The 456,574-nt window shown below is 72.6% G+C and carries 366 protein-coding genes, 1 tRNA gene and 56 pseudogenes (2 of these 423 running past the window's edge); 186 read left to right on the top strand and 237 right to left on the bottom strand.

Annotation, left to right across the window (positions count from 1 at the left end; translation table 11 throughout):
* The 15 genes from ACEXOX_RS40390 to ACEXOX_RS40320 all read right to left on the bottom strand — a co-directional run.
* Positions 1 to 208: the 5' portion of a hypothetical protein gene (locus ACEXOX_RS40390; RefSeq protein WP_406519439.1), read on the bottom strand. The gene continues 554 nt to the left of window position 1, outside the view; 208 of the gene's 762 nt are visible here — the first part of the coding sequence; it begins with the start codon at positions 206 to 208; its stop codon lies off the left edge, out of view.
* Between the two features lie 107 nt (positions 209 to 315).
* A complete protein-coding gene (locus ACEXOX_RS40385; RefSeq protein ID WP_406519440.1) occupies positions 316 to 771 on the bottom strand; it encodes a DUF3307 domain-containing protein in 456 nt (151 codons plus the stop codon).
* Positions 768 to 1,079, bottom strand: a complete 312-nt coding sequence (locus ACEXOX_RS40380) for a hypothetical protein (protein WP_406525675.1) — start codon at positions 1,077 to 1,079, stop codon at positions 768 to 770. The genes ACEXOX_RS40385 and ACEXOX_RS40380 overlap by 4 nt, the downstream gene beginning before the upstream one ends.
* Complete coding sequence (locus ACEXOX_RS40375; protein ID WP_406525674.1) at positions 1,076 to 1,393, bottom strand: hypothetical protein; 318 nt, start codon at positions 1,391 to 1,393, stop codon at positions 1,076 to 1,078. Before ACEXOX_RS40375 ends, ACEXOX_RS40380 begins: the two co-directional genes overlap by 4 nt.
* Entirely contained in the window at positions 1,393 to 1,800 is a 408-nt protein-coding gene (locus ACEXOX_RS40370) for a hypothetical protein (RefSeq protein WP_406525673.1), read from the bottom strand. The genes ACEXOX_RS40375 and ACEXOX_RS40370 overlap by 1 nt, the downstream gene beginning before the upstream one ends.
* A 2-nt stretch (positions 1,801 to 1,802) precedes the next feature.
* A complete protein-coding gene (locus ACEXOX_RS40365; protein ID WP_406525672.1) occupies positions 1,803 to 2,000 on the bottom strand; it encodes a hypothetical protein in 198 nt (65 codons plus the stop codon).
* Positions 2,000 to 2,512: a hypothetical protein gene (locus tag ACEXOX_RS40360; protein WP_406525671.1), complete on the bottom strand. Its 513-nt coding sequence runs from the start codon at positions 2,510 to 2,512 to the stop codon at positions 2,000 to 2,002. The genes ACEXOX_RS40365 and ACEXOX_RS40360 overlap by 1 nt, the downstream gene beginning before the upstream one ends.
* Positions 2,512 to 2,739: a hypothetical protein gene (locus ACEXOX_RS40355; RefSeq protein WP_406525670.1), complete on the bottom strand. Its 228-nt coding sequence runs from the start codon at positions 2,737 to 2,739 to the stop codon at positions 2,512 to 2,514. Before ACEXOX_RS40355 ends, ACEXOX_RS40360 begins: the two co-directional genes overlap by 1 nt.
* Entirely contained in the window at positions 2,739 to 2,963 is a 225-nt protein-coding gene (locus tag ACEXOX_RS40350) for a hypothetical protein (RefSeq protein WP_406525669.1), read from the bottom strand. Before ACEXOX_RS40350 ends, ACEXOX_RS40355 begins: the two co-directional genes overlap by 1 nt.
* A gap of 69 nt (positions 2,964 to 3,032) precedes the next feature.
* Positions 3,033 to 3,236 carry a hypothetical protein gene (locus ACEXOX_RS40345; RefSeq protein ID WP_406525668.1) on the bottom strand — a complete coding sequence of 68 codons (204 nt, stop codon included), beginning with the start codon at positions 3,234 to 3,236 and terminating at the stop codon, positions 3,033 to 3,035.
* On the bottom strand, positions 3,233 to 3,589 hold the full coding sequence (locus tag ACEXOX_RS40340) for an HIT family protein (RefSeq protein WP_406525667.1): 357 nt from the start codon (positions 3,587 to 3,589) through the stop codon (positions 3,233 to 3,235). Before ACEXOX_RS40340 ends, ACEXOX_RS40345 begins: the two co-directional genes overlap by 4 nt.
* Complete coding sequence (locus tag ACEXOX_RS40335; protein WP_406525666.1) at positions 3,586 to 3,975, bottom strand: hypothetical protein; 390 nt, start codon at positions 3,973 to 3,975, stop codon at positions 3,586 to 3,588. Before ACEXOX_RS40335 ends, ACEXOX_RS40340 begins: the two co-directional genes overlap by 4 nt.
* Entirely contained in the window at positions 3,972 to 4,139 is a 168-nt protein-coding gene (locus tag ACEXOX_RS40330; protein WP_406525665.1) for a hypothetical protein, read from the bottom strand. Before ACEXOX_RS40330 ends, ACEXOX_RS40335 begins: the two co-directional genes overlap by 4 nt.
* Positions 4,136 to 4,474, bottom strand: a complete 339-nt coding sequence (locus ACEXOX_RS40325; RefSeq protein WP_406525664.1) for a hypothetical protein — start codon at positions 4,472 to 4,474, stop codon at positions 4,136 to 4,138. The genes ACEXOX_RS40330 and ACEXOX_RS40325 overlap by 4 nt, the downstream gene beginning before the upstream one ends.
* 92 nt (positions 4,475 to 4,566) lie before the next feature.
* A complete protein-coding gene (locus ACEXOX_RS40320) occupies positions 4,567 to 4,782 on the bottom strand; it encodes a helix-turn-helix domain-containing protein (protein ID WP_406525663.1) in 216 nt (71 codons plus the stop codon).
* Positions 4,783 to 4,965: 183 nt separating this feature from the next.
* Between ACEXOX_RS40320 and ACEXOX_RS40315 the strand changes: the two genes are divergently transcribed.
* The 5 genes from ACEXOX_RS40315 to ACEXOX_RS40295 all read left to right on the top strand — a co-directional run bounded on the left by ACEXOX_RS40315 (position 4,966) and on the right by ACEXOX_RS40295 (position 8,674).
* Positions 4,966 to 5,502 (top strand): UTRA domain-containing protein, encoded by a 537-nt coding sequence (locus ACEXOX_RS40315; RefSeq protein WP_406525662.1) that lies wholly within the window; start codon positions 4,966 to 4,968, stop codon positions 5,500 to 5,502.
* A gap of 1 nt (position 5,503) precedes the next feature.
* The gene (locus ACEXOX_RS40310; RefSeq protein ID WP_406525661.1) at positions 5,504 to 6,265 is read left to right on the top strand and encodes a GntR family transcriptional regulator; all 762 of its coding nucleotides are present in this window, start codon (positions 5,504 to 5,506) and stop codon (positions 6,263 to 6,265) included.
* 140 nt (positions 6,266 to 6,405) lie between these two features.
* Positions 6,406 to 6,957 carry a winged helix-turn-helix domain-containing protein gene (locus tag ACEXOX_RS40305; RefSeq protein ID WP_406525660.1) on the top strand — a complete coding sequence of 184 codons (552 nt, stop codon included), beginning with the start codon at positions 6,406 to 6,408 and terminating at the stop codon, positions 6,955 to 6,957.
* 667 nt (positions 6,958 to 7,624) lie between these two features.
* Positions 7,625 to 8,086 carry a DUF6907 domain-containing protein gene (locus tag ACEXOX_RS40300; RefSeq protein WP_406525659.1) on the top strand — a complete coding sequence of 154 codons (462 nt, stop codon included), beginning with the start codon at positions 7,625 to 7,627 and terminating at the stop codon, positions 8,084 to 8,086.
* 201 nt (positions 8,087 to 8,287) lie between these two features.
* Positions 8,288 to 8,674, top strand: coding sequence for a DUF6083 domain-containing protein (locus ACEXOX_RS40295; protein ID WP_406525658.1), 387 nt, complete (start codon positions 8,288 to 8,290; stop codon positions 8,672 to 8,674).
* A 51-nt stretch (positions 8,675 to 8,725) separates the two neighbouring features.
* On the opposite strand, the gene ACEXOX_RS40290 is transcribed toward ACEXOX_RS40295, so the two are convergent.
* The 36 genes from ACEXOX_RS40290 to ACEXOX_RS40115 form a co-directional block, all read right to left on the bottom strand.
* On the bottom strand, positions 8,726 to 9,070 hold the full coding sequence (locus ACEXOX_RS40290) for a hypothetical protein (protein WP_406525657.1): 345 nt from the start codon (positions 9,068 to 9,070) through the stop codon (positions 8,726 to 8,728).
* Positions 9,071 to 9,189: 119 nt separating this feature from the next.
* Positions 9,190 to 9,408, bottom strand: a complete 219-nt coding sequence (locus ACEXOX_RS40285) for a hypothetical protein (RefSeq protein WP_406519458.1) — start codon at positions 9,406 to 9,408, stop codon at positions 9,190 to 9,192.
* Positions 9,409 to 9,464: 56 nt separating this feature from the next.
* Positions 9,465 to 10,256, bottom strand: a complete 792-nt coding sequence (locus ACEXOX_RS40280; protein WP_406525656.1) for a hypothetical protein — start codon at positions 10,254 to 10,256, stop codon at positions 9,465 to 9,467.
* Positions 10,257 to 10,774: 518 nt separating this feature from the next.
* Positions 10,775 to 11,593, bottom strand: coding sequence for a phage antirepressor KilAC domain-containing protein (locus ACEXOX_RS40275; RefSeq protein WP_406519461.1), 819 nt, complete (start codon positions 11,591 to 11,593; stop codon positions 10,775 to 10,777).
* A 236-nt stretch (positions 11,594 to 11,829) separates the two neighbouring features.
* A complete protein-coding gene (locus ACEXOX_RS40270) occupies positions 11,830 to 12,462 on the bottom strand; it encodes a hypothetical protein (protein WP_406525655.1) in 633 nt (210 codons plus the stop codon).
* A 29-nt stretch (positions 12,463 to 12,491) separates the two neighbouring features.
* Positions 12,492 to 13,184, bottom strand: a complete 693-nt coding sequence (locus ACEXOX_RS40265) for a hypothetical protein (protein WP_406525654.1) — start codon at positions 13,182 to 13,184, stop codon at positions 12,492 to 12,494.
* Positions 13,184 to 13,639, bottom strand: a complete 456-nt coding sequence (locus tag ACEXOX_RS40260; RefSeq protein ID WP_406525653.1) for a hypothetical protein — start codon at positions 13,637 to 13,639, stop codon at positions 13,184 to 13,186. The genes ACEXOX_RS40265 and ACEXOX_RS40260 overlap by 1 nt, the downstream gene beginning before the upstream one ends.
* Positions 13,636 to 13,929, bottom strand: a complete 294-nt coding sequence (locus tag ACEXOX_RS40255; RefSeq protein ID WP_406525652.1) for a hypothetical protein — start codon at positions 13,927 to 13,929, stop codon at positions 13,636 to 13,638. The genes ACEXOX_RS40260 and ACEXOX_RS40255 overlap by 4 nt, the downstream gene beginning before the upstream one ends.
* On the bottom strand, positions 13,926 to 15,245 hold the full coding sequence (locus ACEXOX_RS40250; protein WP_406525651.1) for an AAA family ATPase: 1,320 nt from the start codon (positions 15,243 to 15,245) through the stop codon (positions 13,926 to 13,928). Before ACEXOX_RS40250 ends, ACEXOX_RS40255 begins: the two co-directional genes overlap by 4 nt.
* Positions 15,245 to 15,487 carry a hypothetical protein gene (locus ACEXOX_RS40245; protein WP_406525650.1) on the bottom strand — a complete coding sequence of 81 codons (243 nt, stop codon included), beginning with the start codon at positions 15,485 to 15,487 and terminating at the stop codon, positions 15,245 to 15,247. The genes ACEXOX_RS40250 and ACEXOX_RS40245 overlap by 1 nt, the downstream gene beginning before the upstream one ends.
* A complete protein-coding gene (locus ACEXOX_RS40240) occupies positions 15,484 to 15,606 on the bottom strand; it encodes a hypothetical protein (RefSeq protein ID WP_406525649.1) in 123 nt (40 codons plus the stop codon). Before ACEXOX_RS40240 ends, ACEXOX_RS40245 begins: the two co-directional genes overlap by 4 nt.
* Before the next feature lie 1,002 nt (positions 15,607 to 16,608).
* Positions 16,609 to 16,923 carry a hypothetical protein gene (locus tag ACEXOX_RS40235; RefSeq protein WP_406525648.1) on the bottom strand — a complete coding sequence of 105 codons (315 nt, stop codon included), beginning with the start codon at positions 16,921 to 16,923 and terminating at the stop codon, positions 16,609 to 16,611.
* A gap of 101 nt (positions 16,924 to 17,024) precedes the next feature.
* Positions 17,025 to 17,639 (bottom strand): DNA cytosine methyltransferase, encoded by a 615-nt coding sequence (locus tag ACEXOX_RS40230; RefSeq protein WP_406525647.1) that lies wholly within the window; start codon positions 17,637 to 17,639, stop codon positions 17,025 to 17,027.
* Positions 17,639 to 17,878: a WhiB family transcriptional regulator gene (locus tag ACEXOX_RS40225; RefSeq protein ID WP_406525646.1), complete on the bottom strand. Its 240-nt coding sequence runs from the start codon at positions 17,876 to 17,878 to the stop codon at positions 17,639 to 17,641. Before ACEXOX_RS40225 ends, ACEXOX_RS40230 begins: the two co-directional genes overlap by 1 nt.
* Positions 17,875 to 18,663, bottom strand: a complete 789-nt coding sequence (locus tag ACEXOX_RS40220; RefSeq protein ID WP_406525645.1) for a hypothetical protein — start codon at positions 18,661 to 18,663, stop codon at positions 17,875 to 17,877. Before ACEXOX_RS40220 ends, ACEXOX_RS40225 begins: the two co-directional genes overlap by 4 nt.
* On the bottom strand, positions 18,660 to 18,938 hold the full coding sequence (locus ACEXOX_RS40215) for a hypothetical protein (RefSeq protein WP_406525644.1): 279 nt from the start codon (positions 18,936 to 18,938) through the stop codon (positions 18,660 to 18,662). Before ACEXOX_RS40215 ends, ACEXOX_RS40220 begins: the two co-directional genes overlap by 4 nt.
* Positions 18,935 to 19,267: a hypothetical protein gene (locus tag ACEXOX_RS40210; protein WP_406525643.1), complete on the bottom strand. Its 333-nt coding sequence runs from the start codon at positions 19,265 to 19,267 to the stop codon at positions 18,935 to 18,937. The genes ACEXOX_RS40215 and ACEXOX_RS40210 overlap by 4 nt, the downstream gene beginning before the upstream one ends.
* 65 nt (positions 19,268 to 19,332) lie before the next feature.
* The gene (locus ACEXOX_RS40205) at positions 19,333 to 20,292 is read right to left on the bottom strand and encodes an ATP-binding protein (RefSeq protein ID WP_406525642.1); all 960 of its coding nucleotides are present in this window, start codon (positions 20,290 to 20,292) and stop codon (positions 19,333 to 19,335) included.
* An 8-nt stretch (positions 20,293 to 20,300) separates the two neighbouring features.
* Positions 20,301 to 21,191 (bottom strand): YqaJ viral recombinase family protein, encoded by an 891-nt coding sequence (locus ACEXOX_RS40200; RefSeq protein ID WP_406525641.1) that lies wholly within the window; start codon positions 21,189 to 21,191, stop codon positions 20,301 to 20,303.
* Positions 21,188 to 21,526 (bottom strand): hypothetical protein, encoded by a 339-nt coding sequence (locus tag ACEXOX_RS40195; RefSeq protein ID WP_406525640.1) that lies wholly within the window; start codon positions 21,524 to 21,526, stop codon positions 21,188 to 21,190. Before ACEXOX_RS40195 ends, ACEXOX_RS40200 begins: the two co-directional genes overlap by 4 nt.
* A gap of 118 nt (positions 21,527 to 21,644) precedes the next feature.
* Positions 21,645 to 21,986, bottom strand: a complete 342-nt coding sequence (locus ACEXOX_RS40190; protein ID WP_406525639.1) for a hypothetical protein — start codon at positions 21,984 to 21,986, stop codon at positions 21,645 to 21,647.
* Entirely contained in the window at positions 21,983 to 22,207 is a 225-nt protein-coding gene (locus ACEXOX_RS40185) for a hypothetical protein (protein ID WP_406525638.1), read from the bottom strand. The genes ACEXOX_RS40190 and ACEXOX_RS40185 overlap by 4 nt, the downstream gene beginning before the upstream one ends.
* 304 nt (positions 22,208 to 22,511) lie before the next feature.
* The gene (locus tag ACEXOX_RS40180; RefSeq protein WP_406525637.1) at positions 22,512 to 22,685 is read right to left on the bottom strand and encodes a hypothetical protein; all 174 of its coding nucleotides are present in this window, start codon (positions 22,683 to 22,685) and stop codon (positions 22,512 to 22,514) included.
* Positions 22,682 to 23,425, bottom strand: a complete 744-nt coding sequence (locus tag ACEXOX_RS40175; RefSeq protein WP_406525636.1) for a hypothetical protein — start codon at positions 23,423 to 23,425, stop codon at positions 22,682 to 22,684. Before ACEXOX_RS40175 ends, ACEXOX_RS40180 begins: the two co-directional genes overlap by 4 nt.
* Before the next feature lie 3 nt (positions 23,426 to 23,428).
* Positions 23,429 to 23,680, bottom strand: a complete 252-nt coding sequence (locus ACEXOX_RS40170) for a hypothetical protein (protein WP_406525635.1) — start codon at positions 23,678 to 23,680, stop codon at positions 23,429 to 23,431.
* The gene (locus ACEXOX_RS40165) at positions 23,677 to 24,414 is read right to left on the bottom strand and encodes a hypothetical protein (RefSeq protein WP_406525634.1); all 738 of its coding nucleotides are present in this window, start codon (positions 24,412 to 24,414) and stop codon (positions 23,677 to 23,679) included. Before ACEXOX_RS40165 ends, ACEXOX_RS40170 begins: the two co-directional genes overlap by 4 nt.
* Positions 24,411 to 24,593, bottom strand: coding sequence for a hypothetical protein (locus ACEXOX_RS40160; protein ID WP_406525633.1), 183 nt, complete (start codon positions 24,591 to 24,593; stop codon positions 24,411 to 24,413). The genes ACEXOX_RS40165 and ACEXOX_RS40160 overlap by 4 nt, the downstream gene beginning before the upstream one ends.
* Positions 24,590 to 24,829 carry a hypothetical protein gene (locus ACEXOX_RS40155; protein ID WP_406525632.1) on the bottom strand — a complete coding sequence of 80 codons (240 nt, stop codon included), beginning with the start codon at positions 24,827 to 24,829 and terminating at the stop codon, positions 24,590 to 24,592. Before ACEXOX_RS40155 ends, ACEXOX_RS40160 begins: the two co-directional genes overlap by 4 nt.
* Positions 24,826 to 25,164 carry a hypothetical protein gene (locus ACEXOX_RS40150; protein WP_406519481.1) on the bottom strand — a complete coding sequence of 113 codons (339 nt, stop codon included), beginning with the start codon at positions 25,162 to 25,164 and terminating at the stop codon, positions 24,826 to 24,828. Before ACEXOX_RS40150 ends, ACEXOX_RS40155 begins: the two co-directional genes overlap by 4 nt.
* The gene (locus ACEXOX_RS40145; RefSeq protein ID WP_406525631.1) at positions 25,161 to 25,457 is read right to left on the bottom strand and encodes a hypothetical protein; all 297 of its coding nucleotides are present in this window, start codon (positions 25,455 to 25,457) and stop codon (positions 25,161 to 25,163) included. The genes ACEXOX_RS40150 and ACEXOX_RS40145 overlap by 4 nt, the downstream gene beginning before the upstream one ends.
* On the bottom strand, positions 25,454 to 25,759 hold the full coding sequence (locus ACEXOX_RS40140) for a hypothetical protein (protein WP_406525630.1): 306 nt from the start codon (positions 25,757 to 25,759) through the stop codon (positions 25,454 to 25,456). Before ACEXOX_RS40140 ends, ACEXOX_RS40145 begins: the two co-directional genes overlap by 4 nt.
* Complete coding sequence (locus ACEXOX_RS40135; protein WP_406525629.1) at positions 25,759 to 26,208, bottom strand: hypothetical protein; 450 nt, start codon at positions 26,206 to 26,208, stop codon at positions 25,759 to 25,761. Before ACEXOX_RS40135 ends, ACEXOX_RS40140 begins: the two co-directional genes overlap by 1 nt.
* Positions 26,209 to 26,411: 203 nt before the next feature.
* Positions 26,412 to 26,846: an HNH endonuclease signature motif containing protein gene (locus tag ACEXOX_RS40130; protein WP_406519484.1), complete on the bottom strand. Its 435-nt coding sequence runs from the start codon at positions 26,844 to 26,846 to the stop codon at positions 26,412 to 26,414.
* Positions 26,843 to 27,097 (bottom strand): hypothetical protein, encoded by a 255-nt coding sequence (locus tag ACEXOX_RS40125; protein ID WP_406525628.1) that lies wholly within the window; start codon positions 27,095 to 27,097, stop codon positions 26,843 to 26,845. The genes ACEXOX_RS40130 and ACEXOX_RS40125 overlap by 4 nt, the downstream gene beginning before the upstream one ends.
* Positions 27,098 to 27,186: 89 nt before the next feature.
* Positions 27,187 to 27,447 carry a helix-turn-helix transcriptional regulator gene (locus ACEXOX_RS40120; RefSeq protein WP_406525627.1) on the bottom strand — a complete coding sequence of 87 codons (261 nt, stop codon included), beginning with the start codon at positions 27,445 to 27,447 and terminating at the stop codon, positions 27,187 to 27,189.
* 34 nt (positions 27,448 to 27,481) lie between these two features.
* Positions 27,482 to 27,736 carry a hypothetical protein gene (locus ACEXOX_RS40115; protein WP_406525626.1) on the bottom strand — a complete coding sequence of 85 codons (255 nt, stop codon included), beginning with the start codon at positions 27,734 to 27,736 and terminating at the stop codon, positions 27,482 to 27,484.
* Positions 27,737 to 27,984: 248 nt separating this feature from the next.
* Between ACEXOX_RS40115 and ACEXOX_RS40110 the strand changes: the two genes are divergently transcribed.
* The 4 genes from ACEXOX_RS40110 to ACEXOX_RS40095 all read left to right on the top strand — a co-directional run bounded on the left by ACEXOX_RS40110 (position 27,985) and on the right by ACEXOX_RS40095 (position 30,088).
* Positions 27,985 to 28,443: a hypothetical protein gene (locus tag ACEXOX_RS40110; RefSeq protein WP_406525625.1), complete on the top strand. Its 459-nt coding sequence runs from the start codon at positions 27,985 to 27,987 to the stop codon at positions 28,441 to 28,443.
* A 148-nt stretch (positions 28,444 to 28,591) separates the two neighbouring features.
* Positions 28,592 to 28,867 (top strand): hypothetical protein, encoded by a 276-nt coding sequence (locus tag ACEXOX_RS40105; protein WP_406525624.1) that lies wholly within the window; start codon positions 28,592 to 28,594, stop codon positions 28,865 to 28,867.
* The gene (locus tag ACEXOX_RS40100) at positions 28,824 to 29,495 is read left to right on the top strand and encodes a hypothetical protein (protein ID WP_406525623.1); all 672 of its coding nucleotides are present in this window, start codon (positions 28,824 to 28,826) and stop codon (positions 29,493 to 29,495) included. Before ACEXOX_RS40105 ends, ACEXOX_RS40100 begins: the two co-directional genes overlap by 44 nt.
* Positions 29,477 to 30,088 carry a tyrosine-type recombinase/integrase gene (locus ACEXOX_RS40095; protein WP_406525622.1) on the top strand — a complete coding sequence of 204 codons (612 nt, stop codon included), beginning with the start codon at positions 29,477 to 29,479 and terminating at the stop codon, positions 30,086 to 30,088. The genes ACEXOX_RS40100 and ACEXOX_RS40095 overlap by 19 nt, the downstream gene beginning before the upstream one ends.
* A 155-nt stretch (positions 30,089 to 30,243) precedes the next feature.
* On the opposite strand, the gene ACEXOX_RS40090 is transcribed toward ACEXOX_RS40095, so the two are convergent.
* Positions 30,244 to 31,662: a sugar porter family MFS transporter gene (locus tag ACEXOX_RS40090; RefSeq protein ID WP_406525621.1), complete on the bottom strand. Its 1,419-nt coding sequence runs from the start codon at positions 31,660 to 31,662 to the stop codon at positions 30,244 to 30,246.
* A 379-nt stretch (positions 31,663 to 32,041) separates the two neighbouring features.
* Here ACEXOX_RS40090 and ACEXOX_RS40085 point away from each other — a divergent pair.
* From ACEXOX_RS40085 to ACEXOX_RS40070, 4 genes and pseudogenes are all read left to right on the top strand, one after another.
* Positions 32,042 to 32,952 (top strand): annotated as a pseudogene (locus ACEXOX_RS40085) (SIS domain-containing protein).
* Positions 32,953 to 33,375: 423 nt separating this feature from the next.
* On the top strand, positions 33,376 to 34,260 hold the full coding sequence (locus ACEXOX_RS40080) for a class II fructose-bisphosphate aldolase (protein WP_406525620.1): 885 nt from the start codon (positions 33,376 to 33,378) through the stop codon (positions 34,258 to 34,260).
* 291 nt (positions 34,261 to 34,551) lie between these two features.
* Positions 34,552 to 35,355: a DeoR/GlpR family DNA-binding transcription regulator gene (locus ACEXOX_RS40075; RefSeq protein ID WP_406525619.1), complete on the top strand. Its 804-nt coding sequence runs from the start codon at positions 34,552 to 34,554 to the stop codon at positions 35,353 to 35,355.
* 363 nt (positions 35,356 to 35,718) lie between these two features.
* Positions 35,719 to 36,480 (top strand): N-acyl homoserine lactonase family protein, encoded by a 762-nt coding sequence (locus ACEXOX_RS40070; protein WP_406525618.1) that lies wholly within the window; start codon positions 35,719 to 35,721, stop codon positions 36,478 to 36,480.
* A gap of 443 nt (positions 36,481 to 36,923) precedes the next feature.
* Here ACEXOX_RS40070 and ACEXOX_RS40065 read toward each other — a convergent pair whose 3' ends face one another.
* From ACEXOX_RS40065 to ACEXOX_RS40050, 4 genes are all read right to left on the bottom strand, one after another.
* Positions 36,924 to 38,108 (bottom strand): IS701 family transposase, encoded by a 1,185-nt coding sequence (locus tag ACEXOX_RS40065; RefSeq protein ID WP_406518361.1) that lies wholly within the window; start codon positions 38,106 to 38,108, stop codon positions 36,924 to 36,926.
* Between the two features lie 99 nt (positions 38,109 to 38,207).
* Positions 38,208 to 38,993, bottom strand: a complete 786-nt coding sequence (locus ACEXOX_RS40060) for an SDR family oxidoreductase (protein WP_406525617.1) — start codon at positions 38,991 to 38,993, stop codon at positions 38,208 to 38,210.
* Positions 38,994 to 39,612: 619 nt separating this feature from the next.
* Positions 39,613 to 40,563, bottom strand: coding sequence for an SDR family oxidoreductase (locus ACEXOX_RS40055; protein ID WP_406525616.1), 951 nt, complete (start codon positions 40,561 to 40,563; stop codon positions 39,613 to 39,615).
* Positions 40,553 to 41,524: an SDR family oxidoreductase gene (locus ACEXOX_RS40050; protein ID WP_406525615.1), complete on the bottom strand. Its 972-nt coding sequence runs from the start codon at positions 41,522 to 41,524 to the stop codon at positions 40,553 to 40,555. Before ACEXOX_RS40050 ends, ACEXOX_RS40055 begins: the two co-directional genes overlap by 11 nt.
* A gap of 98 nt (positions 41,525 to 41,622) precedes the next feature.
* On the opposite strand from ACEXOX_RS40050, the gene ACEXOX_RS40045 reads away from it, so the two are divergent.
* The 5 genes and pseudogenes from ACEXOX_RS40045 to ACEXOX_RS40025 all read left to right on the top strand — a co-directional run bounded on the left by ACEXOX_RS40045 (position 41,623) and on the right by ACEXOX_RS40025 (position 45,975).
* Positions 41,623 to 42,513 (top strand): enoyl-CoA hydratase family protein, encoded by an 891-nt coding sequence (locus ACEXOX_RS40045; protein WP_406525614.1) that lies wholly within the window; start codon positions 41,623 to 41,625, stop codon positions 42,511 to 42,513.
* Between the two features lie 11 nt (positions 42,514 to 42,524).
* Positions 42,525 to 43,364, top strand: a pseudogene (locus ACEXOX_RS40040) (CoA transferase subunit A); the annotation flags it as partial.
* Between the two features lie 149 nt (positions 43,365 to 43,513).
* Positions 43,514 to 44,388 (top strand): annotated as a pseudogene (locus tag ACEXOX_RS40035) (CoA-transferase subunit beta).
* A complete protein-coding gene (locus tag ACEXOX_RS40030) occupies positions 44,385 to 45,449 on the top strand; it encodes an NAD(P)H-dependent flavin oxidoreductase (protein WP_406526630.1) in 1,065 nt (354 codons plus the stop codon). Before ACEXOX_RS40035 ends, ACEXOX_RS40030 begins: the two are co-directional and overlap by 4 nt.
* 214 nt (positions 45,450 to 45,663) lie before the next feature.
* Positions 45,664 to 45,975, top strand: a complete 312-nt coding sequence (locus ACEXOX_RS40025; protein ID WP_030023985.1) for a hypothetical protein — start codon at positions 45,664 to 45,666, stop codon at positions 45,973 to 45,975.
* Between the two features lie 73 nt (positions 45,976 to 46,048).
* Here ACEXOX_RS40025 and ACEXOX_RS40020 read toward each other — a convergent pair whose 3' ends face one another.
* The 3 genes from ACEXOX_RS40020 to ACEXOX_RS40010 form a co-directional block, all read right to left on the bottom strand.
* Positions 46,049 to 47,206: an acetyl-CoA C-acetyltransferase gene (locus tag ACEXOX_RS40020; RefSeq protein ID WP_406525613.1), complete on the bottom strand. Its 1,158-nt coding sequence runs from the start codon at positions 47,204 to 47,206 to the stop codon at positions 46,049 to 46,051.
* A gap of 65 nt (positions 47,207 to 47,271) precedes the next feature.
* Positions 47,272 to 47,862 carry a TetR/AcrR family transcriptional regulator gene (locus ACEXOX_RS40015; RefSeq protein ID WP_406526629.1) on the bottom strand — a complete coding sequence of 197 codons (591 nt, stop codon included), beginning with the start codon at positions 47,860 to 47,862 and terminating at the stop codon, positions 47,272 to 47,274.
* 57 nt (positions 47,863 to 47,919) lie between these two features.
* Positions 47,920 to 48,732, bottom strand: coding sequence for an SDR family oxidoreductase (locus ACEXOX_RS40010; protein WP_406525612.1), 813 nt, complete (start codon positions 48,730 to 48,732; stop codon positions 47,920 to 47,922).
* Between the two features lie 79 nt (positions 48,733 to 48,811).
* Here ACEXOX_RS40010 and ACEXOX_RS40005 point away from each other — a divergent pair.
* The 5 genes and pseudogenes from ACEXOX_RS40005 to ACEXOX_RS39985 all read left to right on the top strand — a co-directional run bounded on the left by ACEXOX_RS40005 (position 48,812) and on the right by ACEXOX_RS39985 (position 54,627).
* Positions 48,812 to 50,022, top strand: a pseudogene (locus ACEXOX_RS40005) (acyl-CoA dehydrogenase family protein).
* A gap of 26 nt (positions 50,023 to 50,048) precedes the next feature.
* Positions 50,049 to 51,098 carry an acyl-CoA dehydrogenase family protein gene (locus ACEXOX_RS40000; RefSeq protein WP_406525611.1) on the top strand — a complete coding sequence of 350 codons (1,050 nt, stop codon included), beginning with the start codon at positions 50,049 to 50,051 and terminating at the stop codon, positions 51,096 to 51,098.
* A gap of 59 nt (positions 51,099 to 51,157) precedes the next feature.
* Entirely contained in the window at positions 51,158 to 53,002 is a 1,845-nt protein-coding gene (locus ACEXOX_RS39995; RefSeq protein WP_406525610.1) for an FUSC family protein, read from the top strand.
* A gap of 198 nt (positions 53,003 to 53,200) precedes the next feature.
* Positions 53,201 to 53,707 carry a MarR family winged helix-turn-helix transcriptional regulator gene (locus ACEXOX_RS39990; RefSeq protein ID WP_406525609.1) on the top strand — a complete coding sequence of 169 codons (507 nt, stop codon included), beginning with the start codon at positions 53,201 to 53,203 and terminating at the stop codon, positions 53,705 to 53,707.
* Positions 53,708 to 53,892: 185 nt separating this feature from the next.
* Positions 53,893 to 54,627, top strand: coding sequence for a class I SAM-dependent methyltransferase (locus ACEXOX_RS39985; protein WP_406525608.1), 735 nt, complete (start codon positions 53,893 to 53,895; stop codon positions 54,625 to 54,627).
* Positions 54,628 to 54,669: 42 nt separating this feature from the next.
* Here ACEXOX_RS39985 and ACEXOX_RS39980 read toward each other — a convergent pair whose 3' ends face one another.
* The gene (locus ACEXOX_RS39980; protein ID WP_406525607.1) at positions 54,670 to 55,812 is read right to left on the bottom strand and encodes a WD40/YVTN/BNR-like repeat-containing protein; all 1,143 of its coding nucleotides are present in this window, start codon (positions 55,810 to 55,812) and stop codon (positions 54,670 to 54,672) included.
* Positions 55,813 to 55,995: 183 nt separating this feature from the next.
* Here ACEXOX_RS39980 and ACEXOX_RS39975 point away from each other — a divergent pair, with 183 nt between their 5' ends.
* Positions 55,996 to 56,310 (top strand): GNAT family N-acetyltransferase, encoded by a 315-nt coding sequence (locus ACEXOX_RS39975; RefSeq protein WP_406525606.1) that lies wholly within the window; start codon positions 55,996 to 55,998, stop codon positions 56,308 to 56,310.
* A gap of 10 nt (positions 56,311 to 56,320) precedes the next feature.
* Here the strand turns inward: ACEXOX_RS39975 and ACEXOX_RS39970 are convergent, their stop codons facing one another.
* Entirely contained in the window at positions 56,321 to 57,802 is a 1,482-nt protein-coding gene (locus tag ACEXOX_RS39970) for a sigma factor (RefSeq protein ID WP_406525605.1), read from the bottom strand.
* A 277-nt stretch (positions 57,803 to 58,079) separates the two neighbouring features.
* Between ACEXOX_RS39970 and ACEXOX_RS39965 the strand changes: the two genes are divergently transcribed.
* Both ACEXOX_RS39965 and ACEXOX_RS39960 read left to right on the top strand, forming a co-directional pair.
* Positions 58,080 to 58,493, top strand: coding sequence for an SsgA family sporulation/cell division regulator (locus ACEXOX_RS39965; protein ID WP_030021745.1), 414 nt, complete (start codon positions 58,080 to 58,082; stop codon positions 58,491 to 58,493).
* A 193-nt stretch (positions 58,494 to 58,686) separates the two neighbouring features.
* Positions 58,687 to 59,654: pseudogene (locus ACEXOX_RS39960) on the top strand (aldo/keto reductase).
* A gap of 56 nt (positions 59,655 to 59,710) precedes the next feature.
* On the opposite strand, the gene ACEXOX_RS39955 reads toward ACEXOX_RS39960, so the two are convergent.
* Together ACEXOX_RS39955 and ACEXOX_RS39950 are read right to left on the bottom strand one after the other, a co-directional pair.
* Positions 59,711 to 60,037: a TetR family transcriptional regulator C-terminal domain-containing protein gene (locus ACEXOX_RS39955; protein ID WP_406525604.1), complete on the bottom strand. Its 327-nt coding sequence runs from the start codon at positions 60,035 to 60,037 to the stop codon at positions 59,711 to 59,713.
* A 5-nt stretch (positions 60,038 to 60,042) separates the two neighbouring features.
* The gene (locus tag ACEXOX_RS39950; RefSeq protein ID WP_406525603.1) at positions 60,043 to 60,321 is read right to left on the bottom strand and encodes a TetR/AcrR family transcriptional regulator; all 279 of its coding nucleotides are present in this window, start codon (positions 60,319 to 60,321) and stop codon (positions 60,043 to 60,045) included.
* A gap of 115 nt (positions 60,322 to 60,436) precedes the next feature.
* On the opposite strand from ACEXOX_RS39950, the gene ACEXOX_RS39945 reads away from it, so the two are divergent.
* The 3 genes from ACEXOX_RS39945 (at position 60,437) to ACEXOX_RS39935 (ending at position 63,033) form a co-directional block, all read left to right on the top strand.
* Positions 60,437 to 60,934 (top strand): PH domain-containing protein, encoded by a 498-nt coding sequence (locus tag ACEXOX_RS39945; protein ID WP_406526628.1) that lies wholly within the window; start codon positions 60,437 to 60,439, stop codon positions 60,932 to 60,934.
* On the top strand, positions 60,931 to 62,469 hold the full coding sequence (locus tag ACEXOX_RS39940) for a PH domain-containing protein (RefSeq protein ID WP_406525602.1): 1,539 nt from the start codon (positions 60,931 to 60,933) through the stop codon (positions 62,467 to 62,469). Before ACEXOX_RS39945 ends, ACEXOX_RS39940 begins: the two co-directional genes overlap by 4 nt.
* 156 nt (positions 62,470 to 62,625) lie before the next feature.
* Positions 62,626 to 63,033, top strand: a complete 408-nt coding sequence (locus ACEXOX_RS39935) for an SsgA family sporulation/cell division regulator (protein WP_030021750.1) — start codon at positions 62,626 to 62,628, stop codon at positions 63,031 to 63,033.
* Between the two features lie 87 nt (positions 63,034 to 63,120).
* Here the strand turns inward: ACEXOX_RS39935 and ACEXOX_RS39930 are convergent, their stop codons facing one another.
* Positions 63,121 to 63,873, bottom strand: coding sequence for a polysaccharide deacetylase family protein (locus tag ACEXOX_RS39930; RefSeq protein WP_406525601.1), 753 nt, complete (start codon positions 63,871 to 63,873; stop codon positions 63,121 to 63,123).
* Between the two features lie 188 nt (positions 63,874 to 64,061).
* Between ACEXOX_RS39930 and ACEXOX_RS39925 the strand changes: the two genes are divergently transcribed.
* The 6 genes from ACEXOX_RS39925 (at position 64,062) to ACEXOX_RS39900 (ending at position 71,075) form a co-directional block, all read left to right on the top strand.
* The gene (locus tag ACEXOX_RS39925) at positions 64,062 to 64,772 is read left to right on the top strand and encodes a response regulator (RefSeq protein ID WP_406525600.1); all 711 of its coding nucleotides are present in this window, start codon (positions 64,062 to 64,064) and stop codon (positions 64,770 to 64,772) included.
* 23 nt (positions 64,773 to 64,795) lie between these two features.
* Complete coding sequence (locus tag ACEXOX_RS39920) at positions 64,796 to 66,424, top strand: ATP-binding protein (protein WP_406526627.1); 1,629 nt, start codon at positions 64,796 to 64,798, stop codon at positions 66,422 to 66,424.
* A complete protein-coding gene (locus tag ACEXOX_RS39915; protein ID WP_406525599.1) occupies positions 66,421 to 67,017 on the top strand; it encodes a hypothetical protein in 597 nt (198 codons plus the stop codon). The genes ACEXOX_RS39920 and ACEXOX_RS39915 overlap by 4 nt, the downstream gene beginning before the upstream one ends.
* Positions 67,018 to 67,133: 116 nt before the next feature.
* Entirely contained in the window at positions 67,134 to 68,741 is a 1,608-nt protein-coding gene (locus ACEXOX_RS39910) for a GMC family oxidoreductase (RefSeq protein WP_406525598.1), read from the top strand.
* 142 nt (positions 68,742 to 68,883) lie between these two features.
* On the top strand, positions 68,884 to 70,584 hold the full coding sequence (locus ACEXOX_RS39905) for a CocE/NonD family hydrolase (RefSeq protein ID WP_406525597.1): 1,701 nt from the start codon (positions 68,884 to 68,886) through the stop codon (positions 70,582 to 70,584).
* A 92-nt stretch (positions 70,585 to 70,676) separates the two neighbouring features.
* Positions 70,677 to 71,075 (top strand): VOC family protein, encoded by a 399-nt coding sequence (locus tag ACEXOX_RS39900; protein ID WP_406525596.1) that lies wholly within the window; start codon positions 70,677 to 70,679, stop codon positions 71,073 to 71,075.
* Positions 71,076 to 71,151: 76 nt separating this feature from the next.
* Here the strand turns inward: ACEXOX_RS39900 and ACEXOX_RS39895 are convergent.
* Positions 71,152 to 72,413 (bottom strand): annotated as a pseudogene (locus tag ACEXOX_RS39895) (DUF4185 domain-containing protein).
* Between the two features lie 242 nt (positions 72,414 to 72,655).
* Here ACEXOX_RS39895 and ACEXOX_RS39890 point away from each other — a divergent pair.
* The 3 genes and pseudogenes from ACEXOX_RS39890 to meaB all read left to right on the top strand — a co-directional run bounded on the left by ACEXOX_RS39890 (position 72,656) and on the right by meaB (position 77,806).
* Positions 72,656 to 74,544 (top strand): annotated as a pseudogene (locus ACEXOX_RS39890) (methylmalonyl-CoA mutase family protein).
* Entirely contained in the window at positions 74,544 to 76,766 is a 2,223-nt protein-coding gene (gene scpA, locus ACEXOX_RS39885) for a methylmalonyl-CoA mutase (protein WP_406525595.1), read from the top strand. The pseudogene ACEXOX_RS39890 and the gene scpA overlap by 1 nt, the downstream one beginning before the upstream one ends.
* Before the next feature lie 129 nt (positions 76,767 to 76,895).
* A pseudogene (gene meaB, locus ACEXOX_RS39880) lies at positions 76,896 to 77,806 on the top strand (methylmalonyl Co-A mutase-associated GTPase MeaB).
* A 9-nt stretch (positions 77,807 to 77,815) separates the two neighbouring features.
* Here meaB and ACEXOX_RS39875 read toward each other — a convergent pair.
* From ACEXOX_RS39875 to ACEXOX_RS39860, 4 genes are read right to left on the bottom strand one after another with little or no spacing between them, the layout of a single operon-like run.
* Positions 77,816 to 78,190 (bottom strand): VOC family protein, encoded by a 375-nt coding sequence (locus ACEXOX_RS39875; RefSeq protein WP_406525594.1) that lies wholly within the window; start codon positions 78,188 to 78,190, stop codon positions 77,816 to 77,818.
* A 51-nt stretch (positions 78,191 to 78,241) separates the two neighbouring features.
* Positions 78,242 to 79,132 carry a LysR family transcriptional regulator gene (locus ACEXOX_RS39870; RefSeq protein WP_406525593.1) on the bottom strand — a complete coding sequence of 297 codons (891 nt, stop codon included), beginning with the start codon at positions 79,130 to 79,132 and terminating at the stop codon, positions 78,242 to 78,244.
* A gap of 13 nt (positions 79,133 to 79,145) precedes the next feature.
* Complete coding sequence (locus ACEXOX_RS39865; protein ID WP_406525592.1) at positions 79,146 to 79,949, bottom strand: SDR family NAD(P)-dependent oxidoreductase; 804 nt, start codon at positions 79,947 to 79,949, stop codon at positions 79,146 to 79,148.
* Positions 79,950 to 79,954: 5 nt separating this feature from the next.
* On the bottom strand, positions 79,955 to 80,989 hold the full coding sequence (locus ACEXOX_RS39860; RefSeq protein WP_406525591.1) for a multicopper oxidase domain-containing protein: 1,035 nt from the start codon (positions 80,987 to 80,989) through the stop codon (positions 79,955 to 79,957).
* Positions 80,990 to 81,288: 299 nt separating this feature from the next.
* Here ACEXOX_RS39860 and ACEXOX_RS39855 point away from each other — a divergent pair, with 299 nt between their 5' ends.
* Both ACEXOX_RS39855 and ACEXOX_RS39850 read left to right on the top strand, forming a co-directional pair.
* Complete coding sequence (locus ACEXOX_RS39855) at positions 81,289 to 83,703, top strand: ThuA domain-containing protein (protein WP_406525590.1); 2,415 nt, start codon at positions 81,289 to 81,291, stop codon at positions 83,701 to 83,703.
* A complete protein-coding gene (locus ACEXOX_RS39850; protein ID WP_406525589.1) occupies positions 83,700 to 85,619 on the top strand; it encodes an OmpL47-type beta-barrel domain-containing protein in 1,920 nt (639 codons plus the stop codon). The genes ACEXOX_RS39855 and ACEXOX_RS39850 overlap by 4 nt, the downstream gene beginning before the upstream one ends.
* A gap of 61 nt (positions 85,620 to 85,680) precedes the next feature.
* On the opposite strand, the gene ACEXOX_RS39845 is transcribed toward ACEXOX_RS39850, so the two are convergent.
* Together ACEXOX_RS39845 and ACEXOX_RS39840 are read right to left on the bottom strand one after the other, a co-directional pair.
* Positions 85,681 to 86,196: a lytic polysaccharide monooxygenase auxiliary activity family 9 protein gene (locus ACEXOX_RS39845; RefSeq protein WP_406525588.1), complete on the bottom strand. Its 516-nt coding sequence runs from the start codon at positions 86,194 to 86,196 to the stop codon at positions 85,681 to 85,683.
* A 453-nt stretch (positions 86,197 to 86,649) separates the two neighbouring features.
* Positions 86,650 to 87,147, bottom strand: a complete 498-nt coding sequence (locus ACEXOX_RS39840; protein ID WP_050502694.1) for an SCP2 sterol-binding domain-containing protein — start codon at positions 87,145 to 87,147, stop codon at positions 86,650 to 86,652.
* 282 nt (positions 87,148 to 87,429) lie between these two features.
* On the opposite strand from ACEXOX_RS39840, the gene ACEXOX_RS39835 reads away from it, so the two are divergent.
* Positions 87,430 to 87,933: a hypothetical protein gene (locus ACEXOX_RS39835; RefSeq protein WP_406525587.1), complete on the top strand. Its 504-nt coding sequence runs from the start codon at positions 87,430 to 87,432 to the stop codon at positions 87,931 to 87,933.
* 59 nt (positions 87,934 to 87,992) lie between these two features.
* Here the strand turns inward: ACEXOX_RS39835 and ACEXOX_RS39830 are convergent, their stop codons facing one another.
* The 4 genes from ACEXOX_RS39830 to ACEXOX_RS39815 form a co-directional block, all read right to left on the bottom strand.
* Positions 87,993 to 88,499: a hypothetical protein gene (locus ACEXOX_RS39830; protein WP_406526626.1), complete on the bottom strand. Its 507-nt coding sequence runs from the start codon at positions 88,497 to 88,499 to the stop codon at positions 87,993 to 87,995.
* Complete coding sequence (locus ACEXOX_RS39825; protein WP_406525586.1) at positions 88,439 to 89,311, bottom strand: MFS transporter; 873 nt, start codon at positions 89,309 to 89,311, stop codon at positions 88,439 to 88,441. The genes ACEXOX_RS39830 and ACEXOX_RS39825 overlap by 61 nt, the downstream gene beginning before the upstream one ends.
* On the bottom strand, positions 89,308 to 89,796 hold the full coding sequence (locus tag ACEXOX_RS39820; RefSeq protein ID WP_406525585.1) for a MarR family winged helix-turn-helix transcriptional regulator: 489 nt from the start codon (positions 89,794 to 89,796) through the stop codon (positions 89,308 to 89,310). The genes ACEXOX_RS39825 and ACEXOX_RS39820 overlap by 4 nt, the downstream gene beginning before the upstream one ends.
* Before the next feature lie 147 nt (positions 89,797 to 89,943).
* Positions 89,944 to 91,035 (bottom strand): NAD(P)-dependent alcohol dehydrogenase, encoded by a 1,092-nt coding sequence (locus ACEXOX_RS39815; protein ID WP_406525584.1) that lies wholly within the window; start codon positions 91,033 to 91,035, stop codon positions 89,944 to 89,946.
* A gap of 326 nt (positions 91,036 to 91,361) precedes the next feature.
* Here ACEXOX_RS39815 and ACEXOX_RS39810 point away from each other — a divergent pair, with 326 nt between their 5' ends.
* The 13 genes and pseudogenes from ACEXOX_RS39810 (at position 91,362) to ACEXOX_RS39750 (ending at position 104,642) form a co-directional block, all read left to right on the top strand.
* Positions 91,362 to 91,796, top strand: a complete 435-nt coding sequence (locus ACEXOX_RS39810; RefSeq protein ID WP_406525583.1) for a hypothetical protein — start codon at positions 91,362 to 91,364, stop codon at positions 91,794 to 91,796.
* A gap of 406 nt (positions 91,797 to 92,202) precedes the next feature.
* A pseudogene (locus ACEXOX_RS39805) lies at positions 92,203 to 92,367 on the top strand (alkene reductase); the annotation flags it as partial.
* Between the two features lie 336 nt (positions 92,368 to 92,703).
* Positions 92,704 to 93,930 carry a threonine--tRNA ligase gene (gene thrS / locus ACEXOX_RS39800; protein WP_406526625.1) on the top strand — a complete coding sequence of 409 codons (1,227 nt, stop codon included), beginning with the start codon at positions 92,704 to 92,706 and terminating at the stop codon, positions 93,928 to 93,930.
* Positions 93,931 to 94,682: 752 nt separating this feature from the next.
* Complete coding sequence (locus ACEXOX_RS39795; protein WP_406525582.1) at positions 94,683 to 95,837, top strand: M28 family peptidase; 1,155 nt, start codon at positions 94,683 to 94,685, stop codon at positions 95,835 to 95,837.
* Entirely contained in the window at positions 95,834 to 96,085 is a 252-nt protein-coding gene (locus tag ACEXOX_RS39790) for a hypothetical protein (RefSeq protein ID WP_406525581.1), read from the top strand. Before ACEXOX_RS39795 ends, ACEXOX_RS39790 begins: the two co-directional genes overlap by 4 nt.
* Positions 96,063 to 96,607 (top strand): annotated as a pseudogene (locus tag ACEXOX_RS39785) (NUDIX hydrolase). The gene ACEXOX_RS39790 and the pseudogene ACEXOX_RS39785 overlap by 23 nt, the downstream one beginning before the upstream one ends.
* A 115-nt stretch (positions 96,608 to 96,722) precedes the next feature.
* Positions 96,723 to 97,724, top strand: a complete 1,002-nt coding sequence (locus tag ACEXOX_RS39780; RefSeq protein ID WP_406525580.1) for a Gfo/Idh/MocA family protein — start codon at positions 96,723 to 96,725, stop codon at positions 97,722 to 97,724.
* A 170-nt stretch (positions 97,725 to 97,894) separates the two neighbouring features.
* Positions 97,895 to 99,184: a DegT/DnrJ/EryC1/StrS family aminotransferase gene (locus ACEXOX_RS39775; RefSeq protein ID WP_406525579.1), complete on the top strand. Its 1,290-nt coding sequence runs from the start codon at positions 97,895 to 97,897 to the stop codon at positions 99,182 to 99,184.
* Between the two features lie 169 nt (positions 99,185 to 99,353).
* Positions 99,354 to 100,043, top strand: a complete 690-nt coding sequence (locus ACEXOX_RS39770; protein WP_406525578.1) for a class I SAM-dependent methyltransferase — start codon at positions 99,354 to 99,356, stop codon at positions 100,041 to 100,043.
* Positions 100,044 to 100,133: 90 nt separating this feature from the next.
* Positions 100,134 to 100,942, top strand: a pseudogene (gene hisN, locus ACEXOX_RS39765) (histidinol-phosphatase).
* Positions 100,943 to 101,045: 103 nt separating this feature from the next.
* Positions 101,046 to 101,648, top strand: a complete 603-nt coding sequence (locus tag ACEXOX_RS39760; protein WP_406525577.1) for a GNAT family N-acetyltransferase — start codon at positions 101,046 to 101,048, stop codon at positions 101,646 to 101,648.
* Between the two features lie 80 nt (positions 101,649 to 101,728).
* Positions 101,729 to 103,942 carry a hypothetical protein gene (locus tag ACEXOX_RS39755; RefSeq protein WP_406525576.1) on the top strand — a complete coding sequence of 738 codons (2,214 nt, stop codon included), beginning with the start codon at positions 101,729 to 101,731 and terminating at the stop codon, positions 103,940 to 103,942.
* A gap of 64 nt (positions 103,943 to 104,006) precedes the next feature.
* Positions 104,007 to 104,642, top strand: coding sequence for a class I SAM-dependent methyltransferase (locus ACEXOX_RS39750; protein ID WP_406525575.1), 636 nt, complete (start codon positions 104,007 to 104,009; stop codon positions 104,640 to 104,642).
* A 223-nt stretch (positions 104,643 to 104,865) separates the two neighbouring features.
* On the opposite strand, the gene ACEXOX_RS39745 is transcribed toward ACEXOX_RS39750, so the two are convergent.
* Complete coding sequence (locus ACEXOX_RS39745; protein ID WP_406525574.1) at positions 104,866 to 105,306, bottom strand: hypothetical protein; 441 nt, start codon at positions 105,304 to 105,306, stop codon at positions 104,866 to 104,868.
* 1,421 nt (positions 105,307 to 106,727) lie between these two features.
* Here ACEXOX_RS39745 and ACEXOX_RS39740 point away from each other — a divergent pair.
* On the top strand, positions 106,728 to 107,135 hold the full coding sequence (locus ACEXOX_RS39740) for a hypothetical protein (RefSeq protein WP_406525573.1): 408 nt from the start codon (positions 106,728 to 106,730) through the stop codon (positions 107,133 to 107,135).
* Between the two features lie 318 nt (positions 107,136 to 107,453).
* Here ACEXOX_RS39740 and ACEXOX_RS39735 read toward each other — a convergent pair.
* A pseudogene (locus tag ACEXOX_RS39735) lies at positions 107,454 to 108,307 on the bottom strand (helix-turn-helix domain-containing protein).
* A 74-nt stretch (positions 108,308 to 108,381) separates the two neighbouring features.
* Between ACEXOX_RS39735 and ACEXOX_RS39730 the strand changes: the two are divergent.
* From ACEXOX_RS39730 to ACEXOX_RS39675, 12 genes and pseudogenes are all read left to right on the top strand, one after another.
* On the top strand, positions 108,382 to 108,675 hold the full coding sequence (locus ACEXOX_RS39730) for a hypothetical protein (protein WP_406526708.1): 294 nt from the start codon (positions 108,382 to 108,384) through the stop codon (positions 108,673 to 108,675).
* A complete protein-coding gene (locus ACEXOX_RS39725) occupies positions 108,576 to 108,893 on the top strand; it encodes a nuclear transport factor 2 family protein (protein ID WP_406526624.1) in 318 nt (105 codons plus the stop codon). The genes ACEXOX_RS39730 and ACEXOX_RS39725 overlap by 100 nt, the downstream gene beginning before the upstream one ends.
* A gap of 588 nt (positions 108,894 to 109,481) precedes the next feature.
* Positions 109,482 to 110,210, top strand: coding sequence for a hypothetical protein (locus ACEXOX_RS39720; RefSeq protein ID WP_406525572.1), 729 nt, complete (start codon positions 109,482 to 109,484; stop codon positions 110,208 to 110,210).
* Between the two features lie 730 nt (positions 110,211 to 110,940).
* Positions 110,941 to 111,246, top strand: coding sequence for a putative quinol monooxygenase (locus tag ACEXOX_RS39715; protein ID WP_406525571.1), 306 nt, complete (start codon positions 110,941 to 110,943; stop codon positions 111,244 to 111,246).
* 441 nt (positions 111,247 to 111,687) lie between these two features.
* On the top strand, positions 111,688 to 113,259 hold the full coding sequence (locus ACEXOX_RS39710) for an AMP-binding protein (protein ID WP_406525570.1): 1,572 nt from the start codon (positions 111,688 to 111,690) through the stop codon (positions 113,257 to 113,259).
* 218 nt (positions 113,260 to 113,477) lie between these two features.
* The gene (locus ACEXOX_RS39705; protein ID WP_406525569.1) at positions 113,478 to 114,947 is read left to right on the top strand and encodes an aldehyde dehydrogenase family protein; all 1,470 of its coding nucleotides are present in this window, start codon (positions 113,478 to 113,480) and stop codon (positions 114,945 to 114,947) included.
* A pseudogene (locus ACEXOX_RS39700) lies at positions 114,944 to 116,622 on the top strand (APC family permease). The gene ACEXOX_RS39705 and the pseudogene ACEXOX_RS39700 overlap by 4 nt, the downstream one beginning before the upstream one ends.
* Positions 116,623 to 116,916: 294 nt before the next feature.
* Positions 116,917 to 118,092: an Ig-like domain-containing protein gene (locus ACEXOX_RS39695; RefSeq protein WP_406525568.1), complete on the top strand. Its 1,176-nt coding sequence runs from the start codon at positions 116,917 to 116,919 to the stop codon at positions 118,090 to 118,092.
* A 287-nt stretch (positions 118,093 to 118,379) separates the two neighbouring features.
* Entirely contained in the window at positions 118,380 to 118,895 is a 516-nt protein-coding gene (locus tag ACEXOX_RS39690) for a helix-turn-helix domain-containing protein (protein WP_406525567.1), read from the top strand.
* Between the two features lie 194 nt (positions 118,896 to 119,089).
* Complete coding sequence (locus ACEXOX_RS39685; protein ID WP_406525566.1) at positions 119,090 to 119,614, top strand: hypothetical protein; 525 nt, start codon at positions 119,090 to 119,092, stop codon at positions 119,612 to 119,614.
* Between the two features lie 9 nt (positions 119,615 to 119,623).
* On the top strand, positions 119,624 to 120,868 hold the full coding sequence (locus tag ACEXOX_RS39680) for an MAB_1171c family putative transporter (RefSeq protein ID WP_406525565.1): 1,245 nt from the start codon (positions 119,624 to 119,626) through the stop codon (positions 120,866 to 120,868).
* 8 nt (positions 120,869 to 120,876) lie between these two features.
* Positions 120,877 to 122,082, top strand: coding sequence for a cytochrome P450 (locus ACEXOX_RS39675; protein WP_406525564.1), 1,206 nt, complete (start codon positions 120,877 to 120,879; stop codon positions 122,080 to 122,082).
* A gap of 50 nt (positions 122,083 to 122,132) precedes the next feature.
* On the opposite strand, the gene ACEXOX_RS39670 is transcribed toward ACEXOX_RS39675, so the two are convergent.
* Entirely contained in the window at positions 122,133 to 122,879 is a 747-nt protein-coding gene (locus ACEXOX_RS39670; RefSeq protein ID WP_406525563.1) for a thioesterase II family protein, read from the bottom strand.
* 318 nt (positions 122,880 to 123,197) lie between these two features.
* On the bottom strand, positions 123,198 to 124,601 hold the full coding sequence (locus ACEXOX_RS39665; RefSeq protein ID WP_406525562.1) for a tetratricopeptide repeat protein: 1,404 nt from the start codon (positions 124,599 to 124,601) through the stop codon (positions 123,198 to 123,200).
* A gap of 1,058 nt (positions 124,602 to 125,659) precedes the next feature.
* Here ACEXOX_RS39665 and ACEXOX_RS39660 point away from each other — a divergent pair.
* Positions 125,660 to 125,740 (top strand): annotated as a pseudogene (locus ACEXOX_RS39660) (hypothetical protein); the annotation flags it as partial.
* 102 nt (positions 125,741 to 125,842) lie between these two features.
* Complete coding sequence (locus tag ACEXOX_RS39655; RefSeq protein ID WP_406526707.1) at positions 125,843 to 126,787, top strand: hypothetical protein; 945 nt, start codon at positions 125,843 to 125,845, stop codon at positions 126,785 to 126,787.
* A gap of 65 nt (positions 126,788 to 126,852) precedes the next feature.
* On the opposite strand, the gene ACEXOX_RS39650 is transcribed toward ACEXOX_RS39655, so the two are convergent.
* The 3 genes from ACEXOX_RS39650 to ACEXOX_RS39640 all read right to left on the bottom strand — a co-directional run bounded on the left by ACEXOX_RS39650 (position 126,853) and on the right by ACEXOX_RS39640 (position 131,103).
* A complete protein-coding gene (locus ACEXOX_RS39650; protein ID WP_406525561.1) occupies positions 126,853 to 127,611 on the bottom strand; it encodes a lysophospholipid acyltransferase family protein in 759 nt (252 codons plus the stop codon).
* A 179-nt stretch (positions 127,612 to 127,790) separates the two neighbouring features.
* Positions 127,791 to 128,903: an isoaspartyl peptidase/L-asparaginase family protein gene (locus ACEXOX_RS39645; protein WP_406525560.1), complete on the bottom strand. Its 1,113-nt coding sequence runs from the start codon at positions 128,901 to 128,903 to the stop codon at positions 127,791 to 127,793.
* Between the two features lie 127 nt (positions 128,904 to 129,030).
* The gene (locus tag ACEXOX_RS39640; protein WP_406525559.1) at positions 129,031 to 131,103 is read right to left on the bottom strand and encodes a phosphocholine-specific phospholipase C; all 2,073 of its coding nucleotides are present in this window, start codon (positions 131,101 to 131,103) and stop codon (positions 129,031 to 129,033) included.
* A gap of 500 nt (positions 131,104 to 131,603) precedes the next feature.
* Here ACEXOX_RS39640 and ACEXOX_RS39635 point away from each other — a divergent pair, with 500 nt between their 5' ends.
* The 5 genes from ACEXOX_RS39635 to ACEXOX_RS39615 all read left to right on the top strand — a co-directional run bounded on the left by ACEXOX_RS39635 (position 131,604) and on the right by ACEXOX_RS39615 (position 137,259).
* Positions 131,604 to 132,560, top strand: a complete 957-nt coding sequence (locus tag ACEXOX_RS39635) for a hypothetical protein (protein WP_406525558.1) — start codon at positions 131,604 to 131,606, stop codon at positions 132,558 to 132,560.
* A 353-nt stretch (positions 132,561 to 132,913) separates the two neighbouring features.
* On the top strand, positions 132,914 to 134,365 hold the full coding sequence (locus ACEXOX_RS39630; RefSeq protein WP_406526623.1) for an amino acid permease: 1,452 nt from the start codon (positions 132,914 to 132,916) through the stop codon (positions 134,363 to 134,365).
* A 66-nt stretch (positions 134,366 to 134,431) separates the two neighbouring features.
* Positions 134,432 to 135,379, top strand: a complete 948-nt coding sequence (locus ACEXOX_RS39625) for a GNAT family N-acetyltransferase (protein WP_406525557.1) — start codon at positions 134,432 to 134,434, stop codon at positions 135,377 to 135,379.
* A gap of 173 nt (positions 135,380 to 135,552) precedes the next feature.
* Complete coding sequence (locus ACEXOX_RS39620) at positions 135,553 to 136,422, top strand: sigma-70 family RNA polymerase sigma factor (protein ID WP_406525556.1); 870 nt, start codon at positions 135,553 to 135,555, stop codon at positions 136,420 to 136,422.
* A 57-nt stretch (positions 136,423 to 136,479) separates the two neighbouring features.
* A complete protein-coding gene (locus ACEXOX_RS39615) occupies positions 136,480 to 137,259 on the top strand; it encodes a GNAT family N-acetyltransferase (RefSeq protein ID WP_406525555.1) in 780 nt (259 codons plus the stop codon).
* A 42-nt stretch (positions 137,260 to 137,301) separates the two neighbouring features.
* On the opposite strand, the gene ACEXOX_RS39610 is transcribed toward ACEXOX_RS39615, so the two are convergent.
* Both ACEXOX_RS39610 and ACEXOX_RS39605 read right to left on the bottom strand, forming a co-directional pair.
* The gene (locus tag ACEXOX_RS39610; RefSeq protein ID WP_406526622.1) at positions 137,302 to 138,420 is read right to left on the bottom strand and encodes a prephenate dehydrogenase; all 1,119 of its coding nucleotides are present in this window, start codon (positions 138,418 to 138,420) and stop codon (positions 137,302 to 137,304) included.
* Between the two features lie 172 nt (positions 138,421 to 138,592).
* Positions 138,593 to 139,594: pseudogene (locus tag ACEXOX_RS39605) on the bottom strand (PLP-dependent aminotransferase family protein); the annotation flags it as partial.
* A 617-nt stretch (positions 139,595 to 140,211) separates the two neighbouring features.
* On the opposite strand from ACEXOX_RS39605, the gene hppD reads away from it, so the two are divergent.
* Positions 140,212 to 141,318, top strand: coding sequence for a 4-hydroxyphenylpyruvate dioxygenase (hppD, locus tag ACEXOX_RS39600; protein ID WP_406525554.1), 1,107 nt, complete (start codon positions 140,212 to 140,214; stop codon positions 141,316 to 141,318).
* Positions 141,308 to 142,486 (top strand): alpha-hydroxy acid oxidase, encoded by a 1,179-nt coding sequence (locus ACEXOX_RS39595; protein WP_406525553.1) that lies wholly within the window; start codon positions 141,308 to 141,310, stop codon positions 142,484 to 142,486. Before hppD ends, ACEXOX_RS39595 begins: the two co-directional genes overlap by 11 nt.
* 114 nt (positions 142,487 to 142,600) lie before the next feature.
* Here ACEXOX_RS39595 and ACEXOX_RS39590 read toward each other — a convergent pair whose 3' ends face one another.
* The 22 genes and pseudogenes from ACEXOX_RS39590 to ACEXOX_RS39485 form a co-directional block, all read right to left on the bottom strand.
* Positions 142,601 to 142,816, bottom strand: a complete 216-nt coding sequence (locus tag ACEXOX_RS39590; RefSeq protein WP_406525552.1) for a ferredoxin — start codon at positions 142,814 to 142,816, stop codon at positions 142,601 to 142,603.
* A 58-nt stretch (positions 142,817 to 142,874) separates the two neighbouring features.
* Entirely contained in the window at positions 142,875 to 144,089 is a 1,215-nt protein-coding gene (locus ACEXOX_RS39585; RefSeq protein ID WP_406525551.1) for a cytochrome P450, read from the bottom strand.
* 8 nt (positions 144,090 to 144,097) lie between these two features.
* Positions 144,098 to 145,288, bottom strand: coding sequence for a cytochrome P450 (locus ACEXOX_RS39580; RefSeq protein WP_406525550.1), 1,191 nt, complete (start codon positions 145,286 to 145,288; stop codon positions 144,098 to 144,100).
* Between the two features lie 25 nt (positions 145,289 to 145,313).
* On the bottom strand, positions 145,314 to 146,831 hold the full coding sequence (locus ACEXOX_RS39575) for a tryptophan 7-halogenase (RefSeq protein WP_406525549.1): 1,518 nt from the start codon (positions 146,829 to 146,831) through the stop codon (positions 145,314 to 145,316).
* A 65-nt stretch (positions 146,832 to 146,896) separates the two neighbouring features.
* A complete protein-coding gene (locus ACEXOX_RS39570; protein ID WP_406525548.1) occupies positions 146,897 to 148,183 on the bottom strand; it encodes a cation:proton antiporter in 1,287 nt (428 codons plus the stop codon).
* A gap of 69 nt (positions 148,184 to 148,252) precedes the next feature.
* Complete coding sequence (locus tag ACEXOX_RS39565; RefSeq protein ID WP_030021821.1) at positions 148,253 to 148,474, bottom strand: MbtH family protein; 222 nt, start codon at positions 148,472 to 148,474, stop codon at positions 148,253 to 148,255.
* Complete coding sequence (locus ACEXOX_RS39560; protein WP_406525547.1) at positions 148,471 to 155,085, bottom strand: amino acid adenylation domain-containing protein; 6,615 nt, start codon at positions 155,083 to 155,085, stop codon at positions 148,471 to 148,473. The genes ACEXOX_RS39565 and ACEXOX_RS39560 overlap by 4 nt, the downstream gene beginning before the upstream one ends.
* Before the next feature lie 35 nt (positions 155,086 to 155,120).
* The gene (locus ACEXOX_RS39555; RefSeq protein WP_406525546.1) at positions 155,121 to 160,916 is read right to left on the bottom strand and encodes an amino acid adenylation domain-containing protein; all 5,796 of its coding nucleotides are present in this window, start codon (positions 160,914 to 160,916) and stop codon (positions 155,121 to 155,123) included.
* Positions 160,917 to 160,927: 11 nt separating this feature from the next.
* Positions 160,928 to 162,868, bottom strand: a complete 1,941-nt coding sequence (locus ACEXOX_RS39550; protein WP_406526621.1) for a condensation domain-containing protein — start codon at positions 162,866 to 162,868, stop codon at positions 160,928 to 160,930.
* On the bottom strand, positions 162,832 to 170,157 hold the full coding sequence (locus ACEXOX_RS39545; RefSeq protein WP_406525545.1) for an amino acid adenylation domain-containing protein: 7,326 nt from the start codon (positions 170,155 to 170,157) through the stop codon (positions 162,832 to 162,834). Before ACEXOX_RS39545 ends, ACEXOX_RS39550 begins: the two co-directional genes overlap by 37 nt.
* A gap of 67 nt (positions 170,158 to 170,224) precedes the next feature.
* Complete coding sequence (locus tag ACEXOX_RS39540; RefSeq protein WP_406525544.1) at positions 170,225 to 172,342, bottom strand: condensation domain-containing protein; 2,118 nt, start codon at positions 172,340 to 172,342, stop codon at positions 170,225 to 170,227.
* A 95-nt stretch (positions 172,343 to 172,437) separates the two neighbouring features.
* A pseudogene (locus tag ACEXOX_RS39535) lies at positions 172,438 to 174,804 on the bottom strand (non-ribosomal peptide synthetase); the annotation flags it as partial.
* A gap of 86 nt (positions 174,805 to 174,890) precedes the next feature.
* Entirely contained in the window at positions 174,891 to 182,474 is a 7,584-nt protein-coding gene (locus tag ACEXOX_RS39530) for an amino acid adenylation domain-containing protein (RefSeq protein ID WP_406525543.1), read from the bottom strand.
* Positions 182,411 to 184,237 carry a condensation domain-containing protein gene (locus tag ACEXOX_RS39525; protein WP_406525542.1) on the bottom strand — a complete coding sequence of 609 codons (1,827 nt, stop codon included), beginning with the start codon at positions 184,235 to 184,237 and terminating at the stop codon, positions 182,411 to 182,413. Before ACEXOX_RS39525 ends, ACEXOX_RS39530 begins: the two co-directional genes overlap by 64 nt.
* Positions 184,238 to 184,341: 104 nt before the next feature.
* Entirely contained in the window at positions 184,342 to 186,414 is a 2,073-nt protein-coding gene (locus ACEXOX_RS39520) for an ABC transporter ATP-binding protein (RefSeq protein WP_406525541.1), read from the bottom strand.
* 443 nt (positions 186,415 to 186,857) lie between these two features.
* Positions 186,858 to 187,853 (bottom strand): ParB N-terminal domain-containing protein, encoded by a 996-nt coding sequence (locus ACEXOX_RS39515; RefSeq protein WP_406525540.1) that lies wholly within the window; start codon positions 187,851 to 187,853, stop codon positions 186,858 to 186,860.
* 427 nt (positions 187,854 to 188,280) lie between these two features.
* A complete protein-coding gene (locus ACEXOX_RS39510; RefSeq protein ID WP_406525539.1) occupies positions 188,281 to 188,751 on the bottom strand; it encodes a winged helix-turn-helix domain-containing protein in 471 nt (156 codons plus the stop codon).
* A gap of 260 nt (positions 188,752 to 189,011) precedes the next feature.
* Positions 189,012 to 189,962, bottom strand: a complete 951-nt coding sequence (gene aroF / locus ACEXOX_RS39505; RefSeq protein WP_406525538.1) for a 3-deoxy-7-phosphoheptulonate synthase — start codon at positions 189,960 to 189,962, stop codon at positions 189,012 to 189,014.
* The gene (locus tag ACEXOX_RS39500; protein ID WP_406525537.1) at positions 189,959 to 190,060 is read right to left on the bottom strand and encodes a hypothetical protein; all 102 of its coding nucleotides are present in this window, start codon (positions 190,058 to 190,060) and stop codon (positions 189,959 to 189,961) included. The genes aroF and ACEXOX_RS39500 overlap by 4 nt, the downstream gene beginning before the upstream one ends.
* Before the next feature lie 394 nt (positions 190,061 to 190,454).
* On the bottom strand, positions 190,455 to 191,735 hold the full coding sequence (locus ACEXOX_RS39495; RefSeq protein WP_406525536.1) for a LuxR C-terminal-related transcriptional regulator: 1,281 nt from the start codon (positions 191,733 to 191,735) through the stop codon (positions 190,455 to 190,457).
* Positions 191,693 to 192,574 carry a hypothetical protein gene (locus ACEXOX_RS39490; protein WP_406525535.1) on the bottom strand — a complete coding sequence of 294 codons (882 nt, stop codon included), beginning with the start codon at positions 192,572 to 192,574 and terminating at the stop codon, positions 191,693 to 191,695. Before ACEXOX_RS39490 ends, ACEXOX_RS39495 begins: the two co-directional genes overlap by 43 nt.
* On the bottom strand, positions 192,532 to 193,338 hold the full coding sequence (locus tag ACEXOX_RS39485) for an ATP-binding protein (protein ID WP_406525534.1): 807 nt from the start codon (positions 193,336 to 193,338) through the stop codon (positions 192,532 to 192,534). Before ACEXOX_RS39485 ends, ACEXOX_RS39490 begins: the two co-directional genes overlap by 43 nt.
* Positions 193,339 to 193,921: 583 nt before the next feature.
* Here ACEXOX_RS39485 and ACEXOX_RS39480 point away from each other — a divergent pair.
* Positions 193,922 to 194,137 (top strand): annotated as a pseudogene (locus ACEXOX_RS39480) (nitroreductase/quinone reductase family protein); the annotation flags it as partial.
* Between the two features lie 197 nt (positions 194,138 to 194,334).
* On the opposite strand, the gene ACEXOX_RS39475 reads toward ACEXOX_RS39480, so the two are convergent.
* Positions 194,335 to 194,418 (bottom strand) — tRNA-Leu (locus tag ACEXOX_RS39475).
* 303 nt (positions 194,419 to 194,721) lie between these two features.
* Here ACEXOX_RS39475 and ACEXOX_RS39470 point away from each other — a divergent pair.
* The 4 genes and pseudogenes from ACEXOX_RS39470 to ACEXOX_RS39455 form a co-directional block, all read left to right on the top strand.
* A pseudogene (locus tag ACEXOX_RS39470) lies at positions 194,722 to 196,445 on the top strand (thiamine pyrophosphate-binding protein).
* A gap of 19 nt (positions 196,446 to 196,464) precedes the next feature.
* Positions 196,465 to 197,721 (top strand): formyl-CoA transferase, encoded by a 1,257-nt coding sequence (gene frc, locus ACEXOX_RS39465; protein ID WP_406526620.1) that lies wholly within the window; start codon positions 196,465 to 196,467, stop codon positions 197,719 to 197,721.
* A 113-nt stretch (positions 197,722 to 197,834) separates the two neighbouring features.
* A pseudogene (locus ACEXOX_RS39460) lies at positions 197,835 to 199,960 on the top strand (acetate--CoA ligase family protein).
* Between the two features lie 33 nt (positions 199,961 to 199,993).
* Positions 199,994 to 201,358: pseudogene (locus ACEXOX_RS39455) on the top strand (OFA family MFS transporter); the annotation flags it as partial.
* Positions 201,359 to 201,406: 48 nt separating this feature from the next.
* Here the strand turns inward: ACEXOX_RS39455 and ACEXOX_RS39450 are convergent.
* Positions 201,407 to 202,015: a helix-turn-helix domain-containing protein gene (locus ACEXOX_RS39450; RefSeq protein WP_406525533.1), complete on the bottom strand. Its 609-nt coding sequence runs from the start codon at positions 202,013 to 202,015 to the stop codon at positions 201,407 to 201,409.
* Positions 202,016 to 202,105: 90 nt separating this feature from the next.
* Here ACEXOX_RS39450 and ACEXOX_RS39445 point away from each other — a divergent pair.
* Together ACEXOX_RS39445 and ACEXOX_RS39440 are read left to right on the top strand one after the other, a co-directional pair.
* A pseudogene (locus tag ACEXOX_RS39445) lies at positions 202,106 to 203,191 on the top strand (NAD(P)/FAD-dependent oxidoreductase).
* Between the two features lie 139 nt (positions 203,192 to 203,330).
* Positions 203,331 to 203,927, top strand: a complete 597-nt coding sequence (locus ACEXOX_RS39440) for a class I SAM-dependent methyltransferase (protein ID WP_406526619.1) — start codon at positions 203,331 to 203,333, stop codon at positions 203,925 to 203,927.
* Between the two features lie 127 nt (positions 203,928 to 204,054).
* On the opposite strand, the gene ACEXOX_RS39435 is transcribed toward ACEXOX_RS39440, so the two are convergent.
* The 18 genes and pseudogenes from ACEXOX_RS39435 to ACEXOX_RS39350 form a co-directional block, all read right to left on the bottom strand.
* On the bottom strand, positions 204,055 to 204,711 hold the full coding sequence (locus tag ACEXOX_RS39435; protein WP_406525532.1) for a PASTA domain-containing protein: 657 nt from the start codon (positions 204,709 to 204,711) through the stop codon (positions 204,055 to 204,057).
* A 414-nt stretch (positions 204,712 to 205,125) separates the two neighbouring features.
* Positions 205,126 to 205,509 carry a chorismate mutase gene (locus ACEXOX_RS39430; protein WP_406525531.1) on the bottom strand — a complete coding sequence of 128 codons (384 nt, stop codon included), beginning with the start codon at positions 205,507 to 205,509 and terminating at the stop codon, positions 205,126 to 205,128.
* Positions 205,510 to 205,594: 85 nt separating this feature from the next.
* Positions 205,595 to 206,671: a sugar phosphate isomerase/epimerase family protein gene (locus tag ACEXOX_RS39425; protein ID WP_406525530.1), complete on the bottom strand. Its 1,077-nt coding sequence runs from the start codon at positions 206,669 to 206,671 to the stop codon at positions 205,595 to 205,597.
* A 49-nt stretch (positions 206,672 to 206,720) separates the two neighbouring features.
* Positions 206,721 to 208,115 (bottom strand): nucleotide pyrophosphatase/phosphodiesterase family protein, encoded by a 1,395-nt coding sequence (locus ACEXOX_RS39420; RefSeq protein ID WP_406525529.1) that lies wholly within the window; start codon positions 208,113 to 208,115, stop codon positions 206,721 to 206,723.
* Positions 208,112 to 209,596: a xylose isomerase gene (locus ACEXOX_RS39415; RefSeq protein ID WP_406525528.1), complete on the bottom strand. Its 1,485-nt coding sequence runs from the start codon at positions 209,594 to 209,596 to the stop codon at positions 208,112 to 208,114. Before ACEXOX_RS39415 ends, ACEXOX_RS39420 begins: the two co-directional genes overlap by 4 nt.
* Before the next feature lie 13 nt (positions 209,597 to 209,609).
* A pseudogene (locus tag ACEXOX_RS39410) lies at positions 209,610 to 210,457 on the bottom strand (TatD family hydrolase).
* A 77-nt stretch (positions 210,458 to 210,534) separates the two neighbouring features.
* Positions 210,535 to 211,569 (bottom strand): EboA domain-containing protein, encoded by a 1,035-nt coding sequence (locus ACEXOX_RS39405; RefSeq protein ID WP_406526618.1) that lies wholly within the window; start codon positions 211,567 to 211,569, stop codon positions 210,535 to 210,537.
* Between the two features lie 428 nt (positions 211,570 to 211,997).
* Positions 211,998 to 212,855: pseudogene (locus tag ACEXOX_RS39400) on the bottom strand (sugar phosphate isomerase/epimerase family protein); the annotation flags it as partial.
* Positions 212,852 to 213,867, bottom strand: a pseudogene (locus ACEXOX_RS39395) (SCO3242 family prenyltransferase). The pseudogenes ACEXOX_RS39395 and ACEXOX_RS39400, both read right to left, overlap by 4 nt.
* Positions 213,868 to 213,923: 56 nt before the next feature.
* The gene (locus tag ACEXOX_RS39390) at positions 213,924 to 215,021 is read right to left on the bottom strand and encodes an inositol-3-phosphate synthase (protein WP_406525527.1); all 1,098 of its coding nucleotides are present in this window, start codon (positions 215,019 to 215,021) and stop codon (positions 213,924 to 213,926) included.
* 218 nt (positions 215,022 to 215,239) lie between these two features.
* Positions 215,240 to 216,592 (bottom strand): ThuA domain-containing protein, encoded by a 1,353-nt coding sequence (locus tag ACEXOX_RS39385; protein ID WP_406525526.1) that lies wholly within the window; start codon positions 216,590 to 216,592, stop codon positions 215,240 to 215,242.
* A gap of 113 nt (positions 216,593 to 216,705) precedes the next feature.
* Positions 216,706 to 219,198 (bottom strand): PQQ-dependent sugar dehydrogenase, encoded by a 2,493-nt coding sequence (locus ACEXOX_RS39380; protein ID WP_406525525.1) that lies wholly within the window; start codon positions 219,196 to 219,198, stop codon positions 216,706 to 216,708.
* Positions 219,199 to 219,404: 206 nt separating this feature from the next.
* Positions 219,405 to 220,418 (bottom strand): sugar phosphate isomerase/epimerase family protein, encoded by a 1,014-nt coding sequence (locus ACEXOX_RS39375; protein WP_406525524.1) that lies wholly within the window; start codon positions 220,416 to 220,418, stop codon positions 219,405 to 219,407.
* Between the two features lie 212 nt (positions 220,419 to 220,630).
* The gene (locus ACEXOX_RS39370) at positions 220,631 to 221,851 is read right to left on the bottom strand and encodes a Gfo/Idh/MocA family oxidoreductase (RefSeq protein WP_406526617.1); all 1,221 of its coding nucleotides are present in this window, start codon (positions 221,849 to 221,851) and stop codon (positions 220,631 to 220,633) included.
* 291 nt (positions 221,852 to 222,142) lie between these two features.
* Positions 222,143 to 223,294: a substrate-binding domain-containing protein gene (locus ACEXOX_RS39365; protein ID WP_406525523.1), complete on the bottom strand. Its 1,152-nt coding sequence runs from the start codon at positions 223,292 to 223,294 to the stop codon at positions 222,143 to 222,145.
* Complete coding sequence (locus ACEXOX_RS39360) at positions 223,291 to 224,355, bottom strand: ABC transporter permease (RefSeq protein ID WP_406525522.1); 1,065 nt, start codon at positions 224,353 to 224,355, stop codon at positions 223,291 to 223,293. Before ACEXOX_RS39360 ends, ACEXOX_RS39365 begins: the two co-directional genes overlap by 4 nt.
* Complete coding sequence (locus tag ACEXOX_RS39355) at positions 224,352 to 225,929, bottom strand: sugar ABC transporter ATP-binding protein (RefSeq protein ID WP_406526616.1); 1,578 nt, start codon at positions 225,927 to 225,929, stop codon at positions 224,352 to 224,354. The genes ACEXOX_RS39360 and ACEXOX_RS39355 overlap by 4 nt, the downstream gene beginning before the upstream one ends.
* 510 nt (positions 225,930 to 226,439) lie before the next feature.
* Positions 226,440 to 227,621 carry an ROK family protein gene (locus tag ACEXOX_RS39350; protein WP_406525521.1) on the bottom strand — a complete coding sequence of 394 codons (1,182 nt, stop codon included), beginning with the start codon at positions 227,619 to 227,621 and terminating at the stop codon, positions 226,440 to 226,442.
* 245 nt (positions 227,622 to 227,866) lie between these two features.
* On the opposite strand from ACEXOX_RS39350, the gene ACEXOX_RS39345 reads away from it, so the two are divergent.
* Positions 227,867 to 231,694, top strand: coding sequence for an AfsR/SARP family transcriptional regulator (locus ACEXOX_RS39345; protein WP_406525520.1), 3,828 nt, complete (start codon positions 227,867 to 227,869; stop codon positions 231,692 to 231,694).
* Between the two features lie 18 nt (positions 231,695 to 231,712).
* Here ACEXOX_RS39345 and ACEXOX_RS39340 read toward each other — a convergent pair whose 3' ends face one another.
* Positions 231,713 to 232,756, bottom strand: coding sequence for a siderophore-interacting protein (locus tag ACEXOX_RS39340; RefSeq protein WP_406525519.1), 1,044 nt, complete (start codon positions 232,754 to 232,756; stop codon positions 231,713 to 231,715).
* A 521-nt stretch (positions 232,757 to 233,277) separates the two neighbouring features.
* On the opposite strand from ACEXOX_RS39340, the gene ACEXOX_RS39335 reads away from it, so the two are divergent.
* Positions 233,278 to 234,036, top strand: a complete 759-nt coding sequence (locus ACEXOX_RS39335) for a hypothetical protein (RefSeq protein ID WP_406525518.1) — start codon at positions 233,278 to 233,280, stop codon at positions 234,034 to 234,036.
* Between the two features lie 107 nt (positions 234,037 to 234,143).
* On the opposite strand, the gene ACEXOX_RS39330 is transcribed toward ACEXOX_RS39335, so the two are convergent.
* Positions 234,144 to 234,821: a GntR family transcriptional regulator gene (locus ACEXOX_RS39330; RefSeq protein WP_406525517.1), complete on the bottom strand. Its 678-nt coding sequence runs from the start codon at positions 234,819 to 234,821 to the stop codon at positions 234,144 to 234,146.
* 317 nt (positions 234,822 to 235,138) lie between these two features.
* Between ACEXOX_RS39330 and ACEXOX_RS39325 the strand changes: the two are divergent.
* Both ACEXOX_RS39325 and fdhD read left to right on the top strand, forming a co-directional pair.
* Positions 235,139 to 236,388 (top strand): annotated as a pseudogene (locus tag ACEXOX_RS39325) (FAD-dependent monooxygenase).
* A gap of 237 nt (positions 236,389 to 236,625) precedes the next feature.
* Entirely contained in the window at positions 236,626 to 237,477 is an 852-nt protein-coding gene (fdhD, locus tag ACEXOX_RS39320) for a formate dehydrogenase accessory sulfurtransferase FdhD (protein ID WP_406525516.1), read from the top strand.
* A 27-nt stretch (positions 237,478 to 237,504) separates the two neighbouring features.
* Here fdhD and ACEXOX_RS39315 read toward each other — a convergent pair whose 3' ends face one another.
* Positions 237,505 to 237,975, bottom strand: a complete 471-nt coding sequence (locus ACEXOX_RS39315) for a MarR family winged helix-turn-helix transcriptional regulator (protein ID WP_406525515.1) — start codon at positions 237,973 to 237,975, stop codon at positions 237,505 to 237,507.
* A gap of 213 nt (positions 237,976 to 238,188) precedes the next feature.
* Here ACEXOX_RS39315 and ACEXOX_RS39310 point away from each other — a divergent pair, with 213 nt between their 5' ends.
* Entirely contained in the window at positions 238,189 to 239,130 is a 942-nt protein-coding gene (locus ACEXOX_RS39310; protein WP_406525514.1) for a zinc-binding alcohol dehydrogenase family protein, read from the top strand.
* Between the two features lie 260 nt (positions 239,131 to 239,390).
* Complete coding sequence (locus tag ACEXOX_RS39305; RefSeq protein WP_406525513.1) at positions 239,391 to 241,400, top strand: exo-alpha-sialidase; 2,010 nt, start codon at positions 239,391 to 239,393, stop codon at positions 241,398 to 241,400.
* A gap of 110 nt (positions 241,401 to 241,510) precedes the next feature.
* Here the strand turns inward: ACEXOX_RS39305 and ACEXOX_RS39300 are convergent, their stop codons facing one another.
* The 4 genes from ACEXOX_RS39300 to ACEXOX_RS39285 all read right to left on the bottom strand — a co-directional run bounded on the left by ACEXOX_RS39300 (position 241,511) and on the right by ACEXOX_RS39285 (position 244,715).
* Positions 241,511 to 242,191, bottom strand: a complete 681-nt coding sequence (locus ACEXOX_RS39300; protein ID WP_406525512.1) for a hypothetical protein — start codon at positions 242,189 to 242,191, stop codon at positions 241,511 to 241,513.
* Complete coding sequence (locus ACEXOX_RS39295; protein ID WP_406525511.1) at positions 242,188 to 243,144, bottom strand: WXG100 family type VII secretion target; 957 nt, start codon at positions 243,142 to 243,144, stop codon at positions 242,188 to 242,190. Before ACEXOX_RS39295 ends, ACEXOX_RS39300 begins: the two co-directional genes overlap by 4 nt.
* Positions 243,144 to 243,455 carry a hypothetical protein gene (locus ACEXOX_RS39290; RefSeq protein ID WP_385230981.1) on the bottom strand — a complete coding sequence of 104 codons (312 nt, stop codon included), beginning with the start codon at positions 243,453 to 243,455 and terminating at the stop codon, positions 243,144 to 243,146. The genes ACEXOX_RS39295 and ACEXOX_RS39290 overlap by 1 nt, the downstream gene beginning before the upstream one ends.
* Positions 243,456 to 243,581: 126 nt before the next feature.
* A complete protein-coding gene (locus ACEXOX_RS39285; RefSeq protein ID WP_406525510.1) occupies positions 243,582 to 244,715 on the bottom strand; it encodes a bile acid:sodium symporter family protein in 1,134 nt (377 codons plus the stop codon).
* A 208-nt stretch (positions 244,716 to 244,923) separates the two neighbouring features.
* Between ACEXOX_RS39285 and ACEXOX_RS39280 the strand changes: the two genes are divergently transcribed.
* From ACEXOX_RS39280 to ACEXOX_RS39260, 5 genes are all read left to right on the top strand, one after another.
* Positions 244,924 to 245,808 (top strand): LysR family transcriptional regulator, encoded by an 885-nt coding sequence (locus tag ACEXOX_RS39280; protein WP_406526615.1) that lies wholly within the window; start codon positions 244,924 to 244,926, stop codon positions 245,806 to 245,808.
* Positions 245,809 to 246,121: 313 nt separating this feature from the next.
* Positions 246,122 to 247,924 carry an AMP-dependent synthetase/ligase gene (locus ACEXOX_RS39275; protein WP_406525509.1) on the top strand — a complete coding sequence of 601 codons (1,803 nt, stop codon included), beginning with the start codon at positions 246,122 to 246,124 and terminating at the stop codon, positions 247,922 to 247,924.
* Positions 247,925 to 248,032: 108 nt separating this feature from the next.
* Complete coding sequence (locus tag ACEXOX_RS39270; protein ID WP_406525508.1) at positions 248,033 to 249,049, top strand: hypothetical protein; 1,017 nt, start codon at positions 248,033 to 248,035, stop codon at positions 249,047 to 249,049.
* Between the two features lie 78 nt (positions 249,050 to 249,127).
* Positions 249,128 to 249,958 carry an aldo/keto reductase gene (locus ACEXOX_RS39265; RefSeq protein ID WP_406525507.1) on the top strand — a complete coding sequence of 277 codons (831 nt, stop codon included), beginning with the start codon at positions 249,128 to 249,130 and terminating at the stop codon, positions 249,956 to 249,958.
* Between the two features lie 305 nt (positions 249,959 to 250,263).
* Positions 250,264 to 250,584, top strand: a complete 321-nt coding sequence (locus ACEXOX_RS39260; RefSeq protein ID WP_406525506.1) for an SH3 domain-containing protein — start codon at positions 250,264 to 250,266, stop codon at positions 250,582 to 250,584.
* 306 nt (positions 250,585 to 250,890) lie between these two features.
* On the opposite strand, the pseudogene ACEXOX_RS39255 reads toward ACEXOX_RS39260, so the two are convergent.
* Positions 250,891 to 251,837, bottom strand: a pseudogene (locus tag ACEXOX_RS39255) (methyltransferase).
* Between the two features lie 106 nt (positions 251,838 to 251,943).
* Between ACEXOX_RS39255 and ACEXOX_RS39250 the strand changes: the two are divergent.
* Positions 251,944 to 252,987 (top strand): DUF1266 domain-containing protein, encoded by a 1,044-nt coding sequence (locus ACEXOX_RS39250; protein WP_406525505.1) that lies wholly within the window; start codon positions 251,944 to 251,946, stop codon positions 252,985 to 252,987.
* A gap of 100 nt (positions 252,988 to 253,087) precedes the next feature.
* Here ACEXOX_RS39250 and ACEXOX_RS39245 read toward each other — a convergent pair whose 3' ends face one another.
* The 3 genes from ACEXOX_RS39245 to ACEXOX_RS39235 are packed head-to-tail and all read right to left on the bottom strand — an operon-like array spanning position 253,088 to position 254,797.
* Positions 253,088 to 253,540 (bottom strand): Asp23/Gls24 family envelope stress response protein, encoded by a 453-nt coding sequence (locus ACEXOX_RS39245; RefSeq protein WP_406525504.1) that lies wholly within the window; start codon positions 253,538 to 253,540, stop codon positions 253,088 to 253,090.
* Positions 253,518 to 254,261, bottom strand: coding sequence for a hypothetical protein (locus ACEXOX_RS39240; protein WP_406525503.1), 744 nt, complete (start codon positions 254,259 to 254,261; stop codon positions 253,518 to 253,520). The genes ACEXOX_RS39245 and ACEXOX_RS39240 overlap by 23 nt, the downstream gene beginning before the upstream one ends.
* Complete coding sequence (locus ACEXOX_RS39235) at positions 254,252 to 254,797, bottom strand: RNA polymerase sigma factor (protein WP_406525502.1); 546 nt, start codon at positions 254,795 to 254,797, stop codon at positions 254,252 to 254,254. The genes ACEXOX_RS39240 and ACEXOX_RS39235 overlap by 10 nt, the downstream gene beginning before the upstream one ends.
* Positions 254,798 to 255,032: 235 nt before the next feature.
* On the opposite strand from ACEXOX_RS39235, the gene ACEXOX_RS39230 reads away from it, so the two are divergent.
* On the top strand, positions 255,033 to 256,034 hold the full coding sequence (locus tag ACEXOX_RS39230) for a YihY/virulence factor BrkB family protein (RefSeq protein WP_406525501.1): 1,002 nt from the start codon (positions 255,033 to 255,035) through the stop codon (positions 256,032 to 256,034).
* Positions 256,035 to 256,087: 53 nt separating this feature from the next.
* On the opposite strand, the pseudogene ACEXOX_RS39225 reads toward ACEXOX_RS39230, so the two are convergent.
* Positions 256,088 to 256,390 (bottom strand): annotated as a pseudogene (locus tag ACEXOX_RS39225) (4a-hydroxytetrahydrobiopterin dehydratase); the annotation flags it as partial.
* A 303-nt stretch (positions 256,391 to 256,693) separates the two neighbouring features.
* Between ACEXOX_RS39225 and ACEXOX_RS39220 the strand changes: the two are divergent.
* Entirely contained in the window at positions 256,694 to 258,430 is a 1,737-nt protein-coding gene (locus ACEXOX_RS39220) for an FAD-dependent oxidoreductase (protein ID WP_406526614.1), read from the top strand.
* A 99-nt stretch (positions 258,431 to 258,529) separates the two neighbouring features.
* Here the strand turns inward: ACEXOX_RS39220 and ACEXOX_RS39215 are convergent, their stop codons facing one another.
* Together ACEXOX_RS39215 and ACEXOX_RS39210 are read right to left on the bottom strand one after the other, a co-directional pair.
* Positions 258,530 to 259,726 (bottom strand): RNA polymerase sigma factor, encoded by a 1,197-nt coding sequence (locus ACEXOX_RS39215; protein ID WP_406526613.1) that lies wholly within the window; start codon positions 259,724 to 259,726, stop codon positions 258,530 to 258,532.
* 92 nt (positions 259,727 to 259,818) lie between these two features.
* Complete coding sequence (locus tag ACEXOX_RS39210; RefSeq protein ID WP_406525500.1) at positions 259,819 to 260,178, bottom strand: YciI family protein; 360 nt, start codon at positions 260,176 to 260,178, stop codon at positions 259,819 to 259,821.
* 209 nt (positions 260,179 to 260,387) lie between these two features.
* On the opposite strand from ACEXOX_RS39210, the gene ACEXOX_RS39205 reads away from it, so the two are divergent.
* Entirely contained in the window at positions 260,388 to 261,209 is an 822-nt protein-coding gene (locus ACEXOX_RS39205) for a helix-turn-helix domain-containing protein (protein WP_406525499.1), read from the top strand.
* Between the two features lie 20 nt (positions 261,210 to 261,229).
* On the opposite strand, the gene ACEXOX_RS39200 is transcribed toward ACEXOX_RS39205, so the two are convergent.
* Together ACEXOX_RS39200 and ACEXOX_RS39195 are read right to left on the bottom strand one after the other, a co-directional pair.
* Positions 261,230 to 261,631, bottom strand: a complete 402-nt coding sequence (locus ACEXOX_RS39200; RefSeq protein ID WP_406525498.1) for a nuclear transport factor 2 family protein — start codon at positions 261,629 to 261,631, stop codon at positions 261,230 to 261,232.
* 137 nt (positions 261,632 to 261,768) lie between these two features.
* Positions 261,769 to 262,200 carry a hypothetical protein gene (locus ACEXOX_RS39195; protein ID WP_406525497.1) on the bottom strand — a complete coding sequence of 144 codons (432 nt, stop codon included), beginning with the start codon at positions 262,198 to 262,200 and terminating at the stop codon, positions 261,769 to 261,771.
* A 156-nt stretch (positions 262,201 to 262,356) separates the two neighbouring features.
* Between ACEXOX_RS39195 and ACEXOX_RS39190 the strand changes: the two genes are divergently transcribed.
* Both ACEXOX_RS39190 and ACEXOX_RS39185 read left to right on the top strand, forming a co-directional pair.
* A complete protein-coding gene (locus ACEXOX_RS39190; protein WP_406525496.1) occupies positions 262,357 to 262,938 on the top strand; it encodes a TetR/AcrR family transcriptional regulator in 582 nt (193 codons plus the stop codon).
* A gap of 131 nt (positions 262,939 to 263,069) precedes the next feature.
* Positions 263,070 to 263,837, top strand: a complete 768-nt coding sequence (locus tag ACEXOX_RS39185) for an SDR family NAD(P)-dependent oxidoreductase (protein WP_406525495.1) — start codon at positions 263,070 to 263,072, stop codon at positions 263,835 to 263,837.
* Here the strand turns inward: ACEXOX_RS39185 and ACEXOX_RS39180 are convergent.
* From ACEXOX_RS39180 to ACEXOX_RS39155, 6 genes and pseudogenes are all read right to left on the bottom strand, one after another.
* A complete protein-coding gene (locus ACEXOX_RS39180) occupies positions 263,827 to 265,329 on the bottom strand; it encodes an amino acid permease (RefSeq protein ID WP_406526612.1) in 1,503 nt (500 codons plus the stop codon). The two genes, ACEXOX_RS39185 and ACEXOX_RS39180, sit on opposite strands and share 11 nt — an antisense overlap.
* 87 nt (positions 265,330 to 265,416) lie before the next feature.
* A pseudogene (locus tag ACEXOX_RS39175) lies at positions 265,417 to 267,538 on the bottom strand (phage holin family protein).
* A 159-nt stretch (positions 267,539 to 267,697) separates the two neighbouring features.
* Positions 267,698 to 267,984: pseudogene (locus ACEXOX_RS39170) on the bottom strand (acyl-CoA dehydrogenase family protein); the annotation flags it as partial.
* A 61-nt stretch (positions 267,985 to 268,045) separates the two neighbouring features.
* On the bottom strand, positions 268,046 to 268,600 hold the full coding sequence (ssuE, locus tag ACEXOX_RS39165) for an NADPH-dependent FMN reductase (RefSeq protein ID WP_406525494.1): 555 nt from the start codon (positions 268,598 to 268,600) through the stop codon (positions 268,046 to 268,048).
* Between the two features lie 59 nt (positions 268,601 to 268,659).
* Positions 268,660 to 269,064: pseudogene (locus ACEXOX_RS39160) on the bottom strand (LLM class flavin-dependent oxidoreductase); the annotation flags it as partial.
* A 497-nt stretch (positions 269,065 to 269,561) separates the two neighbouring features.
* Positions 269,562 to 269,654: a putative leader peptide gene (locus ACEXOX_RS39155; protein ID WP_406525493.1), complete on the bottom strand. Its 93-nt coding sequence runs from the start codon at positions 269,652 to 269,654 to the stop codon at positions 269,562 to 269,564.
* Positions 269,655 to 269,879: 225 nt separating this feature from the next.
* On the opposite strand from ACEXOX_RS39155, the pseudogene ACEXOX_RS39150 reads away from it, so the two are divergent.
* From ACEXOX_RS39150 to ACEXOX_RS39140, 3 genes and pseudogenes are all read left to right on the top strand, one after another.
* Positions 269,880 to 270,585 (top strand): annotated as a pseudogene (locus tag ACEXOX_RS39150) (substrate-binding domain-containing protein); the annotation flags it as partial.
* A gap of 119 nt (positions 270,586 to 270,704) precedes the next feature.
* A pseudogene (locus ACEXOX_RS39145) lies at positions 270,705 to 271,546 on the top strand (MBL fold metallo-hydrolase).
* 20 nt (positions 271,547 to 271,566) lie between these two features.
* On the top strand, positions 271,567 to 272,163 hold the full coding sequence (locus ACEXOX_RS39140; protein WP_406525492.1) for a DedA family protein: 597 nt from the start codon (positions 271,567 to 271,569) through the stop codon (positions 272,161 to 272,163).
* A gap of 141 nt (positions 272,164 to 272,304) precedes the next feature.
* Here ACEXOX_RS39140 and ACEXOX_RS39135 read toward each other — a convergent pair.
* The 3 genes and pseudogenes from ACEXOX_RS39135 to ACEXOX_RS39125 all read right to left on the bottom strand — a co-directional run bounded on the left by ACEXOX_RS39135 (position 272,305) and on the right by ACEXOX_RS39125 (position 275,860).
* Positions 272,305 to 273,407 (bottom strand): annotated as a pseudogene (locus ACEXOX_RS39135) (MBL fold metallo-hydrolase).
* Positions 273,408 to 273,590: 183 nt separating this feature from the next.
* Positions 273,591 to 274,805: an aminotransferase class I/II-fold pyridoxal phosphate-dependent enzyme gene (locus tag ACEXOX_RS39130; protein ID WP_406525491.1), complete on the bottom strand. Its 1,215-nt coding sequence runs from the start codon at positions 274,803 to 274,805 to the stop codon at positions 273,591 to 273,593.
* Between the two features lie 215 nt (positions 274,806 to 275,020).
* A complete protein-coding gene (locus ACEXOX_RS39125; protein WP_406525490.1) occupies positions 275,021 to 275,860 on the bottom strand; it encodes an ANTAR domain-containing response regulator in 840 nt (279 codons plus the stop codon).
* A 181-nt stretch (positions 275,861 to 276,041) separates the two neighbouring features.
* Between ACEXOX_RS39125 and ACEXOX_RS39120 the strand changes: the two genes are divergently transcribed.
* Positions 276,042 to 277,343, top strand: a complete 1,302-nt coding sequence (locus ACEXOX_RS39120; protein ID WP_406525489.1) for a PAS domain-containing protein — start codon at positions 276,042 to 276,044, stop codon at positions 277,341 to 277,343.
* Positions 277,340 to 277,498, top strand: coding sequence for a hypothetical protein (locus ACEXOX_RS39115; RefSeq protein WP_406525488.1), 159 nt, complete (start codon positions 277,340 to 277,342; stop codon positions 277,496 to 277,498). The genes ACEXOX_RS39120 and ACEXOX_RS39115 overlap by 4 nt, the downstream gene beginning before the upstream one ends.
* 46 nt (positions 277,499 to 277,544) lie before the next feature.
* Here ACEXOX_RS39115 and ACEXOX_RS39110 read toward each other — a convergent pair whose 3' ends face one another.
* Positions 277,545 to 278,405, bottom strand: coding sequence for a SigB/SigF/SigG family RNA polymerase sigma factor (locus ACEXOX_RS39110; RefSeq protein WP_406525487.1), 861 nt, complete (start codon positions 278,403 to 278,405; stop codon positions 277,545 to 277,547).
* Between the two features lie 370 nt (positions 278,406 to 278,775).
* Here ACEXOX_RS39110 and ACEXOX_RS39105 point away from each other — a divergent pair, with 370 nt between their 5' ends.
* The gene (locus ACEXOX_RS39105; protein ID WP_406525486.1) at positions 278,776 to 279,867 is read left to right on the top strand and encodes an enolase C-terminal domain-like protein; all 1,092 of its coding nucleotides are present in this window, start codon (positions 278,776 to 278,778) and stop codon (positions 279,865 to 279,867) included.
* A 31-nt stretch (positions 279,868 to 279,898) separates the two neighbouring features.
* Here ACEXOX_RS39105 and ACEXOX_RS39100 read toward each other — a convergent pair whose 3' ends face one another.
* The 3 genes and pseudogenes from ACEXOX_RS39100 to ACEXOX_RS39090 all read right to left on the bottom strand — a co-directional run bounded on the left by ACEXOX_RS39100 (position 279,899) and on the right by ACEXOX_RS39090 (position 281,552).
* Positions 279,899 to 280,333: a VOC family protein gene (locus tag ACEXOX_RS39100; RefSeq protein ID WP_406525485.1), complete on the bottom strand. Its 435-nt coding sequence runs from the start codon at positions 280,331 to 280,333 to the stop codon at positions 279,899 to 279,901.
* A 394-nt stretch (positions 280,334 to 280,727) separates the two neighbouring features.
* Positions 280,728 to 281,048, bottom strand: a pseudogene (locus ACEXOX_RS39095) (NUDIX hydrolase); the annotation flags it as partial.
* A 255-nt stretch (positions 281,049 to 281,303) separates the two neighbouring features.
* Complete coding sequence (locus ACEXOX_RS39090; RefSeq protein WP_406526611.1) at positions 281,304 to 281,552, bottom strand: DUF6158 family protein; 249 nt, start codon at positions 281,550 to 281,552, stop codon at positions 281,304 to 281,306.
* Positions 281,553 to 281,977: 425 nt separating this feature from the next.
* Here ACEXOX_RS39090 and ACEXOX_RS39085 point away from each other — a divergent pair, with 425 nt between their 5' ends.
* The 6 genes and pseudogenes from ACEXOX_RS39085 (at position 281,978) to ACEXOX_RS39060 (ending at position 287,525) form a co-directional block, all read left to right on the top strand.
* Positions 281,978 to 282,433 carry a CBS domain-containing protein gene (locus ACEXOX_RS39085; protein ID WP_406525484.1) on the top strand — a complete coding sequence of 152 codons (456 nt, stop codon included), beginning with the start codon at positions 281,978 to 281,980 and terminating at the stop codon, positions 282,431 to 282,433.
* Between the two features lie 287 nt (positions 282,434 to 282,720).
* Positions 282,721 to 284,200 (top strand): annotated as a pseudogene (locus ACEXOX_RS39080) (bifunctional phosphatase PAP2/diacylglycerol kinase family protein).
* A gap of 124 nt (positions 284,201 to 284,324) precedes the next feature.
* The gene (locus ACEXOX_RS39075) at positions 284,325 to 285,200 is read left to right on the top strand and encodes a class I SAM-dependent methyltransferase (RefSeq protein ID WP_406525483.1); all 876 of its coding nucleotides are present in this window, start codon (positions 284,325 to 284,327) and stop codon (positions 285,198 to 285,200) included.
* A gap of 89 nt (positions 285,201 to 285,289) precedes the next feature.
* Positions 285,290 to 286,453: a CapA family protein gene (locus ACEXOX_RS39070; RefSeq protein WP_406525482.1), complete on the top strand. Its 1,164-nt coding sequence runs from the start codon at positions 285,290 to 285,292 to the stop codon at positions 286,451 to 286,453.
* Positions 286,454 to 286,527: 74 nt separating this feature from the next.
* Entirely contained in the window at positions 286,528 to 286,878 is a 351-nt protein-coding gene (locus ACEXOX_RS39065) for a VOC family protein (protein WP_406525481.1), read from the top strand.
* Complete coding sequence (locus ACEXOX_RS39060; RefSeq protein WP_406525480.1) at positions 286,878 to 287,525, top strand: TIGR03086 family metal-binding protein; 648 nt, start codon at positions 286,878 to 286,880, stop codon at positions 287,523 to 287,525. Before ACEXOX_RS39065 ends, ACEXOX_RS39060 begins: the two co-directional genes overlap by 1 nt.
* Before the next feature lie 53 nt (positions 287,526 to 287,578).
* On the opposite strand, the gene ACEXOX_RS39055 is transcribed toward ACEXOX_RS39060, so the two are convergent.
* A complete protein-coding gene (locus tag ACEXOX_RS39055) occupies positions 287,579 to 288,502 on the bottom strand; it encodes an NADP-dependent oxidoreductase (RefSeq protein WP_406525479.1) in 924 nt (307 codons plus the stop codon).
* Positions 288,503 to 288,821: 319 nt separating this feature from the next.
* On the opposite strand from ACEXOX_RS39055, the gene ACEXOX_RS39050 reads away from it, so the two are divergent.
* Together ACEXOX_RS39050 and ACEXOX_RS39045 are read left to right on the top strand one after the other, a co-directional pair.
* Positions 288,822 to 289,505 (top strand): hypothetical protein, encoded by a 684-nt coding sequence (locus ACEXOX_RS39050; RefSeq protein ID WP_406525478.1) that lies wholly within the window; start codon positions 288,822 to 288,824, stop codon positions 289,503 to 289,505.
* Positions 289,506 to 289,535: 30 nt separating this feature from the next.
* Positions 289,536 to 290,675 (top strand): glutamate dehydrogenase, encoded by a 1,140-nt coding sequence (locus ACEXOX_RS39045; protein WP_406525477.1) that lies wholly within the window; start codon positions 289,536 to 289,538, stop codon positions 290,673 to 290,675.
* Positions 290,676 to 290,762: 87 nt separating this feature from the next.
* Here the strand turns inward: ACEXOX_RS39045 and ACEXOX_RS39040 are convergent, their stop codons facing one another.
* The 3 genes and pseudogenes from ACEXOX_RS39040 to ACEXOX_RS39030 form a co-directional block, all read right to left on the bottom strand.
* Positions 290,763 to 292,106, bottom strand: a complete 1,344-nt coding sequence (locus ACEXOX_RS39040) for a cytochrome P450 (protein ID WP_406525476.1) — start codon at positions 292,104 to 292,106, stop codon at positions 290,763 to 290,765.
* A gap of 119 nt (positions 292,107 to 292,225) precedes the next feature.
* Positions 292,226 to 294,319 (bottom strand): DUF5107 domain-containing protein, encoded by a 2,094-nt coding sequence (locus ACEXOX_RS39035; RefSeq protein ID WP_406525475.1) that lies wholly within the window; start codon positions 294,317 to 294,319, stop codon positions 292,226 to 292,228.
* Between the two features lie 182 nt (positions 294,320 to 294,501).
* A pseudogene (locus ACEXOX_RS39030) lies at positions 294,502 to 295,406 on the bottom strand (arginase family protein).
* Positions 295,407 to 295,599: 193 nt separating this feature from the next.
* Here ACEXOX_RS39030 and ACEXOX_RS39025 point away from each other — a divergent pair.
* A complete protein-coding gene (locus tag ACEXOX_RS39025) occupies positions 295,600 to 295,935 on the top strand; it encodes a DUF6204 family protein (protein WP_406525474.1) in 336 nt (111 codons plus the stop codon).
* 61 nt (positions 295,936 to 295,996) lie between these two features.
* Here the strand turns inward: ACEXOX_RS39025 and ACEXOX_RS39020 are convergent, their stop codons facing one another.
* The 4 genes from ACEXOX_RS39020 to ACEXOX_RS39005 all read right to left on the bottom strand — a co-directional run bounded on the left by ACEXOX_RS39020 (position 295,997) and on the right by ACEXOX_RS39005 (position 298,942).
* Positions 295,997 to 296,431, bottom strand: a complete 435-nt coding sequence (locus ACEXOX_RS39020; RefSeq protein ID WP_406525473.1) for a glyoxalase superfamily protein — start codon at positions 296,429 to 296,431, stop codon at positions 295,997 to 295,999.
* Positions 296,431 to 296,973 carry a GNAT family N-acetyltransferase gene (locus tag ACEXOX_RS39015; RefSeq protein WP_030020448.1) on the bottom strand — a complete coding sequence of 181 codons (543 nt, stop codon included), beginning with the start codon at positions 296,971 to 296,973 and terminating at the stop codon, positions 296,431 to 296,433. Before ACEXOX_RS39015 ends, ACEXOX_RS39020 begins: the two co-directional genes overlap by 1 nt.
* Before the next feature lie 130 nt (positions 296,974 to 297,103).
* Complete coding sequence (locus ACEXOX_RS39010; RefSeq protein ID WP_406525472.1) at positions 297,104 to 297,865, bottom strand: 4'-phosphopantetheinyl transferase family protein; 762 nt, start codon at positions 297,863 to 297,865, stop codon at positions 297,104 to 297,106.
* Between the two features lie 105 nt (positions 297,866 to 297,970).
* A complete protein-coding gene (locus ACEXOX_RS39005) occupies positions 297,971 to 298,942 on the bottom strand; it encodes a DUF2867 domain-containing protein (RefSeq protein WP_406525471.1) in 972 nt (323 codons plus the stop codon).
* A 51-nt stretch (positions 298,943 to 298,993) separates the two neighbouring features.
* Here ACEXOX_RS39005 and ACEXOX_RS39000 point away from each other — a divergent pair.
* The 3 genes and pseudogenes from ACEXOX_RS39000 to ACEXOX_RS38990 all read left to right on the top strand — a co-directional run bounded on the left by ACEXOX_RS39000 (position 298,994) and on the right by ACEXOX_RS38990 (position 301,460).
* A pseudogene (locus ACEXOX_RS39000) lies at positions 298,994 to 299,646 on the top strand (TetR/AcrR family transcriptional regulator).
* A 377-nt stretch (positions 299,647 to 300,023) separates the two neighbouring features.
* Positions 300,024 to 301,209 (top strand): annotated as a pseudogene (locus tag ACEXOX_RS38995) (cytochrome P450).
* 53 nt (positions 301,210 to 301,262) lie between these two features.
* Entirely contained in the window at positions 301,263 to 301,460 is a 198-nt protein-coding gene (locus ACEXOX_RS38990; protein WP_406525470.1) for a ferredoxin, read from the top strand.
* Here the strand turns inward: ACEXOX_RS38990 and ACEXOX_RS38985 are convergent.
* From ACEXOX_RS38985 to ACEXOX_RS38960, 6 genes and pseudogenes are all read right to left on the bottom strand, one after another.
* Positions 301,444 to 303,242 (bottom strand): annotated as a pseudogene (locus tag ACEXOX_RS38985) (CocE/NonD family hydrolase). The gene ACEXOX_RS38990 and the pseudogene ACEXOX_RS38985 overlap by 17 nt on opposite strands.
* A gap of 333 nt (positions 303,243 to 303,575) precedes the next feature.
* Positions 303,576 to 304,496: an LD-carboxypeptidase gene (locus ACEXOX_RS38980; RefSeq protein WP_406526610.1), complete on the bottom strand. Its 921-nt coding sequence runs from the start codon at positions 304,494 to 304,496 to the stop codon at positions 303,576 to 303,578.
* Between the two features lie 43 nt (positions 304,497 to 304,539).
* The gene (locus ACEXOX_RS38975; RefSeq protein ID WP_406525469.1) at positions 304,540 to 306,531 is read right to left on the bottom strand and encodes a prolyl oligopeptidase family serine peptidase; all 1,992 of its coding nucleotides are present in this window, start codon (positions 306,529 to 306,531) and stop codon (positions 304,540 to 304,542) included.
* 187 nt (positions 306,532 to 306,718) lie between these two features.
* Positions 306,719 to 308,077, bottom strand: coding sequence for a M20/M25/M40 family metallo-hydrolase (locus ACEXOX_RS38970; protein WP_406525468.1), 1,359 nt, complete (start codon positions 308,075 to 308,077; stop codon positions 306,719 to 306,721).
* Complete coding sequence (locus tag ACEXOX_RS38965; RefSeq protein WP_406526609.1) at positions 308,070 to 308,903, bottom strand: M55 family metallopeptidase; 834 nt, start codon at positions 308,901 to 308,903, stop codon at positions 308,070 to 308,072. The genes ACEXOX_RS38970 and ACEXOX_RS38965 overlap by 8 nt, the downstream gene beginning before the upstream one ends.
* A gap of 246 nt (positions 308,904 to 309,149) precedes the next feature.
* Positions 309,150 to 309,863 carry a helix-turn-helix domain-containing protein gene (locus ACEXOX_RS38960; RefSeq protein WP_406525467.1) on the bottom strand — a complete coding sequence of 238 codons (714 nt, stop codon included), beginning with the start codon at positions 309,861 to 309,863 and terminating at the stop codon, positions 309,150 to 309,152.
* 270 nt (positions 309,864 to 310,133) lie between these two features.
* Between ACEXOX_RS38960 and ACEXOX_RS38955 the strand changes: the two genes are divergently transcribed.
* Complete coding sequence (locus ACEXOX_RS38955) at positions 310,134 to 311,357, top strand: serine hydrolase domain-containing protein (protein ID WP_406525466.1); 1,224 nt, start codon at positions 310,134 to 310,136, stop codon at positions 311,355 to 311,357.
* Positions 311,358 to 311,440: 83 nt separating this feature from the next.
* On the opposite strand, the gene ACEXOX_RS38950 is transcribed toward ACEXOX_RS38955, so the two are convergent.
* Complete coding sequence (locus tag ACEXOX_RS38950; protein WP_406525465.1) at positions 311,441 to 312,163, bottom strand: class I SAM-dependent methyltransferase; 723 nt, start codon at positions 312,161 to 312,163, stop codon at positions 311,441 to 311,443.
* A gap of 53 nt (positions 312,164 to 312,216) precedes the next feature.
* On the bottom strand, positions 312,217 to 314,748 hold the full coding sequence (locus ACEXOX_RS38945) for a SpoIIE family protein phosphatase (protein ID WP_406525464.1): 2,532 nt from the start codon (positions 314,746 to 314,748) through the stop codon (positions 312,217 to 312,219).
* 500 nt (positions 314,749 to 315,248) lie between these two features.
* Here ACEXOX_RS38945 and ACEXOX_RS38940 point away from each other — a divergent pair, with 500 nt between their 5' ends.
* Together ACEXOX_RS38940 and ACEXOX_RS38935 are read left to right on the top strand one after the other, a co-directional pair.
* A complete protein-coding gene (locus tag ACEXOX_RS38940) occupies positions 315,249 to 316,202 on the top strand; it encodes a helix-turn-helix domain-containing protein (RefSeq protein ID WP_406526608.1) in 954 nt (317 codons plus the stop codon).
* A gap of 105 nt (positions 316,203 to 316,307) precedes the next feature.
* The gene (locus tag ACEXOX_RS38935; protein WP_406525463.1) at positions 316,308 to 317,156 is read left to right on the top strand and encodes a carbohydrate-binding protein; all 849 of its coding nucleotides are present in this window, start codon (positions 316,308 to 316,310) and stop codon (positions 317,154 to 317,156) included.
* Positions 317,157 to 317,298: 142 nt separating this feature from the next.
* Here the strand turns inward: ACEXOX_RS38935 and ACEXOX_RS38930 are convergent, their stop codons facing one another.
* The 4 genes from ACEXOX_RS38930 to ACEXOX_RS38915 all read right to left on the bottom strand — a co-directional run bounded on the left by ACEXOX_RS38930 (position 317,299) and on the right by ACEXOX_RS38915 (position 321,144).
* The gene (locus tag ACEXOX_RS38930; RefSeq protein WP_406525462.1) at positions 317,299 to 319,803 is read right to left on the bottom strand and encodes an MFS transporter; all 2,505 of its coding nucleotides are present in this window, start codon (positions 319,801 to 319,803) and stop codon (positions 317,299 to 317,301) included.
* Positions 319,804 to 320,072: 269 nt separating this feature from the next.
* The gene (locus tag ACEXOX_RS38925) at positions 320,073 to 320,519 is read right to left on the bottom strand and encodes an SRPBCC family protein (RefSeq protein WP_406525461.1); all 447 of its coding nucleotides are present in this window, start codon (positions 320,517 to 320,519) and stop codon (positions 320,073 to 320,075) included.
* A gap of 233 nt (positions 320,520 to 320,752) precedes the next feature.
* Positions 320,753 to 320,950, bottom strand: coding sequence for a hypothetical protein (locus ACEXOX_RS38920; protein WP_406525460.1), 198 nt, complete (start codon positions 320,948 to 320,950; stop codon positions 320,753 to 320,755).
* Entirely contained in the window at positions 320,950 to 321,144 is a 195-nt protein-coding gene (locus ACEXOX_RS38915; protein ID WP_406525459.1) for a hypothetical protein, read from the bottom strand. Before ACEXOX_RS38915 ends, ACEXOX_RS38920 begins: the two co-directional genes overlap by 1 nt.
* A 140-nt stretch (positions 321,145 to 321,284) precedes the next feature.
* Here ACEXOX_RS38915 and ACEXOX_RS38910 point away from each other — a divergent pair.
* Positions 321,285 to 322,390: pseudogene (locus ACEXOX_RS38910) on the top strand (helix-turn-helix domain-containing protein).
* A gap of 233 nt (positions 322,391 to 322,623) precedes the next feature.
* Entirely contained in the window at positions 322,624 to 323,346 is a 723-nt protein-coding gene (locus ACEXOX_RS38905) for a GntR family transcriptional regulator (RefSeq protein WP_406525458.1), read from the top strand.
* Positions 323,347 to 323,398: 52 nt separating this feature from the next.
* Here the strand turns inward: ACEXOX_RS38905 and ACEXOX_RS38900 are convergent, their stop codons facing one another.
* Positions 323,399 to 324,262 carry a GNAT family N-acetyltransferase gene (locus ACEXOX_RS38900; protein ID WP_406526607.1) on the bottom strand — a complete coding sequence of 288 codons (864 nt, stop codon included), beginning with the start codon at positions 324,260 to 324,262 and terminating at the stop codon, positions 323,399 to 323,401.
* Between the two features lie 123 nt (positions 324,263 to 324,385).
* On the opposite strand from ACEXOX_RS38900, the gene ACEXOX_RS38895 reads away from it, so the two are divergent.
* Positions 324,386 to 324,976 (top strand): GNAT family N-acetyltransferase, encoded by a 591-nt coding sequence (locus ACEXOX_RS38895; RefSeq protein ID WP_406525457.1) that lies wholly within the window; start codon positions 324,386 to 324,388, stop codon positions 324,974 to 324,976.
* Here ACEXOX_RS38895 and ACEXOX_RS38890 read toward each other — a convergent pair.
* Positions 324,946 to 325,569: a HEAT repeat domain-containing protein gene (locus ACEXOX_RS38890; protein ID WP_406525456.1), complete on the bottom strand. Its 624-nt coding sequence runs from the start codon at positions 325,567 to 325,569 to the stop codon at positions 324,946 to 324,948. The genes ACEXOX_RS38895 and ACEXOX_RS38890 overlap by 31 nt on opposite strands.
* 358 nt (positions 325,570 to 325,927) lie before the next feature.
* Between ACEXOX_RS38890 and ACEXOX_RS38885 the strand changes: the two genes are divergently transcribed.
* The 9 genes and pseudogenes from ACEXOX_RS38885 (at position 325,928) to pssA (ending at position 336,898) form a co-directional block, all read left to right on the top strand.
* Entirely contained in the window at positions 325,928 to 327,799 is a 1,872-nt protein-coding gene (locus tag ACEXOX_RS38885) for a 3-hydroxyacyl-CoA dehydrogenase family protein (RefSeq protein ID WP_406525455.1), read from the top strand.
* A gap of 136 nt (positions 327,800 to 327,935) precedes the next feature.
* Positions 327,936 to 328,745 carry a TetR family transcriptional regulator gene (locus ACEXOX_RS38880; protein ID WP_406525454.1) on the top strand — a complete coding sequence of 270 codons (810 nt, stop codon included), beginning with the start codon at positions 327,936 to 327,938 and terminating at the stop codon, positions 328,743 to 328,745.
* Between the two features lie 414 nt (positions 328,746 to 329,159).
* Positions 329,160 to 330,497: a crotonyl-CoA carboxylase/reductase gene (gene ccrA, locus ACEXOX_RS38875; protein WP_406525453.1), complete on the top strand. Its 1,338-nt coding sequence runs from the start codon at positions 329,160 to 329,162 to the stop codon at positions 330,495 to 330,497.
* A pseudogene (locus tag ACEXOX_RS38870) lies at positions 330,487 to 332,544 on the top strand (protein meaA); the annotation flags it as partial. The gene ccrA and the pseudogene ACEXOX_RS38870, both read left to right, overlap by 11 nt.
* Positions 332,541 to 333,503, top strand: coding sequence for an HpcH/HpaI aldolase/citrate lyase family protein (locus ACEXOX_RS38865; RefSeq protein ID WP_406525452.1), 963 nt, complete (start codon positions 332,541 to 332,543; stop codon positions 333,501 to 333,503). The pseudogene ACEXOX_RS38870 and the gene ACEXOX_RS38865, both read left to right, overlap by 4 nt.
* 5 nt (positions 333,504 to 333,508) lie before the next feature.
* Positions 333,509 to 334,030, top strand: a complete 522-nt coding sequence (locus ACEXOX_RS38860; protein WP_406526606.1) for a MaoC family dehydratase — start codon at positions 333,509 to 333,511, stop codon at positions 334,028 to 334,030.
* 1 nt (position 334,031) lies between these two features.
* A complete protein-coding gene (locus tag ACEXOX_RS38855) occupies positions 334,032 to 335,240 on the top strand; it encodes an acyl-CoA dehydrogenase family protein (RefSeq protein ID WP_406525451.1) in 1,209 nt (402 codons plus the stop codon).
* 169 nt (positions 335,241 to 335,409) lie between these two features.
* Entirely contained in the window at positions 335,410 to 336,057 is a 648-nt protein-coding gene (locus tag ACEXOX_RS38850; RefSeq protein ID WP_406525450.1) for a phosphatidylserine decarboxylase, read from the top strand.
* Positions 336,044 to 336,898, top strand: coding sequence for a CDP-diacylglycerol--serine O-phosphatidyltransferase (gene pssA / locus ACEXOX_RS38845; RefSeq protein ID WP_406525449.1), 855 nt, complete (start codon positions 336,044 to 336,046; stop codon positions 336,896 to 336,898). Before ACEXOX_RS38850 ends, pssA begins: the two co-directional genes overlap by 14 nt.
* Positions 336,899 to 337,112: 214 nt before the next feature.
* On the opposite strand, the gene ACEXOX_RS38840 is transcribed toward pssA, so the two are convergent.
* Positions 337,113 to 338,288: a glycerate kinase gene (locus ACEXOX_RS38840; RefSeq protein WP_406525448.1), complete on the bottom strand. Its 1,176-nt coding sequence runs from the start codon at positions 338,286 to 338,288 to the stop codon at positions 337,113 to 337,115.
* Positions 338,289 to 338,425: 137 nt separating this feature from the next.
* On the opposite strand from ACEXOX_RS38840, the gene ACEXOX_RS38835 reads away from it, so the two are divergent.
* The 5 genes from ACEXOX_RS38835 to ACEXOX_RS38815 all read left to right on the top strand — a co-directional run bounded on the left by ACEXOX_RS38835 (position 338,426) and on the right by ACEXOX_RS38815 (position 344,027).
* The gene (locus ACEXOX_RS38835; protein WP_406525447.1) at positions 338,426 to 340,147 is read left to right on the top strand and encodes a BCCT family transporter; all 1,722 of its coding nucleotides are present in this window, start codon (positions 338,426 to 338,428) and stop codon (positions 340,145 to 340,147) included.
* A 152-nt stretch (positions 340,148 to 340,299) separates the two neighbouring features.
* Positions 340,300 to 341,586 carry a tyrosinase family oxidase copper chaperone gene (locus ACEXOX_RS38830; RefSeq protein ID WP_406525446.1) on the top strand — a complete coding sequence of 429 codons (1,287 nt, stop codon included), beginning with the start codon at positions 340,300 to 340,302 and terminating at the stop codon, positions 341,584 to 341,586.
* A 64-nt stretch (positions 341,587 to 341,650) separates the two neighbouring features.
* A complete protein-coding gene (locus tag ACEXOX_RS38825; protein WP_406525445.1) occupies positions 341,651 to 342,145 on the top strand; it encodes an NUDIX domain-containing protein in 495 nt (164 codons plus the stop codon).
* Positions 342,142 to 343,113 (top strand): LLM class flavin-dependent oxidoreductase, encoded by a 972-nt coding sequence (locus ACEXOX_RS38820; RefSeq protein WP_406525444.1) that lies wholly within the window; start codon positions 342,142 to 342,144, stop codon positions 343,111 to 343,113. The genes ACEXOX_RS38825 and ACEXOX_RS38820 overlap by 4 nt, the downstream gene beginning before the upstream one ends.
* Before the next feature lie 47 nt (positions 343,114 to 343,160).
* Positions 343,161 to 344,027 carry a nucleotidyltransferase domain-containing protein gene (locus ACEXOX_RS38815; RefSeq protein ID WP_406525443.1) on the top strand — a complete coding sequence of 289 codons (867 nt, stop codon included), beginning with the start codon at positions 343,161 to 343,163 and terminating at the stop codon, positions 344,025 to 344,027.
* 121 nt (positions 344,028 to 344,148) lie between these two features.
* Here the strand turns inward: ACEXOX_RS38815 and ACEXOX_RS38810 are convergent.
* Together ACEXOX_RS38810 and ACEXOX_RS38805 are read right to left on the bottom strand one after the other, a co-directional pair.
* A pseudogene (locus ACEXOX_RS38810) lies at positions 344,149 to 344,670 on the bottom strand (methylated-DNA--[protein]-cysteine S-methyltransferase); the annotation flags it as partial.
* Between the two features lie 7 nt (positions 344,671 to 344,677).
* On the bottom strand, positions 344,678 to 346,150 hold the full coding sequence (locus tag ACEXOX_RS38805; RefSeq protein WP_406525442.1) for an AlkA N-terminal domain-containing protein: 1,473 nt from the start codon (positions 346,148 to 346,150) through the stop codon (positions 344,678 to 344,680).
* Between the two features lie 278 nt (positions 346,151 to 346,428).
* Between ACEXOX_RS38805 and ACEXOX_RS38800 the strand changes: the two genes are divergently transcribed.
* Positions 346,429 to 347,187 (top strand): GNAT family N-acetyltransferase, encoded by a 759-nt coding sequence (locus ACEXOX_RS38800; RefSeq protein ID WP_406525441.1) that lies wholly within the window; start codon positions 346,429 to 346,431, stop codon positions 347,185 to 347,187.
* 69 nt (positions 347,188 to 347,256) lie between these two features.
* Here the strand turns inward: ACEXOX_RS38800 and ACEXOX_RS38795 are convergent, their stop codons facing one another.
* From ACEXOX_RS38795 to ACEXOX_RS38785, 3 genes are all read right to left on the bottom strand, one after another.
* Positions 347,257 to 347,787, bottom strand: coding sequence for an O-acetyl-ADP-ribose deacetylase (locus tag ACEXOX_RS38795; protein ID WP_406525440.1), 531 nt, complete (start codon positions 347,785 to 347,787; stop codon positions 347,257 to 347,259).
* 40 nt (positions 347,788 to 347,827) lie between these two features.
* Positions 347,828 to 348,361: a GNAT family N-acetyltransferase gene (locus ACEXOX_RS38790; protein WP_406525439.1), complete on the bottom strand. Its 534-nt coding sequence runs from the start codon at positions 348,359 to 348,361 to the stop codon at positions 347,828 to 347,830.
* 90 nt (positions 348,362 to 348,451) lie between these two features.
* Positions 348,452 to 349,075 carry a TetR/AcrR family transcriptional regulator gene (locus ACEXOX_RS38785; protein WP_406525438.1) on the bottom strand — a complete coding sequence of 208 codons (624 nt, stop codon included), beginning with the start codon at positions 349,073 to 349,075 and terminating at the stop codon, positions 348,452 to 348,454.
* 177 nt (positions 349,076 to 349,252) lie between these two features.
* Between ACEXOX_RS38785 and ACEXOX_RS38780 the strand changes: the two genes are divergently transcribed.
* Positions 349,253 to 349,885 carry an MSMEG_1061 family FMN-dependent PPOX-type flavoprotein gene (locus ACEXOX_RS38780; RefSeq protein ID WP_406525437.1) on the top strand — a complete coding sequence of 211 codons (633 nt, stop codon included), beginning with the start codon at positions 349,253 to 349,255 and terminating at the stop codon, positions 349,883 to 349,885.
* A gap of 23 nt (positions 349,886 to 349,908) precedes the next feature.
* Positions 349,909 to 350,816, top strand: a pseudogene (locus tag ACEXOX_RS38775) (PDR/VanB family oxidoreductase).
* 138 nt (positions 350,817 to 350,954) lie between these two features.
* On the opposite strand, the gene ACEXOX_RS38770 reads toward ACEXOX_RS38775, so the two are convergent.
* From ACEXOX_RS38770 to ACEXOX_RS38750, 5 genes and pseudogenes are all read right to left on the bottom strand, one after another.
* A complete protein-coding gene (locus tag ACEXOX_RS38770) occupies positions 350,955 to 352,373 on the bottom strand; it encodes a phytoene desaturase family protein (RefSeq protein WP_406525436.1) in 1,419 nt (472 codons plus the stop codon).
* 39 nt (positions 352,374 to 352,412) lie between these two features.
* Positions 352,413 to 353,359 (bottom strand): annotated as a pseudogene (locus ACEXOX_RS38765) (inositol monophosphatase family protein).
* 202 nt (positions 353,360 to 353,561) lie between these two features.
* Positions 353,562 to 355,411, bottom strand: a pseudogene (locus tag ACEXOX_RS38760) (gamma-glutamyltransferase family protein).
* 204 nt (positions 355,412 to 355,615) lie between these two features.
* Positions 355,616 to 355,852, bottom strand: coding sequence for a hypothetical protein (locus ACEXOX_RS38755; RefSeq protein ID WP_406525435.1), 237 nt, complete (start codon positions 355,850 to 355,852; stop codon positions 355,616 to 355,618).
* Positions 355,849 to 356,046, bottom strand: coding sequence for a hypothetical protein (locus ACEXOX_RS38750; protein WP_406525434.1), 198 nt, complete (start codon positions 356,044 to 356,046; stop codon positions 355,849 to 355,851). Before ACEXOX_RS38750 ends, ACEXOX_RS38755 begins: the two co-directional genes overlap by 4 nt.
* Positions 356,047 to 356,109: 63 nt before the next feature.
* Here ACEXOX_RS38750 and ACEXOX_RS38745 point away from each other — a divergent pair, with 63 nt between their 5' ends.
* Together ACEXOX_RS38745 and ACEXOX_RS38740 are read left to right on the top strand one after the other, a co-directional pair.
* Positions 356,110 to 357,204 (top strand): helix-turn-helix domain-containing protein, encoded by a 1,095-nt coding sequence (locus tag ACEXOX_RS38745; protein ID WP_406525433.1) that lies wholly within the window; start codon positions 356,110 to 356,112, stop codon positions 357,202 to 357,204.
* A 100-nt stretch (positions 357,205 to 357,304) separates the two neighbouring features.
* The gene (locus tag ACEXOX_RS38740; RefSeq protein ID WP_406525432.1) at positions 357,305 to 358,372 is read left to right on the top strand and encodes a biotin/lipoate A/B protein ligase family protein; all 1,068 of its coding nucleotides are present in this window, start codon (positions 357,305 to 357,307) and stop codon (positions 358,370 to 358,372) included.
* 73 nt (positions 358,373 to 358,445) lie between these two features.
* Here the strand turns inward: ACEXOX_RS38740 and ACEXOX_RS38735 are convergent, their stop codons facing one another.
* The 4 genes from ACEXOX_RS38735 to hydA all read right to left on the bottom strand — a co-directional run bounded on the left by ACEXOX_RS38735 (position 358,446) and on the right by hydA (position 363,169).
* On the bottom strand, positions 358,446 to 359,147 hold the full coding sequence (locus tag ACEXOX_RS38735; RefSeq protein WP_406525431.1) for a hypothetical protein: 702 nt from the start codon (positions 359,145 to 359,147) through the stop codon (positions 358,446 to 358,448).
* Between the two features lie 156 nt (positions 359,148 to 359,303).
* Entirely contained in the window at positions 359,304 to 360,410 is a 1,107-nt protein-coding gene (locus ACEXOX_RS38730) for an NAD(P)/FAD-dependent oxidoreductase (protein ID WP_406525430.1), read from the bottom strand.
* Positions 360,411 to 360,733: 323 nt separating this feature from the next.
* Positions 360,734 to 361,756 carry a TIGR03842 family LLM class F420-dependent oxidoreductase gene (locus ACEXOX_RS38725; RefSeq protein ID WP_406525429.1) on the bottom strand — a complete coding sequence of 341 codons (1,023 nt, stop codon included), beginning with the start codon at positions 361,754 to 361,756 and terminating at the stop codon, positions 360,734 to 360,736.
* Between the two features lie 21 nt (positions 361,757 to 361,777).
* Positions 361,778 to 363,169, bottom strand: coding sequence for a dihydropyrimidinase (gene hydA / locus ACEXOX_RS38720; protein WP_406525428.1), 1,392 nt, complete (start codon positions 363,167 to 363,169; stop codon positions 361,778 to 361,780).
* Between the two features lie 333 nt (positions 363,170 to 363,502).
* Between hydA and ACEXOX_RS38715 the strand changes: the two genes are divergently transcribed.
* The gene (locus tag ACEXOX_RS38715; protein ID WP_406525427.1) at positions 363,503 to 364,081 is read left to right on the top strand and encodes a TerD family protein; all 579 of its coding nucleotides are present in this window, start codon (positions 363,503 to 363,505) and stop codon (positions 364,079 to 364,081) included.
* A 51-nt stretch (positions 364,082 to 364,132) separates the two neighbouring features.
* Here the strand turns inward: ACEXOX_RS38715 and ACEXOX_RS38710 are convergent, their stop codons facing one another.
* Both ACEXOX_RS38710 and ACEXOX_RS38705 read right to left on the bottom strand, forming a co-directional pair.
* Positions 364,133 to 364,714: a TerD family protein gene (locus ACEXOX_RS38710; RefSeq protein WP_406525426.1), complete on the bottom strand. Its 582-nt coding sequence runs from the start codon at positions 364,712 to 364,714 to the stop codon at positions 364,133 to 364,135.
* Positions 364,715 to 364,982: 268 nt separating this feature from the next.
* On the bottom strand, positions 364,983 to 365,921 hold the full coding sequence (locus ACEXOX_RS38705) for a helix-turn-helix domain-containing protein (RefSeq protein WP_406525425.1): 939 nt from the start codon (positions 365,919 to 365,921) through the stop codon (positions 364,983 to 364,985).
* Between the two features lie 230 nt (positions 365,922 to 366,151).
* Here ACEXOX_RS38705 and ACEXOX_RS38700 point away from each other — a divergent pair, with 230 nt between their 5' ends.
* The gene (locus ACEXOX_RS38700; RefSeq protein WP_406525424.1) at positions 366,152 to 367,207 is read left to right on the top strand and encodes an NAD(P)-dependent alcohol dehydrogenase; all 1,056 of its coding nucleotides are present in this window, start codon (positions 366,152 to 366,154) and stop codon (positions 367,205 to 367,207) included.
* 320 nt (positions 367,208 to 367,527) lie between these two features.
* Positions 367,528 to 367,731, top strand: coding sequence for a cold-shock protein (locus ACEXOX_RS38695; protein WP_030020385.1), 204 nt, complete (start codon positions 367,528 to 367,530; stop codon positions 367,729 to 367,731).
* A gap of 175 nt (positions 367,732 to 367,906) precedes the next feature.
* Here ACEXOX_RS38695 and ACEXOX_RS38690 read toward each other — a convergent pair.
* From ACEXOX_RS38690 to ACEXOX_RS38680, 3 genes and pseudogenes are all read right to left on the bottom strand, one after another.
* Positions 367,907 to 369,195: pseudogene (locus tag ACEXOX_RS38690) on the bottom strand (aspartate aminotransferase family protein).
* A gap of 53 nt (positions 369,196 to 369,248) precedes the next feature.
* A complete protein-coding gene (locus tag ACEXOX_RS38685) occupies positions 369,249 to 370,103 on the bottom strand; it encodes a nitrilase-related carbon-nitrogen hydrolase (RefSeq protein WP_406525423.1) in 855 nt (284 codons plus the stop codon).
* Between the two features lie 274 nt (positions 370,104 to 370,377).
* Positions 370,378 to 371,457 carry a hypothetical protein gene (locus ACEXOX_RS38680; protein ID WP_406525422.1) on the bottom strand — a complete coding sequence of 360 codons (1,080 nt, stop codon included), beginning with the start codon at positions 371,455 to 371,457 and terminating at the stop codon, positions 370,378 to 370,380.
* 288 nt (positions 371,458 to 371,745) lie between these two features.
* Here ACEXOX_RS38680 and ACEXOX_RS38675 point away from each other — a divergent pair, with 288 nt between their 5' ends.
* The 4 genes from ACEXOX_RS38675 (at position 371,746) to ACEXOX_RS38660 (ending at position 377,661) form a co-directional block, all read left to right on the top strand.
* Complete coding sequence (locus ACEXOX_RS38675) at positions 371,746 to 373,302, top strand: FAD-dependent oxidoreductase (RefSeq protein WP_406525421.1); 1,557 nt, start codon at positions 371,746 to 371,748, stop codon at positions 373,300 to 373,302.
* Positions 373,303 to 373,593: 291 nt separating this feature from the next.
* On the top strand, positions 373,594 to 374,793 hold the full coding sequence (locus ACEXOX_RS38670) for an AAA family ATPase (RefSeq protein WP_406525420.1): 1,200 nt from the start codon (positions 373,594 to 373,596) through the stop codon (positions 374,791 to 374,793).
* A 13-nt stretch (positions 374,794 to 374,806) separates the two neighbouring features.
* Positions 374,807 to 376,426: a VWA domain-containing protein gene (locus tag ACEXOX_RS38665; protein WP_406525419.1), complete on the top strand. Its 1,620-nt coding sequence runs from the start codon at positions 374,807 to 374,809 to the stop codon at positions 376,424 to 376,426.
* A gap of 302 nt (positions 376,427 to 376,728) precedes the next feature.
* Positions 376,729 to 377,661: an MBL fold metallo-hydrolase gene (locus tag ACEXOX_RS38660; RefSeq protein ID WP_406525418.1), complete on the top strand. Its 933-nt coding sequence runs from the start codon at positions 376,729 to 376,731 to the stop codon at positions 377,659 to 377,661.
* On the opposite strand, the gene ACEXOX_RS38655 is transcribed toward ACEXOX_RS38660, so the two are convergent.
* Positions 377,643 to 378,443, bottom strand: coding sequence for a helix-turn-helix domain-containing protein (locus ACEXOX_RS38655; RefSeq protein ID WP_406525417.1), 801 nt, complete (start codon positions 378,441 to 378,443; stop codon positions 377,643 to 377,645). The two genes, ACEXOX_RS38660 and ACEXOX_RS38655, sit on opposite strands and share 19 nt — an antisense overlap.
* A 346-nt stretch (positions 378,444 to 378,789) precedes the next feature.
* Between ACEXOX_RS38655 and ACEXOX_RS38650 the strand changes: the two genes are divergently transcribed.
* Positions 378,790 to 379,494 carry a beta-ketoacyl-ACP reductase gene (locus ACEXOX_RS38650; protein ID WP_406525416.1) on the top strand — a complete coding sequence of 235 codons (705 nt, stop codon included), beginning with the start codon at positions 378,790 to 378,792 and terminating at the stop codon, positions 379,492 to 379,494.
* 210 nt (positions 379,495 to 379,704) lie between these two features.
* Here the strand turns inward: ACEXOX_RS38650 and ACEXOX_RS38645 are convergent, their stop codons facing one another.
* The 5 genes from ACEXOX_RS38645 to ggt all read right to left on the bottom strand — a co-directional run bounded on the left by ACEXOX_RS38645 (position 379,705) and on the right by ggt (position 385,339).
* The gene (locus tag ACEXOX_RS38645; protein WP_406525415.1) at positions 379,705 to 380,289 is read right to left on the bottom strand and encodes a hypothetical protein; all 585 of its coding nucleotides are present in this window, start codon (positions 380,287 to 380,289) and stop codon (positions 379,705 to 379,707) included.
* A gap of 81 nt (positions 380,290 to 380,370) precedes the next feature.
* Entirely contained in the window at positions 380,371 to 380,946 is a 576-nt protein-coding gene (locus tag ACEXOX_RS38640; RefSeq protein WP_406526605.1) for a TetR/AcrR family transcriptional regulator, read from the bottom strand.
* 161 nt (positions 380,947 to 381,107) lie between these two features.
* Complete coding sequence (locus ACEXOX_RS38635; protein WP_406525414.1) at positions 381,108 to 382,703, bottom strand: amidase; 1,596 nt, start codon at positions 382,701 to 382,703, stop codon at positions 381,108 to 381,110.
* 121 nt (positions 382,704 to 382,824) lie between these two features.
* Complete coding sequence (locus ACEXOX_RS38630; RefSeq protein ID WP_406525413.1) at positions 382,825 to 383,244, bottom strand: MarR family winged helix-turn-helix transcriptional regulator; 420 nt, start codon at positions 383,242 to 383,244, stop codon at positions 382,825 to 382,827.
* Positions 383,245 to 383,509: 265 nt separating this feature from the next.
* The gene (gene ggt, locus ACEXOX_RS38625; RefSeq protein ID WP_406525412.1) at positions 383,510 to 385,339 is read right to left on the bottom strand and encodes a gamma-glutamyltransferase; all 1,830 of its coding nucleotides are present in this window, start codon (positions 385,337 to 385,339) and stop codon (positions 383,510 to 383,512) included.
* Positions 385,340 to 385,589: 250 nt separating this feature from the next.
* Here ggt and ACEXOX_RS38620 point away from each other — a divergent pair, with 250 nt between their 5' ends.
* Positions 385,590 to 386,333, top strand: a complete 744-nt coding sequence (locus tag ACEXOX_RS38620) for a hypothetical protein (RefSeq protein WP_406525411.1) — start codon at positions 385,590 to 385,592, stop codon at positions 386,331 to 386,333.
* A gap of 36 nt (positions 386,334 to 386,369) precedes the next feature.
* Here ACEXOX_RS38620 and ACEXOX_RS38615 read toward each other — a convergent pair whose 3' ends face one another.
* Positions 386,370 to 387,938: a carboxylesterase/lipase family protein gene (locus tag ACEXOX_RS38615; RefSeq protein ID WP_406525410.1), complete on the bottom strand. Its 1,569-nt coding sequence runs from the start codon at positions 387,936 to 387,938 to the stop codon at positions 386,370 to 386,372.
* A 206-nt stretch (positions 387,939 to 388,144) separates the two neighbouring features.
* Between ACEXOX_RS38615 and ACEXOX_RS38610 the strand changes: the two genes are divergently transcribed.
* Positions 388,145 to 388,549 (top strand): DUF1992 domain-containing protein, encoded by a 405-nt coding sequence (locus tag ACEXOX_RS38610; protein ID WP_406525409.1) that lies wholly within the window; start codon positions 388,145 to 388,147, stop codon positions 388,547 to 388,549.
* 41 nt (positions 388,550 to 388,590) lie between these two features.
* Here the strand turns inward: ACEXOX_RS38610 and ACEXOX_RS38605 are convergent, their stop codons facing one another.
* Positions 388,591 to 388,998 (bottom strand): hypothetical protein, encoded by a 408-nt coding sequence (locus ACEXOX_RS38605; RefSeq protein ID WP_406525408.1) that lies wholly within the window; start codon positions 388,996 to 388,998, stop codon positions 388,591 to 388,593.
* A 309-nt stretch (positions 388,999 to 389,307) separates the two neighbouring features.
* Between ACEXOX_RS38605 and ACEXOX_RS38600 the strand changes: the two genes are divergently transcribed.
* The 3 genes and pseudogenes from ACEXOX_RS38600 to ACEXOX_RS38590 all read left to right on the top strand — a co-directional run bounded on the left by ACEXOX_RS38600 (position 389,308) and on the right by ACEXOX_RS38590 (position 392,973).
* Complete coding sequence (locus ACEXOX_RS38600; RefSeq protein WP_030018747.1) at positions 389,308 to 389,754, top strand: Rrf2 family transcriptional regulator; 447 nt, start codon at positions 389,308 to 389,310, stop codon at positions 389,752 to 389,754.
* A 178-nt stretch (positions 389,755 to 389,932) separates the two neighbouring features.
* Complete coding sequence (locus ACEXOX_RS38595) at positions 389,933 to 391,141, top strand: globin domain-containing protein (RefSeq protein WP_406525407.1); 1,209 nt, start codon at positions 389,933 to 389,935, stop codon at positions 391,139 to 391,141.
* Between the two features lie 195 nt (positions 391,142 to 391,336).
* Positions 391,337 to 392,973, top strand: a pseudogene (locus ACEXOX_RS38590) (alpha/beta fold hydrolase).
* Between the two features lie 53 nt (positions 392,974 to 393,026).
* Here ACEXOX_RS38590 and ACEXOX_RS38585 read toward each other — a convergent pair.
* From ACEXOX_RS38585 to ACEXOX_RS38570, 4 genes and pseudogenes are all read right to left on the bottom strand, one after another.
* Positions 393,027 to 393,893 (bottom strand): amino acid ABC transporter permease, encoded by an 867-nt coding sequence (locus ACEXOX_RS38585; protein WP_406525406.1) that lies wholly within the window; start codon positions 393,891 to 393,893, stop codon positions 393,027 to 393,029.
* Between the two features lie 7 nt (positions 393,894 to 393,900).
* Positions 393,901 to 394,533, bottom strand: a pseudogene (locus ACEXOX_RS38580) (amino acid ABC transporter permease); the annotation flags it as partial.
* 15 nt (positions 394,534 to 394,548) lie between these two features.
* Entirely contained in the window at positions 394,549 to 395,460 is a 912-nt protein-coding gene (locus ACEXOX_RS38575) for a glutamate ABC transporter substrate-binding protein (RefSeq protein WP_406525405.1), read from the bottom strand.
* A 14-nt stretch (positions 395,461 to 395,474) separates the two neighbouring features.
* Complete coding sequence (locus tag ACEXOX_RS38570) at positions 395,475 to 396,218, bottom strand: amino acid ABC transporter ATP-binding protein (protein ID WP_030018740.1); 744 nt, start codon at positions 396,216 to 396,218, stop codon at positions 395,475 to 395,477.
* 296 nt (positions 396,219 to 396,514) lie between these two features.
* Here ACEXOX_RS38570 and ACEXOX_RS38565 point away from each other — a divergent pair, with 296 nt between their 5' ends.
* Complete coding sequence (locus ACEXOX_RS38565; RefSeq protein WP_406525404.1) at positions 396,515 to 396,829, top strand: GntR family transcriptional regulator; 315 nt, start codon at positions 396,515 to 396,517, stop codon at positions 396,827 to 396,829.
* Positions 396,715 to 397,269, top strand: a complete 555-nt coding sequence (locus tag ACEXOX_RS38560; RefSeq protein ID WP_406525403.1) for a GntR family transcriptional regulator — start codon at positions 396,715 to 396,717, stop codon at positions 397,267 to 397,269. Before ACEXOX_RS38565 ends, ACEXOX_RS38560 begins: the two co-directional genes overlap by 115 nt.
* A 27-nt stretch (positions 397,270 to 397,296) precedes the next feature.
* On the opposite strand, the gene ACEXOX_RS38555 is transcribed toward ACEXOX_RS38560, so the two are convergent.
* Positions 397,297 to 397,719, bottom strand: coding sequence for a DUF6278 family protein (locus tag ACEXOX_RS38555; protein ID WP_406525402.1), 423 nt, complete (start codon positions 397,717 to 397,719; stop codon positions 397,297 to 397,299).
* Positions 397,720 to 397,846: 127 nt separating this feature from the next.
* Between ACEXOX_RS38555 and ACEXOX_RS38550 the strand changes: the two genes are divergently transcribed.
* A complete protein-coding gene (locus ACEXOX_RS38550) occupies positions 397,847 to 399,664 on the top strand; it encodes an SGNH/GDSL hydrolase family protein (protein WP_406525401.1) in 1,818 nt (605 codons plus the stop codon).
* Between the two features lie 49 nt (positions 399,665 to 399,713).
* On the opposite strand, the gene ACEXOX_RS38545 is transcribed toward ACEXOX_RS38550, so the two are convergent.
* From ACEXOX_RS38545 to pcaC, 3 genes and pseudogenes are all read right to left on the bottom strand, one after another.
* The gene (locus ACEXOX_RS38545) at positions 399,714 to 400,493 is read right to left on the bottom strand and encodes an exodeoxyribonuclease III (protein ID WP_030018736.1); all 780 of its coding nucleotides are present in this window, start codon (positions 400,491 to 400,493) and stop codon (positions 399,714 to 399,716) included.
* 29 nt (positions 400,494 to 400,522) lie between these two features.
* Positions 400,523 to 401,175 (bottom strand): annotated as a pseudogene (locus ACEXOX_RS38540) (MBL fold metallo-hydrolase).
* 71 nt (positions 401,176 to 401,246) lie between these two features.
* Positions 401,247 to 402,542, bottom strand: a complete 1,296-nt coding sequence (gene pcaC / locus ACEXOX_RS38535; protein ID WP_406525400.1) for a 4-carboxymuconolactone decarboxylase — start codon at positions 402,540 to 402,542, stop codon at positions 401,247 to 401,249.
* Between the two features lie 24 nt (positions 402,543 to 402,566).
* Here pcaC and ACEXOX_RS38530 point away from each other — a divergent pair.
* The 9 genes and pseudogenes from ACEXOX_RS38530 to ACEXOX_RS38490 form a co-directional block, all read left to right on the top strand.
* Positions 402,567 to 402,998: pseudogene (locus ACEXOX_RS38530) on the top strand (TraM recognition domain-containing protein); the annotation flags it as partial.
* An 84-nt stretch (positions 402,999 to 403,082) separates the two neighbouring features.
* Complete coding sequence (locus ACEXOX_RS38525) at positions 403,083 to 403,694, top strand: hypothetical protein (protein WP_406525399.1); 612 nt, start codon at positions 403,083 to 403,085, stop codon at positions 403,692 to 403,694.
* Between the two features lie 169 nt (positions 403,695 to 403,863).
* Positions 403,864 to 404,409 carry a hypothetical protein gene (locus tag ACEXOX_RS38520; RefSeq protein ID WP_406525398.1) on the top strand — a complete coding sequence of 182 codons (546 nt, stop codon included), beginning with the start codon at positions 403,864 to 403,866 and terminating at the stop codon, positions 404,407 to 404,409.
* On the top strand, positions 404,406 to 404,660 hold the full coding sequence (locus ACEXOX_RS38515; protein ID WP_406525397.1) for a hypothetical protein: 255 nt from the start codon (positions 404,406 to 404,408) through the stop codon (positions 404,658 to 404,660). The genes ACEXOX_RS38520 and ACEXOX_RS38515 overlap by 4 nt, the downstream gene beginning before the upstream one ends.
* A gap of 106 nt (positions 404,661 to 404,766) precedes the next feature.
* Positions 404,767 to 405,432: a hypothetical protein gene (locus tag ACEXOX_RS38510; RefSeq protein WP_406525396.1), complete on the top strand. Its 666-nt coding sequence runs from the start codon at positions 404,767 to 404,769 to the stop codon at positions 405,430 to 405,432.
* Positions 405,315 to 406,193 (top strand): hypothetical protein, encoded by an 879-nt coding sequence (locus tag ACEXOX_RS38505; RefSeq protein ID WP_406526604.1) that lies wholly within the window; start codon positions 405,315 to 405,317, stop codon positions 406,191 to 406,193. Before ACEXOX_RS38510 ends, ACEXOX_RS38505 begins: the two co-directional genes overlap by 118 nt.
* A complete protein-coding gene (locus ACEXOX_RS38500; RefSeq protein ID WP_406525395.1) occupies positions 406,190 to 407,380 on the top strand; it encodes a DNA cytosine methyltransferase in 1,191 nt (396 codons plus the stop codon). Before ACEXOX_RS38505 ends, ACEXOX_RS38500 begins: the two co-directional genes overlap by 4 nt.
* 76 nt (positions 407,381 to 407,456) lie before the next feature.
* Positions 407,457 to 408,509, top strand: a complete 1,053-nt coding sequence (locus ACEXOX_RS38495) for a DnaB-like helicase N-terminal domain-containing protein (protein ID WP_406525394.1) — start codon at positions 407,457 to 407,459, stop codon at positions 408,507 to 408,509.
* A 52-nt stretch (positions 408,510 to 408,561) separates the two neighbouring features.
* Positions 408,562 to 409,503, top strand: a pseudogene (locus tag ACEXOX_RS38490) (DUF317 domain-containing protein); the annotation flags it as partial.
* A 528-nt stretch (positions 409,504 to 410,031) separates the two neighbouring features.
* On the opposite strand, the pseudogene ACEXOX_RS38485 reads toward ACEXOX_RS38490, so the two are convergent.
* Positions 410,032 to 411,021: pseudogene (locus ACEXOX_RS38485) on the bottom strand (ATP-dependent DNA ligase).
* Between the two features lie 337 nt (positions 411,022 to 411,358).
* Between ACEXOX_RS38485 and ACEXOX_RS38480 the strand changes: the two are divergent.
* Together ACEXOX_RS38480 and ACEXOX_RS38475 are read left to right on the top strand one after the other, a co-directional pair.
* Positions 411,359 to 411,496 (top strand): annotated as a pseudogene (locus tag ACEXOX_RS38480) (hypothetical protein); the annotation flags it as partial.
* Positions 411,497 to 411,603: 107 nt separating this feature from the next.
* Positions 411,604 to 411,996, top strand: coding sequence for a hypothetical protein (locus ACEXOX_RS38475; RefSeq protein ID WP_406526603.1), 393 nt, complete (start codon positions 411,604 to 411,606; stop codon positions 411,994 to 411,996).
* A gap of 541 nt (positions 411,997 to 412,537) precedes the next feature.
* Here the strand turns inward: ACEXOX_RS38475 and ACEXOX_RS38470 are convergent.
* Positions 412,538 to 413,722 carry an IS701 family transposase gene (locus ACEXOX_RS38470; protein ID WP_406518361.1) on the bottom strand — a complete coding sequence of 395 codons (1,185 nt, stop codon included), beginning with the start codon at positions 413,720 to 413,722 and terminating at the stop codon, positions 412,538 to 412,540.
* Positions 413,723 to 413,865: 143 nt separating this feature from the next.
* Between ACEXOX_RS38470 and ACEXOX_RS38465 the strand changes: the two genes are divergently transcribed.
* The gene (locus ACEXOX_RS38465) at positions 413,866 to 414,294 is read left to right on the top strand and encodes an anti-sigma factor antagonist (protein ID WP_406526602.1); all 429 of its coding nucleotides are present in this window, start codon (positions 413,866 to 413,868) and stop codon (positions 414,292 to 414,294) included.
* A 158-nt stretch (positions 414,295 to 414,452) separates the two neighbouring features.
* Here ACEXOX_RS38465 and ACEXOX_RS38460 read toward each other — a convergent pair whose 3' ends face one another.
* Entirely contained in the window at positions 414,453 to 414,731 is a 279-nt protein-coding gene (locus tag ACEXOX_RS38460; RefSeq protein WP_406525393.1) for a hypothetical protein, read from the bottom strand.
* A 309-nt stretch (positions 414,732 to 415,040) separates the two neighbouring features.
* Entirely contained in the window at positions 415,041 to 415,394 is a 354-nt protein-coding gene (locus ACEXOX_RS38455; protein ID WP_406525392.1) for a MarR family transcriptional regulator, read from the bottom strand.
* Between the two features lie 133 nt (positions 415,395 to 415,527).
* On the opposite strand from ACEXOX_RS38455, the gene ACEXOX_RS38450 reads away from it, so the two are divergent.
* Positions 415,528 to 416,325: an ANTAR domain-containing protein gene (locus tag ACEXOX_RS38450; protein ID WP_406525391.1), complete on the top strand. Its 798-nt coding sequence runs from the start codon at positions 415,528 to 415,530 to the stop codon at positions 416,323 to 416,325.
* Positions 416,326 to 416,716: 391 nt separating this feature from the next.
* Here ACEXOX_RS38450 and ACEXOX_RS38445 read toward each other — a convergent pair whose 3' ends face one another.
* On the bottom strand, positions 416,717 to 416,893 hold the full coding sequence (locus ACEXOX_RS38445; protein ID WP_406525390.1) for a hypothetical protein: 177 nt from the start codon (positions 416,891 to 416,893) through the stop codon (positions 416,717 to 416,719).
* 279 nt (positions 416,894 to 417,172) lie between these two features.
* Complete coding sequence (locus ACEXOX_RS38440) at positions 417,173 to 418,066, bottom strand: DUF5655 domain-containing protein (protein WP_406525389.1); 894 nt, start codon at positions 418,064 to 418,066, stop codon at positions 417,173 to 417,175.
* Between the two features lie 521 nt (positions 418,067 to 418,587).
* On the opposite strand from ACEXOX_RS38440, the gene ACEXOX_RS38435 reads away from it, so the two are divergent.
* The 4 genes from ACEXOX_RS38435 (at position 418,588) to ACEXOX_RS38420 (ending at position 421,575) form a co-directional block, all read left to right on the top strand.
* Positions 418,588 to 418,998: an ATP-binding protein gene (locus ACEXOX_RS38435; protein WP_406525388.1), complete on the top strand. Its 411-nt coding sequence runs from the start codon at positions 418,588 to 418,590 to the stop codon at positions 418,996 to 418,998.
* Positions 418,999 to 419,394: 396 nt separating this feature from the next.
* Positions 419,395 to 420,111: a GAF and ANTAR domain-containing protein gene (locus ACEXOX_RS38430; RefSeq protein ID WP_406525387.1), complete on the top strand. Its 717-nt coding sequence runs from the start codon at positions 419,395 to 419,397 to the stop codon at positions 420,109 to 420,111.
* 274 nt (positions 420,112 to 420,385) lie between these two features.
* Complete coding sequence (locus ACEXOX_RS38425) at positions 420,386 to 420,640, top strand: hypothetical protein (protein WP_406525386.1); 255 nt, start codon at positions 420,386 to 420,388, stop codon at positions 420,638 to 420,640.
* 260 nt (positions 420,641 to 420,900) lie between these two features.
* Complete coding sequence (locus ACEXOX_RS38420; protein ID WP_406525385.1) at positions 420,901 to 421,575, top strand: DUF2637 domain-containing protein; 675 nt, start codon at positions 420,901 to 420,903, stop codon at positions 421,573 to 421,575.
* A gap of 240 nt (positions 421,576 to 421,815) precedes the next feature.
* Here ACEXOX_RS38420 and ACEXOX_RS38415 read toward each other — a convergent pair whose 3' ends face one another.
* Positions 421,816 to 422,091 carry a DUF6415 family natural product biosynthesis protein gene (locus tag ACEXOX_RS38415; protein WP_406525384.1) on the bottom strand — a complete coding sequence of 92 codons (276 nt, stop codon included), beginning with the start codon at positions 422,089 to 422,091 and terminating at the stop codon, positions 421,816 to 421,818.
* A 463-nt stretch (positions 422,092 to 422,554) separates the two neighbouring features.
* Between ACEXOX_RS38415 and ACEXOX_RS38410 the strand changes: the two genes are divergently transcribed.
* From ACEXOX_RS38410 to ACEXOX_RS38400, 3 genes are all read left to right on the top strand, one after another.
* Positions 422,555 to 424,192, top strand: coding sequence for a PAS domain S-box protein (locus tag ACEXOX_RS38410; RefSeq protein WP_406525383.1), 1,638 nt, complete (start codon positions 422,555 to 422,557; stop codon positions 424,190 to 424,192).
* Positions 424,096 to 424,461 carry an ATP-binding protein gene (locus tag ACEXOX_RS38405; protein WP_406525382.1) on the top strand — a complete coding sequence of 122 codons (366 nt, stop codon included), beginning with the start codon at positions 424,096 to 424,098 and terminating at the stop codon, positions 424,459 to 424,461. Before ACEXOX_RS38410 ends, ACEXOX_RS38405 begins: the two co-directional genes overlap by 97 nt.
* A gap of 661 nt (positions 424,462 to 425,122) precedes the next feature.
* Complete coding sequence (locus ACEXOX_RS38400; protein ID WP_406525381.1) at positions 425,123 to 425,881, top strand: hypothetical protein; 759 nt, start codon at positions 425,123 to 425,125, stop codon at positions 425,879 to 425,881.
* A 560-nt stretch (positions 425,882 to 426,441) separates the two neighbouring features.
* On the opposite strand, the gene ACEXOX_RS38395 is transcribed toward ACEXOX_RS38400, so the two are convergent.
* The 5 genes from ACEXOX_RS38395 to ACEXOX_RS38375 form a co-directional block, all read right to left on the bottom strand.
* Positions 426,442 to 426,666, bottom strand: coding sequence for a hypothetical protein (locus tag ACEXOX_RS38395; protein ID WP_406525380.1), 225 nt, complete (start codon positions 426,664 to 426,666; stop codon positions 426,442 to 426,444).
* A gap of 40 nt (positions 426,667 to 426,706) precedes the next feature.
* Complete coding sequence (locus ACEXOX_RS38390; RefSeq protein ID WP_406526601.1) at positions 426,707 to 427,000, bottom strand: thioesterase domain-containing protein; 294 nt, start codon at positions 426,998 to 427,000, stop codon at positions 426,707 to 426,709.
* A gap of 70 nt (positions 427,001 to 427,070) precedes the next feature.
* Entirely contained in the window at positions 427,071 to 433,574 is a 6,504-nt protein-coding gene (locus ACEXOX_RS38385; protein WP_406525379.1) for an SDR family NAD(P)-dependent oxidoreductase, read from the bottom strand.
* Between the two features lie 105 nt (positions 433,575 to 433,679).
* Positions 433,680 to 434,468 (bottom strand): WS/DGAT domain-containing protein, encoded by a 789-nt coding sequence (locus ACEXOX_RS38380; protein WP_406525378.1) that lies wholly within the window; start codon positions 434,466 to 434,468, stop codon positions 433,680 to 433,682.
* On the bottom strand, positions 434,402 to 435,079 hold the full coding sequence (locus ACEXOX_RS38375; protein ID WP_406525377.1) for a wax ester/triacylglycerol synthase domain-containing protein: 678 nt from the start codon (positions 435,077 to 435,079) through the stop codon (positions 434,402 to 434,404). Before ACEXOX_RS38375 ends, ACEXOX_RS38380 begins: the two co-directional genes overlap by 67 nt.
* Positions 435,080 to 435,259: 180 nt before the next feature.
* Here ACEXOX_RS38375 and ACEXOX_RS38370 point away from each other — a divergent pair, with 180 nt between their 5' ends.
* Together ACEXOX_RS38370 and ACEXOX_RS38365 are read left to right on the top strand one after the other, a co-directional pair.
* On the top strand, positions 435,260 to 436,426 hold the full coding sequence (locus ACEXOX_RS38370) for a zinc-binding dehydrogenase (RefSeq protein WP_406525376.1): 1,167 nt from the start codon (positions 435,260 to 435,262) through the stop codon (positions 436,424 to 436,426).
* 239 nt (positions 436,427 to 436,665) lie between these two features.
* Positions 436,666 to 437,079, top strand: a complete 414-nt coding sequence (locus ACEXOX_RS38365; protein WP_406525375.1) for a helix-turn-helix transcriptional regulator — start codon at positions 436,666 to 436,668, stop codon at positions 437,077 to 437,079.
* Positions 437,080 to 437,093: 14 nt separating this feature from the next.
* Here the strand turns inward: ACEXOX_RS38365 and ACEXOX_RS38360 are convergent, their stop codons facing one another.
* The 4 genes and pseudogenes from ACEXOX_RS38360 to ACEXOX_RS38345 form a co-directional block, all read right to left on the bottom strand.
* Positions 437,094 to 437,996 carry an alpha/beta fold hydrolase gene (locus ACEXOX_RS38360; protein WP_406525374.1) on the bottom strand — a complete coding sequence of 301 codons (903 nt, stop codon included), beginning with the start codon at positions 437,994 to 437,996 and terminating at the stop codon, positions 437,094 to 437,096.
* Positions 437,997 to 438,121: 125 nt separating this feature from the next.
* Positions 438,122 to 439,657 (bottom strand): acyl-CoA synthetase, encoded by a 1,536-nt coding sequence (locus ACEXOX_RS38355; protein ID WP_406526600.1) that lies wholly within the window; start codon positions 439,655 to 439,657, stop codon positions 438,122 to 438,124.
* Between the two features lie 207 nt (positions 439,658 to 439,864).
* Positions 439,865 to 439,966 (bottom strand): annotated as a pseudogene (locus ACEXOX_RS38350) (IS5/IS1182 family transposase); the annotation flags it as partial.
* A 705-nt stretch (positions 439,967 to 440,671) separates the two neighbouring features.
* The gene (locus ACEXOX_RS38345; protein WP_406525373.1) at positions 440,672 to 440,995 is read right to left on the bottom strand and encodes a helix-turn-helix transcriptional regulator; all 324 of its coding nucleotides are present in this window, start codon (positions 440,993 to 440,995) and stop codon (positions 440,672 to 440,674) included.
* A 136-nt stretch (positions 440,996 to 441,131) separates the two neighbouring features.
* Between ACEXOX_RS38345 and ACEXOX_RS38340 the strand changes: the two genes are divergently transcribed.
* Positions 441,132 to 442,097: an anti-sigma factor antagonist gene (locus ACEXOX_RS38340; protein WP_406525372.1), complete on the top strand. Its 966-nt coding sequence runs from the start codon at positions 441,132 to 441,134 to the stop codon at positions 442,095 to 442,097.
* Here the strand turns inward: ACEXOX_RS38340 and ACEXOX_RS38335 are convergent.
* Positions 442,046 to 442,441, bottom strand: coding sequence for a DUF6415 family natural product biosynthesis protein (locus tag ACEXOX_RS38335; protein WP_406525371.1), 396 nt, complete (start codon positions 442,439 to 442,441; stop codon positions 442,046 to 442,048). The genes ACEXOX_RS38340 and ACEXOX_RS38335 overlap by 52 nt on opposite strands.
* A gap of 303 nt (positions 442,442 to 442,744) precedes the next feature.
* Here ACEXOX_RS38335 and ACEXOX_RS38330 point away from each other — a divergent pair, with 303 nt between their 5' ends.
* On the top strand, positions 442,745 to 442,987 hold the full coding sequence (locus tag ACEXOX_RS38330; protein ID WP_406525370.1) for a DUF397 domain-containing protein: 243 nt from the start codon (positions 442,745 to 442,747) through the stop codon (positions 442,985 to 442,987).
* 287 nt (positions 442,988 to 443,274) lie between these two features.
* Here the strand turns inward: ACEXOX_RS38330 and ACEXOX_RS38325 are convergent, their stop codons facing one another.
* Positions 443,275 to 443,769, bottom strand: coding sequence for an STAS domain-containing protein (locus ACEXOX_RS38325; RefSeq protein WP_406525369.1), 495 nt, complete (start codon positions 443,767 to 443,769; stop codon positions 443,275 to 443,277).
* A 421-nt stretch (positions 443,770 to 444,190) separates the two neighbouring features.
* On the opposite strand from ACEXOX_RS38325, the gene ACEXOX_RS38320 reads away from it, so the two are divergent.
* Positions 444,191 to 444,592, top strand: coding sequence for an STAS domain-containing protein (locus tag ACEXOX_RS38320; RefSeq protein ID WP_406519696.1), 402 nt, complete (start codon positions 444,191 to 444,193; stop codon positions 444,590 to 444,592).
* A gap of 269 nt (positions 444,593 to 444,861) precedes the next feature.
* Here ACEXOX_RS38320 and ACEXOX_RS38315 read toward each other — a convergent pair whose 3' ends face one another.
* A complete protein-coding gene (locus tag ACEXOX_RS38315; protein ID WP_406526706.1) occupies positions 444,862 to 445,056 on the bottom strand; it encodes a hypothetical protein in 195 nt (64 codons plus the stop codon).
* Positions 445,057 to 445,608: 552 nt separating this feature from the next.
* A pseudogene (locus tag ACEXOX_RS38310) lies at positions 445,609 to 445,848 on the bottom strand (chaplin); the annotation flags it as partial.
* A gap of 543 nt (positions 445,849 to 446,391) precedes the next feature.
* Between ACEXOX_RS38310 and ACEXOX_RS38305 the strand changes: the two are divergent.
* A complete protein-coding gene (locus ACEXOX_RS38305) occupies positions 446,392 to 446,859 on the top strand; it encodes a lamin tail domain-containing protein (RefSeq protein ID WP_406525368.1) in 468 nt (155 codons plus the stop codon).
* Between the two features lie 839 nt (positions 446,860 to 447,698).
* Positions 447,699 to 448,331 carry a GAF domain-containing protein gene (locus ACEXOX_RS38300; protein ID WP_406525367.1) on the top strand — a complete coding sequence of 211 codons (633 nt, stop codon included), beginning with the start codon at positions 447,699 to 447,701 and terminating at the stop codon, positions 448,329 to 448,331.
* Between the two features lie 2,039 nt (positions 448,332 to 450,370).
* On the opposite strand, the gene ACEXOX_RS38295 is transcribed toward ACEXOX_RS38300, so the two are convergent.
* From ACEXOX_RS38295 to ACEXOX_RS38280, 4 genes and pseudogenes are all read right to left on the bottom strand, one after another.
* On the bottom strand, positions 450,371 to 450,538 hold the full coding sequence (locus ACEXOX_RS38295) for a hypothetical protein (protein WP_406525366.1): 168 nt from the start codon (positions 450,536 to 450,538) through the stop codon (positions 450,371 to 450,373).
* A gap of 200 nt (positions 450,539 to 450,738) precedes the next feature.
* Positions 450,739 to 451,437 carry a hypothetical protein gene (locus tag ACEXOX_RS38290; RefSeq protein WP_406525365.1) on the bottom strand — a complete coding sequence of 233 codons (699 nt, stop codon included), beginning with the start codon at positions 451,435 to 451,437 and terminating at the stop codon, positions 450,739 to 450,741.
* A 41-nt stretch (positions 451,438 to 451,478) separates the two neighbouring features.
* Positions 451,479 to 453,965 carry an SDR family NAD(P)-dependent oxidoreductase gene (locus tag ACEXOX_RS38285; protein WP_406525364.1) on the bottom strand — a complete coding sequence of 829 codons (2,487 nt, stop codon included), beginning with the start codon at positions 453,963 to 453,965 and terminating at the stop codon, positions 451,479 to 451,481.
* Between the two features lie 56 nt (positions 453,966 to 454,021).
* Positions 454,022 to 456,574, bottom strand: a pseudogene (locus ACEXOX_RS38280) (type I polyketide synthase); it runs 1,313 nt beyond the window's last position.

Raw genomic sequence — 456,574 nt, 5'->3', positions numbered from 1 at the left:
GCGACAGGGCGATGTCCCGGCCGCGGGACCGGCGGATCGCCGCGACCACGTACACGTCGATGGCGAGCGGCAGCAGTACCGCCACCGGTACCGCCGCCCCGATGGCACGGGCGAGCTGGTACTCGGCGTAGGCGGTGAAGCCGACGCCGGCCGCGAGCGACACCGCGACGAGCGGGTCCCAGCGGTGACGGACCGTCTGCTCCGACACGGGTGGTCCTTTCGGTCAGTGGATGCGGCCGGTGAGGAGGCCGGCGACGTACAGGGCGAGCAGGACGGCCGGGACGATGACCCCGAAGACGAGGGAGAAGGTGCGCATCAGGCCCACCCGCCGATCGCGAGCGCGGCGGGGAAGATCCCGACCGCGATGTGCATGGCCTGGTCGACGAGCGGCATGCCGCCGCGGTCGATGAAGTCGGCGCTGCCGGTGTGCTTCATCCACATCCGGACGGGCCATCGCCGGTCGATCAGGCTGTGGGTGACGTGGATCCACGCGACGGCTACCGCGACGCCGACGACAGGCAGCGGCATGTCGAGCACGAGCGCCATGAGGCCGAGCACGGCGAGTTCGGTGAGCGTGTGGGTGACAGCGTGCAGTTGGTTGGCGCCCCAGCCGTGGTGGTGGCGGCCGGGCTGCGGGTCGGTGAAGTCCTCGGTCCATCCGGACTTGCGCTCTGACATGCGGTCGCCCTGGAACAGGTAGTCCGCGGCATGGTGGGCGGCGTACAGGCCGACGAAGGAGGCGGCGAAGGCTGAGGTAGCGGCGTCGCTCATCGGGTGCCCCCGTGCTTGCCGTGGTCGGTGGCCAGGTCGCGCAGCCGCTGCAGCTCCTCGGGGCTGGTGCCGACGGCGCGGATGGACACGCGGCAGCCCTTGGCGGGGCAGGTGTAGACGGTGGTGCGCAGGCCCTGCCCGACCTGGGCGGCGAGCGCGACACCCGCCGCGACCACGGCGCAGACGGCGCAGACGATCGCGGCGATGCCGACGCCGTGCTCGGCCAGCTGGAGGGCGAGGCTCGCGCCGACGCCTCCGCTGACGGCGAGGATGAGGATCTCGGCGACCATGGACTTGGGGTGGTTCATCGGACAGCTCCCGGTTCGGTGACCTTGATGGGGACGCCGCGATCGTCGCGGCGATAGGTGCGGGCCGCGTTGATCCGCATCTTGTGTTCGACGGCGTCCTGCAGATCGACGCCGGTCATCTCGGCGACCGCGACGAGGTAGAGCTGGATGTCGGCGAGTTCCTCGGGGAAGTCGGGCAGGGCCCGGCGCCAGGCGGTGATGGCCTCGCCGACCTCAGCCGTCAGCAGAGCGAACTCCAGCGCAATGTCGGTGGTGTTGAGCCCCTTGGCGTGCTTGTTGGCAACCGCAGCGGCCTGGATGTCGCGGAGGTTCATCACGACACCTCCGAACCCGGCATCGCGCGGCACTTCTCCGCGTGCGCCTGAGCCCATGCACGGGCTTCGCGCTCAGCTCGCTGGCGGGACTCCTGGCCGGTCAGCGGGCGCCAGCGGCCGCCGTAGTCGTAGGAGCCGTTCTCCCAGTAGGCGCGCTCGGTATCCGGGCACCCACCACACGCGGAGACGGTGGCGTGCACGCTTCCGCCGCGTTCATCACGGTCGATCTCGTTGACGCTGACAGCCAGGTTCGGATCCCGCATGGCCTCCCCCGCGAGGGTGAGGTATTTGGCGAGCAGCCGGGGCACCCTGCGGGCAGCCTCGGCTTCCTGACGGGCCTTGCGCGCCTTGTCCTCGGCGATCCGGGCATCGAGGATCGCCATCAGGTCGGTAACCGGGTCACTCATACTCACCGCGCCCACCTCCGCCCGTGCTCGGGCCGCATCGCGATCCACACGAGGGTGGCGGCGAGGGCGGCACCCGCGGCGAGCGGCGTATTCAGCAGCCAGCCGACCGCGGTCAGCGCTGCGGCTGGCAGGGCCGGGCAGGCGACCAACAGGGCGACGGTCAGGATCAGGGCGGTCCAGGCGGCGGGACGCATCGTCATCACGCACCCCCGGTCGCGCGGATCGCGGCGGCCATCAGCTGCTCGTCCAGGTGCCGGGCCTCGTCGCCCGCCTCAGCCAGCGCGTCCTCGGCTTCGGCGAGCCGTGACGCCGGAGCCCGGCCGCGGATCGCGCTGGCCACGTCGCTGGCCGCGTCGTTGAGCGCGGCCGTGGTGGCGACCGCCTCGCGGGCCACGCGGACGAGGTCCGACGCGCCCGCAATGCCGGCCGCTACCCGCTGCAGCCGCCCCAGAGACCGGGTGACCGTCGACCACGCCGCCCAGCGGGCCTCACGCCCGGAAGCGGCGTCGGCCCCGTCGCGTGCGGCGGTGACCTTCAGGTAGACGGGACGCCGGTAGTCGATCAGCGCGCCGCCCAGAGCGTCGGCGGCCTCGCCGATGCGCGCCCGCTGCCGGGCCCGTGCGGTCCGGGCGACCGTCGCGTACTGGATCAGGCCGGTCATCCCGGCACCCGCGAGCACGGAGCTGGCGGCGACGAGGGCGTCGGTGTTCATCACGCGCCCCCGTTCCGGCCGGCGAAGGCACGCACCGCGTCCTGGACCATCTCGGCGGGCAGCAGGCCCTTGTCGATGGCGGCGAGGGTCGCGAAGTGCCGGGCGAGGCTCTCGCGGCGCTTGATGTCCTGCTCGGTCGTCATGAGCGTGTTGGTCTTGCATGACCGCTCGTGGGCTTCGGCGGCCTTCCGCAGCAGGGCGGCGGCCTCTTCCAGGTAGCGGGACATCACGCCACCTCGCCCAGCTCGGCGCCGTACAGCTCGTCGGCCAGCGGCGACTCGCCGGGGTGGCGGCGGTCGTAGCGGGCGGCCTCGGCGTACAGCCGCAGCTGCTCGACGGGGTTGGTGGCGGAGTGGTAGCGGGTGACCAGCTGCGCGCGGTAGGCGTCGATGCTCTCTGCGGCCATGTAGTCGGCGACGTCGGGCAGCTCGTACAGCTCGGCAGTTGTCATCGGACAGGCTCCTGTCGATATGTCGATACGAGTGGGCGGCCGGGCCCGGCGGTGCGGGCCCGGGGTGGATCAGGTCAGGCCGTCATTCGGCTCGGGCTCGTTCTCGCGGGCCGCGGAGCCGTGCCGGCGGGCGTAGATCTGGAGGGCGCACGGCCGGTAGCCGTCGCGGACCAGGTCGAGCACCGCGTCGTCCCAGTAGCCGAGGAAGATCTCGTCGATGTCTGCGACCAGCGCCGGATCGACCGAACCGGGCTGCGAACCGTGAGCGCTCACGACGCCACCTCCTGCACCGTCCACGGCAGCGGGAGTCCGTCGTCGATGGCGCGCGGCACGACGTGGATGTGGAGGTGGAAGATGCTCTGAGTGGCCTCACGGCCCCGCGAGGTGATCAGGTTCAGCGGGGTGCCGAGAGCGTTCGCGTACTCGGCGGCCCGCTGCATCACCGCCGCGGTCACCATCGGCTCCTCCGCCGCGTCGTCGACGTGCACTCGTGGGATCACCAGGACGTGGCCGTCGGTCACCGGATCGATCGGCACGGTCGCGATGGCGTCCGGCCAGCGGGCCACCACGGTGGCCGGGGCCAGGCCCGCGATGATGTCGCAGAACGGGCAGCGGGTTGCGGTCACGACGCCTCCCGGGGCACGATCCGCACCGGCCCGCGCTGCGGATCGTCTCCGCGGCGGCGTTCCAGCGCGTCCCGGCCGAGACCGGTGACCGGCGTCGCGCTCCCGTCGTCGAAGTGGCCGAGCCGCAGGTTGTGCTCGTCGGCGGACAGCAGCGCCAGCTCGGCGTCCAGCACGCCGATCACCCGCAGGGCCAGCTCTTCGGGGATCTCGAAGTAACCGGCCACGCGCCCGGCGTCCGGCCCGGACCCTTGGGTGACGGTGACGGTCACATCCGAGCAGGGGCTCGCGTCGGGCTGCAGCCTCATGCCCACCGCGAGCAGGCGCAGCAGGTGGCCGGCGATCCGGTCCGCGTTCGGCACCAGTTCCGGCGCGGGGGTGTCGTTCACGACGCCTCCCGGGGCACGATCTTGAAGACGTCGCCGCGGGGGCTGTACACCACGCGGACATCCTCACCCGCGGCGCGGAGGGCCTCGGCGTAGGCGTCGAGGACGGGCAGGGAGCGGGTGGAGCCGGCGGGGAGCTGGCGGGGCAGCTCGACGGTGGGGGTCATGACGTCACCGCCGCGGCCAGCGACAGGCTCGCTACGACGTAGGCCACCGCGATACCGGCCGGGTCATCGCTGACCCGCGCCGCCTCCGCGAGGGCGGCGGCCGGCGCGTCGTAGACCGCGGCGATCCCCTCAACCAGGGCCGTCATGAAACCGCAGCCCGTCGTCCCGTACAGGTACGCCCGGTCACCCTCGGACAGGCCCAGCCCGGCCAGCAGATCGCGGCCCCACACCAGGTGGGCGTGCTGCTCGCCGTAGCGGGCGCGGCACTCCAGGAACCGGGCCGCGAGGAGCCGCACCTCGCCACGGTCCACGCCCGGCGCGGACGCGGCGGACACGGCCCGGCGCACCAGCTCCGCGGCCAGCGGGGGAAGGCGGGCAGCTGACGGGGGAGGGAGACGGTGGGGGAAAGCGGGGTTGCGGTAGCCACTCAGGCCACCTCCTCGGAAGAGCGGAGCGCCATGACGACGTCCTTCTCGATTCGGATCGCTCCGCCGCGCCTGGTGTCGCCTTCGGCTCGCGGCTGCCCGTAGCGGATGGCCGGGAGGTCGCCATTGGCGATCCAGCGGTAGACCGTCGGCTCGGAAACCCGCAGCACAGCTGCGGTCTCCTTCACGGTGAGCAGCTCTTGAGCCGCAGGCAGCATCGGGCTCTCCAATCCTGGAGTTGGGGCGGGCTGACAACCTCACTGTGACAGGTCTCTTGAGAGGCTGCAAGGTTCTCATTCGAGATTGGCGGTCTTGGCAGCCCCGCGGCCCGCACTGACGTGGGCATATGGTGGAAAAATTGATGGATGCCTCAAGAGATGCCGCGCACTAGAGGAGCTGGAGTGGCAAACGACCGGTGGACCGGCTCATCAACGCCATACATCCAAAGCGGCCAGGGTGACGCCTGGGGCAAACAAGCAGCCGAGAGAGGACGCTCCGGAACCCAGCGCATCCTCGGCGCAGGCATGCAGCCTGCGCCTTTCGTTGTCGCCGAAGCGATGGGAGTTGAGGTGGGCACGCCCGTCGTGGCCCGGCAGCGCCTGATCCTGCTCGACGGACAGCCCATCGAGTACGCCAACTCGTACTGGCCTGCCAGCGTCGCCGAAGGCACACGGTTGGCGGCGACTGGGAAGATCCGCGGCGGCGCGGTGAGCCTCCTCGCCGAGCTTGGCTACCAGCCCGGCACCGTCGGCGAGGACGTACAGACGCGACCGCCCACGAAGGAGGAAGCAGAAGTTCTCCAACTCGCCGACAACAGCGAATGGGTCTTGACCCTCACCCGCACGATCGCAACCCCAGACGGACACCCCTATGAGGTGTCGGTCATGGTCAACCCCGGCCGCATTGGGCGGCTCCACTATTCGATGGAGGTCGACTGACGTGACAGAGACGCCCGAAGAGGAGACCGTCTGGCCCGTACAGGACCAGATCGCGGCCTACCTGCGTGATGGCATCCTGAACGGCGACTTCCCGCCCGGCAAGGCGCTGCCTTCGAGCCGGAAGCTGCACGACCAGTTCGGCGCCGCAGCCCAGACCATCAAGAACGCGATGGAGATCCTTGAGCGCGAGGGGCTCGTCTACACCCGCCGCGGCGCCGGCGTCTTTGCGCGCGAGCATCGCCAGCGGACGATGACGCCAGCCGAATACAAGAACCCGCCCACCGATGGCGGAAAGTACCAGTGGATTACCGCCGCAGAGCGCAAGGGCTCCTCCGGTCGAGCCGAACTCCTGGACGTTGAGGAGGTTGTACCGCCGCATCTCGTCCGCGAAGCGTTCGGGCTCGACAGCGAGGGAACCGCAATCCTGCGCCGCCAGGTACTGCACCTGGATGACCAGCCGTGCGAGTTGGTCGAGGTCTACTTCCCGATCGAACTCGCCCGAGGGACACCGATCGCCGAGAAGCGGCGCATCAAGGGCGGCGCCGGACGCGTTCTCGCGGAGGCCGGCCTGCCGACACTGCGGTGCGTAGACAAGGTCGCGGCTCGCTGGCCAACCCCTCAGCAGCAGAAGGCGCTCAAGATGCCGACGAAGCTGCCGGTGCTGCGACAGTTCCGGGTGACCTACAGCGTGGACGACCGCCCGATCCAGGCGGAGTTCATGATCAAGGCTGGCCATCTTTACGAGCTGGAGTACGAGTTCTGACCTGCAACAACAAAGAGCCCCACCGCTCAGGCGACGGGGCTCTTTCGCGTTCCATGCCGTTCGACACCTTGCCGAGTTCTCAACGATCCTCTTACAGTTGCGCCAGAGTGGTCGAGGTCACCCGCACCGTGAGGACCCGTATGTCTGAACGACCCGAGCGCACCGCGCTCTACCGCTACTACGACGCCGCCAACGTCTTGCTGTACATCGGCATCTCGAACCGGCCGGAGTTCCGCGCGAAGGCGCACCTGTACGAGAATCGGCGGGGCGACTGGCCGAAGCGGGCCGTCCGCCGCGTTGACGAGTGGTACGCCTCCCGCCCGCTGGCGCTCGCCGCCGACGAGGCTGCAATCAGGGCAGAGAAGCCGCTCTACAACGGCACGCACAACTACGACGACGTCACCTTCGACCCGGCATCCTGGCCGAAGGTGGCGGAGAGCCCCAAGGCGCCACGGATCGCGAACTTGATGAGACGCGAGATCTTCAGCGGTAGGTGGCCGGCCGGGGCGCGCATCCCGCCCCTCAGGGTTCTCGCTGAACCTGCGGGCGTCACCGTGCAGCCGGTGGGCCGGGCTGTCGCCCTGCTCAAGGCCGAGGGATTGCTGACCTTCTCGGCAGGACGCGGACTGTTCGTCGCCGCCCGGCCGAAGCTGCCTCACGACTGGCCTCGCCGGTGCGGCTTCCCTGGGTAGCGGCATCGAGCCTGGTCACCTGTGCCAGCGGCAGTACCGGACCGGCGCGACGGGGCTGTGACCCCCGCCCACCTACCGCTTCCAGCCACGTTCAGGGAGGGGGAAAGGGTGCCGAGAGCGCGGCAGAACGTGCTCAGAGTGCGAGAGGAGCACCGCCTCGCGAGAAGTCCGCAGGTCACCCTGACCTGCAGTTTGTACAGAATGAGAATCTGTCACCGCCCCCACGAGCATGTGCAACGTCTGCGAGAGCGCTAGAACTGATCGCCCATCTCTGGTGGCCGAGTAGTTTCGTGAACGCGGACAACCGGGCTTCGTCCCGCGCCTGGACACCAGTCCGCTGTCGCTGCCGACACAGAAAGACATCGTTAGGACATAAGAAGACACAACATGACACGCAGAGGGCCCTTGTTAAGGCACAGGGATCCTCCAAAGACTAGGCGCAGCCACCGCGACGCCCTTCGCCTGCGCCTGAGTCCCCCCAAGGGGCGGCGCCCCGGCCCTTCAGAAGGGTTACGTTTTGTAGCCCTTCGCTCCGCGCGTCGGTGGTTGGGTTGTGGCAGCGCAACGGCCGGACGGTTCGCACCCGTCCGGCCGCTGCTGGACCAGCGAGTTCGCACCTCGCTCGACCAATAGAGATCGATCCCTCGACAGGAAGGAGCGCTCTGCCATGAGCGTAGCAAGGCACGACATCCCGGCCGACTCCGCCGACGCCCCCATCCCCTACTCCCTGACCCCGGCCGCCGAGGCGCTTCCCCGCCTGGCCGCCACTTCCGTGCGCGGTGTCCCGGTGCACGTGCCCTGCCCGGACTGGTGCGTGACGGACCACGCCGCCGAGGACCTGTCCTTCCTGGAGGACGTGCACCACTACGGACCGCGGGTGCAGATGTCGGTGCCGCTGTATGGCGGCGGCACGGAGACGGTGATGGTGGCGCACCTGGCGCTGTGGCCGTTCGCGCACGACGAGGACAAGGGCCGCGCATATCTGGCGATCGACCCGGACGGTTCGGGTGAGGTGAACAGCCTGTACCGCGACGCCGCGCTCGCTTTCGCCGACCAGCTGGCCGCGCACGCCGCGGACATCCGCCGCCTCGCACTCCAGGCGGATCCCGCTTCGTGCGCGACGCGCTGAGCGCAGTACAGCATGCCCCCGGCCGACCTATCCGGCCGGGGCTTGTCGTGTCCAGAGCGCCCGTCGGCCGCCGCCGCGGGGCCGTGTGGGTCTGATGCGCCCGGCGTGCGCCTCGCGGGGCGCCAAGCGGCCGCCGAGGACTCGCAAGCCCCGTCCTGAAGGCGGCGTGCGGGATGTCCACGGAAGCCGCACGCTCGCGCTATGGGGGATTCGAGCAAGTCTTCGCGCAGGGCGGCCAGCGTCCGGCTGACGTGCCCGTACTGCGGCCTTCCGCAGGATCAGGTACTCACGCTCAGCCGCGATCCGGTTCTGCTGGAGCCGGAGACGCGGCCTCCGGCGCACACGGTGCCGGCTGAGCGCCGCTGGATCGAGCTGTCGGACGGCCGGGTGACGGTGTACGGGGTGTGCCCGCCCGAGCAGTCTCAGCGGTGCCGGATCGAGCACGCGCTGGCGTGCCCGGGGCAGCCGTTGCCGGACCTGTGGCCGTGGCTGACGGCGCTGCGGGAGGAAAACGCCCGCAAGGCGCAGCGGCAGGCCGAGAGCCCGACGCTGCCCGCCGGAGAGGAAGGCCTGCCGGACACCGGCTGACCGCACAGCAACCAGCCCCCGCCCGGTGATCGGGCGGGGGCTGGTTGCTGTTCAGTGCCCGGCGATCCGGTTGAGGTCGGCGTCGAGGACGGCGAGGTCGGGGTGCTGCTGCAGCTGCTGTTCGTGCTTCCATGCGGCGAGGTCGGCGGTGTGCGCGGCCAGGACGTCGTCGACGCTGGTGTCGGTGAGCATGGCGAGGGTGACCGCCTCCAGGTCGTCGAGACCGTGGTACCGGTTGGAGGGCGCGTAGCTGACGGCGATGTCGGCGGCGTGAGAGAAGCCGGCCGCCGCGAAGCGCATGTAAAGCCACTGCCGGAACGGGGTTTCTTGGGTTTTCCAGGCGGGGTCGTAGTCGTCGTATTCGGGGTCGTCGTAGCCGGGGCCGATGATGGGCATGGGCGTTCCCTTCGAGTTGCGGCACTTGTGTGCAGCAGAAAGCCCCCGCTCGGTGGTCGGGCGGGGGCTTTCCGGTGTTCAGCGATGGCGGTGTGCGGTGTGGCGCGGTCTCGATTGTGTCAGCGTGTGGATCGCCGCTTGGCCACGTATCGAGCGACTCGGGTGGCACCCATGAGCACCGGCGCCGCGACGATCCCTCCGGCCAGTCCCCACAGGATGCTGGCCCCGAAGGACTGGTCGCCCACACGCATGCTAAGGATTACACCCAGCCCGCTGAACACCCCGAGCTCGACGGCCCGCTCAAGACCGGTGGAACGACTTTTCAAATCGTCTGTCATTTCGGTGCTCCTCACAGGTCGTATCGTCTGGGATCGAGGGAAGGCGGCGTCGCCTGTTAGCCGAACAGGCCGCCGATCGCCCCGCCGATGCCACCGATCACACCTGATGCGACGGCTCCGGGAAGGCATCCGGCTCCCCCGGCGAGGGCGCCGGCCGCGCATCCGCCGATCATTCCGGTGGTGACTCCCTTGGCCGCCTCGTCCAGCCACTTGGGGTCGGCGACGACGGGAAAGGTTGTGGAGTCCGTGGTCCGTACCGACTGGACGAGGGTGTTGCCGTCGACGCGGTAGCTGGTGGGTACGGGCTTGCCGTTGGCGTCCTTGGCCCAGGGAGTGGTGAAACCGCCGAGGAAGGTGCCGTTCTTGGCGATGGCGGCGACCGCGCCGTTGTCGAGCTTGACGAGGTGGGCGCCGGTGGGCAGGCCGATGTCGTAGCGCTGTTCGCGCGGGGCGGTGGCGTTCTTGAGGACGGCCAGGGCGCGGATGCCGCCGTCGGTGGTGGGCTGGACGGCAAGGTCGGTGGCCCTGGCAGCGTCGGGGTAGACGGTGGTGTTCTTGCCGGCCGTGGCGCCGGAGACGTTGTTGGTGCCGGGAAGGGCGATGGAGACGGCGTCACCCGTCGCGGTGGTGGCCTTCGCGTCCCCGGTGGACCGCTGGGGGATCGTGGTGCCCGGGGCCGGGGCCGGGGCGACGTCGGTGGTGCCGGTGGCCTTCTCGACCACGGCCGCGGTCTGCTCGGCCGGGGAGGGGGTGTCGCTGGCGAAGGCGGTGGAGGCTGCTCCGAGTGTGAGTGCGGCCGCGCTGATGGTGGCGGCGATGGTGCTGGCTATGCGCTGGCGGTGGTTCATGAAAACCCTTCGTAGGCAGATGCGTCCACCCCTGGCGCCATGGTTGGCATATGCCAGGTGCAGATGCCTTTGAACTTGGCACATGCGAGGGCCGGGCAACAGGTTGCACATGCGATTACCCCGGGAATCATGGCTTTGGTCCCGGGCCTCGTGAGCCGAACGGCTGGGCATTTCATCGATAAGACCCAAGTGATTGGCGTGATAGCCGGGGCTTTGGTCCCGGTCTTGCGAGCCGGCCCGGCAGTGCCCGTTGCTGACAGGCCGCAGAGATAGCGGGGCGGAGCTGCCCCCCGAGCCCCGCCGCCCTGCACCTGCTGCTGGACACCGAAGACCCGCGCCTGCCGCTGATCACGGCGGGTGAGGCGCGGGCCGCGGTGGCGCTGCTGGCGCACTACGGGCGGGGCGGCGACGAGGCGGCGGCCCTGGCCCGCGCGTGGTCGGCGAACGTGGCGCGGCGGCTCGCGGCGGAGGGGCTGTAGCCGCGGCGGGTTCCCGGCGCCGGGAACCCGCGGCAGGCGTCAGGCTGCTGGGGTCACGTCTGTGCTGAGCCGGTCGGCGAGCCAGTCCAGGCCCTTGGAGGTGAAGAAGGTCTGCTCCGTCCACCGGTAGCCGGCCTCGACGAGCTTCACCTCGGCACGGCCCTTCTTGACGTGCTCTTCGTAGGGGATGCGGGGGTTCTGCTTCTGCAGGAAGTGGATACGGTCCGAGCGCAGCAGGTCCATGAACTTCGTGCGGCCGAGCCCGCCGGTGATCTCACGCAGCGCTTTGGCGGCGGCGTTCATGGCGATCAGGCCGTCAGAGTTCACGAACCGCTCCCACTTGTCGGCCTTGGGGGTGAGGGCCCTGTTGGCCGTCTCCAGCGCCTCCTTCGCTTCCAGCATGGCGACGAGGTCGCGGGCGAGCTCCAGCTTGGTCGGCTCCCGGGTGACCCCGTGGCGGGTGACGTACTCGTAGAGGGCGTCGGCGAGCTCGGTCTGGGCGAGCTCTATGTTCCGGCGGACGGCTTCGTCAGCGATACGGCTGGTGGTGATGTTGGCGAGCCACATCGGCACGATGCGCTCGTGGATGAGGAACTGAGGGTAGGCCCTGACCTGGCCGGGGAGCATGACGTGTGAAACGCACGTCTTGCCTCGCGCCCAGGATTTCCGCTCGATCATCTGGCGCTGGCCGTTCGGGTCCAACGTCAAGTTCTGGCAGAGCTGGCCGAGCACGGCCCAGTTGCCGGCGCGGTCGGACAGGATGGTGACCGGATCGCCGTGAAAGTCGAACGATCCGATCTCGAATCGGTCCCCGGGGTTGTCTCCGGGGGCGGGCAGGTTAGGGTGGAGTTGGTTCACAGGAGCTCACTTCTCCTTGATCCGTGGCCCTCGGCGGAGGTACGACTCCGCGCGAGGGCAGCTCTTTGTCCGCGCGCAGCCGCGCGACAACCCCCGTGGGGCACAAGCCTACGGGTCGTCACTGACAGCGGCGGGCGTCCCCGGGGCGGGTAACACACTTGGGAGCGGAGCGGGTTCACGCTGTCACCCGTGTTGCTGGAGTGGCAGCCCGGCGTCGGATGCTTCCGACTCGCGGATCATGCCGCGGCCCGGTCGGCGAGCGGCAGCTGGAGAACTTCGGCGTGCCCGTACTGGGCGCCGCAGGCGGTGCAGCGCCGGCCGGGGGTGGTGAGGGTGACGCGCATCGGCTGCCCGCACGCGCAGCGGACGGTGACGCGGCGTTCCGCTTGTTCGCCGGTGACGAGGCGCTCGGCGTGGCCGTGCTGGTTGCGGATCTCCCGGTGCAGGTCGGCGACTCCCGCGAAGCCGCCATAGATCCACGGGCTGTTGGAGGCGAGGAAGGTGACCGTCCCGGCGAGGGTCTGTCGCAGGTCACCGCGGAACGGCGCCGCCTCGTAGCCCAACTCGTCGCGCACGGCCGCCTCCCAGTCGGCGAGCATGGTGACCAGCCCGCCGGGGGCCCGCAGGTCCAGCACGTGCAGCGAGCACGGCAGCGGGGCGCCGCGGGTTCCGCTTACGCGCCCGCCGCCCCGGCCCGAGCCCGGCTCCAGCAGATCGCCGAGCTGGTCGTACAGGGCCGGCAGCTCGCGCAGCATCGCGGTGCCGCGGTCCTGGCAGATACGGCAGGCGAGACGGTCCCGCTCGCCGTCGCGCAAGCCGTACATGCAGATCGCGCAAACGGGGTTGACAGCGTCGAGGTCGTGGATCACGGCGGTCTCCTTGCGGTCGTGCGGGCGGGTCAGGCGGCGGTGTCGTTGGCGGGGCAGCCGGGGTAGTGGCCGGTGCGGCTGCCGCAGCACGCCTTGCCGGCCTCCCCGCGGATGGCGCGGAGGATCTGCCGGGCCCGCTCGGGCCCCGTAGCGGCGAGCTGACCGGCGATGCGTGCGGCGGCGGCTTCGTCGTCGGCCGGGACGTGGTGGCCGCCGCGCCACTGCAGCGCCCCGGTGGCGATCAGCTCTGCGACGTAGCACGCGGCCGAGCTGAACCCTGCGGCGAACCCGTCGTGAACGCCGATCGAGTCCGCAGGCCGGCCGAACTCGCGGCCGTACTCGGCGCACCGCGTGTGGTGCGCAGCGTCGGTGATCAGCCGAGCGAGGAGGGCCTGAAGCCCTGTGCGGGCGCCTGCGGCCCGTTCGCGGGGCTCGGGGCATTCGGGGGCGTCCGGCGGCTGCGGGGCGCTCTCGGGGCCGCCGAAGGGCCTTCGCGGTCCCGCCGCAGCGGTCCGCTCACCAACGGAACGCGCTGGGCGGCTCTCTGACGGCCTCTCGGCTGCACGTGCCAGCCCGGCGCCACCCGAGCCCTCCCAGGCCGTCTCGCGGGCGCTCGGGGTCTCCTGCGGGCCATCAGGGGCCGCCTCGGCGCGGGCAAGGCGGGCGTACAGCGCGTCGAGCTGGTCGTCGTTGATCTGCGAGGCGGTCGGGCGGGCGGCCATCAGGCGGCCTCTCCGTGCTCGGTCCTGTGCTCGTCGGGCAGGTCGGTGTCGCAGTAGAAGCCGATGGTCAGGTGCATGCCGCGGTCCTTGACGACCTTCCATACGGCGGTGTCAGTGCAGGCGGGACGGCCGTCCTGGGCGCGGTGGAAGTTCGTAGTGCACGGCTCAGGGCCGGGCGGCTGCATCACCCAGCCGGTGTCGCGGCGGAAGACACGTACCTCCGGCCCGGCTGCGCCTTCCGGCTCGTCCTCCTCGGCGTCGGGCTCGCAGTCGTCGTGCACCTCGGCCGGGGCGCCGGCCTTGATGCTGCAGGCGCAGCACTCGAGGAAGTCGCCGCTCTCGCCCGCGGCCGGGTCGAACCAGGTTGCGAAGTGGAGGTTCTTCGACGTGCCGCAGTCCTGGCAGGCCATCGGCCCGGTGTAGCCGTGGCAGCTGGCGATCTCGGTGGTGTTCATGCGGTTCCGTCCTCTCGGCTGAGGTGCTTACGGGCTCGGTTGATGGCGCTCTGCTCGTGGACCTGCGCGGTGACGTCGCGGTCGAACAGCGGCGAGTCGGCGGTCGGCTCGGGCGGTATGGCGCGGCCGGGCACGATCTGCCAGCCGCACGTCCAGGTGTGGCGGCAGTTGGGACAGCGATAGCCGGCGGTAATGCCGTGGGCGCCGTCGCGCAGCGCTGACTCGGGCAGTACGTCGTAGGTGCCGCAGTCCTCGCAGGCGTCGCCGTACAGCGGGTTGGGGTCGGTCACCAGATCGCTCCTGTCTGTGAGTAGCCGGTGAACTGGTCTGCGTCGACGGGCTTGTAAGAGACCCAGGGCCACTTGTCGCCCTGCTTGATGAAGGCGGGCCAGTCGCGTTCGTCGCGCATGCCGCGCCAGGGCACGACGCGCCGGCCGCGGGCTCCTTCGGTGTTGGCGGCGGACTTCTCGTCCTCGACGGGGCGCAGGCCGAAGCCGAACTCAGGCCAGCGCATCCACAGCGACGAGCCGAGGGGCCGCAGGTTGCGGTGCTGGCCGAAGCCGTTGTGATGGGGGGCGTGGGCTTCGAGGAGGACGGCGCATCCGGTAGTGGCGCGGGCTTCGTCGATGACGACGGAGACCTTGCGGGCGAGTTCCTCGCTGTTGGGGTCGCCGGCGTGCAGCCGGTACACCGGGCCGACGATCAGCACGTCGGGCTTGAGCTTCTCGACGCGGCGCATCATCCACGCCCGGTCCTGGGGACGGGTCAGGTCGAGGCCCTCGGGCTTGCACTCGATGTGGAACCGGCCGCGGCGTACCGGCTGCTCGATGCGCTCGGCCGCAGCCAACAGCGGACGGAACTTGCGGCGGGAGACGGGGGCGCTGTTCTCGCAGTCGAGGGTCAGCACCCGTACCGGGGCGATCGGTTCCCAGACGCGGAAGGGGTGGATGCCGGCGGCGAGGGTGACGGAGATCTGCCGCAGCAGGGTCGACTTGCCGCCGCCCTCGGAGGCGGTGAGGATCAGCCGGTCGCGGCGTTCGAGGAGGCCGGGGACGATCCAGTCGTAGGTGTCCTCGTGCTGGACGAAGTCGAGGATGTCCTCGACGGGCAGGTCTTCGGCGGCCGTGCCGCGGTCGCGCAGTTCGCGGGTCATGGTGACGGCGCGCTCGACGTGGTCGGCGGTGGCCCCGTCGGGGTTGAAGCCCATCTCGACGAGCTGTGCGCCGAGGGCGATCAGGGCCCGGCGCAGGGAGCGGTCCTGAACGATTTCGGCGTACTCGGCCGCGTGGGCGGTGACGACGTTGCGGTAGTCGGTGAGCTGGAAGATGTACGGCCGGCCGCCGGCCCGGGCGAGGTCGCCGTTGTCTTCCAGGTGCTTGGACAGGGTGATTGGGTCGATGCGCTGCCCGTCGGCGTGCATCCGGGCAATGGCCTGGTGGATGAGCGCGTGGGCGGGCTTGTAGTAGGCGGCCGGGTCGAGGTTGTCGAGGAGGACGCGGACCGCGCCGGTGTCGAAGCAGCAGGCGCCCAGGGCGCCCATCTCGGCGGTGACGTCGTGGGGCGGTACGCGCTCGAAGCTCTGGGCCTCGTGCTCATCGTCGGTCATCAGAAGATGCCCTTCTCGGCATAGGTCTCGTAGCCGGTGTCGGGCTTGACGCGCTGGACGATGTCGGACGGCATGATGCGGCGGTTGGTGCTGCGGTAGTGGGCCTGCAGGGCGGTGGCGGCGTTGGCGAAGGGGATGTCGTGCAGGACCATCTGCCAGGCGTGGACGTCGGCGTCCCCGATGGTCCGCTGGTCGATCCCGGCGGCGATGGCCAGCAGCTCGGCTGTTTCGGCGAGGGTCATGCGGTCTCCTGGGGTGCGGGCCCGCCTTCGAGGGCGGCTCGCCTTTCCTGCTCGCGGTACTTGGCGGCCAGGGCGAGGCCCTGGGCGACGCGGGCGTCGGTGGTGGACTGGGTCGGCACGGCACGCAGCGGGGGCGCTCAGTACCGGGCGGCGGCAGGGGCGGCAGCTCGCTCCAGCCGGGCAGGAAGTAGCGGGCGGAGTCGACGTCGGTGCGGCGGGCTGCGCGCACGGCGACGGCGGTCATGGCGGGGATGCCGCACTTCTTGATGAGGGCGTCGATCTGGAACCACTCGTGCTGCCGGAGGCCGCCCCAGCGGACGTGTACGTCGGCGGAAGCGATCTGGTCGATGAGCGGCTTGGCGAAGTCGGGGATGCGGGCGCTCCGGTCGGTTGGCGCGCGCGTGCCTGCCTGCTTGCTAGCTGTAGGTAGGTATGTAGTTGAAGAGGGGGAGCCACGGCTCCCCTTGGGGAGTCGAAGGGGGAGCCGTGGCTCCCCTTGTGCGGGGTCGGGATCACCCGAAAGCGCTTCTTGACCTGCGGAATCACGGACAGAAGCGTGGTCTTCGAAAGGGGTAGCCCCCGCTCCCCCTAGGGGTAGCCCCTGCTCCCCCTTATCGCTCCAAGGGGGAGCCGTGGCACCTTCTGAGTGAGCCCCTGCTCCCCCTTGAAGGAGCCCCTGCTCCCCCTTAGGCGTCGAAGGGGTAGCCCCCGCTCCCCCTTCGGGGTAGGGAAGCGGCGGCACGACGAACGTCATCCGACGCCCCGGAACCGCATACAGCACCCGCCCGTCGCGGCCCTTACCGATCGCCTCCCGGAACTCCCAGCCCGCTACAGCGAGCCGCTTGAGGGCATTACGGATGACGTCCGGATCCTTCGCCCCGGTCCACCGGGCCAGATCCTCCAGCGGCACCGCGCTGCGCCGGGTGCCTTCATCTGCGTCGTCGGCGATCTCCAGTGCGACGGCGCGCTGCAGCCCGGTGATGCCCGGCCCGAGCGCTTCGCGCAGCTGGCGGCGGAGTTCGTACCCCATCGGCGTTCTTCTTCCTGGCGGTGCGGGTGGTTTGGGGGCGGCGGCCTCGGTGCGGGCCGGCGGGGCGGGGCGCGGGGCCGGCCGGGGGCTCTCACGCGGCCATCGCTTCGAGGTCGGCGCACAGCAGCCGGCGGTAGCCCTCGACGGCCTGGCGGGTGACGGCCTGGTTTCCCGCGATCTTGATTTGCTCGTTGCGGGGGATGTCGACGTCGGTGATCCAGCCGTCGTCGTTGCCCTGCATCCACTCGGTGAACTTGGCGGACAGGGCACGCCCGCCGCGGGGCCCCCGTTCGACGGGGGCTGGCGCGGGGCGGCCAAGGATCGCCTCCCAGCGGCGGATCGCGGGCCCGTAGTCGACGCCCGCCGTCGATATCCACTGCTGGTCGGGCAGGGTGCCCTTGAGCATGTTGACAACGAATTCGTTGAGCGGGCGGCCTTCCCCGCGCAGCCCCATCAGGTTGGACGCGCCCGACTTCCAGTCTCGGGCGGCCGGCGTGGGCAGAAGCGCTAGTCCAGCTCCTCCGGCAGCGGCAGTTGTGAGACCGCCGTCCGCAGGTTCATGCCGCCCTTGCGCTTCGGCGAGGTCCCAGGTCCCCCATGCCATCCCGTGCCGACGGGGTAGGCATCAGCTGGATAGGCGAGTCCGAACCAGCGCCAGCGCTGGTGCGGGGCACCGACCTCTTCAGCTCGTAGGCACGTCCATCGCGCGTCATACCCGATCGCGGCCAAGTCTGCGAGGACGACGTCCAGCCCCCGGCCCTTCGAGCGGAGCGCCTCCACGTTTTCCAGGAAGACGAGAGGCGGTCGAATGACGCGAACAGCCTGAGCGACGTTCTTCCAGATCCGTGACCACTGACCATTGATGCCGTCCCTTTGTCCTGCGTGGGAGATGTTGCGGCACGGGAATCCGGCCGCCAGGGTTTCGATCTGCCACTGAGCGGCGACGCCTGCCCAGTCGGCAGTGGTGATGTCGCCGAGGTTGGCAGCCCACGGAAAGCGGGCGGCCATGACCTGGGCGGCGAACGGGTCGGTCTCGGCGTAGACGAGGGTCTTGCTGCCGGTGATCTGCTCGACGGCCAGGTCGAGCGTGCCGGCGCCGGAGCAGAGGCTGAGGTTCGTCATCACGCCGCCTCCCGCCGCTGCATGCCCCACCGCTGGCGGGGTGTGGCGCCGGCGCGCTCCCGGAAGTGCTGGTCGTCCTCTTCGGCGAGGGCGGCGTCGAGGCAGGGCCGGCGCACGGGGCAGCTCGCGCAGACCTGCTTGGCGGCGTTGACATCGGCGTCGGCGTAGCTGGCGGGCGTGAAGACGTCGGGTGCCGTCTGGGCGCAGATCGCCTCGTCGCGCCAGCCGTCGGCCCTCATGCCGCGCTCCTCATGTCGCGGATGAGGTCGTGGACGTAGGCGGGGGCCATGCCGAGCCGGGCCGCGATCTCGTGCTCGGGGATGCCGAAGCCGGCGAGGTGCTCGACATCGGCGCGTCGCAGGGCGGCCAGCTGGCGCCGGTTCTCGTGCGGTGTGCACTGCGGGTCGTCGATGTCGCGCCAGGCGTCGGGCCCGTACCAGCCCCTGGCGCGGGCGTGCCCGCGGGTGACGTAGGACGGGCCTTCCGTGTGGCGCCGCCGCTCGTACACGCGCCGGATGCGGGCGCCGAAGTCCTTGCTGGTGTAGCGGCCTTCGCCCCGGAGGATGCGGCGGATCACGGCATAGCTGACGCCGGCCTCGGCCGACACGTCGTAGAGCGCGTGACCCAGCACCGCGAGGGCTCGCAGGCGGCGGGTCGACCCGACGATGTCCACCCGCGGGCTGGGGCGTTCGGTGTCGAAGTCCGGCTGGAAGGCGAGGATGCGGCGCGCGTCTTTCCGGGTGCAGGTCTTGTTTCTGCCGGAGGCGAGTCCGCCGACCGTGTCGCGGGAGATGCCGAGGGTGTCGGCGATGCCGATCTGCGTCCACCCCTCCTTGTCGATCAGGTGGCGGAGGTGGTTCGCGGCAGCGGTGCCGTCGATGCGACGCGGCCCCTCCCGGTGGCGGCGGAGGTCGGCCGCTTTGCAGTAGCGCTTGTTGGCGGCTACGCATTCGGGCCGCTGGCAGCCGCGGAGGTAGCAGCGGCGCTCGCCGTGCGGCGGCAGCGGCCTGGTCGCGGTGCTCATTTCTCCCCCTGCTCGGTGCGCTCGAGGATCTGGTGGCAGACGGCGAGGTCGGCTTCGGCGAGGGCCCGCGCGTCGGCTGCGGCCGGGCCGTCCTCAAGAGGCTCGAGGCGGAGGAGGAAGTTCTCCTCGGGCAGCACACCTCGACGCGTGAGGCGGGCCTCGGCGGCGGCGAGGCGGCGCTGGAGGGTGCGCCGGTTGTCGTGTGCGAGCGCGAAGAACCTGTAGACGATGTAGGCCGACAGGGCCGCGGTCAGCGCGAGGGTGATCGGGCTCATGCTGCCCTCCGGCGCGGCGCGTGCTCGGCGAGGATGTACTGGCAGATCCGCTTGCCGTGGGTGGCGGTCGAGGTGGAGGTGACCTCGCCGACCTTGACCAGCAGCGGGTTCTTGCGGCAGCACTCGGACCGCAGGTACAGGCCGGCCGCCCCGTGGGCGAGGCTCGGCAGCAGATCCCGGATCTCGTTCATGGAGAACGGGCGGCCGTCGCCGCCTATGGCCTCGACGGCCTGCCGGATGAGTGCGGCGTCCCAGGCGGTGACGGTCGCGTACAGGGCGCGCAGTGTCGCGTCAGCCCGGTCGCGGGCCTGCTCAGGTGTAATGCTCATGGCGTGTGCTACTCCTTGGGGTAGCGGCGCCCCGCCTGATGGCCGCAGGCGGGGACGGCCGCGGGCTACTGGGCTCGCAGGGCGGTGCCGCGGGTGCGGATGTAGTCGCCGAGGCTGGTGCCGTCGCCGGTGGCGGGGTCGAGCATCGGCGTGGCCTGCAGGCCACGGGACTCGACTTCGCCGTACAGGGCGCGCAGCCCGTCGTAGGTGGCATCAGCGGCGGTCGCCCGGTCGATGTAGGTGGACGGGTCGACGGGCGCCGCGCCGTCGTTGAGCCAGTCCAGCAGCGTGGCCGCCAGCTGCTGGCCGTCGGGCTGTTCGACGACCTGGCCGTGCAGGGCCGGGCAGCGGGACTTGATGACGGACAGCGTGTTGTTCACGTCCATCTGGGCGACGACGTCGAACTCGTACTCCACGCCGCGGCGCTGCTCGGGCCGGGTACCGATCCGCTTCGGCTCCAGGGAGCCGTTGCCGTTGCGCTCCAGGGACCATTCGGTGTGGGCGCGCATCGTGGCGACGATGTGGCCGGGGTAGGACAGCAGGGCGTCGACCATGCTGTTCTGCAGCGGGGTGCCTTCCTTCCAGCCGCCGAAGGTGTTCTTGCCGTAGCGCTCCTTGGCGGCCTTGTCGACCTGTTCGAGGGTGCCGTCGGTGCCGGACCAGAAGTGAGACAGGGAGTCGACGAGGACCGCGCCGTAGCCGGCTGCTGCTGCGGCGGCGAGGGCCTTGATGAGGTTGCGCGGGTCGAACGAGGTGAGCTGCAGGGTGTCGAAGGAGATGCCGTTGATGCCCGCGTACTTGGAGGCGGCGCCGCGTTCGGTGTCGATGACGGCGAAGCGGGTGTCGAGGCCGTGGGCGATGCGCAGCCCGGTCCAGGTCTTGCCGGAGCCGGAGACGCCCATGAGGGCGAGACGGGCCTTGGCCTTCTCGCGGGTGGCGGGGGCGAAGGAGAAGTCGGCGTTGCCGAAGTCGTCGACGGCGGGCTGCTGGCGGCGGTTGTTGACGGCGTCGGAGATGCTGGCCATGAAGGCTCCTAGCGGGCAGGGTGCAGGGATCGGGTGGTGCCGTCGTCGTTGGCGACGCGGTAGGCGATGCGCCGGCCGAGGTGGACGGCGTTTCGGCCGGTGCCGAGCGCGGCCAGGACGTGGCTCTTGGCTTGCGTGTAGGCGGTGTCGGCGGCCCGGTAGTGGGCGCCCGCCTTCTCGTACTGGTCGGCGATGGGGCCGGGGATCTCGACGTCTTCGCGGTCGTAGCGGTCGGGCTGGCGGCGCAGGGTGTTGTAGGTGCGGTCGCTGTCGTCGATGTCGGGCCGGACGCCGTGCCGCACGTCGTGCAGGAAGGTCTGTGCGGCGTCGCGCATCAGCAGGGCGTCGGCTTCGTCGTAGTCGACGTACAGTTCCCGGTAGTCCCAGCCGCTGATCAGGACGGCCACGTGAGCGCGCTCGTGCAGGCCGAGGGTGTCCTGCTGCCAGATGATCTGGCACCGGTAGTGCAGCGGCACCTGGTCGCTGCCGTCCGGGCCCCATTCGCCGTCGTCGAACGGACTGGTCTTGATCTCGACGATGCGGTGGCTGTGGAGCCGGTCGGGGGTGGCGCGCTGCCAGGAGCGTTCGACGTGCCGCCAAGTGCCGGTCGACAGGAGCGGGTGCTCGGGGTGGCGTTCGGCGTACTCCTCGGCGACGTCGTCTTCGAGGCGCACGCCCCACTTGGTGAACGGGTTGGGCTCGAAGGACGCGACCGGCAGGCCGGCCTTCTTGTGCCACAGCTCGTAGCGGTTGGCCCAGGTGCTGGGGTTGAGGTTCAGCACCGCGGCGATCTCGGTAGCGGTGATGCACAGCCCGCCGCGGGCCTCCTCCCACTCCGGCGAGCCGGGGGTGAAGGTGCCGAGCAGGACGGCGGACGGTACGGCGGCCTGCGCGGTCACTGGCCGGCCGCCTTCGGGACCGCTCGGTCGAAGGAGCAGGGAATGCAGTCGGGGTGCCCGCAGTCGAGACCGTGCTGGTGCTCGACGGCGCGGTTCCAGGCGTAGCCGTGGTGCAGGACAACGGCGTGCAGGACCGGCGTGTACTGGCTGGGGTCCTGCAGGCGCAGGTCGGCGAAGCAGGCGTTGTGCTCGGCGGCGGATTCGAGGGCTTCGGCGAGGCTGCCGTGGGGGTGGATGTCGTCGATGCCGAGGATCCACACGGCCCACTCCTGGTCCTCGTAGCCGATGCGCTGCCGGTCGGGGCCGAAGAGGCGGGTACGGGTGCTGGTGCTCATGTGACCTGCTTTCGGGTGTGGGGTGTCTGGCCGCCCGCGGCGGGAAGGGTGCGGGCGGCCGGCAGGGCGGGTGGTGGATCGCCGGGCCGCCGGCCGGGGTCATCCGGCGGCCCGGCTGTCAGGCGGCGCCCACGTCGGCCTGCGGCGGGAGCTTCTTCTCCGCCCGCTTGAAGACCCGCCGGACTCCGGCGTCGCACGACGGGCACAGCGCGATCAGGCGGCGGGCCGGCAGGGACGCGGCGGCGGCGAAATCCACCGACGGGTCGCGCGGTACGGCGATCAGCTTGATCTCGCCGATCTTGCTGACGTGCGTCCCGTTCTCGTGCGGGCAGCGCATCTGCCGTCCGCGCCGGTCGGGATCGTGCCTGCTGCCGCACACTCCGCGGCACTCGCAGCGGTCACCGGCGTTCTTCATCACCGTGTTCCACAGGGCGGCTCCGACGAGCGGCGGGCGGGTCATGAGGCGTCCACCGGAGCCGGGTGGGCGCTGATGACCGCACGGATCGCCTTGAGCGACGGGGCCGGCGGGTGTTCGCCCGGCGCCTTGTCGGGCGTCAGGCCCCGGCCGGCGCCGAACCGCTTGACCTTGCCGACCGGGCAGCCGCGCGAGTGGTAGGTCAGCTCGTACAGCCAGATGCCGGACCAGTAGAAGTCCGCGGCCCCCTTCTCGGCCTCGGTCATGTCCCGGCGGATACCGATCCGCACGTAGACCTCGCCGCTGTAGCCGGGCGAGGTCCACTGGATCCCCGTTTCCCAGCCGTGCGCCTCGGCGTGCGCGAGCAGGTCGGCCGCCGCCTTCGGCAGCCCATACCCGGTCGGCGGAACCGCGAGAATCTCACGTAGCCTGCCGAGGATGGCGGCATAGCGGGCCTGCTCTTCGACGGTGTGGCCCCCTTATTCCGGATGAGCGCTCTGAGCGCGAACCCCTCGTCGGTCAGGCGGCGGTACTCCTGCTCCAGGGTTTCGGTCACAGCGGTAGTGGTCATCACGCCACCCCTTCCTTCTCGGACCAGGCCGCGGGCGGTGTCCGCAGCCGCGCGTTCTCGGCAGTGAGCCGCACGACGGTGCACACCAGCTCGTCGCACTCGGCGCGCAGCATCGCCGGGGTCTTGCCGCGGTGCCGGGCCCGGGAACGGACGGCGGCGATCGGGGACCTCATGTCAGGTCACCCCCGGCGACCGTGCGCCGCACGATGATCCCGACGCCTGTGTGTATGCCGTCCTCGTGGTTCTCGATCAGCTCGTACCAGCGGTCGTGTCGACTACCGGGCGGCTCCTTGACCCACTCCAGGTTGGCCGGGTCCATGTCGCTCTCGGACTGAAGCCAGGCAATGGCCGCACCCTTCGCCGCGGCCTCGCCGTTGGTGAAGCCGATCAGGTAGTCGCTGACGTTGCCCGGCTCGTAGACCGCCTCCCAGGCGGGAATGCACGCTGCTCGGAAGGCGATGCGCCGGGCCTGCTCCAACTGCTCGGTCAGCTGCCGCTGTTCCTTGTCGGCGACAGCCTTCGCGGCGTCGGCCAGCACGTGCTCAAGGTCGGGGCCGACGGGCTGCTGCTCCTGATACGCCTGCCACGCTTCGAGGAGGGCTTCGTAATACGCCGCGAGGCGCTTGTGGTCCTGCGTGAGGCGGTCGTCAGCCACGTCGATGTGCGTGAGGCAGATGCCGCCCGCGTAGCCCTCGACGGAGACGACGGCCTCGCCGTCGCCGAGCGTCCAGGCCGGGGTACGGGTTACGGTCACCAGCCGCTTGCACAGGTCGGCGTCGCCCGGATCGACGTAGCCGCCGGACTCCTGCTGCTCCCGGACCGCCACGGCGAGCGGATGCTCCGGGCGGACACACGGGTAAGCGATGACGGGCGTACCGACGGGGTACTTGTCGTTCCACTGCTCGGCGTTCATGGCTCAGCCCTCGTCGCAGTAGTCGGTGGAGGTGTGCGTGCGGCCGGTCTTGTGCCGCGGCGTCTTCGCCTTCGGCTTGGCCGCCTTGCCGCGGCTGCCGCTGCGGGCGCCGGGGCCGGGCTTCAGCGGCACGGACACCGCCACCGGGGCCATGGACCGGTCGTCGCAGTCGTCGTCCTGGTCGGTGCACGCCGTCAGCGCGGACGCGGCCAGCAGCAGCGCGACGATGGTGGCGGTGGTGCGGCGCGGGCTCATGCCGCCACCTGCTTCCGGGCCGCGTCGTACAGCTCGATGCCGCGGCGGATCGCGTGGCAGCAGTGCAGGAAGGCGGGCGTGTAGTCCTTCAGCTGCCAGTCCCGCCAGTCGGTGAAGTAGCGCGGCACCTGCATGAACTGGAACTCGCGCAGGGCGCCACGAGCGTCTTCCTCGTACTCGATGTTGTACTCGGCGATCTCGCTGAAGAAATGGTCCTCGACCGCCTCGCGCAGACGCCGGTTGGCCTTCCTCCACCGCGGCCGGACCTGTCGGGACAGCTCGCGGCGGATTTCCGGCGTGGTCGCCACTTCCCTCAGCACGTAGCCGAACCGCTGCGCCTGCTCCGCGATACGGTCGTCGAGGTCATCGCGCATCCACTGTGCGAGCGCCGACGCGATCTCACCCTTCAGCAGGTCCGGGTCGTAGCCCTCGACCTCGCCGCTTCCGGCCCGCACCTTCTCCGACCAGTAGCCGGGGTTGATCTCGCCGCTGAAGGCGGTGCGCCGGAACAGGTCGAACATGTCGGGGGTGGCGTCGATGTCGAAGTGGAAGACCCAGCCCGCCTTGACGACGAGGTTGTACGGCCAGGTGATCAACTCGAAGGGGCCGATGCGGCCCTGCTCGGGGGTGGAAAACCGCAGGTGCCGGTACAGACCGTCGACGCACAGGACGGTCATCTCAAGCCGGGCCGTGTCGCGGGCGAATCGCGCGGCGATGTCGGAGTAGTCGTTCACTGGGTTCCCCCGTTGTGTCGCGGCCCGTGCTGGAGCCGCCATGCGGCGTGGTCGGTCTGCTGCTGCTCGACGCTCAGCCGGGCCCCGGCGAGCTGGTCCTCCAGGTCGGCGATACGGCGCATCAGCGCGAGCAGGACGAGGAAGTCGACGACGGCGACGGCCGGCGGGATGGCGGTCACGCGGCCCTCACCTCCGCCGCTGCTTCGGCGGCGGCCACGATCACGCGGGCCGGGACGTCGCCGGGAAAGTCGAAGGTGAACCGGTCGCCACGCCCCCGTGCCGGACCGCTCAAGGAGGAGTCGCCGCAGTCGTTCGTGGCGGCCCACGAGGCGTCGCCTTTCACCAGCAGGCCGTGCCGTTTCTCCGTCCAGCCGCGGGCGAGGAGCATGCGCCGGACGTCCAGGCGTTCGCTCATGCGGCCCTCACCGCCTCCGCGACGGCCGGTGCCCACAGCTCGACGACCGCGGCCGGCTCGGGCACCGGCATCTCGGCGCTCGGCTCGGGCCAGGTGAAGACCACCGTCAACCGCTTCGGGTCGGACACGTCCAGCTGCCGGTGCAGCCGATGCTGACCCACCCGCTTCAGCACGGCCATCACGATCACGGGGTGCTGTACGGCCAGCTCGCCGGAGAGCAGGAGCAGCCCGTCGTCGGTACGGTCCGTGCGCCAGCTGCGCATCAGCGGGAACTGCTCGTCGCCCTCAGCCAGCGCGCGGATGATGCGGACGGTCAGGGTGTCGACGGTCGTCACGTCTCGTCACCGCCCTCCAGGCGGACGATCTCCGCGTAGGCCGCGGCGAGTTCGTCGGCCGCGGTACGGGTCCGGTCCCGGTAGGCGACGATGCCGTCCCGCCACTCCTGCACAGCGGTGAGGATGCGGTCCGCCGTGGCGACCTGCTCATCCAGCGGTGTGCTGTTCGGGAACTGCAGGTTGATGCTGTTCCGCATGGGCCCGTCGGGCTCGATGTACAGGACGGACAGCGGCGCTGACCCGGACCGGGCGGTGGCCTGCGACTCCAGGAAGAACGTCAGGTTGTAGCTCACAGCCCCTCCTTGGGGTGCGGGATGCCGGGCAGGGGCACGGCCGTGTCGGGGTCGGCGTCCAGGTAGTGGCGCTGCTCGGCGAGGCGGCCGTCGGCGACGTCGTGGGCCTGCTGGATTCGGTCCAGTTCGATGGCCATGAGGAGCTGGTCGCGCACCCGGCGGCAGTGCTCTTCGGTCGCGTTGTCCACGACCAGCCGGTTCTCCTGCCGGTCCCAGAGCGTCGCGAACACGCCGCTCCGGCCGATGACGTACCGCTCTGCGTGCGGTGCCTCGATCGCGGGGCGCGGGGTCGTCGTCGCCATTACCGCTCACCGCCGTTCTGTGCCTGCTCGTTGGCGAGATCGCGAAGGCGGCGGTACTCGCCCCCAGGGACACCGCCGAGCGTGACGCCGACTCCGAGGCCGCCCATCAAGCTGCCGGAGCTCTGGTATTTCGGCCCGTCTTGCCTGTTGGCGCGGAGCTTCTCCGCCCATTCGTCCCAACTGAGGAAGGCGTGGGTGCCTGCGACCAGGGCGTCCCATAGGGCGATGGTCGGCGTCGCCAGGTCGCCCATCGGAAGGCTCGCGGCGTGCGCGACGGCGTTGCACAGGTCGCAGCAGCAGCAGTTGGGGTTGCCATCACCTGTGAGCTCACCCTCGAAGCGACCGAAGTCCATCGGGTCGTAGGCCAGGCACGAGACGCTGAAACCGTTGCCTGTCAGGCACGGGTGGAGGCACTTCTCCTGGCCGCACCGGCAGAGGGGAGTCGCCATCACGACTCACCCCCGGTGCGGGCGAGGGCGGTACTGGCGTCGCGCTGCGCATGCTCCAGCAGGAGGGTCAGCCGGGCGAGCCGGATGCGCAGCCGGTCGTTCTCGGTGGCCAGCTCACGCCCGGCCGCGCGCAGCTCGGCGGCAGTGGCGGTCTCGTCGTACAGCAGGTCGTCGATCTCGGCGCGGCGGCCGGGGGCATCGACTCAGTCATGACTCGCCGCCCTACGCCGGGCGCTGTACGCGTTGTTACGGGCCCGCTTGCAAACCCGGCACTCCCTGATTCCGTCCTTGTGCAGATAGACGTTCTCGGGGGTGAGTGCATGGCCGCGTCGGCAGATCACGAGCGACGAGCGGATCGCACGTCGCGTGTTCTCCGCGTGCGTAACCGCGCGGAGGTGATGCGGGTTCACGCAGTGCCGTACTCGGCACAGGTGGTCAATTTCCAGCCCTCCGGGAATGGGGCCCACGAACTCCGCATACGCGATGCGATGTACCGACAGGTTTCGCCCGGACACGTAGAGTTGCCCATAGCCCTGAGGAGTCCTTGCGCCACACCAGAGGATGCAGGCACTAGGGCCGGCCACGGATCGAGCGAATACGCGCTCCAGGGGGCTGGCCGACAGGCGACGGGCACTCATACCGCACCTCGCACAACCAGCGACCCGCGGGCCGGGACTGTGGCGAGCACCTTGTTGGCGCGGGCGATACGGGCCAGCTGTACCTCGCGGCCCTCGGCGTACAGCGGGCCGCGGGCCAGCCCGTAGGCGTACACGGCAGCGGCCTGGGCGCGGACGGCGTCCTTGACATGCTGCGGGAGGCCGCAGGCCTTGAACCAGTCGACCGCCGCCGGTACCGGGACGGGAGTGCCAGATGGGAAGATGGAGGTCACGTGCCTCCCCTTTCTTGATCCGTTCTCGGGGTGGTGCGTAGGCCCCGGCTGCCGGTGTGTGAGAGCCCGGCGGTTGGGGCCGCATACCGCTACGCGGCGGCCTTGGCCTCGACCGGCGCGTTGGCCGGGTCGATGGCGGGGTTGGAGCAGGGGTCGGCGGCCTCCTGGGCGGCGAGCCAGGCGTCGAGCGCTGCGACGCGGTAGACGACCCTGCCGCCCACCCGGAAGCTGGCCGGCCCCTTCTTCTTGAGCCGCCACTTCCTGAGCGTGCAGGGCTCGTATCCGAGACGGTCGGCAGCGTCCGGGAGCCACAGGCACCCAGGCGGCGCCTTCCGCGGGGTGTTCGACACGGCAGTCCTTCCGGTTGACATGGGCGTTCTCCTGTCAAGCCACTTCGTCTCGCGGAGGAGACGCCGGAGGTACGAAAAGAGTCAGCACGGCCACGCCGACAGCCTCCGCGATACCGTGCGCCAGTTCGGCGCTGCAGTCCTTGCGCTCACCGCTGAGGAGGTGCCCGATCAGCGAGTGATGACTGAGGCCGACGGCTTCCGCCAGGGACCGCACGCTGTACGGAGCGCCGCGGCCGGGATGCTTCATGGCGAACTGGAGCCACTCCCGGCTGCGCAGCGTGTAACGCACCCTCAACGTCTCCCCCTTGGGACGAAGCGTCTTCGATTGAGACCAGTGAAGCATCTCCGAGACAGTTCGTCTACAGCTAGAGACGGCCGGATCTGAAGTTTCTGCGCAGCAGCGGCAGCGATAACATCGCGCTGTAGACGAAATGTCTTTGCGGCGGAATGGTTGTACGGGCTGACCTGCGATTTGTAGAGTCGCCCCGACTCCTTCGAGAGACAGTCGGTGTGGATGTGACGCGGAAGGATGGCGACATGGAGGCTGCGGCCCCGGACCGCGAACGAGACGGCAGCCCAACGCCCCTGCCCGACTCCCTGACGCACGACATGGACCGCGACGAGCTGAGCCGCCTGATCCGCGAGGCGAACGACGCAGGCATGAGCTACCAGCAGATGGCCACGAAGGCCGTCGACCCCGAGACGGGCGAGCAGGTTTCCAAGGCGTACCTGCAGAAGCTGGCCACCAACGTGATCACCGTGGCGCCGAGCGCCGACCGCCTGAAGGCCATCGCTGTAGCGCTCGGCCGCCCCGTGTCCGTGATTCAGCGCGCCGCGGCGATCCAGTTCCTCGACTACCAGGCAACCGAACTGTCCGGGTACGACGACGACGTTCGCGTCATCGTCGCCCACCTGGCGGGGATGCCCCCGGCGGAGAAGAGGAAGTGGCGCGCCATGATGGAGGCAGCGGACCGGGCCGAGCGCGACCTCTCATGAAACCCGCAGGACCCACGTCGGCTCCGCACCGATACAGATCGTCTACAGGCTGTTGTCCGTTCATCTTTCTGGCGGTAGCTTTTCGGGACTGAACACATTCGTCCCAGGGGAACCCCCACACCCCTGTGTGCGCGCATGGGGGTGCAGGATGCTCGATGTCCAGTACGTCTACTCCGAAGACCGGACCCTCGACGAGCCCGTAGCCGTCAGGGAAACCCGAGGGAAGATCAAGTTCGAGCTGTACCGCGGCCTCTTCCTGCCCGAAGGAGTGGCCGCACTCAACTCGGCCACCGCCCAAGTCATCGCTGGCGGACAGTGGTTCCAGCTGTGGAGGGGCGAGGTCATCTCCATACACTCGCCGGAGCTGAGGGGGTTCACGCATGGCCGGATACATCGAGGACCGCTGGTGGACCAAGCGCCCTGACCCCGAAACGGGTAAGAAGCGCAAGACCGCCCTCTACGGCAAGGGCAAGAGGTACAAGGTCACCGGCATCCCTGGCGTGCGGGCTCGCTCTTTCGATGCCATCGCCGACGCCAAGCGATGGAAGGCCAAGGCGGAACACGAGACGAGCCAGGGCGAGTTCTTGGACCCCCGCCTCGGCCGCATCACGCTGACGGAGTACATCGAGGACCACTGGCTGCCGGCCCGCCATGACGACCCGGCAACCCGCAGGACGATCCTCGGCCGACTGAAGCACATCGAGGCGCATCTCGGCGCTACCGAAATCGGCGCGATCAAGGCCCAGCAGCTGCGATTGTTCCTCAAGGAGCTGCAGTCCCGCATAGGCCCCAACACGACGCTTGGCGTGTGGGGCTACCTGTCAGCCATCTTGCAGGCTGCCGTAGATGACGAACGGATCCGCAAGAACCCGTGCAAGACCAAGTCGATCACGCTTCCGACGCTACCTGACCGCGAAGTTCAGCCATGGACTCGCGAGCAGGTCCGTGCCGTGTGCTCGGCTCTGCCTGAGCGCTTCCGAACGATGGTGGATGTGGGCGTCGGAGCTGGTCTTCGGCAGGGGAAGTCCTCGGCTTGGCCGAAGGCGACATAGACATGGAGGGCGGCGTCATCCATGTGCGCCGTCAGCTGAAGAAGGTCGGTTCCAAACTGGTCTTCGCCCTGCCGAAGAGAGGAAAGATTCGCGCCGTCCCCGCCCCGCCCCACCTGCTGGCGCAGCTGAAGGCGCACATGGAGGCATTCCCTCCGAAAAAGATCACCTTGCCTTGGGGGGACCCGGACGCCCCCACTTCGGAGAAGGAGGAGAAGGAGCGGGCCCCGCAGACCTTCCCTCTTGTCTTCACGAGCGCCAGGGGGTGCGCGATCCGCCGCGACTCTTGGAACCAGTGGAGCTGGAAGCCAGCCCTTGCCGCGGCCGGAATCATCCCCGAGCCCGAGATGGTGCGCCAGGGCGCTCTGGGGCGCATCGTCCCCCGCTATGCAGCGGCGCGCGAGGACGGCTTCCATGCCTTGCGGCATACCTTCGCCTCGGTGCAGCTACACGCGAGGGAGACGATCGTGGCAGTATCGAAGTGGCTGGGGCACGCCGACCCGTCGATTACGTTGCGCGTGTACGCACACATGATGCCCGAGGCCGACGGCCGCGGACGCCACGCGATGCAGCGGTGGTTCGAGGCGGATTCCTAAAAGATCTCCCTAATTTCTCCCTGGGTCAGTCGCCGGCCACTCCGTTCAGGCCCCGCACCCGCAGCCCCCTTCGCAATCTCTGAAGAATCGCCCCAGCTGACACCCTTGCTGAGCTGGGACGATTCCTATCGATCCCCTCCTCCTGGCCCACGCTCCTACGGGGCCGGGGTGGGCCAGCGCCCCCCGTTGAGCCAGAAGCCCTGGATCTCCTCCAACTGCCGACCCTTGGTCTCGGGGGCGGTGCACGCGGCGAAGACCAGCGCGCCGAGCGCGAGGACCCCGAGGCCCGCGAAGGTCGTCGCGGCACCCGCCCAGGACATCAGGGACGGGAAGAACTGCGCGATGAGGAGGTTCGCGACGAGGTCGGCGGTCAGCATCGCCGACGCGCCGGTGGAGCGCAGCTGGGCGGGGAACGCCTCGCTGGCGTACACCCAGATCAGCGAACCGAAGCCGAAATTGAAGGCGGCGGTGAAGAGCAGGATGGCGCCGAAGCCGATCCACGTCCCGGAGCCCTTCAGGTCCCCGAAGCCGAACACGGCGGTCAGGACGCCGAGCATGGCCGTCATCGTGGCGATGCCGGAGAGCAGGACCACGCGGCGGCCGAGCCGGTCGATGATGAGGATGGCGAGGACCGTCGCGGCCAGGGAGGCGAGCTGCACGAAGGACGGCAGCAGGAAGTTCTGGCCGTCGCCGGTGAAGCCCATCTCCTCGAAGATCTGCGGGCTGTAGTACGTCACCGCGTTGATGCCGGTGATCTGGCAGAAGAAGCCGAGCCCGAGGACGAAGAGCGTGGCGCGGGCGTACGGCTTGCGCAGCAGTGAGCGCAGCGACCCGCCGCTCTCCTCGGACAGAGCCGCCCGGACCGCCTCGGTCTCGGCGCGCGGGTCGACGTCGGGGTCGGTCAGCGCCATGACCTCGACGGCCTTGTCGGTCCGGCCCTTGAGGACGTACCAGCGGGGTGTGTCGGGGAGCCGGAACAGCGGGATCAGCACGAGGGCGGCGGGGACCGCGGACAGTCCCAGCATCAGCCGCCAGTGGCCGCCGTCGGACAGCCCCCAGTTCACGAAGTACGTGAGGGCGATGCCGGCGACCGTGGCGACCTGGTACGCGGCCACCGAGGCGCCACGGATGCGGGCCGGTGACGCCTCGGCGATGTACAGCGGCGCGGCCACGATCGAGATGCCGATGGCGACGCCGAGCAGGAACCGCACCGCGTCCAGGACGACGACGTTCGGGGCGAGGGCGGAGAGCGCCACGAAGACCGTGTACGAACCGGCGACGATCAGCATGGCGGCCTTGCGGCCCAGCGCGTCGGCCAGCTTGCCGCCGATCAGTGCGCCCAGGATCGACCCCAGTACCAGGATGCTGTTGACCAGGCCCTTCTCGGTGTCGCTGAGGTGGAAGTCCTTGCTCAGGAACACCAGGGCGCCGGAGATGCTGCCGGTGTCGTAGCCGTAGATCACGCCGACGACGGCTCCGGTGAGGGCGAAGAGCCGGCCGGTGCGCCGGGGCGGCGGGCCCTCGGGGCCCGGCGGCGATGACGGTGACTGCGTGGAGCGCGTTGCAACGGACATGGGGAGTCCTTTGTGACGACTGTCGGCGGAACGGCCTTGCTGCGTGACGATCACCGCGGCAGCTGCCGGTGGACGGCCGGTGTCCGGACGTACCGCCCGGCGCCAACGCCGACAGCGCTGCCCGACGGCCGCCGCTCCACTGCGGCTGCGTGAGTGATCTTGCGAGTATTCGACTCCCTTCACTCATGTGTCAACAGCCCCCTCGGGCACCCCGGTCTGTCGCATACCTCCTGCCCGGAACGCCAGTTCGCTGGTCATCCCTTCCCGCCTTACGGGCGCTTCCACCCTTCCGAGGGATGGATTACGCCGCAGGGCGTGCGTAGAGTTGCTTGCAACCGAGCATGATGTTGCAAGTTCACGCAGACAACTGGAGGGTGTCGTGAGCGGGACCTCGTACATGGAGCAGGAGCTGCGCAGCCAGCCGGACACCTGGCGGGAAGCGGCGCGGATCGGTGGCGCGGGCACCCCGCTGCCCGGCGCCGGCTCGCGGGTCGCGGTGGTGGGCTGCGGCACCTCGTGGTTCATGGCGCAGGCGTACGCCGCCCTACGCGAAGGTGCCGGACTGGGGGTGACGGACGCCTTCCCGGCCTCGGAGGCGTTCCTCGGCGCCGACCGGGGCTATGACGCCGTCGTGGCGATCACCGTTCCGGTACCACGACCGAGGTACTGCGCCTGCTGGAGCAGATGAAGGGGCGCATCCCGACGGTGACCGTGCTCGGCGACCCCGACACCCCGGCGACCGCGCTGTCGGACGCGACGGTCTCCCTGCCTTTCGCCGACGAGAAGTCCGTGGTGCAGACGAGGTTCGCGACGACCGCACTCGCGCTGCTGCGGGCCCATCTCGGCGAGGACCTGTCCGGCGCGGTGCGCGACGCGGAAGAGGCGCTGACCGCGCCCGTGGAAAAGGAGTGGCTGGACGCCGAGCAGTTCTCCTTCCTCGGCACGGGCTGGACGTACGGGCTGGCCAACGAGGCGGCACTGAAGATGCGCGAGGCGTCGCAGAGCTGGACGGAGTCCTACCCCGCGATGGAGTACCGCCACGGCCCCATCTCCATAGCGGCACCGGGCCGCGTCACCTGGGTCTTCGGCCCGGTGCCGGAAGGCCTGGAGGCGGATGTCGCCCGGACCGGCGCCGGGTTCGTGCGGCACGGGCGCGACCCGCTGGCCGACCTGGTGCTGGTGCAGCGGGTCGCCCTGGAGCGGGCCCGCGCCCGCGGCCTGGACCCCGACAACCCGCGCGGCCTGACCCGGTCGGTACTGCTCACGGCACCGGAGCCGGCGGCCGGGTAGCGAGGAGGGAACGGAGGGGGCAGGAGGGGACGGGAAGGGAGGGGGCGGGGCGGCCTACTACCCCGCTCTGCCACTCGCACGGCCCGCCGCCTTCGCTGCTCTCCGCGTTACCGTCCTCCGCCTTCCCTGCCCTCCACCGTTACCGTCCCCCGCCTTCCCTGCCCTCCACCGTTACCGTTCCCCGCCTTCCCTGCCCTCCACCGTTACCGTCCCCCGCCTTCCCTGCCCTCCACCGTTACCGTCCCCCGCCTTCCCTGCCCTCCACCGTTACCGTTCCCCGCCTTCCCTGCCCACCGCTTTCACCGCCGCCGCCTTCACCGCCCCGCACCGTCCACACACGCATCGTCCACGCACGCACCGCCCACGCCCGCATCGTCCACGAACCGCCGGAATGGCCGTGTTCCGCAAGGGAGTCAGGACCCCATGCCCCTCGTCCCCACCTCGTCGATCGTCACCGCCGCCCGTGAGGCGCGGGCCGGCGCCGCGGCGTTCAACGTCATCCACCTGGAGACCGCCGAGGCACTCGTCACGGCCGCCGAACGCAGCGGCTTCCCGGTCATCCTCGGCATCAGCGAGAACTGCATCCGCTACCACGGCAGCCTGCTGCCCATCGCCCGGGCCACCCTCGCGCTCGCCGAGGCGTCCTCCGCCCGGGTCGCCGTGCACCTGGACCACATCACCGAACCGGACCTGGTGCGTGCGGGAGTCGACGCCGGGGTGCGGTCGGTGATGGTGGACGCCTCGGCCCTCCCGTACGAGGAGAACGTCGCCGCCACGGCGGAGCTGACCGCCTGGTGTCATCAGCGCGGCGCCTATGTCGAGGCCGAGCTGGGCGAGGTCGGTGGCAAGGACGGGGTGCACGCCCCCGGTGCCCGCACCGACCCCGACGAGGCGCTGGCGTTCGTCCGGTCGACCGGGGTGGACGCGCTGGCCGTCGCCGTCGGCTCCTCCCACGCGATGCACGAACGGACCGCCGTGCTCGACAAGGAGTTGATCGGGGCGCTGGCCGGGAAGCTGCCGGTGCCGCTGGTGCTGCACGGTTCGTCCGGCGTGCCCGACGACGAGCTGCGCCGGGCCGTCGCCGCCGGCATGACGAAGATCAACATCTCCACCCATCTGGTCTCCGTCTTCACCCGCAGCATCCGGGACACCCTGGACGCGGACCTGGCCCTCGTCGACTCGCGCAAGTACGTGAAACCGGCGCGCGAGGCCGTGGCCCAGGAGGCAGCCCGGCTCCTGGCCCTGCTCGGCGCCCCGGCCGCGGTACCGGGCCAGTCGGCCGCAGCGGAGGCGCCCGTGCAGAAGTGAGAGGTGAGTGTGTGCTCCGGAGGCGTGACCTCCGGGGGCCTCCGGGGGCGTGTCCTGCGGGGGCGTGCGTCCCGGTGAGCGGCGGATGAGCGGATCGACGGCGGGCGGACAATGACGGGCGACGGTGGGCGGACGGCGGTGGGCGGGGCACCCCTCCGGCCGAGGGTGCGAAAACGCTTGCGTACCCTCCCACCACGGGGTCAACGTGGCGCCTGCCCTCCCCTCGCCCCCGGTCGGCCGACGGGCTCCCCGATATCACGCAGGCCGCCGGAGAGGACTTAGGCTCGCGCCATGAACCGCCATGAACGGATGAACGCCCTCCTTGAGCTGCTCGGCGAACGCGGCCGGGTGGAGGTCGAGGAGGCCGCGTCCCAGCTGGAGGTGTCGGCCGCGACCATGCGGCGTGACATGGACGCCCTGGCCGACCAGCAGCTGCTGACCCGTACCCGGGGCGGCGCGGTGCTCAGCTCGGTGGCGTACGACCTGCCCATCCGTTACAAGCGGGCGCACCGCGCCGCGGAGAAGGGGGCGGTGGCGCAGGCCGCGGCGAAGCTGGTCGAGCGCGGTGACGTGGTCGGCCTCAGCGGCGGCACCACGACCACGGAGATCGCCCGGGTACTGGCCACCCGTCCGGAGTTCGCCGAGGCGGGACCGCAGCCGCATCTGACGATCGTCACCAACTCGCTGAACATCGCCAACGAACTCGCCGTACGGCCCCAGATCAAGATCGTGCTGACCGGGGGTGTGGCGCACTCCAGGTCGTTCGAACTGGTCGGTCCGTTCAGTGAGCTGGTCCTCCAGCAGATCTCCGTGGACATCGCCTTCATCGGCGCCAACGGCATAGAACCGGTGATGGGCGCGACCGTGCACGACGAGGCGGAGGCCCGGATCAACCGCCTGATGGCCGAACGGGCGCGGCGCGCCGTGGTCGTCGCGGACTCCTCGAAGATCGGCGCCCGCTGCTTCGCCCGGGTCGGCGGCGCGGACGTCTTCGACACCCTCATCACGGACAGCGGCGCGGGGGAGTCCGTCCGGCGGGAGTTCGGCGAACGGGGCCTGCGCGTGGTGGCCGCCCGCACCGCCGCCGACGACTGACCGGCAGACAGGCAGTCGCGCGGACATGCTCCGGGGGCTGTGCTCCGGGCGTTCCGGGTGCTCGGGGCGAGCTTGATGCCAGGGGCATTCCGGGCGCTTGGAACGTCCGGGTGTTCGGGGCTCTCGGGGCTCTCGGGGCTCTCGGGGCTCTCGGGGCTCTCGGGGCTCTCGGGGCTCTCGGGGCTCTCGGGGCTCTCGGGGCTCTCGGGGCTCTCGGGGCTCTCGGGGCTCTCGGGGCTCTCGGGATGATCTTGGCGCCCCGCGGCCTGTGCCCCGCGGTGTCGCGTCGTCCGGCGCGCCGTCGCACGTGCCCGGCTTGATCGGCACCTGGCGGCGCCCGGCGGCCACTGTCACGATGGCCCGATGGATTCTCTGGATCAGAAGGTGACGGTACACAGGCGTACGGCGCGCCGCTCTCCCGTGCGGAGCGTGCGCCGAATCAATCTCGGCTACTTCGTCCGCCCCACGTCGGAGACCGGTGGGCCGGAGCCGCGGGTGGAGCCGGTGCTCGCGTATCTGGTGCGCCACGATGCCGGGTTACTGCTGTTCGACACGGGGATCGGCGCCGCCGATCCGGAGACCGAGGCGCACTACCGCCCCCGGCGCCGGTCCCTGGAGGCCGCGCTGGCCGCGGCGGGGCACCGGCTCGACGACGTGTCCGTGGTGGTCAACTGTCATCTGCACTTCGACCACTGCGGCGGCAATCCGCTGTTCGGCGGACGGCCCGTCATGGTGCAGGAGACAGAGCTGGCCGAGGCCCGCGCGGGCGGGTACACCGTGGACGCCCTGGTCGACTTCCCGGGCGTCGTGTACGAGGAACTGCGTGGCGAGGCCGAGGTGTGGCCCGGCGTGCACATCGTCCCCACGCCGGGGCACACCGCGGGACACCAGTCCCTGGTGGTGGAGCAGCAGGACGGCACGGTGGTCCTCGCGGGCCAGGCTCGTGACTTCGCCTCGGACTTCGCGTCGGACCAGCTGGCCCGGCACGCCGCCCTCGAAGGGGTCGCCGCCCCGCTGCCCGGTCATCCGCCGTGGCTGGAGCGGCTCAGCGCGTTCGAGCCGCGGCGGGTGATGTTCGCGCACGACGGTTCGGTATGGGAGCCCGCCGAGTCCCCCGAGCCGTAGGCCCGGTCGTCAAATTCCCGCCTGCCGCGCGACTCCCCCAGCACGCACTCCCCCAGCTACCGCTGGGAGGTGCCCCCACGCTGCCTTGCCGAAACGCCCGCGTAGCTCCTCCCCCAAGGCCTGAAGGGCCAGGGGCCCGACCGAGGACGCTCCGGTGCCTTGCGATCGGCTCGGCTTCCGAAGGGCAGATGCAAAGAGCCGAGACGTAGCGAAGCGGAGTGCACCAGACGCCGCGCGGCTCGCCCTCCGGGCGGACAACGGGAATGTGACGACAGGACCTAGTACTGCAACGGTGCTTGCCGTGACTGGTGGCCAGGATCAGGGGCTGTGCCCGCGTTGCTTGTAGTGACTGTTGCGGGCTTGGTGCTGGCGCCGTCGACGCCAGTGTGACCAGTACAGGATGTGCTCGGCCGGTGCCGGCCGGCGGTGGGTGAGTCGGTAGATCAGACGCCGGATTTCGGCAAGACTGAGGTGGATGAGCTGGGAGGATCCGTTTCTGCTTTCTCCGCATCCAGCTCACGGGCCCGCAGGACAGTCAGGCAGGCGTGGGCGGCCATGGCCAACGTCATGTGGCGGTGCCAGCCCGGGTAGCGGCGGACCTGGTAGTCGTCCAGCCCGCACTCCTGCTTCGCGCTCTGAAAACATTCCTCCACCGCCCATCGGCTCCCGGCGACGCGGATCAGCTCGTCGAGAGTGGTGCCGGCGGGGCAGTAGGCGATGTAGTAGGAGATTTCCTCGGGCCGGCTGACGCTGCGACGGGCGATCACCCAGTGCTGACGGTCCTCGCGGTGCCAGGGCCGCACCTCAACGCGGGCCCAGTCGAAGATCCGCCGTCCGTGGGCCCCCTCGCCGCAGGAGCGGCGTTTCCACTTCTGCCGCGGCAGGCCGGGGAACAGGTCGTGGACGGGGTGGTCGATGGCCCAGCGGGTGACGACGGTGTCGTGCCGGGTGGTGGCCATGACGTGAAAGACATCGGCCTGCTCGAGCTCGAAGCGCCAGCCCTTGCTGAAGCCGTAAGCGGCATCGGCCGTCACCCACCGAAACGGGAGCCGGTCGGCGATGGCCCGGCGGATCATCTCCTTGGCCATGGCCACCTTCGTCTCGAAGGCGACACTGTCGCCGATGCCCGCCCGCCGGCATCGCTCACGGTCATCCGTCCACGACGCGGGCAGATACAACCGCCGGTCGATCAACGTGCGTCCGCGGCCCGTCGCGTAGGCGAGGAAGACCCCGATCTGGGAGTTCTCGGTGCGTCCCGCGGTGCCGGAGTACTGCCGCTGGACCCCGGCCGAGCGGACGCCCTTCTTCAGGAAACCGGTGTCATCGACGATGAGCACGGCGTCCCGGTCGCCGAGGTGTTCCACGACGTAGTCACGTACGTCGCCCAGGACCTCGTCAGCATCCCACTCGATGCGGTTCAGCAGCCGGTGGATGCGATCGGGGCCGCCATAACCGGCCTCCTCCGCCAGCGTCCAGCCGTTCTTCCGCTCCAGCGGCGAGATCAGCCCGCGCATATAGGCCAGCGCCGACTGGCGCGGCTCCTCCCGGCTGAAGCGGTGCACGAACCTCCCATGCACCGCTTCAAGCTCACCCGCCCACAACCTGACATCAGCAAGGCCCCCACCCATAACCAGACCAACGACCCAACTGGCCACCAGTCACGGCAAGCACCGTTGCAGTACTAGCGACTCCCGGCCCGGCTGCTCCGGCGGCGGGCCGACGTGGCGTCACCAGGTGCGGTCGCCGCGCAGTACGGCGTCGGCGCCGCCGTCGAGGAAGACGACCTGCCCGGTGACGTGCGTGTTCTCGGGCGACGTCAGCCAGGTGAGAAGTGGGGCGGCCTGTTCCGGGCGGGCGTGGCCGTGCAGCGGCATCGGCACGCTCGTGTCCACGACCCGGCGCGTCTCCGGGTCGGCGAGCATGGGCGCGGTCATGGGGGTGACGACGGTGCCCGGCGCGACGGCGTTGAGCGGGATTCCGGCGCCTGCCCAGTCGGCGGTCGTGGCGTTAAGGCGGACCCAGCGCGCGACGGCGGCCTTCGAGGAGCCGTACAGGAGGTACCCCTCGCCGCGGTCGACGGCCGCCTGCGCCGCGGCGACCGCGGCCGGCTCGTCACCTGCCAGCGCGGCGTCGACGACAGCGGTGTCACAGGGGTGCACGGACGCCACCGAGGAGACGACGACCGCGCGCGGGTCGGTGCCCGCGGCGAGCAGCGGACGCAGGCCCTCCAGGGTGGCCACCGCCCCGAAGTGGTTCACCTTCACGGTCAGCGGATCGAAGGTGGCGACACCGGCACAGGCGATCACCGCGTCGAGCCGGCCGCCGGTCAGTTCGCGGGCCCGCGTCACCAGTTCCGTACGGCCCTCGGGGGTGGCCAGGTCCGCCTGGATGTCGGTGCCGTCGAGGTCGGCCCCGATCACGGTGCAGCCCTGCGCGCGGAGCCGGGCGGCGGTGGCCCGGCCTATGCCGGAGGCCGCTCCGGTGACGAGGCAGGTACGGGACGGTGCCGGCATGGAGCGCTCCTTGGCGGGGTGGTGGTTCGGTGGGGCGGTGGTTCGCTGGGGATGGTGGTTCGCGAACATTGCCGTGCGGCGAGTATCGCGGTTCGCCGAGCGCGGTGGTTCAGCGGGCCCCTCCCCGTCCGGCGGGCACACCCCGCCCTGCGGGCATTCCCGTCCGACAGGCGTCGCTGCCCGGCAGGCATCGCCGCCCGGCGAGTGTGACGATCGCCGAACCTGAGGATGCGCCGTACGTGACGACCCGCCGTACGTGACGACCCGCCGTACGTGACGATCCGCCTGGCCTGGCGACACGTCAGGCCAGGCAACTCGCCGAGCCCGACGGCACGCAGGCCTGAGCACCCGCACCCCCCACGCCCACCTGGCCCGACCGCCCGCCGGCCCTGACACCCTGCAGGCCCCACACCCCGCCCGACCCGACACCCCGCCGAACCCGACACCCCGCCGAACCTGACACCCCCGCAGCTCCGGCGCCCCACCTGGACTGACACCCCGCCAGCTCGGCGACCCGCCAGCTCGGCGACCCGTCAGCCCGGCGACCCGTCAGCCCGGCAATCCGCCAGCCCGGCAACCCACCGGACCCAGCGATCACCGGGGTGACACGGCCGCCGGCCTACCCCGACACCCCGTACACCGGTTCCGGTGCGACCGCCTCGGCGAGCAGCCTGCGTGCCGTGTCGCCCGCCTCGGTCGGGGTGAAGCGGGTCTGTCGGTCGGTGGTGGGGCCCGGGCGCCAGCCCTCCATGACCGTGATGCGTCCGCCTTCGGCCGCGAAGACCCGGCCGGTGACGCCCTCGGAGGCTGCGGAGCCGAGCCAGACGACGAGCGGAGAGACGTTCTCGGGGGCCATCGCGTCGAAGGTGCCGTCCGCCGGTGCCGCCATGGTCTCGGCGAAGGTCCGTTCGGTCATCCGGGTACGGGCGGCCGGGGCGACGGCGTTGACCTGTACGCCGTACCGGCCCAGTTCGGCGGCGGCCACGAGGGTGAGGCCGAGGATGCCTGCCTTGGCGGCCGAGTAGTTGGCCTGGCCGATGCTGCCCAGCAGGCCCGCTCCCGAGCTGGTGTTGACGACGCGGGCCTGTGGCGGAGGGCCTGCCTTGGCCTGCGCGCGCCAGTGCGCCGCCGCGTGCTGGAGTGGCAGGAAGTGGCCTTTGAGGTGAACGCGCAGGACGGTGTCCCACTCGTCCTCCGCCAGGTTCACCAGCATCCGGTCGCGTACGAAGCCCGCGTTGTTGACCAGGGTGTCCAGGCGTCCGTACGTACCCAGCGCGGTGGCGACGAGCGAGGCAGCTCCGGTGGGCGTGGCGACGTCACCGCCGTGGGCGACCGCCTCGCCGCCCGCCGCGCGGATCTCCGCGGCCACCGCGCCGGCGGGGCCGCCCGCCTCCTCGTCCGGGGTGCCGTCCGGCCGTACCCCCAGGTCGTTGACGACGACCCGGGCGCCTTCGGCGGCGAAGGCCAGGGCGTGGGCGCGTCCGAGGCCGCGGCCCGCGCCGGTGACGGCGACCACGCGGCCGGCGCAGAGGCCGGCGGCGGCGCTTCCGGTCGGGTGGTCATCGGTCATCGCTGCCCTCCGGGTCGACGGTGGCGGCCGTACCCGTACCGGCAGCCGGGGATGGGGATGGGGTTGCGGATAGGGGTGTTGAGGGTGCGGGTGGGGACGGGGGCGCAGACGGGTGTGGGGCCGGTGCACCGGGAGGCCGTCCAGCCGCCTCCGGAAAGGCCAGTTGGCCAGCCGCCTCCGGGGAAGCCGGTTGTCCGGCCGCCTCCAGAAATGCCGGCCGTTCGCCGCCGCCGTGGACGGCCAGGCTCGCTCCGCTCACGTAGGCGCACCGGTCACCGGCGAGGAAGGCGCAGAGTTCACCGATCTCGTCGGGGGTCGCGAGCCTGCCCAGCGGGACGGTGCGGCCGACGGCGGCGAGGCCGGCCTCGCCGCCGTAGTGCAGGTGGGAGAGTTCGGTGTGGACCATGCCGACGACGAGGGTGTTGACGCGGATGTGCGGCGCCCATTCGACGGCCATGGTGCGGGCGAGGTTCTCCAGGCCCGCCTTCGCGGCCCCGTAGGCGGCCGAGCCGGGTGACGGGCGGGTGCCGCTGACGCTGCCGATCATGATGATCGAGCCGCCGGCCGGCTGGCGCGCCATGACGGCCCGTGCGGCGAGGGAGGCGGTCAGCGGGGCGACGAGGTTCAGTTCGACGACCCGGGCTGCCTGCCGCGGCGAGGAGTCGTCGAGGAGCCGGTACGGGGTGCCGCCCGCGTTGTTGACGAGGATGTCGAGGCGTCCGTGGCGGGCCCGTACCCGGTCGAAGCAGGCGGCGACCGCGTCGGGGTCGCGCACGTCCACCGGCTCGTAGGCGGCGGTGCGTCCGTCCGCCGCCGTGACCGGCCGTTCCGGCGGGCGGCGGGCGCAGGCGACGACCTCGGCTCCGGCCGCCAGCAGGGCTCGGGCGATCCCGGCGCCGACGCCCCGGGTGCCGCCCGTGACGACCGCGACGCGCCCCGACAGGTCGATGTCGAGCGCCAAAAGGCCACCTCCGCCCTCCCGTTGGGGGCATCGCGCTGCTACCTTCTCAAGCAGCCTGCACCTAACAAACGTTTGGTGGAAAGGTAGCTGATCCGCCCATGGGTGTCTCCACCACCGTCACCGTGTCCCGCCCCGAGGACGGCACCGCGCTCGTCACCGTCGACCGGCCGCCGGTCAACGCCCTGCCCGTACAGAGCTGGTTCGACCTGGCCGATGCCGTACGCGCGGCCGGCCGCGACCCCGGCGTCCGCTGTGTGGTGCTCGCCGCGGCGGGGCGCGGCTTCAACGCGGGCGTGGACATCAAGGAGATGCGGCGGACGCCGGGGCACGCCGCGCTGCTCGGCGCCAACCGGGGCTGTTACGAGGCGTTCGCGGCCGTCTACGACTGCGAGGTACCGGTCGTCGCCGCCGTGCAGGGCCACTGTCTCGGCGGCGGCATCGGGCTGGTGGGCAACGCGGACGCGATCGTGGCGAGTGACGACGCGACCTTCGGCCTGCCCGAACTGGACCGCGGCGCGCTCGGCGCGGCCACCCACCTCGCCCGGCTCGTCCCGCCGCACCTGATGCGCACCCTCTACTACACCTCGCGCACCACGACCGCCGCCGAACTCCACCGGCACGGCTCGGTCTGGGCCGTGGTACCGCGCGACGAGGTGCTGCCGGCGGCGCTGGCGCTGGCCGGGGAGATCGCCGCGAAGGACGGGTACCTGCTGCGGCTCGCCAAGGCCGCCATCAACGGCATCGACCCGGTCGACGTCCACCGCAGCTACCGCTACGAACAGGGCTTCACGTTCGAGGCCAACCTCAGCGGCGTCGCCGACCGGCACCGGGACGCCTTCACGCGGAGGAACGCGCCAGCCGACGGCCCGGAGCACGGACGACACTCCGACACACCCGAAGCCGACACACCCGAAGCCGACACACCCGAAGCCGACACTCCCGGATCCGACACCCCCGGATCCGACACTCCCGGGAAGGAGCAGAGTTGAGCGACAAGAGGATGACCGCCGACGGCGTGGTGTCCCGGCTGGAGAGCGGAATGACGCTCGGGATCGGCGGCTGGGGATCGCGCCGCAAGCCGATGGCGCTCGTCCGTGCCCTGCTGCGCTCCGGCCTGACGGATCTCACGGTGGTCTCCTGCGGCGGCCCCGACGTGGGCCTGCTGGCGGCCGCCGGAAGGATCCGCCGGCTGGTCACGCCCTTCGTCACGCTGGACTCGGTCCCCCTAGAGCCGCACTTCCGCGCGGCCCGTGAACGCGGTGCCCTGGAACTGACCGAGCTGGACGAGACGATGTTCCTGTGGGGGCTGACCGCGGCGGCCCAGCGGCTGCCGTTCATGCCGGTACGGGCCGGTCTCGGCTCCGACGTGCTGCGGGTCAACCCCCAGCTCCGTACGGTCACCTCGCCGTACGCGGACGGCGAGGTGCTGGCCGCCGCCCCGGCGCTGCGGCTGGACGCGGCGCTGGTGCACCTCAACCGGGCGGACGCGCGGGGCAACGCCCAGTACCTGGGGCCCGACCCGTACTTCGACGACCTCTTCTGCGAGGCGGCGGACGCGGCGTACGTCTCGTGCGAGCGGATCGTGGACGGCGCGGAGCTGGCGCGGGCGGGCTGCCCGCAGACGCTGCTGGTCAGCCGGATGTTCGTCAGCGGTGTCGTGGAGGCGCCGCACGGCGCGCACTTCACGTCCTGCGTGCCGGACTACGGGCGGGACGAGGCGTTCCAGCGGGCGTACGTCCGGGCGGCGGCGGACCCGGACACCTGGGCGGCGTTCGTCAAGCGCTTCCTGTCGGGCGGCGAGGACGACTACCGGGCGGCGGTGGCGGCCTTCACCGAAGAGACCGAAGCCGCGGAGATCGAACGAGCCGTAGAGATCGAACGGGCCGCGGAGACCGAACGAGCCGCGGAGACCGAACAGGTCGAGCAGGCAGAACAGGCCGGACACGCCGAAGCGGCCCGGAAGACCGAGGAGAACGTGGAGGGGCGCCGATGACCGCCGACAGCGGCTCCGCGGCCGTCACCCGCGCCGAGTACTGCGTGATCGCCTGCGCCGAGGTGTGGCGCGGCGCGGGCGAGGTGCTCGCCTCCCCCATGGGCACGATTCCCGCCCTCGGCGCGCGGCTGGCGAAGCTGACCTTCTCCCCGACCTCCTGCTGACGGACGGCGAGGCGCTGCTCATCGACGGCGTACCGGCGCCAGGACCGACACCAGGACCGGCGACGGGAGCTGCGCCAGGACCGGCGACGGGAGCAGCGGCGGACGCAGCAGGGACAGCGCCCGGAACGGCAGGCGCGCCACCAGCACTGGCCGAGGGCTGGCTGCCGTACCGCCGGCATCTGGCGCTGGTCGCCACCGGCCGCCGGCACGTCATGATGGGCGCGAGCCAGATCGACCGGTACGGCAACCAGAACATCTCCTGCATCGGGGACTGGGCGCGCCCGTCCCGGCAGTTGCTCGGGGTGCGGGGCGCTCCGGCCAACTCGCTCAACCACCCGACCAGCTACTGGGTGCCGAAGCACTCGCCGCGGACCTTCGTCGAGCGGGTTGACATGGTGTGCGGCGTCGGGTACGACCGGGCCGCGGCGGCCGGGCCGTCCGCCGCCCGCTACCACCGTGTCCCGGAGGTCGTCAGCGACCTCGGCGTGTTCGACTTCGACACGCCCGGCCGCACCATGCGCGTCCGGTCGCTGCACCCCGGCGTACGGCTGGACGACGTCCGCGCGGCCACCGGGTTCGAGCTGTCCGTACCGGACGGCGGTGTACCGTGCACGCGCGCACCGGACGCCGCCGAGCTGCGGCTGATCCGCGAGGCCGTCGACCCGGGCGGGCTGCGCGACCGCGAGGTGCCGCCGTGCGGCCGCTGACCACCGCGCTCACCGAGCTGACCGGCGTCCGCCACCCCGTCGTCCAGACCGGCATGGGGTGGGTCGCCGGGCCGCGTCTGGTCTCCGCCACCGCCGAGGCGGGGGCGCTCGGCATCCTGGCGTCCGCCACCATGTCGGCCGGGCAGCTGCGGGCCGCGGTCCGCGAGGTCGCCTCCCGTACGGACCGGCCCTTCGGCGTCAATCTGCGGGCGGACGCCGGGGACGCGGCCGAGCGGGTGCGCATCATCGTCGAGGAGGGCGTACGGGTCGCCTCGTTCGCCCTGGCGCCCTCGCGGGAGCTGATCGCCCGCCTCAAGGACGCGGGGGTCGTCGTCATGCCGACGGTGGGGGCGCGGCGGCACGCGGAGAAGGTCGCCGCGTGGGGTGCGGACGCGGTGATCGTCCAGGGCGCGGAGGGCGGCGGGCACACCGGTGAGGTGGCGACCACTGTGCTGTTGCCGCAGGTCGTGGACGCGGTGGACATCCCGGTCGTGGCGGCCGGGGGCTTTCACGACGGGCGCGGGCTGGTCGCCGCCCTGGCCTTCGGGGCGGCCGGCGTGGCCATGGGTACGCGCTTCCTGCTCACGTCCGACAGCACCGTCCCGGAGGCGGTCAAGGCGCGCTACCTGGCGGCCTCGGTCGGGGACGTCACCGTGACGCGTGCGGTGGACGGGCTGCCGCACCGGATGCTGCGGACGGACCTGGTGGCCGCCCTCGAACGGTCCGGGCGCCCGGCGGCGCTGCTGCGGGCCGTGCGGCACGCGGCGGCGTTCCGGAAGCAGGCGGGGACGGGCCGGGTCCGTACGGTACGGGACGGGCTGGCGATGAAGCGGGGCGCCGGGCTGACCTGGAGCCAGGTGCTGCTGGCCGCGAACACGCCGATGATGTTGCGGGCCGCGCTGGTGGAGGGCCGTACGGACGTCGGGGTGATGGCGTCCGGGCAGGTGGCCGGGGTCATCGAGGACCTGCCGTCGTGCGCGGAGCTGGTCGGCCGGATCATGGCCGAGGCGGCGGCGACGCTGGACGGGCTGGACCGGCTGGAGCGGGACGGCGCGGGGTGAACAGGCCGGACGGGCCGGCCGATCCGTCCGGGACGGCCGGTCCGGGCAGGCGGAGGTGGTCCGGGCGAGCGGAGGTGGTCCGGGCGAGCGGCCCGCCCGGCTCGAAACGGGACCCGAACACCGGTCTGGATTCCGTCGCACTACGGTGGAGACCGACCACTGAGGGCCGCCCCGGCTCCCGCCGCGGGCGGAGGTTTCCATCGGGGGAGATCACATGCGTAAGTTCCTCGCCACGGCCGTCGCGGTGACGGCGCTCAGCACGACACTGGGCCTGGCCTCGGCCTCGCAGGCCGCGGCGGCCCCGCGGGCGCCGCAGTGCGCCAAGGTGATGAAGTACTTCACCAAGGACCACAAGCGGTACGTCCGCCTGAAGAACCTCTGCGCGCAGCGCACGGCCTGCTACACCATCGTCGTACCGGCCCGGCCCGCCGTGAACGGCCGGCTGCCCAAGGCCGCGACGAAGGACGTCCGGTACGGCACGGACCGGGGCCCGCGCGCCCTGTACGTGAAGAACCGGGCCTGCTGACACCGGGCCGGGAGCCGGGCCCGGAGCCCGGCGCCGACCGGCTCCCGGCCCGGATCCCGGCTCCCGGCCCGCCTCACAGCCGTTCGATCACGGTCACATTGGCCTGGCCGCCGCCCTCGCACATCGTCTGGAGGCCGTAGCGTCCGCCGGTGCGCTCCAGCTCGTGCAGCAGGGTGCTCATGAGCTTGCAGCCGGTCGCGCCGAGCGGGTGGCCGAGGGCGATGGCGCCGCCGTTGACGTTGACCCGGGCGGGGTCGGCGCCGGTCTCCTCCAGCCAGGCCAGGACCACCGGCGCGAACGCCTCGTTGATCTCCACGAGGTCGATGGCGTCGATGGTCAGCCCGGTCTTCTTCAGCGCGTGCGCGGTGGCCGGGATCGGCGCGGACAGCATCCGGACCGGGTCCTCACCGCGTACGGAGAGGTGGTGGACGCGGGCGCGCGGGGTCAGCCCGTGGTCCCGTACGGCCTGCTCGCTCGCCAGCAGCAGGGCCGCGGCGCCGTCGGACACCTGGGAGGAGACGGCGGCGGTGAGCCGGCCGCCGGGCACCACGGGCGCGAGGGCGGCCATCTTCGCCGCCGAGGTGTCACGCCGCGGGCCCTCGTCGGCCGTCACGTCCCCGTACGGGACCAGCTCGCGCGCGAAGCGCCCCGTGTCGGCGGCGTGTACGGCCCGCCGGTGCGAGCGCAGCGCGTACTCCTCCATGTCCGTACGGGAGATGTTCCACCGGTCCGCGATCAGTTCGGCGCCGTGGAACTGGTCCACCGGCTGGTCGCCGTACCGGGCGCGCCAGCCGGTACTGCCCGCGAACGGCCCCTCGGTCAGCCCGAGCGGTTCGGCGGCCCGGCGGCTCGCGAAGGCGATGGGGATCATCGACATGTTCTGGGTGCCGCCCGCGACGACCAGGTCCTGGGTGCCGGAGAGCACGGCCTGCGCGGCGAAGTGGACGGCCTGCTGGGAGGAGCCGCACTGCCGGTCGACGGTGACGCCCGGCACCTCCTCGGGGAGCCCGGCCGCCAGCCAGCTGGTGCGGGCGATGTCACCGGCCTGCGGGCCGACGGCGTCCAGGCAGCCGAAGACCACGTCGTCCACGGCGGCCGGGTCCACGCCCGTACGCGCCATCAGTGCTTTCAGTACGTGCGCGCCGAGGTCGGCCGGGTGCGCGGCGGCGAGCCCGCCGCCGCGCCTGCCGACCGGAGTGCGCAGCGCGTCGATGATGTAGGCCTCTGCCATGCCGGCTCCTCGGTCGTCGGGGCGGGCGGAGCGTGCGGGGGTGCGGTGCGCGGCACGGGGGTGCGTCAGTCCCGTACCGCGATGCCGTCCAGCACCATCGACAGGTACTGGCGGGCGATCTCCTCCGGGCCGTGGTGCCCGCCCGGCCGGTACCAGCTCGCGGCCACCCAGACGGTGTCGCGGACGAACCGGTAGGTGAGCCGGACGTCGAGGTCGGGGCGGAAGACGCCGTCGGCGACGCCGCGTTCCAGGGTGCCGAGCCACGCCTTCTCGAACTTCTGCTGGGAGTCGGCGAGATAGCCGAAGCGGGGCCGCCCGGCGAGCTGCTTGGCCTCCTTCTGGTAGATGGCCACGGCGGGGCGGTGCCGGTCGATCTCCCGGAAGGACTCGGTGACCAGCGCCTCGATGGTCTCCCGGGGGCCGAGCCCGGCGGCGAGCACCGCGTCGTACCCGTCCCACAGTTCGCCCAGGAAGGTGCTGAGGATCTCGTCCAGCATCGACTCCTTGGAGTCGAAGTGGTAGTAGAGGCTGCCCGCGAGCAGTCCGGCCTCGTCCGCGATCCGGCGTACGGTCGTGGCGTCGTAGCCGTGGGCGGCGAACACCTCGGCCGCGGTGGCGAGCAGTTCGCGGCGGCGGGCGGGCGAGGGCGGGGTCATGGCGGCCGGTTTCGCGGTCTTCTTTGCGGTGGACACGGGCTCATTGTCCCTCCCCGGTCACGCGCGCTGACTGCTGACCGGGACCGTCTCGCCGGTCATGTACGAGGCGTAGTCGCTGGCCAGGAAGACGATGACGTTGGCGACCTCCCACGGCTCCGCGGAGCGCCCGAACGCCTCCCGGCCGGTCAGCTCGGTCAGCAGTTCCTCGCCGGTGACCTTCGCCAGGTGCGGGTGGACGGCCAGGCTGGGTGAGACGGCGTTGACCCGGACCCCGTACGCGGCGGCCTCCACCGCGGCGCAGCGGGTCAGCGCCATCACCCCGGCCTTGGCGGCGGCGTAGTGCGCCTGGCCGCGCTGGGCGCGCCAGCCCACCACGGAGGCGTTGTTGACGACGACGCCGCCCCGGCCGGCCGCGCGCATCCGGCGCAGCGCGGCGCGGGTGCAGCGGAAGGTGCCGTTCAGGGTGACGTCGAGGACGGCGGTCCACTGGTCGTCGGTCATCGCCACCAGGTCGGCGCTGCCGCCGAGTCCGGCGTTGTTGACGACGACGTCCAGCCGCCCGTGCAGCCGTTCGGCGTGCGTGAAGAGGGCGGTGACCTGGGTCTCGTCGGTGACGTCGCAGGGCAGTGCGGCGACCCGTCCGGGGCCGAACTCGGCGGCGAGCGCGGTCTCGGACTCCTTCAGGCGCCGGGTGTGCGCGTCGGAGAGGAGGACGTCCGCGCCTTCCTCCAGGAGCTTGCGCGCGGTGGCGCCGCCGATGCCGGTGCCCGCCGCGGCGGTGACGACGGCCGTGCGGCCGGTGAGCAGGCCGTGCCCGGGGACGTACGGGGGTGGTGCCGGGTGCGCCGTCGGAGGCTTCTCGGGCGTCATGGCGGTACGCTAACCTACCAAACACTTGTTAGGGAACGGTCCCGCAGGAGCCCGCCGCCACCAGGGAGGCCGCTCGTCGATGGATCTCGAACTCGGCGCGAAAGACGAGGAGTTCCGGCGCGCGGCACGGGACTGGCTGACCGCCCACGTACCCGCCGCGCCCCTGCCCTCCCTGGAGACGGCGGAGGGTTTCGCCGCCCACCGCGCATGGGAGCGCGAACTGCACTCGGGACGCTGGTCGGTGGTGTCCTGGCCCGAGGAGTACGGCGGGCGCGGCGCCTCCCTGGTCCGCCGGCTGCTGTTCGAGGAGGAGTACTACGCGGCGCGGGCGCCCGCCCGGGTCTCCCAGAACGGCATCAGCCTGCTCGCCCCCACCCTTTTCGAGCACGGTACGGACGAGCAGTTGGCGCGCGTGCTGCCCGCCATGGCGAGCGGGGCGACCGTCTGGGCACAGGCATGGTCCGAGCCCGGCGCCGGTTCCGATCTCGCCGCGCTGCGGTCGGCCGCCGTACGGACCGAAGGCGGCTGGCTGCTGCGCGGGCACAAGACGTGGTCCTCCCGGGCGGCCTTCGCGGACCGGGCCTTCGGGCTGTTCCGCAGCCACCCCGGCGCGGACCGGCCGCACCACGGGCTCACGTATCTGATGTTCGACCTGTCCGCGCCGGGCGTGACGGTGCGGCCGATCGGCCGTCTCGACGGGAAGCCGGCCTTCGCCGAGCTGTTCCTGGAGGACGTGTTCGTGCCGGACGCCGATGTGATCGGCGAACCGGGCCGGGGCTGGCGGGTCGCGATGAGCACGGCGGGCAACGAGCGGGGGCTGACGCTGCGCAGCCCGGGGCGTTTCACGGCCGCCGCCGCCCGCCTCACCGCCCTGTGGCGGGAGACCGCCGACCCGGCCGACACGGCACTGCGCGACCGGGTCGCCGACGCGGTCATCGGCGCCCGCGCGTACCAGTTGGCCGCCTGTGCCCAGGCCGCGCGGATCGCGGCGGGGGCGCGCCAAAGGCGGCGGGCGGCGCACCGGCGGCGGGACGCGCCGCCCCCGGCGCCGAGGCCAGCCTCACCAAGGTCTTCTGGTCCGAGCTGGACATCGCCCTGCACGAGACCGCGCTCGACCTCTGCGGCCCGTACGGCGAGCTGGCCGCCGACGCCGCCGAGGCGCCGGACCACGGGAGCTGGGCCGACGGCTGGATCTTCGCGCTGGCCGGCCCGGTCTACGCCGGGACCAACGAGATCCAGCGCGACATCATCGCCGAACGGCTGCTGGGCCTGCCCAAGGGACGACGCTGAGCCGGACCGGCGAGGGGAGTTGAGGGATGCGGTTCCTCCTGGACGACGGGCAGCGGGACTTCGGGCGGACGCTCGGCCGAATGCTGGCGGCGGCGGACACCCCGGCCGCCGTACGGGCCTGGGGTTCCGGGGACCGCGGCCCCGGGCGCGCGGTGTGGCGGCGGCTCGGGGAGGCCGGGGTGTTCGGGCTGGCCGTACCGGAGAAGTACGGGGGCTCGGGGTTCCTGCCGGTCGAACTGGTCGTGGCGCACATCGAGGCGGGGCGGCACGCCGTCCCGGGCCCGCTGGTGGAGACGGCCGCGGCGGCCGCGCTGTTCGGCCGGCTCGACGACTGGGGTCTGGCCGAGCACCGGCTGCCCGCCATCGCGGCAGGGGACGCGATGATCTCGTACGCGGATCCGGCGCACGGGCCGTACGCCCTCGACGCGACGGCCGCCGACGCCGTCTTCCTCACGGACGGCGACACGCTGCGGCGGCCCGGCGGGAGCGGGCCGGGGCCGGTCCAGCCGTCGGTCGATCCGGCCCGGCGACTGTCCCGGTGCGTGGCGGAGGGCGGGGACGTCCTGGCGAGCGGACCGGCCGTGCGGGCCGCCGCCGCGCACGCCGCGGACACCGCGCGGCTGCTCACCGCGGCGCAGGCGCTCGGCGTCGGCCGGCGGCTGCTGGACGACACCGTGGCGTACGTCAAGCAGCGCACCCAGTTCGGTGTCGCCGTCGGCTCGTTCCAGGCGGTGAAGCACCGGCTGGCGGATGTGCTGGTGGCGCTGGAGTTCGCCGAGCCGCTCGTCTTCGGGGCCGCGGTGGAACTCGCGGGCGGGACGGTGGACGGTGGCGCGGACCCGGCCGATGCGGACCCGGCCGGCGCGGGCACCGCGATCGCGATGGCGAAGGTGGCCGCGGGCGAGGCCGCCTACGCCGCGGCCCGGACTGCGCTCCAGTTGCACGGCGCCCTCGGGTACACCGACGAACTGGACCTCTCCTTGTGGATCCGCAAGGCGCGAGCGCTGCGGGGCGCCTGGGGCACGCCCGCGGAGTGCCGGGCCCGGGTGCTGGCCTCCCCCACGCCGGGCCGGTGAGCGGGGTGAGCACACGGAGGCAAATCCTTTACGAGTAAAACACCTGTTAAGCTTTTCGTATGGGGAAACATGCCAGACCGTCGGGAAAGCAGGCAGCGGCCCTCTCCGGGGGCGCCGTAGCGGTCCGCGCGCGCCCGCTGCCCCTCAGGAGCACGGTCCTGCTGCGCCGCCCCGTGGACATCTGGCACAAGCCCGCGCTGAGCGCGGTCGTCGCCCTCGGCATCCCCGAGTTCATCCTGTTCGCGCTGGGCCGTCTGGACCTGGTCCTCTACACCTCGGCCGGGGCGATGTGCGCTCTGTATGCGCACGGCCTGCCGTACGCGGCCCGCGCGCGCACGCTGGCGTGGGTGGTGCTCGGCATGGTCGCCAGCCTCGGTGCCGCCCTGACCGCCGCCTCACTCACCACCTCGGTTCCGCTGCTCGTCCTGCTCGCCTCGCTGGTCGCCGCCGTGCACAAGACGGTCTGCGACGCGACGCGCGTCGGGCCGCCAGGAAACCTGATCTTCACCTTCATCTCGGCGTCCGCCTTCTTCGTGCCGCAGCGGATCGGCCAGGTGCCCTTCCACCTGTCACTGGCCCTGGGCGCCGGCGTGCTCGCCTGGCTGGTGTGCATGGCCCCCGCGCTGGTCCGGCCGCGCGGGCCGGAGCGGATCGCCACGGCCCGCGCGCTGGAGGCCGCCGCGGCACTGCTGCGCACCGGCCCGGAGACCGGTGGCTCCCCCGCCGCACCCGACCGGGCCCGGCATGCCACCGCCGCCGCCGTGAACGCCGCCTGGCACACGCTCTTCCAGGTCCCGGGCCGCACCCCCGCCGCGGCCGCCGACCGCTCGGGGCTGGAGCGGCTGCTCGTACGGGCCGAGTCGGCCCTCGCCGCGCAAGGGGCCGACCCGGAGGAGGCCGAGCGCTGTACGGCGTGGGCGCGCGACCTGCGCCGGGGCCGGGCGCTGCCGGAGGTCGCCCTCACCGGCGCACAGGCCGGCGAGCTGGCCGGGATCGCCGCGGAGCACGCGGACCGCGAAGGAAATGCGGGCCGTGAAACGGGACGGGCCGCGGGCCCGGAGCCGCGCCGTCCCGCGCCCGGCCACCCGCACGGCGTCCGCGCCGTGCTCCACCGCCTGGCGCCCGGCTCGCCCCTGCTGCCCATCGGCGCGCGGGTGGCCGCGGGCTGCGCGCTGGCGGGCTGGGGCTCGATGGCGGTCGGTGTCGGCCACCCGTACTGGGCCGTGGTAACCGCCGCCTCCATCTACCAGGCCAACACCACCCTCTCGTGGCAGCGGGCCCTTCAGCGCACCCTCGGCAACCTCCTCGGACTGCTGCTCTTCACCGCGCTGCTGCCGGTGATCCACACCGGCCACCTCGCGATGATCCTGCTGGCGCTCACCTTCCAGTTCTGCGCGGAGGCGAGCATCACCCGCAACTACTGGCTCGGCTCGGTCTGGGTCACCCCGATGGCCCTGCTGCTGACCGAGTTCGGCAGCCACCTGCCCGCCCGGACGCTGGTCACCGACCGCTGGACCGACACCGTCGTGGGGGCGGCCGTGGGTCTGGCCTGCTGCGTCCTGGTCACCAACCGCCGCGCCGCCGACCGCATCGAGGCGGCACTGGACCGGGTGACGGCCGCCGAGGCCGCGGCGCTCCGGCTGCTGGAGGGAGACGGCGGCCCGGAGGCCTCGGGAACAGGCCAGGACCCGGCGGTACGAGAGGACGACGCGCGCGAGACCGGCTGGGCGCGCGACCGCCTGGCCGCCGGCCTGGTCGAGCTGCGGGAGGCGGTGGAGGTGTCGGCCGGCGAGTGGTGGCAGCGCGCCGTCCCCGAGGAGCGCGTCGCCCTGGCCGAGCGGCAGGGGCACCGGACGCTGGCCCGGCTCGTCGGCCGGCTGTCCGCTCCGGCGCTGGCCGCGTAGCCGCGTACTCCCGTGGCCGCGCGCCGCTCCCCACCGCCCGGCCCGGCCCGTGCCCGTACCGCCCCGCCCTGCTGCCGGAAGCGGCACCAGGCAGAATTGGCCGGGCGCGGCGCGGGGCCCGTACGGCGGTCCGCGGCACGCCGTACGCGAAGCAGGACGCCGACGGGGGCCGGGAGAGCCCGGGAAGAAGGGGTGCGTGTGACCGAGGACATCGTCGCGGGGGTGCTGCGGCAGTGGCAGCAGGTCCATCCGGGACTGGACACCGGTCCGATGGCGGTGATCGGGCGGCTCAACCGCTGCTCCGCGCTGCTCCAGCAGGCGGCCGACGCGCCGCTGCGGCGGGAGGGCCTGACCCGTCCGGAGTTCGACATCCTCGGGACGCTGCGGCGGATGGACCGTGAGCTGACGCCGGGCCGTATCGCGCGTGAGACGTTCGCCTCCGGGGCCGCGGTCACCAAGCGGGTACGGCAGTTGGAGACCCGCGGGCTGGTCGCGCGGCGGCCCGACGAGCGGGACCGGCGGGTCTCGCACCTCTCGCTCACCGACGAGGGCCGCGCGGTCATCGACCGGCTGCTGCCCGAGCAACTGCGCTACGAGGCCGGTCTGCTGGAGGGCATCGACGGCAAGCGGCGGGCCGAACTGTCCGAGGGACTGGCCGAGTTGCTGGTGCTGCTGGAGGGGCGGCTGGGGAGCCTGCTGGACTGACGGCCGCGAGAGGGGGCGGATGGGCGAGCAGGACACCGGGCGGCACGCCGTCCGTTCGCCCGGTGCCTCCCCGGGAACACCCGCCGGCTACGGAATGATGCGTTCCGTAGGCCGCGGGCCTCCCGGGGCCCGCCCGTCCACCGCCCGCCCCGTCGCCCGGCGACCCGTACTCCTGAGGCAGCGTCATGACTTCCTCCTTCGACGGCATGGCCGCGCTGCACGAGCGCAGCATCGACGAGCTGCCCTTCAGACGGCACATCGAAATGCCCTCCGTCCTCGCCGCGGCGGACGGCGTGGCGGGGCGGCGGGTCCTGGACCTCGGCTGCGGCTCGGGGCACTATGTCCGCTTCTTCGCCCGTAACGGGGCGGGCCGGGTGCTCGGTGTCGACCGGTCGCCCGGGATGATCGCGCACGCCCGGCACCGGGAGGAGGTGGAGCCCCTCGGCGTGTCGTACCGCGTCCTGGACGCGGCGACCACCGACGCCCTCGACGGTGCCTTCGACGTGACCGTGGCCGTCTACGCGCTGTCCCACGCCGCCACCCCGGCGGCTCTCACCCGGCTGTGCGCCGCCGCCCGCGACACGCTCGCCCCGGGCGGCCGTTTCGTGGCCGCCACGCTCAACCCGGACCTGGCGACGGTCCCCCACTACTACCGGCCCTACGGCTTCGACCTCACCGTGGCCGACGCCCACCTGCGGGACGGCGACCCCGTCGGGCTGCACGGCCGGGCCGAAGAGGAAACGTTCCAGGTGACCGCCTACTACTGGTCCCGCGAGGCGCACGAACGGGCCCTGACGGAGGCCGGGTTCACCGACATCGCCTGGCAGCTGCCGCGCACCGCCGCCGAGGGCAGCGCGTCACTGTTCGCGCGCTACCTGGCGGCGCCGCACGTCGTGGCGGTGTCGGCGCGGGTGGCCTGAGGCCGGGAGCGACGGTCTCCGCGCGTCCGCCGGGCCGCTACGTCACGGCTCCAGGCGGGCGACGCGCCCGTCCTCCCCCGCCGCCCAGCAGCCGGAGTCGGCGGAACAGTCGACGGTGTCGTACGAGCCGCGGTCGAAGGTGTGCCAGGACCGGCCGCCGTCGAGCGTGACGTCGCTGCCCGTCGGCCCGACGGCCAGGGCGACGCGCGTGGTGCGGGGGAACCAGGCCACCCCGGACCGGTAGCGCTTCGGCGGCCGGGCGGACGCCTGCCAGGACGCGCCGCCGTCCGCGCTCACCGCGGCGGCCTTGGGCGAGGGCCTGCCGGTGCGGTGGTCGCCGCCGACCGCGAGCCCGTGCGTACGGTCGCGGAAGGCCAGGCCGAAGACGCCGCGCGCCGGGTCGCCCGCCGGGACCGGCGTCTCGGAGACGGTCCAGCTGCGGCCGCGGTCCGGGGAGTACAGGACGCGGCTCTTCGCCGCGCCGCCGGTGGCGAACCACGCGTCGTACGCGCCGGAGCTGACCAGGCACTGGCCACTGGCCGCGAAGGACGCCTCGCCGGGCTGGGCGGGCGGCATGCCGCGGGTGGGCAGCACCCGCCAGTTCCGGCCGCCGTCGACGGTGGACAGGATGCGGTACGCCCCGTCGACGGGGTCGGCCAGCGCGATGCCGTGGCTGCTGTCGAAGAACGTCATGCAGTCGTAGAAGGCGCGCGGGTCGGTGTTGCGGAAGCTCTCGGTCCAGGTGGCGCCGCCGTCGTCCGTACGGAAGACCCGGGACGCCGTGCCCTCGCCGGCCGCCAGCACCACGGCGTGCCGTGCGTCGAACGCCTCGATGTCGCGGAATTCCAGCTTCCCGGCGCCCGGCGGCGAGACGTCCCGCCAGTGGTCGCCCCCGTCGCGGGTGCGCAGCACGGTTCCGCCGGTGCCCGCGACCCAGGCGGTACTGCGGCTCACGGCGGCCAGGCCGCGGAAGCGCGCGTCGCTGTCGCTGTCCTTCTCGTCCCAGCCGCCGCCCAGCACCCCTGACACCGTCAGCGGCCCCGCGGTGGACCGGGCGTCGGCGGACGGCTGCGCCGACACGGGAGCCGCGCCCGCGACGCCGAGCACCGCGGCGCAGGCCACCGCCCACACTCCGCGCCCGCGTCTCCCGCGCCCCGGCCGTCCTGGCTGTCCCGGCTTCCCCATGACCCTCATGACGCTGGAAGCTAGCCCAGCCGGGACGCCCCGTCCAGACATTCCCGTACGCGCCTCCGTGCGCGCCTCGCCTCGCGCCGGCCCGGCGCCGCTCCTACTGTGCTGAACAGGGGTGCGGAAGCAGCCGGGGGCGAAGCGGGAGGAGACGGCGATGGACCGGCAGGAGATCCGCTCATGAACGCGCCGGCCCCGGTGACGGTGACCGACGACCGCGCCGCGAACCGCTACGAGGCCAGGCTCGGCGGTGAGGTGGCGGGCGTGGCGGCCTATCTGCGTGCCGAGGGGCTCATCGCCCTCGTGCACACCGAGGTCGACCCGGTGTACGAGGGTAACGGCGTCGGTTCGGCGCTGACACGGCACGCGCTGGACGCGGCCCGGGCGGACGGGGTGCGGGTGCTGGCCGTGTGCCCGTTCGTCGCGGGGTGGATGGCGAGGCACCCCGAGTACGGCGACCTCGCCTACGAGAACCGCAGCACGGTCACGGACTGAAGCCGCGGCGTCAGCCGATACGGCAGACCCGGACCGGGCCCCAGCGCCAGGTCCAGAGGCAGTGCCCGGGCGGGGTCGGGCCGGTGGTGGGGGTGGGCGAGACCGTCGGAGTGGGCGTGATCGTCGGAAGCGGTGTGCGGGTGGGGGTGGGTACGGGGGTGGGCCGTGCCGTGGGGCTGCCGGTCGGTCCGGACGCCGTCGGGTCCGGAGCCGGGCTCGTCGCCGGTCCCGTGGGCACCGGGGTGGGGCCGGGCCGCCCGGTCGCGGACGGCGCGGGTGCCCGCGATCCCGACGGCCCGGGAGCCGGCGAAGCGGTCGTGCCCGCGCGGGGCGCCGGCGGCGTACTCGCCGTGTCTCGCGCCGCCGGTGCCGACGGAACCGCCGGAGCGCCGGTGGATACGGAGGTCGCCGACCGCTCCGCCGTGGCGCCGGGCACCGCCCGGCCCGCGCCGCCGCCCCCGTCCGGAGCCGCTGCCGTCCGCTCGGCCGTCGGCGCCGTGGCGCCGCCGGTCAGCGCGATGCCCGCGGCGACCGCCACGCCCGCGACCACCGCGACACCGACACCCGCCGCGGTGGCGGCCACCGGCCCGGCCTGCCCGATCTGGCCGCGCAGCAGATGCCGCACGGATCTCCGTACGGCGGTGAGCGCGTTCTGTACGGACGTGGCCGCGCCGCTCCCGGCCGCGTGGGCGCCTCCGGCCGCGGCGGCCCCGGCCCCGGCGAGCGGGAGCAGGAACTTCGCCGAACCGCCCGCCAGGAGCACCAGCAGCGCGGGGCCGGTGAGCGCGGGCAGCCGGTCGTTGGCCCGGGTGAGCAGCGCCATGCGGGCCCGGCAGTCGGGGCAGTCCGCGAGGTGGCCCGTGACCCCGTCGGCCTGCTTCGCGGTGGCCTCGCCCCGTACGTACGCGGGCAGCCGCTGCCAGTGCACCTCGCACGCCGGGTCGTCCGGAGTGCCTGGCATCGAGCCGAGGAACGCCTGCCGCATGCCCTCCCTGGCCCGGTGCAGCAGCACGGCCGTGGCGCCCTTGCCCGCCCCGATCGCCTTGCCGACCGCCTCCAGCGGCTGGTCCTCGGCCTCCGCCAGCCACAGCGCCGTCACCCAGCGCTGCGGGAGCCGCTCCATGACGCGGGCGAGCAGATCGACGTAGGCGACGCGCTGCGCCGGGTCGTCGTGCTCGGCCGCCGGGCCGGTGCCGGGCCAGGGACGGCCGTCCTCGGGGTCCTGCGGTATCTCGCGGGCGGCGGCCGCGCCGACGGCCGAGGCGAGGTGGCGGATGGTGGTGCGGAGGTAGGCCGGGACGTTGTCGATGCGGTGACCGGACCGGATGCGGCGCCAGACCCGGAAGTGCGCCTCGGCGACGAGGTCCTCGGCGAGCCAGGCGCTGGTGGTCAGCGACCGTGCGTAGGCGACCAGGCGCGGGTGCTCGCGCTCGTAGAGCCGGGTGTAGTCGTCCGCCGCCGATGCCGGGGACCCTGCGGATGTTTCGGACATGAACGGGCAACCCCTGACGTGTCGCCGCCGGCACCCGGAACCGCGTCGCGGCCCCGGCCGGGCGCCCTGGTCCGGTCACAGGCTCTCACTTGCGGGCAGACCCGTTCCGGTTCTGACGGCCTTGCTTGGATTTCGCAAGCGTAAGGAGCACATATCGCCGCAATCAAAGTTCGTGACGCACCTCACGCGGCCATTCGGTGCACTGGCGTAATACGCGGCGCGTCTTACGGGTCGTAGAGGCAGAGACCCGTCCGCACAAGCACCCAGGGAGCCGGCGATGCCCCACGTCATCGACCAAGCCGTACACGCCCGACTGATCGCGACCGTGCCCCGCTCGCGGAAGGTCCCCGCCCGGCTGCGCTACGACAGCGCCGACCCGCTGGCGGTGCACGTCGTCTTCCCGCCCGCGGCGTCGCTGGACGGGGCGGAGGTCGTGTGGACGTTCGCCCGCGACCTGCTGGCGGAGGGCCTGCGGGAGCCGTCCGGCCAGGGGGACGTGCACATCTGGCCGTGCGGCCCGGACAACACGATGCTGGAGTTCCACACCGCCGACGGCCTGGCCATGGTGCAGTTCCCGGCCCGCGACCTGCGCCGCTTCCTGATGCGGTCGTACGGCGTGGTGCCGCTGGGCGGCGAGGCCCGCCACCTCGACGTCGAGGGCGACCTCGCGGCCCTGCTGCGCCAGGCGTAGGCCGCCGGGTGCGGCCGTTCTGCCTCAGTCGCATCCGGACAGGTGGCCGATTCCTCGTGACCGAGAGCCGTTCGCCGGCCGGGGAGACCGCGTCCCGGGAGTCTCCCCTCCGGCGACCGCTTGACTTCAAGTGCGCTTCAACAGGAAGAGTGATCAGCGAAACGATCCAGCACTCGTCCTGAGGAGCCTCATCATGCGCACCATCACGCTCGGCAGCACCGGGCCCGAGGTCGGCGTCATCGGCCTGGGCTGCATGGGGATGACGCATGCCTACGACCCGGCGGGCCGGGACGAGGCGACGTCCGTCGACGTGCTCCGGCAGGCGGTCGACCTCGGCGTCACGCTCATCGACACCGCCGATGTCTACGGCCCGTACACCAACGAGGAGCTGGTGGGCCAGGCGCTGGCGGGCGGGTACCGGGACCGGGCGGTACTGGCCACGAAGGTCGGACTGGAGTCCTCCCGGGCCGGCCGGGTGACCACACCGCGCTGGTCCGCAACGGCCGCCCCGAGCACATCCGCCGCTCCATCGACGAGAGCCTGCGCCGCCTCCGCACCGACTACGTGGACCTGTACCAGCTGCACCGGGTGGACCCCGAGGTGCCGGTCGAGGAGAGCTGGGGCGCGCTGGCCGAGGCCGTCCAGGCGGGCAAGGCCCGGCACATCGGCCTGTCGGAGCCGACCGTCGAGGAGATCCGGCGCGCGCAGACCGTGCACCCGGTCGCCTCCGTACAGTCCGAACTGTCGCTGTGGACCCGTGAGGCGCTGGACGAGGTCGTGCCGTACTGCGAAGCGCAGGGCATCGCCTTCCTGCCGTTCTCGCCGCTCGGCCGCGGCTTCCTGACCGGCAGCATCACCTCCTTCGACGAGCTGCCGCAGGACGACTTCCGCCGCCGGCTGCCGCGCTTCCAGCAGGACGCGCTCAAGACCAACCTGGAGCTGGTGGGCAAGGTCCGGGCCATCGCCGGGGAGCACGGCGCCTCCCCCGCGCAGGTCGCCCTCGCGTGGGTGCTCGCCCAAGGGCAGTACGTCGTCCCGATCCCCGGCACCAAGACCCCGAAGTACCTGGTGGACAACGCCGGCGCGGCGGACGTCACCCTGTCGCCCACCGCGCTGGCCGCACTCGACGCGCTGCCGGCGGCCGAGGGCACCCGTCTCTGAGAACACCCCTCGTCCGCACCCCCTGCGTCAGCCCGGCCGCGTCCACACCCCCGGCATCAGCCCGCCCCTGCCCCGTCGAACAACTGCGCCAGGCGCATGTCCAGGAGCTGGACGGCCTTCTCGGGGGTGTGGACGTCCAGCAGGATGTACGTCGAGAGTCCGTCGACCAGGCTGATCAGCAGCATCGCCTCGTCGTCGGCGTCCCGGTCCGGGCGCACCTCGCCGCGTTCCATCGCCTGCCGCAACTGGTCGGCGAAGAGGTCCCGCAGTTTGGGGATGCCGTCGCGGACGTCGGCGCGCAGGGTGGCGTCGTGGACGGCCCGGTGGAAGTGGGCCACGCCCACCAGGAAGCCGATGCGGCTCTGCTCGTCCAGGGGCAGCATTCCCGTCAGGCAGGCGCGCAGGATGTCGCGGGGGTGGGCTCGCCGTCCAGCGCTTCGATGCGGGCGCGGATGCGCTCCTGGGCGAGGGTCTCGATGTAGCGGAGCGCGAAGACGAGCATTTCGTCCTTGGTGCGGAAGTAGTGCTGGAGCCGTCCGAGGGAGATGCCCGCTTCGGCGGCGACGTCCCGCAGGCTCGCCCCTTCCAGGCCCCGGGTGCTCGCGATCCGCCACAGCGCCTGGGAGATCTCCCGGCGCCGCGCTTCGTGGTCCACCTTCTTCGGCACGTGTTCCGTGGCCTCGCCTTCTTTTTACAAGTCGCTCGTACCGTTATAACGTACCGCTACTCAATACAGGCGACTTGCAAAGAACGGGGCTCCCCATGTCCGCACCCGCCACCCCCTGCTGCGGCCACCCCGCAACCGGGTCGACCCCCGCGCCCGCCGCTGGTGGACCGTCCAGGCGCTGCTGACGGTCAGCGGACCGACGCTGCTCACCGCGCTCGCCCTGGCGGTCTGCTCGGTGCTGTTCTTCCCCGGCGCCCTGCCCTGGCTCGCCCCGCTCCTGCTGGTCGTGCTGGTCCTGCCGGCGCTCGGCTATCTGCTGGTCATGCCGCGGTGGCGGTACTCCGTGCACGCCTGGGAGCTGGGCAGCCGCGCGGTGTACGCGGCGGGCGGCTGGTTCTGGCAGAAGCGGCGGATCGCGCCGCTGTCGCGGGTACAGACCGTGGACACCGTGCGCGGCCCCCTGCAACAGCGGTTCGGGCTCGCAACGGTCACCGTCACCACCGCCTCCACCGCGGGCGACGTGAAGATAGCCGGGCTGTCCGACGCGGACGCCGAGGAGCTGTCGCGGCGCATCGGCGAGGCCGCGCAGGCCGTGCCGGGTGATGCCGCATGACCGCCGCCACCACTCCCGTCACCGGCGCGCCACCCCAGTGGCACCGGCTGGACCGGCGCACCCTCCTGGTGCACTGCGGCTGGCTGGCCGCCCCGCTCGGCTCGCTCGCGCTGACCGCGCTGGCCACCGGCGGCCGGATCGGGACCGGCGCCTGGATCACCCTGGCGTCCATCGCGGCCGCCTTCGCGGTCCTGACCGTGATCGGGTCGGTCCGCTGGGCCCGTACGGACTACCGCGTCACCCACGACTCCTTCGAGGTGCGCAGCGGGGTGCTGACCCGGCGGCTGCGGTCCGTGCCGCTGCACCGCATCCGCACGGTCGACCTGACGGCCTCGCCGCTGCACCGGCTGCTCGGCGTCACCGTCCTGCGGGCCGGCACCGCGGGCTCGGCGGACGGCAGCGGCGACCTCTCACTGGAGGCCCTGACGACGGCCGACGCGGAGCGGCTGCGGACCGCGCTGCTCGCCCGTGCCGACGTCCGGGCGACGGACGAGGACCCGGTCGTCTCCCGTATCAACTGGCGGTGGCTGCGCTACGCACCGCTCACCTTCTGGGTCATCGGCGGCGTCTTCGCGGCGGCCGGCGGTGTCTACCGCGTCCTGGACGGCGCCGGTATCAAGCCGTGGAAGCTGGGCATCGTCCGTAGCGCGTTCGACGAGTTCGGCGCCCGGGCGCTCTGGGTGACGATCCCGGTCGCGCTGCTGGCCGTCGTCGCCCTGGGCACGGTCGGGGCGCTCGCCCTCTACGTCGAGGGCTGGTGGAAGTTCCGCCTCGAATGGACCGACGCACGCACGCTGCGGGTGCGCCGCGGCCTGCTGACCACCCGGTCGGTGACCATCGAGCGGGCCCGGCTGCGGGGTGTGGTCCTGCGCGAGCCGCTGCTGCTGCGGGCAGGGGGCGGCGCCACCGTCCGCGCGGTCGCGGGCGGCCTGGGCAACAAGGAGGAGAACCGCAAGCGCAGTGTGATCCTGCCGCCCGCGCCGCGCGCCGAGGCGATGCGCACGGCCTCGGGGACACTGCGTACCGGGTTCTCCGATACCGGCCTCCGTGGGCATCCGCGCGCGGCCCTGCGCCGCCGCCGGATGCGCGGGCTGCTCTGCGTGACGGTCCCGGGCACCCTCGCCCTCGCGGTGCCGGGCGCTCTCCTGACGCCCGTACTCCTGCACTGCGCCTGGGTGTTCGCGCTGGTGTCGGTGCCGGTGGTGCTGTGGCTGGCCCGGGACGCGTACCGCGGCCTGGGGCACGGGCTCGACGGGCCCTACCTGGTCGCGCGTTCCGGCACGTTCAGCCGGGACACCGTCGTGCTCCAGCGCGAGGCGGTCGCGGCCTGGACGTTCTCCAGTACGCCGTTCAGCCGGCGGGCCGGGCTGGTCACCCTCACCGCCGCGGTCGCCGCGGGCGAGGACGGTTATCACGTACGGGACATCCCGGCGGACGACGCTCCGGCCCTGGCGGCGGCCGCGGCGCCCGGAATCCTGGAGGAGTTCCTGGCGCACGGTCCCGCGAAGCCCCGGCCGGACCTGCACCGGAGCTGATCACAAACCGTTGTCAACCCACGCGTTGCCCACCAACCATGACGACCTGGACATGACATAAATCACACCCCTGTCACGTGCACGGCCCGGGCGGGCACACCGTCCTACACGGTGAAAGCCATGTCCCGACCCGACAGCCGTAAGGGAGCAGCCGCGGTGCAGAGTGTCATCGACCAAGCCGTCCAGGTACGTCTCATCGCGACCGCGCCCGGCTCCCGGACCGTGCCGGCCGTGCTGCACTACCACCCGGCCGACCCGCTCGCGGTGCGGATCACCTTCCCGCCGGAGATCTCGCTGGACGGGGCCGCGGTCGACTGGGCCTTCGCCCGCGAACTCCTCGCCGAGGGTCTGCGGTCCCCGGCGGGCAGCGGCGACGTACGGGTGCGCCCGGTGGGCCGGGGCCGCACGGTGCTGGAGTTCCACGTCGAGGACGGCGTCGCGATGGTGCAGGTCGACACCGCCGAGCTGAGCCGCTTCCTGGACCGCACGTACCAGGCCGTACCCGCGGGCCGGGAACTCCTCGACGTGGACCGCGGCCTCGCGGAGCTGCTCGGCGACGTGTGAGACGCGGAGCCCGGCCCGCCCGACGGGTGATGAGCGGCGCCCGGCGCCCAGCCCTGCCCGGCCCCCGGCGCCGCCACCCGCCACGCGTCAGCGCTTCGGGAACCCGAACCCGTACCCCTGCTGCTTCATCCACGGCAGCAGCCGGTCCAGCGCCGCGACCGTCTGGCTGCGGTCGCCACCGCCGTCGTGGAAGAGGACGGTCGGCCCGTTGCGCAGTTCGCGGCGCACCGTGCGCACGATCGCGTCGGTGCCCGGCCGCTCGAAGTCCTTGCTGTCCACGTTCCAGCCGAGCGGGCGCATCCCGTGCTCGGCGGCCAGCTTCCTGCTGTACGGGGTGAACGCGCCGCCCGGCGCCCGGTAGTAGTCGACCCGCGGGCCGTCGGCCGCCTTCTCGATCATCTGCTGGGCGTCGACTACCTGCTGCGACTGGTACGTCTCGGGCCGGTGGTCCATGCCGGTGTTGTGGCTGATGGTGTGGTCGCAGAGCTTGTGGCCGGCCGCCGCCACCTGCTTGACCAGGTCCGGGTGGGCCGCGGCCTGCGGGCCGATCATGCAGAAGGTGGCCTTGACGTCGTACTTCTTGAGCGTGGCCAGCACCTTGGGGGTCCAGACCGGGTCCGGGCCGTCGTCGATGGTGATGTTGAGGCTCTTGCCGGGCCGGTCGGAGGCGTGCACGATGCTCGGGTCGACCGGGGCGGGCTTGGCCTGTTCGGTGGGGCCCGCGTGCGCCTCGGAGGTGGCACCGGACTGCCCGAAGGTCAGATAGCCGGCCACCCCGAGCGACGCCACCGCCACCGCGGCTCCCCCGATGATGCCGCTCCGCCTGCCGTGCCGTGCCATGCGAATCCCGTCCCTCACTGCCGTGCGCGGGCCACCGCGGACCCGGGTACGGACGCCTCCGTCGGCGCCGTACGCTTCCCCTGCGGCGCGCTCGCGCGTTCACTGCCTTGCAGTACGACAGATGCGAAGAATTGCGGTCAGGATCCACCTGTTACCGATCCATCATGAAACTTATTGATACTGGTGCCATGCCCCGAGTACTTCTGATCGAGGACGACGCCGCCGTGCGCGACGGAGTCACCCTCGCGCTCCGCCGGCGCGGCCACGAGGTGGCGGCCGCGGCCAGCGGTGAGGACGGCCTGGACCTCCTGCCCGCCTTCCGCCCCGACATCGTGCTGCTGGACCTGATGCTCCCGGGCAAGGACGGCTTCGAGGTCTGCCGGCGCATCCGCGCCGACCGCCAGCTGCCGATCATCATGCTCACCGCCCGCGGCGACGACCTCGACGTGGTCCTCGGCCTGGAGGCGGGCGCCGACGACTACATCGTCAAGCCCGCGCGCGGCGAAGTACTGGAAGCGCGGATCCGCGCGGTGCTGCGGCGCACCGCGCTGCCCGCCGACGGGGACGCCGCCGGCCCCGCCGAGCCGGGCCCGGCCCCCGTGGAGACCTACGGCGAGCTGACCGTGGACCGGGCCGGACTCGTCGTCTCCAAGGGCGGCACCGACCTCCCGCTGGCCCCTTCGGAGATGAAACTGCTGCTGTTCCTGTCCGCGACCCCCGGCCAGGTCTTCAGCCGTCAGCAGTTGCTGGAGCACGTCTGGGAGCACAGCTACCACGGTGACGCGCGCCTGGTGGACGCGTGCGTGATGCGGCTGCGTACGAAGATCGAGGACACCCCGCGCTCCCCCAGGTACGTCCAGACCGTACGCGGCTTCGGCTACCGTTTCGGCCCCCTGTGAAGCGCCCCTGGTCCGCCGGCCGGATGCGGCGGACCACGCTGGCCCGCTCGCTGCCGCGCGGGCTGCGGGCCCGGCTCGTCGTCGCGTTCCTGCTGGTCGCCGCGGTCAGCGCGCTCACCACCGCGGCGCTGACCTACCGTGAGGCCCGTAACGCCATCCTCCAGCGCTCGCAGGACACCGCGATCCAGGATCTGCGGGGCCAGGTCAACTCGCTGGCGCCCGACCTCGCCGTGCCGCCGACCCGGGCGGACGTCGACGAGTTCACCCGGCAGCTCGACCGCTCCGGCAAGGCCAGGGACTGGGACGTCTACGTCCGGTACGAGGGCGTCGCGGAGAACGACCCGAGCCGGGTGCGCCGCCGCGTCATCGTCCCCGAGGAGCTGCGGGACTCCGTCGAGAAGCGGCATGTGACGGCGTTCCAGCGGGTGGACCGGGACGGCGACCCGTGGCTGCTGATCGGTATGCCGGTGATGCAGTCGCAGACCGAGACCCGTACGGCGTCCCCGCTGTCGGTCTACGCCCAGCTCCCGCTGCGCGCGGAAGAGGCCAACGTCGAGGCGCTGGTGAGCGCCGCGCAGCGGGGCGCCCTGCCGGTGCTCGGGCTGGCCGTGGTCCCGGCGCTGCTCGCGGCCCGCGGTGTGCTGCGGCCGGTGCGCGGGCTGCGGCAGGCCGCCGGGCGGATCGCCGAGGGCAAGCTGGAGACCCGGCTGGAGGTCAAGGGCGCCGACGAGCTGGCCGACCTGTCCCGGACGTTCAACGACATGGCCGCCAAGCTGGAGGAGAGCGTCGCGGACCTGCGCCGGATGGAGGCCAACGCGCGGCGGTTCGCGGCCGACGTCTCGCACGAACTGCGCACGCCGCTCGCCGCGATGACCGCCGTCACCGACGTGCTCGACGAGGACGCCGACGCCCTCGACCCCGACACCGCCTCCGCCGTCCGGCTGATCAGCCAGGAGACCGGCAAGCTGGCCCGGATGGTCGAGGACCTCATGGAGGTCTCGCGCTTCGACGCCGGGGCCGCCGCGCTGCACCTGGACGAGGTGGACGTCGCCGAGACGATCCGCAAGACGCTCCAGGCCAGGGCCTGGCAGGACCGGGTGGGCACCGAACTGCCGGACGGCGTACGGGCCCGGCTGGACCCGCGGCGGCTGGACGTCGTGGTGGCCAACCTGGTCGGCAACGCGCTGCACCACGGCGGGGAGCCGGTACGGGTACTGCTGCGGGCGCCGGACCCGGGCGACGGGCGGCTGGTGATCCGGATCGTGGACAGCGGTCCCGGCATCGACCCCGAGGTCCTGCCGCACGTCTTCGACCGCTTCTACAAGGCGGACTCGGCGCGCGCCCGTTCCGAGGGTAGCGGGCTGGGCCTGGCGATCGCCATGGAGAACGTACGGCTGCACGGCGGGACCATGCAGGCCGCCAACTGCCCCGAGGGCGGCGCGGTGTTCACCGTGGAACTGCCGCTGCCCGGGCAGGAGACGGGCACCGCCGCCGATGCCCCGGAGACGCCCGGAAAACCCGACCGGGCGCTTGGGGACCGTACGAGGAACGGCTCCGCCGGTACGGACGGCGGTCAGGACACGGCGGGCGGCGGTGACCGCCCGGCGAAGAGCCCGGCGGCCGCGCCGGCCGGGAAGGCGGACCAGACGTGAGCGTGCCGAACTCCGCGCGGACCCGGCTGACCCGGCGGATCGCGCTGGGCGGACTGCTGCTGGGCGCGCTGGGCGCTCTGTCGGCAGGCGCCCTCGCCGGCTGCGGCATCGCGCCGACCGGTGTGATCGACGCGGGCGAGCCCGCCCACGGTCTCAAGGCGCCGGGCAAGCCCGCGCCCGACGTCCAGCTGTACTTCCTCGGCCCGACCGGGCTGCGTCCCGCGAGCCGCCCGGCGACCGCGCCGGTCGGCCCCGAGGAGGCGATCAACCTGTTGCTGAAGGGTCCCAACGACGCCGAACGGCAGCGCGGCCTCACCAACGTGCTGCCCGTGCTCCCGGGCCCGGTCACCGCGGAGACGGAGAACGGCAGGATCACCGTCCATGTGCCCATGAACGCCAAGCGGCTCGACACCCCGTCCATGAGCCAGTTGGTGTGCACCGCCGCCAACGCCTCCGTGCCCGGCAGCCGCAGCCCGTCGGACGTCCTGGTGACTCTCCAGGGCGGCGGCGTGCAGGTCGGCCCGATGGTGTGCGGCGGCACCAACGCCTTCCCGTTCATCCAGCCCAGCCCCTCCAGCGCGCAGCCGGACTGACGGCCCGCCCGCCCGTCGCGCCGCCGTCCTGACGCCCGCACCCGCTTGCCCTACGATCACTACCGGCAAGTACGGGTACGGGACGGGACGTCGAGGCATCGGGAGGGCGGTCTCGGATGGCCGGTGCGGTGCGGTACGACCAGGCGCACGACTACGTCGTCGTCGGCGCCGGATCAGCGGGGTGCGTCCTCGCGGCGCGGCTGTCCGAGGACCCGACGGTACGGGTGGCGCTGGTGGAGGCCGGCGGACCGGACCGCGGACAGGAGGTCCGCGTCCCGGCGGCGTTCCCCAAGCTCTTCCGCACCCCGTACGACTGGAACTTCACCACGTCCCCGCAGCCGGGCCTGCACGGGCGGGAGCTGTACTGGCCGCGCGGCCGGACCCTGGGCGGCTCCTCGTCGCTCAACGCGATGATGTGGGTGCGCGGCCACCGCGCCGATTACGACGGCTGGGCCGAGACCGCGGGCGAGGAGTGGTCCTGGGACGAGGTGGCCCGCTACTTCCGCCGCGCCGAGCGCTGGGCCGGGCCGCCCGGCGGGACGGCGCACGGCACCGCGGGCCCGCTGTGGATCTCCCCCGCGCGCAGCTTCCACCCCTTGACCGACGCCTTCCTCGACGCCTGCGCGGAGGCGGGCCTGCCGCGGCTCGCCGCACCCGACGGCCCGGACCACAGCGGCTGCGCGCCCACCCCGCTCAACCAGCGGCGCGGGCGCCGGTGGAGCGCGGCCGACGGCTACCTGCGCCCGGCGCTGCGCCGCGCCAACCTGCGGGTCGTCACGGGGCAGCAGGCCCGCCGGGTGCTGTTCGAGGACGGCCGGGCGTACGGGGTCGAGCTGCCAGGCGGCGTGCTGCGGGCCCGCCGCGAGGTCGTCCTGTGCGCCGGCGCGGTCGGCTCACCGCACCTGCTGCTGCGTTCCGGCATCGGTGACACCGGCGAGCTGGCGGACGCCGGGATCGAGCCGGTGGCCGAGGTCCCCGCCGTGGGCCGGCACCTCCAGGACCACCTGTCCGTACCGGTCCTGATGCGCACCGCGCTGCCCCGCACCCTCACCGGCGCCGACACCCCGGCCAACATCGCGCGCTACCTGCTGTCCCGGCGCGGCCCGCTGACCTCCAACATCGGCGAGGCCGTCGCGTTCCTGCACAGCGCCGGCGAGCGCACCGCGCCGGACCTGGAGCTGATCTTCGCGCCGGTCCCGTTCGTCCGGCACGGCCTGGAGGCACCGACCGAGCACGGCGTCACCATCGGGATCGTCCTGCTGCGACCGGAGAGCCGCGGCCGGATCACGCTGGGCGGGCCGGGCCCGGACGCGCCGCCGGTCATCGATCCCGGCTATCTGACGTCCGAGGCGGACCTGCGGCGGCTGCTGGCCGGGGTCCGCTTCGCGGAGCGGCTGTACGGGACGCGGGCGCTGGCCCCGCACGTCACCGGGCCACTGGAGCCGTGGCCCGGGGAGCAGGACGACAAGGCCGCCGGGGAGACGGTGCGCGCCCTCGCGGAAACGCTCTACCACACGGTGGGCACCTGCCGGATGGGCACCGGCGACGACACCGTGACCGACCCCCGGCTGCGGGTGCGCGGGGTGACGGGCCTGCGGGTAGCGGACGCCTCGGTGATGCCGTCCGTCACCCGGGGCCACACCCACGCCCCCACGGTGATGATCGCCGAACGGGCCGCGGACCTGCTGCGCGCCGCTCGGCCGGTGCCGGGGCCCGGCTCCTGAGCGCGTACATGCGCGATCCGGCGGAAAGCCGGACACTGGATCCCCCGGGGTGATCTCCGGAACCGCACGGAAAGTGACACGCGTGGACGCTGTGTGACACCTCTCCCCGGGGCGCGGCCAGGACGGACGATGGGAGGGTCCGATGGCGGAATCCATGCTGCGGGACCGGACCGGGCGGGCGTTCGGCCGCCTGGTGGACCGGTACCTGGACATGCCCGAGCCGGTCACACCCGACATCGAGTGCGTACGTGACCTGCGCGTTCCCATGCGGGACGGCACCGTGCTGCTCGCCGACCGCTACCGGCCGCGCGGCGCCGGGCCGCTGCCGGTGGTGCTGCTGCGTACGCCGTACGGCAAGCACAAGCCCGACATCAAGCTGTTCGCAGGCGTGCTGGTACGGCGGGGCTTCCAGGTGGTCGCGCAGAACGTACGCGGTGTCTTCGGCTCGGGCGGTGAGTTCCGGGCCTTCGTCAACGAGAAGGACGACGGGCTGGCGACCGCGGCGTGGCTGCGCGCGCGGGCCTGGTGCGACGGCCGGCTGGCCACCGCCGGGGCCAGCTACCTCGGGCACGCGGAGTGGGCGGTCGGCCCGTACCTCGACCCGCCGCTGGAAGCGATGTGCCTGGGCATCACCACGTCCGACTTCCCCGCCGCCTTCTACCCGGGCGGTGTGCTGGCGCTGCACAACATGCTGGTGTGGTCCTCCGCGACGGGCACCCAGGAGGAGGCACCGCTCGGCGGGCTGCTGCCCAACCCGTTGCAGACCCGCAGGGTGCAGCGCGCGATGCGGACGCTGCCGGTCGGCGAGTCCGACCTCGCGGCGATCGGGCGGCCCGAGCGTTTCCTGCGCGAGGTCAGTGCGCACGCGGAGCCGGAGGACGGTTTCTGGGCCCCGATCGACCACAGTGCGGCGGCGCTGCGGATGACCACGCCGACCAGCATGGTGACCGGCTGGTGGGACCTCTTCCTGCCGTACCAGCTGCGGGACTTCACCGAGCTGACCGCCGCCGGGCACCGCTCGCGGATCACGATCGGGCCGTGGGCCCACGACCGCGGCGCGCTGAAGGCGACGCTCACCGACCACGTGTCGTGGCTGAGCGCCCAGCTGGCCGGGGACACCACGCAGCTGCACCAGTCGCCGGTCCGGCTCTACCTCCAGCGGGCGGGCCGCTGGCTGGACTTCGACCGTTGGCCGCCGCCGCAGTCCGTACCGACACCGCTGCGCCTCCAGCCGTCCGGCGGGCTCGACTGGCCGGAGCCGCCCGGCAGTACGCCGGACCGGTTCACGTATCACGGCGCCGATCCGACCCCGTCGACCGGCGGCCCGCTGCTGCTGCCCGGCGAGATACGGCAGCAGGACAACACGGCCGTCGAACGGCGGCCCGACGTGCTGGTCTTCACCGGCTCTCCGCTGCCCCGCGACCTCGACCTGATCGGCCCGGTGTCGGCCGTGGTGCACGTCCGTACGGACTCCGGGTACGGCGATGTCTTCGTACGGCTGTGCGACGTGGACCGGGCGGGCGTCTCGCGCAACGTCACCGACGGCATCCTGCGGCTGCGCCCGGGCTCACCGGCGGCGGACGCCGACGGGGTGGTGGCGGCCCGGGTGGAGATGCACCCGACCGGCTACCGGTTCCTGCGCGGGCACTGCCTGCGGGTGCAGGTGGCGGGCGGCGCGTTCCCGCGGTTCGCGCGCCACCACGGGACCGGTGCGCCGGCCGCGTCGGCCGTCGCCTGCCGGCCGATCCGGTTCGAGGTCTTCCACGAGCCGGGCCGCCCGTCCGCCGTGGTGCTGCCGCTGATGACCGCACCGGCCACCCGCGGCGGGAGTGAACCGGCCTGACCGCGGTACTCGTCGTCCCGGCCCGCGCGCCGCGCGGCCGGCACCGCCGACGGTGCCCTGCCGAGGAGGGCCCACGGGGCCGAGGAGATGCCATGGGACTGGTCAAAGCCGCCGTCATCGTGCTCGACTGCGCCGACCCGGAGAAGCTGGCGGACTTCTACGCCGACTTCCTGGAGGGCGAGGTGCGCAGGGAACACCTGCCGGACCGGGTGGAGGTCGTCGCCAACGGCACCGTGATCTCCTTCCGCCGCGATCTGAACATGACGCCGCCGACCTGGCCGCGTCCCGACAGCTCGCTCCAGGCACACCTGGACCTGCTGGTCGACGAGGGGGACATGGACGAGGCCGAGCGCATGGCGGTCAGTCTCGGCGCGCGACCGCTGGACACCAAGGAGGACTCCGGTCCCCGCGAGGTGCGGGTCTACTCCGATCCGGCCGGGCACCCGTTCTCGCTGCGCTGCTCGCTCCGGTCGGGTCCGAAGACCGACTGACCGGCGGGCCCGCCGTCCTGCCGTCGTGCCGTCGCGCCGTCGTGCCGTCGCGCCGTCGCGCCGTCGCGCCGGAGTGTCATCCGCGGTCCAGCCGCAGCCTCAGGAAGCGCGGCCGGTACAGCTCGACGTCGCGGTTGACCTGGGCCACGGAGGGGCACCCGGCGGGCCCAGCCAGTTGACGTCGTAGCTGACCAGCAGCGCGCCGTCGGCCGTGAACTCCGGGTGGGCCTGCGGGTTGTACACGGCGACGCGCTGCTGTCCGGTGGGGTCGGCCGGCCGGGGCGGGGTGATCCGCCCGGCCGGTCCGTGCCACGGCCCCTGGGCCGAGCACGCCCAGTAGGCGGTGACGGCCGACAGGCCGTCACCCGGCGGCCCGGGGTCGTCCATCGTCAGCAGCACCCAGGTCCCGCCGTCCCGTACGACGGTGAAGGCGCTGCCCACGCCGCGCCCCCGGCCTTCGCGGATCACCGGAGCCGCCCGGCCGGCCTGCGGCTGCCAGTCCTGCCCGTCCCAGAATCGCCAGGCCCCGGCCTCCCCGAGCTGCCCGGTCGGCACCCGGGCGAGGTACGCGTTCGAGCTTGCCCGGTCGGGCCCGTCGTCGCCGCCGTAGACGTACGTCCACGCGCCGTCCCGCACGGACGCGGTGCCGTACAGCACCCGGTCCCCCGGGTCCCGTACCGAGGTCTGGTCGACGGCCGGGGTGATGCCCTCCAGCCGCAGGTCCGGTAGGGACAGGGTGGCGATCTCGGTCGCGCGGGGCACGCCGAAGACCCAGGGGCCCTGGCCCGGCGTGCGGTTCCAGAGCAGGACCCGGACGACCTGTTCGGGTGATCCGGGCGCGCGCGGTTCCACGTGCGCCTGCACCGGCCAGCGCCAGCCGTCCGGGGTGTCGGGGAAGAACGGTCCGGTGCCGGTGCCGGTGCTGCCCGTCAGGGTCCGCTCCAGACGGCCCGCGCGGTCCATGACCACGAGGGAGTTGTGCGTCAGGGCGGGCTCGCGGCCGGTGTCGGAGGAGCGCCAGGGGCGCGGTTGCCCGTACGGGCCGGGCGGGGGCTGCACCCGGTCGAGGAAGGTGTCGGAGAAGATCCACAGGGTCCGGCCGTCGGGCAGCCGTACGGAGTGGGTGCCGTCGCCGCCGGTCCAGTCGTCCACGCGGGTGTTGTCGTTGCCGTACCGGGTGAACTCGCCGGTGAAGCGGGTTTCGGCGGCCCATGAGCCGATCTTCCGTCCGGTGCACGCCGGGCCCTCTTCGCCGGGGAGGGTGAGCAGCAGGACCAGGCCAGCGATCAGGGCGAGCACCGCCGCCACGGCGACGCCTCGCCTCACCGGCACACGCATGTCCCTCCTCGTCACGGTGACGGGCCGCCCACCGTACAGAACCGGCCGCGCTGCGGTCGCGAGCCACCCCGACCTGCCGAAAATGCGGCGATCCGCCCGCCCCGACGCCACTACTCGCGGGTACGCACCCGCCCGGAAGGGCGATCGTAGAGCTTCCCAATGGAGCAATCCCAGGTCAACGAGTGCAAGGTCACAGCCCGATGCCCTGCTGCGGCTAACGACCGTTCGCCTAGCCTGCTGCCATGACCGCCCAGTCCCCCGAACTCCCTCTGGCCGCCGCGTTCCCCGACGCGGACCGTGAGCAGTGGCAGCGCCTGGTCGAAGGCGTACTGCGCAAATCGGGCGCCGCGGAGGCGACCGGCGCCGCCGCCGAAGACGTGCTCACCACCGCGCTCGAAGACGGCATCCAGGTCCGTCCGCTCTACACCGCCGAGGACGCGCCCGCCGCCGATGCCGTCGGCCGCCCCGGATTCCCCCGTTCGTACGGGCCGGCCGGGCCACCGGCAGCACCGTCGCGGGCTGGGCCGTCCGGCAGCGCCACGCGGACACCGATCCGCGGCGCGCCAACGAGGCGGTCCTGGCCGACCTGGAGAACGGCGTCACCTCGCTGTGGCTGACCGTCGGGGACGGCGGGGTGCCGGCGGCGGACCTGCCCACCGCGCTCGACGGGGTCTACCTCGACCTGGCGGCCGTCGCCCTGGACGCGGGCGCGGACTTCGCCGCGGCGGCCGACGCCTGGTTCCGGCTCTGCGACGCGAAGGGCGTGGCACCGTCCGAGACGGCGGGCACCCTGGGCGCCGACCCGCTGGGCACGGTGGCCCGCACCGGCCGCGCGGACGGCCTGGCCGGGCGGCTGGAGGCGGCGGCCGGGCTGGCCCGGCGCTGCGCCGACGAGGCGCCGCGGATGCGGGCGCTGGCCGTGGACGCGCTGCCGTACCACGAGGCGGGCGGCTCGACCGCCGAGGAACTGGGCTGCTCGCTGGCCACCGGCGTGGCCTATCTGCGGGAGCTGACCGCGGCGGGCCTCGGCGTGGACGCCGCCTGCGCGCAGCTGGAGTTCCGGTACGCGGCGACCGCCGACCAGTTCCTGACGATCGCCAAGCTGCGGGCCGCCCGGCGGCTGTGGTCGCGGGTCGCCGAGGTGTGCGGGGCCGCCCCCGCCGCGCGGGCGCAGCGCCAGCACGCGGTCACCTCGACCGTCATGACGACCCGTCGGGACCCGTGGGTGAACATGCTGCGCACCACCGTGGCGGGTCTCTCCGCCGGGGTGGGCGGCGCGGACGCCGTCACCGTCCTGCCGTTCGACGCGGCGCTCGGCCTGCCGGACGCGTTCGCCCGCCGGATCGCGCGCAACACCCAGTCGATCCTGCTGGAGGAGTCGCACCTGTCGAAGGTGATCGACCCGGCGGGCGGGTCCTGGTACGTGGAGCGGCTGACCGACGAGCTGGCCCGCGCCGCCTGGGGCTGGTTCCAGGAGATCGAGGCCGTGGGCGGGCAGGCCGCGGCGCTCGCTTCCGGGATGGTCGGCGAGCGGCTGGCGTCGACCTGGCGCAAGCGGTCGAAGGCTCTGGCCCACCGCCGCGAACCGGTGACCGGCGTCAGCGAGTTCCCGTTCCTGGCCGAGCCGGCGGTGGAGCGCGAGCCCGCGCCCGTACCGGCGGGCGGCGGACTGCCGCGGGTGCGCCGGGACGAGGCGTACGAGGCGCTGCGCGCCCGCTCGGACGCGCACCTGGCGGCCACCGGCGGCCGCCCGAAGGCGTTCCTCGCGGCGCTCGGCCCGGCCGCGGTGCACACCGCGCGCGCCACCTTCGCCTCCAACCTCCTCCAGGCGGGCGGCATCGAGCCGGTGCACGACCCGGTCTCGGTGGACGCGGAGTCGGTGGCCGAGGCGTTCACGGCGAGCGGCGCGGGTATCGCCTGTCTGTGTTCGAGTGACGCGCTGTACGCCGAGCAGGCCGCCGAGGTCGCGGCGGCGCTCAAGGCGGCGGGCGCGCGGCAGGTGCTGCTGGCCGGGAAACCGGGCGAGCAGCGGGAAGCATATGAACGAGCCGGAGTGGACGCCTTCGTCTTCGCGGGCTGCGACGCGGTCGGGGTGCTGTCCTCGGCCCTGGATGTCATGGAGGTGGCGTGATGGAGCGCGCGACGGGGCAGGCGGGCGCCATCCCGGACTTCAGCACGGTCGAACTGGGCGAGCAGGCTCCCGAAGGCGACGCGGCCCAGTGGGCGGCGGCCGTCCAGGAGGCCACCGGCAAGGGCGTCGACGACCTGGTGTGGGAGACGCCCGAGGGCATCGAGGTCAAGCCGCTGTACACCGGCGAGGACCTGGCCGGGCTGGACTTCCTGCGGACGTACCCGGGCATCACGCCGTACCTGCGTGGTCCGTACCCGACGATGTACGTCAACCAGCCCTGGACGATCCGGCAGTACGCGGGCTTCTCCACCGCCGAGGAGTCCAACGCGTTCTACCGGCGCAACCTGGCGGCCGGTCAGAAGGGCCTGTCCGTCGCGTTCGACCTGCCGACCCACCGCGGCTACGACAGCGACCACCCGCGGGTGACCGGTGACGTCGGCATGGCGGGCGTGGCCATCGACTCGATCTACGACATGCGGCAGCTCTTCTCCGGCATCCCGCTGGACAAGATGACAGTGTCGATGACGATGAACGGCGCGGTGCTGCCCGTCCTCGCGCTCTACATCGTGGCCGCCGAGGAGCAGGGCGTACCGCCCGAGAAGCTGGCCGGGACCATCCAGAACGACATCCTCAAGGAGTTCATGGTCCGCAACACCTACATCTATCCGCCGCGCCCCTCGATGCGCATCATCTCCGACATCTTCGCGTACACCTCGCAGAAGATGCCGCGCTACAACTCCATCTCCATCTCCGGCTACCACATCCAGGAAGCGGGCGCGACGGCCGACCTGGAGCTGGCGTACACCCTCGCGGACGGTGTGGAGTACCTGAAGGCGGGCATCGACGCGGGGATGGACGTGGACGCCTTCGCGCCGCGGCTGTCCTTCTTCTGGGCGATCGGCATGAACTTCTTCATGGAGATCGCCAAGCTGCGTGCCGCCCGGCTGCTGTGGGCCAAGCTGGTGCAGCGGTTCGACCCGAAGAACCCCAAGTCGCTGTCGCTGCGCACCCATTCGCAGACCTCCGGCTGGTCGCTGACCGCGCAGGACGTGTTCAACAACGTCACGCGGACGTGTGTGGAGGCGATGGCCGCGACGCAGGGCCACACCCAGTCGCTGCACACCAACGCGCTGGACGAGGCCCTGGCCCTGCCCACCGACTTCTCCGCCCGCATCGCCCGCAACACCCAGCTCTTCCTCCAGCAGGAGTCGGGCACCTGCCGGGTCATCGACCCGTGGGGCGGCAGCGCGTACGTCGAGAAGCTCACCCACGACCTGGCGCGCCGGGCCTGGCAGCACATCGAGGAGGTCGAGGCGGCAGGCGGCATGGCCAAGGCCATCGACGCGGGTATCCCGAAGCTGCGCGTGGAGGAGGCCGCGGCCCGTACGCAGGCGCGGATCGACTCGGGGCGGCAGGCGCTGATCGGCGTCAACAAGTACCGGGTGGACACCGACGAGCAGATCGACGTGCTGAAGGTCGACAACTCCTCCGTGCGCGCACAGCAGATCGACAAGCTGCGGCGCCTGCGCGAGGAGCGCGACGAGGCGGCCTGCCAGGACGCGCTGCGGGCGCTGACCGCCGCCGCAGAGGCCGGTCCTGGTCAGGGACTGGAGGGCAACCTGCTGGCGCTGGCCGTGAACGCCGCCCGCGCGATGGCGACCGTCGGTGAGATCTCCGACGCACTGGAGAAGGTCTACGGGCGCCACTCGGGCCAGATCCGTACGATCTCCGGTGTGTACCGAGACGAAGCAGGGCCGTCCTCCGGCGTGGACCGGACCCGGGACCTGGTGGCGGAGTTCGAGCGGGCCGAGGGGCGCCGGCCCCGCATCCTGGTCGCCAAGATGGGCCAGGACGGCCATGACCGCGGCCAGAAGGTGATCGCCACGGCCTTCGCCGACCTGGGCTTCGACGTGGACGTCGGCCCGCTGTTCCAGACGCCGGCCGAGGTCGCCCGGCAGGCGGTGGAGGCGGACGTGCACGTGGTGGGCGTCTCCTCGCTGGCCGCCGGACATCTGACGCTGGTGCCCGCGCTGCGCGAGGAACTGGCGGCGCAGGACCGGGAGGACATCATGATCGTGGTGGGCGGGGTGATCCCGCCCGGCGACATCCCGGCGCTGCACGAGGCGGGCGCCGCGGCCGTCTTCCCGCCCGGTACGGTGATCCCGGATGCCGCGTACCACCTGGTCCAGGACCTCGCCGAGGCCCTCGGCCACGACCTGTGAGCCGCTACGTTGACACCTGACACGCCCCGGCCCCGCCCGGCCCGCAAGCGACCGACGATCGACATCGACCAGTACGCGGCGGGCGTGCGCGAGGGCTCCCGGGCCTGGATCGCGCGCGCCGTCACCCTGGTGGAGTCCACCCGGGCCGACCACCGGGCGCTGGCGCAGCGGCTGCTGGTCGAGCTGCTGCCGTACTCCGGATCGGCCCGGCGGGTCGGCATCAGCGGCGTGCCCGGGGTCGGCAAGTCGACCTTCATCGACGCGCTGGGCACCCAGCTGACGGGGGCCGGGCACCGGGTCGCCGTACTGGCCGTCGACCCGTCGTCCAGCCGGACCGGCGGCTCCATCCTGGGCGACAAGACACGGATGGAGCGGCTGGCCGCCGACCCGGCGGCGTTCGTACGGCCCTCCCCACCTCGGGCACGCTCGGCGGGGTGGCGCGGGCGACGCGGGAGTCCATCGTCGTCATGGAGGCGGCGGGCTACGACGTGGTGCTCGTCGAGACGGTGGGCGTCGGCCAGTCCGAGACCGCCGTCGCCAACATGGTCGACACGTTCCTGCTGCTCACCCTCGCCCGTACCGGCGACCAGCTCCAGGGCATCAAGAAGGGCGTACTGGAGCTGGCCGACCTGGTCTCGGTCAACAAGGCGGACGGGCCGCACGAGCGGGACGCGAAGTCGGCGGCCCGGGAGCTGTCCGGCGCGCTGCGCCTGCTCCAGCCCCCGGACGCCGCCTGGACGCCGCCCGTCCTGACGTGCAGCGCCCGCGAGGGCACCGGCCTGGACACGGTGTGGGACCGCGTCGAACAGCACCGCAAGCTGCTGGAGTCCACCGGGGCCCTGGCGGAGAAGCGCCGCGACCAGCAGGTCGACTGGACCTGGTCGATGGTCCGCGAGCAGTTGCTGAACCGGCTTCAGGACCACCCCGGCGTCCGGGACGTGGCGCCGGAGGTGGAGCGGGAAGTACGGTCCGGCACGCTGACGGCGACACTCGCGGCGGAGCGGATCCTCAAGGCGTTCGGCATGCCGGACGAGCGGTAGCGGCCGGGCTCACGCCGGGGACATCACCTCGAACAGGTTCCCGGCGTCGTCCTTGAAGAACAGGCCGCGCGGGCACAGCGGGTGGTCGATGCGGCCGTTGTCCGGCCGGGTGGGTTCGCTGCCGAACGCCACCCCGGCCGCCCGGATGCGCGCGAGGATCGCGTCGAAGGTGTCCGGGTCCACGTCGAAGGCGAGATGGTGCCCCTCGGGCTCCGGCACCGCCATGAAGTCGAGGGTCAGCTGGTCGTTGACGCGTACGGGGGCGAAGTGCCCGTTCCGCCCGGCCGGCGGCAGTTCCTCCAGCCCCATGACCGAGGCGAAGAACCGGGCCGCCGCGCGGTGGTCGGCGGCGGGCACGATGGTGTGGTTGAGCGTGACGGGCACAGGCCCTCCCCAGGGGTCGGTGAGGCACACCACGGTAGCCGACGCGCGTACTCACTCCTCCGGGGCCCTGGGCGCGAAGTGCGCGACGGCCGCCTCCTCGAAGTACCGTTCCGCCGCGGAGACATACCGGTCCGCACGTCGCACCAGGCTCAGGGTGCGGCGGCAGCCCGGCACGTCCAGACGCAGCCAGCGCACCGGCGCCTCCGGCGTCTCGTTGCGGGCGAGGGCCGGGATGAGACCGATGCCGAGCCCGGCGCCGATCAGGAACTGGGTCGCGGCCGGCTCGTCGCCCTCGCAGGTGATGACCGGTGTGCGGCCCGCCGCGGCGAACAGCCGGTCCAACAGCTCGCGTTGCCAGTGGCCGGGGCGGGTGGTCACGAACGGTTCGTCCACGACGTCCTCCAGACCGGCCCGCTCCCGGTCGGCCAGCGGATGCCCGACCGGTACGGCGAGCAGCACGTCCTCCTCCATCAGCACCACCGACCGCAGTCCGGCCCCGCCCAGCGGCTGCGAGGCGACACAGGCGTCCACCTCACGCGCCGCCAGCTGACGCCGCATCATGGCCGCGGTCGACTGATGGAGCCGGATCTCGACGCCGGGGTGCGCGGCCCGGAAGGCGGACAGCAGCGAGGTGAGGGTCAGCAGCGTCTCGGCGGCGACCACGATCCGTCCCTGGTCCGGCCCCGCCGCGTCGGCCAGTTCGCGCCGCGCGTCGTCCAGTTCGCCGAGCGCCCGCTCGACGCGGCGCAGGAAGGCCGCGCCGTACCGGTTGAGGCGGACCGAGCGTCCCTGCCGGTCGAAGAGCAGCACCCCGAGGTCGGCCTCCAGCCGGGCGATCGTCCGGCTCACCGCGGGCTGGGCGACCCGCAGTTCGGCGGCGGCCCGGCTGATGTGCTCGTGCCGGGCCACCACCCGGAACGTGCGCAGGGACGGCAGGTCCACTCCGGTCCCCCGCTCAGACGGTCAGGCCGCCGTCGACGGGCAGGATCGCGCCCGTCACGTACGAGGCCCGGTCGCTGAGCAGCCAGGCCGCGGCCTGGGCCACCTCTTCGGGGGCGGCCGCGCGGCGCAGCGGGGTACGGGCCGTGAGCCGGTCGACGACGTCCGGTTCGCGGGCGGCCCAGTCCTCGATCATGGCGGTCATGGTCGTGCCGGGGGCGACGGCGTTGACGCGGATGCCCTGGGGGCCGTACTCGACGGCGGCGGTCTGGGTGAGGCTGTTGACGGCCCGTTTGGAGGCGCCGTACAGGCTCATCCCGGCGGACGGCTTCAGGCTGCCGACGCTGCTGTTGTTGACGATGGCGCCGGTGCCCGCGGTGGCGAGCATCGCCCGTATCTCGGCGGCCATCGCCAGCCAGACGCCCCGGTGGTTGACGGCGGTGATCCGGTCGAACTCCTCGACGGGGATCTCGGCGAGCGGGGCGTGCCCGATGCCCATGCCCGCGTTGTTGAACGCGCCGTCCAGGCGGCCGTGCCGCTCCACGGCCGTGTCCACCGCGCGCTGCACGGCGGCCGGGTCCGCCAGGTCCGCGACGACGTGATCCGCGGTGCCGCCCGCCGCCCGTACCTCCTCGGTCACCGCGGCCAGCTCCGGCGCGGTCCGCGCGGTCAGTACGACGGCGGCGCCCTCCCGCGCGAACAGCCGTGCCGCGGCGGCGCCGATGCCGCGTCCCGCGCCGGTGATCAGCAGGACCTTGCCGTCCAGCAGTCCGCCGCCGGCCACGCCGCGTCCCGCATCCGTACCTGTCGTCTCCGTCATGTCGATCATTGTGCAGGAGGCCGCGGCGGCGCCTCTCCATGACCTCCGTGCCCGCCCTGGCCTCCGTGCCCGTCGTGGCCGGGGACCGTGCCGTCCGGCTTGGCGATCAGGAGCAGCCCGGCCATGCCCATGTCGGAATGGCTCTGGACGTGGCAGTGGTACATCCACGCGCCGGCGCCCACGCCCTCGCCCGCCACGAACTGGAAGCCGAAGGAGTCGGCCGGGCCGGTGATCTTGTTGTCGATGACGCGGCTGGGATCGTCCGGACCGGTCAGGAGCCCGGTGCGGTTGTCCGCCCAGCGGTGACCGTGCACGTGGAAGGTGTGGTAGTACTCGCCGTGCGTGATCGAGATGATCTCCACGCGCTCCCCCACCGTGGCCCTGAAGTCCGGCCCCTTCGGCAGGTTGTTGATCGTCATGTCGTTGAAGACGATGGTGAACTGGCGGTCGGGCAGCGGGTCACCGGCCCGCCGTACGATCACCGGCCCGTACAGCCCCCGGCGGATGCCGCCGGTGCCGTGCTCGGTGCCCACGACGTGGTCGTGGTAGTGCCAGTAGCCCGCGCTGCCCGGCCGCCAGGAGCCGTCCGCGCGCCGGCCGGGGGCGTGGGTGCGCCAGGTGTACGTACGGGTGGCGCCGGGTTCCAGGTGGCTGCGGTTCATCCGGGTGCCGTCGCCGGCCACGTCGTAGTCCAGGCCGTGGACGTGCAGGCTGGCCGCGGTCTTCAGGGTGTTCTCGCACTCGATGTGCAGTGTGTCGCCCTCGACCAGCTCGATCGGCGGGCCCGGGACGGTCGCCTGCCCCTTCTCCAGGCCGTATCCGAGCTGCCCGTCCGGCAGCTCCTCGATGTAGAGCTTGAGGTGTTTGACCGCGCCCGCGGCGACCGCGGAGCGGCCCGCCCTCGCCGGACGCCCGGCGGCCGCGGCCGGGGCCGGGGCCACGGCCGGGACCGCCGCCGCGCCGAGTGCCGCGACGGCGGCGCCTCCGGCTAGGAGACGGCGGTTGAAACTGCGTCGGGGGACGTCGCGTTCCTCGGTCATCGTGCTCCCACGGAAGGAGGGGACGGGTCGGAGGGGACGTCTGGGACGGTAGCCGCACCCACTCCGTTTATCCACACTCAGGACAAAGTTGGGTGCGTTACAGCCATAGCTCTTGGCGAGTCACCGAAAGGGGTCTAGCTTCAACGGCTGCTGCTGTCCGTGGCCACAGAGGGGTGGGTGCACCCGTGCGACGAATCCGGCACCAATTACCACGGCCGCTGCGCGCGTTGGCGCGCACCGGCAGACACAGACCGCCGAAACGCCCGCCGGCCGGACGCGCCGCCGGCCTCTGCGCGCTCTTGCTGGCCGTGTCGGCCGCCCTGCTCGGCGGCGCGCCGGCGAACGCCTCCGGGCCGGACGCCGGACCGCGGCTGCCGAGTCCGCCGGGCGGTGCGAACGTCCGTGTCGTGGTCTTCCACGCCTCGGCGGGCGCGGAGCCGCCCACCGTCGACGCGGGGATCGAGGCCGTCGAGCGGATCGGCCGCCAGGGCCCGCCCGCCGAGCACTTCGCGGTGGACGCGACCGACGACGCGTCGGTCTTCACCGACCCGCGCCTGGGCACGTACAACGCGGTCGTCTTCCTCACCGGAGGCGGTGACCTGCTCGACCCCGAGCAGGAAGCGGGCCTGGAGAGCTACCTGGAGGCCGGGGGCGGGTTCGTCGGCATCCATGACGCGGCCCGCGCCGAGCCGTACTCGGACTGGTTCACCGGCCTGATCGGCGCCCGCCCCACGGCCACCGTACCCGGCACGGCGCAGCAAGCCGTCGTCGAGATCGGCGACCGCGACCATCCGGCCACCCGGGACCTGCCCCTCCAGTGGAAGCGCCCGGACAAGTGGCTCAACTGGGCCACCAACCCCAGCGGTTCGGTGCACACCGTGGCCCGGGTACGGGAGAACACCTACCAGCCAGGCCCCGGGGCCAACGGCTGGGACCACCCCGTATCCTGGTGCCGCGACTACGACGGCGGCCGGTCGTTCTACACCGGCATGGGCGGCACACCCGACAGCTTCCGCGAGGCCGACTTCCGTACGCATCTGCGCGGCGCGCTGCTGTGGACCACCCGGCTGGCCCGCGCCGACTGCCAGGCCACCATCGCCTCGCACTACAAGGCCGAGCGGCTGACCGCCCCCAACCAGCCGGGCAAGTCGGACCAGATCGGCGAACCGCACGGCCTGGTGACCGCCAAGGACGGGCGGGTCTTCTCCATCGGCCGTGGCGGCGGTGACGCGAGCGCCCCGGTCGTCACCGACTGGAACGACCCGGCCGTCGGCAAGGGCGAGGGCACCGTCCACGTCTGGGACCCGAAGACCGGCAAGGCCACCCTCGTCGGCACGGTGCCCGTCTTCGGCAACAAGGGCGGCGGCGACGAACTCGTCAAGAACGAGGAAGGGCTGCTGGGCATCGAGCTGGACCCCGCCTTCCTCACCAACGGCTGGGTCTACCTGCACTACACCCCGCACTCCGGCGTCGACCGGACCACCCGCATGGCCGAGCGCCGCGTCTCCCGCTTCACGCTGGACCCGCGTACGGACAAGCTGGACCCGGCCTCGGAGAAGGTACTGCTGAAGTGGCCGGTGCAGGTGCACAGTTGCTGTCACGCGGGCGGCGGCCTGGCCTGGGACTCCAAGAACAACCTGTACATCGCCACGGGGGACAACAACTCCTCGCGCTTCAGCGACGGTTACTCGGGCAACAACCCGCAGCCCACCTACAAGGGCGTCGCCTTCGCCGACGCGCGGCGCACCGCGGGCAACACCAACAACCTCAACGGCAAGATCCTCCGCATCCACCCCGAGCCGGACGGCACGTACACCCTGCCGGAAGGCAATCTCTTCACCGGCAAGGAGCCGGACGAGGGCGGCGGCAAGACCCGCGGCGAGATCTACGTGATGGGCGTACGCAACCCGTCACGCATCTCCGTCGACAAGAAGACCGACACGCTGTACGCGGGCTGGGTCGGACCGGACGCCACCGAGCCCAGCACCACCTGGGGCCCGGCCAAGTACGACACGTTCGCCGCGATCACCCACGCGGGCAACCGTGGCTGGCCGTACTGCATGGGCAACAACCAGCCGTACCGCGACCGCAATCTGCCCGACCCGTCGAAGCCGCTGGGCTGGTACGACTGCGAGCACCTCAAGAACGAGTCGCCGCACAACGACGGCCTGGTCTCCCTCCCGCCCGCCGAGCCCAACAACGTCTGGTACGCACCGCAGGGCGGCGGCCCCGACTTCCCGCGCGACGCCCAGGGCGTTCCCAGCTACAAGCTGTCCGAGCAGAAACTGTTGCTGCCCTGGCTCAAGGGCGGCGGCCAGGCCGCGATGGACGGCCCGGTGTACCGCCACGACGCGGCCGCCACCGGCCAGGGCGCCTGGCCCGCCTACTGGGACGGCAAGTGGTTCGTCGGCGACTTCTACGACGGCGACCAGCCACGGCACGCCCTGGTGATGGACCCGCGGACGGCCGGTTCCGGCGGCCTGCCCGCGCACGCGGAGAGCCTGGACAAGATCGTGCCGGTCGGTGTGGACGGCATCCGCAACCTCATGGGCTGGACGTTCGGCCCCGACGGCGCGCTGTACGTCCTCGACTACGGGCGCGGCTTCTTCACCTCGGACGCCAAGTCCGCACTGTGGCGGGTGACCTACACGGGCGGCGAGCCCACCCCGCGACCAGCGGAACTGGCCCGTGCGGGACGGGAGGCCGGACGATGACTCCACGGCGCAGCTGGACGGTCCTGCTGACCGCGCTGCTGATGCTCGTCGGCCTGACCGCCTCGGCGGCACACGGCCGCCCGCCCGCACGGCCGACGGCGCCCGCGCCCCCGGCGGCGCAGCAGACCCTGACCTGGACCGCGGGCGACGACATCAACAAGTACACCACCGCCCCCACCACCGCCGTGGCCGGCCGGACCACCATCGTCTTCGAGAACAGCACGGCCACCGGCAACACCATGGGGATGCCGCACACCCTGACCTTCGACGTCTCCGACCCGCGGTACAACAACGACGTACAGCTCAACATCATGGCCAACCCGGGCGACGCGCAGGGCGGCAAGTACACCACCGAGGTCACCCTGACCCCCGGCACGTACCGCTACCACTGCACCATCCCGGGCCACGAGCAGATGCAGGGCATCCTGGTCGTCACGGACGGCGGCGGCCCGGACACCACGCCGCCGGAGACCTCCGCGACGGTGGACGGCGTACGGAACGCCGACGGCGCGTACGTCGGCGACGCGACCGTCACGGTCGCCGCCTCCGACACCGGGTCCGGGGTCGCCACCGTCGAGTACGCGGTGGGCGGCGGGGCGTTCCAGCCGTACACGGCGCCGGTGCTGTTCCGGGAGCCCGGCACGTACCAGGTCCGCTACCGCGCCACCGACAAGGCGGGCAACACCGCCGCCGAGAAGTCGGCGGGCTTCACGGTCGTGGCGCCGCCCGGTGACACGACACCGCCGCGGACCGCCGCGACGACCGAGGGGCAGCGCAACTCCGACGGCGAGTACCTGGGGCGGGCCACGGTGACGGTCACCGCCGCCGACGACGGGTCGGGGGTCGCCACGACCGAGTACTCGCTCGACGGCGGCCCGTTCCTCGCGTACACGGCGCCCGTCGTCGTGGACCGCACCGGCCGGCACACCGTCGCGCACCGCGCCACCGACCGGGCGGGCAACACGTCCGAGGCGGTACGGGAGTCCTTCACCATCGCCCCGGGCGGCGGGGTGCCCGCGCCGAACTGCCCCGAGTGGGACGAGCGGCGCACCGTCGTTGTCGGCACGGTCGACACGGGCGTACCCAACCGCGTCACCCGCAACCGCTGCACCGTCAACGAACTGATCGAGGACGAGAAGGACTGGTCCTCCCGCGCCCTGTTCCTCAAGCACGTCAGGACGGTCACCGCCAAGCTGCTCGCGGACGGTGTGCTCGACGAGCGCGAGAGCCGGGCCGTCAACACGGCCGCCGACAAGTCCGGCATCGGCACGCCCGGCCACCACACCGGCTACCGCGACCTGTTCGACGGGACGAAGGCGTCCTTCGACCGTTGGCGGCAGGTCGGCGGCGGCGCCTTCGGGCTGACCGCCGACGGCGCGATGACCAGCAGTTCCACGGTTCCGGGCATGGGAATGCTGTGGTTCCCGCGGCGTACGTACGACGACTTCTCGCTGCGGCTGCGGTTCCGCGACGACGCGCCGGGCACCGGCAACGCCAACGGCGGTGTCTTCGTCCGCTTCCCGTCCGTGTACGACCACCCCGAGGAGCCCCGGCCGGAGTGGGTGGCGATCAAGTACGGGCACGAGATCCAGATCCTGGACCGGCCGGACGGCGACCTGTACAAGACGGGGTCGGTGTACGGCTTCGACCGCGTCGGGCTGGGCGGCGCCGGCGTCACGCCGAAGGGCACCTGGAACGACTACGAGATCCGGGTGGTGGGCCAGCACTACTCGGTCTTCCGCAACGGCGTGCTGATCAACGAGTTCGACAACACCGGCGGGCAGCGGTTCTTCCCGCCGCGGGCCGACGATCCCGGGACCGACGGGCGCCGGTACGCCGCGGGCTGCATCGGCCTCCAGGTGCACGGGCCGGCCGACGTCATCTCGTACCGCGACGTCCGGATCAAGGAGCTGTAGGGCCGCGGGGGCGGCCTGTGGGGCGGGGCGGTGGGCGCGGGCCCGCCGCCCTGCCCTGGCGTCAGCGTATGTTGACGTCGATGCAGGCGTAGAAGGCGTTGGAGGTGTCCGCGACGTTCCAGACGGCGAGCACCTTCTGCTTGCCCTTGATGCCCTGGAAGTTGACGTTGTGGGTGACGGTGGCGGGCGGCTTGGCCCCGTGGTCGTCGATCTCGGCGATCTTGCGGCCGCCGATGAAGTACTGCCAGGTGCTGGTGCGGTGCTGGGCCGTCAGCCGCCAGGTGAAGTTCTGGGAGCTGCCGACGGAGGTCGCCTTCCAGCCCTTGCTGTCGTCGTCCAGCTCTCTGAACTGGGCGTTGCCGCCGCTGCAGCTCTTGAGGCCCTTGGGCCCCTCGACGCTCTGCGGCTCCCACTTGATGGGCCCGCACGAGACGGTGCCCGCCGCACACTGGGCCTGCCGGCTGGCCGGGGCGTTCACATAGCCGTGGGCGCTCGCCGAACTCGCGGGCAGGGTCACGACGAGGAGCGGAGCCAGCGCGGCGCCGACGGCCGTGGCGATCTTCCTCTTCTGGTGCATGTCGACTCCTTCACGGTGGGGGCCCGGCGCGGGACGGACACGCACCGGCGCTGTCGCGCGGTGCGTCCGGTCCGGGCGGGCCCCGCTGGTGGGGGTGGGTGACGCGAAGGTGTGGTGCCGACGCGCGAGGACCCACGGCCGTCCCCGAGTGCAGTGCCGACTACCTGGGGAAGGCCGGAATCCCGCTCGCCAATTGGTCTAGACTTTACCGATTGGCAGGCCCCGGTCAAGGGGGCGGACATCACCTCGTGCCGCCTCAGGAGTCACCCGCGCCCCACAAACGGATGCCGCCTCGCCTCGTGGGCGGGAGTCGGACGTCGCCGGGGGCGGGCCTTCCCGGACACTGTGGCCAGGCTTTCCCGCGGCCCGCGGCCAGGCGTTTCTCACACCTCCGGTGGCTGGGCGCCACACCTCCCGTGGCCGGGCGCCACACCTCCAGTGGCCGGGTGTCCCTCACACCTTGGGAATGTCGAAGTACCGGCTCATGTTGGCGGCCAGCCCCAGGTCGCCGGAGACCTTGATCTTGCGGGTGAAGACCATCGTCACCGGATTGCCGTTGCCCGACACCAGCCGCAGGAACTCCGCGTCCCCCATGGTCATCGCCAGCCGCGGCGCGTCCGTACCGGCACCCTCGCGCACCGTGCACTCCCCGTCCGCGAGGACGGTCTCCCAGACGGCCTCCCGCTCGCCGGTGATCCGCCAGCGGATCACCGCCCGCACCCCGGCCGCGGCGTCGGGGCGGAACTGCCGCCCCATCCTGCCGAAGACCTCCCCGAGCACCCGGTCGCGCAGCTCACCCCGCGCCAGCGCGGCGATCTCCTTGGTGGACAGCCCCTTCACGATCCGCGCGAACTCCTCGGGCGTGACGCTCGCGAAGTCGAGCTCGGCCAGCAGCGACCTGACGTCTTGGGCCACGGCACTCTCCTCGTCGGACGATTGTCTCCCCTGCATGGTGCCCCCGCCGCACCACGCGGCGCCCGCCGGGGCCCCTACCCGGCGCGTCCCGGCTCCCCCACCGGCCACATCCGGCCGCCGGGGCCACGGTTCGCGCCGTTCCCCGGGGCATCCGGCCGTCAGGGGGTTGGCGGTCCGCCCGCCGGATACCCGTGTACCGCGCGGAGGCGGCCGTTCCGACGTACCCGCCTCTCCTCCCGCGCAGCGCACCCGGCCGGCGGCCGCCGCCCGCACGGCACACCGGCGGGAGGGGAGACACCCCTGAGGAGGAGCGTCACCATGCCCGGAAACCGGACCGTCCGCCGCGCCGCCCTGGCCGCCGCCCTGTCGGCCCTCGCCGTCACCGCGCCCACCGGATCGAGCGCCACCGCCGCGCCCGCCCCGGCACCGGCCGGAGACCGGTCCGAGACACCCGCCCACAGCGGCCGCACCGACTCGGCCGTCGACCGGGTCGCCCACTTCTACGGCAGCTACCTCGACGCCGTGACCGACGACGGGCGCGGTGCGCTGGCCCAGGCGCTGCGCGGCCACTACCTCACCCCCGAGCTGCGGGCGCGGCTGGCGAACTGGGAGCAGCGGGAGCACGCGGACGGCGTGCTGCGCGGCCAGGGCACCCCGACGGCCTGGCGCGTCACCTACAACGACAGCGCCATGGGCCGCGCCTGGACCCGGGTCCGCCTCACCTGGGGCGTCCCGGAGCAGCCTCGCTACACCCATCTACTGGTGACCTCCGACCTGAACACCCTGCGCATCACCGACATCCAGCCGGACACGGAGCAGTAGCCGCCCGACGCACGGCCTGGCTGGAGGCGCATCACAGGAAGCGCACCACAGGAGACGCATCAGCAGACCTGACCGGCGGCCGCCGCCGCATCGGCGGCTCCGGGAACGGCCGGCTTCGCGGCAGCAGACGGCGTGCGGTAGGCGCGCAGAGGCGCATTGGCCGCGGTCACGGCGACTATCGCCAGGACGGCGGACAGCCCGCCGAAGACCAGGGAGAAGGAGGCGGAGGTGGCCGAGGCCAACAGGCCGCCACGGAAGTTGCCGAGTTCGGGGCCCGCGACGCCGATGACGTGTTCCACCGAGGAGACCCGCCCCCGGTACACGTCCGGCGTCTCCAACTGGACCAGAGCACTGCGGGTGACGACAGACACGGTGTCGGCAGCGCCCGCCACGGCCAGGCACCCCAGCGCCGGCCACAACGGCTCCGCCAGGCCGAAGCAGGCCAGCGCCAGCCCCCAGACACCGGCCGCGGAGAGCTGTACGAAGCCGCTACGGCGCCAGCGCGTCACCGTGCCCGAGAGCAGGCCGGCCGTGATCCCCCCGACCGCGACGGCCGAGAGGAACAGGCCGAGGGTCCGCGGGTCACCCGCGAACCGGACCTCGTTGACCAGCGGGAAGAGCGCGATGGGCATGGCGAGCAACGTCGCGGACAGGTCGGTGGCCATCGAGCCCCACAGCGTCGGACGGCGCAGGACGACCCCCAGCCACCACGCTCCGGCCGGCGCCTACGCCCAGGCCCGCGCCTGCCACCGTCCGTCTCGGCGCCTTCGGGCCGCACGGCAGGCAGCCGGACCACTGTGAGCACCGCGACCGCCATGGCCACGGCCTGGGCCGCGTAGACGGCCGGAGAACCCCAGCGGGCGATGACCAGCCCGGCCATCGCGGGTCCGGCCAGCATCGCCGCCTGGAAGGAGACGTTGGTCAGCGCGAGCCCGGCCGCGACCTGGTCACCCGGCAACAGCCGGACCGGAAAGGTGCGCCGGGCGGGCGCCCCGAGAGCGCCGCAACTGGTCTCCGCGGCAACCAGGGCGAGAAGCAGCAGCACGTTGCGGTTGTCCGCCAGGGCCTGGGCACACAGCCCCGCGGCGGCCAGCAGTTGGCCCGCTGTGGTGGCCCGCACCACCGCACGGCGGTCGAAGGTGTCGGCCAACGTGCCGCCGAGCAGCCCGAACAGCACCATCGGCAGCCCCGTGGCGAGCCCGATGGCGCCGGTACCCAGCGGGCTGCCAGTCAGGTCCCAGACCTGGGCCAGCACCGCCACGCCGGCCATCTGCCCGCCGAGCTGCGAGACGGAGGTACCGATCCACAGGTCACGGAACGACCGGCTGCCGCGCAGCGGACGGGTGTCGAGCAACCGGGCCCGGACACCCCGCTTCATCGCGGTGGCCCCGCGAGATGGTGGAGGATCCGCTGGCGCATCGACCGGCGCTCCAGCGCCCGCCGCACCTCCTCGACCACGCTGGTCATCGCGTACGGAACCTCGCCGTCCAGCTCGGCGACCGTCTCATGGGTAGCGCGCCACTCCGCCTCCAGGAACGGCACCAGCGACCGGCCGCGCTCGGTCAGGTCGATGCGCCGGGTACGGGCGTCGGGCCCCGGCTCGGAGGTGACGAGCCCCTCCTTGCGCATGGCGGCGACCGTCTGGCTGATCGCGGAGTGTGAGCGGTCCAGGGACTTCGCCAGCTCGCGGATGGTCAGTGGTCCGGTGTGGGCGAGCCGGATCAGCGGATAGGCGAACCGGGGCCGCACCCCCTCGATGCCCCGCTCGACATAGACCTTTTCGATCTCGGCATCCATGGCCGCGAGAAGCTCGTGCAGCGAGTGCCAGGGATCGGGTACCGCCGTGGGGTCAGAAGATGTCACAGCGCTAATATAACAGCGCTGCGATAAATCCGTCCCGCCGTCGGACACTCCACGCCAACGGCTGGCTGCACCGCTCGCCCTGCCGCCGTACGCGGACTGCTGCAATCAAGAGATCCGGGGGCGCAGCGGTGATACCTCAGCCCGCCCTCAATCCACCCTCAGCACAGGCTTGACGACACGCCCCGCCGACGCGGCGTCGGCAGCGGCCTCTATGTCGGCGAAGCGGAACTCGGTGATGAGTTTCTCCAGCGGAAGCTGGCCCTGCCGGTAGAGGCCGATCAATTGCGGGATGGCCACGGCCGGTACGGCGTCGCCTTCGGTCACGCCCCGGATGGTGAGGCCCTTGGTCATGACCGGCAGGGTGGCGAACTCCGCCGAACCGATGCCGACCAGGGCCAGCGTGCCGCGCCTGCGCAGGGCGTGCACCGCTTGGGAGACCACGGCCGGGCGGCCGGTCGTGTCGACGGCGTAGTGCGGTCCGCCGCCGGTCAGGTCACGGAGAGCCGAGACCACATCGTCTCCGGTGGCGGGGTCGACGACCGCCGTGGCCCCGAGTTCGCGGGCCAAGGCGCGGCGTGCGGCGAGGGGTTCGACGGCGATGACAGGGCAGTCCGCGGCGACGGCCGCCATGACCGCGCTCAGGCCGACACTGCCGGCACCGAAGACGGCCAAGGTGGTGCCCGCTTCCGGACGCAGCACGGTACGGACCGTACCGACACCGGTCTGGACGCTGCATCCCAGCGGAGCGGCGACAACCGCGGGAATGTCGCCGGGAATCTTGACGGTGTTGCTCTCCGTGGTGAGGCAGTGCGAGGCGAAGGCCGACTGGCCGAAGAAGCTGCCGTACACCGGGGCGCCGCCCACACGGGAGAGCGGGAAGCTGCCGTCCGGACGGGACCCGCCGGCGTTGAGCAACGCGGAGTGCTCGCAGTAGGCGGGCTCTCCCGCCGAGCACTGTTCGCAGACACGGCAACTCCGGTACGTCAGACACACGGTGTCCCCGGGGACGAGGGTGGTGACCGCCTCCCCCACCGCCTCGACGACTCCGGCACCCTCGTGCCCGAAGACCATGGGAAGCCGCCCCGGAGGCCAGGCCTGCCGCATGCTGAGGTCGGTGTGACAGATGCCGGTGGCGGTCATCCGCACCAGGATCTCGTCCGCCCTCGGCTCTTCGAGTTCGACCTCGTGAACAGTGAAGGGACCGCCGGGTATGTCGACCAGTGCTGCTCGTATACGCATGGGGCCTTCCTAACGGTCCCGGACCGCCACACTCAACACCGGCCCGTCCGGCTCCCTGGCGGACACGGTCGGAACAGCGCGGCGAGGCTGCCGAATTCGAAAGGGCTGCGCGCACTGGAGGGAAGTACAGCACGTCGTCCGCCACCTTCGTCGGCTCGTACGACTATAATCTCGACGTTCTCTCGCGATACGCAAAAACGGGTGAACCCGAATTGCGCATCCACAAATCGAGAACAAAACTATGCCAACTCCCTTGCGGACGGGGTTGGCGGGCCATTCCGAACAGAACACCAAACAGTTGACCGGGAAGAGGAAATGATACTCCGATGAAAAGGATAGTGCCGCTGACCATCGCAGCGTCCGTACTGGTACTCGCCGTCGGCGGGTTCCTGCTCTTCACCGCCATCGACGCGATGAAGCCGGGCACGGCGGAGCGCAGTGACGTCATCGGCTCCTGGACCGGCTCCCGCGGAGCCGGGCTGACCCTGCGCGAGGACGGAACAGCGACCGGGGTGAAGGTGCCCGTAGGCTTCAGGCCGGACGGAACTCCGATCACCACAGCCGGCGGGAGCGGAACGTGGTCCCTGAAGAAAAGGAAGTCGTCCGCCGCGGACCAGGAGATCAAAGTCGTGCTCGACACAGGACCTGGCATCCGGACCGGTTTCGATTTCAGCGTCAACGGCCAGGGGGCCGAGGACGGCCTCTACCTTCCGGTGTCCGCGGAAACGGCACAGCAGTTCCGCTTCGAGAAAGTTTCCTGACGGCGGAGGCGGGCCCCCGAGGACCGCCGGTCCGATGCGAGCCGGCCCCAGCTTGCGGGTCTTGCCATAGTGCGCAGACGTTTTCGGCGTGCAACCCGGTGCGATGCAGGGGCCAGTGCGGCGCATTGAGGGGATCGTGCAGGCCCGCAACGCCTTCCCCGCCGCCGGCGCGACCGTGGAGCAGCTGGCCTTGCGTCTTTTCGCCCCAAGCCCGGCCACCAGTCGTTGGTCTCCGATGCCGATGATGCCGGACGCAGTGTTGATCCAGTCCGCGGCCAGTGTGTCGAACCAGGCACGTTGGGGTGTGTCTTGCAGGCCGGTGATGAACGCGATGAGGCCATTGTGGCGCGTCAAAAGGGGGCGTGGTCATTCGGGCATCACCGTCGCCGTCGCCCAGGCCACGCGGGAGATGCTGACGGCCGGCGCCGACCTGGTGGCGCTCGGCCGGCCCTTCCTCGCCAACCCGGACCTGGTCGCCCGGCTGCGCCGCGAGGCGCCGCTCAACCCGGTCCGGGACCGGTACTTCATGTACGTGGGCGGGGCCGTCGGCTACAACGACTACCCCACCCTGGCGGATCAAGAGGGCGTGGCCCCGCCTCTCACCATTCGTGCGACATCACATCGACCTGCCCGGCCGGTATGCCTTCCGGCTGCCTGATCGGCCTCTGCCCGGCTGCCTGTGCCCCCTGCGTGGCCCGGACACTCGTGCCGAGAAATGACCGTGTGAACGTCGCTGCGGCCTGCTAACGTCTGCGACATGAAGCGCGCTGCCATGACGACGACGCCGGAGAGTGTCCCGGCGCGCTGACAGACGACCTGATCCGAAGCCCCGGGGCAAGTGCCCCGGGGCTTCGTCGTAGGCCCGGTCACTTGCTCCGCAACCAGCAAGGAGACCGCGATGACCACCGTGCACGACCACCGCAGGCTCGGCCGTGAACTGGGCCTGTTCGACACCGATCCGCTCATCGGCGCCGGCCTGCCGTACTGGCTGCCCGACGGCGCGGCCGTGCGGCACGCCCTGGAGGAGTACATCCGTTCCGCCGAGCGGCGGGCGGGCTACCAGCACGTGTACTCACCCGTCCTCGGCAAGCGGGAGCTGTACGAGATATCGGGGCACTGGGCGCACTACAGCGACGACATGTTCCCCCCGATGGATCTCGGCGGAGAGCAGGTCCTCCTGCGGCCGAGCCTGTGCCCCCACCATGCGGTGATCTACCGTTCCCGCTCCCACAGCTACCGCGAACTGCCCCTGCGCATGGCTGAACTGGGAGGCATGTACCGTTCCGAACTCTCCGGCGTGCTCGGCGGACTGACCCGTGTGCGGGCCATCCAGCTCAATGACGCACACATCTTCTGCACCCTGGACCAGGTCGCGGAGGAGGCGCAGGCGGCGCTGGAGATGATCCGCCAGGCGTACGAGGCGCTGGGCATCACCCCCACCCGCTACCGGCTCTCCCTCCCGGGGCCCGGTGGCAAGTACGTTGCCGCACCCGAGAAGTGGCAGCGGTCCACCGCCCTGCTGACCGACGTTCTCGACCGCTCCGGCCTGCCCTACGAGGCAGCCGAGGGAGAGGCCGCGTTCTACGGCCCCAAGATCGACGTCCAGGTCACCGACGGCGCCGGCCGGGAGTCCACCCTGTCCACCGTCCAGGTCGACTTCCACCAGCCCGAGCAGTTCGACCTGCACTACATCGGCGCGGACGGCGCCAAGCACCGTCCGGTCATGGTCCACCGGAGCATCATCGGCAGCGTGGAACGTGCCGTTGCCCATCTGATCGAACAGCACGGCGGAGCCTTCCCCGCCTGGCTGGCCCCCACTCAGCTGGTCATTCTTCCGATCTCCGACACCGAACTGCCGAACGCCGCAGCCCTCGCCCAACGCTGCACCCGTCTCGGACTGCGTGCCCAGATCGCGGGACCGGACCGCGGCAGCCTGGGCGCCCGTATCCGGGAGGCCCGCCTGGTTCCCTACCAGGCCGTCATCGGTGCCAAGGAGGCCGCTGACGATCACGTCGCACTGCGCTTGCGTGACGGACGCCGGCTCGCCCCGCAGCCGGTCAGCGACGTACTCACCCGCGTCAGCGCCCTCATCGGGACCCACAGCACCGACCTGTGGACCGACGTCACCCCATAGCAAGCGTCGCGATCAGCGCCTGCTGTCGCCCAGGACGCAGCGGGCCGCACGACTCTGCTCAGCGGGTTCGCTTCCCCGCCACGGCGGCGATCTGCCGACCTGAGTTTTCCGCTGGGCGGGATTTCCGCCGTGAGAACGAGCCGGACACGCGCCGTGAAACGCCTAGGTGTCGCGGATACGCAGGGCTACCCACCCCTGGAATGCGGGGTTCCAGGGCTCGGCCTATTTGGCTGGTAAGCATCGCCGAAGCGGACACGGTTCAACGGGCAATTATTGTTCTCGGGAGTCGGTTTACCCGGGGTATGGGCAAAGTTCCGGCAAGGTGCGGAGATAAACGGACCGCTGCCATCCAGCCATGCCAGCAACCGCGGGAACCCGCCGTTCGACGCCTCTCGAACCCCTTACGTTGCAGGTCAGAGGCGTGATGGCGGACCGGCGACCGATGGCCTGAATTGTCGGCTCCCAGCCCTCACAACCCGCCCTTTGATCGCCAAGGGCTTGCAAAGTCGCGATGACTTGTTATTACCTGAGACACGTTCAAGCCGGGGCGTCACTCCTGACACTCCGCGCTTCCTTCACATCGGTGTGCAGGGGCTCGCATGCCCGCTGCCGCATCGAACCGGCCAGTGCTTCTCCCGTGCCACGCATCCGCCACGGGAAGCGCTTCGCACCTGTCGCCCCGGTGGAACACGCCCGGGACGGCACACAACAGGGGAAAAGAAGTGGGTTTCCGCACGCCGACGACTGCTGCCGTGTCGGCCACCGTCCTGTCCGCGCTCCTGCTGACACAGGTGCCGGCCCGGGCGGACACGGCGCCGGCGTCTCTCACGGACAGCGGGGTACGTGCCCATGTCGACGCGCTCCAGCGCATAGCCGACCGTAACGGCGGCAACCGCGCCTCCGGGACCAGCGGTTACGCGGAGTCCCTCGACTATGTCGAACAGCGGCTGAAGAAGGCGGGTTACGAGGTCGAGCGGCAGCCCTTCGGCTTCCTCTTCACCCAGGTCCTCACGGAACGGCTCACACTGCCCGGCGGGCAGCCGGTGCCCGTCACCCTGGCCAAGTACTCACCCTCGACCCCCGCGAAGGGCCTGACCGCGCGGTTCGCGGCGCTCACGGGCCCCGAGGAGCGGCGGCAGGGCTGCGCGCCCGCCTCGTACGACGGTGCCACGGTCACCGGACGGATCGCGCTGGTCGGCAACGGCGGCTGCACGATGGACGACAAGGGCAAGGCCGCCGCCGCGGCCGGAGCCGCCGCGGTCGTGGTGATCAACGACCGGCCGGGCGAGCTGTACGGCTGGCTCAAGGACGCCGCCGGGGCCCGCATCCCCGTCTCAGGGGTGTCACCGGAGACCGGCGAGGCCCTGACCCGTGCCGCCCGGCAGGACGCGCCCGGCACCCTCACGCTCCGCTCGCGCACCGAGAAGCGCACCACCGAGAACCTCATCGCCCGTACCAGGACCGGCGATCCGGCACACCAGGTGATATCCGGCGCCCATCTCGACTCGGTGCCCGAGACCGCCGGGATCAACGACAACGGCGCCGCCGTCGCCGTCCTCCTGGAGAGCGCGCTGCGCGGCGCCCAGCGGCCCGCCCCGAAGAACCAGTTGGTCTTCGCCTTCTGGGGCGCCGAGGAGTTCGACATGCTCGGCTCGCAGTACTTCGTGGACCGGCTCACCCCGGCGCAGCGCAAGCGCGTCGCCGCCTACCTCAACCTGGAGATGATCGGCGGCCCCAACTCCGGGCTGTTCACCATGGACGGGAAGAACGCCGACCCCGAGGAGGCATCACGCCGCCGAAGGGCTCGGCCGACATCGCGGACCGCTTCACCCGCGCCTTCGCCGAGGCCGGCGAGGTGGCGCAGACCTGGAAGCTGGACGGCCGGTCCGACTACGCCCCCTTCATGAAGGCCGGCATTCCGGCCGGCGGCCTCAACGGCGGTTCCTTCGAGCTGAAGACCGCCGAGCAGGCCCGCCTGTGGGGCGGCACGGCCGGCAAGCCGTTCGACCCCTGCTACCACCAGGTGTGCGACAACGCCGGCAGCTTCAACGCCACCGCGGCACGCAAGCACGGCGACGCCTTCGTCCGGACGCTGGACCACTTCGCCGGCACGGCGGTGGCGCGTACCGACCGTGCGGCGCACGGCCGTGGCTGAGCGGGCGGTGGACGGCCGGCCGGCACCGGCCCCCGCCGGCCGCCCGCGAGCCGCCGGAAAGCTGGTGGTCGGCGCTCTGATCGTCGACAGCCGGGACCGTGTCTTCCTCCAGCAGCGCTCCGCGGACCGCCGGCTCTTTCCCGGCTGCTGGGACGTGGTCGGCGGCCACGTCGAGCCGGACGAGAGCCCCTGGAGGCGCTCGCCCGCGAGCTGACGGAGGAGACCGGATGGCGCCTGGGCCGGGTCCTGCACCGGGTGGCCGAGGGGCAGTGGGACGCCGACGACGGCACCCGCACCGAAATCGACTATCTGGTCGAGGCCGTCGGCGACCTCACCGCCCCGCGCCTGGAACGGGACAAGCACCCGCGCTGCGCCTGGGTGGGGCCGCACGACCTCGCCCTCCTCGACGACAGCGTCCGGCGCAGCGGCAGCACCTTCGTCCGGGACGCGGTGGCCGCGGCACACACCTGGCTCGCCCGGACACCGGCACCCCACCGGAAGGACATCGGCGACACGCTGTGACGGTCGCCGGTCCAGTGACGCCAGTGACGCACGTACGTCCGCAATCGGGTCAGAAAGGGAAGAGCGCGTGACACACGTGGTTGAACCGAGCAGTCGCCCCCGATGTCGTTCGTTGGTGATCGGATTCGCCGGGCACCAGGGGCAGGAGTACCTACCGATCGTCCGGCGGCACACCGACATCGCCGGCGGCGTGGACCCCTCGGGGGACGCCGCGGCGCTGGCCCGGCAGTGGGACTTCCCGCTCTACGGCAGCCTCGACGAGGCCCTGCGGTCCGCCGACTTCGACACCGCCGTGGTGACCGTTCCGCACAACGCGCACTTCGCGATCTGCTGCGATCTGCTGCGCGCCGGCAAGCACGTCCTGAAGGAGAAGCCTTTCGCCGTCACCGAGGCGCAGGCCCGCGAACTGGTCAAGCTGGTGGACGACGCGGACCGCAGCGCCTTCACCCTCGTCCAGCGCGGCTTCAACCCGGTGTTCGCGTTCGCCCGTGAGCAGCTGGCGGAGATCGGCAGGCCGTACTGGTTCTCGTACGACTACCACCTGAACCTGCCCACCCCGACCAGCGGCTGGCGCGCCACCAGCGATCTCGCCCTGGGCGGCGTCCTGCTCGACATGGGGTACCACCTCCTCGACGTGCTCAGCGGCCTGTTCCCGGCCCCGGCCGAGGTGCGCTCCACCTTCCTGCACCGCTACGAGGAGATGCGCGAGCGGCGCCTGGAGGACCTGGCCAGCGTGCAGTTCAGTTACCCGGGGCTGGACTTCGCGGGCTCGCTGCGGATCTCGCGGCACAACCTGGAGAAGGTCGAGAAACTGACGATCCTGGGCACCGAGGGCGCCCTGAACGTCACGCCCACAGAAGCGGCGCTGCACTCCCCGGACGGCGATGTCGCGTACCGCCTGGTGTCCGAGCAGCCCAAGGGCGCGGCCGTGAACGCCATGTTCGCCCACTACTTCCGGCACCTGGACGACCGCGACTACCGCACCACGCACGTCCGGCGGCAGCTCTCCGCGGTACGGCTGCTCGACCGCATCTACCGCGACCGGCCCGCCGGCACCCGCACCGCCGCGGAAGCCGGGCCACCGCTGACCGCACCCGGCCGGGCCGTCCCCGCCTGACCCGCGGCCGCCGGGGCCGCCGCCCCCGGCCGCCTCCGTACACCGCCGGTACGGGCCTTCACCGCCACCCCGCGACGCCCTGCCGGCCGCCCCTTTCCCCAGCCCCGGGCCCCGGCCCCTGCCGTCCTGCGCCCGTACGACCGCTTCCCGACCGAGAGACAGAGGACCCCGTGACTTCCACCGGCGAACGCCTCGCCCTGCTGGGCGGCACCCCGGCCATCACCCGGCCGCTCCCGCACGAGATCTGGCCGCCCCGCGCCGAGGAGGCCGAACTCACCGCCCTGGCAGCGCAGCGCAACGACGACATCTCCATCAAGGGCAGCAGCGGCCCGGTCCGCGAGCTGGAGGACGCCTTCCGCGCCTTCCTCGACGACCAGGTCCGCTGGGCGGTCACCTTCAACTCCGGGACCAGCGCCCTGTTCGCCGCCTACTTCGCCCTCGGGGTGCGGGAAGACGTCGAGGTCGTCGGCCCGGCGCTCACGTACCACGCGGCGCTGAGCCCGGTCCACGCGCTGCGCGGCGAGGTCGTCCTCGCCGACATCGACCCGCTCACCCGGGGCATCGACCCGCAGGCCCTGGAAGCGGCGATCACCGAGCGGACGAAGGTCGTCACCGTCGTCCACCAGTGGGGTCACCCCTGCGACATGGACGCGGTCATGAACATCGCCGAGCGGCACGGCCTGCGCGTCCTGGAAGACTGCTCGCACGCCCACGGCAGCCGCTACAAGGGCCGCCTGTGCGGCACCTTCGGCGACGCGGCGGTCTTCTCCCTTCAGGCGAACAAGGCCGTCTTCGCCGGCGAGGGCGGCATCCTCGTCACCAACGACGCGGGGGTGCACGACCGGGCCACCCTGCTCGGGCACTACCGTGACCGCTGCCGCGAGGAGGTCACCGACGAGGCGCTGCGCGACCACTGGGTGACCGGGTTCGGGCTGAAACTGCGCATGTCGCCGTTCAACGCCATCGTCGCCCTGCACTCCCTCGCCGCGTTCCCCGAGCGCAAGGAGGCCCGGCACAGCGCGCTGCGCTACTTCGGTGAGCGGCTGGCCGAGGTCGACTACATCGAGCCCGTACACGTCGGCGAGGACGTCGACATGGGGGCCTGGTACGGCTACAAGCCGTTGTTCCGGCCCGAGGCGCTGCCCGGCGTCACCCGCGAGCAGCTCATCACCGCGCTGCGGGCCGAGGGCATGGAGATCGGTGCGCCGTCCGGCCCCCGGCTGTCCACCCTGCCGTTGTACGCGTCGGCCGAGAGCCCGCTCTTCCCGGGTACCCCCAAGCACGCCAACGTAGCCGCCCCCGGCACCGCCGCCGAGCGCGTCGAGCAGCAGGCGCTGTCCCTGCCGACCTTCAACGACTGGCCCGCCGACAAGGAGCTGATCGACGCCTACATCGAGGCGTTCCAGAAGGTCGGCCGCCACCGCGCCGCGCTCGCCGGGCACGCGCGCGACGACGGCTGACGAGCGCCCGGCCCACCGCCGTACGGGCGCGGGGATCCTGCCCCGCCCCCGTACCCGGTCCCCGATACGGGCCGGAGCACCGTCTGTCCCTGACCACCGAACGGCCCGGGGCGCCCCCCGCCCCGCCCTGCCCCACCCGCACGACCGACATGAGGACTGGAGAGGAACCATGGCTGTCAAGGAATCCCCCGAAGCCGCCGAGGCCGTACTCAACCGGGCGATGGAGGGCGACGACCTGCCCGACTCGTTCACCCTGCTCGGCCGGGAGTGGGACCTGCACCGCGACGTGTTCCCCGGCACCATCACCGCGGCGACCGAGGTGATGGCCTCTGCCCTGCCGTACCCGGAGGGCGGCTCGTTCCTGGAGGTGGGCTGCGGCACGGGCGTCATCTCCGTCACCGCCGCGCTCTCCGGCTGCGCGCAGGTCACCGCGCTGGACATCAACGAGAAGGCGGTGGCCAACACCGAGGCCAACGCGCGCCGGCACCAGGTCGCCGACAAGGTACGCGCCCTGCACAGTGACCTGTACGACGCCCTGGCCCCCGAGGACCGCTTCGACGCGATCTTCTGGAACGTACCGTGGACGTTCGTGGAGGACGACTTCAGCCTCAAGAGCCACCTGCATCACGCCGTGTTCGACCCGGGCTACAAGGGCCAGGCCCGCTACCTGGCCGGGGCGCGCGACCATCTGGCCGACGGCGGGCGGCTGTTCATCGGCACCGCCGACCTCGGAGACCGCGAGATGCTCGACCGGTTCGCCGAGGACGCCGGCATGCGGGTGGAGCTGCTGCGCCGCATCCGTCGTATCGAGGTGGTGCGGGTCATGGAGTACCACCTGCTGGAGCTGCACCAGAAGTAGCCCCCGGTTCCCGGCCCGCGTGCCCCGGCCGCCGCCCCGCGCGGCGGCCGGGCCCGGGCGCCCCACCGCCCACCCCAAGGAGACACCGATATGCCCAGCCCGGGTGACCTGGACGTCGCCCTCGACCTCGCGGACCTCGCCGACGCCGTCACCGGTGCCCGTTTCCGCTCCGGCGACCTGCGCGTCGACCAGAAGCCCGACCGTACCCCCGTCACCGACGCCGACCTCAGCGTCGAGGACGCCATCCGTACCGCCCTCAAGGAGCGGCTACCCGCGGACGGCTTCTTCGGCGAGGAGCACGGCGGCACCCCGGACGGGCCACGCGTGTGGATCGTCGACCCGATCGACGGCACGAAGAACTTCCTGCGCGGCGTACCGGTCTGGGCGACCTTGATCGCGCTGGTCGAGCACGGCCGCCCGACCGTGGGCGTGGTCAGCGCTCCCGCGCTGCGGCAGCGCTGGTGGGCCGCCGCGGGCAGCGGCGCCTGGACACGGCGCGGCGACGAGCCGCCAGCCCCCTTCACGTGTCCGGCGTGAACCGTCTCGGCGACGCCTACCTGTCCACCACCAGCCTGTGCACCTGGCCGAAGTTCCACTCCAGGGAGGCCTACCTGCGGCTGGCCGACGCCTGCTGGGAAGACCGGGCGTACGGCGACTTCCTCCAGCACTGCATGGTGGCCGAGGGCATCGTCGACATCGCCGCCGAGCCTGTCGTCAGCCCGTGGGACGTGGCTGCGGTACGGGTGGTGGTGGAGGAGGCCGGTGGCCGCTGCACCGACCTGGCGGGCGGCGACATCCTCACCGGAGGCGGTGCGTTGTCGGCCAACCCGCGGCTGCACGAACTGGCTGTCGGGGTTCTCGGCGCCGACGACAGCGGGCCGTGCGCGGACGGGGGCTGAGCCCCTGCCCGAACCGAGCCGGTGCTCTGCCCGCATCCGGCCACCCAACACCCAACACCCAACCACCCAGCCACCCGACCACCCAACTGAACTGGTGACACCCATGACCTCGAACGCCCCCGCCGTCCGCCCCGCCACCCGCGACGACCTCCCTCGCGCCCTGCGCACCCTCCAGCGCGCGTTCGCCGACTACCCCTTCACCCGCCACACCATCGCCGCCGACGACCACCTCGCCCGCCTGCACCGTTTCAACGAGCTGTTCGTCTCCCGCATCGGCCTGGACCACGGCAAGGTGTGGGTGGCCGACGACGGCGACGCGGTGGCCGTCTGGACCACCCCCGAAACCGCGAACGCGGGCAACGTCTTCGCCGAGATCGGCCCGCAGTTCGCGGAGATCGCCGGGGACCGTGCCGACGTCTCCGCGCAGGCCGAGGCCGCGATGGGCCCCCACCGGCCCACCGAACCCGTGTGGTTCCTCGGCTCGGTCGGCGTCGACCCCGGCCGCCAGGGTCAGGGGCTGGGCGGCGCGGTGATCCGGCCCGGCCTGGAAGCCGCCGAACAGGCCGGTGTACCCGCCTTCCTGGAGACCTCCGACGAACGCAACGTGCGCTTCTACGAGCGCCTCGGCTTCGAGGTGACGGCCGACTACCCGCTTCCCGGCGGCGGCCCGCGCACCTGGGCCATGACCCGTAAGCCGGGCGCCTGAGCCAGGGCTGCCCACGACGATGCCGGTCGGTGCCGCGCGGCCCGGCCACCGGAACGCGGAGACGAGAAGGGCTGGAAGACGTGACCATAGGGCTCGCCACGACGCTCGGCGACTATCTGGAGTACGCGTTCGCTCAGCACGGCCGCGGGGCGCGGTACCTGCCCGTGTTCGACCCGGCCGGGAAGCACGTGTGGCCCCGCAGGATCGCGGCGCGCCTCGGCCTGGAAACGGTCGAAGTACCGGCCCGGGCCGGGGCCGCCGCCCCTCCGGGGGCCGGTGACTGCGCGCGCGACGGGCGGGAGGACCACCTCGTCGTCGCCCTCACCGACGACGCCGGGTTCTGCGCGCCGGCGCTGGTGTTCGCGCTGGCCAAGGAGGCCCGGCTGGTACGGGCCGACACCGTGAGCCAGGTCGTGAAGGCGGCGCTGGAGCTGCCGCCCGGCGGCTACCTCACGGTCGTCGGCCCGGAACGGGTGCTGGAGTTCGCCCTGCTGAACCGGCTCCGCCGGGAGGTCCCGGAGGTGAACACGGGCGTCCTGTGCGGGCCGACCCCGGCCAAGCTCAGCGAGCTGGTGTTCAAGACGCTGGTCTACCCGCACGTCCCGGCGGAGCGCGACGAGTTCTTCGCCGGGCTCCTCAAGGGCAAGGAACCGATGACGTCGGGTCGCCTGACGGTCTACCCGACGGACGCCGTCGACGCCGACCACCTCATGGACGGCACGGTGCTGCGCCGGGTGCTGAGCTTCATCGCCCACGCCAGCGAGGACTATCTGCGGGTCACCCCCGACGACATCCTGTGCGGTCTGACCGACGACCCGGAGGAGCAGGCGGCGGCCCGGCGCGCGCCCGGCCCGCTGCCCGCCTGCATGCAGGGAGACACCTGCGTCTACCCGGACGCGCGGCGGCACGACCCCGCCGCCGTCACGGCTCAGGTGGTCTTCGCCAACGCCTGCCTGACGCTGAAGTTCGGCACCCAGCTGATGGGCGAGCACAACCGCTTCACCATCTCCCGCCGGTTCCTCGACGGCTGGGCGGGCTGCTTCATCGCCAGCCCGCTGCTCAAGGACGGCATCCCCGGCGAGAACCTGCTCTTCCACGCCCTGATCGAGGACGGTCTGACGGTCGGCGCCGCCGTACGGGCGGTCAACGACAACCTCGAACGGTGGGGCGTGGACGCGCCGGCTGTCATCGTCATCGGCGACCCGGAGGCCGCCTACGGCGACCGCGGTGCGCCGCGGACCGGCCCGGTGCCGTCGGTCGCGTACGAGCGAGACCGTGCCACCGTCCGCTTCGACGGCCTCATGCCGACGTACAGCCGCGTCCGGCTGGACGACCCGGACCTCCTCGCGGCGCACCGCGACGGCACCCTGGACATCCGGCCCGCCACACCGTTCGGCGGACGCACCCCGTTCTACGCGGCCGCCGCGGAGATCGACGGCGGGCTCGACGTGATGGTGCTGGGCGTACAGGACCGGCCGCTGCTCACGGAGGAGTCGCCCCGCGTCCTCGACGTACGCGCCACGGCGCCGCGGGCCGAACTGGACGGACTGACCCGGGCCTTCGAACGGTACGAGAACCTGGCGTTCCTGGACATCAAGCTCGACAAGGGCCGCGCGGTACTGACCGACATGATCAACAACCTGCCCACGATGGCCCGCAGAGCGCGCAACACACGCTTCGAACTGACCGAGTGGGAACGGTTCAGCCGTTCCGTCGAGCGTATCCAGGAGAAGTGCGCCGCGCTCGACCGCGGCGTCATGGACAAGCTCCTGCAAGCCACCGAGAGCCGCGAGTACCACTTCGTCGAGGCGTACCGCCACACCTACACGGTGCAGCGCACCGAGAGCACCGACGATCCGTGCCGTTACTGCGGCGAGGCCCTCCACCGCTACGTCAGCGGCAACATCCTCCGCCCCCACCTGCGCCGCTACCTGATCAGCTGCGCGATCTGCGGTGCCGTACAGGACACCGAGGACGAGGCGGTGACGCTGACCATCACCGGTGACAACCGGCTGCGCCCCGGCGCCGACTCCGAGCTCGGCGTGGAGATCGGCAACGGCGGCGACGAGGAACTGGATCTCCTCCTGGGCGGGCGCATCACCCACGGCAAGCCGCACGGCTTCGGCTTCCGGCTCGACGACGAGTCGGTGCGCGTACCGGCGGGCGGCACGGCCCGCACCCGCCTGACCATCAGCACCGGCCGCCCGCTGGCCCGGCACACCATGCTGCTGCGCTTCTACGCGGTGGGCCTGGGCCGGATCCAGTTCGCCGGCCGTGACCTGTACGTGCGCTGATCCGGTCGTCCCCGGCCGCCGCCCCCTGAACTGACCCGTCGGACCCGAGACAGAGGTACGGACAGTGAACACCGAGGTCAACCACCCACGCTTCGCCCGGATGTACCCCAAACTCGCCGCCTGGGCGGAGGAACACGGCGCCCAGGAACACCGCGCCGAGTCGCTCGCCCCCGCCACCGGCCGAGTCCTGGAGATCGGTGCCGGACACGGCCTGAACTTCCCCCACTACCCGGACACCGTCACCGAGGTCGTGGCACTCGAACCGGAACGGACCCTGCGCGACCTGGCGCGCGAGGCAGCACCCAAGGCCCGTGTACCGGTGACCGTGTCCGACGGCGTCGCCGAACGGCTGCCCGCCGCGGACGCGTCGTACGACACGGTCGTCTGCTCACTGGTGCTGTGCTCGGTACGCGATCTGCCGACCACGCTCGCCGAGATCCGACGGGTGCTGCGCCCCGGCGGGCACCTCTGCTTCTACGAGCACATCCGCTCGCGCTCCCGGGGGTTCGCCGCCTACCAGTGCGCGGTGGACCACGTGTGGCCGCACATCTCGGGCGGCTGCCGGGTGAGCCGCAGGACGGACCGCGCCATTCCGGGATCCGGCTTCACCATGAAGCACGTACGCCACTTCCGCTTCCCACCGGGCCGCAACCCGGCGCCGACCGCCCCCTTCATGATCGGCCTCGCGGTGCCGGAGTGATGGGTCGGTGCGCGCCCTCGCCGACCGGCATCCAGCCCTCCGGGGCGCCGTCGGTCTGTGGAGAGCAGGCCGGAATAGCTCAAGGCCGGCGCGGCCGCCACGCTGACACAGGCAGGGGGAAGACCGGAGGAACGGGGCAACGAACTACCGCGGCAGCGCTGCCTGTTGAGGGCTCCCCGCCGCGGTCGCGGCAGGGCGGTTGATCGTCGGTCAGTGTCGGTGGTCAGTGTCGGCGGGCACGCTGGACGATCCGGTCGATGGCGGCTGCGGCCCGCTCCGGGTCTTCCGTCAGCCACCTGCCGAGATGGTCCTGGACAGCCTGTCCGACGCAGTCACGTACGTCGGAGTCGCCCAGCACGGAGCGCGTGGCGCCCTGGAACTCGGGACGGTCCAGCTTCACCGACACGACCGCCGTCAGGCCCTCGCCGATCCGATCGGCGCCGACATCGGGGTCCGCAGCCGTCAGCAGCCCCTGCTTCCGCGCGTACGCGGTGACCGCGGCCGCCACCCCGTCGCGCAAGCCCACCACGTGCGTACCGTCGACCGTGGGCCGGCTGCTGGCGAAGCTCCGCATCCGCTCCCCAGAGCAGTCGCACCAGCACAAGGCCACCTCCATCACCCCCGCCATGCGAGGGTCCTCGCACTCGAAGGCGATGGAGTCCACGGGAGCGGACGCCGCCGCATGGCCGGCGAGGAAGCCGACGAAGTCCCGCGCCCCGCCCGGGAAGCGGAGCCGCGCCGAGCGGGGCCGATCCGGGCGGCGCAGGTCGGTCAGGGAGAGCTGCAGGCCCTGGTTCAGGAAAGCCAGTTCCCTGTACCGCCCAACCAGGGCGTCGAACGAGAACTCCGCGGCTCCGAAGACGGCGGCGTCGGGCCAGAAAGCAAGGGTGGTCCCGCTGCTGGTCGCCGTCCCCCGCCTCGGTGAGCGGGGTGATGGCCACGCCGCGCGCGTACTCCTGGACCCACCGGCGTCCCCCGCGCCGCACCTCGGCCGTCATCCGCTGCGACAGGGCGTTGACGACGGCAGGCCCCAGGTGGCAGAAGCCGAGCACACCAGGTCAGAGCCGTTACCCCGATGTCGCGGACAGGCGTGTGGGCGACCATCCGGCAGGAGGGCGCAGGGGCCGCGAACCAGCGCCGGGGTACGGCCGTGACCCCCTCGGAGGCGTGGAAGGCACCCTTGAGCGCCGGCCTCAAGGCCCTGTTTCAACGCGGGCACGAATCCTGTCCGGCGCTTCGGCCCGGGCAGCAGCCCGGCCCCCGGAGAGCCGTCAAGGCCCCGCCTGCTGCTCATCCGAGGATCCGTGGGCGGCGCCGGCGAGGACCCGGCCGGTCACTCAGCAACCTTGCCCGTCACGCCCGCCAGGCACGGTCCCACGCAAGGCGGTCTCCAAGGTTGAGTACGGACAGTCGGCGCGACGAAGCACTCCAACGCCGGGAGCTACAACGGTGTGGGCCATTCAGGTTGGTCGGGACAGTGGGAAGCATCAGCATCCTGCTGGGGGGCACTCCGACCGGTGTTGGGATCAGTTCGAAGAACGGACCCTGCCATGCGCAGACCGATAGCCGCCTTCGGCCGCTCGGGCCGCAGCCAGCCTGACCGGAACCGCCATCTGAGCCTCCGGTCCCCGCGCGCTACCGGCCCACCTTCGCCCGCGACGACGCTGTTACCGAGGGGACTCTCCGGCATGCTCGTGCTCGCCGGGCAGCCCGCTGCTGCCGCACCGCCGGCATCCGCCGCTGCTCCGAAGCCGACCGGTTTCGAAACCGTGCACACGGACCGGCCGATGCCTTCCGGGCCGACTGCGGATACGTCCGTGACGCGCCCGGAAGGGAAGGTGGCCCTCAGCGGCGACGCCGATACGCGACCCTTTCTACGACTTCTTGGGAACTTCTTCCGAGTTTTTTGAGGGATCCGGAGGATACACCACCCACTATGCCCCCAAAAGAGTGGGGACAATTCCGAGGCTTACCGTCGGGAACGAAAATCCGCGCACCACAGAAATCGACAGGAGAGGGTTCGCCCAACCCTTCAGGAAGGAATTTCTCATGCCCATACCAGTCAACCGTCTCCTGCAAGTGACCATGAGCACTCTCTTCTTGGCCGCTTGTGCAGGCGCTCCGCACGCCACGGCCGCCTCCGTGAAGCAGGGAAGCCCTGGCTTCTGCGGAGACACCATCGCGGCCTGGAAAGGTAGCGCCTACACCGGAAACCTGAAGCCGAAGGAAGGCTCCCTGATCAAGGTGAACGTCATAATCAATGACAAAGGAGATGAGGCGGAAATCCGAGTATTCGCCTCCTCCTGGGGAAAGACGGGCGTCCGCCTGGATACCAGCTTCATCAACGAGGTGTCCGGAGAAAACAACGAGGCGAAATGGGAAATCAGCATGCCTACCTGCAACTCCAAGGGGCAAGTGGACAATGCAAGCGGCTACATGAAGGTCAAGAAAACCGGCAAAGAATACCGGGGTAAGATGCACCGCGGCTATTGAGGGAGGCACCTGCCTGCGACGCGAACGTGTTCAGGCCCACCTCGATGGCATGAATGCGGGAGACCCGGCAGCCGGGGCGGCCATACCGCGCTCGGCCATCATCTTCCTCGGGCCAGTTCGTGGCGGTGAAGGTGGCGGCGACGCTTGGGCCTTCGTGGCGAAGGGTGGTCCGAGACCCGCCGGGGCCGGTGCCTGCGGGAAGACGTCCGGTCAGCTTGTAGTTCATGGTCGGTAGGCAGCGGAGGAACCCGGTTGGGTTCCACAAGGGGACGTGATTTTTGCGTCTGTGTCGAGCGAGGGAGTTCGCTGGGCGAGGTGTCAGTCGGTTTTGCTGACGCCGTGCTGTGCCCACGCGTGGTCGTCCGCAGCCAGCCACGGCCCCCGGCCACGGTCGCCGGCGTCACTCCGGTGAACGCCACAACGTCCCGGTGCAGGTGGGACTGGTCGACGTAGCCTCCCTCCGCCGCGACCCGGGCCGGGCCCTCACCCGCGGCCAGGCGATGGACGGCATGGTCGAAGCGGACCAGCCGCGCGGCGCGCTTGGGAGGAAGGCCGATCTGCGACCCGAACCGGGACCACAGGCGCTTGCGACTCCAACCGACCTCGGCCGCCAACTCCTCGACCCGCGCCCGGCCGTGGCTGACGGTAATCCGGTCCCAGGCCCAGGCCACCTCCGGGTCCACCGACGGACCCTTCTCTGTCCGGCGGGCGAGCAACGCCTCCGCCAGCGCGAAACGCTCCTGCCACGACGTGGCACCACCGAGTTGCTCCCGGATCCGTGCCGCGTCCCGGCCCCACACGTCATCGAGGGCGACCACGGCACCATCCAGCTCCGAGGGGCAGACGCCCAGCACGGCGCGTGCGACCACCGGGGACAGGCGCACCTCCAGGCACATGACCTTCTCGCCCCGCATACCCGCTGCGCCGGTCACCAGCCCGGCGACGAAACTTCCCCACTGGTGCCGGCCACCGGCGTCGGCCACGACGAGCGAGCCCTCGCCGAACGCGACCACCAGCGTGACGGCGGGGTGCGGGAACAACGGCACCTCGACCGGGCCCGCGCTCCGATCGCGGAACCCGGCGATGCGGACGCCGGCTGTCCGGCCGGGCCCCGGCGGCCGCGCGACGTCCCACCCGACCGCGGCCGCATGCGGGTGTGCGGTGGATCGCATGACCCCATGCTAGGGGTGACCGACCGGAACATTTGTCCAAGACTCCGGTCCCCGGCAGCGGCGACCGTGGGTTCATGACCCGCAGCCTCATCGAAGTCGCCTTCCAGGCGCTCGCCGGCAACGACCCCGACCAAATCTCCGCGGTCTTCACCGAGGACGCCGAGTGGCTGTCGCCCCCGGGGAACGCCACGGTCGTCGCGCTCAAGTTGATCGACCACACGCTCAAAGTGACCAACCACATGGTGGGCAGGGAGACGATCGTGCGTTTCTGGGCCGAGGCCTTCCCCGCCTGTTCGTTGCTGACCTCGACGTCACCTTCCGCACGTCCCACGCCGACAACGAGCGAGGGATCGTGGAGGCGACCGTGACGGCGACGCTCGCCAACGGCAACCACTACAGCAACGACTACTGTTTCGTCTTCGAGTTCCGGGACGGGCTGATCCACCGCGTCCGCGAATACACGGACACAGCCCGCGGGCACCGCATGACCTTCGGCAGCGTTCCACAGGAGCGATCCCGCTCTGACAGCGGTCTCTGCTCAGCACGCCGAGTGGCCAGTGACGGCCAGGCATTCTCCACCAACTGACCACTGACAGCTCGGCTGAAGTGCCTGTAGGGCCAGGGAGCCGGGCGGAGCATCGGCGGTGCTGATCCACACTCCTGCTGGAGGGGCCCGCCGGGCTTCCCGATACGACGGTTACCCGCCTCACTCACGGGTCTGCTGGAGAACCTGAAGGGGGCTTCACCACTCCCTCGTTCCGCGACCAGGTTTTCCCGCAACACCCCAGGCCGGCCCATCGATCAGGAAACCCGCGAAAGTCGAGAGCTCCTGTCCCGGATGTTTTTGCGCGGACACCACACCCTGTGTCACCAGCGCAGGGCCGTACAGCGGCGTCGACGCGTCCGCCGTTGACGCGGCCGCGGTGAAAAGTGATTGTCAGTCCCATGCATTAACGTGCATTGCGCACGGAAGGTGCACGACATAGATGGACAAACAGGGTGAGGGAATGCGCAAGGGCATCGCGCGACGCATCGGCGTCCCGCTGGCGACCGCAGCCGTACTGGCGGGCATAACCAGTTGCCACAACGATGAGACCAAGGCCGATGGGGGAGCCCCGCCGTCCGTCGCACTCCGGCGCAGGCGCTCACCGCGGCTTACAAGAAGACCACCAGCGTGAAGTCGGCGAAGGTCACGATGACCATGTCGGTGCCCGACGGGATGCCGGACAATGGCGAGACGAAGATGACCGGCACCATGGCCTGGAATCCCACGGCGCTGGACATGACCATGAGCGACGGCGGGGCCAAGGCGAAGTCGGGGGACGACGAGCCGAAGCGCATGATCTGGGTCGACGGCGTCGCCTACATGGACATGGGCGACTTCGAGGGCAAGAAGTGGGGCAAGCTCGATCTGAAGGCCGCCGCCAAGGAAGCCGGCGACGAAGAGATGACCAAGGCCGTGACCGCCGGCCTCGACGACGCGGAGCAGGACCCGGCCCAGCAGCTCGCGATGTTCCTCGGCTCGCCGAACGTCAAGCACCTCGGTTCCGGCCAGGTCGACGGCGTACGCGCCGAGCACTACAAGGGCTCGCTGACGGTCGAGGAGGGTCTCAAGGGCGCCAAGACGGTCAACGCGCTGAAGCCGGAAGACCGCGAGAAGCTGCTCGCCAACGTCAAGAAGAGCGGCATCAAGGGCTACGACTACGACGTGTGGGTCAACAGCGACGACCTGCCGGTGCGGATGACCGTGGACGTCAAGACGCCGCTGGGCACCGTCAGCACCTCTGCGTCCTACTCCGACTACGGGACCACGACGGCCATCAAGGCGCCTCCGGCCGCTGAGACCACCGACCTGCTCACCATCCTCAAGGAAGCGGCAGGCCGAGGCCGCAGCAGCATCTGAGCAGTGGATTGCCGACATGTCGACGGGTGGGCCTGCTCACGGGCCCACCCACTTCACCCCTCAGGGCTTACCTCTCTCGATCGTGCAAGGTCTCTTCGTTGTCCACCGTCGGCGTTCGCTTCTTTCGCCGTGCAGAGCGTCGTAGGAGCGTCGTTAGCTTGATCGTCAAGTAGACGACCGCGAATATGACGCAGCGAGATACCAGCTCAGAGCCCCATGCTCGGTCCGTCAGAAGGGTCGTGGCGGCGCCTGCCGCAGTGCCCAGGACGACCGGCACTCCCACCCACAGCCACCAGCGCCTCATACCCGGTGGATACCCGAGGCCGGCAGTCCTACTTCGATGACCATCGGTCCAACTGCACTGTCGAAGGGCAGTAGCCCGGCCGGCCGCGGTGTGGTGGCGAGGCATGCACGCTGAGTCGTACGGCCAGACAGTGCGCGTCACCGGGCCGAAGATTACTCATGTCGCGTCAGGAGCTCTGAGCCCGTTCGCGCCAGAGTGCTTCTTACTGGTATCGCTCGCTGCCGCGGGTCAGGACCCAGATGTAGTACCAGGGGCTGTCGCGCAGGGTACGCGGGCTGTTGTTCGCGGCACTTTGGACGATTGCCCAGATGCCGCCCGCGCCGGCGGCGCCCATGACACGTTCCGGTTTCTGACCAGGCGTTACGGTCCCGGACGGGCGGTGGGATAGGTTCGTACGACATTCCGTTCGCCCTGGAGGTCGCAGGTATGCCCGTCGTAGTCGCCACGGTCCGCACGAAGCCCGGCGAGCTGGAGACGGCGCTCGACGTCTTCCGTTCGCACGCGCCCGCCGTCCACGAGGAGGACGGCTGTCTGCTGTACGCGGTCCACGCGGGCGAGGATCGCGTGGTGGTCGTGGAGAACTGGGCGGACGGTGCGGCGCTGGACGCCCACTCCCGGGGTGCCGCGCTCGCCGGGATCGCCGCCGGGGTGAGCGAGCTGCTCGCCGCGCCGATGGATGTCGCCGTGCTGGACGCCGTCCCGATGGGCGACCCGGGCAAATCGACGCTTTAGGCACATCGCGCGGAGCGCCACCCGTAAAAGGAAGGCAAATACTCCGTCAATTCGCCGTCAGCGAGAGTCCGTCATTTCGGACGTTGTGTTTTCCCCGTGAGCGGCCGTCGCCTCCGCGCGTACGGCCGCTCACGCCCGTATACCGCCCGAGCGGCCTCGCCCCCCGTTAACCGGCCATTCTCGCAACGCCCTCAGGCTCCCCCTGCCACCCGCCTGACCTGCCGCTTCATGCGCCCGCAAAGTTGCGGGGGAAGGGGCACCGCGCTCGCGGGCGCTCCTGCGCGACCGGGCCGGTTGGCCAAATGTCCGCGCCTCGGTAAAAGGCCCGCCAACGGGCGTTCGTGCCAACTTGGAACCCTTGATCGACGACCGTTAGCATGGAATTGGTTGTCCGGGGCAACTAACTATCCGTCGTGCCCCGGAATCAAGGAGGAATCACCTATGCCCGACACCGCGCACGACTTCCGCACCTACGTGGAGGAGAACCTCGACGCTCTGGGGACCGACCCCGGGCGCGTGGCGCTGGTGCACCAAGGGCGACGCGTCACCGCGGGTGAGTTCCGCGCCCTCGTCCACCGCATCGCCCGCGCGATGCGGGGTCAGGGCATCGACCGCGGCCGGACCGTCACGCTGCTCAGCGGCAATCTGCCCGAGACCATCGCCGCCCGTTACGCCGCCAACCTCATCGGCTGCCGGGTCAACCACCTCTACAACAAGCTCTCCGCCGACGTGCAGGCCACCATCGTCAAGGACGTGGAGACCAGCGCGCTGATCGTCGACCCGCGCTTCGACGACCGCGGCGCCGAGCTGACCGCGCTGGCGCCGGTGGCGACCGTACTGACCCTGGGTCCCGCGAAGTTGGGCACCGACCTGCTGGAACTGGCCGCCGCCGAGAGCGACGAGCCGTTCCCGAGCCTCGCGCAGCCCGACGACATCTGCACCATCCGCCACACCGGTGGCACCACCGGCCACCCCAAGGGCATCTGCACCACCTACGGGCAGGTCCGTTCCTTCGTCGCCGACAACGACGAGGACGCCGGCGACGCCAAGGTGCTCTGGGAGCGCCCCTCGGACGAGGAGGGGGCCCGCCTCCTGGTGTGCACCACCCTGGCGCACGCGGGCGGCATGATGGCCGACGTCACCCTGCGCGAGGGCGGCCTGGTGGTCCTCCACGAGGACTTCGAGCCGGGCGAGGTGCTGGCCACCATCGAGCGGGAGCGCATCACCCACCTCTTCCTGCTGCCGCCGCTGCTCTACCAGCTCACCGACCACCCGGACGCGGCCACCACCGACACCTCCAGCCTGCGCTGCCTGACCTACGGCGGCTGCCAGTCCTCGCCCGCCCGCATCGCCGACGCGATCCGGCGCTTCGGCCCGGTGCTGGTCCAGTTCTACGGGCAGAACGAGGCCGGCGGGATCAGCGTGCTGCCCGCCGGGGAGCACGACCCGGACAACCTGGAGCGGCTGCGTTCGGCCGGCCGCATCCTGCCCAACGTGGAGGTGGCGGTCCGCGACGAGAACGGCCGCGACCTGCCGCGCGGCGAGCACGGCGAGATCTGCATCCGCTCCGAGAGCATCATGCAGGGCTACTGGAAGCAGCCGGAGCTGACCGCCGAGGTACTGCGCGACGGCTGGCTGCACACCGGCGACATCGGGTTCCTGAACGACGAGAACTACCTGACCATCGTCGACCGGATCAAGGACATGATCGTCGTGGTGGGCGGGCACGTGTACACCACCGAGCTGGAGGACCTCCTCAACACCCACCCGCAGGTCGCGCAGAGCGCCGTCTTCGGCGTGCGCGACGAGGACCGGATGGAGCAGGTGTACGCGGCCGTGGTGCCCGCCGCCGGTGAGAGCGTCGACGAGGACGGCCTGCGCACGATGGTGCGCGAGGCGCGCGGCGCCATGTACGAGCCGGCCCGTATCCGGTTCGTCGACGCGCTGCCGCTGACCGACGCCGGGAAGCCGGACAAGAAGAAGCTGCGCGAGCTGGCCACGACGGCCGCCTGACCTCGCACGGCCGGGACCGGCCCCCGTCTCTCCGGAGGCGGGGGCCGGTTTCGTACGGAGTCCACCGGTCCGCCGCCCTCCCGGGGCAGCCACCCGGAGCAGCGCGCCGTGCGGGCCCACCACCCCCGCCTACGCTCGGTACACAGATCGCACAGATCGTCACCACGGGCTGTCCGGCCGGGCCGCCCGACCGCGAGCACAGGCACGGAGGCTCACCCATGCCGGAGCTGTTCATCGGGGGTCAGTGGACCGCCGCGGCCGACGGGGAGGTGCGCGAGATCCGCTGCCCGGCGGACGGCACGCTGGTCGCCACCGTCGACGAGGCGGGCGCGGCGGACGCGGCCGCCGCCGTCACCGCGGCCCGTGCGGCGTTCGACGACGGGCCGTGGCCGCGCACCCCGGCCGCGGAGCGCGGGGCGCTGCTGCTGCGGGTCGCGGATCTGCTGGAGCGTGACAAGGACACGTACGCGCGTGCCGAGTCGCTGGACACCGGCAAGCGGTTCGTGGAGAGCCAGTACGACATGGACGACATCGCGAACTGCTTCCGCTACTTCGGCAACCTGGTCGCCTCCGGCAACGACGGCCGGGTGGTGGACACCGGGCAGCCGGAGGTCGACAGCCGGGTGGTGTACGAGCCGGTCGGCGTCTGCTCCCTGATCACGCCGTGGAACTATCCGCTGTTGCAGACCGCCTGGAAGGTGGCGCCGGCCGTCGGCGCGGGCGACACCTTCGTCCTCAAGCCCAGCGAGCTGACCCCGCACACCGCGATCCTGCTGATGCGGACGCTGGCCGAGGCGGGGCTGCCGGACGGGGTGGCCAATCTGGTGCTGGGCGCGGGGGCCGCCGTCGGCACGCCGCTGACCACCGACGAGCGGGTGGACCTGGTGTCCTTCACCGGCGGTCTGGTGACCGGGCGGAGCATCATGGCCGCCGTCGCGCCCACCGTGAAGAAGATCGCGCTGGAGCTGGGCGGCAAGAATCCCAACATCGTCTTCGCCGACACCGACTTCGACACCGCCGTCGACTACGCGCTGATGGCGGTGTTCCTGCACTCCGGGCAGGTCTGCTCGGCCGGCGCGCGGCTGCTGGTCGAGGACGGGCTGCACGACGACTTCGTGGACGAGCTGGTGCGCCGGGCCCGCGCGATCCGGCTGGGCGGACCGTTCGACGAGGACGCCCGCAGCGGGCCGCTGATCTCCGCGCAGCACCGGGACAAGGTGGAGAAGTACGTGGCGGCGGGCCTGGCCGAAGGCGCGGTGCTGCGCTGCGGCGGCGCGCGGCCCGACGACGCGGCCCTGCGGGACGGTTTCTACTACCTGCCGACCGTGCTGGACGAGTGCTCTCCCGGCATGTCGGTGGTGCGTGACGAATCGTTCGGCCCGGTGCTGACCGTGGAGCGGTTCCGTTCCGAGAAGGAGGCCGTCGCGCTGGCCGCCGACACGGTGTACGGGCTGGCCGCCGGTGTGTGGACGCAGAGCGTGGAGCGGTCGCACCGGGTGGCCGCCCGGCTGCGCGCCGGCACCGTGTGGATCAACGACTTCCACCCGTACGTACCGCAGGCCGAGTGGGGCGGCATGAAGCAGTCCGGCGTCGGGCGGGAGCTGGGCCCGGCCGGGCTCGGGGAGTACCAGGAGGCCAAGCACGTCTGGCGCAACACCGCGCCCCGGCCGCAGCGGTGGTTCGAGTGAGCGGCACCGGGCCGGCGGCGGGCGGCCCCGCGCAGGAGGGTGGAGCGGCGGACGGCGGGAAGCCTGCCGACGAGGAGGCGACCGGCAACGGCACCGCGCCGGCCGACGACGCCTCCGACAGTCCCGACGACGACGAGTCGCTCGCGGAACTCGGCTACAAACCCGAACTGAAACGCACCCTCGGCAACTTCCACACCTTCGCCGCGGGCATCAGCTACATCTCGATCCTCACCGGCACCTTCCAGCTCTTCTACTTCGGTGTCAGCCACGGCGGGCCCGCCTACTGGTGGTCCTGGCCGATGGTCTTCTGCGGCCAGCTGATGGTGGCGCTGTGCTTCTGCGAACTGGCCGCCCGCTACCCGGTGGCCGGATCGGTCTACAACTGGTCCAAGCAGCTGGGCGGGCCGCACGTGGGCTGGCTCGGCGGCTGGATGATGATGACCGCGACCATGGTGTCGCTGGCCGCGGTGGCGCTGGCCTACCAGGTCACGCTGCCGCAGATCTCCTCGTTCTTCCAGTTCGTCGGCGACGGCAGCGGGCAGACCGACCACGCCGCCAACGCGGTGCTCCTCGGTGCCGTCCTCGTCCTGTTCACGACGCTCATCAACGCCTTCGGCGTCAAGCTGATGGCCCAGATCAACTCCGCCGGTGTGGCCATCGAGCTGATCGCCGCGCTGGCGCTGATCGTGCTGCTGGCCGCGCACATCACCCGCCCCCGAGCGCGCTGACCGAGACCTACGGGCTGGCGGAGGGCCAGTCGCTGGGCTACCTCGGCGCGTTCCTCACCGCGTGCCTCGCCTCCGCCTACGTCATGTACGGCTTCGACACGGCGTCGTCACTCGGCGAGGAATCCAAGGACCCCGGCCGCAACGCGCCGCGCGCGATCCTGCGGGCCCTGTTCGCCTCGTTCCTCATCGGCGGGCTGATCCTGCTGTTCGCGCTGCTGGCCACCCCGGACCTGCACGCCAAGGAGCTGTCCGTGGACGGGCTCCAGTACGTCGTGCTCAGCACCCTCGGCTCGACGATGGGCCAGATCATGCTGTGGTGCGTGGTCATCGCGATCACGGTGTGCGCGCTGGCCGTGCACACCGCGGGCATCCGGCTGGCGTTCGCCATGGCCCGGGACACCAACCTGCCGGCCGCCTCGCTGCTCGCCCGGGTCAGCCCGCGCTTCCAGACCCCGGTGGCGCCCGCGGTGATCATCGGGTGCATCGCGGTCTGCATCCTGCTGATCAACGTGAACCAGCCGCAGATCTTCTCGGTGATCACCAGCATCGCGATCATCATGATCTACGTCGCGTACCTGATGGTGACCGTGCCCCTGCTGGTACGGCGGCTGCGCGGCCAGTGGGAGCCGGCCGAGGGCAAGTTCTCGCTGGGCAGGTTCGGGCTGCCGGTCAACATCCTCGCCGTCCTGTGGGGCACCGCGATGGCCACCAACCTCGCCTGGCCGCGCCCCGAGGTCTACAACGCGACCGGCCCGCAGCACTGGTACCTGCGCTGGGGCGCGTTCCTGTTCGTCGGGATCGTCGCCGTCGGCGGCTTCACGTACTACTGGTTCGTCCAGCGCAAGCGCACCTGCGTCCTGGCCGGACACGCCGCCGAGACCCCGGAGGACGCGGAGACAGCCGATGCTCCGGGCGACTCCCAGGGCCCGACCGCCGCGTCGCCCTGAGGGTCCGCCGCCGGACGTTCCACCGTTCACGCCCCGCCAGGCCACGCCTGGCGGGGTTTTCGCGTTCCGGTCCGGTCCGGCGGTGACCCGGCCGCCGGGCGCCTCGTCGGCTCGGCGTACACCTGTACCGATCTGTGACACAAATATCCGTTTCTCCAGGCAACCGATCATGCGGTGTCACCCGTCTGCATCTACGGCGGTTGCCTGCGACCGGGTTCCGGGGGCGGCGTGACCGCGCCGGAGGCCGGGCGATGCCCGCCACAGCCTGTTGTGTTGCTCTGGAGGGAACCGCTCGTGCACGTCAGATCAGCCCGTCGCACCGTCCTGCTGTCCGCCACCCTGGTGGGAGCCGCGCTGCTGACCGCGTGCGGAGCGGACGGCGGCTCACAGACGTCGGACAAGCCGGCGGCGAAGGTGACCGTGACCCCGGCGGCGGGCAGCAAGTCCGCCGCGCTGGGCTCCCCGATATCCGTGAAGGTCGACGGCGGCAGCCTCACCGCCGTCGAGGCCAAGGACGACAAGGGCGGCAAGGTCGACGGGAAGCTGTCCGGTGACGGCTCGTCGTGGACGTCCGAGGGCAAGGTCAAGCCCGGGACCACGTACACCGTGCACACGAAGACGAAGTCGGGGGACGGCAAGGAGGCGGCCGCGGACTCGTCCTTCACGACCGCGCAGGCCGAGAAGGTCAACAAGCTCACCAACACCCCGTCCAACGGGCAGACGGTGGGCACGGGCATGCCGATCTCCATCCTCTTCGACAACCCGGTCGCCAAGGACCGGCGCGCCGAGGTCCAGAAGGCCCTCAAGGTCACCACGCAGCCGCAGGTGGAGGGCGCCTGGGGCTGGGTCAGGGACTGGGGCGGCAAGGACCGTCTCGACTGGCGGCCCAAGACGTACTGGCCGGCCGGCACCAAGGTGTCCGTCAAGGGCGGCCTGGGCGGGATCGACTCCGGCGAGAAGGGCGGCTGGTTCGCCCGCGACTACGACTTCGGGTTCACCATCGGCGCGGACCACAAGGCCGTCATCGACGTCACCGCGCACAGCATGACCCTGTACGAGAACGGCAAGGCGGTCGACACGATCCGCGGCTCCGCGGGCTCGCCGCAGGACCCGACGCGCGGCGGCGTGCACACCGTACGCAGCAAGAACGCGGCCGAGACGATGGACTCCTCCACCATCGGCCACGGCAACGAGTGGATGCTGGACTCGAAGTGGGTGACGCATCTCACCGCGTCGGGCACCTTCCTGCACTCCGCGCCCTGGAACAAGTCGGTCGGCGTGGTCAACAACAGCCACGGCTGCTTCGGCATGACCACCTCGGACGCCAAGCGGGCCTACGACTTCCTGACGATCGGCTCCACGGTCGAGGTGAAGAACACCACCAGCACCAAGAAGACCGATGTCGGCAACGGCCTGGAGGTCTGGCAGGAGAGCTGGGAGCAGTGGCAGCAGCGCAGCGCGGTGAAGTGACCGCGGCACGGCCGGGGCGCGGGCGCGCCTGAGCGTGCGAGCGCGGACGTGGGGCTCCCCGGAGACGGGGCGGGCCCCACTCGCGGTTGCGGACGGGTTCGGACCACACCCCCGTGCCGGTCCGAACTGTCCGCCCCGCGTCACACCAGAGTCTTTGACTCAGGTGTGAAGAATAGAGGCTCCAAGCGGAGCGTGCCAGCCCACACGGGAGGGAGCGCCCATCCGTCCCGGCCACCGGGCCACTACAGTGGAGGTCTCACGTTTGGCCTTGAAGGGAGCGCGGCGCGATGGGGGACGAGGACCGCGGGCCGGTCAGCCTGGCCGAAAAGCTGGACCGGCTGTTCCGGGAACGAAGTCGCGAGCGGGGCAAATCGCTGTCCGCCAACGACGTCGCCACCGACATCAACATCAGGGCCGGCGAGCAGGTGATCTCCGGCAACTACATCTGGCAGCTGCGCAAGGGCAAACGGGACAACCCGACCAAGCGCCACATCGAAGCGCTCGCGGAGTACTTCGGCGTGCCCGCCGCGCACTTCCACGACCAGCAGGACGCGGGTCCCGGCGGCGCGGCGGCCGACCGCACCGGCCGGCCCCCGGAGCTGCTGGAGGCCATGCAGGACGCGGGGGTCATCGCCATGGCCGCGCGCTTCATGGACATGTCCGCCGAGTCCCGTACGGCCGTACTGGAGATGATCGACCGCGTACGGAAGCTGGAAGGGCTGCCGGACGTCGGCAGCACGACGGGCAACGGCGCGGGGAATCCGGTGGGCAACACGGGAGAAACCTGGCGTACCGCCCGCTGAACCATGGCCCTGACCGACATACCCCCCGCGCCGTCCCCGGCTGCCGCCCCGCCCCTTTCCGGGCCGGACGACCGGGCGGCCGGGCCAGCGGCGGCCCCCGGGCCCGCACACGACCCCGTTCGGGAGGGGCCATCCGGCGCTGCATGAGACTGGCACGTGTACCTTTCATGGCTGAGGCCGAAGGAGAGCACGCCATGAAGTTCACACGGCGACCGGACCGTGTGCTTGCCGACTGTTCGGACCGGCTACGGGGGCTGCACATCCCCCGCCCCTTCGAGCTGGGTGCCTTCCTGGACCGGCTCGCCGAACAGCGCGGCCGCCCGATCCACCTGGAGCCACAGGTCACGCCGCCCGCCGGGCCGTGCGGCCTGTGGATCGCCACGCGGCGGGCCGACTATGTCTTCCACGACGCGGCCACCACCGCGCTGCACCGCGACCACATCGTGCTGCACGAGGTCGGCCACATGCTCAGCGGCCACTCCAACCTGCTCTCCGGCGAGGCCGCGCACGCCCTCGTGCCCGACCTCGACCCCGCGTCGGTGGAATCCGTCCTGGGCCGCAGCCACTACAGCGACCAGGACGAGCAGGAGGCCGAGATGATCGCCTCGCTGATCCTGCGGCGCGCCGACCGTACCCCCGCCCGCCGCCCGGCGACGTCCCAGCAGGCCGAGGTCCTCAGCCGGATGGACGACGTCTTCGGCTCCCCGAAGCGACGGTAGACACCCCAGATGGTCAACGTTCTCTTCCTCTCCATAGCCGCCGTCCTGCTGCTGGCCGCCGCGTACAAGGCGCGGCCGCTGCTGCGCCGGCCGCGGCCGCGGGGCCTGGGTGCCCTGTGCGGGTTCCTGACCGGACTGGGCGCCTCGCTGGTGTTCCTGACGCCGGCCGTCGGCGACGCGCTGAGCGTCGTCACGCCCAAGCTGGGCCGGCTGCTCGGCAACTGCAGCACGCTGGCCGCCGCCACCTGCATCTCGATCCTGCTGCTGCGTTTCAACGAGGAGCCGCCGGACGCGGACCGCAAGGCGCGCCACCGGCTCGTGACGCTGGGGGTCGTCCTGGTCGCGATGGCCGCCCTGTTCTTCGCCTCGCCGGTGGACGACTCCCCCGGCGCCCCCACCTTCGGCGAGCTGCCGCGCACCGAGCCGCTGCTGAACATCTACGTCCTGGTGTTCACCGCGCACCTCGGCGCCGCCATCGTCGACCTGCTGCGTCAGGCGCTGCGCTACTCCCGGCACGCGCCGCGCACCAGCCTCCGCTACGGGCTGCGCGTCATCGCCGCCGGCTGCGCGCTCGGCATGGTCTACATCGGCTACAAGATCGTCCACGTCGTCGGCCTGTGGACCGACGCCGCCTGGCTGCCGCCCGAGCAGCTGTGCAGCTCCCTGGTGACGCCCGCGACCTGCACCTTCAGTGTCGGCCTGCCCGCCATCTGCAGCCTGCTCCTGGTCATCGGCGTCCTGCTGCCCGCCGTCGGCCCGGCCCTGGCCTGGCCCTGGCGGCGGATCCAGCTGTGGCGGCTGCACCGCGGGCTGCACCCGCTGTGGGCCGCGCTGACGGCGGCGGTCCCGGAGATCCAGCTCACCGCCACCGAGAACCGGTACGCGGCGCCCGACCCCGAGTTCCGCCTCTACCGCCGGGTGATCGAGATCCGGGACGGGATGCTGGCGCTGCGCCCGCACCGCAGCGACGGGGTGCGCCGGGCGGCCGAGGAACGCCTGCGGTCCGACGGGGCCGACGCACGGGACCTGGACGCCGGGGTCGAGGCCGCGGTGCTGGCCGCGGCGCTGGAGTCCCGGCGCGGCGGGGGCGCCCCCGCGCACACGGTCAGCGCCGAGGACGCCACGCTGACCCGCCCCGAACTGAACGATCTGTTCGACGAGGCCCGCTGGCTGCGCAGGGTCTCGCACGCGTTCATGGCGTCCGGCACCGGCCCCGCACCGTCCGCACCGTCCCGGCCCGCCGCAGGAATCTGAGGTCACACGTGAGCCACCCCATGGAGTCACCGGAGTTCTTCCGCGACCCGTACCCGCTGCTCGCCGCGCTGCGCGAGCGCGGCCCCGTCCAGCAGGTACGGTCCGGGCCGCACGGCGCGACCTGGCTGGTCACCGGGTGGGCCGAGGCCCGTACCGCCCTGGCGGAGCCCCGGCTGTCCAAGGACACCACCCGCTACTTCGCGGACAAGCCGTCCCGGCGCGATCTGGCTCCCGCCGTCAGCGCCACCATGCTCGCCACCGACCCGCCGGACCACACCCGGCTGCGCAGGCTGGCCGTCAAGGCGTTCACGCCGGCCGCGGTGGCCCGTCTGGAGCCGCGGGTGGCGGAGATCGCGGCCGGTCTGCTGGACCGGATGGCCGCCCGCGGCGGCACGGCCGATCTCGTCGAGGACTTCGCCGTACCGCTGCCCATCGAGGTCATCGGCGACCTGCTCGGGGTGCCCCGCGAGGACCGGACCGCGCTGCGCGGCTGGTCCAACGACCTCTTCGCGGCCGGCGCCCCGGACACCATCGACACCGCCTCGCACGCGATCAGCGACTACATGACGGAGCTGATCGCGAAGAAGCGGGCCGCCGGGGCGGCGGAGGACGCCGTCGGCCCGGACCGCGACCTGCTGACCGACCTGATCGCCGCACGCGACGAGGGCGAGCGGCTCAGCGAGTTCGAACTGGTCTCGCTGGCCGTCCTCCTGGTCGTCGCCGGTCATGAGACGACCACCAGCCTGATCGGCAACGGCGCGCTCGCACTGCTCCAGGACGACGCGCTCCGCACCCGCCTGCGCCAGGACCCCGCGCTCGTCCCGGACGCCGTGGAGGAACTGCTCCGCTACGACTCCCCGATCACCACGGCCACGTTCCGGTACGCGGCCGAACCGCTCACCCTGGGCGGCGCGGAGATCGCCGCGGGCGACGTGGTCCTGGTCTCACCAGGCGCCGCCAACCGGGACCCGGCCCGCTTCACCGACCCCGACACCCTCGCCCCCGGCCGCGCCTCGGGCCACCTCTCCTTCGGCCACGGGCCCCACCACTGCCTCGGTGCCCCGCTGGCCCGCCTGGAGGCCCGGATCGCCTTCCACGCCCTCCTCACCCGCTTCCCCGACCTGCGCCTGGCCGCGCCTGCGGCCGAACTCCCCTGGCGCCACACCCGTCTGATGCACGGCCTGGCGCACCTGCCGGTCACGTTCGCGGCCTGACCCGCCCGCCGGCGGCCGTACGCCGCGGACGGGCCGGGCCGGCCCCGGTCTCACTCCCCCGAGGCGAAGTCCTCCACCGCGCGGCAGACGGCGGCCGCGTGGTCGGCGAGGTAGAAGTGGCCGCCGGGGAAGGTCTCCTCGCGGTACTCGGCGACGGTGTGCGCCTTCCAGGCGGCCGCTTCCTCGCGGGTCACCCGGGGGTCCGCCGCGCCGGTGAGGCACAGCAGCGGAATGTCGAGCACGGCGTCGGCGGCGGGCCGGTACAGCTCGATCGCGCGGTAGTCGTTGCGGATCGCCGGGAGGATCAGCCGCACGATGTCCGGGTCGTCGAGGAGCTGGCTGTGGGTGCCGTCCAGACGGCCGACCTCGGCGAGAAGTTCCTCGTCGGTGCCCCGGTGGAGGTGCCGCTCCTCGCGGAACATCGAGGGCGCGCGACGGCCGGAGACGACGAGCCGGCGCGGCGCGGGCCGCCCGAGGTCCGCGAGGCGCCGGGCGGTCTCGAAGGCGACGGACGCGCCCATGCTGTGTCCGAACAGCACCAGCGGGGTGGTGTCGTGGGGGTCCAGGCAGCCGACCACCTCGTCGGCGAGGCCCTCCACGGAGGTGACGAACGGGTCGTTCCACCGGTCCTGGCGACCCGGGTACTGGATCGCCGACACGTCGAACCGTTCACCGAGGTGGGCGGCGAACGGGCGGTAGTACGAGGCGGATCCCCCGGCGTGCGGGAAGAAGATGAGGTGGGCGGCGGGCCGCGGCCCCCGGCGTACGTCCCGTATCCAAGCGTTCTTCCCCGTCATGTGTACGTGCTCCTGTGCTGGTGGGCCGATGGTCGGGCTGCTCGTCCGGGTGCGGTCCACGCGGTTCGCCCGGACCGCACCCGGACGGGTCAAGGATGACCGGTCCGGGGGCATCGGGCCAGCAGGAAATTGATCAAGAACGTCCGGGGGCTCAGGGCGTTTCTGATGGATCTCCGTGGAGCACACTGAGCGGCGTTCGGTGCGTGCTCTCGGTGAGCGGTGTGAAGGGGCATGTGGCGGAGTCACCTGTCCCTTTGCACCGTGCGGCGAGAGTGGGTGCCGGGCGTCGCGATGCCGCGGAGATCCGTCAGAAGCGCCCTAATCCTCCGCCCGGCGCGCCAGCGCGGCGGCCCCCGGCGCCGCCTGTTCGGCGGCCCGGGCCCGGGCCGCGGCCGCCTTGGCCGTGTCGCCGAGCTGATCGGCGAGGCGCGCCTGGGCCAGCCAGTTGTACGGGCAGACCGGGCGCAGGCTGATGCGCTCGCTGAGCAGGGTGCGGGCCGTGTCGTCGCGTCCGGCGCGGAGCGCGGCCTCCAGCAGCGTCTTCTGTACGGCGTCCCGCTGGGCGTGGCTGCCGCCGAAGGTGTTCAGGCGGTGCCGTACGGGGGCGAGGAGGTCGACGGCCTGCCCGTACCTGCCCTGTCCGTAGGCGATCAGGGCGCGGCAGACGGGCAGGCCGATACCGGCGGTCATGGTGACGTTGGACAGTCCGGGCCGGGCGCGGACGAGCCAGGCCGCCCGCTCCTCGACGAGGCGTTCGGCGTCGGCGAGGCGGTCGGCGCCGACGTACGCCATGACGGCGTGCACGTCGTTGAAGGCGTAGTACGGCGGGTCCTGGCGGGCCGCCCAGGCGTCGGCGAGGCGGTTCCAGCGGGGGCCGGTGCCGCGGCCGGCCAGCAGGAACCGCCACAGGAGGGCGGAGGCGTCCAGGAGTTCCATCGCCAGGCCCGGCGACTCCTCGTGGTGCAGCACGGCGTCGTAGATCTCCAACGCCCGGTCCGGGTCGCCGGATTCGAGGGCGTAGAGGCAGTAGTGCCACCAGTTGTGCACGTTCAGGTAGTTGCCGGAGGCCCAGTCCTCCGTACGGGCGTCCAGGAAGCGGATGCCCTGGGCGAACCGGCCCTGCATCTCGTAGGTGTGCGCGACCGCGTGGATGCCCCACACGTCGCGGGGGTTGTGCTGGACGGCGGCCAGGCCGGCTTCCTCGGAGCGGAGGTAGTGGCCCGTCTCCTCCAGGCCGAAGGCGTACATGCCGAGGAGGTGGCCGTAGTGCGGGTCGTCCTCGGGCCAGGCGGTGAGCGCGCCGCCGATCCGGTCGCGCAGGTGGACGGCGTCCCCGGTGAGGAAGTCGATCTGGTGGCCGACGGCGAGCGCGAGCACGTCGCGGGGGAAGGCGACGCTCAGCTCGCCGAGTACGTGCCCGGCGCGGTGGATGTCGCCGTTCAGCCAGGAGGTGGCGGCGGCGAGGTGCATCCGTTCGCGGTCCGTCGGCCGCCCGGCGCGTACACAGTCCGTGAAGCGGGTGAACGCCGTCTTGGCCGCGGCGGCGTCCTTCTCCTCCGTGCCCAGCAGGCCGAGGTAGGCCGCGAGGACGTTGCCCATGACGGACTTCGGTGCGGCCTGGAGGGCCGCCTGGGACGCGGTGGCGACCGCCCCGCGGAAGAAGAGCAGTTCGCCCAGCGCGTCCTCGTAGTGGGACACGGCTTCCGCACTGGTCTGCGTCATCACGTGACCGTGCCGGTCGTGGACCGTTCGCGGCATCATCGGCTCCTCACGGCACTCTGGCGTCACTGAGTCCCCCGCCTTACCTTGTCGGGGGTAGGAATTCTGTTCGATCACCGGTCATGTCCTGGACTTGAGATCACAGACAAGAGGTGCGCCTTGTTCCTTCCCCACAGACCGGCCCGCCCATACCGCGGCAGCGCCGGCAGACTGGGTGTTCTGGCCCTTCTCCTCGGAGTCCTGGCCGCCGTCGCCGCCGGCCCCGCCCGGGCGGCCCCCGAGGCCGCGCCCGCGGTCCGGCCCCCGCTCGTCCGGCCCGTCGACCCGCAGAACTGGCGCAATCCCGACGACATGACGTGGACCGAATACCGCTCGGTCCCCGGCACGAACTGGGCGGACCCCGCCCTGAAGCCCACCAAGCGCATGTTCAAGGGCGCACTCGTGCTGCTGGACTACCCGGACGAGGAGTTCAGCGTCAGCAGGCCCGCCGGCTCGTCCGTCTTCGGCAACCCGCAGCCCAGCGCCCACGACATCCCCCGCGCGAAGGTGCCCGCGTTCTACCGGGACTTCCTGAACAAGCCGGGCCAGCTCAACCACGGTCACACCATCAACGAGTACTGGATGGAGGACTCCGGCGGCCGGCTCGGCGTCGAGCTGACGTCGTTCGGCGTCTACCGGATGCCGTTCAAGTCCTACCAGTACGGCATCGAGCCCGGCATGAACCCCGGCGCCTGCCCCGTCGGCGACAGCTGCGGCAAGAACATCCGCACCGACGGCAAGGCCGCCTGGGCCGCCGACGTGGGCGACGCGGAGACCAAGAAGTACGACTTCATCTTCTACCTGACCGCGGGCCAGGACGAGTCGGCCGCCTGGCAGGAGTTCGGGCAGATGAAGTTCTCCTCCCCGAGGACGTCCCGGCCGCCTGGGGACCGCCCTCCCCGATCCAGGGCGGCGGCAACGCCGCCCGCACCCGGTACGTGCCGTGGACCTCCTGGAAGGCCGCCGCCCGCATCTGGCCCAACGCCGAGACGGGCTCCTCCACCCAGGCCGAGAGCTCCGGCATGGCCGTGTACGCCCACGAGTTCAGCCACATCCTGGGCATCGCGGACAACTACAACAACCCGTACGGCACCCCGGTGCGCCGCGCCTACACCGGCATCTGGAGCATGCTCTCGCGCGGCTCCTTCAACGGCCCCGGCGGCCCGCACACCCGCTGGCAGATACCGGCGGCCAACGGCGCCTCGATGGGCTCGCAGCACGTCCTGCGCGACAAGCTCAAGCTCGGCATCGTGGACGAGAAGAACGTGCTGCGCCTGGACCGGGACGCGCTGAAGACGTCCGGCGTCGCGGTCGCCAAGGTCACCGCGCGCTCCGCGCCGCCCGGCCCCAAGGGCCTGTCCGGCGTCAACATCACCATGGGCCGGGACCTGGAGCCGGCCTGTTCCACCACGACCGACCCGCTGTGCGACGGCGGCGGCTACGACAACTACACCGTCGAGGTCGTCGACCGGATGGGCATGGACTCCTTCACCCCGGACAACGGGGTGCTGCTGTCCAAGACCAAGAACGAGGACCGGGCCCCGTTCGCGTGGGTGATCGACGCCCACCCGGAAGACATCGGCATGGTCGACTTCCGGCGCCCCGACGGCACCCCGCAGATGATCACCATGGGTGACTACCGGCAGCTCAGCGACGCGCTGTTCCACGCGGGCGCGGACTCCGGCAGCGCGTACGAGTACGTGGACCGGGCCAACCGGCTGCACTTCTATGTGCTGGACATCCAGCGGGACAAGAAGGGCGTGCTGAGCTACACCGTCGCCGTCCGGTCCCTGGACGGCGCGGGCCCGCAGCGCCGCGGCGCGAAGCTGCGGCACGGCACGGCGTACGGCAGCCCCGCCAAGGGCCGGGCGGTGTGCGCCTTCCCGCTGACCAACACCGGCCGCCCGGGCAGCGGGGGCGCGCACCTGGACTCCGACGTGTACCGGCTCTCGGCCGCCGCCACCGGTCGCGGCTGGTCCGCCTGGCTGCCGAACCGGATCGCCACCGCGAAGGCCGGCAGCACGGTGAGTGTCCCGGTCGCCGTCACCGCCAAGCCGGACGCTTCCCGGCACGGCCGGGTCGTCCTGAAGGCCCGCTCCGAGAGCGACCCCCGCAAGTCCGTCCAAGCCACCTGCACACTCGGCCGCTGACCTGGCGTACGGGCCGTGCCGCTCACTCCTGGTGAGCGGCACGGAGGCCGGCCGGTTGCGCACCGTCAACTGGCGCGGCCGAGCGGAACGGCGGGCCGCGGCGCGTCCCCGGCCACCGTTCCGGACCGGGAGCCGGTTGCGGTTCCGGACGCGGCCCGTGCCTTGGCCTCCGCCGCGTACGTGTCCACGTACTCCTGCTCGGACAGCTTCAGCAGCGCGTACATGATCTCGTCCGTGACGGCCCGCAGCACCAGCCGCTGGTCGGCCATCCCGGCGTACCGGGAGAAGTCCAGCGGCTCCCCGAAGCGGATGACGATCGGGACGACCCGCGGCAGCCGGCGCCCGGCCGGCTGGGCCTCGAACGTCCCGATCATCGCGCACGGGATCACCGGCGCGCCCGTACGCAGCGCCATCTCCGCCACGCCGGTCTTCCCCTTGTACATCCGGCCGTCGTGCGAGCGCGTGCCCTCCGGGTAGATCCCGAGCAGCTCGCCGCCGCGCAGCACCCGTACGCCTTCCTCCACGGCTGCCTGGCCCGCGCTGCGGCCGGAGCGGTCCACCGGGATCTGCCCGCAGGCGCGGAAGAAGGCCGCCGTCAGCCGGCCTTTGACGCCGCGTCCGGTGAAGTACTCCTGCTTGCACAGGAAGGTGATCCGGCGCTTGACCGTGGCCGGCATCAGGAAGCTGTCGCAGAAGGAGAGGTGGTTCCCGGCGATGATGGCGGCGCCCGAGGCGGGCAGGTTCTCCCGTCCCTCGACGCGGGGGCGGAACAGGCACCGCAGCAGCGGCACCATGACGATGGATTTGAACAAGTAATAGAACATGTAACTGATCCCCTCCCCAGAGTGATCCCCCCGCGTCGGGGGACGGTAGTGCCGCTCCGGTTCCGGAGGGAGAGGGCCTATTGAGCCATCGTCAGGACGGCGGGAGGAGCGAGCGGATCACGCCACCCGGTGTGCACCAGGCCACCGGGGCCGGGCTCACCGGTTCGCCGGGGCCGGGCTCACTCGTTCGCCGGTGTCTCGTCCGCGAAGACCTTGGTGACGACGTGTCCGCCCTCGGTCAGATAGCCGTGCAGCATCCCCTCGCTGCTGTGCGGGGCGTCGAAGACCCCCTGGGCGTTCAGCGCGATCACGCCGCCTGTGCCGCCCAGTCGCGGCAGCCGCTTCACCAGCACCTCGTACGCGGCACCGGCCAGGTCCCGCCCGCCGAACTCGATCAGGTTCGAGATCGTGCCGGTGGCGGCGCCCCGGAGGAACACCTCGCCCGCGCCCGTGGCGCTGGCCGCGACCGTGCCGTTCTTGGCGTACGTGCCCGCGCCGACGACGGGCGAGTCGCCGACCCGGCCGGCCATCTTGTTCGTCAGCCCGCCGGTGGAGGTCGCCGCCGCCAGGTCCCGCTTCCCGTCCACGGCCACCGCGCCGACCGTGCCCTGGGTCAGGGTCTCGCCGGAGCCCTTCAGCCGGCCCTTGGCCTTCATCAGCTCCTGCCAGCGCTTCTCGGTCCAGTAGTAGTCCTGGGTCACGGTCGGCAGGCCGTTGCGGGCCGCGAAATCGTCGGCGCCCTCGCCCGCCAGCAGTACGTGCTTGGTCTTCTCCATCACCAGCCGCGCCGCGGAGACGGGATTGCGTACGTTGCGCACCCCGGCCACGGCCCCCGCCGCCAGGTCGGAGCCGCGCATGACGGACGCGTCCAGCTCGTGGCCCGCGTCCTCGGTGAACACCGCGCCCTTGCCCGCGTTGAACAAGGGGTTGTCCTCCAGCCTGCGGACCGCGGCCTCGACCGCCGCCACACTGCTGCCGCCCTCGCGCAGCACCTTCTGGCCGGCGCGCAACGCCTCGGTCAGACCGTCGCGGTACGCCTCCTCCTGGGCGGGGGTGGTGTCCTCGCGCTTCAGGGCGGTGCCCGCGCCGCCGTGGACGGCGATGACGACATGCCGGGCATCCGGCCGCGGCTTGCCCCCGGCGGTCTGTGCCGCGCGCGCCGCGACGGGCTCGGCCGCTCCTGGCTGATCTGCGGAGACCGCGCTGCTGCCGGGCACCACCGCCAGCAGCGCGGCCAAGGACAGCGCTCCCGCGCCCACGCACGTCATACGGACTGCCGAGTTCCTGGCCATGGGCTCTCTCCCTCGAACGGGTGATCAGGCGTCGGCACGATATCGCGCGCCTGCCGGGCGGAAGCCGCCATGATCCGGCCAGCGCGTACGGCCGCCCCCTACGGCATACAGGGGGCGGCTGTACGGATCACACCGTGTGGATCCCGGGGTCGCTCACCCCGGCCGCGCCGTTCTCCACATGGCCCGCGAACCGGCGCAGATACGTGTGGTCCGCGTCGCATACCACACTGACGTCGTACCAGCGCTTGCCCGCCCGCAGGTCCACGGTGTGGGTCACCCGCTGCCCCGGGCGCACGGTGAACGTGCCGGAGGCAGCGCCGTACGCGTCGGTGAGCTTCAGAGTGCGGGCGCCGTCGCCCGCGTTGGTCAGGACCAGGTCGAGATTGCCGGTGGCCCTGTTGTGCCGCGCGGTCACCTCGGGGCCCGCCGTCCTGCCCGGCCCCCGGAACGTCCGCAGAAAGCCGTTCGGGCCGAACACCGAGAGGTCGTACGTGCCCTTCGAGTAGGCCGTGTTCCAGCTGTCGGAGTCGGCCTTGCCGCGCTCGGTGGTGTACGTCCAGGGGCCGTCGCCGCGGTTCGGCGCCGTGACGTAGAAGTGCGCCCCGGCCGCGTCGCCGCCGCTGAAGGTCAGGCGGTACTTTCCGGCCGCGGTGTCGGCGGCGCCGTCCACGTACGGCGCGTAAGGCAGCGGCCGGGTGGGACGGGTGCCGCGCTCCTGCTTGGGCAGACTGCCGGCGGTCGGCGGCGCGGGGTGGAAGTCGGCAGGCTTCGGGTGGATCGGCGTGTAGCCGCCGGTGCCCGGCAGCGCGCCCGGCCTGCCCGTACGACTGAAGTCGAAGGCCGAGGTCAGATCGCCGCAGACGGCGCGCCGCCACTTCGAGATGTGCGGCTCGGTGACCCCGAAGCGGCGCTCCATGAAGCGGATGACCGAGGTGTGGTCGAAGGTCTCGGAGCAGACGTACCCGCCGGTGCTCCAAGGGGAGACGACGAGCATCGGCACCCGCTGGCCGAGTCCGTACGCTCCGGCCGGGAAGCCCGCGCCGCCGGGGTAGAGCTCCAGTTCGGTGGAGACGGTGGACCGGCCCTGGGCGGCGTCGGCCGGCGGGTACGGCGGGACGACGTGGTCGAAGAAGCCGTCGTTCTCGTCGTAGGTGAGGAACAGCGCGGTCCTGGCCCAGACCTTCGGGTCGGAGGTCAGCACGTCCAGTACCTGGGAGATGTACCAGGCCCCATAGTTGGCGGGCCAGCTCGGGTGCTCGGTGTACGCCTCGGGACAGGCGATCCAGGAGACCTTCGGCAGCCGGCCGTTCTTGACGTCCGCCCGCAGGTCGTCGAGGAGCTTGCCGCCGCCCTTCACGTTGGAGCCGCGCCGGGCCTTCTCGTAGAGCGGGTCGCCGGGCTTCGCGTCGCGGAAGCTGTTGAAGTACAGCAGGGAGTTGTCCCCGTAGTTGCCCCGGTACGGGTCCTTGATCCAGCCCCAGCCGCCCGCCGCGTCCAGGCCGTCGCCGATGTCCTGGTAGATCTTCCAGGAGACGCCCTCCGCCTCCAGCCGCTCGGGGTACGTCGTCCAGCTGTAGCCCTTTTCGGCGTTGTCCAGGACCGGGCCGCTGGGGTCGCCGGGGCCCTTGCCGTCGTTGCCCGTGTACCCGGTCCACAGGTAGTAGCGGTTCGGGTCGGTGGAGCCGATGAACGAGCAGTGATAGGCGTCGCAGACGGTGAACGTGTCGGCCAGCGCGAAGTGGAACGGGATGTCCTTGCGGGCAAGGTGCGCCATCGTGGTGGACGTCTTGGCCGGGACCCACTGGTCGTAGCGGCCGTCGTTGAACGCCCGGTGGCTGCCCTTCCAGTCGTGGTTGAGGTCTTCGATGAAGGTCAGCCCGAGGTTGTCGTCCGCGACCCGGGGCCGGAACGGCAGTACTTCCTTGCCCTTGCCGTCGGACTGGTGCCACACCGGCTTGCCGCTGGGCAGCGTCACCGGCCGCGGGTCGCCGAAGCCCCGTACCCCGCGCAGCGTTCCGAAGTAATGGTCGAAAGAGCGATTTTCCTGCATCAGGACGACGATGTGCTCGACGTCCTCGATGGAGCCGGTGCGGCGGTCGGCGGGGATCGCGGCGGCACGGGCGATGCTCTGTGACAGCGCGGAGAACGCGGCGGCCCCGCCGGTGAGTTGCAGGAACCGCCGCCGGTCGAGTTCTGGCATGGCTGAAATGCCCCCTTGGGCTGGGAGGGTACGGGCGCGACTGGAGTGTTCCAAGAGGAGCGAGGCCGTGGGAAGACGTCGTGACGCCCGGGTAAAGAGCCGCGGGACGAGGCGTGAACAGGCGACGGACCGCCCGTCGGCACCGCCACGCCGGGCATACGGTGCACCGGCTCCGCCCCGCCCCGCCAGAAGCGGGGCGTTGGCGACGTGCCGGGCCGAACCCCCGCCGGACGGCACTCTCCACTGCTTTGGCATATGCCAATTGCATACCGCGCATTTCCCGCCGTCGCACGATCGACCGATTTCGCCGCCAATGTCGCGCACGCCGCCGATGCGGAATCAGGTAATTCCGATCACCAGTTTCGAACTCAGTTGCTGCTGAGTAGGGTGTGGCACTGCCGGTGGAACTGGGGGAACAGTGCGTACCGGTTGATTTCGGCGTGGCTGAAAATGTGCTGGTGTCCGACCTCACCGGCAGAACGGCAGGAGCGGCAGGGGACATGACCGCTGGGTTATTCGAAGGGCAGTACATGTGGCATCCGGCAGCCGATGATCTCCCGCTCGCGCGGGCCTGCGTGGACATCCGGGCAGGCCGCTACTTCGGCGCGCGCGAGATCCTGCGGGAGGCACGCGGCGATCACGGCGTACGCGCCCACCGCTCCCTGGTACTGGCCTCCGAAGCGGCCGACTCGGACCTGGCGGAGCGCTGGCTGGCCGAGGAACCCGGCCGGGAAGCTGCCCTGCTGTGGGCGCGCGTCGCGGTCCTGCGGGCCGTCCGCGCGGCCGACGGCGGCGACAGCCGGGCCGAAGCCCTCGGCCGGATCGCGGTGGCCGCCTGCGACCGGGCCGCCGAGACGGCCCCCGACGACCCCACACCGTGGTCGGCCAAACTGACCCTGGCCCGCCTCCAGCAGCCCCGTGACCCTGCCCCGCAAGGGCTGCTCACCGCGCCGCCCGGTCCCTGGACGCTCTTCTCCCACATCCTGCGGCTCGACCCCTGGAACCGCGAGGGCCACCACCGGTTCCTGTCGTTCTTCTTCCCGCGCCACGGGGGCGAGGCGAACGCGTCCTGGGACGTCGCCGCGTTCCTCAGCCAGCGGGCACCGGCCTCCTCACCGCTGCGCCTGCTGCCGCTGGTGGCCCTGGTGGACGGCTACAACGCCGATTCGCTCCTCGCGGAACGCACCTGGGAACAGCCGCAGTGGAAGGCCACGGCCCTGAGCGTCTACCGCAACTGGCTGCCGCACGTCGCCGGTTACCGCTTCACCCCCGTGCTGGACCTGGCCTACCTGGCGCACGCGCTGCACATGGCGCAGTGCGCCTTCGAGGCGCGGGCGGTGTTCACCGCCATGGGCCCGTACGCCTCCCGTATGCCGTGGAGCGCCTTCGGCGACCCCGAGGAGCAGTTGAACAAGGCGAGACGCGCGTGCGGTCTCCCGGTGCCCGATGCTTCCTGACGCTCCCGGCGGTTCTGGGCAAGGCGCCGCGCGCCCGCCCCCGGAACCGCCGTCCCATGTCCCCGGACCGGAACCCACCACCCACCGCGCCCGCGCCCCGTCCCCGGCCGCCCGGCCCCCGGTCCCCTGATCCCCCGCTCCCCATGTCCCGCCCGGCCTGCCGGACACGGCCCCCTTGCCCCGGCACGCCCCGAAGACAGGTGCGACACCGCGTATCGGCGCTCCGCGCCGATGTCTTCCTGTCCCCCACCAGAAAGGTTGCGGCTGTGTCCGATTCCGTGTCCCCCGCCCGCACCAGAAGCCACCGCGCCGCGGATCCCGTCACGCTCGACGACGACGCGACGCTGCACGCCATGGGCTATCCGCGGAAACTGACCCGGCGGTTCCGCGCGTTCGACAATTTCGCGATCTCTTTCACCATCATCAACATCCTTTCCGGGATCTTCTCCTCCTTCGGGTTCGGGATGAACGCCGGCGGGCCGGTGATCCTGGTCTTCGGCTGGATAGCCGTCGCCGCCATGGTGCTGTTCGTCGGCGCCTCGATGGCGGAGATCGCCTCCGCCTACCCGACCAGCGGCGCGCTGTACTTCTCGGCCGGGAAACTGGCCAAGCGGCACCGGGGCGCCTGGTCCTGGTACACGGGCTGGCTGAACTTCGTCGGCCAGGTCGGCGGCACGGCCGCCACCGGCTACGCGGCGGCCACCTTCATCCAGGCCTTCATCGCCATGCAGTGGCCGTCCTACGAGGCCACTCCGCAGCGGGCGGTCCTGATCACCGCGGCGATCCTGTTCGTCCAGGCGCTCGCCAACACCTTTACGGTGCAGCTGGTCGCGGTGCTGAACCGGATCTCCGTGTGGTGGCTGCTGATCGGTCTGGTGGTCATCGTCACCGCGCTCATCGCGCTGCCCTCGCACCACCAGTCCCCGTCGTTCGTGACGCACTTCGTCAACAACACCGGGTTCACCAACGGCCTGTACGGCGCGATGCTCGGCCTGCTCGTCACCAGCTGGACCTTCACCGGGTTCGACGGCAGCTTCCACATGTCCGAGGAGACGGTGCAGGCCACCGTCAACGCGCCCAAGGGCATCATGCGGGCCATCGGCTACTCCGCGGTCGCCGGCCTGGTCCTGATGCTCGCCCTGGTCTTCGCGATCCGCGACTACGCGGGCGCGGCGGGCGCCGAGGCACCGCCGGTGCAGATCCTCATCGACGCGCTGGGCACCGGCACCGCCAAGTTCCTGCTGCTGATCGTGATCGGCGCGATGCTCTTCTGCGGTCTGGCCAACATGACCAGCAACACCCGGCAGATCTTCGCCTTCTCGCGGGACGGCGCGATGCCCGGGTCCCGGTGGTGGCACTCGGTCTCCGCGCGCACCCGTACCCCCGTCAAGGCGGTCTGGCTGGCCGCGGCCTGCTCCCTGGTCCTGGTCATTCCCGGCTGGTGGTCGCACACCGCGTTCACCGCCGTCGTCAGCGTCAACGTCGTCGGGCTCTTCCTGGCCTACGCGGTGCCGATCTTCCTGCGGCTGCGGCTGGACACGTTCCAGCCCGGTCCGTGGAACCTGGGGCGGTACGGCAAGCTGGTCGCGGCCGTCGCGGTGACCTGGATCGTGATCAGCAGTGTGCTGTTCATGCTGCCGCAGGCCTCGCCGATCACCGCGGAATCGTTCAACTACGCGCCGATCGCGCTGGGCGCGGTCCTCGTCATCGCTACCGTGTGGTGGTTCGCCACCGCCCGGCGGCGCTTCCAGGGCCCGGTCAGCTACGGTCGGCCCGACGAAGTCGCCGCCATGGACCTCATCTGACGTTCCGCCACCGCCCCGCCGCCCCGCACGGCGGCGGGGCCCGACAGCCAAGGACACCCACCAGGTATGACCTCTCCCGGCGAGATCCCGCACCAGAACGCCACCACCGGCACCACGGCCGGCGCCGCCCCCGGCACCACGACCCTCGCCGCGGCTGCGGGCACCCCGGCCGGTGAGTTCACCGTCCGCCCCGCCACCCTTGAGGAGTGGCGCGACGTGGCACGGTGGGCCGCCGACGAAGGCTGGAACCCGGGCCACCGCGACACCGACTGCTTCCACGCCACCGACCCGGACGGCTTCTTCATAGGCCTTCTGGACGGGCAGCTCGTCTCGTCGGTGTCCGTCGTCAACTACTCAGCGGAGTACGCCTTCCTCGGCTACTACCTGGTGCACCCGGACCACCGCGGCACCGGGCTGGGCCTGGCCACCTGGCAGGCCGCGGTGCCGCACGCCGGGAACCGGACCATCGGCCTGGACGCGGTCCCGGCGCAGGAGGCCACGTACCGGCGCTCCGGCTTCACCACCGCGTACCGCACCACCCGCTACCGCGGACGCCCCGTCCGCCCCGGGACCCCCGCGGCGCCGGTCGTCCCGGTGACGCCTGAACATTTCGACGCCCTCGCCGCGTACGACCAGCAGTGCTTCCCGGCCGACCGGCGGGCGTTCCTCTCCCGGTGGCTCACCACCGAAGGCCACCACGCGTACGCGCGGCTGCGGGACGGGAAGATCGCGGGGTACGGCGTGCTCCGGCCGGCCCGCGACGGGTACCGCCTGGGTCCGCTCTTCGCCGACACGTCCCAGGGCGCCGAAGCCCTCTTCGACGCGCTGACGTCGCACGTGGGCCCGGACGACACCGTCCACGTCGACATCCCCGACCCGCACCACGGCGCGGGCTCCCTGGCCCTTTCCCGGGGCCTGGCCCCGGACTCCCACACGATGCGCATGTACACGGGGCCGGTGGCGCCGGTGCGGGCGGAGCAGTGCTATGCGGTGACGAGCCTGGAACTGGGCTGAGCTGAAACGTTCCCCCTCCCCCGCCCCCGACGAAGACCCCCGTCGGGGGCGGCGCGCACGCGCCACCGGCCGTCCTCGAACCCCCGTACGAAGCACCGGCGTTCACGCAACGTCAGTACCCTCACCCGAGAAAGGTGATGTTGTGCGGTACGCATGGGGCACAGGAGGCTTCGATGGGCGGCGGGGAGGCGGAGGGCGAGGACGCGGCGGCGTTCTCCCGGCTGGGGGCACGGTACCGGGCGGAGTTACAGGTGCACTGCTACCGGATGCTGGGCTCGTTCGAGGAGTCCGGCACGCTGGTGACGGAAACGCTGCTGCGGGCCTGGCGCGAGCGGGAGACCTTCGCCGGGCACCCGACGTTCCGCACCTGGCTGTACCGCATCGCCACCCAAGCGTGCCTGGACCACTCGGCCGCCCGCCCTCGTACCCGTACCCCCGCGACAGTGCAGCCGTGCCCCGACACGCTGCTGGATCAGGTACTCGCCCAGGAGCCGGCTTCGGATGAGGTGGTGGCCGGGCCCACGATCGGGCTGGCCTTCGTGGCAGCGCTCCAGTCGCTGCCGCCGCGCCAGCGGGCCGTCCTCGTTCTGCGGGACGTACTGGGCTGGTCCGCGCACGAGACGGCCGCGACGCTAGGGGGCAGTGTGGCGGCGGTGAACAGTGCGCTGCAACGGGCTCGCCCGAGGGTGCGGAGCCAGGTACCCGCGCGATCGGCGGGCTCCGGCGCAGGCGCTGTGCTCCGGCATTACGTGGCGGCGCTGGAGAGCCGGGACGATAATGCGCTTGCCGCCGTACTGGCAGAGGGGGCAGGCTCTGCCCGGCTCACCTTGCCCCCGGACCTTCGCACCGTACCCACCTGGATGAACCGGCAGCCCGCTGTCGCGCTCTACGCCCGGGGACCCGGCGAGCCCCGGGGTCCGGGCGAGCCGACCCACCGTGCCCACGCCCTCGAAGTGCTGCGCGTCGAGGACGGACGGATCGTGGAGGTCACTGTTTTCGGCCCCGGCCTCTTCGTCGTCCTGGGCCTGCCCGCCGTCCTGTGAGCCCTGAGAACCCTGTGGGCCCTAGGAGACCCATGAGACCTGTGAGGACATCACCACATGAAGAGAAGTGAGATCACCGGTCTGCTGACGCGACTGGACGAGGAGCGCCGGGCTTCCGGTACGGCCGCCCCGGACGGGACGACCGTGCGCGAGACCGCTCCGGACGGCTCGGAGTGCCGGATCGTGTACGCGCGCTGTACGGAGGAGGACGCCGACCTGGTGATCCGCGCGGAGACGGCCCGTGCCGACGCGCTCGGCTGCACGCTGGAGTGGAAGCTGTACGGCCATGACGCCCCGGCCGGTATGGGGGACCGTCTGCGTGCGGCCGGGTTCGAGCCGGACGACACGGAAAAGGTCCTGCTGCTGCCGGTCAGCGAGGCGACGGCGGCGGCGTTCCGGTCACCGGCGTACGAGATCCGCCGCGTCCAGGACGCCCAAGGTCTGGACGATGTAGCCGAGATCTCCCGGGACTCGGGGCGCCGCAACGTCGCCGAGGAGCGTCGGCAGCTGGAGCTGAGCCTGCGGGACGCGCCCGAGGAGATGAGCGTCCACGTCGCGTACGTGGACGGTGTACCGGCGGCCTGCGGACGGGTGTACTACCGGCCGGGCGGCGCCTTCGCCGAACTGGCCGGCGGGCGGACGCGCCCGGCGTACCGGAAGCGGGGGCTGTTCACCGCGCTGGTGGCCGCCCGGCTGCGGGAGGCGGCTGCCCGCGGCCGTACCCACGCGTGTGTGGACGCGCTCCCCACGTCCGAACCGACGCTGGTCAAGCGCGGGTTCACCGAGGTGACGACGACCCAGCCCTTCGTGTACGAGCCCGCGGCACCCGTCGGTTAGGCGGAGGCGGGCCGCCGGCGTTCTCCCACGGGCCGGTCCGGCTCACGCGACGTGCGCCGGGTGCCCGTCGGCATCGGTGCCGGCATCCCAGCCCTCGGCGGTGACGCGGGCCAGCAAGGGGCCGGAAACGGCGGCGGGTACGGCGAGCCGGACCGTCAGGTCCCCGCGCACCCCGTCGGCGGGGCGCACCTGCGCGTCCTCGGGGCCGACCCCCAGCTCGGCGGTGACGGCCAGCAGCCGGGACAGTTCGCCGGGGCGGTCGGCGATCCGGACGTGTACGGACGCGGTGCGCGCCGGACGGCCCGGGAGCCCCGTGGGGATCTCGCCGAGCCCGGTGATCCCCCGGTCGAGGAGGTCGACGACCGCCGCCAGGCTGTGCTCGCTGCGCCGGTCGGCCGGTCCGGCCAGGTCGCGCAGGGCGGTGAGGAGTTCGGCGAGGTCTGCCTGGAGGTCGGTGAGGACACCGGCGACGGCACCGGCGTTGGCCTGGAGGATGTCGCTCCAGAGCCGGGAGTCACCGCCGGCGATCCGGGTCACGTCCCGGAGACCCTGGCCCGCGAGCCGCGCGGCCTGCGGCGGTCCGTCGCCGAGCCGGGCCGCCATCAGGCTGGACACCACGTGCGGCACGTGGGACGTGAGCGCCACCGCCTCGTCGTGCGCCTTGCTCTGCATCACCAGCGGTACGGCTCCACAGAGTCCGATCAGGGAGAGCGCGCGGTCGAGGGCGGTGCGGGAGGTGAGCCGGGACGGGGTGAGCACCCAGACGCGGTCCTGGAAGAGGTCGACGCGGGCCGCGAGGGGGCCGGAGCGTTCGCGGCCGGCCAGCGGGTGGCCGCCGATGTAGCGGGTCGGGTCGGGTGCCCTGGCCAGGACCGCCCGTTCCGGCTCGTACTTGACGCTGGCCACGTCGGTGTACGTACGGGCCAGTCCGCGTGCCTGCTGCTGGGCGAGGACGGTGGCGACGAGGCTGGGCGGTACGGCGATCACCGCGAGGTCCACCGGTTCGGGCGGCGGCCCCGCCAGCCCGGCGCCCAGCGCGGCAGCGGTCCGTACGGCGGACGGGTCGCTGTCCTGGAGGTACACCCGGACGCCCTGGCGGGCCGCCGCGAGGGCGAGTGAGGTGCCGATCAGTCCGGTGCCGACGACGGCGAGGGTACGGATCACCGGACACCGTCCGGGGGCGGGCCGGCCGGTGCGGCGGAGGGGTGGCGGCCCCGTCCGCCGCACCGGCCTCCTGGGCCGCCGCACCACCGTTGGCGCGGAGCCGGTCGGTGATGACCGCGGCGAGCCGGTCGAGGCCCTGTTCGATGCGTTCGGGGGTGAGGGTGCTGATGGACAGCCGGAGCTGGCGGCACTGCGCGGACGCGCCGTAGAAGTGGTGCATCGGGGTGAACAGCACGCCGTAGCGGCGGGCCGCGTGCTGGAGGAAGGCGTCGGTGACGGTGAACGGCACGCTGACGACGACGAAGAAGCCGCCGGTCGGCTCGTTCCAGGTGACGCCGGGGCAGTCGGCGAAGCGCCGGGCCAGTCCGGCCAGCACCTGGCTGAGGTTGCGCCGGTAGACCTCCGTCTCCCGGCGGTTGGCCTCGACCATGCTGCACCCGTGCCGGAGCAGCTTGCCGCCGATGACCGCCTGGGCGATCGGCGAGGTGTTGACGGTGAGCATGCTCTTGATCTTCGACAGTTCGTCGGCGAACAGCCGGTCGCCGCCGTCGCCGGTCACCCGCTGGTCGGCGACCACGAAACCGACCCGCGCCCCGGGGACCCCGGTCTTGGCGAACGAGCCCAGGTAGACGACCCGGCGGTTGCGGTCCAGGGACTTCAGTGTCGGCGGGCGTTCGGCGGACGTGTGGAAGACGCCGTACGCGTTGTCCTCCAGCAGCAGGAGGTTCTCGTTCTCGGCGATCTCCAGCAGCCGGTGCCGGTCGGCCAGTTCCATGCTGGCGCCCACCGGGTTGGAGAAGTCGGGCGTCACGTAGCAGGCCCGCACCCGCCGGCCCGCGGCCCGCGCGCGGCGCAGCTGGGTGAGCAGGTCGTCCAGGTCGATGCCGTGCTCCCCGGTGTGCACCGGCAGCACGGGCAGGTCGGCGAGGAGCGCGGCACCGGTCAGGCCGACGTAGGCGGGCCTGGGCGCGAGCACGGCGTCGCGGCTGCCGGCCCGCAGCGCGCGCAGGACGAGGAACATCGCCTCCTGGCAGCCGACCGTGACGACCACGGACCCGTCCACGGTCTCGATGCCCTCGTCCACGGCCAGGCACCGCGCGATGAGTCCGGCGATGATCCCTTTCGTCTCGCCGTACTGGTACAGGGTCCGCGCGATTTCCGCTTCCGTCATCCGGCGCTCGGCCCGCAAGTGATCGCAGAAGGTCTGGAGGTATTCATGCACCTGGGCTGCGTCATAAAAGCCTTCGTACGGCCGCCCCGCCGCGAAAGAGATCGCTTCCGGATACTCGTCGGCGATCTGATTCAGAAGATTCATGGACTCCATCGAGGCATCGGCCAGCGACGCGTGCAGCGTCGCGGCATTCAACTCGGCGACAATTTCCGGTTGCGTGATTTCCATGGCTGCCTTCTGTCAGTCAGGAAGGGGTACGGCGCGCGCGTCCGCGGCCCGCGCCGGGCCCTCAGCATCCCCCAGGGCCGGATCGACAGCAATGGTTCTCCCGCGCGCGTACGGGGTCAAGGTGATACCGCGCACCGCGCCGACGGCCGTCCTGCCGTAATTCTTGACAGGTGCGACAGCCGTAGCGCCGGTGTAATGTCGGGCATCACTGAAATGGTTCGCCTTCCGCTGTCCGGCGGCAGTGGCGGACCCGCGAAGAGGTCCATGGATTGGACCGGGCCGGACCGGTCGGTCATCGGCGCGGTCGTGCGGCAGGTAATCCGTCCACTCCGGCAGGTGAGCCGGTTCGACGCACCGCGTCCAGATCATTCCTTCAAACGGGGACTCTCATGACAGTTTCGAAAACCACAGCGGCCACGGCTGCTGTCAGCCCGGTCAGCGATCTCGCGATCGACTACGTCGAGATGTACGTGGAAGACCTGGACGCGGCGGCGTTCGCCTGGGTCGACCGGTACGCGTTCACCGTCGTCGGCACCGGCGGCTCCGGCGATCACCGCAGCATCGCCCTGCGGCACGGCACGATCACCCTGGTGCTCACCATGGCGACCTCCGACCGGCACCCGGCGTCGGTGTACGTCCTGGCGCACGGTGAGGGCGTCGCGGACATCGCGCTGCGCACCGCCGACGTCGAGGGCGCGTTCGCGCGCGCGGTGGCCAACGGGGCCCAGCCGCTGCGCGAGCCGGCCCGGCACGAGCCCGGCGGCGGCGTCACGGCCACCGTCAGCGGCTTCGGCGACGTGGTGCACACGCTGGTGCAGCGCGCCCCGGGCGAGGGCCCCGGGCTGCCGGCCGGCTTCGTGCCGACGCTCAAGTCCCGGCAGCCGGTGCCCAGCGAGGTGGGGCTGCTCGAACTGGACCACATCGCGGTGTGCCTGAACAACGGCGACCTCGACGCGACCGTCGCGTACTACCAGCGGGCGCTCGGCTTCCAGGAGATCTTCGAGGAGCACATCGTCGTGGGCGCGCAGGCGATGGACTCCAAGGTCGTCCAGAGCCCCACCGGCCGGGTCACCCTGACCCTCATCGAGCCGGACACCACAGCGGCCCCGGGGCAGATCGACGACTTCCTCAAGAGCCACCACGGGGCGGGGGTCCAGCATCTCGCGTTCTCCTGTGACGACGCCGTGCACGCGGTGCGCACCCTCGGCGGCCGCGGCGTGGAGTTCCTCAGCTCCCCCGCCACGTACTACGACCTGCTGGGCGAGCGGATCGCGCTCAGCGACCACAGCCTGGACGACCTGCGGTCGACCGGTCTGCTGGCGGACCAGGACCACGGCGGGCAGCTGTTCCAGATCTTCACCGCCTCCTCCCACCCGCGGCGCACGATCTTCTACGAGATCATCGAGCGGCAGGGCGCCGAGACGTTCGGCAGCTCCAACATCAAGGCGCTGTACGAGGCCGTGGAGCTGGAGAAGAAGGGCCAGCGTGTCCTGTGAGGACCCGGCGCCCGGCGACGCGGCGGCGGACACGCTCCTGACCCTTGAGGACGTCGAGCGTGCCGCCGCCGCGGTGCTGCCTGCCGGGGTGCGGGACTTCGTGGCGGGCGGCAGCGGGCGCGAGCGCACGCTCGCCGCCAACCGGGAGGCGTTCGACCGGGTCTTCGTGCGGCCGCGGGTGCTGCGGGACGTGTCGCGGTGCACGGCCGAGGCCGCGTTGCTGGGCCGTCCGGCGCGGATGCCGGTGGCGGTGGCGCCGGTGGCGTACCAGGCCCTGGTGCATCCCGACGGTGAACTGGCGGCGGCACGGGCGGCGAAGGCGGCGGGCGTGCCGTTCACGGTGAGCACGCTGAGCACCGTGCCGGTGGAGGAGATCACCGCGCTCGGTGGCCGGGTCTGGTTCCAGCTGTACTGGCTGCGCGCGCCCGGGCGGGCGCTGGAGCTGGCGCGGCGCGCGGAGAACGCCGGCTGCGAGGCGCTGATGCTGACCGTGGACGTCCCCTGGATGGGGCGGCGGCTGCGCGACGTACGCAACGAGTTCGCGCTGCCGAAGCGGGTGCGGGCGGTCCATCTCGACGGTGGCGGCGCCTCGGCCGCGCATCGGCGTGCCGCCGGGGCCTCGGCGGTGGCCGTGCACACCGGCCAGGAGTTCTCGTCGGCGCTGACCTGGGCGCAGGTGGCGGAGCTGCGGGCGCGGACCCGGCTTCCGCTGCTGCTCAAAGGAGTTCTGGCGGCGGAGGACGCGGTGCGTGCCGCGGAGTTCGGGGTGGATGCCGTCGTGGTGTCCAACCATGGAGGTCGGCAGTTGGACGGTGCCCTGCCGAGCATCGAGGCGCTGCCGGAGATCGCCGAGGCGGTCGGCGGGAGCTGCCAGGTGCTGCTGGACAGCGGCGTCCGCTCGGGTACGGACGTGCTCAAGGCACTGGCGCTGGGCGCGTCCGGGGTACTGGTCGGGCGTCCCCCGGTGTGGGGCCTGGCCGCGGCCGGGGAGGCGGGCGCGCACCGGGTGCTGGGCATACTGGCCGCCGAACTGTCCGACGCGCTGGGGCTGGCGGGCTGCGCCACGGTCGCGGACGCGCGGCGGCTGCGTACGGTGCGGACCGGGGCCGCGGCCGGGCCCTCCGGGGGCCGGGGCAGTCCCGTCCGGGTGGAGGCCGGTGGTCCATAGCGCCGGTGCACAGTGGCGACGCGAAAAGCTCCTGGCGGCCGGGGATTCCGGCCACCAGGAGCTCTTTTTCGTGGTGTTCTCCGGTGGCCCGCCGTGGCGCCGGGTCCGCTGGCGTTACGAGGCGTCGGTCTCCATCTCGTGCACCGCGATGGCGCCGGACGGGCAGCGCAGGGCCGCCGTCCGTACCTTCGCCTCCAGGTCCGCGGGCGGCACCGGGTCGGTGAGCAGCACCGTGCCGTCCTCCTCCGACTGGTCGAAGACCGCGGGCACCAGCAGCTTGCACATGCCGGAAGCGGCGCAGATCTCCGGGTCCACCCGTACCTCGACCATCGTGTTCTCCTCATCTCCGGGGTGTCCGGGCGCCGCGCGCCCTGGTGGTTCCCGGCCGTCACCAGGCGACCGGAAGGTGCTCCAGGCCGTAGGCGATGGAGTTCGTCTTGTGCGGCACCTCCGCGGCGGGTACGGCCAGCCGCAGGTCGGGGAAGCGCCGCCACAGCGCCAGGTAGGCGGTGCGCAGTTCCATCCGGCCGAGTGCGGCGCCGATGCAGTGGTGGATGCCGTGCCCGAAGGCGATGTGCGGCAGCGGGTCGCGGTTCACGTCGAACCGGTCGACGTCGGGGCCCAGCACCGGGTCGCGGTTGGCCATCGGGATCGAGCAGACGATCTCCTCCCCGGCCTTGACCAGCTGGCCGGCCACGACGACGTCCTCGACCGCGGTGCGCGGGGTCGGCGCGTGCGCGACGGACAGGAAGCGCAGCAGTTCGTCGACCACACGGTCCACGTTCTTCTCGGGGTCCGCCAGGAAGACGGCGAGCTGGTCCGGGTGTTCCAGGAGGGCCAGTACGCCGAGGCTGATCATGCCGGTGACGTTGTCGAGCCCGGCGAGCACCATCAGGCCGCAGATGCCGAGCAGTTCCTCGTCGTCGAAGTCGTCGCCGTGGTCGCGGATGAGCTGGCCGATGAACCCCTCGTCGGGGTCCGCGCGCTGCCGTTTGACCAGCGCGCGCAGATAGCCGGAGGTGTACGCCTGGGCCGCGGCCCGGTCCTTGCGGCTGCGGTCCTGCTCCAGCTGCCATCCATGCTTGACCAGGAACTCGCGCCGGTCGTCGCGGGGCACGCCGAGCAGTTCGCACAGGACGGCGCCGGAGATCGGGCCGGCGTACAGGTCGACCAGGTCGGCGGGCTGCCCGGCCCGTTCCACGGCGTCCAGGCAGCGTTCCGCGATCTGTTCGGTCACCGGCTTGAGCCGCTGGATGCGGCGCACCGTGAACTCCGGTGTGAGCATCTTGCGGAGCCGGGTGTGCTCGGGCTGGTCGTAGTCCATGAGGTGGCCGGACATCTCCTGCGGGCGGTGCTTGCTCCCGCCGCGGATGGCCTGGGCGCGGAACCGGCGCTGGTTGCTGAAGCGGACGTGGTCGCCCATCACCTGCCGGACCGCTTCGTAGCCCAGGGCCATCCAGATGGGCTCGGTCGCGGCTCCGGGCGCCGGGGCCACCTCTTCCTTGACGAGGGCGCCCTGGGCGCGCTGCTGACGGATGTCGTCCGACGGGCCGAAGCCCGCCCGTCGGGCGTGGTCGAACTGGTGCTGGGTCTCCTCCGGCATTGCGTCTCCTACCATTCGACGGGCAAGGATTCCAAGGCGTACTGGCGTGAACGGGCGGGCCGGAAGCGGACCTTCTCCGACGGCACCGCCAGCCGGAGGCCGGGGAAGCGGCGCAGCAGCGCCGGGAAGGCGATGCGCAGTTCCATCCTGGCCAGCGGGGCGCCGAGGCAGTGGTGGATGCCGTGCCCGAAGGCCATGTGCGGGGTCGGCTCCCGGGTGATGTCGAAGCGGTCCTCGGTCTGGCCGGCGGCCGGTACGCGGTTGGCGGCCAGCAGCGAACAGGCGACGCTCTCCCCGGCCTTGATGTGCTGGCCGCCGATGGTGACGTCTTCCAGCGCGGTGCGGGGAGAGGCGGTGTGGATGACGGTGAGGTAGCGGACCATCTCCTCCACGGCGCGGTCGGTCAGCTCGGGATTGTCGCGCCACAGGGCGAGCTGGTCCGGGTGCTCCAGCAGCAGCAGGGTGCCCAGGCCGATGATGCTGGCGACCTGTTCGAAGCCGGCGGCCATCACCGTCGCGCCGATGCCGGCCAGTTCCGCGTCGGAGATCGCCGAGCCCTGTTCGCGCACCAGGTTCCCGATCATGTCCTCGCCGGGGTTGCGGCGCCGCCGCTCGGCGAGCTGTCCCATGTACGCCCAGTACGCCTTGCCGGCGGCCAGCTGCTGTTCCTGGGTGCGGCCGACGTCGCGGGTGATGTCGAGGTAGCGCGCCAGTTCCGTCTGGTCGTCCCGGGGCACGCCGAGCAGCTCGCAGCTGACGAGCCCCGGGATCGGCCAGGCGAAGTACCGTACGAGGTCCGCCGGGCGCCCGATGCGCTCCATGGTGTCGAGGCAGTCCTCGACGACCTCCTCGACGCGGGGCTCCAGCCGGCGCATCCGCCGCACCGTGTACTCCGCGGTGAGCAGTTTGCGCAGCCGGGTGTGGTCGGGCGGGTCGTACTGGAGGAGGTTGCCCGCCTGCACCAGGTTCTGCGCGTCCTCCTCGCTGTCGGCGGGCGGCCGGGTGCTGAACCTTTCGGTGTCGGAGAGCACCGCCCGTACCTCGGCGTGCCCGGTGGCCACCCAGCCGAGCTGGCGGGAGGGGCCGATGGTCACGTCGGTCTCGACCAGGGGCGTCTCCCTGGCCATCTCGACGAGTTCGGGCACCGGGTCGAAGCGGTCCCGCCGGTAGTGGGCGGGAATCTCGGGTGTCTCGGGCATCCGCTGATCCTTTCCTTCCTCGGGGTCAGCCGCTGCTGGCGGGGAGCCAGAACATGCCGTCGGGGGACGAGACGAGTCCGCCGGGGACGAGGGGGGCCTCCGGTTCGGCGTCGGCGCCCAGCAGGGCCCGCATCTGGACCTGCGAGCCCTCGCGGGTCACCTGGCTGACCACGGCGGACTTGAAGAGCGGCAGCATGCTGCCGTCCTCGCTGTGCGCCAGCTGGTCCACGGCGCCCGCGAACTCCGCCGAGCCGGCGTGCAGCCGTTCCGCCATCGCGTCGGCGTCGGAGAGCGCCGCCTCCCCCGACGAGACGCCGCCGACCAGGTCGACGAACGCCTCCATCTCGGAGCGGTCGTGGTGGGTGACCTTCTTCGCCTCCCAGAAGTAGGACTGCTCACTGTGGTGCATCTCGTAGAACGAGAGCAGGAACTCGTAGAAGACGCTGTACTCGCGCCGGTAGCGCGCCTCGAACTCGCGGATCGCCACCGTCTCGTCGACCAGGCCGGCCAGCGCGCTGTTGATGCTGCGGGCGGCCAGCAGGCCGCTGTAGGTCGCCAGGTGGACGCCCGAGGAGAACACCGGGTCGACGAAGCACGCCGCGTCGCCCACCAGGAGCATGCCGGGGCGGGCGAACGTCGTCTGGTGGTACGAGTAGTCCTTGCGGACGCGCAGTTGGCCGTACTGGCCGTCGGTGACGCGTGTGGCGCCGGAGAGGTACTCCGATATCAGGGGGCACTCGGCTATCAGTGCCGAGAGCGCGCTCTCCCGGTCGCCCTGGATCTTGTCCGCCATCTCGCGCCGTACCACCGCGCCCACGCTGGTCAGGGTGGGGCTGAGCGGGATGTACCAGAACCAGCCGCTGTCGAAGGCGACCGAGAGGATGTTGCCGGAGTTCGGCTCGGGCAGCCGCTTGCCGCCCTCGAAGTAGCCGAACAGGGCGAGGCTGCGGAAGAACTCCGAGTATTTCCGTTCGCCGCCCACCCGCTGGAACAGCCGGCTCTTGTTGCCCGAGGCGTCCACCACGTACGTCCCGTACGCCGCGTGCTCCGTCCCGTCGGCGTCGGTGTAGCGCACGCCCCGTACCCGCTCGGCGTCCGCGATCACGTCCGCGACGGCGCACCCCTCGCGCACCTCCGCGCCGCACCGGCCGGCGTGCCGCAGCAGGATCTCGTCGAACTTCGAGCGCTCGACCTGGTACGCGTACGAGGTCGGCCCGGCCATGCGTTCCGAGACGGAGAAGGAGAACGTCCACGGCTCAGGCGTCGCCCCCCAGCGGAAGGTCCCGCCCCGCTTGCGCGTGAAGCCCGCCGCCGCCAGCTCGTCCGCGACCCCCGTCAGCCGGCACACCCCGTGCACCGTCGACGGCAGCAGCGACTCGCCGATCTGGTAGCGGGGGAAGAACTCCTTCTCCAGCACCAGCACCCGGTGGCCCTGCCGCGCCACCAGCGCGGCCAGCGTCGAGCCGGCCGGCCCGCCGCCGACGACCACCACGTCGTACGTCTGTGAGCGAGCGGAGTTCCCTGCGTTCACCGAATTCGCCACGACCCTCTCCCCCATTCTCGGGCGGAATGTTTCTGTGCGTTTGCGCGCAGATTCCGATCCGCCTGCTATTCGATTGTTAATTTTCTCTGAGAAGTCGTCAAGGAAGATGATTTGACACCGGGTTCCGGTGTGCCGGGCCGGCCGATCAGGGACAGCAGCGGTCCGGTCATGAAGGTGGTGATCAGCGCCATGAGCACCAGGACGGTGAAGAGTTCGGGGCCGATGACGCCGGATTCCAGTGCCACGTTCAAAACGATCAATTCGGTGAGACCCCGGGTGTTGACCAGGGCAGCCACCAGGGCCGCCCGGCGCGGATCGAGCCGGCTCAGCCGGGCCGCGGTGTAGGCCGGGACGAGTTTGCCGACGGTGGCGACGGCCACGATCAGCGCGAGCAGCAGCCCGGAGTCGCCGTCCAGCGAGCCGATGTTGAACGACAGGCCGGTGGTGACGAAGAACAGTGGCAGCAGCAGGCCGGCGCTCTGCTCCATCGGGCGCAGCACGTCCGCGTCCGGTACGCCGTCGCGGCGGGGCATGGCCAGGCCGGCCAGCAGCCCGCCGAAGACCGGGTGCAGGCCCAGTGACGCGGTGACCCAGGCGCTGCCCAGGGCGAGCGCCAGCGCGATGGTGACCTGGTGGGCCGGCAGCGCCCTGGAGCGCCGCAGCCACCAGCCGAGCACCGGGCGCACCACCAGGAACAGGCCGGCCACGAACACCGCGAGCAGCAGCAGGGTCACGGCCCAGGGCGGGCCCGGCGCGTGGCCGGTGCCGACGAGGGCGGCGGCCAGCACCAGCCACGCTGCCACGTCCATGAACCCGGCGGCGGCGACCGCCACCGTTCCGGCGGACGTGCCCGCCAGTCCGCGCTCGCGGACGATGGCGACCAGGACCGGCAGGGCGGTGACGGACGCGGCCACCGCCATGAAGAGCAGGAAGGAGCGGCCGCCCGCGTGCCGCGGGTCGACCGCCTCGTAGAGGCCGGGCAGCAGCTGCACCGTTCCGGCGCTCAGGCCGGCCGGCACGAGCAGTCCGAACAGTGCCACCGTCGCCGCCGCCCGGCCGCCCCTGCGCAGTTGGCGCGGGTCGATCTCGTAGCCCGCCACGAACATGAACAGCACGATGGCGACCTGGGACAGCACGGTCAGGAACGGCAGGACCTCCTGCGGGAACAGGTGATCCGTCAGGTTTCCGGGGAGCCGGCCCAGCAGGGTCGGCCCCAGGGCGATGCCCGCCGCGATCTGTCCGATGACGGCCGGCTGGCCGATCCGGCGGGCCGCGGCCCCCAGGAGCCAGGAGGCCAGGACGATCAGAGCGACATCGCCGATGACCACGGTGACCACGGTTTCCGTACGCACTTCCAAGCCCCTCCCCGCGGGGGCGGCCCGCGTCCGGACCGCCCCCTCCATGGCCGTACGAACGAGCGGTTACGCGTTGCCGCTCGCGCTCATTTCCGCGATGAGACTCTTCGGACGCATATCCGTCCAGTTCTCGTCGATGTAGTCGAGGCATTCCTGGCGCCCGGCTTCTCCGTGCACGGAGGTCCAGCCTTGCGGAATTTCCGCGAAGGCGGGCCAGAGCGAGTGCTGGCCCTCGTCGTTGACGAGCACCAGGAAGGTGCCGTTCTCGTTGTCGAACGGATTGGTCATGACGGGTTCCTTTCCCCTGTCGGCCGCACGGCCTGGAGCTTTTCCGCTACGACGCGCCCGATCTGTGCCAAGGGCGCGGGCTGGAGCATGTCGTTGTGGTCGACGGCGATGTCGTGGGTGTCGATGTCGCCCGCGACGAAGGTCCGCCAGCTGGCGACGGCGTCCCACGCCTGGGAGTTCTCGGGCCGGCCGACGGTGGCGACGAAGACCACGAGGTCGCCGCCGAACCGCTTCGGGGTGTAGCCGTAGGAGAGCCGGCCGGAGTTGACGGTCACTTCCCTGATGGCGGTCAGGAGCTGTTCGTCCAGCCCCAGCCCGGCGCCGCCACCGTCACCGCCGGGCTCCCCGCCGCCCTCCGGCGGGCCCTGCTCGCCCAGCTCGCGGCGCATCGTGACGTCCTCGCCCTCGCGGGCGGCGGGCGTCTCGTCGAAGAACTCGCCGGTGTCCCCGCCCAGATAGGTGTCGAGCAGGGCGAGCAGGGCGACCTTCTCGCCCTGGGCCTCCAGCGCGGTGGCGACCGCGTAGGCCACGGTACCGCCGAAGGACCAGCCGAGGAGGTGGTACGGGCCGCTGGGCTGGACGGTGCGGATCTGGTCGACGTAGTCGGCGGCCATCTCCTCCATGGTCAGCGGCAGCGGCTCCGGCCCGGACAGGCCGCGGGCCTGGAGCCCGTAGACCGGCCGGTCGGCGGGCAGGTGCGGCAGCAGGCCCCGGTAGCCCCAGCTCAGCCCCAGGCTGGGGTGGAGGCAGAAGAGCGGCGGCAGGCTGCCCTGGGTGCGCAGCGGCAGCAGGACGCCGAGGTCGCCCCGGCTGGTGCCGCGGACCGCGCCGGTACGGGCCGTGCGCACGCTGCTCGCGTCCGCCACGGTGATCAGGCCGGCCGTGCCGCGCCGGGCCCGGTCGCCGGTGTGCAGCATCCGTTCGCCGGTCGGGCCGAAGGGGTCGGCGACGAACCGTTCGCCGGTCCGCGCGGAGCCGCCCGTGTAGCCGTGTGCCGCCGCCGCGCCCGCGACGTACAGGTCGCCGGTGACGCCGGGCGGGACCGGCCGCAGCCGCTCGTCGAGGACGTAGGCGCGGGTGTTGTGCACCGGCCGGCCCGTGGGCAGCGGCGACGGTACGGACTCGCCCGGGGCCGCGCGGTGTTCGAGCCAGGGACCTGCCGTCCCGGCGGCGGCGTGGCCGGTGACCACGGTGACGTCCGGGTGCATCGTCCGCCACTTCAGCAGGCCGTCGTCGGCCTCCGGCGTGCCCGCCGACACCGCGAGGACCTCCGTGGGCCGCTGCCCGTCCGGCAGTTCGGTGAGCGTCGGCAGCAGGTCCCGGGTGGTCACCAGCAGCCGTGCGGTGCCGGACCCGGCGGGCGTACGGACGTCCTCGGGGGCGCCGAGCCGGACACTGCCGCCGCCGCACAGGGCCGCGAGCAGCGGGGTGACGAGCGCGGCGACGGGGGCCCGGGTGTCGAGCAGTGCGGTGCCGCCGACCGCCGGGGTGGCCTGGGCGCGGTACGCCGTCTGGCCAGCCAGCGTCCGGTGGTCGACGACGGCCGCGGGGCCGTCCGGTGCCGTGCCGTCCAGCACCAGCGCGGGCTGGGCGGGCAGCGGCGGCCGGAACTCCGGCCCCGCCGTGGCGGCGTCGTCGGGTGCGGCGGTCAGCGGGCCGTCCAGGACGACGGTCGGCACCGGGCCGTCAGCGGACAGCCGCGCGGCCGTGGCCGGGGTGCAGACCAGGGCGGCGGGCCGGCTCGCGCGCAGGCCGGTCTCGATGTCCTCGACCGGCCGGTGGGAGTCCACGAGGCGGCAGGCGGCGCCGGCCTTCAGGACGCCGGTCAGGGCGACCAGGAAGGCGGTGGTGACCGGTTCCGCCACGGCCACGACGTCCCCGGCGCCGATGCCGCGCTCCGCGAGCCTGCGGGCCAGCGCACCGCTCGCGGTGTCCAGCGCGCCGTAGGTGAGCGCGCCGTCGGGGTCGGTGGCGGCCACCGCGTCCGGGGTGCGGGCCGCCTGCGCGGCCAGCTGCTCGACGACGGTACGGTCCGGGGTCTCGGCCTCGGTGCCGTGGAAGTCCGCCACCAGGCGGCGGAACTCCTCCTCGTCCAGCAGGACGTCCACCTGGCTCAGGGACAGTTCGGGGTCGGCCGCGAGCTGTTCCAGTACACGTACCAGCCGGTCGGCGAACGCCTGCGCGGTGTCCTGGTCGAACAGGTCGGTGGCGTACGTGAGGTGGCCGTCCATGCCGTCCGCTGAACCGTCGGCGCGCTGCCGCTCGGTCAGGCCGACCGACAGGTCCAGCTCACCGGTCGCGCCGCCCACGTCGAGACGGCCGGTGCGCAGCCCGGGCAGCTCCCACGGGTCCCACACCTCGGTCTTGCCCTCATGGATGTCCAGGCCGACCTGGAAGACCGGGTGCCGGTCCACGGAGGGCGGCAGTGGCAGCGCGTCCACCAGGCGCTCGAAGGGCACGTCCTGGTGGTTGACGGCCTCCCGGTGGGCCTGCTGGACACGGCGCAGCAGTTCGAGGAAGCCGGGGTCGCCGGAGGTGTCCGTCCGCAGGGCCAGCGGACCGTCGAACGGACCCACCAGTCCTTCCAGGCCGTCCTCGTCCCGGCGTGCCCGGGTGGTGCCGAGGACGATGTCGGTGCCCGCGCCGAGCCGGGTGAGCAGCAGGGCCAGCGCGGCCTGGACGATCATGAAGCCGGTGGCCTCGCGAGGTTCGGCCGCGGCCGTCAGCCGGGCGTGGTCCGCCGCGTCCAGGCGCAGCGGTACGCGCTCGACGCGCCGGGAGGGCAGTGCGGGCCGCGGCCGGTCGGTGGGCAGTTCCAGTTCGCCGGCCAGTCCGGCCAGGGCGTCCTGCCAGTACGTGAGCTGGTCGTTGACCAGGCTCTCCGGCTCGTCGGCGCCGCGCAGCAGCTCCTGTTCCCACACGGCGTAGTCGGCGAACTGGAGCGGGAGCGGGGCCCGTTCGGGTGCCCGGCCTTCGCAGCGGGCGCCGTACGCCGCCGACAGGTCGCGGAAGAGCGGGTCGAGGGACTGGTCGTCCGCGGCGATCCGGTGGACGGTGACCAGCAGGACGTGGTCGGTGTCCGACAGCGTGAACAGGTGTGGCGCCCAGGGCGCTTCCCGCGTCAGGTCGAAGGTGCGGGCGGCGCGGTCGGCCAGCAGGTCCGGCAGGTCCTCCTCGGTGGCCGTGGTCACCGTCAGCCGCGGCCGGGCGGCGTCGTCGGTGGCGGGCACGATGTGCTGGCGCAGCTCGTTGCGGGCGCCGGAGAAGGTGGTCCGCAGGATCTCGTGCCGGGCCGCCACGTCGCCGAGCGCGGCTTCCAGCGCCGTGCGGTCCAGCGCGCCGGTCAGACGCAGCGCGGCGGAGAACTGGTGGGCCGGGCCGCTGTCGTGCAGCCGGGTCAGCAGCCAGGTGCGGAGCTGGGCGACGGTGGCGGGTGCCTCGCCGTCGTGGCCGGCCGGGTTCAGGACCGGGCGGGCCTTCGTGGCCAGGGTGCGGGCCACGCCCGCCGCGGTGGGCGCGCTGAAGAACTGCCGCAGGTTCAGCGCCGCGTCGAACTCCTCGCGGATGCGGCCGATCAGGCGCATCGCCAGGCCGGACTCGCCGCCCAGCTCGAAGAAGTCGTCGTCGGCGCCGACCTGTTCGAGCTTGAGGACGTCGGCGAAGAGGCCGCAGAGGGTTTCCTCGGTCTCGTTCTGCGGCGCCCGCTGGGAAACCCGTTCGGCGAAGTCGGGCGCGGGCAGGGCCTTGTGGTCGACCTTGCCGTTGGCGGTGACGGGCAGCGTGCCCATCACGATCACCGCGGCCGGGACCATGTAGCCGGGCAGGACCTTGGCGGCGTGGTCGCGTACCTCGTCGGAGTCGACCTCCTGGCCGTCCGGGACGACGTAGCCGACCAGCAGCCGCTCCCCCGGCCGGTCCTCGCGGGCCGCGACCACGGCCTGGCCGACCGCCGGGTGCGCGGTCAGGGCCGCCTCGACCTCGCCGAGCTCCACCCGGAAGCCGCGGATCTTGACCTGGTCGTCGGCGCGGCCGGCGAACAGCAGCTCGCCCGCCTCCGTCCACCGCACCAGGTCCCCGGTGCGGTACATCCTCCCCGGCCTTCGGCCGGGGGACCCCGTGCCGGGGGCGAACGGGCAGGCCACGAAGCGTTCCGCGGTCAGCCCGCTGCGGCCGAGGTAGCCGTGGGCCAGTCCGGTGCCGGCCACGTACAGTTCGCCCGTGGTGCCCGCGGGCACCGGCTGGAGGAACGCGTCCAGCACGTACACCTGCCGATTGCCCAGCGGGCGGCCGATCGGCAGCACCGCGGCCGGCGCGTCGTCCGGCCGGGTCAGGTGCCAGGTGGCGCACAGGGTGGTCTCGGTCGGTCCGTACAGGTGGCGTACGGCGATGCCGGGGCAGGCCGCGCGTACCCGGTCGACGGCCGCGGCGGGCACCACGTCACCGCCGGTCAGCACCTCGCGCAGGCCGTTCAGGCACTCCGGTGACTCCTCCGCCAGGACGCGGAACGTGCCGGCCGTCAGGTGGACGGCGGTCACGCCGGCGGCGACCGCGGCGCGGATGTCCTGGGCGTCCACCGCGCCCGGCGCGGCGACCACCACGCGGCCGCCGGAGGCCAGCGGCACCCAGATCTCGAACAGGGAGGCGTCGAAGGCGTGCGGCGCGTGCATGAGCACCGCGTCCCGCGGGCCCACCGACCAGCCCAGGTCGCCGACCAGGCCGGCCACGCTGCCGTGCGGTACGGCCACGCCCTTGGGCACACCGGTCGAGCCCGAGGTGTACATGACGTACGCGAGGTCCTCCGCTCCCACGCGTACCGGCACCAGGGCGTCGGCCGGGCTCGCCGCGACGGCGGCCCGGGTGCGGTCGTCGTCCAGCACCACCAGTTCGGCGGCGGCGTCGACGGGCACCGCGTCACGGGTGGCCCGTGTGCACACGACCGCCGACGGGCCGGAGTCGGCCAGCAGGAACGCGACGCGCTCCGCCGGGTACCCGGGGTCCACCGGCACGTACCCGGCGCCCGTCTTCCACACCGCGAGCAGCGTCACGAGCAGGTCGGCGGAGCGTTCCATCAGCACCGCGACCCGGTCGCCGCGCGCCACGCCGCGATCCGCGAGGTAGGCCGCGAGGCGGTCCGACTCCCGGGCCAGCTCGGCGTAGGACAGGGAGCGCCGCGGGTCGCTCACCGCGACGGCGCCCGGCACCTGCGCGGCCTGTCCGGCGATCAGCTCCGGCACCGAGGTGCCGGGGGCCTTGGCGGCGGTGGCGTTCCAGCCCGCCAGCACCAGGTCGCGCTCCTGGTCCTCCAGGACGCCGACGCGGCCCACCGGCATCGTGGGGTCGGCGGCGAGCTGCGTGAGCACCCGCACCACCCGCTGCCCGATCAGCCGGGTCGCCTCCTCGCCGAACAGGTCGGGGCGGGAGGACAGCCGCAGGCTGATGCGGTCGCCGGGGAACACGCCGAGGGTGATCGGGTAGTGCGCCGCGTTGCGGGACAGCCCGGCCGGCTCCAGGGTCAGGGCCCGCGGGTCGTCCGGTCCGGCGGGCGGGCGCGGGAAGCTCTCGTAGACCACGAGGGTGTCGAAGGACGCGCCGGGCCCGGCGAGCTGCTGCACCTCGGACAGGCCCAGGTGCTGGTGCGGCAGGAGCGCCGACTGGCGTTCCTGGAGCGCGCTGAGCAGGTCGATCGCGGGCTGTCCGCCGTCGAGCCGTACCCGTACCGGCAGGGTGTTGATGAACAGGCCGACCATCGACTCGACGTGCGGCAGGTCGTGCGGGCGGCCCGCGACGGTGGCGCCGAACACCACGTCGGTACGGCCGGCCAGCCGGGCCAGCACCAGCGCCCAGGCGCCCTGGAAGAGGGTGTTGAGGGTCAGCCCGTAGCGGCGGGCCAGGCCGGTCAGCTCCCTGGAGGGCCCCTCGGGGATGTCGATCAGGACGTCCTCGGGCACCACGCTGGCGCGGGTGCGGTCCGCCGGGACCACCAGGGTGGGCTCGTCGACGCCGGCCAGCTCCGCCCGCCACGCCTCGCGGGCGGCGTCCTTGTCCTGCCGGTTGAGCCAGGCCAGATAGTCGCGGTAGGAGGCGGTCGGCGGGAGCGCGGTGGCGTCGCCACCCGCCGCGTACGCCGCGGACAGCTCGGTGAGGACGACCGGCATCGACCAGCCGTCCATCAGGATGTGGTGGCTGGTGACGACCATCCGGTGCCGGTCGGCGCCGAGGCGGATCAGCAGGACCCGCAGCAGGGGCGCGGTGGCCAGGTCGAAGCGGCGGGCGCGCTCGGCGTCGGCCAGCCGCCCGGCCTCGGCCTCGGCGTCGTCCGGGGCGAGGCCGGACAGGTCGGCCTCCCGCCAGGGCAGTTCCACCTCGCGGGCGATGACCTGCACCATGCGGGCCCCGCTGACCCGGCGGAAGCAGGCGCGCAGGGCCGCGTGCCGGGCGACCAGGGTCTGCCATGCCGCGCGCAGCCGGCCCGCTTCCAAGGGGCCGTTGACGGCGTGTGCGGACTGCACCGTGTAGACGTCCGGCCCCTCCTCGTCAAAGGTGGCGTGGAAGAGCAGCCCCTCCTGCAGTGGTGACAGCGGCCACACGTCCTCGACCATGGATCGGGTCATCGCTTTCTCCTCCAACGCCTCGTCGTGCTCGGTCGCTAGTCATTGGTGAACCCGGCTTCCAGCTCGTCGATCTGCCGCTGGGCGAGATCGAGGAGGCCGAAGTCGGAGGGGGTGTGACCGCCCGCCGTGGGATCGGTGGTGTGCGCGGCCAGAGCGGCCAGCAGGTCCAGCCAGGCCCGGCCGACGCGCTCGGCCACCGCGTCCGCGGTGCGTGCGGTCCGGCCGAGTGTGAGGGTCAGTTCCGGCTCGTCCGGGGTGCCCCGGAGGACGGTGCTCGCCTCCAGGTCGTACGGGGTGGCCGGACCCTGCCGGGTCGTACCGCCGGTGGCCGCGGGCCCGGCCGGCTGCCAGGGCGTGTCCGCGGGTCCGGTGCGGGTCCGGTCCCGGTGGGTGAAGGAGAGGCGGGGTTCCGGCAGGGCGTCCGGGACCGCGTCGGCCCCGGGGTCGGCACGCAGGTGTTCCTTGACGGCCTTCAACAACGTACCGGCCGCCGGTCCGCCTGCCCAAGCCCCGTCCAAATCGGTGCCGGACAGGTCCAGCCGCACGGGGCGGGTGCGGGTGAACCGGCCGACGGTACGGGCCAGTTCCCCGTCGTCCGCGTCCGGTGCCGACCGCCTGCCGTCCGCCTCGACGGCCACCAGGACGGGTTCGCCGTCCCCTTGGCGGGCGATGGCGCCCGCCAGGGCCGCGAGCAGCACCTCGTCGGGCTCGCAGTGGTAGAGGGGCAGGGTGCGGTGCAGCAGGGTGGCCGCGGTCTCGCGCGGTACGGTCCACGTCCGGTGCTGTACGGGGCCGGCGGCGAACCGTTCCCCGGTGGTGGTCCCGCTCTCCTCGGCCGGCGGCGCGTCCAGGTCCGCCGCCCACCGCCGGAAGGACGTACCGACGGGTGCGAGTTCCGGTACGACGTCGGCCGCCACGGCGGCGCAGGCCGCCGCGAGGTCGGTGACCAGGACGCGCCAGGACGGCTCGTCCACGACGAGGCGGTGGGCCGCGAGGGCCAGCCGGCCGGTACGCCCGTCCCCGGCGTCGAGCCACACGGCGCGGAGCGCGGGGCCGGTGGCGGGGTCCAGCTGTTCCGCCGCCTCGCGGCCTGCCCGGTCCGCGACGGCGTCCAGGTCGTCGTCGGGGATGCGGGTGCCGTCGATACGGAGGACGGCCGATTCGGCGTCCACCGTGCCGCGTTCACCGGCCACCAGCACCGGCCGCCCGTCGTCGTCCGGCCGTACCCGGGCCCGCAGCATGTCGTGCGTGTCCAGTACGGCGGCGAGGCCGGCGGTCAGGGTGTGCGTCCGCAGGCCGGCCGGCGCGGTGACGACGATCCACTCGGCGAGGCCCCGGCCGAAGGCGTGTGCGCCCAGTTCCCGCATGGCGGGGGTCGGTGCGATCTCGCCGGTGCCCACGTTCCCGGCCGCCCGAGCGCGGTCCGCCGCCCGGTCCGATTCCACGGCCTCGGCAAGGCGTTCGGGGGTCGGCTGCTCGAAGACCTGGCGTGGCGTCAGGGTCAGTCCGGCGCGGCGGGCCCGGGAGGCCAGCTGCATCGACATGACGGAGTCGCCGCCCACGTGGAAGAAGTTGTCGTCGATACCCACCCGTTCGAGCCCGAGGACCTCGGCGAACAGGGCGCACAGGGTCTCTTCCACCGGAGTGCGCGGCGCGCGTCCGGAGATCTGGCCGGCGAAGTCCGGCGCGGGCAGCGCCGCGCGGTCGGTCTTGCCGTTCGGAGTGAGCGGCAGCCGGTCCAGCGGCACCAGGGCGGCGGGGACCATGTACTCGGGCAGCCGCTCGGCGACGTGTTCGCGCAGGGCGGCCAGCAGCGCCCCGGTGTCGCGGCCCGCGGCGGGCGCGTTGGTCCACGCCGTCAGCGGGGCCGCCGGGTCCGCCGGGCCCGCGCCGGGGACGTACGTGTCCACCGGCGCGCTGCCGTCGGCCAGGTCGGCGCGGACGAACGCGAGATCCAGTGTCTCCGGCGTGCCGGTGGACCAGGTGGCGCCCACCCAGTAGCCCAGGCTCTCCCCCAGCTCGTGGAACGCCTCGACGTCGGGGGTGTCGCCGCCCGGGCGCCGGTGTCCCGTACCGGCGGCTTCCGGCTGTGCCGGGTCCCCGCCGTCCTGGACGGTACGGGCGAGTGCCGCCTCGTGCGCGACCCGGGTGTTGGGCACACCGGTGACGCGCAGCCGGTCCGGGCGTTCGGCGTCCAGGTGGCGCCGCAGCGCGGTGAGGCCGCCGTTGTGCGCGGCCCAGTCCCGCTCGGGCGCGCCGTCGAGGGAGAGCACGGCGGCTCCCCGCTTGTGCAGCGTCACGTCGTAGCGGTAGCGGGTCAGCTCGTTGTGGTGGTGTCCGCGCTTGAGCTGGATGTCCACTCCGGCGGTGTCCGGCAGCCGGTCCCGCAGCGCGGTGAAGAACTCCGGGTCGACCAGGAGTTCCTTCTCCAGGACGACGCTGCGCTCCACGGCCCGCCGCAGTGCGGCCGGGTCGCCGTCGTGCGTCGCGCGGCCCGCGTGCACGGCGGTGGCCAGTGCCCGCAGGAGACGGACGTTGCGTACGTCTCCGACGAACAGCGCGCCGCCCGGTGCCAGCAGCCGTACGGCCCGCTCGACGACCTCTTGGAGGTATCCGGCGTTGGGGAAGTACTGCGCGACCGAGTTGAGCACGATCGTGTCGAAGTACCCGGCGGGCAGGCCCTCGTCCTCGTGCGCGGCCTGGGTGCGCAGCTCGACCCGTTCGGCCAGTTCCTTGTCGCCGCTCACGTGCCGCCGCAGCTCCTCGATCGCCGTGGCGGAGAAGTCGGTGCCCCAGTACGTCTCGCAGTGGGGAGCGATGTGCGACAGGAGCAGGCCGGTGCCGACGCCGAGCTCCAGCACCCGGCGGGGGCGCAGGGCCCGGATGCGTTCGACGGTGCGGGCCCGCCATTCGCGCATCTGCTCCAGCGGGATGGGCTGCCCGTCGTAACTGCTGTTCCAGCCGGCGAAGTTCTCGCCGAGGACGTCGGACTCCGGGTTGGCGTGCAGCGTGTCGTACAGGTCCTGCCACTCGCCGACGTGTTCCTGCTCGAGCCGTTCGTCGCGGTCGCCGGTGGCCGTGTCCGCGACCACGTAGCCGACCAGGCGGCGTTCGCCGGGCCGGTCCTCGCGGGCCACCACGACGGCCTGGGCCACGGCCGGGTGGGTGGCCAGCGCGGCCTCCACCTCGCCCGGCTCGACGCGGTAGCCGCGTACCTTGACCTGGGCGTCGGCGCGGCCGACGAAGACCAGGTCGCCGTCCGGCGTCCAGCGTGCCACGTCGCCGGTGCGGTACATCCTCCCCGGCCTTCGGCCGGGGGTCCCCATGCCGGGCGTGAACGGGCAGGCCACGAAGCGTTCCGCGGTCAGGCCCGGGCGGTCGAGGTAGCCGCGGGCGAGGTTGACGCCGGTGACGTACAGCTCGCCGGCGACGTCCGGCGGTACCGGCTGGAGGAAGGCGTCCAGCACGTACGTGCCGGAGTTGGCGATCGGCCGGCCGATCGGCACCACCTCGGCGTCCGGTGTCAGCGGGGCGCTCATCGTCGCGCACACCGTCGTCTCGGTCGGCCCGTACGCGTTGACCATGCGCCGGGTCCCGGCCCAGCGGGCGGGCAGGCCCGGCGGGCAGGCCTCGCCCGCCACGGTCAGCGTCTCCAGCGTCGCGGGCAGTTCCTCGGCCACCGCCAGCACGCTCGGCGGGACCGTGGCGTGGGTGATGTCCCAGCGGCGCAGCGCGGCGCCCAGCGCCACGTGGGGCGGCAGCCCTTCCGCGCCGGGGACGACCGAGGCGGCGCCGGACAGCAGGGCCATGCACAGTTCGGATACCGCGGCGTCGAAGCTCAGCGACGCCATCTGCAGGACCCGGGACCGCGGTGTCACCGCGAACCGTTCGATCTGGGCGCGGGCCAGGTTGCCCACGCCCGCGTGCGGGACGACGACGCCCTTGGGCCGTCCGGTGGAGCCGGACGTGTAGGTGACGTACGCCGCGTGGGCCGGGCGCAGCGGCGCGGTCCGCTCGGCGTCGGTCAGCGGGCCGCCTGGCAGGGCGGCGATCTCGGCCGCCACCGCCGGGTCGTCCAGGACCACGACGCGTCCGGTGTACCCGTCCGGTACGACGTGCCGGGTCCGCGTGGTGCACAGCACGACCGGCGGTCCGGCGTCGGCGAGGACGTACGCCATGCGCTCCGCCGGGTGTGCCGGGTCCACCGGTACGAACGCGCCGCCCGCCGCCACCACGGCCAGTACGGCGGTCACCATGGCCGCCGACCGCTGCACGGCGACCGCGACGCGCTGCTCCGGCCCGACGCCGAGCCCGGTCAGGTGGCGGGCCAGGCGGCCGGCCTCCTGCGCCAGTTCGCCGTAGGTCAGTGTGCGGTCGTCCGACACCAGGGCCGTCGCGTCCGGGGACGCGGCGGCTTGGCGGGCGAACAGGTCCGGCAGGGTGGCGGCCGGGGCCGGCACCGCGGTCCGGTTCCACCGCGTCTCGACCAGCTCGCGTTCGTCCTCGCCCAGGAGCCGGACGCGGCCCACGGGCGTCGTCGGGTCCGCGACCACCTGTTCCAGGGCACGGACCAGTGCGGCCTGCATCCGCTCGGCTCGGGCCCGCGGGAAGACGTCCGGGCGGTAGATGAAGTCGCCCTGCGCCCGCTCTCCGGGGGCCACGATCCAGGTGAGGGGGTAGTGGCCCCGGTCCTCGGGGATCCCGGCCGGGCGTACGGCGAGGGAGTCCGGGTCGGCGGGCGCCTCGGGCGGCTGCGGGTAGTTCTCGTAGACCACGAGCGTATCGAAGGTCGCGCCGGGCCCGGCGAGGTGCTGGATCTCCGGCAGCCCGACGTGCTGGTGGGCCATGAGCCCGGTACGGCGGCGCTGAAGGTCGGTGAGCATGTCGACGACCGGCTGGGCGCCGTCCAGGTGGACGCGGACCGGCAGGGTGTTGATGAACAGGCCGATCATCGACTCGACGCCCGGCAGCTCCGGCGGGCGGCCGGCCACGGTGGTGCCGAAGACCACGTCGTCGCGGCCGGTCAGCCGGGCCAGCAGCAGGGCCCACATGCCCTGGAGCACGGTGTTCGTGGTCAGGCCGAGGCCGCGGGTCAGCTCGGTCAGCCGCCGGGTGAGGTCGTCGGTCAGCTCGAAGCGGATGCGTTCGGGCACGGCGGGGGCCCGGACCAGTTCGGCCGGGACCACGCTGGTCGGCTCGTCCACTCCGGCCAGTTCCGCCCGCCACGCGGCCCGGGCGGCCGCCTTGTCCTGGCGGTCCAGCCAGGTCAGGTACTCCCGGTAGGAGGTGGCCGGCGGCAGGGTGCGGTCGTGGCCGCCCGCCGCGTACACGGCGGCCATCTCGTTGATGAGGACCGGCAGCGACCAGCCGTCCTTGACGATGTGGTGGCTGGTCAGCACCAGCATGTGCCGCCGCTCGGCGAGCCGGACCAGCAGCAGCCGCAGCAGCGGCGCGACCGTCAGGTCCAGCCGGTGCTCGCGGTCGCCGTCGGCCAGTTCCCGGAGGGCGGCCGGTACCGCGTCGGCGGCCACGTCCGACAGGTCGGCCTCGCGCCACGGCAGCGGCACGTCCCGGGCGATGACCTGCACGGTCTCGCCCGACGCGCGCGGGTGGAAGCTGGCCCGCAGGGACGGGTGGCGTATCAGCAGCGTCTCCCACGTGGCCCGCAGCCGGGCGACGTCGAGCGGGCCGGTCAGCTCCATCATCCGCTGGCCCTCGTAGATGTCCGGACCGTCCTCGTCGAACGCGGCGTGGAACAGCAGCCCTTCCTGGAGGGGTGACAGCGGCCAGATGTCGGCCAGGGACGGCACGGCCGTCTCCAGCTCCTCCACGGTGTCCTGGGTCAGCTCCAGGAGGGAGAAGTCGGAGGGGTGTGCCCGCCCGCGCCCGGCCCGTCGGTGTGGGCGGCCAGGCCGCCGAGCGCCGTGAGCCAGTCCTGTCCGAGCCGCCGTACGGCGTCCTCGTCCAGCAGTCCGCCGGGCCAGCTGAGGGTCAGGGTCAGCCCGGGCCCGTCGGGGCCGTCCTGGACCACCGCGCCCGCTTCCAGAGCGTGCCGGGCAGGCATGCTCTCGTCCACCGAGCCGCCGAGCGCCGCCTCACCGGCCATCTGCCAGGGCGCGACCGTCTCCGGGGCGGACCCGGCGGTGAAGCGGCCAAGATAGTTGAAGGCGATCTGCGGGGCGGGGAGGGCGGCCAGTACGGGGCCGGTCTCGGGGTTGAGGTGGCGCAGCAGCTCGTACCCCAGACCGTCGCCGGGCACGGCACGCGCCTGTTCCTTGACGGTCTTGAGCAGTGTCCCGGCCGCGGGCCCGCCCGTCAGGGCCTGGGCCAGGTCGAGACCGGCCAGCCGCAGCCGCAGCGGGTGCGTGCTGGTGAACCAGCCGACCGTACGGGAGAGGTCGGCGCCCGCGACCGGCTCGCGCCCGTGTCCTTCGACGTCCACCAGGACTCCGGCGCCGGTGTCCTGGCCACGCTCCTGCTGCCGCCGGGTCACGGCGGCGGCCAGCGTGGCCAGCAGCACGTCGTGGACGCCGCAGTGGAAGGCGGCCGGTGCCTGGGCCGCCAGGACCGCGGCCGCGGTGGCGGGCACGGTCCAGGTGAGGCGTCGGACGGTTGCCGCGGTGTCCTGCTCCGGGTCGAGTGCGCGCTCGCCCACCAGGGGGTCGGTGCCGTCCAGGAGGGCGGTCCAGTGCTCCAGTTCGGCGGTGCGTGCGGGGTCCGCCGCCTGTTCGGTGAGCAGGGCCGACCACTGGGCGAAGGCCGTGCCGACCGGGTCGAGGTCCGGCTCGCGGTCCGCCGCGACGGCTTCGCAGGCGGCTTGCAGGTCCGGGACGAGGATGCGCCAGGAGACGCCGTCGACGACCAGGTGGTGGACGGCGAGCACCAGCCGGCCGGTCCGCGCGGGACCGGCGTCCAGCCACACCGCCTGCACCAGGACGCCGTCGGCGGGCGCCAGGCGGCGTACCGCCTCCCGAGCGGCCCGGTCAGCCGCCCCGTCCAGGCCGTCGTCCGGTACGTGCGTGGCGTCGACGCGGCTGACCAGCGCGGCGGCGTCCACCGCGCCGCGCGGGGCGACGTGCAGCGCCGGTTCGGGGCCGTCGGTTTCGGGGCCGTCGGTCACCTTGGCCCGCAGCATGGCGTGGGTGTCCAGTACGGCGGCCAGCCCGGCGGCCAGGACGTCCTGGCCGAGCCCGGCCGGTGCGCCGACGACGGCCCACTGCGCGAACTCGCCGCGTGTCGCGGCGGATACGCCGAGGGCCCGTACGACCGGGGTCCACGCGACCTCGCCCGATCCGGTGCCGGCCGGTTCCGGCGCGGCCGCGGTGTCGTCCCCGGCCGTCTCGGCCACCTCGGCCAGCCGTTCCGGGGTCTTCTCCTCGAACACCTGCCAGGGCGTGACGACCACTCCGGCGCGCCGGGCCCGTGACACCAGTTGCAGCGACATGATCGAGTCGCCGCCCAGCTCGAAGAAGCTGTCCTCGACGCCGACCTGGTCCAGGCCCAGCACCTCGGCGAACAGGGCGCACAGGGTCTCTTCGGTGCCGGTGCGCGGTGCCCGCCGCGAGGCTCGCGCGGCGAAGTCGGGCGCGGGCAGCGCGGCCCGGTCGACCTTGCCGTTCGCGGTCACCGGGAGCGTGTCGAGGGCCACCACGGCGGCCGGGACCAGGTACTCGGGCAGCAGCCCGGCCACGTGCTCGCGGACCGCCTCGGCGTCCACGGCCGTCCCGTCCGGCACGACGTACCCGATCAGGCGCCGCTCGCCGGGCCGGTCCTCGCGGGCCACCACCACGGCCTGGGCGACCGCCGGGTGTCCGGCCAGCGCCGCTTCCACCTCGCCCGGTTCCACCCGGTAGCCGCGCACCTTGACCTGGGTGTCCGTCCGCCCGGCGAAGACCAGTTCACCGTCGTACGTCCAGTGCGCCAGGTCGCCCGTGCGGTACATCCTCCCCCAGCCTTCGGCCGGGGGGACCCCATGCCGGGCGGGAACGGGCAGGCGACGAACCGTTCGGCCGTCGCGCCGGCACGGTCGAGGTAGCCGCGCGCCAGTCCCGCGCCGGCCAGGTACAGCTCACCGTCCACACCCGGCGGCACGGGCCGCAGGAAGGCGTCGAGCACATACGCCCGGCGGCCGTCCAGCGGACGCCCGATGGGCAGCACGCCGTCCGCCACCGGCTCACCCGGCCGCAGCGGCCGCCAGGTGGCGCACAGGGTGGTCTCGGTCGGCCCGTACATGTGCCGGACCACGACGCCGGGGCACGCTTCGCGTACGCGGGCGACGGAACCGGCCGGGACCACGTCGCCGCCGGTCAGCACCTCGCGCAGGCCCGCGAAGCAGTCCGGGGACTCCTCGGCGACCACACGGAACAGGCCCGCCGTGAGGTGTACGGCCGTCACGCCCGCCGCCACCGCCTCGCGGACGCGCCGGGCGTCGACCGTGCCGGGGGCGGCGACCACCACGCGGCCGCCGGTGGCCAGCGGCGCCCAGATCTCGTACAGCGAGGCGTCGAAGACGTGCGGGGCGTGCAGCAGTACCGCGTCGTCCGGGCCGAGGGCCCAGCCGCGGTCCGCCGCCAGTGCCGCCACACTGCCGTGCGGCACGCCGACGCCCTTGGGCACACCGGTGGAGCCGGAGGTGTACATCACGTACGCCAAGTCATGCGCGGATACGGGCGGTTGCGGTCCTCCGGCCGCGCACGCCGCCACGGCCGCCCGTACCTCCGGCGTGTCCAGCACGACCACCTGCCCGGCCGCGTCCACCGGCACCGCCGTCCGGGTGGCCTCGGTGCACAGCACGGCCGACGGGCCCGAGTCGGCCAGCATGAACGCGACTCGTTCCGCCGGGTATCCGGCGTCGACCGGCACGTACGCCGCTCCGGCCTTCCAGATGCCCAGCAGCACCGCGATCAGGTGGGCCGAGCGCTCCATCATCACCGCGACCCGGTCACCACGGCCCACGCCGAGGCCGCCCAAGTACGCGGCGAGACGGTCCGACTCGCTGTCCAACTCGCCATATTGAACAGTCCGACCCCCGTCCGCCACGGCCACCGCCGAGCGGGCACGGGCCACCTGGCGGGCGAACAGCTCCGGCACCGAGGCGGCGGACAACTCCACGACGGCATCCGGGTTCCACTCCGCCACGGCACGGTGGTGTTCCGGCGCGTCCAGGACGCCGATCCGGCCGACGGGCGCCCGCGGGTCCGCCACGACCTGTTCCAGTACGCGGACGACGCGCTCGCCCAGTTGCCGGGCCTCGCGCCGGTCGAACAGGTCCGGCCGGTACGTCACGTAGACCCGCAGCCGGTCGCCGGGGACGACGCCCACGGCCAGCGGGTAGTGGGTGCCCGCCACCAGGTTCGCCTGGGAGATCGTCACCTCGCCCCCCGCCCGCATGGAGGCGGACAGGGTGGCGGTGGTCCGCGGGTAGTTCTCGAACATCAGCATGGTGTCGAAGACCGCGCCGGGACCGGCCAGGCCCTGCACCTCCGGCAGGCCGAGGTGCTGGTGGGCCATGAGCGCCGACTGGCGCTCCTGGAGGCCGGTGAGCATCCGCAGGACCGGTTCGGCGCCGTCGAGCCGTACCCGTACCGGCTGGGTGTTGATGAACAGGCCGACCATCGACTCGACGTCGGGCAGCTCCGGCGGGCGGCCGGAGACGGTGCCGCCGAACACCACGTCGATCCGCCCGGCCAGGCGCGACAGCACCATCGCCCAGGCGCCCTGCACCACGGTGTTGACGGTCAGGCCGTGCTGCCGGGCCAGCAGGGTCAGGGCCCGGGTGCCGTCCTCGGAGAGTTCGGCGGCGTCGGTCTCGGGCTCCGCCGGGGCCCGGCCCTGGTCGGAGCGGGCCACCAGGGTGGATTCCTCGGCGCCGGCGAGTTCCGCCTGCCAGGCGGCGCGCGCGGCGTCCTTGTCCTGCTCGCCCAGCCAGGCCAGGTAGTCGCGGTAGGAGGCGGTCCGCTTCAGACCCGCGCCGTCGCCGCCCGCGGCGTAGGCCGCGCCCAGTTCGTCCAGGACGATCGGCATCGACCATCCGTCCAGCAGGATGTGGTGGCTGGTGACGACGAGGAAGTGCCGGTTCTCCGCCAGGCGTACGAGGAGCAGCCGCAGCAGCGGTGCCGACGCGAGGTCGAAGCGCCGGGCCCGCTCGTTGGCGGCCAGCCGGTCCAGTGCGGCCTGCCGCTCGGGTTCCGGAAGCGCCGACACGTCCGCCTCGCCCCAGGGCAGTTCGACGTTCCCGGCGACGACCTGCACGGTGTCGCCGGACTCCCGCTGGTGGAAGCTGGCCCGCAGCGCGTCGTGCCGGGCGAGCAGTGCCTGCCAGGAGGCGCGCAGCCGGGCGGCGTCCAGGGGGCCGTTCAGTTCCAGCAGCCGCTGGGTCTCGTAGACGTCCGGGCCTTCTTCGTCGAAAGCGGCGTGGAAGAGCAGTCCTTCCTGGAGGGGCGACAGCGGCCAGATGTCCGTCAGGGACGGCACGGCGGTCTCCAGCGCCGTCACGCTCTCCTGGGTGATGTCCAGGAGCGGGAAGTCGCCGGGGGTGTGTCCGCCCGCGCCGGGGCTCCCGGTGTGGGCGGCCAGGCCGCCGAGGAGGTCCAGCCAGGCCTGGCCGAGTCCGTCCACCGCGGTCTCGTCGAGGAGGGCGGCGGGCCAGGTCAGCGCGAGGTCCAGTTCCGGCCCGTCCGGGGTGTCGCGGACGACGGCGCTCGCCTCCAGGGCGTGTGGGACGGGCAGGTCCGGCGCGGCCGTACCGCCGATCGCGGTGGCGCCGGCCGTCTGCCACGGGCCGACGGTGCCGCCGTCCGCGCCCGCGGCGAAGCGGCCGAGGTAGTTGAAGCCGACCTGCGGGGCCGGGAGGGCGGCCAGGGTGGGGCCGGTCTCCGGGTTGAGGTGGCGCAGCAGCTCGTACCCCAGACCGTCGCCGGGCACGGCGCGTGCCTGTTCCTTGACGGTCTTGAGCAGTGTCCCGGCCGCGGGTCCGCCCGTCAGGGCCTGGGTCAGGTCGAGCCCGGAGAGGTCCAGGCGGACCGGGTGGACGCTGGTGAACCAGCCCACCGTACGGGTCAGGTCGGTGCCGTCGAGCGGTTCCCGGCCGTGTCCTTCCACGTCCACCAGGAGCGCGGTGCCGGCCCCGGGCCGCCGGTGGGCGACCGCGCCGACCAGCGACGCCAGCAGCACGTCGTGGGCTCCGCAGTGGAACGCCGCCGGGGCACGGTTCAGCACGGCCGCGGCCGTCGCGCCGGTCAGCGTCCAGGAGCGGCGGCGCAGGGTGGCCGCGGTGTCGGTGTCCGGGTCGGGTGTACGGGTGCCGAGCTGGGGGGCCGTGGTGTCGAGCAGGGCGGTCCAGTCGGCGAGTTCGGCGGTGCGGGCCGCGTCGACAGCCTGGTCGGTGAGCAGCTCCGCCCACCTGCGGAAAGACGTGCCGGCGGGGTCCAGTTCGGGTACCTCGCCCGCGGCGACCGCTTCGCAGGCTGCTTGCAGGTCTGGGGCGAGGATGCGCCAGGACACGCCATCCACGACCAGGTGGTGGGCGACCAGGGCCAGCCGTCCGGTCCGGTGCGGGCCGGCGTCCACCCACACGGCCCGGACCATCTCACCGGCGGCCGGGTCCAGCCGGGCGGCGGCCTCGCGGGCCGCGTCCTCGGCGATGCCGTCCAGGGCGCCTTCCGGCGCTTCCGTGGCGTCGGTACGGGTGACCAGCGCGGCGGCGTCCACCGCGCCGCGGCCGGGCACGTGCAGCGTGGGCCGCTCGCCGGTGACGGCCCGGGCCCGCAGGACGGCGTGGGTGTCCAGTACGGCGGCCAGCCCGGCGGTCAGCGCGTCGAGTCCCAGCCCGGCCGGCGCGCCCATGACCGTCCACTGGGCGAAGCCGGGACGGGCGGCGCGCTCCCCCAGCGCCCGCATCACGGGCGTCCACGGGATCTCGCCGTCGCCCGTGTCGGAGCCGGTGCGGGCCGCGGCGTCGGCCGGGGCCGCCACCGCCGCCAGCCGCCAGGGCGTCTTGAGGTCGAATACCTGACGAGGCGTCAGCACGAGTCCGGCGCGGCGGGCCCGCGACACCAGCTGCATGGAGCCGATCGAGTCGCCGCCCAAGGCGAAGAAGCCGTCGTCGGCCCCCACCCGCTCCAGGCCCAGCACCTCGGCGAACAGACCGCACAGCAGCTCTTCGGCCGGGGTGCGCGGGGCCCGCCCGGACACCCGCCCGGCGAAGTCGGGGGCGGGCAGCGCCACCCGGTCCACCTTGCCGTTGACCGTCACCGGCAGGGACGGCAGCACCAGCACGGCCGCCGGAACCATGTAGTCCGGCAGCACCTTGGCGACGTGCTCGCGGATCTGGTCCGCGTCCGCCTCCTGCCCGTCGGGCACCACGTAACCCACCAGGCGCCGTTCACCGGGGCCGTCCGTACGGGCCACGACCACGGCCTGGCCGACGGCCGGGTGCGCGGCCAGCGCCGCCTCCACCTCGCCCAGCTCGACCCGGAACCCGCGCACCTTGACCTGCGCGTCCGCCCGCCCGACGAAGACCAGCTCGCCCTCGGGCGTCCAGCGCACCAGGTCGCCGGTCCGGTACATCCTCCCCGGCCTTCGGCCGAGGGACCCCATGCCGGTGCCGAACGGGCACGCCACGAAGCGTTCGGCGCTGAGCCCCGCGCGCTGCCAGTAGCCCTGGGCCAGGCCGGTGCCCGCGACGTACAGCTCGCCGACGACGTCCGGCGGTACGGGCTGGAGGAACGCGTCCAGGACGTACACCTGCCGGTTGTCCAGCGGGCGGCCCACCGGCAGCTCCGGGCCCGCGTCGGCACCGGGCCGCAGGACGTGCCAGGTGGCGCACAGCGTGACCTCGGTCGGCCCGTACAGATGCCGTACGGACACCTCGGGGCACGCCTCGCGCACCCGCGCCACCGACGCCGCCGGCACCACGTCACCGCCGGTCAGCACCTCGCGCAACCCGGCGAAGCACTCCGGCGAGTCGTCCGCCACCACCCGGAACAGCCCGGCCGTGACATGCACCGCCGTCACGCCGCCCGCCACCGCTTCGCGGATCCGCTGCGCGTCCACCGCGCCCGGCCGCGCCACCTCGACGCGGCCGCCGGAGACCAGCGGCGCCCAGATCTCGAACAGCGACACGTCGAAGGCGTGCGGAGCGTGCATCAGCACCGCGTCGTCCGGGCCGAGCGCCCAGCCGCGGCTGCCGGTCAGCGCCGCGACGCTCCCGTGCGGCACGGACACGCCCTTCGGCTCCCCGGTCGAGCCGGAGGTGTACATCACGTACGCCATGTCGTCGGCCGTGAGCGGGGGTTCGGCGGCCTGGCCGCCGTACTCCGCGACCTCCGGCGTGTCCAGCACCACCAGCCGTCCGTCCGCGTCGACCGGCACCGCCGAGCGCGTCGCCTCCGTGCACAGCACGGCCGCCGGCCGCGCGTCGGCCAGCATGAACGCGATCCGTTCCGCCGGGTACCCGGCGTCCACCGGCACGTACGCCGCCCCGGCCCTCCACACTGCCAGCAGCGCCACCACCAGGTCGGCGGACCGTTCCAGCACCACCGCGACCCGGTCGCCGCGCCGCACGCCCGCACCGTGCAAGTACGCGGCCAAGCGGCCCGCTTCGGCGTCCAGCCCGCCGTACGTCAGCGTCCGCCGCTCGTCCCGGACGGCCACGGCGTCCGGCGCCGACGCCACGCGCCGGGCGAACAGCTCCGGCACCGACGGTCCCGCCGCCTTTGCAGCCGTCGCGTTCCAGCCGTCCACGACCAGGTGCCGCTCGTCCGTCCCCAGGACGCCGACCCGGCCCACCGGCGCCGACGGGTCGGCCACCACCTGCTCCAGCACCCGTACCAGCCGGGCGAAGACGGCCTCGGCGGTACGGCGGTCGAACAGGTCCGGGCGGAAGTCGAGCTTGCAGAGCATCCGCTCGCCCGGCACGACGACCAGGGTGAAGGGGTAATGGGAGGTCTCCCGCCCTTCGACGAAGCGCAGGGTGAAGGCGTCCGGGCCGGTCGCCCCGGCGGGCGCCGCCGGATAGTTCTCGAAGACCACCAGGGTGTCGAAGACCGCCCCGGGCCCGGCCAGTTTCTGGATCTCGCCCAGCCCCAGGTGCTGGTGGGACATGAGGGCGGTCTGCCGCTCCTGGATGCCCGCGAGGAGCCGGTGCAGCGGCTGTCCGCCGTCCAGCCGGACGCGGACCGGCAGCGTGTTGATGAACAGGCCCACCATCGACTCGACACCGGGCAGCGCGTCGGGGCGGCCGGCCACCGTGGCGCCGAACACCACGTCGTCGCGCCCGGCGAGCCGCGCCAGGAGCAGCGCCCAGGCGCCCTGCACCACGGTGTTCACCGTCAGCCCATGGGCGCGGGCCAGCCCCACCAGGCCGCGCGTCAGATCCTCGGGGATCTCGCTGATCAGGCTCTCGGGCACCACCGGCAGCCGGGCCGGGTCGGCCGGTGCCACCAGGGTCGGCTCGTCGTTGCCGGCCAGTTCGGCCCGCCACGCCTGCCGGGCGGCGTCCTTGTCCTGGCGGTTCAGCCAGGACAGGTAGTCGCGGTAGCGGGCCGCCCTGGGCAGCCCGCGCGCGTCACCGTCCGCCGCGTACACCGTGGTGAGTTCGTTGAGCAGCACCGGCATCGACCAGCCGTCCATCAGGACGTGGTGCGAGGTGATGACCAGCCGGTGCCGGTCGGTGCCCAGGCGGATCAGCAGCAGGCGCAGCAGGGGCGGCACCGCCGGGTCGAACCGCTCGGCCCGCTCCTCCGCGGCCAGCCGTTCGGCCTCGGCGGCGGCTCCCGCCCCGGCCAGGCCCGACACGTCGGCCTCCCGCCACGGCAGCGTCACCTCACGCGCGACGACCTGCACCGCGTCGCCCGACCTGCGCCGCCGGAAGCCCGCCCGCAGCGCCGGGTGCCGGGCGACCAGCGCCTCCCACGAGGCGCGCAGCCGGTCCGCGTCCAGCGGGCCGTCCAGGGCCAGCGTCCGCTGGCCCTGGTAGACGTCCGGGCCCTCCTCGTCGAAGGCGGCGTGGAACAGCAGCCCTTCCTGCAACGGCGAGAGCGGCCACACGTCCTCGACAAGAGATCGGGTCATCGCTTACTCCTCAAAACGGCATGCGTTCATCGGGCTACGAGGTGCGGCCGGCGGCTCGCGGGGCGCGTTACGGGGCGCCGTCCGCGAAACCGGCTTCGAACTCCTCGACCTCGTCCTGACCGAGGTCCAGCAGGGGGAAGTCGGAGGCGGTGTGCCCGCCGGCGGCCGGGTCGGCGGTGTGTGCCGCCAAGCCGTCCAGCAGGCCCAGCCAGCGCCGGCCCAGCCGCTCGGCGGCCGCCTCCGGCCACAGTCCGGCGGGCCCGCCGAGCCTGAGGGTCAGTTCCGGTCCGTCCGGGGTGTCCTTGACGTACGCCCCCGCCTCCAGGGCGTGCGGGGCGGGTGTGCGGGGGTCGGCCGAACTGCCGACCACCGAGGTGCCGGCCGGCTGCCAGGCGTCCCCCGGCGCTCCGGCCCGGCCCGCACCCGCGAACCTGCCCAGGTAATTGAACCCGATGTGGGCGTCCGGCAGGGTGTCCAACTCCGGTGCGGTGAGCGGGTTCAGGTGGCGCAGCAGGGCGTGGCCGAGGCCGTCGCCGGGCACTGCCCGGGCCTGTTCCTTGACGCGTTTGAGCAGGTCACCGGCGGCCGGGCCGCCGCGCGGCGCCTCGTCGAGGTCGATGCCCGAGACGTCCAGGCGGACCGGGTGGACGCTGGTGAACCAGCCCACCGTCCGGGAAAGGTCCGCCCCGCCGGCCGGTTCGCGCCCGTGTCCTTCGACGTCCACGACGAGCGGGGCTTCCGGCCGGTCGTGCGCCACCGCGCCCGCCAGTGTCGCGAGCAGCACTTCGTGGACGCCGCAGTGGAACACCCCGGGGGCCGTGCCGACGAGGGTGGCCGCCGTCGGCCCCGGCAGCGTCCAGGTGCGCCAGACCATTCCGGCCAAGGTGTCCTCGGCCGGGTCGAGCGCCCGTCCGCCGAGCGGACGTGCCGCGTCCTTGAACAGGGCTGCCCAGTCAGGGAGCTCGGCTATTCGGTCCTCGTTGGTGGCCTGGGCCGCGAGGGCGCCCGCCCACTGCCGGAAGGAGGTGGGGACGGGGTCGAGTTCCGGTACGCGCCCCTCCGCCACCGCTTCGCAGGCGGCTCGCAGGTCCGGGAGCAGGATGCGCCAGGACACGCCGTCCATCACCAAGTGGTGCACCACGAGCGCCAGCCGGCCGGGCTCGGTGGGCCCGGCGTCCAGCCAGACGGCCTGCACCAGCACGCCGCCCTCGGTGTCCAGCCGCCCGGTCGCCTCCCTGGCCGCGCTGTCGGCCATGTCGTCCAGGGAAAGGGCAGCGGCCGGTACGTCCGCCGCGTCGACCCGGGTGAGCAGGGTGGCGGCGTCGACCGTGCCGCGCCCCCGCACTTCCAGGCGAGGCTCGCCCTCCGCGTGCACCACGCGGGCCCGCAGCATGTCGTGGGTGTCCAGTACGGCGGCCAGCCCTCCGGTGAGCACGTCCGGCCGCAGGCCCGCGGGGGTGGTGACGACCATCCACTGCGCGAAGCCGCTGCTCAGCGCGTACTCCCCGAGCGCCGCCATGGCCGGGGTCCAGGCCACCTCGCCCACGCCCGCGTCCGGGGCGGCGTGCACCTCGTCGGCGAGCCGGGCGACGGCGGCCAGCGCGCCCGGTGTCTCCTGCTCGAAGACGTCCTGGGCGCTGAAGACCACCCCTTCGCGGCGGGCCCGGGTGGCGAGCTGCATCGACATGATCGAGTCGCCGCCCAGCCGGAAGAAGCCGTCCTCCGCGCCGACCCGTTCCAGGCCGAGCAGTTCGGCGAAGAGCCCGCACAGGATGTCCTCCGCCGCCGTGCGCGGTGCGCGTCCGGCGGTCTTTCCGGCGAAGCCGGGGGCGGGCAAGGCCTTGCGGTCGACCTTGCCGTTGGCCGTGACCGGCAGGGCGTCCAGGACGAGGACGGCGGCGGGCACCATGTAGTCCGGCAGTACGCGGGCCAGGTGCTCGCGCACAGCCTGGCCGTCCGTACCGTCCCCGGCCGCCACCACGTAGCCGACCAGCCTGCGTTCGCCCGGCCGGTCCTCGCGGGCGACGACGGCGGCCTGGGCCACCCCCGGCGCGGCCGCGAGCACGGCCTCGATCTCGCCCGGTTCGATGCGGTAGCCGCGCACCTTGACCTGCGCGTCGGCGCGCCCGGCGAAGAGCAGTTCGCCGTCCGGCGTCCAGCGCGCGAGGTCGCCCGTGCGGTACATCCTCCCCCAGCCTTCGGCCGGGGGACCCCCATGCCGGGCGGGAACGGGCAGGCGACGAAGCGTTCGGCCGTCGCGCCGGGGCGGTCGAGGTAGCCGCGGGCCAGGCCCGTGCCGGCCAGGTACAGCTCGCCGGCCACGCCGGGCGGTACGGGCTGGAGGAACGCGTCGAGGACGTACGCCTGCCGGTTGGCCAGCGGGCGCCCGATCGGCAGGGCGTCCGGGGTGGGCCCGCCCGGCCGGAGCCGGTGCCAGGTGGCGCTCAGGGTGGTCTCGGTGGGCCCGTACAGATGCCGTACGGGCACCTCGGGGCACGCCTCGCGCACCCGCGCCACCGACGCCGCCGGCACCACGTCACCGCCGGTCAGCACCTCGCGCAGCCCGGCGAAGCACGCCGGGTCCTCCTGCGCGGCCACCCGGAAGGCCCCGGCGGTCAGGTGCACCGCCGTGACACCCGCCGCCACCGCCTCCCGTACCCGCTGCGTGTCCACCGCGCCGGGCGCCGCCACGGCCACCCGGGCGCCGGAGACCAGCGGCACCCATGTCTCGAACAGGGAGGCGTCGAAGGCGTGCGGGGCGTGCATCAGCACCGCGTCGTCCGGGCCGAGCGCCCAGTCGCGGTCCCCGGCCAGCGCCGCCACACTGCCGTGCGGCACGCCGACGCCCTTCGGTACGCCGGTGGAGCCGGAGGTGTACATCACGTACGCCAAGTCCTGAGAACGCAGGGGCGGTCGGGGATCACCGGCCGGTGCTTCCGCCACCGCCGTCCGTACCTTCGGGTCGTCCAGCACGACCGTCTGCCCGGCCAGGTCCGCCGGGACCGCCGCGCGGGTGGCCTCGGTGCACAGCACGAGCGCGGGCCCCGAGTCGGCCAGCAGGAACGCGACCCGCTCCGCCGGATAGCCGGCGTCCACCGGCACGTACGCGGCGCCCGCCTTCCACACCGCCAGCAGCGACGTGATCAGCTCGGCCGACCGCTCCAGCAGCACCGCGACCCGGTCGCCACGGCCGACGCCCAGGCCGCGCAAGTACGCGGCGAGGCGGTCCGACCCGGTGTCCAACTCACCGAATTGAACACTTTGACGCCCGTCCGTCACGGCCACGGCATCCGGCGCGGCCGCCACGCGTGCCGCGAACAGTTCCGGCACGGTGGCGCCCGCGGCCTCCGCCGCCGTGGCGTTCCACTCCGTCACGGTCCGGTGCCGCTCGGCCGCGTCCAGGACGTCGACCCGGCCCACCGGCACCGACGGGTCCGCCATCAGTTGCTCCAGCACCCGCACCAGCCGCCCGGCCAGCGCGCGGGCCAGCTCGGCGGTGACCAGGTCGGGCCGGTAGGAGACCTCCACCTCCAGCCGGTCGCCGGGGAGGATGCCGAGGGTCAGCGGGTAGTGGGTGGCCTGGCGCAGGCCGAGCGTGGTGAAGGTGAGCGTGCCGGGGGCCGATTCGGCGGCCGGGCGCGGGTAGTTCTCGTACACCACCAGCGTGTCGAAGCCGGCTTCCGGACCGGCGTGCTTCTGGATGTCGGCCAGGCCCAGGTGCTGGTGCGGGAGCAGCGCGGACTGGCGGCTCTGTACGTCCTTGAGCATCTCCACCACGGGCTGCCCCGCGTCCAGGCGCACCCGCACCGGCACCGTGTTGATGAAGAGGCCGACCATCGACTCGACGCCGGGGAGTTCCGGCGGGCGGACCGCCACGGTCGTGCCGTAGACCACGTCGTCGCGCCCGGACAGCCGGGCCAGGAGCAGCGCCCAGGCGCCCTGCACGACGGTGTTGACGGTCAGGCCGTGGCGGCGGGCCAGGTCGGTGAGGGCGCGGGTGAGGGACGCCGGCAGGTCGGCCTTGGTCTGGTCGGGCAGCTCGGGAGTGCGGGCCGGGTCCGCGGGGGCGACGAGCGTCGGCTCGCCGTCCCCGGCCAGTTCGGCGCGCCACGCGGCCCGCGCGGCGTCCTTGTCCTGCCGGCCCAGCCACGCCAGGTAGTCGCGGTAGGAGGCGGTGCGCCGCAGCACCGAGGGGTCGCCGCCCGCCGCGTACACCGTGGTCGCCTCGTCGAAGAGGATGGGCATGGACCAGCCGTCGAGCAGGATGTGATGAGCCGTCAGCACCATGCAGTGCCGCTCGGCGCCGAGGCGTACGAGCAGCACCCGCAGCAGCGGCGCCACCCCGAGGTCGAAGCGTTCCGCGCACGCGTCGGCTGCCAGCCGTCCGACCTCGGCGAGCGCGTCGGCCTCGGGCAGGCCGGACAGGTCGGCGTCACGCCAGGGCAGTACGGCCTCCCGGCTGACGAGCTGTACCGCCTCCCCCGACTTGCGGCGGTGGAAGCTGGCGCGGAGCGCCGCGTGCCGGCCGAGCAGCGCCTGCCAGGACGCGTGCCAGCGGTCCGCGTCCAGGGGGCCGTCGATGGTCAGGGTCCGCTGGATGACGTAGACGTCGGGCCCCTGGTCGCCGAACCCGGCGTGGAAGAGCATCCCTTCCTGCAACGGGGACAGCGGCCACACCTCGGCGAGTGCCGAGCCCTTGCCGGATGCCGGCCCCGTGGCGGGTGTTGAGGTCTTCACAGCGACAGTCCCCCTTCGAGCCGTGCCGCGATCGCTTCGAACTCCTCGACCTCGTCCTGGCCGAGGTCCAGGAGCGGGAAGTCGGAGGGTGTGTGGCCGCCCGCCTCGGGCGCGGCCGTGTGGGCGGCCAGGCCGCCGAGCAGGTCCTTCCAGAGGTCGCCCAGGCGGGTGACGGCCGCGTCGTCGAGGACACCGGCCGGCCCGCCGACGGTCAGGGTCAGTGCGGGCCCCTCGGGCGTGTCGCGGATGACCGCGCCGGCCTCCAGGGCGTGCGGTGCGGGCATGTCCGGGTCGTCCGAGCCGCCCAGTGCGGTGCTGCCCGCTGCTTCCCACGGCCGCACGGTGCCCTCGGGGGCGCCCGCGGGGAACCGGCCGAGGTAGTTGAAGGCGATCTGCGGGGCGGGGAGGGCGGCCAGTACGGCGGCGGTCTCCGGGTTCAGGTGGCGCAGCAGCCCGTGGCCGAGGCCGTCGCCGGGCACCGCGCGCGTCTGTTCCTTGACCTCCTTGAGCAGTGCTCCGGCCGCGGGGCCGCCCGCCATGACCTGGTGCGGGTCCACGCCGGACAGGTCGAGCCGTACGGGGTGCACGCTGGTGAACCAGCCCACCGTCCGGGACAGGTCCGCCCCGGCGACCGGTTCCCGGCCGTGCCCCTCGATGTCCACGAGGACCCCGGACGCCGTCTCCGTTTCCGTCCGGGCGCACACGACCGCCGCGGCCAGTGCCGCGAGCAGCACTTCGTGCACGCCGCAGTGGAAGACCGCGGGCGTCCGGGTGGCGAGGACCGCCACCTGCTCCCGGGGCAGTTGCCAGGTGCGGTGGCGCACGGTCGCCTGGGTGTCCGTGCCCGGGTCGAGGGCGCGGGCGCCGAGCACCGGGTCGGGTCCGTCGAGTACGGCGGCCCAGCGCGGCAGTTCCGCCACGCGCCACGGCTGTGTCGCCTGCGCGGCCAGCAGTCCGGCCCACTGCCGGAAGGGCGTACCGGCGCGGTCCAGTTCCGGTGCGCGCCCGGCCGCCACCGCTTCGCAGGCGGCCCGCAGGTCCGGGAGCAGGATGCGCCAGGACACGCCGTCCACCGCGAGGTGGTGCACGGCCAGCACCAGCCGGCCGGTGCGGTGCGGTCCCGCGTCCAGCCAGACCGCCTGGACCAGGACGCCCGCGGCCGGGTCGAGCCGTCCGACCGCTTCTGCGGCGGCCCGTTCCGCGAGGCCGTCGAGGCCGCTGTCCGGCGCCCCGGCCACGTCCACCCGGGTGACCAGCGCGTCGGCGTCCACCGAGCCGCGGCCGCCGACGGTCAGTACGGGCCCGCCGGGCCGCGGCACCACCCGGGCCCGCAGCATGGCGTGGGTGTCCAGTACGGCGGCCAGCCCGGCGGCCAGCACGTCCCGGCCCAGCCCGGCCGGGGCGCCCACGGTCGTCCACTGCGCGAACCGGCCGCCGGTGATCCGCTCCCCGAGCAGCCGCATCACCGGTGTCCACGGCACCTCGCCGGTGCCCGCGCCCGCGGTGTCGGCTCGGGGGCCGGACCTCACCGGCTCCGCCACCTCGGCCAGGCGCTCCGGGGTCTGTTCGTCGAAGACCTGCCGGGAGGTCAGCAGCAGCCCGGCCCGGCGGGCCCGCGCCACCAGCTGGAGCGAGGTGATCGAGTCGCCGCCCAGCTCGAAGAAGCTGTCCTCGGCACCGGCCCGGTCCAGGCCCAGGAGTTCGGCGAACAGGGCGCACAGCACCGTCTCGGCGGGGGTGCGCGGCTCCCGGCCGGTGACCTGCCCGGCGAAGTCGGGCGCGGGCAGGGCCGCGCGGTCCAGCTTCCCGTTCGGGGTCCTCGGCAGTTCGTCGAGGGCCACCACGGCCGCGGGCACCATGTAGTCCGGCAATGTCCCGGCGACGTGGGTCCGGACGGACCGTTCGTCCAGGCCGGGCCCGGCGGGGACCGCGTAGCCGATCAGCCGGCGTTCGCCGGGGCGGTCCTCGCGGACCACCGCGACCGCGTCCGCCACCGCGGGGTGCGCGGCCAGCGCGGCCTCCACCTCGCCGAGTTCGACACGGAAGCCGCGGACCTTGACCTGGGCGTCCGCCCGCCCGGCGAAGACCAGTTCGCCGTCGCCGGTCCAGCGGACCAGGTCCCCGGTCCGGTACATCCTCCCCCAGCCTTCGGCCGGGGGGACCCCCATGCCCGGCGCGAACGGGTCCGCCACGAACCGCGACGCGCTCAGCCCCGCGCGCCCCAGGTAGCCGCGCGCCAGGTTCACCCCGGCCACGTACAGCTCGCCGAGCACGCCCGGCGGCACCGGCTGGAGGAAGGCGTCCAGGACGTACGCACGGGAGTTGGTGATCGGGCGGCCGATCGCGGGGGCGCTGCCGGCGTCCAGCGGCGCGGTCACCGTGGAGGTGACGGTCGCCTCGGTGACGCCGTACTCGTTGAACAGCTCCCGGCCCGCCGACCAGCGGCGCCGTACCTCGTCGGTCATCGGCTCGCCGCCGGTCACCAGGACCCGCAGCCGGGACAGCCCGTCGGAGGGCAGTTGCGGCAGGAACGCGGCGGGCAGCACCACGTGGGTGGCCTTGCGTTCGCGCAGCAGGTCGGCCAGGTCCTCGCCGAAGGACTCCTGCCCGGCCGGGGCCAGCACGAGCCGCCCGCCCGCGCACAGCACCGGCCAGATGTCCCCCATGGACACGTCGAAGCTGGGCGAGACGCGCTGGACGACGCGGCTGTCCGGGCCGATGCGGTAGCGCGCGACGCGGTCGGCGACGAGGTTGGCCAGGCCCCGGTGCGCGATCAGGACGCCCTTGGGCACGCCGGTCGATCCGGAGGTGTAGATCACGTACGCCGCGTGGTCGGCGCGCAGCGGCGCGGGCCGCTCGGCGTCGGACAGCGAGCCGCCCGCCCGGCGCGCCACCGCCGCGGCCACCGTGGGGTCGTCCATGACGACGACCGTGCCTCCGGACGCCCCGGCCGGGACCGCCGCCCGGGTGCGCGTCGTGCACACCACGACGGCCGGTTCGGCGTCCCGCAGGACGAACGCGATGCGCTCGGCCGGGTATTCGGGGTCCACCGGTACGTACACGCCGCCCGCCATCGCCACGGCCAGCACGGCGACGGCCATCGCCACCGACCGTTCGACGACGACCGCCACCCGGCACTCCGGGCCCACGCCGTGCCCGGTCAGGTGCCGGGCCAGCTGCCCGGCCTGGTGCTCCAGTTCGGCGTAGGTGAGCGCCTCGTGCCCGTCCTGCACCGCGACGGCACCGGGCGTGCGCGCGGCCTGGGCGCGGAACAGCTCGGGCATCGTCGCCACCGTCACCGGCGCGTCCGTACGGTTCCAGTCCGCCACGACCAGCGTGCGCTCGTCCGCGTCCAGGACACCGACCCGGCCCACCGGCACCGAGCAGTCCGCCATGAGCTGTTCGAAGACCCGCACCAGCCGCCCGACCAGCTTCTCGGCGATGTCCGCCGCCACCTGGCCGCGGCGGTGCGCCACGTGCACGCGCAGCCGTTCGCCCGGGATGACGCCCAGGGTCAACGGGTAGTGCGTCGCCTCGCGGGTGCCCAGGACGGCGAAGGAGAGCGCGTCCGGGGAGCCGGGCGCGGCGATCGCGCGGGGGTAGTTCTCGTGCACGACGAGCGTGTCGAAGACGGCGCCGGGCCCGGCCAGCCGCTGGATCTCCGGCAGGCCCAGGTGCTGGTGGGCCACCAGTGCGGACTGGCGTTCCTGGAGGTCGCGCAGCAGCCCGAGCACCGGCTGCGCGGCGTCCAGGCGTACCCGTACCGGCACGGTGTTGATCAGCAGACCGACCATGGACTCCATGCCGGGCAGCTCCGGCGGCCGGCCCGCGACGGTGGCGCCGAACACCACGTCGGTACGGCCCGCCAGCCGGGCCAGCACCAGGGCCCAGGCCCCCTGCATCACCGTGTTCACGGTCAGGCCGTGCCGGCGTGCCAGCGCGGTGAGGCCGCGGGTGGTCCGCTCGGGGATGTCGGTGATCACGTGACCGGCGTCCACCGGGCCCCGGTCGGCCGCGCCCGGCGCGACGAGCGTCGGCTCGTCGGTGCCGGTGAACTCGGCGGCCCAGGCGGCCCGCGCGGCGTCCTGGTCCTGGCGGGCGCGCCAGGCGAGGTAGTCGCCGTAGGACGCGGCCGGGGCCAGGGCCGACGCGTCACCGCCCGCCGCGTACACCTCGGCCAGTTCGGCCAGCAGCACCGGCATGGACCAGCCGTCCATCAGGATGTGGTGGCTGATGACGACGAGCCGGTGCCGGTCCGCGCCGAGGCGGATCAGCAGCAGCCGCAGCAGCGGCGCGGCCGCCGTGTCGAAGCGGCGCTCCTGCTCCCGCGTGGCCAGCTCCTCGATGCCGGAGAGCGCGTCGGCCTCGGACAGGCCGGACAGGTCGATCTCCCGCCAGGGCAGGCGCACCTCACGGGCCACGACCTGGACGGCCTCGCCCGACGCGCGCCGGTGGAAGCTCGCGCGCAGCGCGGCGTGCCGGTCCAGCAGCGCCTCCCACGAGGCGCGCAGCCGGGCGGCGTCCAGCGGGCCGGACAGCTCCAGCATCCACTGGGTCTCGTAGACGTCCGGGCCTTCTTCCTCGAAGGAGGACTGGAACAGCAGCCCTTCCTGGAGGGACGACAGCGGCCAGATGTCGGCCGGCCGCGGCACGGCGGCCTCCAGCTCCGCGACGCCGTCCTGGGTGAGGGCGAGCAGCGGGAAGTCGGAGGGCGTGTGGCCGCCCGCTCCCGGCCGGGCGGCGTGGGCGGCGAGTCCGCCCAGCGTCTCCACCCAGCGGCGGCCGAGCCGCTGCGCCGCCGCGTCGGCCTGGCCGTGCCCGTCCTGGTGCCGCCAGGTGAGCGTGAGGGTCAGGGTGGGTCCGGCGGCGGTCGTACCGATCGCCGCGCCGGCTTCCAGGTCGTACGGGGAGGGTGCGTCGCGGCCGGTCGCTACGGCTCCGGCCGTGACCTGGGCGCCGGCTCGCTCCGGACGTCCCGAGCAGCTGAACGCGATGCGGGGGGACGCGGGAGCGGTGGGTGCGGTGCCCGCCTCCGGAGTACGGAGCTGTAGCGGGCCGTGGCCGTCGGGTGCCGAACGGATCTGTTCCTTCACCGACTTGAGCAGCGCCCCGGCCGCCGGGCCGCCCATCAGCACCTCGCTGAGGGCGGTGCCGGAGAGGTCCAGCCGTACGGGGTGCACGCGGGTGAACCGGCCCACCGTACGGGACAGGTCGAGCCCGTCCGGGCCTTCGCGGCGGCCGTCCGTCTCGATGTCCAGCAGGACACCGGTACGGGCGTCCTCGCGCCCGTGGGCGACGGCGGCGGCCAGCGCGGTCAGCAGCACCTCGTCGGCGGTGCAGTGGAATACGGCGGGCGCCCGGTCCACCAGCGCCGCCGTCTGCTGGGGCGGCACGGTCCAGACCATGCGGCGCGCCGTTCCGGCGGGTTCCGTGTCCGCGTCCGCCGCTGTGCTCGCGGCCGCGACGCCCTCCGGGAGGGTGCCGGCGCGCGGGACGTCCGGTTCCGCGTCCCGGTGCTCCTGCGCGGCCTGCGCGGCCTGCGCGGCCGACCGGACCGCCCAGTGCCGGAAGGACGTGCCCACCGGGCCGAGCGTCGGCGTGCGGCCGGCGGCCGCGGCCTCGCACGCGGCCGCGAAGTCCGGGACCAGGATGCGCCAGGACGCCGCGTCCGCCACCGCGTGGTGGACCGCGAGCACCAGGCGGCCGGGCTGCGCGGCGCCCGCGTCCAGCCACGTCACCTGGAGGTTCGCCCCGGCCGAGGGGTCGAGCCGTGCCACCGCTTCGCGGGCCGCCCGTTCGGCGGCGGGGCCGAGGTCCGCCGCGGCCACGGCCTCGCGGGTGACCAGTGCCGCCGCGTCCAGCGTGCCGCGGTCGGGCACCACCAGGCGCGGTCCGGCGTCCCCGGCAGTGGTCCGTGCGCGCAGTACGGCGTGGGTGTCCAAGAGGGTGGCGACAGCGGCCCGCAGGGGGCCCGTCCGCAGGCCGTCCGGGGCCGCCAGCACCGCCCAGCGCGCGAAGTCGCCGCCCCGCGCGGGACTCAGCGGCGCCCAGGGAACCTCGCCGGTCTCCGTGTCCGGGGCCGACTGCCCGGCCTGCGGGGCGGGGACCACGCGTGCCAGCCGCTCCGGGGTGCGCTCGTCGAAGACCTGGCGTGTGGTCAGCACCAGCCCGGCCCGGCGCGCCCGCGAGGCGAGCTGCACCGCCATGATCGAGTCGCCGCCCAGCTCGAAGAAGCTGTCCTCGGGCCCCACCCGCTCCCGGCCGAGCACCTGCGCGAACAGCGCGCACAGGGTCTCCTCGGCGGCGCCGCGCGGCTCCCGCGCCGAGCCGCTGCCGGTGAAGTCGGGGGCGGGCAGCGCCTGGTGGTCGACCTTGCCGTTCACGGTCAGCGGGAGCCCGTCCAGCGGGACGAACGCCGACGGCACCATGTACTCCGGCAGCCGTCCGACCACGAACTCGCGCAGCGCGGCGAGCAGCGCGCCGGTGTCCCGGCCCGCCGCCGCGCTGCCGCCGGACTCCCCGGTGAGCAGGGCTTCCGGAGCGCTGCCCGCGCCCACGGCGGCCCGGCCGCCGCCCGGCTCGTCGCGGAACGGCTGCTTGTCGCGCGGCGGCGGCCCGCCGTCGGACGCGGGCTGCGCGACGACGTACGCCACCAGCCGGCGCTCCCCCGGCCGGTCCTCGCGGGCCACCACCACCGCCTCGCCGACCGCCGGGTGGGCCGCCAGCGCCGCCTCGATCTCCCCCGGCTCGATACGGAAGCCGCGCACCTTGACCTGGGCGTCCGCCCGGCCCACGAAGACCAGTTCACCGTCGTCGGTCCAGCGCACCATGTCGCCGGTGCGGTACATCCGCTCACCGGGGACGAAGGGGCTGGCGGTGAAGCGTTCCGCCGTCAGGCCGGGGCGGGAGAGGTAGCCGCGTGCCAGCCCCGTGCCGGCGATGCAGAGTTCCCCCGTCACCCCTGGCGGTACGGGCTGGAGGAACGCGTCAAGTACGTACACCTGGCGGTTGTCCAGCGGGCGGCCGACCGGCAGTACGGACGGCACCGGGTCACCGGGGCGCAGCCGGTGCCAGGTGGCGCACAGGGCGGCCTCGGTCGGCCCGTACAGATGCCGTACGGCCACCTCGGGGCAGGCTGCGCGCACCCGGGCCACGGCAGCCGGCGGCACCACGTCACCGCCGGTCAGCACCTCGCGCAGGCCCGCAAAGCACTCCGGTGACTCCTCGGCCACCACCCGGAACGACCCCGCCGTCAGATGGACCGCCGTGACCCCCGCCGCCACGGCCGCACGGATCCGCGGCCCGTCCACCACGCCCTGTCCGTCCACCACCACGCGCGCGCCGGAGACCAGCGGCACCCACACCTCGAACAGCGAGGCGTCGAAGGCGTGCGGCGCGTGCATCAGCACCGCGTCGCCCGCGCCGACGGACCAGTCGCGCTGTCCCACGAGTCCGGCGACGCTGCCGTGCGGCATCGACACACCCTTCGGCACCCCGGTCGAACCGGAGGTGTACATCACGTACGCCAGGTCCTCAGGGCCCACCCGGACCGCCGGGTCCAGCGCCGGGCTTGCGGCCACGGCCGCCCGTGTCCGGGGGCGTCCAGCACCACGACGTCGCCGGGCACGCCGGGCGGCACCGCGGCCCGGGTGCTCCCGGTGCACAGCACGGCCGCCGGCGCCGAGTCGGCCAGCATGACCGCCACCCGCTCCGCCGGGTACGCGGCGTCCACCGGCACGTACGCCGCGCCCGCCTTCCAGACGCCGAGCAGCGCCACCAGCAGCCCGGCCGACCGCTCCATCAGCACGGCGACCCGGCTGCCGCGCGTCACCCCCTGACTGATCAGGTACGTGGCCAGGCGACCCGCGTCCGCGTCCAACTCCGCGTACGTCAGCGACCGTTCGTCGTCGGACACGGCGACGGAACCGGGCAGGCGCGCGGCCTGGCGGGCGACCAGCTCCGGCACCGAGGTGCCCGGCCGCTCGGCCCCCGTGGCGTTCCAGCCCTCCACGACGAGTCCGTGCTCCGGCGCGCCCAGCACCCCGAACCGCCCGACGGGCAGCTCGGGTTCGGCCGCCGCCTGCTCCAGGAGCCGGACGAAGGCCCGGTGTCCCGCCCCGGCCCACTCCTGGTCGTACAGCGCCGGGTCGGCTTCGAGGACGACGCTCGTCCCGGCGTCGCCCGGCAGCTCGCGCACCACCACGGAGAACGCCTCGACGGGCCCGCCCGGCAGGTCGTGCAGGGTGCCCCGGGCCACGCCGAACCGCAGGTCCGGGCCGCTCGCCGGGACGGCGACCGAAGGGCCGAAGTCGCGGCGGCCGCCCGGCCGTCCCAGCTCCGCGTGCAGGCGCTCGCCGCGGTACCGCCGGTGTTCCAGCAGTCCGTCGATCTCGCGCTGCGCGGCGCTGGCCAGCCCGGCGAGGCTGTCGCCGGGCCGGGCGGGCAGCCGCAGCGGCAGCACGTTGGCGGTCGCGCAGGGCGTCCGCCGGGCCGCGGGGCCCGTACGTCCGTCGACCGGGAAGCTCAGCAGCGCCTCGTCCGCCCCCGTCGTGCGGCACACGAAGGTGGCCACCGCGGCGACGACGAGGGCGCCGCGGCTCACCCCCGTACGGCCGGCGGCCGTCCGCAGCGCTTCCCGGCCCGCGGCCGACAGGCGACCGGACGCGCGGGGGTGGGCGTCGCGGAGCACCGACCGGTGGCCCGGCACGGTGGCCGGCTCCGGGCGGTCCGCGAAGTGCTCGTGCCAGTAGCGGCGGTCGGCCTCGTGCTGCGGCGACTCCCGGTAGGCGGCCTCCTGCTCCCCCAGCTCCCGCAGCGGGGCGTGTCCGGGCGGGCAGTACGGCTCACCGCGCAGGGTCGCGCTGTAGAGAGCGGCGACACGGCGGGCCAGCAGGGTGCTGCCGAAGTGATCGACCAGCAGCTGGTGGTGGCGCTGATACCAGACGTACCGGTCGGGTGCCAGCTTGAAGAGGACGTGCGCGTAAAGGTCCCCTTCGGTGGGATCGGCCGGGTGCCGGCCGTCCGCGCGCATCAACGCCTGCGCCGCCTCCCACGGCTCCCCCTCGTCGGTGAGGTCGACGTGCCGCAGCGCGATCTTCTCCCCGGCCGCCCGGATCACCTGCGCCGGGGCGCCGCCGTCCTGCGTGAACCGCAGCCGGAGCGCCTCGGTCTCGGCGACGGCCTGCCGCAGCGCCCGCCGGAAGACGTCCGCGTCGAGCGGGCCCAGGACATCGGCGTACTGCCTGATGTCGTACTGCCGGGGCGGGTTCTCCGCGCGCTGGGCCAGCCACGTCCCCTCCTGGCAAGCGGTCAGGGGCGCAGTGAACTGTGCCTGGCCTTCCATTTCTCCCCTATTCACGGACAACCCGATGCTCGGTTCTGCCTGCCGCGCCACCGCGGCGGTCGCCCGCCGCGGTGGCGCGTCGTTCCCGTGTACGCGGCCGCCGGTCAGCGGCCGCCGGGGCCCGGACCCTTGGCGTGCCACACCCCGCCACCCGGGGCGCCGCCGCCGTCGTCGGGCCCGGAGCCGTCGAAGAAGACCATGCCGCCCGGCATCATCTGCGGCGCGGCCTCCTGCGGGCCGCGGTCCTCATCGGGGCCGGGCTCGTCCGGGCCGGGCCCGCTGCCGTTGACGGCCTGCCGGGCGAACTGCGTGTGGTACAGCTCCGCGTAGAGCCCGCCGGCCGCCAACAGCTCTTCGTGCGTGCCCCGTTCACGGATGCCGCCCTCGTCGAAGACGAGGATCTGGTCGGCCTCGCGAATGGTCGACAGCCGGTGGGCGATGACGACGGAGGTACGGCCGTGCAGCGCCGTCTTCAGGGCCCGCTGGACGGCCGCCTCGGACTCCGAGTCCAGGTGTGCGGTCGCCTCGTCGAGAACGACGATCGAGGGGGCCTTGAGCAGCAGCCGGGCCAGCGCCAGGCGCTGCTTCTCGCCACCCGAGAGCCGGTAGCCGCGGTCGCCCGCCACCGTGTCCAGGCCGCTCGGCAGGGAGCTGATGGTGTCCCAGATCTGCGCGGCCCGGCACGCCTCGATCAGCTCCTCCTCGGTGGCGCCGGGGCGGGCGTACGCCAGGTTGTTGCGGATGGTGTCGTGGAACAGGTGGGCGTCCTGGGACACCACACCGACGGCCCGGCGCAGCGAGTCCAGGGTGACGTCGCGCAGGTCCTGCCCGGCGATGCGGACGCTGCCCGCCGACGGGTCGTACAGCCGCGACACCAGGTGCGTGGCGGTCGTCTTGCCCACGCCGGACGGGCCCACCAGCGCGGTGAGTTGGCCGGACGGTGCCGTGAAGCTGAGGTCGCGCAGCACCTCGGCAGACTCCTGGGACCGCTCGTCCACCGGCAGCGCGTTCGACTCCAGGGACGCCAGGGAGACCTCGCTCGCCTTCGGGTAGCGGAAGGACACCCCGTCGAAGGTGATCTCGGGGGCGGCCCCGTCGTCCGGCGCGGGCAGGTCGGTGGCGTTCTCCCGCTCGGTGATCAGCGGCTTCAGGTCGAGCAGTTCGAAGATCCGGTCGAAGCTGACCATCGCGGTGTGCGCCTCGCCCTGGACGCTGGACAGCTGGGTGATCGGGCCGTACAGGCGGGCCAGCAGAGCGGCCAGCGCCACCAGCGTGCCGACCTGGAAGGTCCCGTCGACGACCATGGCGCCGCCGAGGCCGTAGACGAGCGCGGTGACCACGGCGGCGAGCAGCGTCATGATGATGACCGTCAGCCGGCTCAGCACCATCCAGGTGACGCCGACCTCGCGCACCTTTTCCGCGCGCGCGGCGAACAGCTGCGCCTCCTCACGCGGGCGGCCGAAGAGCTTGGAGAGCATCGCGCCCGCCACGTTGAAGCGCTCGCCGATGGTCGCGCCCATCTCCGCGTTCATCTGCATCTGTTCGCGGGAGTAGCGCGTCAGCCGCCGCCCGACCAGCGCGCCGGGAATCATGAACACCGGCAGGATCACCAGCGCGAGCAGGCTGACCAGCCAGGACAGGTAGAACATGCTCCCGAGGACCAGGAACAGCGTGAACACGCTGGACAGCGAGCCCAGGAGGGTGCCGAGCGCGTGCTGCGCGCCCACCACGTCCGTGTTGAGCCGGCTGACCAGGGACCCGGTCTGAGTCCGGGTGAAGAAGGCCAGCGGCTGGCGCTGTACGTGGGTGAACGCCTGCACCCGCAGGTCGTAGCTGACGCCCTGGCTGATCCGGCCCGAGTACCAGCTCTGCGCGAGCTGAAGCCCCGCGTCGAGGAGGGCGAGCCCCGCGACGACGAGCGAGATCACCGTCAGCACCGTGGTGTCCTTCTGGAGGATGCCCACGTCGATGAGTTCTTTGAGGAGCAGCGGGGTGGAGACGATGATGAGCGAGTCCACCACGGTCAGCAGCAACAGCAGGACGCTCTCGCGGGAATGCGGTTTCGCATACGCGAGAATCCGGCGGAGTGTTCCCGGCCGGAGCCGCTGCGAAGCCGTGGAATTACCCGGGTCGTCGTACGTCGCCAGCATGATGCCCGAGCCTTGTCCGGCAAACATATCAGCGGAAACCTCCTGGGTCGGGATTCCTGGTCACGCGGTCGAACCGCATGGAAAAGGCGGCACCCCGAGGGGCGCCCGATCCGTCATGTTCGGCGAGCTTTTCGGAAGACCGGCCCACCTGATGCGGTGACCGGAATACTGCTGCGGTGCGCCATTTCGACGATACCCATATCAACACCCGCCAGCCAGGCCGATGGGCCCGGGGCGGCTCCAGGGATTTCTCGCCCGGCCACGGAAAAGGTGAGAGTGCGGCACCGGTCCACGGCACGCCGGTGCACCGGAGAATTCACGGCGCCGGGTGCCGGGCGGCCCGGCGGGCGGCGCTTTCGCGGGCGCCCGCCGGTACCGACCGTATCGCGCTTTTCCGTCAGACGCGGCCGGCCGGCCCGAAAACCGTCCAACCGGCCGCGTTCCTCACTTGGACATGGTGCGGCCGCCGGTCAGACTGCCTCGGCGACATTGCGCTCGGCCCGCTGGGCGAAGTCCGCCCAGATGTCCGCGCATTCCCGGGCCAGTTGCGCGACGATGCCGCTGCAGTGCGGAGGAATGTTCGCCATGATGTCGTCCCACTCCTCCGCGCTGATCGTGTGAATGCTCAGCAGCCGCAGCAGCGTCCGTCCGGTCTCGCTGAACCGCAGGGCCGGGTCGACCTTGAGGCGGCGTACGACCACCGTCCGGTCCTGGACGGGCATCCGGACGGGCACCGTGCCGCCACCGCCGTCCCCCGCGTCGGCCGGCTCGGCGGACAGCTGCTCCCGCGGCCCCCGGACCGGCCGGCCCCGCCCCTTCAGGAGCGGTTCCTCGCCCCGGCGCAGCCGGTTGCGGACGTCGCGCGCCGTCTCGGGCGAGATCCCGGACGCCCGCGCGATCTGCCGCAGCGACAGACCGGGGTTCTCGGCGATGAGGTTGCCGGCGAGCCGGCGGCCCTCGGCTCCGTTGAGCGGCCGGAAGCGGCCGTCCTGGCCGATCCTGCCGCGCCCCGCGGCGGCCGCGCCCGCCACCCGCCGGCGGATCTCCGCGACGGTGCCCGGCGCGATGCCGGTGACCGAGGCGATCATCCGGTCCGACCACAACGGGTGTGAACGGATGATGCGTTCGGCCGCGTTCTTGCGGTCCGCCATGGACAGCGGAAGGCCGTGCGTGATGTTCGACTCGACGGCCAGGACGAAGGCGTCGGCCTCGTCTCCGTCGAAGAACCTCACCGCGATCTTGTCGTCGCCGCGCCGTTCCGCGGCTCGTAGTCGGTGGACACCGTCGATGACCCGCATCGTCGCGCGGTGCGCGATGATGGGCGGCAGCGGTGCCTGTGCCACCGTCAGCATGTCCACATGTTCCGTGTCTTCCCCGGATATGCGCGGAGAACCGGCCACCGAAAGCGCGTTGATCTCCACTTCGACGACCGTCTGCATATCCAGGTGCGCCTGCCCAGGTTCCACTCCAGGCTCCTCGCGTTGTGATTCCCCCGTGCGCAAGCTCGCGCCGACGCACCCTAACGACGTACGGCAGGCCCGTGCTTCGGCGATGCCGGCCTGAGGAGGACATCGCCGGGCCGTTCAGGTGTGTAGAACCCACCCCCGCTTCTCGACCGGTGACAACTCCCGGCGGGGGAGGAAGGTTCCCGAACCGCAGAAAACGCCCCACGTGCAGCGGAACACCTATTCAAACAAACCATCTTCCCCCATACAGATACATACTCTAACAGTGCCTTTATCTACGGGGCACCCCTACCTGAAGTGCCTGAACCCGCGATGTCGCATTCCACCGGACACCGGAATCGGTCCTTTCGACTCCCGTTCGATCCCTGTTCGGCTCCCGTTCCCGGACACCGACGACACAGAAGACTCCGCCGTCAGCCCGCACCGGTCAGCCGGTCCGCGTCCACCCCCGCGTCCACCCGCCGGCCTCCCGCCCCTCCCCGCCGGCCGCCGGCGCCACGTACGTCCACCCGTGCCGACGCATCAGTTTGCGCACGCCCTGCACCGTGTACGTGACGTGGAAGCGCCGCACGATCACGGCCTGGATGCGCTCCAGCGTCCACCGGTCCCCCGCCCAGCCGTAGGCCGCCGGCCCCCGGGCGAGTTCCGCCTCCAGCCGGCGGAACTGGGCCGGGCTCAGCCGCGGCCGGGACGCCGGCCCTTTCGAGTCCAGCGCCCCCTCCCCCGCCTGCTGCCAGGCTCTGCGCCACCGCTGCACGGACCGCACGCTCACCCGCAGTTCACGGGCGATCACCGCGTTGCTCTCGTCCCGCGCGAACCGCTCGACCGCCTTCAGCCGCAGCCGTTCGCGGAACTCCCGCCGCTCGGCGGTCAGTCCGCCGCCCTGTGCGTATCGCATCTCTCCGACATACCCCAGGATGCCCGATGGGTCAGCCTCCGGCGACATCACGGGTTCAGCACCGGTACCCCTATCGCGGGCGGCCCCGTACTCCGGGGGACACCGGCTCCCGGACGCCCCACCGTCCGGTCGCCGACACGGAAATTGGCCTGTACCAGACGGCCGGACGGTGGGTCGTGTGCGCTTTCGTCCGGCCGCCCGTCGGGGTACCCCTACCGGCGGTGCGCACCCCGCCGACAGGAGCCGGGGCTCCGTCGGTCTCAGGAGGCGGCGGCCGCGGCCTGCGGCACCGGCTGGGTGAGCGTCCGGCCCATCAGCGGCGACAGGATCGTGGCCGTACTGGCGATCTCCCGCATGTCGGCCTCCAGCAGCGCCTGGTCACCGTCGCACCGCGCCGTCTCCGGCGCCGGATGCACATCGATCATGACACCGTCCGCGCCGACCGCCAGCGCCGCCCGCATCAGCGGCAGGACCAGTTCGCGGCGGCCGCCCGAGTGCGACGGGTCCACGATCACCGGGAGGTGCGACAGGCGCTGGGCCACCGGTACCGCGCTGATGTCCAGCGTGTTGCGGGTCGCGGTCTCGAACGTACGGATGCCGCGCTCGCACAGCACGATGTCCAGGTTGCCGCGCTGCGCGATGTACTCGGCGGCCATCAGCCACTCGTCGATGGTCGAGCCGAACCCGCGCTTGAGCAGCACGGGCTTGCCCGCCGAGCCCACCGCCTGGAGCAGCGCGAAGTTCTGCATGTTGCGGGTGCCGATCTGGAGCATGTCCGCGTAGGAGGCGACCAGTTCGACGCTGCCCGGGTCGATGACCTCGGTGACCACCGGCAGCCCGGTCTCGGCCCGTACGTCGGCGAGGATGCGCAGCCCGGCCTCGCCCAGCCCCTGGTAGGCGTACGGCGAGGTGCGCGGCTTGAACGCGCCGCCGCGCAGCAGCGCGGCCCCGGCGGACTGGGCCATCCGTGCCGCGGCGAGCGTCTGCTCGGCGGACTCCACCGCGCACGGACCCGCGATGACGGACAGGGTGTCGGGCCCGATCGGCACACCGCCGACCCGCACGACCGACCGGGCCGGATGGTGCTCCCGGCTGACCAGCTTGTAGGGCACGGAGATCCGTACGACGTCGAGGACACCCCTGCGGCTGCGCAGGTTGAGCGCCTCGAACTCGTCCACGTCCCCGACAAGGCCGACGATCGTCCGGGTCACCCCCGGCTGACGAAGGCGTCACCACCCGCCGAGCGCACCAGGCCGACGACGGCGTCGACATCCTCCTGCGTGGCCCCGGGGGCCATCACCACCACCATGAGGGGTTCCTCCTGTTGAGTGACCGGCACCGGCCGGCCGGGTGTGGTTGGACGGGAAACCGGCGCACGCCCGCACTGCCGTGCGCCGGACCGGCTGTCGGGGCTCGTACGGACCGTTCGGCCTCGGTACGCACCCGTCCGCCAACTCCGTCCGAGCCACCGGAACGCGTCAACTCCCCTTTTGCACAGCGAAGTTCGCGGTATTTCGTATCACCGTCAATGATTCCACACGCACGCGCCGGACTGTCCAACCGCGCAACCTCCACGGAGCACCGCACGCCTGCCCTTCGCTACGACCCTTGGCTACGGGCCCTTGGCTACGGCCCTTGGCTACAGCCCTTGGCTCCGCACGCCCCGCCTGTCCGGTGCGCCCCGCCTGTCCGGCGCGCCCCGCCTACCCGGCACGCAGGCAGTCCCGCGAGGCGCCGTCCCCGCCCCCGACGAGACCGGCGTCCTCCACGGCGTCCGGTTCCAGCCGCGTCGCCAGATCGGTACGGCGCTGGACGCCCAGCTTCCGGTAGGCCCGGGTCAGATGCTGCTCCACGGTGCTGATCGTGATGAACAGCGCCCCGGCGATCTGCCGGTTGGTGTAGCCACGGGCGGCGAGCGTCGCGACCCGCAGCTCCGCGCCGCTCAGCTCGGCGGGCGGACGGCACGCGCCGCCCGCCCCGGACCGCTCGGGCGGGCAGGCGCTCGCCGCACCCACCGGCGAGGCCTTCAGGACGGGCGCCTTGATGCCGCACTCCCGCATCAGCTGCTGCGCCTTGCGCGCCGCGATGCGGGCCCGGCTGTCGTCGTTCATGTCCCAGTAGCTGTACGACAGTTCCGCCATCGCGTACGCGAGCTCCAGCCGGTGCCCGCCGCGCTGGAGGATGTCCATCGCCTCCCCGAGGAGCCGCGGCCGGTCCGCGCGCTCGGCCAGCGCCGCCAGCACCCGCAGCGCGACGCCCCGCGTCCACAGGGGGCGGCACCCGGTACGGACCAGTTCCTCCTCCAGCAGGGCCCGCGCGCGGCGGTCGTCCCCCAACGCGACATGGACCTGCGCCGCGTCGGTCCGCCACGGCACCAGCCCGGACAGGTCCAGGCGCCACCGCGTCATCAGGTCGCCGCAGCGGTGGAAGTCCTCCAGCGCGGCGTACGGCCGGCCGGCGGCGAGCTGGTAGTGGCCACGGGCCCAGAGATACAGCAGCCCGGCGGGCGTCCGGAACGCCGCGTCGGGCACGGAGATCTTCAGGTGGGCCGCCGCCTCGTCCAGCCGTCCCGTGACGGCCTTCGTGTACAGCAGCGCGGCGACCGGGGCGGCGACGGCCGTCCCCCACCCTTCGGGCGGGACGACGGTGAGCGCGGTGTGCGCCGACTCCTCCGCCGCGGCCAGCTCGCCGAGTCCGATCTCGATGAACGCCTTGGCCGCGGCGAACAGCGACTGCCACATGGGCGTACGGTGCTCCCGCGCCTCCGCGAGCAGGATCTCGCACCAGCGGGCGGCCTCCGGCAGCCCGTCGGCGACGACGAGCGCGACCAGCGCGGCCAGCCCCGCCGCCGGGGTACGGTCCTCCGGCCGCGTCTCCTGGAGGATCCGCTCCGCGCGGCCGGTCACGTCGCCGGTCACCCTCTGGTCCAGTACGGACGCCATCAGGGCCAGCGCGCGCTGCTGGGTCTCCTGCTCGGGCGACAAGTCGGGGGCCCGGCCACCTGCCGCCGTACCGCGATACGGGCCCGCGGCCACCTCGGCGCGGTACTTCCCCGCCAGCCCCGGATACCCGTACGCGAACCAGAACCGCACCGGATCCAGCGCCGCCCCCGCGCCACCCCCTCGCCTTCCTGCTCCTGCTCCTGCTCCTGCTCCACGATCCGCAGGACCTCCAGGGCATCGTCCGCCCTGCCGAACCACAGCAGATGGCCGACCAGCGCCTTCATGGCGCGCACCGTGAGCCGCCCGGCCTGTGCCGCGTCGGTGAGCGCCGACAGGTGCCGTACGGCGGCGGACGGGTCGACCCGCCACCCGGCGCGCACCAGCGCGAGCCTGACCTCCAGCAACTGCCGCTCGTCCGCACAACTGTCCCTGGCCACGCGCAGACAGTCCAGCGCGGTGCCCACCTCGTCGCGGGCCAGCGCTGCCTCCGCCGCCTCCAGCAGTACGGGCAGCGCCCACGGCGCGTCGACGGTCTCCGCGGCCACCAGGTGACGGGCCAGTGCGGTCGCCGGCGCACCGTGCTCGTACAGCACTTGGGCGACGCGGGCCTCCAGGCGCGCGCTGCGCGGCGGTTCCGCCCGCCGCAGCACCGCCGTCCGCCCCGCCTCGTGACGGAACCGGCCATGGGCGAGCAGCCCCATGTCGTGCAAGGCGCGCAGGCTGCGTTCGCCGGCCTGGCGGGACACCCCGAGCAGTTCGGCGGGCCCGGCGTGCGTGGCCCGTTCCCCGAGCACCGCCAGCAGCCACGCGGTACGCCGCGTGAGGTCGTCGGTGCGGCTCAGGCACTGCGCCACCGCACGTTCGTACGCCTCACCGGGCACCGGCCCGGCTCCCCGGCCCGCTCCGCGTCCGCGTAGTCGTCCAGCAGCGCCCCCATCAACAGCGGGCTACCGCCGCTCAGCCGGTGGAATTCCGCAACGGGCGGCGCCGAACGCCGCCCTTTCTGCCCGGCGGCCAGCATGGCGACAACACCGTCCCGCGGCAACGGACCGACATGCAGGAATCGGCACGCCGGACCGCGCAGCAATTCCCGCCGCACCGGGCTGTCCTCCCACGCCGTACCGCTGCTTTCCCCGAGAACCACCAGAATCCTGCTGACAGCCAGCCGCCGCACCACATACGCCACGCATTCCAGCGAATAGGCGTCGGCCTGATGGACATCGTCGATGCATACGACGACCGGCCGCTTCCTGGCCTGGGCGAACAGAATGCCGCACACCCGCGGAATGACGTTCACGGCGATCTCGGCGGGAAGCGTCCCCTCGGCCGCCCGCACCGGCGCGCCACCGCCCCCGGCCGGCGGCGGCAGCCACACCACCGGTTCCGCGCCCGCACCGGCCAGCTCCGCCGTACGCAGCAGCTGCCCGGCCGCGCGCAGCGGCACGTCCTTCTCCGCCGCGACCGCCGTGGCCTGCAACCACAGGGCTCCGGTGGGCGCGGCCCGCTCCCGGAAGGCGCGCAGCAGGGCCGTCTTGCCACCGCCCACCGCACCACTGACCACCACCGCGCCCCCACGCCCGGCCGCGCAGGCGTCGAGCAGGCCCTCCAGGACGGAGAGCTCCGTGTCCCGCTCCACCAACTTCATGAGCCGGTTCACCCCCGTATCCGGACTCGCGTTGTTCAGTTGGACGGATATCCAGCCGCAACCGACCCTTCGGCTCCAACGGTCTCAGGAAATCCACACCGGCCGGTCCCCCGGCCTCCGGAACGGTCACCGCCCGCGTCCGCACCCCGGCGCCGACCGCCCCGTCGAACATGTTCCGTATTACCTCAACATTACCCCGGCCCGCCCCTCCGACCAGGCCGCACCGGAAAGTATTTCAGGAGTCCACCATTCCTCTCCGAAGCCCTCCCCGGGACCTCCCCCAAAACCCTCACGGCGCGTAACGAAAAGCACCGGAGCCCACCCCGAATCCCACCCCAGAAGAATGCCCCGAACCCAACCCACCCGCCCACACCGCCCACCCCAACCACCCCGACCACCCCGACCACCCCAGAGGAACCGACCACCCCCTCCCCCCTGCCGTCCCACGCCAGCCGGACGCGCCACCGGGATCCCGCCGTCCCACTCGAAGGCGCCGACAGAGCGGGAACGACGCTCTCCCCTCCGCGCGAGGCCTGTGCTGGACTGTCCCGACACCATCCGTACACGACATGGGGTGCAGGCGATGCCTCTTGAGGGCGAGTACGAGCCGAGTCCGGCGCAGTGGGTGCGCGACCAGGTGGAACTCCAGGACGTCCCCGAACGCCAACGCATGATCGCCCGTGAAATCACCGGGAACGAGAAGGCCCAGTGGTGGCAACGCGCGGTCGCCGCGTATCCGGCGTACGCCGACTACCAGCAGAAGACCGACCGCGCGATCCCCGTCTTCGTACTCGAACCCGAGCGCCTGGCCGACCCGGCGGGGTCAGATGAGGCAGCGACCCCCGCACAGGCACCCCCTGATCGGCGAGAACCTCCCGCGCACGCCCGGCCCCTTGCGAACCGCAAGGGGCCGGCGCGCGTCCGGAGGCAGCAATAAGGCTGATCGCAGCAACAGTTCGTTGCTGCGATCAGCCTTATTGGGTCGGTTGACCTCTGTGTCCGAGGGGGACTTGAACCCCCACGCCCGATAAAGGGCACTAGCACCTCAAGCTAGCGCGTCTGCCATTCCGCCACCCGGACTGGGTGTCGTCTTCGCGGGGTGTTCCCCGCGGCGACATGGACAACTCTACCAAGGTTTTGGAGTGGGTTTCACCTGCATATCCACCCCGGGCATAACTGGAGGTTATGGGGCGAGGCAGGCCCCGGCCCGGTGGCTGGAACGGTGCGGTCGGGTCTGGACAGCGAGGGTTCGATGCGGGATACAGGTTCCATACAGTATTCGTCGACTGTATGCGATCTACGCAACGGGACGCTGAAGCCCGCGCCCGGACCCAAGCCCGAGTCCGAGTCCGATCCCGCGTATCCGAAGGGAAGCGATGCCCCATGCCACCGAAGCCCGACGAATCCCCTGACCTCGCCCCGGACCCCGCCCGTCCCGACCTCGTCTCCGGCGGACACCTCGTCGCCAAAGCGCTCAAGGCGGAGGGGTGGACGTCGTCTACACCCTCTGTGGTGGTCACATCATCGACATCTACGACGGCTGCGCGGACGAGGGCATCGACGTGGTCGACGTACGGCACGAGCAGGTCGCCGCGCACGCGGCGGACGCCCATGCGCGGATCACCGGGCGGCCGGGCTGTGCCGTCGTCACGGCGGGCCCGGGCACGACCGACGCCGTTACCGGTGTGGCCAACGCCTTGCGTGCCGAGTCACCCATGCTGCTGATCGGCGGGCAGGGCGCGCGTGGCCAGCACAAGATGGGGTCTCTCCAGGATCTGCCGCACGTCGAGATGATGACGCCGATCACGAAGTTCGCGGCCACCGTGCCGGACACGGCGCGGGTGGCCGACATGGTCTCGATGGCGTTTCGCGAATGTTTCCACGGCGCCCCCGGGCCCGCCTTCCTGGAGATACCCCGGGACGTGCTGGACGCGAAGGTGCCGCGGGACACGGCGCGGACGCCCCGGGCCGGGCACTACCGGGCCTCGACCCGTTCGGCGGGCGATCCCGAGGCCGTCGAGAAGCTGGCCGACCTGCTCGTACGGTCCGAAAGGCCGGCGATCCTGTTCGGGAGCCAGGTGTGGACGACGCGCGGTACGGACGCGGCGGTCGCTCTCGTACGGGCCCTGAACGTGCCCGCCTACTTGAACGGTGCGGGCCGCGGCACGCTGCCGCCCGGTGACCCGCACCACTTCCAGCTCTCCCGCCGCCACGCCTTCGCCCGCGCCGACCTGATCGTGATCGTCGGCACCCCCTTCGACTTCCGGATGGGGTACGGGAAGCGGCTGTCCCCCACCGCGCGCGTCGTCCAGATCGACCTGGACTACCGCACCGTCGGCAAGAACCGGGACGTCGACCTGGGCATCGTGGGCGACGCGGGGCTGGTGCTGGCCGCCGCCACGCAGGCCGCTTCGGGCCGTGTGGACGCGGGCGCGGGCGCCGGACGGCGCAAGGAGTGGGTCGAGGAGCTGCGGGCCGTCGAGGAGGCCGCGGTGGCCGAGCGGCTGCCGCTGCTCCGCTCGGACGCCGCGCCCATCCACCCCTACCGCCTGGTCAGCGAGATCAACGACTTCCTGACCGAGGACACGCTCTACATCGGGGACGGTGGCGACATCGTCACCTTCTCCGGCCAGGTGGTGCAGCCGAAGGCGCCCGGCCGCTGGATGGATCCGGGGCCGCTGGGGACGCTCGGCGTCGGCGTGCCGTTCGTGCTGGCGGCGAAGAAGGCGCGGCCGGAGACGGAGGTGGTGGCGCTCTTCGGGGACGGCGCGTTCTCGCTGACCGGCTGGGACTTCGAGACGCTGGTCCGCTTCGACCTGCCGTTCGTGGGGATCGTCGGCAACAACTCGTCGATGAACCAGATCCGTTACGGGCAGCGCGCCAAGTACGGCGCGGCGCGCGAGCGGCTCGGCAACACGCTGGGCGACGTGCCGTACGACGCGTTCGCGCGGATGCTCGGCGGGTACGGCGAGGAGGTCCGCGACCCCGCGCAGATCCGGCCGGCGCTGGAGCGCGCCCGGCAGTCCGGCAAGCCGTCGTTGATCAACGTCTGGATCGATCCGGACGCGTACGCCCCCGGCACCGTCAACCAGACCATGTACAAGTGAGGAGCCGCTGATGAGCGCGATGAGCACGGTCCCGGCTCAGGAGGCCGGCGGGAAGGCACTCAGCGGCGTGCGGGTGCTGGACATGACGCATGTGCAGTCCGGCCCGTCCGCCACCCAGCTGCTCGCCTGGCTCGGCGCGGACGTCGTCAAGCTGGAGGCGGTCACCGGCGACGTCACCCGGGGGCAGCTGCGCGACATACCGGACGTGGATTCCCTGTACTTTACGATGCTCAACTGCAACAAGCGCAGCATCACCCTCAACACCAAGACCGACCGCGGCAAGGAGCTGCTGACCGAGCTGATCCGCCGGTCCGACGTGCTGGTGGAGAACTTCGGGCCGGGCGCCGTGGACCGGATGGGCTTCCCCTGGGAGCGCGTCCGGAAGATCAATCCGCGCATCGTGTACGCCTCGATCAAGGGCTTCGGCGAGGGCCCGTACACCCGGTTCAAGGCGTACGAGGTCGTCGCGCAGGCCATGGGCGGGTCGATGGCCACCACCGGGTTCGCGGACGGGCCGCCGCTGGCGACCGGCGCGCAGATCGGCGACTCGGGCACCGGCGTGCACTGCGTCGCCGGGATCCTCGCCGCGCTCTACCAGCGCGAGCGCACCGGGCGCGGGCAGCGCGTGCAGGTCGCGATGCAGCACGCGGTGCTGAATCTGTGCCGGGTCAAGATCCGCGATCAGCAGCGGCTGGAGCACGGCCCGTTGCCGGAGTACCCGGACGACACCTCCGGGGACGAGGTGCCGCGCAGCGGCAACGCGAGCGGCGGCGGGCAGCCCGGCTGGGCGGTCAAGTGTGCGCCCGGCGGCCCCAACGACTATGTGTACGTCATCGTGCAGCCGGCCGGCTGGGAACCGCTCACCCGGCTCATCGGGCGGCCGGAGCTGGCCCGCGACCCCGAGTGGTCGACGCCCGCCGCCCGGCTGCCCAAGCTGGCGAAGGTCTTCCAGCTCGTCGAGGAGTGGAGCGCCACGCTGCCCAAGTGGGATGTGCTGGAGCGGCTGACCGCGCACGACATCCCCTGCGGTCCGGTGCTGTCCACACAGGAGATCGTGCGGGACGCGTCGCTCGCCGCCGACGGGATGATCGTCCAGGTCCCGCATCCGCGGCGCGGCACGTTCACCACGGTCGGATCGCCGCTGAAGCTGTCCGACTCCCCCGTGGAGATCGACCGTTCACCGTTGCTCGGTGAGCACAACGACGAGGTGTACGGCGGCGAGCTGGGGCTCGGCGACGAGGAACTGCGGCGGCTGGCAGCGGACGGAGTCATCTGATGGCGGATCGACATGCGGATGCGGGGGCGGGGGCGGAGGGTGCGGTGACGGTGGACGCGGTAGCGGAGAGCGAGGTAGCGGAGAGGGCGGCAGAAGTGGACATGGCGGCGGGCATGGCAGCAGCGGACGCGGCGGCGGTGTTGCGGGCCGCGCGGGCGGCCGGGCGTACGACGCTGACGGCGCCCGAGGGGAGGCTGCTCGCGGACGCGTACGGGATTCCCACCCCGGCCGAGGGGCTGGCGGAGACGGCGGACGAGGCGGTGGCGCTCGCCGCCCGCATCGGCGGCCCGGTCGCTCTGAAGATCGTCTCGCCGGACATCCCGCACAAGACGGACGCGGGCGGCGTACGGGTGGGCCTCTCCTCGGCCGCCGAGGTGCGCGAGGCGTTCCCGGCGATCGTGCGAAGCGCCGCCGCGTACGCCCCGGAGGCCCGCGTCGAGGGCGTACTGGTGCAGCGGATGGCGCCGGAGGGCGGGCTGGAGGTACTGGTCGGCGCGGTCACCGACCCGACCTTCGGGAAGGTCGTCGCCTTCGGGCTGGGCGGTGTGCTGGTGGAGACGCTCAAGGACGTCACCTTCCGGCTCGCGCCGGCCTCCACGGCGGACGCGGAGTCCATGCTGGACGGCATCCGCGCGGCCGAGGTGCTGCGTGGCGTGCGCGGCGGGCCCGCCGTGGACCGCGCGGCGCTGGCGGATCTGATCGTGCGGGTGTCCCGGCTGGCCGCCGACCACCCCGAGATCTCCGAGATCGACCTGAACCCGGTGTTCGCCTCCCCGGACGGCGTGCTGGCCGCCGACGTACGGATCGTGCTCGGCGACGGGCCTCCCCGGAGCGCCGCCGCTACACCGAGGAGGAGATCCTCGCCTCGATGGAGCGGCTGATGCGGCCGCGCGCGGTGGTCGTCGTCGGTGCCTCCGCAGAGCCGGGGAAGATCGGGCACGCGGTGCTGCGCAACCTGCTCGACGGCGGCTTCGACGGCGCGGTCCACCCGGTGAACCCGAAGGGCGGGACCATTCTCGGCCGTACGGCGTACCGGTCCGTCGCGGACGTACCGGACGGCGCCGACGTGGCGGTCTTCGCCGTACCGGCGCGCCTGGTGCCCGCGGCCCTGGAGGAAGTGGGGCGCAAGGGCATCCCGAACGCCGTACTGATCCCCTCCGGCTTCGCCGAGACCGGCGAACACGCCCTCCAGGAACGGCTGGTGGCCATCGCCGAGAAGTACGGGACCAGGCTGCTCGGCCCGAACATCTACGGTTACTACTCCCCCTGGCACCGGCTGTGCGCCACGTTCTGCACCCCGTACGACGTCACCGGCCCGGTCGCGCTGACCTCGCAGTCCGGCGGCATCGGCATGGCCGTCCTGGGCTTCGCCCGCGCCACCGGGACGGGCGTCTCGGCGATCGTCGGACTCGGCAACAAGGCGGACGTGGACGAGGACGACCTCCTCACGTACTTCGCCCACGACCCGCACACCCGCAGCATCGCGATGCACCTGGAGGACCTGAAGGACGGGCGCGCGTTCGTGGCGGCAGCGCGGAAGACCGTGCGCGAGAAGCCCGTCGTGGTGCTGAAGGCGGGGCGGACCGGCGCGGGCGCCAAGGCCGCCGGGTCGCACACCGGCGCGCTGGCCGGGGACGACGCGGTCTACGACGCCATCCTGCGGCAGGCCGGCGTCATCCGGGCGCCGGGGCTCGACGAGATGCTGGAGTACGCGCGGACGCTGCCGGTGCTGCCCACACCGAAGGGTGAAAACGTCCTCGTCGTCACGGGGGCGGGCGGCTCCGGCGTGCTGCTCTCGGACGCGGCCGTCGATCACGGGCTGCGCCTGATGACCGTCCCGGACGACCTGGAAGCCGCGTTCCGGCAGCTCATCCCGCCCTTCGGGGCGTCCGGCAATCCCGTGGACATCACGGGCGGCGAACCGCCCGCCACGTACGAGGCCGCCATCCGGCTCGCCCTGCGCGACCCCCGGGTCCACTCCCTGGTTCTCGGCTACTGGCACACCCTCGTCACCCCGCCGATGGTGTTCGCGGAGCTGACGGCGCGTGTGGTGGCCGAGTTCCGGGCGGCCGGTACCGAGAAGCCGGTGGTGGCGTCGCTGGCCGGGGACACCGAGGTGGCGGAGGCGAGTACGTACCTCTTCGCGCGGGGCGTGGTGGCGTACCCGTACTCGACCGAGAAGCCGGTGGCGGCGCTCGGCGCGAAATACCGGTGGGCACGCGCCGCCGGCCGGCTGTGATCCGCACGGCGAGGGGACGGGAGGCGATGTGAGGTGACCACTCAGGACGTCAGGAGCGCGGACCGCACCACGGTCACCGAGGTCCGCGACGCGCAGGGGCGGGTCTACCGCCTGGGCGAGACCGACCGGCAGTTGCTCGGCCACCCCCGGTGGACCATGGTGTTGCTGCCCTGGGCGGCGATGCTCGGTATCAGCATCTTCGAGTACGCCTTCGGAGCCGCCGAGACCACGCTCTCCGCGGCGCACCACTGGACGCACACGGACACCTTCTGGGTGCTGAGCGTCTGGGTCTTCTTCCAGGCGGCGGTGGCCTTCCCCGCGGGCAGGCTGCGGGAGAAAGGCCTGCTCAGCAGCCGCGCCGCGATGCTCTGCGGATCCGTACTGTCCCTGGCGGGCTTTCTGAGCCTGAGCCACGCTCCGGACCTCTGGTGGGCGATCGCCGGGTTCGGCGTGCTGGGCGGCACCGGCGCCGGGCTGATCTACGCGACCTGCATCAACACGGTCGGCAAGTGGTATCCGGAACGGCGCGGCGGCAAGACCGGTTTCGTCAACGGCGGCTTCGCGTACGGCGCCGTGCCGTTCATCTTCCTGTTCTCCTACGGCTTCGACGCCGGCAACTACCGGACCGTCCTCGACCTGGTCGGCCTGTACGTGCTGCTGCTGACCGCCGCGGCGGGCCTGTTCTTCAAGGACCCGCCGAAGAACTGGTGGCCCGCGCACGTCGACCCGCTGGCCGTACCGCGGGACGCCCGTACTTCCGCCGCGCTGCGCAAGAACCCGCCGGCGGCGGCCCAGTTCACGCCGCGGGAGGCCGTCCGTACGGGCATGCTGCCCCTGATGTGGGTCTGCCTGCTGTGCACCGCCGGCGTCTCGATCTTCGGCATCTCCTTCCAGGTGCCGTACGCCAAGGACGCCGGGTTCGGGCCGCTGGTCGCGGCGTCCTCCATGGGCCTCATGTCGGTGGTCAACGGGACGGGCCGGGGCGTGGTCGGCTGGCTCTCGGACCGGCTGGGGCGGCGCGTGACGCTGACCTACGTGTGCCTGGTCCTCGGCCTGGCCCAGTTCGGCGTCCTGTGGGCGGGCGAACACGCCAACCAGCCCCTGTTCCTCGTCTTCGCGTTCCTGTCCGGCTTCGGCGGCGGCGCGTTCTTCCCGCTGTTCGCCGCCCTCGTCCCCGACTACTTCGGCGAGAACAACAACGCGTCGAACTACGGCCTCGTCTACAGCTCCAAGCTGGTCTCCGGCCTCCTGGGCGGCGGCATCGGCGCGGCGGTCGTGGCGGCGTGGGGGTACGAGGGCGCGTACGCGGTCGCCGGGTGTGTGGGTCTGCTGGCAGCGGGCCTGTCCCTGCTGCTGCGGCGGCCGGCGGGGAAGGGGAAGTGGTCGGGTGGAGGTGAGGGTTGGGCGGGTCCGTTCCGGTGGCGGCCGGGGCGGGTCCGCTGCGGCCTATCGGGGATCGGTGGGCCGGTAGCGGGCCTTGATGTGGAAGCGCTCGCCCTGGGGGCCGAGGATGCTGAGGAACTCCACCGGCCGCGCGTCGGCATTGCCGAACCAGTGCGGCAGGTGGGTGTCGAACTCGGCGACCTCGCCGCTGGTCAGGACGAGATCCTGATCGCCGAGGACGATGCGCAGCCGTCCGCTGAGGACGTACAGCCAGTGGTAGCCCTCGTGTGAGCGCGGGTCGGGCTCCCGGTCGGCCGGGCCCGCCGGAAGGATCTGCTTGAACGCCTGGAGGCCGCCGGGGTTACGGGACAGCGGGACGACGGTCATGCCGTTGCGGGTGAACGGCTGCGGGTGCACCCGCGGGTCGAGGGCGGCCGGGACGCCGACCAGTTCGTCGAGCGGCATCCGGTAGGCCTTGGCCAGCGGCAGGAGCAGGTCCAGCCCCGGCTTGCGGTGTCCGGACTCCAGTCGGGACAGGGTGCTGACCGGGATGCCGGTGGTCTTCGACACGGCCGTCAGTGTGACGCCGTGGCGGCGCCGCACCTCGCGCAGCCGCGGCCCGACCGCGGCCAGCACGGCATCGAAGTCGTCGCTCGTCCGCTCGCTGCCCACCTCTTCACTCTGCCCGCGTTTTGCGGTTTCCGCAAAGAACTTTGTCAGGACGGTGGGTGAGGGCGCACGTTGGGGGCGGAGGTGGTCACGATGACCCGAGACATCCGGGAAACCCGAAAACCCCGAGAACCCCGAGAACCCCGAACTATCCGCCCCGGCCACGGCGACCGGTACGACGTGGTGATCGTCGGAGGCGGCCCGGCGGGCCTGAGCGCCGCGCTCATGCTGGGCCGTGCCCGGCGGTCCGTCCTGGTGATCGACGCCGGTGAGCCCCGCAACGCGCCGGCGTCGCACATGCACGGCTTCCTCTCCCGCGACGGGGCGCCGCCCGGCGACCTGCTGGCGGCGGGACGGCGGGAAGTGGCCGGGTACGGGGTCGAGGTCCGCACCGGCCGGGTGCGGTCGGCCGTACGGGACGGCGAGCTGTTCGAGGTCACCGACGACGCGGGGCGTACCGTACGGGCGCGGCGGCTGCTGGTGACCACCGGGTTCACCGACGAACTGCCCGACGTCCCCGGCCTCGCGCAGCGGTGGGGGCGGGATGTGCTGCACTGCCCGTACTGCCACGGCTGGGAGGTACGCGACGAGCCGATCGGTGTCCTGGCCACCGGCCCGATGAGCGTGCACCAGGCCCTGCTGTTCCGCCAGTAGACCGACCGGCTCACCCTCCTGCTGCACACCGGCCCCCGCCCCACGAGCGAGGAGTACGAGCAGCTGGCGGCGCGCGGCATCGCGGTCGTACCCGGCGAGGTGACCGGCCTGGAGGTCGCCGACGACCGCCTCGCCGGAGTGCGCCTGGACACCGGCGAGCTGGTCCCGCTCCGGGCGCTGACCGTGGCGCCCCGCGCCGTCCCGAGTGCCGCCACGGCCGCGTTCCTGGACTCCCTCGGGCTGGCTCCCACCGAGCACCCGAGCGGCATGGGCTCGTACCTCGCCGCCGGCCCGGCCGGTCTGACGGACGTGCCGGGGGTGTGGGTCGCGGGCAACGCCGCCGACCTCACCGCGAACGTGCTCGGCTCCGCCGCCTCCGGCTCGGCCGCCGCGGGGGCGATCAACGGCGATCTCGTCGCCGAGGACACCCGCCGCGCGGTGCGGGCCCGTAAGGACCCGTTCTCCGCCGCGTCGGAAGCCCGCGTGTGCGAGCTGGTGGCCGGCGACCGTCGCCACGGTCTGTGATCCCTTCCTTCTCACACCCCACGGCCCGTAACCCCTTCCTTCTCACGCCCCACGGCCCGTAACCCCTTCCTTCTCACGCCCCACGGCCCGTAACCCCTTCCTTCTCACGCCCTCAGGAGCACACATGCAGGAGAACGCCATGGACGCCCGGTTCTGGGACGACCGGTACAGCAGCCGCGACCAGCTCTTCAGCGGATCACCCAACGGAGTGCTCGTCACCGAGATCACCGGCTGCCCGCCGGGGCAGGCACTCGACGTGGGGTGTGGTGAGGGCGCCGACGCCCGGTGGCTCGCCCGGCAGGGCTGGCAGGTCACCGGGGTCGACATCTCCGAGGTCGCCCTGCGGCGCGCCGCCGAAGCGGCCACGGACGTCGCCGACCGCGTCGCCTGGGCACGGGCCGACCTGGCCGTCACGCCGCCCCCGGCCGAGGCGTTCGACCTCGTGTCCGTCCAGTACTTCCCTCTCAAGCACGAGCCGGAGCACACCGCACTGCGCGGGCTGCTGGCCGCCGTCGCGCCCGGCGGCACCCTGCTCTTCGTCGGCCACGACATGACCGGGCTGCCCGCACAGCCCGACTTCGACCCGGCCGACTACTACCGGCCCGCCGACGTCGCACGGCTCCTCGACCCCGACTGGACCGTACAGATCAACGAAACCCGCCCCCGGACGGTTCCCGCGCCCGCCGGCACCTCGCACACTCACGACACCGTCCTGCGAGCCCGACGCCCGCGCTGAAGCGGACTTCGGCCGGCCCGGCCGGCCCGGCCGGCTCAGCGGGCTCAGCGGGCTCAGCGGGCTCAGCGGGCTCAGCGGGCTCAGCGGGCTCAGCGGGCTCAGCGGGCTGCGACAGTCCCTATCAGCCTCAACAGTCCTCCTGGAACTTCACCGCCTCCAGCGTCACCGGCTGCCCGTCCACCTTCGTGCCCGCGGCCGGACTCTGCCGGCACACCTTCCAGTTGGACTCCACGAGCACCATCCGCCCGCGGCCCGACGCGTCCTTCACCGTGATGCCGGTACCGGCATCGAGAGCGCGCCGGGCCACCTTCACCGACTTGTTCCGGAAGTCCGGCATGGCCGATCCGGCCGCGGCGGACGCGTCCGCCGCGGCACCGGACCCGGCGTCGGTCTCGGGGCAGGACTCCGTCAGCTTCACCGCACCGAAGTCCACTGTCCTGCCGGTGTCGGCCTCACCGGGCCCCGGGGCCTGCGTACAGACCTTCCAGTTCCGGTCGAGCGCCTGCATCCGTCCGCGGCCGAGCGCGTCGTGACTGCGCAGCACCCGGAACCCGGCCGCCTGGGCGGAGTCCTGCGCGCTCTGCAGCCCCTTCCCCACCAGATCGGGCAGCGTGGCCTTGCGGTCCGGAGCGGGCCCCGGCGTGGTCTCCGCGGCCACACTGGGCTCCGCCGCAGCCTTCGTGGGCGAGCCTCCGCCGCCGTCGGTGCTCCCCGCGGGCTGACAGGCCGTGAGCCCGAGACAGAGCACCGCGAGGGCAGCGGCGGAGACGGTGGTGCGGTGCATGGTTCCCCCAGTACGGGAAAGGGCGCCGGTACGGGAAGGGCGCCGGCGCAGGAATGGCGTCGTCACAGGCCGTGACGGAGACAGAGACTGCCGGTCCTGGGGGAAAGTTGTATGGAAGGGACAGGGGAAACCTGTTCGGGGAGCGGACGGTCAGCGCCGAGGCGGGCGGTCAGTGCCGAGGCGGATGGCGCCCTTCGCGCCGGCGCCTGCCGGTCCGCCCACCCAGCGGCTCAGCCCCAGCCCCCTCACGAGGTTCCGCGAAATCGCCGAAGAGCGGACCGTACTCGTCCCCGTCCTCGGAGCTCGCGTACACCACCGGCCGACGGCCGTCCTGCTCGGGGCACAGGAAGTACGACCCACCCGCGAACTTCCCGGCGCTCGCCCTCCTCACCGGACCGGAGCGCGCCGGAACCGTCAGCCGATGGCGACGTCGCGTCTGCCGGGGGCGTCCTCCCGGCCGACCTCCTGGTCCGCGATGGCTTTGTGGTGACGTACGACCTCGCCGATGATGAAATTCAGGAATTTCTCCGCGAAGGCCGGGTCCAGTCTGGCGTCCGCGGCCAAGGTGCGCAGGCGCGCGATCTGGGTGGCCTCACGGGCCGGGTCGGCGGGCGGGAGGTTGTGGCGGGCCTTCAGTTCGCCGACCTGCTGCGTGCACTTGAAGCGCTCGGCGAGCAGGTGCACGAGTGCGGCATCGAGGTTGTCGATGCTGCCGCGCAGGTAGAGCAGACGCTCCCGCGCCTCCTCGTCGGCGACGGACGTCGCGTCGCCCGCCGGTGGTGCGGTCCCCTCGCTCATGTACCTCTCGCCAATCTGGTCGTACCGGTGGCCCCGGTCGGGTAGCGCTGATCCTGAGCACACTACCCGGCCACGGGCGTACGGCTTAACCGCGCGGTGCGCGCAGGTTCCGCAGATGGCGGGCGGAGCGGCGGGCGGTCGACAGGGAGCCCGCCGGGTTGGCGGCCGGGTCCACGGCGTCGTCCCGTTCGACGATCCAGTGGGCGGAGCGGCGGCCGCGGCGGCGTTCCACCGCGGAGAGGAAGCGGCGGTAGTCGATGTCGCCGTCGCCGACGTCGACCATGCGGTAGCCGTCCTGGGTGGCGGTGTCGTGCTCGCCGTCCTTGACGTGGAAGAGGGGGTAGCGGGCGGGCGCGGCCAGGACGTAGTCGAGGGGTTCGAAGGGGGCGGGGGTGCCGTCCGGGCGCCGGGAGAAACGGTACTGCGCCACATAGGCCCAGAAGATGTCCATCTCGAAGAAGACCAGCCGGGGGTCGGTCTCGGCGAGCAGGACGTCGTAGAGCCGGACGCGTGGGTCGTCGGTGGCGAAAGCGAATTCCTCGGCATGGTTGTGGTGGTAGAAGCGCATGCCGCGGGCCCGGGCGGCAGCGCCGTACGCGTTGAACTCGTCGGCGGCGCGTTTCCAGGCGTCGACGGTGTTGCCGTACCGGTCGGGGCTGGACGGGGTGCCGACGTACGGCAGGCCCAGGGCCTCGGCGTCGTCGAGGACCTGGGTCAGGGCGGTGGCGAAGGTGTACGCGGTGGGGTCGGCCGAGGCGTATCCGACGTGGCTGCCGATGCCGCGCAGGCCGTTGTCCCGGAGGAGCCGCTTGATCCGGCGCAGGGTGATCGCGCCGGCGGAGCCCTGGGTGTAGCCGGCGAACTCGACCTCGTCGTAGCCGTAGCACGCGAGTTCCTCGAAGACGCGGGCGAAACCGAGTGACAAGGTCTGGTCGCGGAGTGTGTAGAGCTGGATGCCGAGGCGGCCGGGCGGGAGTACGGGGCGGTGATGGGGGTGCCGGCCGAGGTTCGCCGGGGCGGCGTAGGCGGGGACGGCGGCTCCGGTACCGAGGAGTGCGGTCGCCGAGGCGCCGGCGGCGACGCCGAGGAATCCGCGGCGGTGGAGAGTCCGTCTGAGGGCGGCCTGTTGCGGGTCGTCGTGGCGGTCTCGGGGGAAGGGCATGGTGGGCGGGCTCCTCGGTCGGTGTCCGGTGGGCGGGCGGGGCACGTTGTCAGTGGGTGCGGGCAAGATGAAGGAGCAGGGACTTCACGTCGGTGGCGGGGAAGGGGGTGTGCAGGGGTGCGTCAGATGCGGAGCAGATGAGGACCGGGCCGTCGGCAGGGTCGGCTCCGGTCGCGGGGAGCAGGCCGTGGCTGCCGCGTACGGGCTCGGGGTCGAGCGGTACGACCGCCATGCGGTAGCGCATCCCGGCCTTCTTGCGGGCCAGGGCGGTCGCCGCGCGCAGGCGTACGTACGGGTCCCGGGGGTCCATGAAGAGTTCGGCCGGGTCGTAGCCGGGTTTGCGGTGGATGTCGACGAGGCGCGCGAAGTCGGGGGCGCGGGCGTCGTCGAGCCAGTAGTAGTAGGTGAACCAGGCGTCGGGCTCGGCGAGGGCGACGAGTTCGCCGGAGCGGGGGTGATCGAGGCCGTACGCCTTCTTGCCCTCGTCGTCGAGCAGGCGGTCCAGGCCGGGCAGTCCGGTGAGGGCCGCGCGGGCCGCGTCGAGGTCTTCGGGACGGCGTACGTAGACATGGGCGATCTGGTGGTCGGCGACGGCGAAGGCCCGGGAAGCGGTGGGGTCCAGGTATTCCATCCCGTCCTGGGTGTGCACCTCCAGCAGGCCGGCGCGGCGCAGGGCGCGGTTGACGTCCACGGGGCGGCGGACGGGCCGGATGCCGTATTCGGACAGGGCGACGACCGTGACGTCCGCGGCGCGCGCGTCGGCCAGGAGGGGGCCGATGACGGTGTCGAGCGCGGCGGCGGCCGTGGCGGCGCGGGGTTCGTCCGGGCTGTACCGCTGCAGGTCGTAGTCGAGGTGCGGGAGGTAGCAGAGGGTGAGGTCGGGGCGGCGGGTGTGCAGCAGGTGGCGGGTCGCGTCGGTGATCCACTGCGAGGAAGGGAGGGATGCGGTGGGGCCCCAGTAGGTGAAGAGGGGGAAGGTGCCGAAGCGGTTGGTGAGTTCGTCGTGGAGGGACGGCGGCCGGGTGTAGCAGTCGGGTTCCTTGCGGCCGTCGGCGTAGTAGACGGGGCGCGGGGTGACGGTCCAGTCGGTGCCGGCGCCCATGGCGTACCACCAGCAGATGTTGGCGACCGTGTAACCGGGGTGTTCGCGGCGGGCGGCGTCCCAGACCTTGTCGCCTGCGACGAGGGCGTTGTGCTGGCGCCAGAGGTGGACTTCGCCGACGTCCCGGAAGTACCAGCCATTGCCGACGACGCCGTGCTGGGCGGGCGTCGCGCCGGTGAGGAACGTCGACTGGACCGTGCAGGTCACGGCGGGCAGCACGGTGGCCAGCGGCGCGACCGCGCCGGTGTCCGCGAGCGCCTGGAGGTGCGGCATGTGGGTGAGGAGGCGGGGGGTGAGGCCGACGACGTCGAGGACGAGCAGGCGGTTCGGTGCTGCGCTCATGGGAGTTCCTTGAGCCCGAGGTCGGCCAGCAGGTCGCGGGCGAGGGCGAGTTCGGCCGCGATGCCGTCGGCGAGGCGGCTTGTGCTGCGGGGGCGCAGGCCCGGCGGGAGGGCCTGCCAGGTGTAGGTCTCGACTTCGAGGTGATGGGTGCGCGGTACGGGCCCGCCCACGAGGAGGGCCAGCGTGTCCCGGAGGACGGGGAGGGTGGAGGTGAGCGGCGGCTCGGGCGGGGCGTGCAGCGGCACGTGGAAGTGGGCGCGCCACGGCGCCGTGTCCGGCAGGCCGCCGACGGCCTCCCCGGCCAGGGCTGCGTCGAGATCGTCCGTGGCACGCAGCCGCCCGTCGGGGGTACGGGTGCGGGTCTGGTGGAGGAACCGCGGTTCGGCGAAGGCGCTCAGGGCGGCGCGTACGTCCGGGCGGTCGGGGTGTTCGGCGTGCAGCGCGGCGGACAACTGGGCCTTGACGACGGGGACGCCTGCGCGGTGGAGAGCTTCGAGGGCGGTGTGCGGCTCCTCGAAGGAGGTGGCGAGGTGGCAGGTGTCGAGGCAGACACCGATGCGGTGGGGTGGGGGTGGGGGTGGGGCGGAGGTGGTGGGGTTGGGCGGGTCGGTGGTGTGAGACGTGCCGGTGGGCCTGGGTGGATAGGTGGGGCCGGACGGGTCGGTGGGACTGGCGGGCCTGGGTGGCTCGGCGGAACCGAACGGGGCAGCGGGCCTGGGTGGCTCGGCGGAACCGAACGGGGCAGCGGGCCTGGGTGGCTCGGCGGAACCGAACGGGGCAGCGGGCCTGGGTGGCTCGGCGGAACCGAACGGGTCGGCGGGCCTGGGTGGCTCGGCGGGGCCGGACGGCTCGCTCCGCCCGTGTCCCAGCGCCTCGACGGCGTCGGCGGTGGTTTCGACGAGGCAGCCGGGTTCGGGCTCCAGGCCGACGCGGAGAGAGCGGCCGGTGAGTTCTTCGAGGGCGTCGAGCCGGTCGGCGAGGGTGTGCAGGGCGGCGAGAGCGGTGGCCCGCCGGGTGGCGGCGTCGCGTACCGCGTCGAAGTCGTTGCGCCAGGCGACGGGGAGGGTGGAGATCGTGCCCTCGGTCATGTCGTCGGGGAGGAGCGCGGCCAGCAGCCGGGCGAGGTCGGCGGTGTGGTCCAGACGCGCGGGCTCGGTCCAGTCGGGCCGGTAGACGCGGTATTTGACGTGCCTGTCGCCGAAGCCGCGGTACGGGAAACCGTTGAGGGTGACGACTTCGAGGCCGCGGATGTCGAGTTCACGGCGCAGCCCGCGCAGTGCGGCCGGGTCGCTGACAAGGGCGCGGGCGGCGTCGCGGGCGAGCCACAGGCCGATGCCGAGCCGGTCCCGGCCGAGGCGTTTGCGTACGGGCTCGCAGTGGTCCCGGAGTTGGGCGAGCACCCCGTCCAGGGTCTCGGCCGGGTGGACGTTGGTGCAGTACGCGAGGTGGACGGTCGAACCGTCGGGGTGCCGGAAGCGCATGTCCCGCTCCCCCTCATTCCCCGCCGCGGAGTATGGAGTTGCCCTCGTGCAGGGCGCCCGGGGCCGGGGTGCCGAGGTCCAGCCGGCCGCTGAGGCCGTAGAACGCGACAGGGTTGCGCCACAGCACCTGATCCACGTCGTCCTCGGTGAATCCGGCGGCCAGCATCGCCTCGCCGACGCGCCGCGTCGTCAGCGGATCGCTGCGGCCCCAGTCCGCGGCGGAGTTGACCAGCACCCGGCCGGTGCCGTGCAGACGCAGGATGCGCACCATGCGGTCGGGGTCCATCTTGGTGTCCGGATAGAGGGAAAAGCCCAGCCAGCAGCCACTGTCAGTGGCTTCCCCTACCGTTGTCTCATTGAGATGGTCCAGGACGACGTGATCGGGGGGCAGATCGGATTCACGCAGGACGTCGAGGGTGCGCCTGAGGCCCGCCGCCTTGTCGCGGTGGGGGTGTGGACGAGGGCCGGCAGACCGTGGTCCACGGCGAGCTGGAGCTGGGCGGCGAGGGCGGTGTCCTCGGCGGGGGTCATCGAGTCGTAGCCGATCTCACCGACGGCGACGACCGGGTCTTTTACGAGGTAGCGGGGCAGGGCTTCGAGGACGGGGGCACAACGGGGGTCGTTCGCCTCCTTGGGGTTGAGGGCGAGCGTGCAGTGGTGGGCGATGCCGTACTGGGCGGCACGGAAGGGTTCCCAGCCGAGGAGGGAGTCGAAGTAGTCGAAGAAGCTGGCGGGTGAGGTGCGGGGCTGCCCCAGCCAGAAGGAGGGCTCGACGACGGCGCGGACCCCCGCGGCGTGCATGGCTTCGTAGTCGTCCGTGGTGCGGGAGGTCATGTGGATGTGCGGGTCGAAGATGCGCATCGGGTCTCCTCGCGTGCCGGGGCGGTGCGGTGAGGGGGTGTGGCGCTGGGGGTGCAGTTTCAGGTGCGGGGCGAAGATCACAAGGGAGGTACGGGCGGAGGTTGCAGGGAGGCATCGTGAGCAGCGTGAGAGGAGGCGGGGCCGGGAGCGACTGTGGGGGCGGGATCGGGTGAGCGCCCGGGCTTGGGGGACGGCCGAGGTACGCGTGAGGACCGGGGTGCGGGTGAGGGCCCAGGGGCGAGGGCGGGTGCGGGATCGGACGGGAAGGGGGATGCGAGTGGGGCGGTGGATGCGGGCGGTGCGGTGAGGTCCAGGACGCGCTGAAGGTCGGCGGGTACGGGGCGGTACGCGGCGGTGCGCTCCCGGGCGTACGCGGTGAGCATGTGGGCCAGCTCCGTATCGCCGCGGGCACGTTCGGCCAGGCCGGCCACGGCGGTCACCGGGACGCCGGTGAACAGGCACTTGAGCACGGCGTGCCGCCAGGTGTGCGCGTCGAGGTGACGGGCGGCGTACGGGCCCACGGCGGCGGCGACCAGCCGGGTGTCGTCGGTGCGCAGCGCGTCCTCGACGAGCGGCCGGGCACTCGGGCCGAGGTCCAGGTGGGGCAGCGCCATCAGCACGGCGCGGCGTTCGGCGGCGGTGCCGTGTTCGTAGAGCCGGGTGACGGTCCGGGCGTCGGCGCGGGCCGTGTGCAGGAGCAGGATGCGGGCAGCCTCGGCCGCTTCCCGGTCCCGCGCGTGCGGCGGCTCACGACGGGTGCAGTGCCGGCCCGCCGAGGCGAAGCGCATCTCCCACACGGGCGGGGCGTAAGCGGTGTAGGAGAGGGCGGCACCGCTGACCGCCGAGCCCCGGGGGTCTACGGATGCGGCTTGAGCTGCGGCCTCAGCTGCAGCTTCGGGGTGGACTGCGCCTTCGGGTTGGGCTGCGCCCTGACTGGCGGCCGGATCTGCGGCTCGTGCGCCGGGTTGGGCTGCGGCTTGAGTTGCGCCTTCGGGCTGGGTCGCGGCTTGAGCTTCGGCTCGTGCGCCGGGTTGGGCTGCGGCTTGAACTGCGGCTTCGGCTCGTGCTGCGGCTTGAGCTGTGGCTCGTGCTTCGGCTTGCGCTTCGTCCAGTGCCTCGTCGAGCCAGGCGCGGGCGGCGCCGCCGAGCCGGTCGCGCAGGGCCGTCTGGAGCTGGGCCATCCAGGCCTCCGGCGTCAGCATCGCGGGCCTCCTGCGCTCGGAACGGGCGGGTGCGACGGGTCTGTGGCACCTGCGGGTTGGGCGGTTCCCGCAGGGCTCGGTGGTTCGGTGCCGGAGCAAGCGGGACCGGCGGCGCGGGCAGGGCTCGGTGGTTCGGTGCCGGAGGGCGTGGGTTGGGCGGCGCGGGCAGGGCTCGGTGGTTCGGTGCCGGAGGGCGTGGGTTGGGCGGCGCGGGCAGGGCTCGGTGGTTCGGTGCCGGAGGGCGTGGGTTGTGCGGTGCGGGCAGGGCTCGGTGGTTCGGTGCCGGAGGGCGTGGGTTGGGCGGTGCGGGCGGGGGTCGGTGGTTCGGTGTCGGGGTGTGCGGGGTCGGCGGCGCGGAGGAAGGAGAGGGATGTGCGGGCGAGGTCGGGGCCCGCGTGGGAGTGGCGGGGCAGCTCGACGCTGACCAGGCCCTGGTAACCGGTGTCCCGGAGCGCTGCCAGGACCGGCGGGAAGTCGATTTCGCCCGCGCCGAACGGCAGATGCTCGTGCACACCACGCCGCATGTCCTCGATCTGGACGTGCCGCAGCCAAGGCGCGGCGGCGCGGACGCACGCGGCGGGCGGCTGGGGTTCCAGGCATTGGCAGTGGCCGATGTCCAGGGTCAGGCCGAGGGCTTCGGCGGGTGGGGCGTCGAGGGTGGCACGCAGGCGGCGGAAACCGGCGAGGTCGGAAAGGAGGTGGCCCGGTTCGGGTTCGACGGCGAGGGGGACGCGGGCGGTGGCGGCCGCGTCGAGTACGGGGGTGAGCGCTTCGGCCAGGCGGTGCCAGGCCTCCGGTTCCGGCGTACCGGCGGGCAGGGGCCCGCTGAAACAGTGCACGGCCGTGGCGCCGAGGTCGGCACCGACGCGGACCGCGGTGCGGAGCAGGTCGATGCGGGCCGTGCGGGCGTCCGGATCGGGGTCGAGGAGCGTGGGGTGGTGTTTACGCCGGGGGTCCAGGACGTATCGGGCGCCGGTTTCGACGGCGACGGAGAGCCCCAAGGTGCCGAGTCGGCCGGCCAGTTGTCCGGTCCGCGACGCGAGGTCGGGGGCGAGCGGGTCGAGGTGCATGTGGTCGAGGGTGAGGGCTACGCCGTCGTAGCCGAGGTCGGCGAGGAGGGCCAGGGCGTCGGTCAGCCGGAGGTCGGTCAGGCCGTTGGTGCCGTAGGCCAGGCGCAGCGGGCTCGTCGTGGTCATGTCGGGCTGACCTTCCGGGACAGCCGTCGGGCGGCGGGCACGAGGGCCAGCAGTGCGGCCCCTGTTCCGGGGGCACCGGCCCGTGCGGCAAGGGCCGCCTGGAGCGGGATCATGGCGCGGATCCCGCTGCCGACGGCGCGCTGGAGGAGGTAGGGCGAAGGGTTCAGGGCCGCGTGCAAGAAGGGGCGGGCAGCGGTCCCGGCGTAGAGGAGAGCGGCGGCTTTGGCGAGGGAAGTGGGGAGGACATTGGCGAAGGGCTTGGTCACCGGGTCGGTGACGGGGATGCTGCCATGGGGCCCGCCCCTCCTGCTCACCCCACCAACCACCCCGCCCACCGCGGCCACCACTCCCAACGCGGCCAGTGGCAGGGCCGTTGAGCTGCCCTGCGCTTCGCGGCGCGAGACGGTGGTGACCGCGAGCGTATGGGTGCCCAGCAACGCGGCCGACGGCAACGCCCTCCGCATAGTCCGCCCCGAACGCACCGGAGCCGCCGAAACCGCGCCCTGCAGTACGTCGAGGGTGCGGGCGCAGGCCATGGCGAGTGGGCCCCCCGGGGTGTTCTTGAGGTGGAGGTCATATGCCCAGACGGTGGCGGCGAGCGCCGTGCCGGTGGCGAGGGACGGGCGGCCGGCCGCTGCCGCCAGGGCGAGGCCCGCCGCTGTCAGCCCGGCGGCCGCGCCGAGGGCGGCTGCCGGGGCGATACGGCCGGACGGGATGGGGCGTCCTGGGCGTTCGACGGCGTCGGTGTCGCGGTCGGCCCAGTCGTTGAGCGCCATGCCCGCCTCGTAGAGGCAGAGGGAGGAGCCGGTGGCGAGAAGGGTGCGGCGGCCGGGCCGGCCCCTGCTGCCGCAACCCCAGCCAGCAGGTCTCCCGGCACGCTGAACAGGGCCGATACGCGGAAGAGTTCCAGCCAGGGCGAGGAGGCGCCGGCCGGCACGGCGCGTCCGCGGCGAGGAGGAGCGTCGGCGGGCTCGGCAGAACCAGGCAGAGCAGTGGGACCAGTGGGAGCCATGGGAGTGACGGGAGTGATGGGACCGGTGGTCGCGGAGGCGTCGGTCGGCGGGAGGTTCATCGGCGGGTCCGGAGGTCGTGGGCGAAGGTGAGGAGTTCGGCGTACTGGTCGGCCAGGGCGGCGGGCCCGCCGTCCGGGTCCTTGAAGTAGAAGCCGAGGGGGGCGAGGGGCCCGGAGACGCCGGCCGCGTGCGCGGCGGCCGTCAGGCGCACGAGGTCGAGCACCAGCGGCGCGGCGAGCGCCGAGTCGCAGCCCTGCCAGACGGTCTGGAGGATCATGCGGTTGCCGAGGAACCCTTCGAAGGCGACGTGGTCCCAGGCGGTCTTCCAGTCCCCGAGGGCCGGAACGTTGTCGATGTGCACCTCGCCGGGCGGTGCGGTACCGAGGTTGTCCGCGAGGACGCGTGTCTTGCCCGCGTTCTTGGCGGCCGCGGCCGCCGGGTCGGTCAGGGTGGCGCCGTCACCGCCGCCGAGCAGGTTGGTGCCGGACCAGGCACGGACGGGGAGGGCCCGTTGGGCGAACATCGGGGCGAGTACGGAGCGCAGCAGGGTCTGTCCCGTCTTGCCGTCGCGGCCCGCGTACGGCAGCCCGCTACAGACGGCCATCTGCTGGAGCAGCGGGTGGTGCATACCGGTGGAGGGCGTGAAGTTGACGTACGGGCAGCCCGCGCGCAGCGCCGCGTGCGCGTACAGGGAACTGGGCGGGAGGCGGTCGTCGTCGCGTTCTTGCCCTGCCGCGGGCTCCGTGGAGGCCACATTGACGACGACGGCACGGTCGAGTGCGTGGATCCGCAGGAACGCGCGCAGGTCGGCGGTGAAGGCGGTGACCAGTTCCCGGTCGTCGCGGTCGTCCCCGGGGAGCGGGCCGCCGGGCCGTACGGCCTCGTCCGCCGCGGCCAGTTCGGCGCGTACGGCGTGCGGCAGGCCGTACGGGAGTACGCCGCCCGCCGCGAGTTCCTCGGCCCGTTTGGGCAGCGGGTACGAGGTGGTGTCGTGGCCGCCGAAGACGAGGGCGGACAGCGGCGGCAGCGGTACCCCGTCGAACGGCGCGGTCTCGGTGACCATGCCGGTCGGCGGGTGCAGCCCGGCGGCGACGGCGGCGCAGCCGGTGATCACGGTCGTCGCGACCGATCCCCGCGCCCCGATCAGCCACACTCCCGTACGCCCGCCACCGCCCCCGGCGCTCTCGGCACCCCCGGCACCCCCACCGTATTCCGGCCTGCCACCACCCCCGGCCCCCTCCACACCTCTGCCCGCCCCAGCCGTACTCCCCGACCCAGCCGTACTCCCCGATCCCGCCGTACTCTCCACTCTCGCCGTACTCCCCGCCCCCGCCCTACGCTCCGCCCCCGCCACCCACTCCAACCCCGTCATCATCTACCGCCCTTCGCCGCCGTCGCGTACTCCTTCACCCGGATGGTGCGGAAGGAGATCCGGTCCTCGTCGCCGTGGTTCTGGATGCCGATGTGGCCCTGGCGCAAGCTGCGCGCCGGGTCCCTGTTCGTGAAGTCGTTGATCTTCCGCCCGTTGAGGTAGACGCGCAGCCGTTCGCCCTCGACCCGGAGTTCGTAGGTGTTCCACTCCCCCGGCGGGTTGAGCGCGGCGTCGCGCGCCTCGATGTCGGCTGCCTGGAATCCGTAGACGGAACCGGTGGTGCGGTCCGGGGCGTCGGTGGCGTCGATCTGGATCTCGTAGCCGTTGTTCACCGCCGACCAGGGGTCGTCGGAGGGCGGGAAGCCGATGAAGACCCCGGAGTTGTCGTCGCCGTCGGCGCCGGACATCTTCCAGTCCAGTTTGAGGGAGTACGCACCGAATTCCCGGGCCGCGTACCAGAGCATGCCCATGCCGCCGCTGGAGGTGAGGGTGCCGTCCTGAAGGGTGAAGGAGCCGGGGCCCGCCTGTTTCCAGCCACGGGTCGAGGTGCCGTCGAAGAGGGCCCGGTAGCCGGTCTCCGGGCGGCAGTCGGCCTGTGCGGCGCCGGTGGCCCAGCGGATGCCTCCCAGCAGGTGCGTGCGGAAGGCGGGGTCGGCGAAGGACTGCCGGGTGTGGCCGGCGCCGGTGTAGAAGGCCCGGCCGCCGCGGTGTTCCTGGCACCAGGCGATGGGGTGGTCGCCGCGCATCGTGCCGCCGCTGTACGTGGTCTCGTCGAGTGCGGCGAGGACGTGGGCGCGGGTGCGCGGGTTACTGCGGTAGTTGTACCACTCGTCGGTGCGGCCCCAGGCCGCGGCCAGGTGAGCGGTGGCCGGGTGGGCGCGGTCCTCAATGCGTACGGTGGCAGGCTGCACGGCAGGGTGGGACTGGAAGTAGGCGCCCGCCAAGTCCCCATAGAAGGGCCAGTCGTACTCGGTGTCGGCGGCGGCGTGCACCCCCACATACCCGCCGCCGCGCGCTATATAACGTTCGAACGCCTGCTGCTGGGCAGTGTGCAGCACGTCACCGGTGGTGGAGAGGAAGACGACGGCGGCGTAGCGCGCCAGGCGCTTGTCGTTGAAGGCGGCGGCGTCCTCGGTGGCGTCCACGGTGAATCCGTGCTGCTTGCCGAGGGCCTGGACGGCGGCGATGCCGTCGGGAATCGAGTCGTGCCGGAATCCGGCGGTCTTGGAGAAGACCAGGACCCGGTTCTCGTCGCGTTCCGGGGCACGGGTGGTGTCACCGGGCAGGGTCATGGTCGCCAGCAGGGTGGCGGCGGCCGCCGCGGTGGTGGCCAGCCGGGCAACGGGGTGCATGAGCGGTCTCCTTCCTCCGGCCACGGGGCGGGCGGCCGACGGCTCCGCGTCCGGTCGTCCCGGACGCCGTCCGCGACGTCCGCGCCGTCCGCCCGCCCCGGTAGCCACCTGGGTCAGCGGGTGGTGAAGGTGAAGTCGTCCACGTCGTAGAGGGCGCCGGTGCCGCTGCCCTTGAAAACGAGGTAGAGGGTGGTGGTACCGGCCGGTGGTTTGCCGTTGAGGGTGGTCGAGACGTCGGTGAAGGTCTCCCAGCCGCCGGTCACCGGGACTTTGACGCTGCCGAGCAGCCGTCCGTCCGCCCGGCCCGTACGGATCTCCAGCGTGCCGCCGGATCCGGCGGAGGACACCCGGGCGGTGAACTTCGTGGCGTTCTTGACGACATACGGCTGGAACGCGATCCAGTCGCCGTGGTGGATGTCGCCCACGGTCCGGCCGCCGTGCGCCGGTGCGTGGGTGATGACCTGGACGCCGCGGGAACTGCCGAAGTGCTCGGCCTGGCGGTGCCGGGGCTGGGTGACGGCCTGGTCGTGGCTGGTCAGCGGCGGCTGGCCGTTGGCTCCCTGGTCGGTGTACTCGGCGTCGAAGACCCCGAAGATGTTGGCGTTGGGGTCGTGCTCGTTATCCGCCGAGGTCTGGATGGTGCCGGAGCAGCCGGTGGCGGAGGTGACGGGGTGGCCGTGGCTGTCGTGGCCGAGGATGTGGGTGACCTTGACCTTGGCGCAGTCGATGGCCCGGTCCTCGGGGTCGGTGACCTTGACCTGGAACGGCACCTTGTCACCGAAGGTGAACAGCTGGCCGTCAGCGGGGAGTTGCAGGGTGACCTCGGGCGCGGTGTTGCCGACGGTCAGGTACACGCTCGCCGAGCCGGTGCGGCCGCCGGGGTCCTTGGCGGTGACGGTCGCGGTGTAGGTGCCGTTCTTGCGGTAGGTGTGGGTGGGGTTCTGCTGGTTCGCACTCGTACCGTCGCCGAAGTCCCAGGTGTACGTCAGCGCGTCGCCGTCCGCGTCGGTGGCCGAGGCGGTGAACTTGGTGCGCAGCGGAGCCTGACCCGAGGTGCGGTCGGCTTTGGCCTCGGCGACCGGTGAGTGGCCGCCGGTGGCGTTCTCGATGCGGTAGAGGGCGGAGTTCTCATCGCCGTTGAAGTAGCCGGTCCCGTAGTCCAGGACGTACAGCGCGCCGTCCGGGCCGAAGGCCATGTCCATGACCTGGGTGCCCTTCCAGGGGAAGGCGTTGATCGTGCGGCCCGTGCCGTCGGCGGCCTGTTCGATGCGCTTGATCCAGCGGCGTCCGAACTCCCCGGCGAAGAAGTTCCCGTCGTACGCCTGCGGGAACTTGACCTGCGAGGTGGAGGCGGCGTCGTAGCGGTAGACGGGTCCGGCCATCGGGGACTCGGATCCGGTGCCGAATTCGGGCACCGAGCCGCCGTCGTACGGGATCCACGCGGGCTGGGCGGCCGGCAGGTCGGTCAGGCCGGTGTTGCGCGGCGAGGTGTTCCGGGGAGCGGCGCAGTCGAAGGCGGTGCCCGGGGTCTCGGTGGCGAAGTCGTAGTCGACGTAGGCGTCGTTGTCGCCGGTGCAGTACGGCCATCCGTAGTTGCCGGGCTTGGTGACGCGCGCGAACTCGACCTGCCCCGACGGGCCGCGCTTCGGGTCGGCGGTGCCCGCGTCGGGCCCGTAGTCGCCGACGTAGACGGTGCCGGTGGGCTTGTCGACGCTCATCCGGAAGGGGTTGCGGAAGCCCATCGCGTAGATCTCGGGCCGGGCCTTGGCGGTGCCGGCCGGGAAGAGGTTGCCGTCGGGAACCGCATACGTGCCGTCGGCGTTGACCTTTATACGCAGGATCTTGCCGCGAAGGTCATCGGTGTTCCCCGCACTGCGCTGGGCGTCGTAGGCAGGGTTGCGGATCGCACGCTCGTCGATGGGCGTGAAACCGTCGGAGGCGAACGGGTTGGAGTCGTCGCCGGTGGAGAGGTAGAGGTTGCCCTGTGCGTCGAAGTCGATGTCACCGCCCACGTGACAGCAGATGCCGCGCGAGGCGGGCACGTCCAGGATCTTCTTCTCGCCGGCCAGGTCCAGGGTGCCGTCGGTCTTCAGGACGAAGCGGGAGAGGCGGTTGACGCCGTCGAACTTCGCGAAGTCCGCTGCGGTGCCCTCGTCGGGGGCGTCGCCGGAAGGAGTGTCGAGAGGGGGCGCGTAGTAGAGGTAGACGAAGCGGTTGGCGGCGAAGCCGGGGTCGATGCCGACGCCCTGGAGGCCTTCCTCGTCGTGGCTGTAGACGGGCAGTTTGCCCGCGACCTTCGTGGTGCCGCCCGCGTCGGTCAGGCGAACCGTTCCGTCCCGCGAGGTGTGCAGCACGGACCGGTCCGGCAGCACGGCGAGCGTCATCGGCTCGCCCGTCTCGGGTTCGCCCTTGGCGAGGGTGACCTGCTGGAAGTCCTCGGCGGCGGCCGGCGCGGCCGGCGTCGTACCTACGGCCGGCACGGCGGTGGTCGGTACGGCGGCGGCGGCCGGGACGTCGGCCAGTGACAGGGACGTGGCGGCCAGCAGCGCGCTCGCGAACAGGGCGAGTGCCGGGCGCAGGGTGCCTCGGCGTGATCTTCGGTGCACGGTGCCTCCCTTGCGGGTGGGTGGGCTGAGAGGTGTCGCTCGGTCAGGCGGTCCGGCCGGGGTGGGTGGGCGAAGGGTTGCTCGGCCATGCGCCCGGCCAGGGGTGGGCGGGCGCAGGCTGTCGCTCGGCCAGGCGGCCCGGCCAGGGTGGGTGCCGGGTGTCGCGTCGCCATGCCTGCGGAGAGCCGTCGGAAGCGCCCTGGTCCTCAGCTGCCGGACGGGTCCGCTCCGAACGCCGCGTCGAACGCGACAGCGGGCGGCTCGTAGTCGTACGACTTGAGGTGGGCCAGTGCTTCGGGCGCGCCCTGGAGGCGGTCCATGCCCGGGTCCTCCCACTCGACCGACACCGGACCCTCGTAGCCGATCGAACGCAGCATCCGGAAGACGTCCTCCCAGGGCACCTCGCCACGTCCGGCCGAGACGAAGTCCCAGCCGCGGCGCGGGTCGCCCCAGGGGAGGTGGGAGCCGAGGCGGCCGTTGCGGCCGTCCAGCCGGCGCCGCGCCTCCTTGCAGTCCACGTGGTAGATCCGGTCCCGGAAGTCGTACAGGAAACCGACCGGGTCGAGGTCCTGCCAGACGAAGTGGCTGGGGTCGAAGTTCAGACCGAAGGCGGGCCGGTCGCCGATCGCCTCCAGGGCGCGGCGGGTGGTCCAGTAGTCGTACGCGATCTCGCCGGGGTGCACCTCGTGGGCGAAGCGCACGCCCTCCGCGTCGAAGACGTCCAGGACCGGCCCCCACCGCTCGGCGAAGTCCGTGTAACCGGCGTCGATCGTCGAGAGCGGTACGGGCGGGAACATGGCCACCAGGTGCCAGATCGCGGAGCCGGTGAAGCCGACCACGGTCCGTACGCCGAAGGCCGCGGCGGCGCGCGCGGTGTCCGCCATCTCGGCGGCGGCCCGGCGCCGTACGCCTTCCGGCTCGCCGTCGCCCCAGACGCGGGCGGGCAGGATGGCGCGGTGCCGCTCGTCGATGATCGCGTCGCAGACGGCCTGACCCACCAGGTGGTTGGAGACGGCCCAGCACTTCAGGCCGTACTTGTCGAGGAGCTGGCCACGGGTGGCGAGATAGCCCGGCTCGGCGAGGGCCCGGTCCACTTCGAAGTGGTCGCCCCAGCAGGCGAGTTCGAGGCCGTCGTAGCCGAAGTCGCGGGCGTGTCGGCAGACCTCCTCCAGCGGCAGGTCGGCCCACTGCCCGGTGAAGAGCGTGAACGGTCTGGCCATACGTGACTCCTCGGGACGGACGGACGGATGGACGGGCGGGGGGGTACGGGAGTACGGCGCGGTGCGGGGTGCGGAGTTTCGGGACGGCACGGGGGTGCGGAGCGGTACAGGGATACGGGGATACGGGGAGCGGGGCGGTACGGGTGGTGCGGTGGCCGGTTGCGAGGAAACGATCCGGTCGGCGGACGCGGCTGACAAGAGGGAGGGGTGCGTCAGGTGGGGATGTCGGCCACCGGCACGGGTGCGGATTCGGGTACGGAGGCGGACTCGGGCACGGGGGCGGACTCGGGTACGGATGCAGATTCGGGTGCGGGAGCGGACCCGGCCACGGGCGTGTACGCGCAGTTCTTGGCCGCGCTGTCCTCGACCGCCGCCAGCACCCGCTGCACCTGCAGCCCGTCCGCGAAGGACGGCACGGGCTCACGGCCGGCCGCGATGGCGTGCACGAGATCGCGGGCCTGGTGGACGAAGGTGTGCTCGTAACCGAGGCCGTGGCCGGGCGGCCACCACGCCTCCAGGTACGGATGGCCGGGTTCGGTGACCAGGATGCGGCGGAAGCCGGCCGCGACGGCCGGTTCGGTGTGGTCGTGGAAGGACAGCTCGTTGAGCCGTTCCAGGTCGAAGGCGAGCGAGCCGTGCTCCCCGTTCAGTTCGATGCGCAGCGCGTTCTTGCGGCCCGCGGCTACCCGGCTGGCCTCGAAGGAGGCGAGCGCGCCGGAGGCGAAGCGGCCGGTGAACAGGGCGGCGTCGTCGACGGTAACGGTGCCCCGGCCGCCGGTGGGCAGCGGACGTTCCCGTACGAAGGTGCCGGTGACCGCGGAGACGCCCGCCAGCCGCTCCCCCGCCAGGTACTGGGCGAGGTCGACGATGTGCGCGCCGAGGTCGCCGAGCGCTCCGGAGCCCGCCTGTTCCCGGCGCAGCCGCCAGGTCAGGGGCGCTTCGGGGTCGACCAGCCAGTCCTGGAGGTAGGTGGCGCGTACATGTCGCAGGGTGCCGATCCGGCCGTCACGGATCATACGGCGGGCGAGGGCGACGGCCGGGGTACGGCGGTAGTTGAAGCCGACCATGGCGCGTTGGCCGCGGGCCCGCGCGGTCTCGGCGGCGGCCGCCATCGCCTCCGCCTCCGCCACGGAGTTGGCCAGCGGCTTCTCGCACAGGACGTGCTTGCCGGCGGCCAGCGCGGCGACGGCGATCTCGGCGTGGCTGTCGCCCGGCGTGCAGATGTCGACGAGCTGCACGTCGGCACGGTCGATCAGGCGCCGCCAGTCGGTCTCGGCGGCGGCCCAGCCGTGCCGGGTCGCGGCCGCCGCGACGGCGTCCCGGTCCCGGCCGCACACCGCGTTCATCGCGGGGCGCAGCGGCAGGTCGAAGACGCGGCCCACGGTGCGCCAGCCCTGGGAGTGGGCGGCGCCCATGAAGGCGTAGCCGACCATGCCGATGCCGAGTTCGGTCCGCGGGCCGGGCGGCGGGGGCTGCTGGGGGCGCGGGGCCGGCGGGGTCACCTCCGTAACCGGTCGTGCGGCGTGCGGTGCCGGATTCCGTACGTGGTCGTCGTGCGCGTCGCGGTCGTCGTGCTCGTCGTGCGCGTCGCGGTCGTCTTGCTCGGCACGGGCGTCGCGGTCGTCGTGCTCAGCACGGTCGTCGTACTCGTCGCGGTCATTCATGCATCACCTCGTCGGTCGGCCGTGGTCGGCGGTCTTCCGGTAACTGCTCGGCTGAGATCGTCAGTTGAAGCCGGTGGGCAGGTAGTCGTCGACGTTGTCCTTGGTGACGACGGCGGAGTAGAGGGTCACCGAGGCGGGGATCTCCAGCTCGGCGGTGCCGGAGATGCCCCGGCCCTGGGCGAGGGCACGGGCCAGGTCGACGGCCGAGGCCGACATGGTCGGCGGGTACAGGACGGTGGCCTTCAGTACGGAGGTGCCGGCCCTGATGGTCTCCATGACGCGGCGCGAGCCGGCGCCGCCGACCATCAGGAAGCCGTCGCGGCCGGCCTGCTCGATGGCGCGTTCCGCACCCACGCCCTGGTCGTCGTCGTGGTTCCACAGTGCGTCGAAGGAGGGGTGCGCCTGGAGCAGCCCGGCCATCTTCGCCTGCCCCGACTCCACGGTGAACTCGGCGGCCTGCCGCCCCACCTTGCGGATGTTGGGGTAGTTCTTCAGGGCGTCGTCGAAGCCCTTGGTGCGTTCACGGGTCAGTTCGAGGGTGTCGATGCCGGCCAGTTCCACGACTTTCGCATCCGGTTTGTCCTTGAGCTGCTCGCCGATGTAGCGCCCGGCGTTCAGGCCCATCCCGTAGTTGTCGCCGCCGATCCAGCAGCGGTACGCCTGCGGGGAGGCGAAGACCCGGTCGAGGTTGACGACGGGGATGCCGGCCCGCATGGCCTTCAGCCCGACCTGGGTGAGCGCCTTGCCGTCGGCGGGGAGGATGACCAGGACGTCGACCCTCTTGTTGATGAGGGTCTCGATCTGCCCGATCTGCTGGGCGGTGTCGTTGGAGCCCTCGGTGATGTCGAGGGTGACGTCCCGGTAGCGCTTCGCGCGGTTCCTGGCGTTCTGGTTGATGGCGTTGAGCCAGCCGTGGTCGGCCTGCGGTCCGGCGAAACCGATGGTGACCTTCTTGCCGGGTTCGTCGTCCGCGCCGCCCGCCTGCTGCTGCGTGGCGCCTGCGGACGCGTCGCCGCGCTGGTTGCTCGTACAGGCGCTGAGCAGGGCGCCGGCCGAGACGGCGGCCGCGCCGAAGAGCACGTGCCGACGGCTGCCACCGCGGGCGATGGCCGGGGCGTCCGCCTCCGTGCCGTACGGGCCGGATGTGCTGCACGGGACAGGTGTGTCGTACGGATCCGGTGTGCCGTACGGGCCCGGCGTTCTGTCGGTCATGACTTGTGCCCCTTCTGGGCCAGTACGGCGATGACGATGATGGCGCCCTTGGCGATCTGTTGGACGGCGGTCTCCAGGTTGTTCAAGGCGAACAGGTTGGTGATGGTGGTGAAGACGAGGACGCCGAGCACGGAGCCGGTGACGGTGCCGCGGCCGCCGCTGAGCAGGGTGCCGCCGATGATCGCGGCGGCGATGGCGTCCAGCTCGTAGAGGTTGCCGTTGGTGTTCTGGCCCGACCCGGTCAGCACGATCAGCAGGAAGGCGGCGATGCCGCAGCACATCCCGGACAGCAGGTAGAGCAGCAGCCGCTGCCGCCGTACGTCGATGCCCGCCAGCCGCGCCGCCTCCGGGTTGCCGCCGACGGCCACGGTGCGCCGCCCGAAGGTCGTACGGTTCAACAGCAGCCAGCCGGTGACGGTGACGGCGGCGAAGACCAGCACGATCGGCGGGATGCCGAGGACGTACGCGTCACGGCGGCCCAGGTCCAGTACGGACGGTATCGACACGATCTGCGTGCCGCCCTGGCTGATCTGGAGGGCGAGCCCGCGGGCGGCGGCGAGCATGGCGAGCGTCGCGATGAACGGCACCATGCCGCCGAACGAGACCAGCAGCCCGTTGACCAGCCCGCAGCCGAGACCGACGAGCAGCGCGCAGAGCAGGATGCCGCCGAGTCCGTACTCCTGGGTGGCCACCGTCGTCGCCCAGACCGTCGCGAGGGCGACCATCGCGCCGACGGACAGGTCGATCCCGCCCCCGATGATCACGAAGGTGACGCCGACGGTCACCACACCGATCACCGAGGCCTGGGTGAGGACGAGTTGCAGGTTCTGCACGCTCAGGAACTGCTCGGGCCGGGTGAGGGCGCCGACGGCCACGAGCGCGGCGAGGACGCCGAGCAGGGAGAGGTTGCGCAGGTCGGCGTGGGCGCGCAGCCGGCCGCGCACGCCGGAGGCGCGGAACAGGGGCGGGGCGGGTGCCTCCGGCGCGGGGGCGTGCGCCGGGGCGCTTCCGGCACCGGCGGGAACCGGGCGGCCGGGCACTTTCTCTTCGGAGGTGTTCACGGTCGGTCTCCTCGCGACGGGTCGGCGCTGCCTGCCATGACCAGGTCCAGCACCCGGTGCTCGTCCAGTGCCGCCGCACTGTCCTCGTGGACGACCCGGCCCTCGCGCAGGACGAGCACGCGGTCGGCCAGGCCCAGGACTTCGGGAAGCTCGCTCGACACCAGCAGCACCGCCAGCCCGTCGTCGGCGAGCCGCCGTACCAGCGCGTACAGCTCGGCGCGGGCGCCGACGTCCACCCCGCGGGTCGGCTCGTCGAGCAGCAGCACCCGGCAGCCGCGCAGCAGCCAGCGGGCCAGTACGGCCTTCTGCTGGTTGCCGCCGGACAGGGTCCGCACCGGCCGGTCCGGGTCGTCGGGCCGCAGCGACAGGCCGCGGGCGGCGGCGCGGGCGGCGGAACGTTCCGCCACGCGGTCCAGCCACCCGGCGCGGGAGAAGCGCGGCAGCGAGGAGACCGAGACGTTGCGGCTGACGGACTCCAGGAGCAGCAGGGCCTGCGACTTGCGCTCCTCCGGGGCGAGGCCGAGCCCCGCGCGTACGGCGGCGGGCACGCTGCCGGGGCGCAGCGGGCGCCCGTCCACGAGGACACGGCCCGCGGTGGGGCTTCGCGCGCCGAAGACGGTCTCCAGGATCTCCGAGCGCCCGGACCCGACGAGCCCGGCGAGCCCGAGGATCTCACCCGGGTAGAGGTCGAAGTCCAGCGGCGCGAACTCACCGCGCCGGGCGAGGCCTTGAGCGGCGAGGATGGGGGTGGAGGTAGGGGCGGAGGCAGGGGTGGGAGCGGAGGCGGGGGTGGCAGTGGGGGCCCTGTCCGTGGCGGCGGGGCCCTGCCGTACGTTGAACTGCCGTACGGGGAAGGTGTGCTCGACGGCGCGGCCCGTCATCAGGGTCACGATGTCCCGGGTACGGGTCGTCCGCGCGTCCAGCCCGCGGGCCGCGGCCCGGCCGTCCTTGAGGACGGTGACCCGGTCGCCGACCCGGCGGATCTCCTCCAGCCGGTGCGAGATGTACACGACCGCGACGCCCGCGCCGGTCAGGCCGTCGACGATCCGGAAGAGGTTGTTGACCTCGTCCGGGTCGAGAGCGGCGGACGGCTCGTCCATGACGATCAGCCGTACGTCGTGGGAGAGGGCACGGGCCATGGAGGCGATCTGCTGCCCGGCGGCGGACAGCGAGCCGACCGCAGCACCCGGGTCGATCTCGGGGTGTCCGAGGCGGCCGAGGATGCCGGCGGTGGCGGTCCGGGCCTCGCGGGAGCGGACGAAGCCGGCGGTGGCCCGCTCGTGCCCGAGGAAGACGTTCTCGGCCACCGACAGGTGCTCCACCAGGTCGAGTTCCTGGTAGATGGTGGCGATGCCGAGCCGCATCGCGGCGGCCGACGACTTCAGCACGACCGGTGCGCCCTGCCAGCGGATCTCGCCCGCTTCGGGCTGGTGGACACCGGCCAGCACCTTGATCAGGGTGGATTTGCCGGCGCCGTTCTGGCCGAGGAGGCAGTGCGTCTCACCGGCCGTCACATCGAGATCGACGCCGTCCAGGGCCCGGACTCCGGGGAAGGACTTGCTGATGCCGTGCATGGTGAGCAGGGGCCCGCCGGGGCCCGGCGGTCCGGCCGAAGGCCCCGGGCCGGACGGGGCCGGCGGTCCGGGGTGGCGCTCTGGTGCCATGGCGTGCAGCCTCCTCGACGACGTCGGTGAACGGGCCGGGCGGTGGTGCGGGGGGGGGCGCTACGGGCGGACGGACGCGTGCGGGACGTACGGCGGGACGGGGGTGGCGCGACGGGACGGGAGCGGTACGACGGAACGAGGAAGGTGCGACGGGACGCAGGCGGTACGGCGAAACGGAGACGGCACGTCGGAACGAGAGCGGTACGACGGAACGAGAGCGGTACGACGGAACGCGGGCGGTGCGACGGGACGCAGGCGGTACGACGGAACGCAGGCGGTACGACGGAACGGAGACGGTACGACGGAACGGAGACGGTACGACGGAACGGAGACGGTACGACGGAACGCGGACGGTACGACGGAACGAGAGCGGTGCGGCGAAACGGTGGCGGTACGACGGGTGGTGCCGTGAGCGGGGTGTCAGGCGGGTGAGAAGAGGTGGTCGCTGATGAGGCGGGCGGCGCCGGTGACGCCCGCCGCCTGGCCCAGCTCCCCCAGCACGATGGGCAGGTTGTTCGTCGCCAGCGGCAGCGACTGGCGGTAGACCTGGGTGCGGATCGCGGCGAGGAGGGTGTGGCCGAGGCCGGTCACCCCGCCCCCGATCACCACCAGCCCAGGGTTGAAGAAGCTGACGAGACCGGCGATGACCTGGCCGGTGCGGCTCCCGCCGGTCCGGATCAGGTCCAGTGCGACGGGGTCGCCGGCGGCGGCAGCGGCGGCCACCTCGGGGGCGCCGAGCGTACCGGCCGCCGCCAGCCGTGCCGCCAGCTCCGGCGAGGTGCCCTCGCGCGCGGCGGCCTCCGCGTCGCGGGCGAGGGAGGCGCCGCCGAAGTACGCCTCCAGGCAGCCGCGGTTGCCGCAGGCGCACGGGCGGCCGTCCGGTTCGACCTGGATGTGGCCGATGTCGCCGGCGCTGCCCGTCGTCCCGCGGTAGACCTCGCCGCCCACCACGATGCCGCAGCCGATCCCCGTACCGATCTTGACGAAGAGGAAGTCCCGCACGGTGCGGGCCACGCCCGCGTGCTGTTCCCCCACCGCCATCAGGTTGACGTCGTTGTCGACCATGACCGGGCAGCCCAGTTCCTGGCTGAGGGCCTCCCGTACGGGGAAGCCGTCCCAGCCCGGCATGAGGGGCGGCGCCACCGGGACGCCTTCGGGGAAGCGGACCGGTCCCGGCACGCCGATGCCGGCGCCGTCGAACCCTTCGGCCACCCCGCTCGCCTTCAGCTTGCCCGCCAGCGCGAGGGCCTGCTCGAAGACGGCGACCGGGCCCTCGCGCACGTCCATGGGCTGGGTCAGGTGGCCCAGTACCTCCAGCTCGGCATTGGTGACGGCCACGTCGACGGAGGTGGCGCCGATGTCGATGCCCAGGAAGCGCAGGGCGGGCGCGAGCCGGACGTTGTGCGAGCGGCGGCCGCCGCGGGAGGCGGCGAGGCCGTCGGCGACGACCAGCCCGGTCTCCAGCAGCCGGTCCACCTCCACCGCCAGCTTGGAGCGGGAGAGGTCGACGCGGTCGCCCAGCTGGGCGCGGGAGTTGGGGCCGTGGTCGCGGAGCAGGCGCAGGAGCCGCGCCTGGTGCGCGTTGGCCGGCCTCGCCGTCATGCGCCTCACGCCACCCCTCCAGCCGTTGTCGGCCGTACGTGGTCCGGCACCGAGCGGCGCCGGGGCTTTCGAGGGGAACGTAGCAGCGCTTGTCCGGGCGGGGAAGAAGTACGGGCAGGATCCCTGCCGACTTTCTCCTGCGTGAGGACAAAGCTCCCGGCCGCCCTCGACCGAGAGCGGCGGGCGCCGGGCGGCACCGGGCGGCACCGGCCGACGTCGGGCAGCGGTCCGGGGAGAATGGGCCGGTGAACTACCGCTACCGCGTGCTCGGCGCCACTCAGGCGCGCCGCCCCGACGGCACCGAGGTGCCCGTGAAGGGGGCGCGGCTGCGTGCCCTGCTGGCCGCGCTCGCGGCGGGCGGCGGGCGGCCCGTACCGGCGGTCCAGCTGATCGCCCAGGTGTGGGGCGAGGACGAGGAACCGCCCGCGGACGCCTCGGCCGCGCTCCAGGCCCTGGTCGGTCGGCTGCGCCGGGCCCTTGGCGGACCGGCGGTCACCTCGTCGCCCGGCGGGTACGGGCTGGCGGCCGGGCCGGACAGCGTCGACCTCTTCCGCTTCGAACGGCTGACGGCGGAAGGGACGGCCGCGCTGCGCGACGGCGCCCCCGCGCGGGCGGCCGCCCTGCTGCACGAGGCGCTGGCCCTGTGGCAGGGCCCCGCACTGGCGGACCTCCCGGGGCGGGACAGCGAACCGCTCGCCGTACGGGCCGAACGGCGGCACGGCGAGGCCCGCCGCGCCCGGCTGGCGGCCGAGGTCGCGATGGGCCGGGCGGCGGACACGCTGGCCGAACTGGCGTCGCTGGCCACGGCGGAGCCCTTGGACGAGCCCTTGCAGGCACTGCACATCCGGGCACTGTGGGCGGCGGGGCGGCAGGCCGAGGCGCTTCTGGCGTACGAGGGGGTACGGACGGGGCTCGCCGAACGGCTGGGCGCCGACCCCGGCGCCGAACTCCGCACCCTCCACGCGCACCTGCTGGCCGGGACCATGGAACCGTCCACCGCAGCGGGGCCCTCCAACACGGGACCGTCCACCGCACCGGGCCTCTCCGTCACGGCCACGGGACCGTCCACCGCACCACGCCTCTCCGTCACGGCCACGGCACCGTCCACCGCACCACGCCCCTCCGCCACGGTCACGGCACCGTCCACCGCACCCGGCCTCCCCATCACGGCCACGGGACCGTCCACCGCACCGGGCCCCTCCGCCACGGCCACGGAAACATCCACGGCACCAGCCCCTCCCGCACCGGCCCCCGCCACCCCCTCCCCGACCGGTCACCTCCGCGCCCGCCTCACCTCCTTCATCGGCCGATCCGCTGAACTGGGCGCTCTCACCCGCGAGTTGACCACGCAACGGTTGGTGACGCTGCTGGGCGCGGGCGGCGTCGGAAAGACCCGCCTGGCCCTGGAAGCGGCGGAGGCCGCCGGTGCACAGGGCGAACGGTGGCCCGACGGCATCCGGGTCGCCGAGCTGGCCTCCGTACGGGACGGGAAGAGCGTGCCCGAGGCCGTACTGACCGCGCTCGGCGGCCGGACGACACAGGTGCGGGCCCCGGGCGCCGACGACTTGCGCGCCTCCGGGAGCCCTCCGACCCCTCTCGATCAGCTCGTGGAGCACTGCGGGCAGCGGCGGATGCTGCTGGTGCTCGACAACTGCGAGCACGTGATCGACGCGGCCGCCGAGCTGGCGGACTCCGTACTGGGCCGCTGCCCGGGCGTGACGATCCTGGCCACCAGCCGCGAACCGCTCGGCGTCCCCGGCGAGTCCGTACGCCCCGTCGAGCCGCTGCCGCCGCAGGCCGCGCTCCGGCTGTTGGGCGAGCGGGGCGCCGCCGCGCGCCCCGGGTTCCGTACCGAGGACGACCCGGCCGCGTGCGCGGAGATCTGCCGCAGGCTCGACGGGCTGCCGCTCGCCGTCGAGCTGGCGGCGGCACGGCTGCGCGCGCTGACCCCGCGACAGATCGCGGAACGGCTGGACGACCGGTTCCGGCTCCTGACCGGCGGCAGCCGGACGTCCCTGCCCCGGCAGCAGACGCTGCGCGCCGTGGTGGACTGGTCCTGGGACCTGCTCACGGGGGACGAGCGCGCGGTGCTGCGCCGTCTGTCCGTCTTCTCCGGCGGCTGCGAGGCGGCGGAGGCGGAGTACGTGTGCGCCGCCACCGCCCCGGCCGACGGCCAGCACTCCTCCACCGATGGCCAGCACTCCTCCGCCGATGGCCACCACTCCTCCGCCGACGGCCCCCACTCCCCCGCCGACGTCCTGTCCGTACTCACCTCCCTCGTCGACAAGTCCCTGGTCACCGCCGCCCCCGAGAGCCCGCGCGGGATGCGCTACCGGCTGCTCGAAACGGTCGCCGAGTACGCCGGGGAGCGGCTGGCGGGCTCCGGGGAGCGGGCGGCCGTGGAGCGGCGCCACCTGACGGCGTACCGGGAACTGGCCCGCACCGGCGAGCCCGAGCTGCGCGGGCCGCGCCAGGCGGAGTGGCTGGAGCGCTTCGAGACCGAGCACGCCAACGTGCGGGCCGCGCTGCGCACGGCGGTCGCCCTGGCCGAGGAGCAGGAGGGGCTGTGCCTGGCGCTGTCCATGAGCTGGTTCTGGCAGCTGCGCAACCACCAGGCGGACGCCCGGCACTGGGCCGCCGCCGTCGCGGACCTCGGCCCCGACCCCTTCGCGGACCCCGTACGGCCCGCCGAGCCACTGGCGGAGCGGTGTACGACGGTTCCTCCGCCCTGGTCGGGGGAGCGGCTGCGCGAGGCTCGGCGTGGCGTCCGGCTGCTGGTGCTGGCGAGCAGCAGCGACCAGGCCGGGCTGTCCGGGCCGGCCGCGCCGGTACGGCCGGAGGCGGTGGTGGCCGCGTACCGGCCGGGGCTGCCGCAGACCGTGCGGCAGCCGGGCGTCATGTGGTTCTTCGCCCGGCTGATGACCGGCGGGTTCGCGGGGCTCGACGAGACCGTCGACGCCGTGGTGCGCCACTGCCGGGACCTGGGGGACGGCTGGGACCTGGGGTTCGCGCTGCTGCTGCGCACCAAGCTGCTCGGCGGCCGGCCTGGCACGCTGGAACGGTCGGCGCGCGACGCGGAGGAAGCGCTGGCGCTCTTCGAGGCGGCCGGGGACCTGTGGGGTACTGCCGAGTCCCTGTCCGCGCGCGGCGACACGTACGAGCGGCGCGGGCAGTACGCACTGGCGGACGCGGACTTCGAGCGCGCCATGGAGTCTTCCGCCTGGGTCGGCGCGGATGTGCAGGTGCCGGAGTTCAAGGCGAGGCTGGCGGCCGTACGGCTGGAGGGCGCGTACGGGACGGGCGACACGTACATGGCGGACATGTGCGGGACGGACGACGCGTACGGGGCAGGTACAGAGGGCGGGACGGGCCAGGGGGACGGGACGGACGACACGTACGGGGCGGGCGAAGAGGGCGGGACGGGCCAAGAGAGCGGGGCGGGCCAGGAGGGCGGTAACGCCGAAGGGATGGCCGGCGGTTCCCTCTCTCTACGGGTGCGGGAGGCCGAGCGGCTGCTGCTGGAAGCCGTGGCCGAGTCGCGGCCCTCCTCCGGCGAGACGCTGAGCACGGCGCGCCTGCTGCTGGCCCGGCACTACGGCCGGACCGGACGCACCGGCCTCGCCCGGGAGCAACTGCGGGAGGCGCAGCAGGCGTTCACCACCGGCACCCCAGCCCTCTTCACCGGCATGGTGACCGGGCTGCACGGCTGGCTGGACTGTCTCGACGGGGAGTTCGTCCGGGCGCGTGAGCACGTGCGCCGGGCCGTACGGCAACTCGCCGACCTCGCGCCCCTGGTGGCTCCGCACCTGCTGACCCACCAGCTGCTCTGCGGCGGGTGGTCCATGGCTCATTCGGGCGCGGCCGAGGACGGCGCCCGTCTGCTGGGGGCGTACGACCGTCACGCGCCCGGCGCCGACGGCTTCGGGCTCCAGCCGCTGCCGCCCGAGGCCGAGGCCCGGGTCCGGCAGCAGGCCGGGGCAGCGCTGTGTGCCGTGCTGGGTACGGAGGCGTACCGGCGCGCCCTCGCCGAGGGCGGCGGCCTCGCGGTGAGGGAAGCCGCCGACCTGGTCTGACGGGCGGCGCCGCCCGCGCTACCGCGCGTCGGCCAGCCGTTCCCGCGCGTCGGCCAGGTCGTCTTCCGTCGGCGCGTCGTCCTGGGTCAGCGCGCGCCGCCAGTAACCGGTGAAGTCGATGTCCCGCTTGTCCAGGCCGCGGTCCTCGACGAGGTGCCTGCGCAGCGCGCGCACCGCACCCGCCTCCCCGGCGAGCCAGGCGAACACCGTCCCCGCAGGGAACCGCGCCTCGCGCACCGCCTCGACCAGCAGCTCACCCGGCCCGGCCGTACCCGCACCCGTACCCGTATCCGGCCCCGCGCCCCGACCCGTGTCCCGGTGCAGCCAATGCACGGTCAGGTCCCCGCGGGTGACGAATGCCTGCTCGTCCGCCGCGTCCGCGACCTCGATGTACGCCACCGCGCGGGCGCCTTCGGGCAGCCACTCGGCCAGGGTGCCGATGGCCGGCAGCGCGGTCTCGTCCCCGGCGAGCAGCATCCAGTCGGCCGTGCCCAGCGGGACCGGCCGGGCGAAGTACGCCGACGGACCGAATATGCCGAGCGTGTCGCCCGGCGCCGCGGTGTGCGCCCAGCGGGTGGCCGGGCCGCTCGCCGATCCGCCCACCTGACCGCTCCCCGAGTCGCTCCCCTGGCCGTTCTTCGGGCCACTCCCTTGGCCGCTCTCCGAACCACTCCCTTGGCCACCCTCCGGGCCACTCCCCCGGCCGCTCTCCGGGCCCGTACCGTGCAGCACGAAGTCGATGTCGATCGTGCCGTCCTCGGGGTGGTGCGCGCGGACGGTGTAGCTGCGCATCCACGGCCGTTCGTCCTCGGGGATCGCCTGGAACGCCTGGTACCACCGCATCGGGTCGCCGTCGGCCGGCGGTTCCGGGAGCCGCGGGGCACGCTGACCGTGCCGGGGGAAGTAGAGCTTCACCTGCTGGTCCGGCGCGTCGAGGCGGAACCCGGCGAGGTCGGGACCGCCGAAGGTGATCCTGACCAGGTGCGGCGAGAGGCGCCGGACCGCGGCGACCTGGACATACCGGACGGGGAGGGACACCGGCCGGGGAGTCTGCTGCTGCATCGTTTCTCCTGAGGGCGGGCCACCGGCCTTCTACGACGGTGGCGCGATGTGCGGGACAGGGAAACGACCGTCGCAGCCGCCGCCTACACGCCGCCTACAGCTCACCTGCACAGACACGTACAGGCAGGCGACTGGCACGCACTCGCAGGCCCGGCCACGTACGGACGCGTATTGGCACGGACTGGCACGCACGGGACGGGCATGGACGCCGACTCCCGCGTGCCCCGCACGGCCCAGCTATCCGGGTGATTCGCCGGCAGGGCCGTCACAGCGGGCGCTCCACCGTCAATACGTCTGCTGACAGGAAGAGCCGGCGCCGGCCACGTCCGGTGTCGCCCATCGCAGGCCGTCCCGCACGAGAACGGAACACCACACATGTCCCTGCCCACGGACCGCCGCCGCCCGCACCCCCTAGCCTCGGCGGGCGCCATGGCCCTCGCCGTCACCTTGGGCGCCGGAGCCGCCCTCGCCGCCTCCCCGCGCACGCCGCACCGCAATCCCCCCGGGACACGTCGGTGCGGGTGGGGACGGGTACCGCCGACTTCTGTCTCACCCCCGGCGCCACCCGCGCGCTCGCCAAGGCCGGCATCCGTCTCACGGCGGTCGCCCCGGCGAAGCTCACGGGTCCGGCCGGGCGCCGGTGCGTGTCCGCGCCCGTCTCGGGCGGCGCGTTCGACCCCCGCTTCACCGCCGGACACCTCACCTTCAGGGGCGGCTTCGACTTCGTACGCAAGGACACGCGCCATCTGAAGATCGATTCCCTGCGGGCGGACCTCGCCACCTCGCGCGTCACCGCGAACGTGGGCGGCTCCAAGGCGCACCGGACCGACTTCCTGGGCTTCCGCGTGGACCGCAACCGGGTCAAGGTGGGCGGCGGACAGGTACGGGCCCAGCTGCCCTTCACCCTGACCGAGCGGGGCGTCGGCGCCTTCCGCGGCGCGTTCCAGGGACGTTCGCCGCTCGCCGCGGGCCAGCGGGTGTTCGACGGGGACGGTACGGTCCGGCTCGCCACCCCGGCCGCCGCCCACCCGTCCCCCGGGGCCTCCGGCACCGCGCGGAAGCAGTCGCCCGGCGCCGCGCAGAAGCAGACGCCGGGCACCGCCCGAAAGCAGACGCCCGCCCACGCGCAGAAGCAGACACCAGGCACCGCCCAGAAGCAGTCCCCCGGCACCCCGCAACAGCAGTCCTCAGCCGTCGCGCCCCGCCCGGTGAGCGACCCGGCCGTCGACCCGGTGAACGACGTGGCCATGAACCCACTGCGCCAGATGGCGTCCGACTGAGGCTCCAGCCGAGCGCCTCGGCCCCGTACGCCTCCGAGGCGCGCTTCGGGTCGCGTCTCCGAGTCGCGCCTCCGAAGCGCGCCCCGCACCGCGCCGACGCGCGGCCGTCAGTCCCGATCGCGTTCGTGGTACGAACGTCGGGTGTGCTCGGTGTGCGCCCGCATGACGGCGGACGCCCGTGCCTCGTCCCGGTCGGTGATCGCCGCGATCAGCTCCCGGTGCTCGGCCCAGGACTGTTTTCCGCGCTGTCGGGCGACGGGCGTGTAGTACCAGCGCACCCGTCGTCCGACCTGCGCCGCCAGGTCGGCCAGTACGGCATTGCCGGCCAGTGCCATCACCTTGGCGTGGAACTCCGCGTTGGTAGCCACCGCGGTCTCCACCGCGTCGTCCCGTACCGCTTGTTCGCCCTTGTCGCACAGTGCTTCCAGCTCCGCGATGCCGGCCGACCCGGCGTTGGCGGCGGCGAGCCGGGCGGCCTCGGCCTCCAGCAGCGTCCGTACGGTGAACAGCTGGTCGGCCTCCTCCTCGGTGGGCTCGTGCACGAACGCGCCCTGCGCCGGGCGCAGATCGACCCAGCCCTCGGTGTTGAGCCGCTGAAGCGCCTCGCGGACCGGCTGCCGGGAGACCCCGAGATGGCCCGCCAGCTCGCTCTCGACCAGGTGCTGGCCGGGGCGCAGCGTACGCGTGGTGATCAGTTCCAGGAGCGCTTCGTAGACCCGCTCGCGCAGCGGTCCGGGGCGTTCCAGCTTCGGTACGGCGCCCTGCGGCAGCCCTGTGGACAGCATCGAGTACCCCTCCGTGACGCGGCCGGGACGGTGTGCACGCGCGGGCGCCCGGTTCCCCGGACTCCCGGCGCCCGATTGGTTATCGTCTACAGTCTACCGATCATCGCCGCCCCCGTCCCCCTACGGCCGGCATGACCGTCCGCCGTCGGTCACCACGACCGGCCTCCTCGATCACCAGCCGGCCCTCCTCGGTTACCACGACCGTCCACCGTCGTCCACCACCCCGGGCACCCGCGATTCCTGTAAAACTACGACCGCTTGCACTCCCCCGAACCACCGCGGCTCCCCTCGGGGCCGCCGAGAGAAGCGGGTTGCCGATGCACGGAGGAACGGTCGCCGTCGTGGGCGGCAGCATCGCCGGTTGCGCCGCCGCGCTCGCCGCGCACCGGGGCGGCGCGGCGGAGGTCACGGTGTACGAACGGGCCGCCGGCCATCTGGCGGACCGCGGCGCCGGACTGGCGGTGCACAACGACCGTTACGCGGAACTGGCCTCGGCGGGCTACCTGGACACCGGTATGCCCTGGTTGCAGCTCTGCCGGCGCCGCTGGTACACGCGGGACGGTGAACTGCCGCTCGGCCGGCCGGTGGGGGAACTCCCTTCCCGTTCCGTACCTACAACTGGGGGCCGCTCTGGCGTGAGCTGCGCGCCCGGATGCCCGAGACCGCCGTGTTCCGCGGTGACAGCCCGGTCCGTACGGTCGAGACGTCACCCGACGGCGCGGCGGTGCGCCTTGAGGACGGCAGCACCCACCACGCCGACCTGGTCGTCGGCGCGGACGGTTACCGCTCCGTGGTCCGTGGCGCCGCCTTCCCCGACGTACGGCCCGCGTACGCCGGGTACCTCGCCTGGCGCGGCGCGTTCCCCGCCGAGCGGCTGGCCGCGCTCGGCCCGGACCCGGACGACGCCTGGCCGGTCGAGGACTGCGTCTTCGCCGTCTTCACCGGCGGTCACGCCGTCATCTACCGCATCCCGGACGGCACCGGCGGCCACCGCGCCAACTGGGTGCTGTACGCCGTCCCGCCACCGGACACCGTCCTCGGCCTGGACACCCCCACCAGCCTTCCGCCCGGCACCCTCAGCGAGGCACTGCACGCCTGCTTCGCCCAGGTCACCGGGGAACTCCTGCCGCCCTACTGGGGCGGCCTGCTCCAGCTGACGCGCCCCGAGGAGCTGTTCATCCAGCCGCTGTACGACTTCACGGCACCCCAGTACGCCGCGGGCCGCCTGCTGCTCGCCGGCGACGCGGCCACGGTCGCCCGTCCGCACACCGGCGGCGGCGCGGTGAAGGCCCTTCAGGACGCCACCGCTCTGGAGGCGGCGTTCACCGCCGCGGACACCTGGTCCGAGGTGCCTGCCGCGTACGAGGCCGCGCGCGGTCCCGTAGGAGTGTCGATGATGGAGCTCGGCCGCCGGCTGGGCGAAGCCCTCGTCCTGCGGAGTCCGGACTGGCGGACGGTGGGTCAGGCGCAACTGGACGCGCTGTGGGCAGGCGCGGGGGCGAGCGCGTTCGGCGGGCGGGGACTGTCCGGAGCGAGCGGTCCGGCGCCGCGCGCGGCGGGGCGGTAGACCCGGTACCGCACGTAAGGCGGCGGTAGGTCCGGCACCGCGCACGAAAGGGGCGGTAGCTACGGCACCACACATGAGGGGGCGGCAGCGACGGCGGACCCGTACTGGCGGCGGGTGGCGGCCGGTGACGGGAGGCGGACCCCGTACGAGCAGCCGAGCGTGTACCGGACAATGGAACCGCCGAGACCGGCCCGCTGCCACGGGCCGGCGCACCAGGACGGACGGGACTGATCAGACATGGGACGGGTCACCGAGCGACGCCGCGTCATCCGCATCCGCGACGGAGCCGTGAGCACACGCCCGGACACCCTCGTCGGCGAGGAGCCGCTGGAGATCCGCCTCGGCGGCAAGCCGCTCGCCGTCACGATGCGCACACCGGGCGACGACTTCGCGCTGGCCGCGGGCTTCCTCGTCAGCGAGGGCGTACTGGGGAGCGCCGGGGAGCTGGCGAACATCGTGTACTGCGCGGGGGCCACCGAGGACGGGTCGAACACGTACAACGTGGTGGACGTGCAGCTCGCGCCCGGCGTCACCGTCCCGGACATCTCGCTGGAGCGCAACGTCTACACGACGTCGTCCTGCGGCCTGTGCGGCAAGGCGAGCCTGGACGCGGTCCGCACGTCCGCCCGCTGGCACCTGGACCCGCCCGCCGACGCCGCGGCCCGCATCACGCCCGCGACCCTGTCCGCCCTTCCCGGCCGGCTGCGGGCCGCGCAGCGGGTGTTCGACCGGACCGGCGGGCTGCACGCCGCCGCGCTCTTCGACTCCGACGGTGAACTCCTCGACGTCCGCGAGGACGTGGGCCGCCACAACGCCGTCGACAAGGTCGTCGGACGCGCCCTCCAGGAGGGGCGGCTGCCGCTGCGCGACACCGTCCTGATGGTCTCGGGCCGGGCGTCGTTCGAACTCGTGCAGAAGGCGGTCATGGCGGGCATCCCGGCCCTCGCCGCCGTCTCCGCGCCGTCCTCCCTCGCCGTCGATCTGGCCGTCGAGAGCGGACTGACGCTGGTGGGGTTCCTGCGGGGGACGTCGATGAACGTGTACGCGGGCGAGGAGCGGCTCGCGCTGGAGGCGGCGGGGAGGGCCTGAGAGCGGGGCACGCGCCGGGGCAGGGCCTCAGCCCGCCCCCGACTCCCCCTTCGCGACCGCCCCCGGCTCCACCACACGCGCGAGCAGCGCCATCAGCTGCTCCCGTTCGGCGGGGCTGAGGTCCGCGGTCAGCTCGTCGTTGGCCCGGTCGCCCAGTTCCTCCGTACGCCGGAGCCGGCGCTCCCCCGCCGCGGAGATCTCGACGGCGTTCTTGCGCCGGTCCTTCGGGTCGGGGGTACGGGTCACCAGCCCGTCGGCCTGGAGGTCGTTGACGACCGCGACCATGTCCTTGGGGTCGATCCCCACACTGCGGCCCAGTTCGGCCTGCGAGACGGGCCCCAGCTCACCGACGGCCGAGAGCACCGCGTGGTGCATCATCCGCATCCCCTCCTCGGCCAGCGCTTCCGCGACGAGGCGGTGGCCGCGGGCCGCCGCCCGGCCGAGCAGCCAGCTGGGGAGGGAGCGGATGCGGGAGGGGGCGTACGGAGTCTCTGGCATGCCACCAGCCTACCGGGAAAACCATTGGTGTCACCAATGACTACTGCTATCGTTGGGCCACCCAACGGCCCCCGCTCTCCCGGCTCTCCTGGCTCTCCTGGCTCTCCTGGCTCTCCTGGCTCTCCTGGCTCTCCTGGCTCTCCTGGCTCTCCCGGGGTGACCGTCCCTGCGTGGCGTCCGTCCGCGTCCCGTTCCCGTTTCCCGGAGGTGCCCGTGCGGCGAGTCCGTTTCCATTCCTACGGCGGTCCCGAAGTCCTGCGCGTCGAGGAGGCCGAGGCCCCCGAGCCTGGCCCCGGCGAGCTGCTCGTCCGTACGGAGGCCATCGGCGTGACCCTGCCGTCCGTCCGCCGGACGCGCGGCGACGGCACCGGCGGTGGCGTACCGCTGCCCGCCGTACTCGGCGGCGAGGTGGCCGGCGAGGTCGTCGGCCTGGGCCCGGATGTCACCGGTTTCGCGGTCGGCGACCGCGTCACCTCGCTCTCCTTCACCGGCTCGTACACCGAGGCGGCCACCGTGCCCGCCGCGATGGCCGCCCGCCTGCCGGACGCCGCGTCCAGCGTGGACGCCGTCGCGCTGGTCCGCGGCGGGCAGGTCGCGCTCGCGGCGCTGGCCACCGCCGCCCCGGCCGACGAGGAGTCGGTACTGATCACGGGCGCGGCCGGCGCCACCGGGCACCTGGCGGTGCAACTGGCCAAGCTGCGGGGTGTGCCGCGGGTGGTGGCAGCCGTGAGTTCCGCCGCGAAGGCGGACTTCCTGTACGGGCTCGGCGCCGACGAGGTCGTGACGTACGAGGACGCGTCCTGGGGCGAGCCCGTCGACATCGTCCTCGACGGCGTCGGCGGGGACCTGCTGCCGCGCGCGGTGGCGGCCCTCGCGCCGGGCGGGCGGCTGGTCTTCTTCAACTCGGGCGGCGGCACGGTCCCGGCCTACGAGCTCCTGGCGGGTTCGAAGACGATCACCGGCCTCACCATGGCGCGGTTCGCCGCCACCCGCCCGGAGCTGTACGCGCGGCACGGCGCCGAGCTGTGGGACCACTTCTTCGCCGGCCGCCTGCGAGCCACCGTGCACGCGCGGGTCCCGCTGGTGGACGCCGCACGCGCGCACGAGATCATCGAGGCGCGCGCCAACCTCGGCAAGGTCGTACTGATCCCCTGACCGGCCTCGAAGCGAGGCCGGTCGTACGGATGTACCCGCCGTGGCCCGGACGGGGAAATCCGGCCGGGTGCGAAGAAGCGCCGCGCGTGGCTTGTGGCGGTGACGGGGGTTCAGTAGCTTCCTGCGCACCGGAGACGGACATGGGACGTCCTACGTCCCATGTCGAACAGAGAACGCAACACGCAGCACGCAGCACGCACCTCCCCTTCTCTCTTCACTCCCCCGACGCCTCGCCGATGCCTCGAAGGGCAGGCCGGATCATGACGTCACCACTCCGCGCCCACGACGACCACCGCCGCAGACCCGCCACCGGGACCGGCGGTCCCGCCCACGGCGGCCACCGGACCCGGGCCCGCACCCTGGCCGCACTCGCCACGGCGGCCGCCGTCCTCGTCCCGGTGGCCACCGCCCAGGCCCGCCCGGCACCACCCGCCACCTCCTCCGGTGCCACCTCCCGTACCGCCACTGCCGCCCCTTCCACCGGCTTCGAACAACAGGTGCTGTTCAAGGCCTCCCAGGAGCACGGTTACGCCTGCTTCCGTATCCCGGCGATCGTCCGGTCCGCCGACGGCACCCTGCTGGCCTTCGCCGAAGGCCGGGTACGGGACTGTGGCGACGCCGGCGACATAGACCTCGTACTGAAGCGCTCCACCGACGGCGGCCGCACCTGGGACCCCCTCCAGATCGTCAACGAGGGCGGCGGGGACACCCATGGCAACCCCGCCCCCGTCGTCGACCGCGAGACCGGCCGCATCCTGCTCGCGGAGACCTACAACAAGGGCCGCCCCGACGCCGCGAACTGCGGCGTGCCCTGCGACCGCACCCCGCATCTCCAGTACAGCGACGACGACGGCGCCACCTGGTCCGCGCCACGCGACCTGACCGCCGAACTCCGGCCCGCCGGATGGAACTCCTGGTACGCCACCGGCCCCGTGCACGGCGTCCAGCTCGCCCGGGGACGGCACGCCGGGCGCCTGGTCTTCACCGTCAACGCCGAGAGCTACGCGGGCGGCCGGATCACCGCCAACCACGCGGCACTGATGCTCAGCGACGACGGCGGCGACAACTGGCGCGTCGGCGCCGTGGACAGCTACCCGATCGCCGCCGACGGCACGTTCCGCCAGAAGCCGTCCGAGATGAGCCTGCTGGAACGTTCCGACGGCTCGGTGTACGTCAACGCGCGTGAGCAGGACGGCACCGACCTCGGCCACCGCACGGCGGCCGTCAGCCACGACGGCGGCGAGAGTTTCGCCCGGCCCTTCCGCACCCTGCCCGACCTGTACGCGCCGATGGTGCAGGGCTCGGTGCTGCGGCTGCCCCAACGGGACCCCGGGCACCCCGTCCGTACGCTGTTCGCCGCGCCCGCCGACCCCGACCGCCGCCGCACGATGACCATCCGCTCCTCCTACGACGAGGGCCGCACCTGGGAAGGCGTGGACCGGGGCGCCCGGGTCACCACCGACTGGTCCGGCTACTCCGACCTGGTGTCCGTCGCGCCCGGTCTGACCGGTCTGCTGTACGAGGGCGGCGCGGCCGACGCCCGCGACGAGATCCGTTTCGCGCGCTTCACCGACGGCTGGCTCGGCCCGCGCCGCGCACCCGATCCGACGACACCGGACCTCGGACGGCACGCCCGCGCGGCGCTCGTCCTGGGCGGCGCCCGACCGGCCGCGGGCCGCTTCGGCGACGCGCTCTCCTTCGACGGCCGGGACGACGCCGTACGGCTGCCCTTCCGCCGCTCGCTGCCCCTCGGCAGCGGCGACTTCACGTGCAGTCTCTGGTTCCGCTACCGCGCCACCGCCGGTGAGCAGCCCTTCCTGTGGATGGGCGGGGTGGGCAGCCGCAGTCCGCAGGTGGCGCTGCGCGGCGACCCCGCCCGTAACCGGGTCGTCGCCCACGTCACCGCGCTCGACGGTGCCCGGCCGCCGGCCACGGCCGAGGTCGCCACCACCACCGCGTACAACGACGGCGCATGGCACCACCTGGCGCTGCGGCGCACCGGCGGGCGGCTGACGCTCACCGTCGATGGCGCCGAGACCCGAACGGTCCCCGACGTGCCCGGTTCCGTGAGCCGCAATGCGGTCTTCGGTGTTCATGCGGGCCAGAAGGCGGACAGCCGCTCCCAGCTCTCCGGCGACCTGGACGAAGTACGGGTCTACGGGCGCGCGTTGGACGACGACGAGCTGGCACGCGTACGACAGGACAACGCACGCGTCCCCGGCCCCGTCGTCCTGCGCCTGCCGCTGGACCGTGTGGACGAGGAGGACTGACGGCCCGTCACGCCCCACGCGTCCGTCGGCGGTCACGGAGTGGGCCGGTCGTACCGCACCGGCCTGCACCGGCCCGCTCCGCGCCGCCCCGGGCTCCCCGGAGCGGACGCTCAGGCGATCGGGTCGGTGTACCGCAGCCGGTGCGGGAACGCCTCCACGAGCGTGCCCCAGCCGCCGAGCGGGAAGAACACCGTCACCCACGAGCCGTCGGCGAAGCCGATCTCGTGGGTGCCGTGCCGCACATCTCCGCGGTCCCGCAGCCAGGTGATGTCCTGGCGGGCGACGGCGTAGGCGTGCTCGACCGCGCCGGCGACCTTCTTGCCGTCGGAGGAGAGCTGGACGCGCACCACGTGCATCCCGCCCCCGGTGAGCAGCAGCACCGACAGGTACTTCTGCTCGGTGCGCGGGCGCAGGGCAGCCGCGAGCCGCCCGGCCGCGCTCTGCCAGCCGCCGTACCACTGCGCGTCGCGGTCCGCGCTCCGCCGGTCCCAGGCGTCCACCGCCGCGTTCACCGGATTGATCCGGTCCAGCAGTTGCTCGGCGCGCCACGCCCCGGCGAGCAGCCGGTCGCCGGCCTTCGGCCGACGGCCGAAGGCATCCACCCGGTGGGCCGCCGGAGGTTCCGGGACCCGCTCGCCCGGCTCGACGGTGTGGCCGTCCACCAACGTCTCGGCCGGCGGCAGCAACGCCGCCGCCCGCCCCTTGGCCTCGCGCGCGAGCGCGTGCCGGTCGGGCGGCGACAGCCATGCCTTGAAGCCGGACCAGGACATGAGCACTTCGCCGATCTTCACCCGAACGCCTCTCGCACGGACTTCTTGGCCTGGTCGGGATTCTGCCCCATCCGCTCGTCGAAGCTCTGCGCGGGCGGACGCTTGCCGTACTCGTACGCCTCCTCCGCGAGCCCCGGGCCGTTCTCCGCGACGGAACCCGTCACCGCGCCGCCCGGATCGACGCCGAGCATCCCCTTCGCGAGGTTCTTGCCCTGCTTCCACGCCACGTACTGGGCGATGTCGCTCGCCGCGGGCATCTCACCGCGCCGCAGACTCCCGGCGATCTTCCACTTCGCGCCCTTCCACTCCTTGATCTTGGCGCGGTCGAGGCCGCGCAGATACCGGCGCAGCCGGGAGAGTTTGGCCAGGGCCTGGGTCTGGCGGGCGATGTCGGCGAGCTTGTCGGCCAGCTTCGCCGCGATCCGGGTCGCCTTGGCCGCCCGGTACGCCACGTTCGCCGCGCCCGCCAGCGGGCCGATCGCCGCCGCCGCGCCCGCCGTCAGCACCGCCAGGACGGCCGTGGTCGCGGCGGTGACCATCAGCGCCTCGACGATCTCCACGAGCAGGTCCGTCATCGCCTGCTCGGCGATGACGCAGGCGGCGCCCGCCATCTCCAGCAGCTCGGCGACGGTGTCCATGTCGTCGGCCTCACCGAGCAGCGCCTGCTCGAAGTCGGTCATGGTCTTGCCGAAGCCCTGGGCGGCCTCGCTCTCCCACACCCGCTCGACGGACTTGCGCTCGGCGACCAGGTCCTCCACGACGCCCCGCAGGTCACGGGCCGCGCCCCGCCACTCCTGGGCGGTCTTCTCCAGCAGCTCGCTGTCGCCGGTGACCCAGTCGAACCACTCGTCGGCGCCGCACTGTTTGAGGACGCCCTTGATGACCTCGTCGAGGGTGGACGCGAGGGGATTGCTCCAGTCCAGGACGTAGTTGACGCGGTCCAGGGCGCTGCCGGCCGCCTGACCGACGCCCATCAGGCACCGCCCCCGAAGCCGCGCGCCGTCTCGTCCTCGTTGGCGTCGTAGTTGTCCGCGGACCCGCGCACCGCCTCGGCGATGGTGCGCAGCATCTCCGCGCTGTCCTCCAGGTCCGTACCCGACTGGGTCTTCTGTTCGATGTAGTCGGCGCGCAGGCTGTTGGCCTCCGGCAACTGCCCGAAGGTGCCGTCCGACAGATCCAGCGCCGCCGTCCGACTGCGGATCTTCGCGATCCGGTCGGCCGCGCTCTCGGCGGCGCGCGCGTACGTGCGCAGCGCGTCGCTCTCGACGTTCGTGCCCTGACTCATGAGACCCCCGTTGCCATTCCTTTGCCAACTCATGACACACGAACCCCGGGTGTACGTCAACGCACGACCGGCACAGCAGGGGGAGTTGGCGGCATTTCGGGCGATGTGGGGGTGCGGCCCCGAGGGTCAGCGGGAGCCGCCCGCGCCGACGCTGTCGCCGCGCCGCGGCCGCACGTCCTCCCTCCGTTCGCCGGACCCGGGCAGAACCCCGGACCCGTCCTCGGACTCAGCCCCGGACTCGGCGCCGGCCCCGCCCCCGGACTCCGCCCCGGCTTCCCGCTCCTCGGGCGCCCGTGCCGCGTACCGCTTCGCGAGGACCGCGCAGACCATCAGCTGCATCTGGTGGAACAGCATCAGCGGCAGCACGGCCAGCCCGGCCTGCGCGCCGAACAGGACGCTGGCCATGGGCAGACCGGCGGCCAGGCTCTTCTTCGAGCCCGCGAACGTGATGGCGATCCGGTCGCCGCGGGCGAAACCGGCCTTCCTGGAACCGTAGGACGTGATCGTCAGCATCAGCGCCAGCAGAACGGCCTCGACGGCCAGCAGGCTCAGCAGGCGCCACGGCGAGACCTGGTGCCATATGCCCTGGACCATGCCCGTACTGAAGGCGGTGTAGACGACGAGGAGTATGGAGCCGCGGTCGACGAGGCCGAGGATCTTCTTGTGGCGGGTGATGAAGCCGACGATCCAGCGGCGCAGCAGCTGGCCGGCGAGGAACGGCACCAGCAGCTGGCAGACGATCGAGACCAGGGAGCCGGCCGAGAACCCGCCGCCGTCGCCGCCCAGCAGGAGCGCCGCCAGCAGCGGCGTCACGACGATCCCGATGAGGCTGGAGAAGGAGCCCGCGCAGATCGCCGCCGCGACGTTGCCGCGCGCTATGGAGGTGAAGGCGATCGAGGACTGGACGGTGGACGGTACCAGGCACAGAAAGAGCAGGCCGGTGTAGAGGGGCTGCGTCAGGAGGTACGGAACGAGGCCGCCGGCCGCCAGCCCCAGCAGGGGGAAGAGGACGAACGTGCACCCCAGCACCGTCAGATGCAGCCGCCACTGGCGCATCCCGTCCACCGCCTCCCGGGTGGAGAGCCGGGCGCCGTAGAGGAAGAAGAGCAGCGCCACGGCACCGGTCGACGCGTCGTCGGCGACGGCGGCGGCCGCGCCCCGGGCGGGGAGCAGGGCCGCGAGGCCGACGGTGCCGACGAGGGCCAGGATGAAGCCGTCCACGGGGAGCCAGGAGGGGATGCTGAGCTGAGGACGGCGCATGTTCTCTCTTCGCGGGTGGGGCGGGGGCGGACGGAGCGGAAGGGACTGACGGTGCGGGTGGGGCGGGCGGTGCCCTCTCCACCCTGCCTGGCGCCGCAGCCATCGGGAAGCCCTCTTACCGTGGTGACTGTCATCATGATGTGTGATGAATGACGGGGTGCCGCTGAGTGCTGAGTGAGGGTGTGCGATGACCGACCAGGCCGGGACGATGTTCGACCCCGTGCAGCTGCGTACGTTCCTCGCGGTGGCCCAGACGCTGAGTTTCACCCAGGCCGCGCACCGGCTCGGCCTGCGGCAGTCCACCGTCAGCCAGCACGTGCGCAAGCTGGAGGACGCGGCCGGGCGGCGGCTGTTCGCCCGGGACACCCATGCCGTGGACCTGACCGAGGACGGCGAGGCGATGCTCGGCTTCGCGCGCACCATCCTGGAGGCCAACGAGCGGGCCGCGAGCTTCTTCACGGGCACGCGGCTGCGCGGCCGGCTGCGGTTCGGGGCCTCCGAGGACTTCGTGCTGACCCGGATGCCGGAGGTGCTGGAGGAGTTCCGGCGCGACCACCCCGAGGTGGATCTGGAGCTGACGGTCGAGCTCTCCGGGACGCTGCACGAACTGCTGGCGGCCGGCCGCCTCGACCTCGTCCTGGCCAAGCGCCGCCCCGGCCCGGCACGCGGCCGGGCGGAGGCGCCCACCGGCCGGCTCGTCTGGCGGGACCGGCTGGTGTGGGTCGGCACGGACCGGCTGCGGCTGGACGCCCGGCGGCCGGTCCCGCTGGTGGTGTTCCCGCCGCCGGCGGTGACCAGGGCCCGCGCGCTGGAGGCGCTGGAGCGGCAGGGCCGCGACTGGCGCATCGCCTGTACGAGCGGCAGCCTCAACGGCCTGATCGCGGCCACCCGGGCCGGCCTGGGCGTGATGGCGCACAGCCTCGGCATGATCCCGCCCGGTCTGGTGCGGGTGCCGTCCCGGGCCGGTCTGCCGGACCTCGGCGGGGTGGACTTCGTGCTGCTGTACGGGGAGCGGGACGGCGCGGCCAAGGGCCCGGCAGACGCGCTGGCCGACGCGATACTGGCGGGCGGCGACCGATTGCAGTTGCCTTAGCAACGCGGCCGGCCCTCCCCGGAGAGCTGCCGGGAGACGCCGAGAGGTGCCGAGAGGTGCCGAGAGGTGCCGAAAGCCACGGAGAGATTTGGTGCAGATCCGGTCCCGGCGTCGTGATCGTCGGGCGCGCGGCGCCCCCGCCGATGTCCAAGCTTCTCCGGAGTAGCCCGTTTTCGCCGCATGACCAGCGACTACGCCACCGGCCCGGCCGGCTGGACGCCCCTCCCGCGGGCCCCGGTGTTGGGGTACGGTCTCGGCCCGGTGAGAAGCACGTCGAGGAGCTGGGTCATTGCGCGAGTTCACCGTCCCACCTTTGGCCACGGCGCCCCGCGTCGGCGGGTTGGCGGACGCTGTATTCGACCATGCCGACTCGGATCCGGGCCGGGTCGCACTGGCCCGTAAGGACGCCGCCGGCCGGTGGCGGGACGTGAGTGCCGCGCAGTTCCGCGACGAGGTGCTGGCCCTGGCCAAAGGGCTGCTCGCCCAGGGCGTCCGCTTCGGCGACCGGGTCGGGATCATGTCCCGTACCCGCTACGAGTGGACGCTGTTCGACTTCGCCCTGTGGTCGGTGGGCGCCCAGTCCGTACCGCTGTATCCCACTTCGTCCGCCGAGCAGGTCTTCTGGATGCTGCACGACGCGGGGGTCTCGGCCTGCATGGTGGAGCACGAGGACCACGCGATGACCGTCGGCTCGGTCATCGACCGGCTGCCGCAGCTGCGCCGCCTGTGGCAGCTGGACGCCGACCCGGTGGCCGAGCTGACGGCGGCGGGCGCGCACCTGGAGGACGACGTGGTGCACCGCCACCGGATGGCGGTCACCCCGGACGCGACCGCGACGGTCATCTACACCTCGGGCACCACCGGCCGCCCAAAGGGCTGCGTGATCAGCCACGCGAACTTCATGGCCGAGGCCGACAACGTCGTCCAGCGCTACGAGACGGTGTTCCACTCCAGGCCCGGCGACGAGGCGTCCACCCTGCTGTTCCTGCCGCTCGCCCACGTCTTCGGACGGATGGTGCAGGTCGCCGCCGTCCGCGGGCGGGTCAAGCTCGGCCACCAGCCGGACCTGTCGGCCGCCGCCCTGCTGCCGGACCTCCAGTCGTTCCGGCCCAGCTTCATCCTCGCCGTGCCGTACATCTTCGAGAAGGTCTTCGCGGCGGCCCGGCGCAAGGCCGAGGAGGAGGGCCGGCTCGGCCCGTTCGAGAAGGCCGTCGACGTGGCGGTCCGCTACGCCGAGGCGCTGGAGCACAAGGCGTTCGGCACCGCCTCCGGGCCCGGCGCGCCGCTGCGCATGCAGCACCAGCTCTTCGACAAGCTGGTCTACGGCAAGGTGCGGGAGGCGATGGGCGGCCGGGTGCGGCACGCCATGTCGGGCGGTTCGGCGATGGAGCGCCGGCTCGGGCTGTTCTTCGCCGGCGCCGGGGTGACCATCTACGAGGGGTACGGGCTGACCGAGTCCACCGCAGCCGCCACCGCCAACCCGCCCGAGCGCACCCGCTTCGGCACGGTCGGCTCCCCCGTCCCCGGGACGACCGTGCACATCGCCGAGGACGGGGAGATCTGGCTGCACGGCGGCCAGGTCTTCCAGGGCTATCTGAACGACGCCCGGGCCACCGACGCCGTCCTGCGCGACGGCTGGCTGGCCACCGGCGACCTCGGCGCGCTGGACGAGGACGGATACCTGACGATCACCGGCCGGAAGAAGGAGATCCTCGTGACCTCCGGCGGCAAGACCCTCTCCCCGGTCGTCCTGGAGGAGCGGGTACGGGCGCATCCCCTGGTCGCCCAGTGCATCGTCGTCGGCAACGACCGTCCGTACGTGGCCGCGCTGGTGACGCTGGACCCGGAGGCGGTCGGGCACTGGCTCAGGATGCGCGGCAAGCCGGAGCTGCCGCCGACCGACCTGGTGCACGACCCCGATCTGGAGACCGAGATCCGGCGGGCCGTCGTGGCCGCCAACACGCTGGTCTCGCAGGCCGAGTCGATCCGTACGTTCCGGATACTGGCGCACCAGTTCAGCGAGGAGCACGGCCTGCTGACGCCGTCGCTCAAGCTGAAGCGCAAGGCCGTCGAGGCGGCGTACGCGACGGAGGTGGAGGCGCTGTACCGGACGTGAGGGGTGCTGGGCGCCGTTACAGGTCGCACCCGCCCCTCCGCCGCGCGGCGGAGGCGGTTCATCCCCCGGCCGGAGGTGCCGTCCGCGCGCCGCCGGGAGGCTCGTGTCATGAACACCGATCAGCTCGTGGGCCGCCAGGTCCTCCTGGGGCGCGTGGCCGTCGCGGCCTGCGCCCCGTACCTCCTCCTGAAGCTGCTGTGGGTCCTGGGCCATGACATCGGCATCGTGGACGTGGGCAGGGTCGGCCGGGGCGCCTGGATCGCGGCCAACGTCGTCACCTTCCTCATGGACGCCGTGGCCGCCGCCATCGCGTACACGCTCACCCGCCCGTCCGGCCTGCGGGCCCCCGCCTGGCTGCTCGCACTGCCCCTGTGGATGGCGTCCGGGCTGCTCACCCCCTTGATGATCACCGTGCCCACCGGTTCCGCCGTCGCCGCCCTGACCGGCGCCGCGAACCCGATGGCGTCCGGCGACTTCCTCGAACCCTGGGTCTACGTCCTGGTCTACGGCGCCTTCATCGTCGAGGGCCTGACCCTGCTGAGCGCCTTCTGGTGCTACGCGCACCGGCGCTGGGGTGCGCTGCTGCGCCGGCGGCTGGAGTACGTACCCACTCCCGCCCCTGGCGTACGGGCGGCACGGCGGCTGCTCGGCGTGCCCGCTGCGGTGCTCCTGGCCGTACTCGGCGTCGTCGACGTGCTGTGGGGCCTCGGCGTGCCGACGGGCCCCGGAGCGGCGGCCCTGCCCGCGCGGAGCGTCGTGACGGCCACGTCCGGTGTGGTCCAGGGCCTGCTGGCGCTGGCCGGCGCGGCCGGACTGGCGGCCCTCCTCTTCCCCCGGTGGGGGCGCGTGCGGCGGCTGCGTACGCGGGTGCCGCTGGCGCTGGCCTGGCTGGGCTCCGCGACGGTGTTCGCGTGGGGCGGAACGATGTGGCTCTCGTGGGCCGTGGCCGACGCCCTGTCCGGCGGCGGCTCGGCTCCCACCCGCGGCCTGCCCGGCCTGGCGGGCGCCCTGGAACTGGTCGCGGGGCTGGTCGTGCTCTGCCTCGGCACCCTCACCCTGGCCGCCGAGACGGCCTGTCCGGCGCCCTCGTCCGCACCCGAGCCGAAACGTGTCGACACCTTCTGAAGGTGCGCGGGAATGCTCCGTACCGGATGATCGTTGACGTTGGAGAACATGTACGACGACCTAAGGATCGAATCCGTCGTGAGCAAGGTCCCCCACATCACCCTCAACAACGGTGTCGCCATGCCGCAGCTCGGCTACGGCGTCTGGCAGGTGCCGGACGACGAGGCCGCCAAGGCCGTCGGCACCGCCCTGGAAGCCGGATACCGCAGCATCGACACCGCCGCGATCTACGGCAACGAGGAGGGCACGGGGAAGGCGCTCGCCGCCTCCGGCATCGCGCGTGACGAGCTGTTCGTGACGACGAAGCTGTGGAACGACGAGCAGGGCTACGACTCGACCCTGCGCGCCTTCGACACCTCCCTCGGCAAGCTGGGCCTGGAGTACGTGGATCTGTACCTGATCCACTGGCCGATGCCCGCCAAGGACACGTTCGTGGACACATACCGGGCGTTCGAGAAGATCTACCAGGACGGCCGCGCCAAGGCCATCGGCGTCTCCAACTTCCAGCCCGCCCACCTGGAGCGGCTGATGGGCGAGACGTCCGTCGTGCCCGCGGTCAACCAGATCGAGCTGCACCCGCAGCTCCAGCAGTCCGAGCTGCGCGCCTTCCACGCCCGGCACGACATCGCGACCGAGGCCTGGTCGCCGCTGGGCCAGGGCAAGGACCTCCTCAAGAACGCGACCGTCACCGGGCTCGCCGAGAAGTACGAGCGCACCCCCGCGCAGATCGTGCTCCGCTGGCACCTCCAGCTCGGCAACGTCGTCATCCCGAAGTCCGTGACCCCGTCCCGGATCAAGGAGAACGTGGACGTCTTCGGCTTCGAGCTGGACGACGCCGACCTGTCCGCCCTCGCGGCCCTGGACTCCGGCACCCGCCTGGGCCCGGACCCGGACACCATGAACGGCTGAGACACATCCCCGGACCCCGGTCCGGTGCGGCACCCTCCGGCGCCGCCGCCCCACCCGGGACGGCGGCGCCGCTTTTTCCGCCCCGACCTCTTCGCCCGGGACGGCGGCGCCGCTCTTTCCGCCCCCTCTCCGCTTCTCCTCCTCGGGTCCCTCCCAGCTCACGCCCGGTTTCCCGGTTTCCCACGCCCCGCGGGGGACGGGAAACCCCTTGGCCCGCCGCCCGGCGCGGGACGAAGGTCAAGGTGCCGGGTCCGGGCAGCCGACGGCCCCGGAGCACCGAGAGTCACCCAACGGAGGAGACCCAGATGATCCGCATTCCTCGTGCCGCCGCCGCTCTCGCGGCCACCGCGGCCGTGTTCGCACTCGGCGGCGGCACCATGGCCACCGCCGCCGGTTCGGCCCCCGCCCGCCAGACCGCCTCGCCCGCGGTCCAGGCCGTCGTCTGCACCGTCAACGACAACGGCGTCAACTACCGCGGCGGACCGGGCACCGGTTACCCGGTCCTGGGCCAGGTCAACCGGGGCCAGAAGATGAACGCGCGGGGCTCCGAGGGCTCCTGGGTCATGGGTGACCTGTGGGGCGGCCGTACCGGGGTGTGGATCCACCGCGCCTACCTGAACTGCTGAGGCTCAGCCCGCCGGCCCGGCCATCCGCCCTCGCCACGGGCCGGCGAGCTGATCACACGGCGGGGTGGTGGGGGTCTTCCCGGCCCGGGAGGGCCACCACCCCGCCCGGCACCGGCCGGCCGCCGTTCGGCCACGTCCTGCCCACCGCGCACGAGAGCACACCGACGGGGGCGTGCGCGGAGGGCATGGACGTGGCTCTACGGGGGCGGCGGCCGGACGGTGCCGTCGCGTCCCGCCGCTCCCAGGGCGGGACGCGCGGGCGGCGTCGCCGGCCCGGCGGCGGACGTCCACCAGGGAGCCGTGCGATCAGGCCGCCCGTGCCGTGTGGAAGGTCTGGGCGGAGAGCCAGAAGAGGTCCGGGCGGCGGGCGATACCCGCCGGGTCGTCCGGGTCGAGGAGGCGGGTGAGGGTGGCCCGGTCCTCCTCGTCCAGGTCGTCGCCGGTCTTCTCGGCGAAGCGGGAGAGCAGCCCGGTGACCTGGGCGCGCTGGGCGGGGCCCAGCGGAGCGGGCAGGTCGAGCAGGAAGCTGCGGCTGAGCGGGGTCCGCAGGCCCGCGGCGGTCAGGAGGGCGGGCCAGTCCTCGACGACGGCCCGGGCGCCGGGCAGCACGGCGCGCATCTGGGCGAACCAGTCGTCCTGCACCGCGTCGAGACGGCTCTGGAAGCCGGGACGGCCGATGCCGAAGTCGCGGGGCAGGAACCGGGGGCGAGGCCGCCTTCGGACACGACGAGCAGCCCGCCCGGGCGGAGCAGGCGGGCCAGCGCGGCCACGGCGGCCGCCTGGTCGCCGACGTGGTGGAGGGCCTTGCTGGACCAGATGAGGTCCGCTTCCCCGATGCCGTCCATGTGGTCGGGCAGCTCGGCCACGCGGGTACGGAACCGGTCGCCGAGGCCCAGGTCTGCGGCGCGGTTCCGGGCGCGTTCGAGCAGCGCCTCGGTCGGGTCCACCGCCACGATCTCGGCCTGCGGGAAGGCCTGGGCGAGCAGGCAACTGGTGACGCCGGGGCCGCTGCCGACGTCGAGCACCCGGCGGACCTCGTCGGGCCCGGGGCCGGACGTCCGCGTCAGCAGGTCCCGGAGCCAGGCGGTGGCCTGTTCGAGGAGCGGGGTCTGGAACTCGGCCTCGCCTTCCAGGTAGGCGGCGAGGGCGTCCCAGTCCATGTGCGTGTTGTCGTGGTGGTGGCCGTGGCCCTGACCGTGGTCGTGGCCGTGCCCACGTGCCGGGGTGGTGGTGCCATGGTTGTGGTCCGTCATGGTGCGAGCGTCCGGCAGGGCGCGCCATAAGGCAAACAACCTTGCCGGACCGGCAAAGCACCCCGCCTCCGGGGCCGCCGGACCGCCCACCGTAAGGTTCTGCTCCGTGGGAACTCCAGGATGGATACCGCCGACCGAGACGGAACGGCGGTTGTGCGAGGCCGGTGCACGGGGCGACTGGGAAGGCCAGGTCGCGGCAGTGGCCGGTGAAGACCTGTATCTGGTGGTGCCCCAGCAGGGCCAGGACCCGCTGCCGGTCTACGAGGACCCGGCCGGCGGCGGTACGTGCATCCCCGTGACGACCCGCGGCATGCTGCCGCCCTGGCATCCTCAGCAGCTCTTCGACCGGGTCTCGGTGGAGGAGCTGGCGCAGGACTGGCCGAACGACAAGTGGAAGCTGGCGGTCAATCCGGGCACGCCGTGCGCCGCGTACCTGCCGGCCACCGCCGCGCACCGCGGCACCTGGACGCGGATCCGTGCCCAGTACGGTGTCCGGCCCGGCGGGCTGCTCACCACTCACCTCGGCGGTCCGCTGCACGGTCCGCTCGCCCAAGGACTCGCCTGCGGCGCACCGATCGCCGTGCACCACAGCGTGCCGTGGAACGAGCTGGGCACCGCCTTCCTCGACTACGCGGCCGACGCCCAACTGCTGCACGAGCAGTGGTCGGTCACCGATCCGGCGTCCTGGCAGCAGCGCCTCGGCCAGTTGCTCGACGCCGGTTTCGTACCGGCCGAGACGGAGGCCGCGCTGCGGGCCCGCGACGGTGGGGAAGAGGCCGGGCCCGGCGGCGTACCGGAGCTGGTGGAGAAGTACGAGGAGCACTTCCGTACGGAGGGGCTGCTGCCTGCGGACGGGCACGTGAAGTCGCTCGTCGCCCTGGACTACGCGCATGCCGTCGCCCTCGTCCGGTGGGGGCTCGGGGCCCGCTACTGCGCGCCCCCGGAGGCCGAACAGGCCGTACTGCGCGCCGGTGAGCTGGCGCGCGCGGCGTACGGCTCCTGGCAGGAGTTCTCGGGGGGGTACGCGCTGGGCCGGGCGCTGGCCTTCGACAACGGCTGGTTCGGCACGGCGTACCAGGAAGCGGTGCACCTGCACCGGGTGCTCGGCCAGGATCCGGCCTCGCCGTGGGTGAATCTGCCGTTCGCCTGACGGGGCCGCGGCGGAGGGCTTCGCGCGGACGTTTTTTGCGCGGAGGGCTTGGTAACGGGGGGGCCTTCGTGGCGGGGAGGGCCTTCGTGGCGGAGGGCCTTCAGGTGATGTCCGTGACGGTCACCGTCACGGCGACCTCGGGCGCGGCTTCGTCCGCCGTCCGCAGCGCCTCCTGGACCGCCGCCGTGACACGTGGCCGGACCGCGCGGACCACGTCCAGGGCCCGGTGACCTCGCCGGACCGCCAGGTGGACGCGGATCCGCCACGGTCCGGGACCGGGCCCGTGGTCGGCCCGTACGCCGGACACGCGGCCTCCCCGCCCGGGCGGGGAGGAACCCACGCCGGAGCCTGAGCCGGAGGCCGATCGGGAGCCGGGACCCGAGGCGGACCGGGAGCCGGAGCCCGTTCCCGCCGTCCGTGCCACCGTCCCCCGGAGCAGTTCGCCCAGGCCGGGCCGGAGGAAGGCGACACCGGGAGTGTCCTTGGCGGCCCCGGCGGCGGCACGGAGGACCGCCGCGTGCAGCTGCGCGTCACCGCTCATGGTCTGACTCATGACCTGCCCTCCTCGCGGGCTTCCGGATGCCCGCCGGAGCCCCCGTCTCCCCCTCGGCGGCGTCCTCGACGAGGTCCACGACGGTGACGTCGACCTCCTCGACCTCCAGGCCGATGCCGTCCCGCGCCGCCGCGCGCACCCGTTCGCGTACCCGGTCGGCCAGCGCGGGCAGCGGCCACGCGTACCCGGCCGCCAGTTCGATCGCCACCTTCATGGGCCCCCGCGGCGCGAGCAGGGTGACCCGGCAGCTGCCCGCCTGGACGTCCGGCAGGGTCTCGGCGGCGGCGCGGAAGGACTTGGCCGCCGCGGCCTCGGTGATCCACGCGTCATCCTCCGGGTCGCCCAGCGGCAGCGTCCTGCCGGGCCGGAGTTCGGTTCTGACCAGGTCCATCACCCGGGCCGTGAAGCGCTCGGCGCTCCGGTCCTCCTCGTCGCGGCCCGCCGCCGCGGTCTGCCGGGCTTCGCGTACGTAGCGGTCGAGGACGCCGAGGCCCGCCAGCGCCTCCTGGCAGTACGGGCACCGGGCGGCGTGCGGACCGCCCTGCGGACCGGCGTCCGGGCCTGCCTGCGGACCGACGTCCAGGGCGCCGTCCCCGGCCGGGCCGCCCGCGAAGCCCGCTTCAGCCGCTTCGTCCGCCTCGTCCGCCTCGCTCCCCTCCCACACGGACGACAGCGCGCGGCCGCAGGGCAGGATCGGGTCGTCGTGCTCACCTAGCGCCATGCGCCCATCGCCTCCGTCAGATAGCGGCGTGCTCGGAAGACCCTGCCACGGACCGCCTGGTGGCTGATGCCCACCACCGCGGCGATCTCCTCGTACGGCAGGGCGTGCAGTTCGCGCAGCACCCAGCAGGCGCGCTGCTCCGGGGTGAGTCCGTCCATCGCCCGCATCAGCGCCTCGACGGCGGCGGTCGACTCGGCCGCCCGTACCGGTGACGACGCGTGCTCGGGCGCGCTCGGCTCGGGCACCGAGCCGAGGTCCTGGGTGGGTCTGCGGGCCCGCAGCAGGTTCAGGCACCGGTTGGTGACGATGCGATACATCCAGGTCGCGAACGAGGCGTCGCCGCGGAACTCCGGGATTCTGCGCCAGGCGCTCACGAAGGCGTCCTGCACGGCGTCCTCCGCGTCGGTACGGCTGCCGAGCAGTCGGGTGGCCAGGCGCAGGAGCTGAGCGCTGTGGCGGCGTACGAGCACCTCGAAGGCCCCCTCGTCCCCTTCCGCGGCACGTACGGCCAGCAGGGCGTCGCTGGGTTCGGGCACTCACCGGCTCCTTCCTTCCCCGACCATCTTCACCGGAGGCGGGCGCGATGCGCCGCTTTGACGCGATACGGGAGTAACCGGCGATTCCCCTCCGGCACCCGATCCGGCCGCAGGAAAGACGCCTACCACGGCACACCACCGGACGGAGTGCGCCACACACGCTTGTACGCTGCGCAAACGGGCAGACGGACGAGGCGCCCGGCGCGCGCACGGCACGAGGAGAGGACGGACACTCATGGGCGGTAGCGGTACGGACCGCGGACTGCACCCACCGATGCTCGCGGCCGGCACCGGCAGGCCACGCGCACGCCGCGCCGCGCTGCCCAGCTGGCCCCGGATCCGGACCGCGGCCCGCCGTACGCCGGTCTCGATCTGGAACGACGACGTGTCCGACTGGGCGGCCAGCCTGACGTACTACTCGGTGCTGGCCCTGCTGCCCTCGGTGATCGTCACCATCTCGCTCGTCGGCCTGGCCAACCCCGCGTCCACCGAGGAGCTGATCAACCACATCAGCGCCCTCGCCCCGGCCGGGTCGGGCGGCACCGTCCGCCGGGCCCTGGTCACCATGGCCCAGCAGCGGACCGCCGTCTGGATGCTGGTCGGGGGTGCGCTGGTCAGCGCCCTGTGGTCCTCGTGCAGCTACCTGGCGGTGTTCCGGCGGGCCCTGCACGCGATGTACCGCGTCAAGGACGACCGGCCGCCGTGGCGCAAGGCGCCGCGCATCCTGGCGACGGCGCTGCTGCTGTTGGCGCTGCTGATCAGCAGTGCGGTCGTGCTGCTGATCAGCGCGCCGATGGCGAGTGCGGCCGGGCGGGCCCTGGGGCTCGGCGAGGCGGGCGAGGAGACGTGGAACCTGTTGCAGTGGCCGCTGCTGTTGCTGCTGGCCGTCGTGCTGGTGATGGTGCTCTTCCGTACGGGCCCGTCCCGGACGCGTGGGTGGTGCGCGGTGCCCGGCGGGGTGGTGGCGGTGCTGATGTGGCTGGTGTCCTCGGCGGGGTTCACGTTCTACGCCTCGTACGTGGGCACGTTCAACCGGCTGTACGGGTCGCTCGCCGGGCCCGTCGTCTTCCTGATATGGCTGTGGTTCTCCCACCTGTCCCTGCTGAGCGGCGCCCAGTTCAACGCCGAGCTGGCCCGTATGGAGAGCGGGGAAGCGGACGCGTCCGAGGGGGCGGCGGGGCCCGGCGAGTCCGGCGAGCCCGGCGAGTCCGATGGCGCCAAGAAGGCGAAGAGCTGAGCGCGCCCGCCCAGCTCTCCCGTTCGGCCCGCCGCCGCCCGTCCCTCAGCTCCCCCGTGGCCGGTGGCGATCTCCTCGACCCGGTGGGCCAGGGTGAAGTCGAGGGCGGTGACGGCGTGGCCGGCGCTGTGGGTGTTCACGGCGACGGTCAGCGTGTTGTAGCCGAGGGTCAGTTCGGAGTGGTGGTTCAGCTCCTCCTGGATCTGGGCGACGTGGATCACCATCGCGGCCGCCGGCAGGTGCCGCTCGAAGGTGTAGGTGCGGGTCAGGCTGCCGTCCGTCACCGACCAGCCGGGCAACTCCGCGAGGCGGTCCTCGATCTCCTTGTCCGTCAGCAGGTCCACCTGAGCGTCCATCTCGCTCCGCCTCTCCGTCACAGCGCATGGCCGCGCGTACCGCCCGTACCACCGGGCCGTCCGCGCACTGTCGATTGCAGCAGTTCCAGCGTGGCACGCCGAGGACGCTTTCCCGCCAATGTGCGGACGGGCACGCCGCGGGCTTCCGGGGTCACGGGGCCACTTCTATGCTCCTGCGCCTGACGGGCCGTCCGTTACCGGGGGTAGTAGGGAGCAGCCGTGGACACCGAAGGCCGTACGGAGCACACGCGCGGAACCGGCGGCGGGCAGCCCCGGCGGACGTTCCTGGGCGGGGCGGCGGCGATGGGCGGCGCGCTCGCCCTGGGCACCGGCGGTACGGCGGCCGCCGCGTCCGTCGCCCGGCACCGTGCCGCCGGCCGGACCGTGGCCGTCCTCGGCGGCGGGGTGGCCGGGCTGACCGCCGCGCACGAACTGGCCGAACGCGGCTTTCAGGTCACCGTGTACGAGCGCAAGCCCAAGGGCCTCGGCGGCAAGGCCCGCAGTATGGACGTACCGGACAGCGCGCGCGGCGGCCGCAAGCCGCTGCCCGGCGAGCACGGCTTCCGCTTCATCCCGGGCATCTACCACAACCTCCCGGACACCCTGCGCCGCATCCCGTTCCCCGGCAACGCCAACGGCTGTCACGACAACCTGGTGGCCTCCACCGAGGTGATGTTCGCCCGTACCGCCGGCCGGGAGGACATCCGTATCCCGTTCTCCGCCGTCGGCACTCCCCCGCCGGTCCTCACCCCCGACGCGTTCCTGCGCATGCTGACCGGCCTGCTGGACACCGCGACACGCCTCCCCGCCCACGAGATCGCGTACTTCGCCAACCGGCTGCTGGTCTTCCTCACCAGCTGCGACCGGCGCCGGCTGGACGTCTGGGAGCACACACCCTGGTGGCGCTTCCTGCGGGCCGCGTCGATGTCCCCCGACTACCAGCGTCTGCTGGCCATCGGCCTGACCCGCAACATCGTCGCGACCAAGGCGGAGATCGCCTCCACCCGGACCGTCGCGACCTGCGCCGAGGCCTTCGTCTTCAACCTGCTCGGGCGGGGCGCCGACGGGCAGCCGGACCGGGTGCTGAACCTGCCCACCAACGAGGCGTGGATCGACCCGTGGGTGACGTATCTGCGGTCGCTCGGGGTGGAGTTCAGGGTCGGCTGGGCCGTACGGGACCTGCGGCTGGCGGGCGGCCGGATCACGGAGGCGGTCGTCACCGACCCGCAGGGCGCACGGCAGGCGGTCGTCGCCGACCACTTCGTGCAGGCCATGCCGGTCGAGCACGCCCGTGCCACCTGGAACACCGCCGTACGGGCCGCCGATCCGCAGCTGGCGCGCTGCGACAAGCTGGCCACCGACTGGATGACGGGCATCCAGTTCTATCTGACCGAGCCCACGCCGGTCATCCACGGGCACGTCAACCACATCGACTCGCCCTGGTCGCTGACCGCGGTCGGCCAGGCGCAGTACTGGAAGAACCGGGACTTCCCGGCCGACTACGGCGACGGGCAGGCCGCCGACTGCCTGTCGGTGGACATCTCGGAGTGGGACCAGCCGGGCATCCTGTACGGGAAGACGGCCAAGCAGTGCACGCGCGAGGAGGTCGCGCGGGAGGTCTGGGCCCAGATGAAGGCCGGCCTCAACGACACCGGCAAGTCCGTGCTGCGCGACGCGACGCTGCACTCCTGGTTCCTGGACCCGGCGGTCTCCGGGCTCGGCACCCCGCACCCCGCCAACGACGAGCAGTTGCTGATCCACCCCACCGGCTCCTGGCTGAACCGGCCCACGTCCCGTACGGCGATCCCCAACCTCTTCCTCGCCGGGGACTACGTGGCCGTCGACATCGACCTGGCGACGATGGAGGGCGCCAACGCGTCCGCGCGGCAGGCCGTGAACGCGCTGCTGGACGCGTCCGGTTCGGCCGCGGAACGGTGTACGGTCGTGCCGCTGTACCGCGCTCCGGAGTTCGCGCCGCTCAGAAGACACGACGAGACGCGGCATCGGCTCGGGCTGCGGAACGTCTTCGACCTGGGGTGATGTGGGGGCGCGCTGGGTGTGCGGGCCGTGCGGTTGGCCGGCACGGGTGGGGCCCGAGCGCGCTGGCCGTACGGGTGCCGGGCGTCCCGGCCGTACCGTTCAGTCCGTACGGGGTCCGGAGCGGGCCGCCCTGGCCAGGAGGAGTTCCCGTTCCCGCGCGTTACGGGCCAGGGCCGCCGCCCGTTCGAACTCTTCGCGCGCCTCGGGCGCCCTCCCCAGGCGTTCCAGCAGGTCGCCGCGGACACTGGGCAGCAGGTGGTAGCCCTTCAGGGCGGGGTCGGCGGCCAGGGCGTCCACCAGTTTAAGCCCGGCGGCGGGGCCTTCGGCCAGCGAGACGGCGACCGCCCGGTTCAACTCGACCACCGGGGAAGGGGACTGCGCCAGCAACCGGTCGTAGAGGGTGGCGATGGCGGCCCAGTCCGTGTCCTCGTACCGGAGGGCCACCGCGTGGTGCGCGGCGATCGCGGCCTGGAGCGAGTAGGGGCCGTGCCCGGCGCGGTGCAGGGCGTCGACGCCGCGGCGGACGAGCAGACGGTTCCACTTGGCGCGGTTCTGGTCGGCGAGCAGCACCGGTTCGCCGTCCGGCCCCGTACGGGCGGGGATGCGCGACGCCTGGAACTCCAACAGCGCCGCCAGGCCGTGCACTTCGGGTTCGTCCGGCATCAGGTTCGCCAGCACGCGGACGAGGCGGAGCGCGTCCTCGCACAGGGCCGGGCGCACCAGGTCGTCGCCGGCCGTCGCGGCGTACCCCTCGTTGAAGACGAGGTAGATGACTTCCAGGACGGAGGAGAGCCGGGCCGACCGCTCAACACCGTACGGGACTTCGAAGGGTACCCGGGCCTCGGCGAGCGTCCGTTTGGCGCGCACCACGCGCTGCGCCACCGTGGGCTCGGCGACGAGGAAGGCGCGGGCGATCTCCGGTGTGGTCAGCCCGCCCAGCAGCCGCAGGGTGAGCGCGATGCGGGCCGGGGCGGGCAGCACCGGGTGGCAGGCGGTGAAGATCAGCCGCAGCAGGTCGTCGTCGATGTCCTCCGCGTCCGCCGGTTCGGGCGGCGGCACGTCCTCCAGCGTCCGCCCGACCTCGGCCAGCTTGCGCGCGTACGTCTCCTTGCGGCGCACGAGGTCGATCGCGCGGTGCTTGGCGGTGGCCATGAGCCAGGCGCCCGGCCGGTCCGGAACGCCTGACTCCGGCCACTGTTCCAACGCGGCGACCAGCGCGTCCTGCGCGAGTTCCTCGGCGATGCCCACGTCCCGCACGATGCGGGTGACACCGGCGATGATCCGCGCGGACTCCATCCTGAACACCGTCTCGACCGCGTCGGCCGTGTCCGCTCCCGTCACGGCCCCATCAGATCAGCCGTGCGCGGGGAGCGACAAGCACGGCCGGGTCAGCAGTTCGCGGCGATCTCGCGGACCTCGACGGAGACGGTCCAGTGCTCCTCGTGGGCGCGCAGGAACCGGTTGGCCCACTCCAGCGCCTCGGCCTTGTCCTTGGCCTGGATGAGCAGGTAGCCGCCGACGACCTCCTTGGTCTCGGTGAAGGGCCCGTCGGTGGAGCTGAGCTTCCCGCCGGACCAAGTGACCCGGGTGCCCTCGGAGGTGGGGGTCAGCCCGGCGTTGTCCAGCATGACCCCGGCCTTGGTCATCTCCTCCATCAGCGCGCCCATCCGCTTCTGGAGTTCGGGGCTGGGGCCGCCCTCGGGTGTGTCGTTCTCGTCGATGCGGATCAGCGTCAGGAAGCGCGGCACAGTGACTCCTCGGTCGTGCGGGCGGGGCCGTTCCCCGCCTCTCACCCCTGCGTCGAACGGACCACTGCCGGATCGACAGGACCGACGAATTTTTCGGGGGACTTTCTCGGGGAACTTTTCGGCGACGCCGCGCCACGGCCCGGGGCGCACCTCCGACCCCGTACGCCCGGACACCCGGGCACCCGTACGGAATCGGTTACGGTTCGGCCATGACGACTGCTGCGGTCTCCTCGAAGACGGCATCCGACGCGCCGGGGGTGGGCGCGCTGCTGCGCGAGTGGCGGGTCCGGCGCCGCGTCAGCCAGCTCGACCTGGCTCTGCGGGCCGACTCCTCGGCCCGGCACATCAGTTTCGTCGAGACCGGCCGCGCCCGGCCCAGCCAGGAGATGGTGCTCCGGCTGGCCGAACACCTCGACATACCCGTACGGGAACGCAACGCGCTCCTGATCGCGGCCGGTTACGCCCCCGGCTTCCCGGAGACCCCCTTGGACGACCCGTCGATGGACGCGCTGCGCACCGGCATGGAGCGGCTGCTGACGGGCTACGAGCCGTTCCCGGCCCTGGTCGTCGACGCCACGTACCACGTCGTCGCCGCGAACCGGGGCATCCAGGCGATGACGGCGGGCGTCGGTGCGAAGCTGCTGGAACCGCCGCTGAACGCCATGCGCATCACCCTGCACCCCGACGGGCTCGCCCCGCGCATCCGCAACTTCCTGGAGTGGCGGGAGCACCTGTTGACGCAGATGCAACGGCAGTTGGCGGTCATGCGGTCGGCGCCGCTCCGCGCGGTCTACGAGGAGGTCAGCGCCTACCCGCTGCCCGAGGGCGGGCGGGAGACGGCCGCGGGCGGCGGTCACGCGCCGTACGCGCTGCCCATGGTCATCGAACACGACGGACGGGTGCTGTCGTTCATCTCCACGATCGCCACCTTCAACACCCCGATGGACGTGACCGTCTCCGAACTCGCCCTGGAGACCTTCCTCCCGGCGGACCCGGAGACGGCCGGACATCTGCGGACGTGGCTGCCGTAGGGCGGCAGCCCCGCACCGGCTCACATGGCGGGCACGCGGTCCAGAAAGCCGGAGACGGTACGGATCCGGCCGTCCGCCGCGAGCGTGGCGACGTCGAACCCGGCGACCGGCGCCGAACCGTCCGGCGCCACCAGTTCCCAGCCGAAGCGGACGACGTCGTGATGCCCGTCCGGCGTCCCCAGCCGCCGGAACGCGAACCCGGGGAACTGCGCGTGGACCCCGGCGATGACGGCGGCGAGCTGGTCGTGGCCCACGGTGTCGGCGAGCGGGTCGGTGTAGGTGGCGTCCTCGGTGAAGGCCGCGGCGACGGCCTCGACGGCACCGTCCGCGTCCTGTCCGGCCGAGTTCCACGCCGCCAAGTACCGCTCGACCGCGCCCTCGTAGCGCTCCGCGCCCGTCTGCCGGGTGTCTGTCTGCGTCATCGCCGACTCTCCTCGTGTCTCGTCGTCCGTCACGGGCTCGCGGTGCGCCGCGGCCCTGGTGGGCCGGTTCGCGGGCCGGAGTGCGCCGGCCCGTGAACCGATGCCTCAAAGATGCCGGGGCGCGGCGGGCAGGTCGATTACCCGGCAGGTAATGGGCCGGGCCGGGTGGTGCCCTGCCGTGGTCGGCCGTCCGTCAGCATCCGGCTCATCTCCCGGCCCAGCAGCGCGGCCAGCGTCCGCTCGACGGCGGTTCCCGGGTCGGCGGCGAGGCGGTCCGCGCGCCAGGCCACGAAGTGGTCGGGGCGGACGAGTACGGCTCCGTCGGGTACCAGTCCGGGGAGGGTGCCGTCGGGGGCGCTGTGCGCGCTCAGGGTGATATCGAGGGCGGCGGCCGCCTCCGTCGCGGCGGACAGCCAGGGCGCGCCGTGCGGCCCGGCGAACAAGGCCCAGTCGGCGCCGACGAGGTCCAGGGTGGAGGTCCGGCCGTGCTCAGGAGTCTCCACGGTGCGGTCCAGCTCATCGAGGACCGCGTGGCGGATCTCCAGGCCGCGCGGCAGCGCCTCGCCCACCTGCTGACCTGCCCGACGGACGGCCCGGTACGGGAGTGCGCGAAGCTGCGCGCGGAACTGGACCGGAACGTGACGCAGGCGCTGGGCCAACTGACGGGGCGTCGCCCGCGCCCGTCATTATTGACCGGTCGGTCTCGAAAGCCTAGGGTCCTTCCCATGGCACGGACCAAGGCATTCGATCCGGACGCCGCGCTCCAGGCAGCCCTCGAACTGTTCTGGCGGCGCGGTTACGAGGCGACGTCGATGACTGACCTCGTCGACCATCTCGGCATCGCCCGCGCCAGCCTCTACGCGACCTTCGGCAGCAAGCACGACCTCTACCTCAAGGCCCTGGAGCGGTACAGCCGGCTCTCGGACCCGGGGCTCATCGAGGAGCTGTCGCAGCCGGGCCCCGCGCTGCCCGCCGTGCGGGCGCTGGTGACCCGGTTCGCGGAGGAGGCCGCCTGCGACGACCTGGGGCGTGGCTGCTTCGTGACGAACACGGCGGCCGAGCTGGCGGCGCACGACCGGCACGCCGCCCGGCAGGTCGAGGCGAGCTGGACGGTGCTGGAGACGGCGCTGACCTCGGCGCTGACCCGGGCGCGGGCCCAGGGCGAGCTGCCCGCCGGTCGCGACCCGCGGGCGCTGGCCCGGATGCTGCTCGTCCTGATGCAGGGGCTGCGCCTGATGGGCAAGTCCGGCCAGGAGCCGGGCCGGCTGCGGGACGCGGCGGAGCAGGCGCTGGCGCTGCTCGACTGAGAACGGCCGGGACAGGGGCGGAGAGCGGGGTGCCGATCCTGCGCCACCCGCGTAGCGCCGTACGCCCTCATTCAAGACCGATCGTTCTCGATACTGTTCTTTCCTGGCACACCACAGAAGGGTTCACCACCATGGACACCACCGCACGCTTCACCGGAAAGACCGTGCTCGTCACCGGTGGCGGCACCGGCATCGGCCGGGCGGTCGCCCTCGCGTTCGCCGGGGAGGGCGCGAGCGTCGTGGTCGCCGGCCGTACCGAGGGGCCGCTGAAGGAGACGGTCGCGCTGGTGGAGGCCGCGGGAGGCCGGGCGGCGGCCGTGACCGCCGACGTGACCCGGGGTGCGGACGTGGCCGCGCTGGTCGCGGAGACCGTGCGCCGCTTCGGCGGGCTGGACGTGGCCGTCAACAACGTCGGCGTGTTCGTGCCCCCGGCGCCGACCGCCGACATCCCCGAGGAGGACTGGCGGCGCGCCCTGGACACCAACCTCACCGGCACGTTCCTGTCGATGAAGTACGAGATCGGCCACATGCGGGCGCACGGCGGCGGCGCGATCGTCAACATCGCGTCCAACCTGGGCGCCTCGCTGCGCCGCCCCGGGGTCAGCGCGTACGTCGCCGCCAAGGCCGCCGTGAGCGCCCTGACCCGCAACGCGGCGCTCGACCACATCGAGGACGGCATCCGCGTCAACGCGGTCTCGCCCGGCAAGGTCGACACTCCCATGTCGACGCTGCCGGGCGAGACCGCGGATCAGAAGGCCGAGCGGATGCGGCGCGAGGTGCCCGCGGGCCGTTCGGCCGGCACCGCCGAGATCGCGGCGGCGGTGCTCCACCTGGCGTCCGACGCGGCGGCGTTCACCGTGGGCGCGGAGCTGGTGGTGGACGGCGGTGTCACCGCCTAGGTTCTTCCGGCCCTCCGGCCGCGGGCTGCTCGACGGCCGTGGGCTTCTTGCCCGCCACGGGCTTCCCGGCCGCCGTGGGCTCCCCAGCGGCCGTCGGGTCACCGGCCGCCGTGGCCTCAGCCGCCGTGGCCTCGACCGCCGCGGGCTGCTGCTCGGCCGCCGCTTCCTCCGCGCGCCGACGGCGGCCCGTGCGGCGGGCCGCCATCCAGGCGTAGACGAGGATGCCGGCGAACAGGAACAGCACGCCCTGGTAGATCGCGGCGTACCCGGCGCCGGCCACCAGCCAGAAGGTGAAGCCGAAGGCGACCAGCGCGAGCACCAGGTCACGCACGAAGCGGGCCGGGCGGACCTTGTCGCGCTCGCCGGTCAGCAGGAAGTAGATCTGGGCGCCCGCGGCGAGCAGGTAGGGCACGGTCGCCGAGAACGTCGTGATCAGTACGAGGATCTCGAAGACGCCGCCCGCGCCGATCAGGTAGTTGATCACGGTCAGGGCGGTGGCCAGCACCGAGGCGGCCAGCACGCCGAAGGTCGGCACACCGCGCTGCTTCTTCAGGAAGGCGGCCGGGAACAGGCCGTCCTTGGCGGCGGCGTACGGCGACTGGGCGCTCATCAGCGTCCAGCCGTTGAGCGCGCCGACGATGGAGACGACCGCCGCGACCGCGATGACCGTGCCACCCCACTGGCCGCCGAACATGGCGTTGACCGCGTCGGAGAACGGCGCCTTGGAGTCCACCAGCTTGTCGTGCGCGACCGTGCCGAAGACCGCCACCGTGCCGAGGAGGTAGACGACGGCGGCGCCGATCGTGCCGAGGACGGTGGCGCGGCCCACGTTGCGCTCGGGGTCGCGCACCTCGCCGGCGCTCATCGCCGCGGACTCCACGCCCACGTAGCTGTAGAGCAGGATGGCCGCCGCGGCCGACATGCCGCCGACCGCGCTGCCGCCGCCCTCGTTGAAGGCGCCCAGGTTGTCCGGGTCGAAGAAGAACAGCCCGACGATCGCGATGAAGAGCAGCGGGACGAACTTCAGGATCGTGGAGACCAGCTGGACCGCGCCGACGTAGCGGGTGCCGGCGAAGTTGGAGAGCGCCGGGAGCCAGAGCGCGACCAGCGCCACCAGCAGGTCCATGCCCTTGGAGTCGTGCCCGGGGAAGAGCACGTGGACGTAGCCGACCGCGGCGACCGCGAGGGCCGCGTTGCTCACCCACGTCATGGTCCAGTAGGACCAGGCCGACAGGAAGCCGGCGAAGTCGCCGAACGCCTCGCGGGCGTAGACGTAGGGGCCGCCGGTGTCCGGGTGGCGGGCGGCCAGCCGTCCGAAGACCAGGGCCAGCGCGATGGCGCCCACGGTCAGGACGCCGAAGGCGACCAGGCTCACGGTGCCGAAAGGGGCTACCGAGGCCGGCAGGAGAAAGATGCCGCCGCCGATGATGTTTCCCATCACCAGACAGATTGCGGTCCCCAGACCGAAGCGGCGGGTGTGCCGGTCGTGCATGGCTGTGGTGAGCCTCTCGTCGTGCTGTGCGGGCCCGGAGGTGCCGGGCGACTGCTCATCGTCTTCGACCTGCAACGTTGCACAAAATCAGCGGGTTTTGTCCCGCACGGCACCGTCGGCCGGTGAAAATACTTCGGGCGTGGGCCCTTGCGGCCGCAGTTCGTCCACCGGACCCCCGAGGGGTATCTGGGGCCCGTCCACCTCGCGCAGCCAGCGCCGCAGGATGGTGTGGATCTGCTCGGCGCCGACCGGCTCCGTGCCGTCGGCGGCGGGCGGGGACAGCTCCGTGGGCCACATCAGGAAGGGTCTGCTCTGCTCGCCGCCCAGCCCGCCGTGCGAGCCGATCTGCTCCTCGAAGGCGTGCACCGCGCCCGTGGCCGGGTCGCAGGAGGAGTTGACCATGATGTCCGCGGTGTGCGGGAAACCGTCCGTGCGCCGTACGGCGTCAGCGGCGCCCGCGCCGAAGCCGGCCAGGGGTCCTCGCCCACGATCCGGCCGGTGTCGAGGTGGTGCTCGGCGCCGCCGGGCCCCAGCACCACGGCGCCGTCCGTGGCGGAGCGGACGAGCAGGAAGCCGATGCCGGGATGGTTGGCGAGGGTGGCCAGCAGCGCGGGGTGCCGGCGTTCGATCTCCTCGCGGGTGACCCGGCCGGGCAGGTCGGGGAAGGACACCAGGCCCAGATTGCCCGAGGCCAGCACGACGGGGTCGGTCGGGCCGCAGCCGTCCGCACCCTCCGGGCGGTGCAGCGCGGCGCGGGCCGCCTCGCGCGCCTCGGCGCCGCTCGCGGTCCGCCCGGCGCGCCGGGAGACCGGCAGGCCGCAGCCGGCCCGCACCAGGTCCTCCAGGCCGAGTCCGTAGCTGTCCAGGAAGGTCGCGCCGGGGCTCTGGCCGTGGTCGGAGAGGAGGACGATGCGGTAGCGGCGGGGGCGTACTGCGCGGCGTCGGCGATCAGCCCGACGGCGCGGTCCAGGCGGCGCAGCACCTGGTGGGTGTCGCGGTGCCGGGGGCCGGAGTGGTGCGCGACCTCGTCGTAGGCGACGAGGTCGGCGTAGACGGCCGTGCGGCCGGCGAGCAGGTCGCCGATGACGGCGGCGACCACCACGTCCCGCTCGACGACGGTCGCGAAGGCCCGGATGAACGGGTAGAGGCCGCCGCGTTTGACCCGCGGCGTCTCCCGGCGGAAGCGGGACCGCAGGGACTGGCCCACCTCGCGGAAGATCTCGGCGACGAAGGACACCGCCGTACGCGTCGCGTTGGCCGGGTCGGAGAAGTACGCGAAATAGCCCACGCGCGAACGGTTGTGCCGACCGCGGCGAGCGGCCACCGACATCACCAGGGCGAGCTGGTCGGCGCCGCCGCTGAAGAGATTGCCGCGGCTGGCGCCGTCGAAGCCGAGCAGCCCGGCGTCGCCCGTGCGGGCCTCGGCGCGCCGCTGAAGCTCGACCGCGCCGCTGGGCCGGTTGCTCACGATCAGCCGGCGGGTCTCCTTCTCGTACCACCGGAAGGCGGGCAGGTCGTGGTTGCTGCCGTGCAGGATGCCGAGCTGGCTGGCGCCGGTCTGGCTGGACCAGTCCGTACGCCACGGGGTCAGCCGGTGGGTGCTGCCGAGCCGGTCCGCGACCGTAGGCATCAGGGGCCGTTCGCCGCTCGTCGCCTCCCGCAGCAGGTCGTGGCCGAGGCCGTCGAGCTGGAGGAAGACCGTGCCGGGCGCTACGGGGCCCGGGTCGCCGGGAGCACCGCGGCGGCGGCCGTGCCGGCGGCCGGCCAGCCGCACCAGACGACGGCGGTACGCCTCGTCGTCCCGCACCGCGAGGAAGGTCGAGGTGGCGGACGAGGTCGCGGACATCACCGCGGCGACGATCACGGCCGTCTCGGGCGCGGCCTGGCCGCGCCCCTCGGGGATCAGGCCGAGCGCGACCAGCAGCAGCGAACCGTTCAGGAAGAAGACCAGCAGCCCGAGGACGAGGGCGGGCACCAGCAGCAAGGCCCGTACGAGCAGGGGCCAGACCAGGGCGCTGAGCAGGCCGAAGGCTCCGGCGCCCAGCGCGGCGGTGAGGAACGTACGGGTGAGGCTGTCGCCGCTCGCGGACTGGAGGCGGAAGTCGGGCAGCAGGCCGGCGAGCACCAGGAGCGTCAGCGACGACACCACCCAGACCGCCGTCACCCGCAGCAGGGCTCCGCCCGCCGTCCGCCACCGGGGCCGCCGCATGGCACGCTCACCTCGCTCCCGCCACTCGTCACGCTCCGACACCCTCGCCGGGCGTCATGCATACAGCGTGTCACAGCCCACTGACAGCGCGGCCGGACGACGGCGCCGAAAGGCCCCGGCCCCGGGCACCTGCCTCAGGCTCTCCCGGCGAACGGAATCCGCGCGCAGCACGTTCACGTACACGAAGTGACTTTGCGGGATTGGGGCGAGACTGGGGTCGGCGGCGGCCAGCAGCCGGAAGACCTCGGCCGGCGTCCTGGCCGTGACGTCGGTGCCATCGTGTGCGCGGGGCACGGTGATGCCGAGGAGGCCGCTCGCCGAGAGCCGGTCGAGTTCGTCGCGCGGCAGCCGTCGCCGGGCGTCGCGTTCCGTCGCGCCGGGGCGGAAGGCGTCGGCCAGTGCGGCCGCCACGGTGAGCGCTTCGGCTCGTCGGCGACGACATGGGCTGCGGTGGCCGAGGGTGCCGCCGGGAGGAGGTGGTCACGAGAAGTTCTTACGGGTGGTGGCTCAACCCGCGGCGGCGAGCAGCGGGGCGCGGCCGAGCGCGCCGGAGAACTGGTCGAGGACCTGGTGCAGGGCTTCAGCGGTGCCCGGTTCGATGCCGAGCGTGCCGTCCTCCCGGACGTCGAGGTGGCGGTCCAGGACGAACCAGCCCTGGACGATGTGCGCGGCGCCCATGGAGGAGAGCACCGGCCGCAGTGCGTAGTCGATGGCCAGGACGTGGGCGGTGCTGCCACCGGTGGCCAGCGGCAGCACCGTCTTGCCCGCCAGCGCGTACTGGGGCAGCAGGTCGAGCAGCGACTTGAGGAGCCCGGAGTAGGCGGCCTTGTAGACGGGCGTGCCGATGACCACCCCGTCGGCCTGCGCGAACAGCCGGACGGCCCGGACGATGTCGGGGTGCTGGAAGTCGGCGCCGAGCAGTGCCTCGGCGGACAGTGTCCGGACGTCCAGCTCGACGACGCGGTGGCCTTCGGCGGTGAGCCTGCTGTCCAGGTGACGCAACAGGCGAGCAGTGCGGGAGGTGGCAGAGGGGCTGCCGGAGACGGAGAGGATGGTGGGCATGACGGTCTCCTCGGTGTGTGTGGTCGGACGAAGGTGGTGGCGGACTGGTCTGTCAGGTGGGGAAGTTGGGCTTTCCGTTCGCGTACGAGCGGCAGGACATGCTTGCCGAAGTACACGACCTCCTCCTGGTAGTGCAGGAAGCCGAGCAGGAAGGGGTGCGCGCCGAGCCGCTTGTACGGGACGACGCGCTCGGCGATCTGTTGCGGGGTGCCGATCAGCCCCGTACGGAACCCGTCGTTGTACTGGACCAGGTCCTCGAACGACGAGTCCTGCCACATGCCCTTGCCGTCCGCCGTGGACCGGCCCGCCTGGGTGACGACGGCCGAGATGCCGCGCGCGGCCTCGGTGTCCGCCTTGGCGACGATCTCCCGCAGCACCTCGCGGCCCTCCGCCTCGGCGTCCCGGGCGATCAGGAAGCCGTTGAGCCCGAAGCGGGGCGCGGGCCGCCCGGCGGCCGCCGGAGAGCTGGTCCGCCGTGGCGCCCGGCTTGGCCGGCACACCGGAGTGCCAGAGGCCGGGGTGGACGGCGGCGATGGCCTTCGGCCGTTCGGTGGTGAGGACCAGGCCGCCGCCGGCATTGGGCACCCAGTAGGCGAGGCGGAGCGGCTCGGAGGGGGTGGTGCGGGCATGGGGTACTCCCGGCAGGTCTGGAAGAGCGTGCTGGGCGGTGCGCGGTCACGGGTACGCGGTCGGCCCGGAAGAACAACTGGGGAAATACGGCAAAGCGGCCATGCGGCGATCCGGCGATCCGGCGATCCGGCGATGCAGCGATGCAGCATCGACCCGCGATCATCTCCACCGCCCCACCAGCCCCGGTATCCCGAGAAAACAGGCGCGGACACACAACCGGTCATTCCCATACACCGAAAGGGGAAATGCAGCGCGAATGCGCGAGCGTCGCGAAAGGTGCATCAACCGGCCCGCCCGGCGTCCGCCGGAGAACCGGCCCGGTGTCGCGCCGCTACCGTCCGGAGCGCCGACACAGGGCGCTGGAGACGCGTACGAGGTCCACATGACGCCGTTGAGTGAGCTGTCCGGGCTTTTTCGTCAACACGTCACCTCCCCGCAACAATTCGGCGCTACGGCCACGGCCGGCCGTTCATCCTCGCTCTGTACCGGAGTTTACCCAGGCAACCGCCGCGGGTCGACAAGGCATCGGCGGGGTGGTGACAGGGTCCCCCTTCCGCCACCCCGTCGTCCGGCGAATTCGCCGGTACCCGTTATCGGTTGGAGGCGGCGCACCTGCGGACGGAACAGCTGGAATACCTGGCGGTGGTCACGGCTGCGGCGGGCGGCCGACGACCAGCACCAGGCCAGCCGGGTGGTGCGGCTGAGCACGGTCAACGCGGCCACGGTGCGCCGCTCGGGCCGGCCGTCCGCGAGTTCCGCGCCGTCCATCCGCTGACGCGGGTGGAGGTGGTCGCGGCACAGCAGGACGGCGTCCAGCAGGGCCTCGCGGAGGGCGGGTTGGCCCTCGGGCTGGTCAACTGCCTCCGGGGCGACGACCTGCCGCCCGACCTGCACACCACCGCGCTGCTGCGCGGCCGTCCGATCGTGTGCGTGCGCCCGGAGAGCCCGCCGGCCGCGCTGGAGGCTGCCACCGTCGCCGATCTGCCGGCCGAGCCGCTGATCGTGATGCGGTCCGGGTACGTCATGCACTGTGACGTCCACCGGCTGCTCAGGGGCCGTACACCGTCCTTCTCGTACTCGGCCGACGGCGCGGAAACGGGCAAGCTGATGGTGGCCGAGGGGCTCGGCGCCACCGTGCTGCCCGACTACAGCGTGCTCGGCGACCCGCTGGAGCGCAGCGGCGCGCTCACCTGCCGCCCGCTGGCCGCGACGACGCCACCGAGGTCCGCATGGTGATCCAGCGCCGCCGGGCGGACTCGGCACCCCGGGCGGCGCGGGACCCGCACGCCATCTTCGTCCGGCGGGCCGGGGAACGGTCCGCGAGCGGGCCCGCCGGTGGACACGGCCCGGCCTGACCCCGGCCTGGCCGGCGCCGGAGCGGAATGAGGCAGGATCGGAGGGTGGGGCGTACGGCGGACGGAGACCGTGCGCCCGCGCGCGGCACGCCGTTTCCGTTTCCGGTCGGGAGGTCATCGTGGCGGTGGAGGTCACCTGGTGGGGACATGCCACCGTTACGGTCGCCGATTCGGGCGTACGGGTACTGACCGACCCGCTGTTCACGCGGCGGCTGGCGCATCTGCGGCGCCGCCGGGGCGAGCTGCCGCCGCCGGGCGCGGCCCGCGCCGACGCCGTACTCGTCTCCCACCTGCACGCCGACCACCTGCACCCCGCCTCCCTCGCCCGCCTCGCGCCGGGCACCCGGCTGGTGGTGCCGCGCGGCGCCGTCGCCGCGGTGCCGGGGCTGCGGCGGGTGGCGACGGCACGGGGCCTGCCGGTCACCGAGCTGCGGCCCGGCGAATCGGTCACGGTCCGCGCGGCACACCCGGACGGGAACGAGACCGGGAACGGGAACGGGTACGAGGACGGGTCCGGTGAGGTGACCGTCCGCGCGGTGCACGCGGCGCACGACGGGCGGCGGCTGCCGTACGGCCCGCACCGGGTGCCGGCGCTCGGCTACGTGGTGCACGGCGCGGTGGCGACGTACTTCGCGGGCGACACCGGGCTCTTCGACACCATGGCCGAGGAGGTCGGCGCCGTCGACGTGGCGCTGCTGCCGGTGGGCGGCTGGGGACCGTTCCTCGGCCACGGCCACCTGGACGCGCGGCGGGCGGCCGAGGCCGCGGCCCGGCTGACGCCGGTCAGCGCGGTGCCGGTGCATTACGGCACGTACTGGCCGATCGGCCTGGACGCGGTGCGCCCGCACGAGTTCCACTCCCCGGTGACGAGTTCGCGCGGCAGGCCGGGCGGCTGGCGCCCCAGGTGGCGGTGCACCGGCTCGCGCACGGCGAGTCCGTACGGCTGGCGACGGCGCGGTGATCGGCGGCCCGGCGGGCGGCGTGCCCCCCGAGACGACCCAGCAGGTGGTGGGCTACCCGTCGCTGTTCCTGCTGGTGGTGCTGGGGTCGCTGGTGCCGGTGGTGCCGACCGGCGCGGTGGTCAGTTCCGCCGCGGTGGTGGCCTTCCACCAGCGGTCGCCGTGGGCCCTGCTGATCGTCTTCGGGCTGTCCGCGCTCGCCGCCTTCCTCGGCGACCTGGGGCTGTACTGGCTCGGGCAGCGCGGCGTACGGTCCCGCAACGGGTCGCGCTGGCTGGAGCGGCTGCGTGACCGCGCGGCACCGGAACGGCTGGCGCAGGCGCAGACCAGACTGCGCGAGCACGGCGTGCTGGTGCTCGTCCTGTCGCGGCTGGTGCCGGCCGGGCGGATACCGGTGATGCTGGCGTGCCTGCTGTACCGGATGCCGCTGCGGCACTTCGCCCGCGGCGACCTGCCGGCCTGTCTGGCCTGGGCGGTGACGTACCAGCTCATCGGCGTGCTGGGCGGCTCCCTGTTCGGCGAGCCGTGGCAGGGCGTGGCCGCGGCGGTCGGTCTGACGCTGCTGGTCAGCGGGGCGCCGGCGGCGTGGCGGCGGCTGCGTCACGGACGGGCCGGCTGAGCGGGTGTACGCGGGATCCGGCCGCCGGTGCCGCGCCGTACGCGTCCTCGGCCGGCCCGAGCCACCCAGTCCCCCGGAACACCCAGCGCACCCGGATCGCCCAGCGCACCCGGATCGCCCAGCGCACCCGGACGACCCGGCTCACCCGGCCGCTTCCCCCTCCCCGACCCCGACCCCGGCCCCGGCCCCGCCCCCGGCCTCCAACACCCGCGACCCACCCACCGCCAGATCCCAGAGGTCCGCGCGCGGGCGCCCCGCGGCCTCCCAGGCGGCGCGTACGCGGTGCAGCGGCTCCAGGGGCGCCTCGGCGGACAGCAGGAACGTCGACCAGTGCATCGGGGCCATCGCCCGGGCGCCCACGTCCTGACAGGCGCGGACCGCCTCCTCGGGGTCGGTGTGCACCGGGCGCAGCATCCAGCGCGGGTCGTACGCGCCGATCGGCAGCAGCGCCAGATCGATGCCCGGGTACCGGCCGCCGATCTCCTCGAACCAGTGGCCGTATCCGGTGTCGCCGGCGAAGTACACCCGCCGCCCGTCCGGCGCCGTCAGCACCCAGCCGCCCCACAGCGAGCGGCAGGTGTCGGTCAGGGTGCGCTTGCTCCAGTGGTGGGCCGGGACGAAGTCGAAACGGACCGGTCCGGCGGGGCCCGGCAGTTCGACCGCCTCCCACCAGTCCAGGTCGGTGACGTGGGTGAAGCGGCGCCGGCGGGCCCAGCGCGCGAGTCCGGCGGGCACCAGGAGAGGGTGTGCGGCGGCAGCCGTTTGAGGGTGGGGGCGTCGAGGTGGTCGTAGTGGTTGTGGCTGATGACGACGGCGTCGACGGGCGGCAGGTCCTGCCAGCGGACGCCGACCGGGGTGACGCGGGGCGGGGTGCCCAGGATCTTGCGGGACCACACGGGGTCGGTCAGCACTGTCAGACCGCCGATGCGCAGCACCCAGCTGGCGTGGCCCGCCCAGGTGACGGCGATGTCCTTGGGGCCGGGCTCCGGGAGCGGGCCAGGCTCGAAGGGCAGGTCGGGGATGTCCAGGAGGGCCTGGGCGGACGGCCGCAGCTTGCCTTCGCGGGCGATGCGGGCCAGGGCGCGTACGCCGGGCAGCGGCGCGGTGAGCCGGTCGGTGAAGTCGCGGGGCCAGGTGCGGACCTCGCCCTGCGGGCGGACCGGCGCGGGTGCGGCGCCGGCCGGGTGCGGGCCGGTGGGCGGCGGGAGAGGCTCGGTGAGGGAACGTTCGGTCTGTTCGGTCATCGAGGGGCTCCATTCGGTGGGCATGACCGGCCGTACTGCCGGTCGGGACGGCCACCGGAGGTACGGGCGGAGGCCGGGGACCGAGGCCGGAGGGGAAGAGGGAAGGGAGGGAGGAAGGAGGAGGATCGGAGGGGCGAGGGCCGCAGAGGGCGCGCGGACGGCGGCATGGCCGACGCCGACGGACTACGAGGAGCCGGTGTCCACGAGCGCGGCAAGGGTGGCGGACAGGGCGCTCAGCGCCTCGGTCACATGGGGCAGACGCAGGGGGTCGGGAGCTTCGAGGACGCGTCTCCGGTGGCCGGTGTCGGGCCCCAGCAGTACTTCGGTGCTCAGCCGTACGCGCAGCGCGCGCGGATCGTCGCCGAACCGGTGCCCGCCGCGCGCTGCCCAGTGTGCGAGGGCGCCTTCCAGTTGGGCCGGTCCGGTGATCCCCTGGTCAGTCAGTTGCGGGCGCAGCGGGTCGAAGTCGGCGTACAGGTGACTGCCCGCGTGCGGCGGGCGGCAGACGGCGCCCGCCTCGGTGAGGGTGCGGTGCAGCGCGCTGGCGAGCGTGCCGTGTACCCGGGCAGCGGCGGCGGTGCGGAGCCGTACGGGCCCCGGTTCGGTGAGCGCGTGGGCGACGGCGGCGGCGACCGGCCCGGCCACCGGGGTACGCAGCGCCTCCAGCCGTTCCAGGGTCGCGGCCCGCAGTGCGGCACCGCGTCCGGTGTCCGGGAAGCGGGCCAGTGCGACGGGCCAGGAAGCGGGCACCAGGGTGGCCCGCAGGTCGGCCAGGACGACGACGTCGTCCGGCAGCATCTCGGCCGGACTCAGCACGACCGTGTCGTGGGGGTCGTGCAGCAGGTCGCGGCCGGTCTCGTCGCTGACGACCCACAGCCCGTCCGCCGCTGCCGCCTCGCACACCTCGTGCACCAGCTCGGGCGGCGGGCAGGTGCCGCTGGGGTCGTCGGCGACGGAGACGAGCAGGACCCGCGGCCCCGCGCCGCTCAGCCGGGCCCGGCGTACGGCTTCCAGCAGCGCGAACGCGTCCGGGACGCCGCCGGACTCGGCCGGTACGGGGACGCGGTGCACCGTCCGGCCGAGCAGTCCGGCGGCCGGCGCGTACCACTGGGCGCAGGGCCGCGGGAGCAGCACGTCGCCGCCCGCGGCCGCGAGCAGCGCGAGGAGCAGGGCGGGCGCGCCCGGCGCGGCGAGCACCCGTTCCGGCGCGGTCTCCAGGCCGCGGCGCCCCCAGTAGTCGCAGGCGGCGGCGCGTAGCGGCCGGGAGCCGCCGGGCGGCTCGGGTTCCGTGCGGTCCGCGGCGGCGGCGAGGTACGCGGCGAGTTCCGGGAGGACCGGCAGCCCCGCCGGCGGATCCGGCTCCGGGGCCGGCTCCGGATCCAGGGCCGTCCGCTGCATCCGTACCTCCACACTCCACGGCAGGTCGATCGTGGGCCCATCACATGAGTGCGGGCCCCGACCACCTTTGCAGATCGCGGGGGCCGGGAGGCGGGGCGACACGTCGCCGGTCGGCCGAGTGCCGGTGTCCGGGCGCGGCGGGAGGCGGGCGCGCGGCACCGGTTCCGTCCGAGTGCCCGGGCGCGGGGCCTCGGGACACAGCGTTACGGCCGCCGCTACGGCGTGGGGCCGCCGTCCGGCGCGTCGGTGCCGGCGGTGTCGGCGGGGTCGACGGCGGTGTCCGCGCGCTTGCCCCAGGCGGCCGCGCGGTGCGGGCGCCGGGTCTTCTCGCCCAGGCACCGCAGTTCCGCCTCCAGCCCGTGCCCACGGGTACGGACCAGGGCGCCGGCGAGGTCGGACAGTTTGCGGTTGGTGCGCTGGGACAGCCGGCGCAGCGTGTCGAAGGCCGTGTCCGCGTCACACCCCAGCACGTACATGAGGATGCCGCATGCCTGGTCGACCACCGGTCGGGTGCGCAGGGCGGTGTCGAGCTGGTCCACCTCGACGAGCACCTCGCGGTAGCGGCGTTCCCGTGCCAGTCCGGTCGCGGCCAGCTCACCGAGCACGTCCGTCGCCGTACAGCCCTTCTCGACCTTCAGGCCCGGCCGGAAGCCGTAGACGGTGAGGGTGAGGGTGAGGCCGTCCCGGCGGTACGGGAGGGTGGCGCTGGAGCGTACCCCGGCCTCCAGTGCCTTGGCGCGGTACTCGGGCCAGCGGCTCTCGTGCAGCAGGTCGTCGGTGCCGGTGGCCCGGCCGGTGTCCAGCGCCGCGGGGATGGGCCCCTCGCCGGATTCCCACTGCACGCTGACCAGGGCGGACAGGTCGGGGTGGGTCACCGCGGCCGGGGCCTCGGCGGTGCCGTCGGCGGTGCTCACCGTCGCGGCGGCGCCGCAGCTGTCCGGGGTGCACCAGGCAGCCTGTTCGGCGAGGTGGGCGAGGTTGCGGGCGGAGGACCCCTCGGCGAGGTCGGACGTCCCGGTCTCGAAGCGGGTACGGGTCGGCGTTGTCGCGTCCACTGTGTGGTCAGTCCCTTCGGGTCCGTGGACGGGAAGTCATGGACCCCGTACCCATTCGGCTGCCCGGTGCGGGCGGTCAAAAACACCTGTTTCCCGTCGAGTTCGGGTGCGCGGGCCCGGCCGCCGGTCGGCTTGCCGCCACCGGGGTACGGTCCGGTCGCGCACCGGTTAGCGTGAGGGCATGGCCGAGGTCGAGCGCGTCGCTGCGGAACTCGCGGATTTCCGCAGACGGGTCGAAGAGCTGCGCGCCGCACGCGCCCTGCCCTCCACCGAGCGGCTGTCCGTCCTGGACGCCGCTCTCTTCGAACTCCAGCACGTCGTGGACGTGTTCCTGCCCCGCCTCGAACGGAGCCTGCCGGCGGAGCGGGACAACGGCGCCCGGCGGGCCGCCGAGGAACAGCAGTTACTGCGCGCGCTGTTCCAGCGGATGCCGTTCGCGGTGGTGCTGCTCGACCCGGACGCGGTGATACGGCGGCTGAACTTCGCCGGCACCCGGCTGTTCGGGATGCGCGCCGGGTATGCCGCGGGACGCCCGCTGACCGCCTCGCTCGTCCCCGAGGAACGGGCCGCCTTCCGCTCCCAGGTGGCCGCGGTCGCCCGCAACGAGGGCGACCGCAGCCTGGTCGTCCGGCTGCTGCCGCCGCCGGACGGGGTCCGGCGCGCGGACGAGTCGCTGCGGGCCACCATGACGGCGCTGCGGCCCCAGGGCGAGCCGGGCACGTCCGTCCTCACCGTCTTCCTCACCGGCCCGGAGGCGATGACGGCGGACCGGCCCGGAGCCGGGGAACGTACGGGGGGCACAGGCCGTGCGGGGGAAGCAGGCGGTACGGGAGACGCGGGCCGTACGGGGGAAACAGGTCGCGCGGCGGATGCCGGCCGTACGGGAGACGCGGGCCGTGCGGGGGAAGCGGGCGGTACGGGGGAAACGGGTCGCGCGGCGGAAACGGCCCGTACGAAAGACGCAGCCCTTACGGGAAACGCAGGCCGTACGGGAGAAGCCGGCCGTGCGGCAACCCCGCGGCCCGGCCTGTCCGAGGTGACCCGCAACACCGAACTGATGGACCTCCTCGACGACATGACCACCGCGCTCCTGGAGTCACCTCGGGACCCCACCGCCGTGCTCGACCGGGCCTGCCGGGTGCTGCGCGGGCGTTTCGCCGACTGGGTGACGGCCGATCTGGTGACCGGCGGCGGGGGCCCGTTGACAAGGGTGGCGGTGCACGGGCCGGAGAGACCCGGGCCGTACGCCGGGGACGAGGCGTACGGCCCGGCAGCGGACGGCGCGGCGGACCCGTCCGGCACCGGGGGCCCGCACCCCCGCACACCTTGGCGGAGATCCTGGCCGCGCAACTCCCCGGGGACTGCCCGGTCGTGGTCGAGGCGGCCCGCGCGGGCAACGCCACCCTCCAGGTGCGCCCGGAGGACCTCGGTGCCTTCGGTCACGATGCCGCGGGGGCGCCCATCCTGGCCCGCGCCGAGGTGACGTCGCTGCTGTGCGTGCCGCTGCGGGCGAGGACCGGGCCCGTACGGGGTGTCCTGTCGCTGTTGCGTACCGGCGGGCGGCGGGCGTTCAGCCTGGCGGAGGCGGGCGCCGTCGACCGGCTGGCCCGCCACCTGGGGCGCGCGCTGCACCCCTGAGCCCCTGATGGGCCCTTGATGGGTCTCTGGGCCCTGGGCCCTGGCCTCAGGCCGCTTCCCGTTCGCCCACCTGATCGCACAGCCGGGTGCAGGTGCGATTGATGAGCCGGGAGACGTGCATCTGCGAGATGCCGAGCCGGTCGGCGATGCGGCTCTGCGTCATGTCGCAGAAGAACCGCAGGTAGAGGATCTGCCGCTCGCGCTCGGGAAGCATCTGCAGCTTGGGCCTGACCGCCTCGCGGTCGACGACGAGGTCGAAGCCGGGCTCCGGGCCGCCGAGGGTGTCCACGATGGCGTACCCGTCGTCCGCGCCGGGCAGCTCGGCGTCCAGGGAGAGCGTCGAGTAACTCTCCAGCGCCTCCATGCCGAGCAGTACCTCCTCCAGCGTCATACCGGTGTGGTGGGCGATGTCCCGGGCGGCGGGGCGGTGGTCGTCGGGCGCGTGGGTGAGTTCCAGCGTGGCCGTACGGACGCGGTTGCGCAGTTCCTGGACGCGCCGGGGCACGTGCAGGCCCCACATGTGGTCGCGGAAGTGCCGCTTGACCTCGCCGACGATGGTCGGCACGGCGAAGCTCTCGAACGCGCAGCCGCGGTCCGGGTCGTACCGGTCCACGGCCTTGACCAGGCCGAGCGAGGCGACCTGCGTCAGGTCCTCGGTGGTCTCGCCGCGGTTGCGGAACTGCCGCGCGAGCCGTTCTGCCATCGGCAGCCAGGCACAGACGATGCTCTGGCGCAGCGCGTCCCGCTCCGGCCCGTCGGGCAGCGCCGTCAGCCTGCGGAAATCGGCGTTGGTGTCCGGCGCGTCGTCGTGCGGGTGCCTCTTCTGGGTGCGGCGCGCGCCCAGCGGACGGTCGGCGGGCCGGCCGCGCTGGTTGCTCGCGCGATGATGTGTGCGTACAGAGGGCATGGTCTCGGCTCCCTGATCGGTGGACTGGGGTCCTCCGCGGGAGCGCAGCCGGAGTGCACGCTCGGAGAGCAGGTTCGCTCCCACGGGCGTGCCTCCGGTCCGAAGCACACGGATCGCGTGCCCGGAGCCCGTGGCGGTAAACGCCTCGCGAACCGAATGGGGCGCGGCGCACACCGGTACGGGAGGTTTCCGGCCCGCGGGTCAGGTAACCCGTGCGGAACGGCCCGCCGGCCACCGGTCATCGGCCGGGCGGCCGGGCCGGCCGACGGTGTACGCGCAGTGGGGCGACCCCCTGCGAGCGGCGCGGAGCGGCAGGAACGCGTACGAGCCCCGGGTCCGCACCGAGACCGAAGAGGAGCCCTCCGTCACCATGGAAGTCGAGCGGCTGGACGTCACCGCCTACACCGTTCCCACCGACGCGCCGGAAGCCGACGGCACCCTCGCCTGGGACACCACCACCATCATCGTCGTCGAGGCCCGCTCCGGGACGACCACCGGCCTGGGCTGGACCTACGCCGCCGCCGACGCCGGCTCGGTCGTCCGCGACCTGCTCACCCGTTCGGTCCTGGGCCGCAGCGTGCTGGACGTCCAGGGCGCCTACGAGGCCATGAGCCGGGCGGTGCGCAACGCCGGCCGGCCCGGGCTGGTCGCCTGCGCGCTGTCCGCGGTGGACATCGCCCTGTGGGACCTCAAGGCCAGGCTGCTGGAACTGCCGCTGCTGCATCTGATCGGCGCCGTACGCAGCACGGTGCCGGTCTACGGGTCGGGCGGCTTCACCACGTACCACGACACCCATCTGGCGACGCAGTTGAACGGGTGGGTGCACGGGCAGGGCATCGAACGGGTCAAGATCAAGATCGGCGAGGAGTGGGGCCGGGCCGTCGAGCGCGATCTGACCCGCGTCCACCACGCCCGTACGGCCATCGGACCGCGCGCCGAACTGTACGTGGACGCCAACGGCGCGTACACCCGCAAGCAGGCCGTACGGGTCGGCCGGGCACTCGCCGACCAGGGCGTCGGCTGGTTCGAGGAGCCGGTCTCCTCCGACGACCTGGAGGGCCTGCGGGTCGTCCGCGACCTGGTGGTGTGCGACGTGACCGCCGGTGAGTACGGCTACGACCTGCCGTACTTCGCGCGGCTGGCCCCGGTCGTGGACTGCCTCCAGATCGACGCCACCCGGTGCGGCGGACTGACGGTCTGGCTGCGCGCCGCGGCCCTCGCCGAGGCACACGGCCTGGAGGTCTCCGCCCACTGCGCACCGCACGTCCACGCCCACCCGGCCGCCTGCGTACCGAACCTGCGGCACATCGAGTGGTTCCACGACCACGTACGCATCGAGTCGATGTTCTTCGACGGCGGCCTCGACCCGTCCGGCGGAACGATCCGCCCCGGCGCCGAACAACTACCGGGCCACGGCCTGCACTTCCATCACGAGGAGGCGACGCCGTACCGGGTGCTGTGAAGCGGCGGCCGGGCTGCCCGGTTCTCGCCCGTCAACTCCCTTCGCCGGGCGCGGTGATGACTTCCGCAGGGGCGAAGACGCAGAATTCGTTGCCCTCCGGGTCGGCGAGCACATCCCAGGCGATGTCCTCGTCACGCTTGCGCACCAGGGTCGCGCCCAGCCGCAGCAGGCGGCCGGTGTCGCCCCAGACGTCCAGGTGCATACGGTTCTTGACGGTCTTGGGCTCGGCGACCGGGTTGATCCAGATCAGCGGGCCGCGGCCGGCGGGATCGACGATCGGGACCGGCCAGGCGCGCGGCTGTTCCTCGCCCGCCGCGGACGGGCGGCGGACGTAGCCCATGGCCTCGCACCACCAGTCGGCGAGCGCCTGGTGGTCGCGGGCGTCCAGGGCCAGGTCCTTGAAGCGTGCGGGCGCGCCGGGTTGCTGCGACGCGCCGCCTGCCGTGGTGTGCCGGATGTCCGCCATGTGTCCCTCCCTGAGAGCCGCCGGCCGGCGGCCGGTCACCGTATTGGATCACGGCATGGCGGCGAACGGGCTGGGCCCGGTGGTACGGAGCACGAACGGCTTCAGCTCGCACCACTCGGCGGTTCGGACTCCGGCGAACGCCGCGCTTCCAGTTCACCAGCGAATGACGGAGGATGCACGCCGTGACGTTGGCCTGTCTCTCGTGCACCTTCCGTGCCTTCTTGGTCTCTTTTGCAAGGACTGCGTACTCCACTCCAGAGATTCCCTGTTCAACGCTGATGGGCGCGGATGAGGGTCACCGCTCCAACCACCACAGAAATGACGATCGCAACAAACGCAAGGTTCGTTTCATTCATCTACGCGCCTCCTCCATGCGTTCCTGGTCAGCCGAGGGTCAGCCGAGATACGGAGTCGCACGCTGTTCGAGGAAGTGCATCAGTCGGAGCCGCTGAGTGTGGTGCACGGACAGCGCAGCGATATCTTCCGGCGCGACGAACCGCAGTTCCCTGGACTCGTTCGAAATGGCAAGCTCGCCGCCGACGACTCGCGCCGTGAAGCACACGTTGAACTGCCGCCGCACTTCATCATCGCTGTAGGCAATGATGTGCCGGGGCTTCGTGTACGTGCCGACGAGCCCTGTGATCTCCACATCGAGGCCGGTCTCTTCCTTCGTCTCCCGCACGGCCGTACCGGGCAGCGAGTCGGTCATCTGCATTCGGAGGGGCACCGATGATGACCACCCCGGAAGTCACACCTGCCGTGCGGGGCGCGGCCCGATGCCACGGAGCACGAAAGAGGCCCAGGCGCGGAACCCCACATCCCGCACCCGGGCGCTCTCCCCACTGCCCCGTCGCCCTGGCTCCCGGGGCCTTCTCCGTGGCCGCTCGGCCGGTCACCGGGTACCAGGCCGGCGTCCGGTCAAACGTCCCGATGTCACCGGGCGGTGGCGAGGGGCGGTGTCGCGGGCCGGTCAGCCGGTGCGGGCGCGGGCTCCGGAACGGGTGCGGCCGGAGGCGACCCAGCGGCGCGGGTGGCGGCGCAGGTACTCGCCCTCCAGCTCCGCCATGCGTGCGTTGTGGGTGGTCAGGGCGTCGGTGGAGCCGTGCAGGAGCGTGTCGTGGCGGGTGCGGTGGATGGTTTCCAGCTCGCGCAGCAGTTGCTGCTCGTCGAGCCGGGCGGGCGGGACGCCCAGGGTCGCGGTGCCCGGTGCGGCAGCCATCGTCTCCGCGGGCCGCGGGGAGTCCGTGGGCGTGTCGTGGGACGGCATCGGGGTTTCTCCCTCCGTGTCGGGTGCATCCCTTCGGGTACCCGCTCGCACAACCACCCGGACACGTCCGGCGGCAGGCTCGGAGCGAGCCCCGGAGGCAGGCATGGAACTCGGATTCCTCACCCCACTCACTACCAGGCCGGGCCCCGGTCCCGCGGGCCGTTCCGGTACCTCGGACCACCCGGTCCGCCCGGTCGCCTCCTTCGATCGTACGAGGACCGCTCCGGCTCGGCGCGGCGACCGGCACCGCCACGGCGGATCCGGCGCCGCGGGTGCGCAGCCGCACGACGCCCCGGGGTGACCGGCCCCGGGGCGCTCCCGTGCCCCGGCGGCCCCTCCTGCCGCCCGCCGGCCCGACCGAGAGAAGGCGAACAGCAATGGCACAGTTCGTAAGGGACGTCATGACCCCGGACGTCGCGGCGGTCCTGCCGGACGCCTCGCTGGTCGAGGCGGCACAGCTGATGCGCGCACAGGACATCGGGGACGTCCTGGTGACGCAGGACGGCGTGCTGCTGGGGGTGGTGACCGACCGGGACATCACGCTGCGCGCGGTGGCGGACGGGGTCGATCCGCTCGCCGTGTCCTGCCGCTCGGTGTGCACTCCCGAGCCGGTCTGTGTCGGCCCCGACGACCACATCAGCGAGGCGGTCACGCTGATGCGCACCAATGCGGTGCGGCGGCTGCCGGTGGTCGAGAACGGGACGCCGGTGGGGGTGATCAGCATCGGTGACCTGGCCCGTGCGCAGGACCCGGACTCGGCGCTCGCGGACATCAGCCGGGCCGCCCCGGACAGCTGGCCGGACGTGGGGAACGGGGGGCCGGGGAGGGGCTGAGCCGTGGGTCCGGGGCGGGAACCGGGCCCGGACCTGGCCCTGGCCCCGGACGTAGCTGTAGTCAGGCCATGGCTGTAGCCGGGCTGCGCGGTCACGGTCCGTCGCCCGGACGCACCGGGTCGCCGGGCCGGGCCGCCGGGCCGCACCGGTAAGGCCGATGCGAGGCACACGAGGCGTACGAGGCGTACGAGGCATCCGACCGACAGGAGCAGCTGCGGATGAAACGGACGACGCGGGGAACCGTGGGGCTGCTGTATGTGCCCCGTTCTTCGGGGTACAGGTGGGCCATGCGAAAGCTGCTGAGCACCTGGGACCGCGAGATCTTCGACAGCGTCGCGTCACGGCACTGGCCGGGCGCGCAGCGCGTGCTGCCACGGCTGACGCGCACCGCCGACCACGGACTGCTGTGGATGGGGATCGCGGCGGGCGCGGCCGCCCTCGGCGGGCGGCCGATGCGCAGGGCCGCGCTGCGCGGGGTGGCCTCGCTGGCCGCGGCGTCGGCGACGGTCAACACCCTGGGCAAGCGCTCGGTGCGGCGCAACCGGCCGCTGCTGGAGGCGGTGCCCGTCATACGGCAGCTGAACCGGCAGCCCTTCACCACCTCCTTCCCCTCCGGCCACGCCGCCTCGGCCGCGGCCTTCGCCACGGGCGTCGCGTTCGAGAACAAGTGGTGGGGCCTGGCGCTGGCGCCGGTCGCCGCCTCCGTCGCGTTCTCCCGCGTCTACACCGGTGTCCACTACCCGGGTGACGTCCTGGCCGGGGCCGCGCTCGGCGTGGGCGCCGCTCTCGCGGTGCGCGGGCTGGCGCCGACCCGGGCGCAGCTGGCGCCCCCGGCGCGGCCGGCGGCCGACGCGCCCTCGCTGCCGGGGGCCGCGGGCTGTACGTGGTGGCCAACCACGCGTCCGGGCAGCGCACCGGGCCGCGCCCCGACCGGGTGCAGGAGGTGCGCGGCGTGCTGCCGGAGGCCGAGGTGGTGCTGTGCGGCGACCCGGAGTCCCCGCCGATGGACAAGGCGCTGGAGCAGGCCGCGGAGCAGGCCGAGCAGGCGGGCGGCGCGCTGGGGGTGCTGGGCGGGGACGGCACCGTGTGTGCCGCGGCGGCGGTCGCCGTACGGCACGGTCTGCCGCTGGCGGTGCTGCCCGGCGGCACCCGTAACCACTTCGCGTACGACCTGGGCATCGAGACGCTCACGGACGCCGCCCGGGCGGTGGAGAGCGGTGAGGCGGTCGCGGTGGACCTGGCCGGGTTCCGTGCCGCGCCGGGCGAGGACCCGACCTACTTCCTCAACACCTTCTCCGTCGGCGCGTATCCGGAGCTGGTGCGCGTACGGGAGGAGTGGGCGGGCCGGATCGGCGCCTGGCCGGCCGGGGTGCTGGCCGCCTGGAAGGTGCTGCGGACGGCCGACCCGGTGACGGTGGAGGTCAACGGGAAGCGGCGGGAGGTGTGGCTGCTGTTCGCGGGCAACTGCGCGTACCGCGGGCTGGGGCTGGCGCCGGTGCGCCGGCACGATCTGGCGGACGGCGTGCTGGACGTACGGGTGGTGCACGGCGGGCGGCTGGCCCGTACGCGGTTGCTGACCGCGGCCCTGACGGGTGCGCTGCGGCACTCCCCGTGCTGAGCGAGTCCCGGTTGCGGTCGGTCCGCCTGGGCGGCCTGGCGGAGGGCGGCGTGCTCGCGTACGACGGCGAAGTGTCGCCCGCGCCGCGTGAGCTGACGATCTGCAAGGAGAACGAGGCGCTGACCGTGTACCGGCTGCTGCCCGAATAGGGGAAGCGAGGCGCTGAACGTCTACCACCTGCCGCCCGAATGGCGAGACGGCATTCTCATCATGCGGTCGCCCGGCGTACGGTGCTCACACCTGCCGACCGGGAGCGCGAAGGAGCCGTCCGCCATGCCGCACGAGTCCGCCGTCCACACCCAGGGCCACCGTGGGTCCGCCGCCCACGCCCCGGGCCACCGCGAATCCGCCGTCTACACCCACGGGCACCACGAGTCCGTCCTGCGCTCGCACACCTGGCGCACCGCCGCCAACTCGGCGGCCTACCTGCTGGACGCGGTCGAGCCGCACATGGAGATCCTGGACATCGGCTGCGGCCCCGGCACCATAACGGCCGACCTGGCCGCGCTGGTGCCGGACGGCCGGGTCACCGGACTGGAGCACGCACCGGACGTACTGGAGCAGGCGCGGGCCACGGCCGGGCGGCGCGGCCTGGCCAACGTCCGCTTCGTGACCGGCGACGTCCACGCACTGGACTTTCCGGACGGCTCCTTCGGCGTCACCCATGCGCACCAGGTCCTCCAGCACGTGGGCGACCCGGTGCAGGCACTGCGTGAGATGCGGCGCGTCACCAGGCCGGGCGGCGTGGTCGCCGTACGGGACGCCGACTACGCGGCCATGACGTGGTACCCGGCGACCGAGGGGATGGACGACTGGCTGGACCTCTACCGCAGGGTCGCCCGCGGCAACGGCGGTGAGCCGGACGCGGGACGGCGCCTGCGCGCCTGGGCCAGGGAGGCCGGCTTCGCCGATGCCGCGATCACCTCGACGGCGAGCGCGTGGTGCTACGCGACACCGGAGGAACGTTCCTGGTGGAGCGGCCTGTGGGCGGACCGGACCGTGGCCTCCGCGTACGCCCGGCTGGCGGTGGACGGCGGCCATGCCACGGAGGCCGGGCTGGACCGGATCGCCGGTGCGTGGCGGGAGTGGGGCGCGCGGGAGGACGCCTGGTTCAGCGTGCTGCACGGCGAGATCCTCTGCCGGGTGTGAGGCGCTCGCCGGGCATGCCCACGAATGGGGCGTGACCCGACCGCCACAACCAGCACGAACTATCCCGTTCCACCCGGTAAGAAGAAGCCGTGACAAGAACGCACGGACCGGCCGTCCTGGCGGTGCTGGCACTCCTGGCGGCGGGCTGCGGTCCCCAGCAGCCCGCCGCGGGGCGCCACGGAGCCACCACCGGGCAGCCGGCGCAGGCCGCCGCGGCCGGCGGCTTCACCCTCCTGGCCACCGGCGACGTGCTCCCGCACACCGAGATCATCGAGCAGGCCCGCAAGGACGCGCACGGCCACGACCACGACTTCGGACCGATGTTCGCCGGCGTCCGGCCCCTGGTCTCCGGCGCCGACCTCGCGATCTGCCACATGGAGACGGTGTACGGCGAGGACGGCGGCCCGTTCACCGGCTATCCCGCGTTCAAGTCGCCGCCCCAGGTCGCCGCCGCGCTCCGGGCCACCGGCTACGACTCCTGCTCCACCGCCTCCAACCACACCCTGGACGACGGCCCCGCCGGGATCCGCCGCACCCTCGGCGCCCTGGACGCGGCAGGTGTACGGCATGCCGGCTCGGCCCGTACCGCCGACGAGGCCGCCCGTCCCACTCTCCTGAAGGCGGGACGGGCGAAGGTCGCCCAGCTCGCCTACACCTACGGCACCAACGGCATCGCCGTACCCGAAGGACAGCCCTGGTCGGTCAACCTCATCGACCGGGACCGGATCCTCACCGACGCGCGGGCCGCCCGGCGCGCGGGCGCCGACGTGGTCGTGGTCAGCCTCCACTGGGGCACCGAGTGGCAGCAGGAACCCGACGAGCAGCAGCGCACCCTCTCCCGTGCCCTCACCGCCGCCCGCACCGGCGGCCGGCCCGACATCGATCTCGTCCTCGGCACCCACGCCCACGTCCCGCAGGCCTACGAGAAGGTCAACGGCACCTGGGTCGTCTACGGCATGGGCGACCAGCTCGCCGGCTACATGTACAACCCGCAGGGCGCGGTCGACTCCCGCGGCAACCAGAGCTCGATGGCCCGCTTCACCTTCGCGCCGCCGGACGCGGCGGGCCGGCGCTGGACCGTGACCAAGGCGGAGTTCACCCCGCAACTCACGGATGTGGAGCACGCGTTCCGCGTCGTCCCGCTGACCGACGGCGCACCCGGCGGCTCCGCGCACGCGCGGGCCCGGGACGCCGTACGCGAGGTGGTCCTCTCCCGCGGCGCCGCCGACGACGGTCTGTCGATGACGGGTTGACCGTGCCCCGGTCCCCCACCACGGAATCATCCAACTGATCGCGCGCGGCGAGGCACCCCAACTACGCTCGTTCCATGGACATTCTGGGGACCTCTTTGCGGGTGTGCGTGACCGACCTCGACGCGGCGGTGGGTGTGTACGAACGGCTGACCGGCGCGGAGGCGATGCGCTTCGAGCACGGCGGCGTCTCGGTCGCGGCCGTCGGCTGCTTCGTCCTGATGAGCGGTCCGGAGGCGCAGCTGTCGGTACTCAGCAAGATCACCGCGACGCTCGCGGTCCAGGACGTGGACGACGCGGTGGCCGATCTGAACGCGGTCGGCGCACAGATCATCGCGGGCCCGCTGCCGACGCCGGCCGGCCGCAACCTGGTCGCCCGCCACCCGGACGGTTCGGTCTTCGAATACGTCGACCGGAAAGCGGCCTGATGTCCGGCACCACGGCACCGGCGGCCGACTTACGTTCCCTGCACCGCGCCGCCCTGGACACCGCCACCGAGCTGGTGGGGCGGGTGCGTCCCGAGCACTTCGGGCTGCCCACGCCGTGCGCCGCGTGGGACCTCGGCCGGCTGGTCGCCCACATGACGGGTCAGAACCTCGGCTTCGCCGCCGCCGCGCGCGGACAGGTCACCTCGGCCGCCGACTTCGCGCCCCGCCCGGCGGGCGACGCGCCCGGCGCCGAGTTCGCGGACTCGGCACGCCGGGTGGTCGCCGCGTTCGCCGAACCCGGCGTGTTGCAGCGCCGGTTCGCGCTGCCCGAGCTGGGGCCGGACGTCACGGTCCGGGCCCGGCGGGGCATCGGCTTCCAATTCGTGGACACCGTCGTGCACGCCTGGGACGTGGCCAGGTCCCTCGGGACGACGGTCACCTTCCCCGCGGAGATCCTGACGCCCGCCCTGGAGATCGCCCGCACCGTGCCCGGCGGCGCGGCCAGGGAGGAGCCGGACGCCGCCTTCGGGCCCGTACGGGAGGCACCGGCCGTCGGCACCGGTGCGGTACCCGCCCTGGACCGGATCCTGGCCCTCCTCGGCCGCTCCCCGGCCTGGCCGGACGGAGACCGGCCGAGCGAAGCCTGACCCGCCGAGCCTGACCCGCCGGCACGCTTCCCTCCTTCGCACCCCGTCGCCCGTCAGGAGACCTCCAGCACGATCTTGCCGCGCGTGCGGCCCTCCTGGCTGCGGCGGAACGCCTCGGCCGCCTGCGACAGCGGCAGCACCGTGTCGACGTGCACGGTGAGCTTCCCGGCGTCGGCGAGGTCGCCCAGCGCGGCCAGGCCGGCGCTGTCCGGGCGGACCCACACCATGTGCCCGCCCTTCTCCAGCACGTCGTTGTCGGCGACGGAGGCGACCCGCGAGGTGTCGCGCAGCAGCTCCTGCGAGACGTCGATGACGCCGTTGCCGACGAAGTCCGCGGCCGCGTCCACCCCGTCGGGTGCCAGCTCGCGCACCCGGCCGGCCAGGCCGTCGCCGTACGTCACCGGCTCGGCGCCCAGGGAGCGCAGGAAGTCGTGGTTGCGCTCGCTGGCCGTACCGATGACGCGGGCGCCGCGGGCCACCGCGATCTGCACGCCGAGCGACCCGACGCCGCCCGCCGCGGCGTGCACCAGGACCGTCTCGCCCTTGGTCACGCCGACCCGGTCCAGCACCTGGGAGGCGGTGAGGCCGGCCAGCGGCAGCCCGGCGGCCTGCTGCCAGCTCAGGGCGGCGGGCTTGCGCGCCAGGGTCCGCACCGGAGCGGCGACCAGTTCGGCGAAGGTGCCGTGCTGGACCTCGTCCTTGCGCACATAGCCGACGACCTCGTCGCCGACGGCGAACTCGGTCGCGTCCAGACCGGTCCGCTCGACCACCCCGGCGACGTCCCAGCCGGGGATCAGCGGGAAGTGCACGTTCATCAGCGGATCGAGATATCCGGCCAGGACCTTCCAGTCCACGGGATTGACTCCGACCGCCTTCACCCGCACCAGCACCGAGTCCGGCCCCACCTTGGGGTCGGGCCGGTCGGTGCAGATGAGCTGGTCGGGGTCGCCGTAGCGGTGGGCGATGACTGCCTTCATGATCGTGTCTCCTGGTGGTCGGCCGACGGGGTGGCCCGGTCTGCGCGGTGCCTGTCCCCGCGTTCTCCCCCGCGCACACCCGGCAAGGGGGCACACGCACACGGATCCGGCCGCGGATCACCCGCTTGGAAGACGTCCTCCGGCGATCGGGGACACCGGACGCCGTTCCGTGGCTCCTCGTCGTCACCCGAGCGGCCCGTGCGCGGTCGTCCGGGGGCCCACGGTGTGTTCGCGTAGAAGACGGGCGCCCTGTACGGGGCGCCGGGCCGGTGCAGCGGAGTGGACCGCTGGTCCCTGAGCGCCGTCGACAGGAGTCGCCATGTCCTTGCCACGCTGGTGCCGCCGCGTCGTGCCGGTCTGTGCGGTGGCCGCCGGGAGCTGCGTCCTGTCCTGGGCCAGCGCGGCGACCGGGGTGACCCCGAGCGTGCTGCCCGCTCCCCAGGTGAAGGTGAGCAAGGCCGAGATGGACCTGTGTCCGGTACCGGCCGTCGCCAAGGCGCTGGCCGACCAAGGGGTGACGCTGGAGGCGCGGAGTCCGGGGCGGGTGGTCGACGTCGACGGTCGCCGGTGCGTGCGGCTGCCGATGACGCGGGGTGAGTTCGCGCTGGACCTCAGCAAAGGGGCCGTTCCGGCCGACGGCGGCCTGACCTTCAGGAAGTCCGGTGGCGCGGCGGTGTCCTTCACGGACATGGCCTTCGACTTCGGCTCCCACAAGGCCGAAGGGACGGCCGCCGCCGAGGGCGCCAAGGCCCGCCGGGGGCGGCAGCAGCCGTCGGTGGACCTGTTCGCCTTCGCCTTCGAGACGGGCAGGACCCGGGTCGACGTCACCAAGGGCACCGGGCAGGGCGCGGCGGCCCTGAGCCTGGGCACCGGCGGGTACGACGCGCTGAAGAACGCCCTGGGCACCAGCCCGCTGCCCGCCCAGGGCACGGTGATCGACGCCACCGCCTCCGGCAGCGTGGCCGAGGCGGCGCAGGCGCTCTCCCGCGCCCTGTTGCCGTAACGCCGTGGGGGACACACCATGAGGGGCGCCATGAGGGACCGCGTAGCGGCTCCGGTGGCCGCCGGGGTACGCGAAGACACCGCCACGGACCCGATCCGTGTCACGATCCCGCCGCGCTTCTGCCCACTGCCCGGCACCGGGCACCCGGAGGCCGGCCGGCTGAACGCACTCGCGGCGGACTGGATCCAGGGGTACGGGCTGTGCCGGAACGGCGCGCAGCGCGTACGGATGGCCGGCAACGACTGCGGGGGCTTCTACGGCCGCATCATGCCCGCCGCGCCGGCCGGCCGGCTCCAGCTCGCGGTGGACTGGTGCGTGCTGATGTTCGCCTTCGACGACCTGCACTGCGACGAGGGCCCGGCCAGCCTGCGCGCCGAGGACTTCACCGGCTTCGCCACCCGTCTGCTGCGCGTGCTGGAAGCGCCGGGGACCGTACGGGGCGGGGCCGCCGACCCCTTTCTCGCGGCGGCGGACGACCTGGCCGCACGCTGCCGCGCCGCGGGTACGCCGGTGCAGGTCCGGCGGATGGTGGACGGACACCGGGCCTGGTTCCTCGGGGTCCTGTGGGAGTTCGGCTGCCGGCTGCGCGACTGTACGCCGTCCCTCGACGACTACGCCCACCTGCGCCAGCACACCGCGGCCGGCACGGCCACCATGAGCTGGACGGAGATCATCGACGGTACGGAGGTCCCCGGTGCGGCGATGGACTCACCGGCGGTGCGCGCGCTGAACGAACTGGCCTTCACGACCGCGGCGTTCGACGACGACCTGTTCTCGTACGGCAAGGAACGCTGGCTGGCCGTCCGCAGCCCGCACGCCTCGCGCTGCCGGCTCAACCTCGTCGACATCCTGGCCGCCGAACACGGCCTGGGCCTCGAAGCTGCGCTCGCAGCGGCCGTCGACCTGTGCGACCGGCTGACCCTGCGCTTCGTCCAACTGCGCGACCGCGTGCTGCCCACGGCCTGCGCGCCGCTGCGGCTGCACCTCGACCACCTCTCCCACCTGATCCGGGGGAACATCGAATGGGGGCTGCGCGCCGGCCGGTACACCAACCCCGACGGCCGGCACCCCGGCGCGGTCATCACCACCGGTTCCTTCACCCAGACCGCGCCGCGGGCCGACGCACCGCCGCCGCTTCCGTCCATCGCCTGGTGGTGGGACCGGTTCTGAGGCCGCAGCGTTGATGACAACCGGGGAACTGGGGCCCCGGGGGAGCCGGGGAGACGGCCGGAGGCCGGTCCCCGCGCACGAGCCCCGTCAGCGGCGCGGGGTGAGCACCAGGTCGACACGGCCACGCGGCCGCAGCGCGACCGCGGCCCTGGGCTCGGCCCGCCCCGGCACCGCGAAGTCGAATCGGCTGATCATCGCGGCCACGACGAGGACCGCCTGCTGGAAGAAGAACGCCTGGCCCACGCACTGGTGCGCCCCGTCGCCGAAGGGCAGGTAGGCCAGCGGGTGCCGGTCCCGGACGCGCTCCGCGGTGAACCGGCCGGGGTCGAAGCGCAGCGGTCGTTCCCAGAACTGCGGCAGCCGGTGCGTCAGGTAGGGGGACAGCACCACCGTGGCCCCCGCCGGGACGGTCGCCCCGTCGATGACGTCCTCGGTGACGGCCGTCCGCGGCACCGCCCACGCCATCGCGTACAGGCGGCAGACCTCGGCCAGGAACCGGCGGGTGAGCACCAGCCGGCGGGCGTGCTCCGGCCGGGCAAGGCCGCCGCACAGTACGGCGTCGGCCTCGGCGCGTACCTCGGCCGCGAGGTCCGGATGCGCCGCGAGCGCGACCCAGACCCAGGTCAGAGTCAGGGCACTGGACTCCGAGCCGGCCACGAACAGGGCCACGACGTCCTGGGCGACATGCTCGTCGCTCAGCGCGCGGCCGTCGGCGTCCGCCCCCGCGAGCAGCACGCTCATCAGGTCGGGGCCGGTGTGCCGCTCGTACCGCGCCCGCCGGATCAGCGGCAGCAGGATCTCGTTGACCGTACGGGTGGCACGCCCGAAGGCGCGGTCGCCGGGCACCGGTACCGCGAGCGGTACAAAAGGCAGCGCCATCCGCCACAGCAGCGAGTCGAACGCGACGGCGACCGCGGCGGCGAGCCGGTCGCACCGATGCTGCGGGATGCGGGAACCGAAGAACGCCGGGTTGACGACCCGGAGCACGACGCGGGTCATCTCAGCCAGCGCGTCCACCGTCGCCCCGCCCGCCACGCGCCGCTCCAGCTCCGCCACCGCGCCCTCGACCGCGACGGCCGTGCCGTCGGCGTGCGTGGGCGCGCCGCCCGACAGGCCCTTGCACCACAGGTCCCGGCTGGCCCGCCATCGCGGCCCCTCGCCCGTGATCCCCAGCCCCGTGAGCCGGCTCATCGCCTTCCACATCGTCGTGCCGCGGCGGTAGTTGCCGCCGTGGTCGCGCAGTACGTGCCGCAGGTGGTCGGGGTGGGTGACCAGGAAGGGCCGGAAGGTGCCCAGGTCGAGCCGGGTCAGCGCGCCCTGCGCCTGCCGTCCGGTGCGTTCCATCAGTGCCAGCGGGCCGCCCTCGCGCAGACCGCCGAGGACGTGCCGCAGGGAGACGGTGTGGAGTCGGCTGTCGGCACGGATCGGCATGGCGGTGCTCTTTCACGGCGGCGCGGTGGCGGGACGGGCCGGGGGCCGGGGCCGGGCGGCGTGCGCGCACAGCACACAGCACCCATCCTCGCCCGCACCCTATGCACCTTTGGCGGCTTTCACGCGCTTCCCACTGCCCGCATCCGGAATTCATAACGGTCCGGAAGGGGATGCTCCGCACGCGCCCGGGCCCGGACGTCGGGCGTGACGGGCCGGGTTCCCGCGATCAGGGCTTCGGCGACGGCGTACCAGGTGTCGCTGAGGGTTTCGTCGCCCTCCCGCAGGTCGGGAACGTCGAAGCCGCGGTCGAAGACGGCGCGGGCCGCGTGCGCGTCCCCCTGGGCGAGGGCCACCTGGGCCGTCAGCAGGGCGAGACGGCCGTCACCGCGGGCCGCCTCGGGCAGCCGGCCGAGAGCGGCCGCGGCTTCGTCGGCGCGGCCGGCGGCGAGCAGCGCGGGGACCGCGGCGCGCACCAGGGCGGGGAGGAGAGGCCCGATGCGGCCCGTGGCGCCCACGGGGGCCGCACCGTCCACGCCCTCCGCACCGTCCACGCCCTCCGCACCGTCCGCACCGTCCGCAGGCTCCTCGTCGGGTACGCACGCCAGCGCCTCGGCATAGCGTTGCGCCGCGCGCGCCGTTTCGCCGGCGGTCTCCTCCGCGACGGCGAGGCAGTAAAGCGGCCGGCAGTCCGCTCCGTGGGCCAGGGCCCGTTCCCAGCTGCGGACGGCCTGGGCCCGGTCGCCCGCGTGCCACTGCGCGATGCCGAGGTGGTAGTCGGTGCCGGGTCCGGGCGGCGCGGACTCCAGCAGGTCGCGCCACGGCGCGGCGACCAGGGGCGCCGCGGGCACACCGCCGCCGCGCGGGAAGTCGCCGGTGTGCAGCAGCGTCAGCCAGGGGCGCTGGTCGGGGCCGACGGTCGACTCGGCGAAGGGGGTGCCGGGCAGGTCGTGGCCGGTACGGGCCCGTTCCAGGGCTCCCCAGCCGGAGCCGGTGGCCAGCATCTCCTTCGGCTCGGCGTCGGCGTACGGCCGCCAGGCGGCGAAGGCCGCGTCGACCTGCGCGCGCGGCAGTACCGCTTCGAGCCGGTCGCCGGTCGCGCGGCGGGCCGCGGCCCAGTCGGTGCCGTGCACCACGGCCGGGTCGGCGGCGAGCGGTCCGTACGCCTCCAGCCAGGCGAATTCCGCGCCGCCTTCGAGGCGTACGTGCTCCAGCTGGGTGCGGGCCAGCCCCGCCTGGATCTCCGCGTAACCGCCGGTACCGGGCTCGGTGAGCCACTGCTGCCAGCGCCGCCCGGCGCGTCCGGCGCCCCACAGGAACAGCTTGCGGCCGCGCAGCGTGTCGGTGGAGGTGTGGACGAGGCCGTGCCCGGCGCCGTCGAGCGAGGCGATCCAGCGGCGGTCGCCGTCCGGGATCTCGTAGAAGTAGTCGGCGGGATGCTCGCTGCGCAGCGGGTACGTGCGGTCGGTGCCGTCCGACTCCGGTACGGGCACGCGACGCAGCGTGCGCTCGTACCCGAAGTGCCAGGCGTCGTCCGCGGGGGCGAGGACGCGGGTGTGCTCGTCCTCCGGGACGGCGATGTTGGACCACCAGTAGGCGGGCACCGCGTTCAGATGCGGGTTGCGGACGCGGACGCCGACGAGGAGGAAGTCGGAGCCTTCCGGAAGCCAGAGGTCCACCTGGAAGGGGAGGTCGCGCAGCCGCTCCCACTCCCACAGGCGCAGCATCTCGCCGCCGCCGGGCGCCGGTACGGTCGCGGCGTGCACGGGGGCGCAGGACAGGGCGGTGTGTCCGGTGGCGCCGGTGTTCCACTCGATGCCGCCGGAGATCCAGGCGCCGTTGAGGGCGAAGTTGGCGGGTTGCAGCACGGGGTTGCGGTAGAGCAGTTCGCGGTCGGTGGGCTTGTGGTACAGGGAGTGCACACGGCCGCCCAGGCCCGGCAGGACGGTGGCGCGGAGCCGGTCGTTCTCGATGACGAGGGCGTCGAGGGTGGTCTCGGCGCGCGTACGGCCGTAGCCGTCGTGGACGGCGACGGGCAGCAGCGAGTCCAGTGGGGCGTAGCGGAGCTGGCGGGCCATGTCGGGCGGCAGTTCCAGGCCCTCGGGCAGCTCGACGCGGTGGACGTCGCCCGGTGCGCGGACGGCGGGCAGCGGGCCGGCCGGGCCGACGGGCGCCGCGGGAAGGGTCAGGGTCGTGCGTCGTACGCCAGTGGCCACGGCTGCCTCGCAAGGTTGTACCGGGCCACCTCGGGTGCGGTGGCCGCCTGTTGACCATGGAACCCTGTCGGCGCGTGCCTGGAAAGGGCCTGTTGAGGCCATGTGTACCGGCGCCCGCTGTCGCATGCCGGTCCCGCGGCGGCCAGGAACGGTCAGAAGTGGCCGGAGACGACCAGCGGCGGTCAGGGTTGCGTGAGGACGCTTTCCAGGAGGTCGGCGAGCAGGGCCGCCCCGGTTCCTTCCGGGTCGAGGTCCGGGTCGTAGATGGTGAGGTCGAGCCCCGCGCAGCGCGGTGAGGCCGTCAACGGGGCGAGCAGTTCGCGCAGTTCCTCCGTGGACAGACCACCGGGGTCGGGGCTGTCGACGGCGGGCATCACCGACGGGTCGAGCACATCGGCGTCCAGGTGGATCCAGAAGCCGTCCGGTGCCGTGTCCTGGAGGTCGCGCAGGGTCCTGCGGGCGACGGCCTCCGGGCCCTGCCGCCGGATCTCGCCGGCCGTGCGGTGGGCGATGCCCAGCGAGGCCAGTTCGGCGCGGTCCTCGTCGTCGTCGCGGATGCCGATGATGTGCAGGTCACTGTCGCGTACGTACGGTCCGAGGTCGTCGATGCCGGTGAGGTCGGCCTGTCCGCGGCCGGTGATCTGGGCGGCTCCTCACCGGCCGCCGCCCCGACGGGGCCGGTGCGGTCGGTGTTGCCCGGGTGGCGGAAGTCGCCGTGCCCGTCGAGGTAGGCGACGCCGTACCGGCCGGCGCGGCGCAGGCCCAGGACGGCACCGAGCAGGATGGAGCAGTCGCCGCCCAGCAGGACCGGGAACTCGCCCGCGCGCACGTGCGCTTCGACCCGGGCGGCGAGCCGGCGGGTGTAGTCCGCGATGGCGGCGGCGTTGAAGTCGCCCTCGCCTTCCCGCCAGCCGCCGAGGTCGTAACGGGGCGGCGTCACGACGCCGCCTTCCAGGGCGCCGAGCCGCCGTAGCAGCCCCTGTTCGCGCAGGGCGCCCGCCAGCTTGTAGCAGCCGGGCACGGTGCCGGGCACCGGAGGGCGCAGCCCGAGGTTGGACGGGGCGTCGAGGAGGACGATGCGGCGCATCCGGCCATCCCACCGCACCGGCCCGCGGACTTCAACCGGGTTTCGGCGGTGCGGGACGGGTGGCGAGGGGTGCCGCGCCGCGGTGCGGGACAGGTGGCGGGCGGGTGCCACGCGGCGGCTCCGCATGCCGTACCGTTGCAAGCGCATCGGTACGGCGAGGGCCGCCGCGCCGGCGACGAGACGAGGGACGGCGATGGCGACGGAGCACACCTACCGGGTGATCGTGCGGGGCCGGTGGGACGGGCTGACGGACGAGGCCAGGGGCAGGCTGCTGGCCGAGGTGGACGACCACGGCCCGGCACAGCTGCGTTTCACGCCCGAGGGCTCGCTCGCCTACGACACGGCGCTGCGGTCGTTCACGTACCGGTACGTGATCGTCTCGGACGCGGCGGACGGCGAGGAGCTGGCGGCCGCCCTCGCCGAGGAGAAGGCGGAGGCGGCACTGACGGCGGCCGGATACGGCTACCGGGACCTGCGCTCGTCCGCCACCGACATGGACACCATGAAGGTCAACCGCAAGGGACGCTGAAGCGGGTGCCGGGCGGATGCAGGTGGGCCGGACTCCATGCGGCCGGCCTCCCGGCGGCCGCTCACCGCGCCGGCGCCTCGTCCCCGTCCGCCGGCGGCTCGTTGAACCGCAGCTGGTTGCCGAACGGGTCGGTGACGGTGAGCGACAGCCCGATCTCGCCGTCCTCCTCCAGGCCGGGCTTCTGGAACGGGTAGTCTTTCGCCGCCAGTTCGGCGTGCAGCGCCCGTACGCCGCTCAGCTCGGCGTACACCACCGAGCCCGGCGTACCGTCCCCGTGGTGCTCGGACAGGTGCAGGACCAGGCCGCCGCGGGACACCTGCGTGTAGAGCGGCAGGTCCGGCGCGAAGCGGTGCTCCCAGTCGACGGCGCAGCCCAGGTAGCCGAGGTAGAACGCGTGCGCCTTGGCCACGTCGAAGACGCGCAGCACCGGAACGGGGTGCCGGAAGGCGATCCGGGCGGTGACCCCGGAGGCGATCTCGGAGGTGATCTCGGACATCAGGTCCTTTCGAACATGTCACTGGTGATGGCCCAGCGTTCGTGGTCCCGCCAGGCGCCGTCGATGAACAGGAAGTCGGGCGAGTAGCCTTCCAGCCGGCAGCCCGCGCGCTTGACCAGGGCGATCGAGCGTTCGTTGGCCGGCTGGATGTTGATCTCCAGGCGGTGCAGCCCCAGCTCGCCGAAGGCGTGTCCCATGGCGAGCCGCAGCCCCTCGCTCATCAGCCCCCGCCCGGCGGCGTGCGCGAACGCGCCGTACCCCACCGCCCCGCAGCGGAACGCGGCGTGCACGATGTTGTTGACGGTCAGGAAGCCGGCGATCCGGCCGCTCTCCAGCTCACAGATCAGGAACCCTTCACGCGAGGGCTCCTGGAGCTTGGCGAAGTAGCTGTCGTAGGCCGCGTCGGTGGTCGGCGAGGAGAGCCACGGCCGCTGCAGCCGTACGCTCTCCCGGGCCCGCGCCGTGAACTCCGCGCGGTCCGCCGCCGTGAAGTGCCGGAGCCCGACCCGCGGGCCGGTGGCGAGGTAGCGATCGTCAGCCATCGTCCGATCGTACGAAGTGGCGGGCCCGGCCGCCAGGTATATCGATCGTACGAGCGAGTCGTCGCCTCGGCGGCCCGGCGGAAGCCAGGATGCGAACGGTCAGTCTCCGGGCCGCTTCGGTCAGGACCGGTCAGTGAGTGACAGCCGCCGCACGGATCGCGCAGGCCGCCGCGTACCCCTCCGGGACGGCCACGTCCGCCATCTCCCACCCCGGCACGGCGACCGGCTCCGGCCCGGCACCGACCAGTGTGGTGGTCATCAGATCGCCCGCCAGACCACTGCCCGTGCCCTTGAGATACGCCTCCTTACGGGTCCAGCAGCGGGCGAACGCGGCCGGCCGCCCGTCCTCGGGCAGGGCGTCCAGCGTCGCGCGCTCCTGCGGGTGCAGCATGCCCGACACCTCCGCCACGGTCCGGGGCGAGGCCGGCTTCTCGATGTCCACGCCGACGGGCGTACGGGCGAAGCCGATCAGCGCCATGTCGCCGGTGTGGGAGAGCGAGAAGTGCAGCGGCGCCCCGGGCCCCGCCAGCGCCGGCCGGCCGTGCGGCTCGTCGCAGCAGGGGCAGGCCTCGCGTACGAACCGTATGCCGGCCGGGTCGCGGTCCAGGTACGCGCCGAGCAGGCGGCGCAGCGCGTTGTGCGAGGTGGCGTAGGTGTCGCGGTCACCGGGCCGGACGAAGGCGGCGGTCCGCTTGCGCTCGGCCGCGTCCAGCACCGCGATGTCGTGCAGCCCGGCCTCGGGCACGCTGCGGACCAGCCACAGCGACACCTCCCGGGCGCCGTCCGCCGGCAGCGGGTCCGGCAGCGCGGACGCGTCGTACACCTCGGGGGTCAGGGCAGGCCGCACGGCGCCGCTCTCCTCGCTCGGGGCCCAGGTTTCGCCCGTGGTCATCGGTCGCACTCCCTCGTCGTCGTCCTGCGCGGCCGCCCGGAGTCGTCCGGGCCGTCCGTCCGTCGGCGGCCCGTGCGGACGGCCCGGCGCGGGTGCCGGGAGCCGTTACGGCCGCGTCCGGTGACCGTACCCGGCGCGCGGGGCGCGTGCCCCCGACCCCCGCTCCCCCGCGCTCGGCGCGGCCAGCGCCAAGCGGCGGTGCGTACGGCGGAGCATCGCCCGGGCCAGGACGGGGTGTACGCGCCGGACGACCGCGAAGTAGAGCCGCCCACCGGTGTGGTGGGTGCGCACGACCGTACTGAGCGTCACCCGGCCACCATGGCCCGCGGTCCGCCCGTCCGCCCCCTCGGCCGGACTCTCGACCAGGAGCGACGCCCGGAAGTCCAGGTGTCGGGCGTCCTTGCCCAGCAGGATCTCCCCGCCGTCCTCGGTAGTGGCGCGGCCCTTCTCGGGGAACGCGCCGCGCAGCACGCCCTTCCAGGCCGCCGGGTCGCGCGGCATGCCGGGCGGCAGCGGCAGTTGCCAGGCGTCCTGGAAGTCCGTACGCGCGAAGGCGGTACGGGCCAGCCGGGCGGCGGGCGGGACGGGTACGGCGACGGGGCGCTCCCACAGGAGCCGGTTCAGCAGCAGCACCCACCGCGAGCGGCGGACCGAAGTGCGGACCGTGCCGGTGGCGGCGCGTTCGACGTTGTCGAGCACCTCCTCGACGACGGTGGCGTGCAGCCGGCGGATCGCGAGCAGCCACACCACCCGCCGCGCGCCCCCGAGCCGGTCCTCCAGGACGTGGGTCACCCGGCAGCTGCCGGCGCCGAGCGGGGTCACCTCGAAGGCGTGGTGGCCGCCCCCGGGGAAGTCGAACCGGACGTGGCGGCCGGGCTCGTAGGCGGTGACGCGGTAGCGCACGAAGCCGTGGCCGCCGGTCGCGCCGACACCCAGCGGGCGGTCGAAGCGCATGGCGGGCCAGACGGGCACCGGGAAGAGCGGGTCGTCGTCGCCGGCCAGCCGGTCGAGCAGGGCTCCGACCGTGGCGGCGGGGGCCTGGACGGTGCGGGTGTGGACATCGCGGACCGTGCGCATCGGGCACCTCCATACGGTGGCGTATGTTTGACCGTACGGTAGCGTACGGTCATGGCGCGACGGAGCACGGACGATCCTCAAGTCCCCCACGGCAGCCCCTCGGACGGACCCCGCCGCGGCAGGAAGACCGGCGGCGCCGTCGGCGGCCGACGCCGCCTGACCGCCGAGGACTGGGCCGCGGCCGCCCTCGCGGCCATCGGCGAAGGCGGCCTGGCGGCGGTGGCCGTCGAGCCGATCGCCACCCGCCTCGGCACCACGAAGGGCAGCTTCTACTGGCACTTCGCCAACCGGGACGCGCTGGTCGACGCCGCGCTGGAGCGCTGGGAGCAACTGCACACCGAGGCCGTCATCCGCACGGTCGAGGCCGAACCCGACCCGGAGCGGCGGCTGCGCGGCCTGTTCGCGCACGCGTCCGCCGCGTCGGCCGCGGACCCGCTGGAGGTCTCCTCCTGGCGACGGCGGCGGAGCCGCGCGTCGCGGCGGCCCTGCGCCGGGTGACGGACCGCCGGGTCGGCTATGTCGCCGGCCTGTTCGCCGCGCTGGGCTTCCCGGCGGCCGAGGCGCACCGCCGGGGCCTGCTCGCGTACACGGCGTATCTCGGCCACACCCAGCTGGGGCACGCCGCCCCGGAGAGCCTGCCCGGCGGGACGGACCGCGACCGTTACCTGGACTCGGTGATCGACACGCTGCTCTGCCGGGAGTGACCGCAAGAGACCGGGCGAAGCTGGTCCACCCGACAGCGACCTGACGCAACTGAAGGCAACCGGCAGCGACCGGGCGCGACCGAAAGCAACCGACAGCGACCGATAACGGCTGCCGGCGACCGGAACTGTCCGCCGCCACCCGGCACCTCACGGCGCGGCCGGACTTGGCCGGTCTGGGCATGGACGTATTACGTGCATAGGACATGGAGTGGAAGGTGGTCCGGGCCGGACCATCTCCGTCCCACCGCCGCCTCGCCGCTGCCCGGCTCCGCCCGTCCACTCCCCCGCCCTTATCTCCCCCCGACCCGCCGTCCGCCAGCCTTGTCACAGGAGCCCATCACCCCCGTCGCCCACCCAGCCTTCCGCCAGGAGGTCCCATGACCGAGGCTCTGCCCTTCCCGCAGGACCGCACCTGCCCCTACCAGCCGCCCGTCGGATACCAGCCGTTGCGCGACGCCCGGCCGCTGGCCCGTGTGACGCTCTACAACGGCCGCACCGCCTGGGTGGTGACCGGCCACGCCGAGACCCGGGCGCTGCTCACCGACCCGCGCCTGTCCGCCGACCGGCAGAATCCGGCGTTCCCCTCCCCGCGCCGCGCTTCGAGTCCCTGCGCGCCGTGCGGACCCCGCTGCTGGGCGTCGACGACCCCGAACACAACACGCAGCGCCAGATGCTGATACCGAGCTTCAGCCTCAAGCGCGTCGCCGCGCTGCGCCCCCGTATCCAGGAGATCGTCGACCGGCTGCTGGACGCCATGGAGGAGCAGGGCCCCCGGCGGAACTGGTGTCCGCCTTCGCGCTGCCCGTGCCGTCCATGGTGATCTGCTCGCTGCTGGGCGTCCCGTACGCCGACCACGAACTCTTCGAGGAGCTGTCCCGCACCCTCCTGCAGAGCGTCGATCCGTGGGAGATCACCGACGCCCGTGACCGGCTGGAGGACTACTTCACCGGCCTGGTGGCCCACAAGCGCGAACAGCCGGGCGACGGCCTCCTGGACGAGCTGATCGCCGAGCGTCTGGAGACCGGCGAGGTGGGTCACCGCGAACTGGTGCGGATGGCCTTGCTGCTGCTGGTGGCCGGCCACGAGACCACCTCCAACATGCTCTCCCTGGGCACCTTCACGCTGCTGGAGCACCCGGAGCAGTACGCCGCGCTGCGCGCCGACCCGTCGCTGCTCCCGGACGCGGTGGAGGAATTGCTGCGGTTCCTGTCGATCGCCGACGGGGTGGTGCGGGTGGCGACCGGGGACATCGAGGTCGGCGGCGAGACGATCCGGGCGGACGACGGCGTCATCTTCTCCACCTCGGTCGTCAACCGGGACGACGCCGCCTACGACGCGCCGGACACCCTGGACTGGCAGCGCTCCGCCCGCCACCACGTGGCCTTCGGTTTCGGCGTCCACCAGTGCCTGGGCCAGAACCTGGCCCGCGCGGAGATGGAGATCGCCTTCGGGACGCTCTTCGCCCGCTTCCCCGGCCTGCGGCTGGTGGTGCCCGCCGCCGAGGTCCCCCACAAGCCCGGCCACACCCTCCAGGGCCTGGTCGAACTGCCCGTCACCTGGTGAGCGGGCGGCCGGCCGTGCCCGGTGTGCCCGCCGACGAACGGAAGAGAGCCGCCATGAAGATCGACATCGATACGTCCGTGTGCATCGGCTCCGGCCAGTGCGCGCTGACCGCGCCGGGAGTGTTCACACAGGACGACGAGGGGTTCAGCGCCCTGCTGCCGGGCCGCGAGGACGGCGCGGGCGACCCGCTGGTACGGGAGGCCGCCCGCGCCTGCCCGGTCCAGGCCATCACGGTCACCGAGTCTCCATGACCACCGGCAGTTCGAGCGTGCCGGTCCGCTCGCGGGAGCTGCGTACGGTCACCGGCTTGCCGCCGCGGTTGCCGAAGTACGCGTTGTCGCTGGCGGCCACCACGAAGCGCAGCCGGTGCCCCGGCTCGAAGCGGTGCACGATCGCGGGCAGGTCGACGGTGAACTCCTGGTCACGTCCGGCACCCGGACCGGCGCCACCAGGCGGTGGACCAGCGTCTTGCCGCCGTTCGGCGCCACGTCGTAGAGCTTGGCGAACAGGACCAGCCGGTCGGCCGCGTCGCCGGAGCGCTGCACCCGCTCGGCCTCGGGCGAACGGACTCGGAGGGTGGCCCGCGGCGCGCCGACCACGTCCACGGGCCGCCCCCGTACCGGGTCGGACGTCCAGTCCAGGTAGGTGCCCCGGGTGTCGTACGGCTTGGGGTTGGGCAGCCTGAGGAGTTCGGCCAGCGAACTCTCCGAATGGTTGGACGAGACCCGCCAGTTGCGGTACGAGCGGCTGCCGGGCACCACGTCGGCGCGGCTGCCCACCAGCTTGCCGTCGCCGGAGAGGTACAGCCGGTGCGGGATGCCCTCGGGGAAGACCTCCGAGGTGCCGTACACCGGGCCGTGGCGCACCCAGTCCCGGTAGTACGCGAAAGCCGGCCCCGTGTCGGTGTCCCACTCGTGCCGCAGATACCGGCCGAACCACGCGAGGACCCGCCGCCCGACGTAGCTGCTCTCGAAGTTCCCCTTCGACAGGTCGAGTTCGCCTTCCGCGGGGTCGGCCATGCCGCCGCTGTGCCCCCAGGACTGCCAGATCATCGCGGTGTCGGTGCCCTGCGCCCGCAGGGTCTCGAACGTCGCGGCCGCCTCGTTGAGGGTGAAGAGGGTGTCCGCCTGCCCCTGTACGAGCAGGGTCGGTGTGCGGACCGAGCCGAGGTAGGAGGCCGGGGAGACGCTGCGCGTGTAGCGGAGCACGGCTTCCGTGCGGGCGGCCGGGTAGCGGCCGGAGTTCAGCAGCTTCTTGGTCTCGCACGCCTGCGCGACGAAGTGCACGCAGCCCGAGCCGCCGCCGCGCGAGGGGTCCAGGCGCGGACGCAGCAGGCCCTGTGCCTCCCCGATGAGGTAGAAGCCGTTGGTCCACTGGTACTTGTAGACGCCCGGCCCGGGGCCCGTCACACCGGAGGTGCGGTCGGCGGTGTTGGGCGCCATGGCGTACCCGAGGTCGTGCCAGGTGATCAGCGGGACCAGCGCGTCCAGCCGCCGGTCCACGGAGGCGGTGGCCAGCTGGATGGCGCCGCCGTACGAGCCGCCGAACATACCGACCCGCGGGTCCCGGGGGCCGTCCATGGCGACGTAGTCGACCCGTGTCCCGTCCCGCGCCGTCCGCTGCCCGGCCAGGAAGTCGAGGATGCGGCTCGCCGCCCGTCCGTCGATGCGCGGGTCGTCGAGGGAGATCGGGCAGCCGGTACGGCCGAAGCCGAGGCCGGAGTAGGCCAGCGCGACATAGCCGCGGACGGCGAAGGCGCGGGCGATCGCGTCGGTGGAGCCGTCCGACTTGCTGCCGCCGAACCCGTTGGTGGTCAGGACGGCGGGCGCCGGATGCGCGGCGTCCACGCCCGTCGGGCGGTACAGATCGGCGTCGAGCGTGCAGTCGCGGCCGCCGGCCCGCACCGGCAGTTTCAGGGCGGTGACGGAGTACCCGGGGTGCCGGCTGCCCGCCGCGCCGGCCGTCCCGGCGGCGCTCACCGGCCCGATGAGCGCCGCGCACGCCGCCAGGCACACCGAGGCGGAGACCGGCAGCCGGGCGTGCCGGGTCCGCGCCGCCCGCCGGACGGGCCGGGCCGCGGCGCGGGGCAGGGCTCTGGACACGCTGGGCACGCAGACCTCCACAAAGGCACGCCGCACCAAGCGGTCGGTGACGGCCGGCTCATGTCGTGACACGAGTAACAAAGGTGACGACGCTCGCACCGGGGATTGTCTCCCGAGCCACGCCAGGTCCATCCGAAAGGCTCCGCCCGCACCACCCGATGGGCTGCACGAACACCGGGGCCGGGCTCCGGCGGACCACCCGTACGGGTAAGGCGCCGGGAACGCGGTGGGAAGGCCGTATCGCTCGTCCGGGTGGCTCCGGTGTCAGAAGCGTTCCCGCAGCGCCGGCACGTCGTACGTGAGGGTTCCGGCCGTCGCGTCCAGTTCCGCCCGTACGCCCAGCGGCAGGGTGAGCGCCGAGTCGCCGTGCCCGAACCCGAACTCCTCCGCCACCGGGACGCCGAGCGGCCCGAGGCGGTCCAGCAGCACCGCGCGGATCTCCTCGTACGGGCCGCAGCGGGCCCACGAGCCGAGGACGACGCCCGCGACGCCGGACAGCCATCCGGCGCGCAGCAGCTGGGTCAGCGCGCGGTCGACGCGGTACGCGGGCTCACCCACGTCCTCCAGGAGGAGCAGGCCGCCGCCCGCGCCCGCGCGCGCGTGCGGTGTGCCGAGGTCGGCGGCGAGCAGGGACAGGCAGCCGCCGAGGGTGACGCCGCTCGCCCGCCCCGGTACCAGTGGCCGGGCGGTCGGTGAGGTGACGGTCCGCACCGAAGCGGGCTCGAAGAGCGTGCGCCGCAGGTGTTCGCGGGTCGGCTCGTCCTTGAGGAACACCTCGCCCGCGACGGCCGGGCCGTGCAGCGTGGCCACCCCGGCGCGCACCGCGAACGCCTCGTGCAGCGCGGTGACGTCGCTGAAGCCGACCAGCGGCTTGGGGCCGTGGGCGCGGAAGGCGGCCCGCACGGCCGCCCAGTCCACGAGGCCGGCCATGCGCTGCGCGCCGTAACCGCCGCGCGCGGCGAACACCGCCGCGATGCCCGGGTCGCACAGCGCCTCCTGGAAGTCACGGGCGCGCTCCCCGTCCGTGGCGGCCAGGTACGGCAGGGTGGCGTGCCGGCCGCGTACGTGGGGCGCCTCGACCGGTTCGAGGTCCCAGCCGCGCAGCAGATCGGCCCCGGCGTCCAGCCGCTCCGGGGCGACCGGGCCGCTCGGCGCGACCAGGGCGACCCGGTCGCCGGGCGCCAGGTACCGGGGCGCTCCGCCGTCCGCGTACGGGCGTGACCGGCCGTCACTTCGTCAGTTCCAGCACCGGGACGTCCGTACGGTCGATGCCGAAGGCCTGGACGTACAGCGACAGTTCCGCCTCCACGGCGCGGACCATGGTCTCCGCGCGGCGGAAGCCGTGGCCCTCGCCCTCGAACGCCAGATAGGCGTGGGCGACGCCGTGCCGGCTGACCTCGGCGAGGAAGGGTTCGCACTGACCGGGCGGGCAGACGGCGTCGTCGAGGCCCTGGAGGAGCAGGAAGGGGGCGGTGATCCGGTCCGCGTGCCGCAGCGGGGAGCGCTCGCGGTAGCGGTCGGGCACCTCGGCGTGCGGGCCGATCAGGCTCTCCAGGTACCGCGACTCGAAGTCGTGGGTGCCGTCCACGGTCCAGCCCACCAGGTCGAGGACCGGGTAGCTGATCGAGGCGCAGGCGTACAGGTCGGTCGTCACGAGCGAGGCCGCGGCGGTCCAGCCGCCCGCGCTGCCGCCGCGGACCGCGAGCCGGTGCCGGTCGGCGGTGCCCTCGTCGGCCAGCGCCTCGGCGACGGCGGCGCAGTCCTCGACGTCCACCACGCCCCACTGCTCGCGCAGCCGCTCACGGTAGGCGCGTCCGTAGCCGGTGGAGCCGCCGTAGTTGACCTCCGCGACACCGATGCCGCGGGAGGTGAAGTAGGCGATCGTCAGGTTCAGCACGAGCGGGGTGCGGCCGGTGGGTCCACCGTGCGCCCAGACGACGTAGGGCGGCAGTTCGCCGTCGGGGGCGCGGTGTCCCGGGCTGTGCGGCGGATAGATGTGGGCGTGGATGTCGCGGCCGTCCGGGCCGGTGAAGGTGCGGATCTGCGGCTCGGGGTAGTACACCGGGTCCACCGCGTCGGTGTGCCGGGCCGCGATCACCCGGGCCCGGCCCGTGCAGGTGTCCAGTTCCACGATCTCGAACGCGCTGCGCGGGCTGGCGGCGACGCCGACCACCCGGCTGCCGTGCACGGCGAGCGTGGACGCCCACTCCGTCCACGGCCCGGCCGCGTCCACCAGTTCGCCGCTGACCGGGTCGAGGATGCCGAGCGTCATGGCGCCACGGCCGTGCACCACCGCGATCGTGCCGCCCTCCAGCGGCAGGAACCAGCGCACCCCGAGCTGCCACAGCGGGCCGCCGAACTCCTCCTGGCGGGGGCGGCACAGGCGGGTGCCCGGGGTCCCGGCCGCGTCCGGGTCGGCGCGGCGCAGTTCCCACCAGCCGTCGGCGTCGGAGACGTACAGCAGCGTGCCGTCCGCATCCCACTCGATCTGCGGTACGGACTCCTCGGTGCCGCCGGCGAACGTCCGTACGCCGATGAACGCCCCGTCGTCGGTGATGTCGGCGAGCAGCACGACCGTGCCGTCCCACGGCATCCTCGGGTGGTCCCAGGCGATCCACGCGGCCCGCCGTCCGTCCGGCGAGATCCGCGGGCCGGTGACGAAACGGTTCCGGTCGTCGCTCAGTTCCCGTACGGCCGCGCGGTCGTCGGCCGCCGAGCCGTCCAGCGGCACCGCGGCGATCACCCGGCGCACGTCGGTCGGCCGGGGGCCGGTGAACTCCTCCAGGACGCACCACACCTCGCCCCGGTCCAGCCGCAGCACCGGGTCGGCCCAGCGCAGCCCGCCGCCGACGGCGGAGACCGGGGTGAGCGGGCGGGGCGCGGCGTCGCCGTCCGGCGCGTAGGCGTACAGCCGCTGGTCGGCGAAGTGGCAGAACACCAGGACCGCGCGGCCGTCCGCGTCCACCGCACCGGCCCAGGGCTGGCCGCCGTACTCCATGACCCGGCTGCGGACGTTCCAGGGCGCCGGCAGCGGCGTCTGTTCCGTGCCGTCGGGCCGTCTGCGGACCAGCGCGCGCCGGCCGCCCTCCGCGGGGCGGGCCTCGGTCCACCACACCTCGTCCCCCACCACACCGACGTACTCGGGCCGGCCGTCGTGCTCGGCGACCAGCCGGGCGTCGATCGGGGACGGCCAGGCTCCGTAGGGGGCCGTGGTCACCATGGTGGCGTTCCTCCTTAGGCGTTGGAGCCGCCAAGCCTGTCGTACACGGGCCCGGGCATCAACCCGTACGGTTTTCGCACGGAGGTCCTGTCCTGGCCGGGATCGACCGGTCCGGGCGGGAACGGGCGGGCCACGCCGGGCGGTCGCGGGCCCGGCGGCTCCGGCATTCCTTCAGACGCTCACCCGCTCATCCGGGCTGCGGCCGCCCCGTCGACGCCCGCAGGAAGTGGTCGAGGACCCGCACGCCGAAGTGCAGCGCCTCCACCGGGACGCGCTCGTCGACCCCGTGGAACAGCGCCTGGTAGTCGAAACCTTCGGGCAGCTTGAGCGGCGAGAACCCGTATCCGGCGATGCCCAGCCGGGAGAACTGCTTGGCGTCCGTGCCGCCCGACATGCAGTACGGGACCACATGGCCGTCCGGGTCGAAGCGCTCGATCGCGTCCCGCATCGCCGCGTACGTGGGCGAGTCGACCGGCGCCTGGAGCGCCACCTCGCCGTGGTCGTACGCCCAGGACACCTCGGGCCCGGTCAGCCGGTCCATGGTGGTGCGGAACTCCGCCTCGCCGCCGGGCACCACCCGCCCGTCGACGTACGCGACGGCGTTGCCCGGGATGACGTTGACCTTGTAGCCGGCCTCCAGCATCGTCGGGTTGGCGCTGTTGCGGACCGTCGGCTCGACCAGCGCGGCCGACGGGCCGAGCTTGCTGAGCAGCGTGTCCACGTCGAAGTCCGGGGCGTCCGGACGGGCCTCGATGCCGTGCAGGGCGGCCAGTTCGGTGAGCGCGGCCCGCACGGTGTCGGTCAGGCGTACCGGCCAGCGGTGCTCGCCGATGCGGGCCACGGCCGCCGCGAGCCGGCTGACCGCGTTGGCGCGGTTGACCTTCGAGCCGTGCCCGGCCTTGCCCTCGGCGGTCAGTTTCAGCCAGGCCGTACCCCGCTCCCCCGCCGCGACCGGGTACAGCCGCATCCCGCCGCCCGCGTGGAAGGTGAAGGCACCCGACTCGCTGACGCCCTCCGTGCAGCCCTCGAACAGGCCCGGGTGGTGGTCGGCGAGGAAACCCGAGCCGTCGATGGCGCTGGCCTCCTCGTCGGCCGTGAACGCCAGCACCAGGTCGCGCCGCGGCCGGACGCCGGTACGCGCCCACTGCCGGACGGCCGCGAGCACCATCGCGTCCATGTTCTTCATGTCCACCGCGCCCCGGCCCCAGACGACGCCGTCCTCGACCTCGCCGGAGAACGGGTGCCTGCTCCAGTCGGCGGGCTCGGCGTGCACCACGTCCAGATGTCCGTGCACCAGCAGGGCCGCCGCGCCCGGGTCCGAACCCTCGACGCGCGCGACCACGTTCGTACGGCCCGGACTGCGCTCCAGCAGCACCGGCTCCAGACCGGCCTCGGCGAGCCGCTCCGCGACGTACTCGGCGGCCGGGCGCTCCCGGCAGTCGCCGCCGCCGCGGTTGGTGGTGTCGATACGGATCAGATCGGACGTGAACCGCACGACCTCGTCGAGGGCCCGCCCGTCCACCGCGTCGCCGGCGCTGTCAGCCATATTGCTCCTCCACCGCCGACGACACGACGGTGGTGACCGTCTTGAAGCAGCGGATCGCTTCGTACATGTTCTCGCTGGTGTACGCGACGCGCCGCTCACCGGTGCGCTCGACTCCGGGGACGCAGGACGCCTGGCCCACCAGGTGCTCGGCGTCGAACTCGATCTCCACGGTGAACGGGCCGCCGCGCACCGGTTCGGTGCGCACCGCCAGGGCCGCCGCCTCGCACGCGGCGGCTCTGATGTCCGCCGCCGTACGGGCCGGTGGCCGGCACACGGCCGCGTACCGCGATACGTAGTCCTTGACCGCGACGGCCCGCGCCCCGGGCGCGTACCCGACGGCGTCCTCGCAGGTCCGGTCGTCGCCGGTCACCAGCACCACGGGCACACCGTATTCGGCCACCACCAGGGAGTTGAGGTACCCCTCGCTGGCGCGCGTGCCGTTCACCCACACGCCCGTCAGGGAGTTGGCGAGGTAGGTGTGGGCCAGCACGCCCTCGGTGCCGGCGCCCGCGTGGTAGCCGACGAACGCGACGCCGTCCACGTCGCCGTGCTGGACGCCCTCGACCATGCTGAGCGCCTTGTGCTTGCCGGTGAGCAACTGGGCCCGCTCGTCGAGCTGCTCCAGCAGCAGGTTGCGCATGGACCAGTGGGCCTCGTTGACCAGCACCTCGTCCGCGCCGCCGTCGAAGAACCCGGCGATCGCCGCGTTGACGTCACCGGTGAACACCGGCCGGAACCGCTGCCACTGGGCGTGGCCCGGCAGCACGTCGTCCGGCCAGGTCACTCCGGTGACGCCCTCCATGTCCGCGGAGATGAGGATCTTCACCATGCACCGTCCCGTCACAGCTAGCAGGCGGACCGCTCCGGCACCCGCCCGGCGGACCGCGCCGTCAAGCGCGCCGCCGGGCAGGCTCCCCACCATAACCAGGAGCGGCCATCGCGCTCCCGGCCTCGGCCCAAGTGCGCCCGTACGGCGGGACCGGGCGGGGCCGGAAGCCGGTCCGAGGCCCTTTTGCTGTCATGTACGGACCCGGCGTCGGGGGCCGTGCGGACGCGGCGCCCGGGCGCCGGCTCACCCCCGGGCGGCCTGGCTCTGCCGCCACTGCTCCATGGCTCCCCGGAGGGACTCGCTCACGAGGACGAGGAACGCGGCGCAGGACTCGAAGCGGGCCCCCGCCGGGGTCCCGGCCCCGAGAACCCCGGTCGCCCGCTGCGACGCGGCCAACAGGGCGTCGTTCATCTCCAGCGCCGCCTGGATGGAGCGGAGCCAGACGTCCTCGTCGATGACATAGCGTTCGCGGCGCGCGCCGGCGGCCCGGTCCCGTTCGAGCAGCCCCTGCTGTTCGAGGAAGGCGACGGCGTGCGAGACGGACGCCGGGCTGACCCGGAGCCGTTCGACCAGGTCGGCGGCGGTGAGGGCGCCCGAGTCGGTGACGCAGAGACAGGCCAGCACCCTGGCCGCCATCCGGGGCAGCCCTTGCTGCGCCAGCAGATCGGTGAAGGACTCCGTGAACTCCTGGAGCGCCCGGGGGTCACGCCCATGGCCGCTGTCCAGGACCGGCGGCGCCGGAGGCTGGGGCTGCTTGCGCCGGCGCGCGCGATGCCGCGTGGCCTCGTGCGCCTGGTCCGCCCGGTAGCCCTCGGGCCCTCCGTTACGGGTGACCTCCCGCATGACGGTCGAGGCGGGCCGCTCCAGACGCCGGCCGATCTCCGTGTATCCGAGTCCCTCGGCCAGTCCCGCGGCGATCCGCCGGCGGTCCTCCTCGGTGAGCCTGCCTCCGGGCACGGGTGCTCGTCCTCCCTCTGCCGTCCCGCGCGGTGCTCGGCGCCCGCGCACTCCGCTGCACAGTATGCGTTCGCATGCGGCTCATTGCAATTCCCGCGTCCAGCCGTCCTTGCGTTCAACGTCATAACCATTGCAATTTGCGGCCAAAGAACCCAGCTCTTGCAGCACGCTCGGCGCTTGAAAAGCTTTTACGATTCACTGAACGCAATGTACTGTCGCAGTCGTTCAGGAATCTCTGAACACTGCTGGCACTGCACCAGGGGGTTTGTGATGGCGAAGAGCACCAGCGGTTTCTCCGAAGCGGGGCTGCGCAGGATGCGCGACGTACTGGAAGGGCATGTCACGTCCGGGAAGATTCCCGGGCTGGTCGCCCTGGTCAGCCGGCACGGGGAGACGCACGTCGAAGCGCTCGGCACCATGCGCCACGACGGCGGCGCGCCGATGCGCCGGGACACCATCTTCCGGATGGCCTCGACGTCCAAGCCGGTCGGTATCGCGGCGGGGATGATCCTGCTCGACGAGTGCAGGCTGCGACTGAACGACCCGGTGGAGCCGTGGCTGCCCGAACTCGCCGGCCGCCAGGTGCTGAAGCGCGTCGACGGCCCCCTGGACGACACCGTGCCCGCGCAGCGGCAGATCACCGTAAGGGACGTGCTGACCTGCACGTTCGGGCTCGGGATGGACATGCTGTCGCTGCATCATCCGATCCAGGCCGCGCTGCAGGAGCTGGAACTCACCGGTCAGCGGACACCGCTGCCCGACCCGGACGAGTGGATGCGCCGCCTCGGCACGCTGCCGCTGATGTCCCAGCCCGGCGAGCGGTGGGGGTACCACATCGGCTCCGACCTGCTCGGCGTGCTCGTCGCGCGGGTCACCGGCCAGTCGTACGAGACGTTCCTGCGGGAACGCGTCCTCGATCCGCTGGGGATGCGGGACACCGGCTTCCATGTGCCGGACGACAAGATCGACCGGCTGCCTCCCGGCTACGTGCCCGACCCGGAGACCGGAGACTTCATCGTGTGGGACCAAGCCGCAGGCGGACGGTACAGCCGGCCCCCGGCGTTCGCTTCGGGCGGCGGCGGCCTGGTCTCGACCGCCGACGACTACCACGCGTTCTTCCGCATGCTGCTGAACGGCGGGACGCACGACGGCGAACGGATCCTGTCCCGGCCCGCCGTCCGGCTGATGACCACCAACCGCCTCACCCCCGCGCAACAAGCGCTCCGTGAGGCCCAGGCCGCGAACTCCGAGGGCTCGTTCGGCCTCGGGCTGCACGGCGGCTGGGGCCTCGGGATGGCGGTGCACACCTACCGTGGTGACTACGCGCCCGTAGGCCAGTTCGGCTGGGACGGCGGAGCCGGCACCTCGACGTACGCCGACCCGGACGGGCAGCTCACCGGCATCCTGCTCACCCATGTCGGGATGTCCACCGCGGATTCGCCGCGGCTCATCCACGACTTCTGGACCATGCTGTACCAGGCGCTCGACGACTGACGCCGCGGCGGCCCGCGCCGGAGCCGCCCCTGGCTCGTCCGGGACCGTCGTGCCCCGGCGAGCGCGGGCGGTGTTTCCGGTGGTCAGCCCGCCGCCCCGGCCACCAGCCAGTTCGTCGGGATCTCGATACGGGAGCCGTCCGCCCGGTACTCGGTCGTCGTCAGCGGGAGCCGGCCGGTGGTGATCACCCGCAGCCCGTAGGCGGCGAGCAGCTCGGGGACGACCGAGTCGGCCATCTCGCCGGGCGCGATGCCGTGCGCGAGGACCGCCCGCAGCTTGCCCGGCGGGCCGTCGGGGCCCTGCGCCAGCGAGGCGAAGACGTCCCTGGACGCCTCGGCCGGTTCGACGGCGAAGATCCGGCCGCGCCGGCCCAGCAGCGTCGCCACGTTCCGCACGATCCGGGGCCGGTCCTCGGAGGCGCACTGGTGCAGGACGCCGCGCAGGTACACGTTGACGTCGCCCAGTTCGCCGTGCAACGCGCGGACCGCCGCCGGGTCGGCGGCGTCCAGGCACCGGTATTCGGCCGTTGCCGACGGGTCGTCCGCACGGGCGCGGGCGACGGCCGCCTCCGAGAGGTCGACGCCCACCGCGCGCGGACAGCGCCCCGCCAGGAAGCGGGTCTGGGTGCCGTTGCCGCAGCCCAGGTCGACGACCGGCAGCGCGGCGTCGAAGTGGCCGGCGAAGAGCGGCAAATGGAGCTCGGCCGTCAGGGACGGGTCGGAGTCCCAGAAGACCTCGCCCGCACCGGCCGGGGCGTCCCGCCAGAAGCCTTCCCAGGCCCGCAGGTAGTGGCTCGAAGCGCTCATGGCCCCTTGCTACTGCGGCGCGCCGGACCTCCGCAAGTCTGTTGACCGTTCTTTCATGCGCCGTTGCGGACCGGCGTACGCCCGTCGCGCGGCCAGGTGCTTCCGTTACGTGACAGAGTCTGCTCGAACCACACCGTTTTTCCGGTCGCCGTCCGGCTCGTACCCCATTCCCGCGCGAGCCTGCTGACCACCCGCAGCCCGCGCCCGAACTCGTCGTCGTCCGCCGCGCTCAGCATCTGCGGCAGGGCGTGGTCGTCGTCCGACACCTCGCACAGCAGGGCGTCCGTCCGCACCAGCCGCAGCACCACGTACTGGGTGTGCGCATGCCGTACGGCATTGGTGACGACCTCGCTGACCAGCAGCTCGGCGGTCTCCGAGGCCGCCTCCAGCCCCCACCGCGCCAGCCGGCGGCGGACCAGGCGGCGGGCGCGGCCCACCTCGCGCGCGTCGATGGCCAGCCGCCACTCCGCGACGTCCTCCGGGGCGATGCCGTTGAGCCGTGCCATCAGCAGCGCCACGTCGTCCTTGCGGCCGCCGCGGACGTTCAGCGCGCGGATGATGGCGTCACAGGCGTCGTCCATGGACGCGGCCGGGTGGGCGGCGGACTCGGCGAGCGCCGCCAGGCCCACGCCTATGTCCTCGCCCCGCACCTCGACCAGGCCGTCCGTGCACAGCACCAGCCGGTCGCCCGCCGCCACCGGGACCGTCACCGCCTCGAACGGCACCCCGCCGACCCCGATGGGCGCGCCCGTCGGCAGCTCCAGCAGCTCGCTGCGGCCGTCCACGGCCCGCACCAGGACCGGCGGGATGTGCCCGGCGTTGGCCATCACGAGCTGCTGGCCGATCGGGTCGTAGACCGCGTACAGGCAGGTGGCGAGGTAGTTGTCGCCGAGCCGCTGCGCGAGGTCGTCCAGGCTGCGCAGCAGCTGGGCCGGGTGCATGTCGATGGCGGCCATGGTCTGCACCGCCGTACGCAGCTGGCCCATCATCGCGGCGGAGTTCAGGCCGTGGCCCATCACGTCGCCCACCACGAAGGCGGTACGCGACCCGGGCAGTTTGATGGTGTCGAACCAGTCGCCGCCGACCCGGCCGAGGCGGGTGCCCGGGAGGTAGCGGGTGGCCGTGTCGCAGCCGGCCATCCGCGGCGCGATGTGCGGCAGCATGCTGTCCTGGAGCGTCTCGGCGACGTTCTCCTGGTAGGTGTACATCCGGGCGTTGTCCAGGACGAGACCGGCGCGGGCGGCCAGTTCGGCGCCGGTGACCCGGTCCATGTCGTTGAACTCCATCCGCTCCGGATGGCGCAGCAGGATCATGAAGCCCAGGACCACGTTGCGCGCCTTGAGCGGGACCACCAGCAGCGAGCGCCGGTTGATCAGCGGGCTGATGTCGCGCTTCTCGAACTGGGCGGCGATCGCGTTGCCCAGCTCCTCGCTGATGCGCGGGATCAGCACCGGCTCGCCGGTGGTCATGCACTGGAAGAACGGCGTGTGCACGGGGAAGGGCATCGACTCGCCGACCGGCACGACGTCGTCCCACCGGCCCGGCTCGTCGTTGTGCTCCACCGCGACGCGGTGCCACAGGGTCGTGGCGTCCGGCGGGCCGTCCGGGAAGCCCTCGCCCGCGATGACCTGCTCGCGCAGGTACGTGCCGGCGACATCGGTGAAGCGCGGTACGACGGCCTCGCTGACCTCCTGGATGGTGTGGGCGAGGTCCAGGGACGAGCCGATCCGGCCACTGACCTCGTTCAGGAACTCCAACCGCTCGCGCACCGCGGCGTATTCGAGGTCGGTCTCCAGCTCCGCCGCGGCCTCGGCGGCGGTCCGCGCGTCCGGTGCGCCGTCCGCGTCCCGCAGCGGCCGGGCCCGGCGCTCCACCCGGCGCGGCACGCCCCAGTCCGGGGTGACCGGGAAGCGCTCCTGCTGGCTGACCTCCAGCACCGGATAGCCCAGCTCCAGCACCTGGGAGACGATCCGGGCGCTCTCCTGGGGGCTCATGCTCGGCAGGATCTGGGGCAGTTGGGCGGCCAGCACCTCGGAGCCCTCGAAGTCCGTGTGGAGCGCGAAGCCGGGGACGAAACGCTCGTTCTCCGCGGTGTCGTCGGCTGCGGCTCCCGCGCCGCCGCGGCCGTGCAGCTGGTCGGCGTCGGCGGCCAGCACGAGCAGCCGCTCCGCGCCGGGGCCCACCAGCGGGTACGCCCACCACAGGAGGTCGACCGTGCCCCGCTCCACGTCCGCCATACGGGCGCGCCCCGCGGTCGGGTAGCCGGTCCCGCCGCCCAACGACGGCCCCAGGCCGGGCCCGTCGCACCGCCCGCCCGACGGCTGTTCGTCCCAGCTCCGGTCCGTCCACTCCTCGTCGCCGAGCGCGCCGGAGACCGGCATCAGATCGACGGCGGGCGTCCCCACCGCGTCCTCACGGGAGGGCCCGAAGAGTTTGCGGGCGCCCGTACTCCAGTGGGAGACCAGTCCGTCGGCGTCCACCACCACTACGGCGAGCGGGATCCGCCCGGGCACGGTGTCCCGTGGCGCCGGCACCTGAGGCGCCGCGCCCACCCTGTCGTCGCCGTGCGACGGGCCACGCTCCATGGGCGGTTGCTCCTTCGTACACCGATCTTGCACCACCGCTACCACGGTACGGCCGTGGGGTGACAGTGCGGGCCGCATTCACCGAATAGGTGGTGCGCCCCGCGTGAACGACCATGGCGCAAGGCGATCGGTCGCCCCGGGCGCCGCTGCCGCCCCTTCCCGCACCGGCGCCGCGCGCCGTGCGCCGTGCGCCGTGCGCCGTGCGCCGTGCGTCGTGCGCGGCCGCCGCCCGGCGGAACCGGCCGTACCGGTCATGTCGTGACGGTCATGCGGGCCCTGCCGGCACCGGCCGGTCGCGCGCCGGTCGAGCCGAACCGTTCCTCCCGTACCGGTCGCGGTCTTGCGGGCGCCCGTATGGTGAGGACGTGCCCAGACGGACCGAACAGGTGACCGCGGGGACCCGCCGGACCGCCGCCCGCCGGGCCGGGCGGCGGGCGGGCCCCGCACCGGACGTCTTCGCCCCGCGCGGCGGCAACGACCAGGCCGACGGCCCCGTGCCCCTGCACCGCCTCGACGTGCCGGCGCCCCACCTGCTGCCCTTCGCCATCGGCTCCTTCGACACCATCGGCCCGCTCTCCCGGGCCGGCTTCCCGCACCGGCACTCCTTCCACGAGATCGTGTACGTGACCGGCGGCACCGGCACCCACGTCCTCGACGAGGACCGCCGTCCGCTACGCCCGCCCCACCTGTGCTTCATCACGCCGGGCCAGGTGCACTACTGGGACCGCGTGCACGGACTGCGCGGCTGGGTGGTCCTGTTCACCGACGACTTCCTGCTGGCCCACCCCGGTGACCGGGACGCGCTGGCCCGGCTGGGCGAACGCCCGTGGCTGCGGCCCGGCGCCGACGACGCGGCGCGGCTGTCCGGTCTGGTCGCCGAGATGCTGCGGGAGTACGGCGAGCGGGCCCCGTCGTTCACGTCGGTGCTCCAGGCGCAGCTGCACATCCTCATCGCCCGCGCGCTGCGGATGTCCGTACCCCGGAGTGCGCCGGGCCAGGACGGAGCACCCAGTTCCGGTTCCGGTTCCGGCGCCGAGGAAGCCCGCCGTACGGACTTCGTGTCCGGCCGGTCCGCCCTGGTCGCCCGGGAGTTCACCCGGCTGCTGGCCCAGCCGGGCTCCCTGGGGCGGCCTGTGCGGTCCTACGCGGACGAACTGGGCGTGTCCGTAGGGCATCTGACCGAACTGGTCAAGCGTGGCACCGGCCGGACCCCGGGCCGGCTGATCCGCCACGCGCAGACCGTGGAGGCCAAGCGGCTGCTGTCCGGTTCCGAGCTGACGGTGACCCAGGTGGCCCGCCGGGTGGGCTTCGGCGACCCGGCGTACTTCTGCCGTTTCTTCCGCCGGGAGACGGGCCTGAGCCCCGGCGACTTCCGCCGGGCCGCGGACGGCACCGGAGGAATTCACCATGACCCCGGTGCCGAGTCCATCGCTGCGCCGCGGCGGCCCGAATAGCGTCTGTCGCCGTCAGCCAGCCCCTGCGGCGAGGACGGTCCCGGCTCCTGCTGCCACCCCGTGACCGGGCCGCCCCGCCCTTCCCCCTGCTCACAGGAGCGCCCGATGGACGACGAACGCACAGACCGCACCGACCCGGTGCAGGACGGTGGTCCGCGCAGACGGATCAGCCGCAAGAACGTGCTCAAGGCCGCTGTCGCGGCCGTGCCGTTGCCGATGCTGCTCGGCGGTGTCGCCCTGGCCCGCGACACCAGGCCCTCCGAAGGCCCGCTCACTCCCACCCCGTACTGCGACGACGGTGACGACCCCACTCCGCCGCAGATGGAAGGTCCCTACTTCAAGCCGAACTCGCCCCTGCGGGACTCGCTGATACAGCCCGGCACCCAGGGCACCCGGCTCACCGTGAGCGGGTTCGTCTTCGGGCTGACCTGCCAGCCGCTGGCCAACGTGCTGCTGGACTGGTGGCAGGCGGACGTCAACGGCGCGTACGACAACGTGGGGTTCCGCTTCCGCGGGCACCAGTTCACCGACCAGCGCGGCGCGTTCAAACTCACCACGATCGTGCCGGGCCTCTACCCGGGCCGCACCCGGCACCTGCACGTCAAACTCCAGGCACCGAACCAGCCGATCCTCACCACGCAGCTCTACTTCCCCGGCGAGCCGCGCAACAACACCGACCCGCTCTTCGACCCCGCGCTGCTGATGAACGTACGGCAGAACGGGTCGGCCAAGGAGGCGTCCTTCGACTTCGTCCTGCGGGTGCGCGGCGGTACCACCCCGACGCCGACGGGCAAGCCGACCGATCCGCCCGGCGGCACCTGGTCCGCGGGGACCGACTACCGCGCGGGTGACCAGGTCACCTACGACGGCGCCACGTACGCGTGCCTCCAGCCGCACACGGCGCGCGCCGGATGGGAGCCGCCGGCCGTCCCGGCGCTGTGGCGCCGCACCTGATCCGGGACACCGGTGTCCGGCCCGCGTACCCGGGCCGGGCAGGCCGGTGCCGGCCCGTGCGGCCGGCACCGGTCGTACGGCCGGCACCCGTCGCACAGGCGGCGCCGGCCGTAGGGGCGGCCCCGGCCGTACGGGCGGCCGGTCAGTCCCCGTACCCGAGCTGGAGGTCGCGCTCGGTACGGCCGCCGCCCGTGACCTGGAGGACCGTCGCCACCGGCGGGTAGCCCGCCGCGACGACGGTGTACTCGCCCGCCGACAGGTCGAGGAAACGGAACAGCCCGTCCGGCCCGGTGGTCGCGGAGTCCACCACGTTGCCGGCCGCGTCCAGCAGGGTGACCCGGGCGTCCTCGACGGGTCGCCCGCCGCCGGACCGTACGGTGCCGCGCAGCACCGCGCCGCCCGCCAGCTCGATGTCCTGCCGGGTCTCCCGGGCCGACCCGACGGTGACCGGCAGGGCGGCGGGGCGGTGCGCGGGGGAACTCGCGGCGAGGGTGTACTCGCCGGCCACCAGGTCCGTCAGGACGTAGCCGCCCTCGCGCCCGCTGCGCCCGGTGGCGACGACCTCGCCGCGCACGTCCGTGAGCGTGACCGCCGCGTCGCGCACGGGCGTGCCGTCCGCCGTGGTGACCGTGCCGGACAGCCGTCCGGCGCCGCCGAGCAGCAGGTCGAGCCCGACCGGCCGCTCGCCGACCGTGACGGCGACCGCCTGCGGCCGGTGCCCGCCGGCGGCGGCGATCAGCACGTACGCGCCGGGGCCCGGCGCGCTCAGCGCGTACCGCCCGTCCACCCCGGTCGCGCCGCGGGCCACCTGCCGGCCGTCGGTGCCGACCAGGGTGAGGGCGGCGTGCGGTACCGCGCTGCCGTCGCGGTGCCGGACCGTGCCGCCCATCGGGACGCCGGGCACGTACGGGTCGGCGACGGCGGCCGGTGCCCGCGGCGCGCGGTCCGGTTCCGGTCGCTCCGGCGGGCCGGGCGGCGCCGCCTCGGTACGGGCCTGCGGCACGGAGAGCGCCTCCCGCTGCCCGGCGGGCGGCGGGACCGGGACGGGCGGGAAGGGTGAGGCGTGGGTCACCAGGGGTTTCTCTTTCAGGAGGACGGCGAGCAGCAGGCCCAGAAGGAGCACCGGCAGGAGGTAGAGGAGGACGCGCGGCACGGGCTGCGCGTAGGCCGCGGCCGGGCTGTCGCGCAGTACGGCGGGCAGCGCGCCCAGCAGTCCCGGGACAAGTGACTCCGGTTCGGCGGCGTGCCGTCCGGACCCCGGCAGGCCGGGACCGATGTGCCCGACGAGCCGGTCGGCGAGGAAGGTGAGGAAGAGCGCCGCGCCGACGCAGCCGCCGAGCTGCCGGAGCGTGGCGTGGGTGCTGGTCGCGTGGGTGCTGGTGGCGTGCGTGCCGGTGGTGGCGGCCCCGGCGCGCCGTACGGAGTCGCGTACGGCCAGCACGAGCACCGGCAGCACGCAGCCGACGCCCAGGCCCAGGACCCCCGTCCCGAGGGCGTGCAGGGGCTGCCCGGCATCCTGCGGCGCCCGGCACAGCAGCCACACCGCCCCGCCCGCCAGCGCACAGCCAACGACGGGGAGCAGGCGGTGCCGGCCGGTACGGCGGCCGAGATGGCCGCAGAGGACCGCGCCGAACGCGAGACCGGCCGTCGCGGGCAGCATCAGCAGGCCCGACCGGGCCGGTGACGCGCCGTCGGCCACCGGCAGGAAGGTCGGCAGGTATTCGGCGGCGCCGAACAGGGCGACACCCAGGGCGGCGCCGACCAGTCCCGGGACGGCGAACACCGTGTCCCGCACGAGACGGAGCGGCAGCAGCGGGTCGGTGCCGAAGTACTCGACGGCGAGGAACATCAGGGCGGCGCCGAGCGCGCCCAGTCCGAGGCCGACGACGGCCCGCGAGGTCCAGGCGTACTCCGTACCGCCCCAACTCACGAGCAGCGCGAGGCAGGTGGCGCAGGCGGCGAGCAACAGCGCTCCCGCCGGGTCGAGTCGGCCCCGTACGGCAGGCTTGGGCAGCCTCGGCACGCACGCCGCCACGAGCAGCGCCAGCACACCGAAGGGCACACCGGAGAAGAAGCACCAGCGCCAGGACGCGTGGTCCGTGAGGAAGCCGCCGAGCAACGGCCCGGCCGCACAGGCGAGTCCGCAGGCGGCGCCCGCTCCGGCCATGATCCGGCCGCGCAGTCCGGGCGGTACGAGGCTCGCGACGACCGCCTGCACCCCGACCAGCAGGCCTCCTGCCCCGGCCCCCTGGAGGGCACGGTAGGCGACCAGCTCCCCCATGGAGTGCGACCGGCCGGCCAGCACCGAACCGGCGGTGAGCAGAGCCGCGGCGAGGACCAGGGCCGCCTTGCGGCCGAAGGCGTCACCGAGCTTGCCGTGCAGCGGCAGGCCGGCCGCGGCGGCGAACAGGTACACGGTCACCACCCAGGACACCGTGTCCGGGCCGCGCAGGTCGCCGGCGATCCGCGGCAGCGCGGTGACGGCGACCGTCGCGCCGAGGGCGCCGGGCAGCAGGGCCGCCAGCAGCCCGGACAGGAGGGCCGGCGCCCCGCGGGGGCCCGGCGGGCCGCCGTCCTCCGTCCAGGCCGGACGGATGTCCGGTGCCGCCGCCCACCGCCCCGGTTCGGTCAAGGTGGTACCGCCCACGTAATGCTCCCCTCGTCACGCCTGCGCCGCCGCCCCTTTCTCGCATCGGGGACAACGGCGTTCAAGCGCGGCGAGCGGCGGTGGACGGGGCGGTACGGGGCCCAACTACGGTGCCGGGAGCGCCCGTCGGTCGCCCATCAGGCGTTTCCCGGCGGTGGCGGTACGTTCCGGCACGGACGACGGGCCGACGGAAACCACCCGAACCGGTGAGCGTGCCGCGCCCCTCCCGGGGGCACGGCACCGCCCGGTCCCCCGGCGTCAGCGCCGGGTCACTTCTTCTCCGTCTCCTTGGCGAGGTTGGCGAGCAGCTCGTCGTAGATGCGGCCCAGCCCCTTGGGAGCGAAGGTCCGCTCGAAGAAGCCGCCGATGCCGCCCGCGCCCTGCCAGGTCGTGGTGACGACGACGTTGGCGCGGCCCTGGCCCGCCGGGGTGACCACCCAGGTCGTCACCATGGAGGAGTTGCGGTCCTTCTCCACCAGCTGGCCGTCGGTCGGCTCGTCGATCTCCAGCAGGCAGTCGCGCACCCGCTTGCTCGTGGCCTGGAGCTTCCAGTGGACGAGGGTGCCCTTGCCGTCGCCGCCCTCGCGCACCTCGTACTCGCTGAAGTGCCCGGGCAGCAGCTTCTGACGCGTACCGCTGTAGTCGGCGAGCGCGTCGAACACGTCTTCCGGGTCCGCCGCGATCTCGCGCTGCGTACTGGCCTCGACCTGGCCCATGTGTCTCTTCCTCCGGTGCTCGTCTGCTGTTCCCGCGGCCCGCGAGCCGTACCGGCGCCGCGCCGTGCCGCAGGACCACCACCTTAGGCGGGGCCCGGGGCCCGAGGTGCCGCGGCCGGACCGGACGGCTCCGGGGCCGGGGGCGCGCCGGGAGCGACGCGACAGACCTCACACGAACGAAGGTTCTATTATCGCGTCCGGACCGAGCTACTGGGACCCACAGCGTCAGCGACTCAGGCCAGATCCACCGCGCCGGGCGGAACCAGCCACTCGCACCCCCCGCCCTCCGGTCGCAGGAAGGCAACCGCCTGCGCAGGGCACCCGCTCGGGCGGACGGTCGGATCTCGGTATTCCTCGATCACGTCACACAGGATGCCGACGCGCCCGGCATCGTCCTGGACCCGCTTGCCGATGTCGTCCGGCGTGACCATCAATGCCCCTCGGGGTGTCGTCGCAGGTAGACGTTGCAGTCAGTCACGGTCGTCATGTCGCCCACGGCGCGCGCACGGATCCGTACGTTGACCAGTTCGGTACACCCCGCGCACCCTTCCACCGGAGTCGGTTCCGACTCCAGACACAACGGCAGTTCGATCGGTGCACTGCTGTACCGCGTCGGCTGGCTCATGTCCGCCACTTCCTTGGGTCTCGGTCCCGTGGATACTCCCGCCGACCAACGGGGCAAAGTAGGGGCACCTCTAGGGGCAAGTGGCATTCGATCACTGCTCCACCCCAGCCTGGAGGCAGCGGCAGGGGCAAGATGGGCACATGGCCATCGGGGCGCTGATCAAGGACCTACGCAAAGCCCGCAGCTGGAGTCAGGGGCGACTGGCGTCAGCAATCAATGACGCCTTCGGGACGAACCTCGACCGGGAGTACGTGAGCCGCTGGGAACGTTCCAAGGTGACTCCGGGGGCTTACTACCTCCGGTGCCTGTCGGCCGTCCTCGACGTGCCCCTGGCCGCTCTAGAGGGTGAAGTGAAGCGCCGTACGTTCCTGACCGACGCGGCCGGAGCCGCGATAGCGCCCGTGGTCGCCTCGGACCTCCTCAGCGTGGGTTTCGCCGCCCGGCTCCAAGGGGGCCTTCCACGGACGCGTGGGAGGCCAAGCTCGCCACGTACGGCACCGAGTACATGAGCCTGGGCGCTGCCGACATCCAGCGGCGGGTGGCCGGCGAACTGGTGGTGGTGCAGCAACAATTGGACAGACCCCGCCTGTGGTCCGTGGCAGCTCGGCTGATGACGCTGTACGCCAAGACCTTTCCCGGCTCCGACGGGTCCAAGGCCGTGCAGTGGTACCGCCTGGCGGCGAAGGCGGCGGACCAGTCGGGTGACGATGACGCGCGGGTGTGGGTCCGGGGCCGGGCAGCCATCGCGCTCGGGTACGAGGGGGCGTCACTGGGCGTAGCCGACGTACTGGCCGATCAGGCGATGGCCATCAGCGACCGGCCGTCCCTCGGGCTCTTGAACGCCATCTTCGGCAAGGCTCACGCAGCAGCGGTCCGAGGTGACGTGACCACGGCGCAAAAGCTCATGGATGACGGGCGCCGCGTGTTCGACAAGGCGGGATCCTACGCGCAGACCAGCGACTACGCGGTGCCGTGGTGGCGCATGAACGTGTTCGTCTCGCTGCTGGCCGCGCGCCTCGGAGACGAGACCACAGCGGTAGCGGCACAGGACGCGGCACGGCGCGAGTTGCCCGCCGAGCTGCCCCGGTTCGCGACGCACCTGGAGATGCACCGAGGGCTCATGCTCGCCCGTTCCGGAGACGTGTCCGGAGGAGTGGCTTACGCACGGAACGCACTGGACTCCCTGCCCCCGGAGAAGCACTCACTTACGCTGCGGCTCCTGATGGCCGAGGTCGAGCAGTCCTGATGGCGCTGCCGCCCCGAGCCCGTACGCACACCCAGCACGTGCACCGCGCACGCATCCGGCACTGCCGTCCTCGGCGGGCCCGTCGCAGACGATCACGTTCGACGAGCCGAGGGCCGGTCACGGTCGTCATGTCGCCCACGGCGTCCGCACGGAACCGCACGGCAACGCTACGGTTGGCAGCGCCCTAGTGTGCCGACATTGACACGAGTCAACTCGCGCGGAAGGCAGGCCGAATGGCCGCTCCGAAGACGTTTACGAAGATCGCCGATCACTTCCGGGAGCGCATCCTGTCGGGGGAGCTCGAACCCGGCGCGCAGCTACCGACCAACCGGGAGATCGCCGGGCAGTGGCAGGTGGCAGCCGCCACCGTCTCCAGGGCTCTGCAAGCCCTACAGGTCGAGAACTACATCAGGACCACCCCCAGGGGCACCTACGTTGCCGACGACCCCAGGTGGACGCTCTCAGCACGTGACCGGCTGGCCCGCGTCCAACGGGTCAAGTCGTTCCTGGCGGAGGGCGAGACGAGCCGGGTCACCGCTGCCGGACTGGTTGCCCCGCCGCTGTACGTCGCCGAGATCCTCGACCTCGGCGCCGGAGATCAGGTCGTACGCCGGGAGTGGCTCGCCGGCCGGGGAAAGACCCGGACCGTGTTCGCCGTGACGTGGTACCCGGCACCGTTCGCCGCCCTGGTTCCGGACTTGCTGAACACGACTCCGGGACGGAACCACGGGCTGACCGCGCGAGTCCTGGAAGCCACCGGGCGCACCATCACGCACGCCAGGGACGACATGCACGCCCGGGACGCCGACGCACGGGAGGCCAGCGCTCTCGGGCTCGCGGTGGGTTCGCCGATCCTGGCAGGCGCTCACAGGTGGTCGGACGCCGAAGGAGTCATCGAGTACGGGGAGTGGTGCCTGCGGCCCCGGTTCACGATCGGATACGAGTACCAGCCCTGAACCCGTATGCGGGCCGTGCCGCCAGCACGTTCCGGCCCCTGTATCTCATATCTCAGCGGTCCCTGTACCGGTCCCGGACCTCAGGCAGTCGCCGGAAACCGGCCGACATGTAGGTGGCGACGGCGCCCGTGTTGGAGCCCGGGGTGCAGACCAGCGCGCTCGACGAGCCGAGTTGCCGAAGTGTGGCCGCCGCGGCGGCGCTGATCGCCTTGCCATGGCCCTGACCGCGATGTTCCCGGTGCACGCCCATCGGTTCGAGCAGTCCGGGCTTCCCGGGGCCGGCCGACCACACCGTCACCGCTGCCACCGCGTCGCCCCGCTCGTCGTACGCGATCAGGCACCGGGCGTCGGTGTACGGCGCCCCGGCCGCCATCGCGTGCCAGTTCCCGTCCGTGAACGTCGACCCGTCGAACGCCGCCCGCTGCACGGCGGCCCGTACGGCTGCCTGCTGCGGCCCGGCCACCTCGATCCGTACGCCCGGGTCCTCGACCGGTTCCGTGAGGTCGCGGCACAGCGGTGTCCACGGGTCGTCGGTGCGCCAGCCGTCCTCGGCCAGCAGGGTGTGGAGCAGCGCGCCCGCCGGTGCGTCGACGCGCGCCTTTCCCGCCGGCAGGACGCCGCGCTCCGGGGTGGTCACATCCTGGGCCAGCCGCCGCGCCAGTTCCCCGTCCTGCCGGGCGTCCGGCGCGATCGCCAGTCGCAGCAGCCCGGGGCCGTCCAGCAGCCCCACGGCGAGTATCCGTCCGTCCCGGCTCCAGGTCCGGACCGCCGCGGCCGTCGCCGCCGCGCCGAATCGCCGGAACCATCCGAGGTCCCCCGGGTGCAGTTGCACGGGCGCCCGGTCGTCCTGCCACTCCCGCAGGGCGGCCACCGCCTCGTCCAGCCCGTCGGCTCCCGGCTTGCCCAGCACCACCATCGCCATGCCTCGCATCCCACATCATCGAGACCGCTCCGTGCACCCGAATTGGCGCGGGTGTGCGCTGCTCGCTGCCGGTGAATGACCGGTGGCCGAAGTGTCCTGGAGCCTAATCTGGCAGCCATGGTGGAACCGGTGCGGATACGGGACATGACACAGGCCGACATCGACGCCGTGGCGGCCATCCGGGTGCGCGGCTGGCAGACCGCCTATGCGGGGCTGATGCCGCGGGCGTACCTGGACGGGCTGAGCGTCGCCGAGGACGCTGCCGTGCGCCGGGAGTTCTTCGCCGCGGCGCCGCCCGAGGTGGTCAACCTCGTGGCGGAGCAGGACGGCGGTCTGGTCGGCTGGGCCGTCTTCGGGCCGGTCCGGGCCGAAGACGGCGCACCGCCGCCCCCGGCGTCCGAAGGCGAGTTGTACGCCCTCTACCTGCCTCCGGAGCGCATCGGTACGGGTGTCGGGCGCGCCCTGATGAACGCCTGCCTGGCGCGCGCCGGGCAGAACGGTTTCCGTGCGCTGTGTCTGTGGGTACTCAAGGGCAACGCACGCGCCCGGCGCTTCTACGAGCGCGCCGGTTTCCGGGCCGACGGCGCCGAGGAGGTGTACGAGGTCGCGGGGGTGGCCGTACCGGAGGTGCGTTACTGGCGGTCCCTGCCGGCCGCCGTGACGCTCGCGGCGGACTCTCAGGGCCCCGCCCGCTCCTCCGGTTCCTGAACACCCAGGCGGGCCAGGGAGGCGGCCGCCGCGGCGGCCAGGCGGGGGTGGTCGAGGGCCGCAGTGAGGGCGGGGACCGCACGGCGGTCGCCCAGGGCGCCCAGGCCTTCGACGCAGGCGAGGGCCACGCGCCAGTACGGGTTGTGCGGGGTGAGCAGGCGTTCCAGGGTGGCGATCAGGGCCGGTACGGATTCGGGGGCGCGCAGTTCGGCGAGCAGGCGGACCGGGTGCAGGGCGTAGGCGGTGCGCAGCGGGTTGGTGGCGAGTGCGGCGGCGGCGCGGGCCGTGCGCGGGTCGCCGAGGCGGCCGAGGGCGTGGGCGGCGGTGGCGCACCGTACCGGGTCGCGGTAGTTGAGCAGCAGGACGAGGGTCTCGAAGGCGCGGCGGTCGCCCGCGGTGCCCAGGATGAACGCGGCGATCTCGCGGGCCCACAGCGGGCGCTCGTCGGCGGTGAGCACCTGGGCCAGTTCCTCGCGTCCCGCCGTGGTGTTCTTGCGGGCCAGTCCGAGGAGCCGCTCGTAGGCGACGAGGTCCTGCGGGGAGCGGAGTTCGGCCCGCACCCGGTCCGTCAACTCGTGGAATTCATCTTCCATTTGCCACTCCCCTCCGGCGGATTTCTCACGGTACGTCCGACGTGGCCCGGGCCACAGCCTAAATCCCCGCGCCACCCCTGGCGCTCCTGGTTACCGGCGAGTTAATCTGCTGAGCACGGGCAGCACCCCTGCCCGGGCGGCCTGGTGACGCAGCCGCCACAGCGTGCAGTCGGTTCGGCGTCCAGCACGACGCTCACGGCGCGGCCCCGGGACAGGGCCCGCCGCCGCACCACCCGCCTCGTACATGGCGTTCGCGCATGTGCCCGGCCCCTCCTCAGTCGTCACTTCCCGCCTGCGCTCACGGGCTCCGCTCCTCGGGAACCCCTTTCGCACGGGATCCACTCTCTGGAGTCTCGCGATGGACCGTAAGTCCACCCCTGACCTCTCAACCGATGTCTCCACCGTCCCCAAGGTCTCCACCTCCTCCACCGGTTCTTCGCCTGCCGGGGCGCCCCAGGCCCTTGCCACCGTGGCCGTCGTCGGTCTCGGCACGATGGGCACCGGCATCGCCGAGATCCTCACCCGCGCGGGCCGCGAGGTGATCGGCATCGACATCGACGACGCCGCCGCCCGCCGGGCCGTCGCGGCGCTGGAGGCGTCCACCACGCGGGCCGTGCGCCGGGAGCGCGTCACCGAACGCGAGCGGCTGGACGTGCTGGCCCGCTTCCGTACGTTCCGCGACCTCCAGGCCGCCGCCGAAGCCGATCTGGTCATCGAGGTGGTCCCGGAGGAGTACGAGCTCAAGCGGCAGGTCTTCACCGCGCTGGACGGCATCGTGCGGCCCGGCACCATCCTCGCCACCGGCACCAACGCGCTGTCCGTGACCCGGCTGGCCGCCGACTCGGCGCACCCCGAACGCGTCCTGGGCCTGCACTTCTTCAACCCGGCGCCGGCCATGAAGCTGGTCGAGGTGGTCTCCTCCGTCCTGACCGCGCCGGCCGCCGTCACGGCCGTCACCGAGCTGGCCCGCGAGCTGGGCAAGGACCCGATCGCGGTCGGCGACCGGCCCGGCTTCGTCGCCGACGGGCTGCTGTTCGGCTACCTGAACCAGGCCGCCGCGATGTACGAGTCCCGGTACGCGACCCGCGAGGACATCGACGCCGCGATGAAGCTGGGCTGCGGCCTGCCGATGGGCCCGCTGGCGCTGCTGGACCTGATCGGCGTGGACACCGCCCGTACGGTCCTGGAGGCCATGTACGCCGCCTCCCGCGACCGGCTGCACGCCCCCGCGCCGATCCTGGGCCAGCTCGCCGAGGCTGGGCTGACCGGCCGCAAGGCGGGCCGCGGCTTCTACACGTACGAGGCGCCGGGCAGCCCGGTGGTCGTGCCGGACGGCCGCACGCCCACCGCGACCCACGACCTGGACGCCGGGCGCACGGTGCGCGGCGTCGGGGTGGCCGGTTCCGGGACGATGGCGAGCGGGATCGCGGAGGTCTTCGCCAAGTCCGGCTTCCAGGTGGTGCTGGCGGCCCGCAGCCTGGAGAAGGCCGAGGCGGCCAAGGCCCGTGTCGCCAAGTCCCTGGACCGCTCGGTGGCCAAGGGGCGGCTGACCGCCGAGGCGCGCGACAGCGCCCTCGCCGCGGTGACCGCCGCCGGGTCGCTGGAAGCCTTCGCCGACGTGGACCTGGCGGTGGAGGCGGTCGCCGAGGACCTGGGCATCAAGCAGCAGCTGTTCGCCACGCTGGACAAGGTGTGCAAGCCGGGCGCCGTGCTGGCCACGACGACCTCCTCGCTGCCCGTGGTGGCCTGCGCACGCGCCACCTCCCGTCCGCAGGACGTCGTCGGCATGCACTTCTTCAACCCGGCGCCGGCCATGAAGCTGGTGGAGGTCGTGCGGACGGTCCTGACCGCGGACGACGTGCACGCGACCGTGCGCGCGGTCTGCGCCCAGGTCCGCAAGCACCCGGTGGACTGCGGGGACCGGGCCGGGTTCATCGTCAACGCGCTGCTGTTCCCGTACCTGAACAACGCGGTCAAGATGGTCCAGGAGCACTATGCGACCCCGGACGCCATCGACGCCGCGATGAAGCTGGGCGGCGGCTACCCGATGGGCCCGTTCGAACTGCTGGACGTGGTGGGACTGGACGTGTCGCTGGCCATCGAGAAGGTGCTGCACGCCGAGTTCCGCGACCCGGGGCTGGCGCCGGCGCCGCTGCTGGAGCACCTCGTCGCGGCGGGCTGCCTGGGCCGCAAGACCGGCCGCGGCTTCCGTGAGTACGCCCGGCGCTGACGCGTGGCGGACGGCCCGGCCGGCGGGCGGCGGATGGGGCGGGCTGCTGGAACCCTCCGGCGGCCCGCGCCCGCGCGAGGGGGCCTTTGCGACGGCTGATGCCGCAGGCCGCGGGAATATGCAGTACCGTCCCCACATGTCCCAGCCCGCCCGTACGCAGCCGTCCGACGGATCCGAAGCCAGCACTCCCGGCACCCGGAGGGCCGCCGCCCAACGTCTGAAGATGCGCCGCGAACTGGCGGCCGCCGCGATGGAGCTGTTCGCTGCCAAGGGCTACGAGGCGACGACGGTGGACGAGATCGCGGCCGCGGCCGGCGTCGCCCGCCGTACCTTCTTCCGCCACTTCCGCTCCAAGGAAGAGGCGATCTTCCCGGACCACGACGACACCCTCGTACGGGCCGAGGCCGTCCTGGACGCCGCGCCGGCGCACGAGAACCCGCTCGACACGGTCTGCCGCGGCATCAAGGAAGTCATGCGGATGTACGCGGCCTCCCCCGCCGTCTCTGTGGCGCGCTACCGGCTGACCCGGGAGGTCCCCACCCTCCGCGAGGCCGAGATCGCGTCGGTGGCCCGTTACGAACGGCTCTTCACCCGCTACCTGCTCGGCCACTTCGACGAGGGCGCCCACCACGAGGGCGACGACGACCCGCTGCTCGCCGAGGTCGCCGCCTCCGCGGTCGTCACCGCGCACAACCACGTACTGCGGCGCTGGCTGCGGGCGGGCGCCGAGGGCGATGTGGAGGCCCAGCTCGACCACGCCTTCGGGATCGTCCGCGCCACCTTCGGCACGGGGATCGGCGCGGGCCGCGGGCTGGGCGGGGACCACCAGGAGCCCCCGGCGCGGGCCGCGAAGCAGGGCGAGGTACTGGTCACGGTGGCCCGTACGGACGCGCCGCTGGACGAGGTCATGCGCACGATCGAGAAGGCGCTCAAGCAGCGGTCCTGAGGGACGTACGCCCTGACGCCGGGGTGGTGTACACCACGTCCGGCGTCGGGGCTGCACCGTTTTGCGCCCCTTACGGGGCGACATTTCACCATTTCACCCGGCCATCCAGCCGCTCATGCGTGTCACCCGGATGACATCTGAGAGAAATTGTTGGCACTCAGTGTCTTGTCGACTGGCACGCGGTGTCATACGTTGATGTTGTCCGGGCGGCCGGCGGACGGCGCATCACCGTTCGCCGGCTGTCCCAGCAGGCCACTCGCGCCTGCCCGCCCGGACGCCTGCGTCACAGGCACCCTCACCGCGCTCACCAGCGCTGCCGGAACACCCCTCAGCCGAACCGACGGCATCGCCTCTGCACCACCCCCGACGTTCCCTCAAGCCGTTTCCCTCGACTGGCTTCGCCGGAGGCACACCGTGAACCAGATACTTGACGCGATCCTCGCGCCAGAGAGCACCCGCGAAGACTTCGCCGCTCTGCCCCTCCCCGACTCCTACCGCGCGGTGACCGTGCACAAGGACGAGGCCGACATGTTCGACGGCCTCCCCGCCAAGGAGAAGGACCCCCGAAAGTCGCTGCACGTCGAAGAGGTGCCGGTGCCCGAACTGGGCCCGGGCGAGGCCCTGGTGGCCGTCATGGCCTCCTCGGTCAACTACAACAGCGTCTGGACCTCGATCTTCGAGCCGATGTCCACCTTCGGCTTCCTGGAGCGCTACGGCAAGCTGTCGCCGCTCACCAAGCGCCACGACCTGCCGTACCACGTCATCGGCTCCGACCTGGCGGGGGTCGTGCTGCGCACCGGCCCCGGCGTGAACTCCTGGAAGCCCGGCGACGAGGTCGTCGCGCACTGCCTGTCCGTCGAGCTGGAGTCCGCCGACGGCCACAACGACACGATGCTCGACCCCGAGCAGCGCATCTGGGGCTTCGAGACCAACTTCGGCGGCCTCGCCGAGATCGCGCTCGTCAAGTCCAACCAGCTGATGCCCAAGCCGGACCACCTGAGCTGGGAGGAGGCGGCGGCGCCCGGACTGGTCAACTCCACCGCGTACCGCCAGCTGGTGTCCCGCAACGGCGCCGGGATGAAGCAGGGCGACAACGTGCTGATCTGGGGCGCCAGCGGCGGACTCGGCTCGTACGCCACGCAGTTCGCGCTGGCCGGCGGCGCCAACCCGATCTGCGTGGTCTCCAGCGACCAGAAGGCGGAGATCTGCCGGAAGATGGGCGCCGAGGCGATCATCGACCGCAACGCCGAGGACTACAAGTTCTGGAAGGACGAGCACCACCAGGACCCGCGCGAGTGGAAGCGCTTCGGCAAGCGCATCCGCGAGCTGACCGGCGGGGAGGACGTGGACATCGTCTTCGAGCACCCGGGACGCGAGACGTTCGGCGCGAGCGTCTACGTCACGCGCAAGGGCGGCACGATCGTCACCTGTGCCTCCACCTCCGGCTACACCCACGAGTACGACAACCGCTACCTGTGGATGTCGCTCAAGCGCATCGTGGGCTCGCACTTCGCCAACTACCGCGAGGCGTGGGAGGCCAACCGCCTGATCGCCAAGGGCAAGATCCACCCGACGCTCTCGAAGACGTACACGCTGGAGGAGACCGGGCAGGCCGCGTACGACGTGCACCGCAACCTCCACCAGGGCAAGGTCGGCGTCCTCGCGCTGGCACCCGAGGAAGGCATGGGCGTGCGCGACGAGGAGAAGCGCGCGAAGCACATCGACGCCATCAACCGCTTCCGGAACGTCTGATCCGGGCGGACGGACCCCGAGAGTACGGACCAACATGACCGAACGTCACAAGGATCGTCCGTGGCTGATGCGGACCTACGCCGGGCACTCGACCGCTGAGGCGTCCAACGCGCTCTACCGGCGCAACCTCGCCAAGGGCCAGACGGGCCTGTCGGTCGCCTTCGACCTGCCGACGCAGACCGGTTACGACCCGGACCACGTCCTCGCCCGCGGCGAGGTCGGCCGGGTCGGAGTCCCCGTCTCGCACCTCGGCGACATGCGCCGGCTGTTCCAGGACATCCCGCTGGAGCAGATGAACACCTCGATGACGATCAACGCCACGGCCATGTGGCTGCTGGCGCTGTACGAGGTGGTCGCCGAGGAGCAGGGCGCCGACATCGCCAAGCTGTCGGGCACCACGCAGAACGACATCGTCAAGGAGTACCTCTCGCGCGGGACGCACGTCTTCCCGCCGGGCCCGAGCCTGCGGCTGACCACCGACATGATCACGTACACGGTGGCGCACATCCCGAAGTGGAACCCGATCAACATCTGCAGCTACCACTTGCAGGAGGCGGGCGCCACGCCGGTGCAGGAGATCGCGTACGCGATGAGCACCGCCATCGCCGTGCTCGACGCCGTACGGGACTCGGGACAGGTGCCGCCGGAGAAGTTCGGTGACGTGGTCGCGCGGATCTCCTTCTTCGTGAACGCCGGGGTCCGGTTCATCGAGGAGATGTGCAAGATGCGCGCCTTCGGCCGCATCTGGGAGCAGGTCACCCGCGAGCGGTACGGCGTGGAGAACCCCAAGCAGCGCCGCTTCCGCTACGGCGTGCAGGTCAACTCCCTGGGTCTGACCGAGGCGCAGCCGGAGAACAACGTCCAGCGGATCGTCCTGGAGATGCTGGCCGTCACCCTCTCCAAGGACGCGCGCGCCCGCGCCGTGCAGCTGCCGGCCTGGAACGAGGCGCTGGGCCTGCCGCGGCCCTGGGACCAGCAGTGGTCGCTGCGCATCCAGCAGGTGCTGGCCCACGAGTCGGACCTGCTGGAGTACGAGGACATCTTCGCCGGGTCGCACGTCGTCGAGGCCAAGGTCGCGGCCCTGGTCGAGGAGTGCCTGGCGGAGATGGCGCGGATCGAGGAGATGGGCGGGGCGATGGCCGCCGTCGAGTCCGGCTACCTGAAGTCGCAGCTGGTCTCCTCGCACGCCGAGCGGCGGGCCCGGATCGAGGCGGGCGACGAGAAGATCGTCGGCGTCAACTGCTACGAGTCGACCGAGCCGAACCCGCTCACCGCCGACCTGGACACGGCCATCATGACCGTGGACCCGGACAACGAGGCGGGTGTCGTGCGCGCGCTGCACCGGTGGCGGGACGACCGCGACGAGGCGCGTGCGCAGGATTCCCTGTCGGCGCTGAAGAAGGCCGCGGCCGGTGACACCAACCTGTTCGCCGCGACGCTCGAATGCGCCCGCGCGGGCGTCACCACGGGCGAGTGGTCCTGGGCCCTGCGGGACGTCTTCGGCGAGTTCCGGGCGCCGACCGGTGTCTCGGGCGCGCCGCTCGCCGTCACCGCCGAGGCGGGCACCCCGCTCGCCGCGGTCCGCGCGAAGGTCGAGCGGACCGCCGCCGACCTGGGCACCGGGCGGCTGCGGCTGCTGGTCGGCAAGCCGGGGCTGGACGGCCACAGCAACGGCGCCGAGCAGATCGCCGTACGGGCCAGGGACGCCGGCTTCGAGGTCGTCTACCAGGGCATCCGGCTGACGCCCGAGCAGATCGTCGCGGCGGCCGTCGCCGAGGACGTGCACTGCGTGGGCCTGTCGATCCTGTCCGGCTCGCACGCCGAGCTGGTGCCGGACGTGCTGCGGCGGCTGCGCGAGACCGGCGACCACGACATTCCCGTCATCGTCGGCGGCATCATCCCCAACGCCGACGCGGCGGCCCTCCGGGAAGCCGGAGTGGCGGCCGTGTTCACCCCGAAGGACTTCGGTATCACGGAGATCATCGGCCGTATCGTCGACGAGATCCGTACCGCGAACAAGCTCGACCCCCTGGAGGTCCCCGCATGAGTGGCATCAACCGCCTTCGCCCCCGCCGTTCCTGCCTCGCCGTCCCCGGCAGCAACCCGCGCTTCCTGGAGAAGGCCCAGGGCCTCCCCGCCGACCAGGTCTTCCTGGACCTGGAGGACGCCTGCGCGCCGCTGGCCAAGGAAGGCGCCCGGCACACCATCGTGGACGCGCTGAACAACGGCGACTGGTCCGGCAAGACCCGCGTCGTGCGGGTCAACGACTGGACCACGCACTGGACCTACCGGGACGTCATCACCGTCGTCGAGGGCGCCGGGCAGAACCTGGACTGCATCATGCTGCCCAAGGTGCAGGACGCCCAGCAGATCGTCGCGCTGGACCTGCTGCTCACCCAGATCGAGACGACGATGGGCTTCGAGGCGGGCCGGATCGGCATCGAGGCGCAGATCGAGAACGCCAAGGGCCTGGTGAACGTGGACGCCATCGCCACCGCGTCGCCGCGCCTGGAGACCATCATCTTCGGCCCGGCCGACTTCATGGCCTCCATCAACATGAAGACGCTGGTCGTGGGCGAGCAGCCGCCCGGGTACGGCGCGGACGCGTACCACTACATCCTGATGCGCATCCTGATGGCGGCCCGCGCCAACGATCTCCAGGCGATCGACGGCCCCTACCTCCAGATCAAGAATGTGGACGGCTACAAGGAGGTCGCCGGGCGCGCCGCCGCGCTGGGCTTCGACGGCAAGTGGGTGCTGCACCCCGGTCAGGTCGAGGCGGCCAACGAGGTGTTCTCGCCGTCGCAGGAGGACTACGACCGTGCCGAGCTGATCCTCGACGCGTACGAGTGGCACACCTCGGAGGCGGGCGGCAAGAAGGGCTCCGCGATGCTCGGTGACGAGATGATCGACGAGGCCAGCCGCAAGATGGCGCTCGTGGTCAGCGGAAAGGGCCGCGCCGCCGGCATGACCCGTACCTCGAAGTTCGAAGCCCCGGAGGCGTGAGCGCGATGCAGTTCGGCCGTACCTACGAGGAATTCACCGTCGGGGACGTCTACAAGCACTGGCCGGGAAAGACGGTCACGGAATACGACGACCACCTCTTCTGTCTGCTCACGATGAATCACCATCCGCTGCACATGGACAGCAACTATGCCGAGCAGACCACCGACTTCGGCAGGAATGTGGTGGTCGGCAACTACATCTACTCGCTGTTGCTGGGCATGTCGGTGCCGGATGTGTCGGGCAAGGCGATCGCGAATCTGGAAATCGAGTCGCTGAAGCACGTGGCGCCCACTTTTCACGGGGACACGCTGTACGGCGAGACGACGGTGCTCGACAAGACGCCGTCGAAGTCCAAGAGCGACCGCGGGATCGTGTACGTGGAGACCAAGGGCTACAAGCAGGACGGCACTCTGGTGTGCGTCTTCCGGCGCAAGGTGATGGTGCCGACCGCCACGTACGTCAAGGAGCGCGGCGGGGAGCAGCCGGGCCGCCCCGAGCTGCGGGAACCGGCCCGTAAGGAGAAGTGAGATGAGCGGACGCCTCGCACAGACCGAGGGCCTGACGGACATCCAGCGGGAAATCCTTTCGACGGTGCGTGACTTCGTCGACAAAGAGATTCTGCCGGTTGCGACCGAGCTGGAGCACCGCGACGAGTACCCGACACAGATAGTCGAGGGGCTGAAGGAACTCGGTGTCTTCGGGCTGATGATTCCGGAGGAGTACGGCGGTCTCGGCGAGTCGCTGCTGACGTACGCGCTGACGGTGGAGGAGATCGCCCGCGGCTGGATGAGCGTGTCGGGCATCATCAACACGCACTTCATCGTGGCGTACATGCTCAAGCAGCACGGCACGCGGGAGCAGAAGGAATACTTCCTGCCGAAGATGGCGGCGGGTGAGGTCCGTGGCGCTTTCTCGATGTCGGAGCCGGCGCTCGGTTCGGACGTCTCGGCCATCACCTCCAAGGGGGTGAGGGACGGCAGGGATTATGTACTGACCGGCCAGAAGATGTGGCTGACCAACGGCGGTTCGTCAACTCTCGTCGCGGTGCTGTGCCGTACGGACGAGGGCCATCCGGAGGGCACCGCGCCGCACAAGTCGATGACCACCTTCCTCGTGGAGAAGGAGGCGGGCTTCGGCGAGGTCCGGCCGGGACTGACCATCCCCGGCAAGATCGACAAGATGGGCTACAAGGGGGTCGACACCACCGAGCTGATCATGGACGGGCTGCGGATTCCCGCCGACCGGGTGCTCGGCGGCGAGACCGGACGTGGCTTCTATCACATGATGGACGGTGTCGAGGTCGGCCGGGTGAACGTGGCCGCGCGCGGCTGCGGCGTGGCGCAGCGCGCCTTCGAGCTGGGCGTTTCGTACGCGCAGCAGCGGCACACCTTCGGCAAGCCGATCGCCCAGCATCAGGCGATTCAGTTCAAACTTGCCGAAATGGCCACAAAGGTGGAAGCGGCCCATGCGATGATGGTCAATGCCGCACGCAAGAAGGACTCCGGGCAGCGGAACGACCTGGAAGCGGGCATGGCCAAGTACCTGGCCTCCGAGTACTGCAAGGAGGTGGTGGAGGACGCGTTCCGCATCCACGGCGGCTACGGCTTCTCCAAGGAGTACGAGATCGAGCGCCTCTACCGGGAGGCACCGATGCTCCTCATCGGTGAGGGTACCGCCGAGATCCAGAAAATGATCATCGGTCGACGGCTACTGGAGGAGTACCGAATCCAGGGGTGAACGCCCGATTTGGGGTGTTTTATTCAGGACGAAGATCACACCCCGTCATCGCGCTTCGGCCACGGATTGGCTCTGGCTCTTGGCCAGTTGCCGCTCGCAACCGATACCATCCCGGGAAAGCCGCCGTCCCCCATCGCATATGCGGCATCCTCCGCTACGAAGGTCATCCATGCCCCACAGCCAATCCTCTGCACAACGCGGTCGTGTCCGCCTCGCGCGCGGAGCGTCGCCGTGGCTTCTGCCGACCGTCGCGACGGCAGCGGTCAGCCTGGTCCGTTCCCGTCGCTCGGGACGCTGGGCCGCCGCCGCCGTCCCCGCCACCGCCCTGGCCGCGGGCATGCTGTGGTTCTTCCGTGACCCTGAGCGGGAGATCGCTCAGGGCCGGGTCATCTCCCCGGCGGACGGCGTGGTGCAGAGCATCATGCCGTGGAAGGACGGGCGCACCCGCGTCGCGATCTTCATGAGCCCGCTGAACGTCCACGTCAACCGCGCGCCGCTGGCCGGCACGGTGACGTCCGTGGAGCACATCCCCGGCGGGTTCGTCCCGGCGTTCAACAAGGAGAGCGAGAACAACGAGCGGGTCGTCTGGCACTTCGACACCGAGCTCGGCGACATCGAGATGGTGCAGATCGCCGGCGCGGTGGCCCGCCGTATCGTCCCCTACGTGCCCCAGGGCTCGAAGGTGGAGCAGGGCGAGCGCATCGGCCTGATCCGCTTCGGGTCGCGCGTCGACGTCTACCTCCCGGCGGGTGTCGAGGCCGCGGTCGAGGTCGGCCAGGCCACCACCGCGGGGGTGACACGCCTTGACCGTGATTGATCCCGACACACAGCCCGGCTGGGTCGCGGAGGTCGAGGAGGACGACGCGGCCGACGACATGCCGCTGTCGACGCGGTTGTCGATAGCGGACACGCTCACCCTCGGCAACGCGATCTGCGGCTTCATGGCCGTGTACTTCACCACCACCGGCGTTCTGATCCCGCACCTGACGGGCACCGAGGACGGCGGGATGGCGCGGCACAGCGCCGCCATGGCGGTGATCCTGATGCTGCTGGCCTCCATCTTCGACCTGTTCGACGGGCTCGTGGCACGGAAGCTGCGGGCCTCGGCCATGGGGGCCGAGCTCGACAACCTCTCCGACCTGATCAGCTTCGGGCTGGCGCCGGCGTACTTCGTCGTCACCTGGGGCATGGTCGCCCCGGACTCGCACCAGCGGGTCTCGGTGGTCGCGGCGGTGGTGGTGCTGCTGGCGGTGATCCTGCGCCTGGCCCGGTTCTCCTGTGTGACGCTGCGTGACGGCATCTTCCAGGGGATGCCGAGCCCGTTCGGCGCGCTGACCGTCGTCGCGATCGTCCTGCTGGAGCTGCCCTTCGTGCCGACGCTGCTGGCGATCGTCGGGGTGGCCTGGCTGATGGTGAGCCGGGTGGAGTACCCGAAGCCGCGGGGGCGGCTCGCGGTGGCGATGCTCAGCTGGATCGTGCTGAGCATGGGCATGCTGGCGGCCTGGGCGCTGGACGCCCCCGGCGGCCAGATGCTGCTGCAGACCGGCTGCTCCCTCCAGATCGTGCTGGGCGCGATGATCCCGGTCTTCGCGACGGCCCGCCGGGTCAACACCTTCCGCGACAACCGCCGTGAGGCGCGCAGCGCACAGATTCAGTAGCGGTGTCCGGTCCCCGGACCGGACAGGCCCCCGCCGAGCGCATCAGCTCGGCTGGGGCCTTTTGTCGTATCCGGGGGCACGCGGGCGCAGAGGGCGCGCCGTGAGTCCCGTGAGCCTCGCGTCGCGCTCCCTGGCCCGTGCGTCGGCGCCTCGGGCCGCACGTCGGCGCTTCAGGCGGTACGGCAGCGCCTCGGACCCGTACTACGTCAGCGCCTCACAGCAGGAAGTCCCGCCCCAGCGCTTCCGCGGCCCGCTCCAGGAGCGGGCCCGCCTCGGCCATGCAGCGGGCCGGGTCCGGCTCCAGGTCGGTCAGCGGGTAGGCGCGGCGGATGCCGGCCCGACCCAGTGCCTCCGGCGGCAGGGCCAGGCGGCCGCAGACCGCCGCCACCTCCAGGCCCGCCGCGCGGGCCGCGGCCGCGACGCCGGCCGGGGCCTTGCCGTGCAGGGTCTGCGCGTCCAGTGAGCCCTCGCCCGTGACGACGAAGGTGGCGCGGCCCAGCGCCGGGCCGAAGCCCAGCACCTCCAGCATCACGTCGATGCCCGGCCGGAAGGCGGCCCCCAGGCCGACCAGGGCGCCGTAGCCGATGCCGCCCGCCGCGCCCGCGCCGGGCGCGGCTGCGTGCTCGGCGGCGCGGGGCCCCACCGCGGTCTCCAGGACCTTGGCGTAGTGGGCCAGGGCCGCGTCCAGCGCCGCGACGTCCTGCTCGCTCGCGCCCTTCTGCGGCCCGTAGACGGCGGGAGCGCCCTTGGGCCCGGTGAGCGGGTTGTCCACGTCGCTGGCGAGGACCACCTCCGTACGGGCGAGCCGCGGGTCCAGGCCCGAGAGGTCGGCGGTGGCCAGGTCGCGCAGCGGTCCGCCGCCCGGGGCGAGCGGTGCGCCCGCGGCGTCCAGGAAGCGGGCCCCGAGGGCGGCGAGCATGCCCGCGCCGCCGTCGGTCGTGGCACTGCCGCCGACGCCGAGGACGAGAGTGGTGGCGCCCGCGTCCAGCGCCGCGCGCAGCAGCTCGCCGGTGCCGTACGTGGTGGCCGTGAGCGGCGCGAAGCGGCCCTTTGGGAGGTGCTGGAGGCCGGACGCCTCGGCCATCTCGACCACGGCTGTGCCGTCCTCGCGCAGCGCGAAGGTGGCCGTGACCGGCTCGCCGGTCGGGCCCGTGACGCGTGCCTGGTGCCGGGCGAAACCCGCCGCCAGGGCGGCCGCGACCGTGCCGTCGCCGCCGTCCGCGACCGGGACGGACTCCACCGTCAGGCCGGGGACGGCCCGGCGCAGCCCGGCGGTGACGTGCCGGGCGACCTCGGTGGCCGTGAGGGAGCCCTTGAATTTGTCCGCGGCGACCAGGACCCGGGGTGCCCGGTCCTGGTCCGCCGCCGGTGTCCTTGCTGCGTCCGCCACTGTTTCCCCTTGCTTTCGAACTGGCAGTCGCGCCGCTGCGACCTTATCCGGCGCGGGCCGCGGCGAACAGGGACCGGTGACGCCGGACGGCGCGCCCATCCGGCGAAACATCGTTTTCCCGGCCATAGTGGGACGCCATGAGCGTGCAGACGTCCGAGGATCCGACGCCGAATTCCGAGCCGGGAAACGCGGAGCACGATCCGCCGCCCGATCTGGTCCTGGTCGGCGCCGGGGTCGCCGCGGTGCTCGCGGTGGTGGCCTGGGCGGCGCTGGGCAGAAAGAATTTCGAATCGGTCACCGACAGCGCGCTGAATTGGGTGCTGGGCAATTTCGGCTGGCTGTTCGTGGTGGCCGCCGACGTCTTTCTCGTCCTGTGCTTCCTCATCGCCTTCAGCCGGTTCGGCCGTATCCGGCTCGGCAAGGACGACGCGGAGCCGGAATTCGGCAATCTCGCGTGGATCGCGATGATGTTCAGCGCCGGCATGGGAATCGGCCTGATGTTCTACGGCGTGGGCGAACCGCTCCAGCACTACGTCACCCCGCCGCCCTCCAGCGGCGTCACCCCGCACACCGGCGCCGCGGCCCGTACCGCGCTGGAGTACTCGTTCTTCCACTGGACCCTGACCCCGTGGGCCATCTACGGCATCGTCGGCCTGGCCCTGGCCTACGCGGGCTTCCGCAAGGGCCGCAGCAACCGGCTCAGCTCCGCCTTCGTCCCGCTGATCGGCGAGCGGCGGGCCGGCGGGCGGCTGGGGCACCTGATCGACCTGCTGGCCGTCTTCGCGACCGTCTTCGGCACGGCCACCAGCCTGGGCCTCGGCGCCCTCCAGGTCAGCAAGGGCCTCCAGCTCACCACCGGCACGTCGGACAGCACGGCGGTCCAGCTGATCATCATCGTCGCGCTCTCCGCCGCCTTCGTGGCGTCCGCCTTCTCCGGCCTGCACAAGGGCGTCAAGTGGCTGTCCACCCTGAACATCGTGCTGGCCGCGCTGCTGATGCTGTTCGTCTTCGTGCTCGGCCCGACGGTGTACGTGCTGGACAGCATCCCGGCGAGCGTCGGCGGCTACCTCAACGACCTGCTGCCGATGGCCTCGCGCACCGGCGCGTTCACCGACGCGAGCTGGCTCGGCACCTGGACGATCTTCTACTGGGCGTGGTGGCTGTCCTGGGCCCCGTTCGTGGGCACGTTCATCGCCCGTATCTCGCACGGGCGCACCGTACGGGAGTTCCTGATCGGCGTCCTGCTGGTGCCCAGCGGCGCGACGATGATCTGGTTCTGCGTGCTGGGCGGCAGCGCGATCCGGCTGGACGCCAGCGGCCTGGCCGACCTCGCGGGCAACGCGAAGGACGCGGAGGCGTCGCTGTTCGGCATGCTGGACGCGCTGCCGGCCGGGACCGTCACCTCCTGGGTGGCGATGATCCTGGTCATGACGTACTTCATCACCAGCGCCGACTCCGCGTCCCTGGTGATGGGCTCGCTCACCAGCCGGGGCGCGCTGCACCCGCGGACGTGGCTGGTGGTCACCTGGGGCATCCTGATGGCCGCGGTCGCCGCGGTGCTGCTGGTGGCCGGCGGGCTCGGCGCGCTCCAGACGGCGACGATCCTGGTCGCGCTGCCCTTCGTGTTCGTGATGCTGGCGCTGTGCTGGGCACTGCTGAAGGAGCTGCGCGAGGACCCGGGCGCCGGTCCGGCGCGGCACCAGGCGATGCACGGGCTGCGCCACGCGGTCCGCGCCATCGTCGGCGAGACGATCACCGAGCAGGGGGCGACCCGGCACCCACGGCTGCGGCGGGCGGCGGACGCCAAGCGGACGGGTGACGATGCGGGCCCGTCCGGGCAGGGGCCGACGGGGGCGTAGGAACGGAAGCCGGGAAGAGCTGAGGGACGGGCCGGGGTGGATCACCCGTTCGGGTGCATTCGGCCGGGGAAGGCGTCCGGAGCCCGAGCCTGGGGATGCTCCGGACGAGGGTGAGGCGGGTCGGGTGAGGGGGACCGGACGAGGCGTGGCGGATGAGGGGTCTGGTGCGACGGCGCGACGTGTTCGTGGCCGCGACGGCGGCCGGTGCCGCGGCGCTGCTGCCCGCGGCCGCCGACGCGCGCGATCCGCGACCGTACACCGAGCGGTACCGCGGCCGGACGATCCGCGTCGAGGCCCCGCAGGGCCGCGCCCGGGTGACGATCGACGGCCGTGAGCTGCGACTGACGCGGATGGGCGAGGACGCCTACCTGTCCCCGCTGTGCCATTACGGGTTCGACCGGACCCCGCTCGACGCCGCGCGCCGCGCCGTGCGGCGGCTGCGCGGCGCCCGGCTGCTGCCGTCCCCGCCGCCGCGGTCATGGCCGGAGCCCGTCGTACCGTCCGGTCCCGCCACCCCGGGCCGCCCGCACGTCCGCAAGAACCATCTGGCCCTGACCGCGCGGGAGCGGCACCGCTTCGTGCGGGCCGTCCTGGAGGCCAAGCGCAGCGGCGTCTACGACGCGCTGGTCGCCGTCCACATCCGGGCGAACTCCCACGACTACATCCACCGCGACCACGGGTACCGCACCGCGCACCTGACCCCTTCGCTGCTCCCCTGGCACCGGCAGTTCCTGCTGTACTTCGAGCAGGCGCTGCGCGCGATCGACCCCGCCGTCTCCCTGCCGTACTGGGACTGGACGAGCGACCGCGGCCGGGACTCGCCGCTGTGGGCCGACGACTTCATGGGCGGTGACGGGCGGCCCGGCGACCGGCAGGTGACCTCGGGCCCCTTCGCCCGGCGCAACGGCTGGCGGCTGCGGGTCAACGCCCGGCCCACCGGCGACGACGTGGCGTGGGCCAACGGCTACTACACCCAGGACGACCGGGACTTCCTCACCCGCGCGCTGCGCCCGCCCGGCGTCCTCTCCACGGCCCGCCAGTTGGAGGCGGCCCTCGCGCTGCCCGTCTACGACTGCCCTCCGTGGAACCACCTGAGCGGCGAGGAGCCGCCGTACCCCAGCTTCCGCAACCACCTGGAGGGTTACGCGAAGTTCCCGTGGGAGCGGGACTGGGGCAAGCTGCACGGCTCCGCGCATGTCTTCGTCGGCGGCCACATGGACTTCGTCGCCTCGCCCAACGACCCGGTGTTCTTCCTCCACCACTGCTTCGTCGACAAGATCTGGGCCGACTGGCAGCGCCGGCACCCCGGCGTACCGCACTACCTCCCGCTGGAGCCCGCCCGGGACGTGCCCGGTCTGCACACCCCGCTGTCTCCCTGGCACACGATGACGCCCGCCGACCTCCTCGACCACACCCCGTACTACCGCTACGACGCCTGAGGCGCCGCGGCGGCCCGGTGAAACGCTCCGCGGGGCCGCCGTCCGGCCCGGCTACGCTCACCGCATGACCACGGACTACGCCACCTATATCGCCGGTCTTCCGCGTGTGCTCGCGGGGGCCGGTGTCATCTTCCGCGACGCCGACGGCCGGGTGCTGTACGTCGAGCCGAACTACCGCGACACCTGGAACCTGCCCGGCGGCACCGTCGAGTCGGACGCGGGCGAGTCACCCCGCCAGGCCGCGCGGCGGGAGGCCGCCGAGGAGATCGGCCTGGACATCGAGCCGGGCCCGCTGCTGGCCGTCGACTGGGTGCGCGGCACCGGCCGGCCGCCGCTCGTGTCGTATCTGTACGACGGCGGAGTGCTGGACGCGGACCAGTTGGCGGCCGTCCGTCTCCAAGAGTCGGAGCTGCTGTCCTGGTCCCTGCTGACCTGGGAGGAGGCCGAACCGCGGCTGTCGCCGTCGATGGCGCTGCGGATACGGGCCGCGCTGGACGCGCTGGCGCGGGGCCGCGGGCCGGTGGAGCTGGAGGACGGGGTCGCGCCCGCCGCCCCTTGACCTCAAGTCCGCTTGAAGTTGCATCGTCACCGTATGACGTTTCTCCCGGATTCCGCGGTCCGGCCCGGCCGCCTGGCGGTGGGCGTGCTGCTGCCGTCGCCCGCCGTGCGGCGGGAGCAGAAGCTTCCGCTCACCGAGGCGGCCCGGCACGCGGAACTGGCCGGGCTCGACCTCGTCGCGTACGGGGACCGGCCGGCGGCGGCGCGGCGGCCCTGGACACCGCGGTGGTACTGGCGGCGGTGGCCGCGGCGACCGAACGGATCACCGTCGTCGGCGCCGGGTACGCGCCGGGGCTCCGGCCGCCGTCCCAGGCCGCCGAACAGATAGCGGGCCTCCAGCACGTCGCGGACGGGCGGCTGGTTCTGGGGGTGGGGACGGGCGGCGGCCGGGAGCGGTGGACGGCCGCGGGAGTTCCGTACGAGGAGCGGGAGCGCCGGACCGACACGGCGCTGCGGCTGCTGCCCCGCCTGCTCGCGGGCGAGCGGGTGCCGCTGCCGTACGGGCCGGGGTACCCGGTGGTGGAGCCGGAGTTCGCCGTGCCGATGCCGCCGGTGTGGATCGCGGGCACTTCGCGCAGCGCAGTGCGGCGGGCGGCGCACCTGGGTGACGGCTGGTTCCCTTCCCTGACGTCGGCCGCCCAAGTGGCCGAGGGATCGGTGCGGTTGGCCGAACTCGCCGCCGCACTCGGCCGCCCGGCCCCGGCCGTCATCGTCGGCACGACCGGCGTGCTCGGTACGGAACCGGGGCTGCCCACCGGCGCGGATCTCGCCGCGGACCTCGCCTCGGCCCACGGCTTCCCGCCCGGGCGTTTCGCGGGCGCCCCCGTGACGGGCGGCCCCCGGGAGGCGGCGGAGCGCCTGCACCGTTACTGCGGAGCCGGGGTCACCCGCGTCCTGATGGACATCGCGGGCGGCGACTGGCGCCATCAGGTGGAGCTACTGGCAGACGTACGGGCCTTGTTGCGCTGAGGGACCCGGCTGCCGCTGTCGGAGGCGGGGCGCTCTACGCTGCCCGTATGGAGAACACAGCGGCCACCCGGGCGGACGGGACGCACGAGGACTACTGGACGAGGATCGGCGCGGCCGCCCTGGCCGAGGTGCCCGGAGTCGTCGGCGTGACGCTCGGCGGCAGCCGGGCCCGCGGCACCCATCGCCCGGACTCCGACTGGGACCTGGGGGTCTACTACCGCGGCGAGCTGGGACTCGCGGGCCTGGCGGACCTGGCCGCCGAGATCACCGGGGCGCCGGTGGAGATCCACCCGCCGGGCGCGTGGGGTGCGTGGGTCAACGGCGGGGCGTGGCTGGTGATGCCGGACGGCACCCCCGTGGACTGGCTCCTGCGGGATGCCGACCGGGTGGAACGGGTGTGGCGGGAGTGTCAGGCGGGCCGGTACGAGATCGGTGCCCAGGTGGGGCATCCGCTGGGCTTCTGGTCCCCCGCGTACGCGGGCGAACTGGCCCTGTCGCGGGTACTGGCCGACCCCACCGGCGAGCTGGGCCGCCTCAAGGAGGAGATGCGGGAGTACCCGGAGCCGCTGCGCGCCGCGCTGACCGGAACGGCAGTCTGGGACGCCGGGTTCTCCGTGACCGTCGCGGGCAAGTCCCAGGCGTCCGCGGACCCGCTGTACGTGGCCCTCTGCCTGGCGCGGGCGGTGGGCGACCTGACCCAGGCGCTGCACGCCCACCACCGGACCTGGTGCATCAACGAGAAGGGCGCGCTCGCCGCCGCCGCGGCGATGCCCGGCACACCGCCCGGGTTCGCGGAGCGGGCGAGCGCCCTGCTGGGCGAACTGGGCCGTACGGAGGCGGAGCTGGCGCGGTCGCTGGAAGCGGCGGAGCTGCTGGTCGCCGACGTACGTGCAGCGGTCGAGGGCGGCGACTGAACGCCTGGCCGCCGGAGCGCCCGTACATCTGCACGCCGGTACAGGCTGCGCCGCTCGTTCCACCCGACGCTTCAGCCGAAAAGAGCCTGCTGCCCGCCCGGGTCCGCCGTCCCCGGCCCTCCCCGGCCCCGGCCCGCTCGAAGTCCAGCAGGCGGCGCTTGCGGTCGAGTCCGCCGCCGTACCCCGTAAGGCTGCCGCTGGCCCCGATCACACGGTGGCAGGGGATGACGATGCCGATCGGGTTCTTCCCGTTGGCGAGGCCCACGGCACGGGCGGCGGAGGGCCGGCCGAGGCGCGCGGCGAGCTGCCCGTACGAGAGCGTCCCGCCGTACGGGATGTCGCACAGGGCGGCCCAGACGCGGCGCTGGAAAGGCGTCCCCCGGGGTGCCAGGGGCAGGTCGAAGACGGTGAGCGCGCCGTCGAAGTAGGCGCGCAACTGCCGTACGGCCGCCGCGAACGGCGCGGCCGCCAGGTCCTCCGGCGGGCCGAAGGACTCCTGCGGCGGGCGGTGGCGCTGGTCGGTCATGTAGAGGCCGGCAAGGGACTCGCCCTCGGCGACCAGGGTCAGCGGGCCGTACGGGGTGTCGGTCAGGACGGCGTGGCAGCGCTCGCCGCCGGTACGGGTGGGCACGGGATCGGACATGGTGGCCTCAATCGGAGGGGAGGTGGTTGATGGGGTGGTCGTCGGTGGCCCACAAGTACTGGACGGCGTACGCGCGCCACGGGCGCCAGCGCGCCGAGTGCCGTACCAGCGCCGCAGGAGTGGCCGGCAGCCCGAGGTGCGCGGCGGCGCGGCGCAGGCCCAGGTCGGTGGGGGTGAAGGCGTCGGGGTCGCCGAGGGCGCGCATGGCGACGCACTCGACGGTCCAGGGGCCCACGCCGGGCAGCGCCGCGAGCTGGGCGCGGGCCCGCTCCCGGTCGCTGCCGACGCCGAGCTGTACGGCGCCGTCGGCGAGGGCCGCGATCATGCCGGTGAGGGTCGCGCGCCGGGTGCGCGGCATGGCGAGCGTCTCCGGGTCCAGCCCGGCCAGCTCGGCGGCGGAGGGGAACAGGTGGGTCAGGCCGCCGGACGGGTCGTCGACCGTGCGGCCGTGCGCGGTGACCAGCCGGCCCGCGTGCGTACGGGCCGCGGCGGTGGACACCTGCTGGCCCAGTACGGCCCGTACCGCGAACTCGTCCGCGTCCGCGGTGCGCGGCACCCGCCGCCCCGGCGCCTTGCGGACGAGCGGCGCCAGGACGGGGTCCTCGGCCAGCAGCCCGTCGACCGCCTCCGGGTCGGCGTCCAGGTCGAGCATCCGGCGGCAGCGGGCGATGGCCCCGGCGAGGTCGCGCAGGTCGGTGAGGGAGAGCCGGCAGTCGATGTGACCGGGGCGCGGGGACAGGGCGACGATGCCGTGCCCGTACGGGAGGGCCAGCGTGCGCCGGTACGCGCCGTCCCGCCACTCCTCGACGCCCGGTACGGCGGTCGCGGCCAGGTGGCCGAAGAGGTTGTCGGGGCACAGCGGCTGCCGGAAGGGCAGCCGCAGGGCGAGCGCGCCGGGCAGGGCCGTGACGGCTCCGGGCCGGGCGCGGCGCCGCAGCTCGGTGGGGGCGAGCGCGAACACCTCCCGTACGGTGTCGTTGAAGGTCCGGATGCTGGCAAAACCGGCGGCGAACGCCACGTCGGCCATGGGCAGTTCGGTGGTCTCGACGAGCAGCCGCGCGGTCTGGGCGCGCTGCGCGCGGGCCAGGGCGAGCGGCCCGGCGCCCAGCTCGGCGAGCAGCTGCCGTTCGACCTGGCGGGTGCTGTAACCGAGCCGGGCGGCCAGGCCGGGGACGCCCTCCCGGTCGACGACGCCGTCGGCGATCAGGCGCATGGCGCGCGCCACGAGGTCGGCGCGCTCGTCCCACTGCGGCGAGCCGGGGCTGGCGTCCGGGCGGCACCGCTTGCAGGCGCGGTATCCGGCCTGCTGAGCGGCGGCGGCACTCGGGTAGAAGGTCATGTTCTCGGGCTTGGGCGGCACCACCGGGCAGCTGGGACGGCAGTAGATACGGGTGGTGCGCACCGCCGTGTAGAACCACCCGTCGAACCTGGCGTCCTTGGACCGCACGGCGCGCAGACAGCGCTCGAAGTCGGTGTGCATGCCTCCAGGATCCGGCAGCCACCAGGGTTGGGCTGGCGGTTTTCCGACATCAGCGTCCGCTGACCAGTCCGGCCGCCGACGACCTGCCGGGTGGCATACGGCACCCGCCGACGATTTGCGCCGGGCCGGGGGCGGTGTGCGAGAGTTGACCACCCGGTCGGCCGGGCGCGCACGGGCGTGCAGCCGCTGCCGGGACCCCCTACTTCAGACGAACGGTTCCGGCCGCGCCTCCAGCGTGTCCGGGGTCGTTCCCATCCCTACGTCCTTCTCAGAGAGTGATGCAGGCAACGACTCTTCTCCCCCGGACCGAGGACCTGTTCACCCAGGGCCTGGAGCTCCAGGAGGGCGCCGCCCTCCTGCGTTTCGGCGCCGCCCGGCAGCGGCCCGCCGACCGGAGCAGTTGGTGCAACAGCGGCGCTGTCGCCTGGCTCGACGCCCCTCGCGGGCATGTGTGGAGCGTCGGCGAGGCGGATGCCGCCGCCGGTCTCGTGCTGCGTGCCGCGCAGGGATTTCCCGACCAGGTACGGGAGTTCACCGGGCCGCGTGGCACCGAGACGCTGGTCGGCCGTCATCTGGCGGTGACCGACGTGGTCGAGTGGATCTTCCGCTGGACGCTGGTGGAACCGGCCGTCCACCCTGCGGAGGACCGGGTGGTCACGCTCGACGAGAGCCACCACGACGAGCTGCTCGCCTTCCTCAACGAGCACAGTCCGGCGCACTCGACCGGCCCCGGCTCCGCGGACGTCAGCCTGTGGGCGGGCATCCGCGGCGCGGACGGGCGACTGGTGGCGTGCGGCGCGATGAGCAGCCTGCGGGACAGCGGCGCGCCGCTGATGGCGTCCGTCGCGACCGACGCCGCCCAGCGCGGCCAGGGCCTCGGCGCCGCGCTGACCTCGTGGCTGACCCGGCACACCGTACGGCGGCACGGGTTCTGCACCTTGTGGCAGCTGGCCGAGAACACGCCCGCCGAACGGCTCTACGACCGCCTCGGCTACCGCAACGAGGACCCCTGCGTGTCCGCGCGGATCGTCTGGTGACCTGAGCGGCGGAAGGCAGGACACCCGCCGGCGGGACCGCCCCGAGCGGTTCCCGGCCGGTGCCCGGGGTCAGCCCACCCGCGCGGCGAACGCCGCGTACGCCCGCTCGTCGAAGAGCACGAAGCGCACCTCCTCGACGGCCGTCTCCGTGGCCCGCACCGTCTCGACGGCGATGCGGGCCGCGTCGTCCAGCGGCCAGCGGTAGATCCCGGCGGAGATCGCCGGGAAGGCGACGGTACGGGCGCCCAGCTCGTCGGCGACCCGCAGCGACTCGCGGTAGCAGGAGGCGAGCAGGTCCGAGCGGTCCTCGGACTTCGCCCAGACGGGACCGACGGTGTGGATCACCCAGCGGGCCGGCAGCCGGCCCGCCGTGGTCGCCACGGCCTGCCCGGTGGGCAGGCCTTTGCCGTAGTGCGAGGCGCGCAGCGCACGGCACTCGGCCAGGATCTCGGGGCCGCCGCGCCGGTGGATCGCGCCGTCCACTCCCCCGCCGCCCAGCAGCGAGGAGTTGGCGGCGTTCACGACGGCGTCGGCCGGCTGCTCGGTGATGTCGCCCGCGACGAGCGTGAGGGCGGGTGGGTGAGACGGGTGTGCGGTCATACGGCCATCATGGCCCGGCGTGCGGCCCTCCGTACGGACGTCATGGCCCGCTGTCGCCGTCGGCGGACGGGCCCGCCGCCCCGCCGGACCAGGTGATCTCAAAGTACTTCACCCGCTCGTCCTCCCCCACCGGCCGCATCCCGGCGGCCGCCATGACGCGCTGGGACACGGCGTTGCCGAGGTCGGCGTCGCCCTTGACCCGGGTGATGCCGCGTTCCCTGGCGAGGCGCAGCAGCCCGCGCAGCGCCTCGGCCGCGTACCCCTCGCCGCGCGCCGCGGGGACCAGTCCGTAGCCGATCGTCACCGTGCCGTCCGCGTCGGGCGGCCGGTGGAAGCCGAGGCTGCCGATGGCCAGTCCGTCCGCCCGGCGGCGTATCTCGTAGTCACCGAACGGCTGCGGGTCACCGGTGCCCGCGCAGTGGCCCAGGAAGTCGGTGGCGGACTCCACGTCCCCGTCCGTCGGATAGCCGGGCGCCCACCGCTCCCCGTCCGCCGGGGCACGCGCCACCAGCCGCTCCGCCTCGGCGGCGGTCAGCGGGTGGAGCACCAGCCGCGCTGTCTGCAGATCGCTCATGGCAGGGGGATTACCACGCGCGACGAGCGGCGCGCACGGGAGTTTCCGGCTCGTCCGCCCACGCCGCCCGTGCCGCGGGCGTCCGTACCGTCAGCGGGCCGCCGTGAGGTAGCCGGTGAGCATGGTGACGAGTTCGTCCTCCAGCCGGGCGGTGTCGACCGGGTCCGGCGCGGCGAGGAGCTGGTGGACGACGAGTTCGATGGTGCTGACCACGAGCCGGGTGGCGGTACCGGTGTCCGCGACCCGGACCTCCGGGTGCCGGGCGAACAGCTCGTGGGCGTAGGCGATCCGCTCCCGCCCGTGCCGGGAGATCTTGTCGAGCAGTTCCGGGGACCGGGGCCCCTGCTCGGCCATGACGCGCAGCAGCTGCGGGTCGTCGAGGTGGTTGTCGATCGAGGTGCGCACGAAGAGGCGGATGGTCTCTTCGAGGGATTCGGGCGCCTCGCCGTCCTGATGGCGGCCGGCGGCGGCTATCCCGGCGTCGAGGTGCCGGGTCACCAGCTCCACCAGGATCGCGTCCTTGTTCGGGTAGTACTGGTACAGCGAGCCGATCGAGACCCGCGCCCGTTCGGCGATGCGGTTGGTGGTCCCCGCAGCGTAACCGTACTCGGCGAAAACGCGAGCAGCGGCGGTGAGGATGCGCTGCCTGGTGGCTTCGGCGCGGGCCTGACGTGGCTGTTTACGTGGCTGGAGGCCGCGGCGGTCCGTGGTCATGGCACCTCCTGGGAGGCCTGTGAATGCGAGTAGCGAAGACCTGAGCAATTGCTCACAATGGTGCCATGAGCTGCGGCGGAGCGGTTGCCGCCGCAGCCGTCGCGGAGCGCGAGGGGGTCGGGAGCGCCGGTGCCGCCCGCGCCCGTCCGCCGTGCCGCCCTCCCGGAAGGAGTCTTCATGACGACGCACATCCGCACCCGCCCACGGCGGCTGTCCCTGGACGAGGTCCGCGCCCGGATCGGTGAACCCGAACCGATGCTGGAGAACAAGAAGATCGACCACATCGACCGGTTCGCCCGTATGTTCATCGCGCACTCGCCCTTCATGTCGCTGGCCACCGCGGACGCGGCCGGACGGGCCGACTGCTCGCCGCGCGGCGACTACCCCGGTTTCGTGAAGGTCCTCGACGAGAACCTGCTCGCGATACCCGACCGGCCGGGCAACCGGATCGCCGACTCGCTGTGCAACATCGTGGAGAACCCGGAGGTGGGGATGCTCTTCCTGGTCCCCGGGATGCGGGAGTCGCTGCGGGTCAACGGCCGGGCCTACCCCACCGACGAGCCCGACGTGCTGGCCCGGATGCGTACCGAGGCCAAGGCGCCGGCCCTGGCGATCGTCGTCGAGGTGACCGAGGCCTACTTCCACTGCGGCCGCGCGCTCCTGCGGTCCCGGCTGTGGGACCCGGCGAGCCAGGTCCTCGCCGACGAGCTGCCGTCGGCCGGGGAGATCGCCGCCGCGCAGTTCGGGGCCGACATCGCCCCGGAACAGTTCGAAGCCGTCCTCGAAGCGTCCTACCGCAAGCTCTTCTGACCGTGCCGGAAAGGGAATCATCCATGCAGCGGACTCTTCTCGACCGTATCGACCCGGTCGCCGAGGACGTCGTCTCCCTCGTCCTGCGCGGTGCCGACGGCCCCTGGCGCCCTGGGAGCCGGGCGCCCACGTCGACGTGGCCCTGCCGAACTGGCTCACCCGGCAGTACTCCCTGTGCGGTGACCCCGCGGACCGCGAGACCTATCGCGTCGCCGTACGGTACGACCCGCTCAGCCGCGGCGGCTCCGAGTACATCCACCGCTTCCTGCGCCCGGGCCGTCCGCTCGACGTGTCGCTGCCGCGCAACAACTTCCCCCTCGACCCCGCGCCGGGCTACCTCTTCCTCGCCGGCGGGATCGGCATCACCCCCGTCCTGCCGATGCTGCGAGCGGCGGTGGCGGCCGGACTGCCCGCCTCCCTCGTGTACGCGGGCCGGGCGGCCGCCACCATGCCCTTCGCCGGGGAACTGCGCTCGGCCTACGGGGACGCCGTACGCATCGTCACCACCCGGGAGCACGGCAGGCCGGACTTCGCCGCGCTGGCGGCGGAGCCGGCACCCGGCACCCTGGTCTACTGCTGCGGGCCGGCCTCCATGCTCACGGCGGTGGAGGCCGCCTTCCCCGCCGGGCAGCTGCGCACGGAGCGGTTCCAGCCGGTGCCCAAGGTCTTCGCCCCCGACCAGGCGTTCGAGGTCGCGTGCGCCCGGTCGGGGCGGACGGTGCAGGTGGATGCCGACGATTCGCTGCTGAACGCCTTGCAACATGCCGGGGTCCCGGTGTCTTCGGGGTGCCGCGAAGGCGTCTGCGGGAGTTGCGAGATCACCGTCCTGGAGGGGGAGGTGGAGCACCGGGACGATGTCGGCGCCGATGAGGGGCGGATGTTCGCCTGTGTCTCCCGTGCGCTGGGTCCGCGGCTGGTGCTGGATCTCTGAGCGCGTGTGTCGTGGCCCCGGCCGGGGTGCTGACGCAGGCTCCGAGCCGTACGGAGGACGCGGTGCGTGCCGCGCACGGGCCCGTCGGCCGGACCGCCACGCCGTCCGGCCGGTGGGCCCTGGCCGTCCGGCTCCGCGTCAGCGGGTGGGCCGCAGCCGCGACCAGACCGCCCGGGCGGCGTGGTGGCCGGACATCCCGTGGACGCCGGGTCCCGGCGGGGCGGACTGGGAGCACAGGAAGACCGCCGGATGGGCGGTGGTGTACGGGACGCGCGCCAGCTTGGGGCGGATCACCAGGCCCAGCCCGGCGGCGGAACCCGCGCAGATGTCCCCGCCGACGTAGTTCGCGTTGCGGGCGGCCAGTTGGGGCGGCCCGGCGACGGCGCGGGCCAGGACCAGGTCGCGGAACCCGGGCGCGAAGCGCTCCAGTTGGCGTTCGACCGCGTCGGTGGCGTCGCCCTCCCAGCCGTGCGGGACGTGCCCGTACACCCAGAAGGTGTGCTTGCCCTCGGGCGCCCGGGTGGGGTCGGTCAGGGTGGGCTGCGAGGTGATCAGGAACGGTACGGACGGGGCACGGCCGTCGGCGGCGGCGCGCAGCGCGGTGCCGATCTCGCCGCTGGTGGGGCCGAGGTGCACGGTGCCCGCCCGGCGGGCCGCGGCGGAGGTCCACGGCACCGGGCCGGACAGCGCGTAGTCGATCTTGAAGACGCCGGGTCCGTACCGTACGCCGCGGTAGGCGTTGCCGAGGCCGGCGATCCGGGCCAGGGCGGTCGGTGAGGTGTCGAAGACGTACGCGCGGGCCGGGGGCAGGTCGTCCAGCCGCTTGACCTCGTACCCCGTGTGCACCGCGCCGCCGTGCAGGCGCAGCAGCGCGGCCAGCGCGTCGGGGATGGCCTGGGAGCCGCCGCGCGGGATCGGCCAGCCGCCCGCGTGCGCGGCCAGCGCGAACATGATCGCTGCGCCGCCGGTGCCCGGGCTGCTGAGCGGCGCGATGACGTGCGCGGCGAGGCCGGCGAACAGGCCGCGCGCCTTCTGGTCCCGGAAGCGCCGGTTGAGCAGCGCGGCCGGCTGGGCCGCGGCCAGGCCGAACCGGGCGTACGTCACCGGGTCGCGCGGCAGGCCGAGCCACTGGGTGCGCAGGAAGTCCGCGGCGAGGGTGTCCCACTTGCCGAGGAAGGGCGCCAGCAGGCGGCGGTACGCCCCGGCGTCGTGCACGCCGAGGGACATCGCCGTCTCGCCGACGGAGCGGGACAGCACCGCGGCCGTACCGTCGGGGAAGGGGTGCGCCAGCGGGAGGTCGGGATGCAGCCACCGGAGGCCGTGCCGCTCCAGGTCCATGGCGGCGAAGGCGGGCGAGCCCGCGGCGAGCGGGTGCACCGCCGAGCAGGGGTCGTGCCGGAAGCCGGGGAGGGTCAGCTCCTCCGTGCGGGCGCCGCCGCCGATGGTGTCGTGGGCCTCGAAGACCTCCACGGACATGCCGCGGCGGGCCAGTTCGACGGCAGCGGTCAGCCCGTTGGGGCCCGCCCCGATCACCACGGCATCGAGCATCGTCGGCACCTGCGCCACTCCCTCGTCAGCGACCCTCGCCGTCGAGGATCAGTTGGCGGCCGCCAGCAGTCCGAGGATACGCCGGGCGGTCTCCTCGTCCCGTGCCGCGGTGAACGGCAGCGCGTTGCCCCCGATATGCGGAACGGCTCGCCTGCGACCGTGCCGCTCGCCCCGCCCGTCTCGTGGACCAGCAGCAGCCCCGCCGCATGATCCCAGGCGTTCTCCCAGCTGAAGGCCACGGCGTCCAGCTCGCCGGTGGCGATGTGCAGATACTCCAGGCCCGCCGAGCCGCAGGGGCGCGGGGCGACGCCGTCGGTCTCCAGGGCGGCCAGCACCCGCTTCTGCTCGTCGGTGGTGAAGTCGTAGTGCGATATCGCCACGTCCAGGACCGCACCGGCCACCGGGGCGCTCCGGCGCAGCGACTCCCCGTTCAGCTCGGCGCCGGCGCCGCGGCGGGCGGTGGCCATCAGGTCCAGGGCCGGGGCGTACGTCCAGGAGGCGAGCAGCTCGCCGCGCAGCGCCAGGGTGACGAGGGTGGCGAAGCCGGGGTCGCCGTGCACGAACTGACGGGTGCCGTCGACCGGGTCGACGATCCACACCGGCGCGTCGCCGTCCAGCGCCTCCAGCACGGCCGGATCGGCGTGCACCGCCTCCTCGCCGACCACCAGCGAGCCGGGCAGCAGGCTCGTCAGGGCGGCGGTCAGGTGCTCCTCGGCCAGCCGGTCGGCGACCGTGACGAGGTCGTGCGGGCCGTTCTTCTCCAGCACCTCGTGGGCGGCGAGCTGCCGGAACCGCGGCATGATCTCGGCCGCCGCGGCCTTGCGGACGGCGTCCTCGACGGCGGCCGGATTCAGCGCGCGCAGCACCTCGTCCGCCGTGTGCGCCGCGGCACCGGCCGCCGCGCCCTTCTCTTCGGCCGTGTGCGCCGCGGCGGCGCCCACCGCACCCGTCTCGTCCGTCGTGTCTCCCGTTTCCGTACGAATCGCTTCGATCATGACCCCATCGAACCACGTACCACTGACACGGGAGCTGGACAGGAGGTGAACTCCGGATGCCGGGGGCCGGGCCCGGCGGGGTGCCGGCCGCGCTCCGGACGGGTGCCCGCCCCGGTCCGGCCCGCCCGCGGCCGGTGTCGGCCCGCCCGGCTCGCCGGCCCCGGTCCAGCCCGCCCGGCCCGCCCGGCCCGCCCCGGCCCGGCTACCGCCCCACCGCATACCCCTGCATCCCCCGCGGGTTCGCCGCCGCCGACAGCACCCCGCTCTCCGGGTCCCGCGCCACCGCGGACAGCCGCCCCTCCGACCACGCGTCGCCGACGGTCACCGCGTGCCCGCGCCGCCGCAGCTCCCCGATCACGTCCGCGCCGACGCGGGACTCGACGGTGACGCTGCCCGGCCGCATGGCGCGCGGGAAGAAGGACCCGGGGAAGGAGTCGTTGTGCCAGTTCGGGGCGTCGATGGCGCCTTGCAGATCGAGCCCCCGCGCACCGGCGCGCGCAGGGCCGCGGCGAGCAGGAAGTGCAACTGCCACTGGTCCTGCTGGTCGCCGCCGGGGGTGCCGAAAGCCATCACGGGCACGCCGTCGCGCAGCGCCAGGGACGGGGAGAGGGTGGTGCGCGGTCGGCGGCCGGGCGTCAGCGAGTTCGGAAGCCCCTCCTCCAGCCAGGCCATCTGGAGGCGCGTACCGAGCGGGAAGCCGAGCGCGGGGACCACCGGGCTGGACTGGAGCCAGCCGCCGGAGGGCGTCGCGGAGACCATGTTGCCCCAGCGGTCCACGATGTCGATGTGGCAGGTGTCGCCCCGTGTGGCGCCGCTCCGGTCGACCTCGGGGGCGATGACGGGAGCGGCCCCGGGGGTGCCGGGAGTCGCCACCGTGGGCTCGCCCGCCCCGGCACCGGCGGCGCCCGGCGCGCCGGCGGCGTCCTCCCCGGCCGCGACGGCCAGGGCGTGCTTGCTCAGCCGGGGCGTACGGCCGTCCGGGCTGCCGGGCCGCAACTCGTACGAGGCCTGCTCCCCGATCAGCGCCCGCCGCACCGCGTTGTAGTCCTCGCTCAGCAGCGTGCCGAGCGGCACCTCGGCCGCGTCGCCGTACCAGGCCTCGCGGTCGGCCATGGCCAGCTTGCAGCCCTCGATCAGCAGGTGCACGTACTCGGGACTGCCGTAGGCGGGCAGTTCCGGCGGCAGCAGCGCGAGTTGCTGGAGCAGGACCGGGCCCTGCGACCAGCCGCCCGGCTTCGCCACGGTCCAGCCGTTCCAGTCGTACGTGACCGGGTCCTCGTACGTCGCGGAGAAGGCCGCCAGGTCGTCGCCGGTGAGGGTGCCGGCGTGCCGCTCGCCGGAGGTGTCCATGGCGGGGCGGGCCGCGAAGCCGGCCAGCGCCTCGCCGATGAAGCCCTCGCGCCAGATCCGCCGGGCCGCGTCGATCTGCGCCTCCCGGCCGGGCCCGGCGGCCTCCGCCTCGGCGATCAGACGGCGCCAAGTGGCGGCCAGCGGCCGGTTCCTGAGCAGCCCGCCGGGCGCGACCGGCCGCCCCTCCGGCAGGTAGATCTCGGCGGACGATATCCACTCGGTCTCGAACAGCTCCCGGACCGTCGCCACCGTCTCGCCGACCCGCTCGACGGCCGGGTGCCCGTGCTCCGCGTACCCGACGGCGTACCTGAGCACCTCGCCGAGGGACTTGGTGCCGTGGTCCCGGAGCAGCAGCATCCACGCGTCGAACGCACCCGGCACGGCGGCGGCGAGCGGTCCGGTACCGGGCACCAGCCCGAGCCCGAGCGAGGTGTAGTGCGCCACGCTCGCCCCGGCGGGCGCCGGCCCCTGGCCGCACAGCACCCGCACCGGCCCGCCGGCGGGCGCCAGGACGACCGGCACCTCGCCCGCCGGCCCGTTCAGGTGCGGCTCGACGACATGCAGCACGAACCCGGCGGCCACCGCCGCGTCGAAGGCGTTGCCGCCGTCCTCCAGCACGGCCATCGCGGACTGGGAGGCCAGCCAGTGCGTGGTCGCGGCCATGCCGAAGGTTCCCTGGAGGGTCGGGCGGGTGGTGAACACGGTTCTCGGTTCTCCTCGCGTCGTACGGACGGTCTCCTTCCCGCCCTCTCCCCCGCAGAGCACCCGGGAATGCCCCGGGCAGGGCCGTTCCTGATCACATCTGCCGGGCCTGTCCGCACGAGCCTCGTCGGCGACGGCGGAATCGCATGGAGGCGCCCCCTGAATTCATCATCATCTCGGAAGGGGACGTCTTCACCCTTGTGGTCAGCCCTGTCTCGACACGTCCGCGTAGTCCACGAACGCCCGGCGGAACCGTGTGTGCCCGGTGTCCCTGGAGTGCTCGCGCATCCATACCTCCACAGGGTGCGGAGTGATCCACTCATCCGAGGACTGCCCGCACTCCTTGTCGTCACCGGACACGCACACTGCCTCATAGGTGGGCTCCGCCGTCCGGTCCTGCTCGATCCGGAACGGCACGAACCGCAACGTCCTGCGCCTCATGAGGGGCACCCCGCGATCTGGTGCCTGCGCAGGTCGACGTTGGCGTCGGACACGCCGCTGTGGTCGTGGGCCGAACGCCGGTTCTTCCTGCGGATGCCGATCTCCGAACACGTCTTGCAGCCTGCCCGAGGGCGGGGCGCGGCGTCCTGCCGCAGGGGAAGTTCCACCGGGTCACCGGGGTACGTCTTGGTCATGCTTCAGGTGTAATCGAGTCCGGCTCCCCGCCCAGTGGCCGTATTGGTGGCCAAACTGGCCGCGTGCGCATCGGAGAGCTGATCAAGGTCCTTCGGGCAGGCAGGGGCTGGTCCCAGGCAGACCTGTCCGGCCATCTCTGCGACCGGTCCGGACACCCCACCCTGACCCGTGAGGAGGTCAGCCGGTGGGAGTCGGGGAGACGGTCTCCGGGCCGCTTCTGGCTCCCGTTCCTGGCCGAGGTGTTCTCCGTACCCCTCGCAGCCCTGCAGGCCGCCGGAGCCGGCCACCCGTCGGCGCTGGCCGAGGTGGCACGGCAAGGACTCATGGAAGCCATGGGCGAGGCCGCCGCGACGGACGACTGGCACCGGATCGCGGACGACTACGGACACGACTTCATGGCCCTGTCCGCCCGAGAAGTGGAGCCGCGTCTGGCAGGCGATCTTCTGCTGCTGCGGGGGAAGCTGGGTGAGAACCGGTCGGCGTTGTGGGAGGCGGCCGCTCGGCTTTCGGTCGTGATGGGCATGGCCACCGCTTCCCTGAACGGTCCTGCGGCTTCTGCCCGCTGGTACCGGACGGCCGTGGCCGCCGCCGACCGCAGCGGCTGCACTTCACTACGAGAGTGGACGCGAGGGCAGGGCGCGCTGGCTCTGGTGTACGAGGGCGCCGAGCCCGAGCCGGTCATCCTCATGGCCGGCGACGGACTGGATCTGTCGGAGGCTTCCTCTCTCGGACGGCTGTGCGCCTTCCTGGCGCTTGCGCACGGGTACGGCAAGTTGGGCGAGCCCGACCTGGCTCTGGGGGCTCTCCGAAACGCTGACGAGATGTTCCCGGTGGTCGAAACCCACGAACAGGCATCCGTGTTCTCCATGCCGCGCTGGGGCTACAGCCTGACGAAGACGCTCGTCCACGCAAGGCTCGGCGACGTGGACCGGTCGCAGGCGGAACAGGACACCGCCGACCTCCTCAGGCCTGCCCATTTGAGCCGGTACGCCGCCCACACAGGCGTGCACCGCGCCCTGTCGGTGGTGAAGTCCGGAGACGTGCACGCCGGTCTCGACATGGCTCGCGAAACGCTGGCCGGCCTCCCCGAGGACCACCGGTCCACCGTGCTCCAGGGCTTCGTCTCCGAGGTGAGAGCCGCAGCTCGAGCGACCTGAACCGCCCCCTTTGCCAGGAATGCCACCGGCGGCGCTACGGTTGACCCGGCTGCCGGCCGACCGGGCCGTGCGCCGCGACAGAACAGCGGGAGGATGCGCCGTGCAGGGCAAGCACCACGGTGAGTACAAGGTGCCGGGCGGCAAGCTCGTGGTCGTCGATCTCGACGTGACGGGCGGAACGCTGCGCGACGTCCGGGTCGCGGGCGACTTCTTCCTGGAGCCGGACGACGCGCTCGGCGCCATCAACGCGGCGCTGGAGGGCGCGCCCGCCGACACCGACGCGCGCGGGCTGGCGGCCCGGATCGAGGCGGCGCTGCCGCCCGGCGCGGTGCTGTTCGGGTTCACGGCGGAGGCGGTGGGCATCGCGGTACGCCGCGCCGTCGCGCAGGCCACCGACTGGACGGACTTCGACTGGCAGATCATCCACGAGGCGCCGCAGCCGCCCGCGCTGCACATGGCCCTGGACGAGGTGCTGACCGCCGAAGTGGCCGCCGGCCGGCGCCCGCCGACCCTGCGGGTGTGGGAGTGGGACCGCCCCGCCGTCATCATCGGCAGCTTCCAGTCGCTGGCCAACGAGGTGGACCCGCAGGGCGCCGCACGGCACGGCGTGACGGTCGTCCGGCGCATCAGCGGCGGCGGCGCGATGTTCGTGGAGCCGGGCAACACCATCACGTACTCGCTGTGCGTACCGGCCTCGCTCGTGCAGGGGCTGACCTTCGCCGAGAGCTACGCCTACCTGGACGACTGGGTGCTGACCGCCCTCGGCGACATGGGCGTCAACGCCTGGTACAAGCCGCTCAACGACATCGCCACCGACGCCGGGAAGATCGCCGGCGCCGCGCAGAAGCGCATGGTAGCGGGCGACGGGGCGGTGCTGCACCACGTGACCATGTCCTACGACATCGACGCGGACAAGATGGTCGAGGTGCTGCGGATCGGCAAGGAGAAGCTGTCGGACAAGGGCACCCGCAGCGCGAAGAAGCGGGTGGACCCGCTGCGCCGCCAGACCGGGCTGCCGCGGGCGGAGGTCATCGAGCGGATGATCGGCTCGTTCCGCGCACGGTACGGGGGCAGCGACGGCACGGTGTCCCCGGAGGAGATGACGCGGGCCCAGGAGCTGGCGGGCGGGAAGTTCAGCTCGCCGGAGTGGACCGCGCGGGTTCCGTAGGGGCGACCGCCGTCTCCTGCGCTCCCGTCTCGTACGGCCCGTCTCGTACGGCCCGTCTCGTACGCCCCGTCTGCTACGCCGCCGTGCCCAGCCGGAAGCGTGCCGCCACCTCGTCCGCGAGGTCGCCGGCCGGGCGGCCGCCGTCCATGGTGATCACCGTGTTTCCGTGGGCGGCGGCCTGACGGCGTACCTCGGCGTCCCACAGTTCGTCCCGGGCCAGCCGTTTGGCCAGGGTGGACTCCGGGGCCCGGCTGCCCCAGCTGACCAGGGACCGTACCGGGACGTTGCGCCGGGCGCGTAGCGCGGCCATCCGGAATTCGGGGGTGGGCAGCAGGAAGACCGCCTGGTCGGGGCGGGTGAGCAGGGGCGCGAGCTGGCTCGGCAGGTTGCCGAACCAGTCCACCAGGACGGGCCGGTCGGCGGGCATCGCGAGGAGGTCCTCGACCTCGAAGGCGAAGGTCTCGGCGACCACGCGCTGCGCGAAGCCGCATGCCTCGTCGGGGCTGCGGCTGTCCCACAGGGAGCCGGGCGGCTCGTCGCGGGCCGCGTGGAAGTGCGGATGCTGTCGTGGGGTGCAGCGGGGCAGCCAGGTGTGCTGGGCCAGGTCGCCGCGGTAGATCACGGCGCCGTGGCGCCGGGCCAGGATTATCGCCAGCGTGCTCTTGCCCGCTCCGGTGCCGCCGGCGATCCACCGCACGTGGGAGAGCCGGCCCGCCGCGGCGGTCGTCGTCCGGGCAGCAGGTCCGAAGGGTGTTCCCGATGGAGGGCGCCTCATACGGTCCATGGTCCTCGCATCGGGCGTGCGGCTCCAAGGCCGCCCCGTATGGGGAGCATCAGGAGTGGGCAAAGAGTTGGCAGGGACGGTTGAGTCGGTGCGCGCCCCCGCGCGCCTCCGCGCGTCCTGTGCGCCCCCGCCGAGGCCGTGCGCCGGTCAGCGCACCGGGTCGTACGGGCTCAGGTCCAGCCCCGGGTCCCCGCCCGTCGCGAGCAGTGCGGCGACCCGCCCCGCCCAGGGGCCGACCGTCAGCCCGGTCGGCCCGAGACCGTCGGCGACGACCAGGCCCGCCAACTGCGGGACCTGGCCGAGCAGCGGCCGGATGTCCGGTCCTACGGGACGGAAGCCGACCCGGGTCTCCAGGTGGGTGGCGCCCGCCAGTCCGGGCGCGACGGCCAGGGCCTCGGTCAGTACCTCGGCCAGTCCGGCGGCCGTCACCCGGTGGTCGAAGCCGGTGCCGGCCTCCCGGGTGGCGCCCGCCACGATCCGCGAGCCGTCGAACGGGACGAGGTAGTGCCCGGTGGCGCGGGGCATGACGACGGGCCAGTTCCCGGTGTCCGCGCCGGGCAGCGACAGGTGGACGATCTGGCCGCGCTGCGGTGCGACCCGTACGGTGACGCCCACCGGTGCCAGCAGTTCCGGCGCCCAAGCCCCGGCCGCGACGACGACCGCGTCCGCGGCGATGCGCTCGCCGTCCACCTCGATGCCGGTGACGCGGTCCGCCGTACGCAGCAGTGCGGCGCGGCCGGTCCGCAGATCGATGCCCCGGTGCCGCGCCTGGCGCAGCAGCGCGTCCCGCAGCCGGCCGCCGTCGACCCGCGCACCGGCGGCGATGTGTACGGCCCGGGAGCCGGGCGCGAGGGGCGGGAACAGCGTGCGCACCTCGGACTCGCCGAGGAGGTCCACGTCGCCGGTGTCGGCAGGGCCGCGCCGCCGTTCGAGCACCCGCCGGCGGATGCGGTGCAGGTCCGCGTCGTCGGCGGCCAGGGCGAGCGCGCCGACGGCCCGGTGGCCGAGGCCGCGCTCGCCCGCCTCGGTGAGTCCGCCGATCAGTTCCGGGTAGTACCGGGCCCCTTCCGCGGCGACGCGGAACCAGTCCGGGTCGTCGTGCTCGGAGGCCCAGGGGCAGATGATGCCCGCGCCGGCCGCGGTCGCCTCGCCGGGCGCCGCACGCCCGGCGAGCACCACGTCCGCCCCCAGCCCGGCCGCGTGCCAGGCGGCACTCGCGCCGACGATGCCCGAACCGACCACGGCGACGCGCATCTGCCTCTCCTCCCGGCGGGCGGCCGGCCCCTCCGGCCGGTCCGGTACGCACGACGACTCCGCGACTCCCTGACTCCGCGGTCCGTCCCGGCACCCGCCGAAGCCGTCCCCCATCCTGGGTGATCGCACCATCTGACGGAAGAGGCCCACGCCACGCCGGGACATCGCGGGCACCTGGGTGCCGCCTCCTCAGCACCACCGTCCGAGACCCCGGTTGGTTCGCTACGAGAGTTCCCACCCGGCACGACGAGGGCTCGGGACACACCCACCGGCGTGTTCCGAGCCCTTCGTCTCACCGGCGCACCGGCCAGGCGGCGCTCCGCTCAGGCGTTGACCTTCGGGATGACGTCCCTGGCGTACGCGTCGATCACCTTCTCCTTCGCGTCGTGCATCGCGTACAGCGCGAACTGGTCGACGCCCAGCTCCCGCAGCCTGCGCAACTTCTCGACCTGTGCGTCCGCCGTGCCGATGAGACAGAAACGGTCGATGATCTCGTCGGGGACGAAGGCGGTGTCCGGGTTGCCCGAACGGCCGTGGTGGGCGTAGTCGTAGCCTTCGCGGGACTTGATGTAGTCGGTCAGCTCCTGCGGCACCGCGCCCGAGTCCGTGCCGTACTTGGACACCAGGTCGGCCACGTGGTTGCCGACCATGCCGCCGAACCACCGGCACTGTTCCCTGGCGTGGGCGAGCGCCTCGGGCGAGTCGTCGTCCGTGACGTAGGCGGGGGCCGCGACACAGATCTTGACGTCGGACGGATCACGGCCTGCCGCTGTGGCGGCCGCGCGTACCGCCTTCACCATCCACTCCGTGAGGAACGGGTCGGCGAGCTGGAGGATGAAACCGTCGGCCTCCTCGCCGGTCATCTTGAGCGCCTTGGGACCGTACGCCGCCATCCAGACGGGAAGCCGCGCCCCTTCGCGCACCCACGGGAACTTCACGACCATGCCGCCGCCCAGGTCGGCTTCGTCGCCGCGCCCGAGAGCGCGGACGATCTTCATCGTCTCGCTGATGCGCGCCAGCGTGTTGGGGGCGCGGCCGGCCACCCGCATCGCCGAGTCGCCGCGTCCGATGCCGCAGACGGTGCGGTTGCCGTACATGTCGTTGAGGGTGGCGAAGGTGGAGGCGGTGACCTCCGGGGTGCGGGTCGAAGGGTTGGTGACCATCGGGCCGACGATCAGGCGTTCGGTGTGTTCCAGGATGCGGCTGTAGATGACGAACGGCTCCTGCCACAGCACACACGAGTCGAAGGTCCAGCCGTGGGTGAAGCCTGCTGCCTCCGCGCGCCGCATGAGGCTGACGACCTGGGAGGCCGGCGGGTCGGTCTGCAGAACGAGTCCGAAGTCCATGGTGATAACCCCTTCCGCTGTTCAGTTCAGGTACTGGCAGGTGCCGCGCGGGGTGTACGCGCCGTGCCCGTCCCGGCCGGTGAACTCGCGCGCGATGATGACGGGTTCGCCGCGCGACAGGACCGTCTCGACCCGTCCGGTCAGGCGCCTGCCCTCGTAGGCCGAGTAGTCGACGTTCATGTGGTGGGTGGCCGCCGAGACGGTCTGCTCGGCGTGCGGGTCGTAGACGACGAGGTCGGCATCGCTGCCCGGCGCGATGGTGCCCTTCTTCGGGTACAGGCCGAACATCCTGGCCGGTGTCGCGCAGGCGATCTCGATCCAGCGCCGCCGGGTGAGGTGTCCGTCGACGACGGCCTGGTGCAGCAGGTCCATCCGGTTCTCGACGCCGGGCATCCCGTTCGGGATCTTGGAGAAGTCCCCGCGGCCCAGCTCCTTCTGTCCGGAGAAGCAGAACGGGCAGTGGTCCGTGGACACCACCTGGAGGTCGTTCGCGCGCAGGCCGTGCCAGAGTGCCGCCTGGTGCTCCTTCGGCCGCAGCGGTGTGCTGCACACGTACTTCGCGCCTTCGAAGCCGGGTTCGGCGAGGTTGTCCGTCGACAGGAACAGGTACTGCGGACACGTCTCGCCGAAGACCGGCAGGCCCTCGTTCCTAGCGCGCGTCAGTTCGGCGACCGCTTCCCGCGCCGACACGTGGACGACGTACAGCGGCGCCCCGGCGACCTGGGCCAGCTTGATCGCGCGATGGGTCGCCTCCGCTTCCAGGAGGGCCTTTCTGACCTCGCCGTGGTAGCGCGGGTCGGCCTGGCCGCGCTCCAGCGCCTGCTGCACGAGCACGTCGATCGCGATGCCGTTCTCGGCGTGCATCATGATCAGGCCGCCGTTGTCACCGGCCCGCTGCATGGCGCGCAGGATCTGTCCGTCGTCGGAGTAGAAGACGCCCGGATACGCCATGAACAGTTTGAACGAGCTCACGCCTTCGCCGACGAGCCCGTCCATCTCCTTGAGCGTGGACTCGTTCACATCCGACACGATCATGTGGAAGGCGTAGTCGATCGCGCATCTTCCGTCGGCCTTCGCGTGCCAGGCGTCCAGCCCCTCCCGCAGCGCGGCGCCCTTCGACTGCACCGCGAAATCGATGATCGTGGTGGTGCCGCCCCACGCCGCCGCCTTCGTGCCGGTCTCGAAGGTGTCGGAGGAAGCCGTTCCGCCGAACGGGAATTCCATGTGGGTGTGGGCATCGACGCCGCCGGGGACGACGTACTTCCCGGTGGCGTCGATGACGCGGTCGGCTGTCCACTGCTGGCTGTCCGGTGTGGCCAGTGCTTCGACGCGGCCGTTCTCGACCAGCACATCGGCGTGCACTTCCTCGGCGGCGGTGACGACCAGGCCGCCGCGGACGACTGTACGGGTCATGCTTCCGGTTCTCCCTTCCACACACCAGTGGTGCTCGGCGGCGCCGGAAGGGAGCTGGCCCGGCGTGCTCCGCCGTCCGGGCGGTCCGCCCCAGGTGACGCCGCGTCAAGACCGGTCTACACCCGTAGAGCGCGGCCGTGCAGCCGACCGTAGAAGCATGTCACCCACCGTGGCAACACCATGACCGCAGTTCAGGGGAGCCGGCCGGCGAACGGACCGGGTTACTTCACTGATTGCGCAACTCGGGAACCTTGCCCTCGGCCGCCGCGTTGCCCGATGGGGGACAGCACGACACACCGGACCGTACGCACACGCAACAGGAGACACAGCACCATGGGCGTCAGCCTCAGCAAGGGCCAGAACGTCGTCCTCAACCAGGACGGCACTCCCCTCGCGGACGTCACCGTCGGCCTGGGCTGGGACGCCCGGCCCACCGCCGGCGCCGACTTCGACCTCGACGCCTCGGCGGTCGTCTGCGGCACCGACCAACGCGTCCTGTCCGACGCGCACTTCGTCTTCTACAACAACCTGACCAGCCCGGACGGCGCGGTCCGGCACACCGGCGACAACCTCACCGGCGCGGGCGACGGCGACGACGAGCAGATCCTCATCGACCTGGACCGGCTCGGCGAGGAGACCGGGCAGGTCGTCTTCACCGTCTCCATCCACGACGCCGAGCAGCGCGGCCAGAGCTTCGGCCAGGTCGAGGACGCGTACATCCGCGTCGTGGACAACCTGACGGGCCGCGAGATGTGCCGCTACGAGCTGTCGTACGACGCCGCGGGCGAGACGGCGATGGTCTTCGGCGCCCTCTACCGGCGCGGCGGCGAGTGGAAGTTCCGGGCCATCGGCCAGGGATACGCCTCGGGGCTGGCCGGTATCGCCACCGACTACGGCGTCAACGTCGGCTGACCCCGGCACGCGAAAGGGCGCGCCCGGGAGGGGCGCGCCCTTCAGCCGTGCTTACAGGTGCGAGGCGATGGCCGGCATCAGGTCCTGGAAGGTGCGGCCGTTGGCGGGCTCGCCGATGGCGGCCATCTCCCAGCCGCCGCCGGCCCGGCGCACCTTCGCCATGATCTGCGCGGTGTACGGGCCGCCGCCGGTCAGGGTGTAGCGGGCCAGCTCCTGGCCGTTGGTCTCGTCCACCAGGCGGCAGAACGCGTTCTGCACCTCGGCGAAGGTCTGCCCGGTGAAGGAGTTCACCGTGAAGACGATCTGGTCGACGCGGGCGGGCACCCGCTGGAGGTCGACGAGGATCACTTCGTCGTCGCCGCCCTGGCCCGCGCCGCCCACCAGGTTGTCACCGGTGTGGCGCACCGAGCCGTCGTCGCTGATCAGGTGCTGGAAGAAGACGACGTCGACGGGCTCCTGCCCGGCGAAGAGGACGGCCGAGGCGTCCAGGTCGATCTCGCGGGCCATCAGCTTGGCGAGGAAGCCCTTGCGGGCGGCGGCCTGCCAGCCGAGTCCCATCCGTACGACGCTGAGCTCGCCTCCGCCGGACTTGCTCAGACTGATCTTCTGACCCTTGTCCAGGTTCACGGTCATGTGCTGTCACTCCTGCGTCGGGATGGCGTGCCTTGGGCAGGCGGCGGCCGTCGCCACCGGCCGGGGATCAAAAATCTACAGCACTGTAGAGGTAATGGAGAAGTAAAGAAGCGCACGGTGGAGCGGGTGGGCACAAGTGCCCGACGAGCGGTACCGACGGCGGACGCCGAGCGCTGTGCACTTGGCGGGCCCCGCCGGAATGCTCACAGCGGGGCCCAGTCGTACGGTACCCAGCCGGGCGCCCGCACAACAGGGCGCGTCGCCGCTTTCAGAACACCGGGGCCACCCGCTCCGCACGGACGGCCGACTGCTCCGCGCAGACACCCGGTCGCTCCGCGAGGACGCCCGGCCGCTCCGCGAGGCGTGCGTCCGGCCCCGCCGCGCCTTCCGCCAGCCGGCGCAGCGCCCGCGCCGACGGCGACCCGGGTTCGGCGTGGTAGGTGACCAGCTGCTGGTCCGGGTCGGCCGGCAGGGCGAGCGTCTCGTACGCGAGCGACAGCGGCCCCACCACCGGATGCTTCAGCCGCTTCGTGCCGAAGCCCTTGTCCTGGACGTCGTGGGCCGCCCAGATCCGCCGGAAGTCCGCACTGCGCGCGGACAGCTCGTCGATCAGCGCGCACAGCTTCGGGTCCTCCGGGAACCGGCCGACGTCACGCCGCAGGTGGGCGACGACGTGGGCCGCCTTCTCCGCCCAGTCGGCGTACAGCTCGCGCGTCGCCGGGGCGAGGAAGAGCTGCCAGGCCATGTTGCGCTCCTCGGCCGGCATCGCGGCGAAGTCACCGAGGAGCGCGCGGCCGAGCCGGTTCCAGCCGAGGATGTCCAGCCGCCGGCCGACCACGTACGCGGGGACGCCCTCCATCGCGTCGATCAGGTCCTGGAAGGCGGGACGGATCCGCTGCGGCCGGAGAGCGGGACGCAGGCGACGGGAGGCCGGCCTGGCCAGGTGGGTCAGGTGGGAGCGCTCGGCCCGGGTCAGCCGCAGCACGTCCGCTATCGCGTCCAGCACCGCCGTGGAGACGTTCTGCCCCCGTCCCTGTTCGAGCCGTATGTAGTACGCCACGCTGACCCCGGCCAGCTGTGCCAGCTCCTCCCGTCGCAGGCCGGGCACCCTCCGGCGCCCGCCGTGGTGGGCCAGACCGACGTCCTCTGGCCGGAGCCTGGCGCGGCGGGAGCGGAGGAATTCGCTCAGTTCGGTGCGCTGGTCCATCCCTGAATTATGACGGTCGCCGCCCGGAACGCGGCACCGGCGGCAGCCGGGCCCCGGGCGCCGTACGGACAGGAGCACCGGCCACCGTGCGGGTCGGTGCCGTCGGCCACCGCATCGCCGGGGGCGACGGCCGCCGTACCGCCAGGGTGGTTTTCGCAGTGGTAGGAACGCCGAGCGTAGGCTCAACAGGGCACTGGTTGCACCAGGCACGCAAGTCCACCCTGGAGAACATGAACCGCACCTCTGTTCCCGCATACGCAGCTCCCGCCCCGAAGGCTCCGCTGGAGCGCACCACCATCGAGCGCCGGGAGCCGGGCGCGCACGACATCGTCATCGACATCAAGTTCGCGGGCATCTGCCACTCCGACATCCACACCGTGCGGGCGGAGTGGGGCGACGGCGGGCACTTCCCGATCGTCCCCGGCCACGAGATCGCGGGCGTGGTCAGCGAGGTCGGCTCCGAGGTGACCCGCTACACGGTCGGCGACCGGGTCGGCGTCGGCTGCTTCGTCGACTCCTGCCGGACGTGCGAGAACTGCCTGGCCGGTCTCCAGCAGTACTGCACCGGCGAGCTGGGCCAGGTCGGCACGTACAACGCCGTCGGCCGGGACGGCGTGGCCACCCAGGGCGGCTACTCCACCCACCTCGTCATCGACGAGAACTACGCGCTGAGCATCCCGGACAGCCTGCCGCTGGACGCCGCCGCGCCGCTGCTGTGCGCCGGCGTCACCCTGTACTCGCCGCTGGCGCACTGGAAGGCCGGCCCCGGCAAGAAGGTCGCCGTGGTGGGCCTCGGCGGCCTCGGCCACATGGGCGTCAAGATCGCGCACGCGATGGGTGCCGAGGTCACCGTACTGAGCCAGTCGCTGCGCAAGCAGGAGGACGGCCTGCGGCTCGGCGCCGACCATTACTACGCCACGTCCGACCCGGATACCTTCAAGAAGCTGGCGAACAGCTTCGACCTGATCGTCAACACCGTCTCCGCCGAGCTCGACCTCAACGCCTACCTGGGCCTGCTGCGCACCGACGGCACCCTCGTCCAGCTCGGTGTGCCGGAGCACCCGCTGCCCGTCGCGCCGTTCGCCCTGATCGGCAACCGCCGGTCCTTCGCCGGCTCGCTGATCGGCGGCCTCCAGGAGACCCAGGAGATGCTGGACTTCTGCGGCGAGCACGGCATCGCCTCGGAGATCGAGGTGATCGCCGCGGACCGGATCAACGAGGCGTACGAGCGGGTGCTCGCCAGCGACGTCCGCTACCGCTTCGTGATCGACACCGCGACGATCTGACAGCGCTGATCCGTCGGCTGACGGCCGCGGGGCCCGGCCCCGCGACCCCGGGGTGCCACCGCGGTGGCACCCCGGGGTCGCCGTCGGCGTGGCCCGGACGACACCCGGGGATCACCGTGGGTACTGTTCCGGCGACAGGTTCCGTGCTACCTTCGAATCAGTTGCAGTTTTGGTACCCATAAACGTTATGTGCGCCTGACGGTATGTGACCGTCGGGCGCATTTGTTTTCTGCCGGTCTCATCCGGATGGGCTCAATTGCGGCGACCCTGGAAACCGCACAGTGCGGATTCCTCAACTGCCTCGATCGAAGGATACAGACATGGCAACCGGCACCGTGAAGTGGTTCAACTCCGAAAAGGGCTTCGGCTTCATCGAGCAGGACGGCGGCGGCGCCGACGTCTTCGCCCACTACTCGAACATCCAGGCTCAGGGCTTCCGTGAGCTCGTCGAGGGCCAGAAGGTCTCCTTCGACGTCACGCAGGGCCAGAAGGGCCCGCAGGCCGAGAACATCGTTCTCGCCTGACGACGGCGCGCAGGCCGGCCGGTCCCAGCGGACCGCCGCCGCGACCGTAGGACTGCCTAGGCGCGAGCCGGAGCTTCACCCGGAAGGGTAAGTTTCCGGCTCGCGTCTTTTTATGCGGCCAGGGAGTTTCCCCGGCCAAAACCGGTCGGAACCGATCAGAACCGGTCGGTCCACTTCAGGCGGACGACAGTCCGCGTTCGGCCGCCCGCAAGGAGTCCGCCAGGATCGCGGCGCCTTCCGCCGCCTCCTCGGCGGTCAGGGACAGCGGGGGCGCGATCCGCAGCACGGCGCCCGACAGTCCCCCTTGCCGATGAGCAGGCCGCGCTCCCTGGCCGCCTCCACGACGAGGTTCGCCACCTGCGGCGACGGTTCCCCGGTGTCCGGCGCCACCAGTTCGACCCCGATCATCAGGCCGCGCCCGCGCACCTCCCGCACGGTCCCGAGCCCGGCGCCGGCCGCCCGCAGCCGCTCGATGAGCAGGCCGCCGACGCGCCGGGCGTTGCCCTGGAGATCGTGTTCGAGGAGATGGTCGAGGTTGGCCAGGGCAGCCGCCATGGTGACCGGGCTCCCGCCGAACGTGGAGACGGAGTTCGCGCCGAGGCAGTTCATCACCTCCGCGCGGGCGACGACACCGCCGACGGACATGCCGTTGCCGATGCCCTTGGCGAAGGTCAGCAGGTCCGGCGGGCCGTTGCCGGCGTGGGCCTGCCAGCCCCAGAAGTGGTCGCCGGTGCGGCCCCAGCCGGTCTGCACCTCGTCGGAGATCCACAGGATGCCGTGCCGGTCCAGCACCTCGCGGAAGGCCGCGTAGAGCCCGTCGGGCGGCGCGGTGAAGCCGCCGACGCCCTGCACCGGCTCGGCGATCAGCGCGGCGACGTTCGCCGTCTGGCCGAGCATGTCCTCCAGGTCGGCGACGCAGGCGTCGATGTACGCGGCGTCGGACAGCCCGGCGTACGGGCCCCGGCCGCGCACGCCACCGTGCACGTACAGCGTCTGGAGCGGCGAGAGGCCGGTCGGAGACCAGCTGGCGTTGCCGGTGATGCCGACGGTCGAGAAGGACCGGCCGTGGTAGCTGTTGCGCATCGCCAGGATCTGGTTCGAGCCCCGGTACGCCGTCGCCAGCAGGAGCGCGGTGTCGTTCGCCTCCGTACCGGAGGTGGTGAAGAAGACCCGGGCGTCGGGAATGCCGGAGAGCGCGGCGATCCGCTCCGCCAGGTCCACCATGGGGCGGGACAGATAGAGCGTCGAGGTGTGCAGGATGCGGCCCGCCTGGTCGGCGACCGCCTTGGTCACCTCGGGCAGCGCGTGGGCGGTCATGGTGGTGAGGATGCCGCCGAAGAAATCCAGGTAGCGGTTGCCGTCCGCGTCCCAGACGTGGCGGCCCTCGCCGTGCGTCAGCTCGATGGGCCGCTCGTAGAGCAGGGTGAGCCAGTCCGGCAGGACGGCGCGGTGCCGGGAGCGCAGGTCCGCGTCCGGTGCGGCGGCCCCGGCGCCGTCCGGGGGCGTGTGCCGCGCTGTCACGGCTGGACCAGTCCCTCGTACGCGTCGGGGCGGCGGTCCCGGTAGAAGGCCCACTGCTGCCGCACCTCGTCGATCAGACCGAAGTCCAGGTCGCGGACGACCAGTTCCTCCTTGGTGTCGCTGGCGACGTCGCCGACGAACTGCCCGCGCGGGTCGACGAAGTAGCTCGTCCCGTAGAAGTCGTTGTCGCCGTACTCCTCCACGCCGACCCGGTTGATCGCCGCGACGAAGTACTCGTTGGCCACCGCGGCGGCGGGCTGTTCCAGCTGCCAGAGGTAGGCGGACAGGCCGCGCGAGGTGGCGGAGGGGTTGTAGACGAGCTGCGCGCCGTTCAGACCCAGCTGGCGCCAGCCCTCGGGGAAGTGGCGGTCGTAGCAGATGTAGACGCCGATCCGGCCCACGGCGGTGTCGAAGACCGGCCAGCCGAGGTTGCCCGGCTTGAAGTAGTACTTCTCCCAGAAGCCCTTGACCTGCGGGATGTGGTGCTTGCGGTAGGTGCCGAGCACGGTGCCGTCGGCGTCGATGACGGCGGCGGTGTTGTAGTAGAAGCCGGACTGCTCGACCTCGAAGACCGGCACCACGATCACCATGCCGGTCTCGCGGGCCAGCTCCTGCATCCGGCGCGTGGTGGGGCCGTCCGGCACCGGCTCGGCCCAGCGGTAGTGCTCCGGCTCCTGCACCTGGCAGAAGTACGGGGCGTTGAAGACCTCTTGGAAGCCGATCACCTGTGCGCCCTGCGCGGCCGCCGCCCTGGCGTGTTCCTCGTGCTTCGCGATCATCGATTCGGTGTCGCCGGTCCAGGACGCCTGAACCAGTGCGGCGCGTACGACGTTACGGACAACATCGGCCATGAGCTGCTCCTTCGTCGAGCCGTCGGCCACGGGCCATGCGGATCTACGCGTGTGGAGGCGACCGTAGGCCTCGTGCGGCGGCGAGGCAAGACCATCTCCCCCGCGGGCGGGACGCGGGGCCGGGCGGGACGCGGGGCCGGGCGGGACGCGGGGCCGGGCGGGACGCGGGGCCGGGCGGGACGCGGGGCCGGGCGGGACGCGGGGCCGGACCGGCCGCCGGGCCGGAGTCACTTGCCGGGCCGGACGCCGGGCCGGACCACTTCCTGGACCGGAGTCAGCTTCTCGGGCCGCCGGCCCGCAGGGCGTGGCTGATGTCGCGGTGCCGGTTCGGCGAGACCCCGGCGGCGGCGTCCAGGAGCAGCGGGGTCAGCTCGCCCGGTGCGCTCGCGGTCGCCTCCACCGCCTCCTCGGGCGTACGGGCCCGGACCAGCGCCGCGAACAGTTCGCGCGCCTGGACCGGGCGGCCCGCGCCGAGCAGCGCCAGCGCCGTGTGCGCCACTTCCTCGACGGGCCGGGTGACGCCCTGACGCAGCAGGCGCGCGCTCTCGGCCGTACGCCCGGCGGCGGCGAGCGCGTCGGCGGCAGCGGCGAGCCGGTCGGGCGGCAGGCAGGCCGCCTCCCAGAGCAGGGTCGGCACTTCCGTCACCAGCCCGGCGTGCTCCAGCTCCGCGATGAGCACGGGCAGCTCGGCAGGGGGCGCGTGCGCGGCGGCGCACAACAGGGCGTGCGCCTCCCCGCCGCGCCCGGCCGCCCGCAGCCGGGCGAGCCGGGCGGCGCTGGTGAAGGTGCGAGGGGTGGTGGGGGCAGGGGTCGGAGGGGGATGAGGGGCCGGGCTGGGTGCCGCCCGCTGTCCGGTCAACGCGTCGATACGGGCCTTGAGTTCCCGCGCCCGGGCCCCGGACCGTACGTGGTCGTCGCGTGCCCAGGCCAGTTCGCCGGTGAGCCGCTCGGTCTCGGGGCCGCCGGTCGCCGCCCGGAGTTCGGCGAGCAGTTCCCGGCCGCGGAGCGCCGCGTACTGCCGTTCGCGCAGCATCTCGTCCAGCCGGTCCGCCAGCCGGGCGGAGGCGTCCGGCCCGGTGTCGTACGCGGCGACCGCCTCGTGGTGGAGCCGGCGCGCCCGTAACCCGGCGGTGCGGACGGTGTGTGCTCCACGCCGTTCGGCGAGGTCGTGCAGCAGTGACTCCACGACGTCCCAGGGCGGTACGTCCCTCCCGTCCAGGCAGGTCCGTAACCCCTCGGGGTCGCGGAGCGTGAAGACCCCGTACCACCCGGCCGTCTCGTCGAGCAGCCGGGTCAACCCGCGCAGGAACCGCGCGAACTCCTCCACCGGCGTGCCCGTTTGTTCCGCTGCCACGTTCCGCTCTCCCTTCCCCCGGCCCCCGTACGTCCGCCCGTCCCCACCCCACGCCCGCCCCGCACGCGGCACCAGCCGGGTTTCGGCCTGGATCGGGGGCGGGCCGCGGGCGGTTTGCGCGGACCTCCCGCGCGGACGGTGCGGCGACCTGCCGTTGTCGGTGGTGGGAACGGTCCGCCGATCTGGCCGATACCCTGCGGTCCGCCGCCGCGGCCGGCCACAGGTCCGTCCGGGGGAGCCGGGGCGCGGCCGTGCTTCGGGCGGGCCCGGCGGGGCACCCGCTGTCGCATGACCGACAACGGCTCTCGCACGACCGACCATGGTGGACCGCCCGGCCTGGGCGAGTCGTACTGGATCGCCACCACACCCGGCACGTCCCACCCGCCGCTCACCGAGGACACCGAGGCCGACGTCACGGTGATCGGCGCCGGGATCGCCGGGCTGAGCACGGCCTGGGAGCTGGCCAGGAGTGGCCGCAGTGTCGTCCTGCTGGAGGCGGACCGGATCGCCGCCGGGGTCACCGGATACACGACCGCCAAGCTCTCCGCGCTCCACACCCTGGTCTACGACCGGCTGCGCCGCACCCGCGGGCCCGAGGGCGCCCGCCACTACGCGCAGTCCCAGCAGGGCGCGGTCGAGCACGTCGTCGAGACCGCCCGGCTCCTCGGCATCGACTGCGACCTGGAGCGCGGGCCCGCCTTCACGTACGTACGGGACCCGGAGAGCACCGGACAGCTGCGCGCCGAGGCGGATGCCGCCGGCGCGGCCGGGCTGCCGGCCGCCTTCGTCACCGAAACCGGGCTGCCGTTCCCCGTGGCGGGCGCGGTGCGGGTCGAGGACCAGGCCCAGTTCCATCCGCGCAAATACCTGCTCGCGCTGGCGGAGGACTTCCGCTCCCGGGGCGGCGTCATCCACGAGCGCACCCGCGCCACCGGCCTGCACGAGGGGACGCCCTGCCGGGTGACGACGGAGACCGGCGCCACCGTGACCTCGCGGGACGTCGTGGTCGCCACCCACTACCCGGTCTTCGACCGCGCCCTGCTGTTCACCCGCCTGTCGCCGCGGCGGGAGGTGGTGGTGGCCGCCCCGATCGACGCCGGCCGCGACCCGGGCGGCATGTACATCACGCAGGAGGAGGGCAAACGGTCCGTGCGGACCGCGCCGTACGGCGACGGGCGGCGGCTGCTCATCGTCACGGGCGAGACCTTCAAGCCGGGCACGGCCGACGCCGGCGAGAAGTTCGCGGCGCTGACTGACTGGACGCACCGGCACTTCCCCGGTACCGAGGTGGCGTACCGGTGGGCCACCCAGGACAACGACGCCACCGACACCGTTCCGCTGATCGGCCCGTTCCACCCGGGCGCGCGGCACACCTATGTCGCCACCGGGTTCGGCGGCTGGGGCCTGAGCGGCGGCGTGGCCGCCGGACGCCTGCTGGCCGGACTGATCACGGGGGACCCGCCGCCGTGGGCCGGCCTGTACGACCCGCGCCGGCTGTGGAGCGCCGTACGGGAGGCCCCCGCCTTCCTCAGGCACCAGGCCGAGACCGGCCTGCATTTCGTCGGCGACCGGCTGCGCTCCACGCACGCCGACTCGGCGGCGGACATCGCCCCCGGCACCGGTGCGGTCGTACGGGTGCGGGGCCGCCGCTGCGCGGTCTACCGCGACGAGGACGGGACCGCCCACGCCGTGTCGGCGCGCTGCACCCACCTGGGCTGCCTGGTCGCTTTCAACGCGACGGAGAAGGCGTGGGAGTGCCCCTGCCACGGCTCCCGCTTCGCGCCGGACGGCTCGGTCCTGCAAGGCCCGGCCACCGAGGCGTTGGAGGCGCGGGAGGCGGAGTAGGCGGGGGCGTCGGGCGGGTGGAGGGCTGGGGCGTTGGGCCGGTCGGGTCTTCGGGTGCGGCAAGCCAGGCGGGTCTTCGAGTGCTGCGGGCCGGTCAGGGCACTCGGTCGCGCCGGCCGGGGCCCCGGAAGATCCCTCCGGCCTCCCGAGTTATCTTGCTCGGACACAGGACCGTTTCCGAGAGCAGCCCGGCGTCACCGCCGTCCCCTCAGCTACTCGTCACTTCGCCGTGGCGCCGGGGCAAGGGCCGTCTCGTCAGCCCGGCAGGGCGTCGCAGGCAGGGAGTTGAGGATGGGTGCGGAGGGCGCGCCGGCCACGGCCGGGAGACTGCGGGCGATCGGCGACGAGCTGGCCGACCGCTTCTACGAGCGGGCCGACGTGGTGCGGACGCTGGTGGTGGCGCTGCTGGCCGGGCAGCACTCGCTGGTCCTCGGGCCGCCCGGCACGGCGAAGTCCGAGCTGGCCAGGGAGCTGACGGGCCGGATCGAGGGAGCGGCCTACTGGGAGATCCTGCTGTCGAAGTTCACCGCGCCGACGCGGATGTTCGGTCCCGTAGACGTCGCCGCGCTGGCCCGGGGCGAGTACCGCCAGGTGTACGACGGCCGGGCCACGACCGCGCACGTCGCGTTCATCGACGAGATCTTCAAGTGCTCCACGGCGGCGCTGAACGAGACGCTGGGCTACCTCAACGAGCGGATCTACCACCCCGAGAGCGGCGGCGAACCGATCCGCTGCCCCTTGATCGGGGCCATCACGGCCAGCAACGAGCTGCCGTCGGGCGAGGACACGGCGGCCATCTACGACCGGCTGCTGGTACGGATCGAGGTCGGGTACCTGGAGGACCCCGCGAACTTCGCCGCGCTGGTCCGCTCCGCGGTCCGCCGCCCCGCCGCGCCGAAGCGGACCACCGTCGAACTGGCCGCGTTGCAGCAGGCCGTGACCGTCGCGGTCCCGGCCGTGGACGTCCCCGACGCGATCGTGGACGCGGTGTGCACGCTGCGGGCCGCCCTGCGCCGCAAGGAACTCGTCGCCTCCGACCGGCGCTGGCGGCAGGCGGTGGGCCTGCTCCAGGCGTCCGCGTACCTCGACGGCCGCGAGGCGGTCGCCGAGAACGACCTGTCGGTACTGACCCACGTGCTGTGGGACTCCCCCGCCGAACGCCCGACCGTCGAACGGGAGGTGCTGCACCTGGTCAACCCCGACGCCAAGGAAGCGCTCGACCTGGCCGACGCCATCGAGGAGCTGGAGACGCAACTCGACGCGATGGCCGGGCAGTCCCGCGAGGCGCTGAGCGAGTGGGTCATCAAGAACGCCCACAACAAGCTGGCCAGGGCGGGTCAGCGGCTGGAGAAGCTGCGCGAGGAGGCGGTGGGCGCCGGGCGCTCCACGGCCGCGATCGACCGGGTGGCCGGCCGCCGGCGCGCCGTCCGCGCCCGTGTCCTCACCGAGGCTCTCGGCGTGGACGCGAGCATGGTGCAGGACCGGCTCTGAGGGGTTGCGGATCATGGGTGGGACGCCGGGCAGGCTCGACGAGCTGGTGAGCCGGGCCGGGACATGGCTGGGCCGGTCCGGCGCGGTGTCCGGGCAGTACACCACGGCCGTGGTCGCGGACCGGTTCGACCGGTTCACCTGGCGCGACACCTACGAGCAGTCGGCCGGGCTGCGCGAGCTGGCCGAGGAGCTGGGCGGGCACCACGACGGCACCGCCGACCTGCTGGCCGACGTGTTCCTGGCCGCCTACAAGGCCGGCCCGCGGCTGCGGGGACACGCGGAGATGGCCCCGTCCCGGCTGGTCAACCACCAGGTCGTCAGCTCGCTGGTGGAGTCACCGGAGTTCGCCGAGCTGCACCGGGAGACGGCCGGCGACCCCTACGCCGCCGCCATGGCCGTACTCGCCCAGGCCGCCGCGCTGCGCCGGATGCTGGAGCACGCCCGGGGCGCCCAGGCGCGGGCCGAGCGGGCGGAGCAGGCCCGGCAGGCCGCCGACGACGCGGCGGCCGCCGTGGGCGAGGCGCTTCGGCAGGCCGTTGAAGGGGCCGCCGAGGACGGCACCGTACCGGGCCCGGCCGCCGACGCCGTACAGCAGGCGGTCGAGGCCGCCGAGGCCGCGGCAGCCGCCGGGCAGCGAGCCGCCCAGGGCGCCGCGCAGGCCCGCACGGCGGCGGCCCCCGGCATCCGTGCCGCCGCCCGGGACGGGGTGGCGGAGGCGGCCGGGACCGTACGGGAGGAAGCCGCGCTGATGCGGGCCTGGGGCGTCGGGGCCGGCGAACTGGAACGGCTGCCGTTCGACGAGCGCGCCCGGCTCGCCGAGCGGCTGCGCACCAGCCGCCTCGCCCAGTGGGCCGACCTGATCGGCCGCTTCCGGCAGATGGCGAGCGGCGAGCGGGCCCGCAAGGTCGAGAACACCGCCGGGGAGCTGGTCGGCGTCACACTCGGCGACGACCTCTCCCGCGTCGTCCCGTCCGAGCTGGCCAACCTCGGCCTGCCCGCACTGCGGGCGGTGTTCGCCGCGCGCTACGCCGCCGGGGAGCTGATGCTCTACGACAGCCAGGGGGAGCAGACCGCCGGACAGGGCGCGATCATCGCGTGCGTCGACACCTCACACTCCATGTACACGGAAGGGCCCGGCGGCGGCACCCGGGAGGCGTGGTCCAAGGCGTGCGCCCTGGCCCTGCTGGACCAGGCCCGGCACGCCGGACGGGACTTCGTCGGCATCCTGTTCTCCGCCGCCGGCAAGCTCCGGGTCTTCCGCTTCCCGGCCGGCGAACCGGCCGGCATCGACCGGACGCTCGCGTTCGCGGAATCCTTCCTCGGCGGCGGCACCAGTTACCAGACGCCCCTGTCGGCCGCCCGCGACCTGCTGGAGGACGAGTTCGACGCTGCCGCCCGCAAGCGCGGCGACATCGTGCTGCTCACCGACGACGAGTGCGACGTCACCGAGGAATGGACGCGCGGCTGGAACGAGGCCAAGCACCGGCTGGGCTTCCGGGTCTTCGGTGTGGCCATCGGCGCGCCGGACGCCGCCGGGACCGGTTCGGTCCTGGAGGCCCTGTGCGACAACCTCCGCTCCATCGAGGATTTCACCGATGTGCACGCCGCCGCCGATCTTTTCCGGGTGATCTGACGCCGTCGCCGATCTTTTCCGGGTGATCTGACGCCGTCGCCGCCACGGTCCGTACCCGGGCGCGCGGGTGAGACTGATCACCGTGGTGCCGGGCCGGGCCCGGCACAGGGCGGCACTATCAGCCGTAACGCGAGCTATCAGCCATCTTGAGTGCGTGTTCCCCCCAGGTGGTGAGTACATTGGCCCCTTGCGGAGCCGGGGTGACCTCTTCCGTCGGGGCTTCCGTCGGGGTGCACCGCCAGGCCCGTACACCGCGCCGACGGCGGCAGCGGCCCGCCCGCCCACGAGAGAATGGACCTTCCTTGACCACGCCCCGCCTCGTCCCGCTGTCCCCCACCACCTGGGCGTGGACGCACGACAGCACCGCCTGGGGATACAGCAACTGCGGGCTCGTGGCGTCCGACGGCGAAGCGCTCCTGATGGACACGCAGTTCACGCTGGAGGGCACCCGGGAGCTGCTGGACGCGATCGCCGGCGCCGTACCGGACGCGACGGTGACCACCGTGGTCAACAGCCACCAGAACGGCGACCACACCTGGGGCAACGAGCTGGTCGCGGGCGCGGAGATCATCACGTCCGAGGCGTCCGCGGCGCACCTGTGCCAGGAGATGACCCCGGACATGCTGGCGGCCCTGAGCCGCAGCGAGCCGACCACCGCGGTCACCGCGTACGCCGTCGAGCACTTCGGCGTCTTCGACTTCGGCGGCATCACCGTCACCCCGCCGACCCGGACCTTCACCGGCAGCCTGGAGCTCACCGTCGGCCGTACCGCGGTACGGCTGCTCGACCTCGGCCCCGGGCACAGCGCGGGCGACGTCGCGCTGCACGTCCCCGAGGACGGGGTGGTGTTCACCGGTGACGCCCTGTTCGACGGCGGCCACATGATCGTCTGGTCGGGCTCGCTGACGTCCTGCGTCACCGCCTGCGACACCCTCCTGGCCACCGGCGCCACGACCTTCGTGCCCGGCCACGGCCGGATCACCGACCGGGCGGGCGTCACGGCCTTCCGCGACCGGCTGTCCCGGATCATGGACACGGCCACCGCCCACGCCCGCAAGGGCACGGAGCTGGCCGAGGCCGCCCGGCTGGTCGAGGAGGAGTACGCCGGCGGCCTGGCGCACCCCGAGCGGCTGTTCACCGCGGTCGCCGCGGCCTACCGGGAGGCGGGCGCGGAGAACGTCCCGTCCACCACGTTCGAGCTGGTCGAGGGGATGGCTCAGCTCGCCGCCGGGTAGTCGCACGGCACCACCAGCATGAACCGCTGCGTACGGTCGCTGAGCGGCGCGAAGCAGCGGAAGGTGACCTCGAACTCCTCGTCCCCGTGGCCGGGCAGGTACAGCCAGCGCCGGTCGCCGTCCGGATGGGTGACGGTCGTGAGGTCGTCGGTGAGCAGCCGGGCCGCGACCTTGTCGCGCTCCTTGATCTCGGCGACGACCTCCGCCAGCCTCCGGTTGTCCGGCTGCTCGGCGGCGGCCAGCCGGAGCTGGGACGCCATCGGCTTGGCCCAGGACTCCTCCCAGTCGATCAGCTGGAGGCGCGCCTCGGGGTAGGTCAGCGCCCAGATCATGACGTTGACGCCGTGCTTCATCCACGGCCAGTCCTGCTCGCACGCCGCGTTGTACAGGAGCACGTCCCACGAGGCGTCGGACAGGTACGCCGGCCAGGGCTGCACCTGGATGAGCGCGGACGTGGACGGGTCGACGGAGCCGTCGGGGCGGTACAGGGGCGGCGGTACCTGGCCCCGCGCGTAGACGAAGAGGGTGTGCCGCTGGGCCTCGTCGAGGTCGAGGATGCGCACGATGCGCTCCAGCCATTCGGCCTTCGGCCGCTCGATCCGCCCCGACTCCAGCCTGCGGTACCAGCCCTCGGTGACGCCGGTGAGCGCCGCCGTCTCGGCCTGGGTGATGCCGCGCCGGTCCCGGTGGCCGAATGTGGCGGTGAAACCGGGCACCTGCGTGGGGTCCCGGTGGCCGCGCCAGGCGCGCAGGAAGTCACCGAGCAGGTGCTTATTGGACATGTGTTGCCAAACTCCCCGCGGGATTCGGTAAAGGGATCGAAAAGTTACGGCCGACTTTAACCCGGCGCCGCTACGCACCGGACCCAGCCCTCCCCGCCCTCCCCGTCCTACAGATCACCGCAAAACGTCCACATCCCCCCATCCCCCTCTCCGGACCGGCACGCCGCCTACCGGAACTCCCGGTGCCGGTCACCGCATGTGACCGGCAACGGACGAGAACGATCAATCGGTTTATGTCAGAGTGACTGACCGCGCGAGGGTCCCCGCGCCGCGGCACCCCCGCGGCCGCACCGCCGTCGCGCCGCCGGCCGCAGCCGGGCGTCCCAGCAGCAACCGAGAGGCATCCATGAGCCGCAGCGTCTTCATCACCGGTGGCAACCGGGGTATCGGGCTGGCGATCGCGGAAGCCATGGCCGCCGACGGGGACAAGGTCGCCGTCACGTACCGCTCGGGCGAGCCGCCGGCCGGCGTCCTGGGCGTCCCGTGCGACATCACCGACCCGGAGCAGGTCGAGGCGGCCTTCCGGCAGATCGAGGAGGCGCACGGCCCGGTCGAGGTGCTGGTGGCCAACGCCGGCATCACCCGCGACGCCCTGCTGATGCGGATGTCGGAGGACGACTTCGAGGCCGTCGTGGCGACCAACCTCACGGCCGCGTACCGGCTGGCCAAGCGCGCCACCCGCGGCATGCTGCGGGCCCGCAAGGGCCGGATGGTCTTCGTCGGCTCGACCGTCGGCCTGCGCGGCGAGGCCGGCCAGGCGAACTACGCGGCGGCCAAGGCCGGACTCGTCGGTCTGGCCCGCTCCCTCGCCCGCGAACTGGGCTCGCGCAACATCACCGCCAACGTGGTCGCCCCCGGCCTCACCCGGACCGACATGGCCGCGGCGCTCCCCCAGGACCGCCTGGACGCCATGGTCGAGCAGATCCCCCTGGGCAGAATGGCCCGCCCCGAGGACATCGCCGCGGCGGTGCGCTGGCTGGCCGGCGACGAGGCGTCGTACATCACCGGGGCCGTCGTCCCGGTGGACGGCGGCGCCGGCATGGGCCACTGAGGCCCGCGCGCACAGCCGCACACTTTCACCACATCCCCGCGCCCTCCCCGGCGCGGGCGGACAGACCTGTCCCCACGAGGGGCGGTGCGTGAGTGCTTGGACGGGGGTCAGGCGCTCACGCACCGGGGGACGGCGGGGAGCCTGTGAGACGCCGGTCGCCGGCGTCTCACAGGCGTAGCGGCCGACCGCGACACGGCACCCCGCGCGGGCTCAGTGGCCGCCCCGGGGCTCCGCGCAGCCGCCCTCCATGTAGGCACCGTGCGTCTCGATGTCGAGCGGCGGGCCCAGACTGCCGGTGAGGCACGGGCCGTCCGGGAGCGACAGCGTGAAGCCGAGGGAGCCGCCCGAGCGGTACACGTCGGTGACGTCCTCCGGGTAGGCGAGCCGTTCGAGCACCGCCGCGAGGTCCCCCTCGTTCCGTACTCCGGACGGGCCGGCCTTCCGCAGCTCGGCGGTGATGCGTTCGGCGTGCGCGGTGCCCCGGCAGCGGGCGTTCGGCGTGAGCCGCGCCGTCCTCTTGTAGCCGTGGTTCTCCCAGTAGCGCGATGACTCGGGGTCCACCGCGGCGTTGCCCGGTGGCTCATCCGCCGGAAGGCTCGGACGCTGGGTGGAAGCGCCCGCACAGCGGGCGGCGACGTCTCGGAAGAGACGGGAGCTGGTGACGGGCTCCGGGCTGGTGGTGCCCTCCGAGCCTGCCGTACGCTCCGGACCGGCGGCGCGCTCGGTGCCGCAACCGGTCAGCGTCAGCAGCGCGGCAGCGGCCGCGACCACTCCTGCTGCGGCCAGGCGTCTCACAGGTCACTCCGATACGGCTGGGCACGGCGGACAAGGGCAGATTGTGCCCGTACGCGCCCTGCCGGTCATGAGTACGCGTACTCAGACGCCACGGTCCCGCGTCGCGGGGACGGAGGCGGGAACCGCCGGTGCCGCGCCCCTGGCCAGCAGCAGCAAGGCGTCGACCAGGTCCTCGGCGGTCGAGCCGGTGGCCAGGCGCCGCAGCTGCTGCCCCGTGACCAGCGCGACCACGGTGCCCGCCAGGCGCTCGGCGTCGGCGACGCCCAGGGCCGTCAGGATGCGGGCGGCGAGCCGGTCGTACGCGGCGAAGCACTCGGCGGCCGCGGCCCGCAGCCGCTCGTCGCGGCCCGCCTGGACGTACAGTTCGAACGGCGCGATGTGCTCGCTGTCGAACTCCGTACCGCCGGCGACCTGGCCGACCAGGGCGGCGGCCTCGGGCAGCCCGATCCGGTCGAGGCGGCTGTCCTCCGCCAGTTCGGTGAACCGCCGGGTCTCCTCGGCGACGAACCGCAGCAGGCTCTCCCGCAGCAGGTCGTGCTGGGTCGCGAAGTGGTACGTCACCGACCCCAGCGAGACACCGGCCTCCTTGGCGATGCGCCGGTTGGTGACGGCGGCGACCCCGTCGCGGCCGATGATGCGCAGGACGGCGCCGATGATGCAACGCCGGGTGTCTCCCGCCCGGTTCGGCGCGCCGGCGGGAGCCGGATCCCGCGCCGGACCGGCTTCCGTACGGCGCGAACCGGCCTCCGCGCGGCCCGTCCCGCCCTCCGCGCGGCGCGCCCCGGCCTCCGTACGTCTCGGCCCGGCCCCGCGCGCCGTCACCGGCCCACCGTGTCCGCAGTCCCGGGCCCGCCCACCGTATCCGCGGGCCCGGACCCACTTGCCGCCCGGAGCCGGCCGGCCACCCCATGGAGACCCCGCATCCGCGCCCGCCCCCGCTTCCCCGTGCCGCCGTCCGTCGCGGGCACCGTCATCGCGCTCTCCGCCCCACTCTCCACCGCCGCCGCCTCGGGCCACCGTTCGTACCAGCGCGCCGCCGCCTCCAGCTGGGCCGCCAGCGAGATCAGCAGGGGCTCCGAGTGGGCGGGGCCGAGGAGTTGGGCACCCAGCGGGAGGCCACCGGCGGTGAACCCGGCCGGGACGCTGATCCCCGGCCAGCCGAGGACGTTCCACGGCCAGGCGTACGGGCACGCGGCGATCATGGCGCGGTCCGTCTGCCAGCCGTTCATCCGCGCGAGCGTGCCGATGCGCGGCGGGGGCGCGGCAGTGGTCGGCGTCAGGAGGACGTCGTACGGGCCGAACAGCGCGCCCACGCGCCCGTGTTGCCGTCGTTCCGCCGCCCGCGCCCGGCGCAGCACGGAGCCGCCGAGCAGCCGTCCCAGCCGGGCCGCGTCGCGCGTCCGGCGGTCCAGCAGCGCGCGGTCGGGCGCCCGCGCCGCCCATTCCCGTACGCCTGTCGTCGCCCGTGGGACGAACGCGAGGCCGATCAGCCCGTAGTCCGGTTCGGCCTCCTCGACCTGGTGGCCGAGGCCCGCGAGGGTGCGGGCGAGGGCGGTGACGGCGGACCGTACCTCCGGGTGGAGGGGTTTGGGCGTACCGGTGAAGGCCGGTTTCCAGGAGAGCGCGATCCGCAGCCGTCCCGGGTCGCGGCCGGCCGCCGCGCGGGCCGCGACCGGGCGGGGCCGGTGCAGATCGCCGTCATGGTTGCCGGCGGCGGCGTCGAGCAGCAGTGCCGCGTCCCGGACCGTACGGGCCAGCGGGCCCAGCACCGTGATGCCCTGGAAGGATTCCGGGTCCGGCCAGGTGGAGATCCGGCCGCGCTGCGGCTTGATGCCGACGAGGTGGGTCCAGGCGGCGGGGATGCGGACCGAGCCGGCACCGTCCGTGCCGAGGGCGGCCGGGACGAGGCCCGCGGCGACGGCGGCGGCCGAACCGCCCGACGAACCGCCGGGTGTGTGGCCCGGGTTCCAGGGGTTGCGGGTGTCGCCGAAGGCGGGTCCTTCGGTGAACGGCCACTGGCCCAGTTCGCACGCGTTGGTCTTGCCGACGACGACCGCGCCGGCCGCGCGGAGCCGCCGTACGACCTCGGCGTCGGCGGACTTGGGCGGGAACTCCCCGGCGCAGCCGAACGCGGTGGGTTCGCCCGCCACGTCGGTGTCGTCCTTGACCGCGACCGGCACGCCGAGCAGCGGCAGCCGCTCGCCCGCGGCCAGCCGCCGGTCGGCCGCGGCCGCTTCGGCGAGCGCGGCCTCGGCGCGCACCCGGCGGAAGGCGTTGACCGTCTCCTGGGTGGCGTCGATGCGGGCCAGCGACCGCCGTACCAGCTCGGCCGAGGACACCTGCCCCGCCGCCAGCGCCGCGGCCTGCTCGGCCAGTCCTTCGTACTCCCTGCCGTCGTCGTCGCGTAAGCCCATGGCTCCCCTTGCCGGCACTGTTCGTTCGAACGAACGACTTCGACGGTAACCGGGGGCGGCGCCTGCTTCAACGGCGCACGCGCTTCCGGAGCGCACCCGCTTCAACGGCGCGCCCGCGGCGTCACGACCGGTGCCGGCCCAGTTCCGCGAGGCGGGTCAGGGCGGGCAGCGCGTCGGCGAGCGCCTGCCGCTGCCCGGAGGTCAGCTGGGCCACCAGCGGTTCCAGGCGGCGCGTCCGGTCCGTGTGACGGGTGCGGCCGACGCGCCGTCCCGCCTCGGTGATGCGGACGAGGACGGCGCGTCCGTCGCTGGGGTCGGGGCGGCGTTCGACGAGGCCGTCGCGTTCCAGCCGGGTGACCAGCTGGGTGATGCCGGGCTGGCTGACCTGCTCGGTCCTGGTCAGTTCGGTCAGCCGCAGCGGCCCTTCCGCGTACGCGAGGGTGTCCAGCACCGACAGGGTCGTCAGGGAGAGTCTCTCCGGCGTGGGGAGCCGGACGTAGAAGCGGTTGAAGCACTCGACCGCGGTGGCGAAGGCGTCCACGTCCAGGTCGCCGTCCGGGGAGGGGGCGGGTGGTCGTTCAGGTCGTCGTTCACCCGGAAAACCTATCGTACGGTTATTTAACGCCCTTATGCTCCGCTACACCCCGTTACGGCAGGGCGCGGCGGGGCCGGGAGCCCGCACCGCTCCCGGCCCCGCCGCACCTCTCGGCCCTCTCACCCCTGGGCCCGTTCACTTCTTGGCACGTTCCCCCTTGGCGCGTTCCCCCTTGGCCCGCTCACCCCTTGGCCCGCTCACCCTGGTCCGTTCACCCCTTGGGCCGTACCACCATCGCCGACCCGCCGCCGCGCCGCTGCTTCTCCGCCGCCGCCAGCCAGCGTCCGTCCGGCAGGCGCTGCACGCCGGTCGCGGCGCCGATCTCCGGGTTGCGGGTGAACCGGTGGCCGATGGCCTCCAGCCGGGCGCGGACCGGGCTGTCCCACAGGCCGGGTTCCAGCTCGGTGGCGGCCGCGTTGCGCTGGCTGGCGCGGGGGGCGGCGATGGCGTCGACCAGCGGCATGCCGCGTTCCAGGTGGTTCAGCAGGCTCTGCAGGACGGTCGTGATGATCGTCGCGCCGCCGGGCGAGCCCAGCGCCACCACCGGGCGGCCGTCCCGCAGCACGATCGTCGGGGACATCGAGGACCGCGGGCGCTTGCCGGGACCCGGCAGGTTCGGGTCGTGCACGGCCGGGTCCGCCGGGGCGAAGGAGAAGTCCGTCAGCTCGTTGTTGAGCAGGAAGCCGCGGCCCGGTACGACGATGCCGCTGCCGCCGGTCTGCTCGATGGTCAGGGTGTAGGCGACGACGTTGCCCCACTTGTCGGCGACGGTCAGGTGGGTGGTGTTCTCGCCCTCGTACGTCGTCGGAGCGGCCCGCCCGCCGGCCTGGCAGGGCCGCGGGTCGCGCGGGTCGCCGGGCGCCAGCGGACTGGTGAGCACCGCGTCGTCCTTGATCAGGCAGGCCCGGGAGTCGGCGAAGCGCTGCGAGGTCAGGCCGCGCGTCGGCACGTCCTCGAACTCCGGGTCGCCGACCCAGCGCCCGCGGTCGGCGAAGGCGATGCGGCTCGCCTCGATGTAGCGGTGCAGGTACTCCTTCTCGCTCAGCTTCGACAGGTCGCTGTGCTCCAGGATGTTGAGCGCCTCGGCGATGGTGGTGCCGCCGGAGGAGCCGGGCGCCATGCCGTACACGTCCAGGCCCCGGTAGCGGGCTCTGGTCGGCGCCTGGCGCCGCACCTCGTACTCCCGCAGGTCCTTCGCCGTCAGGTCCCCGGGCCGCACTTTGCGCTCGGCGCCGGGACGCACCGGAGGCTGCCGGACGGTCCGTACGACGTCCTTGCCGAGCTGCCCGTCGTACAGCGCGTCGACGCCCTTGTCGCCCAGTTCCTTGTACGTACGGGCCAGGTCGGGGTTCTTGAGGATGGAGCCGACGACCGGCAGCTTGCCGCCGGGGAGGAACAGGCGGGCGGTGGCGGGGAAGTCGCGGAAGCGCGCCTCGTTGGCGGCGGTCTGCGACCGGAACGTCTCGTCGACCTCGAAGCCGTCGCGGGCGAGCTTCTCGGCGGGCTTGAGGAGTTCGCGCAGCGGGCGGGTGCCCCACCGTTCCAGCGCGGTGTCCCAGGTCGCGGGCGTGCCGGGGGTGCCGACGGACAGGCCGCTGGTGACCGCCTCGGCGAACGGGATCGGCTTGCCGTTCTCCAGGAAGAGGCCGCGGTCCGCGCTGAGCGGCGCGGTTTCCCGGCCGTCGAGGGTGCGTATGGTGCGGGACTTGGCGTCGTACGAGACGAAGTAGCCGCCGCCTCCGACGCCGGCGGAGTACGGCTCGGTGACGCCGAGGGCCGCCGCGGTGGCGACCGCGGCGTCCACCGCGTTGCCGCCCTTGCGCAGCACCTCGACACCGGCGGCGGAGGCGTCGGCGTCCACGCTGGAGACCGCGCCGCCGTAACCGGTCGCCACGGGAACCTTCGGCGGGGTCTTGGCCGGAGCGGCCGTCGGCGGGTGCGCGGTGGCGGCCGGGGACGCGGCCGAGGCCGGGACGGCGGTCAGCGAGCCGGCGAGGGCGGCGACCACCCCCAGCGCGGAAAGACGTCGGGCAGGTGTCATACGGCGTTCCCTCCTGGCCTGTTCGGGCGGCAGAGGCCGGAGCCTACCTGCGTGATCAAGGGGGCGACAGAGGGCGCGAGTGCGGGGCGCGAAAGGGGCGCGAACGGCCGAGTCGTCCGCCGGGGCGCAACGGTACGGGGTGCCCTATAGCGGGCGCTGTCCCGTATGCCCGTACGGACCCGGGCAAGGCCGCCCAGCCGCCCGCCCCGCGTTCGAACACACTCCCGGACAGCCGCTACGCTCCCCCGCCATGGACGACTCCCTGCTCCTCGTGACCGTGGCGGCGGCTGCCCTCGTCGTGGGCGCCGCGGCCGGCTGGGCCGCGCACGCCGCCGTGGCGCGCCGGAAGCTGGACCGCGAGCAGAGCTTCTTCGGGCTGCCCGACGGATCGGAATGCGTGCTGGTCACCCACCGGGACAGCACCTCGGCCCACTGGAGCATCCCGCGGCACGACGCGCTCGCGCTGCTCGGCCTGGCCTCGGTGGTGGAGACCTGCGGCGCGCACGTGGAGGTCGCGCCGCACGACACCGGGCTCCAGGGTTTCGGGGCGCGCACCGAGTTCTGCGTGGGCGACCCGACCGCGCACCGGCGTCTCGCGGCGCACCTGGCCAACCTGCTGCCGGGTGTCGCCGTCCACCCCGGCGACGAACACGGCATCGGCCGCGGCACCTTCGCCGTCGGCGGCTCGACGTACCGGATGGAGCCGGGCGCGGTGGAGTACGTGCTGCTGGCCCGGCTCACCGCCGTCGAGAGCGGCCGCCCGGTCTTCCTCGCGGCCGGGCAGCGCCCGGTGACCCACCGGGCCGCCGTACGGCACCTGGTGCGCAACCGGGCGCGGCTGGCCCGCAAGCACGGCGCCGACGGCCAGTTCTGCCTGCTGCTCAAGGTCGTCAACTCGCAGGCGTACGGGCCCGACGTGGTGGAACTCGTCGCGGACGTGACGAAGGCCGCGCTGGCGCCGGCCGAGCCGAAGGGGCACCGGGCGGGGGTGTAGCGCCCGTCCCCGTGCCGCACGGACCCTCGGGGCGAGTCAGCCGAAGTACATCACCTCGGGCGCCGGCCCGCCGCGGTACGGCTGCCAGTCGGCGAGCCCCGGCCCGTTGGGCGTGCCGGTGGCCGCGAAGGCGGCGAGCGCGCCGCCGAACGCCTGCGCCAGGCGGCGGTCCTCGGCACCGGCGCGTCCCAGCATCGGGCTTTCGGGGTACGCGTCGAACGTGCCGAAGAGGAACGGAAGTTCCGCGCAGTGGGTGGCGCCGAGCGTGCCGTCGTCACCGTCCGGGGTCCGGTCGAAGCGGTAGACGTACGCGGGCGTTCCCTGCGCGGCGCGCCGCTCCGCGATGGCGGTCGCGCCGTCCCGGAACATCCAGCCGGTGGCCGCCTCGGCCAGCAGGTCCACGGGGGACGCGTCCGGTCGCAGGCGCGCCAGGTCGTCGTAGGCGACGGCCGCCGCGCCGGAGTCGCCGCAGGCGTCCTCGCGCAGGAGCCGCAGGACGTCGTCCCGGGTGAACGACCGGGCCCCGGCGTCGAAGGCCAGGAACGCGGTCATCTCGTCCCGCACCGTGCCGATCAGCAACTCGGTGGAGCCCAGGGCGCCTTCCGCCACGGCCCGCACGGGCGGGACCGGCAGCCCGATGCCGCCGAGGACCGGGTACATGGGCGGTGCGAGGCGGCCCGGGCGCGCGCGGTCCGCCGCCAGCCGGGCGTACGCGGCGAGCAGCCGCTCCACCGGCAGGGCGCGCAACTCCCGCAGGGCGGCGTCCTCGTTGCCGGGCACGGCCGCCTTGTCCGGCAACCCCAGCAGACGCAGGTAGTCCGCCGTGATCCCGGCGGCTTCGGCCGGGTCCTGAGGTTCCAGGCCCCACGGGCCGCTCTGCGCGACGACCCGGCGCATCAGCCCGCGGGTCTCCGGGGCGACCGCGAGAGCCAGGGCCGTGTACGCGCCCGCCGACTGGCCGCCGACGGTGACACGGGCGGGGTCGCCACCGAAGGTCGCGATGTTCCCGTGCACCCAGCGCAGTGCCGCGGCCTGGTCCTGGAGCCCGAGGCCGGTCACGCCCGCCTCGGGCAGGTGGAGCCAGCCGAGCGGTCCGAGACGGTAGTTGGCCGTGACCACGACGAGGTCACCGAGCGCCGCGAGTCGGGCGCCGTCGTACCAGTCCCAGCCGCCGGAACCGCTGGTGAACCCGCCGCCGTGGAACCACACCAGCACGGGCCGTCCCGCACCCGACGGCCCGGCGGGGCTCCAGACGTTGAGGGTCAGACAGCCGTCCTCGCTCCAGTCGGGCGTACGGGTCCCCATGACCCGCTCCAGCCGGGACGGGCCCTGCGGCACGGCGGGCCCGGGGCGTACCGCCTCCCGCACGCCGGCCCAGCCCTCGTGCGGGCTCGGCGGTGCGAAGCGCAGCGGGCCGACCGGCGACGCCGCGTACGGAATGCCGCGGAAGGCGGTCACCGGCGGCACGTCCGCCGGACTCCCGGTCCCGGCGCCCGCCGTCCGCCGCCCCGGGGCCGCTCCGCCCTCCGCCACCGGTTCCGGCACGCCGCGCACGCGCCCCCGCTCCGTCTCCACGGCCCGCCACCACTCGCCGACTGCGGCCATCGGTCACGCCCTTTCCTCCGGTTCGCCCCCGCGCACAGACCGTTCTACACAACCGGCAGCCGCCCGCCGCACGACGCCCCTCGTCCCGGCCCGGGCAGCCGCGGCCGGCCGCACCCGGGGCACACCCCTGTGGTACTCCTGTACCAACGACCCCCGCGCCCCGGGGCCGAGGGTGACCGGCCGCATTCCCCACCCCAGGGAGTCCCGTGACGACCGAGCGCAAGCCCCCCGGCGTCAGCTTCGAGACCTGGACCGACCGGCAGATCCGCGAGGCCGCGGAGCGCGGCGACTTCGCCGGTCTGCCCGGCTTCGGCAAGCCGCTGACCGGCCTCGACGAGCCGTACGACGCCCTGTGGTGGGTCAAGGAGAAGATGAGCCGGGAAAACCTCTCCTTCCTGCCGCCCACCCTCGCGCTGCGCAAGGAGGCCGAGGACGCCCGGGAGGCCGCGGCGCGGGCCCCCTCCGAGCGGGCCGTGCGGCGCATCACCGGCGAGATCAACACCAAGATCCAGGAAGCGGTCCGGCAGCCGCCGCCCGGCCCGCCGCTCAACCTGGAGCCGTACGACGTGGAGAGCGTCGTACGGGAGTGGCGCGAACGGCGCGGGAAGTAGCGGGCCGGGGGCGCGGCTCCGCCCCGGCCCGGCCGGACGGGTTACGGCCGCAGTGCCTCCCGCACACCGCGGCAGGCGTCGATCGCGCGGGTCGTGGCCTGGGTGCACAGGCGGCAGTGCTCGTGGCGGCCGGCGTGCGCCCGGCACAGCTCGTTGCTGCGTTCGCAGGCGATCGCGCACGCGTCGAGCTGCGCGGCCAGCAGCCGGGTCTCGCCGCCGCCTTCCCTGAGCAGCAGCCGCAGGGTGGCGCCGACGACGTCGTGGCAGTCCAGGTCGGCGCGGACCGCTTCCCGCATCCGGTCGGCGTCGTCGGATGCGAGCATGCCCGTCGCGCAGACGAGGACGGCCTTCTCGCACTCGGCGAGGGCGTCGGTGGCCGGGGCCAGCACGTCGGTGCCGAGCCGGGCCTTGGTGGTGATGCTGTCGAGCAGGGTGCGGGTCGGGAGCATGGCGGCCTCCAGGCGCGGTGGTTCCGGGCCGCTTCCGGCACCGCATCCCGGTGGCCGGAGGGTGGCCCGTGGATGCCCTTCGGTCCGACCGTACTGCTGCCCGGCGCGGCGGGACAGGCGCGGGGCCGCCCGTCTTCGCGGCCGGTCGCCCGGCGCGCCCGGCCTGTCCGGTACGACCGGCTCACCCGGTCTCGCGACGTGCCCGGTACGACCGGCTCACCCGTTCCCGTGCGACATGCCCGGTCTCGCCCGCCCCGTCCACCGCACCCCGAATTGGTATCTGAAAATCCAATTCAGTACGGTGTACTCGTGCGACTGACGAAGAGCACCGACATCGCGCTCCGCATCGCCATGCGGCTGGCGGTCCTCGACGACCGGGGCGACGCGCCGACCACCCGCGAGGTGGCGGGCGCCGTCCAGGTCCCGTACACGCACGCCGCCAAGGTGGTGAGCAGACTCCAGCACCTGGGCGTCGTGGAGGCCCGGCGCGGACGCAACGGGGGCCTGTCCCTGACCCGGAAGGGCCGTACCGGCTCCCTGGGGCGCCTGGTGCGCGAACTGGAGGGCGTCGGCGACGTGGTGGGGTGCGAGGACGATCCGCCGTGCCCGCTGCGCGCGGCCTGCCGGCTGCGCGGCGCCCTGCGTACCGCACAGGAAGCGTTCTTCGCCGCGCTCGATCCACTGTCCATCGAGGACCTGGTGGGCACCCCGACCGGCCCTCTGCTGCTCAGCCTGTCTCCCCGCCCGGAGGGCTGAACGGCCCTACGCACACCCCCACCCCGGCTCCTACGCTTGGCGACGAAATACGAATCTGAGATGCAACTTATTCGCTTCGCCGCACGACGCCACGGCACCGCGACGCCTCGGCGCCACGGCGCCCGCACCAGCCGGCCGACCCCTCAGCACCTTCCAAGAACAAGAACCGGAGCACCCGATGCTGTCGTCCACGTCCGCCGAAACCGTCCGCGCCACCCTTCCCGCGGTCGGCGCGGCCATCGGTGAGATCACCCCGCTCTTCTACGACAAGATGTTCGCCGCCCACCCCGAGCTGCTGCGCGACCTGTTCAACCGCGGCAACCAGGCCAACGGCAGCCAGCGCCAGGCCCTGGCCAGCTCCATCGCCACCTTCGCGACGTACCTGGTGGAGCACCCGGACGAGCGCCCCGACGCGATGCTGGAGCGCATCGCGCACAAGCACGCCTCGCTCGGCGTCCGCCCCGACCAGTACCCGATCGTGCACGAGCACCTGTTCGCGGCCATCGTGGAGGTCCTGGGCGAGGCCGTCACCGAGGAGGTCGCGGCAGCCTGGGACGAGGTGTACTGGCTGATGGCGAACGCCCTCATCGCCGCCGAGAAGCGCCTGTACGCGGAGGCGGGCACGCCGGACGGCGACGTCTGGCGGGAGTACCGCGTCGTCGGCCGCTTCCAGGAGACCGAGGACGTGGTGACCTTCGTCGTCCAGCCGGTGGACGGCACCCCCGTCCCGGCCTCCCGGCCCGGCCAGTACGTCTCCGTACAGGTGCGGCTCGCCGACGGCGCCCGGCAGATACGGCAGTACAGCCTGTCCGGAGAGCCGGACGGCGGCCTCCAGTTCTCCGTGAAGCGCGTGACCGGTGACGCGTCCGGCTCCCCGGCGGGCGAGGTCTCCAACCACCTGCACGCCCAGGTGCACACCGGCGACGTCCTGCGCGTCAGCGCCCCGTTCGGCGACGTGGTGCCGGAGGAGAGCGACCGCCCGCTGCTGCTCGTCTCGGCCGGTATCGGCTGCACCCCCATGATCGGCATCCTGTCCCGGCTCGCCGCCGACGGCTCCGGCCGCCGTGTCGCCTCCGTCCACGCCGACCGCACCCCGGCCGCCCACGCCTTCCGTACCGAGCTGCGGCAGCTCACCGAGAAGCTGCCGAACGCGACCGCCGACGCCTGGTACGAGCAGCCGGAGGCCGACGCGGAACAGGGCGACGACACCGTCACCCGGCACGAGGGGCGGATCGACCTGAGCCGGATCGACGTCCCGGAAGGCGCCGTCGCCTACCTCTGCGGCCCGGTGCCCTTCATGAAGGAGGCCCGCGGCCAGCTGCTCGCGGCGGGCGTGGCCGCCGCGGACATCCACTACGAGGTGTTCGGCCCCGACCTGGGTCTCTGACCAGGGCGCGCGCCCGGCCCACCGGCCGGGCGCGGTGCCGTACCGGGAAGCGGGCGCGGCGCCGGCCCGCCACCGGGCGCGCCCCCGGCCCGCCCGTCCGGACGTTACCCATCCGTAACCTACCGACGGGTTACCAGCGGTAAGAAGCGCACCTTACTCTCCAGTACTTCACTCTTGAAGCACTAGGAGCAGTTGATGTCGCCCTCCCGCACCACGCTGCGCACCACCGTCGGCACCGTCTCGGCCGCCGTGCTCGCCACCACCACCCTCGCGGGCGCCCCCTGGCGAACTCCGCCACCCCCGCTCCGCCCGCCCCCGCCACGAGCGCCCCGGCCTCCGGCGTCGCCACGCAGCAGCAACTCGCGGCGAAGTTCCCCGACGTGAAGTTCGTCGACATCGAGGGCGACGGCGGTATCACCCTGAAGGCCAACGTCTTCACCCCGGGCGACGCCGTGCCCGGCCGCCGCTATCCGCTGATCGTGCTGCCCACCAGCTGGGCCATGCCGCAGATCGAGTACGTCGTGCAGGCCAAGAAGCTCGCCGACGCCGGATACGTGGTGGTGGGCTACAACTCGCGCGGTTTCTGGCAGTCGGGCGGGCAGATCGAGACGGCCGGCCCTCCGGACATCGCCGACGCCTCCAAGGTCATCGACTGGGCGCTGGCCCACACCGCGGCCGACCCGGCGAAGGTGGGTATGGGCGGGGTGTCGTACGGCGCCGGGATCAGCCTGTTGGCCTCGGCCTTCGACAAGCGCGTCAAGGCCGTCGCGGCGCTGAGCGGCTGGGCCGACCTGATCGACTCGATCTACAGCGGCCGCACCCAGCATCAGCAGGCGGCCGCCCTGCTGGGCGGCGCCGGCGCGCTCACCGGGCGGCCCAGCCCGGAGCTGACGACCATCCTGAAGAACTTCCTGGCCTCCGACCTGGCCAAGGAAGGCGACATGATCAAGTGGGGCGCGAAGCGGTCCCCGGTCACCTACCTCGACAAGATCAACGCCAATGGCGCGGCGATCATGCTGGGCAACGCCTGGGGCGACTCGCTCTTCCCGCCCAACCAGTACGCCGACTTCTACGAGAAGCTCAAGGGACCCAAGCGGCTGGAGTTCCGGCCCGGCGACCACGCCACCGCCGAGGGCCTGGGCCTGCTCGGCCTGCCGAACGACACCTGGGACCACACCAAGCGCTGGTTCGACCACTACCTCAAGGGCGCCGACAACGGCGTCGACCGCGAGGCGCCCGTACAGCTGAAGTCCCGCTCCACCGGCGCCTACGAGGGGTACAAGAGCTGGAAGGACGTGCCCTCGGGGAACCGGAGGATCGCGCTGAACGGCACGCAGCGGATCCGCACCAACCGCGACTCCGGCGCCAACGGCGGCACGATCTTCCTCTCCAGCCTCCTGGACCAGTTCTTCCGGCTGCCGCCGATGGCCTCGATCCCGCTGCTGCCGCGCTCGGCCGCCGCCGTGTGGCAGTCCGAGCGGTACACCTCGGCGCAGCACGTACGCGGTACGGCCAAGCTGCACACCACCGTCACCAGCACCGCGGAGAGCGGCACCGGCATCGCCTACCTGTACGACGTGGGGCCGCTCGGCCTCGGCAAACTGGTCTCGCACGCGCCGTTCACCTTCCACGACAAGGCACCGGACAAGCCGTTCGGCGTGGACCTGGAGCTGTTCTCGACGGCGTACGACGTCCCGGCGGGCCACCGGCTGGCCGTGGTGGTGGACTCCGTCGACCCGCTGTACATCGAGCACAACCCGTCCGGCGCGAAGCTCACCTTCTCCTCCCCCGCGAACGATCCGTCGTGGGTGTCGGTGCCGGTGCGCGACTGAGGACCGGGCCCGGGGGGGCAGTACTGCTGCGCGACTGAGAACCGTACCCGGGATCAGCGCTGCTGCTGCGCCCCCGGCAGCAGCGTCCCCGGCTCCGGCGCGCTGACGTCCACCGCGTCCGTCTTCAGGCTCTTGCGCTGCCACTTCGCGACCCGGTACGCGCACCACGACAGCAGCATGCACAGGCCGATGTAGATCGGCGAGACGATCATGACGACCGGGATGAAGGGCAGGTCGTAGTCGAGGTTGGAGGCGATCAGCTTGCCGGCGTGCAGGAACTCCTCGTAGGTGATCAGGAAACCGAGCGAGGTGTCCTTCAGGGCGACGACGAGCTGGCTGATGATCGTGGGCAGCATGGCCCGGACCGCCTGCGGCACCAGGACGTACGTCATGACCTGCGTCTTGCGCATGCCCAGCGCGTACGCGGCCTCCCGCTGCCCCCGGTCGACGGAGTGCACCCCGGCCCGGAACACCTCGGCCAGCACCGACCCGTTGTACAGCGTCAGCCCCGCGATCAGCGCGTACAGCGGCTCGGCCTTCAGCGCCACGTACACGAAGAAGATCATGACCAGTACGGGCATCGCCCGGAAGAACTCCACCAGCAGCGTGCTCACCCACCGGACCGGCGCATGGTCCGAGAGCCGCCCGGCGGCCAGCACCGCGCCCAGCACGAGCGAGAGCACGGCGGCGATCGCGAACGCCTTGAGCGTGTTGCCCAGCCCTTCGAGCAGCAGCTTCTGGATGCCCACGTACGCGAACGGCGTCCACTTGCGGGAACTGAACTGGCCGGTGTCGACCAGCAGGTACCCGGCCCAGGCGAGGACGGCGAGGATCACCACCGTCGCCGCCGCCCCGTAGAGCCGGTGCCGGCGCTTGGTGTGCGGTCCGGGGACGTCGTAGAGGGCGGTGGTGGCGGTCATCGGGGAACCCCCAGCGCTTTTCCAGCACGTTGAACAGCGCGCTGATGGTCAGGGTCACGATCAGGTAGCCGACGGCGATCCAGACGAAGGTCCAGATGATGCTGTAGCCCAGCTCGTTGAGCGTCTTGTAGGTGCCGAGGAGTTCGACGACGCTGAACGATCCGGCGATCGCGGAGTTCTTGGCGAGCGCGATGAGCGTGGAGCCGACGGGCGGGATGACGGTACGGAACGCCTGGGGCAGCACCACGTCGCCCAGGGTCTGCGAGAAGGTCATGCCGAGGCTGCGGGCCGCCTCGCCCTGCCCGACCGGGACGGTGTTGATGCCGGAGCGTACCGCCTCGCAGATGAAGGCGGAGGTGTAGCAGCCCAGCGCGAGAACGGCGAAGACCTTGAAGGGCAGGACGACGCCGAAGCGCGGCAGCCCGAGCAGCACCGCGAAGAACAGCAGGGTCAGCGGGGTGTTGCGCAGCACCATCACCCACACGGTGCCGAACACCCGCAGCGAACCGACCGGCGCCACCCGGAAGGCCGCCATCAATACCCCGGCGACCAGCGCCAGCAGCGAGGCGAGGACGGTCAGTTCGACGGTGCCGAGCAGCCCTTCCCCGTAGAGGGAGAAGTTGTCCGTGAGCACGTTCATGGGCGGTCCTCGTCCTCAGCTCGCCGGGTAGCGGTCGATGGCGGGCGGCTGCGGAGCGGGGACGCCGGACAGGCCCAGCGTCGCGTCGTACGCCTTCTTCCAGTCGCCGTTCTTCTCGTGGGCGGCGAGCGCGTCGTCCAGCGCGAGGCGCAGCGCGGTGTCCCCGCGCGGCACGCCGATGCCGTACGGCTCCTCGGAGAACGGCCGGCCGGCCAGCTTCAGCTCGTCGGGCACCTTGGCGGCGTAGCCCATGAGGATCGCGTCGTCTGTCGTCACGGCGTCCACCTGGTACGTGAGCAGGTTGTCCACGCACACCGAGTACGTGTCGTAGGCGACCAGGCCGGCCCGGGGGTAGTCGGCCTTGATGCGCTGGTACGGCGTGGAACCGGCCGCCGAGCAGACCTTCCTGCCCGCCAGGTCGCGCGGCCCGTCGACGCCCTTCTGGTCCTTGCGCACCAGCAGGCCCTGGCCCGCCATGTAGTACGGGCCGGCGAAGCCCACCTGCTGCTTGCGCTTGGCGTTGATGGTGTAGGTGCCGACGTAGTAGTCGATCTGGCCGTTCTGCAGGGCGGTCTCGCGGTTGGCGGAGGCGATGGTCCGGAACTCGACCGTCTTCGGGTCGAAGCCGAGGGAGGCGGACATCATCTTCGCGATCTCGACGTCGAAGCCGGTGTACGTCCCGGAGGCCGGGTCGCGCTCGCCCATGTACGGCTGGTCCTCCTTGACGCCGACGACCAGCCGGCCGCGGCTTTGCGCCTTGCGCCAGGTCGCGGAGGCGGGCAGTCGGAAGCCCTCGGCAGTCGCATAGCGGGGCAGTTCGCTGCCCTTGGGGCCCTTGACCGGCGGGCTGCCGGACTTGCCGCAGCCGGCGGCCAGCAGGGCGGCGGTCAGCGCGAGCGCCACGAGGGCGGTACGGGTCTGGTGCATGGCGGCGCCCCCGGTCAGTGCTTGAGGATCTTGGAGAGGAAGTCCTTGGCGCGGTCGCTCTCCGGCGCGGTGAAGAACTCCTCCGGCGTGCGGTCCTCGACGATCCGGCCGTCCGCCATGAAGACCACCCGATTGGCGGCGGAGCGCGCGAAACCCATCTCATGGGTGACGACGACCATCGTCATGCCCTCCTGCGCCAGCTGCTGCATGACCTCCAGCACCTCATTGATCATCTCCGGGTCGAGGGCGGAGGTCGGCTCGTCGAAGAGCAGCGCCTGCGGTTCCATGGCCAGCGCGCGGGCGATGGCCACGCGCTGCTGCTGGCCGCCGGACAGCTGCGCCGGGTACTTGTCGGCGTGCGCGGCCAGGCCCACCCGGTCCAGGAGTTGGCGGGCCCGCCGCTCGGCCTCCTCCTTCTTGCGCTTACGGACCTTGACCGGCGCGAGCATCACGTTGGCCAGCACACTCTTGTGCGCGAACAGGTTGAAGGACTGGAAGACCATGCCGACTTCGGCACGCAGTCCGGCCAGTTCACGCCCCTCCTCGGGGAGCGGGTGGCCGTCCAGGGTGATGGTGCCGGACTCGATCGGTTCGAGGCGGTTGATGGTGCGGCACAGGGTGGACTTGCCGGACCCGGAGGGCCCGATGACGACCACCACCTCGCCGCGGCCGACGGTGAGGTCGATGTCCTGGAGGACATGCAGCTTTCCGTAGTGCTTGTTGACCCCGCGCAGCTCGATCAGCGCATCACCGGCCATGTGCAGCCTGCTCACTCTCATCCGTACAGCCAGGACACCGCAAGACCCCGCAAACTACCTGCCCGAAAGCATGACTTTTCCCCTGACACGCACGAATGCCGCGATAACCCCTGATTACCAGGGAAAGTGCCCACGCGCGCCCGGCACCACGGCACCGCCCCGGACCGCGGCACGCTCCCGTCCCGGCCCCTCGGCGGGCGCCTTCCCGACCCCTCGGCGGGCGCCTCTCCCGACGCCTTCCCCCACGCCTCTCCCCTAGGTACACAGTCCCTGCCTGCGTACCTAGCCTGTGGGGCATGGGTGACAACCGACCCGTCTTCCAGCGCATCGCCGACGACCTCCGCCGTCAGATCGACGACGGGGCCCTGCCCGTCGGCGCGCGGATCCCGTCCCGGTCCGAGCTCAAGCGGGCGTACGAGGCCAGCGACCAGACCGTGGACCGCGCGGTCCGCGTCCTGAAGGCCGCCGGCTACGCGGAAGGCCAGTTCGGACGGGGGTGTTCGTCGCCGACCGGGCGCCGATCGGGACGCTGCTGCGCTCCACGGGCGCCGTGGACTCCCCGTTCGCCGCCCGGATCGCCCTGGAGGGTACCCCCGAGGGCACACCGTTGACCTGGGAGGTGTCCTCGACGACGGACGCGGCGTCCGACCGGGTCGCCCGACGCCTGTGCATCGTGCCGGGAACCGGCGTCGTCCGGTCGGTGTACGAATACCTGGCCAACCGGCAGCCCGTGCAACTCGCCACGAGCTGGGAACCGCTCGCCATCACCGAGGGCACGGACGTCGTCTTCCCGGAATGCGGGCCCTACGCCCGGCGCGGGGTACGGGGGCGCATGGCCGCCATCGGGATCCGGGTGGTGCGCGCCGAGGAGCGCGTGGGCTCCCGGCCTGCTTCCAGTGCCGAGGCGGAGGCGCTGGGATGCTCCCCCGGGCAGTGCGTGACGGCCGTGGAGCGCACCCATTACGACGCGGACGGGCGGGCCGTCGAGACCTCGGACATCGTCGTACGGGCCGACCGCTGGCGCCTCGCGTACGACATCGGGTTCGTCTGACCGGACCGCCGCTCCCCCGCTCGGCGGTCAGCTCTCGGCGACCTCCGCGTAGAGCTGGCACAGTTCGGGCGCGCCGTTTGCCGCCCACTCCCGGCCCGCCGCCACCACGTCCACCTCGCGGCCGGACGCCAGCCGCACCACCGGCTCACCGCCGGGCCACACCTTCCAGGCCGCGCCGGGCACTGTCCGTACCAGCACCGTGCCCAGGTAGCAGCCCGCGTCGTTGCCGAGCCAGGTCACCACCTCGGGGTCGTCGCGCCACGCCGGCCGCAGCTGGTCCAGCGCCTCCAACGAGCGCACCGAGTCGTCCAGTTCGACGCCCTCGGTCTGGGCCTGGGCACGCAGCAGCTCGCACTCCGCCAGGAGCATCGCCGCGCCTTCGGGGTCGTCCACGACAGCAGGGCCCACTTCCGGCCGCTTGCGCCACTTGTCCAGGAAAGACATGTTCATGGGCGTAGCGTCCCACCCGGGCCGGGACGGTGGCCACAGGCGCGCGGCAGGCCGGTGACCGGATCACCGGCCCGGCCACCGGTTCCGGCCAGGGCCGTACCCGCCGCTACCCGCGGAAGGAAGCCGTATGCGCGTACGACTGTGGGGCGGAGCCCTCGCCCCGGCCCTCGCCCTCACCCTGAGCGCCACGGCCGCCCCGGCAGCGCCGCCTCAACGACCCGACGGGTCAGCCCCGTTGGAGCGTCTTTTCGACAACAGGGCCATCAGCGAGCCGTCCGCCCCGGCCTCGGCCGACTTCGACGGCGCGGGCAATTCCCTGTCCGCGCGGGACCTCGCCACGGCGGGCTGGACGCCGGGCCGGGTGCTGACTCTCGACGCGGCCCGGCTGCGGTGGCCGCGGACCGCGCCGGGCCGGCCCGACAACGTACGGGCCGACGGCCAGACCGTACGGCTGCGCGGGCGCGGCGACGCGGTGTCGCTGCTGGTGGCCGCGACGGGTGGCACGGTGACCGGTACCGGCACGGTCCGCTACCGGGACGGGTCGCGCAGCACGTACCGGCTGAGCGCGCCGGACTGGCGTACGGGCCCGTCGGCCACCAAGGCGGTGACGCTGCCGCACATCAACACGCCGGGCGGCCAACGGGCGGAGCCGGCGCGGCTGTACGCGGTGAGCGTGCCGGTGGTGCGCGGGCGTGAGACGGCCGCCGTCGTACTGCCCCGCGACCCGGGACCGGGCGCGGATCTGCACGTGTTCGCGGTGGCGGTGCGCGACAACGGCGCCGGGTGGACGGGTAGTTGGGGAGCGAGTACGGGCGGGTACGCGAAGGCCGGCCCGTGGGGCGGCCGGACGCTGCGGCTGGTCGTGCACAGCGGCACGGGCGGGGCGCGGGTACGGGTCCGGCTGGCGAACACCTTCGCGGCGGCGCCGGTGCGCTTCGGGGCGGCGAGCGTGGCCGTCCAGGGCGCGGGCGGCGGCGCGTCAGCCGCCCGCGAACCCGTACCGCTGACGTTCGGCGGGCAGCGCGGCGTACGGGTCCCGGCCGGCGCCGAGGCGTACAGCGATCCGCTCCGCCTGACCGTGCCCGCGGACCGGAACCTGCTGGTCAGCCTGTATCTGCCGGGCACGGTGACGACAGCACCGATGCACGGACGGTCCGAACAGGTCTCGTACGTGAGCGCACCGGGATCCGGCGACCGTACGGGGGACAGCGGCGGCGCGGCGTATCCCGGCACGCTGACCGGCTGGCCGTTCCTGACCGGGGTGGAGGCCGCGGGCGGCCCGGGCACGGTCGTGGCACTCGGGGACTCCATCACCGACGGCCAGGGCTCGACGGCGGGCTCCAACCGGCGCTGGCCGGACGTGCTGGCCCGCCGCTTCCGGGCCCAGCACGCGCTCCCGCGCTACGGCGTGGTCAACAGCGGCATCTCGGGGAACCGGGTCGTCACCGACCGCTATCCGGGTGACGGCGTGAGCACCGACGTCAGCGGGGTCAGCGCACAGCACCGGCTGGAGCGGGACGTACTGGCGCGGCCCTCGGTCCGTACGGTCGTCATCTTCGAGGGCGTCAACGACGTACGCCACGGCACTCCGGCGCACGAGGTCGTGGCGGGGCTGCGGTCCCTCGCCCGGCGCGCGCACGAGCACGGGTTGCGGGTGGTGGCCGCGACCCTCGCGCCGTGCGAGGGCTTCCCGGACTGCACGGCGGCGGTCGAGACGCGACGCACCGCCGTGAACGCCGCCCTCCGGGCACGCGACACCGACTCCGACGCCGTACTCGACTTCGACGCGGTACTGGACTTCGACGCGGTGCTCCGCGACCCGCGACGCCCGCAGCGGCTGCTGCCCGCGTACGACAGCGGCGACCACCTGCACCCCGGCGACGCGGGGCTGCGGGCACTCGGGGAGTCGGTGGACCTGCGCGCACTCGTGCCCGGCACGCCCTGACCCGGACCCGCATACCCGCATGCCCGGGCTCCCCGCCCCTCCATCCGGCTCAGACCTCCAGATCCACCACCACCGGAGCGTGGTCCGACGCCCCCTTGCCCTTGCGCTCCTCCCGGTCGACATAGGCGTCCGAGACGGCCTTGGCGAACGGCTCGTTGCCGTACACCAGATCGATGCGCATGCCCTTGTTCTTCGGGAAGCAGAGCTGGCGGTAGTCCCAGTAGGTGAACGGCTTGTCGTACTTCAGGGGGCGCGGCACCACGTCCGACAGGCCGGCCTCCCGCAGCGCGGCCAGGGCGGCGCGCTCCGCGGGCGTCACATGCGTCATGCCCTCGAAGACGGTGGTGTCCCAGACGTCGTCGTCGGTGGGCGCGACGTTGAAGTCGCCGAGGACCGCGAAGGGCCGGGGGCCCGCCGCGTCCTCGGCGACAGCCGCCTTCAGGGCGTCGAACCACTGGAGCTTGTACGCGAAGTGCGCGTGGTCGATCTCGCGGCCGTTGGGCACGTACACCGACCAGACGCGGGCCGGGCCGCAGGTCGCGGAGACGGCGCGGGGCTCCTGCGCCCCTTCGTAGTCCGGGCCGCCGGCCAGCCCGGAGGTCACGTCCTCCAGGCCGACCTTCGACAGCAGCGCGACCCCGTTCCACCGGCCGGTGGCGTTGACGGCGGCCTCGTAGCCCAGCTCGCGCAGCTGGTCGTACGGGAACTGTTCGGCCGAGCACTTGGTCTCCTGGACGCACAGCACGTCCGTGCCGGTGCTCTCCAGCCAGGCCAGCAGCCTCGGAAGGCGGGCGGTGATCGAATTGACGTTCCAGGTCGCGATGCGCATGTCCGTAACCTACAGCGGGGGTCCGACAGTCAGTTCAAACCGGTGTGGTCACCGGGGGTGAGGCGGGCGTGATCGGCACCGCCGAGCTTGTCGATCAGGCCGTCGTACACGGGACGGGCGTGGTCCTGGAGCAAGCTGTCGTGCACGTCGATGGCGCGGCGCGGCCGGACCTCGCGGACGTAGTCGATCACCTCGGACACCTTGTTCCACGGCGCGTGCACCGGCAGCAGCAGCGTGTCCACCGTACGGCCCTGGGGGACGGTGAGCGCGTCACCCGGGTGGAAGACGGTCGCGCCGTCGTCCTCGGTGGTGATCAGGTAGCCGACATTCGTCACCCTCGGAATGTCCGGGTGGATGACGGCGTGCAGCTGCCCGTGCACCTCGATGTCGAAGCCGGCCGCGGTGAACGCGTCCCCCTCACCGACCGTGTGCACCCGCCCCGGGAAGGCCGCGGAAATCTGCTCGGCCACACTGGCCAGCGTCCAGATCTCGGCCCCCGGTTGGCCTCCATGCCCGCGCGCAGCCGCTCCTCGTCGAAGTGGTCCATGTGCTCGTGCGTGATCAGGATCGCGTCGGCGCCGACCGCCGCGTCGCGCTCGCTGAAGACACCGGGATCGATGACGAGCACCTGCCCGTCCTTCTCCAGCCGGACACAGGCATGCGTCTTCTTCGTGAGTTCCATACCCCCATCTTGCCGCGCGAGTGCCCGGCGGGCCCTTGGGGGACACCCCTCACCGACTCACCTCCCCCTCCTCACCCTTCCGGCGTGGTCTCCTCCCGTATGACGCGCTGCGCCACGGCGAAAGCCGCATTGGCCGCCGGCACACCGCAGTACACCGCGGTGTGCATGAGTACTTCCTTGATCTCCGTGGGGGTGAGCCCGTTGCGCAGCGCGGCGCGAGTGTGCAGCACCAGTTCGTCCTGATGGCCGCCGGCGACCAGCGCGGTGAGTGTGACGATGCTGCGGGTCCGCCGGTCCAGCCCTCCGCGCGTCCACATCTCGCCCCACGCGTACCGGGTGACGAACTCCTGGAAGTCCCCGGTGAAGTCGTCCGTGTCGGCCTCCACCCGGTCCACGTGCGCGTCACCGAGCACCTCGCGGCGTACCTTGACACCCTGCTCGTACGCACCGCCCCGAACCGCCTCCGGCTGGGCCGGACCGGACTCGATGGCCGCGGGCACCACCGGCGCGGGCGGGGCCGCGGGCCCCAGCACCGGCTTGGGCGCGGCAGCACCGATCGCCGTCTGCGTCGTGCCGCCCGGCTTGTCGTGCCAGGCGGCCGTGAAGTGCCGGATGAGCAGCTCGGTGACGGCGGCGGGCTGCTCGACGGGCGCCAGATGGGACGTACCGGGAACCAGCGCGAGACTCGCGTCCGGAATGCCCGCCACCAGGGAGCGGGCGTCGGTGGTCGGCGTCACCTGGTCCTCGGAACCGACGACGACGAGGGTGGGCACCCCGATCCGCTGGAGCGAGGAGCGGACGTCGAAAGAGGCCATCGCCTCACAGGCCGCGATGTAACAGCCCGGATCGGTGGTACGCACCATCTGGACGGCCCACTCGACGATCGCCTGCTGGGCCCCCGCGAAGCCGGGGGTGAACCAGCGCTCGGGCGAGGTGCGGGCGATCGGGTCCAGCCCGTTCGTACGGATCACCACCCCGCGCTGCCGCCAGGAGTCGGCGGTGCCGTAGCGCGGCGACGAGGAGATCAGAGCGAGCGAGGTGACCCGCTGCGGCCGGGTGAGCGCCAGCTGCGCCCCGACCGCCCCACCGATGGAACACCCCGCATACCCGAACCGCTCCACACCGAGCACGTCGAGCGTCGCCACCAGCCGGTCGGCCAGCTCGGCGACGGAGGACGCCGGATACGCGGGCGACCCACCGTGCCCGGGCAGATCGAACCGGACGACCCGCCAGTGACGGGTCAGCTCGGGTATCTGCCTGTCCCACATGTGCCATGTGGTACCAAGCGCAGCACCCAAGACCAGGCACGGGGCGTCTTCCGGCCCGTCAGAGCGGTATTGCAGGGTCTTCACCGTCGTCTCACTCACCCGCCTGACCCTCTCATCTGTCACCTGCAGTCCTACCGGCAGGGCCAGAAAGTCTGGGGGGACGCGGGCATGGACGCCATGTGGTCCGCCTCGACCGTGAAGGTCATCGGCTCCGGCATCGACGACCCCGACTTCGCCGACAAACTCTCCCGCCTGATCGGCGAGCACGATGTGCAGACCACGTCCACCTCCACCTCCGAGTCCGGGAAGTCGACCTCCGTGTCGATGCGCCAGGAGCGGATCCTGCCCGCCGACGCCATCCGCGCCCTGGCCAAGGGCACCGCCCTGTGCTTCGCCACCGGCATGCGCGCCGCCATGCTCGACCTGCGCCCCTGGTACGCCGAGCCCGGCGCCACGGAGCTGTCCGCCGCCTCCGCCCGCGCCTCGAAGGCCATCACCGAGCGCGCCGTCGCCAAGGCCGCCCCCGCGCAGACCGACTTCACCACGGCCGCCTGACCTCCGGCGCCCCCGCCCCGGCACTGACGCCGCCAACGGCGGCAACTCCCCGCACCCGACCACCGTTTTGCCCCTTCGGAGACCATGGCCTTCCTCGACCACAACGACATCGTCATCGGATCCACCGACGACGGCCACACCTTCGTCCTGCTCAACCGGGCCCTCCCCGCGGCCCAGCGCATCCTGACCGACCACGGCTTCACCGCCCGCCAGCCCAGCGGCCCGGGCCGCCCGCTGTACCTGCTGCCGCCCGCCTACGCCGGCGAGCAGGCCCACACCCGCACCGGCGAAGCCATGCACTTCCTCTTCCAGCACACCTGGGACGTGACCGACCTCAGCTGGACCACCCGCTGGAACCCGGACGAGCCGCTGCCGGAACCAGACGTCCACTTCGATGTCTCCGGCGAGCGCGTCACCGCCACCGCCCGCACCGACGCCGCCCGCCGCGTCCTGGCCGACCACGGCTTCACCCCCACCCAGGACGGCTACTCCCTGCCCGCCGGCACGCAGGAAACACGGCAGCTCGCCGCGGTCGTCCAGGCAGAGATCGCCCTGTCCATGGAGAACCTGGGCGCCCGCATCGGCCTCGGCTTCCGCACACCCGCCGACATCCCCACCGCCCCCGCCCGCACAAGCGCCCCCACGGCCACACCGCCCGCAGCCCCAGCTCCGGACCGGCCGCGCCGCACCCGCTGACCGCCCAGGCGACGTGCCGAGCAGAGCCGCCAAGGCAGCCCGTATCCGCCGCCCCGCCAAGCCGTCCGCGTGGCGCCGGTGTCGTCTGTGAACGCCCCCGCCGCCACGCCAACGCTCACGCGGCGGCCCGGTACGCCCCCCCACACCGAACGGAACCGTCCCGCCGCCGATGACCGCCACCGCTCCGGCCGAAAAGCTCCTGCTCCTGGGGGGCGACTTCGCCCGCCACAACGACTACCTTTCCCGCCTGCGGCTAGACGGTCTCAGTCCCGCGACCGCCCTGACGCAGCAGGCCATCCCCACCCAGGACCTGGCCCGACTGGCGCTGGACATCGTCGAGGGCTTCGACGCCCAGCGGATGCACCACAGCCCGGAGATCCGCACCGTGTACGCGCGGGTCCGGCAGCTCGCCCACCTGGCCACCGCCGCAGCCGGCCACCTCCTGGACGCCGAGGACATCCTCGACGACGCCCGCGCCGGCGTGCCCGTCAAGGGCGATGGCCCCCTGTTGACCTATCAGCAGGCCCTGCAGACGGCCAACAGCCGCCTCACCCTCGTCCGGGAGCTGACCGCCCTGGGTCCCCAGGACACGCTGACGGCCGCCGAACTCTTCGTCACCGAACGACGCCGCCGGGGCGAGATCCCCCGCAGCAGTCGCCCGGCTTTTCCCCCGCCCAGCACGCCGCACTGCGCGCGGTGGCCCGCGGCGAAGTGACCGTTGCCAACGGCAAGCCGTACCTGCGCCGCGATGACTGGAGCATCACCCTCGCCACTCTCCGCTCGCTGGAAGCCCGCGGCCTCCTCGTCCGCGAGAAGTGCCCGCTGTGGCTGCACGACGAGCGGGTGCACCTGAGCGCCGACGGCCGCCGCGACCTGACCGCCACCTTCGGCCGGCCCCCGGCCCCCGCGCGCACCGCCGCCCGCCCGGCCCCGGCGCCCCAAGCCACCCCCAGCCGCTCTCTGTAACCCCTGCTCCCCGGGAGATCTCACGCCTACCGACGATGCGCCCACCCCGCACGACATCGCCCTCGCCCTCGCCGCCCAGATCCACCCGGACGCTGCGCCCCGCGATGTGATCGCCAGTTTCAGCGTGCGGCGCCAGGCCGGTCCCCGCTTCGGCTACCGGGGCTCCGGCGGCCCGGTCACCGGCGTGGCCCGGTCCCTGCACGCCCGGCTGTACGGCCTGCCGGCCGCACCTTCGCCGCTGCCCACGGCGCTCGACGAACTCCTGCAGGCCCTCGGCACGGCACGCGACGGCGACCAGCGGCAGGCGGTGCTGGCCCAGCTCGCCGAGCAGCTACGCAACGCCGCCGAAATCCTCGAATGGGCCCGGGACAACGCGCGCCAACTGCCCGCCCCCGTCTGGGAGTGGCTGCGCGACGCCACCGATACCACCCGCCACCTGGCCGACGGCCTCGACAGCGTGCGCCCTTCGTTCGCCGCGCCGCAGGCCCCCGCCGCATCGCTTCCCCGCCGGTGCCCGCCCCGCCCCGCGACGCTCCCGTCCGGCGCTGACCGCCCGCCCGCGGGTGCCGCCCCCGTACACCGCAAGGACGCCCCATCCCCGCAGCCCCCGCCTTCCGATCCCTCTCCCTTGGCGCCGGTGTTCAGTCCAGTGCTCTGCTCGCCCTGTCCGCCGAAGGCATCCTGCCGCGCGTCGACTGCGCGATTTTCGCGGACACCGGCTGGGAGCCGGCAGCCGTTTACGACCATCTCGACCGCCTGGAAGAGGAGGTAGCCGAACCCGCGGGCATCCCCGTCCTGCGTGTCTCGGCCGGTAACATCCGCAGCGACGCGCTCAACCCGGACCACCGGTTCGCGTCCATGCCGCTGCACGTCCTCAACCAAGACGGCAAGGCCGGGATGACCCGTCGGCAGTGCACCGGCGAATACAAGATCAAACCCATCAAGAAACAGGTCCGCGCCCTCCTGGGCTACCCGTATCCCCGGCGCATCCCCAAGGGCGTGTTCGTCGAGCAGTGGGTCGGCATCTCCACCGATGAGTTCCACCGGGCCAAGGACGCCGACGTCGCCTACATGCGCAACCGGCACCCGCTCATCGAGCTGGACTGGTCGCGCGCCGACTGCCTGCGCTACCTCAAACAGCGCGGCCTGGCCGACACCCCGAAGTCGAGCTGTCTGGGCTGCCCCTTCCACGGCAACGCCCAGTGGCGCCACATCCGCGACCACAGCCCCGCCGAGTGGGCCGACGTCGTCGCCTTCGATGCGGCCATCCGCGGCGGCAACGCCCGCGCCAATGCTTCCGGCAACCGGCTGCTCGGCCAGGCGTTCTTGCACCGCTCCCGCGTCCCGCTCGACCAGGCGCCCATCGACCACGTCACCGCCGCCGAATGGGCCGCCCGCCAGGCCGAACTGGGCGACCAGGCCCCGGACGGCAACGCCCTCGTCGTGCTGGAGGAGGGCGTGGCCGACGGCTGCTCGCCGTGGGCCTGCCGCGGTGAGCAGCCGGTGCAGGATGCCTTCGGGCTGGCCGCGTGATCCTGGATTTGTTCGCCGGGCACGGTGGCTGGTCCTACGCCCTGTCGCTGCTCGGCGTGCGGGACATCGGGCTGGAGTGGGACGAGTGGGCCTGCCGCACCCGCGCCGCGGCCGGGCAGCTGACGCTGCGCACCGATGTTGCCCGCTATCCGGTGCGGCCGTTCCTCGGCCGCACCACCGGTGTGATCGCTTCGCCGCCGTGTCAGGCGTGGTCGATGGCCGGCAAGCGGCTCGGTCTGCTCGACCAGCCGCTGGTCCACCAGGCTGTCGCCGATCTGGCCGCCGGGCGCGACACCCGTGAGAAGCTGCTCGGTGCCTGCCGGGATGTGCGGTCGCTGCTGGCCGCCGAGCCGATGCGCTACCTCCATGCGCTGAACACGGTGGGCGAGCCGGAGTGGGTGGCCATGGAGGAGGTCCCCGACGTCTTGCCGCTGTGGAAGCAGTACGCGGTCATCCTGCGCGCGTGGGGGTTTTCCGTGTGGTGCGGGATTCTCAACGCGGCCGACTTCGGGGTGCCCCAGACGCGGCGGCGGGCGATCCTGCTCGCCTCCCGTACCCGCCCGGCCGAGCCCCCGCCGCCGACCCACGCACAACACGGTGAGCCGGAGACCCTGTTCGGGCCCGGCCGTGCGCCGTGGGTGTCCATGGCCGCAGCGCTCGGCTGGGGCGCCACCGACCGCCCGGTACCGACCGTGTACGCCGGGGGCGGCCCCGGCGGAGGCCCCGAACCGTTCCCGTCCGGTTCGCGCAAGACGCTGGCCGATGCCCGCGACCGCGGCACCTGGCAGCCCCCGCCCCGCACCCGTCGCACCGGCGGCCCGGTCGGCACCGCACCCGCAAGGACGTGGTCGCTGCGCACCAACAGCCAGGCCAACGCCACCGTCCGCACCCTCGACGAGCCGGCCGGGACGCTGTTCTTCGGACACCGCGCCAATGAGTGCGTCTGGGTCGCCGACCCCGCCCATCCGGCAACGGCCGAGGACGCCCCCGCGCCGGAGGCGATCCGCATCACCGCCCCGGAGGCGGGCGTACTGCAGACCTTCCCCGCCGACTACCCGTGGGCCGGCAACAAGGGCCAGCAGTTCTCCCAGATCGGCAACGCCGTCCCGCCCCGCCTCGCCGCCCACCTGCTGGCCCCGCACCTCGGCCGCCCCCTCGGCCCCGACGACTTCACCCTGGTCGCCTGATGCTCCACCACCCCCTGGCCCTGTCCCCGACCCCGACGAGGACACCGGACTGGCGAACCCGCATCCTCCGGCCCCAGTGCTCTACGCCGAGCAGGCCCTGCTCGGCGCCCTCCTCCTTGAACCCGCACGCCTGGCCGACCTCGATCACCTGGCCTCGGAGCACTTCGGCGACCACGCCCACAGCGCCCTGTTCACGGCGATGCGTACCGCTGCCGTACCTGCCGCCGACGAACACCGTAAGGCCCCGGTCTGGTTGCGGCGTGTTCTCGAAGCGGCGCGGCCCCAGGCGCCCGGGCTGACCGCCTCCTACCTGCACACCCTCGTCCACCGCTGCCCCTGGCCCGGGCACGCGGCGGCCTACGCCCGCATGATCGAAGCCGACCACGCCCGCCGCATGCTGCGGGAGCACGCCGACCGCCTCACCCAGAACGCCACCGATGCGTCGCTGCCCGACCCCGCCGCCACCGTCCTGGCCCAGTGCGACGCCCTGGCCAGCTTCCTGGAAACACTGTCGGGCCGGTTCGCCCCGCACCCCGGCTCCCTTCCCCGCACCCCGCAGCCCCCACCCGCCCGTAACACCGCGGGCGAGGAGGCGCTGGAGGAGGAACGGGCGCTGCTGGCGTGTGCGACAGCACGGCCCTCCCGGCTGCGGGAGATGCGCTGGCTGCAGCCCGAGAATTTCGTCCTGCCGCTGCACGGGCAGCTCTTTGCGTGCCTGACCGCGCTGGTCCACCGCCGGGAACCGGTCGATGCGGTCACTGTGCTGTGGGAAGCCCAGCACCAGCATCTGCTGCACGCAGGCTTCACCCCCGCCGACCTGATCGATCTGCTCGCCACCCCGGTCGGCATCCCCGAACACTGGGGCGAGAAGATCCTGCGGCGCGCCCTGCTCACCCAGGCCCACACCACCGCCCTGCGCATCCGGGCGTTCACCGACGATGCGGCCAACACCCCGCACCAGCTCGCCACCGGCAGCCGCCGCGCCCTGGCCGACCTGACCGCCCTGCGCAGCCGCTGGCAGCGCGCCACCCACACCCCCGCCGCGCTCTCCCGCTCCCCGGCCGTGCCCCGCGCCGGGCCGCGCCTGCGGGCCACCGCTGCCTCCCCGACCACCCGCGTCTCCCGATAGCCCACCTGCCCGGCCGGACCGCCGTATCCGGCCGGGCCCGGAAGCGAGTGCCTTGCCCCAGCCCGACACCGCCGCCCATGTCCGCCTCGACCGCCACCCCCACCACACCTCCGCCGTCACCGCCACCCTCGCCGACTCCTCCCCCACCACGGCCCGGGCCCTGCTGAGCGTCCACGGCTTCCGCCCCACCGGGGAGCACAGCCTGGTCCTGGCCCGCATCGACCACGAAGAACCCCACTACGCCCAGCAGGCCGCCCAGGCCCTGCGCACGGCGGGCATCACCGTCGACATCACCCCCGCGCTCCAAGAAGACATCGACACCGAGTGGGACTGGGCCGGCCACCCCCTGCCCTGGCTGGACCGCGACGAGATCCGTGACGTCTCCAACCAGGCCCAGCAGATCCACGACGACATCGTCGCCGGGCGCCTGACCATCCACCTGCACGCCCATGACAGCTGGACCATCGTCGCCGTCGGCACCTACCGCGACGGCCGCGGCGTCCACCTGCACGGGGAAGGCCACCTGCGGCAAATCGCCACGGTCTACACCGGGCCGACCGAAGCCATCACAGAATTCGAGCGCCTGCACGGCGCCGCCGTATGGAACGGGCCAGCGCCCGACACCGACGCCGAACAAGCAGCCGCGCAAGTCCTGACCCCCACACGCGAACCGCAGGCGGAAACCGCGGCGCTACAGCCGACGCCCCGGACCGTCCCCGTCTACGCCGCCGATGCCGGCGACCACGAAGCGCTGCTGGCCGACTTTCTCGACGCCCATCACGACTGGGAAAAATATCGCACCTGGTGCGACAACACGACCGTCGCCAGCCACGAATCGCTCACCCGGCGCGCCCAGTTCACCCACGAGGCCGCCCCCAAGGACACGGCCTGGGCCTTCGCCGTCTACGACTCCCCCGTCGGCGACCGCCTCTGGCACGCCACCGCCAGTGCCCGGACGCCCGCAGCCCTCGTCCGCACCCTGCTCGACACCCTCACCTCCCCGGATGCGCACCGACCCGGGACCGCCAGCACGGGGCCTGGTCGCACTCCGGTCGCAGGCCCCGAACCCGCCCTCGCCCAGGCGGCCTCCACCTTGCTCAAGGCAGGCTGGCGGCAGACGAGCTACACCTGGGGGATCCAGTGGACACCGCCCAACGGCGACGGCGCCGGCCTGCGCTTCGACGCCCGCACCACCCGGACCGCCGACAGACTGCCGGGCTGGACCGCCTGGGCCGGCACCAGCATCGACAGGCCCACCTGGCGCTTTCGCCTCTCGCCGGACACCCCAGTCACGGTCCTTGAAGAACTCGCCCACGAACTCGGTCATGGGCAAGTCACCTGTCGGCTGCCCTCCACCGGCTCACCGCGACGGACCCACCACACCGCATCGGCACCCGCCCTCCCGCCCCAGCCCCCCACACCCCGCGCCTCCGGACACGCTAAGCGCCGCTTCTCGTCCCGCCTCTCCGAGGGCCAGGCCGGGCAGACGGACCGGGACCTGGCCAGCACCGCCTGGCCGGGCTCACCCGGCCGAAGGTTCGTTTCCCGACCCGAACAACGCAACGTCCGACGCGCTCACATCCGGCCGCAGACGCTGTACCCGCACCGGGTGGCGCCACCGGCCCGTGTCAACGGCCGTATCCCCGCTGACCTCCACCACCAGCTCCGGAGCGACCAGCGTGACGCGCAACGTCTCACGCGAGCCCCAGCCAGCAGAAAAGGCCCGTCCGCGCCAGGGATGGCCAGCAGCAGCGGGCAACAGCTGCGCTCCCATCTCCCGGCTGAGCTGACGAGCGAGCGGTGCGCTGCGGCCCACGAAGCGCGAGTTTTGTCGCTCATCCCACCGGGCGAGCAAAACGCTGGCGGGGCAGTCCAACGTCCCGGTGATCGCGCCGGTAATGGCTTCCGTCGTGTGCCGGGTGCGGACCTTTATCCAGCCTCGGACGCCGGGTCTATAGGGTTGTCGTACGTTTTTGGCGACGATTCCTTCGATGCCCGCGGCAGCCCACTCCTGCATCCACCGCCTGGCCTCTTGCCGGTCGTAGGTCACAGGGCACAGAGTCCATGGTGGCGTCAGGTGCCATTCCTCGAAGAGAGCCTCAAGCCCGTCTCGGCGCTGCCTATAGGCGCGTTCGGTCAGGTCTTCACCGGCACGACGCAGAAGATCAAAGGCCACAAAATGAGCCGGGCTCTGCGCGATTTCGCGGCGCACCGTTTCCGGCCTCCTGTTCAGCCGTCGTTGCAGCCGGCCGAAGTCCAGTCGACCGCCATGTCAGATGACGACTTCGCCATCAAGCAGCACCTCCTCGGGAAAGTCGCGTTGTGCAGCCTCTGCGATGTCACTGAACGCCATGGTCAGCGCAGTGCCCTGGCGTGACTGCAGGTGCACCGTTCCGTCAGCCGCGCGCTCCAGAATGCAGCGGAACCCGTCCCACTTTGCTTCGAAGCCATATTCGCCTACCGGTGGAAGCTCGGTGACGGGCTCGGCCAGTATCGGAACGAAGTCACGCATCGCCATATCTGGACGCCTATCACTATCCGACAGGGAATGCAGGCCCCCATGCCGGGCCCCTCGGCAAGTTCACCGCTTTTGTTGCACGCCGGCCCCCACGCCGGACCAGCTCCTCTCTGAGCAGCAAGCCTTACGATGTACCGCTCACCTTGGGTAAGCACTGCCGGGAGGGCCGCATGCCCTGCCCCCGAAGATGCGGTCCGCGAGCCTTCAGCCAGTCCAGGAGCCGCACTCAGGCAGCACTCTGACCACATTTGGGGAGCAACATCCATAGAGCGTGAGCTGCGCCTGAACCCCGCGGCCTTCCCCCTGCACACCTTCCGTACCATGCCTAGGGATGACGAAAGAGACGGTGCAGTCAGTGCACGAGCGAGCAGTCGCGACGCGCGAGAGGATCATTCGGGCAGCTTCCGAAGTGTTCGATGAATACGGCTACAGCGGCGCAAGCGTCAGTAAAATCATGAGCCGGGCCAGAATCACCCCCGGCGCACTGTATTTCCACTTTTCCGGTAAGCAGGCTCTGGCTCACGCAGTCATGGTGGAGCAGGGCAACGGGCTGGAAGCACCCCCGGAGACGATGGCCTGCAGCGCCTCATCGACATCAACCTCTACCTCGCGGGCGAGCTGCAGACCAACTCGCTGCTGCGCGCCGGCGTGCGACTGGCCGTCGAGCAGGGGGAATTTGGCGCCCAGGACGATACCCCTTACCAATACTGGGTCGCCCAGTTCGCCGAGCAACTGCTCGCCGCCCAGGAGAAGGGCGAACTGCTGGCGGACGTCGACGTACAGGAACTGGCCTGGACGCTGGTCAGCTCCTATTCCGGCACGCAGCTCCTTTCCCAGATCTCCACCGGCCGCTCCGACCTGTACCAACGCCTGGTGTCCCTGTGGCGCTACCTGCTGCCCGGTATCGCCACCCCCGCCGCCCGTTCCCAGCTGTCCTTCAGCAACCAGTGGGACCATTCAGCGGCATAAAGGCACGTCCGCCGGGCTCGCGGGACGCGACCGGCCTCGGGACGGGGTGTTCTGATCCCTCTTGTCCGTGAGGCGAACCACGCTCGGGCCCGGACAGGTGTCCAGCATGGTGCGACGACGAGACGACAGCGCGGCTGTCGATCTCGACAACCGTCTCCTCGCGAGGAGCGGTTACATGCGGACATTACGATGCTGATCGGTCTCTGCGCGTCGCCCCCAGATGCGCGGGCCCAGGCACCCGAGACCGCAGGGCAAGGGCACCCGCCGACGATAGCCTCCCGGGACCGCCTGCCGACCCGGCGGGCCAACACCACACCGCGCGGCCACCCCTTCGGGTGGCAATTGACAAAAACATCCCCATACGCCCGCGCGGTGCCTAGTACTGCAACGGTGCTTGCCGTGACTGGTGGCCAGGATCAGGGGCTGTGCCCGCGTTGCTTGTAGTGACTGTTGCGGGCTTGGTGCTGGCGCCGTCGACGCCAGTGTGACCAGTACAGGATGTGCTCGGCCGGTGCCGGCCGGCGGTGGGTGAGTCGGTAGATCAGACGCCGGATTTCGGCAAGACTGAGGTGGATGAGCTGGGAGGATCCGTTTCTGCTTTCTCCGCATCCAGCTCACGGGCCCGCAGGACAGTCAGGCAGGCGTGGGCGGCCATGGCCAACGTCATGTGGCGGTGCCAGCCCGGGTAGCGGCGGACCTGGTAGTCGTCCAGCCCGCACTCCTGCTTCGCGCTCTGAAAACATTCCTCCACCGCCCATCGGCTCCCGGCGACGCGGATCAGCTCGTCGAGAGTGGTGCCGGCGGGGCAGTAGGCGATGTAGTAGGAGATTTCCTCGGGCCGGCTGACGCTGCGACGGGCGATCACCCAGTGCTGACGGTCCTCGCGGTGCCAGGGCCGCACCTCAACGCGGGCCCAGTCGAAGATCCGCCGTCCGTGGGCCCCCTCGCCGCAGGAGCGGCGTTTCCACTTCTGCCGCGGCAGGCCGGGGAACAGGTCGTGGACGGGGTGGTCGATGGCCCAGCGGGTGACGACGGTGTCGTGCCGGGTGGTGGCCATGACGTGAAAGACATCGGCCTGCTCGAGCTCGAAGCGCCAGCCCTTGCTGAAGCCGTAAGCGGCATCGGCCGTCACCCACCGAAACGGGAGCCGGTCGGCGATGGCCCGGCGGATCATCTCCTTGGCCATGGCCACCTTCGTCTCGAAGGCGACACTGTCGCCGATGCCCGCCCGCCGGCATCGCTCACGGTCATCCGTCCACGACGCGGGCAGATACAACCGCCGGTCGATCAACGTGCGTCCGCGGCCCGTCGCGTAGGCGAGGAAGACCCCGATCTGGGAGTTCTCGGTGCGTCCCGCGGTGCCGGAGTACTGCCGCTGGACCCCGGCCGAGCGGACGCCCTTCTTCAGGAAACCGGTGTCATCGACGATGAGCACGGCGTCCCGGTCGCCGAGGTGTTCCACGACGTAGTCACGTACGTCGCCCAGGACCTCGTCAGCATCCCACTCGATGCGGTTCAGCAGCCGGTGGATGCGATCGGGGCCGCCATAACCAGCCTCCTCCGCCAGCGTCCAGCCGTTCTTCCGCTCCAGCGGCGAGATCAGCCCGCGCATATAGGCCAGCGCCGACTGGCGCGGCTCCTCCCGGCTGAAGCGGTGCACGAACCGCCCATGCACCGCTTCAAGCTCACCCGCCCACAACCTGACATCAGCAAGGCCCCCACCCATAACCAGACCAACGACCCAACTGGCCACCAGTCACGGCAAGCACCGTTGCAGTACTAGAGTGAAGACGGTCATGCGGATGCTGCCGCCGCCACAAGACTCCTCACGCTCCGGTGCACCCGCGGCCTCGGCACGGTTGCTCGTGACTGGTTTTCCGCGCACCCGCAGAACAGGTTGTTGCGCTGAACACCGTCCCCCGACGCGTCACCCGCACCTACCGGGCGCGTGGCCTGACCGTCGTAGAACTCCACGGCGACATCGACATAGCTACCACCGATGAAGCCCGCCGGGACCTGGAGCCGGTGACCGCCAGGCCGGCCGTCAGCTTGCTGCTGGACTTGCGGCCGGTCACCTTCTTCGACTGTGCCGGCGTGCGCCTGCTGATGTTCGCCCAGCAGCGCACCCTGGAGCAGCGGGGCCGGCTGTACCTGGTCTGCGACGCCCCGCAGATCTTGCGCCTGTTGGACATCACCGGCCTGCGCAGCCTCTGCCACCCGGCGAGCACTGTCGATCAAGTTCTGGCGGACACGGTCGTGCCTCCGCACCCATGGCGCCACGGCCCCCGCGCCCTCTGATCCCGCCCGGCGACGGGACACGGTCTGTGGCGCGGGCGGTCGGAGTCGCGGCCGGGCAAGCACCGAATGGCTCAGCCTGGCCTGCCCGGCTGCGGGAACCCGTGCAGTGCACCGGTCGGCGAAGATCATGACGCTCGGGAAGGCGCACGGTGCCGGGCCTACCAGCCCACGCGGGGCGGCGGGCGCAGACGCCGCCCCGCACCCGCACCGTCCTGCCGCGCCCTGCGGAGGGCTTCTTCCTTCAGGCAAGCGAAGACATCATGTCCCCGGTCGGCCGCAGGGGCCCGCGGAGGCGGAAATCGGCGGTCGCGGCCGGCCACCTCGTAGGTGATCCGGTAACCGCACCGCACGCACTCCTCGCCGACCACGACACCGTTGTCCACATGAACGCGGTGGTGTTCGGTCGGGCAGCCGTGCGTGACCATGGTCGGGAGCATGGTGTTCCCCTCCTGCCGAACTGCGGCCGGGTGGCCCACGGGTCGGGGGCGGGGCCATTGTGCCGGTCCCCGCGACCGGGGTGACAGGCCGGGAGTTGGCCGTCGTGCCCAGCGGTACGGGTGCGCGGCATCCCGCGCAGGGCGGTGCGCCGCGGCCTTCCCTTCGGCTGCGGCGCACCCGGGCGTCCGGGGCCGTCCGGCAGCGGCCCCGCGAGACACCGGCGAGACGCCCGGCGGCGTGGGCTGCCGGTCGTGTTCCCCGTGCTGGTCGCGGTTGGCGCGACGTGCGGTGTCCGTCCGGGCGGTCCGTCAGGCTGTGCTGTGGTGGGAGGGGTTGCCGGGCTGCGCGGTGCGCTCCGCCTCATCCTGAACGAGCAGGGCCAGCAGGGAGGCCACGGTCAGGCCCATCCCGGCTTCGGCCGGGTGGCGCAGCCCCTTGCCGGGGACGATCTGGTAGGTGTTGGTGCGCCCCGTGCGGGTGTGGGCGAGGTAGCCGTCCTGCTCCAGGTCCGCGATGATCTTCTGGACGGCGCGTTCGGTCAGCCGGCAGTGTGCCGCGATGTCGCGGATGCGGACGTGGTGATCGTCGGCGATGGCGGCCAGCACCCGGGCATGGCTGGTCACGAAGGTCCATCCGGTGTGCGGCGCGGGCACTTCATCCATCTGCCCAGCCTACCGATCGGCCGCCCACACGCCCCGACGTATGCAACAAGTTTCGTGCATTTGTTGACGGGTATGTCCGCGGTGGGCAAACCTGGCAGTGGTGGCGGCGAGCCGAAGACGGAAGTGAGCGGCCATGTCACAAGCTCCGCAACTGCCCTACGAGGTCGGTGCAGAGGGCGACGGGCCCGACGTGACCGTCGTGTCCGGCCCGGACCACTCCCCGGCCCATGAGGTGCACGTCTTGTGCGCAGGCGAGCGCACGGACGTGGTGCTCCACGGAGAACTCGACCTTTCCTCTTGCCCATTGATCGAGCGCGAACTGCACGACGCCCTGCGGCGCACAGCCCGCCATCTCGACCTCCATCTCGATGCGGTGCCGTTTTGCGACTTCGCCGGTCTCAACATGCTGCTGCGCCTGCGCCTGCGCGCCCTGGTGCGCAACAAGACCGTCACCATCGCCTCCAGCAGCCCCACCGTCGAGCGGCTGCTGGAGGTGAGCGACGCCCGCAAACTGTTCACCGCCCCGGCCTGCGAACTGCGGCAGGCCACCGGCCCCGTCACCGACAGCCCGGAAGTCTCGCACGTCCGGGCCGCCGAGGACTTGACCGCGGAGGTCACGCATCTGCGCCGTGCCATGCAGACCCGCCCGGCCATCGACCTGGCCCGCGGCATCCTGATGGCCACCTTCAGCCTCACCCCCGAAGCCGCCTGGGCCGCACTGGTCGCCACTTCCCAGAACAGCAACACCAAACTGCACCGCCTGGCCGAAGACCTGGTCAACAGCGTCCACGGACACGTGCTGTCGGACAACATCCGCGGCCACCTGGGGGCCGCCGTGGCCCAAGCCAAACAAGCCCCACCGCAGCCGGACGCGAAGCCCGCCCCGACGAACAGGGTGCCCCCGCAGTGGCGCACCGCACCCGGCCGGTGATCCCGGCCCGGACGCGTCCGCCCAACGACCGAGGCGGCGGACCGGGCAACTCGGTGCGGGGTTTTCGTCGCAGCGTGCTTGTGTGCCGCACCGGGCCGCTGGTCACGGCCCTTGGGAAACCGTGGTGACGGCCACGTTCGAACTCCTGCATCAGCACAACACCGCGCACCGCAACGGCCGGCCTTCCTGGCCGGTCCGCCGCTATTCCGCCCTCACCGGCCGGACACCGGTGGCAAGCGCACGTTGGCTGGTAGGAACAGGGCGGGAGCGGCGGGGCTGCCCCACGCCGGGCACCGTCTCCCATCGGCGACAACGCGCCTGGCTCCAGCGGAGCAGTATGGAGCCTGCCACGGCAGGGCCCACCTCGCCCAGCAGCGCCTTCAGAAACGGCCTACCCGCGCCTGGTCACCCAGCGGAAGACCAGGGCGCAGGCGAGCGCGAAGACTGTAAAGATGCCGGCCGTCTCCAGGCCCCACCGGACCCAGGCGAGCCACTGAGCAGAGAGGGCGGCCAGCAGGAGGCCGCCGGTCAGCGCCAGCACGGCCATGATGCAGGCGAAGACAGCCACCCGGGCCCCCTGCGTCAGGGGACGGTCCCACCCAGACGGTGAGGGTTCAGAACGCATACCGTGACACTCCCTTCGTACAGGCGGCAGCCGGGTAGGCGCGCGATGCACCGCGCGCCTACCCGGCGCTTTGTATCAGCGGCCCCCCGGTCAGCTAACCCGGGAAATCACCGCTTCACTGGAAGTCCACCGCCACTTCTGCGCCGCCGTCGAAAGGCAATCGACACCAGACCTGCCCACAACTTCATCCCCGGCCGGGACGACGCCCTGCAGCGTCTCGCGCTACGCCGCTGTGTAGCTGAGACGGAACAGGTCCCGGGCCCGCTCCAGGTCCCGCTCCGAGCGCAGTCGGACCTCCAGGTCGCCGGTGCCGTGGTGGCCCAGCCCCGTCACGTCCCGGGTGAAGCCGGGCACCAGGCCGGCCTCCTTCGGGTCGGCCTTGAGGTAGACGAGCAGCTTGCTCTTCTGTGGCGGGCACACGCAGGCGAAGTTCCGCAGCCGCCGGTACGCCCGGTAGAGGCGGTTCTCGGTCGTGGTGATGTCCTGCCCCAGGCCCAGCATCGTCTCGTCGACCGCGACGGCCAGCTCCGTCATCGCCCCCTGCGTCAGGTGCCCGCGCGTCTTCTCGGCCGCGCGGGCGCGACGGGCCGTCCCGGAAGCCGCCGTCTGCCCGGTGACGGAGGCCACCGTCTCCAGGCCGACGAGCTGCTCGCCGTAGAAGCGGTAGCGGACCAAGTCGATGCTGCGCCGGTGCTCGCGCACCGCGTGCACGTCGTAGCGGGTGAAGTCGCCCGCCACGCAGATCAGCCGCGGCGCGCTCCATCGCACCCGGGAGGCGGCTGCCGCCCCCAGGCGCTCACGGACCAGGTGGTCGAACTCGGCGCGGTGGTCCATCAGCCACGCCAGGTAGAACAGGCCCTGGTTGATCACTCCCGCATCCGTGCCGCGCTTGTACTCGACGACCACCGGCGCGTCGTCCTCGTCCAGGCCCAGCGAGTCGATCCGTCCGCTGTGCACCGGCCCGGTGCTGTACTCGCTCGCCAGGAACCGCACGCCCAGCATCGTCTCCATGTGCGCCTCGATGAGGTGCTGCACGTCCGCCTCGACCTCAGCCAGACGCGGCGCGACCTCGGCCACGCCGTCGTTCATCGTGTGGAACAGCTTCAGTCCCGACACCTTCCCCTCTTCGACTCCGCGACCTGCAACGCCTGCGACGGCCACGATTGTTTCTGCGGAGGGCCGCGAATCGGTGAAGATGATGTGAGAGCCTGACAGCGGGCACTCAGACCTCTCGTGTCCCCCAGACATCGAAAGCCTGCCGTTTCCCCATGTGTCCCCCACGCCCCGGGGGACAGCTCGGGAAGAGCACGTTTGCCCAGGTCAGGCGCCATGCACTCGATGATGGATCGAGTGCCTTCTAAACACTTGGCCGAAGGTTCGAGTCCTGCCAAGACGCCCGGCAAAGCCAAACCTGGGGCGCAGGCCCGGACGCTTCCAGCGATGGTCCTGCGCCACTGAGCCGGGCCGCGCGATCGGTTCGCCCACCAGCGCCCGGCCCGGCTTCCGTACGCCGGCTCGTACGCCCCGGCGTACGGGGAACCTTTCGCCTCCGGCACCGTCGGTGGGTGCGGGGTGGGCGGGTGTTCGTGGTGGGGTGGGGCACCCGTACGGCAGGATCACGACACCGGGAGCCAGCCATGCAGATGCTTTCCCCTCTTCAGCGGCTCCTGCGGGCCGAGTACCTCCTGCCGCCCGCTGCGCGCTCCGCGTCCTGGGCCCGGCGCCTGACCGGCTTATACCTGGACCGACCCGGGTCAGCTTGTTACCTGGTCGATACGGACGCTGCCCAGCTGGTGGTCACCGAGCTGGTCTCCAACGCCACCCGCCATGCTCGCAGCGACTGCCGTCTGCGCCTGTGCGGCGGGGGCGGGTTTCTGAGCATCGAAGTCCACGACGACGACCCGGCGCACCCCCGGGCCCGTCCGGCCACCGCGTACGAGGAGGGCGGCCGCGGCCTGTTTTTCGTCGACGCGCTGTCGACGGACCTGGCCGTCCTCGACGACCCCGGCGGCGGCAAGACGGTCCGCGCCACCCTCGGCGCAGCCTAGCCCGCAGCTTCGCGCGTGCACCGCCGCACCGGAAGCGCCGCCGAGGCGTTCCTGGGAAGGCAAGGGGCGGGTGCGAGAGCGGGCGGGGGGTCCGGCCTCGCGCCCGATCACCGTCGGCCCTCGGCGGCCACCTTCGGCGCCTCCGCAGGGAGCTTCAAGGGCAGCTTGCCACGGCCTGTCAGCAAGGTCCGGTCCGATCCCAGCCAACTCGCCCGACACCCTGCGTCCCGACGGTGCCCCGGCCTGCCGGGCACGGGCGCCGCAAGAGGCCGAGGCCGGCACCGGCGGCCTCCCGGAGGCGCCCGGCGAGCACCGGTTCGGCCCGGAGCACGCCCTGTCGTGCGCGCGCGGCACATGACTTATCCCGGTGTTCGCCGAGACAAGGACAACCAGCACATGAAGCCCGGCTCTGATGCGGTGCGCCTGCTGCACGCCGCCGCCCGCCCGCACGACCACGCCCAGCTGCCCCGGCGGCTGTGCACGGCGCTGCGCCAAGGTCTGCCGGTGGACGAGGTGGCCCTGTGCCTGTTCACCAGCCGGGAGTGCCGCCAGCTGCTGGGCGCCTGCGGCCCGGCGGCGCTGCGCCTGGAAGAGGTCCAGTTCGAGACCGGCGAAGGCCCCGGCACCGAGGCGGCAGCCACCGGCCGGCCGGTCCTCTACCCGGACCTGCGCGCCCGGCCGATGCCCTACCCCTTCTTCGCGCCGCGCCTGCACGAGGAAGCCGCACACGTCGCCGCCGTCTACGCCTTCCCCCTCACCCTCGGCACCCACATCCTCGGCACCGCACAGTGCCTGCGCTACCGGCCGCACCGCCTGGACGCGACGGTCCTGGCCCACACCGCCGCAGCCCTGGAGGTGACCGCGGGCGCCATCGCTGACTTCTGCCTGCCCCGCCTCACCGACGGCGAGCCCCTGCCGTGGGAGCCCGCCGAAACCCTGGACGCGCACTGGGAGACCACCTACCGGGCCAGCGGACTGCTGGCCGACCTGCTGGATACCTCGGTCACCGACGCCTTCGCACGCCTGCGCGCCACCGCCTTCACCACCGCACGCCCCCTGCCTGCCCTGGCGCAGGACATCCTCAGCAGCCGGGACACGCCCCGGCGGGAATAACGCCGGGCGGTGAGCCGGGGCTACGCCCAACGCTGACCGGGCGAACTGCTCGAACAGTGCGCGGTGGCTATCCGGCCGCCGTCTCGCTCGCCGTCTGCCCGCCCCCTTCGTTCTGGCGCAGCGGCGGGTGGCCTGCCTGGCCTGATGGTCCGCTCGTGGGGCGATCGTGTCTGCACTTTGGCAGTAATGATGAGCAATAAGACTATGCACACCTAGAGGCGTAAAAAGGGGTAATAGGCGTTTCTTGCTGGGCCGCGGCGGCGTTGCGGTCTGCGTGACCATTCCTCCGCAGGCCCATGTGCTGCCGGTGCGCCGCCTCGGCCGCTGGGTCCTCAAGCCCGCCCCGCCTCGCGCGGCGGCGTGGTCGCCGACCTCGGTCTACGTCCTGCAGTGCGGCACCGAGCGTGTCGCGCTCGTGTACTGCGCGGATCTGCTGGTGCGCCTGTTGTCCGACCTCGACAGCATTCGCCAGAGCCCACGGCTGCGGTTGTCAGAGCCACACCGTGGCACCACTTCCGCCGCACCCTGACGCCAGGCTGACTCCTCTCGCACGTGTCAGCCCATCGCCCTGCTCCCTGTCCCTGAAAGGTCGTTGTGTACGAACCTCCCCTACGACACCTGCTGGAACCTGACGTCGATCCGGTCAGCGAGCCGCACGCGGACGAAGTCCCGAACGCCATCGCGCCAGGCTTCTTCGCGGCGCCGTTGGCCCCCGGCTCCGCAGCGGATTCCCCCGCCGGCCACTGGCCCAGTTGCTGGTCCGGCTCAGACGGGGAGGCATGGGCGGAAGTGATCAGCGGACCGCTGTTCCGCGACCAGACCGCACAGGAGCCCCTCAGCGATCTGTGCGCCGCCGCCCGCCGACGGGTCGCTGTCGATGGACTGGATGCCGAACTGGCCGAACTGCTGCGGGCCGCCGAGCCTGCTGTCGTCCCGGCGGGAACCGGGGCGGGGCCGGCGCGGCACCGCAAACACGCTCCCGCACCCCCGTCCCGCGAACGCCCCCGGCCCTGGCGCCAGCTCGTGGCGCGGCTGGCGGTGCTGCTGACGGCGGCGGTGGTCGCAGTCGTCAGTGTGCTCGGTGCGGCGGCGTGCTACCCGCCGCTGCATCATGTGGCTGCTGGTGCCGCGCCGCCCGGCATCGCGGCTCTGTGGCCGCTGCTGATCTTCGCCCCGTGGATTGCGGCGACCCTGTCGATCCTGCGGGGCCGTGTCCACCGCCGGCGCACGGCCCACGCCTGGTGTGTGGTCGTCTTCTGCGCGGCCACCGCCACCACGTTGTGTGTGCTGTCTGCGCCCACCACACCGTGCGGTATCACCGTCGCTGTGCTGCCGCCGGTCACCGTCGTGCTCTGCTTCCACCAGCTCGTACGCCAACTTGACCAGGCCGGCGCTCCGGTGGCGCCCGGACCGGCCCGGCACGCCGCGGGAGTACGCGGCTACCACCGGCTGGCCCCCCGGTAGAACCCGGAGTGCTGGCTGCAGGCCGCCCGTCCTGGGCGCGAAGGTATGGAGCGGGGTGGCCCCGGCCGTACTCGTCCCGTCACGGGGACCGGGGCCTGTCCCGCACACTCCAGACCGGTGCAGGCTGCAGGAGAGCCTAGCGCCTCCGAAGGCACGCAAGCGGCACCGCAGCCGGCGACACGGCCTTCCCGTCTTCCCGCCGCGGTGCGCCACCACAAGTGCAGGCCCGGGCCACCCTGTTCAGCAGTCGGGTGCCTGCTGGGCCAGCAGCCACTGGACGGCGTTGGCCAGTTCCGCGAGGTGGGCCGGGGTGGGCGGATGGTGCTCGCGCAGCGGACGGCGGATGAGGTGATCGATGTCGTCCAGGCGGGCGGTCAGCCGGTCCCATGGCGCGCCGCCGTGCCACAGCGCGTCCGTGCGGACCCGCACGGGCTGTGCCAGCACGGTGATGTGCTGGCACAGTGCGGCCTCCACCGCCGCTCGGCCGTCGGGCGTGGCGCCAGCGCCGTCGGCCATGTGTCGTGCGCGGGCCAGGGCACTTGGCAGGGGCCTGCCGTCCGGCGGAGCCTCGGTCTGGATGCCGGCGGGCGAAGGGGCCGTGCGCGGCCGGGGTTTGATCTTCGCAGTCTGCACGGCTTGACCGTGCCGTTCACGGAAGGCTCCCGCCTGCCCGAACACTGCGAAACCACTGCGCAGTTGGTACCGCTGTGCAGGTGTTCGCCTGACGCGGTGCGGACGTGCCCTGCATCTTCGGCCTTGCCAACTGCTCTCCAGCGGTCAGTGGGCGGTCGTTTTGCGGGACTGAACAGGCGGTTTCGTACGTGCGGGGGCAAGGGCGCGCTAAGGTGGCGCGGACGTGGCAGCGGTGGTGAAATATGCGCACTCGCCGGGCTTGGGCCGTGCGGGGTATGCGGGCCGGGTGTGCGCGGCTGCGCGGGGCCGGTCCGCATGCGGGTGCGTGGTGCGAGATGAGGCAGTGATGACGTCAGTGGCGCCCCTGCGCAGCGGTGCAAGCCGCCCGGAGCTGTTCAGGGACCTGGTGGAAGGCTCGCAGGACCCGATCCTGGTCAAAACGGCCGACGGACAGATCACCTTCTGGAATGCCGCCGCGGAGCGCCTGTACGGCTACCGCGCCATCGAGGCCGTCGGACAGCACATCGGCCTGATCATCCCGCCGCATCTGCGGGAGGAGGAAGCCGGTCTCCTCAAACGCCTGCGCGCCGGTGAGCTGGTGGAGCACTACGAGACCCAGCGCCTGACCCGCAGCGGACGGCTGGTGGATGTCGATGTGTCCTTGTGGCCGATACGCAGCCCGGACGGCACCGTGCACACCGCCTGCTCGGTGATGCGCGACATCACCGTCCGCAAACGTGCCGAAGCCCGCACCGACGAGCTGGCGGTCCTCGTCGAATCGTCCCAGGACGCCACCCTCATCAAGACCCTCGACGGGCAGATCACCTTCTGGAACGCGGCCGCCGAGCGCCTGTTCGGCTACCCCGTCGGCCAGGCCGTCGGCCGGCACATCGGCCTGATCATCCCGCCCGAACTGCGGGAGGAAGAAGCCGGCCTGCTGAAGCGCATCGCGTCCGGGGAGCGCATCGAGCACTACGAGACCCGGCGGCTGACCCGCGACGGGCGCCCGGTGGACATCGATGTGACACTGTGGCCGATCCGCGACCGCACCGGCACCATCACCGGCGCGTGCTCGACCATGCGGGATCTCACCTGCCGCAGACGCGCGGAGAAGGAGCTCGCCGAGCTGCGGCACCTGTCGCTTGCGCTACGGCTGATGGGCGAGGCCGAACACATTCCCGGTACCGACGCCGCGGCCCGCTACCTGCCCTCCACCCAGGGCCGGGGGGTGGGCGGGGACTGGTACGACCTGATCGACCTGGGCGCCGGACGCACCGGGATCGTCATCGGGGACGTGATGGGCCGCGGTCTGGAGGCCGCCGTGGTCATGGGCCAGCTGCGCTCGGCGGCCCGGGCCCTGGCTCTGCACGGAGTGCAGCCGGCCGAGCTGATGCAGAGCCTGGATGCCTTCACCCGCGGCCTGCCCGAGCAGTTCGTCACCTGCCTGTACCTGGAGGCAGACCCGGGCAAGGGCGAGGTGACGGTGTCCTCGGCCGGCCACCTGCCGGTGCTGCTGGCCGCACCGGACGGAGCGGTTGAGCAGCTGGCGGTGCCGACGGGCGTCCCGCTGGGAGTGGGCAAGGTGTCCTACCAGCAGGTCCGCCTTCCCCTGCGGGCCGGAACCACCCTGGCGCTGTACACCGACGGCCTGGTCGAAACCCCGCACAGCGACATCGATGCCCGCCTCGACGAGCTGACGGCCGCACTCCAGGAAGCCTCCGCCGCCACCAGCGGCCTGGAAGAAGCCGCCGACCACATCCTGCAGTCCATGCTTCCCGGCACCATCGCCGCCCCTGCCGCTGCCGATGATGTGACGCTGCTGCTGGTCACCTTCCCCACCGCCCCCTGGACATCGTTACGGCGGAACTGCCCGGCGAGCCCGCCTCCGTGGCGGCCGGGCGCCGTCTGCTGGTCACGCACCTGCGCTCCTGCGAACTGGAGGACCTGGCCGATACCGCCCTGCTGCTGGCCTCGGAGCTGCTGAGCAACGCCGTGCTCCACGCCCAGGGCCCCATCGGCCTGCGCGTCTGGCACAGCGTCCGCGAACTGGGCATCGAAGTCACCGACCGCAGCACCGCCCGGCCCCGCGTCCGAGCAACCGACAGCGGCGCGGAACACGGGCGCGGACTGATCCTCGTCGAAGCCCTCGCCGGCGCCTGGGGCACCCATCTGCACGGGGCGGGCAAAACCGTCTGGTGCACCCTGCCCCTTCCCGGACAGCCTGGAACGCGGACAGTCCAGGAGAAGACGTAGGCCGGTGCTGGCCGTTGCTCGCGTGCACTCGGCCTCTCTCGCCACCGCCGTGGACCCGGCCGACAAGCCCCGCTGGCCCACGCGGTTACGTGGGCGGCTACGGTGAGCAATTCGAAGGAGGGGAAGTCGAACATTGCGCAGAGGACGTACTTACCCCGGCCTGGACCCGGAATACGCCGCCTGCAGCGGCGTCTCCGGCATCGGCTTTTGGCGCCCTGCGCGCTCGCGGAAAGGCTCAGCGGGTCAGCGTCGACGACGCCCTGTTCGTCAGCCGAGACGGGCTCGTCTCCGAGAGTGGCACCTGGGACGAGGCGTTCTTCGAGCAGGAGGGCACCGCCGTATGGATGCAGACGCCGTGACCGGGTGACCAGATGGACCGGCCGTGAGGCCGAACTGCTGTACCGGCCCTGCGCAAAACGGGCACACCAAACTGCTAGGCGTGAATCCCAGCCAGGTTATCCGGTGTAAGCGCCGCGGGGAGAGAATCGTGCTTGAACTCAATTTCAGACATCACACCATGACCGTACCGGCGGGGCGAACTGAAAAGCGAATAAAGAGAGAGCTTAGATATCCCGCGTAGAGCGAACCAGCCTATGTACGGGCGTGTCGCGAGCGTTCTCTGGTCGCCATGCCGTCCACTACGCAGAGAATGGAGCCAAACGTGAACTCCACTCAGCCCTCCCGCCGCAGGCATGCACGCGGAGCGGTTATCGCCGCGACCCTCCTCGCCGCCACTACGACCTCCGCCGTCGGCTTCACTGGTACCGCACAGGCCGCCTCCACTTGCTTCAACAACGGCGCCCCCATGTCCGTCAACGGAGGGGAGATCAACGGAACCGCAGGTGACGACAAGATCCGTTGCCTCGCCCTCACCGGCCGGGACACCGTCAACGGTCTCGGGGGCAACGACACCATCCAGATCACGGGGCTCCTCGGGGACGCGCGGGTCAACGGCGAAGCCGGCAACGACACGATCACCGTGAGCTCCCTCAGCGGACAGGTGCACATTGACGGCGGCGACGACAAGGACGCTATAACCGTCAACTCGCACATCTCGGGCGAATTTCAGAACAGGTCAGAAGTGGCCGGCGGCAACGGTGATGACGTTCTGTCCGTTCAGGATGTGGGCGTACAGTCCGAAGTTCGCGGTGACGCCGGCAATGACACGCTGAACATCCATAGCGTCGATCCCGGCGGGCGGGCGGAGGGCAACGACGGCAACGATCTGCTCAGGATCAGCCGTAATGCGACTACGGTGATGGCCGGGGACGGCGACGACACCATCGAAGGCCCTAACGGCACCCGGATGACTCTGGCTCCGGGCTCCTTCACCGACGGCGGAAACGGCATCGACACCTGCCGCGTCCAACGGCCGGGGGCGGGAAGCGCCACCGTCGCCGACTGCGAGACCACTCCCTGAGCGCACCTCCGGGCCCCGGAACAGTGGCAGCCACGGACCATCCTCGGCGGGCTCATCGGCGTGGAACGGTGGCCTTGGACCAAGCCGTCAGGGCAGGCCAGCGACGGTGAGCGGCACGGGACCTACCGGTTCGCCAGCGACCTGACGCCCGAACAGGGCCGGGGAGTCGGCTGCCGGGGCAACTTGCTCGGTCTGTGGGACCTTCGGTGTGTCGGCGGCTGCAGCTCCGCCTGCCGGCAGGGGAGACCACCGGTCGAATGCGCAGGCGCCTGGCTCATTGTCCACGGCAATCGGCTCCTGCGCTGCCTCGGCACCTTCGGGAACGACGCCTGGCTCCGCCCAACCGGGGGCGGAGCCCTGAACCAACGCCGGATGATCACCCTAGGAATCGCCCCACAGCGACAGCACCTCGGTGGTCACCCCCGACACCTCGTGACCACAGGTGCGGGCCTTCCCCGGGAAAGCCCCCGGCCAAGCAGCATCTTCGGCGGGCTTCCAGCTTGGCCAACGAGTGCTTCGGCCGCGTTGCTCTGCTACAAGCGCCCCGGCGGGTGAACTGTTCACCCGGTGGCGTGCCGGCGGAGGGAGGCGCGGATGGCTTGGGCGGTGGTGTGTGCGTCGGTGCTGAGGAGGGAGAAGTGGTCGCCTGGCACGGTGGTTGCGGTGTGCGGTACGGGCCACTGTGAGCGTTGCCCCAGGGTGAGTTCGGTTGCCTGTATGTGATGGGTGGGCACCGGTGACGGGGCGGGCGTCCAGTCGCGAAAGAGTGTGAGGTAGTGGCCCATGGCGGTCAGGGCTGCGGTTGTCAGCTCTGTGTGTGCTCCGTTACGGGTGTCGCCCCAGAGGGCTCGGGTGAATTCGACAAGCGTCTTCGGGGGATCTGCTGCGGCACGCCGGCGTCCAGCAGGACGAGCTGTACCGGGGGCGGGCGGAGCCGGCCAGGTGGTGTGCGACAAGGTGGGCGAGCCAGCTGCCGGAGGAGTGCGCCAGCAGCACGTAGGGGGTGTCATCGAGATGGTGGCGCACTTTCGCCGCCAGTGCGGTGATGAGAGCGCTGTGGTCATGAGCCAGCGGCTCGGTATCGGTGTAACCGGGCAGGGCACGGCCGTGGTGGCGTATTCGGCCAGGAGCCTGGTCAGGTCGTGGTACTGGTGCGGGTCGGCGGGGGCGATCAGCGAGGGGAAGAAGATCAGGCGTGGTCCGGCGGGGCGCGCGGGGCTCGTTGATACCGGCTCCGGCAGGGAGGAAGCGGGGTGCGCCTGGCCGGTGCCTTCTCTTGCGAGGCGCTGGCGGGCTGCATCGCGCAGCAGGGCGAAGCCGTGGTCGGGGCCCTGGGTGCGGCAGGTGCGTTCGAATCGCTGGGCCAGCGCATCGTGCCGGCCGGGGGCGGGCGCTTGGGCGGCTCGCTGGCGGGCGCCTTCGGTGGTGTGGAGTCGTCGGTCAGCTGGGTGTCGATGTGGAGCGCCAGGGCGTGCGGGGTGGGGTGGTCGAAGATCGCGGTGGCTGTCAGGCGCAGGCCGGTGACCTGGTTGAGGCGGTTGCGCAGTTGCACCGAGACCAGGGAGTCGAAGCCGGCGCTCTTGAAGGACTGGGAAGGGTCGAGCTGTGTGCTCTGCCCGTGGCCGAGGGCTTCGGCGGCGGCCCGCAGGATGAGGGCGAGCACTGCCTGTTGACGTTCGGGTCCGGGCGGCATCCCGGTGGGGGAAGGCGAGGGTCCGGCTTCGGGTGCTGTGCCGTTGACCCGCTGCGGCCCGGTCTTGAGGTGGGCGAGCAGAGGCGGCAAAGAGCCAGCGCTTTGGGCTCTCAGAGCGGAGGCGTCGACGGGGGTGGCGGCGACGTGCGCATCGGGGAGGGCGAGGGCGGCGTCGAGCGCGGCCAGTGCCCGGGTGCTGGTGAGCGGGGTGAGGCCGGCGTGGCGTAAGCGGTCGCGGTCGGCTGTGGTGAGGTGGGCGGTCATGCCGCTGGTCTGTTCCCAGTAGCCCCAGGAGACGGACAGGGCGGGCAGACCGCGAAGGCGGCGGTGGTGCGCCAGGGCGTCCAGGGCCGTGTTGGCGGCCGCGTAGTTGGCCTGGCCCGGTGTGCCGAGTTGGCCTGCCATGGAGGAGTAGAGCACGAAGGCGGCGAGGTCCTGGTCCTGGGTGAGCTGGTGCAGGTTCCAGGCAGCGTCCGCCTTGGGGCGCAGAACGGCTTTCAAGGCTTCAGGGGTGAGGGTGGTGAAGGTGGCGTCTCGCAGTACGCCGGCTGCGTGGACGATGCCGGTCAAGGGATGGGCGGGGTCGATTTTGTCGAGGAGGCGGGCCAGAGCAGCAGCGTCCGCGGTGTCGCAGGCGCGGATGTCTATCTGTGCGCCGAGTGCGGTCAGTTCGTCGTGCAGTGATTGTGCGCCGGCGGCGTGGGGGCCCTGGCGGCTGGTCAGTGTCAGGTGGCGCACGCCGTGCCGGGTGATCAGGTGGCGTGCGAGGGTGGCGCCGAGGGTACCGGTGCCCCCGGTGATCAGGACGGTGCCGTCGGGGTCGAGGGGCTGTGGCAGCGTCAGTACGATCTTGCCCACGTGCTGGGCCTGGCGCATGTAGGTGAATGCCTCGGCGGCATGGCGTACGTCGAAGGCGGTGACCGGCAGCGGCGCGAGGTCGCCTCTGTCCAGTTTCCCGCGTATCTGTTCCAGGAGCTCGTGCAGGTCGGGTTCGGGTGCCTGTGACAGGTCGAAGGACTGGTACACGATGTCCGGGTAGTGCCTGGCGGCGGCCTGGGAGGCGGGCAGGTCGGTCCTGCCCATTTCCAGGAAGTGGCCGCCGGGGCGCAGCAGCCCGAGGGATGCGTCGATGTGGTTGCCGGCGAGCGAGTTGAGGACAATGTCGAAGGTCCGCTCGCCTGCGGTGGTGCGGAAGTCGGTCGCGTACTGCAGGGTGCGGGAAGATGCCAGGTGCGCGTCGTCCAGGCCCCATTGGCGCAGGGCCGGCCATTTGTGCGGGCTGGCGGTGGCGAAGACTTCCGCGCCGAGGTGGCGGGCGAGGTGGACGGCCGCGGTGCCGACGCCGCCTGCCGCCGCGTGGATGAGCACCTTCTGCCCAGGGCCGAGCGATGCCAGGTGGGTCAGGGCGTAGGCGGCGGTCAGGTAGGCGACAGGTATGGCGGCGGCATCGGCGAACGTCCAGCCCTGGGGCATACGGGTCAGGTAGCGGTGGTCGGTGACGGCCCGGGGCGCGAACGTGCTGGTCGCGGAGAACAGGCCCGTCACTGCGTCGCCCACGTTGAGGTCGCTCACGCCCGCGCCGGTGGCCTCGATGATGCCTGCGCCTTCAAAGCCTTGCCCGAAGGCGTTGGGTTCGACCATGTCCAGGGCGAGCAGGAGGTCACGGAAGTTCAGGCCGGCGGCCCGCAGGCGCACCCGGACCTGCCCAGGACCGAGCGGGGCGGCAGCCTCCGGATTCTCGCGCAGTGCGAAGCGGTGCAGTGCCCCGTCGGCTCCGGTGTCGAGTCGCCAGTCCTCGGTGGCCGGTAGGCACAGCCCCCGCTGCAGCCCGGCCCGCTCCAGCCGCGGTTTGCGTACGGCACCGTGCCGCAGGGCCACCTGCGCATCACCTGAGGAAGCTGCGGCGATCATGGCATGGAGGGAGGTGGGGTGGTCGTCAGCGTCGAGGAGGACCAGCCGGCCCGGGTGTTCGCTCTGGGCGCTGCGTACCAGCCCCCACAGGGCCGCCTGGGCCCAGTCGACCGGCTCACCCGGCTCGGTGGCCACCGCTCGGCGGGTGCGTACGAACAAGGTGGTCCGGGCGAAGCGTTCTTCGCACAGCCAGGTCTGCAATGCCGACAAGAGGCGGCTGGTGGCTTCGTGCACTCCTTCGGCTGACACCTGGTCCGTCAGGCCGGAGCAGTCCACCAGGTGCCAGTCTGCGGCGGGTGACTCGGCAGTGACCAGGGCGTCGATGTCCGGGTAGTGCTCGGCGTGGGCCGCTTCCGCTTCACTCGGGGCCGGCCCGGCAATGACAGCGCCGCGGCCCCGGGCGTGGTGGCGGCGCGTGCCGGTGGCACCGTTCTGCTGGGGCCAGGACAGGCGCCACAGTTCGGACGGGGCGGCCGCCGGGGTGCGCAGGCCGTGGGCGGTGACGGGACGCATGGAGAGAGCCTCGACGGTGACGACGGGGTGGTTGTGCTGGTCGGTCAGGTACAGTGCCACCTCATCCGTGTCGGGGCAGCGGGCCAGGCGGGCGCGCAGCGCGGTAGCGCCGGTGGCATGAAGGCGGATATCGCGCCAGACGAAGGGCAACAGCAGCCGGTCACCCGTTTCGATGAGCAGGCCGTGCAGTACGGAGTCGCTGAGTGCGGGGTGCAGATGGCAGCGCCGGGCCTCGGCACTCAAGGAGGAGGGCAGTGTCGACTCGGCGTACAGAGTGCCGGGGTGCTGGTCGTCGCGCCAGAGGGCGGTCAGGCAACGGAAGGCGGGTCCGTACCGGTAACCGGTCGCCGCCAAACGGTCGTAGGCCCCCTCCAGGTCGACGGCGGTCACGTCGGCAGGAGGCCACGGGACACAAGGCGTACTGCCGCTGCTTTCGGCCTCGGTACGGGCGGGGGCGCCCGGGGCCAGAGCGCCCGTGGCGTTGCGGGCCCAGGGCGTGCCGGGTGGGGCGTCCGCAGGCCGGGTGTGGATGGTGAGCACGCGGTGGCCGTCGTCCTCGGCGGGGCCGACGCGGACCTGGACGAAGCCCGGGGCATCGTGAGACAAGAGCAGCGGCTGCTCCAGGAGCAGTTCTTCGACCCGGTCCGTGCCCGTGGCGGTTGCTGCCTGCAGCGCCAGCTCCACGAAGGCGGTGCCGGGCAGCAGTGCGGTGTCGTGGACGGCGTGGTCGCGCCACCAGGACTCGGCCCGGCCCGGCAGGGTGCCGGTCATGAGCCATTCGCCGGTGGGCAGTTCGGTCATGGTGCTCAGCAGCGGGTGGTGGCAGGCGTCCAGGCCCGTTGGGGTGGCGTCGGTGGCCGTGATCGCGTCCGGCCAGTACCGCCGCCGCTGGAAGGGGTAGGTAGGCAGATCCACGGTGCGCGCCCCGCTGCCGGAGAAGACCCGGGACCAGTCGACGTGGACTCCGGTGGCCCATGCTTCGGCCTGGGCGCGGCGCAGCCGGTCGGTGCCGCCGTCCTCACGGCGCAGTGTTCCCAGTACTCCTGCCGGGATGCCTGCGGACTGTGCGGTTTCGTTCAGCGCGGTGGTGAGTACCGGGTGGGGGCTGACCTCGATGAAGTGGGCCGGGCCGTCGGCCAGGGCTGCGCGCAGCGTCTGCTCCAGGCGCACGGGGTGGCGCAGGTTGCGGTACCAGTAGGCGGCGTTGGCTTCCAGAGGTCGCAGAGCCTGTGCGGTGACGGTGGAGTACATCGTCAGGGTGCCGGCGTGGGGCCGGACGGTGGCCAGGGCGTCGGTGAGATGTTCTTGGAGTGCTTCCACGTGGGAGGAGTGGGAGGCGTAGTCCACGGCGACCGCGCGGGCCCAGATCCCGTCATCCTGGCAGTGGTCCAGCAGCTCTCGCAGTGCCGGTGCGTCTCCCGAGACGAGAGTGGCGGCGGGGCTGTTGACCGCGGCGAGGGAGAGTCGCCCGTCCCAGCGTCCGAGCAGGCCGGTGGTGTCGTGCTCTCCCAGGGCGAGGGAGGCCATGCCCCCGTGTCCGGCGATGCGGGTCAGTGCCTTGCTGCGCAGGGCGACCACGCGGGCGGCGTCCTGGAGAGTGAGGATCCCGGCCACGCAGGCCGCGGCGATCTCGCCCTGGCTGTGACCGATCACCGCATCGGCCGCTACCCCGTTGACCGACCAGCAGTGGGCCAGGGCCACCATCATGGCGAACAAGGCAGGCTGCACCACGTCGACCCGGCTCAGGTCCGGGGCTTGCCGGGTTCCGCGCAATACGTCGAGCAGCGACCAGCCGGTGTGCGGGTCCAAGGCCGCGGCACAGGCGTGGATGCGGTCGGTGAATGCTTCGGAGGTCTCCAGCAGCTCCCGGCCCATGCCCGCCCACTGCGAACCCTGGCCGGGAAACACGAACACGTTCCGCGCGCCCGGGGTGGCCGTCGCGGTGACCAACTCGGCGTTTCCGCCACCCTGTTCCAGGGCTGCGAGGGCGGCGTGCCGGCCTCCGGCGGTGGACGCGGTGACCACTGCACGGTGGGTGAATGCCGTGCGGGTGGCGGCCAGAGACCAGCCGACGTCCGCGGCACGGGCCTCCGGCCGGTCGGACAGGTGGGAAAGCAGGCACTGGGCCTGTGCCCGTAGAGCCTGAGGCGTTCGGGCGGAGAGCACCCACGACGGCAGGGGGCCGCGCGCCGGGCCGGATGCCGGCTCAGGTTGTTCATGCCGGTGGGCCCGGTCGCCGGCAGGGGCCTGTTCGAGAATGAGGTGGGCGTTGGTGCCGCTGATGCCGTAGGAGGAGATCGCGGCGCGCCGCGGCTGTCCCGGGTCGGGCCAAGGACGGTTCTCGTCCAGCAGGCGGACGTGTCCGGCGTCCCAGCGGATGGCGGAGCTGGGCTGCTCGCAGTGGCGGCTGCGGGGCAGGACGTCGTGTTGCAGGGCCAGGACCGCCTTCATCAGCCCGGCGCCGCCCGCGGCGGCCATGGTGTGTCCGATGTTGGACTTCACCGAGCCCAGGTACGCGGGCCGCCCGGCGGGGCGGCCCTGGCCGTAGGTGGCCAGCACGGCGTGTGCCTCGATGGGATCGCCTTTGCGGGTGCCGGTTCCGTGTGCCTCGACCAGGTCGATGTCGGCCGGGGTGAGCCCAGCGTCGGCCAGCGCGGCGCGGATCACCGCTTCCTGGGAACTCTGTCTGGGGCTGGTGAGGTTATCGCTGGCACCGTCCTGGTTCAGCGCCGTGCCGCGGATGACGGCAAGGACCGGACGGCCGCCGCGCAGGGCTCGTTCGTACGGTTCCAGTACGAAGACGACCGCGCCCTCCCCGGGGCCGAAGCCGTTCGCGTGCCGGCTGAAGGAGCGGCTGTGGCCGTCGCCGGCCAGCACTCCTTGCCGGCTGAAGTCGACGAGCAGCCCCGGCGTACCCATCACGCTCACCCCGCCTGCCAGCGCGAGGGAGCACTCACCGTCGCGCAGGGCCCGCACTGCCAAGTGCACCGCGGTGAGGGCGGACGAGCAGGAGGTGTCCACGGTGACGGCCGGGCCGAGCAGCCCGAGATGATAGGCCAGCCGCCCGGAGAGCACGCTTCCGGTGTGGCCGGTGAGCAGGTGGCCGTCCGATGTGGTGTCACTTTGGTGCAGGCGCGGGCCGTATTCCAGGTCGAACGCTCCGGCGAACACCGCGGCGTCGGTTCCGTGCAGCGACTGCGGGAGCAGCTGTGCGCGCTCCAGTGCCTCCCAGGAGATCTCCATGAACAGCCGTTGTTGCGGATGCATGGCCAGCGCCTCGCGGGGACTGACGTTGAAGAACTGCGCGTCGAATCCGGCCGGGTCCGGCAGGAACCCGCCGCCGTGCACGTAGTAGGCCCCGGAGCGGTCACGGTCGTCGTCCTGACGGGCGAGCAGGTCCCAACCGCGATCGCGGGGAACCGGCGAAATGCCGTGACGGCCCTGGACAATCATGTTCCACAGGTCCTCGGAGCTGTCCACTCCGCCGGGCAGGCGGCAGGCCATGCCGACGATGGCTACGGCTTTGCGCGATGATGCCTGAGTGTGCTGGCCGCTCGGGCGTGCTGAGGCGTTCACTGCGACGGCTCCTTGAGTAACTGCGTTCTTGTGGGTACCGGCACGGAAGGGGCAGGGTTGCTGTAGGGCCCGTTCAGCCTGGTGGGAAAGCTGCTGCACCCTTGCTCAGCCGCGGCGGGGCGCACCGCCGAGGGGGTCGAGAACCTCGACGCCCAGATACTCCGCGAAGCTTCGGCGGACCGCATGGTCGAAGTACGTGACGTCGGTGATGGCTCGCGGGTCCAGGTTGTAGGCGATGCCGCAGGTGCCGGCGAACGACAGCAACGTCGTGATGCACGCGGTGGTGCCGCGAGGGCCGAAGGCCAGGGCGGATGTCACCTGAGCTCCGGAGAGGTAAAGAGAATGAGCTGGTCCCACGTTGCTGCTGGCTATCAGGTCGACCGTCGACCCGATCCGCCGTATACCTGCCTGCAGGAGGAACTCCGGCAAGAGGCCGAACGCGGGCGCCAGCGCGGGAAACAGCTGGAGAGCCGCATTGCCTCGGACGCTGCGCAGAAGATGGTCGGTGACGCGCAGGGCGTCGGTCGGCCGCTCGGCCGGGCTCAGTGGTGCGGCGAGCCGGACCGGAGCGAAGAGGTTGCCGCCCGTGTGGTTTTCCCGAGAGCGCACGTTGACGGGCAAGGCGACGGACAGCTGGTCATGCGACGATGCCAGGTGCTGGTGGTAGTCGGCGAAGGCACGCAGCAAGGCGGTGAGGAATGTCGCCGTGACCGAGACGTGCGAGGTTCGGCTGACACGCTGGATCTCGCTCAGCGGTACGTGAAGCGTCCCGTAATGACGTCTGCGGCTGCGTGGGGAGAGCAAGGGTGAGGCGGGGGACGGCGTGGTCAGGAGTTCGGCGACGGACTGGAGGCCGGACAGTGTGCTGGCGCCGGTTTTGAGGGGCGCGCGCACGGCGTGGGAAACGTTGCGGGCGAGCCGCTGCCATTGTTCGTGAGCCTGCCGCGGCAGACGAGTGACGTCTTGCAGTGCCCGCTCAAGGAGCAGGACGCCACTGCTGTTCCGTGTAGGGGCAGCGGGGGCTTCGCCGGCGAGCGCAGCGAATGCTTCCGTGTGCGGGGAAGCAGGCTTTCCATGGCCTGACGCAATCCGGCTCCGTCGGTAACGCTGTGGTGCAGTCGAAGCAGCAGCGCCGCCCGCCCTTCCGGCAGGCTCTCGACGACCAGGGCCTCCCACTGCGGCCGGTGGCGATCCAGCATCGGTGTTCCGAGCTGCCGGGCCAGGAGCAGCACTTCATTCCAGGCGTTGTCCTGCGACACTGTGACGCGACGCAAGTGGTCTTCCAGGGTGAAGTCGGGGTCGGGTGCCCACATCGGGCGCCCTAACGTCTGCGGACCGTCGACCACGCGCCCTCCCAGGCGCACCGTTTTACGGGCCAGGTGGCGGAAGGCACTGCACAGGTGGTCCCAGTCGGGACGGGTGTCGAGCAAGAGGAGCACCACTACGTCGGTACGGTAGTCCGGGCTGTGGCCGAGCCGCCACATCGCGGTTTCGAGCCCGTTCATACTGCCGGCAGGTGCCCACTCGTTGGTGCCTGCAGCTTCTGTCGGCACATGTCCTCCGAACGGCGATCGGTGAATGCGACAGCAGGTCACGTTCGGAGTACCCGGGCAAGCCGGATATCGCTCTGGGCATTTGGTCCCAGACATGTTGGCCCATACCGGCCGGGGTGCGGGCCGCCTACCATGCAGTCGATCCCGCTGTCGGAGCCAGGACTCGACACGCGCTGCTGTCCGATCCCGGAATTCGGTACGTCAGTGTTGGCTCCTCACACCTGGTTGCCGCGGCAACAGATTGCGGACGGTGATGTCATGGGTGATGGCGTATCGGGCCAGGCTGTTCGTCTGCGCATGGGCCGCGGCGGCAAATCCGGCGCCATCGTGAGAGTTCGTGAGCCTCGCCGCCAGCCCGGAGATGACGAGGTGGAGATTGCCGTGAGAGCGGCGAGTCTGAACTTCGTCGATGTGTTGAGCGCGCGCGGGAAGTACCCCTCCGAGCACGGGCAACCCCCGTTGGGGGCGGATTGTTCCGGCGTGGTCGTCCGCAGGGGACCGGCAGTGACGGAGCCGGCCATCGGGGATCGTGTGGCGGCCCTGGTGGCGGATGACCAGGGCGCCTGGTCCTCCCATGTCACCGTGCCTTGTGATCTCGTTCTGCCCATGCCGGAGGAACTGGATTTCACGACCGCTGCGGCCCTGCCCGCGGTTGGCCTGACCGCGTGGTACGGGATCAAGACGCTGGCCCGGGTCGAGTCAGGTGAATCCGTCTTGGTGCACTGCGCCACCGGGGGTGTGGGGCTGATCGCCGTGGGGCTGGCGTGTGCGGCCGGCGCACGCGTCTACGGGACGGCCGGTTCGCCCGCGAAGCGACGCTACCTGCGTGCTCTGGGAGTGGAGGGTGTCACCGACTCCCGTACGGTCGGGTTTGCGGACAGCATCCGCCGGGCCACCGGAGGGCGCGGGGTGGATGTCGTGCTGAACTGTCTGCCGGGAGCGGCCCAGCAGGCCGGCCTGGAAACGCTGGCGATCGGCGGACGGTTCGTCGAACTCGGCAAGCGCGACATCTACAGTGGCGGCAGTCTCGGCCTGACGCCGTTCCGCCGCAACCTCGCGTTCTTCAGCGTAGATCTGCAGTTGCTGGCCCAACAACGGCCGACCATCTTGCGAAACGTTGCGCGTCAGGTCGCGCGCAGTATGGCGCATGAAGACTTCCCGCTCCCTCCCGTCACCGTCTGGGAAGGCGAGCAGGCACGAGAGGCGCTGGAAGTCATGGCCGGGGCGCGGCACACTGGCAAGATGGTGCTGGACTTCACCAGGGGCAAGCAGCCGCTGGCAATGTCTCCAGCCGCATAGCGAAGTTCGCCTTACTCGTCCTCCCTGCGGTATCACGTTTTCACCGCGCTAGCCGCTGTCATATTCGGTGAAAAAATCCCTTCCATCACCCGTCCCTGTTACCACGGCGACCTCGGAGATTGCGAGCGCTTTCGGTCGGCACCTCGGCGTTCTCGTCTGAAAAACGCGCTTACTGACAGGCCATTGCGGGGATTACCCCTCGGACTCAAAGACTCTCCGGAGCGGGGAGTCACTTCTTCATGGGCGGCCGCCAGGTGAGGGGGCAGGACATGGATGAATCGGGGCGACCTCCTGCGGATACGGACGCGGGTGCCTGCTCGTGCGCGCGAAGCATCGCGGAACAATTGGCGGGCGTCGTGGCCATGCAACAGGACCTGGTAGAGGTCATGCGCGGTATGCAGCGAACCCTGCTTGAACAGGGTAATGCCGCTTCGGTTCGCGAGATTCCGGTTACGCCGGCGGCGCTGCAGTCCCTGACGCACCAGGAACGTCGCGTCCTCTCAGTGGTCAGCTCCGGGCAGAGCAACCGTGCCACCGCCCGAAGCCTGGGCATCTCCGAGAAGACGGTAAAGAACCACTTGCACAACGTATTCCAGAAACTCGGTGTCAGTAACCGAGTGGAAGCCGCCTTGATGATGCAGTCGACAAGCTGATCGACTGAGGCGAGCTACGAAGAGCACCGAGCCGATCCCTCCGCAACGCTACCGAGAAACGGCCGCATGACCTCCAGGACTTCGGTCGATGCCTCGACGTGCGGAATGTGCCCGGCAAACGGAACAAGGTGCAGCCGGGCAGCGGGCAACAGCCTGGAGGCGCGGACGCCATGCCAGAACGGCACGACGTTGTCCAGCAGCCCCCACACGAGGAGCACCGGCATAGACAGCTCCGGCAAACGGTCGACGACGGGATACTTCTGGCCGAGCCAGCCGACGTTGCGGCGGGCCACACTCAGCGCCATGCGTAGATACACGCGACTGCGCGAAGCCTCCACCTGGTGCTTCCAGGCCGCCCGGGAAACCCGCCAAGGCTGCCGGTACAGCGAAGGCGCGAGCAGCAGACTGAGGAGTTCGGCCCCGCCGGGCATCAGGTTGGCCGCGGCAGTGAGCCGGCCCAGCGGAGTATTGGCGTTGGCGTAAAGCAGCGGCCCCACGGCGCGGCCCAGCCCGGCGCCGTCAACAATGATCATGGCGGGCACTCGGCCGGACTGCTGCAGGGCCGCGTGAAGGGCGGTGAGCCCACCGAAAGAGTGGCCGCCCAATATGGTGTCGCCGATCCCGACCGCGTCGGCGAAGGCCCACACGAACCTCGCGATGTGCTCGGCATCGTCTTGTTCCCCGGACGTCGGTGGCAGCGTCTGGGTATAGCCGTAACCGGGCAGGTGCAGGGCCACCACGCGATGCCCGGGCGCCAGCTCCGAAAGGATGTCGGCCCAGTCGAAGGCGGTTCCGGCGTCACCGTGCAGCAACAGTAGGGCGGGTCCGGTGCCGGCCTCCAGATACTGAGTGCGGATCTGCCCGACATGGATCTCGCGCTGCTTCAACGTGCCCTCTCCCATCTGGTATCCGCCCATCGCTGAAGCCCTCTGGGCGCGGAGCCTTTGCGCTGATGGGTGAAGACGGACACCGAGAGCCCCGAAAGGTGGAAAGCATCGGCGACAGAGCTACCGGAGGATGTTGAAGAGCCAAGCCACGCAACTCACTCGTGTGACCCGGTGTCGGTGGGTCGCCTGGCCTTGCGCAGATGCTCTTTGAGGACTTTACCCGCAGGGGAGATCGGTAACTCGGACACGAACTCCACGGTCTTGGGGCACTTGTAGCCGGCGATCAACTCCTTGCAGTGCGCCCGCAACCCGTCGGCTGTCGTCTGCCCCTCACCGGCCAGGACGACGACGGCGTGCACCCGTTCGCCCCAAGTGGCGTCAGGCACCCCGATGACGGCGCAACCAGCCACCGCAGGGTGGTGCAGGAGAGCGTTCTCGACTTCCGTGGAGTACACGTTTTCGCCACCACTTATGATCATGTCTTTGATGCGGTCCACGATGGTCACGTATCCGTGTTCGTCCATCCATCCGCTGTCGCCGGTGTGCATCCATCCCTCGCGCACGGCGTGGGACGTCTGCTGCGGATCGTTCCAGTAACCCAGCATCACGTTGGCTCCCCGGACGGCCACCTCGCCGACCTGCCCCCGGGCGGCTTCAGCCCCGTCGGCGGCAAGGATGCGCACCTGCGTGTGCGCGGCGGCTCTCCCGCACGACCGGGCCGTATCGGGACGTTGGTGGTCGGCCGGCCCCAGCAGGGTGGCGATAGGCGCGAGTTCGGTCATGCCGTATGCCTGCACCAGGTCGACCCCTGGCAAGGCAGCCCGGGCCTCGGCAAGCGTACTTTCCGGTATGGGCGACCCGCCGTAGACCAGCCGGCGCAGGCTCGACAGGTCGGTGTGGGGGCGTTGCGGGTGCTCCAGCAGCCGCTGGAGCATGGTCGGCACGAGCAGAGCGGAGTCCACCCGGTGCCGTTCGACAGCGCGTAGCACTCCTTGCGGGGTGAAGGCAGGCAGGATGACGTGCGTGCCGCCCACCAGCAGTTGCGCCGTCCAAAGAGCGAGAGCGGCCAGGTGGAACATGGGAGCGGCGTGCAGACAGCTGCCGCCGGGGGTGACCAGAGGCAAGGTGGCCTGACTGCCCAGCGCGGACGACACCAGGTTGGTGTGGCTCAGCACCACCCCCTTCGGGAACCCTGTGGTGCCGCCGGTGTAGAAGATGCCTGCGGGCGCATCACCACCAGTGCCGCTGTCGTTGATCGGAGTCGGCTCCAGCATTTCCTCATAAAACAGAGCCCCCTCGGGGGCAATTCCGTCGCCGCAATAGACCACTGCTATTTTCCCGCCCTTGAGCTCCGACGCAAGCACAGCACAGGCATCGTCGACGAACAAGACGCAGGCGCCACTGTGGCGCAGGGCAAACTCCACCTCGGCTGCCGACCAGCGAGTGTTGAGCGGAACGATTGCGGCCCCCAACCACCAGGTGGCCAGCAGGGTTTCGTGGAAGCGGTCGGAATTCAGCGAAAGCAGGGCCACGCGAAAACCCGGCCGGACCCCCAGTGCCTCCATGCCCGCAGCAAGACGCGCCGTGCGGTCCGCACACCGGGCAGCAGTAGTGACTCGGCCTTCATAAACGGTCAGTGGACTACCCGGCGTTTGCTGCAGGGCTCGATGCAATCCTTGAGTCAAATACATGATCACTCCCAAGAGGAGGGAGGGACGCGATGAGCGGATCAGTATTAGCGAGAGGCAGCGAACAGTGCGGCACAGAAGTCAACCGAACGCCAGCCATCTCAGGAATTCGGCATAGCAACTTCGGCTAGGCATCTACCCGCAAACGCTCCCATGGAAGCACACGCGTCTGGCCCTGGCAATACGCTGACGCCTCCGTCGGTCACCGATTCATGCACAAATGCGACGGTGGCATATGAGAGTGTGCGCGATGGCGGTGAAGGCAATGACGCCCTCGGACTTGCCTGGGTAGCGGTAACGGAGTGGGCACCCCTGGGCACACCGCTCTCGCGCAGGGGACGGCCTGGCTCAGATCGACGGTCTTGAATGCGTGCGGCGCCCTGCTCAGTCGCCGCAGGACGCCTGAGCAGATGTACGCTCCGATCGGTGGGCTCCCGCGCCGCTGCCGATCACTGCCTCCCTCATAACCGGTGACTGAGTGGTAATTGATACTGCAGGAAGTGAACTGCCGCGCGAAACCGAGCGCGATGGGCCGGAGAACGCGGGTTGAAGTCCGTAGCCTGTTTACGTACCTCGGGGTTCTGACGACATTGAAGTCAGGCTGTCCGGTGCCGAGTTCGCTGAGTTGGCGCGCTGGACGGACGGGACGGTAGAGCCCCGTCTTGCCGAGCGGGCCCGCATCATACTGGCGTGCGCGGACGGGGTGCCGGATACGCGTGTGCCGCGGACACGGTGAGGAAGTGGAGTGCGCGCTTCGCTGCCCATCGGCTCGAAGGGCTCAGGGGCATGCCGCAGCCGGGCCGGCGCAAGGCGGAGCTGGTGCTCAGCGAGACGGAGCTTGTCGCCCTACACCATCGGGCCGTGCCCTCCAGCGCCCTGGCGCGTGTGCGACGGCCGCCGCCTGCAGGCCGTCACCGCCAGGCGGTCCTGACGTCGAACCGCTCCGCAGGCACCGGACCAGAGCTTGCGGTCCACCTTTACGGCCCGGAGGACGGGCCGTGCCGCGCGGGCGGGGCCTCAGGGGCCGCTGCGGTCCCGTTCGTCCTGGACGAGCAGGGAGAGCAGGGAGGCCACGGTCAGGCCGAGGTCCGCTTCGGCCGGGTGGCGCAGTACCTTGCCCGGTTCGAGCTGGTAGGTGTTGGTGCGCCCCTCGCGGGTGTGGGAGAGGTACCCGTCGCCTTCCAGGTCGGCGATGATTTTTTGAACGGCGCGTTCGGTCAGCCGGCAGTGTGCGGCGATGTCGCGGATGCGGGCCTGGTGGTTGTCGGCGATGGCGGCCAGCACCCGGGCGTGGCTGGTCAAGAACGTCCATCCGGTGTGCGGCTCGGGCACGTCATGCATGGGGCGATCATAGCGCCCCGCAGTTCACGCAACCCGAAGCACGTATCATATTTCGTGTATTGGTTGACGTGTGTGCCTCCGCTGGGGCAGTCTGACTGGTCACGGGGGCAGGTGAGCCGACGAGGAAGAGGAAGCCATGCCGGAGCCTGCGTACAGCGCCCCCCTGTTCACCGGGGGCGACACCGAACGCGCCGTGAACGCGGCCGCGAAGCCGCCGGCGCCGGGGGCGTGCCGGGTGGCCCTGACGGCCACCGCGCACGGTGAGCGCACTGCTCTCACGCTCCAGGGCGAGCTGGACCTGGATACCGGCGCGCACGTCGAGCCGGGTCTGCGGGCCGCCCTGGACCAGTGCGTGACCGGCATGGATCTCTACCTCGATGCGGTGCGCTTCTGCGACTGCTCCGGCCTGAACATCCTGCTGCGTCTGCGCGGCCATGCCGCGGATCAGGGCAAGAGCGTCGTCCTGTGCAGCAGCAGTCGCAGCGTCGACCGGATTCTGGAGCTGACCGGCACCCGCCGTCTGTTCGACGCGCCGGCCCCGGGCGGCGGCCAGGAGGTGGCGCGCGCTTCCCCGCCCGGCCAGGACCCGCCTCCGGATGGCGGCGTCCGGGAGTTGCGGGCCGAAGTGGCTCATCTGCGCCGGGCCATGCGCACCCGCCCGGTCATCGACCTGGCCCGCGGCATCCTGATGGCCACCTTCGCCCTCTCCCCCGAAGCCGCCTGGGCCGTCCTGGTCACCACCTCGCAGAACACCAACACCAAACTCCACCGCCTCGCCCAGGACCTCATCGACAGCCTCCAGGGCGCCGCCCTGCCCGAAGCCCTCCAGCGACAGCTCCAAGCCGCGATCACCACCAACACCTCCGCGCCGGCCACGCCGGCAGCCTCCCCCGGCTGCCCGGCGTGCCTCCCCAGCGCACCGCCCCGCCCGGCCAGTAGAGCACGGGACCGCGAGCCCGCCCTGGCCCGATCAGGTCGCGAAGCGTTTTGGGCGGTCGCGATGTGGCGGGGTACGTGCGCCTGTGCAGAGCGCAAGCCCTCGGCGAGGCGCTACGGGCCGGTGCGGTGCCGAACGTGTTCCAGACGGTCGTGGCGTTCGTAGAGCGCGCGGACGAGCCGGGCGAGGCTCTGCGCGCCGGCCAGGGTGGTGCGCGGCCGTACGGACAGGCGCCGGTCGGCCTCGCCGAGCACGGTCTCGGTCAGGGTCCGCACCGCGCTGTTCTTGGGCAGCCCGGCACAGCGGCGCCGGACGTCCTCGGTGACGGTGCGGGCGTGGTCGGCCAGCTGCAGGGTGATCTGTTCGCAGTCGCGGGGCGCGAGCGCCGCCTCGGGCCCGGGCCAGGCCAGGACGGCCTGGGCCAGCGACAGATACGGCTCGCGGTCGAGGGGCGACATGGCCGCCTGCGGGCCGACAGGAATGTGGGAAACGGCAGATTTGTGCCTCACGGCGGTACCTCGCTGTCCGGCGTGATGATCAACAGGTGCGCGCCTGGCGTGGTGGGGGCTCGCGGGACGGCCGGGAGCCGCGCGGTGCCCGGAGGCGGCGATGACGCCAGGTTCCGGTCTGCGTCGGGGCATTCGGGGGGTGGGGCGCGCAGTTCGGAAGGGCTAATATCCTCGTCGCCGGCTCGCTGCTGCAAGTACATCTGCAATTGCATCGGCAAGAACGGCTGCGTAGCGGTCGTTTCCCGCCACGCGTGCAGGGCCCGTACGGACCGCAGAATGATCGCCCGGCAAGGAGAACAGCTGATGCAGTCATGGCCCAACGGCACACGCGCCAGCGCGATCGAGGGCGCGGTGTGGCGCAAGAGTCCCCGCAGCAACCCCTACGGCAACTGCGTTGAGCTGGCCGTTCTCCCCGGCGGTCAGGTGGCGGTGCGCAACTCCCGCCACCCGCACGGTCCCGCACTGGTCTACACCCGCGCCGAGGTCGCGGCCTTCGTCCAGGGCACCAAGAGCGGTGACTTCGACGATCTGGCCGGGCTCTGCTGACGCATATGTCGGCCGGATAGTCACCGCGCCAATACGAACAGTTCGGCTGGTGAACACTGCCCGTTCAACCGGACAGGCGCATCCGCAGGACTGCCGCGCAATCGGACCGCGCCCCGCCCCGGCGGCCCCTGCCTCGAACACCCCTGCGGCGCCCCGACGGCCCTGCGAAGCAACGGGCAGGCCATCCGCGCTCGCACGCCTGTCCAGAGGCGGATCAAGGCGGTGCAGTGGTGTGCGCACCGAGCGATGACTCAGGCTGCCGGGACAGTGAGGTCCCTCCCGCCCGCTCACGCGGGCTTGGGCCGCTCTTCCTGTCGGCCACCGGCCACCGGTGGCCGCGGTGGGCGTCCTGCCGGGGTGTTGGTCCAGGCGGAGAGCAGGTGGCCGTTGATGTAGGCGACCGGTCCTGCGGGTGCGGCAGCGGGCCGGACGGTTATGGCCTGGGCCGGACGGCCGGTGCAGGCGTCCTGGACGGTGGCGTAGCGGGGTAAGCGCCGGGTCAGTCCGGTCAGGCGCAGGAGCCGGCCGATGGTGGGCTGGTGGTAGACCAGGCGTAGCCAGCCGCCGGCGGCCTCGCTGCGGCAGTGGGCGGTTTCGAGTTCGGTCAGGGCGCTGGTGTCCATGAAGGTGACGGCGGTGAGGTCGGCGATGAGGCGGGCCGCGGGTGCCGCATCGTTTCCTCGGAGCAGGTCGCGTAGCGCCGGTGCTGTCGACAGGTCGAGTTCGCCGGTCGGCCGTACCGTGCGGCAGTTCCCCTGTGGCTTGGGGGTGCGGGTGCTCAAGTGGGCCAGCTCCTTGCGGGAAGAGGGGGCGCCTGCGACACGTGTTCTGCCGTCGGTGAGGCGCCACCTTACGGACCGCACGGATACCGCCGGAGCAAAAAGTTTCTTGTTCAAGGGAATGCGCGCTTCCGACCCAGTTCGATCGCCACCTGACCGCAACTGCCGTGCTCTTGTGACTTTTCGGCCGCCCCTTTCGAACTGGGGATGGTGGCGGGTACAGGGCTTCGGCTGCGCTGCGGGCGCCGGTCATCCTCACCCGACGGCTACCGGTGGCGGAAGGCAGGCGTAGGGGTCTTGGTGCCGGCGAGGCAGAGTGGCGCCGGGGCGGCCGGGTATGTCAGTGGCACGGTCGGCGCGTTGTGCCGTTGGGGCTGCGCGCTCCTGGGCCCGGGGCGTCCCATACTGCGGATACGAGGCTTCCATGACGGCCACCGGGCCTGCCCAGTACCACCTGCTGTCTCTTCCTGACGGATCGTGCGAGACGGTCAGCTGTCTGGCTTCGGTCATCCGGTGCCGCGCGACGGTGCCCACCGTGATCGTCGATGTGACGGCGGTACAGCGGCTGAGCATCGACGCCCTGGCCGTGCTGGTCCGCAAGGCCATGCGCCTGCACGCGGCCGACGGCCAGCTCCTGCTCGCCGGGCCCTGCCCCGCCGTACGCAAGGTCATCGAACGGACGGGCACCGGTCCGCTGCTGCCCGTCTTCACCGACAGCACTGCCGCGCTCCGCACGCTGGCCGAAGACGGCCGCGCCTGGCACCACGTGGAACTGCCGGCCGGACGCAGCGCCCTCTTCGCCGAACCACCGCCACCGGAGCTGTGACACCACCGACCGTGACCATCGGGTGAAGGAACCGCAACGGTACGTGACCGGACGTCGTGGCACTTCGTTGCTCCGTCCAGAAGACCGCCCGGACCACGAAGGGACAACCGGTGGATCACGGCGCACCGTTGGGGGCGGGGGCGAGACCTCCACCGCGCCCTCACCCGTGCCCGCCAACCACCGCGCCCGAGCCGGAGTACCCGACTGGCGGCCCCCCGGTTCGGGAGCCGCCAGATGCGACTGGTCACGCAGTGCCGAAGAGGCGGACGTCAGGCGCGCGAGGTGCGGCTGCGGCGCACCAGTGCCACACCACCGAGCAGCAGCACACCGCTCGTGGCAGCCGCGGCACCGAGGTGATCACTGCCGGTGCGTGCCAGCGCCGGGCCCTGCGCGGCCTGGACGGCCCCGGACACCCGGCCCTTGCCGCCGGCAGGAGATGCGGCCGACGGGTTTCGGGAGTCCACGTCTCCGGCGACATCGGACGGCGGCCGATGCCCCGCCCCCGGAGAGCCGGGGACCTCATGCCCCGGCGGCCGATGGCCGGGAGGCTGGTGACCAGGCGGCTGGTGATTACCCGGAGGCTTATGTCCCGGCGGCTTTTCGCCGGGAGGCTGGTGGCCGGGCGGCTTGTGCCCAGGGGGCTTGTGACCTGGCGGCTCTTCGCCAGGGGGCTGGTGGTTGCCCGGCGGCTTGTGCCCAGGGGGCTTGTGACCCGGCGGCTCTTCGCCAGGGGGCTGGTGGTTGCCCGGCGGCTTGTGCCCAGGGGGCTTGTGACCCGGCGGCTCTTCGCCAGGGGGCTGGTGGTTGCCCGGCGGCTTGTGCCCAGGGGGCTTGTGACCCGGCGGCTCTTCCCCGGGAGGCTGGTGGTTGCCCGGCGGCTTGTGCCCAGGGGGCTTATGGCCTGGCGGCTTGTGACCCGGCGGCTTTTCGCCGGGCGGGTGGTGGTGGCTGCCGGGGTTGGCGCAGTGGTTGTTGAAGGCGGGATTGAGCAGGCCGATGACGTTGACGGTGTTGCCGCACACGTTCACCGGCACATGAGCCGGGACCTGGAGCAGGTTGCCCGCGAGCACGCCGGGGGAAGCCGCGGTACGTCCCGCTGCACCCGAGTCGCCGTGCGCGCCCGCCGTCGCGCCGGCCAGTATCGCGGTCGCCGTCGCAGCGACCAGCACGCTGTGTTTCACGAGAGGTTGCACGTGTGGTCCTTCATCTCTCGAAGATGACGAACCGGGCACCTGGCGTCGGCCAGGTGCCCGCATCCCGAAGGGATATCGCCCAGCCCCGGGCCGAGGAGCGCCGCCTGACGGCGAACCCTCGGTTCGCCCGCTCTCGTTGGGGAGCCATGACACAAACGGACAGGGTGCAGAGCGCGTCGTATCGGATTGAACGATCGTTCCGCTGACAGGAAACGCACGGCTTTCCGGGCCACCGCTGCCTGAACGGTTCTTCTTCCCGTCCATTGCCCCTCGACGGTTTCTTTCGGCATGGACACGCGTTCGCAGCGGTCGATGCCATGCGGGCACGCCCGTACGAGATGCCACCCTCAAGAGAACCAGCCCCAGCAAACCACCAGGTCACTAGCGTGCGCGGGGCGGTGTGCCGAGGGCGCGTGATCGATGCCTGAGCGCGGGGGCGTGCACTGCGGGCACGAATGGGTTGTGCAAATGTCCTACTTCTGTAACGGGCCGTCCCATCTTCAACCACCGTCTGCGGGACTAGCCCACAGTGAGGTCCACCCGGCAGCTCCGGGCATCTCGTCCCACCGGCCCCGCCTCAGCGGGGCTGACCGCAGGAGGTTCACCATGTCCCGTTCTGCCCGTATCGCGGCCGTCGCGCTCGGCACAGCCGCTCTCGTCGGCGCCGCCACCCTGCCGGCCACCGCCACCGACGCGCGCACCCTCCCGGCCCCGCACCGCTCCCCCATCGTCATCGGCGCAGTGCAGGCCGACAGCCCCGGCCGCGACGACGGCTCCAACCACAGCCTCAACGCTGAATGGATCACCATCAAGAACACCAGCCACCGAGCGGTCAACCTCAAGGGCTGGACGCTGACCAGCGAGCGCACCCACAAGACCTACCGCTTCAACAACCTGCGCCTGAACGGCCGCCAAGAGGTCCGCGTGCACACAGGTCACGGGCGTGACACCTGGCGCGACGTCTACCAGGACCGCCGCGACTACGTCTGGGACAACCGCCGCGACACCGCCACCCTGCGCAACGACCACCGCCACGTCGTCGACACCAAGCACTGGGGACGCCACCTGCGCTAACCAGCTCTCCGGGGCCGTCTCCCAGCGCCCCGGACATCAGGTGCGCCGCAGCCACGGGAAGGGCCGCGGCGCACCGCCATGTCCAGCCGACACCACCGCACTGGCGAATGCACAGGGCCCGTTTTCCCCTTGGGTGCGGCACCCGGCAGCAGCACAATGGCCCTGCCTAGCTCTGTGGACCGCTCGTCGGCATAGCGGTGCGAGGGAAAGTGATGCTTCCGACCATGGCCCTGCACGGGTGCGCGCCACGGTTCCACCGCGTCACCTCACACGAGGCCGTCGTGGTGATCGAAGAATGCACACGGTGCGGCTACCGGATCTCCTACGGTCCCGCCAGGCATGACCGCCGCTTCCCGGGGCGCCCGTCAACTCCCCGGCCCGCTGCGGCTGTTCCGCATCCCGCACCATTCGCGCATCACAAGACATCAACGATGTAAGGCTCCTGCCCGAAAGAGACGGGACAGAGGGCACACGCAGTGACCTTCGTGGCGGCGCCGCCGCCACGGAACGCCCGGACACTGCCCTGCTTGCGCCCTGCCGCTCGCCGTCACGCCTATGCCGCGGCCGGCGGCACGGCCGAAAAGATCCTCGCCCCCGAATGTCCGCCCCGCGCCGCAGCGGGCAGAAGCGTAGGGTGAAGTCACAGGCTGCCCGCAGGCGACGCTGGTCCGACGTCCCACCCTGACATTGGCTTCCGGTCGGGGCAGCATCGGCGGTGAATGCCGGAGGTCGGACGCCTTCCCATGGATCCCCGACCCGGGGACGCGCCTGCGCCCCCTTCTGCACCGCGCTTCCCGTGACCAGGGCCCGGCCGCGGGCCATAGCCCTCGCCGCCCGATGTGCCGGGCCGTGACCACCCAGCCCGGCACATCGGGGAAGCCTGCCGCACGGCTCTGCACGGCTGCTACTCGGTGGGCATCACGCTGGCAGTCGATGCCACCCTGGCCCAGCGGGTCTCCCAGTGTGCCGCCGGCCCCCTGGCCAACCGGGGCGCAGCCCTGCAGATCAACCTCGGCGCAGGGCTCCGCGTCCAAGCCCTGCGCCAACGCGCCCCGGTCCTCGCCGACGATCTCGACGGCCCCGCCACCACCCGTCAGTGGCCCGCCTACGCCCAGCAGGCCGCCACGCACCGTATCCGCGCGGTCTTCGCCCTGCCCCTTCTGAGCGGCCCTGCCCCGGCACAGCGGGCCGGGATCGTCCTGACCCTCTACCGTGAGCAGCCCGGCCCCATCGCCGACTGCGACCTGCAAACCGCCCGGGACCACGCCGACGCCGCCGAACTCCTGCTCCTGAGCGCCCCCGCGCCGAGCGAGGACGACCTCGCCCACGCCTGGCTCGTTGACGGCACCCTCCCCTCCCGCCCGACAACACCGCAACAGCGTGACGGCGCACCCGCCGCGACAACGACGCCCATCAGCAGGCCACCAGCCGGCGGTTACCGCGGTGCCAAGAGGCGGTACGAAGGCAGGTAACAGCCGAATATGCGTGCCGGGGCGCAGCGCAGAGCCAGCGGGCCGGAAGACGCGCAGCGTCGGGGGAAGCCGGGTGACGAGCCCCCGCAGCCGGTCAGGCTGCCCGGCGCCCCAGGCCCCGACTCCGGATGGCCGTCCGCGACACCGGGAGCAGTCCGCATCCACCTTCACGCTGGGCGCCAGAGTCCGCTCCCATGCGGTGTGCCGCTGCTCGTGCATCTGAGTACGTCGTTCGTCGCTGCCCCGCACCGCGGGTCCTGTACATGCTCGGTCAGGGAGAAGGACCGGTGCCGGTGACTACGTGAGACAGGGCGGCCTATTCAGGAAAAGCGGGTTTGTTCTTCTGCAGGCCGGCTCGGGCCGCTGTGAGCATGTGCTGGATGGTGCTGCTCAGAGCGTGTCTTTGGACCCCCGCCTGCGCCCCGACGCCCGGCACGAACTTCCCCGAGCTCCCGACTCCGCTGCGCTCCGCAAGAGTGTCCCCGCAGACCGATCATCGTTCTCCCAGCATGACTGCACGGAAGACACTCACAGCGCTCGCCATGACCGTGGCTGCCGCCGGATCCGGGCTCGTTACCGCCGCTCCCGCGACAGCGGGCGGGGTCATCGTTATCGGGTCCCCCAGCTTCGACAATGCGTGTGCCAACCATGGCACGCGGACACAGCCCCGCGGGCAGACGTCGAACGGAAGTGGGTCGGCACAAGGGCTGCTGGCGCAAGTCCCGGTCGTTAATGCTCTCAACCACTGCGGAGGCGCCGACCTGCCGTACTGGTCGGCGGCGGAATGGGCGACGGAAACGTTCTTTGAGGATGAGTGAGTGTTTTCATTCCCCATCGCAGGCCAGCGGCCCAGCAGCCGAGCAGGGCATGCAGCCACTCGGACGGTCAGCGCCTTACTGACCGCCGCGCTCCGCAAGCCGAACGACTCGAATTCACTCCAACGAAGAGAGCGTCGGCGGTGCGGATCGTTTGTGCACCGCGCCGTTGAGGCCAGCGCCCTAGGGTTGAGGCGGGCGTCCGCCCCTTCTCAGCCCGCCCTCATGGGAGATTGCTGGCAACACGACAACAGCGTCACACGTAGGCTCTCATGGCCCTGAAAGAAGCACCCTTCGCCCCCATGCTGAGCACACTGCGTCTTGCCCACAACGCTGCGTGGAGGTGCGCATAATCGCTCACACGAAGCCTCACACCTCCCACCCGCTGACACCTCAGCTACCCTCGCCCGGTCAGACCGCAGACCCGTCAACGGTGATGCCATCATGCCGCTTCACATCGACCATGCGTTCGGTACAGCCAGCCGAATGCCAGGCTACTCAGCACCGCCAGGGCGACCGTCCCAGCGGCCACTCAGGGCTCGGGCCGCGTCGGATCTGGCACAGCGCGGCACCGAGCAGAAGCTTCCGTCGACGGGGCTGAGTTGCTGGGCGTTGCCGCCGGGCTGGGGGTGGCCGGTTCTGGCCTTTGCGACGACGCACTCGGAGTCGCAGGAACTGTGGTTGCCGACGGTTGAGGACAGCCGAGCGCCGGTGTCCGCGTCGGCGCAGGCGTACTGGCTGGCGGAGAGGGACTGGCGTCCGGCTGCACGCTCGAAGCCGGCGGCGGCGTTCCACCGGCGGGGACGGGGGCGGAGGTAATGAGGCCAGTTGTCGGCGCGTAAGAGACGGACTCGTCTTCTGGCGGTGTGCTGGTCTCCGTCGGGCCGTAGGTGCAGGAGGAGGGGCGGGTGGGCGCGGAAGGCGATGGTGTCATGGGATTCCGTGTGCCGTGGGCTGTTGCTGCGGGGCTGTGTGCGGCGGCCGGTGGCGCAGTGGTGGAGTGGGGCGGCTTCGGCTCTGGCTGAGCTGAGGTTGTGCCGGTGGGCGGCACGCTCTGTGTTCCGGCGGGCGCTGCGGCTTCTCGTTCTTCGTACCAGGGCGCCGGGCTGGTACGGATCAGTGGGGTCACCGTGCACCCGAGGAGGCCGAAGAGAATGAGTCCGGCTACTGCGAGGAGAGTGTGGCGCATTGTAGAACCTTCCTGGCCATGAAGGAGTGTTTCGGTCACGCGCCGAGCGTGGAGACGAAGATCTGGATCGACTCGAAGAAGTGGACAACGCCGTGGTAGGCCGCCAGCAGCGCGCGGGCGCTCTTGGCGGGGGCTGAGGCGATGATGAACAGAACGATGATCAGGACCAGCCAGAAGAACAGTGAGCGGGGGCGGCTGAGCATGACGTTTCCCCTTTGGGGCTTGGTTGCGGTCAGCCGTACTTGAGCTTCAGGCCGGCCCTTGTCAGAGGGGGACGGGCTTGTGCGGCGAATACCGCGCACGTCAGGTGCGGCACGGCCGTGTCCGAGGGCAAGTCGTCCAGTGCGTCTCACTGTTCAGGTGCTTGCTGCCGCGGCCACCCGGCACTGCGGCGGCCGTTGCGTCAAGTGATCCGCTCTTCTACTGCGGTGTCCGCAAGGACTTTCGCGGTGACGTCTTGCAGGTCCGTAGCGTCGTCGAGGTCGATGTGCGCGGTCCGTAGCCGGGGGTAACGGGCTCTGATCGTGTCCAGGAGAACGGTGAGCCGCTGATCGGCAGAAGGTTCCGTGATGCCGGGCGGGCTGCTGTGGTGTGTCCTGGTCACGATGCACAGTCGGGGTGGTGCACCCGCGAGGTCGGGCAGGTGGCGGAGGAGGCGGGTCAGCCAGCGTGCGAGTCGATGCCCCGGCTCAGTCCTCGCGCGGCCGGCTGCCGGTCCGGTGAGGGGCGGTGCGATGGCGATGATGCCGGTGGCTCCGGTGAGCCGTCCGATGACCGCGTTGGGGCCGAGGATGGTGCAGCGTACGCCCCTTCGTTCCAGGGCCTGGCTGATCCGGTGCGGCAGGGGGTCTTCGAGGACCGAGTCGGCTGTCGTGGTCAGCAGCCAGGTACCGGCGTCTATGGCGTTCCGTTCGGTGGGAGAGGTCGGCTGGCCCTGGCTGCTCGAAGGCCAGCGAGAGATGGGCGTGTCAGGCCCCCGGGGACGTTCCGTGCCTGACCTGAGGTGGTTCGTTCTGGCCGGCGACGACCGGCCCCGAGGGTTGGTGCGCTGCGCTTCGGGGCCGGTGTGTTCCGGGCGGCCTGGGCGGTCCGCTTCGGTCATTCGTAGTACTCCTTGGGGCAGGGCGCCCGCTGCACGCGGCTTCAGGCTGCGGCCGCGGAGGGAAGATTGTGCTGTTGGGTGAGTTGGTCGAGGAGGTAGTCGGTCAGTGCCGCCACGGTGGGGTGGGTCCACAGCGCGGTCTGCGGGAAGGTGATGTGCAGTTCGCGCTGCAGCCGGTTGCGTATCTCCACAGCGCGCAGGGAGTCCAGGCCCAGCAGGGTCAGGGAGGCGTTGGGATCACAGCGGTCCTGGTCCAGGCGCAGCACGTCGGCGATGTGTTGGGCAGTCCGGTTCCGGAGGAGGACACGCCGTTCGTCCTGTGGGGCTTCGTGCAGGGCGGCCAGCAGCCCGTCGGAGCCGTCGGATGGACTGCCCGGCCCGTGGGCTGCCGCGGCCAGGTCGGCGAAGTACTCCCGTGTCGCGGTGTCGGGGTAGGAGGCGAGCCAGTGGCCGATGTCGAGTGGGCTGTAGCCGGTGCGGGAGCGGTCGTGGCGCAGGATCTGTTCCAGGGCCGCGATGCCGTCCTCGGGTTCGATCATGGTGTGGCCGCGTTCCTCCATGCCGCTGCCGCGGCCGTAGCGGGCCCAGGGGCCCCAGTTGATGCCGGTGGCGGGCAGGCCCTGGGCGCGGCGCCAGGTGATGAACTCATCCAGCCACGCATTGGCGGCGGTGTAGGCGCCCTGGCCGGGGCTGCCCAGGACGGAGGCGATGGAGGAGAAGCCGACCCACCAGTCGAGATCCGCGTCCAGGGTGGCGTGGTGCAGGTGCCAGGCGCCGTCGGCCTTGGGCCGCCAGACGCGGTCGAGCAGGTCCTCGGTGATGCGGGCGGCGGTGGCGTCTTCGACGACGGCCGCGCAGTGCAGAACTCCGCGCAGCGGGTGCCCGTGGGCTTGCGCGGCTGCCACGAGCCGGGGAGCGGTGGCCGGGTTGGCGATGTCCGCGTTGATGATGTCGACGCGGGTGCCGGCGGCCCGCAGATCCCCAATCACCCGCTTGGCGTTGCGGCCCGGGCGGGAGCGGCCGGTCAGCACGAGGTGCGGGGCGCCGTTGTGGGCGAGCCAGCGGGCGGCGAGCAGTCCCAGGCCGCCCAGGCCGCCGGTGATGATGTAGCTGGCGTCCATGCGGACGACTGTCGCATCCTTGGGCCGGACGGGGACAGTGAGGCTGCCCTGTTCGGGCCAGGTGAGGACCAGTTTGCCGGTGTGCTGGGCGCCGGCCATGGTGCGGAAGGCGATCGCGGCATCCGCGATCGGGTAGGTGGTCACCGGCAGCGGTGTGAGGGTGCCGTTGTGCAGCGCGTCGGCGACTTGGTTGCACAGTGTCTCCGCGAGTCGGGTGTTGTGCTGGCCTATTGCCAGGATGTCGACGCTGCTGAAGGTGATGCCGCGGCGGAAGGGCAGGAGCCCGAGCCGCGTGTTGGCGTAGATGTCTTGTTTGCCCAGTTCGATGAAGCGGCCGTACGGAGCGAGCAGGTCCAGGCTGGCGCTCTGGGCGGGTCCGGTGAGGGTGTTGACGACGACGTCCACCCCGCGCCCCTGGGTGAGGTCGCGTACCTGGTCGGCGAAGTCCAGGGAGCGGGAGTCCATCACGTGGCGCACGCCCAGACGCCGTAGGAAGGCGCGTTTGTCAGCGGAGCCGGCGGTGGCCAGGACGTGGGCGCCGTGGGCCTGGGCGAGGTGGATGAGGGCGAGGCCGGCTCCTCCGCTGGCGGTGTGGACCAGGACGGTTTCGCCGGGGCGTAGCCGGGCCAGGTGGTGCAGCCCGTACTGGGCGGTGAGGTAGGCGAACGGCAGTGCGGCGGCCTCGGGCAGCCCTGTGGCGTCGGGGAGGGGCAGGGTCAGGCCGGCGCGGGTGCGGGCGAAGGAGCTGATGGGGCTGCCGAGGACCCAGGCGGCGACCCGGTCGCCGACCTGGCGGCCGGTGACGCCCTTTCCCACTGCGGTGATGGTTCCGGCGCACTCGAAGGTGTCGCAGGCCGGCCCGTCGCCCGGTGCGCGGAAGCGGTCGTAGACGCCGAGGGCTTTGAGCACGTTGATGAAGCTCAGCCCGGTCGCCTGTACGTGGATCTCTACTTCTCCGGCGGCCGGCGGGCGGCGGCGCTCGGCGACGAGCCGGAAGGAGCTGAGGTCGCCGTGGTGCTCCAGGTCGAGGGTGAGGGCGTCGCGGGAGGGGTCGACCAGGGTGTGACGCAGGTCGCTGTGTCCCAGTGGCTCGGTCGCCAGCCGCGCCGTGTACCGCTGCCCGTCGCGGTAGGCGATGGCGTCCTGGCTGGCGGGGCACGTCAGCAGCTCGCGTGCCAGCGTGCCGGCCGGGGTGGAGGTATCGGTGTCCACGGTGGTCGGCTGCAGCTCGGGGTGCTCATAGCTGAGTGTGCGCATCAGCCCGCGGGCCCCCGCCTGCTCCAGGTCCGGGATGTCGTCGGGGCGTACTCGCTGTGCACCGTGGGTGATGAGCCACAGGCGCGGCGGGCTGGCGTGCCCAGCGGCCAGCAGTGGCTGGACGATCTCGTGCAGGAGGTGGCCGACCACCTGCCGGGCACGCTCAGGTGCAGCGCCTGAGTTTGTGCCTTGGGCGGTTGAGAACACTATGGCCACGCCGTCTGGGCGGGTGCTGTCCCTCGCCGTGCTGCGGTGGGACGCGGTATGCAGTGCGGGTTCCACCGAAGGTTCGCAGCCTGGTGCGGGCGGTTCGGTGAGGATGGAGGAAGTGGCCTGAGTGCCCAGTGCTGCGGCCAGGTCGCGCGCCGCGCGGCCGGTTCCCCCGAGGCGTCGAGTACGACCCAGTGGCCGGGTGCCGGGGCAGCGGCGGGCGGCAGCGGTGCGGGGGCCCACCGTGGCTGGAGCAGACGGCTGCCGAAGACGTCTTGTGGCGACTGGGCGGGGCGTCGGACGTATTCGAGGCCGCCCAGCTGCGCCAGGACGTGGCCCTGGGGGTCGAGGAGGTCGATGTGCGCTGTGCACGCCTCGTCCCCGGCTTGTTCCAGCCGCACGTGGCAGTAGCGGCCCTGGGCCGTGTCACCGTGGACGGCGACACTGGCCAGACGCACGGGAAGCAGCATGCCTTCGCTGAGACCGCAGGCGACCGTCCACGCCGCGATGCCTGCTTGTCCGCAGATGTCGATCGTCACCGGATGCGAGTACAGGTCCCGTACATGCCGGCGCGCCGCGTCGGGCAGGCAGATCTCGGCGAACAGGCTCGTGGGGGTGTCGCTTGTCCGGGCGGTGACCAGGCCGGCGAAGGCCGGGCCGTGTTCCAGTCGGAAATCGGTCCGGAAGCGTTCGTACACCTCGTGCACCGCCACGTCATCGGGGTGGGCGGCCTTGAGGGCGTCGATGTCCTGGCGAGGTGGCGGCGTCGCGTGCCGGCGCAGCCGGGCGGTGGCGTGGACGGTGTCCATCTGCTCACCGGCCGGCACACTCATCTGCCAGTGGGCGCTGTCGTTGCGGTCCGTGTGTGCGCTGCAGGTGACCGTGGTTGCTTCGGTCAGCGGCAGCAGGTGCCGTAGCTCGATGTCCTCCAGGCGCACCTCGGCCGGGTCGGTGGCGAACAGGTCGACGGCTGCGCCCAGCGCCATTTCGATCATGGCGGTGGCGGGCAGGACGCAGGTGCCGTCCACCTGGTGGTCCTGGAGCCAGGGGAGGTTTGCGACGTCGATGCGGGACTGCCAGTAGTGGGTGCCGTCCCGGGCCGGGTCGGCCAGGTGGACGCCGAGCAGCGGGTGCGCCGGGCCAGTCGCCTGCGAGAGCGCGCCGGACTGGGGGCAGCGGGCGACCTCGAAGTGGCGCCGGTCCCAGGAGGTGGCGGGCACGGCGGTGAAGCTGCCGTCTGCCTGCAGTCGTTCCCACGGCACCGGGTGGCCCGCGCAGTGCAGCGCGGCCAGCCGTGCGGCGAAGGCCGCCGGCGAGTCGGCCTCCTTGCTCATCGAGGCGAGCACCGCGAAGTCGCCCAGCCCGGCGTCGCTGAGCGTCTCCTGGACGGCGGAGGTCAGCAGGGGGCGGGGCGATATTTCCATGAACAGCCGGTGCCCGGCGTCGGCCAGCGCCCTCACGGTGGATGCAAACCGCACGGGCTCACGCAAGTTGGCCGCCCAGTAACCGGCGTCCATCAGGACCTCGGCGCGCGGGTCAGCCAGCACCGTCGAGTAGAACGGGATGACCGGGGAACGGGGTGCCACCTCGCGCAGAGCGGAGGTGAGTTCGTCCACGACCGGGTCCATGTGCCGGGTGTGCGAGGCGTAGTCGACCTCGACCAGACGGGCCGTGACATCGCGCTGCTCCCAGTACGCGATCAGCTCCCGTATCCGGTCCGCGTCGCCGCCCACCACCGTCGTGGTCGGGGAGGCGAATACGGCTGTCTCGATTCCGGTGATGCCGCTGGCCGTGATGTCCGCGGCCGCACGGTCGCCCGGCAGCAGGACCGAGGCCATCGCGCCCGCGCCGGGCGTGTTCAAGACCAGCCGCGAGCGACGGCAGATGACCTTGACTCCGTCTTGCGTGCTCAGAGCCCCCGCGATCACGGCGGCGGCGACTTCCCCATCGAGTGGCCGATGACGGCTGCCGGACGGATGCCGCGCGCCCTCCACATCGCAGCGATGCCTAGCTGCACGGCGAAGATAGCGGGCTGCACCTTGTCCGCACCGGTCACCACCTGCGGCGCCTGCAACGCTTCACGCAGGGAGAAACCGGACTCGGCGGCGATCAAAGGTTTCAGCTCGTCGATGGCGGCGGTGAAGTCACGATCGCATCCGAGCAGGCTGCGGCCCATCCCGGCCCACTGCGAGCCGTGCCCCGAGAACACCCACACCGGGCCCGGCCCGGTGTGGGACAAAGACGTGCCCTCCACCAGTTCTTGTGCCGCTTCGCCCAGCGCGCAGGCCCGGAGCGTGGTCAGGAGCTGCTGACGGGAGGCGGCCACGACGCCGGCGCGGCAGCGGTTGTGCGAGCGGCTGGTGGCCAGGGTGTAGGCGATGTCCTCCAGGGCCGTATCTGCCCCCGGCCGCTCCAGCCAGTCCGCCAGGCGAGCCGCTGCGGCACGCACCGCATCCCGGGTTCCGCCGGACAGCAGGAAGATCCGGCTCTCCGCGTCGCCGCAGTCGCTGAGGTGATGCTGCGGGCCGCGCGGCAGTGCGGAACGCGAG

It is taken from the genome of Streptomyces sp. Ac-502, assembly GCF_045222935.1.
Taxonomy (GTDB): Bacteria; Actinomycetota; Actinomycetes; order Streptomycetales; family Streptomycetaceae; genus Streptomyces; species Streptomyces monomycini.
Note: the sequence above shows the minus strand (reverse complement) of the source record. Positions and strands in the feature narration are given on the sequence as shown.

Bases quoted from the DNA above. Each gene is read 5' to 3' on its own strand.
- ACEXOX_RS39815 (WP_406525584.1), bottom strand. From the start codon at position 91,035: ATGCGTATACGAGCAGCACTGGTCGACATACCCGGCGGTCCCTTCACT.
- ACEXOX_RS39190 (WP_406525496.1), top strand. From the start codon at position 262,357: ATGGCACGGACCAAGGCATTCGATCCGGACGCCGCGCTCCAGGCAGCC.
- ACEXOX_RS39355 (WP_406526616.1), bottom strand. From the start codon at position 225,929: ATGCACGGCATCAGCAAGTCCTTCCCCGGAGTCCGGGCCCTGGACGGC.
- ACEXOX_RS39040 (WP_406525476.1), bottom strand. From the start codon at position 292,106: ATGCCGATCCGTGCCGACAGCCGACTCCACACCGTCTCCCTGCGGCAC.
- ACEXOX_RS38880 (WP_406525454.1), top strand. From the start codon at position 327,936: ATGTCCCAGCCCGCCCGTACGCAGCCGTCCGACGGATCCGAAGCCAGC.
- ACEXOX_RS38595 (WP_406525407.1), top strand. From the start codon at position 389,933: ATGCTGTCGTCCACGTCCGCCGAAACCGTCCGCGCCACCCTTCCCGCG.
- ACEXOX_RS38650 (WP_406525416.1), top strand. From the start codon at position 378,790: ATGAGCCGCAGCGTCTTCATCACCGGTGGCAACCGGGGTATCGGGCTG.
- ACEXOX_RS38305 (WP_406525368.1), top strand. From the start codon at position 446,392: ATGTCCCGTTCTGCCCGTATCGCGGCCGTCGCGCTCGGCACAGCCGCT.
- ACEXOX_RS39100 (WP_406525485.1), bottom strand. From the start codon at position 280,333: ATGGCGGACATCCGGCACACCACGGCAGGCGGCGCGTCGCAGCAACCC.
- ACEXOX_RS38975 (WP_406525469.1), bottom strand. From the start codon at position 306,531: ATGGTGACCACGGCCCCCTACGGAGCCTGGCCGTCCCCGATCGACGCC.
- ACEXOX_RS38410 (WP_406525383.1), top strand. From the start codon at position 422,555: ATGACGTCAGTGGCGCCCCTGCGCAGCGGTGCAAGCCGCCCGGAGCTG.
- ACEXOX_RS39655 (WP_406526707.1), top strand. From the start codon at position 125,843: ATGGGCTCGCAGCACGTCCTGCGCGACAAGCTCAAGCTCGGCATCGTG.
- ACEXOX_RS38780 (WP_406525437.1), top strand. From the start codon at position 349,253: ATGACGACGCACATCCGCACCCGCCCACGGCGGCTGTCCCTGGACGAG.
- ACEXOX_RS40250 (WP_406525651.1), bottom strand. From the start codon at position 15,245: ATGACCGACGATGAGCACGAGGCCCAGAGCTTCGAGCGCGTACCGCCC.
- ACEXOX_RS38805 (WP_406525442.1), bottom strand. From the start codon at position 346,150: ATGCACACCGACTTCGAGCGCTGTCTGCGCGCCGTGCGGTCCAAGGAC.
- ACEXOX_RS39090 (WP_406526611.1), bottom strand. From the start codon at position 281,552: ATGGCTGCCGCACCGGGCACCGCGACCCTGGGCGTCCCGCCCGCCCGG.
- ACEXOX_RS38550 (WP_406525401.1), top strand. From the start codon at position 397,847: ATGCGCGTACGACTGTGGGGCGGAGCCCTCGCCCCGGCCCTCGCCCTC.
- ACEXOX_RS39920 (WP_406526627.1), top strand. From the start codon at position 64,796: ATGCGGCGGACCACGCTGGCCCGCTCGCTGCCGCGCGGGCTGCGGGCC.
- ACEXOX_RS38825 (WP_406525445.1), top strand. From the start codon at position 341,651: ATGACCACGGACTACGCCACCTATATCGCCGGTCTTCCGCGTGTGCTC.
- ACEXOX_RS39565 (WP_030021821.1), bottom strand. From the start codon at position 148,474: ATGACCAATCCGTTCGACAACGAGAACGGCACCTTCCTGGTGCTCGTC.
- ACEXOX_RS39240 (WP_406525503.1), bottom strand. From the start codon at position 254,261: ATGGCGCTAGGTGAGCACGACGACCCGATCCTGCCCTGCGGCCGCGCG.
- ACEXOX_RS38920 (WP_406525460.1), bottom strand. From the start codon at position 320,950: ATGGTCACGCCGGACGACATCGGCAAGCGGGTCCAGGACGATGCCGGG.
- ACEXOX_RS38710 (WP_406525426.1), bottom strand. From the start codon at position 364,714: ATGACCGTGAACCTGGACAAGGGTCAGAAGATCAGTCTGAGCAAGTCC.
- ACEXOX_RS38725 (WP_406525429.1), bottom strand. From the start codon at position 361,756: ATGGACTTCGGACTCGTTCTGCAGACCGACCCGCCGGCCTCCCAGGTC.
- ACEXOX_RS40330 (WP_406525665.1), bottom strand. From the start codon at position 4,139: ATGACCCCCACCGTCGAGCTGCCCCGCCAGCTCCCCGCCGGCTCCACC.
- ACEXOX_RS39110 (WP_406525487.1), bottom strand. From the start codon at position 278,405: ATGCCCTCTGTACGCACACATCATCGCGCGAGCAACCAGCGCGGCCGG.
- ACEXOX_RS39420 (WP_406525529.1), bottom strand. From the start codon at position 208,115: ATGAGCGCAGCACCGAACCGCCTGCTCGTCCTCGACGTCGTCGGCCTC.
- ACEXOX_RS39010 (WP_406525472.1), bottom strand. From the start codon at position 297,865: ATGACCACGGGCGAAACCTGGGCCCCGAGCGAGGAGAGCGGCGCCGTG.
- ACEXOX_RS39560 (WP_406525547.1), bottom strand. From the start codon at position 155,085: ATGACCCGATCCATGGTCGAGGACGTGTGGCCGCTGTCACCACTGCAG.
- ACEXOX_RS39200 (WP_406525498.1), bottom strand. From the start codon at position 261,631: ATGACGCAGACAGACACCCGGCAGACGGGCGCGGAGCGCTACGAGGGC.
- ACEXOX_RS40235 (WP_406525648.1), bottom strand. From the start codon at position 16,923: ATGCTCAAGGGCACCCTGCCCGACCAGCAGTGGATATCGACGGCGGGC.
- ACEXOX_RS39370 (WP_406526617.1), bottom strand. From the start codon at position 221,851: ATGGTCGGCTACGCCTTCATGGGCGCCGCCCACTCCCAGGGCTGGCGC.
- ACEXOX_RS39510 (WP_406525539.1), bottom strand. From the start codon at position 188,751: ATGCGATACGCACAGGGCGGCGGACTGACCGCCGAGCGGCGGGAGTTC.
- ACEXOX_RS40365 (WP_406525672.1), bottom strand. From the start codon at position 2,000: ATGACGATGCGTCCCGCCGCCTGGACCGCCCTGATCCTGACCGTCGCC.
- ACEXOX_RS40230 (WP_406525647.1), bottom strand. From the start codon at position 17,639: ATGACGAACCTCAGCCTCTGCTCCGGCGCCGGCACGCTCGACCTGGCC.
- ACEXOX_RS39925 (WP_406525600.1), top strand. From the start codon at position 64,062: ATGCCCCGAGTACTTCTGATCGAGGACGACGCCGCCGTGCGCGACGGA.
- ACEXOX_RS39485 (WP_406525534.1), bottom strand. From the start codon at position 193,338: ATGAAGTTGGTGGAGCGGGACACGGAGCTCTCCGTCCTGGAGGGCCTG.
- ACEXOX_RS38320 (WP_406519696.1), top strand. From the start codon at position 444,191: ATGACGGCCACCGGGCCTGCCCAGTACCACCTGCTGTCTCTTCCTGAC.
- ACEXOX_RS39630 (WP_406526623.1), top strand. From the start codon at position 132,914: ATGGGCTATCCGCGGAAACTGACCCGGCGGTTCCGCGCGTTCGACAAT.
- ACEXOX_RS38895 (WP_406525457.1), top strand. From the start codon at position 324,386: ATGGTGGAACCGGTGCGGATACGGGACATGACACAGGCCGACATCGAC.
- ACEXOX_RS38615 (WP_406525410.1), bottom strand. From the start codon at position 387,938: ATGGCCGCAGTCGGCGAGTGGTGGCGGGCCGTGGAGACGGAGCGGGGG.
- ACEXOX_RS39065 (WP_406525481.1), top strand. From the start codon at position 286,528: ATGGACATTCTGGGGACCTCTTTGCGGGTGTGCGTGACCGACCTCGAC.
- ACEXOX_RS38750 (WP_406525434.1), bottom strand. From the start codon at position 356,046: ATGACCAAGACGTACCCCGGTGACCCGGTGGAACTTCCCCTGCGGCAG.
- ACEXOX_RS39185 (WP_406525495.1), top strand. From the start codon at position 263,070: ATGGACACCACCGCACGCTTCACCGGAAAGACCGTGCTCGTCACCGGT.
- ACEXOX_RS39965 (WP_030021745.1), top strand. From the start codon at position 58,080: ATGCCCCACGTCATCGACCAAGCCGTACACGCCCGACTGATCGCGACC.
- ACEXOX_RS38575 (WP_406525405.1), bottom strand. From the start codon at position 395,460: ATGCACCAGACCCGTACCGCCCTCGTGGCGCTCGCGCTGACCGCCGCC.
- ACEXOX_RS39580 (WP_406525550.1), bottom strand. From the start codon at position 145,288: ATGCCCGAGACACCCGAGATTCCCGCCCACTACCGGCGGGACCGCTTC.
- ACEXOX_RS38670 (WP_406525420.1), top strand. From the start codon at position 373,594: ATGGGTGCGGAGGGCGCGCCGGCCACGGCCGGGAGACTGCGGGCGATC.
- ACEXOX_RS39230 (WP_406525501.1), top strand. From the start codon at position 255,033: ATGGGCGGTAGCGGTACGGACCGCGGACTGCACCCACCGATGCTCGCG.
- ACEXOX_RS38815 (WP_406525443.1), top strand. From the start codon at position 343,161: ATGGAGAACACAGCGGCCACCCGGGCGGACGGGACGCACGAGGACTAC.
- ACEXOX_RS39365 (WP_406525523.1), bottom strand. From the start codon at position 223,294: ATGACCGACAGAACGCCGGGCCCGTACGGCACACCGGATCCGTACGAC.
- ggt (WP_406525412.1), bottom strand. From the start codon at position 385,339: ATGACACCTGCCCGACGTCTTTCCGCGCTGGGGGTGGTCGCCGCCCTC.
- ACEXOX_RS40210 (WP_406525643.1), bottom strand. From the start codon at position 19,267: ATGAGCATTACACCTGAGCAGGCCCGCGACCGGGCTGACGCGACACTG.
- ACEXOX_RS39430 (WP_406525531.1), bottom strand. From the start codon at position 205,509: ATGAGCGAGGGGACCGCACCACCGGCGGGCGACGCGACGTCCGTCGCC.
- ACEXOX_RS39930 (WP_406525601.1), bottom strand. From the start codon at position 63,873: ATGGCACGGCACGGCAGGCGGAGCGGCATCATCGGGGGAGCCGCGGTG.
- hppD (WP_406525554.1), top strand. From the start codon at position 140,212: ATGACAGTTTCGAAAACCACAGCGGCCACGGCTGCTGTCAGCCCGGTC.
- ACEXOX_RS38945 (WP_406525464.1), bottom strand. From the start codon at position 314,748: ATGGAGCGTGGCCCGTCGCACGGCGACGACAGGGTGGGCGCGGCGCCT.
- ACEXOX_RS39685 (WP_406525566.1), top strand. From the start codon at position 119,090: ATGAAGTTCACACGGCGACCGGACCGTGTGCTTGCCGACTGTTCGGAC.
- ACEXOX_RS40350 (WP_406525669.1), bottom strand. From the start codon at position 2,963: ATGACAACTGCCGAGCTGTACGAGCTGCCCGACGTCGCCGACTACATG.
- ACEXOX_RS39680 (WP_406525565.1), top strand. From the start codon at position 119,624: ATGGTCAACGTTCTCTTCCTCTCCATAGCCGCCGTCCTGCTGCTGGCC.
- ACEXOX_RS39330 (WP_406525517.1), bottom strand. From the start codon at position 234,821: ATGCTGTCCACAGGGCTGCCGCAGGGCGCCGTACCGAAGCTGGAACGC.
- ACEXOX_RS40300 (WP_406525659.1), top strand. From the start codon at position 7,625: ATGAGCGTAGCAAGGCACGACATCCCGGCCGACTCCGCCGACGCCCCC.
- ACEXOX_RS39015 (WP_030020448.1), bottom strand. From the start codon at position 296,973: ATGGCTGACGATCGCTACCTCGCCACCGGCCCGCGGGTCGGGCTCCGG.
- ACEXOX_RS39075 (WP_406525483.1), top strand. From the start codon at position 284,325: ATGCCGCACGAGTCCGCCGTCCACACCCAGGGCCACCGTGGGTCCGCC.
- ACEXOX_RS38555 (WP_406525402.1), bottom strand. From the start codon at position 397,719: ATGAACATGTCTTTCCTGGACAAGTGGCGCAAGCGGCCGGAAGTGGGC.
- ACEXOX_RS39350 (WP_406525521.1), bottom strand. From the start codon at position 227,621: ATGACGGCGAGGCCGGCCAACGCGCACCAGGCGCGGCTCCTGCGCCTG.
- ACEXOX_RS39615 (WP_406525555.1), top strand. From the start codon at position 136,480: ATGAAGAGAAGTGAGATCACCGGTCTGCTGACGCGACTGGACGAGGAG.
- ACEXOX_RS40380 (WP_406525675.1), bottom strand. From the start codon at position 1,079: ATGAACCACCCCAAGTCCATGGTCGCCGAGATCCTCATCCTCGCCGTC.
- ACEXOX_RS38735 (WP_406525431.1), bottom strand. From the start codon at position 359,147: ATGAGGCGCCCTCCATCGGGAACACCCTTCGGACCTGCTGCCCGGACG.
- ACEXOX_RS40245 (WP_406525650.1), bottom strand. From the start codon at position 15,487: ATGACCCTCGCCGAAACAGCCGAGCTGCTGGCCATCGCCGCCGGGATC.
- ACEXOX_RS38675 (WP_406525421.1), top strand. From the start codon at position 371,746: ATGACCGACAACGGCTCTCGCACGACCGACCATGGTGGACCGCCCGGC.
- ACEXOX_RS38850 (WP_406525450.1), top strand. From the start codon at position 335,410: ATGCCCCACAGCCAATCCTCTGCACAACGCGGTCGTGTCCGCCTCGCG.
- ACEXOX_RS39540 (WP_406525544.1), bottom strand. From the start codon at position 172,342: ATGTACCGCACGGGCGACCTCGCGCGCTGGACGCCGGACGGCGAACTG.
- ACEXOX_RS40185 (WP_406525638.1), bottom strand. From the start codon at position 22,207: ATGACCGAGGCCGAGAAGGGGGCCGCGGACTTCTACTGGTCCGGCATC.
- ACEXOX_RS39670 (WP_406525563.1), bottom strand. From the start codon at position 122,879: ATGACGGGGAAGAACGCTTGGATACGGGACGTACGCCGGGGGCCGCGG.
- ACEXOX_RS39995 (WP_406525610.1), top strand. From the start codon at position 51,158: ATGGGGAAACATGCCAGACCGTCGGGAAAGCAGGCAGCGGCCCTCTCC.
- ACEXOX_RS39825 (WP_406525586.1), bottom strand. From the start codon at position 89,311: ATGAAGCGGGGTGTCCGGGCCCGGTTGCTCGACACCCGTCCGCTGCGC.
- ACEXOX_RS40295 (WP_406525658.1), top strand. From the start codon at position 8,288: ATGGGGGATTCGAGCAAGTCTTCGCGCAGGGCGGCCAGCGTCCGGCTG.
- ACEXOX_RS39280 (WP_406526615.1), top strand. From the start codon at position 244,924: ATGTTCGACCCCGTGCAGCTGCGTACGTTCCTCGCGGTGGCCCAGACG.
- ACEXOX_RS38935 (WP_406525463.1), top strand. From the start codon at position 316,308: ATGGACGACGAACGCACAGACCGCACCGACCCGGTGCAGGACGGTGGT.
- ACEXOX_RS38355 (WP_406526600.1), bottom strand. From the start codon at position 439,657: ATGTATTTGACTCAAGGATTGCATCGAGCCCTGCAGCAAACGCCGGGT.
- ACEXOX_RS38415 (WP_406525384.1), bottom strand. From the start codon at position 422,091: ATGGCCGACGGCGCTGGCGCCACGCCCGACGGCCGAGCGGCGGTGGAG.
- scpA (WP_406525595.1), top strand. From the start codon at position 74,544: ATGGAGCGCGCGACGGGGCAGGCGGGCGCCATCCCGGACTTCAGCACG.
- ACEXOX_RS38370 (WP_406525376.1), top strand. From the start codon at position 435,260: ATGCAGTCGATCCCGCTGTCGGAGCCAGGACTCGACACGCGCTGCTGT.
- ACEXOX_RS39290 (WP_385230981.1), bottom strand. From the start codon at position 243,455: ATGAGTCAGGGCACGAACGTCGAGAGCGACGCGCTGCGCACGTACGCG.
- ACEXOX_RS39845 (WP_406525588.1), bottom strand. From the start codon at position 86,196: ATGCACCAGAAGAGGAAGATCGCCACGGCCGTCGGCGCCGCGCTGGCT.
- ACEXOX_RS40195 (WP_406525640.1), bottom strand. From the start codon at position 21,526: ATGAGCACCAGCACCCGTACCCGCCTCTTCGGCCCCGACCGGCAGCGC.
- ACEXOX_RS39340 (WP_406525519.1), bottom strand. From the start codon at position 232,756: ATGCAGCAGCAGACTCCCCGGCCGGTGTCCCTCCCCGTCCGGTATGTC.
- ACEXOX_RS39525 (WP_406525542.1), bottom strand. From the start codon at position 184,237: ATGGAAGGCCAGGCACAGTTCACTGCGCCCCTGACCGCTTGCCAGGAG.
- ACEXOX_RS40260 (WP_406525653.1), bottom strand. From the start codon at position 13,639: ATGAACACCACCGAGATCGCCAGCTGCCACGGCTACACCGGGCCGATG.
- ACEXOX_RS39205 (WP_406525499.1), top strand. From the start codon at position 260,388: ATGACGACTGCTGCGGTCTCCTCGAAGACGGCATCCGACGCGCCGGGG.
- ACEXOX_RS40285 (WP_406519458.1), bottom strand. From the start codon at position 9,408: ATGACAGACGATTTGAAAAGTCGTTCCACCGGTCTTGAGCGGGCCGTC.
- ACEXOX_RS38785 (WP_406525438.1), bottom strand. From the start codon at position 349,075: ATGACCACGGACCGCCGCGGCCTCCAGCCACGTAAACAGCCACGTCAG.
- hydA (WP_406525428.1), bottom strand. From the start codon at position 363,169: ATGACCCGTACAGTCGTCCGCGGCGGCCTGGTCGTCACCGCCGCCGAG.
- ACEXOX_RS39730 (WP_406526708.1), top strand. From the start codon at position 108,382: ATGACCCGCAGCCTCATCGAAGTCGCCTTCCAGGCGCTCGCCGGCAAC.
- ACEXOX_RS38885 (WP_406525455.1), top strand. From the start codon at position 325,928: ATGGACCGTAAGTCCACCCCTGACCTCTCAACCGATGTCTCCACCGTC.
- ACEXOX_RS39590 (WP_406525552.1), bottom strand. From the start codon at position 142,816: ATGGTCGAGGTACGGGTGGACCCGGAGATCTGCGCCGCTTCCGGCATG.
- ACEXOX_RS39585 (WP_406525551.1), bottom strand. From the start codon at position 144,089: ATGCCGGAGGAGACCCAGCACCAGTTCGACCACGCCCGACGGGCGGGC.
- ACEXOX_RS40025 (WP_030023985.1), top strand. From the start codon at position 45,664: ATGCGTAAGTTCCTCGCCACGGCCGTCGCGGTGACGGCGCTCAGCACG.
- ACEXOX_RS39105 (WP_406525486.1), top strand. From the start codon at position 278,776: ATGGAAGTCGAGCGGCTGGACGTCACCGCCTACACCGTTCCCACCGAC.
- ACEXOX_RS38700 (WP_406525424.1), top strand. From the start codon at position 366,152: ATGAACCGCACCTCTGTTCCCGCATACGCAGCTCCCGCCCCGAAGGCT.
- ACEXOX_RS38730 (WP_406525430.1), bottom strand. From the start codon at position 360,410: ATGCGCGTCGCCGTGGTCGGTTCGGGCATCGTCGGCGCGAGTGCCGCC.
- ACEXOX_RS40305 (WP_406525660.1), top strand. From the start codon at position 6,406: ATGTCTGAACGACCCGAGCGCACCGCGCTCTACCGCTACTACGACGCC.
- ACEXOX_RS39425 (WP_406525530.1), bottom strand. From the start codon at position 206,671: ATGCCCTTCCCCCGAGACCGCCACGACGACCCGCAACAGGCCGCCCTC.
- ACEXOX_RS40355 (WP_406525670.1), bottom strand. From the start codon at position 2,739: ATGTCCCGCTACCTGGAAGAGGCCGCCGCCCTGCTGCGGAAGGCCGCC.
- ACEXOX_RS40220 (WP_406525645.1), bottom strand. From the start codon at position 18,663: ATGAGCACCGCGACCAGGCCGCTGCCGCCGCACGGCGAGCGCCGCTGC.
- ACEXOX_RS40090 (WP_406525621.1), bottom strand. From the start codon at position 31,662: ATGTCCGTTGCAACGCGCTCCACGCAGTCACCGTCATCGCCGCCGGGC.
- ACEXOX_RS39375 (WP_406525524.1), bottom strand. From the start codon at position 220,418: ATGGCCAGACCGTTCACGCTCTTCACCGGGCAGTGGGCCGACCTGCCG.
- ACEXOX_RS39625 (WP_406525557.1), top strand. From the start codon at position 134,432: ATGACCTCTCCCGGCGAGATCCCGCACCAGAACGCCACCACCGGCACC.
- ACEXOX_RS39650 (WP_406525561.1), bottom strand. From the start codon at position 127,611: ATGTTCTATTACTTGTTCAAATCCATCGTCATGGTGCCGCTGCTGCGG.
- ACEXOX_RS40190 (WP_406525639.1), bottom strand. From the start codon at position 21,986: ATGACCCGCCCGCCGCTCGTCGGAGCCGCCCTGTGGAACACGGTGATG.
- ACEXOX_RS38860 (WP_406526606.1), top strand. From the start codon at position 333,509: ATGCAGTTCGGCCGTACCTACGAGGAATTCACCGTCGGGGACGTCTAC.
- ACEXOX_RS38455 (WP_406525392.1), bottom strand. From the start codon at position 415,394: ATGGATGAAGTGCCCGCGCCGCACACCGGATGGACCTTCGTGACCAGC.
- ACEXOX_RS39850 (WP_406525589.1), top strand. From the start codon at position 83,700: ATGACTCCACGGCGCAGCTGGACGGTCCTGCTGACCGCGCTGCTGATG.
- ACEXOX_RS39910 (WP_406525598.1), top strand. From the start codon at position 67,134: ATGGCCGGTGCGGTGCGGTACGACCAGGCGCACGACTACGTCGTCGTC.
- ACEXOX_RS40290 (WP_406525657.1), bottom strand. From the start codon at position 9,070: ATGCCCATCATCGGCCCCGGCTACGACGACCCCGAATACGACGACTAC.
- ACEXOX_RS40010 (WP_406525612.1), bottom strand. From the start codon at position 48,732: ATGACGCCCGAGAAGCCTCCGACGGCGCACCCGGCACCACCCCCGTAC.
- ACEXOX_RS39975 (WP_406525606.1), top strand. From the start codon at position 55,996: ATGAACGCGCCGGCCCCGGTGACGGTGACCGACGACCGCGCCGCGAAC.
- ACEXOX_RS39970 (WP_406525605.1), bottom strand. From the start codon at position 57,802: ATGTCCGAAACATCCGCAGGGTCCCCGGCATCGGCGGCGGACGACTAC.
- ACEXOX_RS40130 (WP_406519484.1), bottom strand. From the start codon at position 26,846: ATGAGTGCCCGTCGCCTGTCGGCCAGCCCCCTGGAGCGCGTATTCGCT.
- ACEXOX_RS40175 (WP_406525636.1), bottom strand. From the start codon at position 23,425: ATGAACGCCGAGCAGTGGAACGACAAGTACCCCGTCGGTACGCCCGTC.
- ACEXOX_RS40320 (WP_406525663.1), bottom strand. From the start codon at position 4,782: ATGCTGCCTGCGGCTCAAGAGCTGCTCACCGTGAAGGAGACCGCAGCT.
- ACEXOX_RS38295 (WP_406525366.1), bottom strand. From the start codon at position 450,538: ATGCTCAGCCGCCCCCGCTCACTGTTCTTCTGGCTGGTCCTGATCATC.
- ACEXOX_RS38835 (WP_406525447.1), top strand. From the start codon at position 338,426: ATGAGCGTGCAGACGTCCGAGGATCCGACGCCGAATTCCGAGCCGGGA.
- ACEXOX_RS38605 (WP_406525408.1), bottom strand. From the start codon at position 388,998: ATGCTCCCGACCCGCACCCTGCTCGACAGCATCACCACCAAGGCCCGG.
- ACEXOX_RS39840 (WP_050502694.1), bottom strand. From the start codon at position 87,147: ATGCAGGGGAGACAATCGTCCGACGAGGAGAGTGCCGTGGCCCAAGAC.
- ACEXOX_RS40065 (WP_406518361.1), bottom strand. From the start codon at position 38,108: ATGGGTGGGGGCCTTGCTGATGTCAGGTTGTGGGCGGGTGAGCTTGAA.
- ACEXOX_RS39810 (WP_406525583.1), top strand. From the start codon at position 91,362: ATGAAAAGGATAGTGCCGCTGACCATCGCAGCGTCCGTACTGGTACTC.
- ACEXOX_RS38565 (WP_406525404.1), top strand. From the start codon at position 396,515: ATGGGTGACAACCGACCCGTCTTCCAGCGCATCGCCGACGACCTCCGC.
- ACEXOX_RS38755 (WP_406525435.1), bottom strand. From the start codon at position 355,852: ATGAGGCGCAGGACGTTGCGGTTCGTGCCGTTCCGGATCGAGCAGGAC.
- ACEXOX_RS39220 (WP_406526614.1), top strand. From the start codon at position 256,694: ATGGGCGGCGCGCTCGCCCTGGGCACCGGCGGTACGGCGGCCGCCGCG.
- ACEXOX_RS38375 (WP_406525377.1), bottom strand. From the start codon at position 435,079: ATGAACGGGCTCGAAACCGCGATGTGGCGGCTCGGCCACAGCCCGGAC.
- ACEXOX_RS38970 (WP_406525468.1), bottom strand. From the start codon at position 308,077: ATGGCTGACAGCGCCGGCGACGCGGTGGACGGGCGGGCCCTCGACGAG.
- ACEXOX_RS40070 (WP_406525618.1), top strand. From the start codon at position 35,719: ATGGATTCTCTGGATCAGAAGGTGACGGTACACAGGCGTACGGCGCGC.
- ACEXOX_RS39050 (WP_406525478.1), top strand. From the start codon at position 288,822: ATGTCCTTGCCACGCTGGTGCCGCCGCGTCGTGCCGGTCTGTGCGGTG.
- ACEXOX_RS38990 (WP_406525470.1), top strand. From the start codon at position 301,263: ATGAAGATCGACATCGATACGTCCGTGTGCATCGGCTCCGGCCAGTGC.
- ACEXOX_RS39060 (WP_406525480.1), top strand. From the start codon at position 286,878: ATGTCCGGCACCACGGCACCGGCGGCCGACTTACGTTCCCTGCACCGC.
- ACEXOX_RS38330 (WP_406525370.1), top strand. From the start codon at position 442,745: ATGCAGTCATGGCCCAACGGCACACGCGCCAGCGCGATCGAGGGCGCG.
- ACEXOX_RS38545 (WP_030018736.1), bottom strand. From the start codon at position 400,493: ATGCGCATCGCGACCTGGAACGTCAATTCGATCACCGCCCGCCTTCCG.
- ACEXOX_RS38340 (WP_406525372.1), top strand. From the start codon at position 441,132: ATGCCGGAGCCTGCGTACAGCGCCCCCCTGTTCACCGGGGGCGACACC.
- ACEXOX_RS38890 (WP_406525456.1), bottom strand. From the start codon at position 325,569: ATGGAAGATGAATTCCACGAGTTGACGGACCGGGTGCGGGCCGAACTC.
- ACEXOX_RS39640 (WP_406525559.1), bottom strand. From the start codon at position 131,103: ATGCCAGAACTCGACCGGCGGCGGTTCCTGCAACTCACCGGCGGGGCC.
- ACEXOX_RS38470 (WP_406518361.1), bottom strand. From the start codon at position 413,722: ATGGGTGGGGGCCTTGCTGATGTCAGGTTGTGGGCGGGTGAGCTTGAA.
- ACEXOX_RS38705 (WP_406525425.1), bottom strand. From the start codon at position 365,921: ATGGACCAGCGCACCGAACTGAGCGAATTCCTCCGCTCCCGCCGCGCC.
- ACEXOX_RS38900 (WP_406526607.1), bottom strand. From the start codon at position 324,262: ATGGTGGTGCTGGGCAAGCCGGGAGCCGACGGGCTGGACGAGGCGGTG.
- ACEXOX_RS38915 (WP_406525459.1), bottom strand. From the start codon at position 321,144: ATGAGCCAGCCGACGCGGTACAGCAGTGCACCGATCGAACTGCCGTTG.
- ACEXOX_RS39645 (WP_406525560.1), bottom strand. From the start codon at position 128,903: ATGGCCAGGAACTCGGCAGTCCGTATGACGTGCGTGGGCGCGGGAGCG.
- ACEXOX_RS38395 (WP_406525380.1), bottom strand. From the start codon at position 426,666: ATGGGCCACTACCTCACACTCTTTCGCGACTGGACGCCCGCCCCGTCA.
- ACEXOX_RS40045 (WP_406525614.1), top strand. From the start codon at position 41,623: ATGGGTGTCTCCACCACCGTCACCGTGTCCCGCCCCGAGGACGGCACC.
- ACEXOX_RS38570 (WP_030018740.1), bottom strand. From the start codon at position 396,218: ATGGCCGGTGATGCGCTGATCGAGCTGCGCGGGGTCAACAAGCACTAC.
- ACEXOX_RS39715 (WP_406525571.1), top strand. From the start codon at position 110,941: ATGCCCGTCGTAGTCGCCACGGTCCGCACGAAGCCCGGCGAGCTGGAG.
- ACEXOX_RS39415 (WP_406525528.1), bottom strand. From the start codon at position 209,596: ATGCGCTTCCGGCACCCCGACGGTTCGACCGTCCACCTCGCGTACTGC.
- ACEXOX_RS40370 (WP_406525673.1), bottom strand. From the start codon at position 1,800: ATGAGTGACCCGGTTACCGACCTGATGGCGATCCTCGATGCCCGGATC.
- ACEXOX_RS39130 (WP_406525491.1), bottom strand. From the start codon at position 274,805: ATGCAGCGGACGGCCCTGGATCCGGAGCCGGCCCCGGAGCCGGATCCG.
- ACEXOX_RS38520 (WP_406525398.1), top strand. From the start codon at position 403,864: ATGACCGCCACCGCTCCGGCCGAAAAGCTCCTGCTCCTGGGGGGCGAC.
- ACEXOX_RS39025 (WP_406525474.1), top strand. From the start codon at position 295,600: ATGGCGACGGAGCACACCTACCGGGTGATCGTGCGGGGCCGGTGGGAC.
- ACEXOX_RS39520 (WP_406525541.1), bottom strand. From the start codon at position 186,414: ATGTTTGCCGGACAAGGCTCGGGCATCATGCTGGCGACGTACGACGAC.
- ACEXOX_RS40135 (WP_406525629.1), bottom strand. From the start codon at position 26,208: ATGGCGACTCCCCTCTGCCGGTGCGGCCAGGAGAAGTGCCTCCACCCG.
- ACEXOX_RS39020 (WP_406525473.1), bottom strand. From the start codon at position 296,431: ATGTCCGAGATCACCTCCGAGATCGCCTCCGGGGTCACCGCCCGGATC.
- ACEXOX_RS39055 (WP_406525479.1), bottom strand. From the start codon at position 288,502: ATGAAGGCAGTCATCGCCCACCGCTACGGCGACCCCGACCAGCTCATC.
- ACEXOX_RS39635 (WP_406525558.1), top strand. From the start codon at position 131,604: ATGACCGCTGGGTTATTCGAAGGGCAGTACATGTGGCATCCGGCAGCC.
- ACEXOX_RS39085 (WP_406525484.1), top strand. From the start codon at position 281,978: ATGGCACAGTTCGTAAGGGACGTCATGACCCCGGACGTCGCGGCGGTC.
- ACEXOX_RS38955 (WP_406525466.1), top strand. From the start codon at position 310,134: ATGGCGAAGAGCACCAGCGGTTTCTCCGAAGCGGGGCTGCGCAGGATG.
- ACEXOX_RS40075 (WP_406525619.1), top strand. From the start codon at position 34,552: ATGAACCGCCATGAACGGATGAACGCCCTCCTTGAGCTGCTCGGCGAA.
- ACEXOX_RS38695 (WP_030020385.1), top strand. From the start codon at position 367,528: ATGGCAACCGGCACCGTGAAGTGGTTCAACTCCGAAAAGGGCTTCGGC.
- ACEXOX_RS40100 (WP_406525623.1), top strand. From the start codon at position 28,824: ATGGCCGGATACATCGAGGACCGCTGGTGGACCAAGCGCCCTGACCCC.
- ACEXOX_RS40265 (WP_406525654.1), bottom strand. From the start codon at position 13,184: ATGGCCGCCCGCCCGACCGCCTCGCAGATCAACGACGACCAGCTCGAC.
- ACEXOX_RS38790 (WP_406525439.1), bottom strand. From the start codon at position 348,361: ATGAGCGATCTGCAGACAGCGCGGCTGGTGCTCCACCCGCTGACCGCC.
- ACEXOX_RS39790 (WP_406525581.1), top strand. From the start codon at position 95,834: ATGAAGGCCGGCATTCCGGCCGGCGGCCTCAACGGCGGTTCCTTCGAG.
- fdhD (WP_406525516.1), top strand. From the start codon at position 236,626: ATGGGACGGGTCACCGAGCGACGCCGCGTCATCCGCATCCGCGACGGA.
- ACEXOX_RS40385 (WP_406519440.1), bottom strand. From the start codon at position 771: ATGAGCGACGCCGCTACCTCAGCCTTCGCCGCCTCCTTCGTCGGCCTG.
- ACEXOX_RS38925 (WP_406525461.1), bottom strand. From the start codon at position 320,519: ATGGGCCAGGTCGAGGCCAGTACGCAGCGCGAGATCGCGGCGGACCCG.
- ACEXOX_RS39770 (WP_406525578.1), top strand. From the start codon at position 99,354: ATGGCTGTCAAGGAATCCCCCGAAGCCGCCGAGGCCGTACTCAACCGG.
- ACEXOX_RS38950 (WP_406525465.1), bottom strand. From the start codon at position 312,163: ATGAGCGCTTCGAGCCACTACCTGCGGGCCTGGGAAGGCTTCTGGCGG.
- ACEXOX_RS38620 (WP_406525411.1), top strand. From the start codon at position 385,590: ATGGACGACTCCCTGCTCCTCGTGACCGTGGCGGCGGCTGCCCTCGTC.
- ACEXOX_RS38905 (WP_406525458.1), top strand. From the start codon at position 322,624: ATGGCCGCTCCGAAGACGTTTACGAAGATCGCCGATCACTTCCGGGAG.
- ACEXOX_RS39900 (WP_406525596.1), top strand. From the start codon at position 70,677: ATGGGACTGGTCAAAGCCGCCGTCATCGTGCTCGACTGCGCCGACCCG.
- ACEXOX_RS39905 (WP_406525597.1), top strand. From the start codon at position 68,884: ATGGCGGAATCCATGCTGCGGGACCGGACCGGGCGGGCGTTCGGCCGC.
- ACEXOX_RS40000 (WP_406525611.1), top strand. From the start codon at position 50,049: ATGCGGTTCCTCCTGGACGACGGGCAGCGGGACTTCGGGCGGACGCTC.
- ACEXOX_RS40080 (WP_406525620.1), top strand. From the start codon at position 33,376: ATGCCCCTCGTCCCCACCTCGTCGATCGTCACCGCCGCCCGTGAGGCG.
- ACEXOX_RS39270 (WP_406525508.1), top strand. From the start codon at position 248,033: ATGAACACCGATCAGCTCGTGGGCCGCCAGGTCCTCCTGGGGCGCGTG.
- ACEXOX_RS38585 (WP_406525406.1), bottom strand. From the start codon at position 393,893: ATGACCGCCACCACCGCCCTCTACGACGTCCCCGGACCGCACACCAAG.
- ACEXOX_RS38345 (WP_406525373.1), bottom strand. From the start codon at position 440,995: ATGCATGACGTGCCCGAGCCGCACACCGGATGGACGTTCTTGACCAGC.
- ACEXOX_RS39440 (WP_406526619.1), top strand. From the start codon at position 203,331: ATGGACGCCCGGTTCTGGGACGACCGGTACAGCAGCCGCGACCAGCTC.
- ACEXOX_RS40170 (WP_406525635.1), bottom strand. From the start codon at position 23,680: ATGAGCCCGCGCCGCACCACCGCCACCATCGTCGCGCTGCTGCTGGCC.
- ACEXOX_RS40180 (WP_406525637.1), bottom strand. From the start codon at position 22,685: ATGAGGTCCCCGATCGCCGCCGTCCGTTCCCGGGCCCGGCACCGCGGC.
- frc (WP_406526620.1), top strand. From the start codon at position 196,465: ATGAGCACGGTCCCGGCTCAGGAGGCCGGCGGGAAGGCACTCAGCGGC.
- ACEXOX_RS39005 (WP_406525471.1), bottom strand. From the start codon at position 298,942: ATGCGCACGGTCCGCGATGTCCACACCCGCACCGTCCAGGCCCCCGCC.
- ACEXOX_RS39285 (WP_406525510.1), bottom strand. From the start codon at position 244,715: ATGCGCCGTCCTCAGCTCAGCATCCCCTCCTGGCTCCCCGTGGACGGC.
- ACEXOX_RS39955 (WP_406525604.1), bottom strand. From the start codon at position 60,037: ATGCTGCCCCTGGACGAGCAGAGCCGCATCGGCTTCCTGGTGGGCGTG.
- ACEXOX_RS38435 (WP_406525388.1), top strand. From the start codon at position 418,588: ATGCAGATGCTTTCCCCTCTTCAGCGGCTCCTGCGGGCCGAGTACCTC.
- ACEXOX_RS38450 (WP_406525391.1), top strand. From the start codon at position 415,528: ATGTCACAAGCTCCGCAACTGCCCTACGAGGTCGGTGCAGAGGGCGAC.
- ACEXOX_RS38795 (WP_406525440.1), bottom strand. From the start codon at position 347,787: ATGACCGCACACCCGTCTCACCCACCCGCCCTCACGCTCGTCGCGGGC.
- ACEXOX_RS38830 (WP_406525446.1), top strand. From the start codon at position 340,300: ATGAGGGGTCTGGTGCGACGGCGCGACGTGTTCGTGGCCGCGACGGCG.
- ACEXOX_RS38635 (WP_406525414.1), bottom strand. From the start codon at position 382,703: ATGGGCTTACGCGACGACGACGGCAGGGAGTACGAAGGACTGGCCGAG.
- ACEXOX_RS39985 (WP_406525608.1), top strand. From the start codon at position 53,893: ATGACTTCCTCCTTCGACGGCATGGCCGCGCTGCACGAGCGCAGCATC.
- ACEXOX_RS39315 (WP_406525515.1), bottom strand. From the start codon at position 237,975: ATGCCAGAGACTCCGTACGCCCCCTCCCGCATCCGCTCCCTCCCCAGC.
- ACEXOX_RS40055 (WP_406525616.1), bottom strand. From the start codon at position 40,563: ATGACCGATGACCACCCGACCGGAAGCGCCGCCGCCGGCCTCTGCGCC.
- ACEXOX_RS39120 (WP_406525489.1), top strand. From the start codon at position 276,042: ATGGCCGAGGTCGAGCGCGTCGCTGCGGAACTCGCGGATTTCCGCAGA.
- ACEXOX_RS38525 (WP_406525399.1), top strand. From the start codon at position 403,083: ATGGCCTTCCTCGACCACAACGACATCGTCATCGGATCCACCGACGAC.
- ACEXOX_RS40360 (WP_406525671.1), bottom strand. From the start codon at position 2,512: ATGAACACCGACGCCCTCGTCGCCGCCAGCTCCGTGCTCGCGGGTGCC.
- ACEXOX_RS40155 (WP_406525632.1), bottom strand. From the start codon at position 24,829: ATGAGCGAACGCCTGGACGTCCGGCGCATGCTCCTCGCCCGCGGCTGG.
- ACEXOX_RS39740 (WP_406525573.1), top strand. From the start codon at position 106,728: ATGAGCACTCTCTTCTTGGCCGCTTGTGCAGGCGCTCCGCACGCCACG.
- ACEXOX_RS39245 (WP_406525504.1), bottom strand. From the start codon at position 253,540: ATGAGTCAGACCATGAGCGGTGACGCGCAGCTGCACGCGGCGGTCCTC.
- ACEXOX_RS39045 (WP_406525477.1), top strand. From the start codon at position 289,536: ATGAGGGACCGCGTAGCGGCTCCGGTGGCCGCCGGGGTACGCGAAGAC.
- ACEXOX_RS40020 (WP_406525613.1), bottom strand. From the start codon at position 47,206: ATGGCAGAGGCCTACATCATCGACGCGCTGCGCACTCCGGTCGGCAGG.
- ACEXOX_RS39435 (WP_406525532.1), bottom strand. From the start codon at position 204,711: ATGCACCGCACCACCGTCTCCGCCGCTGCCCTCGCGGTGCTCTGTCTC.
- ACEXOX_RS39760 (WP_406525577.1), top strand. From the start codon at position 101,046: ATGACCTCGAACGCCCCCGCCGTCCGCCCCGCCACCCGCGACGACCTC.
- ACEXOX_RS38430 (WP_406525387.1), top strand. From the start codon at position 419,395: ATGAAGCCCGGCTCTGATGCGGTGCGCCTGCTGCACGCCGCCGCCCGC.
- ACEXOX_RS39385 (WP_406525526.1), bottom strand. From the start codon at position 216,592: ATGCACCCCGTTGCCCGGCTGGCCACCACCGCGGCGGCCGCCGCCACC.
- ACEXOX_RS39860 (WP_406525591.1), bottom strand. From the start codon at position 80,989: ATGACCGAGGAACGCGACGTCCCCCGACGCAGTTTCAACCGCCGTCTC.
- ACEXOX_RS40110 (WP_406525625.1), top strand. From the start codon at position 27,985: ATGGAGGCTGCGGCCCCGGACCGCGAACGAGACGGCAGCCCAACGCCC.
- ACEXOX_RS38715 (WP_406525427.1), top strand. From the start codon at position 363,503: ATGGGCGTCAGCCTCAGCAAGGGCCAGAACGTCGTCCTCAACCAGGAC.
- ssuE (WP_406525494.1), bottom strand. From the start codon at position 268,600: ATGCCCACCATCCTCTCCGTCTCCGGCAGCCCCTCTGCCACCTCCCGC.
- ACEXOX_RS38460 (WP_406525393.1), bottom strand. From the start codon at position 414,731: ATGCTCCCGACCATGGTCACGCACGGCTGCCCGACCGAACACCACCGC.
- ACEXOX_RS38365 (WP_406525375.1), top strand. From the start codon at position 436,666: ATGGGCGGCCGCCAGGTGAGGGGGCAGGACATGGATGAATCGGGGCGA.
- ACEXOX_RS39940 (WP_406525602.1), top strand. From the start codon at position 60,931: ATGACCGCCGCCACCACTCCCGTCACCGGCGCGCCACCCCAGTGGCAC.
- ACEXOX_RS40060 (WP_406525617.1), bottom strand. From the start codon at position 38,993: ATGCCGGCACCGTCCCGTACCTGCCTCGTCACCGGAGCGGCCTCCGGC.
- ACEXOX_RS39180 (WP_406526612.1), bottom strand. From the start codon at position 265,329: ATGCACGACCGGCACACCCGCCGCTTCGGTCTGGGGACCGCAATCTGT.
- ACEXOX_RS40205 (WP_406525642.1), bottom strand. From the start codon at position 20,292: ATGGCCAGCATCTCCGACGCCGTCAACAACCGCCGCCAGCAGCCCGCC.
- ACEXOX_RS38360 (WP_406525374.1), bottom strand. From the start codon at position 437,996: ATGGGCGGATACCAGATGGGAGAGGGCACGTTGAAGCAGCGCGAGATC.
- ACEXOX_RS39710 (WP_406525570.1), top strand. From the start codon at position 111,688: ATGCCCGACACCGCGCACGACTTCCGCACCTACGTGGAGGAGAACCTC.
- ACEXOX_RS38655 (WP_406525417.1), bottom strand. From the start codon at position 378,443: ATGTCCAATAAGCACCTGCTCGGTGACTTCCTGCGCGCCTGGCGCGGC.
- ACEXOX_RS39690 (WP_406525567.1), top strand. From the start codon at position 118,380: ATGGGGGACGAGGACCGCGGGCCGGTCAGCCTGGCCGAAAAGCTGGAC.
- ACEXOX_RS40280 (WP_406525656.1), bottom strand. From the start codon at position 10,256: ATGAACCACCGCCAGCGCATAGCCAGCACCATCGCCGCCACCATCAGC.
- ACEXOX_RS39305 (WP_406525513.1), top strand. From the start codon at position 239,391: ATGACGTCACCACTCCGCGCCCACGACGACCACCGCCGCAGACCCGCC.
- ACEXOX_RS40140 (WP_406525630.1), bottom strand. From the start codon at position 25,759: ATGGCGACGACGACCCCGCGCCCCGCGATCGAGGCACCGCACGCAGAG.
- ACEXOX_RS40105 (WP_406525624.1), top strand. From the start codon at position 28,592: ATGCTCGATGTCCAGTACGTCTACTCCGAAGACCGGACCCTCGACGAG.
- ACEXOX_RS40225 (WP_406525646.1), bottom strand. From the start codon at position 17,878: ATGAGGGCCGACGGCTGGCGCGACGAGGCGATCTGCGCCCAGACGGCA.
- ACEXOX_RS38855 (WP_406525451.1), top strand. From the start codon at position 334,032: ATGAGCGGACGCCTCGCACAGACCGAGGGCCTGACGGACATCCAGCGG.
- ACEXOX_RS39865 (WP_406525592.1), bottom strand. From the start codon at position 79,949: ATGACGGAGACGACAGGTACGGATGCGGGACGCGGCGTGGCCGGCGGC.
- ACEXOX_RS38665 (WP_406525419.1), top strand. From the start codon at position 374,807: ATGGGTGGGACGCCGGGCAGGCTCGACGAGCTGGTGAGCCGGGCCGGG.
- ACEXOX_RS38290 (WP_406525365.1), bottom strand. From the start codon at position 451,437: ATGACCGAAGCGGACCGCCCAGGCCGCCCGGAACACACCGGCCCCGAA.
- ACEXOX_RS39215 (WP_406526613.1), bottom strand. From the start codon at position 259,726: ATGGAGTCCGCGCGGATCATCGCCGGTGTCACCCGCATCGTGCGGGAC.
- ACEXOX_RS38685 (WP_406525423.1), bottom strand. From the start codon at position 370,103: ATGGCCGATGTTGTCCGTAACGTCGTACGCGCCGCACTGGTTCAGGCG.
- ACEXOX_RS39545 (WP_406525545.1), bottom strand. From the start codon at position 170,157: ATGACCCGATCTCTTGTCGAGGACGTGTGGCCGCTCTCGCCGTTGCAG.
- ACEXOX_RS40375 (WP_406525674.1), bottom strand. From the start codon at position 1,393: ATGAACCTCCGCGACATCCAGGCCGCTGCGGTTGCCAACAAGCACGCC.
- ACEXOX_RS39980 (WP_406525607.1), bottom strand. From the start codon at position 55,812: ATGGGGAAGCCGGGACAGCCAGGACGGCCGGGGCGCGGGAGACGCGGG.
- ACEXOX_RS38865 (WP_406525452.1), top strand. From the start codon at position 332,541: ATGAGTGGCATCAACCGCCTTCGCCCCCGCCGTTCCTGCCTCGCCGTC.
- ACEXOX_RS39705 (WP_406525569.1), top strand. From the start codon at position 113,478: ATGCCGGAGCTGTTCATCGGGGGTCAGTGGACCGCCGCGGCCGACGGG.
- ACEXOX_RS39620 (WP_406525556.1), top strand. From the start codon at position 135,553: ATGGGCGGCGGGGAGGCGGAGGGCGAGGACGCGGCGGCGTTCTCCCGG.
- ACEXOX_RS38800 (WP_406525441.1), top strand. From the start codon at position 346,429: ATGCAGGCAACGACTCTTCTCCCCCGGACCGAGGACCTGTTCACCCAG.
- ACEXOX_RS40215 (WP_406525644.1), bottom strand. From the start codon at position 18,938: ATGAGCCCGATCACCCTCGCGCTGACCGCGGCCCTGTCGGCCTACATC.
- ACEXOX_RS39835 (WP_406525587.1), top strand. From the start codon at position 87,430: ATGCCCGGAAACCGGACCGTCCGCCGCGCCGCCCTGGCCGCCGCCCTG.
- ACEXOX_RS39260 (WP_406525506.1), top strand. From the start codon at position 250,264: ATGATCCGCATTCCTCGTGCCGCCGCCGCTCTCGCGGCCACCGCGGCC.
- ACEXOX_RS40015 (WP_406526629.1), bottom strand. From the start codon at position 47,862: ATGACCCCGCCCTCGCCCGCCCGCCGCCGCGAACTGCTCGCCACCGCG.
- ACEXOX_RS39665 (WP_406525562.1), bottom strand. From the start codon at position 124,601: ATGACGCAGACCAGTGCGGAAGCCGTGTCCCACTACGAGGACGCGCTG.
- ACEXOX_RS39295 (WP_406525511.1), bottom strand. From the start codon at position 243,144: ATGGGCGTCGGTCAGGCGGCCGGCAGCGCCCTGGACCGCGTCAACTAC.
- ACEXOX_RS39500 (WP_406525537.1), bottom strand. From the start codon at position 190,060: ATGGTGGTGGTGATGGCCCCCGGGGCCACGCAGGAGGATGTCGACGCC.